Source organism: Flagellimonas marinaquae (assembly GCF_023716465.1).
In the GTDB taxonomy this organism is placed as follows: domain Bacteria; phylum Bacteroidota; class Bacteroidia; order Flavobacteriales; family Flavobacteriaceae; genus Flagellimonas; species Flagellimonas alginolytica.
In genome coordinates this window covers 907,501-1,368,873 of the sequence record NZ_CP092415.1, presented here as the reverse complement: position 1 = coordinate 1,368,873, position 461,373 = coordinate 907,501, and the positions used below count along the sequence as shown (strand labels likewise).

The window sequence follows — 461,373 nt, the reverse complement described above, 5'->3', positions numbered from 1 at the left end:
CACTATCTACCCGAAACGAAAGCCCCGAAACCGCTTCTCGACCTTTTGATGCCACAAGAGATGGTTTTGTACTGGGAGAAGGAGCAGGTGCGCTAATATTGGAAGAATATGAGCACGCCAAAGCAAGGGGGGCTAAAATATATGCCGAAGTTTTGGGCGGAGGACTTTCCAGTGATGCCCATCATATGACAGCTCCGCACCCAGAAGGTATTGGAGTGGTAAAGGTAATGGAAAACTGTTTGCAAAACGCTGGGCTTAAACCAGAAGATGTAGATGCCATAAATACACATGGTACCTCAACCCCACTTGGTGATGTTGCCGAATTAAAGGCCATTAGCAAAGTATTTGGTGATCACGCCAAAAACATCAACATTAATTCAACCAAATCCATGACTGGCCATTTGTTGGGAGCGGCAGGAGCCATTGAGGCCATTGCCTCCATTTTGGCCATGGAGCATAATTTGGTGCCACCGACCATAAACCACAGTGAAGTGGATGATCAGATAGATCCATCGCTCAACTTGACCTTGAACAAGGCACAAGAGCGCGAAGTAAAGGTCGCCATGAGCAACACCTTTGGATTTGGAGGACACAATGCTTGTATTTTATTTAAAAAAATAGGGTAGTTTTGTAACATGAAACTCACTTCCAAAATATTCAATTCCCATCCTGACTCGGATGGGGATTTTTTTTTGGGTATGAAAAGGATCCTTGGTTTCAAGCCCAAAAACTTGGAGCTCTATAAAACAGCGTTCCTTCATAGGTCCATGAACAAAAAGGACGAAAAAGGGAATCCTGTAAACTACGAGCGCCTCGAATTTTTGGGAGATTCAATGCTGGGAACCATCATTTCAAAACATTTGTACAACCAAGTACCGGAAGGGGACGAGGGATATCTCACCAAAATGCGTTCCAAGGTAGTGAGCCGTAAGCACCTGAACGAGCTTGGTAAAGACCTTGGATTGCTGGATTTTGTGGAAAGTAGGATTCCGAAAGCACATTTTGGGGAGAATATTCATGGTAATGTCTTTGAAGCACTTGTGGGTGCGATCTACTTGGATAAAGGCTACATGTATTGTGAAAAATTCATAAATGAAAGAGTAATAGAGCCCTATGTGGATATTGAACAGCTCGAGGGTAAAGTGATCAGCTATAAGAGTTTGGTGATAGAATGGTGCCAAAAAGAAAAAAAGACATTCAATTATCACGTATATGAGGACACAGGAAACGACGAGTTAAAACATTTTGCCGTAAAACTTACCATTGGTGATAGAATGTTGGCAAAAGCACGGGCAACCTCCAAGAAAAAAGCAGAGGAAAAAGCCTCAAAACGAGCATATTTCGCTCTGCAGAGCAAGATTGAAAACCAGTAACTTTAAATAATAGTTAACTCTAACGTTTTCGTTTACTTAATAGAAGTATTGTCCTGTAGAAAACTGGACATGCATTAAGATTAAGCCTTATATTTACGGTTCGTGTTATGGGAAATTTGACAACGCACAGGATATCTGCAGATTTATATGACGACAATTTTTCCCTTATTGCCATACACAGCAATTTGGAGGACTACGCCATTACATATGCAATAAATTCCGCTTGCGGACTCAAATTAAAACGCATGAAGAAAGACCTATGTCTCGATGGTCACATGTCGTTCTCGCTGTTCGATTGGGACGATGAACTGAACGATGTATACTGGACCCTGATCTCCAATAAATGTGAAGTAAGGGAGGAAACACCTTCTTTAGGTTTGTTCGAGAACAATGTAACCACGCGGACCGATCATTTGATCAAAGAAAAGAAGGAAGTGGATTATTTTTTGAAGGTAGATGCTGAGAACGAAGATCTATATTCCCAAAAAATCAAGTTCATAAATAAGATATCCAAGGTTATCACAGCATATCCATTGGACACGCAAAATTTGAAATCAAAAAGAAATTTAATCTTTTAACAATGCCAACTACTAAGAAAACGAAAATTGTAGCAACCCTCGGGCCAGCTACCAGTAAAAAGGAAACCCTAAGGGAAATGATATTGGCCGGAGTAGATGTTTTCAGGATAAACTTTTCCCACGCCGCATATGAAGATGTAGCAGAGAGGATCAAAATAATCAGGGAACTTAACGAAGAGTTGGAAATTAACACCGCCATACTTGCCGACTTACAAGGACCCAAACTAAGAGTGGGCGTAATGGGAGGAGAGGCCATAGTTTCTCCGGGCGATGAAGTAACTTTTGTAACCGGAGAACCTTTTGAGGGAACGGCAGAACGAGTTTACATGAATTACCAGAACTTCCCAAAAGACGTAAAGGCCGGTGAGCGAATTCTTCTGGACGATGGTAAACTTATATTCGAGGTAAAGTCCACCAATGGAGAAAACGAAGTGGTAGCCAAAGTAATACAGGGCGGGCCGCTAAAATCCAAAAAAGGAGTCAACCTCCCCAATACCAATATTTCTTTACCGGCATTGACCAAGAAAGATATCAAAGATGCCATTTTTGCTATCGGTCAAGAAGTAGATTGGATTGCACTCTCATTTGTTCGTCATGCCCAGGACATATACGATCTTCATAATTTGATCAAGGAACACACCGAGCATAAAATTCCTGTAATCTCAAAAATTGAAAAACCAGAAGCACTGGAAAACATCGAGGAAATCGTAAAAGCATCCGACGGTCTTATGGTGGCCCGTGGCGATTTGGGTGTGGAGGTGCCGGCACAAGAGGTTCCACTGATTCAGAAACAACTGGTATTGAGTGCCAAAAAGGGTAGAATCCCCGTGATCATAGCCACCCAGATGATGGAAACCATGATCACCAGTTTAACACCTACCCGCGCCGAAGTAAACGATGTGGCCAACTCCGTTATGGACGGTGCCGATGCCGTAATGCTTTCTGGAGAAACATCGGTAGGCAACTATCCTGTCCAAGTAATTGAGAAAATGTCGAGCATTGTCACGAGCGTAGAAGGGTCCAATTTGATCAAGGTACCTCAAAATCCACCACATATCCGTACCAAAAGGTACATCACCAAATCAGTTTGTTATCACGCCGCTTTAATGGCCAACGAGATATCTGCAAAAGCCATATCCACCTTGACCAACAGCGGATATACCGCATTCCAGATTTCGGCATGGCGACCAGCGGCACATATTCTCGTATTTACATCGAACAAAAGGATTTTGACCCAGCTTAATCTTCTCTGGGGCGTTAAAGCTTTTTATTATGATAAGTTCGTTTCCACGGATCAAACCATAGAAGACGTTAACCAAATTGCCTGTAAAAAAGGATTTTTGGAAGTTGGGGACATGTTGGTGAGTTTGGCTGCAATGCCGATCAAGGAAAAGGGAATGGTAAATACCCTACGGGTGACCGAAATCGAGACATGTAATTTCTAGAAAGAAGTTATATACCAAAAATAAAAAAGGTGTGCTCTGCAAAGCACACCTTTTTATTTTAGTGGCCTTAGGGGCCACTGTGATGTAAGTATGAACCACTAAATGGGACTAAATAGCGGGTATAGAAGTAATTGATCAATGAAACACGAATACAAAGATTCCAGGTTAGGTGCTATATTAGGGTTTACGGATGATATTAAAAAAGAGGAAAGATATTTTTCCGAAACTTCCAAGACCATAAAATTTTTGTGGAACAGAAATGGCAGTCCCTTGACCATTCAAATTGATGGACTGGACCTGGAACTGTTGCCAAACCAAATTATTACGGTAACCTATCTACAACACGTTTCTTATAGCAAGGCCCAATTGCCTATAACAGGGATTCTTTTTAACCGGGAGTTTTATTGTATTTCTGATCATGATAGCGAGGTTTCCTGTAATGGAATTTTGTTTTTTGGCACTCAGGATATACCGGTAATAACTATTGGCAAAGAACAATTGAACAAGTTCAACCTATTGCACGATATGTTCATCGAAGAATTTTCGACTCCGGACAATATTCAGGGAGATATGCTCCAAATGCTGCTTAAAAGGTTGATAATTATGAGTACGCGATTGGCGAAGGAACAGTTGATCGTAAAAACTTTGGGGAATGACCAAATCGATACCATCAGAAGATTCAATTTTTTGGTGGACATGCATTACAAAACAAAGCGAAAAGTGAGCGAGTATGCCGAACTGTTGCACAAATCTCCCAAAACCCTCTCCAACCTATTCTCGATTTACAACCAAAAGTCGCCCCAACAGATTATTTTGGATAGAATTGCGTTGGAAGCCAAAAGACTTATCAACTTTACCGATAAGCAAAATCAGGAAATAGCGTACGAACTTGGTTTTAACGACCCGGCCCACTTTAGTCGTTTCTTTAAAAAAATGACCCAGATGACCCCTTCCGAATACCGAGAAAACCTGCTTTTGGTAGCCTAAGGGAAAAATCGTCAAGCCATCGGGAAATTGCTCCTAACACCCACCCTCCTTTCCGAAGCATCTTTGCACTGTAATTAAAAAACAGACAAGAGATGAATATCACGGAAAAATCAATTTTTAATCTCATCGAGATTTTTAGAACAACACCAAAAACCGCGGTGCAAACTGTAAGAGCTTCAGAACACTGTGAGCAAAAGTACCATCACGATTTTTACTGTGATGTAGAAAAACCCTTTGTACAGACCTATTAATCCTTTTATAAAATTCATTTTAAAATTTACAATTATGAGCACAATCAATGTACCTAAAAGAGAAGAAGTAAGTACGGCCAATCAGGCCATTTTTGACAACTTGGAGAAAGCAGTAGGCTTTGTTCCGAACCTTTTCGCGACCTATGCCCACTCAGAAAATGCTTTGGGCAATTATTTAGCACTTTCCAATGCGAAGACCTCTTTGAAGGCCAAAGAGAAAGAAGTGGTGAATTTGGCAGTTAGTCAAGTAAACAATTGTATTTACTGTTTGTCCGCTCACACTGCCATTGGTAAAATGAACGGCTTTACCGACGAGCAAATCCTTGAATTAAGAGCGGGTAAGGCATCTTTTGATGAAAAATTGGACGCTTTGGCACGTTTGGCCAAAAATATTACCGAGAACAGAGGTGCTACAGATGCCCAAGTAGTGGATAATTTCTTTGCGGCCGGATGGACCAAAGAAAACTTGATCGACACTATTGTGTTGGTAGGCGACAAAACCATATCCAACTATATACACAGTACAACTAAAGTACCTGTAGATTTCCCTGAGGCCCAGCCTTTGGAGACGGTAGGCGCATAATAGCGATTACAACCTAACAAATCCTATTATTTTTAATAGGAGAATGTCACAACGAGCGTAGCCAATATGTTTTGTCCATTGACAGCATAACGTGTTCTTGACTGCGCTCGAACTGACATTTTTTGCGTTTAGATAAGCTCAGTATCCTTAAAAAGCGCTGGGGCAATGCTCCTTGCCATAAAAATGGGCCAATCATTTTTAAAAAGGTGGCTCTCCGTTACGGCACTTTCATATAGCATATAAATGCCTCCCGAGATTTTTTCGGTTTCCGCCTTGGACAAGTTGGAGATATTGTCGCCAACAATTTCACCCAAATACAATAGCAGCTCTTTTTTTTGTTGTTGGATTACGGCCAATATGGCCGTTTGGTCCGGTGAAAGTTCTCCAAGTGTATTAATGCCCCAACAACCCCGAAAATCCTCATCCAGATACATATCGCGTAGCAGGTCAAAAATGGCCAGCAGCTTTGGTCGGCCCGTATTCCTTTGCTCAACATAGTTTTTTAACCGAGCAATAAAAGCGTTGTGCCGTTGTTTTAAATACGCCTTGCAAATATCCTCTTTGGATTTAAAATGACTGTAAAGCGTCGCTTTTGCAATGCCACATTTTGATATGATCTCGTTGATGCCGGTAGAATTGTAACCTTGCGAATAAAAAAGGTTGCCCGCCGAAGTTATGATATGTTCGTGCAATTCGCTTCGCTGCATAGAAAAATGGTGTAATAGTGTTTAAAGTGGGGGCTGTTGGTACAAAGTAATAAAGAAATATTGGGTCGGGCAATTAAACCCCTATCAAGTACACCTTTATACCTATGGACACTAACGGTTAAAAGAACGTATCTTCAAGAAAATTATTTTTCGCCTATAGGTTAATCGCCTAGAATAGTGTTTGTTGGAAACAATTTCCTATCTTGTTGCAACTAGTATTATCAATCAAAACAATTAAAACACTATCAAGATGAAAAAATTACTTCTAGCCTGTTTTATCGGGCTTTTGTCCTTTGCCGTTGGATTTGGCCAAGGATTTCAATTTAAAGCCGATGACATTAACATCGATTACAAAAAGTACACATTGAGCAATGGTCTTACCCTTTTGGTCTATGAGGACCACAAAGCACCTATTGCGGCGGTCAACGTTTGGTATCATGTTGGGTCGAAGAATGAAAAACCAGGAAAAAGTGGTTTTGCCCATTTATTCGAGCACTTAATGTTCAACGGGAGCGAAAATTACAATACCGACTATTTTCAAGCCTTGGAGAGTATCGGGGGAACCGATCTTAACGGAACAACCAATAACGATCGCACCAACTATTTTCAGAATGTACCTGTATCCGCATTAGATCAAGTACTGTTTTTGGAGTCCGATAGAATGGGCCACTTATTGGGAGCTATTGATCAAGCAAAACTCGACGAGCAGCGAGGAGTGGTACAGAACGAGAAGCGGCAAGGTGAAAACCAGCCTTACGGTATGCAGTGGGATTATTTGACCAAGGCCATGTACCCTAAAGGTCATCCGTATTCTTGGACGGTTATTGGAGAAATGGAAGATTTGAACGCAGCTTCCTTGGAAGATGTGCAGGAATGGTTTAAATCTTACTATGGCGCGGCCAATGCCGTTGTTGCCGTGGCAGGGGATGTGGATGCCGAGGAAGTGCATCAGAAGGTAATCAAGTATTTTGGGGATATCCCTTCAGGACCCACGGTGGAACGACAAGAGATCAATATTCCCAATAAGATTTTTGATTCTCGTCAGGTATACGAGGATCGTGTTCCCGAAACAAGAGTGCTCTTTGCATGGAATACACCGCCATTTGGTGTTAAGGAGGACCTCCATTTTGATTTGATTTCCGCTATTCTTAGCAATGGGAAGAATTCACGATTGTACCAAAAGTTTATCTATAAGGACCAATCTGCAAGTGCAGCAGTGTCTTTCCAAGCCTCCAGCGAAATTGCGAGCCAGTTTATTACTTGGTTAAACGTAAAGCAGGGTGAAGACCCATCCAAATTGGAGAGGGAACTTGAGGCGGAAATCCAGAGATTTATCGAAGAAGGCCCTACCGCAGAAGAACTTAAAAGGGTAAAGGCCGATTACTTTGCCAATTTTATTAAAGGATTGGAACGTATAGGAGGTTTTGGGGGTGTATCGGATATTCTTGCTTCCAACCAAACCTATCATGGAGATGCATCCTATTATAAAACGACCTTAAAATATATTGAGAATGCCACTGCGGAAGATTTAAGAAAAACGGCCCAAAAATGGCTTTCCAAAGGAAAACATATTTTGGTCTGTAACCCATTTCCAGAGTACGATATTGTGCAATCGTCCGTGGACAGAAGTAAATTGCCGGAACTTGGTGCGCCGAAAAGTTCAAAATTTCCAGATCTCCAGCGCGCGCAACTTTCCAATGGACTCAATGTGGTACTTGCACAGCGCAAAGGCGTTCCGACCGTGGTAATCAATTTGGTCGCTGATGCCGGTTACAAAACGGATTATTTGGCCAGTCCAGGAACGGCAATGTTGGCCATGAACTTGATGGATGAAGGAACCAAGGACAAAACTTCTTTGGAAATAAACGAACAGCTTCAGTTGTTGGGGGCTTCCTTGAACACATTTTCCAGTCAGGATGAATCCAATGTTTATATGAGCACCCTTAAACCAAGCTTGGATGCAAGTTTGGACCTGTTTTTGGATGTGGTCCTCAACCCTGTATTTCCAGAGAAGGAATTTGAACGACTTCAAAAAGAACAAATAAACAATATAAAACAAGAAAAATCCCAACCCATAACCATGGCACTTCGTGTAATGAACAAGTACCTTTATGGAGAGGACCACCCATACAGCAGTCCCTATACGGGAACTGGATACGAGGATACCGTTTCAAAATTGACACGGGAAGACGTGGTCGATTTTTACAATACATGGTTTAAGCCCAATAATGCCACCTTGATCGTTACGGGAGATGTAGAGATGGGAGAGCTCAAATCCAAGTTGGAAAAGAAATTGGGCAAATGGAAGAGCGGTACTGTTCCCACAATTGCATTTAATGCGCCAAAAACCAATTCCAAGAATACATTGTATTTAATGAACCGTCCCGAATCCCAACAATCCGTGATCTTGGCCGGTCATCTTACCGAAAAATATGGCGATGTCTCCGAGATCGCTTTGGAGCAAATGGTAAGTATTCTTGGAGGAGATTTTACATCGCGGATCAATATGAATTTAAGGGAGGACAAGCATTGGTCCTACGGCGCCGGAGGATTTGTTATGGGTTCCAAAGAAGCACGGCCGTTTATTGTATATGCTCCGGTTCAAACCGATAAAACGGCAGAGTCCGTTACCGAAATCAGAAAAGAGATCTCTGAGTTTACATCGACCAGACCGGCAACCAGCGAAGAGCTGGAAAAAGTAAAGACCAACCAAGTTTTGAAACTCCCTGGACAGTGGGAAACCAATAGTTCCGTGAACAGCTCGGTAAGAAACTTGGTCAGGTATAATTTACCGGACGATTATTATCAAAAATATGATCAAAACGTGAGAAACCTTTCCGTGGACGATGTTAGAAAGGTGAGCAACCAGGTAGTGCAGCCCGAAAAAGTGAATTGGTTCATGGTTGGTGATAGAGCTGAGATCATTACAAAATTGGATGAACTCGGTTTTGATAACATCATAGAAATAGACGCCGATGGCAACCCCATAAAGCCTGCGGTAAAGCCAATGGAAACCGATATAAAAAACTAAATTGTAGAGGGCTGTCCAAGAAGTTTTTTTACGTCAACCGGAACTTGTTTCAGGTTCTCATAACCCTTTTAGAATTTCATGATGAGAATCCGAAACTAGTTCGGAATGACGGACAACTTAAAAGTATTTTTAGACAGCTTCTTTTTTTAAAAATCAAATTTGAGTTGAACAAGCACGGATTCTTTTTCCGTGCTTTGTTTTTCTTTTTCCGTGTTGAGGTTGGCGAGTGAAATACCCAGTAACCGAACGGAGTTTTCCAAAGGAGACTGGTACAAAAGTTCCTTGGCGGTATCTAGGATCAAATCCTTGCTGCCAATATAGTAGGGCAGTGTTTTGCTGCGTGTTTGCAGGGTAAAGTCGCTGTACTTGATTTTTAAAGTAACTGTTTTTCCGGCTATTTTGGATTTTTGTAGCCTTCTTTCCAGCTCAGCGGCAATATTCTCTAATTTTTCCAGCATAAAAATCTCACTGCTTAAATTTTCAAAAAAAGTACGTTCCGCTCCCATCGATTTAGGGATACGATGAGGCTTAACCGAGCTCAAATGAATGCCGCGAACTACATTAAAATAATGTTGGCCACTTTTTCCGAAGTGCTGCTCTAAAAACTCCAACGATTTTGATTTTAGGTCCGATCCAGTAAAAATGCCAAGGCGGTACATTTTTTCGGCGGTAACTTTGCCCACTCCATAGAATTTACGAATATCCAAGTTTTCCAAGAATTCGATTACTTCCTCCGGATTCACTGTTTTTTGTCCATTGGGTTTGTTGTAATCGCTTGCCACTTTGGCGATAAATTTGTTTATGGATATTCCGGCCGATGCTGTTAAACCAGTTTTGTCAAGAATTTTTTGGCGTATTTCTTTGGCAATCAAAGTGGCAGAGGGATTTCCCTTTTTGTTCTCTGTTACGTCCAGATAGGCCTCGTCCAGCGACAGGGGTTCCACTAAGTCGGTATATTCAAAAAAAATACTGCGGATCTGCATGGAAACTTCCTTGTAGCGATCAAAACGGGGCTTTACAAAAATGAGGTTGGGGCAATTTCTGCGGGCAATGGCACCGGCCATGGCACTACGCACCCCAAATTTACGGGCTTCGTAGCTTGCAGCGGAAACTACTCCTCGTTTGGACCCTCCGCCCACGGCAATAGGCTTCCCCTTGAGGTCAGGGTTATCATGCTGTTCAACGGAAGCATAAAATGCATCCATATCCACATGAATTATTTTTCTTAGGGGAAAATTAAAGTCCATTTTCAAATTTAGGGTATATTTAGTTTGATGGAACATTTGGAAATAGAACGAAAATTTTTAGTAAAGTCGGATGGGTATAAACAGAAAGCTATCTCCCAAAACCGGATTGTACAGGGCTTTTTGAATACGGATCCGGATAGAACTGTTAGGGTTCGAATAAAAGGAGAAAAAGGTTTTTTGACCGTTAAAGGAGCCAGCAACGCATCGGGAACCACCCGTTTTGAATGGGAAACCGAAATCTCTGTATCCGAAGCTACAAATCTAATAGACCTGTGCGAATCTGGGATTTTGGAAAAAATAAGGTTCGAAGTGCCTTTTGGTGATCAAATATTTGAAGTTGACGAGTTTTTGGGCGAGAACAAGGGCCTTGTATTGGCAGAAGTGGAACTTAAGCACGAAGAGGAACGTTTTGAAAGACCGGAATGGTTAGGAGAGGAAGTCACAGGTAGGATCAAGTATTATAATTCACAACTAAGCAAAAAACCGTATAAGGTGTGGTAGCAAAACCTAGGAAATCCACTGTAATTATAAATCTACTGATCATAATCAGTGGTGTTATGGCCATGGTTATGGAATATTTGGAATATCAATCGGTATATCGATTGTTAAAGCCGCTTACTACGATTTTGGTGATAGCATTACTGGTCTGTGTTCCAAAAGCAAACAGGTCCATATTTAGAAAAATTGTTGTTCTAGCTTTGTCCTTTTGCTTGTTGGGCGATATAGTCTTACTGTTTCCGGAATACTTTGTGTTCGGCCTTGCCTCTTTTTTGGTGGCACACCTGCTATTTATTTGGGGATTTGTACATATAAATGGATTTCAGCGCAATTTGAGTTCTTTAGTACTGTTTTTAGGTACTGGGGGGCTAATTTTTTATTGGCTGTGGCCGGGACTTGGCGATTTTTTGGTTCCGGTCGCGATTTATATTTTGGTAATCTGCACTATGGCATGGCAGGGAATAGGTCTTTATTTAAAACATAAGGGGAAGGAATTTGGTTGGATCGCAGTAGCGGTACTATGTTTTATGTTCTCCGATACCATGATCGCCATCTCCAAGTTCAAGACAGCCTTTGCTTATTCGGGAATCGTTGTGCTCAGTAGCTATTGGCTAAGTATTGGTCTGATTGCAAATGCTGCCAGAAGCCTCGTTTTAAGACCGTCAGAATAATTGGCTCGTTGCCAATTGAACTTAAGCAGCTTTTTCTGTTGTTGGATTTAGTTTATGGTTGATAGTTTTTTGCTCTGACCACTTTTTTTTGTTGATTACACTGATCAAAGGAAAAGTGAATCCAACGCCTAAAAATAAAGCGGCCATCAAAAATATATTAAACGGATTTACAAAGAAGGATCCACTGTTCAATGTTGCAAGAATCAACATGGTGGAAAGTGGGAACGAAAGAGCTAGAATGGTTACCCCAAAATCACTATTGAAAGTTTTGCTTTTTGTTTTTTTATCCATCTCCATTCCATCGACAGTTGCAATATGGGCATAGGGCCAAAAACTACAGGCACTAAGACCAAAGGCCAATGTTAACAAGATTTCGTTTTGCGCGTTAATCCCTATTATGGCCACAAAAAGTCCAGAAATCAACAATACCAATCCTGCCCGGGCGCACAATAAGGAAAATATTTGAAAAAACTGTTTTCTCTTGATCTTTACCGCCAAACCTATAAACAATAATACCAAAGGAGTCATGATCAAACTGAGTTTTTTGAGTGTTTCACTCATAAAAAACGGAAGCGAGTCCATAGTTAGACCAAAGACCAGCAAAACCAAAGCAGCACCGATAAATATATTGACCGGTTCGGAAACCATTGCTTTGATCAAGGGCATTAATCGGGTTCCGCCATTTTTTTCTTTGCTGGATTGTTGGCCATAATGCCAGTTCATAGCAACGAGATATAAAAAAAAGAGCACAAAAATCTTATTGCCCAGATCGGACATCGCCGCTTTTGCCAAATAGGATTCTCCCAAAAATTCCACGATAAAGGGAAAAGCGGACAAACCAGGTGCCAATGAGGGAATCAGTAACTTAGCTGTTCTATACTCCGAAGTTCCTTTGCCAATGCCCAATGGGGGTAAAATAACGGACATGGAAAAGAACAGCAAAACGTTAAGGCCAAGGGCCAATAAGGGCAATATTAAAAGCGGCAGTTCTACCTTGACTCCCAACAACGCAATAAATATGGTTGCCGGCAGTGCAAGGTTTAGAATCACTTTTTTTATTCCAGTAATTTCTTCTTTGGATTTAAATTTAGCTTTGAGCAAGATTCCAATAAAGATGAAAAAAAGGAATACTATGGTTTTTTGAATTCCAATATCCACTATACCAACACTTTATTGAGTGCACTGGTAAAAGTTTTCATTTCTTCCATGGTGCCCATACTTACTCGGCACCAGTTTTGATCCATAAATTGAAATGCTCGAACGCCCACCTTTAACTCGGTCATTTGTTCAAGGAACGGTTTGCCCTCCATTTGAATAGGAAAAATTATGAAACTAGTGGAAGAAGGCACATAAGAATCTATTCCCAATTGTTTTAGACTTGAGTACACATACTCCCTGCATTCGGCATTTAGGGTTCGTGATTTATCTATAAAATCAGCATCATCCATGGCAGCAATAGCCCCATATACGGAAGGCAGCGTAATTCCCATTCCGCCTCGGGTTATCTTTTTCAACCTGTCCAAGGTTTCTTCAAGAGCTACGATATAGCCTACCCGAAGTCCTGCCATACCATGTATTTTGGAAAATGTCCTTGCGATTATAACATTTTTTCCTTGGTTTATTAAGGACACCATACTTTTTTTGGCACCATCTTCCAAGAACCATAAATAGGCTTCATCTACAAAAACGGGTACTTTTTTCGATACGCGTGAACAAAAGTCAACCAACTCTTCATGATCGGTCATAGAACCGGTGGGGTTGTTCGGGTTACAGATATAGACCAGTTTTGTTTGGTCGTCGATAGCTTCTTCCATTGCTTTGAGGTCGTGGGACCAATCCTCTTTTAGTGGAACAGGTTTCCAAGTTGCTCCCACGGATTCGGCCACTCTGATCAAGGACATGTAAGAAGGATCGGCGGAAACAACATTGCCACCATCTTTAAAGAAAACCATGGCAGTCTTTTCCAAAAGGTCGGACGACCCTGGCCCCATCATAATGTTTTTGCTCTCAACTTTTTCAAAGTCGGCTATTTTGTCGACCAACTGAAATAGTTCTTTCCAAGCATATCTGTTACCGCCGGAAACGGAGTTTTTAAATGCCTCCATGGCCATTGGAGATGGCCCGTATGGATTTTCGTTTGCATTTAACTTTGCAGCCAATTCTGGCATTAAATCTTCAGGTTTTGGCAAATATTCTTTAAAGAACGGACTATATATTGCGTTTCCTTCGGCATCCAAGGTCAATGGAGCTTTAGGAGTTTCGGCCAATCCCATATATGGCAAAGCCATTGCCCCACCTGCTGTGAGAACGCTTTTTCTTATCCAATCGCGTCTGTTGATGTTAGTTGTAGTTCCCATTGGTTATTTAGTTTTTAGAAGAAATTAAAATTATATGATCAATTCACTAAAATCAACGATAAAAACGCAAAAAACAGGGGTTTAAAGATATGTTATCTCAATAAATAAGCTTAAAATTTAAAAAAAGAGCAATATTATTGCCGTTAAACAGGGCATTTTTGAAGATAATTCAACGTAAGAATACCTCGCAAGTTGTTTATGATAATGTGGTCCAGAAGTTCTTTGATGCTAAACTCGTTGAAGAGATTTTCTTTGGAATAAACAATGTCTTCCATGCGGGACAGAAATAATGTACAAACCAGTTCTAGATTGACATTAGGCCTTATTTGTTCCAATATTTGAGCCTTTTGCAAAAGAGGGTGTACCATGTTCCAAACAATCTCTTTTTTAAGCTCAATATACTTTTGATAGGCTTCGGGATAGTATTTGTTCAGGCCTCTTAGAAAAGAAGGGTTGAGGTTTTGATATACCATCAACCCTTTTTTGTATATGTAGATTATAGTGGTAAGGGGCTCTTCCTTATTCGGGTTTTCTGATATGTATTTTTGAATGTCTGTACGGATATCATTCAAAAAATACGCTAAGCTTTCAGAGACCAGCTTTTCCTTACTGCTAAAATGCTTGTAGAGTGTTTTTTTCGAAATTCCTAGCTCGGAGGCCAATTCATCCATAGAGAATCGTTTACTCCCAAATTTGGTAAAGTTCTCGATAGCGTGGGCCAATATTTCGATTTTATCACTCAAAATAAACTATTTCCAGCCTCCGCCCAGTGCCCTGTACAATTCCACAATAGCACTTAACTGTGCATATTGTGAATCAACATAGTTGAGTTCGGAGTTCAATGCATTTTGTCTTGCGGTCAACACTTCTAAATAATTGGCCAAACCATTGTTCAACAATTCTTCGGAATAAGTTTCGGCCGTTGCGTATGCTTCGAGTTCTTTGGCCCGTGCATCCAACTTTTGGCTTTCCGCATTATAGGTATATAGGGCATCACTGACCTCTCTTCCGGCCGTTAACAGGGCTTGTTTGTAAGCAAGCAAAGCTTGTTCTTGTTGTGCTTTGGCCACTTCCATTTGGGTACGTAGTTTTCTGCCATTAAAGATCGGCTGGGTCAACGAGCCTACAAGATTTGAAAATAGCGAACTGGCATCCAACCAATTATCAAACTCCAAACTCTGAAAACCACCGGTAGCGGATAGGCTTAACGAAGGATAAAGACTGCTCTTGGCTACATTGGTAAGTTCAAAAGCATTGATAAGACCGTATTCCGCCTGCATCACATCTGGTCGATTGGCAAGTAACAGGTATGGGACCCCGGTACTTAGATCTGTATCGATGGATTGATTGTCCAAATTGCCTCTTTCAATTTTTTGCGGTCCTTCGCCCAAAAGAATGCTAAAAGCATTTTCCAACAATTTAATGTTGTTCTCCAAGTCGATCACAATGATCTCGGTGGTGTGTACTTGAGCTTTGGTTTGCTTTACGGCGACTTCCGTAACCTGTCCTGCATCTTTTAGGGCCATGGTGGTCTCCAGGCTCTTTTTTCGGGCGTCCAAAGTCTGTTTGGCCACTTCCAATTGTTTGTCCAAGGCCATAAGTTGGAAATACGAGGTCGCAATTCCCGCAATTAAATTGGTCTTTACAGCTTGGTGGGCAGAAACACTTTGTAAGTAAGATGCCCCGGCAGCCCGTTTGTTACTTCTGATTTTACCCCAAACATCGGCCTCCCAAGAAAGGGTGCCCGAGAGTTCGTACTGCTCCAGAGGTCTGGTAAAAAAACTTCCAAACTGACTGTTCTCGGAGTTTTTTGTCCTAGTAAAGCTTGTTGTGCCGGACAGGGTTGGGTAATAACCGGCCTTGCCCTGTTTTACATAAGCTTCTGCGGCCACAACATTTTGTAGCGCAATTCGGATATCAATATTATTTTCCAATCCTTGCTCAATATAAGCCGCAAGCTGTTTGTCCTTGAACAGATCTCTCCAAGAAACATCTGCCATTGAGATGCTATCCTGTGGCAAATTGTCGGTCCTGTAAAGACTTTCGGTCTCAAGTTCTGGTCTACTGTAGTTTTTTGCCACAAAACAAGATTGCAATAGCAGAGGTACTGCAAGTAGCAAAAACAATTTATATGAAGGTTTAATTTTCATGGATTATAATCTTTGTTGGTTCAAAGGATGATTAGGCATTGTTCTGATTTTGAGATGCTTCGGGCTTGCCTGAAAAACGCTCCTGTATGGCTTGGAATATTACAAATAGGACAGGAATCACAAATACGCCCAGAATGGTTCCCACAAGCATGCCACCTACTGCACTTACACCGATTGAACGGTTTCCGATGGCACCAATTCCTGAAGATAGTGCCAATGGCAACAGACCAAAGATGAATGCAAAGGAGGTCATTAAGATTGGACGTAACCTTGCTCTGGCCCCTTCGGCGGCGGCATCATAAAGCGATAATCCCGACTTTCTTCTTTGCAGGGCAAATTCTACGATCAAAATGGCATTTTTGGCCAAGAGTCCAATGAGCATGATCAGTGCAATCTGGAAATAAATATTGTTTTCCAAACCGGCCAAATTCACAAATAAAATGGCTCCTGCAATACCAAATGGCAACGATAGCAATATGGAAAGCGGCAAAATATAACTTTCGTACTGAGCACTCAATAAGAAGTACACGAACACCAAGCTCAAAATAAAGATGATTATGGTCTGGCTGCCCGCACTGTTTTCCTCTTTGGTAAGGCCGGAATACTCGAAAGTATAGTTGTTGGGCAATACTTGTGCGGCAACTTCTTCAATTGCGGTAATCGCATCACCGGTACTGTAACCAGGGTTCATGGCACCATTGACTTTAACCGAGTTCAAAAGGTTGAACCTGCTTACAATCTCGGGGCCGTATATTTTCTTTAAGGAAACAAATTGAGATACGGGAACAGATTCACCGGTTGCATTGCTGACAAATATGTGGTTAAGGCTCTTTTCGTCCGCCCTGTCTTCCGGCCTGGCCTGGATCATTACTCGATACTGTTTACCGAACTTATTAAAGTCTGTGGTGTACAGTCCCCCATAATAGCCTTGCATTGCATTGAATATATCGGTAACGGCCAAACCTGCCAACTTGGTTTTTTCTACGTCCACCTGTAACTCATACTGAGGAAAATTTGGGTTGAACGAAGTGATGGCATACTGGACTTCCGGTCTTGCATTCAAGGCAGCTAAAAACTCGTTGGTAGTTTTACCTATGGATTGCCAATCTTCTGCATCGGTGTTCTGTAAGTTTAGTTCAAAACCGGCCGAGTTACCGAATCCCCTTACCGCTGGCGGGGTAAAGAAGAAAATACGAGCATCTTTTAATCCTGCTGTTTTTGCAAATAATTGCCCAATGGTAGCCTCAACGGTTTGTGAAGGTTCTGTTCTGTTTTCCCAATCTTGTAATCGAATTACGGAGAATCCGTAGGAACCACCGTTAACACTGTTTAGGATACTAAAACCGGTTATGTTCATACGGGCTTTAATAATTCCCATGGATTCGTATATGGAATCCAGTTTCTTAACCGTTTTTTGGGTTTCCTCCAAAGTTGTTCCGGGCGGCATGGTAACATCTGCAAAGATGATTCCTTTGTCCTCGTTGGGGATAAACCCGGAAGGCGTGGTCCTGAAGAGGAAAAATACGACTATACCTGTGCCTACTAAAAGAGCCAAGGTTACCCACTTTCTTTTGACCAACGTACCAATGGTGTTGGTATACTTATTGGTCATTGCCGTAAAACCAATATTGAAAGCTTTGAAGAAACGGGCAATTAAGTTTGATTTTTTACCTTTTTCATGGTCGTGCGGTTTTAAAAACAGGGCCGCTAGTGCAGGACTCAGTGTTAAGGCATTTATGGCAGAAATTAAAATGGCAACGGCCAAGGTAATACCGAACTGTTGATAAAACACACCGGAAGACCCACCTATAAAGGATACCGGGATAAATACGGCGGACATTACCAAGGTGATGGAGATAATGGCTCCGGAAATCTCGGACATAGCCGTTTTGGTGGCCACTTTTGCATTTTGTGCACCTTCTTCCATTTTGGCGTGTACCGCCTCCACCACTACAATGGCATCATCCACCACAATACCAATGGCTAGGATCATGGCAAATAGGGTAAGCATGTTTATGGAGTACCCGAACAACTGTAGAAAGAAAAAGGTACCTACAATGGCCACGGGAACGGCGATCGCAGGAATTAATGTCGATCTAAAGTCCTGAAGGAACAGGAAAACCACAATAAACACTAAAATAAATGCTTCTACCAAGGTTTGCACTACATGGTCTATGGAAGCATCAAGGAAGTCTTTTGAATTGAACGGGATAACATAATCCAAGCCTTTTGGGAAGTTAGCTTTTGATTCTTCCAAAATGGCCTCGATGTTTTCAATGATCTCGTTGGCGTTGGATCCCGAAGTTTGGAAAATACCCACTGCAGTTCCGGGGTTGCCCATACCTTCGTTCTTGGTTCCGTAGTTAAAAGCGCCAAGTTCTATTTCAGCTACATCCTTCAGGCGTAAAAACTGGCCATTTTCCTCGGCTCTTATAATTATGTTCTCATATTCTGCTTCTTCTGCTAACCGTCCTTTGTATTTTAGGACATACTCATATACACCGTCGGCATTTTCGCCGATCTTACCAGTTGCCGCCTCTAGGTTTTGCTCTTGCAATGCTGCTTGAATGTCGGATGGCATCAGGTTAAATGCGGACATCTTTTCTGGGTCCAACCAAATACGCATGGAGTAATCCTTGGAACCGAACACGGTAACATTTCCAACCCCTTCAATACGTTGAAGTTTGGGAACTATATTTATTCTTGCGTAGTTCTCTACAAAGGTTGCATCGTAATTTTCGTTCTCCGAGAATAAAGAGAAGAACATAAGGGCACTGGTCTGTGACTTTTGGGTAATTACCCCTGTTTGTACCACAGCCTGTGGCAGTACACTATTGGCTCGGGCCACTCGGTTCTGCACGTTTACCGCGGCAATATCGGGGTTTGTGCCCAACTTAAAGAATACATTGATTGTGGCGTTACCGTCGTTACTGGCATTGGAGGTCATGTAGAGCATGTCTTCTACACCGTTGATTTGTTCCTCCAAAGGAACCACCACACTTTTGAGGACGGTTTCCGCATTGGCACCGGTGTAGGTACTTGTTACCTGAACGGTCGGCGGAGCAATTTCTGGATATTCTTCTACCGCTAGGCTACTTAAACCTAAAAGACCGAGAATAACAATGATTATCGAAATCACCGTGGAGAGCACGGGCCGATCTATAAATCTTTGAAACATGGGTTATCTTTTACTTATGTGATGTGTTATTTAATTGGATTTATGGATTGTCCTTCCCTAAGTTTGGAAACACCTTCTACAACAATCGTGTTTCCGGGTTGTACACCTTGGGATACCAAATACTCCGAATCGGTCTGATTAATAATGTTGATTTTTTGTGATTTTACAGTGTTGTCATCTTGAAGAATATAGACCAATTTGTTCCCTTGTATATCCACTGTGGCCATTTTGGGGACAACCATAACATCTTTTTGAGGAGAAGGTACCTTGATGGTTCCCGTACTTCCGGAACTCAATAAAAAGTTGGGATTGTTAAAATCTGCTCTTAAGGTAACACTTCCTGTAGTTGGATTGATGATATTGTTCACCATGGCAATCTTCCCTTTATGTGGATATGTTTCACCATTGATCATTACCAATTCCACCTCTGGAGAATTCTCCGAAGAAACCGAAGCACCACCTTTGGTCATTTTGCTCTTCATCTCCAAAAGTTGCTTTTCTGTCATGGAGAAATAAGCGCGTACCGTACTTATATCCGATACTACCGTTAATGGTTGTCCCATTGAACTGCTTACCAAGGCGCCCACTTTGTATGGAATCTCCCCAATATAACCGTTAACGGGACTAACAATATTGGAGTACCCAATGTTGGCTGCAATACTGCTATAGGTACTTTTTGCTTGTTCCAATTGAGCCTTGGCCGTTTTTAGTTGAACTTCGCTTATAATGTTCTTTTCAACCAACGGAACTAGCTTGTCCACTTCTACTTGGGCGACATTTACTGCTGCTTTGGCGGCTTGGGCATCTTGAGAAAGCGTCTGGGTTTCCAGTTTAAAAAGTAACTGGCCTTTTTTAACTTGTTGACCTTCTTCAACATAGATTTTTTGGACAAAACCGGAGACCTTTGGCCAAATTTCAACGTTTTGTTCCCCTTCTATATTGGTAGAGTAGGAGTTGTACAAGGTAATGTCCTGTTTCTCTAGGGTATTTACTTTTAGTGATGGCGCTTGAGGAGCAGTGGCTTGTTGCTCATTTTTACCACCACAGGAAGCAAAAATAGCAAGACTAATGGCAGATAGGCCTAATGCAATTTTTTTCATGTTTATTATTGTTGGGGTTGTTTAATTGTGATTATGATTTTCTAATTCTTTAAGTACTTGAAGGGTGTTGCTCAGTAATTCTTCACTTTGCTTAATAAATGAGTGATAGATCTCTGCCCGTTCTTTATTGGTCTCGTACCTTTCGGGATTATAAGTTTGATTATAGTTTCTGATTTTCGTTATAATTCGGTTTTCTGTCTCAATACGTTTTAACTTTTCTTCCAATTTGTTTAGGTAGAAAGTGTTGGCCGCTGATGTCTTAAAATATCTTTTCCTGTCTCCCGGTTTGGTGAAGTAGGTGATCAATCCCAATTTTAGTAGGAGATTAATTGCGGTAGATATGGAGCTTTTACTTGCACATCGGTTAATTTGGCATTCTTCAAAACTGAGCCCATTACGGTTGGTGACCACAAGCATTGCATATAGTCTTGCAGCCAATGGCGGAATATCGTGTTGGTTTTCCAAATGGATTCCAAGTTCCTCGATCAGTTCTTTTTTTTGCTCTTCTCTGGACATTTTTTTAAAAATTGAAGCGCAAAATTAGTGTTGGTTCGGTAATTACCGAACTAATAAGAACTAAAAGTTTGTTAAAAGATGGAAATGGAGGAAAACGCTAGGTCAATCTTTTGATAAAACCCCTTCTGATTGTATTACGGGGATGGTACTGAGATTTTTTTCTGTAACCGTATGTTTTGGAAATAAAAATCGTTTTTCAAAGAGTTTGTTCTCGGCAAAAAAAGTTACAAAGAACTCATTGTTTAGTGCAAGGACATCTTCTTGCAATACTTCTACTTTTTTAAAGCTGCCCGGTTCCAGTGTTCCAATACCATGTCGTATGGTGGATGTTCTGGTATCTCCATCAAACCCTTTGGAAACCACAATGGCCATTTCGATGGTATCCGACCTGTTGTTTATTAAATAGGCGTTCCAATCTTTGGATAGAAATTCTTCGTTCCATTCATGTACTATGGCCACGTGTACGTCGGTGGCAATCGGAATTTCAAAATCCTTTTTCATAAAAATTATGATCTAAAGGGCGCTCTTAAACTGCTCCAAGAAACGTACATCGTTTTCACTGAGCAATCTAATGTCTGAAATCTGATGCAACAAAAGAGCAATCCGATCTATTCCCATTCCAAAGGCAAAGCCTGAATATACTTCTGGGTCTATTCCACAATTTTTGAGCACATTGGGATCCACCATGCCACAGCCCATAATCTCCAGCCATCCGGTACCTTTGGTCATACGGTAATCGGTTTCGGTTTCCAGCCCCCAATATACATCTACCTCGGCACTGGGCTCGGTAAATGGAAAATAAGATGGGCGTAGTCTTATTTTTGACTTCCCAAACATTTCAGAAGTAAAATATTGTAGCGTTTGCTTTAAATCTGCGAAAGACACATTTTTATCTACGTACAAACCTTCCACTTGGTGAAAAAAACAATGTGAGCGGGCAGAAATTGCCTCGTTTCGGTACACTCTCCCGGGCGAAATAGTTCTAATAGGAGGCTGATTGGCTTCCATGTACCTTACTTGTACCGATGAGGTGTGGGTACGCAGTAGGATGTCGGGGTCGGTCTGGATAAAAAATGTATCCTGCATATCCCGTGCCGGATGGTATTCCGGTAGGTTGAGCGCTGTAAAGTTGTGCCAATCATCCTCGATTTCAGGACCTTCGGATACATTGAAACCGATTCTTGAGAAAATATCTATGATCTGGTTCTTTACAATGGATATAGGGTGGCGTGCACCTAGCGATACAGGTTCGCCAGGGCGTGTTAGGTCCCCATATTTCCCAGCTACTTCAGCCTGGCTTTCCAATGCTTCCTTGAGTTCGTTCACTTTATTGGTAGCGGCACTCTTTAATTGATTGATTACCTTGCCAAAATCCTTTTTTTGATCATTTGGCACGTTTTTAAATTCCGAAAAGAAACTGTTCAACAGTCCTTTTTTTCCCAAGTATTTGATTCGGAATGCTTCAATTTCATCTGTAGAGGTCGAAGTGAACTTTTCTACTTCGGCAATATGTTCCTTTATGGTCTCAATCATGATTGATTACGCTATTGGCGGACAAATTTAGCAAATTGTCCTAGAATATATGGGTTATGCGATAATATCTACCGTTCCGAGAACCGGATTTCACTGTAAATAGTGTTCATCCCAAAAAATATTCTATGGTTAAAAAGTAAATATTCGGGCGGAAAATAGTTTTTGGCAATGTCTGTTCGTTTTTATTCCTCCGTGTTTAGATGGGTATCTACCCATGCCAAACACGACTTTAAATTGCTAAAAACGTTGTTTTCCGGAATCAGGTCAGGAATAATGTCTATTCGTTCGAGCATATACCTTGGCTGTTCCAAAATATTGACCAATAGTATTGTTGCGCCCTTTCGTTTTAGATCTTGCAACACATCTTCCATTGCATAGAGCCCTGTTTGGTCCATATACTGCATTCTGCCCATTCTAATTATTACAGTGGAAGCAGAATCTGGAATTTGGGAGGCAAGTTGTTGAAACTCGTTGGTCGAACCAAAGAACAAAGGTCCGTTTATGTGTTTTATAAATACTTTGTCCAGGATTTTTTTTGGCACATTTTTTTCATCTGACCATGCTTCTTCCCGAAGAGCCTTTACTTTGGAATGCTTAGCGGTTAGGTCTCCGATTTTTTTCATGAACATTAGCGAAGCTATAACAAGACCAATACCAACGGCATATACCAAGTTCCAAACCGAAGAAAGTACCAATACCACTAACATAATAATCACTTCCGAGCTTAATTTTAGTGGTCCAAGTTTAATGTCTTTGGGCAGATGTGGAATGGCTTTTAATCCCCGATAATCCATAACACCGATACCTACTGTGACCAATATACCGGCCAACACGGCTGCAGGTATTTGCGAAGCTACTGGTCCTAGGGCTAGCAGAATAACCAATAATAAAATGCCAGCGACCATACCGGAGAGCTTTGTTTTTCCACCAGAATTTATGTTCACAACGGTTCTGATGGTTGCACCAGCTCCAGGGATTCCACCAAAAATGGCAGCAATACTGTTTCCGATACCCTGGCCTACCAATTCTTGATTGGGTTTATGCTTGGTCTGGGTCATATTGTCGGCAACCACGGAGGTTAAAAGGGAATCAATGGCACCAAGCAGTGCCAGTGTAAGTGCCGTAAAAATGTAGGGGCTTACCGAATCAAATTGAAACGACGTAAAAATATCCAGATTTGGTACGGGCAAGCCACTGGGAATTTGTTCTATGGGCCTGTAGTTCCAACCAAAACCATATGCAACCCCGGAAACAGCTATCAAAGCCACCAAAGTACTCGGAATTGCGGTTGTAATTTTTTTGAACCCATAAATTATAAAAATGGTCGCTAACGCCAAAGCAAGCTCCAACCAATTGATGTTGTTGATTGCCCTGGGCAGTACTTTAAAAGTTCCAAGAACGCCCGAGGCATCTTTGGATGCCAAAGTACTGGCTTCTTTCAACATATCATCATGGGTGATCTTTTCGGCTCTTTTAATGGTTTCCGTGAAATTTTCCAATACCAAAATTCCTTCTCCGGCTTCTTCTTTTAGAATGTTTTCCAAGATTTTTTCTTCGGCTTCTGGCATAAATTGGTTTACATAGTCCGAGTCTTCTTTTGGATAATACCCAACAGCTGGTAATATCTGGGTAACTAGTATTATTACACCAATTGCGGTCATAAACCCGGAAACCACGGGATATGGAATGTATTTTATATACTTTCCGAGCCCAACAAGACCCAAACCAATTTGCATAAGGCCTGCCAAAAGAAATACAGTAAGAATGGCCGGGAGTGCTTTACCCACATCTCCATCGTTTACGGCAATAATACCTGCAATAACTACCATGCTAACCGCTGTCATGGGTGCGGTAGGGCCGGAGATTTGGGTGTTTGTACCACCAAAAAGTGCGGCAAAAAAGCTAATAAAAATAGCACCGTACAGACCAGCGCTCGGACCAAGACCGGAACTTACACCAAAGGCTAGTGCCAAGGGAAGCGCTACAATGCCCGCTGTAATTCCACCGAATAAATCTCCTCTAAAGTGTTTGAACATGGTATGGCTGTTGTTTTTGGTAATTGAATATAGAAATATTTATACTTAAAAAATGCCAGCAGGAAACCCTACTGGCATTGCTTACGTAAAGTTAATGTGAATTTATAAAAAAGTCACTTTACCATCGGATATGTCGTACATGGCACCGACTAGGGCTATTTCACCCGCTTCCTCCATTTCCTTGAGCACTTCGCTCTGTTTTCGGATGTTGTCCAAGGTCATTTCCACATTTTTAACCGCGACAGCATCAACAAATTCCAAGTTTTTGGAGTTTCTCATGCTTTCATCTTTTGGCTCGGATACAGCTTCTACTGCAGGCTCAATCTTGTTTATCAAAGCAGTTAGGTTACCTAGGCGAGCATGGTCACAAGCTCCCTTAACAGCACCACAGCTTGTGTGGCCTAGTACAACAATAGCTTTTGTGCCGGCCAACTTACAGGCAAACTCCATACTCCCCAAAATGTCTTCGTTCACAAAGTTCCCGGCAATTCTTATGCTGAAAATGTCGCCAAGACCTTGATCGAACACAAGCTCTGCAGAAACTCGGGAATCGATACAACTTAAAATGGTCGCAAAAGGAAATTGCCCATCCTTGGTATCGTTCACTTGTTCCAAAAGGTTTCTGTTTGCTTTTAAGTTTTGTTGAAACCGCTCATTCCCTTCCTTTAAAAAATCGATGGCTTTTTTAGGGGTCATCGTCAACTGCGTTTCTTTTGTGTGTGCTTTCATAAATATATTATTATGCCGATTTTTTCGGTCTTAGATTAAAGAATTCGATATAGCTCTCCGGATTTTCGACTTCACCTCTTTCAGAAATTATTTTGATGTCGATGTTTCTATTTTTGGCCTTGCTGGAAAAATCCTCTAAAATTTCCACGATATCATTATCAAGATAGCGTGTTTTTCTTACGTCCAATTCCAGGTACGAATTTTCTGGAAGGCTATCCAACTCTTTTAGAATGGCCCCTTTGTTGAAAAAGGTTACTTCTTCTGCCAAGGTCATTTTAATTTTGTGGGCACCATTGCTCTTATCCTCTATATGAAGGAAGTGTGAGTTTTGGTAACTCTTGATCAAAACTACCACGATTCCAACCAATAGACCAAGGCTGATTCCTACCAAAAGGTCTGTGAAAACAATACCAACAACGGTTACGATAAATGGAACAAATTGTTTCCAACCTGCTTGGTACATAGTTTTGAACAAGCTCGGTTTTGCAAGTTTGTAACCTACAATAAATAGGATGGCCGCCAAAACGGACAGAGGTATTTTATTGAGAAGGGTCGGGATGATGATGACCGATCCCAAAAGTAAAAAACCATGGATAATGGCAGAAGCTTTTGTTTTACCTCCAGATTGAATATTTGCTGAACTACGCACAATAACTTGTGTTACCGGCAGTCCTCCGACCAAACCGGACAGTGTATTGCCTACTCCTTGGGCCATAAGCTCTCGGTTGGTGGGTGTAGTTCTTTTTAAAGGGTCCAATTTATCTGTGGCCTCCACACAGAGCAAGGTTTCCAAACTGGCCACAAGTGCAATGGTAAACGCTGTGATCCAAACCTCGGTGCTGGTGATCACCGAAAAATTAGGAAAACTAAAGAAACCTAAAAAGGACTCGAAACTATCGGGTACGGGAACACTGACCAAATGTTCTTGAGAGATGCCCCAAGTCTCATTTCCCTGTGTTACCGTAAAATAAATGATTCCAAGGACTACGGCTACCAATGGTCCTTGTACAAGTTCAAAGATTTTTGATTTTTTGGTCAATACCTGGCTCCACAAAATCAATATTGCCAACGAGATAAACGCAATAATGGTAGCACCCGGGCTTATAAAATTCACGGTATTGATGATTTCACTAAAGGTATTTTCACCATCTACTTGAAAAAAGGCAAAATCTCCTTCGGGATCGGCATCGTAACCAAAAAAATGGGGAATCTGTTTTAGAATGATGATGATACCGATACCGGTAAGCATTCCCTTAATTACGGATGATGGAAAATAGTAGGCGATGACACCAGCTCTCAAGATTCCGAAAAGAAACTGTAGGACACCTCCCAAAACCACGGCAACCAGAAAGTTCTGATAACCCCCCAAAGTGCCAATGGCCGTAAGAACAATTGCAGCCAGTCCTGCTGCCGGGCCACTTACCCCTATTTGTGAACCGCTTAATCCTCCAACAACGATTCCTCCGATAATACCTGCGATGAGACCCGAAAAGAGAGGTGCTCCACTGGCCAGGGCGATACCCAAACATAGGGGTAGTGCCACAAAAAAGACCACTATACTTGCAGGCAAGTCATTTTTTAAATTCTTGAACATAATAATAAGTAAGATTTGTCCGCCACACCGGGATTACTGGGTAGGGGACGTTGAAAATTTGATTTGAACGTAAAATTGAGTGTTAAACCAATTTTCGGGGAGGAGGGTCTAGTGTTTCGAGTGTAAACTCTAAAACAGCGAATACATATCCCAAGGCGTTGTTGCTTTTCTCCTGATTTATAGAAGGATTCATAGCAAAAAAGCTTTTGTACAGGAAGTATTTGCTATCAAATGTTTTATTGTTCGATGTGTCGTGGGTGTTGTTTTCCTCTTCGGAAGAACCTAAAATAATGGCCGTACTGTACTCCTTGCCCAAAAGGGGCACAAAGGAAGAGGTCATCAGAATGAAGACCATCAAAAAAGAAGCAAGTGGTAAGGCCAGTATTCGCATAAATACTTATAAGTTTTGCAAATTTACGATAAGACGCAAAGATTTCTGTTAAAATATAACTAAAAATCTTTTAATGGCTTAATGGTGTTATCCATTAACCATCCAGTTTGACCATCTGCAATGCGTATTCTCCTCCAATCATCCAACTCTTCCAAGATGTTTACTTTGGTCCCTTCGTGTAGGGTGAAAATGGCCGCACTGTTGTTGTTTGGTTCGGAAGTTACTTGAACTTCTTTGCTAAAAACAATGGCTGGATCATCATTTTTGTACTGTTGATGGTTGAGGTAAGCCATTAAGATACAAACACTTCCCAATGCTAAAGAAAAAATACTCGAGATAAAGGCGGCTCTTTTTTGGTTGGCCGGTCGTAAAAAATAATAGGCCATGTACGCCAGAACGAATAAAAAAATTAGTCCAACGGCAATATATGCCCACTGATCGGAAGAGAACATACCGACTATGGCAGTATATATCCGTGAAAGCTCAGTTTTTGGCATTTCTTCTATGGCATCCAAACGCATATTCTGCGCAAACCTAAGATTGTTTTGAATCTCTTTGTTGTTCGGGTCCAAAAGCAGTGCCTTCTCATAAAAGTAAATACTTGGGCCTATGGCATTTAACTTATAGTTGCAATTCCCAAGATTGAAATATACCGAGGACGAATGTTCTCCGTTTTCAAGTATTTTTTTATAATTCTCAATGGCCGAAGAGTATTCGCCATTGTTGTACAGTTCTGTGGCTTCGTTAAAGAGTGCTTCATTTTGGGAAAATCCCAAAGAGCAACAACCAAGACAAATTAAAAGGACTATTTTTTTTGTGCTCATAACTGCTTGTCCAATTTAGATATTACATCGCTCGCCTTTTCGTAATCCTGTTGCATCTGAACATTGGAGAATGGGCTATATCGAGCCATTTCGCAACTTCTCAGCAATTCAATAAACCCAGAAATGTCATTTGTGTCGACATTCTTTTCCGAAAGAATATGGGTTATTTTATCCTTGCTGAATTCCGAGGTCTCTATATGTAACTTTGCTTTTAAATAGTTGTGCAGTCCTTTTTCCAGGGCTACATAAAATGCCTCTTTATTGCCAAGCTCCTTTTTTGCGGTGGAAAGATATTTTCTGGCCAATTTGTTGGCTTGCTTGATTTTGTTTCCGATCACATCGCTGGCAATGGCCTCACGCTTCTTAAAAAAGAAAATGGCCAATGGAATCAAGAGTAGGGGTGCCAATAAAAGGATAAAAAACGTATTTGAGCCAAAAAAGCGCTTTTGATCGATGGGCTTTAGGTTGGGATTAATGTTGATGAAATGGAACTGTTCCCCGGTCGGCACAACCAATTGTTTATTCGCCGAAGGTACCGAGACATTGTCGGAATTTCCTGTTGGTCCCTCTATTACCTCAATGTTTATTTCTTCCGAGTTGATGGTATTGTACCTTCCCGTCGAAGGATTAAAATAGCTGAAGGAGATACTGGGTATGGGATATTTTCCTCGGAAAGAGGGCACAATAGTGTAATTATTGGCTACTTTACCTTCCATTCCAGTACTGTAGGTACGGATGTTCTCGTCGTATTCTGGATCATAAACTTCCAGGGAGCTAGGCAATTCTGGTTCGGGAAGTTGAAATAATTTTAGGTTACCCTTTCCGGTCACTTCAACTTTTGCCTGCAACGATTCCGAAGCGTTCAGTTGTGTTTTGCTCGTAGTTACCGAAAAATCAAATTCACCCACCGCTCCACTAAAATTTTCCGGTTTACCGGCTTCGGGCAATGGTTTTACGTTGATCGTCCTATTGCCTGCGGAGACCGTTTTACTGGTCTGGGTGTAAATCCTGCCCCCGAAAAAATCCCTACGGTCTGTAGGCACATCAACAAACACTTCCAACGATAACGGTTCTATGTCCAACTTTCCGGCTTTTTGTGGATATAGTACCACTCGTTTTAAAACCACGTAGCGGTATGGCTTGCCTTGATATGTTCCATTTTGGGCCGTATGCTTGGTTACCGGGATATCCTGACTCCAAAAATTGTTGTAGGTCGGGTTGTCCAATGGGCGGTAATTGGTAACACTAATGTTTGGACTTACATATAGTTTGTAAAGTACGGTTACGGCTTCGTTGAGATAAGGATTTGCTTTGGATACCTCTGCGACCAAATGAAGGCTCTCATCGGCAACATCATCAACAGTTTTTTGAGAATTCGGCTTGTCCACTGCTGCGGTCACTTCCACGTTTTGTGGAGTCGTCTTGTAAGTTGTCCCCTCAATTTCTATGGTTGCCTGATTAATGGTGAAACTTCCTCTGGCCGTGGGTACTAGGATGTAGGTGTAGGTTTTGGAAAAACTGCGCTTGCCATTAATCCACGAGGAGCTTATGGATTGGGAAGGCCCCATAACTACCTTAAAACCATCAAACTGGGGCGGTTTAAAGTTATCGCCATCCCTGTTCATGGTAAAATCAACTCTTAGGCGTTCGTTTATGCCCAATTCCTCTTTGCTCAAGTTCAGGGTAAACGTAACCTGATCGGAATCTTCCTGAGCATGGGAATATATTCCTGTTAAAAGGAAGAGGCCCAAAATCAACCCTATGTTGCCCATCAAGGTTTTCATTACCAGTCTTTTTCGTTTTTAATTTTTTTGCCCCGAACTTTTCTTGCTTCCATTTTCTCCTGTACTTTTTTCTCTTCGTTTTGCATGGCCTCTAACAGGTTCTGAATCTGTTGCTTGGAAAGCTGATTGGGTTTTGGTTGTTGTTTTTGGTCTTGTGGCTGGTCCCCTTCGTTGGGCTTTTTCTCCTGTTCTTTTTTCTTATCACCATCGCCCTTTTGATTTTCTTCGGGCTTGTCCTCACCATTTTCACCTTGGTCTCCCTTGTCCTTGTTTTCGTCTTCTTTTTGTTCGCCCTCGTCTTTCTTTTCCTTGTCGCCCCCTTCGTTGTTCTGGTCTTTGTCCTTATCCTCGTTTTCTTGATCTTTTTTGTCTTGATCGTCTTTATTCTGATCGTTCTTTTGCTCGTCCTGCTGTTTTTCGAGCATTTTTTTGGCCAGGGCAAGATTATAACGGGTCTCGTCGTCGGTTGGGTTGCTGCGCAAGGCTTGCTTATAGGCCTCAACGGCTTTTTCGTATTCTTTGTTTTTCATGAACACATTGCCCATATTGTGAAAGGCCTTGTGTTTTTCACTCTTGTCCGCTGCGGCGTCACCGGCTTCTTTGTACCGGCCAAAGGCTTCGCCAAAACTTTCTCGGTTGTAATAGGCATTGCCCAAATTAAATCTAGCGGCCGCGTTTTTATCGCTTTTGGAAATGGCCTTTCTATATTCTGCCTCTGCGGACACAAAGTTGTTGGAAGTTAGCTCTTGGTTGGCCTCGTAGGTGATATTGGTAGAGGCCTGTAGTGCTTTTTCAGCTTCTCTCTGCGCTTTTTCGATATTGTTTTCCTGTGCCTGGACCGCTGTAAAACTTAGCAATAGTCCAAACATTAACGTCATCTTATTCATCATCGTGCTCGTTAAAAAGATTCAGTTTTTTCAACCATTGTGTTTTTCTGTCCAAAACAAAGATGTCCAAAAATAAAAATAAAAAGCCGGCTGCAAGAAACCATTGGAATTGGTCTTTGTATTCTGCAAATTGCTTGGCTTCGAACTCGGTTTTGTCCATCCTGTTCAATTGTTCTTTGATGTATTCCACCGCATTTTCGGTGTTGGAGCCATCAATATAATCACCATTGCCCCTATCGGCAATCTCGATCAGTACGTTTTCGTTTAGTTTGGTAATAACAACCTCCCCTTGGTTATCTTTTTTCAGGCTTTCAACTATGCCATTTCTTTTAATGGGTATAGGTGCTCCTTTTGGTTTGCCCACGCCTATAGTAAAAACACGGATTCCGTTTTGGTTGGCTTGTTCGACCGCATCCAAGGTGGTGTTTTCCGAGTGGTCCTCTCCATCCGACACGATGAACAGCACCCGATTGGTCTGCTGTGAATCATCGTAATAGGTGCTGGCCAGGTCAATTGCGGCGTTTATGGCGGTTCCTTGGGAGGATAACATATCCGTATTCATGCCCTGTAGGAACATTTTTGCAGCACCATAATCTGTAGTAATGGGCAATTGCGGATAGGCTTGTCCGGCGTAGGCGATAATCCCGATACGATCGCTTGCCAATTGATTGATTATTTCTGATACGATACGCTTTGCCTTCTCCAACCGATTTGGGGCAATATCCTCTGCCAACATACTTTTGGATACGTCGATGGCGAAGACGATGTCCACGCCTTCACGTTTTACGGTTTCCAGTTTTGTTCCAATTTTGGGGTTTACCAAGCCCAGAATCAAAAAAGTAAGGCCGGCCAACAAAAATACCAGCTTTACAGCGGATTTAAATGAGGACCGATTAGGGGCCAATCGTTTGAGCAGATTGGTGTTCGCAAATCGTTTTTGGGTCTTTTTTTTCCAGATTTGAAGAAAAAAGAAGGCTAGGACCATAACGGGAATTATGGCCAAGAGATAGAAATAAATTTTTTCGTCAAACTGAATCATTCGTTAAATAAAACTTTTAAAGATGGAGTTGCGCAGCCCCCATTCCAACAACAATAAAATACCGGCCAGAAATATTAGGGGCCTAAATTTTTCTTCGTATTTGTAATATTTAAATTCTTCTATTTCGGTTTTCTCCAATTTGTTAATCTCGTCATAAATTTCTTCCAGAGATTCGTTATCCGTGGCACGGAAATATTTGCCGCCCGTCACTTCTGCGATTTCTTCCAAAAGCTTTTCATCAATCTCCACTTGTCGCATTCCGTACCTAAAGGAGCCATCTCTGTTGTAGGCAATGGGAGAAAGTGCATTGCCGTTGGTTCCCAGACCAATGGTATATGTTTTTATTCCAAACTCCACGGCAAGATCGGCTGCTGTTCTGGGTTCAATAAAGCCAGAATTATTGACACCATCCGTTAAAAGAATGATAACTTTACTGATGGCCTTGCTTTCCTTTAATCGATTTACCGATGTGGCCAAGCCCATTCCAATGGCGGTACCGTCTTCCAGTTCACCATAGGTGATATCGTCCAGGGCGGCCAAAACAATGGTCTTGTCACTGGTAATAGGGGTTTTGGTGTAACTCTCTCCGGCATATCCTACTAGTCCGATACGATCGTTGGGGCGTTGTTCAATAAAATTAGCCGCCACTTCTTTTAGGGCGGATAGTCGGTTCGGTTTTAAATCGCGGGCCAACATACTGGAAGACACATCGATGGCCATAACAATATCAATCCCCTTTGTGGTTTTTGTCCGTGTCGAGATATCCTCTGTTTGAGGTCTTGCCAAAGCTGTGACGATCGCCGCCAAGGCTAATAGTCGGATTCCAAACAGTACTGGTTTTATTTTAGAGGCCCAACTTTTGACCGTAAATCCTTTGATGCTGGAGATACGGAGTGATGCCATTTCATTTTTTCGTTTGAAAAAATACCATAGCAAAGCCAATGGCAGCAATAAAAGCAGCCAGAAAAATTCAGGATTTGCAAACTCTATATTCTCAAACATTTATGCTTGTGTTTTTACGTCTAAACTGGTTAAAATTCGTTCCACGATCTCTTCGGCATATTCGTCGCCATCTTCCCAAGTGATCACTATTTGTTGAATAAACCCTTTTCCACCGAACGATAGAATGTTGTATTTTGCTTTTTTACTATCGCCATCCGGTTCGCCAAAAGATCCCGATCCATAGGTTTTTAATCCCTTTACACCGGATTGGGTAACAAATTCTTCCTGTTTGGTAATGATGTTTTTAAGACCCAATTGTTCGAACTTGTTTAGCGTGGAAACAATTATAGCTTCAAAATTAGGATCTTCGTTCTGTTCTTTAAAGGTGATGGAACTCGTACTAACGGAAAAAATACCGACATAACTGCCGTAGGAGAAGGTCTGCAATTCCTTGATTAGCTCTTCGGTTTCTTTGGGCAGCTCAATTTCCTTACGGACCAATACGTCTGGCGTTTCCATCAAAATTGGTGGAAAACCGTAGGAACTTGCCACCCATTCTCCTTCCAAAAGATCTTTGGTAGGATAGCCGAACACGGTGTCCCTTACTTTTTTTGCGCCAAAATATGCGACCGAAAAAACACTGCCCATAACTATTATCCCAATAAATATGGCAGCGGCCCAATACATACGTTTGCGCTGCTTTTTCTTGGCCAGTTCTTCTAGATACTCTTCGTTTAAAAGCAAATCCTCCTCTGTGGGCTCTGGCAGCGCTTCATGGGTTTTTATAACGATTTGTTCTACAATTTTTCTATCGTGTTCAGCAAGGGAAGTAGCAGGTTTTGATTTGGCAAACTTCACCAGATCCGCGGTCTGCAATATTTTTTGAAACTGATGGATGGTGTCGTCGTCCAAATTGAGTTCACCGGCATCTTTGAGCATTTCCAACTTGGTGATGAGTTCCGAGGTAGTGCTCTCCATCGCCGAAACGTGTACGTCCTCTTCTAAATAGGCCCTAACGATATCTGTGAGCTCGGAATAGTATTGTTTATACTCGTCTTGTATGAGATACTTGGAATTTTCCAGCTTTTTTAGTTCCATTAAGGCACGGTCGTAAGGCGGTAGCAAAGCTACTTTTTCCTCTTCCGTCAATGGTTTTTTGCGTAAAAAGAACCAATAGACCAGACCACCGACCACAATCAGCCCCAAAAGAATCCAGAGAGCGGTAAGCCACATATCGGCATTGCTCCGTTCTACCTCAATCAAAGGCTTGATGTCATACATCTTTTGTTTGGTTGTATCTACTGCAACATCGGCTACCTTAACTTGGAACGAATCTGTAAAAAATGGTTGCTCGTTAATGGCGATCCGTTGTGGAGGAATGGTATACGCGCCGCTGTCAAACTGGGTCAGGGCATAGATTTTTTGAAGGATTACTTTTTCTTCATTTTTTATGGTGTCGGCCATAATGGCCTCTACGGTTTCAAGCGGCGAAAAGGTTTGCCCTTCGGGAAAGAAAACCACATCGGTAGAGTCCGCCTCCACCGTAATTTTGTATTGTATCTGTTCCCCTATTTTAATGGATAGGGTGTCCACTTCGGCGTTTACCTTTGGATCGGATTGAGCCCGGCCCGTTATGGGCAAGAGGAATAGGAGCGACAGGGCGATCCATATGATTGGATGCCTATGTCTATCTCTGATTATATGTAAATTGTCCATTAGCATTATCCTCTTCGTTTAAAATAGCCCAATAGTTTTCTTACATAGCTTTCATCCGTTCTGCAGTTAATTGCTCCGGAACCGGATTTTTTAAAGGAATTGGTGAAATACGCGACCTTTTCCATATAATGTTTTCCATAGGCAGAACGCACTTGTTTGGATTGGGTGTTAACCAATTGAACTTCGCCTGTTTCGGCGTCTTGCATCTGTACCATACCAAGATTTGGAATGTTTTCTTCACGTTTGTCGAATACCCTGATCCCGGTAACATCGTGCTTATTGCCCACAATGCGAAGGGTATTGTCGTAGTCGTCCGCCATAAAATCGGAAAGCACAAAAACAATGGCTTTCTTCTTCATAACATTGGTCAAGAATTTTAGAGCTTCCGCAATGTTGGTCTTGTTGCTTTTTGGCTGAAATTCCAACAATTCCCGAATTATTCGAAGTACGTGACTTTTCCCTTTTTTTGGCGGGATAAAAAGTTCCACTTCGTCAGAAAAAAGAATGAGACCTACCTTATCGTTGTTCTGAAGTGCCGAAAATGCAAGGGTTGCCGAAATCTCGGTAATGATTTCTTTTTTAAATTGGTTGGATGTACCAAAAAGTTCCGATCCGCTTACGTCCACCATCAACATCATGGTAAGTTCGCGTTCTTCTTCGAATACTTTAACAAATGGCTCGTTGTAGCGTGCGGTCACGTTCCAGTCGATACTTCTTACATCGTCCCCAAACTGATACTGTCTTACTTCACTGAACGTCATCCCCCGACCTTTGAACGTAGAGTGGTATTCCCCACCAAAAATATGGTCGGAAAGACGCCGGGTCTTAATTTCAATTTTACGTACTTTTTTTAGTAGTTCTTTTGTATCCATTTGGTTCAAATAAATAGGTTTTCGGGTTGGTTAAAAGTATTGCTACTTATTCCGATAAACATTGAACCGCTAAGGCACTTCTACCTCGTTTACAATCTTGTTGATGATTTCTTCGGAAGTAATATTTTCCGCCTCGGCCTCGTAAGTGATCCCGATACGGTGGCGAAGCACATCGTGTACCACCGCCCTTACATCTTCGGGGACCACATAACCTCTTCGTTTGATGAACGCGTAGCACTTGGATGCATTCGCCAAGTTGATACTACCTCTTGGAGAAGCGCCAAAACTAATGAGCGGCTTTAAGCTTTCCAAGTTATATTTTTCAGGGTATCGTGTTGCGAAAATGAGGTCGAGGATATATTTTTCGATTTTTTCGTCCATATAAACCTCGCGAACGGTTGCTTGGGCCCTAAGAATTTGTTCCAAGGACACTACGGGCTTAATGGGTTCTGTTTCGCCTCTTAGGTTTTGGCGAATAATGAGTTGTTCTTCATTGAGTTTTGGATAATCGATCACCGTTTTTAGCATAAAACGGTCGACTTGGGCCTCGGGAAGAGGGTAGGTACCTTCTTGTTCTACGGGGTTTTGCGTGGCCATTACCAAAAAGGGCTTGTCCAAAATAAAGGTTTCGTCACCAATGGTAACCTGCTTTTCCTGCATGGCCTCCAAAAGTGCGGATTGTACCTTGGCAGGTGCCCTGTTGATTTCGTCCGCCAACACAAAATTGGCAAAAATTGGTCCTTTTTTTATGGAGAAATCGTTTTCTTTTATGTTGTAGATCAATGTACCGATAACGTCTGCCGGCAAAAGATCAGGGGTAAACTGTATTCTGCTAAAACTTCCCTTTACTGCTTTGGCCAAGGTGTTGATGGCCAATGTTTTTGCTAATCCGGGAACACCTTCGAGCAAAATATGGCCCTTGCCCAAAAGACCGATCAACAATCGTTCTACCATATGGTTTTGGCCCACGATCGCTTTGTTCATTTCAACCGTTAAAAGGTCAATAAAAGCGCTTTCTTGGGCGATTTTCTCATTCACAGCACTAATATCAATAGTAGTGTTTTCTTCCATTGTATACTTTTATTGTTTGGTGTTAAGGTCGGGGTTTTTACTAAGGTGTGCAAAATGAAAATTTATTTAAAACCCACCTGTTAATTAATGGTTAAAAAAAACGCTAAAGCCCTAGTTTTATGAAGGATTTAAGGGTTTAATTTTATACTTTGAGCACTTATGGAACAGACAACGAATTTTTCCCGCATTATATCGGGAGCAATGACCTGGGGGAGCTGGGGCAAAAAACTTTCAAAAATAGAAATGGTCGAATTAATGCACCACAGCATGGATTGTGGACTCACTACATTTGATCATGCCGATATTTATGGTGGATATTCTACAGAGTCGGAATTTGGAAAAGCTTTTGCAGAGAGCGGTATCAAAAGGGAGAATGTCCAATTGATCACCAAATGCGGAATCCAACTTACCGATGGGAGGAACAACAAGATCAATCATTACCAATACGATAAACAATATATTATTGAATCTGCAGAAGAATCCTTAAAAAAGTTGAATACCGACTATCTGGATTTTTTCTTGATACACCGACCTAGTCCATTAATGCAGCCCGAAGAAATTGCAGAAGCAGCCCAACATTTGTTGCAAAGCGGTAAAATAAATCGGTTCGGAGTTTCCAATTTTACCCCATCGCAAGTCGCCATGTTGGAAAAATGGATGCCGGTGGAGGGAAACCAGGTCGAATTTTCCCTGACCCATAATAACCCAATGTACGATGGTACTTTTGATGATAGTATCGGCAATAAAAGAATGGCCATGGCCTGGAGTCCATTGGGAAGCTTTTTTAGGGAAACCGATGAGCAGACAGAGCGGATAAAAGAAGTGATGAATCCATTGTTGGACAAATATAATGCGAATGAAAGCCAGTTGCTCTTGGCTTGGATTTTAAAACACCCAGCCAAGGTACACCCGGTGATCGGAACCACCAACAAAGAAAGAATTGAACAATCGGCAGCCGCCGTAAACATAGAATTGGAACTTCAGGATTGGTTTGCCCTTATGGTAGCTAGCCAAGGACACGATGTTCCTTAGAATTTAATTGGAATGTCAAAAACAGCATTAATAACAGGAGCAACCAGTGGTATAGGAAAAGCAACTGCCGAACTTTTTGCAAAGCAAGGCTACAATCTGATTCTTTGCGGTCGTAGGGAAGAGCGGTTACATCAACTTAAGAACGAATTGGGCAGGGATACAGCTATTATTACGCTCAATTTTGATGTGAGAAATCGTGAGGATGTATTCTCGGCCATCGACAATTTGCCCAAGGAATTTTCAGAAATCGATATTTTGATCAACAACGCCGGTAATGCCCACGGTCTTGACCCAATTGACAAGGGCAGCCCAGATGATTGGGATGCCATGTTGGATATCAATGTGAAAGGATTACTTTATATGTCCAAGGCCATCATTCCAAAAATGATAGAGCGTAAATCGGGCCATATTATAAATATTGGATCCACGGCAGGCAAGGAAGTCTACCCAAATGGGAATGTGTATTGTGCCAGCAAGCACGCCGTGGACGCTATAAATCAGGGAATGCGAATAGATTTGAATGCTTATGGAATTCGAGTTGGAGCCGTAAACCCAGGACTGGTAGAAACCGAGTTCAGCGACGTTAGGTTTAAGGGCGATGCTGAAAAAGCTTCAAAAGTATATCAAGGCTTTCAACCCTTAAAACCGGAGGATATTGCGGACATTATTTTGTTTGTGGTTACCCGGCCCTATCATGTAAACATTGCCGACCTTGTGGTAATGCCCACTGCACAGGCCAGCAGTACATTAGTGAAGAAAGAACTATGATCAATAAACGCCTACTCGTAAAAAACTTATTGGCCCATAACGACGAGAATAGTTTTTACGACAAAAAGCGTTTTATATCCATTGGAGAAAAGGAAGGCAAGGCCAAGTTTCTCAAACATGTTTGTGCCTTGGCCAATTCCAATCCCAACAACAACTCTTTTATTGTTATTGGAGTAGAAGATGAAGACAACAAAATTGTCGGGGTTGATTTTTTTGATGACAGCAAAATCCAAAACCTGGTCAATGCCTATTTGGAGAACCCACCTTTAATTTCTTATGAAAACATACCTTTCCCGCATTTGCCCGAAGGCAAGGTAGTAGGGCTGGTTACCATCAGGTCCAACGGAAAGGTCTGTGCGTTGCGCAAAAATATTTGGAAGTATTATGGTGGTGCCGTTTTCTTTAGGGAAGGCAGTATAAGTCTGCCCAAAGCCTTTGATATTGAACTTAAGGACATCAATTCTGAAAAGGTGGCCACCATTGAGCAGCATGCCAGGAACAACATTGAATATACCCTGGATGCCGTTCTCAATTTCTTCAACACACGCCATCCCGACTTAACAAGCGATTATAAAGTTTTTAAAGAACAATTTGTGGTCTGTTGGGCAGGCAATAAAAAAAAGGTCAAGGGCAAGGTATATTATTCACGGGTGGATATCGAACTGATCAATGAGCAGGTAAAACTCTTTTACTCCGCTTTGGACGAAATCACCATTGATTACGACGATGATTCCTTTAAAACATTGGAATATGTGCAATTGGGATTGGGGTCACAACAAAAATATTATCCTTTGGAGGAAATGACGATCACTTTTTCCGACAATGGCAAGTACTCGATACATAGCAAATTGATATTTGAACCTCCACAGTTCGACAAGAAAACACTTTTTCACGTATACAATACCAACAATGCCCTCCTAAAAAAGTTGGAAAGCCATATTCCCCTCACGAGTTCCGAACATACCGATATGACCCACCTGCCGGCAACTTATCTCATTTGTTATTTGAACGGGTTTGAAGAGGCCAAGGACAAAATGGATGGTGCCAGGCAATTGTTAAAGGCATACGATAGCCATGTGTACCAATCCTTAAAAGAGTCCCAAAGAATTTTGCGCAAAGTTAGGTATGCCTAGGCATTTAAAAGCCAAAACATTTGATAGGGGCCGATCTCCACAAGGCCACTGTTTAGTTTTATCTTTTCTTCGGATACCAGATCTAAGGGTTCTCCTTTACTGAAATATCCCAGCTTTTTTATCCAACCACTATCGATTACCTGCGGATTTTCATCAAAATTGCAAATAACCAACAACCTTTGTTTTTCGCATGTTCTTTCAAAAGATAATATGTGGTCGTTTCCGGTATGGTAGAGCTCAACATTGTTGTGGTCGGCAAAAACAGAGTTTTCTTTCCGAATTCTTATAAGCTTTTGCAAGGTGCCGAATATTCTGGATTGTGGAAGAGTGGTATCTTCCAGTTTGGCGATGGTTTTCCAATCCTGCAAGGGCCGGTTTACCCATCTATTGTCCCCTTTTTTGTTGTTATCTTCCTGAAAGGAATACTCGTTTAAAGTGCCTATTTCGTCCCCTGCATAGATCAATGGGATACCACCAAAGGCAAGGATGATCCCGTGCAACATATTTATTTTGGCCACGGACTGCTCTATCAATGTTTTGTTTTTTAAGGCAAGGGCTCTCTCCAGTCCCAACAACGAAGCGGCACTCCCGGTAATGCGTCCGTCACCGGTTTTGGGATTGTACATAAACAGCATTCCGGTGGCTGGCGACCAATCCAATCGTTGACAATAATAATCCAAAAGGAATTTTCGGTGCATTTGCGGGTTTAGGCCCAACTCTTCTATAAGATGGTTTTCATAACCTAACCCAATATCATCATGACAACGGATGTAATTGATCCAGGTACATTCTTTGGGTTTTTGGGGTACGTTTGTTAAACTCTTGTACAACAAATGCGTTTTCTTGGTGGCGATTGAGTTCCATAAAAGTGCCATTAAGGATGCATTGTAGGCCACTTCGCATTCGTTGCCTCGTTTTTCATCCTCCCCAAAGTACTTAATAATATCCGTTGGGGCCACAATGGCTTCTGCCAATAGAATGGTTCCAGGGGCAACGATCTGAAGACATAAACGGAAGAGGGCGATAAGGTTGTGTGCTTCGGGAAGGTTTTGCGAAATTGTACCAAGTTTCTTCCAAAGGAAGGCCAGGGCATCAAAACGGACAACATCCACTCCCATATCTGCCAATTTGACCAAGTTGGTGAGCATCTCTAGAAATACCTCGGGATTGGTATAGTTGAGGTCCCATTGGTAATTGTTGAAAACGGTCATTACCCATCTTTCCATTTCGGGGATATAGGTAAAATTCCCGGGCGCTGTTTCTGGAAATACCTCGGGCAAAGTCTTTTCAAACTCCTCTGGAATGGTATGGTCTTCGAACGCGTAATAATAGTTTTGGTATTTTTTATCGCCCTTTGCGGCTTTTTTTGCCCAAGAATACTCATTGGACGTATGGTTTACTACAAAATCTAGCATTAAAAAAATGCCATTTTTACGCAAAGCTTTGGTCAAACCCAACAAATCGTCCTTGGAGCCGTATCTTTTGTCCACTTCAAGGTAATCGTTCACCGCGTAGCCGCCGTCATTTTCGCCTTTTGGGCGTGTGGTGATGGGCATTAGGTGCAAAAAATTGACACCAAGTTTTTTAAAATAGGGTATTTTTTCCTGCAGACCTTTTATGTCCTTATTGAAGTGTTCAACATACAATTGCATTCCAACAATATTCTGCGACTGATACCAATTGCCCGATTTTAATCGTTCAAGGTCCTGTTTTTTTAATTCCGTTGGTCTTTCTGCAAACAGTTTGGGCAGCAGTGCCAAAAGGTTTTGGAAATGCTCCCGATTCTGTTCTTCTGGATATAAAGAGAAGAACAGTTTTTGGATCAAAGTGAGGTTGGTGGCCAACCTTAAATGGCATAGCTCAAGATCATTACTGACCTTATTTTTGGAGAGAAGTTGATGTAAACTGGTCTGGTTCATGGAATTTTACAACTGTTCCTTTGTTGGCAAGGCCACAATGGCCCCATAATTTGTTGTAGTGATGGCTCCGGCCTTATTGGCAGTGGCAACCATTTTTTCGAGGAGGGAGAAGTCTTCCATTACGGGGTCAAAATTGCCCAGATCTGAAATTTGATAGAGTAAACAGCCAATAAAGGCATCGCCGGCACCGGTAGTGTCCACCGGGGTTACCGGTATGCTCGGGATTATTTTTTTTGTGCCGTTCATACTTAAAAGTGTGCCGTCTTTTCCCAAAGTAACGGTAATGATCTTTGTACCTACTGTATGTAGAAAATCGCAGGCTTCTTCAGTGTTCTCTTTACCCGATATCAGTTGAGCCTCTTCTTGACTAAATTTGCACAAATGCGATTTTTCTACAAAGGGCATGCACTTTTTTATAAAAGTTTCCTCGTCATCTTTCCAAAGGTCGCTTCTAAAATTTGGGTCAAAGCTGATGAACATTTCTTTGGTAAGACCATCAAAAAGATATTTGGTATAGGTTTTTTCCAAAGGACCGCCCAATAGTGCGGTCGCAGCACCCAAGTGAAGGATGTTCCCATGCAGGTTTTTTCGAAGATTTGCATTGTACTTGAGCTCCTTGTCCGCACCTCTGTTAAATACAAAATCCCGTTCACCATCTTCCGAAAGGGAAACAAAGGCCAGCGTTGTAAAGGTGTCGGATAGTTGGGTCAAGGAAATATCAACACCTTCGTTTTTAAGGGTCTCCAATAAAAAAGAACCAAATGGGTCAGACCCAACACAACCGATAAAAATCCCGTTTCCTCCAAGTTTGGAAATCGCACAGGCCACATTGGCCGGTGCACCACCTGCTTTTTTTGTAAACTCAAAGGCCTGGGAAAGGTCACTGCCTTGCTTTTCGGCAACAAAATCTATAAGTAATTCACCTATGCAGTAAATTTTCTTCATACGCTTTTCGAAATATTCTAAGGTACATAGAAATTTATACCACGTCCAAAAATCGGGGTCCTTATTTTAATTGAAGGTTAAATACTCGATAAAGCTCCTATCATTTTTTATTGGACAGGGATTTGTGTGTAATATTGTCAAAAACTATTCTATGCGTACATTGGTTGTGGGTGATATCCACTCGGGAGTAAGAGCTTTGGAGCAATTAATGGAAAGGGCCAAGGTAACTTCTTCCGATCATATAATATTTTTGGGAGATTATGTTGATGCTTGGAGCACTGCTGTGGAAACTGTGGATTTTTTGATTCAGTTAAATACCGATCATCAGTGCACCTTTTTAAGAGGCAACCACGATGAACTTTGCCGGGCATGGCTCATGGATCAAAAGGAGAACCCACAATGGTTGGCGCATGGTGGAGCAGCTACCCGAAATTCGTATTTAAAAGCGGACAAGGATAAATGGCAATTGCATATTAAGTTTTACGAAGGGTTAAAAAACTATTACCTCTCGCAGGACAACCGGTTATATCTACATGCAGGTTACACTAACCTTAAAGGAATAGATTTTGAGTATTTTGAACAGTCGTTTTACTGGGATAGAACTCTTTGGGAACTTGCGACCGCTCTTGATCCGGATCTAACACCCAAGGACCCAAAGTTTCCAAAACGACTTACCCATTATAACGAAGTTTTTATTGGGCATACTCCATTGTCGAAAACAAAATTTGTGGAGCCGGAACGGCGTGCGAATGTTTGGAACGTGGACACCGGTGCTGCCTTTATGGGCGGATTGACCATGCTGGATGTGGAAACCAAAGAATTTTGGCAGAGTGATCCGGTGCATACATTTTATCCTGAGGAAAGAGGAAGAAATTAGATAGATTCCAATATTTTATTTTGACCTTTGTGAAAAACCCCAAGTATGTCGATAAAGAATGTAAGATTGGAAGTAATGCAGGCAATTGAACCCAAAGTAGAAGGGTTTATAGATGAATTCCTTATTCCTACCGAAAAAATATGGCAACCCACCGACTTTTTGCCCAATTCGCAGAGCGATAATTTTTTTGATGAAATCGAACAGATCAGGGAAGAAGCCAAAGAGTTGGAATACGATTTTTGGGTGACACTCGTGGCCGATACCATTACCGAAGAGGCTTTGCCTACCTATGAGTCTTGGTTAATGGATGTTGAAGGTATAGATCAGCACAATGGAAAGGATAATGGATGGAGCAAGTGGGTTCGTGCATGGACCGCAGAGGAGAACAGACATGGTGACGTCCTGAACAAATACTTGTATCTGTCCGGACGAGTTAATATGCGAGAAATAGAAATCACCACCCAGCATTTGATATCCGATGGTTTTGATATAGGAACGGATAGAGACCCCTATAAAAACTTTGTGTATACCACTTTTCAAGAACTCGCGACCAATATATCCCACAAAAGAGTGGGTAAATTGGCAAAGAAAAAGGGAAATGGCCTGCTGGCAAAAATGTGTACCATAATAGCTGGCGACGAGATGAGGCACCATTTGGCCTATAGAGAATTTGTAAAGACCATTATGGGGCAAGACCCCGACGGAATGGTTTTGGCCTTTGCCGATATGATGAAGAAGAAAATAGTTATGCCCGCCCATTTTTTAAGAGAGTCAGGGGGTAACATTGGTGAAGCATTCGAACAATTCTCCAATTGTGCACAAAGACTCGGAGTCTATACGGCACAAGATTATGTGGACATCTTAAAAAAGTTGAACGAGTATTGGGACCTTGGAAATCTTAGAGGACTTTCGGATAAAGCGGAAAAGGCAAGGGACTATCTTATGAAGCTTCCAGAGCGATTACAACGGATTTCCGAGAGAATGCAGTTTTCTCAGGAACAGTACATTTTTAAATGGGTCGAAGCCAACGGAAGAATGTAGAACGACCGGTTGGTCCAATGGAGTTTTTTTAATATTTACCTGCCCTATGCTTTTCTTGCCAATCGAATAGCTGCTGCCAGAGACCTTCGTGAGCCATTTTTGCTTGCATGGGCCAAGAGGCAGGGTCGTGGATACGGTACCTTTTTCCACCAGTATTTAAAACTTCTTGGCATTTGTCCACAGAACATTCGGACAGAGCTTTCCATGTTTTAACGCCAACGTTGTGGAACAGACCTTCAATTTTGGGGCCGATTCCTTCCACAAGTTTTAGATCATTTTCTTTAATGGTTTTCCCAAATATAGCCTTAGCCTCCGAGGGGTCGAATAGGTGCGTTTCCGCTTTTGGTGACCCTACGATTTTTTCAATATCCAAGGATTTTATTTTTGAGTTGTCCAGCCTTTTATGACAATTCTCCAAATCCGATTTTAACTTGGTGTTCTCAATTTCAAGAAGATTAAGCGCCTCTGTGTTTTGTGAAATGGAAGGCGTGTCGGACTTTCCAAAAAAATAACCGAGAACAGCAGAAATGATCCCCACACCGGCCAGTAAAATCCAATACCATAAAGCTGAAGTTTCCCAATCCATTTTAAAAAATAAACACCATGTAAACGAGACATTTAAAATATTAAAAAAATCTTAAAATTCTAAATAAATGTATCAGAAATTGAGGGAGTTAGCAAAAAATACGATTCGCTGAAAAGGAATTGAAACGGATAAAGGGCAAAAAGGAACCAATCATACAATTTTTATGGCCACTTGTAAGATACCTTTTAGAAACTAAGGGGAATATATTGAACTTTAGGCCAAATATTAGGTAAAGAACCCTATTTCTCCCGACAAAGTTCCGGCATTGGAGTAGGGTTTTAAATTTAAGTTTGAGTTAGTTAAGTTGGTTTAAAGACCGCCCCTCCGGTAAGACTACTGAAAGGGCGGCTTTATGTTTTTATAGATCGAACTTAATGCCTTGTGCCAAAGGCAGCTCCGTTGTATAGTTAATGGTGTTGGTCTGTCTGCGCATGTAAATTTTCCAAGCATCGGAACCACTTTCCCTGCCTCCACCAGTCTCTTTTTCTCCACCAAACGCTCCACCGATCTCAGCACCGGAAGTTCCAATATTTACGTTGGCAATTCCACAATCGGAACCTTCTACGGAAAGGAATCGTTCAGCTTCACGCAGGTTGTTGGTCATAATAGCGGAAGAAAGTCCTTGTCGAACCCCATTTTGGAGTTCCAAGGCATTTTCAAGGTCTCCGCTGTATTTAAGAAGATATAGTACAGGGCCAAATGTTTCGTGCTGGACAATTTCGTAATGATTCTCTGCCTCTGCAATGGCCGGTTTTACATAGCAACCGCTTTCATATCCTTCACCTTCCAGTACCCCACCTTCAACCAAAATAGTTCCACCTTCTGCCTCAACTTTTTCCAATGCGGACAAGTAGTTTTTAACGGCATCTTTATCAATAAGCGGTCCTACGTGGTTGTTTTCATCCAGAGGATTTCCAATTTTGATTTGCTTGTAGGCATCAACTATGGCATTTTTCACCTTATCGTAAACTTCTTCGTGAACAATCAATCTACGGGTAGAGGTACAACGTTGTCCACAAGTGCCCACGGCTCCGAATACGGCTCCGATAACGGTATTTTTAATATTGGCATCCGGGGTAACGATTATGGCATTGTTGCCCCCAAGCTCCAACAATGTTTTACCAAGGCGTTCGGCCACGGTTTTGGCCACTATTTTTCCCATTCTTGTAGATCCCGTGGCGGAGATCAATGGAATGCGCTCGTCTTTTGTCATCAGTTCGCCTATGGTATAATCTCCGGTAATTAAGCAGGAAATACCTTCGGGAACGCCATTTGCGGCAAATACACGGGCAGCAATATTTTGGCATGCAACGGATGTGATGGGGGTTTTTTCCGAACCTTTCCAGATACAGGCATCACCGCAGACCCAGGCCAAGGCTGTATTCCAGGACCAAACGGCCACGGGGAAATTAAAAGCGGAAATAATTCCTACAACTCCTAGTGGATGATATTGCTCGTACATGCGGTGACCTGGACGCTCACTGTGCATGGTAAGTCCGTGCAGTTGACGGGATAGTCCCACTGCAAAATCACAGATGTCGATCATTTCCTGCACCTCGCCCAATCCTTCTTGGTAGCTTTTTCCCATTTCGTAGGATACTAACTTGCCCAATGGCTCTTTTAACCGTCTAAGTTCATCGTTGAATTGACGAACCACTTCGCCACGTTGGGGTGCTGGCATGGTTCTCCATTTCTTGAAGCCTTCCCGAGCGGTACTGATCACTTTTTCATAATCTTCAGGGGTGGTAGCTTTGACCTTCCCGATAAGTGCACCATCTACTGGAGAATAAGATTCTATGATTTCACCATTTGAAAACCAATCTTTTCCGGTAGAGGTACCATTATTGATTTCGTTCAAGCCCAACTCTTTTAAGGCTTCTTCTATTCCAAAAGCAGCTGCTATTTTTGACATTTATAACTTTTTAGTAGTGAATTGTTATATTTTTACAATATTACGAATAATCTTATTATTCTTAAGGGTTTACAGGAATTGATGGATCAGAAGCAAGCCTAGACCTAAGATGGCCGGAAGGCCTTGCACGATCAATATTTTTTTAGATGCGGTGAGAGCTCCGTACAGTCCGGCCACGGCAACACACCCCAAAAAGAAGAGGGCCACATAAATTTGCCATTCGGCATTTTGTATGAACAGTGACCAGATCAGTCCTGCTGCCAAAAAACCATTGTAAAGGCCTTGATTGGCGGCCAATGTTTTGGTAGGTTCGAACAAATCTTCCGGAAAACTACGGAATACCTTTTTTGCTTTGGTGGTCCAAGCGAACATTTCCAGCCATAGAAAATATATGTGGAGCAAGGCCACGATCCCAATTATGATCTTTGCGAATAGGAGTATCATTCTTCTTTGGCTACAAAACGTTCGTCCACAGGCATAATGGTACCACAATTATCACAGGTGCGCAATTGTTCCGATCCATAAAAGTGCTTAAAATGACCTAGGAAATCTTTCTCGATATCATTCAATTTAAAGTAAACCTCGTGCAGTTTGTGGTTGCAATTGTCGCAAAACCACAATAATCCATCCTCTGCATCCAGATCGGTACGTTTGCGTTCCACCACGAGCCCGATCGAGCCTTCTTTTCGTACCGGGGAGTGGGGTACTTTAGCTGGATGAAGGTACATGTCCCCGGGGCCCAACTTCATGGTTTTCTTTTGTCCATCTTCCTGGATATTTACCTCAATATGACCTTCTAACTGATAAAAAAGCTCTTCGGTTTCGTTGTAATGATAGTCTTTGCGTGCATTGGGCCCGGCCACGATCATTACTATATAATCACCGGATTCTTTATAGAGGTTTCTGTTCCCTACCGGCGGTTTTAGGGTATCTCGGTTTTCCTCAATCCATTTATTTAGATTGAAAGGTGCCTGTATAGCCATTTTCAAAGATTTTACGAAAGGTAAAAAAATCCTTGCTGGCAACATAGCGATTAACAAAAAAGACCCGCTTAACGACGGGTCTTGATATACTTTTACTCGAAAAACCTATTCAACCTTTAAGAAAATCTGGGTGTAGTACGGTCTCCCCTCTTTATCTAGTTGTACACTAAGTGTAGTATGGGTAAAATCGCCTTCCATGGCAGCTTTATGAGAGGAGCTTTCTATCCAACCCTCTAAAGTTTTGGCCGCCGAGGTATAGTATCTTGCTACATTTTCCGAGACACTGATAGCATCGGTTTCTGCTGCTATTTTTGATGCTCTCGAATCAAAATTATCGTGACTAAGGGCATTGCGCGAAATCATGTAATCGTTATGTTCTTCGGCATATTTATAGGAGGGAGCACTTTTGGATAGTGAGCTTAACCCTTTCGATTTGCGATGTTCGTTGACCAAACCTAACAAATCTTCCTCCATTTTAGCCGGGTCAACTGTTTGTTTTTCATTTCCAAGAGTAGCTTCAGTATATCCCAATTCATCTTCTTGCGCGGGTGTAGTGCTACAAGTGGTCAGGGCAAGAGCAAGCGCTACGGCCAGCAAAGTGCCATATAATTTTTTCATTTTCGGGGTGTTTTCGGGAGTGTTCTAAGTTCCCTTGTGTTCTCATTGCTAAAATAGCGGAGCACCTTTCTTATTCCATGAAATTTCCATGTTTGGCCAGATTATTACGTTGAAATACAGGAAAAAGGAAACAAAGGGTTTTTTGGGAGTGATTTTTATCATTCTATACCAAAGCCGGTTATATTATCTCTTCGGTGGCTTCAATGTTATCGGAAGGTATAGTTTTTTCGTCATCAAAAACATAGGAGAAGATCAGATCGCCCAAATCTTTGATCGGTTCGTAAAAAACAGAATCTTCTTTGGTTTCCTCATTAATTAGGCCCAAAGGAGTCGTGAGCTTTTCAAAAAAAATAAGGAAAGCGCCTAGAATAACAGCAACCTTCAACGCGCCAAAAATACCGCCTGCGACTTTGTTCAAAAGCCCGAGCATGGCAAAATCGGCAATCTTGGTCAATATTTTACCGGCCAAGTTTACTGTAACGATGATGACAAAAAAGGTTATCAAAAAGGCCGCTATTTTTAGGTATTGCTCGCTCCAATCAAATTGTGCGGCCAAATAATCGCCGGTGATGTGGGAAAAATGTATTGCGCCGTAGATTCCGGCAATAAGGGCGATCAGGGATGCCAGCTCAACAAAAAGGCCATTTTTTAAGCCTTTATATAGGCCCCAGATCAACAGAATTCCGATGATGATGTCCAAAAAGCTCATACAAGGGTTTTAACAAATATAGAATATTGATTTGTACCTTTGAAACTCATATCAAAAACAGATGTCAAGAGACGAACAATTAAAGGAACGATGGGAATTTTTGGTGGCAAAATTGTCTGCACAGTTTTCTGATGGTGACCCTTTGGAGTTGGACGGGATTGTTTATTTGGTAGGGGTCCAAGAGCTTGGAGATTTTCATCGTAAGTTTAAAAAGGACGAGAAGGTCAATCTGATGCACATTGCTATCTGCCGCCTTTTGGAACCTTATGGCTATTACGATTTTGATTTTTTTGATGAAGATGGATGGCCCCATTACAAAGTAAAGGAACAACTACCACCGCTAAAAGCAGGGGAGCAGACCGTGTTAATGAAGGAAGCTGTGGTGAATTATTTTCTGGAAAAGGAGTACATTGTTTAAATGGAACTTAAAAAACCATATTACGCTGTAATTTTTACCAACCTGAGAACCGAAGGAGATAATGGATATGGCCAAATGGCTGAAGAAATGGAAGCATTGGCCCGAAAACAATCAGGGTTTTTGGGTTTTGAAAGTGCCCGGGATGGCATGGGCATTGCCGTTAGTTATTGGGAAAGTCTGGAGGCCGTTGCCAACTGGAAATCTCAACTAGATCATAAAAAAGCTCAAAAACGAGGAATAGAAACCTGGTATTCTTGGTACAAAGTACGCATATGTCGCGTGGAGCGTGAATACGAATTCAACAAATAAAATTTTATGGGAGGGAACATCGATTTTTCAAATGTGAATAGAAGAGAGGCCCTCCAAAATATTGATAGGGATTTGTATGACCTTGTGGTTATCGGCGGCGGTATTACCGGTGCCGGTATTGCTTTGGATGCTTCTTCCAGAGGAATGAAAGTCTTACTGCTTGAAAAAGGTGATTTTGCCTCTGGTACCAGTAGCAAATCCACTAAACTGATCCACGGCGGACTACGCTATTTAAAACAATTTGATTTTTGGTTGGTAAAAGAAGTAGGTTCCGAACGGGCCATCGTACATAAATTGGCCCCGCATTTGGTGATTCCCGAAAAAATGTTGCTCCCTTTGATCGAGGGTGGTTCCTACGGAAAATGGTTGACTTCCATTGGTTTAAAAGTCTACGATATTCTGGCGCAGGTTTCGGGGGACGATAAACGCCAGATGCTGGAGAAGAAGGAGGCCATGAAACTGGAGCCCCTTTTGCCCAAAAAGATTTTGAACGGTGCAGGATACTATGCAGAGTACCGCACCGATGATGCGAGACTTACTTTGGAAAACCTAAAAACAAGCCTTCAATTTGGTACGCGGATATTCAATTATACCAAGGTCACCGATTTTCTGTATGACGATGAAAAGGTAGCAGGGGTCAAGTTTACGGACGAAGTGTTTGGAGACGAGTACAAGATTTCATCAAAATATGTGATCAATGCGGCAGGTCCCTGGGTGGATGAGCTGCGTAGTGTGAACCAATCCAAAAAAGGCAAGCGTTTGCACTTGACCAAGGGTGTCCATTTGGTATTTCCGAAGGAAAAACTTCCCGTGAAGCAATCCGTTTATTTTGATATTCCCGATGGGCGGATGATGTTTGCCATTCCACGTGGCAAGGTTACCTATATTGGGACGACAGACACCAATTATAATTCGGACAAGGACCATGTGACCACAGAATTGGCCGATGCCATTTATTTGATTTCTGCCGTTAACCATATGTTCCCCGACATTCAACTGGAACTGGATGATATTATTTCTTCATGGGCTGGACTACGCCCCTTGATTCACGAAGAGGGCAAATCCGCTTCTGAATTATCCCGAAAAGATGAAATTTTCACCTCTGAATCTGGATTAGTGAGTATTGCCGGAGGTAAACTTACGGGCTATCGAAAAATGGCCGAGCGCACCGTGAACCGTATTTCCCAAAAAATGGAAGAAGATTATGGAGTGGAACTCAAAGCGTGTACCACGGATAAGATTCCACTTTGTGGAAACGACTTTAAAAAGTTCAAACATGTAAAAAAATACATTGCCGAACTTCAAGAGCGGCTTCAAGGGGATGGTTTTACAAAGTACGAAGCTTGGTATTTAGTAACCACCTATGGTAAGCAGGCAGAAACTATTTTGGAATTATATGCTAAGATTAAGGGAAACGACCCCCAAGAAAACATGATTCGGGCAGAAGTACAATTTGCCATTGCCTACGAAAAAGCATTGAATCCCTTGGATTTTTTCATTCGGAGAACGGGCAGGCTTTATTTTGATATTGATAGTGTTCGGAAATACAAGGAGCCGGTGTTCGAAGAATTCCAGAAAGCCTACAACTATTCAAAAGAGGCAATGGCGGCTTTTTCAACCGAATTGGATGCCCAGTTAAAGGAGCATTCCGATTTTTCTTTGGAGCGGGATTAATCCAACTTCTTCTTTAATTATATTTTTCTTTGCCAAAACCTATCAATTCGAGGAAAATTTATAGGATTTTGTTGATTTCCAGTTCTCCACACGATTTTTCTTTCGAAGAACACTGAAAATTATCAATTCATCAATTCAAAACAGCTATCTGTCAACTCAAAAGGGGCGCCCATTGATTTAGAGGATTTTGAAAGATAATATTTACATAGCTTGACACCAATCTTACATTTTTGCGCAAATCTTGAAGTAAGTAAAACTGATTTTTTAACCTACTTAATTTTTTTGAAAATGAAAAAAGCAATTTTTTTAATGATTATGTTTTTTATTGGTTCAGGGTTGTTTTTAGGTCGGGCAACCAACGTACCGCAGTTAAGTAAATGTGAAATTGCGGCAATTAATATTCACGAATCTTTACAAGAAGCTGGTTATTCGCATGCTGATGCATATCACATATCTGGGATAGCATTGGAATGGTGTGAATGGGGAGCTTCTTTCTAAAAAACTAATTCTAAAATCCATTATTATGAAAAATATAAAAATTAAAATCGGGGCACTGGTGTTCAGTGTAGCCTTATTATCTATGTCTCCGTTGCAGCTTAGTAAATGTGAAATTCTAGCAATTGATGTGCACAATGAACTTCAAGGAGCGGGGATGAGCCATGCAGATGCCTACCATATGTCTGGAATTATTCAAGAATGGTGCGAAGCTGATTTAATGTGAGAAAATATCTGACAGGACAACCTTTCAAAAGGTTGTCCTATGTTTAATTTTTTTAAAATTAAGTATGAAAACAATACCTAATATCAAGTTATTTGGATTACTTTTTTTAACAATGGTGCTTTCTACAAAAGCACAAACAGGTAAGATTACATATCAAGCCTCTTCGACCTTCAGATTAAATGAAAAATCAGAAACGGTAAACCAACAATATAATGCGATGAATAAAGCCATCAAAAATAACCCTATGGATTTTGAATTAACCTTCAATAGAGGAGAGGCTTTTTTTGAAATAAAGGATAGGATGGGCACCAATGATTTTCAAGCCAAGATTGCCAAAGTAATGTTGGGGGGTACGAAAAAGTTCTATTACAACTTGGAAACTGAGGAGTTTTTAAAACAAGAAGTGGCTTATGGAGAAACTTTTCTTATTCCGATTGACAAACCTAATTGGGAACTGTCCAAAAGCTCAAAAATGATTGGAAAATATAAATGCTACAAGGCGACCACCCGCTACTCAATTGAAAATGATGCTGGAAGTTTTGAAAAAAATGTAATCGCATGGTACTGCCCAGAAATTCCATATATGTTCGGCCCATCCGGTTTTTTTGGTCTACCAGGATTAATTTTGGAATTGACGGATGACAAGCGCACGTACAGTGCTACAGAAATTTTATTGAACCAATCTGATTATAACATAGTTAAACTTAATACAGGAGTCATAATCACGCAAGAAGAATTTGATAAATTACGAGAGAAATTTAAGCGATAGTAGAGAAAGATAATTTTTTAATTAATATTATTTAGAATTATACGGATTGCATAGTATCAAAGTTTCGGTTTTAATAAAAAAATGCCTTTTTAAGATAGGCATTCTTTTTTTTGGCATAACAAATGTGTTCGCACAAAATGTGGTTTTAAGTGGCGTTGTATTGGACAGCTCCACCAACGAACCAATGATCGACGCCAACATCTTGGCCTTCCCCAAAAATGATGGTGAGCGTATCCAGTTTGCCATTACCAACGATAAGGGTGAGTATGTGCTGCGCTTGGAAAAAGAGGTGGCCTACTCCATTGAGGTGAGCTACCTCGGCTACCAAAAACTCTCGTTTGATTATACCGCAATACAAGATGAAATAAAAGATTTGAAAATGGTGCCCAAAACCAACGACCTCGATGAGGTGGTCTTGGAATACAAAATTCCAATAGAAGTAAAAGAGGACACCATAACCTACCAAACAGATGCTTTTGTTACCGGAGAGGAACGTAAACTGCGTGAAGTACTTAAAAAGCTACCCGGCATTGAGGTGGACCGAGAAGGCAATGTGACCGCCCAAGGCAAAAAAGTAACCAAGGTACTGGTGGAGGACAAGACTTTTTTTACGGGCAATAGCAAGTTGGCCGTAAACAATATTCCTGCCGATGCCGTAGATCAAGTTCAAGTGCTAGACAATTATAATAAAATCGGATTTCTCAAAGGACTGCAGGATTCCGATGAACTGGCGCTCAACATCAAACTAAAAGAGGACAAAAAGAAATTCGCTTTTGGCGATATGGAAGCAGGTGGCGGAATCAAAGACCGTTACTTGGTGCATCCCAATCTATTTTATTATAGCCCCAACACCAACATCAATTTTATTGGGGACTTGAACAATATTGGGGTCAAAAGTTTCTCCTTTTCCGATTATTTGGAGTTCAATGGGGGATTTGGCAAGCTTATGGACGATATTGGCGGCTATTTTTCCCTGAGCCGAGACGATTTCTCCCAATTTTTGAACAACACCGATTTCAGGGCGAACACCAATCGCTTTGGGGCATTCAATCTTAGGCAAACGGTCTCGCCCAAAACGGACATCAACAGTTATGTAATTGCCAACAGCAGCGATACCGAAACGGAATCCAACACCCTGAACATTTACAACAACTCCGATGGATTCTTGGACGAAGACAGAACGGAACGCAACAATTACGACAATTTCTTTTTGATCGGGAAGGCAACGGTGGAACACGAACCCAACAGCGATGAGAATGTAACCCTGAATTCGTTTGCAAAATTCACCAAAAACAAGGGCGATGGCATCATTTTGACTCAGAGTGACGATCGAAGTACTTTTTTCAACACCCTGCAAAATATTTCCGCACTGGAACTTAAGCAGGATGTTGAATACAGCAAGCGTTTTTCAAGAGCTCAAACCCTGAGTTTGGAGGGTTCTATGGCATTTCAAAAAAGCACTCCGGAGAATACTTGGGAAACGGACCAAGTTTTTCTGCAAGATTTGATTCCTCTGGAAGAAAACGATTCCTATCAAGTTTTTCAGAAGAAAGAGACCCGGACCACATCCTTTGATTTAGTATTGAAGGATTATTGGGTGCTCAACAATTTCAACCACATCTATACCACCTTCGGCACCAATTTACGGTTCGATGATTTCACAAGTGGTGAAATACAACAACTCACCAATGGAAGTATCAATGATTTTTCAGAAAATGGCTTTGGAAACCATATTGATTATCGGTTCAATGACACATTTCTGGGGCTGGAATATAAATTTTTAGCAGGTATTTTTACGGTGAAATCAGGACTATTTTATCACAATTACAATTGGGACAATGAGCAAGACAGGCTTTCGGTAAACAATAGCACCCAAGTTCTGCTGCCGGCTTTTGATGCAGAGGCGGAGTTCAATAGTAGTGAAAAAATACGATTCCGATACCGGCAGCGGATGCAATTCCCGACCATTGACCAGTTGGGCACTAATTTTATGCTGAGATCCTTCAATTCGGTGGGGTTGGGGACGCCCGATTTACAAAATGGAAGAAACCATTCCTATTCCTTGACCTATTATAAGTTCAGTCTATTCCGAGGTTTAAATCTGAATGTTGGTTTGACCTATAATAAAAGAACACAAAGTGTAAAGAACACCACAGTATTGGACGGCATCAATCAATTTGTAACCTACACCCTGTTCAACCAGCCCGAAAACTCCTTAAATGCCAATTTTAGATTTGGAAAGCGAATCAACAAGATGAAAGTTAGCGTAGAAAGTAGGGGAAGCTATAACGAGTTTTTCCAGTTGGTGAACAACAATGTGTCCAAAAACCTGTCCCGTTCTATTTCTGCCACAGGTAAGGTGGAGACCCTTTTCGATAAATGGCCCAATATTGAGCTGGGTTACACGCACAACCCATCGGTTTATACCACACCCACTAATAAAAACACCTTTACCAATTCGAGCATCTTTGCAAATCTGGATTATGTGTTTCTCAATGATTTTCATTTGAAGGGTGATTATGAGCGAACGGAATACACTAATGAGGGACAAAACCTGACCAATGTTTTTGATGTAGCCAACGCATCGCTGTTTTATCAAAAGGAAGACAGTCCTTGGGGTTTCGAAGTCTCCGTTCAAAACCTTTTTGATGTGCGGTTCAAAAGGCAGAACTCTTTTTCGGATTTTTTGATCAGCGATCAATTCACTGCCATTATGCCAAGGATTGTGATGTTTAAGATTTCGTATAAGCTTTAAATCAATCCAACTTCTCCGTCAACTTCTCAAACACCTTTTTCGGGTTCTTGTTTTTATAAAGCACCTGGTACACCGCGTTTATGATCGGTGTTTTGGACTTTTTCTGTAGTTTATCCATAAGGTCATGGGCGCTTTTGGTGGCATAATAGCCTTCGGCCACCATGTTCATTTCCATCATGGCACTTTTAACCGTGTAGCCCTTGCCGATCATATTCCCGAACATGCGGTTTCTGCTAAAAACGGAGTAGCCTGTTACCAATAGGTCGCCCAAATAGGCAGAAGCATTGATGTTACGCTTCATTTTGTACACCTTGTCAATAAACCGTTTCATCTCCCGGATGGCATTGCTCATCAACACACTCTGGAAATTGTCCCCATATCCCAGACCATGGGCGATCCCCGCTGCAATGGCATAAATGTTCTTCAACATGGCAGCGTACTCGGTTCCAATAATATCATCGGAGATTTTAGTGCGGATATAATCACTTTTTAAGTGATTTGCCACCATTTTGGCCTTATCGGCATCCGCACAGGCAATGGTTAGGTAAGATAAGCGCTCCAGTGCCACTTCCTCAGCATGGCATGGGCCGGTGATCACACCTATATCCTCGAATGGGATATTGTATTTCTCATTAAAATGTTCCCCAACAATACGCCCACTTTCAGGAACAATGCCCTTAATGGCCGAGAAGATAATTTTTCCTGTCAAGGAACTCGTCAAACATTGCAACTCCCTTTCCAAAAAAGCCGACGGGATCACAAAAATGAGTACGTCCGAAGCATCGACCACTTTGTTTATATTGTGGCTCATGCGCAGTTGATCGGTGTCAAACTCCACCGAACTCAAATAATTGGGGTTATGACCTTCCTTTTCAATATGCCGGATAGCAGAATCGCTTCGCATATACCAGTTTACCTGATCCAAATTTTCGGTCAGCATTTTTACAATGGCTGTTCCCCAACTTCCACCTCCAAGTACGCCAAAGGTAAGCTTGTCTTTCATGTATCCTAATTATGGTGTAAATCTAAAAAATAAAATAGTGTGTCTGTTTTAGCTTGATTATCAAATGGTTAATAAAAATGGCACAGTGATTGGTCTAGCTAAAGTGAACCTTAAAACCTCGATTATGAAAAATAAAAAACTACTCTTTGGAATTATACTCATAGGCCTATTGGCCGGTTCTTGTTATACCGAGGTTATTGTGGAAGACGATTTTATAGAAGAATCGCCCATTAATACCGCCTTGGTCTTGGAATCCTATGATCTATGGTATGTGGATATCAATGAAACTCGTGGCAATGGTGAAGTTCCCTTTTTGCAACGCGCCTTTACGATTTCTTTTGACAGGGGAACCGTTTATGCGAACAACAATCTTTCAGGTCTGGGAAAAACAGGTAATGGAAAAGGTATCGATGTAGGCTTGTATGCGACCCTTGCCGGTCAAGTGGAAATAAACCACGATGTGGATGGATTGTGGTTGCTGGATGTGTATGCGCTGGATAATAATACATTGGAAATATATGATTCAAGATCAGATACCTCCTATGTTTTGGAAGGTTATCAAAAAAGTCAGTTTGATTATGATATGGTCTTCTACGATAATATCCAATATGTATTGCAGGAGTATCAAGTTTGGGAGAAGACCTACACTAGTGAATTAGGCGCACTAAATGAGTTCGATAATGAAAACTACTTGCAATTTTTTTCAGATGATGGCGGGTATTTTAGATCCTCCGTAGATGCACAGGGAATTCCATTGACCAATATACAATGGGATTATCAGGGAGATTACCAAGTGTTCGATGTTGCCAACGATGCCACTCTGAAAACTTTAACACTCGATTATGACTTCTTGGGCAATGATTATTTTGAGTTGTACGTTATCAATGATAACACTATAGAATTGTACCATGTATCCAGTGGAACCGTGTACGAGTTTACAGGTAGAGGATACATCCAATATTTAAAATCGAACGGCGGAACAGGTAAAAAACGTTCAAAGACCAACAATCCTGTAATGAATGTTTCCCGTCAACGAAATATGTAAGGAAGAACTTTATGGTTCGACTATACAAACAGTTTTTTTGGTTGGTTATTTAGTTAAGGATCGCCCCGAGCTTAATTGATCGGGGCGATTTTTTTATGGATAGGTTAAAGTGGATACGATACCGTTAACCATCGTTCACCAAAAGAGCTGTTTTATAGATCGCACTAACTGTTACATTATCAAATCCTTAAAAATTCCTGGGCAATTAGGGTCTTGCATTTAATAATGCTAATTTTGCCCGCTTCAAGAAATAAGCCATGAAAAAGTATCTTAATCTTTTTGACTTTTCCCAGAAAGTAAACTATCGCACAGAAATTTTATCGGGCTTAACCGTTGCACTTGCTCTGGTGCCCGAAGCCATTGCCTTTGCATTTATCGCAGGCCTGTCGCCATTGACAGGTTTGTATGCTGCTTTTGTAATGGGATTGGTCACGTCTATCTTGGGCGGTAGACCAGGAATGATCTCTGGTGCGACCGGGGCCGTGGCCGTGGTAATTGTAACGTTGGCACAGCAATATGGAGTAGAATATGTATTTGCCACCGTAATCCTAGCAGGTATTTTGCAGCTGTTGGCCGGAGTGCTTCGATTGGGAAAATTGATGCGCTTGGTACCCCATCCGGTTATATTTGGTTTTGTAAACGGTTTGGCGGTCATTATTTTTATGTCGCAGATGAGCCAGTTCAAAACCGTGGATGGCGAGTGGTTGAGCGGAAGTACCTTGTACATTTTCTTGGGTTTGGTGTTGCTTACTATGGTAGTTATTTGGGGACTGCCCAAACTAACCAAGGTAGTTCCGGCATCTTTAGCAGCCATTCTATTAGTCTTCGGGATTGTTTTTTTCTTGGGATTGGACACACGGACCATTGGAGATATAGCCTCCATTCAAGGAACATTTCCTCCATTTCATATTCCCGACCTTCCTTTTACTTGGGAAACCTTGCAGATTATATTCCCTTTTGCCGGAATTATGGCAGGTGTTGGTCTTATTGAAAGTTTGCTGACACTGAACATTGTGGATGAAATTACCGAAACACGTGGTCGGGGCAATAAGGAAGCCGTTGCCCAGGGAACGGCCAACATACTCTCTGGATTGTTTTCTGGAATGGGTGGCTGTGCCATGATCGGACAAAGTTTGATCAATACCTCCAACGGTGCACGCGCACGACTTTCTGGTATTGTGGCCGCTTTAATGCTCTTGGTGTTTATAATGTTCGGTTCCAGCCTTATTGAAAAAGTTCCTATGGCCGCACTTACAGGACTTATGATCATGGTAGCCTTGGGAACCTTCGAATGGGCGAGCCTAAAAACCTTCCGTAGAATGCCAAAATCCGATGTGTTGGTGATGGTGTTGGTTACTTTGGTCACCGTATTCCTTCACAATTTGGCCTTGGCCGTATTGGTAGGTGTGATTATTTCCGCACTTGTATTTGCATGGGACAACGCAAAACGTATCCGCGCCAGAAAAAGCATTGATGAGGAGGGCGTAAAGCATTACGAAATTTACGGCCCGTTATTTTTTGGCAGTACCACTTTATTTGCTGAAAAATTTGATGTTTTGAACGATCCGGAGGAAGTGGTCATCGACTTTGCGGAAAGTAGGTTAGTCGATATGTCCGCTATTGAAGCTGTGAACAAGATTACGGAACGCTATCGAAAAGTGGGCAAAAAAGTGCACCTGAAACACTTGAGCCGAGACTGTAGAAGATTATTGGCCAATGCCGACGATATTATCGAAGTGAACGTATTGGAAGACCCAACCTATAAAGTTGTGGTGGACTAAAGTATATACTTATTCCTTGGTTTTTCCCATGAACACATTCACATTTGGATTTTGTGGATTGCCGCTGGCACGTCGCATCAAAACAATTTGGCCTGTGTGGTGAATGCAATCCGAAATCATCCCGTTAATGATGTTCCAAATTGGAAATTCGAATTTATGTTCACCTTTTTTAAAGATCACTTTATAGTTTTCCATATCCTCCATGGTGGCATTTTTAACCTTACTGCTCGCAGATTGAAGGTTGCCCAAGGTCTTTTTTCTTAAATCCTTGAAAGAATATGGAGCCGGATTTATTGGCTTTTCATAGGGTTTTGCATCTGGTGCCAATAATATATTGTTGGACAATACATAAATATGTTCCATGGTTTCAAAAATGGATCGTCCCTTTTCTGATGGTCTGTAGGCAAGGTCATTCTCCGTCAACCCCTCGGTTGCCCAATAGAATCGATACCCTAAGCCATCTATTAATCTGGCCAATATATTTCCGGGCAAGTAGTTTTCTGGATATTTTGGGATTTCTCGGTAGGGTAGTTTCATTTCTTTTGCCTAATAATATTTTACTTGAAGCATTAAAATAAAGAGAAAGGATACAGATGTTTTATAAAAGGTGGAATTTGAAAACAAAAACAGCTTTAATAACATTCAGATTTGGTCAAAGGCATAGATGAGGCAAAATTGATACTTTCTTTATCCTTGAACGCCATGCCAGTTTCATCCAGTTCGCCAAACCCTTCAATAAGTTGATTACCGGTCAATAAAAAGGCAACTTCCCTAGAACTTTCAATGCCTTCAGACATAAAAACATAGCTCCCAAAGAGCAGACTATCTTTTAAAGCACCGGAAAATATCCCTGAACTGGCATCTTTCTCTTTAAGGGAGTAATCAAGTTGGCCCATCACGGAATCGTTGATTTGGGTAATCTTCATAACCACTTTGTTTCCGTTTGCATCATAAGTATAACATCCAATCTCCAAAGTGGGCGATGGAACCTTCACAGTAAGATTTTCTGTGGTTTCCTGAGTGGATTCCGTCTCTTTTTCCTTGGTTTTGCAGCTTGCTACAACGAGGATTAGTAACAAGGCTATCATTGATTTTTTCATGGTCAGTCTATTTTTTTGAAAATCAATAAATTTTCTTCCGAATCATTGGAGAGGTAGAGTCTGTTGTTTTCAATTTTGTAGTTGACACTGCTTTGCAATGCCGATAAGAATTCGGATTCCTTTTCCATATTCGGGCATGCCATTCGTGTAGAGGCGATTTGTGTAAAACGCAGCACATCTTTTTCATAAAATAAACTTCCGTTCATCCGGTTACATCCGGAGAATCCAGAAAATCGATTGTTATTGATGTTGACTTCCATATTGGGAACATCATTGCCATTAAAATCTTCTTTACTGACCGTGGTTCCTTGCATCTTTTCCAACACCCAAATATCATGAAGTCTATAATCGGTAATGTAAGAACCGCAGCCTTCGTATACCTTGGTTTCGTCTCCGCCCGTATTCTTATAGGATACGGTAACGGTATATGGAAACACTTCGCCGGACATGGCATTGCTGCACTCCTTGTGCGCAATAATAACATCCAATAAGGTAGCTTCGGTTTGTATGCGGTACATGGCAATGTTGGAATCCTGTGCTTTTATGGGTTCCGTTGGAGGGGTCTGGATGGTGTCCTCCATGGTTTTGAGCTCAATTTTATTGTTGTATATTTTTAATCCCCAAAACGGTTCGGTACCTGTAGCCTTAAAATAACTACCATCCATATCGATGGCAATGGGTTCCATTTCTCGTTCTTTTTCTTCTTTTTGCATAGTGTCCTTTACAATTGCTTCTGGTGCTACGATGGTTTGGGAAGGTTCTTGTTTTTTCTTGTCCAAACAGCTAAAAAATAAGAAAGCGATACAACTAAGGGTTAAAATGTTTTTCATGGCGATATTTTTTTGAAACGCAACACGGGGTCTTGATCCACTAGTAAACTGAGTTTGCCGTTCTCCAAGGAGTATCCGTCTATTTTAGCCATCATTTCCAAAAATTGACGCTCACTTCCTCCACAGAACATCATGGTTGATGGGCCTGGTTCCCCAAAAGATATGTTATGCTCTTCCACTTTAAAAGGTGCCGAGTAGCCGTTACAGCTATCGGTGCCGGTAACCTTTCCAGATTCTTTATTAAAAGTGATCAGTGGTTTTTTATCGGGAAATAATCCTTCAAACGCAATTTTTGACTCCGAGATAAATTCGAGTTCCCAGGTTGTACCGTATAATCCTTCTTCGTTTGATTTTGTACCTATGCAGGATTCGGCCAAAAACACGGAAAGGAAAAGCAATATAGTGGTGGTTTTCATACTACGGCAGATTATTTTTCAGCCCTTTGGCTCCAAACCTCGTAAATGGGCTTTCCTTTGCTGCTGCTACCAGAATGATGCCAATCGCCATCCTTTACCTCATAGTTGAATTGTAAACTAGCTCCGACCCTAGAGTCGTCTCTGGAAAAGAAACCTATATTTTCGGTGTATTTGCCATCAATGGTGGTGTAGGTACCCCCTCCCGTTCCCATAAATTGTTTGGTTTCGGTATTGTATGCTATCCATTGAAAACGGGTGCCAGATAATATTTTCATGGTTTTGCGAGGTCCGGAGGTGTCCCGTTTCACAATTTCACCGTCCCGTTTTCTTCCAGAGATTAACCAGGCACCATTAAGATCGCCAGGCGAGCCATCATCAATTCGAGTCCAATTGGAATTGCCCAATTCAAGTACCCCATTCCTTATTTTGAATGCTTCGATTTTGGATTCACCAATAACTTCGGGTGCATTGGAATCAAATTCGAACAAAAAAGTCAGTGAATCATCCGAAGTGCTATAACTACCGCCTTTGGTGCGTATAAATTTTCCGTTTTCTTTTTCAAAAATGGCTTCGGAAAAATGGTTTTCGGTTAAAATAAGTACGTGTTCAATTATACGGCCATCATCTGCGGAAACAGTTGTGGTCCAAGCCCCCTTTTGGTTTTGGGCTTGTAGTATTGAAATCGCCATAAACGCCAGCAAATATGTGATAAACTTTCTCATAGGTTCGATTTTCTCCTAAAATATAAAAATGCTGTTGCTTAAACAATTAAACAACAGCATTTTAAATTTTTGATTAAGGCTGTTACAACGTTCTTAAATACTCGGCAATATCCCTTGCCTCGTCCTCGGTCAAATTTTGGTTCAACATAATCGCATTGTTGTACTCTTTCAGCAATGCTTTTGCAATAGGGTCTTCTTTTAACATTCCGTCAGGGTTCAAGATCATGTTCATTACCCATTCAGGACTTCTTCTGTCGTAAACCCCTTTAAGTGCAGGGCCTATCATACGTTTATCTACCATGTGGCAGGCTACGCAAATGGCTTCAAATTTGGCCTTGCCCCGTGCAACCATCTCATTGTTGATATCATCTGGTAACTCCAAGTCGGTAATTGGCCCGACACCTTTGTTGTCCAAATCAACTGGCACTTCTTCTTTTTCCGTGGCTTTCTTTTCTTCGGTCTTGGTGCGGCTTACCTCAAAACCATCTTTTTTCTCTTCTTTTTTTCCTCCGCAGCTCGCTATCATGGCACCTAGTGCCAAGACCATAACAGTTTTTTTCATTCTGATTTTATTGAAGTTTGTTTGTGTAAATGTTGCCACTAAGATAGGCAATTAGGGAAGAAAAACCGGAGGGATTTTGTTTTGTGCATCACAAAATGACTTCACCAGCTTGTTTATAGGGATTCGAAAAACTCCAAAGCCCTTTTCTCGGTATAGGTTATGTTATTTTTGCCCCAAAACCCCACATGGCCACCATAGTTGGGCATCTCTAAATGTAGGTTCGGATTATTATCAGTTTCCAACACCGGATAACAATCGGGCCCTAGAAAGGAATCATTTTTGGCATTGATGATCAAACTGGGTACCTGTATGTTGGGTAAAAATTGAAGTGAACTACATTGCTCATAATAGTCCAAAGCATTTTTAAAATTATGTGCTTTGCTAGTATAAGCATCATCAAAATCCATTAAGGTTTTAATTTTTTTAATGTCGGCATTGCTAATTTTCTCTGGGAACATAGCTTGTTTCTGTCTCAATTTTTCCAATAGATTGCCTTTAAACCGGATGGCATACAGTATATTTTTTGTGCTGAGAAGTTGTTTACAAGAGTCGTGCAAATTACAGGGCACGGAAACAGCAACGGCGCCTTTTAATTCGGTTGGGATTTGATTTCCCTCTCCCAAATATTTGAGCAAAAGATTTCCGCCCAGACTGAAGCCTTTCAAAAAGATGCTCTTATAATCCCTTGTGCTCAGTATATGATCAAGAATGTTCATCAAATCTTCGGTAGCTCCCGAATGGTAAGATCTGTATTTTATGTTCGGCTCCCCGCTACAGCCCCTAAAGTTCACTGCACAACAATCGTAACCATTTTGGTTAAGTATTTTGGCGCTTCCGGTAATATAGGGGCGTTGTGCATCTCCCTCCAAGCCGTGGAGGAGCACTACAAGTTTTTTTGATTTGGATTGCGCATAGCTCCAGTCAAGATCCAAAAAATCACCATCGGAAAGGGCAATCCGTTCCCTGTTTTGGACCACACCGTTCACCGATCGGATTATACCCGAATATATGGTGGAAAAGTGCCCGTTTCTGAACAAAATAGGAGGTGCATAATTGGAGTCTTGTTGGGGCATTGGTACAATTTATTCTTTTGGATAGGTTTTTAAAAGATTGGCCTGCTCTTCTACTGAGGTCTTAAATTCACTCTTAAGGTCGGTTACTAGTTGGGATACGGGCAACACATTGTTTACTGTGGTGACCCCTTGGCCAGCTGACCAGATGGTTTTCCAAGCCTTTGCTTCTGTATCCAACTCTTTGCCGAAATCTATTTTACGGTCTTTTTTTAAGTCTTCTTCGGAAATTCCGGCCGCACGGAGACTTTCTGCCAAAAAGTTAGCGGGCACACCCGAAATGGCGGCCGTATATATAACATCGTCCGCACCAGCGTTCATGATCATTTTACGGTATTCTTCCGTGGCCTTGCTTTCTTCGGTATTTATAAAACGGGTGCCCATATAGGCAAGGTCTGCGCCCATTTGCAAAGCAGAGGCAATATCCCGTCCAGTGCTGATACACCCTGATAATAATATGGTTTTGGTATAGAATTTTTTGATTTCCGCTACTAAGCTCATTGGGTTTATGGTACCTCCATGCCCTCCTGCCCCGGCGGATACCAAAATAAGACCGTCCACGCCTGCCTCCGCAGCTTTTTCGGCATGGCGTTTCTTAATTATATCGTGGAACACCAATCCGCCATAACTATGGATGGCATCTACCACTTGGCTTACGGCACCTAAGGATGTAATTACGAGCGGGACTTTATGTTTTACGCATAGCTTTATGTCGGCTTCCAATCGTGGATTGGTTGGGTGCACAATTAAATTTACACCGAAAGGGGCAGCTTTTTTGCCGGTTTCCTCTTCAAATTGCTTTAATTCTGCTTTTATTTGGATGAGCCATTCTTCAAAACCCTCGCTGGTTCGCTGGTTGAGGGCCGGGAATGTGCCCACAATTCCATTTTTACAACATTCTACCACCAATTTTGGTCCCGAAATAAGGAACATGGGAGCGGCAACCACCGGAAGGGATAATTTTTTAATGAATTCAGCTTTTTCACTCATGGCTTCTGTGTTAAACTATGTTTAAAAATATGAACAATTCCTATTCTTTATAGGAATCAGTTATAAAACTATGGTATTTTTACAATTATTATGCATGCATAACAAAATAACCTGATATGTTTTTTAAAGAATTTGAAATTAGATGGAGCGATATTGACGCTAATCGACACTTGGCGAACTCCGCTTATATTAATTTTATGAGTCATACCCGAATGGCATATTTGGGACTGCTCGGCTTTAACCATAAGAGCATGGCCACAAACAATATCGGGCCTGTAGTATTTTATGAGCACATGTATTATTTTAAGGAGGCATTTCCAGGTAAACCTGTAAAGGTTTCGTTGGAGTTTACCGGGATGAGCGAGGACGGGATGTTCTTTGAATTTAGGCACAACTTCTACGACCATAATGGGAAAAATTTTGCCCGTTGCGAAATGATGGGTGCCTGGATCGATTTGAAAGAGCGTAAATTAATCGGTCTGCCCGATGAATTTCTTCAAGCTTTTGAGGCCATGGAAAAAACGGACGATTTTAAAACCTTGACCAAAGAGGATACCCGCAAGCATGTGCAAGTGCCCAAGGATATGGAAATGATCTAAGGAGAAATCTCAATTTTTAGGATAACCGAACCAGCTCGGGGTATTGGTGATCAATTTCCCCGAGATGATTTCATCCAACCAACGTTCGTACCAATCCAAAAAGGTAAGGTCCTCAGAAAATTTTGGCGGCGACAATTCTCCTCTGTCCAAGTTCACAACCCTGCCCTTATAGTTGCCGTTTAGCACCAGCGCATGTATAAAGGAGCAACCCTGTGAGCCAAGAGGTAATATGCCTCCGTATAATTGACCGTTCAATTCTTCAAAATCCGTATCGCTAATGTTGTCCTCGTACAATGGATCGGTCCATTCGTCCCATTGTTTTTGGGTTATGAACGGATGTAAAATACAATCCCTTTTTAGGTGTTTTTCAACATGGTTATAAATCAGGTCGTCCAAATGTTGCCCAAAAGGATAAATGCCAAAATATGGTCCGGCACCCGAATTTTGGTAAGAGGAACCCTCATTCCCAATGTGTAGCACAAAGTGTTTGTAGCATTCAGGCAGTTTTATCTGGAAATTGTGCTCGAACGCACTAATGTCTTGCCTATCTATCGGTGCATTAATTTGATATTTATGGCCTCCGGCTCCAAAAACCTTATATAGCTTATCTTTCTCTTTAGCACGAACGAGTTTGTTCTTGATTCGTTGAATTTGTGTAGAATGTGCTGGCATAGTGTTCCGTTTTACGGGAAAACTACATAATTCATTTATGGAATATAGCGCCAAATTGATGGATGGCACTTCTGTTTTGACGTAGGTGCCGTTTTGATCAATGTTATGAAGGTCTTTTAGGGTTTTTACTGGCCAAATACACACCCACTAACACAAAGGCCATGGCAATCAGTTTAACTACGGTAAGTTGATCTTTGCCCGAAAAAAGCGCAAAAATTATCCCGACCAAAGGTTGCATATATACAAAGGCGCCCACAGAGGAAGCTTTGAGCTGGGTAAGTGCAAATATATTGAAAAGATAGGTTAAAAATGTAGTGCCTATAACTACAAAAGCAATAGAACCGAAGGCCCAAGATGGTATAGAGGCCCATTCTATTTCCATGGCCTCTGGCAAGGTAATGGGCAGGTTTACAACAAAGGCAACAGTAAACAACCATTTGAGCATGGTAAATGGATGATACTTTTCTATCAAGGTTTTTACAACGACCAAATATGCCCCATACGAAGCTGCATTAATGATGAACAAGATATTGCCCAATGGAATATTTGGAGCATCTTGCCGTACTTCGGCGCCAAAAAGGATAAGAGCCACCGCTCCTACAAAGCCCAGAAAGATGCCAAGACCCTTGTTCAAGGTGATTTTCTCCTTTAAAAAAAGTGCAGAGATTACCACAACGATTATTGGGGATATGGTAACTAAAACCGCACTGTTAATGGGAGTGGAAAGCTGTAGTCCTTTAAAAAAAGTGAGCATGTTTATGGACATGCCCAGCAAAGCACATATAAATACACGTCCCCAATCTCTTTTTTCTATCTTTTCCTTCGGACCAAAAATGGATATAAGCCAAAAAAGTAAAGATGCCCCTCCCACCCTTAAAAAAATAAACCCAAAGGGTTTTACATGGACGGGCATTACACCCTTGGCTACGGTGTGGTTAATACCGTAAATAACCGTTGCTCCGATAGCAGCAAGTATGGCGAGGGTTCTTTTACTCATGGATGCAGGGCTTCTTTGGCGGCTTCTACCGTTTTTTTGGAGTTGCCGACAAAGATTTGATCTTCGACCACTACCACTGGCCTTTTTAAAAAAGTGTAGTGCTCCAAGATCAGGTCCTTGTAATCCGTTTCGGAAAGGTCTTTTTCGTGCAGCCCCCTTTGTCTAAACAACATTGCTCTTCTGCTAAACAAGGATTCGTAGCTTCCGCTCAAACTTGCCATGTGTTCCAATTGCTCGGAGGTAATCGATTCACTTTTAATTTCTTGAAGCTCCACGCCGTCCAATGGTTCCAATTCTTTTAGGATTCGCTTGCAGGTGGAACAACTGCCCAGATGGTATATTTTTTTCATGATTTACGTATTGGAGGAACAAAGGAAGTTAAAAATCAATCAAAATGCATGGGGAATAGATAATTTCAACACCTTTTGTGGGAGATGTTTAATTAATTATTGTAGTATGTTCCAGCTATTGGTGCGGTTTAAAATTTTAAGACTAGTTTTACAACAAATAGCCCAAAACCATGGACAAGATTTTTGATATTCTTTTAAAAAACAGAACTATTCTTCACACTTTTTTGCAAAACACACCAAAAGAGGATCTGTTCAAAATTCCTGAAGGATTTAACAATAATATTTGGTGGAACATTGCCCATGTTGTGGTAACCCCGCAATTATTGCTGTATAAATTGAGCGGTCTGGATTTTACCATTGAAGAGGAACTGGTCAACAAATACAAGAAAGGAACTTTTCCAGAGGGAGAGCCATCCCCAACTGAAATGGAAAAGATCATGACCTATCTATTCAGTACCGTGGAACAAATCCAACAGGATTACGAACGAGGTACGTTCAAAAATTTTCAGGAGTATATGACTACGCCAAAGGTTGGGTTGAACAGTGTGGAGGATGCACTGCAATTTAATGTTTTCCACGAAGGGCTCCATTTAGGCTCCATTCTTGCCCTTAAAAGGGCTTTGGCGAGCGGTTGATTTTTTCGCCCTCTTATGCTTTGGATTGTTTTTTAGTCGCCAGATTTTCATGGTTTTTCCACTGAATTGATTTGGAGGTAAACCCAAGTCCATGAAAATCAATTATATTTACCTGCCAGAATTTAAGAACCCAAATCTTAATCAAAATGAAGAACTACCATTTAGACTATGGGGTCCTGCTGGCACTCCTTTTGTTTTCTTTTCAACAAGTATTTTCGCAACGGGGAAACTTATCTTTGGGCTTGGTGCCAACGTATAAAACGGACGGCTACGGTATACAGCTCAACTCAAATTACTATCATAGCACCACGGATTTTATGCAAGTGTCTCTAGCGGCGACTTTTTCCAAAGAAAAACCAAATTCGGGGGTTGAGTTTCCATACGATGATTACTTGTTCGGTCTAGGATACTTTACCACTATTTTAAGTGCTCCCGACAAGGGGATTTTTTTCTATTTTGGAGGGGGCCCTTCAGCTGGCTACAAATATATTAACAAGGGCAATACAGAGTTTGCTTTTGACGCATTGGAGGCGGAAAGTAGTTTTATTTATGGGGGATATGCCTCTTTTGAAATGGATTTCTATATATCCGATGCCTTCTCCTTGATCATTCCCATTAACGGTTACTACCATTTTAATAGCTACCTGAATGATTCTACACTGTTATTGGGCGCTGGAATCAGGTACTATTTTAAATAGATGGGCTATTCTTTTACTTTTCGCTTTAAATACAGATTTATCTCGTTGTAAGGTAAGATCAGTTCGATTGGGCCGTCGGCATAGGAAGCTACTTCGTATTGGTTGTAGATCAGTTTAAGCCCCTCATTGGTGTACCCCAAATTGTTGGGCAGGTGGAAGGATTCTCCCTCGAACATAAAACCGGTTGAGTTGATATTGGAATCTTGGGGTATTTTTTCTTGGATTCGAAATTTGGTCTCGGCAAAATCCTCGAACCCGTCCAAATCTTCAAAAAGTTGCCAATTTTCCAGTTCCACACCTTTCTTTTTGTCAAAATTCAGGTACGATGTGGAAGCATAACCATGGGCTCCCCCGGTAAAGGAATATGAATTTAACATAAAAGTGATCACATTTTCATCCTCGTAAACCACAATGCCATCTATTTCGGCTTCCCACTGTACCTCGTCCGGAAATTTGGTCCTCAGTTCTTTATAGCTATCGGAAAAAGATTGTAGCGCCTTGCCCATTTCATCAATCGTATCATCTTCACTAAAGGACAAAATACTGATGACCTCTTCTTGTAACGATCTGTTTATGGCCTGCGAAACGGGCGAATTATCCAAAGCATTGGGAATATTGATGTCGATTTTAGGGCAACTTTCGCAATTTTCACCTTTCAAGTGTAGAGGTTCAAAAGTAAGTTTGCTCTCCGTTTGGCAACTTACCAATACAAAGAAGAATAAGAAAGCACCTAGCAGTTGTTTCATGATTTGAGGTTTTGGAGCATCAAAAATAATACTTCGGGAAGATAACGATACATTTGTAGGAAGATAGTTTGAGCATGAGCAAAAAAGAGTTAAAGTTTAACAGTAGGGCCATCCACGGTGGGCAAATACCGGAGAGGGGCTACGGTGCCGTAATGCCACCGATATATCAAACCTCCACGTATGCACAGTCTACCCCGGGCGAGCACAAGGGACATGAATATTCCCGAGTTTCGAATCCTACCCGGACAGCTTTGGAGAATGCGGTGGCCAGTTTGGAGAACGGTGGTTTTGGAATGGCTTTTGGAAGCGGTATGGCAGCAATCGATGCCGTAATGAAGCTTTTGGACCCGGGTGATGAGGTTATTTGTACCAATGATCTATATGGGGGGAGTTATCGGCTTTTTAAACAGGTCTATGCAAAGTATGGTATTAAGTTTTTGTTTTCTAGTATGTCGGATATGGGCGAACTGGAATCGCAAATAACACAAAACACCAAATTGGTCTGGTTGGAAACACCTACCAACCCTATGATGAATATTATCGATATTGCAGCAGTGGCCAAGGTCACCAAAAAACACCGTATTTTGTTGGGGGTGGACAATACATTCGCTACCCCGTTTTTACAGCGACCCTTGGATCTTGGTGCGAATCTAGTAATGCATTCCGCTACCAAATATTTGGCAGGACATAGCGATGTAGTGGTCGGAGCTTTGGTGGTAAAGGACAAAAAACTGGCCGAACAACTTTACTTCATCCAAAAATCCAGTGGAGCCATCTGTGGGCCTATGGATAGTTTTTTAACCCTGCGCGGTATAAAAACCCTTCATGTAAGAATGCAGCGGCACTGCGAAAACGGAGCGGTGGTCGCCAACTTTTTGAACAACCATCCCAAGATCGGAAAAGTGTATTGGCCCGGCTTTGAGACTCATCCGAACCATAAGATCGCTAATCAACAAATGGATGGCTATGGCGGAATGATCTCCTTTGTTCCCAAGGGCGGAAATTATGACGAGGCAATTAGAATCGTAGAAAAGCTGGAGATTTTTACACTTGCAGAATCGTTGGGGGGCGTAGAAAGTTTGGTGGGTCACCCAGCGAGTATGTCGCACGGTAGCGTTCCCAAAGTGGAGCGGGAAAAGAACGGGGTAGTGGACGCATTGATTCGGCTAAGTGTGGGCATAGAGGATGTAGATGATTTGATGGCAGACCTGGACCAGGCCCTAAATTAATTTTTTTGAAAAATTTATAATTATATTATAATCAGATTGTTGAAATAACATAATTTTGCGCTCAAAATCACAATTCAACAATAAAAGTGCTTTTCGCTAGCGGAGAGACATTTAATTTTAACCCATTTATGGAAAATAAAATAAAAGCATTTATGGATGAGGTAATCGCCAGGAATGGTCATGAGCCCGAATTCATACAAGCAGTGCAGGAAGTTGCAGAAACGGTAATTCCTTATATCGCCCAAAACGATATCTATCACGGAAAAAACATCTTATTGAGAATGGTAGAGCCGGAACGATTGATTTCGTTTCGTGTAGCTTGGATAGATGATAGTGGTGAAATCCATGTAAACCGTGGTTACCGGGTGCAAATGAACTCTGCGATCGGGCCGTACAAAGGAGGTTTACGTTTTCACCCGACCGTAAATGCAAGTGTTCTTAAATTTTTGGCCTTTGAGCAAGTGTTCAAAAATAGTTTGACCACTTTGCCCATGGGCGGAGGTAAAGGAGGTTCCGATTTTGATCCTAAAGGAAAATCGGATGACGAGATCATGCGTTTTTGCCATGCTTTTATGACTGAACTTTGTAGGCATATTGGGCCTAATACGGATATTCCTGCCGGAGATATTGGAGTAGGGGCTCGTGAGATCGGCTTCTTGTTCGGTATGTACAAAAAGATCCGTAACGAGTTTACGGGAGTGTTAACAGGTAAAGGTCTTTCTTGGGGAGGATCGTTGATCCGTCCGGAAGCAACCGGTTATGGTACGGTATACTTTGCGGATAGCATGTTAAAGACCCAAAATGAAACTTTTGAAGGGAAGAAAGTCGTGATTTCAGGATCGGGCAACGTGGCGCAATATGCAGCCGAAAAGGTGATGCACCTTGGAGGAACGGTTCTTACCCTTTCCGATTCAGGAGGCTACATTTACGACAAGGACGGTATTGACGAGGAAAAGTTGGCCTTTGTAATGGATTTAAAGAACAACAAGCGTGGTAGAATTTCCGAATATGTGGATAAATACCCTTCTGCCGAATATCACAAAGGAGAAACACCTTGGAAGGTAGCCTGTGATATTGCCCTGCCTTGTGCAACCCAGAACGAATTGGATGGTGATGATGCCAAAGCATTGATTAAAAATGGATGTATTGCCATTGCAGAGGGTGCAAATATGCCTTCCACCCCAGAAGCGATCCATGCATTCCACGAAGCAAAAATTCTATTTGCTCCAGGAAAAGCGTCCAATGCAGGAGGTGTTGCCACTTCCGGATTGGAAATGAGCCAAAACTCCTTGCGTATAAGCTGGACCAGGGAAGAAGTGGACAAACGATTAAAAGGAATTATGTCCGACATCCACGATGCTTGTGTGGAATACGGAAACGAAGATGGATATTGCAACTATGTTAAAGGGGCCAATATTGCCGGCTTTGTTAAGGTTGCAGATGCAATGTTGGCACAAGGGGTGATTTAAGGCGCCCAGCATCAACAGTAATTTTTGATTGGCAGTTACCGGAACTAGTGGTTACATTTACACCTCCGGTAACTGCTTTTTTATTGGCATATGCAAATTACGACCAGAGCCATTGTACTTTCTTCCCTTAAATACGGGGACACGAGCCTTATCGTTAAGGCCTTTACCCGATCCGATGGGGTAAAATCGTATTTGCTGAAAGGGGTTCTGACTTCCAAAAGGGCAAAAATCAAGCCCGCCTATTTTCTTCCATTAATGCAGTTGGAGGTTGTTGCCAATCACAAGAACAAAGGAAATTTGGAAAGTTTACGGGAGGTTAAGGTAGCTGTGCCTTATCAAACCATGCATACGAATATCGTTAAGAATAGTGTTGTGCTTTTTTTGGCGGAGATGTTGGGCAATAGCATTCAGGAACAAGAGCAGGATGAAAGTCTCTTCAATTATTTGGAATACGCTTTTCATTGGATGGATATGCATGCGTTATCACCTAATTTTCATATTATGTTCTTGCTCAATCTTACCAAATATTTGGGCTTTTACCCCGACACTTCCTACAATAATTTGCCGTTTTTTGATCTTTTGGAAGGTAGCTTCACTAAAACACCGTCGCTCAACCCTTTGATACAGAGCGAAAACCTGGATAATTTCAAGAAGTTTTTAGGCATGGATTTTGAGGCATTGTCCACAATACAACTAACTAAATCCAATCGACGAGAACTTTTAAAAACCGTTGTCCAATATTACAAATTGCATGTAGATGGATTTCGGGAGCCAAAGTCGCTCGCAGTACTTAATGCCGTATTTACGTAAAATGCAAAACCTAAAATCAACCTTAACCCTATTCCTTTCGTTTTTTGCGCTTATCACTTATGCCCAAGAGGTAACCGTTTTAGATGCCGATACTGGTGTGCCCATAGACAATATCGCCATATTTAACAAAGATCAATCCAAGAGCACTATAACCAATGTGAACGGAAAAAGTGACCTGGATGCTTTTGCCCGTAACGAAAAAATAACCTTTAAACATATTAGTTACGAGCCTTATACCACAACAAAGGCACAGATCTATCGTCGGGGCAATAGGGTGTACCTACACTTAAAAACAGAAGAATTGGAAGAAGTTGTTATGTCCGTGTCCAAATGGGAACAACAAAAAAAGCACATACCCCAGAAAATAGAAACTATTGATGCACGAAACATTGCTTTTGCCAATCCGCAGACCTCCGCCGATCTATTGCAGAACAGCGGCAAAGTATTTGTGCAAAAAAGCCAATTGGGAGGGGGTAGCCCAATGATCAGGGGTTTTGCGACCAACCGTATTTTATTGTCGGTAGACGGTGTACGTATGAACAACGCCATATTTCGAGGAGGAAACCTTCAGAATGTAATTTCCATAGACCCGTTCTCCATAAAAAAGACAGAGGTGACCTTTGGTCCTGGTTCCGTTATATATGGAAGCGATGCTATTGGCGGCGTAATGAACTTTTACACACAAAAACCACGTTTTTCCTTTGCGGACAGCTTGGTTTTTTCCGGTAAACTGGATTATCGATTTGCATCGGCAAATAATGAAAACACGGCGCATGTGGATATTAATATCGGAAAGCAAGATTGGGCATCCTATACCAGTTTTACCTTTAATCATTTTGATGATCTAAAGATGGGTGAACACGGCCCAGAATCCTATTTACGGAACAATTATGTGGTTCGTGAGAACGGAGAAGATGTATTAATTACCAACAATGATCCCAAAAAACAGGTAGGTTCCGGCTACGATCAGATCAACTTCCTTCAAAAATTTACTTACAGACCCAACAGTACTTGGAACTATGATCTGGGACTGTATTATTCGGAAACTTCCAATTTCCCCCGATATGATAGATTGATAAGACCTGGCCGTGATGGCACTGGGCTTCGTTCTGCGGAATGGTACTATGGTCCACAAAAATGGTTTATGGGAAATTTCCAAATAACCCAAAAAGGAAAAAATAAATTCTACGATGGAATAAAACTCACCACGGCCTATCAATTTTTTGAAGAAAGTAGGCACGACAGGGATTTTCAAGGTCTGGAACTCTATTCAACCGAAGAAAAGGTGGATGCAGTCTCAGTAAATTTAGATTTTGAAAACAAAAAAATAGGAGATCTTCACTTGTACTATGGGGCCGAATATGTTTTCAACAAAGTACATTCCAATGGCAGTATGCGTAATATTGAAACAGAGGCTACGGAAGAAACAGCATCCAGGTATCCCGATGGTTCAACTTGGCAGACCCTGGCTGGTTATGTAAACGGAGAGTACCAGCTAAAACCGAACTTTACTTTATTGTCCGGAGTGCGATATAGTCAGGTATGGGTAGATGCTTCTTTTAGCAACACCCACTATTCCTTTCCTTTTGATGAAGCCGATATTGTAACAGGGGCACTAACGGGAAGTTTGGGACTTAGTTGGTTTCCTAGGTCCGATTGGCAAGTAACTTTAAACGGGTCAACAGGATTTCGCGCGCCCAATATCGACGATATCGGGAAGATATTTGATTCTGAACCTGGTTCCGTAGTGGTTCCCAATCCAGATCTGGAACCGGAGTATGCCTATAATGGCGAATTGGGATTAAGGAAAAACTTCAACGACGTTCTAGTACTAAAAGGAGCAGCGTATTACACCTATCTGGTCGATGCATTGGTAAGAAGGAATTTTACGTTCAATGGCGAGACGGAAATAGAGTACAATGGTGAACCCAGCAATGTTCAGGCTATCCAGAATGCCGCTAAGGCCTATGTGTATGGATTTGAATTTGGGGTGGAAGCTTTTTTTAATGAAAACCTATCGTTGAATTCCAATTTAACATTGACCGAAGGAATCGAAGAAGATGACGATGGAACCGATAGTCCATCGCGACATGCCGCTCCAACTTTCGGGGATGTGCACTTAATATGGCAAAACCAAAAATTAAAAGCGGACATATTTCTAAACTATAATGGGGAGGTAAGTAGTGATGATTTGGCATTGTCGGAACAAAGCAAAACGTATATGTATGCCAGCGACGCCAATGGCAATCCGTATTCCCCCTCTTGGTACACCTTGAACTTTAGGTCGCAATATCAAATCACCAATGCACTAAAGGCCACCATGAGTTTGGAAAACATGACCAATCAACGTTACCGAATGTATTCTTCGGGAATTGCGGCCCCTGGAACCAATTTGGTGTTGGGGATAGGGTATGTGTTTTAAAAAATAAGGCCCGGGAATTCCCGAGCCATACAGCTTTTTGTCTTTTATCCGCAACGTTGCTAAATGCTGTCTATCGCTTTTTTGGCGGCTTCTTTCATTTCATCACCGGCCTTTTTTGCGGCATCCATGGTTTCTTCACCTGCTTTTTTGAGACTGTCCATTGCTTTTTCGCCCATTTCTTTGGCTTCTTCTCCAGCATCTTTCATGGCGTCGGCTGCATCATCGGCGGCCTTTTTTAGGTCATCGCCTGCGTCTTCCAATGTTTCTGCAGCTTCTTCGGTCGCCTCTTTGGCTTTGTCCTTTGTTTCTCTGCACGATGTTAATGTTGTTAAGGATAAAGTCAACACCATCGCAGTCAATACTACTTTTTTCATAATTAAAATGGTTAAGTGTTAATTAAGGTTTTAAGATAGAAAATTTAATGGAAAAAGAAGCCTGTTGGCATATCATATTTAGGGTAAGGGGATTATGTGCATTCTAATATTAAATTGCAAGGCGTAATTCCATCTAAATTCATAATTTTGCAAACTTGAATTCTACTAGAAGAAGAAGTATATGAAGTTTGCGGAATATAAAGGGCTGGATTTACCGAAAGTATCTGAAGAAATTCTAAGCTTTTGGAAAGACCAACAGATTTTTGAAAAGAGCGTTTCCACCAGGGAAGGCAAGGAGAGCTATGTGTTTTTTGAAGGACCGCCCTCTGCAAACGGAATGCCGGGAATCCACCATGTAATGGCGCGTACCATCAAGGACATATTCCCAAGGTACAAGACCATGAAAGGTTTTCAGGTGAAAAGAAAGGCCGGATGGGACACCCATGGTCTGCCCGTGGAAATTGGTGTGGAAAAAGAACTGGGTATTACCAAAGAGGATATAGGGAAAAAAATATCGGTCGAGGAGTACAACGCAGCCTGTAAAAAAGCAGTGATGCGATATACGGATGTTTGGAACGAAATGACCGAAAAAGTGGGCTATTGGGTAGATATGGACGACCCGTACATAACCTACAAGCCCAAATACATGGAATCTGTTTGGTGGCTGCTTAAACAGATTTACGATAAAGGCCTTATATATAAAGGCTATACCATACAACCCTATTCGCCAAAGGCGGGCACAGGTTTAAGCTCCCATGAGCTTAACCAGCCGGGAACCTATCAAGATGTGACCGATACCACGGTCACGGCCCAATTTAAAGCAAAACAAGATTCACTTCCCGCTTTTTTAAAAAAGGTCGAGGGAGATATTCACTTTTTGGCATGGACGACCACGCCTTGGACGCTCCCATCGAACACGGCTCTGACCGTAGGTCCAAAGATTGAGTATGCATTGGTTAAATCTTACAATCAATACACATTCGAGCCTATTAATGTTGTGGTGGCCAAAAACCTGGTGGACTACAATTTTTCAGGAAAGTTTTTTAAAGTAGAAACCGAGGAGGAATTAAAATCTTTCGGCGAAGGAGACAAAAAGATTCCATTTTTGATAGGAGGATCATTTGTAGGTAAAGATTTGGTAGGCATACAGTACGAGCAATTAATCGATTATGTGCAGCCTTACCAAGATCCCGAGAATGCCTTCCGAGTAATTGCTGGTGATTTTGTAACCACCGAAGATGGTACCGGAATTGTACATACGGCGCCCACCTTTGGTGCGGACGATGCCCTGGTGGCCAAGCAAGCCACTCCGGAGATACCTCCCATGCTGGTTTTGGATGAGAATGATAACCCGGTGCCTTTGGTAGACCTACAGGGGAAGTTTAGACCCGAACTCAAAGAATTTGGCGGCAAGTATGTAAAGAACGAATATTACGATGAGGGTGAAGCACCCGAAAAATCGGTCGATGTCGAGATTGCCATCAAACTTAAAATAGAGAACAAGGCATTTAAGGTCGAGAAATATGTACACAGTTACCCAAATTGCTGGCGAACGGATAAGCCTATCTTGTATTATCCATTAAACTCTTGGTTCATCAAAGTTACCGATGTAAAGGAACGTATGTTCGACCTGAACCAATCCATAAATTGGAAGCCAAAATCTACAGGAGAAGGCCGTTTTGGGAACTGGTTGGCCAATGCAAACGATTGGAACCTGTCCCGATCAAGGTATTGGGGAATACCTTTGCCTATTTGGCGGACCGAAGATGGGAAGGAAGAAATTATCATTGGTTCCGTGGAAGAGCTTAAATCGGAAATGGCCAAGGCTGTTGAAGCTGGAGTGATGGACAAAGACGTTTTCGAAGATTTTGTAGTGGGCGACATGACCGAGGAAAACTATGACAAGATCGATCTGCACAAAAACATTGTGGATGGTATTACTTTGGTATCACCATCTGGGCAACCCATGAAACGCGAATCGGATTTGATCGATGTTTGGTTCGATAGTGGCTCCATGCCCTATGCGCAATGGCATTATCCTTTCGAAAACAAAGAACTAATAGATGATGGTGTTGCATTTCCGGCCAACTTTATAGCCGAAGGTGTGGACCAAACGCGAGGATGGTTCTATACATTGCATGCCATTGCTACCATGGTTTTTGATAGCATAGCCTATAAAAATGTGGTTTCCAACGGACTTGTACTTGACAAGGAAGGCAAAAAAATGTCCAAAAGGTTAGGAAATGCCGTAGATCCGTTCGAGGTATTGCCAGAACACGGCCCAGATGCTACCCGTTGGTACATGATTTCCAATGCAAACCCTTGGGATAACCTAAAATTTGATATTGAAGGCGTAGTTGAGGTAAAACGAAAGTTCTTCGGAACACTCTACAACACCTATTCCTTTATGGCACTTTATGCCAATATAGACGAGTTTGATTATTCCGAGACCGATATTCCATTGACTGAAAGACCTGAAATCGACCAATGGATCTTATCCGAACTCCATACCTTGATCAAAAATGTGGACGAGGCTTACGAAGACTACGAAGCTACCCGTGCAGCTAGGATGATCTCGGATTATGTACAGGAAAATTTGAGTAACTGGTATGTGCGGTTGAGCAGGAGACGTTTCTGGAAAGGTGATTATCAAAAAGATAAGATTTCGGCCTATCAAACACTGTACACTTGTTTGTCCACCGTGGCTAAATTATCCGCACCGATTGCCCCGTTCTTTATGGATCAATTGTACCGGGATTTGGATGCCACTACGCAAAAAGAAGGTTTTGAAAGTGTGCATTTGGCGGATTTTCCGGTTTTTGATGCCAATATGGTAAACAAGGATTTGGAACGTAAAATGCAATTGGCACAGAAGATATCTTCTTTGGTGCTCTCAATCCGTCAAAAAGAAAAAATAAAAGTACGTCAGCCGCTTCAAAAAATAATGATACCGGTTTTGGATGATGAACAACGAAGCGATATCGAAGCAGTTTCGAATTTGGTAAAATCCGAAGTAAATGTAAAGGAGATCGAAATGCTGGATGATGCCTCAGGGGTATTGGTAAAACAAATTAAGCCGAACTTTAAGGTGTTGGGTCCAAAATTCGGCAAGGACATGAAGGCCATTGCAGCAGAAGTATCAAAATTGGGTCAAGAGGATATTCAAAAATTTGAACGCGAAGGAGAAATATTGCTGCTATTGGAAAATAAAACCGTTAATTTACAGTTAACCGATGTAGAGATCAGTTCCCAAGATATCGAAGGTTGGTTGGTAGCCAGCTCAGGTCCTTTGACCGTAGCCCTGGATGTAACGATAGACGATACCTTAAGAAAAGAGGGCATTGCAAGGGAACTTGTTAACCGAATCCAGAACTTGCGCAAGGAGTCCGGATTCGAGGTAACCGATAAAATTGATATTAAAATATTGAAGGACGGCCTGGTGGAAAATGCAGTTTCCAGTAACGAAGAATACATCAAAACGGAAACACTGACCGCCGAGCTCAACTTTGAAGAGAAACTTGAAGAAGGTGTAGCGATCACCTTTGATGAAGTGAACACAAAATTGTTTATTCAAAAACATTAAGAAAATGGCAGAAGATTCTAAAGTAAGATACTCCGACAAAGACCTTGCAGAATTCAGAACCTTGATCGAGGAAAAAATAGAAAAGGCCAAAAACCACTTGGAGCTGTTAAAAAGCTCTTACATGAACGATGGTAACAATGGCACGGACGATACCTCGCCAACGTTCAAGGCTTTCGAAGAAGGTTCGGAGACCATGAGCAAAGAGGCGAATACACAACTGGCCATACGTCAGGAAAAATTTATCCGCGACCTTAAAAACGCCTTACTTCGTATAGAGAACAAAACATACGGAATTTGCCGAGTTACCGGAAAGCTTATCAATAAAGAGCGATTAAAGCTTGTGCCCCATGCAACATTGAGTATTGAGGCGAAAAACATGCAAAAATAATTAAAACGCCTTAGGGCGTTTTTTCTTTATGAGGGCGTTGTTGTTTTTGTCGGTATTTTTTGCACTCGTGCACGTACATGGGCAAAAACTGGTTAGAAAAGCTTTTATTGGCCCTAGAACAGAAACCATCCAGATCGATTCGCGGTATTGTTATAGAATTGATCTGCAGACCACAACCTCCAACGAGGTAGAGGTCTCCGCCAGTATGGAGGGCGAATATGCCAAGGATTTATTGATCTCTATCAAAGAAAACGGAACCACGGTAATGATCGGTGCCGATTTTCAGCCACTTTTTGTAGATCCGAATGATAAGCTTAGTGCGCATAAAGTGGTTTCCATTGCTTTGCAAGTACGCGTGCCCGAGTATAAGAATGTTGCGGTTTATGGAACCAATACCAATGTGTATTCCAGCGGCAAATACGAAAACTTGGATATAACCTTGTCCGATGGTCGTTGTACGTTGCAGGATGTTTCGGAGTCCGTCACCGTAACTACACAAAAAGGCGATATATTGCTGGCAACACCAAAGGGCGAAATAGTTGCGGAGAGCACTTATGGGAAAGTAAATGGTGAGTCCATACCCTTTGGACATAATCTATTTGTTCTTAAGACCATAGAAGGGGACATCTTCCTTACAAAAACAAAATAATATCCATATTTTTGCAATCCTTTATTAAAAGTATGAGTTTAAAAAAGTCCCTTATCATCATTCTCTTGATTCTGCTCGTGGATCAAATAAGTAAAATCTTCATTAAAACAAGTTTTGTGCTTGGTGAATCACATGAGGTGTTCAGTTGGTTCAAAATTCTATTTATAGAAAATGAAGGAGCTGCATGGGGAACCAAATTGAGCGATCTTTTACCAATTTCGGAGCCTACCGGAAAATTGGTGTTGACCATTTTCAGGATTTTTGCGGTTTTGGGAATCGGATATTGGCTTTGGGACATAATTAAAAAACAATCGCCAAGAACATTGGTGTTGGCAGTTTCCTTGATTTTTGCCGGAGCTGTAGGTAATATAATAGACTCGGTTTTCTACGGGATAATATTTGATCACAGCAATGGGCAGGTGGCCACACTTTTTACAAATGAGCCCTACGGGAGCCTGTTTCATGGTAAAGTGGTGGATATGCTTTATTTTCCTTTAGTGGATACAACCTGGCCTAGTTGGGTTCCTTCTTGGGGAGGTCAACGTTTTCGTTTTTTTGAACCCGTTTTTAATATAGCGGATACTGCGATAAGTACAGGAGTAGGTATTTTAATAGTGTTCAACAAAAAAGCCTTTCCGAAAAACGATGAGGCCAACGAGGTAAAGGAAGATTTGGGCAATTAAAATTTGTAGATCTTTTCCGGGGTTACACAATAATCCAATTTCACATCATTCGTGTTGATATCCGAAATAGGCTCCGTTTCCGGTCCAAAAAAGGAAAGGCCGATTTTTACGGTTTCTTTTCTGCACTTGTTCAAAAAGCCATCGTAATATCCTTTGCCATACCCCACTCTGTTTCCTGTAGTGTCAAATGCCAATAAAGGAACAAACACCACATCAATTTTGTTTTCCGGAATCTCTATGCCATCAATTGGCTCTGGAACACCGTAAGGGCTTTTTTTTATCGTTATGCTATCTGTGAGCAGATAATTCTCCATGGAGTTTGGGCCTGCAACTTTGGGAACAACAATATTTTTGTCCTTGCCCTGTAGCAAGGTAATCAAGGGAAGAGTGTCCACTTCGACTTTATCCTCCATACTCAGAAAAGTATGGTAATAAAAAAAATCCCAAATCGGGATTTGTAGTAATTCGTTTGCTAAAATCAAACTAAAATCGGAGGCTTGTGCCGGGGATAATCCCATCCTCAGATTTTTATATTTTTTTCTTAGTTCACGTTTCAACATTTACTGTTGAAGATTAAGGGGTTATTTGGGGGTACTATAAAAAAATTACTCTCCCTTTGTTGCAACGGAGAAAAAGATTTTGAAGAACAGCATCAAAATCAAGTACATTCCCAAAACAATGATATAGTTTTCCATTGGATTGTTTTTATACCGTTAAATGTAAGTAAAACAATTGAAAAATATACCATGAACTGCACATTTTATCGGTGAAATACACAATATTTAGCAACTGTTTAACAAATTGGACTGGTTTGTTAACATGGAACTGGGGTTTTTCCATAGTTTATTTGCGGAAAAACCCCAATCTATTGATCCTTCGCAAATTGTTACCAAATTTAATTCCGATTTAGATTTGTATCATTTGTGCATTGAGATACCTTAGGGGTCGATCCAAATAAGGAATTGATCAAGTTTAACAATAAACCCCATTTATAAAATATAACTTTGTTGTAAATCCTTTGAGGTCCATTTTTTAAGCTTTTATGTCCAGATCAGCATCATTAAAAGTACAGTTGAGTGCACTCCCTGACAATCCCGGAGTGTATCAATTTTATGATACAGATGGTAAAATACTCTATGTGGGCAAGGCCAAGAACCTTAAGAAGAGGGTTTCTTCATATTTCAATAAAAAGCAGGAGTATGGAAAAACCAGGGTGCTTGTCAAGAAAATAGACTCCATAAAACATATTGTAGTCCCTACGGAGTCGGACGCACTTTTGTTGGAAAACAATTTGATCAAAAAATTAAGGCCCCGTTACAACGTGCTGCTCAAGGATGATAAATCCTACCCGTGGATCTGTATTAAGAACGAGCGTTTTCCCAGGGTTTTTTCTACAAGAAAGCTGATCAAGGACGGGTCCGAATATTTTGGGCCTTACACCAGCATGAAAACAGTTAGGACGTTGTTGGATTTGGTAAAGGGCCTTTACCCTTTAAGGACATGTAATTATGACCTTTCCGAAGAAAAGATAAGATCCGGAAAATATAAGGTGTGCTTGGATTACCACTTGGGAAATTGCTTGGGACCTTGTGAAGGGCTGCAGAGCGAAAAAGAATACCTAAACCAAATCGAGGATATTAGGCAGATTATCAAAGGAAACCTAAAAAGCTCCATACAGACATTTCGGCAACAAATGACCGACTATGCCGAGCAAATGGAATTTGAAAAGGCACAACGGGTCAAAGATAAAATCGAAGTACTCGAGAATTATCAGGCAAAATCTACAGTGGTGAACCCGAAAATAAACAATGTAGATGTGTTCACCATTATTTCTGATGAGACCCATGGTTATGTCAATTTTTTGCAATTATCACATGGTGCCATAATCCGGTCCCATACCATGGAGATTAGAAAGAAACTGGAAGAATCCGATGAGGAGTTGCTGCAATTGGCCATTACCGAGATTCGACAACGGTTCAGTTCAAGATCAAAAGAAATTTATCTTCCATTTGCCGTTGCTGTTGATGATGATTTAAAGGTAACTCTGCCCAAATTAGGGGATAAGCGTAGGATATTGGATCTATCGGAACGGAACGCCCGTTTTTATCGACAGGATAAATTGAAGCAAATTAAAATAACCGATCCAGATCGCCATACCAAACGGATCATGGCCCAAATGAAGACAGATCTTCGCCTATCGGAAGAACCTCGACATATTGAATGTTTTGACAATTCCAATATTCAAGGCAGTAACCCTGTGGCGGCATGTGTGGTTTTTAAAGATGGTAAGCCCTCTAAAAAAGATTATCGCCATTTTAACATAAAAACGGTAGAGGGCCCCGACGATTTTGCCAGTATGGAAGAGGTTGTCCATAGGAGATACAAACGATTGCTTAGCGAAGAAGAGCCCCTGCCACAGCTAATTGTGATAGATGGGGGGAAAGGGCAATTGTCCTCGGCATTAAAAAGTCTGGAAGTATTGGGCCTGAGAGGAAAAATTGCCATAGTGGGCATTGCAAAACGCTTGGAGGAGATCTATTTTCCAGACGACCCCGTCCCGCTCTATTTGGACAAAAGATCGGAATCCCTAAAAATTATCCAGCAGCTCAGGAACGAGGCACATCGTTTTGGAATTACCCACCATAGAAACAAAAGAAGCAAGGGCGCCATTAACTCCGAGTTGGTGAACATTGAGGGGATTGGGGAAAAAACGGCTCAACAATTATTAAAAAGCTTTAAATCGGTAAAACGCATCAAGGAAGCCTCGCTCGAAAATTTAACTGCTTCCGTGGGGGCATCAAAAGCAAAAAAAATCTTTAAAACCTTTCATAAATAGCCATGCATAAAAAAGGTCTCATCATTACAATAGTATTTGCCATGGTCGGTTTATGTGCCATGGCCCAAAGCGCCAAGGACAATACACCGCCCAAGGTGGGGCTTGTGCTAAGTGGTGGTGGTGCAAAGGGTTTGGCACATATCGGTACACTAAAAGTTTTAGAAGAAGCGGGAGTACAAATCGATTATATCGGAGGAACAAGCATGGGCGCCATTGTTGGTGCACTATATGCCTCGGGCTATTCCGCACATCAACTGGACTCCATTTTTAAGAGTACCGATTTTACAGATCTTATACAGGACAATGTACCTCGTGGCGCCAAAACTTTTTACGAAAAAGAAGATTCGGAACGGTATGCGCTTTCGTTGCCGTTTGAGAATTTTAAAGTATCGTTTCCACAGGCAATTTCGGGTGGACAGAACATCTACAATCTTCTGGTGCAGTTGCTTTTTCATGTAAAGGACGTTCAAGACTTTGGAAAATTGCCAATCCCATTTTTGTGTGTGGCCACCAATGTGGAAACTGGAGAGGAGATTTTGCTGGACAAAGGGTATTTGCCCGAGGCCATTGTGGCCAGCGGAACGTTTCCTTCTTTGTTTGAGCCGGCCGAGATAGAGGGGCAAATTTTAATTGACGGAGGCGTGGTAAACAACTATCCTATTGATCATGTAAAAGCAATGGGGGCCGACATCATCATCGGAGTAGATGTTCAACACGACTTGGCCACGCGAGAATCACTTTCTTCCGCTACGGAAATTTTATTGCAGATCAACAATTATCGTACGGTGAACGACATGAAATCAAAATCCAAGAAAACCGACATTTATATTAGGCCCGATATAGATGAGTTTTCCGTAATCGATTTTGAAAGGGGCAGGGAGATCATAGACAATGGCGAAATATCGGCACGAGCCAAAATGGACCAGTTTGTGCAGATTGCAGAGGCCCAAAAAAGTGAACCCAAACCAAAAAAGAACATTAAGTTGATGGATAGCCTTACCATTAATAGGATGATCATAGAGGGGAACGATAGGTATACCCGTGGTTATATAAAAGGAAAACTAAGGTTCAACTTATCGGAAAAGATTGCTTTTGAAGATTTAAAGCAAGGGATAAACAATCTTTCTGCTACGGGTAACTTTAAGGCCATTCGGTACGACCTTGTTTCAAATGGGTTGGGCACCGACTTGATTTTAAAACTTAAGGAAGAGCCAACTAAAATGTTCATCAAAATGTCTGCACATTACGATGACCTGTACAAAAGTGCCGCCCTGATCAACCTGACCAAGAAAAACTTTTTGATGAAAGACGATGTGGCATCCTTCGATTTTATTTTGGGGGACCATATCCGGTACAATATGCAGTATTACTTGGATAAAGGCTACTATTGGAGTTTTGGGGTAAATTCCAGACTCACCGATTTTGATGCAGATATCGACTTTTCCCTGATTCGGGGCAATTTTAATGTTCCGGACGACCCCAATATCCAACGGATCAATGTAGATGTGACAGATCTAACCAACCAGGTATATTTGCAAACAGTTCTACAGGAGGAATTTGCCTTTGTGATCGGGGCGGAACATAAATTTATAAATTATAGTACACGCACACTGAACCAAGTGGACCCTGAGGGGGAAGAAGGATCCCAATCTGCCAATAGAAGGAGCAATTTTGAGAATTCCAATTATTTTAGTGCTTATTCCCAGATTAAATTGGATACTTACGACGATAAATATTTCCCGACCAAGGGACTTTTGTTCGATGGGGATTTTCATTTTTATGCCTTTTCTTCCGATTACAACAAAAATTTTAAAGAATTTGCGGTCGCCAAGGCTAAATTGGGCGGGGTGTTTTCATTGTTCCATAATCTTAGCCTAAACTTGGAGACCGAGGGGGGTGTAAAACTGGGAACATCCTCTGTAGCTACTTTTGATTTTATCCTTGGAGGTTTCGGGAATAATTTTGTAAACAATTTTACACCATTTTTCGGATACGATTTTCTCAGCATACCGGGTAATAGTTATGTAAAGAGCTATGGCCGATTGGACTATAGGTTCGCGCCAAAACAACATATGTTGTTTTCCGCGAACATTGCCAATGTGGCCGATGACCTTTTTAGGACCGGAGATTGGTTCGAGGAGCCCAATTTTATCGGTTTTGGACTGGGTTATGGCTTTGAGTCTTTTCTTGGTCCGATCCAATTATATTATTCGTGGTCGCCCGAAGTGGATAACGGTAATTTTTTTGTGAGCGTGGGCTATTGGTTTTGATTGCAACCCTTGTATAAAATGTTGGGCAATCTTAAAAAATTGTCAAAAACAAGAACAAAAACAACCAATTCTTAGCGACTTTAGTTAAAGTCCGTTAAAAACACTTTTTCCTACAAAATGCTGCCGTATCTTTACACCCACATAAGGGGTGGTTCCCTTATAACTTTAAGTATTGGTTTTTCATAATTTAAAGTTTGGTTGGTTATTTAGGAAAAGCCCAGTCTCGAGACTGGGCTTTTTTTGTTATACTATTTTGGAATAAGTTTTGTTTAAGTATATGTAAAACAGCATAACCCCTAAAGCTATTTTACTAATTTTATATCAATTAATTGTTTATGAAAAAGATACTGATGCCCTTACTATTGCTCATAATGGCAATATCGGCAAATGGGCAAGAACCCAGGCCAGCTTTTAAACCAGGGGAATGGCTCAAGTTTAGGATACACTACGGGTTCCTGAATGCGAGTTATGCAACAATGCACCTAACTACCAATACGTTGAACGGGGTTCCTGTGTACCACGTGGTCGGCCGGGGAAAAACAACGGGTTTTGCCAGTATATTTTTTAAGGTGGACGACACCTACGAAAGCTATTTTGATATTGATCATGGGAAACCCTACAAGTTTATCCGTAAGATTGATGAAGGTGGCTATACCAAGGATATCGAGATCGATTTTGATTACAAGGAGGACAAGGCCGTACTCAAAGACAATAAGAACGGCACTAAAATGAATATTCCCATCCATGATCAAATACAGGATTTGATATCTGCCTCATATTTTTTAAGGAGCAATTACAATTTGGAAGAATTCGAGGTCGGGGATGCCATAAACCTGGATATGTTGTTTGATGATGATGGGGTGTTCAAGTTTCAATTAAAATATTTGGGAAAAGAAATACTCAGAACCAAGTTTGGAAAGGTGGAATGTCTTAAATTTAGGCCATTGGTTCAGTCCGGACGTGTTTTTAAAGAAAAAGAGAGTCTTACTCTTTGGGTATCAAACGATTGGAACAAAATTCCTATCAGGATCAAGGCGGATTTGGCCGTAGGCTCGCTCAAAGCGGATTTGGATGGCTACAACGGTTTAAAGAACCAGTTTAAAATAATAATGAAATAGTAGTAGGCATTAATGGACAAGAATGCAAAAATCGCTTCCCAGATAAACAAGCTAGAAGAAAAGTTCAAAAATTCGGGCCAAGACCTGAGTTCGTACTTGGACGGCCTGCTCTATCAAAAATACCTCACCTATTGGGATTACATTCATTTGGACACCCTGCTCAGTCTACAGGTGCCCAGAACGCATTTTCCCGACGAGGAAATCTTCATTATGTACCACCAGATCACGGAACTTTATTTTAAACTTATTCTTCATGAGCAAAAGCAAATTGTAGAGGACAGGTCACAGGATGTACTTTTTTTTACCGAAAAGGCACGGCGAATAAACAGTTATTTCAAAGCACTCATCTCTTCATTCAGTATAATGATCAAAGGGATGGAGCGGGAGCAGTTCCTAAGATATCGGATGGCCTTGTTGCCAGCAAGTGGATTTCAGTCCGCACAGTATAGGATGATAGAGTTTTACGCCACACCATTGGAAAATTTGGTACATTCCACGCAAAGGGACACATTCTCATCAGAAAATACCATTGAAGAATTGTTTGAGCAGGTATACTGGAAAAAAGGGGCCACCGATTTGGCCACTGGGGAGAAAACACTCACCCTAAAACAGTTTGAGGTGCGATATACCCCACGACTTTTACGAATTGCCAACGCGGTAAAGAACAGTACTATTTATCATAAATATCTGCAATTGCCCGAGGTATCGCGGAACAATGAAGAATTGATCTCTGCGTTAAAGGAGTTGGATATGAACGCCAACGTTAATTGGCCGTTAATGCACATGGGCTCGGCACATAGATATTTGGCCAAGGAAGGCAAGGATGTAGAGGCCACGGGAGGGACAAATTGGAAAGAGTATTTGCCCCCTAGTTTTCAGAAAATAATATTTTTCCCAACTTTGTACTCAGATTATGAACTGGATACGTGGGGTAAACAATGGGTAGATCATATTTTTAACCCAGCAAACGTAGAATACAAGGAATAGAAATGCATAGAATTATTGGGGCAATGTTGACACTTATGGTTGTATTGGTGTCATGCAAAGAAACAAGAGAACCATTGGAAGAGGTGGCAACGGTTGAAACTATTGTGAAACCACCGGTCTTGCATTATGGTTTTGATCTTAAAGAATTTAAAGTAGTCCACGACACCGTTCGCAGAGGGGACAGTTTTGGGGAGCTAATGCTCAAAAACAAAGTGGACTATCCAAAGATTGCCACTATATCAGAAAATTTTAGGGACACCTTCGACGTGCGCAAAATACAGGTTGGTAAACCCTACGTTATCTTAAAATCGAAAGATACTTCGGAAGTGGCCGAAGTTTTTATATATCAGAACGATAAGATCAATTATACTGTTGTAGACCTTCGGGATACGGCTGTGGCCTACAAGAACAAAAAGGAGGTGACCTTAAGGGAAAGAGAGGTAGGTGGAGTTATAACCAGTAGTTTATCGGAAGCTATGGACAACTTGGGTGTAGATTACGGTGTTACCATCGGTCTATCAGAAATTTATGCGTGGACCATTGACTTTTTTAGACTGGAAAAAGGCGATAAATTTAAAGTGATTTTTGATGAACGCTATATCAACGATACGGTTTACGCGGGCCGTGGCCCCATAAAAGCGGCGCTTTTTGAACACAAAGGCCGTGAAGTCTATGCCTTCCCATATGTAGCGGATACGGTAAACAATATTTTGGATTATTACGATCAGGAAGCCAATAACTTAAGAAGCACTTTTTTAAGGGCGCCGATAAAATTTGGATATAGGCTTTCCTCAAGATATAACTTAAAGCGTAGAATCGCTTACTATGGTTATAAAGTTAGGCCACATAAAGGAACAGATTATGCCGCACCGGTAGGTACGCCAATTGTGGCAACTGCCGACGGTACCGTAACGGAATCCACTCGAAGAGGGGGCAACGGAAAATATGTTAAAATAAAGCATAACGGGACCTATAGCACACAATACCTCCACATGAAAGCCCAAAAAGTAAAAAAGGGCGAGTTTGTCCGACAAGGCGATGTTATTGGTTGGGTGGGCATGACCGGTAATACGGGTGGCCCCCATGTTTGTTATCGTTTTTGGAAAAATGGCAGACAGGTGGATCCCTTAAAAGAGAAACTTCCCGCGGCAGAACCCATAGCGGATTCATTGCGTACGGATTATTTGGCACATATTTCACCATTAAAAGAACAATTGGATTGCATAGAATATGCCGATCCATCACCTTTCGAATCTGAAGAAACCCTAATATCATATAACCAGTAATGGCACTACCCACAATCAACCCTACTGCTACCAACGCCTGGAAAAAACTTCAACAGCATTATCAAGAAACCAAAGAAGTACATTTAAGGGAACTGTTTTCGGAAGAAGGACGTGGAAAAAAACTTTCCATTCAATGGAACGATTTTTTGGTGGACTATTCTAAAAATAGGATCTCCGATAAAACCTTGGAGTTGTTGTTGCAACTGGCCGATGAAGTCGGTTTAAAAGATAGTTTAAAAAGTTATTTCCAAGGAGAGCTTATCAACCAGACCGAAGGGCGCGCCGTATTGCATACCGCTTTGCGGGCAAAAAAAGGCGAGGAGATTTATGTTGATGGAGTAAACATTGTAGATGAGGTTTTTGAGGTAAAGGATAAAATAAAATCCTTTTCCGATGCGGTAATTTCCGGTGAACGAAAAGGGCATACAGGTAAACCCTTTACAGATGTTGTTAACATTGGTATTGGAGGTTCGGATTTGGGGCCTGTAATGGTAACCGAGGCACTCAAGTTTTATCAAAACGACCTTAAGATCCATTTTGTAAGTAATGTGGATGGTGATTTGGTGCACGAAGTGTTAAAGGAACTTGATCCAGAGACCACACTATTTGTGATTGTATCCAAATCGTTTACCACTCAAGAAACCTTGAGCAACGCCCTGACCATAAAAAGATGGTTTCTACAAAACGCTAAGGAAAAAGACGTGGCCGATCATTTTGTTGCCGTGTCGACCAATCTAGAAAAGATACAAGAGTTCGGTATTGCCGATGAGAACGTATTTCCCATGTGGGATTGGGTCGGGGGCAGGTTTTCCCTTTGGAGTGCCGTAGGTTTGTCTATTGCCCTTTCCGTGGGTTACGAGAATTTTGAGCAGCTTTTAACTGGGGCCAACGAAATGGATGTTCATTTTAAGGAAACACCGTTCAAGGATAATATCCCCGTTGTGCTGGCACTGATCAGTGTTTGGTACAACAATTTTTATGGTGCGGAGACCGAAGCCGTTATTCCCTACACCCAATATCTTCACCGTTTTTCGGCATACTTGCAGCAAGGGATTATGGAAAGCAACGGAAAAAGTATGGATAGGTCGGGCAATCGGGTAGGTCACGAAACCGGCACCATAATATGGGGAGAACCGGGAACCAACTCACAACATGCTTTTTTCCAACTGATACATCAAGGCACCAAACTGATTCCGACCGATTTTATCGGTTTCAAGAATTCGTTGCACGGTGATGTGGACCATCATAATAAATTAATGGCCAACTTTTTTGCGCAGACCGAAGCTCTAATGAACGGGAAAACATCGGATGAGGTTAAGCAAGAATTGGAGACGCAGGGTCTCTCGGGGGAAAAAGTCCATGAACTGCTTCCTTTTAAAATATTTGAGGGCAATAAACCCACAAATACCATTTTAATAGATAAGCTTACGCCAAAAAGTTTGGGTGCCTTAGTGGCCCTGTACGAACACAAGATATTTGTACAAGGGGTAATTTGGAACATATTCAGTTATGATCAATGGGGTGTTGAATTGGGCAAGCAATTGGCAAAAAATATTTTATCCGACATAGAAAATTCAACAATCGGCAAACACGACAGCTCTACACTGAACCTTTTGCATTATTTTAAGGGGTAGATCGTTATCTTCTCAAATAGTTGTGAAAACCGTAAATAATTGTTTGTCAGGGATTTTTGTTTGTTAATTTAGTGTTAATTATATTTGATCGATTTTAACTTTGGCTTAATGGGTGTGATCCATTTTTGGATCACATTTGCAGGGCTAATAAAACACTTAAACACTGAATTAAATGAAAAGATTCTACTTGGCTATTGCGGCTATTTTTGTTTCAGCAATGGCATTTGCACAAGGAACTCTTACTGGAACGGTTGTCGACGGGGATTTAGGCGGACCGTTACCAGGAGCAACTGTTATGGTTAAAGGAACCAGGACAGGAACATCTACCGATTTCGACGGTAACTTTACTTTGGAAGTAAACCAAAGCTCAGGAACGCTAGTGGTAACATACATTGGATTCCTTAAAAAGGAAGTTGCTTTCACTTCTACAGGAAATATAGGTACAATTATATTGATGCCGGATGCTGAGCAATTAGGTGAAGTTGTGGTTACAGGTGTGATGGATATTGCAAAGGACAGGGAAACCCCTGTAGCTGTATCCACAATTACATCAACAGAAATAGTTGAAAAATTAGGTTCTCAGGAATTTCCCGAAATATTAAGGTCTACTCCTTCCATCTATGTGACAAAACAAGGTGGTGGTTTTGGTGACGCTAGAATCAACGTTCGTGGCTTTGATCAAAGAAACACTGCGGTAATGATCAACGGTGTACCTGTTAATGATATGGAAAATGGCTGGGTATATTGGAGTAACTGGGCTGGACTTTCCGATGTAACTTCTGCAATGCAGGTACAAAGAGGTCTTGGTTCTTCCAAACTTGCCATTTCATCCGTTGGTGGTACAATTAACGTTATTACTAAAGCAGCTGACCTTAAGGAAGGTGGTGTAATTTCTGCAGGAGTTGGAAACAACGATTATTTGAAAACTACAATGGGTTACAACACTGGTCTAATGGAAAATGGACTTTCTGTTAGTGCAATGTTCGGCCGTACTGCTGGAGACGGGTACGTTCAAGGAACCCCTTTCGAAGCATATAACTATTTTGTGGCTATAGGATACAAACCAAATGATAAGCACGATTTCCAATTTATGGTTACAGGTGCTCCTCAGCAACATTTCCAGAGAGGTTACGCCGAATCTATAAGTAATTACATCAGATACGGGAACAATGGTGTAGATCCAAATATCCGTTATAATTCCGATTACGGATATAGAAACGGGAAAGAGGATACCTTCTCTGGTAACTTCTATCACAAACCAAAGGCGATGATCAACTGGGATTGGAAGATTTCAGACAAATCTACTTTGTCTTCAGTGGTTTATGCTTCCCTAGGTCGTGGTGGCTCTATAGGTTCTATTGGTAGAATTAACGGGAACAGATCTTTTTCAAGTACATTCAAAGATGCCAATGGACATGTTAGAATAGACGATATAGAAGCTTGGAATAGGGGTGTTAATATTGCTGCTTTTGGTGATTCTCGAACTGGATATACTGGCGGAGGTGGTGCATATCAGGGAATGTTTGTAAATGGTGGTGATTACCCCTCTCCACATGATGCAGTTAGTGATGGAGGTCATATTTTCGGAAATGAGAACGGTATTTCACAACGCTCTTCTATGAACTCTCACAACTGGTATGGTACCATAATTAACTTTCACAATGACGTGAATGAAAATTGGTCTTTTGATGCGGGCATTGACGCAAGAATGTATAAAGGGATTCACTATCGAAGATTAGTTGATTTGTTGGGAGCAGATGTTTATGTTAACAATGATGATATCAATAACCTTTATAATTTTACTACTGACACATATGCGCCTACAATTGGCAATATCTGGAATGTGTTCAAAAATGTGGATGATGAAACCAAAATTGATTATTACAATGATGGTAAGGTAAACTGGTTGGGTGCTTTTGGTCAAGTAGAGTACAAAACAGAAAAGATTTCTGCTTTCCTTCAAGGAGGAGTCTCTAATCAAGGATTCAAGAGAATCGATTACTTTAATTATTTGGATTCCGACCCAGAACAGGAAACAGATTGGATTAATATCGTTGGCGGAAATATCAAAGGTGGTGTTAACTACAATATTGACGAAAAGCATAACGTGTTTGCTAATGCAGGGTACTATCTTAAGCAACCAATTTTTGATGCTATTTTCTTAAACTATGTGAATGATATTAATGATAATTATCAAAACGAGAAGATACTTGGAGTTGAATTAGGATACGGATTTAGAAGTCAGTTTTTTAGTGCTAATGTAAACCTGTATAGAACTTCTTGGTCGGATAGGTTCCTTTCAGAAGGAGTGAACATCACCGATCCTGAAGGTAACCTTTTATTCCAAGGAACTGCAAATTATGATGGCATTGAGCAGGTACACATGGGTGTTGAAGTTGACTTTACGGCTCGACCAACCTCTTTCTTAACATTCAATGGTATGTTGTCTATAGGCGATTGGAAATATAATGGAAATCCAATTGCAAATGTATTTGATGAAGGTCAAAATCTAGTGGGCCAATCAAGCCTTATTTTGGATGGAGTAAAAGTAGATGATGCTGCACAGACTACAATGAGATTGGGGGCTACTGTAGAACCAGTGGAAAACCTTTTCTTCGATGCTAGTTGGTACCATGCAGCAAATCTTTACGCTCAATTCGATGTTCCTTCTTTCCAAGATGAGAACAGTGATGGACAACCAGATGGTGGAGATTTCCAATTGAAATTGCCAGCATACGATTTGATTGATATGGGTCTTTCTTACAGAATGGCTTTGGGTAAAGAAAAAAGCAAGTACTTGAATTTAAGATTGAACGTAAACAATGTATTCAACGAAGTGTACATTTCTGAATCAACTTCCAACAGAGAAGCTGAAGCTGGAGATGAAACTTGGAACGGTGTTAATGTTGCTAACAATGTATTTTGGGGCTTCGGAAGAACTTGGAACTTAGGTCTACGCTATAGGTTCTAATAGAATTTAAAATAGGTACAATTAAAAGCCCCTTGTTTTGCAAGGGGCTTTTTTTATCTCCAAAATTCCGTATTTTTAGGAGCTCAAACTATACCTATGGAAATCATCAAGAACCTACACTCTTATTTGGCCTACGTGGTTTTGGCCGTTTTGGTAATCGCAGTGGTCAATACCATTGCCGGCTGGTTGGGCAAAAAGGACTTTACTATGCAAAAGGACCTTCGTGTAAGCCTATTTGCACTAATACTGAGCCACATTCAGCTATTGGTCGGACTTTTACTGTACTTTACCTCAACAAACGGTCTTAAGGCCATACAGACCTTGGGTATGAGCGGGCTTAACGCTCCTGCGCGCTTATTAGCGGTAGAACATCCGTTCATTAATATTATAGCATTGGTACTTATTACCATCGGGTGGTCCCGCCACAAAAAATTTATGGAGAGCAATAAAAAATTCAAGACCATTTCCATTTTCTACGGACTGGGCTTGTTATTGATTTTAAGCCGTATTCCTTGGGGGCAGTGGTTCGCTTAAAAATGTTATGATGTCATTGCTAAAGTAGGAATCTACAAGGCATGTGAAATATTTTGTCACTTTGAGCACAGTCGAAAAGTGCTCAAAACACTCGGTTGTGGTTTATCCTGAGCGAAGCCGAAGGACACGATGTAACAGTTAACAGGAAATTTATCACCGTACCTCCTTCAACAAAAACAAATACGCAGGAAAGTGGTCGCTGTATCCAGCCGTATAGGTGCCGCCGGAGTATGTGCGCCATGGATAACCCTTGAACCTTCCTTTGTCGGTTCGGATGAATTCTGGCGCAAAGATTCCGGCTTTCCAGAATGTGAGCCTAGTTCGGTCTTTGGTCACCAAATTGGATGTAAAAAACATTTGGTCGAACAAGTTCCATTTATCTCGATATGCTAAAGAGCCAACGCCTTTCTTAAACATGGCCTCCATCGGATTGTAAAGGCTCAAACTATCCAATTGGTCTTTTTTGACTTTTGTTTTCAATATTTTTTTCAAACTGTCATCAATGGGGTCATCGTTTAGGTCTCCCATGGCAATAATTTTAGCATCCAAATCCAATTTTTGAATGGAATCTATGATGCGCTTATTGAGCAAGGCCGCCCGTACCCGAAATGGCTGACTTTTGGCGGCACCACCCCTTCGGGAGGGCCAATGGTTCACAATAAAATAGACTTCTTCTTGATCCATGGTACCGCCGACCACCAACTGATCACGGGTATATTCCCGTTCCCCCATGTCATCAAACAACAAAAGCCTATGACTTTTGAACGACGATGGAATAAAGGAAGCCTTTTTGTAAAGTAGGGCAACATCAATTCCACGTTCATCGGGCGAATCAAAATGAATGATGCCATAATCCTTTTCCCGCAAGTTGGGATGTTGCACCAAATCTTCAAGCACATCCAGATTTTCAACCTCGCAGAGACCAATAATATCTGGAGATGTTTTGGACGTCTCATAACCAATTTTGGAAATTACTTTGGATAGATTCTCAATCTTTTGATGGTAACGCTCCTGCGTCCAATGGTACCGTCCTTCCGGGGTGCGGTCGTCATCAAAAGTAAGGGAGTCGTTTACCGTATCGAACAGGTTTTCACAGTTGTAAAAAGCAATTGTTCTTAAGGTGTAAGCCTTGGACTTTTGTCCATACAGTGAGGTCGATATTAATACAAGTAGGCATATTAATAATCGCATTTTATTTTGATTTTGCAGCTAAAATATGTAGAATTGTTCGCTTTTCCGCAGTTTGTACAGCAATTACAACCCCTTTTTTCTTAATTAACCTACAATACGCTATGAGGCTAGCCATAGTAGTGGCTGTACTTTGTTGTTGTGAATTGCTGTATGCACAACAAAGTACTCGAATTACAGGACAATTAATGGAGAATGGTTCGGATGTGCCCATTTCCAATGCTATAATTACATTGGAAAACACTTCACAAGAATTTGAGACAAACAAGAACGGAGCCTTTGAAATTACCTTGTCCAAATCCGGAGACCAAATGCTCCGTATTTCCGCTTTGGATTTTATATCGAAGCGATTTTCGGTCTATTTGGAAGGAAACCCGATTGATTTAGGGCTGATTTATCTCGAACGGGATATTGCCCACGAGCAAACGGATAATTTGATTTCGCTTACCGATGGCGACCTGTCCGATGATGCTGAATCCGTTTCCACTTCCATGGGATTATTGCAATCTACACGCGATATTTTCTTGAACCGTGCCGCTTTTGATTTTGGTCAAGCATTTTTTAAGGTACGAGGTTACGATTCCAAAAATGGACAAGTGCTCATTAATGGTATTCCAATGAATAAATTTTTTGATGGCAGGCCACAATGGAACAATTGGGGCGGACTTAATGATGCGGTACGAAATCAAGAATTTACCAATGGTCTAACATTCGATCCCTATACATTTGGGGGCATTTTGGGAAATACCAATATCAACACCCGGCCCTCTGTTATGCGTCCAGGCCTACGCTTATCTTCATCAGCTTCCAATCGTACCTATCGCGGTAGACTTATGGCCACTTATAACTCAGGAGAAAAACCGAGGGGATTGGCTTATTCGGTATCCGTTTCGCGGCGGTGGGCCAAAGAGGGGTTTGTAGAAGGTACGTTGTACGATGCTTATTCAGTTTTTGGAGCAATAGAGTACCAGTTCAACCCACAAAATAGCATCACATTTACCTCAATTTTGGCACGTAACCGGCGCGGACGTTCTTCAGCCTTAACGGAGGAGGTTTTTGATTTGAGGGGCAACCAGTACAATCCGTATTGGGGAAAACAGGATGGAAAAATCAGGAATTCTAGGGAACGTGAGGTTTTTGAACCGTTATTTCTCTTGAACTATGCATTGGATAAGAATAAAATCGATTGGAATATTGGGCTTGCCTATCAAACGGGGATCAATTCCAGAAGCAGACTTGGCTATTACAATGCGCCGAATCCCGACCCGACCTACTATCGCTATTTGCCCAGCTACCACATCAACAGTTCCATTGGAGCGGACTTTATAAATGCCAACTTGGCAAGAGAAGCCTTTTTGGAAAACCCGCAATTGGATTGGGGACAACTCTACACGGCTAACAGTAACAATGGAGAAAAAGCAGCTTACCTGCTTTATGATGATATTGCTCACAACACAACTATTTCTGCAGCCACTAGCTTCAATTATACATTGAGAGATTTCATTAAACTGGGATTTGGTGGAAATTTTAGATCCACATCATCAGAAAATTATGCAGAGATTCAAGATCTGTTGGGTGCCAGTTATCATGAGGATATGGATACCTTTTCCAGTACATTGAACCATGTCGATGGAGAATTACAGAAAACCGAAGGTGAAAAATTCAATTACCATTACAATTTGGATGCCTCGCAGCTGGAAGGATTTGCACAGGTGAAACTTAATGCTAAAAAGTGGAATGGATTTGCTTCCGCATCGTACTCCAACTTTAATGTGCAGCGTAACGGATTCTTTAAAAACGAGCGCTATTTGGAAAATTCCTTTGGAACGGGCGATAAAATAGCATTTTCCAATTTGGCCTACAAAGGAGGATTTACCTATTTCTTAACGGGGAGGCATTGGTTTGCTGCAAATGCAGCTATGGTGGAACGGTCACCTATTGTTCAAAATATATTCATCAACCCAAGGGAAAACAATGAAATAGTTCCTGAGCTTCAGAAAGAGTTGGTAAGCAGTGTGGATTTGAGCTATTTTGTGCGCTTGCCACGCTTAACAGGACGAATCAGTGCGTTTTACACAAGATTCCAGCATACCACGGATATCAATTTCTTTTTTGTGGATTCAGGACTCGGTTCCGATTTTGTACAGGAGGTGATCACGGGATTGGATAGGCTACATAAAGGCATTGAGTTTGGCTTCGAGTACGAAGCATCATCTACGGTAAAATTGACCGCTGCTGGAAATCTGGGGCATTATGTGTACGCCAGCGACCCATCTGTCCAAATCAATTTTGATACTGCAGGTGCTGAGGAAGACCTGATAGCGCCAGAAGGAAATATTGACTTGGGCGTTGCCACCCTTAAAGACCTAAAACTGGCCCAGGGACCCCAGACGGCATTTGCGCTGGGAGTTTCCTACAGAGCTCCTAAGTATTGGTGGATAAGCGGAACCACCAATTTTCTCACCAATAATTACATCAATCTGTCTACAATTACCAGAACTGCAAGTTTTTTAATAGACCCGGAAACCGGTGAAACCTTTTCCGATGCTACGGAGGAAAATGTAGCCAAATTGCTAAAGCAAAATAAGCTTGATGATATCTATTTGCTCAATCTGGTCGGAGGTAAATCTTGGCTCGTTGATGGAAAGTACATCAGCTTTTTTGCCAGCATCAACAATGTTTTTGATACGGTCTTTCGAACCGGTGGTTACGAACAGAGCCGGAACGGAAATTTTGGTCAGTTGAAACAAGATAATCAAAGCAGCTCTCCCTCTTTTGCACCCAAATATTGGTACAGTTACGGGAGGACCTATTTCTTGAACTTGGCCATTAGCTTTTAAATCCTACTTATGAAAAATGTACTGTTTAAAACCATTATTGTTATTGGATCAATGACCCTTTTATGTTGTGTTGATGGCCGAGAGTTTGATGAAATTGGCAGTAATTGTGAGACCGATATGGCCGCCAACATCTCCTTTAAAGACTTGGATTCGATGGTACAAGAAGAGGTAGTCCAAATTCAAGAGGATTTGATTTTGGAAGGCTACGTGATTTCATCTGACCGGGCTGGGAACTTTTTCGGAGAGCTTTATCTGCAAGATGCATTGAGCAATCCGTCCAAAGGAATTCAATTGGAAATGGATTTGAGGGAATCGCATTTAAAATTCCCATTAGGGAGTAAAGTATATGTAAAATTAAAAGGTCTTTATTTGAGCAAAAAGGGCAACAATATCCGAATAGGCAGTGTTTTTTCTTCATTTGGAAACATTTCCATCGGGAGGATACCTTCTGGAAAAGTATTGGAGCATCTTTTTGTGTCGTGTGACGGTGGCGGAATTGTAGATCCTGTGGTCACAACCATTCCCGAAATGAACAGCCTGCCATCAAACATAGTAGTACAATTGCAAAGTGTTGAATTTGCTGATGAAATTATTGGGGAAACCTACGCCATTGCAGAAGAAGAGACGGAACGAACCATACAGGATTGTGATGAAAATGAGGTTATGCTCGTGAATAGTGGGTATGCCGACTTCCAAGCCGAATCTTTACCTGAAAATAACGGGACGCTTACAGCTATTTTGACAAAGGATGGAGATGTACCGCAATTGTTTGTTCGAACTTTGGAAGATGTAAATTTTACCGAAGAGCGTTGCCCAGAAATTATTACAGAGTTCACCTCTGATCAAATATTTATTTCCGAATTGGCAGACCCCGACAATAATTCAAAAGCTCGGTTTGTAGAACTGTACAATTCCGCTTTGGAACCATTGGATTTAAACCTGTGGACACTCCGACGATACACTAACGATAATACAGAAGTTAGCTCCACTATTGATTTGTCGGGATTTGTTATTGGTCCGGAAAGTACTTTGGTCATTTCGCCCAATGCGGAAGAATTTGAGCTGGTTTACGGCTTTGCACCAGACTTGGGCGTGTCCACCAATAGCCCGGCAGACTCCAACGGGGATGATAATCTGGAATTGGTTGATCCTTTTGGCGAGGTAATAGATGTGTTCGGAGTAATTGGAGAGGATGGAACAGGCACTGATCATGAGTTTGAAGATGGGCGCGCCGTTCGTGATTCCGATATTTTGAAGGGCAGTCCCATCTTCACCTTTGGTGAATGGACCATTTTTAACGATTCGGGAGATGCAGGAACCATTAAAACGCCCCAAAATGCCCCCGAGGATTTTTCCCCGGGGATTAGGGAGTAAATTGTTTAGAAAGCCGTATACTTAAATTTTTGTCCACCGACCGATGCATCTGCCATAAGACCGGCCTTCGGCAGTGCAAAAACGGCTACACCGTCTTTGTATTTGGCCTCAAAGGCAATTCCGGATTTTAGGGCCACAGCAGAAGTTTCTGCCGCAAATTGGAACTTCTCGGTTTTAAAACGTTGCAGGTCCACTTCGGTCTCAAAGAAAATAACTTCAATAATAGCCTGTCCACCAGCCTGTAGCCCGATATTCAATTTTTTAAGATTTGCCATGCCCACGGCATCACCGTCTTCATAGACTACACCATTGCCCGATGCCCCGCCAATAATAAATCCTCCTTTTCCAACATTAGGAAAAATAACGTAACCTGCGGATTCTTCAAAAAACTGGTCCAAAGCAGGACTGGTTTCCAATAGGGTTGTTTTGGCCCTTTCCGCATCGGCCATAATCTTTCTGTCCTTACTGTTCTGGGCTATGGCACTTGTTCCAATTAACATCAAGGCCACAACGATCACTGATTTTATTTTTTTCATATCTGTTGTTTTTTGTATTCAATTCAAAGGTAGAAAACGCGTAAGTCGTTTACAGGAAAGACTTTCACAATAATTGTTAAGAAAAGCATATGAGCTAAACTTTACATATAATGAATCAATAAGGATAGAGAACAGTTATGATTTAATAGTATTTTAATATCAAACGTCTATGATTAGAGATCTACTTTTTGTAATTTTAGTAATCCGAAAAACCTTTAAAAAACAATATCATCATGAGTAAAGAAATGGCTAATGGGGCAGATGCAAGTCAATGTCCTTTTTTAAGCGAAGTTGCCGGTGGAGGTACGCAGAATGAAGATTGGTGGCCTAATCGATTAAGGTTGGAACTTTTGAGCCAACACTCAGAAAAATCGAACCCACATGGAAAAGATTTTAATTACGCCGAAGAATTTAAGAAGCTGGACTATTCAGCTCTCAAAAAAGATCTAAAAGATCTTATGACCGATTCACAGGATTGGTGGCCTGCCGACTTTGGCAGTTATGCAGGTTTGTTTATTCGAATGGCATGGCATAGTGCCGGAACCTATAGAGTGCAAGATGGACGTGGAGGAGGAGGCCGAGGGCAACAAAGATTTGCTCCATTGAACTCCTGGCCCGACAACGTGAGTTTGGACAAGGCTCGACGCTTGTTATGGCCCATTAAACAAAAATACGGTCAGAAAATATCGTGGGCGGACCTTATGATATTAGCAGGGAACGTCGCCTTGGAATCCACAGGTTTCCGCACCTTTGGTTTTGCCGGAGGTCGAGAAGATGTATGGGAACCGGACCAAGATGTTTACTGGGGGAACGAAACTGAATGGTTGGCATTGAGTGATGCCCCGAACAGTCGCTACCAACATAATAAAGAGGAGCGAGAAATAGAAAATCCATTGGCCGCAGTACAAATGGGATTGATCTACGTAAATCCAGAAGGTCCGGATGGCAATCCCGATCCAGTAGCTGCTGCACACGACATCCGAGAGACGTTTGAGCGAATGGCAATGAACGACGAAGAGACCGTGGCATTGATTGCCGGTGGGCATACCATAGGTAAAACACACGGTAATGGTGATGGCGCAAAAGTGGATATGGATGCAGACCCAGAAGCAGCAGATTTAGCATCGCAAGGCTTTGGCTGGGAAAATAAGAACGGTTCAGGAAAAGGTCCAGACGCCTTTACTTCTGGGTTGGAAGTAATTTGGACATCTACCCCTGTACAGTGGAGCAACGATTTCTTCAAATTCTTGTTCGAGTATGATTGGGAACTGACCAAAAGCCCTGCCGGTGCTCACCAATGGGTAGCGGCAAATGCCGAGGCCATTATTCCTGATCCTTTTGGAGGCCCCAATAGAAAACCCACTATGTTGACAACGGACCTGTCCTTGCGTTTTGATCCTGCATATGAGAAGATTTCACGAAAATTCTACAACGACCCACAGGCCTTTGCCGAGGCTTATGCCCGAGCGTGGTTTAAACTGACACACCGAGATATGGGACCGGTTTCCCGATACCTTGGACCAGAAGTGCCCAAAGAAGAATTAATTTGGCAAGACCCAATTCCCGCTGTGGACTATGCTTTGGTCGATGATGCCGATGTGGCATTGTTGAAATCGAAGATATTGGATTCCGATCTCTCAGTATCCGATTTGGTCTATACGGCTTGGTCATCGGCAGCTACTTTTCGAGGAGGTGATAAACGTGGGGGAGCCAACGGCGCCCGCATCAATTTGGAACCTATGAAAAGCTGGGAAGTAAACAAAGGAACCGATAAAACCATACGGGTTTTGGAGGGAATCAAAGATGAATTCAACAAGAATGCAGGTGGCGGAAAAAAAATCTCACTTGCAGATATGATCGTCTTGGGGGGTAGTGCCGCTATAGAAAAAGCAGCCGAGGACGCTGGTGTTTCTACCAAAGTACCGTTTACTCCAGGTCGTAACGATGCAAAACAAGAGCAGACCGAAATAGAATCAGTGGACTTTTTGAACACGCCTTATGATGGATTTAGAAACTATGTGGTGGATGGGGTTAAAGTTCCCGCAGAACATTTATTGGTGGACAAAGCTCAATTGTTGACACTTACCGTACCGGAAATGACCGCCCTTGTTGGAGGTTTGCGCGTACTTGGAGCCAATTTTGATGGGTCGAGACACGGGGTTTTTACCGAGAATATTGGAGTGTTGAGCAACGATTTCTTTGTGAATCTTCTCGATATGTCTACGGAATGGAAAGCTACCAACGAAGAAAAATCATTATACGAGGGCGTTGACCGAAAAACCGGTGAGTTTAAATGGTCGGGTACCCGTGTAGATTTGGTATTTGGATCAAACTCCGTTTTACGAGCAATAGCAGAGGTTTATGCCGAGTCCGGGTCAAAAACAAAATTCATAAAAGATTTTGTGGCTGCATGGATAAAGGTGATGAACTTAGACCGATTTGATTTGAATTAAAACATAATAAACAGAAAAAGAAAATCAATTTCAATACTGCCATGACCCATACGGTTGTGGCAGTTTTTTTATAACTTTCAGCATGACTAAAAATAGGAAGGAAGAACTCTTCAACCATATAAGAAATGGAAATCTCCAAGGAGTGGAAGGCCTATTGCAGACCGATCCAGTACTCTTGGAAACACAAGATCAACGTGGATCAACACCATTGCTTTTGGCTGCGTATTATGGACATAGCGATATTGTTCGGTCCTTGCTGAACAAAGGGGCCAAAGTCGATGCTTTGGACGGTTCCGGAAACACCGCTCTAATGGGAGTTTGCTTTAAAGGATATACAGGTATTGCAGAAACTCTGATCAATGCAGGGGCCAGTGTAAATGTAAAGAATGCGATGGGAGCTACCTGTCTAATTTATGCGGTTACCTTTAACCGGAAAGATATGGCGGAACTATTGCTTAAAAATGGCGCAGATGCCACAGTAAAGGATGCTAGGGGTAAAACAGCCATGGATCATGTGGTGGAACAAGGAATCACCGAAATGCAGGAACTCCTAAAAAAATATTAGATGTATCCCACATTGAACCTCGCATTGATCCAAACCTATCTGCATTGGGAAAAACCCGAAGCCAATAGAAAAATGTTCGAGGATAAAATAGCAGGCATTTCGCATGATGTGGATTTGATCGTACTGCCAGAAATGTTTACTACCGGGTTTACCATGAACCCGGATGTCATAGCAAAGGAAGAAAGCGAAATTACTGTACAATGGATGCATACTATTGCTCAAAACACTAATGTGGCGGTTATGGGAAGCATTGTGTATCGGGAAGAAGATGCATTTTACAACCGTTTGTTCTTTGTTTCCTCAGATCAGGAAATGTACACTTATAATAAAAGGCACACATTTACCTTGGCGGGAGAAAATGAGGTTTATAAAGCGGGAAACCAAAAATTGATGTTTGAGTACAAAGGATTTAAAATATGTCCTATGATATGTTATGATCTTCGGTTTCCTGTTTGGGCAAGGAACACCGAAAACTACGATATACTCATTTATGTTGCAAACTGGCCAAAAAAGAGAATTAATGCCTGGGATACACTTTTAAAGGCAAGAGCCATAGAGAATATGTCCTACAGTATCGGGGTCAATCGGTGCGGAATGGATGAGTTGGGTTTTGAATATCCTGGACATTCCGCAATTTATAATGTGCTCGGCGAACCGTTGGCATTCTCGAGAAATGAAGAAGTTCTTTATGCCAAACTGCATAAGGAACACATTGAAAATACAAGAAATAAATTAAAATTTTTGGAAGACAGGGACACTTTTAATTTGATAAAATAAAAGTTTCTTCTTTTTCCCAATTAGCTCTGATCTCAATAGTTCCGGGATAATAACTTACCCTTTCCGGTTGGATTTTTTTAAGAAAATTCCCCGTATCCATTTTGCCATTGCCATTCTCATCCAAAATTACTCTGGCAACATAATTTCCAGGTTGCAAGTTGTTGAACTCAAAAATTTGTGATTCGCGCGCCAAAATCTCTCGCTGAATTTCTCCTTTTTCGTTGGTGAGCTGAACAATTACAGGATAGTTTACGTCTCCTCCCAGTACCATGCGCAGATTTCCATAATCGGCAAAACTACCGGTAGAAAGGTTATATGAGAGGGTGTCATTCTGTATCCCGAAGAAATCGGTGATGGCCCCGGGCAACAATGTAAACGTATAATTTTGATTGGGTTCTGTTTCAAAATCAAAATCAATTTTGTTTTTTATGGTGTCCAAAGCGGCACTGTACGGGGCAGGAATAGAATCGCTTACATTTAGGGAGACTTGTGTGGTGTCCAGAGTAACCAAGGGCGTATTGGCCAAAATGCTAAAAGTATCCTCGAAATTAATTTTCCCGTTTACCGAAGTAGAAAGTTTTAACGAATCTATGGCGAGGTCGCGCATTTTTACCGTAAAGGTGTCGATAACCTCGACCTTGTCGTTTTTTACCAGAAAAACAATGGAATCCAACTCGGTCGGTGTCAGCCAAAAATTTAAAGTATCCTTGTCTCGCTCTTTCAAAATAGTTGTGCTCACGGAATCGGGAAGAGCAGTAATAGTGCTGATATCCATATCTGTTTGATTGCCTTGATACCCGAATATTATTTTGTTCTTGGCCACCAAACTGGGTACCGAAGCTTTATAATTTAATTCTTCCTTAAATAGGTTTAGCAAATAGATTGAATCGGTCGGAATAGTAATGGTATCCTCGATAAACCCAATTTTGTCCTGGGCCTGATCGAACATATTGTTCTTGTTAACATCTTTTAAACCAAAAAGGGCATACTTTCCGGCCTTTAGGTTTCTTAATTCAAAGAGCGGCAAACTATCCCCGGTGTTGGTAATGTACAAAGGAGGTTCTTTGTAAATAGTGGAATCGGTATAGGTACTGTCCATTTCGTAGAGGACAACACTGATAAATTCATCGGCTTTTCTGTTTACGGCATCTTTTACCGCTCCGGATAAGGTCAAGGAATCAATATAGTCCCCTGTAGAGAATACGTAGCTCAAAAAACTATTGGGGTTTCCTTCGTTATTGTCTTGGATACTTTGCCCAAAATTGATGGTATACGTTGTATTTTCACGAAGTGTGTCCTTTATGGTAACCTCTATAAACTTGCTGGGGGTGCCTTGGGGCTTTATCTCCGCAGCATGTTTAAATGGAGGAGATACCACTAATTGATTCTGTACATCTTGAAGCTTGATCAATTCATCAAAATAAAGTCGAATTTTCTTTTCCTTGAAATTAGTGCTAAAATTCTCTGGTTCCGTACGGGTAAGTTTAGGTGGGGTTACATCTTTTGGACCGCCGCTCGGAGAACCACGTTTGGCACATTGCCAAAGTGCCAAGGTCATAAAAGCAAAGAAAAGGAGTCCGAACAGTTTTTTTAAGTGCACCATGCCTAAAATAATGTGCAACAAAGAAACAACTTATTTAAAAACTGGTGTGTCGCATTAATAAATTTTAACCCTCAGGAACAACAGCAATACTCAATACCGAAATTTCCATACCCGGTTGTTGGAGAAGAGTTTGGGCACAGGATTCTATTGTGGCCCCTGTAGTGATCACATCGTCGACCAGCAATATTTTTTTATAGGTGTACTTTTTGGACGAATCTAGGCGAAAGGCATCTTTGGAACTTTCCCAGCGCCACTGCCTACCTTTTTTGGTTTGTGTTTTTGTGTTTTTTACCTTGATCAGCCAATCATCGCAGTAAACAACACCAAGTCGTTCTGCAATTGTTCGGGCAAATAGCGCAACTTGGTTGTACCCGCGCTTTTTAAGTTTTTTGTTATGTAAGGGAACAGGGATCACAACCTCAATATCATCAAGTTCTTCCTGTAGCTGTAAAAGCGAGCCGCACCAATCCCCAAAAAAACCACCAATTTGTTCTTGGTTTTTATACTTGAGCCAATGCAGTAAATTTTTTATAGGTCCATTTTTTGAGAAAAATACGAACGAAGCAGCCTTTTTTATGGGAACTCTACCATAAAATATGCGGTCCACTTCATTTTCTTCCAGATAGTTATGATCGGTGAGTGGCACATCATGTCGACAAACTGCACACAAAATATGCTCTTCGGTAAATAATTGCGCATTACATCCAAAACATGCCCTTGGCAATAGGATGGTGTTAATCTCGTTTATTATCTTAGCCAACCTTTTTGGTGTCAAAACTTATATATGTTTTAGAGCAGATTGTCAACCCCATGAACTCCCAAGATAACAATTTCAATTATAAAATTATTTTTGCCGCTCTGGTAGCGGTAATCGTGGGGATTCTAATTGCCTTTTATTACAGTTACGCTCAATCCAAGAACCAAATGATCTATTTAGAAGAAGAAAAGTCACTTTTGGTAAAGGATTTGACGTTGATGCGGGCCGAGGTGGATCGTTTGTCCGGTTTAAATGAGGTTAACGAAATCGAGCTCCAAACCTCGCGCTTTAGGGTTCAGCAACTTTTGGATTCTGTGGGACGCTTAAATTTTAGCATTACCAAATTAAAGGAAACCCGAAAAGAGCTAAGAAAGTTGGAGCTACGTTTTGACAGTCTCAAGCTCAAGAATAATTTTCTTAGGTACAACAATAGCTTGTTGGCCAGTAAGTACGACGAGACCATAAAGCAATTGGAAGAACTCCGTGGCAGGGCAAGTAGCATGCAACAAACCGAATCCCTGCTCAGGGAAACCAATAAAGAGTTAACCCGGGAACTCCGAATAAAAAGCTATTTAAAGCTGCAAGATGCAGAAGGTAGCGGATTTAGGTTAAGGGCAGGAAGACCTATCAAAACCAATAAGGCTTCCGTAATCGAAAAATTACGTGGTTGCGTTACCATTCTGAGCGATGCTAGTTCCAGAGGCGATATTAAAGTACTCTACCTTCAATTTTTGGACCCCAACATGAGGGTTGTCGAGGACAACGCGAATACCATTTCGGTAAGTGGGAATACCTATAGTAAAAAGGTGGAAATCGTATATACCGGAAAAGAGATCAGTATCTGCGATGCCATTACCGTTCCGGAAGGTTCTTTGGAAGAGGGAATTTACACACTTAATGTATTTGAGGACGAAAGATTGTTGGCTTCCACCGAATTTCAGTTGAAATAGCTTATTTCTTTTTGGGTAAAATTCTATTTTTGCCCAATGGCAAATCAAGAAGACGTTTTTAAGAAGGTAATCTCACACGCAAAGGAATATGGGTACGTATTCCAATCCAGTGAAATTTATGATGGACTTAGTGCTGTTTACGACTACGGTCAGAATGGTGCGGAGCTAAAAAAGAATATTCGCGAATATTGGTGGAAAGCCATGGTGCAGCTCAATGAGAACATTGTGGGCATCGATGCCGCCATATTTATGCACCCTACCACTTGGAAAGCCTCGGGCCACGTGGATGCCTTCAACGATCCGTTGATTGATAATAAAGATTCCAAAAAAAGATATCGTGCCGATGTCCTTATCGAGGACTATGTCGCCAAAATAGAGGCCAAAATCGAGAAAGAAGTGACCAAGGCCGCCAAACGATTTGGCGATAGCTTTGACAAAGAACAATTCCTTGCCACCAACAATCGAGTTTTGGGCTATCAAGAAAAAGCCGATTCCATTTTAAAAAGAATGGGTCAGTCTTTGGAAAAGGAAGATTTAGCCGATGTAAAAGCACTGATCGAAGAGCTCGAAATTGCCTGTCCATTGTCCGGATCTAAAAATTGGACGGATGTAAAGCAGTTCAATTTGATGTTCGGAACCAAGTTGGGCGCTTCTGCCGATAGCGCGATGGATCTGTACCTTCGTCCAGAAACTGCACAAGGAATCTTTGTCAATTTTTTGAACGTACAGAAAACTGGAAGAATGAAAATCCCGTTCGGGATAGCCCAAACAGGAAAAGCTTTCCGTAACGAGATCGTAGCGCGTCAGTTTATTTTCCGGATGAGGGAATTCGAACAGATGGAAATGCAGTTCTTTATAAAACCGGGCACCCAAATGGAGTGGTACGAAGCTTGGAAGGAAAAACGCATGAAATGGCACCTCTCCCTAGGCATGGGAGAAGACAATTATCGTTTCCACGACCACGAAAAATTGGCACACTACGCAGATGCCGCGGCCGATATCGAGTTCAAGTTCCCATTCGGATTTAAAGAATTGGAGGGAATCCATTCCCGTACCGATTTTGATCTGGGGAAACATGAAGAATATTCAGGTAAAAAACTACAATATTTCGACCACGAAGAAAACCAGAGCTACACTCCATATGTATTGGAAACTTCCATAGGGTTGGATCGTATGTTCTTGGCGGTGTTCTCCAACTCCTTGCAAGAGGAGGAATTGGAAAACGGGTCCACACGTACGGTACTTAAAATTCCGGCCGTTCTGGCCCCGAACAAGGTCGCCGTACTCCCATTATTGAAAAGGGATGGACTTCCCGAAGTCGCCCAGAAATTGGTGGACGAATTGAAATGGGATTTCAATGTGGATTATGACGAAAAGGATGCCGTAGGCCGTCGCTACCGTCGCCAAGACGCGGCAGGAACACCGTTTTGTGTTACCGTTGATCATCAAACATTGGAAGATGATACGGTAACCATCCGTCACAGGGACACCATGGAGCAAAACCGTGTAAAACTTTCGGAGGTGAAAGAAATCATTTCCAAAGAGGTGGATATGCGTTATTGGTTGCAGAAGATTTAAGATCTAGAACAATCCGGTAATTTCACCATCATCGTTAATATCCATTCCTTCGGAAGCTGGATGAGCGGGTAAACCGGGCATTCGCATAATATTTCCGGTAATCGGGATCAAGAAACCTGCACCAACGGCAATTTCTATTTCCCGCACCGTGATGATAAAGTCTTTTGGTCTGCCCAATAGTTTGGGATTATCCGATAAAGATTTTTGGGTTTTTGCAATGCAAACGGGTAGCCGATCCAATCCAAGATCAGAAATTTTTCTGAGGTCGGCTTTGGCTTTGGCCGTGTAATCCACATACTCGGCACCATATATTTCGGTGGCAATGGTCGCGATTTTATCTTTTACACTGGATTTCCAATTATATAATGGTGCAAAATTAGAATCGTTGGACTCTACAATATCGATTACTGCTTTGGCCAACTCTTCTGCACCTTCACCGCCTTTGGCCCAAACATTGGCAACGGCTACGCGGATTCCTTTGGAATTGGCCAATTCTTTGATTACGGCAATCTCCTCATCTGTGTCGGATATAAACTTATTTATGGATATAACAGGGATTACCTTGAACTTGGCTATGTTCTCCAAGTGTTTTTCCAAATTCGGAAGTCCTTTTTTTAAAGCTTCCACATTGGGTTCTGTCAAGGTTTTTAAATCTGCTCCCCCATGATATTTTAGCGCGCGAATAGTTGTAGTGAGCACTACGGCTTTTGGTGTTAAGCCGGCACTCTGGCATTTAATATCGAAGAATTTTTCGGCACCAAGGTCAAAACCAAATCCAGCTTCGGTTACCGTGTAATCGGAATGCGACATGCCCATTAAAGTGGCGATCACAGAATTGGTGCCTTGAGCAATGTTCGCAAAAGGCCCACCGTGAATAATGGCGGGATTTCCCTCTATAGTCTGAACCAAGTTGGGTTTTATGGCATCTTTTAATAAAGCAGCCATGGCGCCTTCTGCCTTCAAATCTTTGGCGTAGATCGGCTTTTTGTCGAAGGTGTAGCCCACAAAAATATTGCCCAAGCGTTTTTTTAGGTCGCTAAGGCTTTCGGCCAAGCAGAGGATGGCCATAATTTCGGAAGCAGCGGTAATATCAAAACCTGTTTCGCGGGGTACACCAGAAGTTGTACCGCCCAAGCCTACAATAATGTGCCGGAGGGAACGATCGTTCATGTCCATAACCCTTTTCCAACCTATGGTCCTGGGGTCCAATCGTACAGAGTTGGTCTTACTTTGAATATTGTTGTCGATAACTGCCGATAATAGGTTGTGCGCTTTTTCAATGGCTGCAAAATCACCGGTAAAATGTAGGTTGATGTCCTCCATGGGCAATACTTGGGAATAACCGCCCCCAGTTGCGCCTCCTTTTATGCCAAAAACAGGACCTAAAGAAGGCTCCCGTAGAACCACGGTCGTTTTTTTGCCCAAGCGGTTCAAGCCTTCGGAAAGCCCAATGGACATAGTGGTTTTTCCCTCGCCCGCAGGAGTCGGGGAAATGGCCGAAACCAAAATAAGATTACTGTTTTGGGCTTTGGTCCTATTAATGGCCTTTAGAGGTAGTTTGGCCTTGTATTTCCCGAACATTTCAATTTCATCGGAATCGATCCCAAATTTTTCGGCAATGGTGGAAATGTGTTTTAAAGAAACACCTTTGGCAATTTGTAAGTCGGACATAATTAATGGGTTAAGCGCAAACGAATCGTGTGCGATTTGCCTGCAAATCACATACAATATACTATAATTGATGCAGTAAAACTATGATGGAGTTTGATAGCTCTGTGAACCTTATTCCACGCGTCGTCCTTGGGTGGTGAAAGATAGCCCTTGTTGTCCGGATGTGGATATCATCACTCCCTCAAAATAGGGTTCGTGGGCATTGGGTTTTATGGACCATTGAAAAAGGAAATTGGCACCGGTTCCGCCCGATTGGTCTTTCTCATCAATCACGATCTCTACGGTTTCCATGGGCTTTATATAGATGGGCTCATCAAAATACGTTCGGATAGGATTGCCCTTGGTATCAAAATATTCTGCTTTTTTGATGTAAATGGTGTCCTGTAGGTTTGTGTTCCGCATGCTTATAGTGCTCGTAAGGTTGTGAGTGCGATGCTCTGTTTCGCTATAGATTTGGGAATACACGGAGAGGTAGGAAGTTCCGTTCAATAAAGAATCTTTAGCGGATATAGAAGCAATACGGTTGTTCCAATTAACGGGGTCGATTGAGCTCACGTCTTTTTTTGCCTGCTCGTTGCAAGAAAAAAATAGAAGCAATAGTAAAAACGGAACAAGTTTCCTCATTATTTAATTGCAGATTGGAAAACTAAGATAAGGATTCTATACTATTTGTTGTTGCCTTCATCCTTTTTAGTCTAACTGAATTTTGTTGTTGGGATTAATTCCAATGATCTTTTTATGTATTCTTGATCGGTATCCAGAAATCTTCTTCGGAATCTGGATGTTCTCCTTTGTATTTACTCCCCATTACTGCAAAGTGGGGCCTATGATCGATAGTGAATCCAGAAGTTGGGAACCACTCGCCATAAATGTACTTGAATATTTCCATGACTTCACTGGTTTTTCCTCTGTAGTGAAACACAGCGTATTCTCCCGAAGGGATGGTCAGCACATCCATGCTTTCCGGGATTTCATCAAAATCCGATACGGCAACGGCCGCCCACTTTTCAAACTCCATAGTTGGGTCAAAATGCTGAAAGTATTCCGGACCTGGATAGATTTCAACGGAATATAGATCTTCACTTGCCAAGTTTTTTATTTCCTTTTTTCTTGGGGAGAAGCTTTGCCAAAGTTCCCTGGTCTTATCGCTGACCAAAGATGTTGTCGTTTTTTGGCCAATCAAAAATGTGGTCGGCAAGGTTTCGATTCTAGGTGTCATGCATCAAATATTAAAAAACATAGTTTAATTGTATCCCTCCAAATAAATTCCGACCATTTCCCGGGTAAAAGTATCTTGGTTGCGACCCGCCAAAACCAGTCGCATTGATCAGTATGGATTGAGCATAATTGGTGTCAAAAATATTGTTGACACCTGCGTTCAGTCCCAAACTGATGTTCTGTGAAAGTGAAGTGCGGAATCCCAACTTCATATGGAATACGTTAAAGGAATCGCTGTTAATCGTATTGGCATCCGTTAAAGGAATTTCGTCTACAAACTGATGGGTAAGATGGAGCAGCAATCCATTCGAATGGCGAAAATCGATACCTGAACTTAAGCGATTTTTAGGGACTCCCGTGAGCGGATTTCCAGAATAATCGTTGTCGTTGTCCACAAAATCCAAAAAACTATGATCGTTCAAAGTATAGCTGAGATTAGGAGAAAAGGTGAGGGACCGAGACAGTTTACCTTGATACTGCAGGTCCAGTTCCAACCCTTGATGGCGGGTCTCTCCCGCATTTCTGCCAATATATTGGTCTTCACCAACACGTTGGGCCACCAAAAGGTTTTTTACGTTCATTCGATATAGGACAATGTTGGCTGTAAGTCTCTTTTCAAACAGCGACCACTCACTTCCCAACTCATAACTTATACCTGTTTCTTGTGCAATAACCGGGTTGATGACGCCTTCGGGAGTCAATGTTTCTTCCAAACTGGGATTGGAAAAACCCCGACTAATGTTCGCATAGATCTTTCCATTTTTTAATTGGTAGTTGAGTCCAAGGTTTGGAAGTAAAATAGCATCAAAATCACGCTCTGCCGATGCGTTTTCTGCTCCTTGGTTGAACAAATCCCTATAGTCGTAATGGGTTTTGTTCAAGTTGAGACCGGCCTGTACCAAAAATGCAGAGGTAATGGGATAGGTAAGCGTTCCAAAAAGGTTGAATTGTCGACGGAATTCTATATTGTCATTAAGTTGAGTTCCCTGTAAACTGCCATTGCCATTGTTTTCCTCATATAAATTTTGATACGTGCCCCAGTGGTATTCATCTTTATAGAATTCACTCCCTAAAGTAAATTGAACCTTGCCAAGATCGCCTTCAAAAACGGTTCTAAAACCAAACCCATTGGTGAATTCGTCCAAAATATTGAATGGCCTTGGTTCGTAATGGTCCAAATAGGTATAAAATATACTGGTTGTATTTTGAAGATGTTGTGAAAATCGATACGTATGCGAGAGACCCGTTAAAACATATTTGTTAGCTTCATATCCTTTTGCGGCCAGCCAGTTTGATGCAGCACGGGTAGGGTCCTCATCAAAATCCGTTTGGTTAATGGAGCTTGGAATATGGGCCGTGTAATCAATATAGTTCATTAAAAAGGACAAACTACTGTTTCTTCCCGTTCGGAATTGTGTGTTCAGTAAAAATCCATCACGCTCAAATTCATTGTTCTGGCGAAACCCATCGGTTTCCAAATGATTATAGCTTAAACTTAGTTTAAGACCATCTTCTGCATGCGAAAATGTTAGGTTGTCCTTTACCATGTTATAAGAGCCGACCGAAAACGTATTGGTCAATTGCGTCTTATTTTCAATGGACGCTTTGGTGTCCAAAATAAAAGCTCCGCCAAGATTGGAGCCATGCGCAGTGCCTTTAGGTCCTTTTATGATCTCTATGGCACCCAGGTTTTCAAAGTCGAAAGCTTCAATGGTAGAAGAGCCGGTACCATTGGTTACAGGGATTCCATTAAAGTACATGCGTAGTTTATTGGTTCCGTATGGTGTCCTTGCTCCAATGCCTCGAACTGTTATGCGGTTGGTGTTGATGGCTCCCGATAAAATATAAACACCCGAAATCTGATTGATGGCAGAAGGGATGTCCGTGGGGTTGAAACGCTCAAAGGTTTGACCGGCAATTTTTGAAGAAGGAGTGATTCCCGTGGCTTTTTTTGGAACGGCGTTCTGGACTAGAATAATTTCATCCAATTGGGTTATGGAGTCTTTTGGGGAAATCTGGCCCAGTAAAAGTAAGGGCAGTGATACACATAATAGGGAAACAAAGACTCTCATTGGAAACAAATGTTGGTAGAGGTTATTTTTTTAGTTTGATGGTTTTGCCCGTTTTTGCACTTTTGCGTGCAGCATCCAATATTTCCACTACGGTCATATTGTTTTCGAGCGCGTTTAGATTATTTGGGTTTAACTCAACGGAACCGCGCACCACAGCAACCAAAAGTGAAAATGGGTCGTTGTAGGGATAGGGTCTTTCTTCTAAGATTGAGATTTCTTCTTGGTAGCCATCATAACCTTCTGCAGTTCTTACCCGAAGTGTATTTCTGTTATCTGCATAAATAGCACCTGTTAAGCCATAAAGTTCCATATCCTTTCTGCCTATGGGCCAATTCCAAGAAGGTTGTAATACCGCTTGGCAGCCGTCATAAGTAAGAATTATAACGGCATCATCATCTACTTTGGGATTGTTTTCCGCCTGTAATTGTTGGGTAACAGCGGTAACGGTATTAGGTTTTTTGCCTTGTAATAGCCACGTCGTAAGATTTGCCCCGTAACAGCCAAAATCGGTGAGGGCACCACCGCCATTGAGCACGGGATCTTGGAGCCACTCCAGAAATTCTTCGTTAACACCAATTTTCACGGGTCCGCGATGACCATCCCGGACAACGACTTTTTTAAGGTCTCCAATTTCGCCATTGTCCAAGAGGGTTTTCGCTTTATGGTTGGTCGGGTACCAAGTGGTTTCGTAATTGGTGAGCAGATGTATACGGTGTTCTTGTGCAAGCGCTTTCATTTTTTTGGCATGTCGCATATTTACCGCCAATGGTTTTTCTACCATAACATGGATTCCTTTTGGTGCACAGGTCTGAACTACTTCCAAATGATCGAATATGTTGCCAAATGCGGTTACTGCCTCTGGTTGGGTGGCGGCAATCATTTCTTCTAGGCTGTTGTACACCAAATCCATGGAAAACCCGTGTTGATCGGCATATTGTTGGGCAAGCTTACGATTTGGCTCTGCAATGCCCACAATTTTGATGTCGCCAATGGCATCACGGCCCAAAATCGAGTGAACATGGGTATGCGTAAGTCCTGCGATTCCAATTTTAAGCGGTTCGGACTGACTGAACAATTGTACGATTGCAAGGAAGAAACATAATAAAAAAAATGATGCTGATCTTACCATAAGAATAACAGAATTATTAGAGTTGTAAAAATAGGGACTAATGATCAAGTTCTTTCAATATGGTGTCGGTATCCTTTATCGTTGCGAACTCATCTTTAAGGTTGGCCAGTTCTGCGTGGAAAATAACATCAGCAGCGTATGTGTTGCAATCGTGTCCTATTTTATCGAAGGCAGCGGTCGCATCGGAAACCAAAATAACGGTAAAACCTAAATTCGACGCCATCCTTACCGAGGTGGAAATGCAATGTTCTATCGTTAGACCCGCTATCACTAAATTAGTGATGTGCTCTGTTTTTAATCGAGCCTCCAGTTCAGTGCCAATAAAAGCACTGTTCACCGTTTTCTCAAAAATCGGTTCATTGATCATAGGTTCCACGGCCGGATGAAAAGAGTTACTTACTTTACCTGGGTGCAAAGGGGAACCAAGGTCGGTGGAATTATGTTTTACATGAAAGATGGGCCATTGTTTTTTCCTGAAGAACGTTAATAACCTTCCGCAATTTTCCTCGGCATCCATATTGTTTCTTTCTGTGCCGTAAAACCCGATTTCTTGTAGTCCGCGTTGGACATCGATTAGAACAAGAGCTGTCATGAGGAAGCTTTTTGGCTTAAAAGTAAACGAAAAGATCAAAAAATGGGACATCAATTCATTCCATTGATAGATTCATAGGTAAATTCAATTTTAAGGAGCCGTTCACAATAGCTATTTTTGAACAAAATTGAGTATATGAAAATTGTATCCTACAATGTAAACGGTATTCGGGCAGCGCTTAAAAAAGGATTTGTGGAATGGTTGGAAACGGTGAGCCCTGACGTGGTTTGCCTGCAGGAGACCAAGGCCATGGAGGAGCAATTGGATACTACTGTTTTTAAAGAGGCAGGATATTCCCATAATTATTGGTTCAGCGCCCAAAAAAAAGGATATAGTGGCGTGGCCTTACTTTGTAAAGAGGAGCCGGACCATGTGGAATTTGGTACGGGTATCGACTACATGGATCATGAAGGAAGAAATATCCGAGCCGACTACGGAGACGTTTCCATAATGAGCATGTACTTGCCATCCGGCACCAATATGGATCGCCTGGATTTTAAATTGACGTATATGGACGATTTTCAGAAATATGCAGATGAGCTTCGGAAAGAACGTCCCAATTTAATTGTGTTGGGAGACTATAATATTTGTCATGAAGCTATAGATATTCATGATCCTGTCCGAAACAAAAACGTATCGGGATTCTTGCCTGTGGAACGCGAATGGATCGGCAATTTTATGAAAAGTGGCTTTATTGACAGTTTTAGGCATTTCAATAAGGAACCCGATAATTACACCTGGTGGAGTTACCGCGCCAATGCCAGGGCCAACAACAAAGGCTGGCGTTTGGATTATGGCATGGTGGCCGATCCTTTGGAAGATCGGTTAAAGCGTTCCGTGATCTTGTCCGAAGCCAAACATAGTGATCACTGCCCCATTTTATTGGAGGTTGAAAAATAATGCTATTCTAAAGGTAGAAAGTAAGATGGTTGGGTTTGAGAGCCCCAATCGTTAACCGTCCTAATTTGTAAAAAATGAAATATACCAGAATCCCGCATACCGATATCCGAATCAGCAAAATTTGCTTGGGCACCATGACCTGGGGGCGGCAAAACAATGAAGAGGAAGCGCAGGAGCAAATGGACTATGCCCTAGACCAAGGCGTTAACTTTTTTGATACAGCAGAATTATATCCCGTTCCGGCCAAAAAGGAATTATATGCCGTTACAGAAGAATTGATCGGGAATTGGTTCAAAAAAACAGGGAATCGGGATAGGGTGGTCTTGGCTTCAAAAATTGCAGGACCGGGGCAGGTCGCAAACCATATTCGAAGTACCGGGTTCAGTAAAGAAGCTTTGGTTAGTGCGGTAGAAGGAAGCCTAAGGCGATTACAGACCGATTATATTGACCTGTTCCAACTCCATTGGCCAGAAAGAAATACCAATTATTTTGGTCAAAGAGGTTACAATGCCCATGCTGTTGATGTTTGGGACGACAACATACACCAAGTTTTGGAGACCCTACGAGATTTGATTGCCGAAGGTAAGATTAGGCATGTAGGATTGTCCAACGAAACCCCTTGGGGCACCATGCGCTATTTGGAGGAGAGCAAAGTCCACCAAGGATTGCCCCGAATGCGTACCATTCAGAACCCGTATAGCCTTCTTAACCGACTTTTTGAAGTAGGTCTTTCCGAAATCTCGATGAGGGAACAAATTGGTTTAATGGCGTACTCTCCTCTTGGATTTGGGGTGCTGAGCGGTAAATACCTTACCGAAATCCCACCTAGAAAAGCACGGATAACCTTATTCCCAAACTATAGTCGCTATAGTGGAGAAACTGCTACACAGGCCACACAAAAATATGCTGACTTGGCCAAGGCGCACAATCTTAGCCTCGCTCAAATGGCCTTGGCATTTGTAAATACCCGACCATTTCTAACGAGCAATATCATTGGCGCTACCACTATGGAACAACTCAAGGAAAACATCGCCAGTATCGATGTGGACCTTTCCGATGAGGTATTGGATGGCATTGAGGAAATACACAACGCCATTCCAAACCCTGCTCCTTAAATCAACCAAAGAGATGAGCAACGACGTCCTCGATCTTGGATACTTTTTGAATCTGTATGCCGGATTGTTTTAAACCTATCTTATTGTTTTTGGAGACAAATATTTTGGAAAAGCCCAATTTTTCGGCTTCGAGAATGCGCTGATCTACTCGTTGCACTGGCCTAATTTCTCCCGCAAGTCCGACTTCTGCGGCAAAACAAACGCCTTTTTCTATGGCGATATCGGAATTGCTTGATAGGATGGCGGCCATAACAGCCAGGTCAATGGCAGGATCATCCACGGATATTCCACCGGTGATGTTTAAAAAAACATCTTTTGCCCCTAACTTAAAACCTGCGCGTTTTTCCAAAACGGCCAAGAGCATGTTCAAACGTTTGGCATTAAAACCTGTGGCGGAACGTTGTGGTGTTCCGTAGACCGCTGTGCTAACCAAGGCCTGAATTTCTATCAACAAGGGTCGCATACCTTCCACCGTGGCTGCGATGGCAGTGCCGCTGAGGTCTTCGTCATTTTTGGAAATAAGCACCTCCGATGGATTGTTCACTTCGCGTAGGCCGCTTCCTTGCATTTCGTAAATGCCCAGTTCGGCAGTGGAACCAAAGCGGTTTTTAAGGGAACGGAGAATGCGATATACATAATTGCGGTCTCCTTCAAACTGGAGAACGGTATCCACCATATGCTCCAAAATCTTGGGGCCTGCAATAGTTCCATCTTTGGTGATGTGTCCTACCAAAATAACAGGAGTATGACTTTCCTTGGCAAATTTGATCAGTTCCGCGGTGCATTCCCGGATTTGGGAAATGCTCCCCGCTGCGGATTCGATATAATCCGTGTGCAGGGTCTGAATAGAGTCGATGACCACTAAATCGGGCTCAATAGAGGCAATCTGCTGGAATATATTTTGTGTTTTGGTCTCGGTAAGGATGTAGCAATTCTCGCTTTTAGGTTGAATACGGTCTGCTCGCATTTTAATTTGTCTTTGACTCTCCTCCCCCGACACATAAAGTATTTTATAGGGCAGTTTTAGCGCGATTTGAAGCAACAAGGTACTTTTTCCAATACCGGGTTCCCCCCCTAATAAGGTTAAAGACCCTGGTACCAATCCACCGCCCAACACGCGGTTGAACTCTTGGTCTTTGGTGTCCAAGCGGAGTTCCTTTTCCTGTGTTATTTCGGAAACACGAAGCGGCTTATTGGAGGTGTTGGCGGGCCGATCTGTTTTCCACCCTTTTTTGTCCTCTTTTTGGACAACTTCTTCTACAATGGTGTTCCATTCCTTACAAGAGGAACATTGCCCGATCCATTTTGGGAATTGAGCTCCACAATTTTGACAAAAAAATGCTGTTTTGGTCTTGGCCATTCAAAATAAAATGAGGAGCCTAAAGATATGGAATTGCGAATTGGATTCTTGGATTTTCGAAGCAATAGATTCTTGGAGTTGTATGATCGAGTACTCCAAGTGGTCAATACCCAATAAATCCAATAACCCAATAATCGATCAATCTAGTACCCAAAGTCTGCTTTCAGAGCATCTATCTTGTCCAGAGCCAAATCTTTGGTCAAAAAGTCGATTTCTTCCATTTGGAACGCCTTTTCAAACGCTTTAAATGCCTTTTTGGGCTCACCGATGAACTCATAGTGTTCTGCTTCAAAATAAAACCCCATCATGGTTTCTGGGAATTCTTTTTTGCATAGATCGGCCAATGGCTTTAAGGAATCGTAGTCTTGTTTTTTTAAGCAAGCGGCATAAATGGCCATAATATCGTTGAGTTCCACTTGTTTTTCAAACCCAAATAGATCTTCAATGGTGTTGTATCGGTTTTCCAAGTAGTCAAATACGGGCTCTTCGGAAGTAACAATCTCAGTTTTGTATTCCTCGGGGGTTATTGGTCTATATATTTTGAATACGTTATCGAATGCTTTGCTGATCCCGTAAGCTGCGATGGATTCGTGATCAGCCTCCTCGTATTCATCAAAAAAATAGTGCAACGATTCTTTTTTTATGGAATTGATGCTGTGGTTCATTTGCAGTATGCGCTGTCTGTCGTCCGATGGCGCCTTTTCTACAATTAGATTATAAAAAATAGTTTGGTCCAATGCGGACAAACGCTCGGGGACACGATTCTCCATTTCGGTTGCCAGTACCGGTGAGATACTCACAAAAGAGTTAAAGAATGAATTGTCCTTGAACAAATAAAAGTTGCCAAAATTCGCAGTGATGTCGTACCCCACGAACATTTTAAAGGGGGCAATTTTATATGTAGTGGCCATGTAGGGGATTAATTCCGTTCCCAAAAACTCATAGAACATTTTACCTTTTTCGGTGGGTAAACCTGAGGCTTCATCATAATCGCAATCTTCCCATCTTAGATCGTTTTCTGCTTGGTGGATTCCAACCACGATGGCCTCGGGCATGCGGTCCAATCGACTTTGGAATTTAACGTTGGCAACAACCAAATCAAAAAGGTAGTCGGCATCGAGAACCACGATCAATGGATACAGTTTGTCATCGGAATAATCTTCGGGGAAATAATAGGAGACGTCCCTTCGTTCCTGGAGTTTGAAAGATTCAAAGATTTCTTTTTTTACCTGGGCATTGGAGTTCAGGCAAATAAGGCCTATCAGTAAAAATAGACTTTTTTTCATTGGTTAAGTTTTAGCGGTTGGGGCTTACCGATTTCTATTCAATAACGGTAATACAACAAAGGATATTGTACCAAAAACAACCACCATAATAGTTTGGGCGATCCACATGATCCATCCAAATGCATCCCCGGAAACGGAGCTGATGCCATAAATGCCCAATGCGGCACTAACGGCGATAGGGTACAGGCCTATTCCGCCATTGGTTGTGGACATGGCGAAGGCTCCCGCGACAAAAGCGACCAATAGTTCGCCCAAGGATAACGGGATGGTTTCTTCCACAGTATATTTAATGACCCAGAACATGCCAAAATAGGCGGTCCAGATAAAAAGAGTATGAAGGATAAACGGCCATTTGTTCTTCATTTTAAAAACACTGAGGACTCCATCCTGCAGGCCGGATAGAAACCCTTTTAGCTTAAGGGCCAAAGGGGATTTTGATTTGCGAATTATGTACGACCCCAGGAACAAACCTATCATGCCTGCTAATAAAATACCGATAGCGCCTACGAAATTGACTCCTTTTTCTTCTAAAAACCCAAGGATAAAATCGGTTTGGAGCACCAAGGTGGTCATAATGATGGTCAAGAGCATCAGTAAATCGACTACTCTTTCAGTAACGATTGTACCGAAACCTTTTTCAAATGGAACTTTTTCGTAGGTGGTAAGTGCTGTTGCCCTTAAAATTTCACCAGAACGGGGAATGCCCAAGTTGGCAAAATAGGATATAAGGACAATAAATATGGTATTTGAGGTTTTTGGCCTGTAACCCATGGGTTCCAAAAGATATTTCCAGCGAATGGCACGGGAAATATGGCTCAGTATGCCTATAATTACGGATATTACCACCCAGAATGGGCTTGCATTGGAAATGTAATGGATAATTTGATTGCGTTCTTCCGGTGTGGTGGAGTTGTAGGAGTACCAAACCAAGAAAAGCCCAAATCCAATGGGTACAAATATCTTCAGGAATTTTTTTAGGGATTTGCCCAAAATTTATTGGAGTAGATTGTTTTCCTCGTTCGGGAACACCAATGCTGGATTAAATGTTTTTGCTTCTTCGATATCCATCCAAGCGTAGGTAATTAGGATCAATACGTCGCCGACCGCCACTTTTCGGGCAGCGGCACCGTTCAATGTCAACTCACCGGAACCTCTTGGTCCGGGAATGGCATAAGTCTCCAATCGTTCGCCGTTGTTGTTGTTCACGATCTGCACTTTCTCGCCTCTAATAATATTGGCGGCATCCATAAGATCTTCATCAATGGTAATGCTTCCTATATAATTTAGGTCTGCCCCGGTAACTTTTACTCGGTGAATTTTAGATTTTACGACTTCTACTTGCATGGTGCAAAAATATCAATTCAATCTTAGATTATCAATTAGGCGAACGCCATCCGCATAAACGGCAATGAACGCCCTATATTTTTGGTTGTCCTGAATTTTTAAAGCGGGTGTCAATGTGTTTTCATCGGCTATTTCAAAATACTCCAAATCGAACAAGGGTTGTTTTTCAAATTCAGAAGTGACCCAATCCGTAATATCTTTAACACTTTTCGTGCCAATTTTAGCTTTGGCAGTCTGTAAGGTTTTGTAAATGAAACTGGCCTGTTCGCGGGTTTCTTTAGAGAGCCTTTCGTTTCGGGAACTCATGGCAAGTCCATGGGGTTCCCTCTCAATGGCACATCCTACTATGGTATATGGGAGGTCTTTTGTTTCGGCCATTTTTCGGATTATCTGTAATTGCTGAAAATCTTTTTCTCCAAAATAGGCTTTGTTAGGTTCGGCAGTTCGCAGCAAAAGCTCCACAATAGTGCCGACACCGTCAAAATGTCCTGTTCTAAATTCGCCTTCCATTACTTTGTCCAATCCATCGAACTCGTAAGATTCGGATTTAAGGTTTCCGGCATAAATCTCATCTACCGTAGGTGCAAAAACAACTATGTTTTCAGATACTTCTTTTAAAAGGCTTACATCTTTTTGGAAAGTTCTCGGATATTTTTCCAAATCATCCTTTTTGTCGAATTGGGTGGGATTTACGAAAATGCTGACAATCACAAAATCATTTTCGGCCAAGGCTTTTTTTACCAACGAAATATGACCGGAGTGCAATGCGCCCATAGTGGGGACAAGACCAATGGTGCGGTCTTTTCTGCGCTCCTCCAAACTAAAGGCATTGAGTTCTTTTTTACGGTCGAAAATCTTCATATACAGGTACAAAAGGGTGCAAAAATACTACAAATACAGCTAATCAGCATAATTTTTGTACTTTTGCAGCTATGTTTTTCAGATAAACAAAAGAAAGCGTTTATGAATGGTAAAAAGGTATTGTTTGTATCTTCTGAATTAGTTCCCTACCTCCCAGAGAATCCTGTTTCCTTAATGTCTTACGAAGCACCTAGAATGGTGAACAGTAATGGTGGGCAAATACGGATATTTATGCCAAGGTATGGAAATATTAACGAAAGAAGGCATCAATTACATGAGGTAATACGTTTATCGGGGATGAACCTGGTGATCAACGACATGGATATGCCCTTGATCATTAAGGTGGCCTCCATACCAAAAGAACGGATTCAGGTCTACTTTATTGATAACGATGAGTATTTTAAAAGAAAGGCAACATTTGCAGATGCCGATGGGAATTTGTTCCCGGATAACGACGAACGCGCCATCTTTTTTGCCAAAGGTGTTGTGGAAACCGTAAAAAAATTGAACTGGTCCCCAGATATTATCCACGTTCATGGCTGGATGGCCTCTATGGTGCCACTTTACCTCAGAAAATATTATGCTGATGAACCCTTGTTCGCCGATAGTAGAATTGTTACTTCCGTTTACGGCAAGGATTTTGAAGGTGAGCTGGATGCCGAAATGATCAACAAAATAGCTTTCGATGGTATTGATAAAGAGGAAGTTTCCGTTCTTTCCAAGCCCGAGTATAATAATTTGTTAAAGGTTGCCGTAGATCATTCCGATGCCGTTATTTTAGCCGCGGAGGATTTGTCCGAGGATTTAAAAAACCACATAGATAATCTTTCCGTACCAGTATTGCCTTATGTCCCGCTTCAAGAAGCAGAGGAGGCATACACAAATTTCTATAATACAGAGGTTCTAAAATAGTTTGAATGAGATTTTCCAAGATTACCAAAGTTGCGACACTTGTTGGAACTTTGTTTTTGCTGATCGCTTCGTGTGATGATGAAATGGACACCATTGGCGAAGGTGTTGTTGCAGGAGAACCCTTCAGTACGGGTAAAGTAGAGTACGATGTTTTTGCCTTTAATAAAGGTATAACTGCCGTGCAGACCAATAAATTGCCTTTGTACCAACTGGGCACATTCAACGACCCTGTATATGGACAAAGAAAAGCCAGCATAATTTCCCAACTTGCATTGTCCGCCGAAGCCCCAACCTTTGGAGACCTGAGGCAAGAGGTGGAGGATACGGCCGACTCGGACGATAATGCCACAACGGTAGAGGAAAACGAGACAGTAAAGGAAGTGTATTTGAACATCCCTTTTCAAACAGCCCCCTCGCCGGATTCTGATGGTGATGGTATTCCGGATGAACTGGAAAGTGGCGAGGATGCGGAAGACCCAAATTCTGATTACGATGGCGATGGTGTCACCGATAACCAGGAAAGGATCATTGGCTCCAATCCGTACGACCCAAACGAAGATGGCACCGCCGAAGGATTTGTTGCCAATATTTATCCCAATAGGTTTGATTTGGACAGTATATACGGCGATAGGACCCAAACTTTTGAATTGACAGTTTCCAAATCTAATTACTTCTTGCGCGATTTGGACCCGAATTCTAATTTTGAAGAAGCCCAAGAATATTACTCCAATCAGGATTTTTCGGCTTTTATCGGCGAAGAATTGTCAATCGAAGGTCAAAAAACAGTAACCATTGACGATATCGAAACCTTGGTTTTTGCCGAAGATGACCCCGATACGGCAGATGTAGATGAATCACAAACAGTTGTAGAGAGTAGAATTGCCCCGGGCATTCGAATTCCCCTAAACCCGGATTTTTTTCAACAGAACATTTTGGATAAAGAAGGTCAGCCTGAGTTGTTGAGGCAATCCAATTTTAGAAATTTTATAAGAGGTATCCACTTAGCGGGGTCCGATATGGAGCAACTTATGTTCTTGTTGGATTTGACCCAAGCCAACATCACTATTACCTACGAGTATAACGATTATGATGCCGAGGCTGAGGAAGTTGTGGTCGCGGAGAAAGATTTTACACTTCGTCTGTTGGTAGCCAATACCAATGGTCAGATTACTGGAAATGCGGTTAACGTGTTCGAAAACGACATGCTTCCTTCACAAATTGAGAGCGCATTGAATTCCGAAGAGAATGCTTCTCGAATTTATGTAAAAGGAGGGGCCACTCTTGCCGAGGTGCGTTTGTTCGATGAAGTGGAAAACGGAGGCGCTACGATCATCAATGAAATCAAGCAGAACAATTGGATCATTAACGAGGCAAATTTGGTGTTCTACGTGGATCGCGAGACATTGGGAACTTCCGTGGTCGAACCGCCAAGGCTTTATCTGTACAACGCAGAAACCAATCTACCCCTGTACAATATTGCCAACGAGGATGTAACGCCGAATTCTGGACCAAATTCGTTGCGATATTTTGCGAGCCACGACGGAGTGTTGCAGTCCAGCAACAATCAAGGTGTAAAATACACGGTTCGTATTACGGAGCACATCAATAATATAATCGTTAGGGATTCCGTAAACGCTAAATTGGGCTTGACCTTAACCCCGAACATTGCTTTAACCGCGGTTCAAGAAGCGCTCGGGAGCGACATGCAAGAGATAGATTATCCGGTTGGTGCCGCAATGAGCCCATTGGGAACCATACTCTATGGAAGTAATGTTGCCCCAGAAGAAGAAGACCGAAAGCTAAAGCTTGAAATCTACTACACTAAGGCCAACTAACCTTGTATTTATCGTAGTTTTTTAAACGTTTATCGTTTTAAAGAACCAGAACGGCATATTTTAACGTATACATTTTAAATTTGAGGACCAATCCCCCAGATGGTTATTAATTAAAAAAAAACTTATGTGTGGAATAGTCGGTTATATAGGTCATAGAGATGCCTATCCAATTATAATCAAAGGGTTACAGAGACTCGAATACAGAGGGTACGACAGTGCCGGTGTTTCTCTTTTCGATGGAGAAAACATCCATTTGGCCAAAACCAAGGGCAAAGTAGAGGATTTAAAAAACAAGGCGGAGACCACGATACCCATTAAAGGGAAGTTGGGCTTGGGCCATACAAGATGGGCTACACACGGCGTGCCGAACGATGTAAACTCGCATCCCCATTATTCAAATTCTGGCGACTTGGTGATTATACACAATGGAATCATAGAAAACTACGAGTCCATTAAACAGGCTTTGATAAAAAGGGGGTATTCTTTTGAATCCGATACGGATACCGAAGTGCTCATCAATCTAATAGAAGAAGTTAAGAAAAAAGAAGGGGTTAAGCTGGGCAAAGCAGTGCAGATAGCATTGAATCAGGTTGTTGGAGCTTATGCCATTGCTGTTTTCGACAAAAACAAACCAGATGAGATCGTAGTGGCCAAGTTGGGAAGTCCACTTGCCATCGGTATAGGAGAGAACGAGTATTTTATTGCTTCGGATGCTTCACCATTTATAGAATTTACGAACAATGCCGTTTATTTGGAAGACGAAGAAATGGCCATTGTGCGTATCGGAAAGGAAATCAAACTCCGAAAAATAAAGGATGATGCCATTGCCTATCCCAACATTATGGAGTTGCAGCTCAATCTTGAAGAGATTGAGAAAGGAGGATACGATCACTTTATGCTCAAAGAAATTTATGAGCAGCCCAAGGCTATTATGGATACCTACAGAGGTCGTTTGTTGGCCGATAAGGGCATCATAAAAATGGCGGGGATCGATCAAAACCTTGAAAAATTCTTGAATGCAAACAGAATTATAATAGTTGCGTGCGGTACATCATGGCATGCAGGTCTGGTGGCCGAGTATATTTTTGAGGACATGGCAAGAATTCCTGTGGAGGTCGAATACGCTTCGGAATTTAGGTACAGGAATCCCGTGATAACCGAAAACGACGTCCTTATTGCCATATCGCAGTCAGGTGAAACAGCCGATACGTTGGCAGCTATAAAATTGGCCAAAGAAAAAGGAGCTTTTGTGTTTGGAGTGTGCAACGTTGTAGGGTCTTCCATAGCAAGAGAAACACATGCCGGTGCATATACCCATGCCGGACCGGAAATCGGGGTGGCATCGACCAAGGCGTTTACGACCCAAATTACGGTGTTGAGTTTGATCGCATTAAAACTGGCACAGGAAAAAGGAACACTTTCCCAGTCTAAATTTCATGAATATTTAACTGAATTGGAAGCGGTGCCCGCCAAAGTGGAAAAGGCCTTGTTGTCCAACCCCTTGGTAGAGGAAATTTCCGAAACGTACAAAGATTCGGCCAACTGCTTGTATTTGGGCAGGGGGTACAATTTTCCGGTAGCCTTGGAAGGAGCGCTTAAGCTAAAAGAAATCAGTTACATTCATGCAGAAGGTTATCCAGCAGCAGAAATGAAGCACGGCCCAATCGCTTTGATCGATGAACAAATGCCCGTAGTGGTTATAGCTACCAAAAAGGGACATTACGAAAAAGTGGTCAGCAATATTCAGGAAATCAAATCCAGAAAAGGCAGGATCATTGCTATTGTAACAGAAGGAGATCAATCGGTAAAGGAGCTGGCAGATCATGTCATCGAAGTGCCGGAGACATCGGAAAGTCTCTCCCCTCTGCTCACAACAATCCCATTGCAATTGTTATCCTATCATATTGCGGTAATGAGGGGCTGTAACGTAGATCAGCCAAGAAATTTGGCCAAATCGGTAACGGTAGAATAAATTTTTAAAACATATTTTTAGGAGAAAGGAGCCGATATGGGCTCCTTTTTTTGTTGAAAACGTAGATATGGATACTTTTTTTTGCCAAAAAAGTATTATGCATGCATAATTTTTTTCAAATTTGTATAATTGGAATAAAAAAAAATGTATCTTCCCATTTGATACAAACAAGCACATAAACTAAATTAACTCTAATCCATAGCAAATGAAAAAACTTATGTTTGTTTCCCTAATGCTGCTTGGTTTGGCCACCTACGGTCAAACTACGGTTCAGGGAAAAGTAGTTGATGAAAACAATGAACCCATACCAGGCGCCAACGTGGTTTTGGTGGGCAAAGCAGAAGGAACCACTACGGACTTTGATGGAAACTTTACATTTAATACTTCGGAAACACCCCCGTTCAAACTTCAATTTTCGAGTATAGGATTTTCAGATTTTACCACCGATGTAACATCTAACAACCAAACACTTTCCATTACGCTTTCGGCAGCCAATACAATGTTGGACGAAATCGTTATTTCTGCCTCGAGGACCCCGGAGCGTATCTTCGAATCGCCGGTATCCGTAGAAAGATTTGGTCTAAAGGAAATTAAGAATACCACGGCAGAGTCGTTTTATGGGGGTCTCCAAAATTTAAAAGGGGTGGATATAAACACGAACAGTTTAACGTTCCAGTCCATTAACACCAGAGGTTTTGCCACTTTTGCCAATAACAGGTTTTTGCAATTGGTGGATGGCATGGACAATACAGCTCCCGGGCTGAACTTTGTTCTTGGTAACTTAGTAGGTATGTCCGAGTTGGATGTGCAAAGTGTAGAAATCCTTCCAGGGGCCTCTTCCGCACTTTATGGTGCAGGTGCCTTTAACGGTATTCTGTTTATGAGAAGTAAAAATCCTTTCGATTTTCAAGGAATCAGTGCTTATGCCAAGGCAGGGGTAACTACCCAAGATGCCGCCGGCAGTAATTTTTATAAGGATTTTGGAGTGCGTGCTGCCCACGCTTTTAGCGACAAGCTTGCGATAAAGGCGAACCTTTCGGTACTAACGGGCGAAGATTGGCATGCCAATAGTCGCGTAGATTTAAACAACCCAGGGGCCGATCGTTCCAATCCAGCTTACGACGGATTGAACGTTTATGGTGATGAGGTTTCTACCTTGTTGGATTTTGATGCCGCAGCTGGTTTCCCAACAGGAACGGTTGGAACTGCTTTGATATCAAGAACAGGGTATGATGAGGCGGATTTGGCCGACTACGGAGCAGAAAGTATAAAATCTGATTTTGCGTTGCACTACAGGCCGTTTGCGGATGATCTTGAAATAATTTTGAACAGTAGAATAGGTAGGGGGACAACCATCTATCAAGGGGCAAACCGTTACGCAGTATCAGGCTTTACCATGCAGCAGCATAAGTTGGAGATCAAAAACGACAACTTCTTTATCCGAGGATATATCGTATCCGAGAACTCCGGGGATGCGTACGACACGCGTTTTGCGGCAATCAATGTGAATAGGGCTTGGAAATCCGATACTCAATGGTTTACAGATTATGCAGGGGCTTATATTCCTACTTATCTAGGAGGAATTCAAGGAGCAGGACTTACTCCTGAACAGGCTTCGGCCCAAGCACATATTGCTGGTAGGCAAGCTGCCGATCAAGGGCGATTAATTCCAGGCACACCTGCGTTCCAAAGTGCTTTTAATACAGTTGTAAATGATGGTGACTTGACGACCGGTGCCAAGTTTATCGATAAGACCAAATTCCGTCACGTAAATGGTAACTATAACCTGGCTCATTTAATTGATGATTGGGCAGATGTTCAAATAGGAGGTTCGTTCAGGGAATATGAACTGAACTCCAACGGAACCATTTTTACCGATATCGATGGTCCGATCAAATACAACGAATACGGTGCTTACCTACAAGTTCAGAAAAAATTCTTGGACGATCGTCTAAAATTCACAGGGTCTGCACGTTACGATAAAAATGAGTTTTTTGATGGTTTCCTTTCACCAAGGGTTTCTTTTGCCTATACATTGGGAGAGGAGCGTAACCATAATCTTAGGGTTTCCGTGCAGCAAGGTTTTAGAAACCCGACAACACAGGATTTGTTTATTGGTTTAAATGCGGGTCGTGCCATTTTGGTAGGTTCTGCACCAGCTAACTTGGATAGGGATGTGCGTACCTTTAATATAAGTCAAAAAGCTCAAGATGATTTGGGTCAACCAGCTACCGTAGAAATTGTTGGTCGGGCAGCCTACGAAAACGCTTATTCAACTAGCTCATTGCAAGCAGGTGCTCCTGAGGCAGTTAATACGCCGCTTGTTAAGCCTGAAGAAATTATTGCTTACGAAGCAGGTTATCGGGGACAAGTGGGCAGGTTTACCATTGATTTGAGCGGATATTACAATAGTTATTCCGATTTCTTGGCCAACACAACTACAGCTGTACCTTTTTATGGTGAAGCAGGCGATGGTGGTCTTTCCCTCTTGGCTATACAGAATGGAGATTACCAAGTATATCAAACATTTACCAACTCAGAGGCCGATATAAATTCTTATGGCGCTACTCTTGGGGTAGATACCAAAATAGGAAACTTTGATCTTGGCGTAAACTATACATTCGCTGAATTGGATATAGATGAAGGGAAATATCCTGACTTAAGAACAAATTTTAACACTCCAAAGCATAAGGTGAAAGCTTCATTTGGAAATTCGGAGTTGTTCAAAAACTTTGGATTCAATGTAAATTACAGGTGGAGCGATAGCTATTTCTGGGAAGCTTCATTTGCCGATGGCGATATTCCTGCGTTTACCGTGCTGGATGCACAGCTCAATTATTCCGTACCATCTCTAAAATCTGTCTTTAAAGTAGGTGGTTCCAATATTTTGGGAGATGAATATTACACGGCGATTGGTACTGGTTTTGTAGGTTCTATATATTATCTGTCCTGGACCATAAACCCTTAAACCGTAGTAAAAAAGAAAAAGTAAAGGCGTTGGGTTTTCCAACGCCTTTTTTCTTTAAAAAAAACTGAAAATCAGTTTCTGAATAAGAATGTAAAAGCATATCTTTGCAGCCGAAAAAATAGCGGTTATTTTCCGCGTATTCAATTATAAATAAACATACTAATGTCTAAAGTAACAGGTAAGGTTGCCCAAATTATAGGCCCGGTCATTGATGTTGAGTTTGAATCAGGGGTAGAGATCCCAAGAATTTATGACTCCCTTGAAATTGCAAAAGCTGATGGCTCAAGATTGGTTTTGGAAGTACAATCACACATTGGTGAGAATACAGTAAGGACCATTTCTATGGACTCTACCGATGGATTGAGCAGAGGTGTAGAGGTAGTAGCTACCGGAAATCCAATCCAAATGCCAATCGGAGAAGATGTTTACGGACGTCTTTTTAATGTGATCGGTGACGCTATCGATGGTTTGGAAGAATTACCTAGAACTGGCGACAATGGACTTCCAATTCACAGGGAAGCACCGAAATTTGAAGACCTTTCCACTTCCACAGAAGTACTTTTTACAGGTATTAAGGTAATCGATCTTATCGAGCCTTACGCAAAAGGAGGTAAGATTGGATTGTTCGGTGGTGCCGGGGTAGGTAAAACCGTATTGATCCAGGAGTTGATCAACAACATTGCTAAAGGTCACGGTGGTTTGTCCGTGTTCGCAGGTGTTGGGGAGCGTACTCGTGAAGGAAACGATTTGCTTCGTGAAATGTTGGAGTCCGGCATTATAAAATACGGAGACGATTTCTTGCACTCCATGGAAGAAGGCGGATGGGATCTATCCAAAGTGGATAAAACCGCAATGAAAGATTCCAAAGCAACATTCGTGTTCGGTCAGATGAACGAACCACCCGGGGCTCGTGCACGTGTGGCATTGTCCGGTTTAACGATTGCTGAGTATTTCCGTGATGGGTCGGGAGAAGGACAAGGTAAGGACGTTCTTTTCTTCGTAGATAACATTTTCCGTTTCACCCAAGCAGGTTCAGAGGTGTCCGCACTTTTAGGTCGTATGCCATCTGCGGTAGGTTACCAGCCAACATTGGCAACAGAGATGGGTGCCATGCAGGAAAGGATTACATCAACAAAAAGAGGTTCCATTACATCTGTACAGGCGGTTTACGTTCCTGCGGATGACTTGACGGATCCTGCACCAGCTACAACATTTGCTCACTTGGATGCAACAACCGTACTATCCCGTAAAATTGCCGAGTTGGGTATTTATCCTGCTGTGGATCCCTTGGATTCCACTTCTAGGATCTTGACTCCTGAGATTTTGGGTAAAGAGCACTACGATTGTGCACAGCGTGTAAAAGAGTTGTTGCAACGTTATAAAGAGCTTCAGGATATTATTGCCATCTTGGGTATGGAAGAACTTTCTGAAGAAGATAAATTGGCCGTAGGTAGAGCTAGACGTGTGCAACGTTTCTTATCTCAGCCTTTCCACGTAGCTGAGCAGTTTACTGGTATTCCAGGGGTATTGGTTGATATTAAAGAGACCATCAAAGGATTTAATATGATTATGGACGGTGAATTGGATCACCTACCGGAATCTGCTTTCAACCTTAAAGGTACCATCGAGGAAGCTATCGAGGCTGGAGAGAAAATGTTGGCGGAAGCCTAAAAAAGATTTCAGATGCTAGTATTGAGTAGTTAGATTTCTTTTTACTCATATCTCAATGCTCACATCTAATATCTCAATACTAATAAATATGTATTTAGAAATAGTATCACCCGAAGCTACTTTATTCTCAGGAGACGTAACCTCGGTTACCGTACCAGGAGTAAATGGAGAATTTCAGATGTTAGAGAACCACGCACCTATTGTATCTCTTTTGCAAGCTGGAAACGTAAAAGTGAAAGGTAACATCACCATTGATGAGGATTTTGCCGATAAGTTTTCCAAAGGAAACAATGGGGAAACAGTTTTGGCAATATCGAGTGGTACCGTGGAGATGAAGGACAATAAAGTAATCGTCCTAGCTGATTAAAATAAATGAATTCATTCATAAAAAAGCCGTTCCATTGGAGCGGCTTTTTGTTTTGAGCTAATATTGTTAGGGGCAAGTTTTTTTAAATAATCAAGAATAATCATAAAAAAAGGCGCCCTTTTTGGGCGCCTTTTTAATGGAATCAAAGTATATCTTATTTAAAGTCAGTGGCTTCTACACCCTCGTTAACTTTGATTTCTTTTACAATAAACTCCATATTTTGAGGTCCCATACTTTGTATTAACTTGAACGGGAATTTAATGCCGGATACTTCCTGGTAATCATCGAATCCAATGGTGCTGGTTACTTGTTGTCCTTGTACTTCCTGTGTATTGGTTTCTTGTACCTTTAGTCCAGTTTCCACATCATAAAAAGCTGTTTTGTTATCGCTTATTTTTAGCTTGTATGCTTTGGAATCACCAACAGGCTCCACACCTTCCAAGGTAACATCGCCGGCGGCCAAATAGTTGAGCTCCGGGAATGCTGCGGCTTCTTCCTTTATCTTTGCGATTTCTTCGGGTGAAAGGTCTTTACGCTGGCCTTGAACTATCATATAACCGGAATCTCCGTCCAAAACCTGTTTTTGCATGGAATTGCCCTGCATTTTTACATCTTGCATAAACTGATCTTTGGTAGTCTTTTTCATTTCCAGCTCCAACTTCATACCTTGCATTTCAGCTTCAGCAATCATGGAATATGAGTTAACGCCTTCTAATTTGGATTTACCGCCAACAGCCTTTATATAGTTTGTCAAAACAGTATTGGCATCCATGCCCTCTGGAATACCAGCAGTGTAATCTGGCTTTGCTGTTTTATTGGCATATTTGTCGTAGTATAGCACGGGTACGGTTTTTCCATTAAAAGTCACCTTTTCCAAGTTTTCCAAAACATCGCTGCCCTTGCCAGTAACCACTATGCGAGCATTTGAAGTAGTAAAGTGCTTTTGCGCGGCCTTTTGTACATCTTCTTTGGTAATGGCATCCAATCGTTCCAAGTAAGTTTTATAAAAATCTTGTGGAAGGTCTTGTGTTTCAATATTCAAGGCATATTGTGCTACCGTTTCCGGTTTTTCCAAGGCCATTACAAAGCTACCTGCATATTTTGCCTTGGCGTTGGCCAACTCTTGATCCGAAACCGGCTCGGAAGTTATAGTTTGGATTTCTTTCAATATTTCCACAACCGAGCTATCGGTAACCATATTTCGAACCTGTGCAAAGGCATCAAATCTCATAGGGCTATATTTGTTTGCCCTGATGCCAGAATAGGCACCATAGGTGTATCCTTTGTCCTCTCTTAAGTTTTGAAACAATCTGGACTGCATTCCGCCTCCTAAAATTCTGTTGGCCAAAAGAGCGTCCAGGTAGTCTTCATCCTTCATTGTTAAGTGGGTAAGGTTCTCCACGGCTACCTCGGATTGTACGGCGTTGGGTACATCAACAAAGTTGATCTGGGTGTATTGTACATCTTTGGGGTCGGAATAGGTGAAAGATGGCGGCGCGGCTTTGGACCATGGGGTAAAGGCCTTTGTAACCAATTCCTTTACCGTATCGAACTCAACATCGCCGATCACTACCAAATAGGCATTGGCGGGCACAAAATAGGACCTGTAAAATTGCTCCACATCTACCAGGGAAACATTGTTTACGGTCTCTTCCGTCATAAATTCACCATACGGGTGGTTTTTACCGTAGGCCAAAGCGGCCTGAACTCTTTCTGCAATCGCTGAAACATCTTTCTCTTCCGATTTGATGCCAGTGATAATTTTCTCTTTTTCCTTATCAAACTCCTCTTGGGTAAAATTCGGGTTTAGCGCGGCATCGGCCATTAACTCTAGAATTCTTGGAAAATATTTGGATAGTGAACTTGCAAAGGCACTTTGGTCCCCAATAAAAATGTTGGCGCCCAAAAAGTCAACTTCTTCATAAAACTCATCTTTTGGAATATTTTTGGAGCCTTTGCCCAGTAAACTTCCGGTAAGGGCGGACACGCCAGCTTTATCCCCTTCCATAATAGGAGGGTTGTCTATAGATAATTGGATGCGGACCCTGGGCAATTTATGATTTTCGACAACAAGCACTTTTAGCCCATTTTTAAGTTCGAAACGCGCAGGCTCTTTTAGGTTGATTTTTGGAGCAGGGCCAGGTTTCGGCTGTGTGCTCCTGTCTATTTGCGTGTAAGCGGCTGTCATAAACAAGGACAGCACGGTTAAAACTAAATACTTTTTCATTTTAATTAGCGTCTTTTTGTTCTGGTAAATACTCCAATTCAACACGTTGGTTCACCTTTAAATATTTTTTGGCCACCTCCATAATTTCTTCTCGGGTAATGGAACGGTAAATATCTATTTCTGTATTGATGAGGTTGGTGTCGTCCTTCAACATGTAATTTTCGGCCAATGAATTGGCGATTCCCTCCACACTGCTGTTCGCGTTTACAAATTGATTTTCGAACTTGTTCTGAAGTTTTTGATAATCCTTTTCGGAAATCAATTCCATTTGAAGCTTAAGGATTTCTTCATCAATTTCTTTTTTGATATCCTGGATGGAGTTGTCCCCTACCGGAAGGCCACCAACAATGTAGGAGCTATAATCCTCTGCATCGATCGGAACGGAAAGAATCTGTAGGGCCATTTTTTTCTCGTCCACCAATTTTTTATAAAGTTTAGAGCTTTCACCGCTGCTCAAATAGGTAGAGATCATATTGATCACATAAGCCTCTCTCTGTCCCTGGCCAGGTGTTCGGTACGCCAATAAAATGGCCGGTATTTGGATATTGGGATCGTGGTATTTGGCAAAGATAGTTTTTGTGATTGGCTCTTCTTTTATATTTGGTCTTGGTATCTCCGCACCTCTTGGGATGGGCCCAAAATAATCCTCGATCATTTTTTTGGTCTTATCCATCTCAAAATCACCGGCAACTACCAAAACTCCATTATTGGGCACATAATATGTTTGATTGAATTTTTTAAAATCCTCCAAGGTGGCGCTCGCCAAATGATCTAACGAACCGATTACGCCCCATCGGTAAGGGTGATCCTTGTATAGATTTTTTAAAATTTGCTCAAAAAAAGCGCCGTACGGAGCATTGTCCGTTCTCAGTCTTCTCTCTTCTTGGACCACCTCTTTTTGGGTATCCACGCCCACCTGACCTATAATTGGGTGCATTAGACGCTCAGATTCCAACCAAAGGCCTACTTCCAAACTATTCGAAGGAAATACTTCATAATAATAGGTGCGATCTAAAAAAGTGTTGGCATTGGCCCTTCCGCCATTTGCTGAAACAATTTGATCCCATTCGCCCCGTTCAATGTTTTTGGTCCCTTCAAAAAGAAGATGTTCAAAAAAATGAGCAAATCCTGTTTTGTCGGGATCTTCATCCTTAGATCCCACATGGTACATTACCGATGTAGTGACCACCGGGGCGCCATTGTCCTGATGAAGGATCACATGCAGCCCATTGTCCAAATCATACTCCTCGAACACCACCTCCTGGGCAGAGATCAGTGCTACGGCAAAGAGCATAGTAAATGCTGTAAACAAATGTTTTTTCATTGTAATAGTTAGTATTAAAATATTTGATGTTGCTACGAGGTTGGTATCCATTTTAACTTGGATGTTACGATAAATATAAAATAATTTTATCGGGCATAAGGAGTTTATATAGGTCTTTGGGTTTAAAAATGTGGGATAATTCACAAACATTCAGTAAATTATACAATGAATCCAAAAAGAAATCACATGAAAAATTTAACTCTTCCTATTCGATTTGGGATAGTTACCAGCGCTGTACTGATAGCGTATTTTTTGATTTTGGCCTTAATGGGTAAACATACCAATGTGTTTTATAGTCTTTTTAATGGGATAATTACCGGATTTGGCATCTATGAGACCATCAAGTATACCAAGATTAAACAGGGAAAAGGCTTTAGTTACGGCAAAGGATTTACAGCAGGTATAACCACTGGATTTGTTGCTACTCTGTTATTTACCATATTCTTCGCGTTTTATGCAACGGAACTGGACAGTGTATTTTTGGATAATCTTTCGACCGCTTGGGCCAGTGATTATCAAAATTTTCAAGGAATTGTCTTTTTTACCGTTGCCATTATGGGGTTTGCCACGACCTTGGTTTTGACACTTTCTTTTATGCAACTTTTTAAAACCAGTAATAACTCTAAAAAAATTATGGGCTAAATCCATTAAGAATACTTGTGGATTAAGGATTTAGCAGTATATTTGCACCCGCTTATTTTAATAAAGCGAAGTAATTTTAATCTAATTAACGCATTATGTACGCAATTGTAGAGATGGCAGGGCAGCAATTTAAAGTTGCAAAAGACCAGAAAGTGTACGTTCACCGTTTGCAAGAAGAAGAAGGTAAAAAAGTTACTTTCGATAAAGTACTTCTTTTGGAAGATGGTGGTAACGTAACCATTGGCGCCCCGGTCATAGAAGGTGCGGCTGTAGAAGCCAAAGTGGTTAAACACCTTAAAGGAGATAAGGTAATCGTTTTCAAAAAGAAAAGACGTAAAGGTTACCGCAAGAAAAACGGTCACAGACAATATTTGACTGAAATCGTTGTTGAAGGTATTGTAGCTAAAGGTGCTAAAAAAGCAGCCCCAGCTAAGGCAAAACCTGCAGCTGAAGCTAAAAAGGCAGAAGCAAAAGCAGCAGCTCCCAAAAAAGAAGCTCCAAAAGCAACAGAGGATTTAAGTTCCAAAACTGTTGCTGAATTGAGAGAATTGGCAAAAGCACAAGATATCACCGGTTACTCTTCTATGAAGAAAGCCGAGCTTATCGAAGCATTAAGTAAATAAGACACGAACTAAAATTTATATATCATGGCTCACAAGAAAGGTGTAGGTAGTTCAAAAAACGGTAGAGAATCAGAATCGAAACGTCTTGGCGTTAAGATTTTTGGTGGTCAGGCAGCTGTAGCTGGTAACATTATTGTAAGACAACGTGGTACCAAGCACAACCCTGGTGACAATGTATACGCAGGAAAAGACCATACCTTGCATGCCAAGGTTGATGGTATTGTAAAGTTTGAGAAAAAGTCAGGTGGTAAATCTTTTGTTTCCATCGAGCCTTTCCAAGCTTAAGACAAAGACTTTTATAATTTTAAAAGGCTCCACTAAAGTGGAGCCTTTTTGTTTTGCGTTACTTTTAAAGGTTTTATAACCTAGCCGTAATATTCTTTTTAGTCCGATTGATTTACTTGTAGGTTTATTTCAAACGCAAGTGGTGGGCAATCAAAATAGGGTATTTTTAATTTTCTTTTGGATAGGTTGTTGCCTATTTCCATATACTGGCCCTGCCCAAGCCACTGCTGAAAACCAGATAGCCTATTTTCCGCTCAAAGAACAGTTGGAAAATGTCAAACAGTATCCAGAAAACTATAAAGAAATAGCCGATGCCTATTTAAAACTAGGCGAATACTACCATTCTTTAGGCCTCTTTTCCGAAGCCACCGAACAATACAATCTGGCATTAAATCAATTGGGTACCGCCTTAAACGACCCACTGTTCATTACGCTGAACAATAACATAGGTCGAGTGTATCTGGCACTCAATAAATTTGAATTGGCCGAACAGTATTTTACCGAATCCATGAAATCGGCCCGAGAACTTAAATATGATGCCGGGTTGGCTTCATCTTTGGGCTTGTTGGGAGCAAGTCACGAAAAACAATCGGAGTACCCAGAAGCTTTAGAGGACCAATTCCAAAGTCTTTCACTTTTTCAAAAATTGAAAGACTCAACAGGAATCGCACGCACCAATGAAAATATCGGGAGTATCTACGAGGACCTCGAGGAATACGACAAGGCATATCTGTACTTTAAAAAGGCCTATACTTTTTTCAAAGGCAGTTTTTCGATCGAAGAATCCAATGTTCTAAATAATTTAGGGGATGTTTTCAGGAAAACTAAGGATTACACCAAAGCTCTTGAGTTTACCGTCAAATCATTGAATTTAGCTGAAGAAATCAACGATTTACATCAGCTGGAAAGCGCCCACAAAGATTTGTCCAAAACCTATGCTTTGATGGGGGACTATGAAAAAGCCCATTCCCATTTATTGTCGGCGTCGGAATTCAACAACCAAATGATCACTTCCCAAAACAGTGACCAGTTGAACGTGCTTCAAACCATTTTCGAGACCAATAAAAAAGAAGCTGAAATTGAATTGCTGAAAGAACAAGGAAAAGTAAGCAGGGCGAATCAAAATGTTCTTTGGGTGGCATTGTTTGCCATTGCAGCTATTCTCACCATTTTATATTTCTATTTGGGAAGAAAAAAAGAAGCAAAAATCAAATTGCAGGAATATAAACAACGCATGCTTAAAGCAGAGTTGGAGAAAAAAGCGATAGAGGAGAAAAATTTACAACGTGAGGTGCAACTCAAAACCTCTTCCTTATCCAGATACAGTTTACACCTTTCCCAAAAGAACAAAATCTTGTTGGATCTTTCCTCAACCTTGACCAATATCGCATCCCGAAAAAACATGAACACTTCGGAAAAGATTAAAACCTTGGTCAAGGAAATAGATCACAATCTTCAGGAAGAGAACGAATGGGATGAGTTCATGTCCTTTTTCAAGGAAATCCATCCGGAATTCATTAAAAAATTGTCCTCCCTTTCCGAAAATAGCTTGTCTCCGGCCGAGCTCCGATTGGGCATGTTGTTACGCTTGAACTTATCATCAAAAGAGATTGCCTCCATTTTAAGGGTAACCCCAGACAGTGTTCGAGTGGCACGTTACCGTCTGAGAAAAAAATTGCCGATAGATCAAAAAGAGGAATTGGTAAACTTTATGGTTGACCTTTAGTCACTTTTTGCTTCAACTCTTTACAAAAAGTTAATCGCATGTAAACAAACTGTAATTGTTGCCTTGATGTTTATAGCCATTTTTCGATTTGTTTCCCTTTTGTTCTCTTTTAGTTTAAATCATAAAGAGTTGATATACATAGTTTTGGGTGACTAAGTAATGTAATTCAAATTTCAACTGATGAACCTAACAAAACTCTTTTATGTAACGCTGTTTTTAGTGCTCGGAACAGCACTTGGGCAAGCACAATCAGGAAACATCCAAGGCACCATTACCGATAAAAACGGTATTTATGTTCCTGGAGCTAATGTTTATATTGAATCCATTTCCAAAGGAGCAATATCCAATTTTGATGGAAAATTCACTCTTGTTGGCATTCCTGAGGGATCCTATACACTTTCCATTACCTATATGGGATACACCGATGTGGAGCAAGAAGTTGCGGTAACAGCAGGTCGAACAACTGCCGTTAGCATTGTATTGAACCCTTCCAATGTAGAGCTGGACGAAGTTCAGGTAAGTGCTTACGGATTGAGTGGTCAGTCCAAAGCTTTGAATACCCAAAGAACAAACATGAACATTACCAATGTGGTGTCAACCGACCAAATTGGTAAATTTCCAGATGCCAATATAGGTGATGCCATAAAACGTATTCCCGGTATCACCATGCAAGTAGACCAAGGGGAAGCAAGGAACATTATTGTTCGTGGTCTTTCTCCACAATTAAACTCAGTTACCTTAAATGGTAGTAGAATTCCTTCTGCGGAGTCTGACAATAGAAATATTCAGATGGACCTTATTCCTTCTGACATGATTCAGACCATCGAAGTGAACAAGGCCGTAACCCCAGATATGGACGGTGACGCTTTGGGTGGTTCTGTAAACTTGGTAACCAGAACTGCACCTCAAGGATTCAGACTTTCTGCGACTGCGGGATCTGGTGTAAACTTTATCACCGATAAACGAATTTGGAACGGATCCATTTTGGTGGGTGACCGTACCAACGATGGTAAATTTGGTTATATGTTCTCTGCAACCATCAACGACAATGATTTTGGTTCCGACAACATTGAGGCCGAATGGAACGACGAGTTCGAATACAATACTGGATTGGAAGACGAAGAGGGAGAGCCTATTTTGGAAGAAGTTGATGTGGACCCTTACACCAATGTAACCGAACAAAGAACATATTTGGTACAAAGGGTGAGAAGAAGCTTTTCTGCCAATTTTGATTATCAGATCAATGCAGCCAATAATATCTACCTAAAAACCATGTACAATTGGAGGGATGATCGTGAAAATAGATTTGCCTTCGCACAAGAAATTTTGGATGGAGAGGATATTGAAGCAGAGGATTTTACCATTACCAATGGAGTCCCGACTCGTTTTCCTATTGAAGCAGTTCGCGAATCCAAAGGGGGTATCGCTGGAGGACGCAACAAAAACAGACGATTGGAAGACCAGCGTATGCAAAACTACACGTTGGGTGGAGACCATTTGTTCGGCTCATTAAAACTGGATTGGATGGCAGCTTACGCGAAAGCCTCCGAAGAGCGTTTGAACGAACGATACGCTGCCTATGCTGCGGAGTACATTGTTAATAATGACAATAGTAACCCAAAGTACCCAATAATGACCGCATCCGACCCAAGTGATTTCAATAATATGGACAACTTTGAGTTTGATGAGATCACCAACGAAAACCAATATACTGAGGAAGAAGACATAAACTTCTTTGTGAATTTTGAATTACCGGCGGATCTGTTTGGTAATGGAGGTACGATCAAATTTGGTGGTAGAGGTCGTTTTAAAACAAAAATGCGTGACAACGACTTTTATGAATATGATTTGGAAGATTTGTATCCTACTTTGGGAGCTGTTCCGGTTAAAAACTACACCGATTCAGATTTCTTGGCAGGAGAAAAATACCAAGCAGGTACTTTTGCCAGTGAAGAATGGTTAGGTTCTTTGGATTTGAACACTACAAATGGTGAAGCTTTGCCAGATGAATACCTTCCAGGAAACTTTGAAGTAAAGGAAAATGTTTTGGCCGCTTACGCCATGTTCAACCAAAAGCTGACCGACAAGTTGAGTGTTTTGGCAGGTCTTCGTGTGGAAAACACAAAACTCGAATCGGATGGAAACCGAGTGGTGTATATTGAAGAAGATGAAGATGCAGGAATAGAAGAGGGAATCGAGGTAGAACCTGTTTCTGATGAGAACTCCTATACCAACTTTTTGCCTGGACTGCACTTTAAATACGATTTGAATAATAACACTATCCTACGCTTTGCTTGGACCAAAACGCTGGCACGTCCAAACTACGTGGATTTAATTCCTAGGTCGGAGATTGTTAACGAGGACGAAGAAGTTATCGTTGGAAACCCTGAGTTGGACCCGACCACTTCCATGAATTTCGACTTGAATGCAGAGCACTATTTTGAAAGTGTAGGTATTATTTCAGGTGGGTTGTTCTATAAAAGAATCAACGATTTCATCTACACTTTTATCACAGAAGCAGAAGATGATTCATTTGGTTCAGGAACAACAGGGTATGATGTTTTTCAACCTTTAAATGGGGATTCAGCATCTATTTTCGGTGCGGAGGTATCTTTCCAAAGACAATTGGATTTCTTGCCAGGCTTTGCCAGAAACTTTAGCATCTACTTGAATTATACGTATTTGTCTTCAAGCGCGGATGGTATCCGTAACGAAGATGGTGACGAGCGTACCGATTTGGATCTGCCAAACACAGCGCCAAACATGTTCAACGGGTCGTTGGGTTATGCCGATAAGAGATTCAGTGCAAGACTTTCAGCCAACTTCTCCGATTCTTATATCGATGAGATTGGTGGAAATGCTTTTGAGGACAGATATTACGATACGCAGTTCTTCTTGGATTTCAACGCCAGTTATGCCATCACCAATAACTTGAGGATCTATACCGATGTGAACAATATCACCAATCAACCATTGCGTTATTTCCAAAGTGTAAAGGAAAGAACACAACAAGCTGAGTTTTACAGTATAAGATTCACTTTTGGCTTGAAGTACGATTTGTTCAAAAAATAAAATCAGGTAGTATATTCTATATACTAGGTCAAATCGAGCTCAGTCGAGATGCTTAGAGCATTGAAACGTTCTCGACTGCGCTCGAACTGACATAAGACATAAATTTTTAACTCATGATTAAAAAATATATACCAATAATAATGGTGTTGACCGCAATTTCCTGTAAAGAACAAGGAAGCAAATTGCCTGCCATTGCACCAGATGTTATTACTGAAAAAACACCGAACGATACAGACGACCCAGCCATTTGGATAAATCCAGAGGATGCATCAAAAAGTATTGTTTTCGGTACGGATAAAGAAACAAATGGAGGCATCTATGCTTTCGATTTGAACGGAAAAATCATCAAAGAAAAGTCTATTACCGGAATTCAACGTCCCAATAATGTGGATTTGGAATATGGTTTTCAATTGAACGATTCGGTCGCTGTTGATGTGATTGCCTTCACCGAAAGGGAAAAGCAACAAATTCGTTTGTTTTCCGTGCCCGAAATGAAGCCGTTGGATGGTGGTGGTTTTCCTGTTTTTGAAGACGAGGCCAACATCGAAAACCGTTTGGCTATGGGCATCAGCCTGTACAAATCCCCAAAAGACTCATCGGTTTATGCCATTGTTGGAAGAAAAATTGGCCCTAGCGACTCCTATTTATATCAATATAAATTGGAATCGGACAGTACTGGGGTTTCTGCCAACTTGGTTCGCAAATTTGGAAGCTTTACTGGTGGCAAAGAAATTGAAGCCATTGCTGTGGACAACGAATTGGGCTACGTATATTATTCCGATGAAGGTGAATGTGTTAAGAAATATTATGCAGAACCTAGTATGGGTAATGAAGAGTTGGCCTGTTTTGGAGGCGAACACTTTTTAGAGGATATAGAAGGAATTGCCATTGCCAGATATCCAAATGGAGAGGGCTACATCATTGTTTCGGACCAACAACGTGGTCAGTTCAATATTTTCTCGAGAAAAGATAACAGTTTCATCAAAGCAGTGAATCTGTCCACCACGGAAACCGATGGATGTGATGTGGTGACAGTTCCGTTGAACAATACGTTCCCTAACGGACTTTTTGTAGCCATGAACGATGAAAAGGACTTCTATTTTTATGATTTGAACAAAGCCTTGGACTTAAAATAAATCCTAGAATTTGAGTTTCCTTTTTCGAGCGGTAATTTCCCAAGCATCAACTTTTTTACCGTTTTCGATTACCGAAACTTCATCATGAAGATTAATAGTGGGGCAAATATGATACGGGATGCCATAAAGGATATCACCGACCTTGAATTTGCTCCACTCTTCCACTTTGATCACCCCGTGCTCTTCACTTTGTGAAAGTAACTCGTAATTGTCCAGGTTAAGGAACTTTACCCGTTTGTTGATCGGGTTCTCCGCAGCCACCGATTTATGTCCTAGATCTACTGTAATTATGCCTTTCGTAGGTTTGGAAATAATTCGTGTGACCAAAATAGCGGCTGGTTTAAAATTTTGTTCGCTCAGCTTATCCCCATAGCCCCAATCCCAAAGAACACAGGTGCCCGGGCTCGTAATTCGCGTTTCTTCCAACAGGTGGGAGGTGAACGATGGAGTTCCACCACAAATAATTTTGGCCAAAGGGTAATCAGGTTTCAGAGCCTCAAGATAAGTTTCAACATCCTTTACACCTTTCTCTATTTTTTCTTTTCTAACAGTAAAATCCACATCCCTTAAATGTCCATCGTACGCATGTAGCCCTTTAAAGGAAAGAGATTTGCATATTTTTAGATAATCCATCAATTCATCCAACCCCGGGCCTATTTCTATCCCAGAGCGGTCCATGCCATTATTAATGTCAATATAAATACTGATACAGGCCTCTTTCTCCCGAGCTTTCGAATTCAATAGCTCTGCACTGTCTATATTGTCCACAATGGTGGAAAAGGCAGTGTTGGGAAAATGGTTGGACAAACTAAGGAAACGGTCCACCTTGGGCCCAACAAGCTGATGTGCGATCAAAACAGATGTAGCTCCGGCCTCTGCTGCTATTTCCGCTTCAGGTATTGTGGATGCCTTAAAGTTGGATATGCCGGCTGCCAACATTTGCTCCAGTACCTTGGGCATTTTGTTGGTTTTAATGTGCGGCATCAACCGATTCGTGTCACCATCGATCAAATCGACCATCTCGTTAATATTGTGCTTTAAATTTTCTAAGTAGAGCGCTATGGATGGAGAATCCACAGTTTCAATATTTTTAATAACGTACCAATCCCTGTCCATATATCCAGATTTATGGGATTAAAGGTAACAATCACAATGGGATGAACGATAATTTTATTTGTTTGATTCAGAGATTGTGTTGGATAAGCGAATGGATTTCTTTTTGTAGCTTTAAGAACATTAACTATAAATCTTAAATCATGAAAAAAGCAGTTATTTCATCACTATTGGCTTGTTCTATTTTGTTTACCAGTTGTTTAGGGTCGTTCAGTGCGTTCAATAACCTAAAAGATTGGAACCAAGGGCTGACCGACAGCAAGTTCTTGGACAACTTGATTTTTTGGGGATTGAACATTGTTCCGGTTTACGGATTGTTCTTTCTTGGCGATGCAATCATATTTAATGTGATAGAGTTTTGGTCCGGCTCTAATCCAATTGCCATGAAGGACGGCGAGTCGGAAACCCAGATGGTGGAACACGATGGCAATACTTTTGAGATGATCGCCACCAAAAACAGGATTCAGGTAACTGTGGTGGAAGGGCCAAAAAAAGGAAAGAAAATAGATTTGGTCTACAAGCCCGACGAAAAATCGTGGAATGCCATTAGACCAAATGGAGAAATTATAAAGCTATCTTCTTTTGAAGAAGGTTTCTATATTGTTCACATGCCCAACGGTGAGAAAGTAAAAATAGACCCTATGAGTACTAGAGAAGAAGGATTGGCGTTACTTAAAGAAAAGGATACCTATTATTATAACGAAACCCTTTTGGCCGAATAAAAAACATTGAACAATAAAAAACCCATGGTGTTTGCCATGGGTTTTTTTATATCATTTTGTTTCTTAGTATCTGTAGTATTCGGGTTTAAACGGCCCTTCTACTTTTACTCCAATATAATCGGCCTGCTCTTTATTGAGTTCGGTTAGCTCTGCCCCTAATCGGGATAAATGCAACTTGGCCACTTTTTCATCCAAATGTTTGGGTAGCATGTACACTTCGTTGGCATATTTGTCACTGTGTTTCCAAAGTTCAATCTGCGCCAAGGTCTGGTTGGTGAAAGAGTTGCTCATTACAAAACTTGGGTGGCCGGTGGCACAACCAAGGTTTACCAATCTACCTTCGGCCAATACGATCACATCTTTACCTTCAATGGTATATTTATCTACCTGTGGTTTTATTTCGTCTTTGGTATTGCCGTAGTTTGCGTTCAACCAGGCCATATCAATTTCATTATCAAAATGACCGATGTTACAAACAATGGCTTTGTCCTTCATGGCCCTGAAGTGTTCTTCTCGGATAATGTCCTTGTTTCCGGTAGTGGTAATTACAATATCCGCGTTGGGCACCACGTTTTCCAATCGCTTTACCTCAAAACCGTCCATACAGGCTTGCAGAGCACAAATAGGGTCGATTTCGGTAACGGTTACAATGGCCCCAGCTCCACGGAAAGATGCAGCTGTTCCTTTACCAACATCTCCATAACCGGCAACAACAACCCTTTTGCCCGCCAACATGGTGTCGGTGGCCCTACGAATGGCATCCACGGCACTTTCGCGACACCCGTATTTATTGTCGAACTTCGATTTGGTCACGGAGTCGTTCACGTTTATGGCCGGCATTGGAAGCGTGCCATTCTTCATTCTTTCGTACAAGCGGTGTACTCCTGTGGTGGTTTCTTCTGAAAGGCCTTTTACGCCACCTGCCAATTCAGGATACTGGTCCAAAACCATATTGGTAAGATCTCCACCATCGTCCAAGATCATGTTCAGGGGCTTTCTGTCCTCACCAAAAAACAGGGTTTGCTCTATGCACCAATCAAACTCCTCTTCGGTCATCCCTTTCCAAGCATAAACCGGAATACCTGCGGCAGCTATGGCGGCAGCGGCGTGGTCCTGTGTAGAGAATATATTGCAAGAACTCCAGGTTACATCGGCGCCAAGAGCCACCAAAGTTTCAATTAAAACGGCGGTCTGGATTGTCATATGAAGACAACCGGCAATCCTTGCCCCTTTTAAAGGTTGTTGGCTCCCATACTCTTCGCGCAAGGCCATTAGCCCGGGCATTTCTGCTTCTGCAAGCTCAATTTCTTTCCTTCCCCAATCTGCAAGAGAGATGTCCTTTACCTTATACGGTACATACGGAATTGTCTTTGTGCTCATACTTTTTATAAATTTACTTTTGTAGCTTCGCTTAAATAGTGCACAAAGATACGAATTCGCTTAACTTTTGTTCATGCCAGTTTACAAAACAATAACAGTTTCCCCTACCACAAAGGTCTACATCTGGAAAGTTACGGAGCCAGAGGCCCAACTTGCTCTGAATGTGGAGTTGACGGATCATTGCCAAAAACGAATGGAAGGCATGAAATCGGAGGCGCACCGAAGGGCTTTTTTAAGTATCAGGCACCTGCTGGCACTGGCTGGGTATGTGGATCACGACCTCCATTACGACGATTTTGGTAAGCCCCATTTAAAAGATGGCAACCATATCTCCATTACCCATTCACATAATTTCACCGGGATTATTGTCAGTGAAACCGATGAAGTGGGAATAGATATTGAGATGCAGAGGGACAAGATCTTAAGAATAGCCCACAAATTCACCCCTATCCAAGAATATAAAACCTTGGCCAATTCAGAGGCGTTGATGCGAAAATTGACCATAGTCTGGGGGGCAAAGGAGTCCTTGTACAAAATTTATGCACAGCAAGGACTCAGTTTTTTACGACATATTGATGTAATGGATTTTTCTTTTGACGATACACGGACCGTAGCTGAAATATTATACAAAGGAGAAAAAACACATTACGAAATTGATTTTCTGGAATTTGAAGGTTTTACATGTGTGTATGCCCTAAAATTGATGGGCGGGTGATAAATCCTTTTTGTAGATTTGTCCAGTAACCATAACCGCCAATGAAAATTTCCGTAGAGCTTACGCTGTCGCCACTTCAAGATGATTTTGAAGCCCCTGTTATTGAGTTTATCAAAAAAATGCGTAATTCTGGATTGACCATTTTGGAAAATCCATTGAGCACCCAAGTTTTTGGAGATTACGATAGGGTGATGGATGTTCTTCAAACCGAGATCAAGGAAAGTTTTGAAAGTTTGGACCATGTGGTTTTGACTATGAAAATGGTGAAATCTGACAGAAGTGAGTATGAACCCCATTTTTGATTTTTTCCTAGGCCCTTACGAGGATAGGGAGCTTTCCCTGATCATACTGGAGGCAACCGCCTTTTTTTTCGGGATTGCCAGTGTGGTCTATGCCAAAAAAGAGGATATTTTGGTATATCCCACAGGTTTGGTCGCTACCGTAATAACCACGTATATTTTTTTTGTGGACAGTTTGTTCGGGGATATGATGATGAATTTTTATTATTCCATGATGAGTATCTATGGCTGGTGGAACTGGGCCCGCAGAAAGGACAATAGGCAGCCCGTGGTGCATATAACCAGAACAAGTTCCAAAGAAAAATGGATCGGTTTCGGCTTTTTTGTGCTGACCATGTTGGTCACCTATGGCGTGTATAAAATCTTCGGTGCCGAAATCGGTCCGACCAATTATGTGGACATATTTACATCGGGTGTTTTTTTTACGGCAATGTGGTATATGGCCAATAAAAAATTGGAAAACTGGACCCTTTGGATATTGGGTGATTTAATAACCGTACCTTTGTATGCGTATAGGGGATGGGGTATGTTCTCTTTGCAATACCTCATTTTTACTGTGTTGGCAATACAGGGATATTTAGCATGGAAGAAAAGCTTGGGCAAGAGCCCTCAAACCTCATAAAAGTAGTCCTGTTCGGACCGGAATCCACAGGGAAGACCACACTGTCCAAACAACTGGCAGCGCATTACCAAACAGAATGGGTGCCCGAGTACGCCCGCGAATATCTACAAGACAAATGGGACCGAGAACAGAAAACTTGTGAACCTCATGATCTGCCCCCAATTGCATACGGGCAAATGGCATTGGAGAACAAATTGGCCAAAAAAGCCAATAAGGTCTTGATATGCGATACTGATCTTTTGGAAACCAAAGTGTATTCAGAGGCTTATTATGATAGTACTTGTGATCCATTGATAGAAAAATATGCACTCCAAAACAGTTACGATCTTTATTTTTTGACCTATATAGATACGCCCTGGGTGGCAGATGATCTGAGGGACAAGCCGGACGAAAGAGAGCGTATGTTCGGATATTTTAAGGAGGCTTTGGAACAGAATAATAGGAAATTCATTAAATTAAGGGGTGATAAAGCATCAAGGCTTAAAACAGCAATTGAACATATAGATAAACTACTCCAAAAACATGATCGAATTAAGTCCTAAAGACTTGGAACAACTGGATTCCAAAGGAATATCCAAAGAAAAAGTAGAAAATCAGATACAAACATTTAAAGATGGGATTCCCTTTGTGCAGTTATCGCAAGCAGCTGTAGTGGGCAATGGCATACTTCGATTTTCCGAGAAAGAACAGTTAGATCTTCTGCAGTATTTTGAAGACCATCGCTCAGAACTGGACCTTTTAAAGTTTGTGCCCGCTTCGGGCGCGGCATCCAGAATGTTCAAGGCCATGTTCAACTTTTTGGACAGTTACGATCCATCAAAAGAAAAACTCTCCGATTATATCGATAGAACAGGGGATACCGATGTCAAAAAGTTTACGGATAACCTATCCAGTTTTCCGTTTTATGACCGGATTATGACCAGGATCAAGGGAAAAGCATCCAATGGAGACGAAGAAGCTTTTCTTTTTGTAAAGGAAATGTTGATGGAAAGTGGACTTAATTATGGATTTTATCCCAAAGGATTGTTGCCATTCCATCAGTATGAAACTGGTGCGGCAACACCTTTTGAGGAACATTTAAAAGAGGCCGTACTTTACGCAAAAACCAAAGGCAGGGCAAATCTCCATTTTACCGTATCCGAACAGCACGATGCCATGTTTGCCGAAGAAGAAGCACAGGTGGGGCCAAAAATTTCAGAAAAAACGGACACCAGTTTTAATATCTCGTACTCAAATCAAAAACCATCTACCGATACCATTGCCGTGGATATGGACAACAAGCCCTTTAAAAATAATGATGGTTCTATCTTGTTTCGTCCAGGTGGGCACGGAGCACTTATTGAAAACTTGAATGATCAAGATGCCGACATAGTCTTTATTAAAAACATAGACAACGTTGTTATCGATAAGAATCTCGAAACCGTGGCCAATAGCAAAAAAATGTTGGCAGGAGTCCTTAAGAAAGTGCAGGACAAAGCCTTTGCGTATGCCAAACTGTTGGAGGGTGAAGTATCTTTTGAAAAAGCCGATGAGATCAAGGCATTTTTGGAGAAAGACCTAAATGTTCGTATGCCCGGAAATTACGATGATTTTAGTGTAGCGGAGCAAAAATCAATTTTAAAGGATAGGATCGATCGTCCCATCCGTGTATGCGGAATGGTGAAGAACGAAGGAGAACCTGGAGGAGGTCCATTTTGGATAAAAGATAATGAAGGAAATATATCGCTTCAAATTATTGAATCCGCACAGATAGATCAAAACAATAGACAACAAGCTGCCATTTTACAAAACTCCACACATTTTAACCCTGTGGATTTGGTTTGTGGTGTGCGTAATTACAAAGGAGAAAAATATAATCTTTTGGATTTTGTAGATCATAAACAAGGTTTTATAACAGAAAAAACCAAAGAAGGAAAAGAGCTCAAGGCACTCGAGCTTCCAGGTCTGTGGAATGGAGCAATGGCATTTTGGAACACCATTTTTGTGGAGGTGCCCTTGGTTACATTTAATCCGGTAAAAACCGTGAACGATCTTTTAAAGCCTACGCATCAGGTGTAAAACAATATGTTTCAATAAGTTCGAGCCCATTGCATTTTATGTAATGGGTTTTTTTGTTTTTGAAAGTGACCAATGAACAAAAGCTGTGTCTTATAAGTAAACACGAAATTATTTTCGGTGATAGAATTGAATTGAGATAATCCGAAAGGGTTATTTAAAGTTGGTTGATTGGTTTGTTAAGAAGCCGTGCATATTGTGCGGCTTTCTTTAAGATCAGGCCCAAATTACAGAACACTATACTTAATACTATGTTTAGCAAAATTGTGCTTATTATGGATTTGATCTCTTTGGGATTGGCTCTATACGTATTGATAATTTATCTGCAGAACAGAAAAAGAGACGAGGATATTAAAAATTAGGGTGATGCTATATAAACACTATCCATGTATTGTCCATTTGCCAGATTATAGATAGCTTTTCCAAGCGATTGTGATCACGCAAAGTGAAAGAGACTGCTTCGGCGGTCTTTTTTATTTGTGGGTAAACGGTTTTCTTGCAATTCGTTTTTAAAAATCATCACAACATCTTACATTTGCCGCATCTCAAAGGGGTGCTTTTACCAAAAGGCTGAGATTATACCCAATGAACCTGGGCGGGTAATGCCGCCAAGGGAATGCGCAGATCGCGCATCTTGGAATTTCTATGTTTCATCAGAAACAAAAATCAATTATTAACAAAGAATAATGACCCCTTTTATTCGTAGCAATTTTACGAATGAAAACCCTTTATTCAATTATGCAGTGCAAGGCCGCAGCACTAAAAAGCGGTTCAGTGCGACAGACAAAGAAAAGAAACCGTTATCGCATTAAATTTTTGTTGTCCACTTTAGCCCTATTCGGCTTGGCATTTTCTGTAAGTGCACAAGAAGAAATCGACACATTGGAAGGCAAAAAAGTGACTCTGGACGAAGTCTTGGTACAGGGTGTGAGGGCAACCAAGGAATTTCCCATTACATTTTCCGAATTGGACAAAGTGGAACTCGCACCGCGGAATCTGGGGCAGGATATCCCGATTCTAATGAATTTTATGCCCGCTGTGGTAACTACATCGGATGCAGGGGCCGGCGTGGGCTACACGAGCATTCGGGTACGTGGCAGCGATGCCACAAGGGTAAACGTTACCATTAATGGTATACCTTACAACGATGCCGAATCGCATGGTAGCTTTTGGGTGAACATGCCCGATTTCGCTTCTTCAACACAAAACTTGCAATTGCAGCGTGGAGTGGGAACATCTTCCAACGGCGCCGGTGCCTTTGGAGCAAGTTTAAACCTGCTTACCGACGCATTTTCCGAAGAAGGATACGCAAGGATCTCGTCTTCTGTGGGCAGCTTTAGTACTTTACGGAACAATGTTAAGTTCAGTACCGGACTGTTGAACGACCATTTTGAATTCTCCGGAAGGTTGTCCAGGATAACTTCGGATGGCTATGTGGACCGTGCATCATCAGAACTGGACGGTTATTTTTTACAAGGGGCATATAAAAATGAAAACACCCTGGTAAAAGCCTTGCTTTTTGGAGGGCATGAAATCACCTACCAAGCTTGGAACGGCATCACCGCAGAACAGTTAAGGGACGACCGTACCTATAATTCCGCAGGAGAATATACGGACGACAACGGCACCACCCAATACTACGACAAAGAAGTGGATAATTACAAACAAGATCATTTTCAGTTGCATTGGTACGAAACATGGAACGCTTCTTGGAACACCCATTTTGCCGTACATTATACTCGGGGAAGAGGCTATTTTGAACAATTTAGGGAAGACGATGATTTTGCTACCTATGGATTGGAGCCCATCAGTGTAAATGGAGATTTGGTGGAAACCACCGATTTGATTCGTCGACGATGGTTGGACAATGATTTTTATGGAGGTATTTTTTCCGCGACATATAAAAATAATGGTCTGCAACTTATTGTTGGAGGTGGATACAACGAGTACAAAGGAGACCATTTCGGAGAGATTATCTGGGCCGAATACGCCGGTAGCACCGAAATTAGGGATAGGTATTATGATGATTCCTCCACAAAAACCGATCTGAACTTCTATACCAAAGCCAATTACCAGTTAACGGACCAATGGTCTTTGTTCGGCGATCTACAATATCGTGGCGTATCTTACGAGGCCAATGGGGAGGATACAGGATTGGTGGACGATACCTTTAATTTTTTTAACCCAAAAGCGGGTGTAACTTTCGATTTGAATCGGAACCATAACTTTTATCTATCCTACGCCAGGGCCAATCGTGAGCCCAACCGAAATGATTACGAAAGTGGAAGTCCAAAACCGGAAAAATTGAACGATTTTGAGCTAGGATGGCGATACGTTTCCCCTAGTTTTCAAGTAAACACCAATGTATATTATATGCGTTACAAAGATCAGTTGGTGCTTACCGGTGAATTGAACGACGTTGGAGCACCATTACGTTCCAATGTGGGCGATAGTTATAGGTTGGGACTCGAAATCGATGCTTCCGTCAATTTGTCCAATGTCTTTACTTGGAGGCCCAACATCGCCTTGAGCGATAACCGTAACCTCGATTTTTATTTTGAAAGAGATGGTGAGCTTCAAAATTTAGGGAATACAAATATTGCCTATTCTCCCAAATTGATTGCAGGGAACATTATCACGTATTCGCCAGATCAAGATTTTCAATTGTCCATTCTGTCAAAATTTGTGGGCAAACAGTACATGGGCAATATCGATTCGGACAATTCTGTACTGGATAGCTATTCACAAACGGATTTGAATGTGCAGTACACCATACAAACCAATTCTTTTGTAAAAAGTATTGTGTTTTCTGGTTTGGTCAATAACATTTTTGATGCAGATATTGTTTCCAATGGGTATTTTTACACCTTTGATGACGATTACTCCAATCCAGGAACCGTTACTACCATTGAAGGGGCCGGTTATTACCCACAAGCAGGGATTAATTTTTTATTGGGAGCGACCATCAATTTTTAAAAGAAAAGTAAGTTCGGGATAACCCTAAAGGGTTATGTACCGGGATTTGATTTTTGATACATTTTTTATATCGGGATTCTGTAATTTTAACACAATGACAGAATCCCGTTTTAATTTTTCCGAAAAACACCCTCTTAGGTGGGGCGTAATAGGTTGTGGTAGCGTAGCCGAGAAAAAAAGTGTGCCTGCCTATCAGAAGACCAAGGGCTTCCTGGTGGAATCGGTAATGCGAAGAAATGCAGTGAAAGCCGAAGACTATGCCAGCCGGCACCAAATCGCACAATGGACAACCGATGCGGATAAAGTGATCAACAATCCGGATATCGATGCGGTTTATATTGCAACGCCTCCCGACACACATAAATTTTACGCTTTAAAAGTTGCCGAGGCAGGAAAGCCTTGCTGTTTGGAAAAACCCATGGCTCCTACATACCGGGAGTGTTTAGCTGTATATGAAGCTTTTAAAAGCAAGGATATTCCGCTTTTTATCGCCTATTATCGACGTTCGTTACCAAGGTTTTTACAAGTAAAACAGTGGTTGGAGGACGGTCTGATTGGAGAAGTAAGGCATATTCACTGGCAAAAAACAAAACCCCCGAACCCAATCGATTTATCGGAATCGTACAACTGGCGAACCGATGTTAATATTGCCCGAGGAGGATATTTTGATGATCTGGCAAGCCATGGTTTGGATCTGTTTACGTTTCTTTTGGGAAACATTAAAAAGGTCAGTGGGTTTGGAACCAATCAACTTGGTCTGTACCCCGCTTTCGATGCCGTTACTGCACATTGGGTGCACGAAGGCGGCACAACCGGTAGTGGCAGTTGGAATTTTGGTACGCATCACCGATCGGACAATGTTGAGATTTTGGGTTCACAAGGGCGAATAAAGTTTTCGGTTTTGGATGAAGCACCCATCGAAATAGAGAACCCATCAGGCCATCAACGGATACATATTGATCACCCAGAGCACATTCAACAACATCATGTGGGACATATAAAACAGCATCTTTTGGGTGCGGTGGTTCACCCATCAACGGGAAAAACGGGATTGCATACCAGTTGGGTAATGGAGCAAATTCTAAAACAAAAGTGATCAGTTGGAAATAATCACCGTATTTCCACTCTGCGTAGCATTGTAAAAAAGAAGGTCGTAATAACGGTTGCCGTCATCTGGTCTGTCCAGTTGTTGCCCTGTAAAAAGGCTATACGTATATCCCTCGCAACCGCAGACAACATTCTGTCCGTCAATCGTCATGGTAGAGCAATTGTTCGGTGTGTGGTTGGGGCAACTGGCCTCAAAGGCATAAAAGGTATTTAAACTCGATTTTATAACAAAGGCCCCACGGGTACCAACACCATTGTTGCCAACGTAAACAGGATTTCCAATATTGTTGAGGTCGTTGTAAAGCGGTAGGTTGAGGTTGAGTTCAAAGCGGAACCGAACCTCTTGCAAATATGGATTTCGATTGGATGAATCCGAGCTACACGACAGAATAACGGCTAAAAGAACAATGGCCCAGAACTGTTTCATAATCAAAGTTTGAATGTCTTTCCGAGACAAAGTTGATGAAAAATTGTATATATTTGCGTTAAATCCTCGCAAAAATACCGTGCAGGTCATGGGTATAGTTGAGGATTTTTTGTATTTATAAAGTAAGCGCGTATTGGGGAAATTTTTTGATTTTCTTCAATGCCCTATTGCATTAAAAATTAACGATATGAGCAAAGTTTCATACTACACGCCCGAAGGACTAAAAAAATTAAGGGACGAACTGAACCACCTGAAAGATGTGGAACGTCCCAAGGCTTCGCAGGCCATTGCCGAAGCAAGGGATAAAGGAGATCTTTCCGAGAACGCAGAATATGATGCGGCCAAAGAAGCACAAGGCCTATTGGAAATGAAAATATCCAAAATGGAAGAAACCCTGGCCAATGCTCGATTAATAGATGAATCACAATTGGATACCTCCAAAATATTGGTGCTTTCCACAGTTAAGCTCAAGAACCAGGCAAATGGTATGGAAATGAAATACACCCTGGTGGCAGAGAGCGAAGCCGACCTAAAAACAGGAAAAATATCCGTTACCTCCCCTATTGGAAAAGGCTTGTTGGGCAAAAAAGTGGGCGATGTTGCCGAGATCAAAGTGCCCAATGGAACCTTAAAATTTGAGATTTTGGAGATTACACGAGAGTAACCGCTACAAAATTAGTTATATTTAATCCCGTTTTTCAACGGGATTTTTTTATGTAAAACAACGGATAATGGCCAGCATATTCACAAAGATCATAAACGGGGACATACCTTCCTATAAGATAGCGGAAGATGAGGATAACTTTGCTTTTTTGGATATTAACCCAAATACCAAAGGGCATACCTTGTGTGTTCCAAAAAAAGAAGTGGACAAAATCTTAGATCTTGATGAGGAATCGTACATGAAGTTGATGGCCTTTTCCAGAAAGGTGGGGCAGGCCATAGAAAAAGCTGTGCCCTGTAAGCGTGTAGGAATGTCCGTAATCGGGCTCGAAGTTCCACATGTGCATGTGCATTTAATACCTTTGAACACGATGGCAAACGCAACTTTTCAACAAAAAGAAAGTTTGACCACAGAAGAATTCGAAGAAGTGGCCAAGGATATAAGATCTTACCTCAATTAAAACTTTCCAAGTAAAAATATACCCCAGCAGCTACCAGGCATAGTATTAAAATCAGAATAATAAAAAAGAGCATGGTAAACCTTACCGCAGGTCGGTCGGGATTTACCAGTTTGTTGTAGTAATCGTAAACACGTTCAATATCCGGGGTCCAATCCACGGGATAAATCGTCGAGTGGCACTTTTTACATTGGATATCGTGACTCACCACACCTGTGGTCCTGTGATAGAATGCATTAAAAGTATGTTTTTGATAAAAGGTAATCTTAAGTTCCTGATTAAAACACACGGGGCAGTTGTTGGTAATATCAGCTTCTTGAATTACAAGTTTTTTTTCCTTGGCCATAACCTAAATTTATAGTGCTCTTATGGAAATCTGCATGATAGTTCCTTCTTTACTGGACGAAAATACTTTAATTTTTCCTTTATGGTACTCCTCAACGATTCTTTTTACCAAAGAAAGGCCTAATCCCCAGCCCCTTTGCTTGGATGTTACCCCTGGGTCAAAAATATTTTGAAAATCACTTTTAGGGATTCCGTGGCCGGTGTCCGAGATCAATATGTTGATATTTTGCCCCTTTTTTTCAATCTGTATGGCAATGTTGCCTTTGCCCTTCATGGCATCGATACCGTTTTTTACCAAATTTTCAATACTCCAGTTGTAGAGTGGGGGATTCATCAATACCATGGCCTGATCCACATTGGAACTAAAAGAAAAATGGACCAATTTGGAACTACGCTGTTTAAGGTAATCATAAGCTTTTTTGGTCTCGTCGACAATATCGTGTTCCCGAAGCTCAGGTATGGAGCCAATTTTGGAAAAACGCTCGGTAATGGTCTCCAAACGGTCGATGTCCTTGGCAATTTCTTGGGTAACCTCAGGGTTGATATCTTCCGATTTGAGCAGTTCGTTCCATCCCAACAAAGAAGTTAAGGGGGTTCCTATCTGGTGCGCGGTTTCCTTGGCCATGCCCGCCCAAAGTTTATTTTGCTCGGAAGCCTTATTGGTACGAAAGAAAAAGAAGATTACGGCGCCAAACAAGAAAATGATCAAAAGTAGGGCCAAAGGGTAGTATTTTAGTTTGTTCAGCACCTCGGAATTGCCATAATATAAGGTTTCCAGCAGTTCGTCTTCCTGAATGATCTGTATGGGCTCATTCTCGTTTTTGAACTGAACGATTTTTTTATGGATATATACACTATCGGTTATTTTGTCCTCCGGGATATTGTGTGTTTTGTAAGAACCCTCCTCGTTGACCAAGATCATGGGGGTCGACGTGTTGTTGCCAAGGACTTTAAGGGTTAGGTTGCCCAGTTCTTGATCTACAGAGGATTGGATGAGCTCCAATTGTGCAGTGGCCCAAATTTCCATCTTTAAACGTTCCTCCTCCTTGAATTTACGGAAGAAACTATTGGTATTCCACAAAATAAGACTGACGATCACGAATGCCGAGATCAGCATTATAATATTGGAGGTTTTCCTTTTTGGACTAAAGTTCATAAAGGTCAATTTCTTTTTAAAGATAACAAATGGAAAACATGTTGATAGTTAGTTGAAATAACGGTGATCCATGGAATTCATTTTATGTATTTTTGAGTTTTCAACAAAAATTAACATTGCATGGAAGTTCAGGGAAGAATAAAAATGATAGACGAGACCAAGACATACGGCAATAATGGTTTCAGAAAAAGAGAGATGGTCGTGACCACCGAAGAGCAATATCCACAACATATAATGATAGAGTTTGTGCAGGATAAATGTGATTTGCTGAACAACTACAGTGTTGGGCAAATGGTCAAGGTAAGTATCAACCTAAGAGGAAGGGAATGGGTAAACCCACAAGGCGAAACCAAATATTTTAACTCTATCCAAGGATGGCGTATAGAAAACTTGCAACAAGAGCAAGGATCGGACAATATGCCACCCGTACCCCCAATGGAAGCTTTTGAGCCTGCGGACGATCTAAATGAGGAGGATCATGATGACCTGCCGTTTTAATCAAAAAATCAATTTTAAACAAGTTATAAATGAAATCCGGGCGTTGAGTTCGGATTTTCTTGTTTTGGGACCTATTTGTATTTTTAAGAAAAATTGATCTTGGAAAACACTCCATTACATTTTTTGGGCAAAAGATTGCAGTTTCCTCCCGTTGAAACTGCTGGAGAAGATGGATTGCTCGCTGTTGGGGGCGATTTATCCCCAGAAAGATTATTGTTGGCCTATAAGAATGGTATTTTCCCTTGGTTCAACGATGATTCCCTGATACTCTGGTGGACACCGGACCCGAGAATGGTCCTTTTTCCAGAAAAGGTGAAGATTTCCAAAAGTATGCGCAAACTGATCCGTGAAGGAAAATTTACCCTTACCCAGAATAAATGTTTTGAGCAAGTCATAGATTATTGCGCTCAAATACATCGAAAAGGGCAAGAGGGTACCTGGATTACACCTGAAATGAAAATGGCCTATATGAATCTCTATAAAAAAGGATTTATTAAATCCTACGAGGTCTGGGAAGATGGCGAACTAGTCGGTGGCTTGTACGGAGTGGACCTGGGACATGTATTTTGTGGAGAAAGTATGTTCAGTCTAACTTCCAATGCATCCAAGTTCGCATTTATAAAAATGGCCCAAGAAATGTATAAAAACGGGTATCGGATCATTGACTGCCAAGTGCATACGGATCACCTGGAAAGTTTGGGTGCCGAATTGCTGCCCAGAAAGGAATTTATGAAAATCCTACAAGGACAACTGCATGCTCGTCAATAGAAAAAGAATGTTTTGTGGTAAAGAGGAGCTGTAATCTTCCAGCCTATATTCAATACCCATTTGAAGCTTTAACCCCCCTTGGAGTTGCCACCCTACCTGGCCGGAAAGGCGCGTATCGTATTGTGGTGAAGTACCTTTGGCAACGCTCAGCAAATTTTCCAAACTGCCAACAAAATAAGGTTCGCCCAAGTCCAGTTTTTCCCCGATTAAAGGAAAGTCCATGGCATACCTATATCGAAACCGATGAGTGGTGAGCGATTGGGTAATTCGTTGTTCGGCACGTATCCGATGTCCGTAACGTATGGCATTGGGCCTTTGGGCAATGTTGTATTGTTGGGTTGTTCTCAGTTCATTTTCTTTGTCCTCGAAGTTGTTTCTGAACCTATATTGGACCCCTAGTGCAATACTTTGATTGTCGCGGATATTTAAATTGGAAAAATGGGCAAGGTCCAATTGCCTGGCTCTTAAAAGAAAATCCTCATTGCTAAAAATATAATTTCGGCTCGCCAAAGAAAAGTTGTGGGAGTACGATCCGGCAACCTTGTAGTTGACCGCGATCTGTGGCTGCAAATAGGCCGTTAAGTTTTTTTGGGCCCAAATGGTCGGGGATACCGAAAGTAATAAAACAAACAAAAGCAATCGCTTAGTACAGCACATGGTCATAGCTTGGAGGGAAAGATTTACGAATGGCGATTAGATTTCCGTCGGCATTGAACAAAGCTTCGTATTCTTGAAAACCATTCTTTTCTTTTGCCGAGAATATAAGCTCATAATTTACATCTGGCAAAATTAAATTTTGGAACGCATTGTATAGGGTTTTCTCCACGGACTGTCCTTTGCGGGCCGGATATTGTTGCTGTATTTTCTTTACCCTGTGATTACTGTGGTTTTTTGCCAAATAGTGTTGTATCGCATCCCAGGTGGCATTGGGGAGGTCCCGCTCTTTTACTTTAAATTCCACATCTTCCAGAAAACCTTGCTCGTTAAATTCCACGCTGTAATGCAGACGGCCTTTTTTAAATTTGACTTCGTAGCTTTTTTTTGTGCTGTCCGTTTCCTGATAAAAACGAACACGTTTGGCGTTTTGTAGGTATTCTTGGATCAATCCATAGGATTTGGAAGGGAATTGTTCTTGCTCTATTCTGGACTCTCTTTCGTACTTGTTTTGCGCAAACACGGTCTGTGCCATAGCAAGTATTGCCAGTATGATGACTTTATACTTCATGGTATCTAAAACAATTTACTTCGTGGTCGTTTACCATACCGGTGGCCTGCATATGGGCGTAAATAACCGTACTGCCAACAAACTTGAACCCTCGTTTTTTTAGATCCTTGCTAATAATGTCGGATAGTTCGGTAGTGGCAGGAGCATCCCTATAATTTTCCCATTCGTTTTTAATGGGATTGCCGTTCACAAAATCCCAAATATACTTGCTAAAACTACCAAACTCTTTTTGCGTGGCCATAAATGCCCGTGCATTGGATACCGTGGCATTTACTTTTAATTTATTTCTGATGATGCCCGGGTTTTGTAACAGGCTATCGATTTTGGTTTGATTGTATTGAGCAATCTTATTGTAGTCGAAATTATCAAAGGCCTCCCTAAAATTTTCGCGTTTGCGTAAAACAGTGATCCAGCTCAAACCAGCTTGAAACGTTTCAAGTATCAAAAACTCGAAGAGCGTGGAGTCATCCTTAACCGGAACTCCCCATTCCGTGTCGTGGTAAGCTTCGTAGAGCGGGTCGCCCAAGCACCATCCACACCTGTGTTTCTTCATCGCAGTTCACTTTTTATCAAAAGTAATGGAAAAAGTCTAGAGTTAATTGAAAGTTAAAGTATTATAGAATAATAGTATTACTTTTATATTTGCGAGAGAAAATTTTAAAAGTGTGAGTAATGGATTTACTTATGAAATCCTTAAAAATTGGAGTTAACGAGAAACTCTATATAAAAGACCCGGAGTCTTCCACTTTAGGAAAGAATATTGTGCAGCACAGTATACTGTTGATAGATGAAATCGGGTTTGATCATTTTACCTTCAAAAAACTGGGAGAAAAAATAAACTCCAACGAAAGTTCCATTTATCGGTATTTCGAGAACAAGCATAAACTTCTCCTCTATTTGGCCACGTGGTATTGGGGATGGATGGAGTATAGAATGGTTTTTGCCACCAATGGGATATCCGACTCGGTAAAAAAACTGGAAAAGGCGGTGGAGATCTTGACCAAGAGCATTGAGGAGGATACTTCCGTGACCCATGTGAACGAAGTGGTATTGAGCAGATTGATCATCAACGAATACTCCAAATCCTATTTGGTAAAAGAAATCAACCAAGAAAACAAGGACGGTTACTTTGTTGTTTACAAAAGACTGATCAACCGTCTCAGTGATATGATCAAAGCAGTGGACGATCACTATCCTTATCCGATCAGTTTGGCCAGCAACGTTTTGGAAGGATCGCTCCATCAATATTTTTTGCAGGAACATTTCCCTACCATAACCAATTGTAACCATAAGATAACACCAACAACTTTTTTTACAGATTTAATTTTTCGCACCTTAAACAAAAAAGTAAATGGCTAAACATATACTCACGGCTTGGCAACGGTTAACGGGACTTCTGACCTTGGACAAGAAAGACATTTTTCAGATATTTTACTATGCAATTTTTGCCGGATTGGTCAACCTTTCCCTGCCATTGGGGATACAGGCCATAATTAATCTTATACAGGGGGCCAGAGTAAGCACATCGTGGATCGTGCTGGTAGTTTTGGTCACCTTGGGGGTTGCATTTGTAGGTGTTTTGCAATTGATGCAGATACGAATCATTGAAAATTTACAACAGAAAATTTTTACCAGGGCATCTTTTGAGTTTGCTTACCGATTTCCAAAAATTAAGATGAGCGAATTGAGGTATTACTATCCACCAGAACTTGCCAATCGTTTTTTTGATACGCTGACCGTCCAAAAATCACTGTCCAAAATATTGATAGATTTTCCAGCAGCTCTGTTGCAGATCGTATTTGGTCTGTTGCTGCTATCCTTTTATCATCCGTTCTTTATCATATACGGACTCTTGTTGCTCTTATTGATTTACATCGTATTCAAATTTACGGCACAAAGAGGGTTGGATACCAGTTTGGAAGAATCAAAAATAAAGTACAAAGTGGCGCATTGGGTACAGGAGATCGCCCGATCCATTATTAGTTTTAAACTTTCTGGAAAAACATCCCATGCCTTGGACAAGAACGATGCTCTTGTAAGTGATTATTTAGAGGCCAGGGAAAACCACTTTAAAGTATTGGTCCTACAATTTATTCAAATGATCGGTTTTAAGGTCTTGGTTACGGCGGGATTGTTGTTGATCGGAGGATTATTGGTTCTGGACCAGCAAATGAACATAGGACAGTTCGTAGCTGCGGAAATCATTATTCTTTTGGTGATCAGTTCTGTTGAAAAACTGATTTTGGGATTGGAAACATTTTATGACCTTTTAACCTCTTTAGAAAAAATGGGGCAGGTCGTGGACAAGAAATTGGAGCCCAAAGACGGGGAAACCCCATTCAATGATCAAGATGGGTTAACGATTGAACTACAAGACGTAGTGTACAAGGTTCCCGGACTGGAAAAGAAGATTATAGATAACCTGTCCTTGACCGTTGGTCCCGATTCCAAATTGTTGATATTGGGAAAAAGTGGTTCCGGCCGGTCCACGCTCTTAAGAATGATGGCTGGGATCCTAGAACCCGATTCCGGTAAAATATATGTGAACAATGTATCGCTCCAAGGTGTAAAACTGAGCCAGTACCGTGCATATTTAGGGCATTCCCTTAAAGAAGAATATCCATTCGAGGGAACGCTGTTGGACAATATTACCTTTGGGAACAAAGATATACCGATGGAAGATGTGTACTGGGCCTTGGAGAAAGTGGGGCTTACTGAGTTCGTTAAAGAACAGCCACAGGGACTTAAAACCATCTTGTATCCCGAGGGTAAAAAAATACCGGACTTTATCTCCAGAAAAATTGTTTTGGCACGCAGTGTTGTTACCAGACCAAAGCTAATGATCTTAAAGGACCCTTTGGAGCAATACGATGAAGAAGCAACAGAACGGATGATGGACTTCCTTACGGATCCGGCCAATGGATGGGCACTTGTAGTGGTTAGCGAGAACCCAAAATGGGAGAGTCGCTGTAATCAGATCATTCGAATGGACAACGGTAGATTGACAAACATAAAATAAAGCTCATGCTCAATATTTCTTCCAATAACAAGTTGAACGAGAAAGTGGACCTTACAGGTTATAAGGCGGGCCAAAAAGTCTTTCATAAAAGACATTACAAACATTTTAATCGCTTTTTGGCGTATTTTTCCATAACAGTGTTCTTTATGATGTTTTTGCCCTGGACGCAGAATATCACGGGTAGAGGGTTCCTTACAACGCTGACACCGGATCAAAGACCGCAGACCATACAGTCCCCGATACCTGGCCGAATAGAAAAATGGTATGTAAGAGAAGGGGACTATGTGCAAAAAGGGGATACCATCCTATATATTTCCGAAGTAAAAAGTGAGTATTTCGACCCCAATTTGGTAGAGCGCACCGGTCAGCAGATCAAAGCAAAGGAAATGGCCGTAACGTCGTATCAGGAAAAGGTCAAAGCGCTGAACCAACAAATAAATGCACTCAAAAGTGAGTTGGGACTAAAATTGGAGCAAGCCCGAAATAAATTGGTGCAGTCCAAATTAAAGGTGAAAAGCGACAGTATTGATCTGGAAGCGGCAAACACCAACATTACCATTGCCCAACGGCAGTACGATCGTACTCAAAAATTACAAGAAGAAGGCCTAAAAGCTGTGACAGATGTTGAGGAGAAACGCCTTAAGTTGCAAGAGACCCAGGCCAAATTGATAAGTCAGGAAAACAAATTGTTGACCAGTAAAAACGATGTGATCAATGCGCAAGTGGAAATCAATAGGGTAAAGGCGGAGTATACGGATAAGATTTCCAAGGCACAGAGCGATCTGTACACGGCGCAATCCAATCAGTTCGATTCCGAGGCACAGGTAACAAAATTGGAGAATCAATATACCAACTACGAGATGAGGAACAATATGTTGTACATACGTGCTCCTCAAAATGGGTATATTACAAAGGCGATCCAATCCGGAATCGGGGAAACTTTTAAAGAAGGTGCCCAATTGGTAGGTATAATGCCCGCTGATTATGATGTGGCCGTAGAAACATTTGTGGAGCCCATAGATTTGCCTTTGATTCATTTGGATGAAAAAGTACGGATTCAGTTTGATGGATGGCCGGCTATCGTATTTAGCGGCTGGCCCAATGCATCCTACGGTACTTTTGGCGGTAAGGTCGTGGCCATCGAAAACTTCATCAGCCCCAATGGGAAATACCGGGTACTATTGGCGCCGGACGAAGAAGAAGCCCCATGGCCAAAAGATATTCGTGTAGGATCCGGAGCAAGTACCATCGCACTTTTGGAAGACGTTCCGGTTTGGTTTGAATTGTGGAGACAGCTCAACGGCTTCCCTCCAAATTATTATCAACCCCAAAATACTAGCGCAAATGCCACAAAGAAATAGAAGCCAACTTTTATTTTTTGCCCTACTGATCTTTGCTACCTGTACATTTTATGCACAACAAGATGTATCGGTACTCGGCTTTAAGGAATATTTGGGGTATGTAAAAAAATATCACCCAATTGCCAAGCAGGCACAACTGAATATTGCCATAGGGCAGGCCAACCTTATGAAAGCAAGGGGTGGCTTTGACCCTAAAGTTGAGGTAGATTACGATACCAAAGAGTTTAAAGGGACCGAGTATTGGGATCGATTGAATACGACTTTTAAGATACCCACATGGTTTGGTATTGAGCTAAAAGGGAATTATCAACAGCGTGAGGGCACCTATCTCAATCCCGACGAGACTTTGCCAGATGATGGTCTGTACAGTGCAGGGGTCTCCATGTCCGTATTGCAAGGATTTTGGATCAATGAGCGTATGGCAACCTTAAAAAGGGCAAAGTTTTTTAGGGAACAGACCAAAGCCGAACAAGATCTACAGGTAAACCAAGTCTTATACAATGCCTCATTGGCCTATTTTGATTGGTTAAGGGCCTTTAAGGATGCCGAAGTGTACCGGGATTTTTTACAAAATGCCGAAACTCGTTTTCAGGGGGTCAAGGAAAGTGCCATGGCCGGCGAAGTTGCCATGATCGATACAGTAGAGGCAAAAATTGCTGTTCGAAACCGGGATTTAGGTTATCAACAGGCCAAGGTGAAACTGATGAAAAAATCACTCGAACTCAGTAATTACCTATGGATCGAGGATGTACCCGTTGAGCTTCAACCTGGGGTAAGGCCTAATTTGGAGCCCGAAATGGATATCAATTCAACATTGGAGATCGAGGGTATGCCATTGGATAGCTTCAGTTTGGCATCACATCCGAAACTTTTGTCATTGAACTATAAAATAGAAGGGTTGACGGTTGACAAAAGATTGAAAGCCAATAAACTATTGCCAAAATTAAAGGCGGAATACAATTTTATAACCGAAACACCAGAATTCATAAACTCATTTGTTACCGAGAACTACAAAGCGGGCTTAAGTTTTCAAATGCCCATATTCCTGCGCAAGGAACGTGGAGACCTAAAATTGGCAAAATTTAAACTCAGGGATGCCGAATATGAGCGGGACAATGCCGAAGTGGAAATTCAGAACAAAGTAATTGCCATTTATAACGAGTTGGACTCTTTTACCCAACAAAATCAGCTCATCCGGGATATAGTAAATGACTATTCCACGATGTTGACCGCCGAAGAACGTAAATTCAGTTTTGGGGAAAGTTCCCTGTTTTTGATCAATTCCAGGGAAAGCAAGCTTATCGATGCTTACTTAAAGCAGAACGAAATGCAGAACAAATTTTTCCATACCAAAGCGATGTTGTTCAAGAGTTTGGCCATAAACCCCAAAGCATTGTAAGGAATAGCCTCTAATAACTACCAATGACAAAAGTCAGAAAATGGGTGGATGGCCCAATGTACTTTTGAAAAAATCAATTTTATGGAAGTATTGGAAAAGAATCGATTGGAAATAGTCCGGGAATATCTTCAGAAAGGGATGGATTACAGAACTTATAGCGAATTGGTGAGCGAACTCGCAAAATCCGGTAAAACTACTGGTCCTGTTCAATCCGATGCCCTAATTAATTATACCAAACTTGGCGACCGTAGAATGGTGCGGTGGGAGAAGACCTTTAAGATTTCGGAAGAGGACCAACAAAAGTTGAGCAACCTGGATAGGCAACTTGTTTTTTTGGCCCTGTCCGAGAGTTGGTGTGGTGATGCGGCGGCCAGCTTGCCCGTAATCGCCAAAATAGCAGAAGCTAGTCCCAATATTACCTTTAAGATCGTTTTACGGGATGAGAGCCTTGACCTAATGGATGCATTTCTTACCAAAGGAGCACGTTCTATCCCCAAGGTGATCGTACTGGACAAGAACAAAAATGAAATTGTCGGTGAATGGGGCCCAAGACCTAGCATTGCCACTAAAATGGTAGAGGACTGCAAAAGGCAACACGGGAAACTTACCGACGAGTTTAAACAGGAACTACAGGTGTGGTACAATAAGAACAAAGGGCAAAATATCCTAGAGGATATATTGGAACTACTTGCCTTGGAATAGGTAGGTTATGGTTCCGATCTGCGAATTTTTGGAATCGGGGCTAAAGCGTGCTTTTAATGCATAGGCAATGGCATTGTCCACTAAACAACCATTATTGGTTCCGGAACTTTTATCGTTAAAACTTGCCTCGGTAACATACCCGTTGTTATCCACCGTAATGTTCACCACCACTTTGCCGCCTTCAATACAGGTGTAAATAGGCGGAGGAAGATAATAGGCATTTCTTTCTACCAATGAATAGGAAATGGAAGTGCGTCGATCTTTTAAATAGTTGGTGTACTCTTCTTTTTGGGCATCGCGTTCCCCTAATTTTTCTTTCTTTTCGTCGCGTTGTTCCCGGAGTTTTTTTAATTGATCTTCGAAACCGGAATTATCGGCATATTCCCCGGATTCGCTGCTCAAAGCTCTTTCTTCCATGAGCTCTTCCAGTGTTTTTAGAGGCTCTGGGTTGCCAACACTGGGTTTTGCGGTTTCGTTGAGAGCCATGTGGCTTTTAATGGGGTCATTGGCAGCTCGCATTTCTTCCAGTCGCTCTTCCTCTTCCTCAATAAGCTTTTCAATATCCTCGTCGGCCAGGCTCATTTCAATAACATACTCATCCTCTTGTACGCCCCCTAGGTGAATATTGAAAAGCAATAAAATCACTATGGACATAGAGAAGAAAGTAATCAAAAGTGATAACTGGCTCTTGTTAAGGTTCATGGCTTTACTATAACCGCTTTTTTATTAAAATATTTTATTTGGACCTATTTAGGTCGGTGTATTTACCTCAAGTTTTTCCTTGAAAACATTGGGGCTTGTAGCATTATCTACGTTGAAATCCCCTATTTTGGTTCTTCTTAGTTTGCTAAGATGGGCCCCGGACCCCAAAGCCTTACCAAAATCGTGCGCAAGCGAACGTATATAGGTCCCTTTGCTACAGACTACCCTAAAGTCCACTTCGGGGAGATTAATTCGGGTGATCTCAAATTCAAGAATTTCTATTTTTCTTGATTTTATCTCCACTTGTTTGCCTTCCCTGGCGAGTTCATATAATCGCTTCCCATCTTTTTTTAAGGCTGAAAAAATAGGGGGTACTTGGTCAATCTCTCCTAAAAATTGTGTAGTAGCTTCTTGGATTGATTCATTGGTAAGATGTTCTGTGGGAAAGGTCTCGTTCACTTCGGTCTCCAGGTCGTATGAAGGCGTAGTAGCTCCCAAAGTAATAGTTCCGGTGTACTCTTTTATCTGTCCTTGAAGCTCTGGAATTTTTTTGGTGAATTTCCCCGTACAGATAATCAACAAACCAGTGGCCAAAGGGTCCAATGTTCCAGCGTGGCCAATTTTAATTTTTTTTAGATTGAATTTTTTCCGGATGGCCCATTTTAGGGCATTCACTGCTTGGAACGAAGTCCATTCCAAAGGCTTATCGATCAAGAGTATCCGACCGTTCAAAAAATTTTCTTGGGTATTCAAAAAATTGGGATTTTGGCATCAAATATACTGATCTATCCCCAAATGCTCCAAGCAAGGGCAATTAACCCAACTATTAAACAGTAAATGGCAAAATAACTAAGCTTGCTCTGGCGTACCAGCTTGATCATCCAGGTACAGGCTGCCAATCCGGCAAAAAAAGCGGCTGCAAACCCTGCCCCCATGGCTATGGCCTGATCACCATGAAAATTGATTTCGCCTCCCATAAGATCTTTGGCCACTTTTCCCAAGATCAACGGGACTACCATTAAAAAGGAAAAACGTGCCGATTTTGTCTTGTCAACTCCTAAAAGTACGGCAGCCGAAATAGTTGCCCCACTTCGGGAGATACCTGGTAGTATGGCAACGGCCTGTGCCATTCCAATAATAAAGGAACTACGAAAAGAAACACCTTTTTCCGTAGTTTTGGCCAAATCTGCCAAATACAGTAAAAATGCCGTAATTATGAGCATTATCCCTACGATTACAATGGCCCCATCAAAAAATACTTCGATAAAATCGTTTAAAAACAATCCTACCAAGGCGGCGGGAATCATCGAAATAACGATCTTTAAGGAAAATTGGGTCTCTTCGTTCCATTTAAATTGAAAGAGGCCTTTCAAAATATCGAAAACATCTTTCCGAAATACCACCAAGGTGCTCAGTGCCGTGGCAAAGTGCAAGATTACGGTAAATAAAAGGCTTTCCTCTGGAACGGCCTGTGCTCCCAATATGGCTTTTCCCAATTCCAAGTGTCCGCTGGACGAAACGGGTAAAAATTCGGTCAATCCCTGAATGATTCCAAGGATAATAGCATCGATTATCTCCAAATTACTCCTTGTTTTTCTTGTTAGGATTCAACAAAATGGCGTATACTTGAATGCCTAGACCGATAAGAATCAAGGTTGGTGCAAGGCGGATTCTTCTAAAGTTGTATATCTCGGGGTTGAATACTTCGGGGTCGTCGCTTCCGCCACCGCTCATCAAAATAAACCCAAGGGCAATAAAGGCAATACCTATAAATAGGAAGAAATAGTTTTTCTTCTGGAAAACAAATTCTTTTGTAGGCTTTAAACCGTTGTTGTTTTTCTTGCTCATGCTGCAAATTTAGTAATAAAGATCGTCCGTTCTCAGGTTTAAAAAGCGTTGGGTCGCAAAATGGGTGCTGGCCCACGAAATGATAACGCCCAAACCAAATACACTAACGAACAAAATAATGAGAACGATATAATCTTGCAAAAGATTCAATTCGGGGAAGTTTTTGTCGATATAGAACACCAATACACCCAACCCGATCAAAGCGACAACTGCCCCGACCATGCCCAGTTTAATGTTGGTCCAGATAAACGGCCTTCGGATAAAGGTTTTCGTGGCGCCTACCATTTGCATGGTTTTAATAATGAATCTTTTGGAATAAATGGAAAGTCGGATGGAACTATTGATCAATAAAACGGCAATTACGGTGAAAACAGCACTGGCCACCAATATCCATAAACTGATTTTCCGTGCGTTGTTGTTGAGCAAGGAGATCAAGGGTTTGTCATAGCTAACTTCGTCCACGTAGGCCTTGGCCGCCAAGTCTTCTGCAATCTCATCAATTTGTTGTGGAGAGACAAAATCGGCCTTTAAATGCACATCGATGGAATTTTTCAAGGGATTGTAGCCCAAAAACTCTTCAAAGTTTTCGCCAATATCCTCGCTGTATTGTTCCGCCGCATCTTCTTTGGAAATGTATTCGGCGGATTTTGTGTGCTCCGCAAGGGCCAAACTTTTTTGTAACTGGTCAATCTCGACCGGCTTGGCATTATCTTTCAAAAACACCGAAATAGTGATCTGCTCTTTAAAATGGTCTGCCAATTTTTTGGTGTTGAGCACCAAAAGGCCCAAAACACCCAAAAGAAACAGGACCAAGGCAATGCTCAAAGCCACGGAAAAGTAGGAGGAAATCAGTTTTCGTCTCTGATATCGTTCAATATATTGGCTCATAGAATAGAATCAGTACGTAAAAATAGAAAAGTAAATTGTATTTAGGGGATTAAACCTATTTTTGCACACGAAATTGAACAAGATTAACAATGAATTACGATTTCCGCGAGATTGAGGCCAAATGGCAGAAGTATTGGGCAGAAAATGAAACTTTTAAGGCATCCAACGATTCCGACAAACCTAAATTTTATGCATTGTCGATGTTCCCTTACCCCTCGGGGGCAGGCCTGCACGTAGGGCACCCGCTAGGATACATTGCCACGGACATCTATTCGCGTTACAAAAGACACAAAGGATTCAATGTGTTGCACCCAATGGGCTACGATTCCTTCGGGTTGCCAGCGGAGCAATATGCGATTCAAACGGGTCAGCATCCTGCGATTACGACGGAAAACAACATTAACCGGTACCGTGAGCAGTTGGACCAGCTTGGTTTCTCTTTTGATTGGAGCCGCGAAGTGCGAACCTCCAACCCACAATATTACAAGTGGACACAATGGATTTTTATCCAATTGTTCAACGCTTGGTACAATAAGAAATCGGACAAAGCAGAAAACATTTCCAGTCTGATCTCCATTTTTGAAAAAGAAGGGAATACCAATGTTGAAGCCGCTTGTGATGATGATGTTCCAAGTTTTGATGCAGTCACTTGGAATACGTATTCCGACAAGGAAAAGCAAGAAATCCTTTTAAAATACAGATTGACCTATTTGGCGGATACCGAAGTAAACTGGTGTCCTGCCCTTGGAACCGTTTTGGCCAATGATGAAATCGTAAATGGGGTTTCCGAGCGTGGAGGTCACCCCGTGGTTCGTAAAAAAATGACGCAATGGAGCATGCGCATCACAGCTTATGCCCAGCGTTTGTTGGACGGATTGGATAAAATTGATTGGCCGCAACCTTTAAAGGATTCCCAAACCAACTGGATTGGGCGATCTGTAGGTGCTTCGGTTACTTTTAATGTGTTGGACGCTGAGCGTAGTCGAAGCGACCGGGATGTCACTTTGAGCACAGTCGAGAAGCCTTACGAGATAGAGGTCTTCACCACCCGCCCCGATACCATTTTCGGTGTAAGTTTTATGACCTTGGCTCCTGAGCATGAATTGGTGGCCAAAATTACGACCCCGGAACAAAAAGCCGAGGTTGATGCTTATGTGGAAGCTACGGCAAAACGTTCCGAGCGCGACCGTATGGCGGATGTAAAAACCATTTCAGGGGTATTTACGGGAGCTTATGCAGAGCATCCGTTTACCAAAGAACCTATCCCGATTTGGATTGGCGACTACGTGTTGGCCAGTTATGGAACGGGAGCGGTTATGGCCGTACCCTGCGGCGACCAACGCGATTATGATTTTGCAAAACATTATAATATAGATATCCTCAATATTTTTGAAGGGGTGGATATTTCCGAAGAGGCATTTGCTGATAAGGAAACTACTATTATTGCCAATTCTGACTTTTTGAATGGATTATCTTATAAGGATGCCATGAAGAAAGCCATTGCCGAGTTGGAGAAGATCGGACATGGCGAAGGAAAAGTGAACTACCGTTTGCGCGATGCCGTATTTAGCCGTCAGCGCTACTGGGGCGAACCATTTCCTGTATATTATAAGGATGGTATGCCGCAAATGATTGATTTGGAGCATTTGCCCTTACAATTGCCCGAAGTGGAAAAATATCTTCCCACCGAAACGGGTGAGCCGCCATTGGGCAACGCCACCGAATGGGCGTGGGACGTAAAACAATGTACAGTGGTCAATAATCAATTAATTGATCATGAAACTGTATTCCCTCTAGAATTAAATACCATGCCGGGTTGGGCGGGAAGTTCCCAATACTTTAATAGGTATATGGATCCACGGAACGATGACGCTATTTTCTCTCCAGAAGCCATCAACTATTGGCAAGATGTGGACCTTTATATAGGAGGAAGCGAACACGCTACGGGCCACTTGTTGTATTCCCGCTTTTGGCAGAAGTTTATGTTCGATATGGGTTATGTGCCCAAAGACGAATTTGCCCAAAAGTTGATCAACCAAGGGATGATTACGGGTACGAGTGCTTTTATATATCGGGAATTGGATTCTAATAAGGTATATTCAAAAGGATTGATAGAAGGTAAGAACGTTGTCCCAATTCACGCCGATGTTTCTTTGGTAAATGCTTCCGATGAATTGGATGTGGAGGCCTTTAAAGAATGGCAACCTGAATATAAAGATGCGGAGTTCATTCTAGAAAATGAAAAGTACATTGTAGGCCGCGAGGTCGAAAAAATGTCCAAATCCAAATACAATGTCGTCAATCCAGATGCCATTTGTGAGGAGTACGGAGCCGATTCACTTCGTTTGTACGAAATGTTCTTGGGCCCCTTGGAGCAATCCAAGCCTTGGAATACGGCAGGTATTTCCGGAGTACACTCTTTCCTTAAAAAACTTTGGAAGTTATATACAAATGGGTCGCTGAGCGGAGCCGAAACGGAACCTACCGCCGATAATCTCAAAACGCTGCACAAGACCATCAAAAAAGTGGAAGAGGATATCGAAAACTTCTCGTTCAATACATCCGTATCTACCTTTATGATCTGTGTAAACGAGTTAACATCTCAAAAATGTACCAGCAAGGCGATTCTGGGTCCATTGGCAGTTTTGGTTTCACCTTATGCGCCGCACATTGCCGAAGAGCTCTGGGAGCGTTTGGGCAATACCGGGTCCATTGCCGAAGTGCCTTTCCCGAAGTTTGAGGAAAAATATTTGGTGGAGAGCAGTAAGGAATACCCGATATCCTTTAATGGAAAAATGCGCTTCAAATTGGAGTTGCCGTTGGATATGAGCAAGGAGGATATTGAAGCCGCGGTGCTGGCCCACGAAAAAACGAAGGAGCAGTTGCAGGGCAGAGAGCCTAAAAAGGTAATCGTGGTTCCAGGTAAGATTGTAAATATTGTTGGGTAATCCGATAAATTGTTGCTGTCATTCCGAACTCGATTCGGAATCTCATACGATAAAATCAATACGAATTTTATAAGAATACCCTCAAAAAAGCATGCCGACCGGCATGCTTTTTTATTTAAAACACAACACCCATTAAAAAAATAGGGTTGCAAAGTCAAAAACATATAAAAAAATTAATTAGACCCATATAAATAGAGGGTATAAATATTAAAAAATACATTATTTTACCTGATACCCCTACTTTTTATCGATTATTTCTGTTGTGATTCATTTTTTTTGTACAACTTTGGTCCCAGAAACCATTAAAAACAACAAAATGACTGTTGGGATACCGAAAGAAATCAAAAACAATGAGAGCCGGGTGGGCATGACGCCCGCTGGAGTATTTGAATTGGTAAAGAACAATCACACGGTTTACGTGCAATCAGGTGCAGGTGAAGGCAGTGGTTTTTTCAATCAGGATTATCAGCAGGCCGGGGCCACAATTTTGGATACCATTGGTCAAGTGTATGCCATGAGCGATATGATCGTTAAGGTAAAGGAGCCCATAGCAGAAGAATATAACCTAATTCAGGAAGGACAGATTGTGTTTACCTACTTCCATTTTGCTTCCAGTGAAGCCTTGACCAAGGCCATGATCAGGAGTAAGGCCATTTGTATAGCTTACGAAACGGTAGAAGATGAAGATGGAACCTTGCCCTTGTTAACCCCAATGTCCGAGGTTGCCGGCAGAATGGCAATACAGCAAGGAGCAAAGTATCTGGAAAAGCCTGTTAAGGGTAAAGGAGTGCTTTTGGGTGGAGTTCCCGGAGTTTCACCCGGTAGGGTTTTGGTTCTGGGAGCGGGTACTGTTGGTATTCAGGCTGCTAAAATGGCAGCAGGTCTGGGTGCGCAGGTCACTATTTTGGATGTGAACATGAAGCGCCTCCGGTACGTGAACGACATTATGCCAAGTCATGTTGTAACCGGTTTTTCTAACGAGTTCAACATCAGAAAACATATAAAAACGCACGACCTTATTATTGGGGGAGTGCTTTTAAAAGGGGCCAAGGCACCCAACTTGATCACCAGGGATATGCTAAAGGATATGCATCCGGGCACCGTAATTGTCGATGTTGCCGTAGATCAGGGAGGATGCGTGGAGACCACCAAGCCTACAACCCATGAGGACCCGGTGTTTATTATAGATGATGTAGTTCACTATTGTGTAGCCAATATGCCAGGGGCAGTGCCTTATACTTCTACAGTTGCCTTGACGAATGTTACACTGCCCTATGTGCTACAATTGGCCAATCTAGGATGGAGAAGTGCATGCAAATTAGATCCGTCCTTAAAAAAAGGATTGAATGTTGTTGAAGGAGAGATTATTTACAAAGAGATCGCCGAAACTTTTCATTTAGATCCGGTTTTGGTCTAACTGGACTAACATTTTGACAGTATTTTAACCCTGCCACGATTTGGCGGGGTTTTTGCATTTATGTGGTATATTTATATAAACGATTAAATTATGATGACATATTATATATTGATCGGGGGAATTGCCCTGATCAGCTGGCTGGTGAGCAACCGATTAAAGAGTAAGTTCAAGAAGTATTCCAAGGTGCATTTGCGCAATGGGATGAGTGGTGCGGAGATTGCCCAAAAAATGCTGGATGATCATGGAATAAGGGATGTAAAGGTTATTTCCACACCCGGAATGTTGACGGACCACTACAACCCTAAGAATAAAACCGTAAACCTTAGTGAAGGTGTGTACAACCAACGAAATGCTTCTGCTGCCGCGGTGGCGGCACACGAATGTGGACATGCGGTACAACATGCGCAGGCATATGAATGGTTGACCATGCGTTCCAAATTGGTTCCTGTGGTGAGCGTTACCTCTGGAATGTCCACTTGGGTGGTTTTTGGTGGAATTATGCTGATGGCCGCTACGGGTGTAGCGGGCGGTATTGGCTTTTATATAGCTGTTGCTGGTTTGATTATGATGGGATTTGCCACTTTGTTCAGCTTTATTACCCTGCCCGTTGAGTACGATGCCAGTAAAAGGGCTTTGGTGTGGTTAAAGCAAAAGAACATGGTTACCCAAGAGGAGTATTCCGGAGCAGAGGATGCACTAAAATGGGCAGCAAGAACCTATTTGGTCGCAGCTTTGGGCGCCTTGGCCTCCCTATTGTACTGGGCGGTGCAGGTTTTTGGAGGAAGAGATTAAGAAATTATAACTCAAATAAAAAAGGGGCCGATCGGCCCCTTTTTTTATTGTATGTGTTGAAGTCGTCATTCTGAATTCATTTCAGAATCTCGTCAAACTGATAAAAAAATCACTATGAGAACCTGAAACAAGTTCAGGTTGACGAAAATCTGCCTCTTTTTGGTTGTTGTGATTGGATTTTTTTAGTCAATCCAGTTCGCTACTTGATTGTCGATCATTTGGAGTCCAACACCTTCGGTGCCCGTTACCTCGATCATATCCAAGATGTCCCTTACGGTATTTTCTTCTTCCACCTGCTCCATTACAAACCAATCCAAGAAACGCTCGGTTGCAATATCGCCGGATTCACGGGCTTTTTTAACAATATTGTGGATCGATTTGGTCACTTTTACCTCATGCTCCAGAGTAGATTCAAATACATCAACAATTGAAGAGTAATCGTGGTTGATATTGGTTACTTCCGGTGAAATTGGGTTCCCTCCGGTATCAACCAAAAAATTGAAGATTTTCATCATATGTTCACGTTCTTCCTCTGCTTGTTTAAAGAAAAATTTGGCGCTGGTAAAAAAACCATTTTGCTCGCACCATGAAGCCATGGCCAAATAGGTCGCAGAGGCATGGGCTTCCATTTGTATTTGTCCGTTGAGCAAATCCATGGATTCCACTTTTATGCTCATACTTTGTCTTGCGATATCTTTCATAATACTAAGTTTCTAATGTGATTGTGATATAAAGTTACAGATTTAAATCTGTACAGCGTACTGGTCCCTTTAATTTAGAAACCAATTAAGACTGGATAAAAGTAAGCAGGTCTTTTACGTAAGGGCTTCGGCTTTGGCAGAAAGTCCTATGGCCACAAAACCATTATGGATAAGATTTTTAAGATCTAGTACCTCTAGGGTATTAAGGATGAACAAATGCTCTTTATTGCAAAGCATCAAAACTTCTAAACCGTGGGAATTCAAATCACTATCAAAATGGTCTTCTACGGAGATGGACAGTATTTTATGCCTAAGGGATAACAGCTCGCAAAGAGACATGCGAATTAGTTTTTGTCCAAAATCGATATAATATCTGCGTTCGGCCGTGGATTGATAAAGTGTATAATATTTGGATTTGAATACTACATTCATGGGGTCAAATGTAATATTTATTTAGATTCAATACAAATATCAAATCCGTATTTGTCTATCAATTTGCTGATCCAGGGAGATAAAGGTTTCTGTTCGTGATACTCCTTCGATCTGTTGGATTTTTTTATTGAGGACCTGCATGAGGTGTTCATTGTCCCGGCACAATACTTTAATGAGTATGGACCAGTTTCCTGTGGTGTAATGGCATTCCAGTACTTCCGGAATTTCTTCCAATTGTTTTACCGCTCGCGGGTTGGTCATGGCCTTGTCCAAATAAATGCCGATGTAGGCCATGGTAGAATAGCCCAATACTTTTGGGTTGATTACAAATTTGGATCCTGCCAATAGCCCTGAGCTTTCCAGTTTGCGGAGTCTTTGGTGTATTGCGGCTCCCGAAATGCCTATGTTTCTTGCTATTTCGAGAATGGGTCGTCTTGCATCCTCCATGAGATACCTTAGGATCTTTTTGTCAATACCGTCTATTTTTACGGAACTGTTATTGTTTTTCACTTCTTGAATTTTAAAGTATAGCTAAAGGTATCCAAAATCTAACAAATTTTAACTCGCTACCGAATCGGGATTGTAACCTAAATAGGGAACTTGATATTCTTTGAACTCGATGCCCTGGGTACGCAACTCGGATAAGATAGGTTCGTATACCTCTTTGCTTATAGGAATTTGTACACCTGGTGTCGTAATTTCTCCGTTCAGGATTTTTAAGGTGGCGATAGCTACGGGAAGACCTACAGTTTTGGACATTGCCGTATAACGTCGGTTTTCTCCGATGACCACCATATTGGCATCAATCTGTTTTTTTTCGCCATTTAATTCGTATCCAAACTTGTGGTACATTACGATCATATCCTTTTCGTCTTCTTTCAGGGTCCAGCTATCCTCAAGTATGTATTGGAGCATTTGTGCAGGCGATGCATTTTTGAGCGGAATTTTTTTAGAGTCGTCAAAAATGTTCAAGTCCAAAAGCTTGCCCCACATAATATCGTCTTGGTCGATCTTTAGGTAATGTCTCATTTTTAACTCTACCGAATCTGTAGGCGAATAGGGAAGAAATAAATTCACAAATTCGCGATAGGACATTCCTTCGGAATTTTCAATGGAGTAACTATCATCCGTCATGCCCAGGACCACAAACATTTGCCATGCTTTGGAAAAACCTACCCTTCGCATGGTTCCTCTAAAAAGTGTTAACGCGTCTTGCAGGCCGTACGCTTCGCGGTACTTTAAGGAATCGCGATTGGCATAGGCTTCAAAAGTGCCGTAGCCCTCGACGTCCATAAATTCTGTCCTTCTGAACAATTTTTGATAGGGTATGTATTTGTACGTGCCCTCTTGGATAAATTTTGCTGTGCCTCCTTGGCCGGCCAGTACCACGTTTCTGGGATTCCAGGTAAATTTATAGTGCCATAGATTGGTGTCGCTTTCCGGGGCTACCAATCCGCCGGTAAAGGATTCGAACAGCAACATTTTTCCACCTGCGTCCCGGATGCGATCTATTGCCTCCATGGCGCTCATATGGTCGATTCCAGGGTCAAGACCAATTTCGTTCATAAATACAAGGCCCTTTTCTTTTACTTTATCATCCAGAGCCTTTAGTTCGTTACTTATGTACGATGCTGTAATAAGATGCTTATTGAATTCGATACAATCGTGTGCAACGTTGATGTGCAGACTTGCTGGTAACATGGAAACTACAATGGAGGCTTCCGATACAGCTTTTTTCCTGTCGGACTCATTAAAAATATCCAACGTAAATACCGTGCAATTGGAATGTCTGGAAAATTCATCGGGGATATTTTCGGGACGAAGATCCCCGATTTTTAAATGAATATTTTCTTCGTTCGCCTTTTTTAAAAAATAATCTAGTAAGTATGAGGTTGATTTACCTGCGCCTAAAACCAATATAGTGCGGACCATGTGTTTTGTTTACTTTTGTTTAATCGTTACTAAGGTATTAAATTGTTATATTTTTAAAAAAATAGCCAATAAAAGTTATGAACAGAACAATTTTACTCACTGGAACTTTTTTGGGAATGTTGGCGATAGTGTTGGGGGCTTTTGGCGCCCATGGGCTTGAGAAACTTGTGGATTCCGATGCTGTTGATACTTTTGAAACAGGGGTTCGGTACCAGATGTATCATGCCTTGTTCCTTCTTTTCCTGGGTATGTATAATGGTGTTAAGATTAAAGCAAAGAAGCCGGTTTTTATCCTTTTGCTATTGGGTGTTGTATTGTTCTCTTTTTCAATTTACCTATTGGCATTGAACAGTTTAACTTCATTTGACTTTAAGATTATCGGCTTTTTAACACCAATCGGGGGAGTTTTCTTGATCATGGCTTGGATTTATTTGGGATATCACATTTTAACCCAAAAAGAACTCAATTAACCCATATTTGAAAGGTCGAAAAGCGAATATTTTCTAGTTTTGTACCAACAAATAAACTAAACTATGAAGGATTCTGCTTCAGCCACGAAATCGATTTCGTTAAAAACGTATGGGATAACCCACGATAATATCAATTATCAACTATCACCAGACGAGCTGCACGACATTACCATTGAGTTGGGTATGGGCAAAGAGGCCTCCTCTGGAGCTTTGGCCGTTAACACGGGGGAGTTTACGGGAAGATCACCCATGGACCGTTTTATTGTTAAGGACGATATTACATCCGATAAAATATGGTGGGGCAACATTAATATTCCCTTTGAGAGCGAAAAGTTTGATAAGCTTTATGATAAAGTTATCGCATATCTCAACAATAAAGAGCTGTATGTTAGGGACTCTTATGCTTGTGCCGATCCAGAATATAAGTTGAACATACGGTTGATCAATGAATATCCTTGGTCCAATATGTTTGCCTACAACATGTTTCTTCGCCCTACCGAAGAAGAATTGCAAGGTTTTGACCCGGAATGGACTGTTGTAAATGCACCAGGTTTCAAGGCCGATCCAATGGAAGATGGAACCCGCCAGCATAATTTTGCCATACTTAATTTCAGTAAAAAAATTGCCCTGATCGGGGGTACCGGGTACACAGGGGAAATTAAAAAAGGAATTTTCTCTGCTTTGAACTTTATTCTACCTGTATATAAAAACACCTTGCCCATGCATTGCTCCGCAAATATGGGGCAAGATGGGGATACCGCAATATTCTTTGGGTTATCGGGAACGGGAAAAACTACCTTGTCCACTGATCCCGACAGAAAGCTAATCGGTGATGATGAGCATGGATGGACCTCCAAGAATACGGTTTTTAATTTTGAAGGTGGTTGTTATGCAAAAGTTATAGACCTTGCCGAAGAGAAAGAGCCAGAGATCTACGGTGCCATAAAAAAGGGGGCGATTTTGGAGAATGTGATCATGGACGATAATGGGGTGGTCGATTTCGCCGATACCTCCATTACACAAAATACAAGAGTAAGTTACCCGATCCATCATATCGAAAATATTCAAGAGCCGTCCATTGGGGAAAATGTAAAGAACATCTTCTTTCTTACTGCCGATGCCTTTGGTGTGTTGCCTCCAATTTCTAAGCTAACACCATCCCAAGCGGCATACCATTTTATTTCCGGATACACGGCCAAGGTTGCAGGGACCGAAGCGGGTGTTGTGGAACCGCAGCCCTCTTTTTCGGCATGCTTTGGAGCTCCGTTTATGCCGCTTCACCCTACTAAATATGCTGAAATGTTGAGTAAGAAAATGAAGGAGTCCGGTGTTGATGTTTGGTTGGTGAACACAGGTTGGACCGGCGGACCATATGGAGTTGGTACCCGTATGAAGTTAAAATACACCAGAGCAATGATAAGTGCGGCATTAACAGGTAAACTTGGGCTGTACAATTACGAAAACTATCATATACACTCCGTATTCGGGGTGGCACAGCCAAGGGAATGTCCTGGAGTACCTAAAGAAGTGCTCAGTCCACGAACTACTTGGAACAATGATGAGGCTTACTACAAAACAGCCTTTAAATTGAGCAATGCCTTTAGGGAAAACTTTAAAAAGTTTGAATCTTATGCCAGTGAGGAAATCCGAAGGGGAGGCCCGCAACGGTATGCATTCTAAAAAAATAAAGCCCCGATTTCGGGGCTTTTTTATTGATCTAAATTTCGTCTTTATTTGTTTACACTGGTAATGTACTTCTGCAGTGCCATGGTCATCGATGGAGTCTCTGGCGTTGGCGCCTGAATATCGATTCTAAGTCCTGCATTGGTCGCGGCCTTTACCGTACTATTGCCGAAAACGGCAATTCTCGTGTTGTTCTGTTCAAAATCCGGAAAATTCTTCATCAAGGACTCAATGCCAGAAGGGCTAAAGAATACCAAGATGTCGTAATAAACGTTTCTTAGGTCGGAAAGATCACTGATCACGGTTTTGTAAAAAATTCCACGTGTCCAATTCACTCCCAATTCGTCCAATAATTCGGGGACAATAGGTTTTAGGGAATCAGATGAGGGTAATAGGAATTTTTCGTCCTTATACTTTTTGATCAGAGGAATCAATTCGTTGAAAGTCCTTTTTCCAACATAGATTTTTCTCTTACGGTATACAACATATTTTTGTAAGTAATAGGCAACTGCCTCCGACTGACAAAAATATTTCATTGAATCCGGAACCTTGAAGCGCATTTCATCAGCAATTCTAAAAAAATGGTCAACAGAGTTTCTACTGGTCAAGATAATTGCAGAGAAGTTGTTCAAGTCGATTTTTTGTTGCCTAACATTCTTGGCCTCTACGCCTTCTACATGAATGAATGGTCTGAAATCTACTTTAATTTTCTCTTTTTCAATTAATCTTGAGTAAGGTGAGTTTTCGACTTTGGGTTCTGGTTGGGAAACCAAAATTGTTTTTACTTTCATAAGTTATCAACCTTTTAAATAGCTTCCAATTAACACCAAGGGCGCAATTTCGAGTGCGCAAAGGTACAAAATAAAATAGACAAAATAAGGGAACAGTGCTTTTTGATAGTTCTTCAACAGCTTGGCCACACCAATGCCATTAATTAGGGCAACACATAGAATTGCAGTATATATTGCTGTTTTTGAGTTGGTTGTAATGTAAATCAATAATATGTTGGTGAGTAAAATTACAATACTGCTGTAGTTGAGGTAAGAAATTTTACTAAAAATCAGGCCGCTTATAACAACTGTATTGTTAAAAACAAATCCCGTGAACATTTGAACTAAAAATTTAACCAGTTCGAACAGGGCCAAAAAACCCAATAATATAAAATAAATGGTAAGAGGTTCGCCATCCGGCAACAAGGAAAAAGTTCTTAAGACCAAGTAAAGAAACAGTGAAAGGTTGATTAATTGGAAAAGGGTTAAAAGTAGATGGAACCAATGGGAAAATTGCCCTTTTTTATTATGGAGAAGAATGTATTTATCATTAAATGGAAGGATAATAAAATTCAAGAATTTTTTGTGGTACAAATACTTGCCCAAAGCCAAAACAACCAAACTGATGAACAGCGTAACCGTCATCCAATCTATAGAAATGATCGTTTTTTCAACCGGTTCCATCATTCAATTTTAATAGGTTGTCCGTTTAGTCCGGGAGGCAATCCATTTTCTGCAATTCCAATCCTAAAGTAAGATGGGTTTTCCATTTTGGACAGGGGTAGATCAAAAGAATAGAACAAAGTGTCCTTGGACCGCAAGGTTGAAGCTTTCGGCGTTAGCTTATTAACTTTTAAAGAGCGCATTTGTTTTACTTGTTTGTGTTTGTTGGAATAGGAAATGGTGAATTTTAATTGCTCCAACGGGATGTCAAAAGGATAAGGATTGTATACTTTTAACGAATAACCCGTATTGTTTTCCTTCTTGTCCACTATGCACTTTAGATTTCGGTACGATTGAAAGTTTTCAATATAGTTTCCAAAAAATATGGTGCTGTCCAAATGCATATAGGTCACATCCCCACTCTTTTTGTATTTGGATACGTACAATACTTTTTTGCCACGAACCCTTTCTTCGGAACCATCTATGGAATATTGGTTTTTTCGGTACATATAATTGTTCAAGGAAATGGCTGGAACCCCCGAGTAAAATTCATATTTGGGAGCTCTGCGATAGGAGTTTTCGAAAACAACCGGAACACCCCCGGACTTTTCTTTAAGCTCTTTGGTCCAAACCTTGTTGCCATGGGTTTCGTAGAGCATGGGAAATAACGGGTAGTGTACCATCCATGCCCTAGCGTACATTAAAAGCACCAAGCTGACAATACCTGTTCGGTACATCCATTTTCTACTTTTTTTATTGCTGATCAGGTAATCAAAAGCAATTATGGCCAACGGGATCGAGACAACAATGGTCCACTGCGCTTGTACCCTTCTGTTAAAACTGGAAATGAAAAAGAAAATCAATACACCGTATACCAAATAAACCAAAGCTTTGGAAAAAGTATCCTTGGGCCTGAACTTAAAAAGCGAACCATAGATCCAATAGAACAATAGACCGATTATTGCAATAATGTTCAAGAAATATCCCAATGTAAAACCATCAAAGGAATAGGCTTGGTTGGGCCGTTCGTACAAATGGAAGGTAATGGATACAAAGTTGTTCTGATAGAGCCAAACAAAGTGGGGAATGTAGCAAATCAAGGCCAGTATTACTGCAAGCCACGCTTTTTTGTTAAAAATTAGTTTGTAGTTGGAAAGGAAAACAAACAAGATGACCAATACCGCATGGTACTTACTGTACATCAGCGCAGCCATGGTCAGGCCCAGTAAAATGGTGGTCAAGATAGCCTCGTTTTCAAGAAAGCGTTTGTATAGCCATAGGAACAGGGCGGTAAAGAACAGTAGGGATGTATCGGGCAAGGTTAAAAAACCATATGCGTTCATCAAGGTAAAAGAAAACACCAACAAGAAAAAATGAACAACATAGTCCTTTTTCTTGGGGTTGTCCACCAAAAGCCAGAGCAAAATATAGGTGCCGGCCGAAAGTATGGTGCTCATAAACCTTACCCCTAGTTCACCATCAAAGAAAAGACTACTTAGTTTGATCAAAAAGGCAACCATGGAAGGATGGTCAAAATATCCCCAGGACAAGTTTTGCGCATAGTACCAGTAATAGGCCTCATCGTAAATCAATTCCGTTATCGAAGCTTGAACAAGATTGAGTACAAAAAGAACCGCTAATAGTATAAAAAAAAGTCTGGGAAACTTTTGAGACATCAAAATAGGTTTTTTAAAGGCGCAAAGTTACAAATATTGAACCAGTGACCGTATTACTTGCCAAAGGTTACTTGTGCAGGCAAGATAGAAAACCTTATTTTTGACAAACTAATACAGTGCGAATGTCAGACGGCTTGGTCATTATACCCACATTCAATGAAATTGAAAATATCGAGGCCATTATAAAAACGGTCTTTGATCTAAAGAAGAATTTTCATGTACTTGTGGTAGACGACAACTCTCCGGATGGTACTGCCGATTGCGTCCGGAAATTGCAAATTGACTTTCCGGAACGACTGTTTTTGGAAGTCAGAAAAGAGAAGTCTGGTTTGGGGACGGCGTACATCCATGGCTTTAAATGGGCCTTGAAAAAAGGATATGAGTACATCTTTGAGATGGATGCCGACTTTTCACATAGACCTGCCGACCTATCCAGATTGCACAGAGCTTGCTTAAACGGAGCCGATGTGGCCGTGGGTTCCCGGTATAAAAAAGGAGTAAATGTGGTCAACTGGCCCTTGGCCAGGATCTTACTTTCATATGGTGCATCTTTCTATGTAAAGTTCATTACCGGAATGAAAGTGCACGATCCCACTGCTGGTTTTGTATGCTACAAACGAAAAGTGCTCGAGACCATTAATTTGGATAATGTGCGCTTTATTGGCTATGCCTTTCAAATAGAGATGAAGTATAGGGCGTACCTCAAAAAATTTAAGATAGAGGAAGTATCGATAATTTTTACCGATAGGGTAGAAGGAAAATCTAAAATGAACTCGGCAATTATCCGGGAGGCCATTTTTGGTGTGATAGCCATGAAATTTAGAAGTGTATTCTTTAAAAAGAAATTTTAGTATGTCAAAAATTCTGTTGAAAAACGCCAACATTGTAAACGAGAACAGCATTTTTGAATCCGATGTGTTGCTGGAGGGTGATTTTATTCTCCGTGTCGATGCCGATATATCCGATCCCAATGCGAAGGTAATCGATTTGAATGGAGATCTTTTGTTGCCCGGTGTTATAGATGATCAAGTACATTTTAGGGAGCCAGGGTTAACGCACAAAGGTACCATTGCCACAGAAAGCAGGGCGGCCATAGCTGGGGGCATAACCACTTTTATGGAGCAGCCCAATACCAACCCGCAAACGACCACAATAGCAAAATTGGAAGATAAATTTGCCATTGCTGCAAAAGATTCCTTCGCTAATTACTCCTTTCTTTTTGGGGGCACAAACAATAATTTGGAGGAACTAAAACGGTTGGATAAAAATGCCTGCTCCGGGGTCAAACTGTTCTTGGGCTCATCAACAGGAAATATGTTGGTGGACAACGAGCAAGTATTGGAGCAGATTTTTAGAAATACCGAAATGGTGATATCCACCCATTGTGAGGACGAGGGGACCATTAGGAGCAATTTGGAATCATATAAAAAAATGTACGGGGATAACATTCCTATAGAGATGCACCCCATTATCCGGAGTGCGGAGGCATGCTACCTAAGTTCATCAAAAGCGATTGCCTTGGCCAAGAAAACGGGGGCGAGATTGCATGTCTTTCACCTTTCAACGGGCATCGAAACCGATTTGTTCACCAATGAGATTCCATTGGAAAAGAAAAAAATCACATCGGAAGCCTGCATCCACCATCTTTGGTTTTCGGATGAGGACTATGCAAAAAAGGGAACACTCATTAAATGGAATCCGGCAGTTAAGACCAAAAACGATAGGGCCAAACTTTGGGAAGCCCTCCTAGATGATCGTATTGATGTTGTGGCCACGGACCATGCACCGCACACCATGGAAGAAAAGGACAACCCCTATACAAAAGCACCTTCTGGTGGACCTCTGGTACAGCACGCACTATTGGCCATGCTACAAAAAGAACAGGAAGGTGTTATTACTTTGGAAAAAATGGTAGAGAAGATGTGCCATAATCCAGCCAAGCTTTTTGATATTGATCGGCGAGGATTTGTTCGAGAAGGGTATTTTGCAGATTTGGTTCAGGTGCACAGAGGTTCTAAAAACGAGGTTAAAAAAGATAATATTCTCTATAAATGTGGATGGTCCCCGTTCGAAGGTGTTACTTTTGGTTCCGAAATAAAGCGAACCTTTGTAAATGGTTTATTGGCGTTTGAAAATGGTAGCTTCCATCCAGAGAAAAATGCAAAGAGGCTCACTTTTAATCGATAAGGAATGATACGTACCATACTTTTTTTTATAGGTCTATTTTTTTTGATGGTCTCCTGTGCGGAAAAAGTAGTGGAAGAACCGGAAAACCTTATTCCAAAGGAACAAATGATGGATATTCTCCATGATCTGGCAATTTTTAATGCAGCACAAGCAACCACGAGCAGAAAATTCAAGGATTCCAGAATCGATATTATGGATTTTATCTACACCAAGTACGATATTGATAGTGCACAGTTTTCGCAGAGCGATCTGTATTATGCTTCGCTTCCTTTGGAGTATCAGGCCATTTATGAAGGTGTGGAAGCAAGGGTGAAGCAGAAAAAAGATACATTGGAGGCCATTGGAAAGCGTCGTAACGATAGTGTTCGCGCGGCAAGTTTAAAACGGACCGATTCCATTAAGGCCGTGCGCGAAGCCAATGAAAAGAAATCTAATTCTTCTTCATAAACTTATCGCAGCAAAAGGCGATGGCTTTGTCCAGGTCCACAAACGTAAAATCTAGCTGCGATCGTATCTTCCGATTACTATAAATTTGCTGTTGATACAATCCTTTGGCCATTATTCTGGATAGCCTTCTTCTTTTTCCGAACAAATGGCTTCTTGCCCAATCCAACCGCCAAAAGAGTTCCAACATAAATTTGGAAACTTTCCGGTCCGGCGGCTCAACGCCCAATTTTGGAGCTATTTTCTTAAATAGTTCTCCATAGGTCATATTTTGGCCCACCAAAATAAATCGTTCGGTTTTAATCTCCGATGCCATGAGCATCGTCATGGCTTTGATAACATCGTGCACGCTTACAAAACCGGTGCCACCGGGGATGTAATACTTTTTTCCTTTGGCTGCATAGGAAAAAAAGGTACCGCTGCCAGACTTCCAAAAACCAGGACCGATCACAACACCAGGGTTTACGATAACCACGGACAGGCCTTCTTGTGATGCGCGCCAAACCTCGAGCTCAGCCTCATATTTGGTAATTCCGTAAACAGATGCCTTGGTTTCGAGCCATTCGGTTTCCTCGGTGATTTCTTTTTGTTTAAGGCTAGGTCCTATGGCAGCAATGGAACTTACGTAGCACAGTTTTTTTACCTTGTGCTTTAAGGATAGGTTCACAATGTTCGCAGTTCCTTCAACATTGGTGCGCTCTAAAGCTTTAAAATCCTTGGGGTCAAAAGAGATCAGTGCGGCACAGTGGAATACTTGAGATATCCCATCAAAAAGCGAATCCAAACCACTTAAATTGGTAATATCGGCCCTAACCCAATCAATTTGTTCCACCAAATCTGACGGATTGTCGGTATAGTATCCAAAAACGTTGTGGACTTTATCAATGGATTCCTTTGTCCTATAATTGCTTCTGACCTTGTTCCCATTGCTGATCAAATGGAAAAGTAAGTGGGAACCGATCAGTCCAGTGCCTCCCGTAACCAAAATCATACCGTAAAAGTACCTATTTGTGCTGGAAATATTCAGTCAAATGCCAACTTCATTTTATATTTGCACCTATTCCAAAAAACTGATCATGACGAAGAACTTTGTTCAAGAACTACAATGGAGGGGAATGGTACACGATGTGATGCCTGGAGCCGAAGAACATCTTATGGAGGAAATGCGTTCTGCCTATGTAGGGATAGACCCTACCGCAGACTCCCTGCATATTGGACATTTGGTGGGAGTAATGATGTTGAAGCATTTTCAATTGGCCGGCCACAAGCCTTATGCTTTGGTGGGTGGTGCCACGGGCATGATCGGTGATCCTTCTGGAAAATCAGCCGAACGGAATTTGCTGGACGAAAAAACACTGCGCCATAATCAAGAAGCCATAAAATCGCAATTGAGCCGGTTTCTGGATTTCGAAAGCGGTGGGCCCAACGCTGCGGTCTTGGTCAACAATTACGATTGGATGAAGGATTTTTCGTTTTTGGAGTTCATCCGGGACGTTGGCAAGCATATTACCGTTAATTATATGATGGCCAAGGATTCCGTAAAAAAACGTCTTTCGTCCGATGCCAAGGAGGGTATGTCCTTTACCGAATTTACCTACCAACTGGTGCAGGGTTACGATTTTTTATACCTCTACCAAAACCACGATTGTAGCCTTCAAATGGGAGGTAGCGACCAATGGGGCAACATTACCACGGGGACCGAATTGATCCGTAGAATTGGTGGTGGAAAGGGATTTGCCCTTACTTGTCCTTTGATCACCAAGGCAGATGGGACCAAATTTGGAAAAACAGAAGGCGGCAATATTTGGCTGGATGCAGAAAGAACATCGCCCTATAAGTTTTACCAGTACTGGTTGAACACTTCGGATGAAGATGCTGAAAAGTATATCAAGATCTTTACATTTTTGAGTAGGGAGGAAATAGAGAATTTGGTTGCTGAACATAAGGAGGCTCCACATATGAGGGCGCTTCAAAAGAGATTGGCAGAAGAAGTTACGATCATGGTGCATTCCCAGGAAGATTTGGACAATGCGATTAAAGCGAGCAATATCCTTTTTGGAAAGTCAACTTCAGAAGACTTGAAACAACTCAATGAAAAAACGTTTTTGGATGTTTTTGACGGGGTGCCACAAGCCACTATTGGTAAAGAGGAACTAAATCCAGGTTTGGACATGATAGGGGCGTTGGCCGCCAAAACCGGGTTTTTAGGATCGAATGGTGAGGCAAGACGAGAATTAAAACAGAATTCCATATCCGTAAACAAGGAAAAGGTTAAAGAAGATTACCTGATTACCGAATCGGATTTGATCAACAATAAATTTGTACTGCTACAAAGGGGCAAAAAAAATTATTTTGTGTTGATTGCGGAATAACCAATTCATACGGGTCAAACAAATAGTTGGGACAGTCTTAAAAAGTTCAGGATAACAAAGGACATTTTCTTGAACATAAAGCAATATAAAAAAGCCATCTAAAAGATGGCTTTTTTGTTAGGTTAAAAATGTAATTCCATATCTGCCGCAAATCTCGGTTATTTTGGAAAAATCTGGCGGGCCAGGGGGTAAGTTGCCCAATTCTTCGAACATTAGTTCCAGCCCTGCAGGGAATACACTTAAAATGGTTTTACAGTCTTTATCCCCGACTACCTTCCAAGTGTGTGGAATATTTTTAGGCGCAAATGCCAAATCACCTGCCTTTAAAATAGTTGTTTGGTCCCCAACAGTTACTTCTAGCTCGCCTTCCAAAACTTTAAAGATTTCGTCTTCATTGGTGTGAACGTGTGGTGGGATCATTGTGCCGGGAGGATTTACTTCTTCTATTAAGGTGAAAAGACCGTTGGTGTCCTCGCTGGTAAGTTTAAATGTTTGTTGGTCACCGATTACATTTACTTGTTTGCCCTCTCCCTTTCGTACAATTTTTGGTTCCAGAGTTTTGTTGTTCTCTTCTTCCTTTGGATGTACATGGGCGAATCCAGGTAAAGTGGCCAATGCCGCTGCAGAGAGGGCACTTCTTTTTAAAAAAGCACTTCTATTCATAATCTCGATTGTTTGGTTATCTCAATAAATTACGTAAAATATTGATAGCGCGAAGGTTATAATGTTATGGAAAGATGGGTTTTGTGTATAATTGGATGTATGGACTATCTGATATTACAAGACCATCAAGTTACAACCGCGGATATCGGAATCATCAAAACGGCCCAAAACTTCAAACGTTCCGTTTGGATAAGCTTTTCCTAAATCCTGTGTGGCAATAAATGAACAAGAATAAATGTTCGCAAGATCGATAACGTTGATACCTCCCGTTTTACCGGCCGATTGGATAGATAATGGGTCCTCGGTATCCCGAGTAATGATCTTCATCCAAGGCGGGGTCTTAAAAATGCCATTGCCTTTCGAATATGCTTGGGACAAAAGCTCCGTCATTCCATATTCTGAATGTACTTTCTCCACGCCCAATCCTTTTTGCAGTAATTGGTGCAGTTCTTCTCGAATCAATTCTTTACGGCGACCTTTCATTCCACCGGTCTCCATTATAATGGTATTTTGTAAGTTCATCGAAAATCTTTCTGCTAAATCCAATAAGGCAAAGGAAACACCGATCAAAAGACATTTGGTTCCCTTCTGTTCCAATTTGAGCAGGTTTTGGTGCAGTTCGTCCAGATTGTGAAGATAAAAACCACTGCTTGGATGAGCGGATTTATTGATCAAATCATTGACCATATAAATTAATGAGGATCCTTCCCTTTCGAGGTAAGATGGCAATAAGGCCAGAATACAAAACTCTTTTGGTGAACCATAAAATTTGTAAAAAGCGGACAAGAAACTCTTTTCGTAAAGTTCGATTTCCGGAACAAAATGCTTGCTTGTGGAAGTTTTGGTTGTGCCACTGCTTGTAAATACTGTTTCTGCTTCCTGTTCTGTGGAGCGTACAGCGTGGGTCTTAAAAAAAGATATGGGCAAAAAAGGAATTTCCCGTGTTAGCGAAACAGTTTTCGGGGTCTTGCCCAAATGGTTGCAAAATTGGTGATAGACTTGGTTGTTCTGGTATTGAAACCTAAAAACATCCAATGCGACCCGGTCAAAATCGTAAGCGTTGGAGATGGAAAATATGCGATGGGTATCAAACTGTTTCATTGAGCCCCAAAATTACCTAAAAATAAAAAAGCCCTTGATGAAAAGGGCTTTAAAATGTTGGGCAATTTTTATTTGATCACCAATTTTCGGGTCATTGTTTTTTTGCGTTCCGTTACTTGGAGTACATAAACTCCGGGAACCAATCTGGAAATGTCCAAAGTATTGGTGTTTATCCTTTTTGTAAGCACAACTTCGCCAAAAACATCGTAAACTCTGATTTCTTTGGTTCCGTTGGATTCCGTCGTAATATACACTTCACTTCCATAGGCCGGGTTAGGGTACATTTTAAAACCCTTGAGCTCTTGTACGGGCTCATTGTTCACTGTTACCAGCTCCTGACCGAAAGAAAATAAAGGTAAAGCCATAAGTAAAACAAAGTAGATTTTCTTCATATTGCTGATTTGGGGTCTATGTGCAATATAAAAGTAGATAACCATGTTAAGTTGTACCACATTATGTTGTGAAAATACTAAAACTGGTGGTAAAGCGTTGAAAGCTGTTGTTTAGGATTGGAAAATGAGGTTAAAAAGGGTCGAACTACTTAACAATGAGCTTTCTAGTGGCTACCTTGTTTTTTTCGAAAACCCTTAAAATATAAACACCTTTATCCAAATTGGAAAGGTTGAGTTCCTTACCAAGAATAGTGGTTTCCAGGACCTGTGTCCCCAACACATCGAAAACGAGGATTTTTTTTGGTGCATTTAGAGCTGTTTCGATGTAGACCTTTCCTTGAGTAACCGGATTGGGGTAAAGTTTGAAGCCTTCAATATCGGCACTTGACCTGGCATTATCCTGAGAAAAACCAAGTGTACAGATAAATAAAAGAATAACGAAGTAAAAGTGCTTCATACGTTAATGGTTGCAAACGGTATGCCACAAATATATAAAAATTGCTTTGCCAAACCGGAACCAATTGATGAATAGAGGGTTACTTTTCGATGAAATGCAAAAAAGAAGCCCTCGATTTTTCGAGGGCTTACTTGTATCGATAATGTGGAATGGTCCTAAAAACTTAGGCTATAACCTATAGAGAAGGACATACCTGGGTCCCTAAAGGAGAAATTTTGTTTTGTAGCACCAAAAGATTCATACAAACTTACTCTTTCATCGCTAAGGATGTTATTAGCCTTAAGGCTTATTTTAGAGCGTTGCTCTTTACCAATGGTTTTTGAAAAATTAAAATTTAAGCTATGGAATGGTTGTGTAAAAACATCTGGATTTTGTCCGAAGCCAACTACTTCCAAAGTTTTGCCTTGTACGTTATAGAAAATACCAGTTTCTAATCCTGTCTCTCTATTGTCGTAATTAAGGCCAGCATTAATAAGGTATGGAGATTGACCTTGTAAATCTCGGCTATCTTCAATGGTTTCCCCATCTCTGGCAAAAATCTGACGTGATTCGTATTCTTGGTTTTCACCACGTGCCATATCGATTTTGGAATCTATAATGGATACATTAAGGTTAATACTTAAATTCTTTAATCCGTCGGAGAGGAATCCTAGGTTTTTCCTTCCTTCCAGTTCAACACCAAATACGGTTGCAGATGGTGCATTCCGAGGGGTGAATTGGTTGGGGGCGGTGATGTCATAGGCCACAATTTCTATTGGATCTGTAAACTTTTTATAAAAACTGCTTATCGCAAGCATTTGTGCTTCTTCTCCAAATACCTCAAACCTAAAGTCAAAGTTGTCTATGTACGTTGGCTGTAATTCCAAGTTTCCGAGAAAAAGTATACCTGTCAATAAATCAGGTATTTGTACAATAGACAATTCTTTAAAACTTGGGCGTGCAGTAGTTCTTGAGTATGACAGTCTAAAGTTGGTATTTTCCTTAAACTCATATATTAAGTTTGCAGAAGGGAAAAAGTCCAATACATCGATTGTTTTCTCATCCTCATAAATTTCGGTTCCGGTATTGTTCTGACCTGTAAAAAAAGTCGTGAACTGTTCGGCTCGTAATCCTAAAATTGCTCTGAACTTTTCAGCGAATTTAAACTCATTGGAGATATAAAAGGCCATGGTGTTTTGTTCTGACTCAAATGTATTTGCTGGTTGAAAATTCCCTCTGATGTATGAGCCAGAACGATTATCTGTTGTCCAAATGTTTTCGTCAGCCAAAATTGCATTTGGGTCACCATTTAGGCTAGCTGTACTAAAATTGAAGAATGCAATGTCGTAATTGTAGATACTGTAATCTCTTTTCTTGTAGCTGTAAAGCCCACCAAATTTCAATATCGACTTATTTCCAAAAAGCTCATAACTTTTTGAAAAGTCGATTTTTCCTGTAGCATTGATTTCTTCCAAGTCTCTCCATAACCTAACGGGGAAACCGGCATCTGAACTAATAGTGAAACCATCTGGGTTGATAATGAACGTTGTTAGTCTAACATCCTTGTCCTGAACATTGGATAAAGTAGGGGATAAACTCCATTCTGTAACGAAGGAAGCATCCTCGGAAGTATGCTTACCAGATAGTAATAGATTGGAAACAGAACGTTGAGAGTATTCCAAGTTGTCTTTAACCACATCGATGGCATTCGAAATTTCGGTGCGTTGCTCAAAAAGCGCTGCCCTGGATTCACCATTTTGTATATGAAGTAGGTTTAATCGGTATTTGGATTTCCCTGTTTTATAAGAAAGACCGGTCAATGCAGATGCCAATACATTATTGGAGCCTATATCTCCCCGCTGTCTCCTATCAAAACGGAGCTCATAGATTTCGCTCTCCGGAGCTTTTTGATAGATACCGTTTTCAAACCCTTCATAAAAAGTTGTAGTGTTCTTGTAATCAAGTGAGGCAATGAATCCTAATCTGTTTTCTCCAATGTTGAATTGATTGCCATAACTAAACCCTAGACTAAAGTCTGGTTTAGAAGTTTGTCGTTCTGCGGCCATAATAGGATTAAATGACCGTGTTAAACCTTCCAAAGAACCATTGTTCTGCGAATCTGATGGGCTGGGTACATCTGTGTTTGATGGAAAGGGTAAATCCCTTGTTCCATCATCAAAACCCAAGAAGTCACTGCCACCGCCTTCATAGCTTAAATAGTTGTCTTGAAAGTGCATGCTTGGGTTATAGCCCACGGATGCGGATATGGACATTTGTTTTTGCGTTGGAAAGTCTTTTGTTACTATGTTCACAACACCACCGGTAAAATCTGCCGGGAGTTCTGCAGAAGCAGATTTTAGTACGATTACGTTTTCCAGGATATTGGTCGGGAAAATATCCATTTGTACGGTGTTCTTGTCTGGATCAAGTCCAGGAATGTCCATTCCGTTCAAAATGGATTTAGTATAACGGTCCCCAAGGCCTCGTACGTAAACATATTTGCCTTCTTGTACCGATACGCCAGGTACTCTTTTAATAGCGGAAGCTATATTGCTGGCCCCTGTTGCTTTAATGGATTCCAGTGATAGTCCGTCCATAAGCGTAACCGAGTTTTTTTGCAAGTTCAACACAGAGGCTTCCGTGTTTTTCCTGACTGTTGTGGTAAGTACAACTTCATCCAATTGGGAGGCTGCGGGTTGTAAGGTTACGTTAACCGCGACTGTTTGGTTGGCCTCAACCACCACGCCTGTAATTTCTTGTGTTGTGTATCCGAGGAAAGAAAATGAGACGGTATATGTGCCAGGTTCAATATCCAAGCTGTACGCCCCTTCAAAATCTGAGGTTGTTCCAACGGTGGTGCCTTTAATGGCTACGTTGGCAAATGGTAGTACATCGTTAAACTCACCATCCATTATTTTACCACTAATGGTCCCGTTCTGGGCAAGACACCATTGTGCAAAAAACATGGTGGTCGCCAAAAGAATATTTTTTAGCATTTCAAAAATTTAAGTAGCATTATCTTATTTAACAAAATTGTCCAAAGGCCTTGGAAAAGAACCTTTGGACATTAATTTTTTAGTATGTTATCTAGGCTTAGAAAGCTTCTTCGCTAGATGCAAATGTCCAAGCAAATACTGAAGTATCCGCTCCAACAGTTGCATCGCCGGAAGTAGCAATGCTTGCAGCGTTGTTTGTAAATTTCACTGCATCTGCAGGAGCCAAGTCACCAGCTATTATATCTGCTAAAAGAACACCTTCTGGCAATACGATTTCCCAATTGGAGAAAGCGATTCTATCGTTTGTAAGTTCCGTAGCGGAATCTGCACCATTAACATTAACTGTAGCACTTGCTCCAAAGCCGTAGGCCAATACATTGTTAAGGTCAGCAATAAGGCCATCTCTAAGGTCGGCATACATACTAGAAGTGCCAGCGCCTATAAGCGTAATGTCTTCAAGTGTGTAACCACCTTCTGTGGCAACACTACCTTCAGGACCATCAAGTTCAAGACCAGTACCGGACTCTGACCCCATGATTACCAATCCGTTGGTCAATGTTCCAGTCCAAGCTTGGTCTGCATCGAATCCGTCATCACCTTGAGACCATACCAAAGCATTGGTTACATTCACAGATCCACCGAACCACTCGATACCATCATCTTGATTGGCAACGATCTCTATGTGGTCAACCATCGTTTCGGAACCTACACCACCAAGTGTCAATCCATTGATTTCGTTGTCAGCAGCTATGGCAACACCACCGTGACGGATGGATATGTACTTTAAAGAACCGGAATAGTCTTCTGGGTCGGTACCACCATATTGTCCATAATCTTCATCAGCAGGAAGTCCTTCAATTTGAGCTGTCTCTATATCGCCATTAACGGAAATAGGCGCTTTACCCAAAACAATAACACCGCCCCAAAGACCGGTATCTGCGGTAGTCAATGTGCCGGTTGTTTGTCCTTGCTCAATACCGTCAAGTACAGAGGTAAAGATAATTGGACTTTCAGCAGTACCTTCTGCCATCAATATACCACCTTGGTCAACTACAAGTGCAGAAGCTAGGGTTTCTTGTCCTTCGGCCCCCTTAATGATTGTACCTGGTTCAATGGTCAAGGTAACACCATCACTCACGATTACTTTTCCATCCAAAACATATATGTTCTCTGCTGTCCAAGTTTCATCGACAGTCAAGAAACCAGTTTTTGTGATTGTTGTGCCTAGAGGCTCTGCAGGAATAGCGCTTTCAGAAGCGGCCAATGTCCATGAGAAAGCATCGATATTGGCACCTACACTTCCACTACCTACAGCGGTGGCATTGTCCAAAAATTTACTTTCATCACCTTCTGCAAAATCACCGGCAAAGATATCGGCCATAACCACACCTTCTGGCAATACGATTTCCCAGTTAGAGAAAGTAATTCTATCGTTGGTAAGTTCAGTAGCTGAATCAGCTCCATTAATATTTACAGTTGCTGCAGCTCCAAAGTCATACGCAAAAATGTTGTTCAAGTTTGCAATAAGACCATCTCTAAGATCGGCATACATGCTGGAAGTACCAGCTCCGATGAGCGTAATATCTTCAAAAGTATAACCACCTTCAGTAGCGGCACTGCCTTCTGGCCCGTCTAATTCTAAAGCAGAACCGGACTCTGTGGACATAACAACCACACCATTGGTCATGGAGCCAGTCCAAGCTTGGTCTGCATCAAAACCGTCGTCACCTTGGGACCATACCAAAGCGTTGGTTACGCTCACAGTTCCACCGAACCACTCGATACCGTCATCTTGGTTGGCCACGATCTCAATATGGTCAATAGTTGTACCGGAACCAACACCACCAAGTGTCAATCCATTGATCTCGTTATCAGCAGCGATGGCAACACCACCGTGACGGATAGAGATGTACTTTAAAGATCCAGAGTCGTCCGCTGGGTCGGTACCACCGTACTGTCCGTAATCTTCATCGGCAGGAAGCCCTTCAATCTGAGCAGTCTCGATATCACCGTTAACGGAGATAGGCGCTTTACCCAAAACTATAACACCGCCCCATAGACCGGTATCAGCTGTAGTCAATGTTCCTGTGGTTTCTCCGGGCTCAATACCGTCAAGTACAGAGGTAAAGATAATCGGAGAGCTTGGAGTACCTTCGGCAATTAAAGTACCGCCTTGGTCAACTACAAGAGCGGAAGCAAGAGTTTCTTGTCCTTCCTCGCCTTTAATAATTGTACCAGCTTCAATAGTTAGAGTTACACCATCAGCAACGATTACTTTTCCATCCAAAATATAAACGTTTTCAGCTTCCCAAGTTTCGTCTGCCGTTATAAACCCAGTCTTGGTTATTTCTTCGCTCGTAACAGGCGGATCATCATCTGTTGGATCTGTACCACCGTTATCATCGCTGCTACAAGAGCTTACCGCAAAGGAAGCAATGGTCAACAAAGAAAAAATGAATTTTTTCATAATCTTTAAAGTTGTTTTTTCGTTTAAATTAAATTTGGTCGATTTCAACCATTAGTTCATCGCTGCAAAGAAACAGGGAGGGTGTAAAAGCCGTGTTAGAGGTATGTTAAGTGTTTATTTCAGTTGTGTTACAATAAGGTTACCAGATTAAATGAACGTTAAGCATTTATCCCGTAAGTGTATTATCTTTACATTTGAGCGTTTAACATAGAAATACCAACCCATGAACAACAAGGATATTAAGATTCTATTGGTTGACGATGAACCCGATATATTGGAAATTATTGGGTATAACCTTTCGGCCGAAGGATATGAGGTCTTTACCGCAAAAAACGGCGTCGAGGGCGTGGCCAAGGCCAAAAAGAAAAACCCGCATCTGATCATTATGGATGTGATGATGCCAGAGATGGATGGTATTGAAGCATGCGAAGTTATCCGAAGTACCCCCGGTCTGGACAATACCATAATTACATTCCTTACAGCTCGTGGCGAGGATTACTCCCAAATGGCCGGTTTTGATGCCGGAGCCGACGATTACATTACCAAGCCCATAAAGCCCAAAGTTTTGGTAAGCAAGGTAAAAGCTTTGTTAAGAAGGTTAAAGGACGAGAAAAAAGAAGTAGAGGATATAGTTAAGGTCGGTGATATCGTCATCAATAGGGAAGAATATAAAATTGTGAATGCCGGAGAGGAAATGGTACTGCCAAGAAAGGAATTTGAACTACTCTCCCTACTTACCTCCAAACCCAACAAAGTGTTTAAGCGCGAGGTTATTTTGGATAAAGTTTGGGGCAACGAGGTAGTTGTGGGCGGGCGCACCATAGATGTACATATTAGAAAACTACGCGAAAAAATCGGCGACGATCACTTTAAGACTGTAAAAGGTGTGGGGTATAAGTTTGTACTCTAATGGCTATAAAGCTTAAAAAGTCATATAAATTTGCTTTAAGGTCTTCCCTGGTCATAACTTTCTTGATTACGGTCCTTTTTGTTGCATTCCATAACGATTTCGGGGATATGCCCTGGCCAAATGTAGTGCTGTTTGCTTTTATAAGTTTTATCATTTGCTTTACCATTATCCAGATCAGGGTGGAACGTTTTATCTATCGTAGAATAAAAAAAATATACGATGATGTGTCGCTACTTGAGTCGTCTACCTTTTCTTCCAAACCGGTTACCACCGATATGAGGACCTTGGTCCAAGAAATCGAAAAATTTGCCGAAGGAAAGAAGATTGAGATCGACACCCTTAAAATTAGGGAAGAGTACCGAAAAGAATTTTTAGGCAATGTTTCCCACGAACTAAAAACACCACTTTTTACAGTGCAAGGCTATATTCTGACCTTGCTCGATGGGGCAATGAACGACAAGAAACTTCGTAAAAAGTATCTACAACGTGCCAACAAAGGGGTTGAACGGCTTATTTACATAGTAAAAGACCTCGATTTGATCACCAAGCTCGAAGCTGGAGAACTTAAACTGGAGCGAGAGGATTTTGATATTATGGAGCTTATTCAAAATACGTTCGATCTCTTGGAAATGAGGGCGGCCAAAAAAGAGGTGTCCTTAACCTTTGATATGAATTATCCCAATCCCATCTACGTGAATGGGGATAAGGAAAAAATACAACAGGTAATGAGCAATTTGTTGGTCAATGCCATTAAATATGGATTGCCCAAAGGAACGGCCGAGGTAAGTGTGGAAGATTTGATCAAGAACAAGGTTATCGTAAGGGTGACGGACAATGGTGCCGGAATCCCAAAACAGCATATACCTCGTTTATTCGAACGCTTTTATCGTGTAGATCAAAGTGGAAGCCGTTCGGAAGGAGGGTCCGGTCTCGGATTGGCCATAGTAAAGCATATTGTGGAGGCCCATGGTGAGAAAATCTATGTGGAGAGCGAAGTGGATGTCGGTTCCGAGTTTTCATTCACTTTGGAAAAAACTTCCGCAGCGACAAAAACACCGAACAAAGAAGAAAAATCCACCATCGGTTCAAACTGATTCAGCCCTTTATAATCGACCACTTTGGATAGGTCGTCCAAAATGAAGTCTTCTTGGGTGCTAAAGGGGACCAAGCCTTGTTTTTGCATACGTTTCGCCAAATATTCCTGCTCGTACTGGCCCGGTGTTGGAATAAAAAATGCTTTTTTCTCCAATTTTGCCAAATCCATGACCGTAGTGTACCCAGATCGGCAAAGAACCTTTTTGCTTTGGTTCAGCGCATTCTCCAGCTCATCCGATTTCATAAAGTTGAATAAGGTTATTTTTCCATGGGGCGAATGTATTTCTTCGGATGTCTGTTCCTCTTCGATCTTACCTTTCACAAATAGGATATTGCCCTTGAACCCATTTAGCTCCTTGAGTAACTTTTCTTCCAAAAGGGTGCGTTGTGGTTCGGGACCGGAGAGCAGGACCATTAAATCGTAGATAATGGGGAGTTCCTTTTTTTCAAATCGGCTTAATGGGCCCAAATATGCAATATTCAGCTTCGTCTTTTTTAAATGCCCCAACTTTCCGGTTAAATTAGGTTTTCCCTTTACATCGGGCACCCAGCATTCATCAAACTTTTTAATGATTTTTTGATGGGCCTTGGAGCTCATCCATGTTGTATTCCCCGAGAGTACATTGAGCTGGTGAGTAATAAAGACGCAAGGCACTTTTTTGTAATAAGCACCAAGACGATTGTCGGAAATAATGCCATCCAGCCCATACTCTTTTACCAAGCGTTTTACCGCTTTCTTTTCCTTGGCCATTGCTTTAAGCACTTTGGGGGAATCCCAGATCATTTTTATTTTAAAATGCTTTCCTTTTTCCGCATAAGATATTTTGTAAGATGGCAAATCAAAAACCGGTAAATGGGGAAACTCCTTTTTAAGGAGCGCCAAGGCAACGCCGTCCGAAGCAATAAAAGGTTGATGTCCGTGCTTTAATAGCTCATGAATAATAGGTATGCATCTCGTGGCATGTCCCAGACCCCAATTTAATGGAGCAACCAGAATGCGTTTGGAAGAATTCATAACAACAAAAAAACAAAATGCGAATTGCTTTTAGATTTCCTTAGTTTTGCCAAATCATTAATTTTTTGCGCAATTCGATACCAAAGTGGGAAGTAAAAATAAACTCAAGAGGTTCAAGGAGAACGAAACATTTGCCAATGTGGTGCAGCCCACACGAGAAGATGTTTTGGCCGGGTTCAAGCATAAGGGCCAATGGGCCTCCTTTTTCGGCAACAACAATCCCATAGTTTTGGAGCTGGGCTGTGGAAAAGGGGAATACACTATAGGTCTTGCCCAAATGAACCCTGACAGGAATTACATTGGCATCGATATTAAAGGAGCGCGATTTTGGCGTGGGGCCAAAACAGCCATTGAGCAAAATCTGGGTAACGTGGCCTTTTTGCGTACACAGATTGAGTTGGTGGACCATTTGTTCGACGAGGGCGAAGTGAGCGAAATCTGGATTACGTTCCCCGACCCACAGATCAAGTACAAGCGAACAAAGCATAGGATGACAAACCCTGTGTTTCTGGAACGCTATAAAAAAGTACTGAGGCCGGGAGGGGTAATTAATCTTAAAACCGACAGCGAGTACATGCACGGGTATACCCTTGGCCTATTACAGGGCTTGGGCCACGAAATACTCTATGCCAACCACGATGTGTATAAAAATGAAGGAGCACCATCCGAAGTTCTGGAAATTCAGACTTTCTACGAAAATCAGTATCTTGAAAACGGAAAACCAATCACATATATCCAATTTAGGATCAACTAATCAATGACCCACGTACTCATCCTCTTTTTTGCCACATTTTCGGCAGCCTTTATGGCTACCGTACCCCCGGGCTTGCTGAATATGAATGCAGCTAAGGTGAGTGTGGAAAAAGGAAAGCTCAATGGGGTTATTTTCAGTTTGGGTGTATCCAGCACCATTATGGTTCAGGCCTATATTGCAGTGTACATATCAAAATTTCTGTACCGCAATCCGCAGGTGATCGATATTCTTTTTAAAATTGCCGTTGCGGTCTTTGCCTTTTTTGCCATTTACTTTTTTGTGATGGCTAAACGGAACAAGACCAAATCCCAGCAGGGCATAAAGGAAGTAAATCTAAGTAAAAAGAATAGTTTTTTTAAGGGCGTTCTCTTGGCGGCCCTTAATTTGTTGACCATTCCCTATTATAGTGGTTTAAATGCCATGTGGAACGAGGCGGGTTGGATAAAGTTCAAGGCCGAGGACATTACCACCTTTGTAGTAGCGGCGGGCGCGGGTACATTTTCTGTACTATATCTGTATACTTTTTATTTTGATAAAATGGAAACAAAGACCAACCGTTTTTCCAAAAATTCCAATTATATTTTGAGTGCCCTAATGCTCTTATTGTTGATCATTACCCTAATTCGTATTATGTACCGCTAGTATGGAGGAAATAAGCTTCTTTGACAAAGTTTACGAAGTAGCCAAACAGATACCTTATGGCAGGGTGACATCCTATGGGGCCATAGCCAAATATTTGGGAGCTGCCCGTAGTGCCAGAATGGTAGGTTGGGCCATGAACAATTCCCATACCAAAGATGTTCCAGCACATCGGGTAGTCAACCGAGCGGGCATATTAACGGGCAAGCACCATTTTGATGGAAGTAATATGATGCAACAATTGCTGGAAAACGAGGGCATCTCGGTCAAGGACAACCAAATTGTCGATTTTCAGAAATACTTTTGGGATCCCGTAGTGGAATTATGATCAATATCCCGGGGGGTGCATTTCATCAAACGAAGTGTTGTCCTGAAAAGCTTTTGCCAATAATAGAATACTTTCCTCATCGTACAAGTTCCCCACGAAGGTCATACTGGTAGGATGATTTTTTTTATCCAATCCGGTTGGCACTGCAATTACAGGGTGCCCTGTTAAATTTGTGGCCAAAAGTTGATCGTTTCCAAATGAAGGGGAAATCAAAACGTCGTAATTCTTCATTAAATCCTGCATTTTTTGGATAAGCACCTGTCTTTGCCTGTTGGCCTGAATGTACTCCACAGCAGGGATAAACCTGCTTTGTCTCAGGGAATTGGCGCGTGATCGCCGGTCCTGTTCAACCATAGTGTCCACTCCTCCAGAACGTACAAGTTCATCAAAAAAAGCACCGGCTTCTGCCCTCAGAATAATATCGAATCCTCGATAAGGAATATCCTTGGGCATTTCCACAGCGGTGGGTTCAATACCAAGATCCTTTAGCGATTTTAAGGCGTTTCTTAAATTATCGCCAGAATCAGTAGTATCTTTTTCAATATCTTTTATTAAATAGGCCACCCTCAAACTTTTGATGTCTCTTTTCCAATCCACACCAAAGGGCAGGTCTATGGTGGTCAGGTCATTTTTGTCTTTTCCTTGAATCGCTTCAAAAACAATTGCGCAATCTTCGGCATTTCTTCCCAAAGGCCCAACTTTGTCCATTGACCAGCTTAGGCTCATAACACCATGCCGGCTCACCCTGCCGTATGTAGGGCGCAGGCCTGTGACCCCATTCCGTGTGCTCGGGGAGGTAATGGAGCCCAAAGTTTCCGTGCCCAAGGCAAAAGGAACAAGCCCAGCAGATGTAGCAGAACCTGACCCTGCCGAAGACCCACTGGCTCCTTGGGTAGTGTCCCAAGGATTTTTTGTTTTGCCATCGAACCAAACATCGCCACGGGCCAAAGCTCCGGATACAAGTTTGGCCACTAAAATGGCTCCGGCATCCTCAAGTTTTTGAATTACGGTGGCGGTCTCATCAATAATTTGATTCTTATAGGGTGCTGCGCCCCATGTGGTAGGGTAACCGGGAACGGACATTAAATCTTTGGTTCCATAAGGGATACCGTGCAGGATGCCCCTATACTTGCCATTTTTTATCTCTTCGTCAGCTTTTTTGGCCTGTTCAAGCGCCAAACTTTCGGTAATGGTAATGGTACACTGCAAAGCAGGTTGATATTTTTTTAATCGCTCCAAAAAAAATGTGGTGAGCTCGGTCGAGGTAATTTTCTGATTTTTGATCAATGAGGCCAATTGAGGAATAGTGTAAAAGGCCAGCAGATCATAAGGTTTAGGGATTTCTACATTGTCGGGAATAATCCATTGGCTGCCATTTTGTTGCTCTGGCATGGTAAAATCAAAAGGAGTGGGGTCAAAGCGCACGGCAGGAAATACATCGTTGCCCAAAGAATATTTGCGCAAGGAATCGAACCCGCTTCGATTTCTTTTAAGATAGGGGTAAAGTGTGTCGATCGCTCTATCGGGGAACTTCAGTCCGATCAATTTCTCGGATTTCTTTACGTCTCTTTTGGTGAAGGAATTTTTATGGGTTGAGCAAGAGATCCAAAACAGAGAAATAACCAAAAGGGCGAACAGGGTAACTTTGTTTTTTGGTAGCATGTTGGTCGAGTTAGTTGGATAATTGCTTCTAAGCTACAGATTTTAGGAAAAATGCACATAATAATCTATCTTTTTTATAAAGGGATCGCGTAGTTGCCAGTATGTAAAAAGTAAAAACCCATTTATTTTGAAATTCAACAGTACTACTTCTTAATCTAACCCCAACACCGTATCTTTGTAGTTTAGAACCAGTTCAAACAATTGGTCAATAAATTATTAGGTTTCATGAAGTTGAAAAAAGCAGACATTCTAAGAGCATTGGAAAAAATATCCGCCCCGGGCGAAGGCCAAAATTTGGTCGAGAGCGGTTCGGTGAAGAATGTTCAGGTATTCGGTGATGAGGTAGAAGTGGATGTAACCATAAAGAATCCTAGTCTTCAGGCTAAGAAGAAGACCGAAGTGGAGATTTTGAAAATCATCCATAGTGAAGTTTATGAGAAGGCGAAGATCAAGGTCAACCTAAAGGTTGATGCCCCTGCAAAACCGAAAGTGAATCAGATAAAAGGAAATCCCATTCCGGGAATTCAGAATATTATAGCCGTTGCATCTGGTAAGGGAGGTGTTGGAAAGTCAACTGTTACTGCTAATTTGGCCGTAACCTTGGCCAAAATGGGCTTTAAGGTGGGATTGTTGGATACCGATATCTACGGCCCGTCCATGCCCATTATGTTCGATGTGGCCACGGAGAAACCTTTGTCCATAAATGTGGAGGGCAAGGCTAAAATGAAGCCTATCGAAAATTATGGCGTAAAGCTACTTTCCATCGGATTTTTTACAGAACCCAACCAAGCTGTGATTTGGAGGGGGCCTATGGCAGCAAAAGCATTGAACCAAATGATTTTTGATGCGCATTGGGGAGAGTTGGACTTCTTGTTATTGGATTTGCCTCCAGGAACGGGAGATATCCATTTAAGCATTATGCAATCCCTACCGGTAACCGGGGCAGTGGTAGTGAGTACCCCTCAGGAAATTGCATTGGCCGATGCCAGAAAAGGTGTGGCCATGTTCCAGCAAGAAGCGATAAATGTGCCCGTGTTGGGAATCGTGGAGAATATGGCGTATTTTACACCTGCTGAACTACCGGACAACAAGTACCACATATTTGGTGAGAACGGTGCAAAAAACCTTTCGGAAGATCTAAATGTACCGTTCTTGGGAGAGATTCCGTTGGTGCAGAGCATCAGGGAGGCTGGAGATGTGGGAAGGCCGGCTGCTTTACAGACCGCGACCCCTACCGAAGAAGCCTTTGAGGAACTGACCAAGAACGTGGTTCAGGAGATGGTGAGAAGAAATACCGATCTTCCCCCTACCGAAGCAATTAAGATTACAACAATGGCCGGTTGTTCCGCCGTTAAAAAGAAATGAGCATGGCAACAATGACATCAGAAGAAACAAGAAGCAATGTAGTAAAAGCATTGGATGAAATACGTCCGTTTTTACAAAGTGATGGCGGCGATATTACTTTGGTCTCCATTGAGGACAATATTGTTACGGTGCGATTGGAAGGGAATTGCATTGGTTGCAGTGTAAATCAAATGACCCTAAAGAGCGGAGTGGAAATGACCATAAAAAAGTACGCTCCCCAGATTGAGAAAGTGGTCAACATCACCTAGCTGATAAAAATCATTATTCCTTTTTTGGGCAAGTAGTAAGTTGCATGCCAAAAATTCTAGTTTATGATCAAAACCGATATTCTGATAATTGGGGCGGGACCTACGGGTCTCTTTGCTGTTTTTGAAGCAGGCCTGTTACAACTCAAATGTCACTTAATAGATGCATTGCCACAACCGGGAGGGCAATGTGCCGAGATATACCCCAAAAAACCCATTTACGACATCCCAGGATATCCAGAAGTGCTCGCTGGGGAATTGGTGGACAATTTAATGGAACAGATCAAACCGTTCCAACCTGGATTCACCTTGGGAGAACGCGCCGAGACCATCGAAAAATTGGACGATGGCTCTTTTATCGTTACCACCAATAAAGGAACTAAACACCATGCGCCCATAGTTGCCATTGCAGGCGGACTGGGAAGCTTTGAACCAAGAAAACCGTTATTGGAGAACTTGACCAAGTATGAGGACAATGGAGTGTCCTACATGATCAAGGAACCTGAGGTCTATCGAGATAAAAAGGTATTGATTGCCGGGGGAGGAGACTCTGCGTTGGATTGGTCCATTTTTTTGGCAGACGTGGCCAAAGAGGTTACGTTGGTGCACCGAAGAAATGAATTTAGAGGAGCATTGGATTCCGTTGAGAAAGTTCAGCAGCTCAAGAACGAAGGAAAAATCAATCTGATTACACCCGCAGAAGTAATTGCCTTAAAGGGTGAAGATAAATTGGAGCGAGTAACGGTAAAAAATACCGGAACCGCCGAAGAAATAGAAGTTGACGTTGATACTTTTATTCCTTTATTCGGACTTTCGCCCAAGTTGGGGCCAATTGCCAATTGGGGATTGGAAATCGAAAAAAACGCGATAAAGGTCGACAATACCTACGATTATCAAACAAATATTCCTGGAATTTATGCCATTGGGGACGTTAATACCTATCCTGGCAAATTAAAACTTATCCTTTGTGGATTTCACGAGGCTACCTTGATGTGCCAAAGTGCCTATCAAAAAATATTCCCGGATAAAAAATATGTAATGAAATATACCACCGTAGGAGGTGTTACGGGATTTGACGGAAGCAAGAAAGAAGCACCAAAAGCCGTAGTAAAAGCTATTGACTAAGAATAAATTAAATTTAAATCGTTAAGAAAACCACCTGTAATGGTTTTTAAATAGGTATGAGCGATATCAAATTAAAAATAGTAGACCGGGACGGCAAACTGCACGAGGTGGATGCCCCAACAGATATGAACATGAACCTAATGGAAGTTGTGCGTTCGTACGAACTTGCTCCAGAGGGTACCATAGGAATATGCGGTGGAATGGCCATGTGTGCCTCTTGCCAGTGCTATGTGAAATCCGATCACCAGCTTCCTGAAAAAACAGATGATGAGGAGGCGATGTTGGCCGAGGCTTTTTTTGTAAAGGACAATAGCCGTTTAGGCTGCCAAATTCATATTACCGACGATTTGGATGGTCTGGAGGTGGAGTTGGCACCGGAAGAAGGCTAATGGAACTTTCTCTTAAAAGTCCAGGTTCCAGTAAAAAGCAAAAACTTTATCTTTAGTCCTTCTGGTAATTAAAAACATGGGAAGGACATTATTATACGGGTTACTTTTTCTACTGTCCATAAGTAGCCCTGCTCAAAAAAAAGTCCCTATTTTAACCGAAATAGTTACGGACAATGCCAAGATTTTTACAGAATCCGAGCTCGATGTGCTACGCACAAAACTCTATCAATTTGAATCGGAGACGACCAATCAATTAGTGATTTTTACGATTAATGAGCTTGGTAATGAGACTATTGAGCAATATGCACTCAATGTCTTTAACCAAAATAAGCTGGGGCAGGCGGGCAAGGACAATGGTATTCTGATTCTTTTTTCAAAACTGGATAGGGAAGTTAGGATAGAGGTGGGCTATGGATTAGAATCATATATTACCGATGCGGTGGCCTCGAGGATTATTAGAAATACCATGATCCCCAAATTTAAGGAAGAGGACTATTTTTCAGGTTTGGACCTGGCAACGGACCAGATTATCAAGTTTCTTTTAGATCCCGGGGCATTGGAAGAGTTTAAGGAGGAAATGGATTCCGAAGAGGCAGCACCCTGGTGGCTTTACGGGGTTATTGGATTGTTTTTGATGGTCTTTGTTGCCGCAGGAGGATTTGTTTTTTATAAAGGCTATAGTACATTTCTGGAAATCCTAAGAGGTATGTTCATTGGAAAATTAGCTATTTTCCGTGGAGTTTTTATGGCCTTATTTATGGGAATGCCTGTCATTTTTGGCTTGGTATTTATGGGGATGCCCCTCTTTTTTATGGGTTTACTTTTTGGCTTGGAAGATCAAATGAACGCCATGGTGGAGGATTTAACGTGGATATTTTGGGGACTTATCCTTTTTGTCCTGACAACAATTGCATTGGTAATCGTAAAGATCAAAAGAAAGGGCGATGAAGAAATAAAGGTGTCGTTTTTTAAATCGGATAAGGATTATATGAGCAAGACATTTTCGTCCACCGGAACCCATTCCTTTGGTTCTGGGTCCGGGAGTAGTTCGTCGGGCGGTTTTTCCGGAGGTGGCGGGAGTTCTGGTGGAGGTGGTGCCAGTGGGAGTTGGTAATTGTAGCTGATTTAATGTATTTTCACAAAACTAACTAAACTCTTCTTCCGATATGAGAATTACTATCCTTGTAGTGCTAATGTTATTTTTTTCTTGTGCAGAACCACCTAGAACCGAGGTTCAAGAATGGGAGTCCCAAGCCGAAAATATTACAATTATACGAGATGACTTTGGAGTGCCCCACGTTTATGGAAAAACAGATGCAGACGCCGTTTTTGGATTGTTATATGCACAATGCGAGGATGATTTTAACCGTGTAGAACAAAATTATATCTGGGCCACGGGTCGCTTGGCGGAAGTCGAAGGTGAAGATGCGTTGTACAGTGATCTTAGGGCCAGACTTTTTATGACCGAAGAAGAAGCAAAGGAAAACTATAATAACAGTCCAGAGTGGTTACAAGAACTTTGTGACGCCTTTGCGGATGGAATCAATTATTATTTACATACTCACCCAGAGGTAAAACCCAAGTTGCTTACTCGTTTTGAGCCATGGATGCCCATGTATTTTAGTGAAGGTTCCATTGGTGGAGATATTGAGCGGATATCTACCCGTAAAATCAAAAGTTTTTACGAAAGTGGCATGGAATTGCCGGAGATGGAAGCATTACAAATCAAAAAAGAAGAGGAAATGGCCGAGCCACAGGGGTCCAACGGCATTGCCATTGCAGGAGACCTGACCGAGTCCGGTAACGCCATGTTGTTGATCAATCCGCATACTTCATTTTATTTTAGGGGAGAGGTGCACGTAGTAAGCGAAGAAGGGTTGAATGCCTATGGTGCGGTTACCTGGGGTCAGTTTTTTGTGTATCAAGGATTCAATGAAAAAACAGGTTGGATGCACACCTCGACCTATACCGATGTAATGGATGAATTCAAGGAAACCATAGTTAAAAATAATGGTAAGCTATATTATCAATATGGGGAAGAATTGCGACCGGTTGATTCGAGTTCCGTAACACTAAAATATAAGGATGGGGAAACCTTAAAGGAGAGGACTTTTCCGATGTACCGAACCCACCATGGTCCTATTACCCATCAAGTGGGCAAACAATGGACGGCTTCGGCCATGATGTGGGAACCTGTAAAAGCGTTGGAGCAATCCTATATCAGAACCAAACAGAATGGATACGATGGTTTTAGGGAAATGATGGATATCCGAACCAATTCATCCAACAATACTGTGTATGCCGACGCCGAGGGCAATATTGCCTATTTTCATGGCAACTTTGTGCCCAAACGCGATACCATTTTTGATTATACCGAGCCAGTGGACGGTAGTGATCCAAAAACAGATTGGCAAGGATTGCATACAGTGGATGAAAATATCTTGGTGTTGAACCCAGGGAACGGTTGGATTCAAAACTGTAACTCTACACCATTCACTTCGGCTTTGGAATATAGTCCAAACCGTGAAGATTACCCAAAATATATGTCAAGGGACCAAGAGAACTTTAGGGGTGTTCACGCTATTGAACTGTTGACCGATCGCAGTGGTTATACCTTGGACAGTCTAATCGAACTTGCGCACGACCCCTACCTGCCGGCTTTTAAAGCTTTGATTCCCGGTTTGGTGAAGGCCTTTGATCAAAACCCGATTTCTGAACTAAGAGAACCCATTGAGCTTTTACGAAAGTGGGATTATAAAACGTCAAAAGAATCGATTGCCATGACCTTGGCCCATTTTTATGGAACAATTTTTTGGAGGGAAGCGATAACCGGAAAAATAGAGAATCGCCCTTCACAGTTCGAATTATTTAACAACAATGAAGAATGGGTGTCCGCAGAGCGAAGGCTGGTGCTGTTCGAACAAGTGTTGGAAAAGCTTAAAAATGATTTTGGTTCATGGAAAACACCCTGGGGAGAGGTAAACCGATATCAACGTTTGAATGGTGATATCCGTCAACCATTTGATGACGAAAAACCAAGTATTCCCATTGGATTTGCCAGTGGTAGTTGGGGAGCATTGGCGGCATATGGAGCTCGCTATGATAACAACACAAAGAAAATCTACGGTACCCGGGGCAATAGTTTTGTAGCGGTAGTGGAGTTTGGTGAAAAGGTCAAAGCGAAGACCATGTTGGCCGGTGGCCAAAGTGGCGACCCGGATTCGCCACATTTTAATGATCAAGCACAACGCTATGCCGATATGGAATTTAAAGACGCGGCATTTTACAAGGAAGATGTATTAAATCGAGCTAAGGCCAACTATTCCCCGGGAGAAAAGCATTGACAATATTAGTCGTTGCCGTTTTCTACAGTGCTATCTTCTTCCTTTACAATGATCAAGCTGGCCCGAGAACCTGTGGAAAGGTTCCATCGGTTGTTGTGGATTACCACACCTTTATCATCGGTAACTAACACTTGTGCCGTATTGGGTCCAGAAGAACCTTGGTTGAGGGCCTCAAATTCGATTCGGTTAAAACCTTTCACCAAATCCAGGTTGATTCCTTTAAAGGAACCATCGAGCAATAGGTTATATTCGGCCACTTGGCCGTTTACATAAATTTTAATGCGGTCCCCGTCCACATACTCGTGGTCCCGGGCAACAATGCCCACAAATTTTGCTGTAGTTTTAAAATCGCCCAAGTATTGGTCGCCAAAATGTTCGTTTGCACCTTTTTCCTTTTTTTCCATTACTTTGGGATCGATCTCCATATCGTGCCCTGCTTGCAATAACTGTCTGTCGGGGAGCATTTTTACACCCGGTTTCTCATTTTTGGAAGTAAGGTTTTCGTCCAGTACAGAGGGCATTCGCAGTAAAGTACCTTGGTTGCTTGCCTTAACATCGAGTTTGTTGTTATCGCCAATCTTTAATGGTCGGGTGGTGGGCAAATCGCCCTGGGCGAACATAGGGAATGCCAAAAGCACAGTGCCCAACAAAACAAAAACTCTCTTTTTCATGGCAAGACAGGTAATAATGCAAATATAAATTTAGCAAATACCTTGCCACGAACATGATAAAATGGAGTTAAATCGTTAATCTGCAGGGTTGATGTTAATTTCTTTCTTTTATCCAAATAGGGGACGTAGTAAAGGTATGCTCAAAATAATAAGATCTTGCTTTATGGGGATTTGATCAAAAATAACGTTTACCTCATCCATTGAGCCGGCTTAAATTGTATCTTAACACAACTAAGAAAAAACAACAAGTACCATTCTTTTTTTAATCGACCCAACATCAAAATGAAAAAGCGACAATTCTTGCGCCATATTGGACAAGCGGCCATGGCAGCTCCATTACTGCCGCTCACCGTGGAGAACAATTATAAGAATACATTGCCCTACCCGGATAAAAATACCGAGGCTTTTTGGGAGAGGATCAGACAGGATTATAAGCTAAAGCCGGATTACATTAACTTGGAAAGTGGATATTATAATATAATCCCTACTCCTATTTTGGAAAAATTTACCCAGCATGTACAAAACGTAAATATTGAAGGGTCGTATTATATGAGAACCGTGCAATGGGAAAATAAAAATAAGGCAGCGGCTCGGGTGGCCAAGTTGGTCAATTGTTCGGAAAAAGAATTGATTATTACCAGGAACACTACAGAATCCCTCGATATGATCATTGGGGGGTATCCTTGGAAAAAAGGTGACGAAGCTGTTTTTGCCGTACAGGATTATGGCGCCATGCAGATTCATTTTCATCAGATGGAAGATCGTTATGGAATAGTATGCAAGAAAATATCCTTGCCCAATCATCCCGAATCCGATGAGGAAATAGTGTCCCTTTACGAATCCCAGATTACGCCTAGGACCAAATTGCTAATGGTATGCCATATGGTGAATGTAACCGGACAGATATTGCCCATTAAAAAGATTTGCGAAATGGCACATTCGCACGGGGTCGAGGTAATGGTGGACGGTGCCCATTGTGTGGGGCACATTAAGGTGGATATTTTGGATTTGGACTGCGATTATTATGGGGCCAGTTTACATAAGTGGCTTGCTACCCCTCTAGGAGCAGGGATGTTGTGCGTAAAAGAAAAACACATACCCAAAATATGGCCTTTATTGGCGGAACATGAGAAGGACCACACCAAGATCAGAAGACTTAACCATACTGGGACACATCCAGTACATACCGACCTTACCATTAACGATTCGGCAGATTATCTGGAAATGATAGGCCTGGAACGAAAGGAAGAACGCATGCGCTATCTTCAACGGTACTGGAGCGATCAATTGCGCCATGTGGAGAACGTGGTGATCAATACCCCGATAGAACCGCACCGAAGTTGTGGAATTGCCAATGTGGGCCTAAAACATATAAAACCAAGCGATATGGCCAAAATACTATTGGATGAATTTAATATTTGGACAGTGGCCATAGATTTTGAAAACGTTCACGGTTGCAGGATAACACCCAATGTATTTACCACGACGGCAGAGCTGGATCAATTTGTGGTGGCGGTCAAAAAGTTGGCGGAGCGGACCTAATTTTCTATATAATCTTTAAGTTTTTCAGGACCTTCCAATAATACCCTCACAATTTGAAGCGTACCATCTGGTCTGGTATCGATGTGCCATTTAATCAGTGAAATGGTTCCGTTTTCGATTTCGATGCCGGTTATGCTCCTCGGGTGAACACAGCTCCCATCGTTAAAAAAGGGTATTTGCCCAGGTTCCGGAAATCGCGGCCGATGTGTGTGCCCCGCCAATGTAACAAGTAGGTTTTTACTGAGAATCCATCGTTTGATTCGTTTTTCGATTCGGATGAGCTCTTTGTAATTTTTAGCGGGACTTGTTGGGTCGGCAATGCCCACAACTTGGAGAGGTTTCCACAAGATTCTGACCAAAAAGCGGCCAATACGCCAACAGACATAGTTCCACCAATCCGCTTGGTGTCCGTGGATACAAAAGATCTCTTGTTCCGTATCCTTATGTTTTAAGATCAAAGCTTCGTGATAAGTAATGCCCTCAAAAAGTTCTTTGTCCGAACCATCAATGGGCTCAAAATAGTGAGAGAGATTTTTTTCTACGTATTCGGGGTCCCGGTACACCATATCGTGGTTGCCCCAGAGCATGTGCAAGCGTTGCTCCAAATGGAACCTTCGCAAGAGTTGATACACGTTCTTGTGCGCTTCAAAAATGGAATCAAAGCTCAGGTTTTCCCAGAGTTCGTCACCATCGCCCAATTCTACATAACAAAAACCTTCGCGATAGTAATGGTTAAGGGCATGGAAGTATATATTTCGGTTATTGGCAAAATCATCTGCAAAGCTATTGTCGCCGCGATGACAATCGCTGAAAAAGATGAACTTGTCTTCCTCGCCGAACCAAATGGTCTTGGCATTTTTATAGGCACGGTTCAACCGGGATGAAGAGGACATGAAAATGTTTTTTGCTAAATATCCTTAAAAATGGTGATTTGTCCATAAAGATATCGATAAAAGGACGGGCATCGTTACTTTTTGTAACTTTGCATCACAATCCTCGACTAATTGCGTATGAAGCAAGATTACAATGCTGAAAGTCCTTTGGTTCAACTAGTTAGTTTCAATAAATTGTTGGAACACTATGATGAACAGGTAAATAGCCCCAACGAGCATGTGGCCGAACGGGCAAAGTATGTATTGGACGTGCAGGCTCCGTACCCTATCTTAAGGGAAGGTTTTACGGACTTGTCCTTATTGGACAAGCACAAGGATGTAATCAGGGTGATCTTAGAAGATTCTTTTTCGCCCATCTTGACCAAAAATGAGATCAAGACGGCTTCGACCCCTTTTGAAAATATTGTGTTCAATTCTTCTGAACGATTTCGACAGATATTAAAAGATGCCGGGGAGAACTTTGAACCAGAAATAACCAATATACCCAATGAGTTCGGTTATATTATGAGAAGTACCGTAATTCTCAAATTCTATTATGGGTACAACTTGGATTTTAAGCGTCCTTTCTTTTACGATATCCCCGATACCAATGGGGTAATGCGCAGATACCGAATTTTGTACAACGCGGACTTTATGGAAATTACTCCCACCGAAAAGGCCAAGGAAATTACCCAGGAAGATGTAGATGAGCTGTTGGACAACTTTTATAATCTGGACCTGTGGAAAGAAAAAATTCCTCCTAATAGTTTTATCGCCAAAGGATTTGTTATTTCCAATATGTTCGATGTTACCGCGGAGCACTCGGTTTCGGAAATAAAATCTACCCTGATTGGAAAGACCCAAAAGGACAGGGAGTCCTTTATGGAGAGCTTCGAAGATACTTTTAGATCGTTTTTTAACCTGAACGATATTAAAGTAGGTTTTGCAGGGTATGATTCGAGTGCGAACCATTTTTTCAAGATCTACGGCAAAGGTATGGAGAGCTACATCCTTAACGGAAACGATATGGAGGAATGCGATTCATCTTTTTGTACCTATTCCCATGGAAAACTGTTTAAGGAGAATAAATATTTTGCAATTTCCAACGTAGAGAAATATTTTAAAAAGACAGAAGGAAAAGTCCAACCGTATAAAAACTTAATGGACCAAGGCATAAAAAGTGCCATTTTGGCCCCAATTGCCGTTAATGGGGAACTGGTAGGAGTGCTGGAATTGGTGTCCGGCAAAGTAAACGAGCTCAATAGCGTGAATGCCAATAAATTGGATGATGTTATGCCGTATATTGTTGCGGCAGTGATGCGCACCATTGAGGAGGAGGAAAACTTGATAGATGCCGTTATCCAACACGAGTGTACCTCTGTCCATCCGTCGGTCTATTGGAAGTTCCAAGAAGAGGCCAAACGCTTTATGGCCACCGAAATGGCCGGCGAAGAACCTGTGTTCAAGGAAATAGTTTTCAAGAACGTGTATCCGTTGTATGGCCAGATAGATATCAAGGATTCATCAAAAGAAAGAAATCTCGCGATTCAAAGGGATTTAATGATACAGCTTTCCGAAATAAACGATGTTTTGGAAATTGCTTTCAAAAAATACAAGCTTCCCATCTACGAAGAATTAATGTTCAGGGTAAACAACTATTTGAGCGAGGTTAAAGAAGCTTTGTTTACCCATACGGAACAAGCGGTTTTTGATTTTGTAAAAGAAGAAGTGTGCCCCGTGTTCGATCACCTACAAAAAGGAGAGGACACCGAGATAAAAGTACTTCTGGATAAATACAACGAGAAAATAGATAGAGCTACCGAAAGTTATTACGACCATCGTAAAAATTATGATGACAGTGTAATGGAGGCCAACATGAAGCTGGCAGCTTTACTGGACAAAAAACAGGAAGAAGCACAGGAGATGTTCCCACACTATTTTGAGCGATACAAAACCGATGGAGTGGAGCATAACATGTACATAGGAAGTTCTATTGCCAAGGATAGGGAATTTAGTGAGTTGTTCTTGAGCAACCTAAGGCTTTGGCAACTTCAGGTAATGTGCGAAATGGAAAACAGATATTATGCCCTAAAGCCCCATTTGCCGGTAAAATTGGATGTGGCCTCCCTATTATTGGTGTACAGTACATCTTTGGCCATACGTTTTAGAATGGACGAAAAGCGTTTTGATGTGGACGGTACATATAATGCAAGGTACGAGGTGATTAAAAAGCGTATCGATAAATCCTATATCAAAGGGACCAATGAGCGCCTTACCCAAAAAGGAAAGTTGTCCATAGTGTATTCGCAACGTAAGGACGAAAAGGAATACCTAAGGTACATCAGCTTTTTAAAGGCCAAGGGTTATTTTACCAATAACATAGAAATTGTTGAGCTCGAAGGTGTACAGGGTGTATCTGGATTAAAGGCGATTAGGGCCGAGATTTTATATCAAAAGGATAAAAAATCGGAAAGGACCTATACGTATGATGACCTAATGGCCGAATTGAGTCTTTGATCTAAAAAATCAATCTGTCCGGTCCAAAAAACCTAAATGCGATCCCAAATGCAAGTACCGATATAATTATGCCCAGCATAAATATGTTGTAGGTTACGCGCAAAATCTTGTATTTTCGATCTAGGACCACGCCCAAGTAGTAGAGGTCTTTGGTGAGAGAGGAGTATACATAGTCCTTATCCTTGATCAATTCTTTTAAAGCCCATTCGTATTCTTGTAGCTCCATTTTATGGAAATTGCCAAAGAACAACAGATTTACCCTTTTTTTCTCAACATCTTCCTTGGTGAACTTGCCCGATGTAATATTCGGCCTAGTAGCCAACACGGAAAGGACCATGGAAATTACACTGAACAAAATCAATATAAACGTTGGGTAGATCATATAGGAGTTGGAAGGATTGTCCAATTTGGTGAACAAATTGGCCAGTACCAAAGAAATTATGATGGCGTTTACAGATAGCAAAATGTTGGCCTTGGTATCTGCAATATCACTGAGTTTTAAGTGGTTGCGAAGGGTTACGCGATATAGTGTTTGTACACTGCGGTCAGGACTTTCACTTTTATATTTGGCCTTTAAGGCCTCTTTCTTGGCAATCTTCTTTTCGTCTTTCTTTTCTTTAAGAAGTTGTTTTAGGTTTTTTTGCTTTCCGTCCTCCCAATTTTCCTTGGCATAATCCGTATAAAAAACATGATTTCGGAACATTTTAATGTTCTTGTCCCTCCATTGCTTGGAGGTATACTTGCCAACACCCAATTCCTCAAGTTCGTCTTTTAAAAAATCGGTGGTCTCCCAATAGCTTCTCTTTGCCAAATGCGAAAAATCCGCGTCACAAATTATGCTCTCCATTAAATTATCGGGCTCTTTGGACATTTTGGTGGCCATGATCAAGGAGCATACTTCCTCTATAGTAGTGTTATCCACCCCGTTATCCGTAAGAAAATCGGTTGCGATCTTACATCCTTTTTCTTCGTGTTCTTCCATTCCGTTCACATGGCCTACATCGTGAAACCATGCCGCAACGAGCAATCTTTCATTTTCTACCTCTCCAAGGTCATAGTAGTTGATCAATTCTTTAGTACTTTTAACAACTCGTTCGGTATGTCGTAAGTTGTGGTACAAGAACTTGGAATCTAGCTTTTCTGTTAATAGATTGGTAACGAAGAGTTTAGTTTTTTCAACAATTTCCGACATATCTTCTGATTGGAGACATCCAAATTACAAAATTTTGGAATCAACCTTGTGAGATATGAAGAAACATTACTTTATAGGCTTATTAATTGTGTTTTTGTATGGCTGTGCAACGTACCAAACCAAATACGCCGAGCCTTTTACCAACAATACCGGGTGGGAAGATAAAGAAGTAGAGCACACTTTTTATCTGATAGGAGATGCAGGGAAGTCTCCCATGGGAGAGCTCAACCCCACCTTAAAAAAAATCAAAGATGTTTTGGACAATGCCGACAAAAATAGCACGGCAATTTTTTTAGGGGACAATATTTACCCGGCAGGTTTTGTGGATAAAGATAAAGATCGAGAAGGATATGAACATTCCAAACATTATTTGGATGCGCAATTGGCTACTTTGGATAATTTTAAGGGAAAAACCTTGTTTATTCCTGGAAACCACGATTGGTACAGCGATGGGCTGAAGGGTCTAAAAAGAGAGGAGGAATACGTGGAGGATGCACTGGACGATAATGAAGCCTTTCAACCGGAGAACGGCTGCCCCATTGAAGATATAGAAATCAACGATGAACTATTGGTAATTGCCATCGATACGGAATGGTACCTGGTCAATTGGGACAAGCACCCAACCATGAATGATGAGTGCGAGATTAAAAACAGGGGCCGGTTCTTTGAGGAGTTTGAAAGTTTGATTAAAAAAAACAGGGATAAAACCATTCTTGTGGCCATGCACCATCCTATGTTCACTTATGGGTCGCACGGTGGTCAATATTCCTTTAAACAAGGTTTGTACCCTAATGGTGGCAAGGTGCCCATGCCCATTTTAGGGTCGGCGATCAATCTTTTGAGAAAAACTTCCGGGGCCACGGCAGAAGATATTACCAACAGGCGCTACAACGAACTGAAAAAACGAATCGTAACCCTCTCTCAATATTCGGACAAGGTGATTTTTGCTTCCGGTCACGAACATACGCTTCAATACATTAAGGAGTTTGGAAAACCACAAATTGTAAGCGGTTCCGGAGCCAAAACAGGAGCCACACGCTTATTGAATGGCAGCAAATTTTCCACCGGAAGAAATGGATATGCCATCCTCAAAGTATTCACGGACGGCTCTTCCAAAGTCGAGTTCTATGGTGCCGATGCAGATAGTCACGAGCTTTTGTTCGAAACCCAAGTCCTACCTCCTGATAGATCTACTAAAAAAGTGGAACTTTCCGATGAGTTCCCAGCATACAAAATGGCTTCGGTGTATTCGGCCGAGGATATAGAAAAAAGTGGGTTTCATAAGTGGCTTTGGGGTGAGCGTTATCGAAAATATTATGCCACACAGGTAAAGGCCCCCACCGTTCGGCTCGATACGCTTTTTGGCGGATTGACTGTGGTCAGGAAAGGAGGGGGGAATCAATCCAATTCGTTGCGTCTTGCCGATAGGCAAGGAAAGGAATATGTAATGCGCGGCCTAAGAAAAAGCGCCGAAAGATATTTGCAGGCCATTGCTTTTCAGGATCAGTATATTATAGGTCAGTTTGAGGATACCTACACAGAAAAGTTGTTGTTGGACCTATATACCGGCGCACACCCATATGCCCCTTTTACCATAGGTAAACTTTCCGATGCCCTGGGAATGTTCCATACCAACCCGAAATTGTATTACGTGCCCAAACAATCTGTTTTGGGGGACTATAACCAAGAATTTGGCGATGAGCTTTATATGATCGAGGAGCATGTGTCCGACGATCACGATAACCTAAAAAGTTTTGGCTATACAAAAAAAATAGAAAGCACATACGACCTCATGGATAAATTACGAGAAGATGAGGAGTATAGTATCGATCACAAAGAATATGTAAAGGCGCGTTTGTTCGATATCCTTGTGGGAGACTGGGACAGGCACGTAGATCAATGGCGTTGGGCTGAGTTTGAGCAGGAAAACGGGAATAAATTATATAAACCCATTCCAAGAGATCGTGATCAAGTGTATTCTCGCTGGGGAGATGGTCTTATCATGAATTTTGGCTCTAGAGCTGTACCGGCACTTCGAATTTTTGAAGGATTTCACGGAAAAGTGCGAAGCGTTAAAGGCTTTACATCCTCACCAAGAACATTTGCTTTGGATATGGCATTATTGTCCGAAGCCGACTTGGATATGTGGATAGAGCAAGCCAAGTTTATCCAAGATAATATCAATGCAGATATTATTGATGATGCCTTTATGGCTTTTCCCGAAGAAGTTAGGGACGAAACACTGACGGAGATCAAGTCAATTTTATTGGCCAGAAAGCAAAACTTGGTCGAGACCGCTAAGGAATATTTTGCCGTGCTAAATAAATACAGTGTGGTGACGGGAACGGATAAAGACGATTATTTTAATATTGTATCCATGCCCAATGGGAATGTCGAGGTACGGGGCTATAGAATAAAAGGTGGAGAGATGACAGACTTGTTTTTCAGCAAGGTCTACAGCCCAGAATATACCAAGGAAATCTGGTTGTATGGTTTGGATGATGATGATGTATTCAATATTAAAACAGCCGACTCCAAAATAAAGGTTCGGATCGCAGGGGGACAGAACAACGACATCTATAAAATCTCCGAAGACTCCAAAAGGATATCGGTGTATGATTTTAAAACTAAGAAAAATACTCTAGATGAAGCCTATGCCGGTAGGATCAAATTAGTGAACGATTATGATACCAACACCTATGACTTTTTGAATATAAAAGGGAATAACAACCAAGTGCTCCCCATGATCGGTTTTAATCCGGACGATGGGGTAAAAATTGGACTTACCAACACCTATACCTTTAATGGATTCAGAAAAAATCCATTTACGCAACAACATACTTTTAATGCGTCCTATTTTTTTGCCACCAATGGATTTGATCTAGGGTATAGTGGGGAATTTGCCCATGTGTTCAATAAGGTCAACCTGGCATTGGATGCCCGTTTTACAAGCCCTAATTTTACCCTCAATTTTTTTGGTTTTGGCAACGAATCGGTGAACAATGATGATGATGAACCTTTGGGGCTGGACTACAACAGGGTGCGTATCCGAACATTACAGTTTTCACCTGCTTTGGTGTGGCGAGGATTTTATGGATCCAAGGTAAAGCTTGGGATTTCTTATGAAAATATCGAAATAGAGGAGACAGAGGATAGATTTATCAATGAATTCTATATTGCCAACGGAGAGGAAAGCCATTTAAGTTTCTTTGGTGCGGATGCCTCTTACCATTATTCCAATGCGGACAATAATGCTTTCCCGACCATCGGAATGGCATTTAGCCTAGAAGGTGGGTTCAAAACCAATCTGGACGATTCTTCAAGGTCCTTTGGTTACATAAAACCTTCCTTTTCCATGGACCATAAACTTACCGCAGATGGTCGAGTTGTGTTGGCCTCAAAAGTTAACGCACATTTTACCCTTGGGGACGGCTACGAGTTTTATCAAGCAGCAAGTTTAGGGGGCAACAATGGACTTCGTGGTTTCCGTTTCCAAAGATTTACGGGAAAAAAGGCCTATGTTCAAAGTACCGACCTGCGTTATAGTTTTAGGCGTACCAAAACCGGTGTGTTGCCGGTAACCCCGGGTATATATGGTGGTTTCGATTATGGACGGGTATGGTTCCCTGGCGATGAATCCAAAAAATGGCATAATTCCTATGGGGGTGGTTTTATTTTGAACGGTGCCGACGTCCTATCTGCCAACTTTGGACTCTTTAACAGTACGGATGGTGTGCGTTTTGCCTTTGGCCTGGGGTTGGGATTTTAGTCGATATCCAACCTGTATAGTTTACGACCACCATGGTTGTTTTGCTCATCGGCAATAAAAAGTGTGCGGTTATCTACAAAACAGATCGATTCTGTTTGTGTAGGAGTGTTGATGTCTATTATCTTTATGGATGCATTGGTAAAGTTGGGAGCATCAAAATCTGTCAACAGGAATATGTAACCATAGCTTAAAAGAGCTATAGTTTTGCCATCCGGGGAAATATCCGCCCCGGTTACCGAGCAATGATCTTGATCACTGCACAAGAACAGATCACCCAAAAACTCGGCCTTGTAGTCCCCTTCTTTATCCGGTACACGATATATCCATGTTTTTCCGGAGTACGGTCTTGTTCTGTTTTTGGTAAAAATATAGAGGTGGTCATCCAGGTGAAAAAAACCTTCAGTGTCAAAATATAGATTCTCTTTTTTAGGGGGAAACTCTTTCTGCTCAGGGTACTTAAACTCGATTTTTTCTGCGTTGGGCTCTTTTTTGCCCATTTCGTCTTTAGGAACCTTGTAAATCACCAAGTTTTTGCGGTCATTTCCATTATTTCCAAAATCCCCGATATAAAGGTTGCCATTGTTGTCCATGGCCAAATCTTCCCAATCCTCATTTTTGGCATGGTCTATTTCCAAAGACTTTTTTATATCACCCTCTTGATCTACCAAATAGACATGGTCTTTGTTGCCGCTATCCTCTATTACCCAGATTTCCCCATCATGGGTAATTTCCATACCCGATACTTCTTTTAGTTTGGATGGAAACTTGCCCATGGGATCCAATTGTGCCAAATAGGACTTTTGTGCACAGGCCTGTAATGCGATCAAAATAAAAGCAAAGAAAATTTTATTCATTGGTTTCCTTTATGGGCATAAATACCTCCGTAGTCCATTCCAGTTCGTTTCCTCCCATATTTGGGTTGTTGTAGAAAACTTCCAAAGGCTGTTTCTCGATTGGGATACTATTCTTTTCTGCATAGTCCCAAATGGCATACCATGCTCGGTCGGATGTTATATAATTTCCGTGATAAACTGCTTTAATGGCGTTTTTGCTAAAGATTCGTTTGTACTCAATATCCGGATGGTCGGGCAAACGTTCCGAACGTATGATAGGATTACAAAAGTTATAGGATAGACTATTGTTTTCCAAATCCCAATCCAGTACTTCTACAAAAGGAGGGCCATTTAGCTTTATTTCTTTTTCAATTAGAATGGCGTTCAAAAAATTGTAATTGGCCATCATACCCTTGGCTTTGTCCTCTGGGGTTGTTTTTAGTTGTACACAGGCACAGAAGGAAGAGAAGGTTTCCTCTTCACCTTCAATGGAAACCGTGAAATTTTTAATATGATCGATCAGGAAATCGTTAAAGTCCAAAAGGAGTTTTCGTGACCCTTTTTCAAAATCGGTGTCGGCAAAGGGAACAGCCAACCTATTGTTCAACGAATTGTGCAAATCTTTGATATTTACCTGAACGGCACTTAGCGAATCGTGAATCGGGTCGATCTCCCATTCGTACACATGAGTGGAGTCGTTCACAAAAATGGTCTGCTCAAAGTGGCGGGGGCTCGTGTACCGGATGGGTGACACCGAGTCGAAACCTTGGTTCCAAGCCTTAACAGTTTCGAATATGGTGCCGGGTATGGCCTTTGCCTTGAAATTAACTTGATAATCCTGTGGTTTTAAAAAAAGATACCACAGGATCACCCCCACCAAAAGGGCTAAAATAATTGAACTGATCTTCCTCATAACTAAGGAACAAAAATAGGGATTAACCTTTGGTCATATCCAATTTGTCCACTACAAATTTTCCAAGATCTCTACCCTGCTTAATGCCTACGACAATGGCCGCACGGTAATGGATACCACCATACATTCGGCTCAATGCAGCCTCATCAGCAGCTTGATTAAACGAGGTAAACGATCGAACAGGCAGTCCGTAGGCTACTTCGGTGTCGTCATCAAAAGCAAAATCGTCACCAAAAATATCGGTTAAGGCAACGGCCGCAGCACCGGAAACTACACTGTGTCCGCTGGTGTATTCGGGAAATGGGGGAGTTTGTAGAACGGGCTCCCAGCTATCGTCAATATACTCGTTAATTACGGTTTCCGGACGGATAAGATTACTTCTGTATTTCTCGTCCCAACAACTAATAAAGGCATCTGCGATCGCAATAGATGTTTTTGTATAGGCATAAACGGTTTTGGCAAAGTCGGCATTTGTTTTTCTGGAAGCAATTTTGGATATGCCGATCCAATGCGCTCCAGGTGTAATTTTTTTTGTTGCGAACATTAGGTGTCCCCGGGTTACCGAAACATAAGGGTTGCAATCCCAAAATTGTGCAATGGCAATTTCTTCGGATTTATCACCTTTTCCGATCATACTTTTGCGTACTTCATAAACTTCCATCACCTCTTTGTAAAAATCAGAGTCTTTTTCCATTGAAAATTCTGGAGGAGGTATGGGTTTAAATTGTTGAGCTGAATCTATGGCAAAGGGACGTATTTTCTCCCAATGTGGTTCAATACCGTTCATGTAGGCCGGGGGGGTGGGCTGCCATCTGGAGGGGTCCTCTGAATCCACTGAAAACTTGGGCATGGTACGGGTTTCCTTGTAATTGTCCTTATCCATCCATTCGCCGATAAAATTGGCTACTTGCAGGCCGTATTGCTTGGAAGCCATAAAAACAGGTTCATTTTTTTCTGTCCAAATAGTATAAAGGCTGTCTCGGAAACTTTCGATCCTTTCCTCGGAAAAGATAAGTCTCTTGTTCAAATCCATGTGGGCCACCAAGGCTGCCATTTCGTAATTGATGTTCTCCTCGTTTTCGGGTTTTGGAATGCTTTCCAGACCGGTAACCTGCCCCGCCAAGGAATTATATGAATCATTTTTTAGGGCCACGATTTCGTAAGCGGCAATATTCGGGTAGGCAAAAATTCTACTGGCAACGGGAGGAGAGAAAATATCATGAATCATGACCTCGATGACTTTGTCCACAGAAGCATGGAACTCCTCTGGAGAAATCTCAATAGGTTCCTGTTTTTTTTGGCATGATGCCAGAACCAATACCAATGCTGTGATTATGCTTATTCTTTTTTTCATGGCCTTATGTTTAATCATTGATTTTATAGACTTGTAGTTTATCGTTATTGAATACTGCCAACAGATATTTTTGGTTGTTTATACTAATAGTTTGAAGGTGTCGAATGGATTTTTTGGTGAAATCCAAGCCCAACTGATTGCCCATTATAATTTCGTTCTCACTTTTTAGTAGGGCACCCGGGAAAGAATCCGGTCTGCCGTGATATGGTTTTACACCAAAATAATTGCCACCGACCAAAACTTCGGATGTGCCGTCACCATCAAAATCATCTACCAGAAAAGACATTATTGGTGCCACTTGAAGTTGGTTGGCAAAGGGAACAAAAACAAAATTCCCGTCTTCATTTCTCAGATATCCCGATTTTAGCGTGCTAACTTCTAATATGGCGGCTTCCTCCAATGCTTCCTTGCCAAATATGTCTTCCATCGTTTGCCCGGCAAAAGAAGCATAGGTAGTATATTTCTTTTTAAGAAAGACCATTTGAGATGCCAGTCCATCCAAAGTCTCCAAAGGGTAATAGTTGCCATTTTTTTGCATTGCCGTAACCGTTTCGGTCTGGCCATTCTTGTCAAAATCGTTAAAAAACAATTTCATCGGATACTTGGACGAAGCTTTAAATTTAGAGTTGGTGCCCCAATTGCCAAGCAGATAATCCATATCTCCATCTGCATCGATGTCAAATGCTTCAATAGTTTGCCAAAGCCCGGAAAGATTGTCCTGTTTTATTTCTGTGAACGTGCCGTTTTGGTTTTTCAAGAATTTAGGGGACATCCATTCTCCAACAATTATAAGGTCGGTTATGTTGTCTCCGTCGAAGTCACTCCATATGGCATCGGTCATCATTCCTTTGGAATGGGTTTCAAAGGAAGTGTTCACCGTAAAAATGCCGTTTTCATTTTCGAGCAAGTAGGAACTGGCTGGCGCTCCGAATTTCGCTGTAATTGTATGTCCACCTATGAAAACATCCAGATCACCGTCCCCATCGAAATCAAAAGGACGGACAACGGATGAATTTTGATATTTTTCCGGCAAGGTGATCAATGTAAAAACCGTGTCCTTTTTCTGGTAATATGCATCCAACAACGGACTTGCTTTTCCGAAAAAATCCCCACCACCGGAACTTACGATTAAATCGTTCTCACCATCATTGTTAAAATCGGCAATCGCGGCCGAAATATTTTCTTGAATGGAATCTTTTTGGAGATCGGCAAACTTTTGATCTATAAAGGAGGTGTCTTTTTGAATATAAATTTTTGCGGATTTATACTTGGATCCACCTAGGAAAATATCTTGCTTGCCATCACCGTTAAGATCTCCAATCGCCATGGCCGGACCCCGATCGGAGATTTGGTAAGGAATCAGCTTTTCCCTATTAAAGTCCGTATAGTTGTCTTCCACGTGGTAATAATCCAATCCCAAAGTGTTGGCTACAGGTTCAAATAATTGTTTTACCGGCTTATGCAACGATCTATAGTCGAAAGGCCTAGTATTTTCTGGTTTGATGGTTATGGTTTGGTTGGCAGCTACATCCGGCAGAACTTGATAGGTTTTGTTCGGCCAAATAATTTTTATGGAGTCGATTTGCTCTTCATTTTTGTAACCAAAATGAATCATGGGCTCCGAAGATGCCTGAAACCCACGGGTCGGGAAAAGTTCTTTGAACTGAAGTCCGTTCTTGGAATAGGAATATACCTTGGTCCCGATTCCAAAAGTATTGTTTTTGGTGTAATCGAACCTTAGTTTTATATAATTGCCCTTGCCGTTGGTTTTATTGATGTAAAGGGAGGCGGGTTGGTTAATGTTGTTTGTTACCAAATCCAGGTCACCATCACCATCAAGGTCTGCCACGGCAGTTGCTCCGGAAATTAAGGTGTCTTTGTTGATCCATTTGTCTGACATGTCGTCGAATAACAGGTCTTTACCTCCTTTGAATACATAATTGTGAACATTTCCCGAAGGCATTAAAGCTAAGGCTTGCTGGTCCACTAACTTGGTATTGTCCATTTTGCCCTGGATCTGTTCACTGGAGACAAACTTGATAAAGTCGAGGTCGTTGGGCCTTTTGGGAATCCCGTTGGAAATAAATACATCCTGCTGGCCATCCAGGTCATAATCACCAAAAAGGGCGCTCCAGCTCCAGTCGGTCGCTGCAATGCCGCTCATTAAGGCCGTTTCCATAAAATTGCCGTCAGGTTGGTTAACGAACAACATATTTCTGGTAAATTGGTAATGATACCCGAAGCGTTCTATTCGCATTTTTTGGGTTTGTATATTATCATCCCCTTCGGAGGATTTTAGGGCCACTTCGTCTTCTGGCAACATATCCAAAGAAAGTAAATCCGGCCTACCATCGTTGTTGATATCGGCTACATCGCTCCCCATGGAAAACCTTGAGGTGTGACCAAAGTATTTTTTTAGGCTCTCGGTAAAGGTGCCATCTCCATTGTTGAGGTAATAGTAGTCATCCTCATGAAAATCGTTACCTACATAAATATCGGGATATCCATCTTGATTAAAGTCTGCAATGGCCAATCCAAGGCCATAACCGTTGATTCCTCCATAGATTCCTGCTTCTTCGCTTACGTCGGTAAAAGTTCCATTGTCGTTTCGTAAAAGTTTGTCGCCTGTTTCGTAACGGCGTTCGTACCTTAGATCAAAACGACCAAAAGAGTTTTGGGTGTGCACGGCATGGTTAAGGAGGTAGAGGTCCAGGTCGCCATCCAGGTCATAATCGAAAAAAGCTGCATTGGAACTGTAGGAATCGAAGTCCAGTCCGTATTTGGCCGCACTTTCGGTAAATGTATTGTCCCCATTATTAATGTACAGCTCGTTAAAACCGTTAAATCCATTGATGCCGACCACGGCACATACATAAATGTCCAGAAACCCGTCCCCGTTCACATCGGCCATGGTAGTCCCGGTATTCCAAGAACTGTTGCCTTGTACTCCCGCACTGACGGAAATATCTTCGAACTTAAGGTCGCCCTTGTTCAGGTATAGTTTGTTTTTCACCTGATTTCCAGTAAAGAAAATATCGGGCAGACCGTCGTTGTTTATATCTCCGACGGATACCCCTCCTCCATTATAAAAATAGAGGTAGTCCAAAATGCTCAGGTCGTTGGTAGGGGTCAGGGCATTGGTAAATGTTACCCCGGTTTTTTGTGCCTCCGGGTTGTTAAAAAGGCTGCCCTCTTTTTTGCAAGAACCCAGAACAACCAAAATAAACAATATGGATATAAGCCTATTCATTTACAGCAAAGATCTTAGGTTTGTTGTTGTTTATGGCGGCAATCACATAAATTTTACCGTTTTTATCCTTGAACTGTTTAAGATATTTAACTTCTTCCCTGATCTTAAAACCACTGGTCTCATAATCTTGCCAATCAAAGTTTAGATTTCCGTCCCCCAGCAATAGGTTGCCTTGACTGGCATCCAATCGAGAGAATTGGGGTTTAAATTCGTAGTTGTTCCCTGCCATAATCAAATCTAAATTGCCATCATTGTTGACATCGGTACACATAATATCACAAACACAGGATAGTTGTACCCGCGGAGGCAGCTTTTTTATGGTGAATTTGCCCCCCCCTTCGTTAATTGCGATCACAGAGGCTGAAGTTTCCACTCTTTTCACAATCGATTTATCCATGATCTCTTTAGGAAAAAGTTGATGAATGGTCCTTTGTGCATAGTCCGACGCCTTTAGGTTTTGTTTTTTTAGTGAAGGTAGTTGGTCGGTAAGTTCTCTTTTTTGATGAATTGGATAGTCCCCACCATTTTCTTGGATCGTCATAATCTGTTCAATGGTACCATTGTTATCGTAATCGTTGATGTATAATTTCATTGGCGAATACTCGGTTGGTTTGTAATGCAGGTTCAGACCCTGATTGCCCAAAATAAGATCTTGGTCTCCATCTCCATCTAGATCGGCCGTTTCCACGGTGTTCCACCATCCGTACAAACTGTCCAAAGAGGTGGTCATTTTAGTCAATCTTCGACCTGTGTTTTTATAGATTTTCGGGGTGTCCCATTCGGCGGTTACGATTAGGTCTTTTTTGCCATCTCCATCTAGATCTTCCCATTTGGAGTCGGTAACCATTCCGGCATTTTTTAAGTCGTACCCCAAACGTTCCGTAACATTGTTAAAAGTGCCATCTCCCATGTTTTCGAGAAGCAGGTGGTCTGGAGAGATGCCGTATACTCCAACAACACTTCGAGACCCAATAAAAATATCCACATCACCATCGTTGTCGTAATCGTAAGTAGAAATTGTAGAAATATTTTTAAATGTGGAGGGTAGTTCGTTCTTGGATTTTGAAAAATTTCCTTTTCCATCGTTTACATATAGCCGTGCCTTATAAGTGCGTTCCATACTGACTACGTTGCCTCCTGAGCCAACCACTAGGTCGAGGTCTCCATCTCCATCTGCATCAAAAAATGATGCGGCCACATCCTCGAACTCACGGTCTTCTTCAAAAGCGGTTGCCTTTTTGGCCGTAAGCTTGCCGTTTCCTTGATGAATGTACAAGGTGCCCGGCTGCCCTTTGGCGCCCCCGATATAAAAATCTTCGTTGCCATCGCCATTAACATCGGCAACGGCCAGTGATGGACCTTCTTGGGATACTTTGTGGGAGATCAATCCTTCGTAGTCAAAGTCGTTGTAATTATCTTCCTTGTGTGCCTTGACCGCATCGGAACTTAATTCCTTGAGAAAAGATTTTATAGCTTTATTCTTCGGAAGGCTATAGATTTCCTTTGCATTGGTGTAATCCACTGTCAATACTTGATTTGCTTCTGTATTTTCAAATTTTTGGGTCTGGTTGTCCGGCCAAATAACCCTAATGGAATCCAGAGCTTCGGTCTTTCCAAGACCAAAGGTCATATCGTACTGTACCGAGGACTGAAAGCCTCTGGAAGGAATCAATTCCTGGTTAATTATATTTCCATCAAAATAGATTTTGGCCAAAGTTCCAATGCCAAAGGGGTTATTTTTTGGCCCCTTAAACTTTAGTTGGATGTAGTTATGGGCCAATTGAGAATCGGTATTGTTTTTATAGACAAAGGCCGGAGTGTTTACATTATTTATGACCAGGTCCAAATCTCCATCGTTGTCCAAATCTGCATATGCGGCCCCATTGGAGCGGGAGGGAAGATCAAATCCCCAATCTTTGTTTGCGTTTTTAAAGGTAATGTCCCCATTGTTTTTGTACGCATAGTTGGGCTGCGGTTTTATGGGCATTCTACTGATGATGGAATCAATCGACTCTTTTTTGCCCGTAAGTGCCATTTTTTGAACGATTTCGTTGGCAAAAAAGTCCACAAAGTCCAAATCGGTAAGATCATGATTAATACCGTTGGTTATAAATATATCTTTGAGGCCATCATTGTCCATATCGAACATTAGACCGGCCCAGCTCCAATCCGTGGCATCTACTCCGCTGTAGTACGCCACTTCCGAGAACGTGCCGTTTCCGTTGTTCAATTGTAAGGTGTTTTGAATGTATTGTTGTCCAAAATCCTTACTTTTCTTTAAATCAAAAATATTGTACCCTTCAAACTCCATAACGGATTTTACCCGAGACTCTTCCTCTGGTAGCATATCCGTTATAAAAATATCGTTGAGACCGTCGTTATTAATGTCGGCTACATCGATACCCATTGCGGAAAGGCTTAAATGTGACGTCCAATCTTTGATCTCTTCCGAAAATGTCCCATTTTTTTGATTAATATAGAGGTAGTCTCTCTCATAAAAGTCGTTGGATACATAAATATCGGGGTACATGTCGCCGTTGAAATCGGTGACCATTACACCAAGGCCAAAACCGATCAAGCTACCGTAGATGCCTGCCTCTTCGCTTACATCTACGAATTTTCCGTTATCGTTCCTCAACAACATATCACCAACTCCTTTAAAAATGTCCGGAACACCTTCCCAATCCTGGGCCCTGACTTCGCGTTGCTCGGCGTACCCTAAACTACTCACTGGGATATTGCTATTGTTCAAAATATAGGCATCCAAATCACCATCCTTGTCATAATCAAAAAAGGAAGCGTGTGTGGTGAAGCCCGTTTTGGCAAGATTGTACTCTTCTGCTTTTTCGGTAAATGTTAGATCCCCGTTATTGATGTAGAGGTCGTTGTCGTGGTTATTGCCTTCCATATTCCCTGCGTTGCAGACATAAATATCCATTAACCCATCGTTGTTTATGTCCACCATTACCACTCCGGTGGACCAGGGTTTATTGCCTAAAACACCAGCTTTTTCCGAGATGTCCTCAAACTGCATGTTGCCCTTGTTCAGGTAAAGTCTGTTGGGTACCATGTTGCCGGTTAGGTAAATATCTTGTAGGCCATCGTTGTTTATGTCCCCAATGGCCACACCTCCACCATTATAAAAATTCCGATACTTGAAAATATTGAAGTTCTTCTGGTTTTCTACTTTGTTGATAAAGGAGATACCTGTTTCCTCGGGTTCCAAAAGAGTAAATAAGGTTTCTATCTTTTGTTCTTCTTGGGGACTGTCATTCTTTTTGTTGTTACAAGATACCAGACCCAATATAAATATAATCGCAGTTGTATATTTTAGTTTCATCTATCGCTATTTTTGACCAAAAAAATGGGAGCTTCATTGTTCATCGTAATGATGAATCCAGTGTTTCCGTTTCTATTAATTCTTTTAATTTTTCTGGCAGCACCGGAAATGCCCAGACTTTGCTTCCAGGTTATATTGCCCTGCTCATTGTTCGTCAATAAAAACCCGTGCGAAGCATCCAATCTACCAAGTTGGGTGCTTATCTCAAAATTATTGCCGACCATTAATATTTCATTAATCTTTTCTTTATTGTTTTTTGCCAAGTGGATATCGTTCACGGAGGAAGATTGGACCAGTCGTGGCAGGGGCTTCAACGTAAAGCTGTTGTTGCCATCATTTTCAAAATAGGAAGTACCCAGCATGTACACCTGTCTTTTTGTGGCTTGCTGTAACTTTTCTTCACCGAACAGCTCTTCCAAAGAGGCCTTTGCAAAATCTTTATAGAAAAGGAATTTTTTGTTTAAAAATGGCATTTGTTTGGAGAGTTCGTCCTTGGATGCAAAAGCTGTTTCTCGATCACCATGGTAATGTGTTACCACGGTTTCTATGGAGCCGTTGTTATCAAAATCGTTTATGTACAGTGTGATCGGTTTGCTGACCGATGCCGAAAATTTGGTGTTCAATCCCCAATTACCGGCAAGGATGTCCAAATCACCATCATTGTCCATATCGCCGAGTTCAATGCAGTTCCACCAACCGTTCGTATGGGCAAGGCCGTTATTTACTTGGGGCAAAAGTTGCTTGCCGTTGTTCAGGTATATGCTTATCGGAATCCAGTGGCCTGCCACAATAAGGTCTGGGAAGCCGTTTTTGTCGATGTCCTTCCAGACAAAATCTTTTATGTTGCCCAAAGATGACAAGTTGGGTGCAAACTCGGGGGTGATATTCCTAAAATTGCCTTTGCCGTCATTTTCCAAAAGAAATTGATTGCTTTTTGCACCAAATTTTGTCGGTACTGCATTTGAGGCGATGAAAAGGTCTAGATCCCCATCGTTATCAAAGTCCACAGCATCTATTTTAGATGCATTTATTTCAATTTCATTGAATGTGTTATCCTCTTTGGAGAATTGGCCCTTTATGTTCCGGTACAACCTTGGTTGAAGTGGCTTGCCATTGGTAAATTCGTTGCCTCCGCTAACAACGATCAGGTCTAGGTCTCCGTCAGCATCAATGTCGGCAAATACCTGGTCAGTGTCCTCGTTTATGGCATCCGATTCAAATAGTTCTGGTTGATATTCTTGGAATGCCCCGGTTTGATTCTGTAGGTATAATTTCGATGCTTGTTTTTTTCCCCCACATATAAAAAGATCTTCCAAACCATCGTTATTTATGTCGGCCACCGCCGTGGACGGACCTTCGTTGGAGTAGGCAAAGGGTGTGAGCGGGTTCCGGTCAAAATCCAGACTAGGGTACTCTTTGTGCTTAAAGTTTAGTTGAGTGGGAGAGGACGTGTAATCCGATGTGCCCTTGGTTTCTGTATTTTTATAATAGTTGCCTGATGCATTGGCATACGAAACCTTCAGCACTTGGTTGGCATCGACTTTGTGCAATGTTTGGAACTTGCCTTTGGGCCATACAATTTGAATGGAATCGATTATTGTATCGTTTCCGATACCAAAATTTAGGCTATTGTCCTTTGCGGACATAAACCCGCGAGTGGCAATATTTTCTTGAACGGATATCCTATTTTTGTTGTGCAAAATTACTTTTGCACCAATACCGAAGGTATTTTTGTTGCTCCCCTTAAATTTGATTTTAAGATAGTTCCCGTTTTTCAGGGTGTTTTCCATCACAAAGGCTTCTTGGTTAACGTTGTTTACGATAATTTCCAAGTCACCATCGTTATCCAAATCTGCATACACACATCCGTTACTGTAAGAGGGTGAGGCAGGACTCCAAAGTTCGGTTACATTTTTAAAATTGGCGCTTCCTCCATTTTTAAAAAAATAGTTTTGAACCTTCTTTTTGGGCAAACGGTCTATAAGTTTCATGTCCTTGTCGGACAGGCCTTTTTCTATATTCTGTTGGATCTCTTTATTGGATATGTAATTTATATAATCCATATCGTTGGTTACGCCCTGTATGCCGTTGGATATGAAAAGGTCTTTATGTCCGTCGTTATCATAATCCGCAAATAGGGCTCCCCAAGACCATTCTGTGGCATCTATGCCACTTAAATTGGCTATTTCCCCGAAATTTTCACCATCCAGATTTAAATGAAGTGTATTCTGCATAAACTGTGGTGCAAATCCATTTTTTAAATATTGTTGATAAACTGGGTAGGGGTGTTCCAGTCCGGATGTTTTATAGGTTTCCAAGTCCTCGGGCAACATGTCCAAGGAAAGGATATCGGCAAGTCCATCGTTGTTCACATCGGCAATGTCATTTCCCATGGAAAAGTGGGTGGTATGCCCCAATTTTGTATTGTCTGCAGAAATAATTTCTTTAAACGTGCCGTTTTTTTGATTGATGTAGAGATAATCGTTCTCAAAAAAATCGTTGCCGATATAAATATCCGGAAAACCATCATTGTTGATATCGCTTACTGCAAGTCCCAGGCCGTAACCTATGGTGCCTTGAAAAATCCCCGCTTCTTTTGATACGTTCACAAATTTGCCATCATCATTTCTAAACAGGACATCCCCGGACATGGAATCCACAATTTTACGTTTATTGCCTTTGCCGTAGGATCGATTGGGGTTTACGGAATGATTCATTAAGTACATGTCCAGATCACCATCTAGATCATAATCGAAAAATACAGCTTGGGTGGAATACCCTATAAAATCCAGGCCATATTCCTTGGATCTTTCTTTAAAGGTTGGAATGCCATTTTCGTTATTTCCTTGATTTATGAAGAGTAAGTTTTGACCTCGGATGATCCCGTGATCGCCCACCTTGCAAATGTAAAGGTCCAAAAGGCCATCGTTGTTGATGTCGGCATGGGTTACCCCTGTGGTCCATCCGGTCTCATTGCCGAGATTGGATTCTTGGGTGACATCTTTAAAAGCAAGGTTGCCTTTGTTTAAGTATAATTTGTCCTTGCCTTGATTAGAGGTGAAGTAAAGATCGACCAGACCGTCTCCGTTAAAATCGCCGGCAGCTACACCTGCGCCATTGTAAAAATAAAGGTAGTTCAATATGTTGAGGTCCGGTGTCTGTGTAAGGGTATTGGTGAACTTTATTCCTGTATGGCTCGATTTTTTTAGTAAAAAAAGAGTGTTGTCCTTATCTCTACCACAACTTAACACGGTAAGTACAACGCCTATAATGATATAGAATGGTCCTTTCATTTCTTTTCGGTAGCAAAGGGGTAAATTAACTAATTCATGGCCAAGAAACAGCACGCTATCGATTAATCTTTTTCTAAAGAAGGATTAATAATTGATTAATAGTAGCACTAAAAAAAAGAAAAGACCACCGAGCGGTGGTCTTTCCATTTATAAAACAGCTTAAACTTTGGATTGTTAGTACCCTGGATTCTGAACCAAATTTGGGTTTAGAATAAGTTGTGCTGACGGAATTGGGAACAACTGACGGTTAGTGTCTCCCACTGCTCCAGCTTCTTTAAATTCCCAGTCCTTAGTGTATTGTCCAAAACGAATTAAATCGTTTCTTCTCCATCCTTCGGTGTACAGTTCACGTGCTCTTTCGTCCAAAAGGTCTTGTTCTGTAACCGAACCAAGTGGAGCGGCACCTCTAACTGTTCTTAGTTCATTCACCATAGAAGTTGGGTCTCCACCGCTTCTTAACATGGCCTCAGCCTTCATCAAATAGGCATCGGAATATCTAAAGAAGATTATGTGGTTGGCAAATTCTCCATCTCTCGGGTTGTATTTGATCACACGGATACCGGTTACCTCGTTGTTGTCCACTAGACTTGGTTGTCCATTAACTGCACTAACAAACTCTCTTGTGAAAGAAAGTGGCTCACCACCTCTGTCCTCTAGAGCGGCACCATTTGGTCCGTACTGTTGGCCCACTAGGAAACCAAAACCTACATTGGACCCATCAACAATACCGTCGTCATTTTCGTCTTTACCGTAAGTCCCGTCGAAAGTAATTCCTCCTTCTACCGGAACAAAACCTCTACGCTCTTCTTGACCGTCGAGTAAAGTGCCATTATTATTACCTCTGTTGTTGTCGGCATCACCCTCGAATAAATCGTAAAATTCGGCGAGTGTACTAAAGCCGTTCCAACCACCACCACCTAACTCGGTTGAGTTGTAGTGCAATGTGTTGAAAATTCTAGTGCCTGCAGATGTTTGTGCGTACCAGATAGTTTCGGTATCTCCACCGGGAACGAAAATATCAAAGTAGTCAGAAGCCAATTCATATCCATCCGACTCGATAGCATCCACCAATGAAATAACTTCGGTCATGTCTGCCGAAGCAGCTGAACCGGAACCATTGTAAATGTGTCTGTTCAAAAGAACTTTGGCTTTAAGGAATCTAGCAGCTGATTTGGTTGCCCTGAAATTATCGTCGCCTGCAGAGGAAGCTGGAAGGTTAGAAATTGCAGTGTCCAGATCGCTCAAAATAAATGTGATGGCATCTTCCCCGGTAAATACGTCCGGATCGGCCAATGGATCAGCAGCTTCTGTGTCTCTATAAGGTACTTGTCCGAAATTGTCCAAAATTATGAACATGGACAATGCTCTTAGGAAAGAAGCGTGTCCGATGGATTCGGTAGATGAGGCAGATCTTGAATCCAATACTTCACTTGCCTGTAATTGAAGACCGTTCCATTCGTTCCATACGCCTAAAATATAGGAGTGTTCCGGAGTCCAAGAATGCTGGTGCATTTGTCTCCATATACCATTATCCCCCCAGTCGGAACCTCTAGTGGGTACCAAAAGGGCATCTGTGGTAACTTCGTTCAATGCATATAAGTTGGCTTGTGTGCCAAAATACCCGTATGCATCGTTGTACATTGCGGTAATTTGACTTGAAGCCGCTTCAGCGGTTTGTATGCCTGTAAACCCATCGTCTAGTAGCGAGTCCGTTGGCTCTACCTCCAAATCCGTACAGGAAGCTAGCAGAATACCTACGCACAAGCTGAGCGAGAAATATCTGTTTGTTTGTTTAATAAAATTTTTCATTGCTTTTTTTTTAAAATTTAGCGTTGATACCCAATGTTACAGTTCTTGGTCTTGGGAATGCAGTGTAATCTATACTGGCACTCGGGATACCTGTTCCAAGGTCACCTGTAGAGGATGATACCTCTGGGTCTAGACCGCTATAGTCTGTAATCAAGAACAAGTTTTGTCCTGTAAGTGAAAGTCTCAAACTTTTAATGGCTCCTTGTCCGCTAAGCGGAACATTGTAACCGACACTTGCGTTCTGCAATCTAACAAAATCGCCATCCTCTAAATATAATGTAGAAACTTCTTGGCTAATGTTAGTGTCCAATCCTCTTTGATCAACATTTCTTGTTGTTTCAAAAGTTGGTCTGTTCAAAAAGGCGTTAGCCGTGTTGTTGTATACGGAGAAACCGAACTGACCAGTAAAGTAAGCGGATGCATCCCAATTCTTAACCCTTAGATTTAAGGAAAGACCTGCGTTCACATCTGGAAGGCCATCTTCTCCTACAAAATCTTTCTCGTCTGGGTTAAAGTTTGGATTGCCATTGCTGTCTTCCGAGTACTCAGCCATATAATAAGAGAAAAGTGACCTACCTTCTCCTAATCTTTGGGCAAAAGCGTCTGTTAGTCCAGGCCCGTTCAATGCTCCAAAGTTGGCGGTAACACCATTTAACCCTTCAACCTCGTTTTTGTTGTAAGCTATGTTAAAGGAAGAGGAGAATGTAATATCCTCTGTTTGCACAAAATCATAGTTCAAGGCGACTTCAACCCCTTGGTTGATAATTGTGCCATCTTCCAAATTTTTGAAAACAAATGGGTCTGCAGCAGGAGCAGCGGCACCCTGTCTAAACAAGAGATCATTGGTTTCTTTTCGATAAAAATCAATGGATCCACTGAAACGATCTAGGTTGAATCCAAAATCAAGACCAATGTTCATATCCAAGGTGGACTCCCATTTTAAATCTGGGTTTTGAACGGCTACGGTTTGTGCACCTGGTCTTAAGATTTCACCACTATCACTAATACTCGGTTCGGAGAAACGAACTCTTCTTAGGAAGTTCGCATATCCCAATCCTTCCTGGTTACCGGTAACACCAGCTCCAATTCTTAATTTAAGTGTTGAGATATTGTCACCTATAAAATCTTCTTCATTAATTTTCCAAGCAAAAGCACCGGAAGGGAAGTATCCGTACCTGTTATCTTCACTAAACCTTGAGGAACCGTCTGCTCTTACTGTTGCTGTGAACAAAAATTTATCGTTCAAAGTGTAGTTTGCTCTTGCAAAGAAAGATTGAAGTTCATCAGTATTATCAAAGGTATCGACCCAAACCGAGGTGTATCCGCCGGAAGAAATTCCCAATGATGCAGTATCCTCGAAAGGATTAATGCTGTTTACAAAATTTCCATTTGGGGCGTATCCAGCTTGCTGGTATGGCCCGTTGATGCTTGATCTTATGTTGTTCACGTCTTCAATCAGCAACTCTCCCATTTCATTCAAGTCGGAAGTTGGAGCTTGCCATCCCTGTGAGTTAAAACCTTCTCTTTGGAAATCTTGGAAAGAGTAACCTACAATTACATCCAATGATGAATTATCAAAAGTCTTTTTATAATTCAGCGTCGCTTCTAAAAGTTTACTGGTCGCATTCAACGTGTTGTATGCAGTTTGTCCATTACCTGTAACCCGGTTAAAGTTGTTTGCGTCCCCGGAAATAGAAGAAATAGACTCCGCATCCGAATCATCATAACCAACGCTTACCTTACCGGTCAATTCCGGAGTAAAATCGTACTCAGCTGAAAAGTTGACCAGCGCTCTGTCTGTATGCGTAACCGACTGGAAGTTGGCAAGATAGTTTGCTGGATTCAATTGATTTCCTTCCAAAAAGAAATTTGGATTAGCTGGCCAAGTTGGGTTCGCAGAGTATGCTGCACCGATCAAGTTACCACTTGCTCCAGAAGTACCACTAACTGGTGGTGCATCATCGTTTACACGCGAAATGGATGCTTGTAATGTAAGTCTTAATTTGTCATCAAGAAAACGGTGACTTGCATTGATTCTACCCGTAATACGTTCTTGTGCTGATTTTTCTATTACACCAAATTGTTTTCCGTAAGAGAACGTACCCCTAATGTTACCACTTCCATAATTTCTGGAATATGAAAGGTTTTGGTTTTGGGAAGCAACAGATCTGGTAATATAATCTTGCCAATTGGTATTGTATCCAAAATCATTTGCATCAGCAATTGCTTGACTTCTTACTGAAGCGGTCTTTGATAAAAATTCATCCCTATCAAAAAGATCATAGCTGTTGGCTGGCGTGGAAATACTTAAATTGGAGCTAAATTCAAAAACACCGCCTTGTCCAGATTTACCACTTTTGGTGGTAATGATAACTACCCCGTTCGCTCCCCTGGATCCATAAATGGCCGTTGCAGAAGCATCTTTAAGTATGGACATACTTTCGATGTCGTTGGGGTTAATAAAGTTCAATGGGTTTCTTGTTGCATTACTACCGTTGATCACATCACCACCTGAAGGAGTAGTGGATTCACCTGATAATGGCACGCCATCCACAACAAAGAGTGGATTGTTGTTGGAACGAATGGAGTTGGAACCCCTAATTCTTAGGTTCATTCCGGCGCCGGGCTCACCACTGGCCTGTGTAATCTGTACACCGGCGGTTTTACCCTGGATCAACTGTTCCGGGGATGCAATAACACCACCGTTAAAATCCTCAGAGGTTACGGCGGCAACTGAACCGGTCGCATCTTTTACCGTTGTTTGTCCATAGCCAATGATTACAACCTCGTCCAACGCTTGTGCGTCTTCTTCCAAGGTTACATTAATGGTAGATTGTCCATTCACCGCAATTTCTGCGGTCTTGTAACCAATGTAGCTGAAAACCAAAGTGGCGGTATCCTCTACGTTGTTTAGGGTGAAGTTACCGTCAAAATCGGTCTGCGTACCATTGGTAGTACCTTTTACCAATACGCTCGCCCCTGGTAACGGCCCGTTCGCATCCGAAACGGTACCTGATACTGTCTGAGCCTTTGCCAAACCGAAGCATAAAAATGCCCCAAGCAGCAAAAAGCTTTTTAGTAGCGTAATCTTCATAGATAATTAATTTTAAGTTTAGTTAATTTAATTCAAGTGTTAAACATATATAAAAAAAAGGTTAATGTAAATTTAACTATATTGTAATTTATCACGAAAACGGTTTCGTGTTGATAACTTTAGGAAATGTTGAATTCACAGAAATGGATATAGTGGTTTGAGTATATCTTAATTTTGTGAGCTGTGGTTAAGAATGTAGTAAGATTTACACTAATATAGTAAATTATATGCTTTTGCCAATTTTGGCCGCTAAGCCTCAATAGGATTTTATAACATGTTCGATGTAAAAAAGGTGATTTTCTTACGTCGTACAGCATCTTAATTAAGTATTTTTAGGGTTACGGAAATTGCAATCTAAATACAAGTATAGTTGAAGTCAAAGATTACCTTAAAGGATATTGCAAGGGAGCTGGAGGTTTCCATATCTACAGTTTCCAAAGCACTCAAGAACAGCGAAGAGATCAGTAGGGACACCAAAGAGAAAGTACAGGCTTTTGCCAAACTTTATAACTACAAGCCCAACAATATAGCCATTAGCTTAAAGAATAAGCGCACCAAGAATATAGGCGTGGTGATTCCGGATATAGTGCATCATTTTTTTACTACCGTTATCCGAGGTATCGAGAAATATGCCAATGCCAGAGGCTATAATGTAATTGTTTGTCTTTCCGAAGAATCTTTTGATAAAGAAGTCATCAATATGGAAATGTTGGCCAATGGAAGTATAGATGGTTTTATTATGTCACTATCTTCCGAAACACAATCTAAGGGCGATTACAATCACTTAAAAGAGGTTACTGACCAAGGCATACCTGTTGTTCTTTTTGATAGGATCACCAACGAAATCGACTGTGACAAGGTAATTATCGATGACGAACTCGGAGCCTATCGTGCAACTCAAAAATTCATTGACCAAGGAAAAAACAAGATTGCCCTGATTACCACCGACGATTACCTAAGTGTAAGTAAGGCAAGAACAAAGGGATACCTAAAAGCGCTTCAGGAAAGCAATTTGGGCGTTGATGAATCGCTGATCTTAAAACTTCCATCCATGGAGATGGACGAGCAGGCCATCAAAACCTTTTTGAACGAGGTGGACCCTGATGCCGTTCTGTGCGTAAACGAAATTTTTGCGGTCTACAGCATGCGATTGGTCCAAGAAAAGGGATTAAAAATTCCCGAGGATATCGCTTTTATCGGCTTTACCGACGGCGTGCTGTCCAAATATGCCAATCCAAGTCTATCCGTGGTGGCCCAACACGGGGAAAAGATGGGCGAGGTCTCTGCAGAAATGCTTATCGATAAAGTAGAGAGCGAAGCGGAGGAAGAAAGCTATACGACCAAAATATTGGAGCCCACCTTGGTGATCAGGGATTCCATAGAACATTAATTCTACAAAGAAATATTTCTGTTTAGAACATGAGAACAATAAAAGGCCTAATCTTGATCTTGGCCATTGCGGCATTAAAATCGTGCAAAGAAAAACCAAAGCCAGCTCCGCAACCTATGAAAAAGAAAGAAGTAGTTTACCAAGTATTTACCCGTCTTTTTGGAAACACCAACACTACCAATACACCATGGGGTACCATAGAGGAAAACGGTGTGGGCAAGTTTGCCGATTTCTCCGAAAAAGCCTTGACCGAAATAAAAGCTCTCGGCGTTACCCATATTTGGTATACCGGAGTGCCCCATCATGCAGTGATCAATGATTATACAGAATACGGCATTTCCAATGATGACCCCGATGTGGTAAAAGGTAGGGCCGGTTCCCCATACGCAGTTAAGGATTATTACAATGTTGATCCGGATTTGGCCATCGACCCATCAAAAAGATTGGAGGAATTTAAGGCACTGGTGGATCGTACGCACAACGCAGGTATGAAGGTCATTATCGATATCGTACCCAATCACGTAGCAAGAAATTATGAAGGAAAGACCAATCCGGACGGAGTCGAGGATTTTGGAAGCTCCGATGATACATCAAAAGAATATGCGGTAAACAATAATTTTTATTACATCCCCGGAGAAGCGTTTAAAGTACCTGATTGGCAGGAAGGATACCTGCCACTTGGTGGTGAAGAAAACAATTTGACCGACTCCAAGTTTGAAGAAAACCCCGCTAAATGGACAGGTAACGGTTCCAGACTGGCACAACCTCACTACAACGATTGGTACGAAACGGTAAAAATAAACTATGGGGTACGCCCGGACGGTACAAAAGATTTTGATGAACTGCCAGAGTCGTTCCGAGAGAAAGATTATAAAGAACATTATGAGTTTTGGAAGGACAAAACACTCCCGGATTCTTGGGGCAAGTTCAAAGACATTGCCCAATATTGGTTGGATTTTGGAGTAGACGGGTTCAGGTTTGATATGGCCGAAATGGTACCCGTGGAGTTTTGGAGCTACCTTAACTCCAATATTAAGATGAAGAACCCTGATGCCTTTCTATTGGCAGAAGTCTATAATCCAGCCCTTTACCGAGATTATATCCACAAAGGAAAAATGGATTATTTGTATGATAAGGTCGAGCTCTACGATAGTATAAAACATATAATGAAGGGGTATGGTTGGACAGATCACATCCCCGTAGTGCAGAAAGGCATGGCGGATATTGAGCACCACATGCTACATTTTTTGGAAAACCACGATGAGCAGCGTATCGCAAGTCCCGATTTTGCAGGAAATGCACAATTGGGAAAGCCGGCCATGGTAGTGTCGGCAACGATCAGTACCTCTCCTACAATGATCTATTTTGGACAAGAAGTAGGTGAGCCCGGGGCGGAAGATGCTGGGTTTGGTGACCCGACCCGGACTTCGATTTTTGATTATGTCGGGGTGCCACATCACCAAAGGTGGGTCAACAATAAAAAGTTCGATGGAGGGCAACTTACCAAAGAAGAAAGGGAACTTAGGGATTTTTACAAACGCCTGTTAAATTTTACCATATCCAGTGAGGCGTTGATGGGCGAGTACCAGGAAATTCATTTTTACAACAAAGATCATACGGAGGATTATGACCACAGAGTACTATCGTTCGTTAGATGGACATCCAATGAAAAACTAATAGTACTTTCCAATTTTGATGCCCTAAAAAACTATTCTTTAAATCTAAAAGTACCGGAAGATGTAATCACAAAATGGGAGCTAACAGATGGTGATTACCCGTTGTCCGAGGTCTTATTTGGAGAAGTTTCCCCAAAACTTTCCGTAATAAATGGGCAAGGACAAATCCAATTGGATTTGGCTCCACTACAATCTTATATTTTTAAATTAAAGTAATAGGACCGATTAAGTTGGCCCTATTTTTTAATTTTAGGTTAAGTTGGGTTTCTACATGGGGTAAGAAGAGTATTTTTTAATTACAAATTGTATTTTTAGCCCTATAACCAAACCATCATGAAAAAAAACTTACTTATTGCACTTGGAGCCATTTGGCTTTTAACGAGTTGTGAAATGACAAAATCAAAACCATTGGTAATTGGACATCGAGGAGCCATGGGGCACGAGACCGAGAACACATTGGCATCAGTACAAAAAGCTTTGGATCTGGGAGTGGATATGATCGAGATTGATGTATTCAAGATCCAAAGTGGCGAGATTGTGGTTTTCCATGATAAAAAGGTGGACCGGCTTGCCAACGCCGGCGGAAACATTGAGGAATATAATATGTTTCAATTGCGACAACTTGTATTGGACGGTGGGCATAAGATTCCCATGCTCCAAGAGGTGCTGAAGCTCATAGATAACAAGGTAGCACTAAATATAGAGCTAAAAGGTGCAGGAACTACGGATAAAGTTAATCAAGCCATCAACTTTTATGTAAAAGAAAAAGGATGGAATATAGAAAACTTTATTATTTCCAGCTTTAAATGGGACGAGCTCCAAGCCATGAGAGCGATCAACAAGGATGTTAAAATTGCCGTATTGACCTCCGAAGATCCGTTGCAAGCGTTGGAAGTGGCCAAGGAGTTGGATGCCGTAGCCATTAACCCAAACTATAAAACCCTTACACAAAACAATACTGCTAAAATCCAATCGGAAGGATTAAAAGTATATACCTGGACGGTCAACGAACCCGAAGACATTCAAAGAATGACAGAATTTGGGGTCGATGGTATTATCACCAATTATCCAGAACGTGTGAATTAATGTTCGACCTTATTATAGTAGGTGGTGGAGCGGCAGGTTTCTATGCGGCAATTCAAGTGGCAGAACGTGCTCCCGATCTGAAAATAGCCATTTTTGAAAGGGGCAAGACTGTTCTTTCCAAAGTAAAGATCTCAGGCGGTGGACGTTGTAATGTTACCCACGGGGAGTTTGTGCCCAAATATTTGGCGACCAACTATCCTCGGGGCGAGAAAGAGCTTTTGGGACCATTCCATGCCTATGCCCCAATGGACGTAATGGCTTTTTTTGAAGAACGGGGCGTACCATTGAAAGTGGAAGAGGACGGACGCGTTTTTCCAAAGAGCGATTCCTCCCAAAGTATTATTGATTGTTTGGTAGGAGAGGCGGACCGATTGGGTGTAACAGTCTTAAGAAACAGTTCTGTAAAAGATATAAATAAAACAGAAGAGGGGTGGCAGGTGACCACGATGAACAAGCATTATCAATCCAAAAAACTATTGTTGGCCACTGGCAGTAATCCGAAAATCTGGAAGCTTCTGGAAAAATTAGGACATCAGGTCGTACCCCCCGTCCCTTCACTTTTTACCTTTAATGTTTCCGATAATAGAATTAAAGGTATTCAAGGTTTGAGTACATACGCCTCGGTCGAGGTTTTGGCCAAAAAGGTATTCCATACGGATAAAAAATCGCTCAATCTTAAAAGTAAGCTAGATCAAAATACTTTTCTCTATGCAGAAGGCCCCGTTCTCATAACTCATTGGGGATTAAGTGGACCGGCAATTTTAAAATTATCGGCTTGGGGAGCAAATATTCTTAACGATTACAATTATTCTTTTAGAATATTGGTGAATTGGTTGCCGGAATACACCACCGAATCCATGGAAGCCAGCCTAAGGGAAATAAAGGAGGTGGAGGCAAAAAAAACCGTGATGCGGACCAATGTCACCGAACTGCCCAAACGATTATGGAAACGATTGGTTGAAGCTGCACAAATCGGGCCGGAGAAACGTTGGGGAGATATTTCGAAGATGGAGCTTCGGGCATTGGCAGAACAATTGACGGCTTCATCATTTAAGGTAGAGGGGAAAAGTACGTTTAAAGAAGAATTTGTGACCGCTGGAGGTGTGGATTTAAAAGAAATCAATTTTAAAACTTTTGAAAGCAAGTTGCATCCCGATCTTTACTTTGCAGGTGAGATTATAAACGTAGATGCCATTACGGGAGGATTTAATTTCCAAAATGCATGGACCGGTGCCTATATTGCAGCACAGGCCATAACTTCCTAGGGGCTCACTGTAAAAGTATAGCGGCCCAGGCGGCTAAAACTGCTCCTGCAATGGGACCGACCACAGGAATCCAACTATAACCCCAGTTATTCCCGCTTTTATTCTGCAATGGCAATAGCGCATGTACAATCCGTGGGCCTAGATCTCTGGCAGGATTAATGGCGTAACCCGTTGTTCCCCCTAAAGAAAGGCCTATGCCCCAAACAATTAAGGATACAGGTAGGGCCCCTAAAGAACCAAGGCCAATAATGGTATTATCCGTGGTCAGCATGGCATCGGTAAAAAAAAGTACCGAGAAAACGAGCACAAAAGTGCCCAAGAACTCTGAAAAAAGATTAATTAACGTATTGGGTATGGCAGGGGCAGTACAAAACACGGCTCTTTTGGTATCACCATCGCTAGTGGCACTAAAGTGATCTTTGTTCACTAGCCAAACACAAAAGGCCGCCAACATGGCTCCAATAAATTGTGCTAAAATATACGCTGGAACTTCGTTCCACGGAAATTTTCCGGCCACGGCCAACCCAATACTGACAGCTGGATTGATGTGGGCACCGCTGTACGGCCCAGCCACTACTACTCCGGTGTAAACGGCAATCGCCCAACCTGTAGTGATCACAATCCAACCAGATCCATTTCCATAAGTTTTTTGAAGCGAAACGTTCGCAACTACACCGCACCCGAGGACCATTAACAAAAAAGTGCCTATAATTTCAGCTATAAAGGGAGTCATATCAATGTAATATTAGTGTTTATGGTTATGGAAGTTCCGTCCAAAATTCAAGTGCCTTTATTGCTTTGTACCATTCTTTTATGCCTTGTTCAATGGTTTCCCGCTCGTTGGTCGGTTCAAAGTGTACATCGGTTTGCCAGATTTCCTGGATCTCTTGGTGGTTTTCCCAATAACCAACGGCAAGACCTGCCAAATATGCCGCTCCCATTACTGTGGTTTCAACAATTTTTGGTCGAACGGTGATGGTATTCAGAACATCGGCCTGGAATTGCATCAGCATATCGTTGACGGTTGCACCGCCATCAACACGTAACTCTTTAATGGAAATTCCCGAATCTGCTTCCATGGCCTTAAGAATATCCATGGTCTGGTACGCAATGGACTTTAAGGCTGCCCGGGCAATATGGGCATCGGTGGTGCCCCGGGTAATACCGAATAGGGTTCCTTGGGCTTTCTGGTTCCAGTGGGGAGCGCCCAAACCTGCAAAGGCTGGAACAAATACAACTCCTTCGGTACTGTTGACCGAGCTGGCTAGTTTTTCTACCTCTTCGGAGGATTTAATGATATTTAGGCTGTCGCGTAACCATTGTACCACCGCACCGGCTATAAAAACACTGCCCTCTAGGGCATAAGTGGTTTCACCATTAATTTTCCAGGCTACCGTGGTAAGTAGATTGTTCTCGGATACAATGGGTTTGTCACCAATGTTCATCAACATAAAGCAACCTGTGCCGTAAGTGTTTTTTACCATGCCCTGCTTTGTACACATTTGACCGAACAATGCGGCTTGTTGGTCACCAGCAATGCCGGCTATCGGTATTTTGGTGGCAAAAATATTGGGACTGGTATTTCCATAAACCTCGCTGGATTGTTTTATGTTGGGCAGCATACTTTTGGGAATGCCCATCAGTTCCAGTAATTCATTGTCCCAGTCCATGGTATTTATATTAAAAAGCATGGTTCGGGAGGCATTGGTCACATCGGTAATGTGCAGGGCTCCGTCCGACATTTTCCAAATAAGCCAAGTGTCAATGGTACCCATGATCAAATTGCCATTGTCCGCTTTTTGTCGTGCGCCTTCTACATTGTCCAAGATCCATTTCACCTTGGTTCCGGAAAAATAGGAATCGATTACCAATCCGGTTTTTTTTCGGATGATATCGGATTTCCCCTCTTTTTTTAGTTCATCGCAATAATCGGCAGTCCTTTTATCTTGCCAAACAATGGCATTGTACACGGGCTCACCGGTGTTTTTGTCCCATACGACCACGGTTTCCCGTTGGTTGGTGATTCCTATGGCGGCCAATTGGGTGGATTTAAGTCCTTTTTTGCTCACGGCCTCGGCAGCTACTCCTGCTTGAGTGGACCAGATTTCACTGGGGTCGTGTTCCACCCATCCTGGTCTGGGAAATATTTGAGTGAATTCTTTTTGGGCCATGGACACAATTGTGCCTTTTTTATCGAACACCACGGCACGTGAGCTTGTGGTCCCTTGATCCAAAGCAAGGATGTATTGGTTCATTTTGTTAATTTAATGCGCTTGAATTTACTAAAATTAATTCGGGTGCAGAATCAATCACTATGGGGAATACATACATTGGCTTACTTCGGGGTATAAACGTAAGCGGCCAAAAAAAGATTAAAATGGCCGAATTGAGGCGAGTTTTAGAGGAAATCGGTCTTCAAAAGGTGAAAACATATATTCAAAGTGGGAATATTGTTTTTGAGGGTGGCAACATAGAACAAAACGATTTGCAGCGATATATTTTTGATGCTATTTATCAAAATTTTGGTTTTGAGGTGCCGGTATTACTGTTCAATAAGGAAGAAATAGAGCATGTTTTGAACAAAAGTCCATTTATGGATGCCGATGGAGAGAACAGACTCTATTATGTTTGGCTAAGAACTTCGCCTGAACATGATTTGGTAGAACAATTTAATCAACATCAATTTAAGCATGAAGATTATTTTGTTACCGATAAATGTGTGTATTTACTCTGTAAAAATGGATATGGCAGGGCAAAACTCAACAATAACTACATCGAGAACAAACTAAAAGTGGAGGCTACGACCCGAAACCGAAAAACGATGCTGAAACTATTGGAAATGATAGATTCCTAAGCGTTGAGTTCCCAGATTTTGTAGTTGAGGGCAGAGGCAAAAGCGACCCAGATTACGTAGGGTACCATTAAAATTGCGGCAGGTTTGCTTATCACCTTGAACCATTTTATGGTAAGAAGGATCATGGTCAACAGGGCCAAAATTACAATTAGACCGCCAAGAGGATTTTTAAGTCCAAAGAAAACTATGCTCCAAAGTGCGTTTAACAACAACTGAAAAACAAAGTGATACAAGGCCGTTTTTACCCAAATGTGATGATATCCTTTGGACCACACTATTCCAGCTGCAGTGCCCATCATAACATATAAAGCGGTCCAGACGGGGGCAAAAAGCTCGTTGGGCGGCGTAAAAGAGGGCTTGTTCAGTGTAAGGTACCAGTCGTTCACGGAACTTTGGGTGGCAATGCTGGACAAAAAACCTATGACAAGGCAGACCAAAACACTAATGGCGATGTAAATAATTCTTTTTTTCATGGCTGGCTCAACTTCGACTAAATTAAGAATTTATTTGTATCCTAATTACTGTAAATTTGGCGCTCCTTATATTTGTTGAAATATCCATTGCCAATGACGGAAAAACAATTTTTGCCCGGTACGTATTTGGAATTGCCCGAAAATGGCAAGGTGACCTGGAAAGCACCCAGCAATATTGCCTTGGTAAAATATTGGGGCAAAAAACCAGTACAGATTCCCGCCAATCCGTCCATAAGTTTTACTTTGGATACCTGTGCTACTACAACATCGGTATCGTATGGAAAGAAGAACAATGGGGGCATATCCTTTGATCTATTGTTCGAGGGCAAGGCAAAAGAAGATTTTAAACCCAAAATCCATACTTTTTTTGAGCGTATTCGGGAGTATGTTCCGTTTTTGGATAAGTACCACTTTACCATTGATACCACCAATTCCTTTCCCCATAGCAGCGGAATTGCATCTTCGGCAAGTGGAATGGCCGCTTTGTCCATGTGTTTAATGGATATGGAGAAAACACTGAACCCCGCTATGTCGGATGAGCTGTTCCATGCCAAGGCATCTTATTTGGCCCGATTGGGATCGGGCAGCGCATGCCGGAGCATAAAAGGCAGTATGGTGCAATGGGGCGCCCACAAGAACATTCCCAACAGTTCCAATTTGTACGGAATCGAGTATCCGTTCGAAATTCATCCGGTTTTTAATGGTTTTTGTGATACGATTTTATTGGTCCACAAAGGACAAAAACAGGTGAGCAGCACCGTCGGCCATCAATTAATGCACGGTCACCCGTATGCCACGAATCGTTTTGAACAGGCCTTTGCCAATTTGGATACGTTAAAACCAATTCTGGCAAGTGGGGATTTGGAAGGATTCATCAAGCTAGTGGAAAGTGAGGCTTTGACCCTGCATGCCATGATGATGACCAGTATGCCCTACTTTATTTTAATGAAACCGGACACTTTGGAAATCATCAACAAAGTTTGGGAGTTCAGACTTGATACCAAAATACCGCTATGTTTTACGCTTGATGCTGGGGCCAATGTTCATTTGCTCTACCCGTCATCAGAAAAGGAAAAGGTACAAAAGTTTATCAAAGATAACTTGGCGGACCATTGCGAGAACGGACAGTACATTAACGATGTGGTGGGGTCGGGGGCCATCAAAATAAACAGCTAAAAATGAACAGATAAGCTGTTTTTTTACGTTATTTGCCAAAGTTTTTTACCAATCGGGAATGCTATTTTTAACGATAGAATTTATTTGTTCATCAAATTTTATCAAAAATTAAACAAAATTGTTTGTATCTTAGTACTGTAATATGAAAGGTCCATTGTTTTATTCCAAGATATTGTTGTTTGGAGAGTACGGTATTATCAAAGACTCCAAAGGATTGTCCATACCTTATAATTTCTTTAAGGGAGCATTAAAGTGGGACAAGAACAATTCGGAAATGGCCCAAGAATCCAACAAAAGTCTAAAAGCTTACGCGGCGTACCTAAAAGCGCTGGAAATTAAGGAAGAAGGCTTGGTCTCTTTTGATATCGAAGCTTTGGAAAGGGATGTGGCCGAGGGTATGTATTTTGATAGTTCCATTCCGCAAGGTTATGGAATTGGGAGCAGTGGCGCTTTGGTGGCTGCCATTTACGACCGTTACGCTACGGACAAGATTACGGTTTTGGAAAACCTGACGCGCGAAAAGTTACTACAGTTGAAAACGATTTTCGGAAAAATGGAATCTTTTTTCCATGGTAAATCTTCCGGATTGGATCCATTGAACAGTTATTTAAGTCTGCCTATTTTAATCAATTCCAAGGATAATATCGAATCTACCAGTATACCCTCCCAAAATACCGAGGGCAAAGGAGCTGTTTTCTTGTTGGATAGTGGCATTACTGGCGAAACCGCCCCGATGGTGCAAATATTCATGGAAAATATGAAGCAGGAAGGATTCCGCAATATGATCAAGGATCAGTTTATTAAACATACCGATGCTTGTGTGGAGGATTTCCTGAATGGCAACATAAAATCCTTATTTGGTAATCTAAAGCAGCTATCCAACGTGGTTTTTGACAACTTTAAGCCGATGATTCCTTCCAAGTTCCATCAGCTTTGGCAAAAAGGAATCGAGACCAACGATTATTACCTAAAACTGTGCGGATCCGGAGGAGGAGGTTATATATTGGGCTTTACCCAAGACCTCGATAAGGCAAGAAAAGCTTTAAAGGGACATACTTTGGAAGTGGTTTACAACTTCTAAATACCAATACATGCTCAATAGAAAAAACAAACTCTTGCTTTTTAAGCTGTTGAGTCTGTTCTCTGTGGTTAGAGGGTACAATATTCTTGTTATTACCCTAGCACAGTATTTGGCTTCCATTTATATTTTGGCACCCGATATTCCTCTTGGTGAAGTGGTTTTGGACGCAAATCTATTTATGATCGTTACGGCCTCTGCACTTACCATAGCCAGTGGGTATATCATCAATAATTTCTACGATGCCGAGAAGGATTTAATCAACAAGCCCACGAAGAGTATGTTGGATCGTTTGGTAAGCCAACGTTTTAAGCTCACCACCTATTTCATACTTAATTTTTTGACCGTTTTTGCAGCAAGCTATATTTCGTTCAGAGCAGTGCTGTTTTTCTCTTCCTATATTTTTGGTATTTGGATCTACTCGCACAAGCTTAAACGCATTCCGTTTATAGGTAATTTGGTATCGTCCACATTGGCAATTGCGCCATTTTTTGTGGTTTTTGTGTATTATCGAAATTTCCAGGCGGTAATTTTTGTGCACGCTATTTTTTTGTTCCTGTTGATCTTGGCGCGTGAAATGATCAAGGATTTGGAAAATATGGCCGGCGATATGGCACAGAATTATAGGACCATACCTATTTTGTATGGTCCCAAAACGTCCAAAACGATGATTTCCCTTTTCATTGTACTCACTTTGATTCCTGCGCTCTTACTTATTAAAACCTTCGATGTTGGATATATGTACCTCTACTTTGCGGCATGTATTGTGCTCTTGGTGCTGTTCTTGGTATTATTGTGGAGGGCAGATGCCAAAAAACACTATGTATGGCTGCACAACATTATAAAGTTTATTATCGTGGCAGGAGTTTTTAGTATTCTTCTGATCGATGTGGAGGTGGTGCTGAACCGAATATTGTAATTCTTTGTGCTTTAGATTTTTTGGAGTGTAAAAAGAGTACATTTGCAAAAAAATACGACTGATGGCGAAATCAGACAATAGAGGAAGAAGACCTTCTAAAAACTACAAGGGCGGGGACCCTAAAAAACCATTTGGCAAGGGTAATGCACCAAGGCCAAAACAGGGGACTCCCAAGAAAAAATCCAACCCGGACGAAATACGGCTGAACCGCTATATTGCCAATGCCGGTATTTGTTCCCGAAGGGAAGCCGACACCTATATAGCTGCGGGCAATGTGACAGTGAACGGGAAACCGGTAACCGAAATGGGATTCAAGGTAAAACGTTCGGATGATGTACGTTTTGATGGTAAACGTCTCAATTTGGAAAAGAAAGAGTATGTTCTGTTGAACAAACCCAAGAACTTTATTACCACAACGAGTGATGAAAAGGGGCGCCGAACGGTTATGGAGCTGGTTTCCAGCGCGTCGAACAATCGTTTGTTGCCCGTAGGTCGATTGGATAGAAACACAACTGGATTGTTGCTATTTACCAACGATGGTGATCTTACCAAAAAACTCACCCACCCTAAGCACAATGTGCGTAAAATTTACCATGTGCATTTGGATAACAATCTATCCTTGGCAGATTTCCATAAAATTGGCGAAGGGTTGGAATTGGAAGACGGACCTATTACCGTGGATAGCATTAGTTATATACAAGGTGCGCCAAAGCGGGAAATAGGAGTGGAGATCCATAGCGGGCGTAACCGGATCGTTCGCCGAATTTTTGAACATTTGGGCTATACAGTAACCAAACTGGACCGTGTAATTTTCGCTGGATTGACCAAAAAGGATTTGCCCCGTGGCCATTGGCGGTACTTAACCGAGCAAGAGGTGATCAATTTGAAGAATATTAGGTAATATTTTTAAGGGATTATTGAGGAGGTAGGACTATATAAATAGAGGTTAGCTATTGTTTGTGCTACAGCCGTTGCAACTTTTTTATCCTGACCAATGGTCCAGGACACAATGCTTTATGACAATTTAGGCAACTTACTACCATTGTATTGTAGAGACTGTCCATTTGTTTTGCTTTTGCAGACTCCAAATTTTTGATGCTTTGTAAATACAGGTCGGCAAACACTTTATACTGCCCTGAAGCTGTTTTTTCAGGTTCGGTCGCATGGGCAGTTAGCATTTTCTCATGGTCTATGTTTAATTTTACAGGTCTTCCATTGGCTATTTGCTGTTTGATCGATTCCGCTTCATCGAACATTTCTCGCATTAGAATTGCCAGTTCGCTATCGCCATTCGGATTTACCGATTGTTGAATTTTGTTCTCGCTTGTGGTTTGTTCCTTGTTTTTTTCTGTACAAGAGGTTGCAGTAATTAAAATAACAAGTGAATAAGTAAGTATTTTAAGCTTGTTCTTCATTAATAATAGGCTACAATGATAATTATTGGCCGAATTTACTTTTTTGTGGCCACTCTCTCATAAAAGGACAAGTGAATTTTGTTAATGGCTCTAACATATGCGCAAACTGTAGGTTTTATTAAACTGATGTATCATTTGAGAAGCGTTTTGCAAGTTTAACAATCAACTTATCAGAATTTGCAACTACTTACGATTGTAGGGTTTTCTACAATGATAAATCTTCTCTGAGGTATCAAATCCGTATTTAAATTGCTCTTCCTTTGAGAATGTATTTACAAAGTCATCCTCCTTTACCTCAAAGCCTACGTTTGCCAACCTGTCCTTATAGTCCTTACCATACCATCTTACATGGTCTCGCCTACCAAACGCCTTCAACCGCCCTTTTTCCGTGGTTATGGAAAAATCTTCGTAGGTTGCTTCCCTGTTGTAATCAATAGGTACCTGGAATATGCCAAAACCACCAGGCCTCATAACTCTGAACAGCTCCGACATGGCAAGTTGATCATTGGGAATATGTTCTAGAACGTGGTTGCACAGAATAAAATCAAAAGAACTGTCATCAAAAGGGATTTTAGTGATATCGACTTCCATAATTTTGGTTTTTCCTTTGTAATTGTATACGTGTGGAAATAGGTCGCATGGGAAATATTCAATCTCCGGAACATCCGAAAATAGATTGTAGAATACTTTTTCTGGGGCAAAGTGGAGCAATCGCATAGGTTCGTTGATCAGTTCTTTATCTTGAATATATTTCCAGACCAACCTGTGCCTTTCCAATGAACCACAATTGTGGCATTGTGCATTATTTCTTTTTGTATTGCCAAAGATTCCAAATTCCCGATAGTTGGAATTACAGATAGTACAATGGACTACATCCCCTTTAAATAACTTTTCCTTTCTCCATTTTCGGTACTCCCTATGCTTTTCTTTTAAAGAGAATTTGGTCAATCCCATCATATATTTTATCCTTCCATTTGGTTATAAAAAGATAAAAGTGGGGAAAGTACTCTGATTTTTCTCTTGTGAATTGACCAATGCCCGTTATGAGTTGACGGATGATGAAAACGGGGAGGAATACTTAAAAAAAGGGAATCAAAACCCTAGACTATAAGGAAACAAATAGAAGATAGTGAACCTCCCATTAGCCTTAAAAATTCCAACATTTGGTCGTAAATTAATGGATACTCATATGGAATAGACAGGTTTGGCTTTTTAATATTATCGGTTAAACCAATATGTGAACTTAAGAGTCAACGACCATAGATTTCCTTCGAGCGGGGATAATTGTTCGTTGTTGTTAAATACCAAAAACAAATCGGAGGCTGGAGCATACCGCCATTGCAAACGGGAGTTGATGCCAAAGTTATTGCTCTGTTCGTTGTACTGGAAAAGCGTATTCCAAAATAATTTATTGGTGAAGGTTATGTCCGCCTCTGTGCCCACGAGCAAAAAATCTGTAGTGTACCAAGGGTCGGGCAAATCCAGGTTGTTGTAGCTCAAATTGGCTCGTAAACTCACATATGGCTGAAAACGATACCCTACGTCTGCATTGAAATTGGTTCGATATCCACTGGAAAAATAACGACCCAGCCTTGTGGTCAAATTATAAGTAAATAAACTTTTGGGTTTGGAATTGTACGTGATGTAAACTCCGTTCCAATGGTGTCGCGTGCCAGCGGCCAGTTGTTCTTTGCCTGTATTTGTTGGGTCAAAAGGGGCCAAAAGCCTAACATATTCGTTAAACACATCAAAACTAAAAGAACTACGATCCATAAAATCCACCCCATACCCAACAATGGAAACATAATCGGTGGACGTCATGTTAGGATCAAAATAATAAAAACCGGTGAATTTTGGACCATGGCTTACCACCGTTTCACTGGCCGGCAAGAATTGATACCCCAAAGAACCTTCTGTTTTTATGTAATTGTTTCGTGGAACAAAACCCACTTCGGAAGTAAAGTTTTCGGAAATATATTCCTGTTGCACTCGCCAGTTCCATTTTCGGCTACTATATTCCAAGTGAGCTCCCTGTGCAAAACCATCGTAGGAAGAATCGGGACCAAAGGATTTTAACATGAATATCTTTCCATTGTACTTATTATCGGCCGAGGCCAAATTATACTCCAATCCCAGATTACGGTTGAACTTGGTGTATCTAGTTTTTAGACTATCGGCCAAATTGGTATAGTCCAAAGATTCCTTGTTTACGAACATCAACCCAATATTCGAGCGCGAGAACACCTTTTGCTGTAATGAAAGCACGGCAAAGTTTTGACCGGGAAGCCCTGTTTCGTCCACATTGTCGGTTTGCATGTCCATAAGTCCCAACCTTAGGTTTCGGTTTAGATTACCGCTAACCCTTGCTCCGGCAATTATGGGTACGCCCAAACCAATTCTACGAGAAAAGAAAGGGCGTATTTCGCTATAACCGAAATTGGCAAACAGGTCTGCATTTTCAAGGAAAAATTGACGCCTTTCCGGGAAAAAGAGTTCAAAACGGGTCAAATTGGCCACTTGTCTATCTGCTTCGACCTGTGAAAAGTCGGGATTTATGGTCAAATCTAAATTTAAAGATGAGGTGATTCCCAATTTTACATCGCCACCCACTTTAAATTCATTTTCATAGGAAATGCCATCTATACTGGAATTGCCTACTGTTCCCAAAACATAGGGGATCAATGAATAATTTAGGCCTTGTTTAGGCGGGGGATTGTCCCATACCATGGTACCGCTGTATGCCAATGATGATGTCGGGAATTGGCGGGGAATGGGCACCCAACTGGATTTTTCATTGGTGCTCAGGTCCAATCTCGAAAAATTTACGCCCCATTCCTTTACACCTTTTTCATACCGGATGGATTTAAACGGGATGGCCATTTCCACAACCCATTTATCTTCGTAACTCTGGACTTCCGAAACCCATTTACTGTCCCAATTCAAGTCTATGCTCCCACCGTTGGACATGGTGCCATCCCATTGTGCGCCATAGGCATTGGTACCAAAACTGAACCCAGTGGTCTGGTTGTTAAAGGGGTCCATAAACCACAAAAAGTTATCGTTGCCGTTAAAGGAGAAATCTCTACGTAGCGATTCCACGACATAAGAGTTTCCGGGAGTTTTATAAAAGGAGGCCAAGAGATAAAGCTGCTTGTCGTCGTAGGCCATCCGTATTTCCGATGGTTGTGTGGCTTTGCGATCGTCCATGGGCAATACCATGAAAAAATCCTTTGCCGGTTCAGCTTTTTGCCATGTGGCTTCGTTGCCGATACCATCAATGGTAAAGGTTTCATCCGTTTTGAACAGATGTATTTTAAAATCTGCATTCTTCTTTTGGGCTTGGGAGAACACACAAAAAAGCATGGCCAATGCCATGGGCACGGGGATGAGGTTGGTTCGGTTGATCATTGTTCGTTTAGTGCCATAAAAGTAATCATTTGCTCTGATTACTGCCAATGAATCATTTTTGCCTTGGGAGAAATGTTAAAGCGCTATACTAAAGAAAGGAGGAAGTTTTTCAATCTTTTTTAGTGAAGGTCAATATCTGTAGCCCATCCGGAAACGATTGCTTTTCCGTAAGATCCCAATTGACACTTGACTTGGAGGTGCCAAAAATTTTAGTACCTCCTCCTAGAACAATAGGATTTAGTTTAATTTTTAGTTCATCAATTAATCCATTGTCCAATAACCAGCCAGCAAATTGTCCGCCACCACAAAGATAGATGTCGGATTTTGCATTTTGTCGAATTTCGTTTACACGTTCAACACTCGGTTTTTCTACGGTTACCATATCGGATATATTTTCAATAGTTAAGGTGTTGGAAAAGATATGGTGTTTCATATTCGGGTAAGCGGGCTGACCGGGTTCAAGACCATATTGGTAACCAAATTCGTAGGTTTTACGCCCCATAATGACGGTTTTGAAATTAGCTAGATCGGATTTGTATTTCTCAACTCCTTCTCCATGCATCATAAACTTGCTGATATCATCATTCTCACCCGCAATGTATCCATCTATGGATGAGGCAACATAATAGACTATTTTTCTCATAATAAAATTTTTTATAGCCCGCCATCGGAATCTCTTTAATAGTTAAATGGAAAGGCCTTCAGTTCACGAGAGAAAAGTAGTAAAATTAAATTATCAAATAATAGCTAATTGATAAATGGGCTGTTTGAATTGATGGATTTAGGATGAAGCGGAAGGAAGCCATTTAGGTGTTGCACTTATCGGCTTCGTGTAAGGTTGGTTGTGTGGTTTAGTATTTACCTTAACAGGTACGTACCGAACTTAATATCTGCCAGGGTTTGCAAATAGGCTTGTTTCAAGCAATTGATTCATATGTTGTAGAGCATGGTACTTTTTAATAATCAGTATATTCATTAGGATTTTCTAATTGAAATTTTGGGCTATTTTCCAGAAAAATGTCAAAATAGGCAGTGTGTGTTGCTCCTAAAAGGATAAAGACTCTGTCATTTTCGGTCATTTCTATATCATTAAAATTGCTGAACATTTTTAGATTCCGTTGGTAGAATTTAGTGATTTCATCAACTCCTTCCTGATTTCCTGTGGTATGTTGTGTCGCCAGAAAATTGTATAGGTCAAATGTTTCCATTTTATATTCTCTCGTGTTAATCGTCCTAAATTGTTCTCTAAATTTTAAAGCATTAACTCTCTTATAGTTATTCATGACTTGTGAAATGTAAAGACTGTCGGCGACTTTTTTATTAGCAATCTCCACTAAACTTGGGTAATTAAAACCTGTTTGGCTGTCTATCCCGTAAATTCGATTTGTACCACTCAACCGCGCCACTTCAAGTCCGATCGAATTTAATTCGTCCGAATAATTTAGTCTTTTAGTCTGGTCTTTAACATACTCTGAATAGGTCGAAGCTATATAGTCATTATTCTTAGGTTCTAGCTCAAGACAAATAATGGTCGGTTTAAATTCAACGATTTTTTTAACGAGTTTTTTTAGATCAGCTTTTTCATTTGGGTCATTCAAGTCAATTTGAGAAGAATTTGCGTCTGATGTTTGGCTTAAATGAGCAGTTCCAAAATTAAGGACTCTAATTTTTCCGTTTATTTCGGTTTCAGAGTTTTGTTTGTTTTTACTGTTTTCTTTCTCATTTTTGATTTTGGTATTGCAACCAACTAAGATTAAAGTTGCCAATCCAATTAGTAGTTTGTTCATTGGTTTAATTTAGTTCTTCTTGTTTAAGCACAGCAATAAAGATATGATTCGTTTTAGTGAATTATATCTACAAATATGAAGTTAGTGGTTTTCTGATTGGATTTCTAGTAGAAATTGATCTTTACCCTGTTCCAAATGACGGATTTACATATATGTCGAAATTAGAGCTTTTGTGTTAAAAAAGCTTCTCCATTTTTTCTTGTATCTCCTCTAAACACAAATTGCCCAAACTACCCTCATGGGTGTGTTCAATGTCTCGTTTAGGCTTAAAATTACCGTTTTCTATGGCTGTGCCCATAGTTTTATAGGCATCACGGAAAGGCATTCCACTTTTAACCAGTTCGTTCAAAGTATCCACACTAAAGAGATAATCGTATTTGGGGTCGTCCAAAATAGATGGGTTGACCTTGATTTCTTTAAGACTAAAGGTCATCATTTCCAAACAGGCATGTATGTCCTGTAATGCCGGGACAACTACTTCTTTTACCAATTGAAGGTCCCTATGATAACCACTGGGCAGATTGTTCGTGATCAGTATCAACTGGTTGGGCACAGCTTGAATTTTATTGCATTTAGCCCTGATCAATTCAAAAACATCTGGGTTTTTCTTGTGGGGCATAATGCTACTTCCCGTAGTGAGCTCGTTCGGAAATGAGATAAAATCGAAATTTTGGCTCATGTACAGGCAAATGTCCATCGCCATTTTGGAAAGGGTGGCAGCAACACTCGAAATTCCGAATGTAGTGGCTTTTTCCACTTTGCCACGGCCCATCTGTGCAGCTACCACATTGTATTTTAGAGTGTCGAAGCCCATTTCGGCCGTGGTGAAACTTCTATCGATGGGGAACGAGCTACCGTAACCAGCGGCACTTCCCAATGGATTTTGGTCCGCTGCCTTGTAGGCTGCTTGCACAAAGTATAAATCATCTATTAAACTCTCGGCATAGGCAGAAAACCAAAGCCCGAACGAGGAGGGCATCGCAATTTGTAAATGGGTATATCCGGGCAGCAATACATTTTTATGTTTGTCGGCGAGTTTTAGCAATAGATCAAAAAGTGACTTTACCTGATTTTTAATCTCGGCCAGTTCATCTTTAAGATATAATTGCATAGCCACTAAAACCTGATCGTTTCTGGAACGTGCAGAATGGATTTTTTTGCCGGTGTCGCCCAATTTTTCGGTAAGTACAAACTCTATTTTTGAGTGCATATCCTCAAAATCCTTCTCGATTGTGAACTTTCCTTTTTCAATATCCTTTGCGATGGAGTTCAATGCTGTTACAAGGTCTTTGGCCTCGTTTTGAGATATAAGACCTACCTTTCCCAGCATTTTAGCATGTGCTTTTGAAGCGATAACATCATACTTTGCCAATACCAGATCTAGTTCACGATCATCTCCTACGGTAAAATGGTCTATTTTTTTATCGGTACTGAATCCTTTGTCCCAGAGTTTCATACTATTCAATTATCAGTTGTCAATTATCAATAAACAATGGCTCATTTTAAATTACTGGTTTGTCATTGTTTATTGCAAAAATCCTATTAGTGTTTTGATGTAAATATCTATACCTTCTTTTATTTCGTCCACAAATATAAATTCGTCGGCAGAGTGCGATCTTGTACTGTCGCCCGGACCCAGCTTTACCGATTGGCACGTTAAAGCGGCCTGATCGGACAACGTAGGTGAACCATAGGTTTTTCTTCCAAGAGCCAGGCCACTTTTTACCAAATCATGTTCAGGGTCAATACGAGAAGAGTTTAATCGAAGCGATCTAGGAATCATTTTACAAGGAGCTTCCTTTTGTAGTATATTGGCAATTTCTTGATTGGTGTAACGATCGTTCACGCGTACATCTATCACCAAATCCACATGGCCGGGCACTACATTGTGCTGGTTTCCTGCACTTACTTGGGTCACTGTGAGCTTAACTTTTCCAAGGGCATCGGAAACCTTGTCGAACGAGTAGTTTTTTAGCCATTGCAATACTTCTATGGTATTGTAAATTGCATTATTGTCGTTGGGGTGCGCGGCATGCGAAGGAGTGCCTTCGACTACCGCATCGAATACCACTAGTCCTTTTTCGGCAATGGCCAAGTCCATCAAAGTGGGTTCGCCCACAATGGCAACATCGATTTTAGGGAGAATGGGAAGGAGTGCGCGAATACTCTTTTCACCGGCATCCTCTTCCTCTCCGGTTGCAGCCATAATAATATTATGGCTCAGATTCTCATCTTCATAAAAATGGACGAATGTGGCCAAAAGGGAGACTAGACACCCACCTGCATCGTTACTGCCCAGTCCGTACAATTTGCCATCTTCAATATGGGCATTAAAGGGGTCTTTGGTGTATGCACTGTTGGGTTTAACGGTATCGTGGTGGGAGTTGAGCAACAAAGTGGGCTTGCTTTCATCAAAATATTTATTGAAGGCATATATATTATTGTGCTGTCTTTGGGTTTTTACCCCAAAACCTTGCAGAAATTCTGCAATGGCATCAGCGGTTTTATCCTCTTCTCCGGAAAACGAAGGGGTCCCGATCAGTTTTTTGAGGAGTTCAATGGCTTTTTCGGTCAATAAAGTTTGTGTTGGTCTCATAGGGTCAAAGTGGTATAGTCGGTATTGTTGGCTTCGAGCATTTCGGTGTTTCCGATGCAAACCTTACCTACTTGATTTCGAAGTGCGTAAAAGCAATTATGCATTTTGGGAAGCATTCCATCGGCAATAATGCCATAGGCCAGAAGTTCATCGTAATCTTTGGAATTGATATGATGGATTACGGAGTTGTCGTCTTCTATATCTTGCAGTACCCCCTTTTTTTCAAAACAGTAATATAATGTGGTCTCGAATTGCTCGGACATGGCTATGGCCAATTCGGCAGCTATGGTGTCCGCATTGGTATTCAGCATTTGCCCTTTACCGTCGTGCGTAAGGGCACAAAAAATAGGTGTAAAACCAGCTTGAAGCAATTTAAAAATGCCATATGTGTTCACAAGGTCCACATCGCCCACAAAACCGAAATCCACATTTTTTTTAGGTCTTTTGTGAGCTCTAATGGCATCGGCATCGGCTCCGCTCATTCCAATGGCATCGGTACCCAAGGCCTGTAATTTTGCCACGATTTTTTTGCTGAACAATCCTCCGTACACCATTAGGGCAATTTCGAGAGCTTCCGCGTTCGTAATTCGTCTACCGTTCACCATTTTGGATTCTACTCCCAATTGATTGGCCAATTCGGTCGCTTTTTTGCCTCCGCCATGGACCAAAATTTTGTTTCCATCTAATTTGGAGAACAGATCTAGTACACGTTTGCACCCTTCGACATCTTCAATAAGATTACCTCCTATTTTTACAATGGATAATTTTTGTTTCATCTGTTTTGTGTTATTTATAATGTGTCAGATGTTGTTCACATTTTAAGGTTTGGTTGTAAAGGCAATTATACTCCTTTTCATATATTTTCCAGTAATTTTTTTAATACAATTTGAGCGGAAAACACCCTATTTTTAGCTTGCTGGACCACCAAAGATTGTTTCCCGTCCAGTACGGCATCTTCCACGATCATATTTCTCCTTACTGGCAGGCAGTGCATAAATTTGGCATGCCCCAATTTCTTTTCTGTAATGGTCCAATCGGTGTCCTTGCTCAGTACTTTTCCATAATCGGAGTAGCTGCTCCAGTTTTTCACATATACAAAATCGGCTCCTTCCAATGCCTTGTTTTGGTCGTATTCAATTTGGCAACCTTGGGTCAACCTTGGATTTAATTCATATCCCTTCGGATGGGTGATCACAAAATCGGCGTCCTGCATCCGCATCATTTCTACAAAAGAGTTCGCAACCGCATGCGGCAAGGCTTTGGGGTGAGGCGCCCAAGAAAGCACTACTTTGGGTCTTTTCTTGATTTCATTTTCCTTTAAGGTGATGGCGTCCGCCAAAGCTTGAAGTGGGTGCCCCACCGAACTTTCCATATTAACTACAGGAATTGTGGCATAATTGGCAAAACCGGTGATTACTTCTTCGGATTCGTCCTTTTCTTTGTCCACCAATCCTGCGAATGCCCTAATGGCCACAATATCGGCATATTCGGATACCACTTGGGCGGCCTCTTTAATATGCTCCGATGTTCCTTGATCCATAATGGTGCCGTCACCATATTCCAACGCCCAGCCTTCGTTGCCAAAGTTCATGATCATTACATCCAAACCTAATTGCATGGCCGCTTTTTGTGTACTTAAACGGGTTCTAAGGCTATTGTTGAAAAATAGCAGGCAAATGGTTTTTCGTTTGCCCAGACCCTCAAACTGATAGGGGTCTTTTTTTAGGGCGATAGCTTCATCAACCCAATCGGGTAGTGATTCTATATCGCTAACGGTTAAATAATGCTTCATTATACTACTTTTTTTAGCCCATCAAAGAACAGGTCTATATCTTTTTTTGTGATGTTCAATGCGGGTAAAAATCGTAACAGCTTCTTGTTTTTGGCACTTCCAGTGAACATGTGCTGTTCCACGATCATTCTTTTTCGCAGCGGAGCAACTTCAAAATCAAACTCCAGTCCGATCATAAGTCCTCTCCCTTTTATATTTTTGATTTCTGTTATTTCCGATGCCTTTTCCCGAAAATACGCCCCTAGTTCGGCTGCGTTTGTAATCAAGTTTTCTTTTTCCAACACTTCCAGAACGGCCAAACTTGCGGTACAGGCCAGGTGGTTTCCACCAAAGGTGGTGCCCAAAAGCCCGTAAGAAGGCTTAAATGAGTTGTGAATCAATATGCCGCCCACGGGAAAACCGTTCCCCATACCTTTGGCTATGGAAATAATGTCGGGTTGCACACTTCGACTCCGCTCAGTGTCCAAATGGTGTTGAAAGGCAAAGAACTTTCCACTTCGGCCGTAGCCCGATTGTACCTCGTCCGCAATCAGGACAATCTGGTGTTCCTTGCACTTTTTTGCAATGAATTGGAAGAATTCCGTAGTTGGTTCATCGAGTCCCCCCACACCTTGAATTGCTTCAATGATTACTGCGCAATATTCATTGGATTGAATTGTTTTTTCAAAAGCATCAAAATCGTTCAGTGCCAAGAAAGTCACCTCTTGTTGTTTGTTAATGGGAGCATTGATACTTGGATTGTCCGTAGCGGCCACTGCTGCAGAGGTTCTTCCGTGAAAACTGTTGGTAAAGGCGATTACTTTGGATTTTCCAGTGTGAAACGAGGCCATTTTTAGCGCGTTTTCGTTGGCTTCTGCCCCAGAGTTGCACATAAAAAGATCATAGTCCTCGCAACCGGATAAACGGCCCAACTTTTCTGCAAGCTCCTTTTGTAATGGATTTTGAACAGAATTACTGTAAAACGCAATGTTGTCCAATTGCTCTTTTATCCGTTTTACATAGTGTGGATGTGTGTGTCCAATGGAAATTACGGCATGACCTCCATAAAAATCCAGATATTTTTCCCCTTTATCGTCCCAGACTTCAATGCCTTTGGCCTTGGTTGGAGTAACATCGTATAACGGATATACGTCAAATAATTTCATTTTTATCCTTTTCTTATTTCACTGATTTTCTCAAAAGATGTAACAATTCCCCTGATCAAGGAAGAACTTAATCCTTGATGCTCCATTTCGTTCAGACCTTCGATGGTACATCCTTTGGGTGTGGTTACTTTATCTATCTCTTCTTCCGGATGACTGCCCGACTCTATTAAAAGGTTGGCCGCCCCATTACAGGTATGCATGGCCAATTCTTGGGCTTCTTTTGCATCAAATCCCAATTGTATGGCACCTTGGGTGGTGGCACGGATCAATCGCATCCAAAAGGCAACCCCACTTGCACATATAACAGTTGCCGCCTGCATTTGCCCTTCTGGAATTTCCAGGGTATGTCCCATTCGGTTAAAAATGGCCCTTGCCAGATCCACCCTTTTTTTGCCCAATTCGTTGCTGCAGATACACGTCATGGATTTGCCTACCGAAATTGCTGTATTCGGCATACTACGGATGATGAATTTATCCGAACCGATAATCTCTTCAATTTTGGAAATACTGAATCCTGTAATGGTACTGATTACCACATGTTTTTCGGATAGAAGATCTTTGGTTTCCTCTAAAATGGATGTGAATTGCCCGGGTTGTACCGCAAAAACCAAGATATCGGAATTTTTTACGGCTTCCTTGTTGTTGGCTGTGACCGTTACATTGCCGTATTTTTCGAACTCCTGAATGGAATCGGTGTTCCTTTTGGTCAGGTACATGGTCGTTGCGCCATTGCTGTGCAAAATCCCCTTTGCGATGGCCAGCCCTAAGTTACCTGCTCCTATAATAGCTATTTTCATAATTTTCTTTCTTTATCATTTCCGTGTAGGCGGAAATCTAGTTTTACATAATCCCTTCGACTACGCTCAGCCTTTTTGTTTTAAAATACTCCTGCTTTTAACAATAGGCCTTCGGATTCTGGAAATCCGAACATCAAGTTCATGTTCTGTACCGCTTGTCCGGATGCTCCTTTCAATAAATTATCGATAGCGGACGTAACCAATAAAAGCCCATCGTGCTGGTGCAAATGAATATGGCACTGATTGGTGTTTACTACTTGTTTCAGGTGTAGTTCCCCATCCGAAAGATGGGTGAAAACAGCGTCTTTATAAAAATCGTGGTAAAGGTTTTTTGCTTCTTCCAAACTGCCGTTATAGTTGGTGTATGCAGTGGCCAGGATTCCTCGTGTAAAATTGCCCCGATTGGGCAAGAACATTAATTTACCTACAGATTTCCCGTAAGAATTGAGGCTTTCCCCAATTTCTCCCAAATGTTGGTGGGTAAACGGTTTGTACCAGGATACGTTATTGTTCCTCCAGCTAAAATGTGATGTTGGGGATAGTCCAACTCCAGCTCCTGTGCTTCCTGTAACTGCGTTGATATGTACATCTGCACCGAGCAAACCTGCTTTTGCCAATGGTAACAATGCCAATTGGATAGCTGTTGCAAAACAACCTGGATTGGCGATGGCCTCCGCAGCTTTTATGGCAGACTTGTTCAATTCGGGAAGACCATAAACAAATCTTTGGCCATTAAAGTTAGAATCGGCCTGTAACCGGAAATCGTTGCTGAGGTCAATAATTTTTGAAGCAGAGGAAAATTTGTTTTCGTTCAAAAATGTGGTGGAATTTCCATGCCCCAAACAGAGGAAGACTACATCTATATTTGAATTTATTTCTCCAGAAAAATTCAATTCTGTTTGCCCCAACAAATCTTGATGGGCGGAGGTTATTGGTTTTCCTGCTCGGGTAGTGCTGTACACAAAATCGATTTCGGTCCGTGGATGATTGAGCAAGAGCCTTATTAGCTCACCTCCCGTATATCCTGAGCCACCTATAATTCCAGCTTTTATCATGATTCTTGGTTTACGTGGTTGGCAATTTTTCCAGAGTTAGATAGGATCTTAATGAATCCTTTGGCCTCGTCGGCGGTCCATCCTTTGTTCATTTCACCATAACTTCCAAAGGAAGCATTCATTAAATCGTGTTTGGATGTGATTCCGTTCAACTCGAATCGGTAGGGGTGCAAGGTCACAAAAACGTCACCGGAAACGTGTTTTTGGGTGTCCGTTAAAAATGCTTCGATGTTCCGCATCACCTCGTCAAGATAATTGCCCTCGTGCAGCAACATTCCGTAAAAATTGCCCATTTGCTCTTTTTGGTATTGCTGCCATTTGCTCAGGGTGTGTTTTTCCAGCAAATGGTGGGCTTTTATAATGATCAAGGGTGCTGCCGCTTCGAAACCGACCCGCCCTTTGATTCCGATTATGGTATCGCCAACGTGAATATCCCTGCCAATGGCATATTTTGATGCTATTGCGGATAGCTTCTCGATATTGGCCACGGGTGTGTCCGGCTCACCATCCAAAGCTACTAACTCACCATTTTTAAAAGTAAGTTTTAGTTCTTTTGGCAGTTCTTTCTCCAAGGGGCTTGGGTAGGCGCTTTCGGGCAGGGATAGATGTGAGGTCAAAGTTTCATCACCTCCTACTGATGTTCCCCATAGTCCTTTGTTCACCGAATACTTGGCCTTTTCCCAAGAATAATCTATCCCGTTCTGTTGCAGATATTCGATTTCTTCCTCTCTGGCGAGTTTTTTGTCCCTTATCGGGGTAATAATATTGATTTCCGGGGCCAAGATTTGAAAAATCATATCAAACCTTACTTGGTCGTTACCGGCCCCTGTGCTTCCGTGTGCGATATATTTAGCACCGATTTTTTTGGCGTGGTTCACAATCTCGATAGCCTGAACGATTCGTTCCGCACTTACGGAAAGGGGATAGGTGTTGTTTCGGAGAACATTTCCGAAGATTAGATGTTTGACCACTTTGTTATAAAAAGTGCTTATGGCATCGATGGAAGTGTAAGATGTGGCACCCAAAGCAAGTGCTTTTTCTTCAATGTCCTCGATTTCAGCTTTGCTGAATCCTCCAGTGTTTACGCTTACTGCATGTACTTCGAAGCCCTCTTCTTTGGAAAGGTATTTGGCACAGTAGGAGGTGTCCAACCCGCCGCTATAAGCTATAACTAATTTTTCCATTTTGATTCTTTATGTGTTGTTTTCCAGTCGAGTACGATCGAATGGAAATGCATTCGATCATGTTCGAACAGATTTCTATTTTTATTTATTTTTCTTTTTGAGAAAAAGTGATTCTTTAATGCTTTTCAATCTCTGAAATGCTTTTTTGTTCACTTTTTCCGGTTGTTGATTTTTTGCTTTTGGGTCGTGAAGCATCCCGGTGCAAAGGCACATTTTTCTATCGGTTCGGGTAAGGATATCAAAATTCTTGCAGGTTTGACAGCCTTTCCAGAATTCCGGGTCGTCCGTTAGTTCCGAAAATGTAACTGGCTTATAACCAAGTTCGTAGTTCATTTTCATTACGGCCAGTCCAGTGGTTATGCCAAAAATTTTGGCGTCGGGAAACTTTTTTCGGGAAAGGTCGAAAACGGCTTTTTTAATTTTTTTGGCCAGACCTTGGTTTCTGTAATCTGGATGGACTATTAAACCAGAGTTGGCCACAAAGTCCTTGTTCCCCCAGACTTCGATATAACAGAATCCAGCGAACTTATCTCCATCCAACGCAATAATTGCATTACCGTTTTGGAGACGTTTTATTATGTATTCTGGAGTTCGCATGGCAATACCTGTACCTCTGACCTTTGCGGAATCGGTTATGGTATCACTAATAATCTGCGCGTATTTATAATGTGATTCGTTAGCAACAATAATTTCCATTGCAAGCGATTAATCTGTAAAAAAGTGAAAAAAATGTATTTGGAGTTTTGCGGAAATGGACTCACCTATTTCCAATAGATATGTTGCACCCTTACGGGCGACGACGGCGGGGGGTAAATGGACTGATGGGAGCTGTGATGCTCAAAGTAGATAGTATGTACTGTTGTCCTTTCATTCTGGGGCTAATGTACAAATTAATTCGAATTGTACTAAAGTTGTGATTACTTTTTGAGGAAATATAACTTTTTTGGCCTGCTTCCTATTAATTCATAAATAAAATAGCCTATTACCACGATGTATTCAATGGCCAATAACCATAGGTTCTCTTTAAAATCGGGATGTGAATAGGCATAATAACTTAAAATTATGGTGCAGGACCATACCAGTGGGAACCTGTAATCCGTAAAAATTGCAAACCCCAAAAGGAATATCACGTACCAAGGATGAACAGTGCTGGATAGGAAATAATATAGGGCCAAGGCAATGACCATTGTGCTGAGGACCTGGTCTAAACTTTGGTTTTTTCGAAGAAAGGCAAGAAGCAGGACTATTATTAACACAGCTATTTTTAGATAAGAACCATAAGTGTCGATGAGTTCCCATGGTTTGGCCTCAAAATAGGTTACTGCTATCTTTTTAACCACATTGTAAACACTGGCGTTGAACTCGAAATTGGAAAACCAAAGTCCGACGGTCTCTGTATAATTATCAACAAATACAGATGAGTAGAAGGGAAGAAGGAGCATAATACAGCCAGCTATGACCAGAATGTAAAAAATAGCACTCTTTTTGAGCCCTAGGTATTTTACCAATATGGGCAGGAAGATCAAGGGGACCAATTTTACCATTATGGAAATGGCATAAACAGGACTGGCCCACAGCCATTTGTTTTTTGATAAGAGATAAATGGCCCAAATAAAAAAGAAGAGCATGACCCCTTCAAAATGGAGATTTCCTGTAAGCTCAATTATCACCAATGGATTTAAAAAGTACCAAAATGCCAAGTGGTTGGCCCTATTGAGGTTTTGAAGAAGTTTTCGTCCAAAAAATAGCATTCCTAAGTCCGCAAGGATTATAATCAACCGTAAAACGATCATGGATCCCACTACACTTCCGCCTCCCAATACAACTGATAGTGCAAAAAGGATTTGGTTGATCGGTGGATAATTACTGTAATGTCGAGCGTTGAGGTCCGTCATGCCGGCATAAAGTTTGTTCATACCGGTAAACACAATCTCGCCCTGTTCCATAATTTGGTCAGGGGTGTACAAATAGGGGTTGATACCGTTTTTTATGAGTTCACCGTCCCAAATAAAACGATAAAAATCTTGCGATAGATTAGGTTCGGCGAATAGAAAAACCAATCGAAATAAGATTCCTATGCCCAATAGAAACTTATAGTTCCACTTTTCGAATTGGAGTATTTTGGAGGTAAGATAGAAGAGTGCCCCAAAAAGCATTAAGAGCTTTGTAAAATCGGTTCTGACGAGATTATATGCAAAGCTCCAATAAAACAATGTGCAAGCGACGGCAAAAAGAATGGGATATCTATGCAGTCGCCAGTAAGATTGCATGGTTTTGGTTTATGCTTTGGACGTTATGGATTTAAAGAAAACAAATCCAAAACCTAAAAACAACATTAGGTGGAATGGGAACAATCCATAATCGTTCAAAGGAATGGCACTGTACATTCCAAATAGGAAATAGATCATTAAAGCGAATTCCAAGATCATGTTCGGCGATAGCTTGTTGGTCAAATATTTATTGCCTTTCCAGCTATCGGAAAGGTTATTGATATTGAACTTAGGGGTTCTTACAAATTCACTACGCTTGCCTAAATGCCCTTCCAAAACGGCCACGGTATTGTGCAAAGAAAAGCCCAGCGCTACCGAGAAGAAGGTGAAAAAGAGTTTTATATAATCCACAAAATTGTCGAAACTGCTCCCTTGTATACTTTTATAGGTAAACCAATAGCAAACAAACAGGATTATGGTGCTGAGGATAAAAAAGCTGGTAACCTCGAACACCCATCCCAAATGGCCGTATGTGTTTTTTATGTAGAGCATGGGAATGCTCAATAAAGCCACAATGAAAACGCAAAGGAACATTGAGCTGTTCAATAAGTGCATTACACCATGAAACTTGGTTTTAAACGGTATATTTTTGGAGGTAACAACGCTCCAAACCGTTTTTCTAAAGTTTTCTGCACCTCCTTTGTTCCAACGAAATTGTTGGGAACGGGCGGCACTGATCACCACAGGAAGTTCTGCAGGGGTTTCTACGTCTTCCAAATATTTGAATTTCCAGTTTTTTAATTGGGCACGGTAGCTCAAATCCAAGTCTTCGGTAAGGGTGTCGCCTTCCCAGTTACCTGCATCCAGAATACATTGTTTTCTCCAAATACCAGCGGTACCATTAAAATTGATAAAATGTCCTTTGGAGTTTCTGCCAACTTGTTCCAGGGTAAAATGGGCATCCAACGCAAAGGCCTGGATGCGGGTTAGGGTAGAATAATCCCTGTTGATGTGTCCCCAACGGGTCTGAACCACACCGATTTCTTGATCTTTAAAATAAGGTACGGTCTTTTTTAACCAGTCTGTTTCGGGTAGAAAATCCGCATCAAAAATGGCTATAAAATCGCCCTTGGCGATTTCCAGGCCTTCTTTAAGGGCGCCGGCTTTAAAACCTTTTCTGTTTTCCCTGCGGATATGTTGAATATCCAGTCCGGTTTCTTGGAGTTCTTGAACCCTGCGAGCGGTTTCTATCACGGAATCGTCGGTGGAGTCGTCCAGTACTTGGATTTCCAACTTGCTTTTGGGATATTCTATTTTGGCAATATTGTCCAGTAAACGCTCCATTACGTATTCCTCATTGTAGATGGGGAGTTGAATGGTAACGAATGGTATTTCTTTTGGATCTAACAGATTAAACTTGGGAGCTTCCTCGTTTCGTCTTTTGTAGCCAAGGTAGTTTATCAGAAGATTCAATTGGGCAAGGCTGTAGAAAAAAATCAAAATCAAGGCGATACTATAAATAGCAATTATGATGTAAGCAATAGTAAGTCCCATTATTTTAAACTGTATTTAAAGATCCAACCCAATATTTTTATGCCCGCAAATATAGTACCTTTTATGGTACCTGAAACTTTTGAGATGCCAATTCTTCGTTTGTAACGCACTGGTACTTCGATATATGACATTTTTTTTCTCAGAATTTTCAATTGCATTTCCACAGTCCACCCATAAGTTGTGTCCTGCATGTTCAATTCTTTGAGCTTTTCGTATTTAATTGCCCTAAATGGTCCTAAATCCGTAAATTTTGATTTAAAAAACAAACGCATTAAAAATGTGGCCAGATTGTTTCCAAACACCTGTTGAGGAGTCATGGAACCTGTTTCACGGAGCGACTTTTTTCTTGCTCCGACCACAAAATCAATATCATTTTCCAAAATAGGGGCCACTATCTTATCCAATTCTTCTGGATAATCCGAATAGTCTCCGTCGATAAATACGATAATGTCGGGTGTTTTGGATTGTTCGGAGATATATTTAAGCCCTTTTAAACAGGCAAAGCCATAGCCCTTGCGGTTTTCCATGACCACGGTTGCCCCCGATTTTTTTGCATTTGCCACGGTATCGTCTCCGGAACCATTGTCCACAACGATTATTTCCGAGACATGATCGGGGATTTCCGAAACCACCAGACCAATGGAATCTCCTTCGTTGATTGCAGGAATAATGACTTTTATGTCTGCCATTGGTTCAGCTTAATTGTAGTTTGTGTTTAGGTGGCAAAACTAAAATTTTCCTAGGAATGCTTATTTTATTTTTCAAAAAGAGAAAATAACTACCTCTTGTTCACTAGGGACATTAAATCTACATCGTTGCCCAATAAAACCTGATTGCTGTCAATTCTTCCTTCCAAAGGCCCATTCTCCAATTTTAGGACGCCTCTTGGGCAAACGGCGGAACAAATGCCACATCCCACACAGCTGGAGCGAACTATGTTCTCTCCTTTTTGCGCATAGGCTCTTACATCGATCCCCATTTCGCAGTAGGTGGAACAGTTACCACAAGAAATACATTGCCCTCCATTGGTTGTTATTCTAAATCGAGAAAAAAGTCGTTGCTGAAAGCCCAGTATGGCCGCCATGGGGCAACCAAACCTACACCAGACCCTGCTCCCAAAAATGGGATAGAAGCCTGTGCCGATAACTCCAGAAAAAACACTGCCTATTAAAAAGGAATAAGATTTACGAAGTGTGCCGGACTTGAATAGGAATACTTCTCCTTCACCACTAAAAAAGTGAAACCCGATCAAAGCTATTATAATTACAAAGTAACCAATGGCTCCGTAAAGGGCATCTTTTTGAAGCTGTTCTCGTTTAAAGATCATGACCCAGCCAAATACCAAGGTCAGCAAACCACCTACACTTAAAAGGAATGTGCTTTTGGTCAACCAATACTTACTGGTGTCGGTTCCCAAATAGGAATAGATTACCGCAGTGGTCATTAAAGTTACAAAAACCACTACGCTGTGCACTACCCAGCGTTCCACTTTCCAAGCAAATGTGGATTTATCACTCAATTGCCTAAACGAATCGCCGGCAGTTTCCGCAAGACCGCCACAACCACAGACCCAGGAGCAGTACCATCTTTTACCATATTTATAGGTAAGGATAGGGGTAATCACAAAAATGGAAAGGATACCAAATATCAATAAAGCAAAACCAATTTCACCTGAACTTAAAAAGGCTTTGATACGGTAACTTTCAAAGTTGTAATAGTTGAGCGGCCAAACGTTCTTTAGGTCATAATAAGGAAGGCTTCCGCCGTTCAAGATTTTGTGACCGTTCAAACGGGCCATTAATTCTGGGATGATGAAGGCAAAAGCGGTTTGAAAGAACATTACACTAATGGTACGCAGCTTTTCGTAACGGTTGTGACGGTATTTCCAGAGAAATTTTATGCCAAAAGCCAATATGGCCACCGTATATAATGTGCCGTAAACAAACCATTGACTGGCCGGATTTCCGCTCAAAAGCCTGCTCAAAGGGTCAAAAAGTGCAATTATGCCTTTATTTGCACCATCGCTGACAAGGCCAAGGTATTCGGGGTAAAAATATAATACGATATAAAATCCGGTAAGTGCAATTCCGGCCACCCAACCCCATAATCCGCGACTGGATATGGATTTGAACCAGACCCCATCGTTTTTTATACCAGGAAGTTTGTTGCTGTAGGCATCCCAAGAGAACCAAATAATACCGATCGCAATAGCTGATAGCGATATGGAAAGCCATAACCCCTTGTTCGGGAAGTTGATGTTGAACATGGCAAGTAAAAAAATGCCAAGGCCGGAAAGGCCCAACAATGTTGCCAGTTTTTGAATTGTACTTAGGCTTTTTGGGGGTTCCCCGGTCAGGGCCATGCTTTTGTCAAAAGTGCTCATAATATTCGGTTAGGCGATCTGGAAGATGCGTTTTAGGTTTTTCTTTTTCAGTCTGATGGATTTTTGAAAGTCGCTATTGTACTGGGATACAACTTCGTTTTCAAAACGTTTGTAGAACTCTGGATCAAAATTAGCGTCAACCAGATGCTCCATTACAAAATCGATATCCCTTTTTTCGTTCAGCCAACGGTCGAATATCTCGTGGCGCATGCGAATGCCAAAGGTGTTGATGCCCAAAAAGGCATTGGAATCTTTATTGAACGCAATCGTTAAGCAAATTTTTTCTTTGGGGTGCCGCCAATGAAAATGGGTTTCGGAATCTTTTTTTCTTCGTTCCGAAAAAACCCAACCATAGGTTTGGTACTCAATGTCCAAAAACTTGGCCGAATTGAACCAATGTCCCGGTTTGTACTCGGTGGGATTCCCGCAAATCGTTTGGGCAAGGGTCTCGCCCATCATCCGGCCGGTGTACCAAACAGCCTCAATAGGGCGACGGTTTCCAATGGCCTCATGCTGTTCGGCACAATCGCCAATGGCATAAACATCTTTAGTATTGGTTTCCAATAAACGGTTTACTTTTACGCCCCGTCCCAACTCAATATCTGAATCTTTCAGAAAATCAATATTAGGTGTGACCCCAGCGGTCAAACCAACAAGAGTGCAATCTATTATCTCGCCGGTCTCCTCGATCACCACGGACTTTACTTTTCCGTTTTCATCTGGAATTATTTCTTTTAAGGAAGTGCCCAAACGTAGGTCTATGTGGTGTTCCCGAATGTGTTCATTGATCATTTCCGATTCGCCACTTGGCAGTACCCCGTTCCAAAAGCTGGTTTCGCGTACCAAAAAGGTAACAGGGATGTTTCGGGTACGCAGCATTTCTGCCAATTCAATACCGATCAATCCACCACCTACGATCACGGCACGTTTACACACTTTGTTGTTCGGGGCGTTTTCTTCCAATAACTCCAAGTCTTGTTTGGAGTAGAGCCCTTGTACCCCATCCAAATCCTGACCTGGCCAGCCAAATTTATTGGGCTTGGAGCCGGTTGCTATAATTAGTTTATCGTATTTGAGGTCGGCAGCGCCTTTAATTTTTAGAAGTTTGTTCTGGGTGTCCACCTTATCCACAAAGCCTTCGATCAAATCAATTCCGTTCTTTTTCCAAAAATGGTTTTCATAAGGTTGGGTATGTTCAAACTTCATATGCCCCATGTACACGTACATTAGGGCAGTGCGTGAAAAAAAGTATTTGGATTCGGCGGAAACAATGGTAATTTTTTTATCGGACAACTTTCGAATATGTCGGGCAGCCGTAACACCGGCAATACCATTTCCAATAATAACAATGTGTTCCATAGGTTTAGTTTGATTGTTTAATACGTCGACTTTATAGGGCGAACTTAACAAGCGAAAGTAATTTAATAAGATTTTGGGAGTCTCACGATGTTTTAAAATTAGTAATTTAGTAGGTCTACAATCATTATGAAGAAGATCATTTTTATTTGTGTCACGGTGTTGGTGTCTTGCAGCAGCGCCAAATTCCATAAGGTCAACGGTGTTAGTTTTGTGTCTTCTGGTGAGGAAGCTTCGCAACAGCATATCGATCCGGTACTTAATGTCCAGGCCAATTATGCGGCCATTATGCCATTTGGTTTTACGAGTGATATAAATTCACCGGATTTGGTTTTTGATTCCGACAGGCAATGGTTCGGAGAGCGCAGGGAAGGGGTTGAGCAGTATATCCAAAAAATGCACCAAAATGGTGTCAGGATTATGGTAAAACCTCAAATTTGGATCAGCAGGGGAGCCTTTACGGGTAACTTGAAAATGTTGACAGAAGCGGATTGGAAACAATTCGAAGAGGCTTACGAAGCATTTATTCTGCTATATGCAACTTTAGCGGAGGAAACTCAAAGCGATATATTCTGTATAGGTACCGAGCTTAAGGTTTTTGTAAACGAACGCCCCGAATTTTGGAGCGAACTCATCACAAAGGTCAGACATGTGTATCATGGCGAAATTACTTATGCAGCCAATTGGGACGAGTATGCAAAAACACCATTTTGGTCCCGATTGGATTATATTGGGGTAAACGCCTACTTTCCCCTTTGCGAAGAGGAAAATCCATCCGTAGAAACACTTTCAAAAGGATGGCAACCATGGAAAGCAAAATTAAAAGAGGTTTCCAAAAACAAAAAAAGCCCCATTCTTTTTACGGAATTTGGGTATAGGAGCATGGATTTTACAGGGAAAAAACCATGGTTGGTGGATCGTAACCAAACCGATGTCAATCTTGAGGCACAGGCAAGGGCCACCCAGGTATTGTTCGATGAGTTTTGGTCCGAGAGCTGGTTTGCTGGAGGTTTTGTCTGGAAATGGTTTATGCAACATAATGAGGTAGGTGGACATGAGGATAATAGGTTTACCCCACAAAATAAACCTGCCGAATCCGTTATTCGAAAGCAATATTCCCAAGAAAGAAAAACAAGGCTTTGACGGTTTTGGTGTATCTACTGAAATTTTTTCCCGGTCAAAACATAATCAGAACAGTTTTTTTACCATCTTTGTAGGGCATCCCACCCAAAAACATACTAAAAATGAATTTTAGATTATCCCTTCTATTTTGGGTTTGGGCCTGTACATTTATTTTTTCCCAAGAAAACCAATATACCATTGCGATTGCAGAACAAGGAGACGGTATTTTTTCTTTGCTTCGTAAACAGGGGCTGGACCCGGTAAAGCATTATGGCGAGTTTTTAGCGTTAAATTCAGATAAAATAAAAGAAGGCAGTGCGCTAAAACTGGGTAAGGAATATAAAATACCCAATGCTAGCGATTCCTTTAAAAAAACAGGTATAATCGTAGCACCCAAAAACGAAGAAGAGGCGCCAATTTTTGATAAGGAACTTGCCCAAATGTCGTTAAAGAGCGAAAAATTAAAAGATGCTGTATATTACCTAATTGCGGAAAACAGGAGTGAAGGAGATAGTTTTTTAAGCGATATTTCTCAACAATTGGCGGCCGAACTTATGACGCATGGTGCCAAAGTATACATTATGGAAGAAGATTTGCCGAAGACCAAATCGGCGAACGAAAATCCAATGGGGAACTACGTAAATGTGATCAACAAACGCTATCTACAGCACAAGGGTAAATATCAGCGGGTACTGGTTATCCGGAGCGAGAATATTTCAGGTAGCAGTGCCATGGATGTCGCTGTTTACCACTATAACAAAAGTTCGCAGGGGCAACGCTTTGCACAGAGTATTCAAAAAGTGTTTAAACAAAAGAATATTTCCAATAAAACAGTAGATGAGGCCAGTCTTATTTTTGAAGACCAACACAGTCTGTATTTAGCAAAAAACATACTCCCGGCCATAAGTCTGCTTACCTTGGAAAAGACTTCTCCACAATCTGATAGCAAAATATCGCTCAAACCGAACAAAAAGGAATTTGCCAATTTGATCAGCCATGGCATTATGAACGATTATGCCGATGTGGAATTTGAGAATTGACGGGGACGATCATTACTCTAGGGAAATCAGTTAAGTAAAAACGGTATTTCTTTTATAAATAGAGCTAATGGGCAGGTTTGCTAGGCCTTTCACCAGAGTAAAATTGCTTAAAGGTCCTTAATGAGCTCTTTAAATAGTTTGATCATTTTGGGTTCGGTTTCACCAGCTATCTTCAAAATTTCTTGAACCTTTACGGGTTGTAGGTTGTCCGGGTCGCATTCGTCGGTCAATACCGAGACCGCCACAATAGGTAACCGTAGTTGATTGGCTATTATAACTTCTGGAACGGTACTCATGCCCACCGCATCGGCACCCATTATTTTCAACATGCGGTATTCTGCCTTGGTTTCCAATTGTGGACCAACGACCGAGGCATAGACGCCCTTTTTTAGGGAAATATGTTCTTTAGTGGCTATTTGCTCTATCTTTTGTCGCATTTGCAGGTCGTAGGGCTCGCTCATATCCACAAAACGATCTCCAAACTCACCCACATTCTTAAATGCCAATGGGGAGCCGCCTTGTAGGTTGATATGGTCTTCGATTAGCATAATGTCGCCTTTTTTAAATTCTAGGTTAATAGCCCCTGCGGCATTGGAAACGAACAGTTTTTTTATGCCCAGTTGGTGCATTACCCGTATCGGATAGGTAATATCCAAAAAATCGTAGCCTTCGTATAAATGAAAACGCCCTTGCATTACCACGGCGGATTTACCCTCAATGGTTCCGTAGATCAACTTACCGGTATGGAATTCTACAGTGGCCAACGGGAAATGGGGTATATGGTTGTAATGGGCCTCTATCGGGTTTTCGATGCTGTCAATGAGTTGACCAAGCCCTGTTCCGAGTACAATGCCTATTTCAGGATTTTCAAAGCCTCTTTTGTTTAAATAATCTACCGATTCGTCGATTTGATTTTGTGTCATGGCTCAATGTGTTTTAAAAATGGCTCAAAGGCCTCAATATCTTTAATGTCTTCGTAATGATCAACATCGTTTCTCTCGTCCAAAAAATAAACGGTTTTGGATCTTAAATCTTTTAGGGTATCGGACAAAACGGTATCGGTTCCCCATGCTTTGTTCTCGAACAATGCTGCTTGCAGGGATTTCATCCCCAAAAGATAATATCCACCATCTTCGGCAGGTCCCACTACGTAATCGTTGGATTGGAGTTGGAGAAACGCTTTTTCCAGATCGGATTGGTCCAAATGGAACATATCGCTACCAATAACAATAATATTCTCGAATCCTGCCCTAAAACCTTCGGCAAACGCATGTGACATGCGTTCGCCCAAATCTTCCCCGACCTGCAATTTTTTTTTATAGCCAAGGTTGCTCCAAATATCGTCTTCCCAAATATTTTCAGAATACAAGACCCATTTCTCTACTTGTAGATCTTGGGTAATGGAAACCGTATGGCGTAAAAGAAACTTATAAATATCCAGAGCAGCCGTATCTCCCACTTTTGCTGCCAAACGGGTTTTACATTTGCCAAGTTCCGGATTTCGTGTTAGGATAAGAAGTAGATTCTTGCTCAACGTATTTATATTTAGTTGTTGTTGCAAATCGATGCTTAAAGATAGGTAGATTTTTAGGTTCGTTCCTTTCAAGAAAGATGAATTTTTTCCCAGAAAGGATATGGTCGGGTATGGATTTTTGAAGGTGCCAACATTCTTGTGAAGAACAAGGCAAAAAGTGCAGCTTCATCATCTTTATAAAATATTTTGAGCAAAGTAGCACTGCCTGATGAACATCAGTTTTTTTATAAAGTTTCAAGCTCATCTTTGTAGTAAAAAGTAGGTATGGGCCTTACGGTAGATCAACTTCAAAAAATACTAGTACAAATTGACCAGGTCATAGAGCTGATTCAGGAAAAAGACCTTGAGTGCTACGAATTGGTGGAAATGGTGTCCCGAACGTACAAGGAGAGTGTAAAAAATCTAATGCACTATGCGGCTTTTCGAAGTTTTGATGCAAGAAAAATGCAAAAAGGGCTCAAGCAATTGGGACTGACACGTTTGGCCAATTCCGAAGGAAATATATTGGGAAGCCTGCTCAAACTAAAACTTATTGTTCATAGTTTGATGGGTATGCCACCAGATTTGGCAGAGGATAGAATCTTGGGCATTGGGGCCGGGGCAAAGCTGTTAAAAAAACATACCAACAAATTGTTCGGAAAATCCAAAAGATCGCGAAGAGTTCGCATAATGGTCACCCAACCGACCGAGGCGGCAGAGAATTATGGATTGGTTTTGGAAATGGTTAAAAACGGAATGGATTGTGCTCGAATAAATTGTGCCCACGATTCCCCGGAGGTATGGTCGGCCATTATAAGGAATGTTAGAAAGGCGGCGCTGGAGTGCAACACCATGGTAAAGGTCGCCATGGATTTGTCCGGCGCCAAAGTAAGAACAGGAAAAATTGATTTGGGTTACCATAAAAAGAAGAAAAAGAAGAGAAAAGAATTTTTGCGACTTAACAAAGGCGATGTGCTCGTGGTTACCGGCCGATCGGATGTTGCCGTAGAGGCAACGTTGGACCATGAGGGAAAGGTGGTAGTGCCAGCAGAGGTAAGTTGCGTGCCTCCTCAAATAATTCAAAGGATGGAAACCGGAGCGCCCATTCTGTTCGACGATGGTAAGATTGAAGGCAAGGTCGTATCGGTGGGGGCAGATTCTTTTCGGGTTGAGATAACTAGAGCAGGAGAGGGAGGCTCTAAATTAAAAGGAGAAAAAGGAATTAATTTTCCGACTTTGGATCTGGGTATATCCGGATTGACCGAAAAGGATAGGCAGGATCTCAAATTTGTGGTCGAAAACGCGGACATTGTCAATTATTCCTATGTTAACAATGCAGAAGACGTTAATGAGCTTTATGTTGAATTGGAAAGATTGGGCGCAGGTGTAAATTTGGGGGTTATTTTAAAAATAGAGACCAAATTGTCGTACCAAAACCTTATCAATATTTTAATTATGGCAATGCAGCGAAAACGGATAGGGATAATGATAGCTCGAGGAGATCTTGCTCTTGAGGTGGGGTGGAAGAGCATGGGGATGGTACAAGAAGGGATACTTTCCTTTTCAAGTGCCGCCCATGTCCCGGTAGTTTGGGCCACCCAAGTTTTGGAGGGATTGGCAAAAAAGGGGATGCCATCCAGGTCGGAGATTACGGATATTACATCTTCTGTACAGGCCGAATGTGTTATGTTGAACAAAGGCCCCCATATTGGCGAGGCCATTTCTTTTTTGAACGAAGTACTGATCAATGTGGAGAACTCTCACAATAAAAGGGAAATAATGCTCCCTAAAATGGAATGGAAATAAAAAGGCCCCTAAAAAGGAGCCTGATCAGACACATTACTAACTGAGGATATTTTGGTCGGTGTTTAGTATAGCTTAATTAAAGTAGAGATAAATACTACTTAATAGGGAGTAGACGGACAGTGCAATTACAGCATACCAGAACAAGTATCCTAACTTTGCTTCTATAGTGTTCATTTTTTGGGTGTTTTTGATTTAGTTGAGTTAAAACTACAGACCTAAATTATCTAAAACACCAATAATTCCAATGCATATTTTTATTGGTTGCGGCAAATGCAACATAAGTGGTCGTAAAAGCTATGTAGATGGGAAAACAACCTTTTTGGTAGAAGGAAATAGAAAATAAATTCCTATTTCTTACTGATAAGCAAGAGGTTAAATAATTGTGAGGAAGCTTGTTTGTAGTATTGCGAAAGGGCGTTGGTCCTAACCAACGCCCTTTCGCAATAGATTTGTATAAAATTATTTAAACCAGTGGGGTACCTTTTAGGCGCTTTTCGATTTTGCGCTTTTTGGCGGTAATGTTCTTCATAACTTCCATTAACTTGGAATCCTTGGTTTTCTTATATATCTCGTTAATGGATAGGATTAAACTTTTTGCTTCTCTCGAGGCCTCAACCCTATCACTTGTGGACATGTGGCTCATGGGTCTTTTTTCAAACTCCTCTGCCTTTTCAATTAATAGATCTTGGGTCATTTTTTATTTTTAAAATTATTCGCAATCGGCTAAATATAAGAGATAGTTTGATATTTTTTGCCTATGGAACCATTTGATTTTCATATTTATGAAAACATTAAGAAGTCAATTTACTAAAGTCCTATCAAAATCTAAAAGAGTGAAACTCATAGGAGTTGACTATCGGTATTTATGGAATGCCTTGTCTATTCTAAGTTGCGATTATAATTGATGTTCGGAGATCAATTTGTCAACATTAAATTAATGTAAATAAATTGTTATCTAAATATTATTTAGATTATTTTTGTAAAAAATTTATTTTGAAAATAATCTGGAAATCTTTGGAAAGCGGCAAGGGTTTGGATCATTTCCAGCGCGTAGAACTGGAATATGCAGTTCGGTTACAGGTGGTAAAGATACTCATTGGTGAGGCAGAACACTTAATGGAATACCTTTCTTTGGTCGTAATGCAAATTAATCCATCCAACGGTTATGTTTTGGTGAATGAGGAAACTCCAGAACCACTTTTTTCAAAAATTAAAAACAACCTTGTGCAGCCAAAACCAAAAAAAGGGGCCAAGGTATCCTCGTCCTTGCAGGTTAGCCTTAATTTTTAAGATCATTTACGTTAATTTAAATATGGATTGAGTAAAACTCTCCGAGCTCCACTGGGTACTTTTGAGTAAAACAAAAAACCCAAAATGGCGATTATAGGAAATATTATAAAAGGAGTTATCGAGGCGCGAGACGCCCTGAGCATAGAAGGTGATCCGGCAAAAGAGCAACAAAAGGTATTGGTGGACCTACTGGAAAAGGCCAAGGACACCCAATTTGGAAAAAAGTATAGTTTCGATTCCATTTTGAATTCCAAAAATATCCAAAGGACGTTTTCGGACTCCGTACCCTATTTTGATTATAACAAGATAAAATCCGAATGGTGGGACAAGACCATAAACGGGGAACCCAATGTGGCTTGGCCGGGCAGTCCGGATTTTTTCGCACTTTCTTCGGGGACCACCGGCAAAAAATCCAAACGGATACCCGTAACCAAAGACATGCTCGATTCCATTACTCGAGCAGGTAGAGAACAAGTGTTCGCTATGAGCAATTTTGATATGCCAGCGGATTTTTTTGAAAAAGAGATTATGATGCTGGGCAGTTCTACCAATTTAGAGGAACGAGACGGAAAAAAGGAAGGTGAAATAAGCGGGATAAGCGCCAGCAATATTCCATTTTGGTTTAAAAAATATTACAAGCCCGGAGAAAAGATTGCTAAAATAGATGATTGGGACGAGCGGGTTTTGTCCATAGCCAAACATGCCAAAAACTGGGATATTGGTGCATTGAGCGGTATTCCTTCTTGGATGGAGCTAATGCTCAAAAAAGTACTGGAATATCATAGGGTGGACCATATTCACGAAATATGGCCCAACCTACGGGCCTATACTTCCGGGGGGGTGGCTTTTGATCCTTACGAGAAAAGCTTTAATGCTCTTTTGGGCCGTCCCATTCAGGTAATCGATACGTACTTGGCTTCCGAAGGATTTTTTGCTTGCCAAGTGCGGCCGGAGACCACTGCAATGAAGTTGATTACGGACAATGGTATTTATTTTGAATTTGTCCCTTTCGAGCCCCAATATGTCAACCAAGATGGGTCTTTAACGGAAGATGCTCCATCGCTTACATTGGACAAGGTGGAAAAGGACGTGGATTATGTGTTAATTATATCTACAGTGGCCGGTGCTTGGCGGTACATCATTGGGGATACTATTGCGTTTACGGATGTAGAGCGGGCCGAAATTAAAATTACCGGTCGCACCAAATTCTTTTTGAATACCGTTGGCTCCCAACTTTCCGTGAACAAGTTAAACGATGCGGTAAAACACCTGGAAGATGCACTGAACATAAAAGTGCCGGAATTTACATTGTGCGCCAAACGTTTTGACGATGGGTTTTATCATTCGTGGTACTTAGGCTCCGATAAAAAGTTGGACAGGGATAACACCGCCCAGATTTTGGATAATTATCTACAAAACGCCAATAAAAATTATAAGGTCGCCCGTAACAAGGCCTTGCAAGGGGTCAAGGTGCGGTTTGTACCGCAGCAAATGTTTGCGGAATGGAGTGGTGCCAACAAGAAAAAAGGTGGACAGGTAAAAATGGAAAGAGTGATGGGAGAGGAACGCTTTCAGGAATGGGAGGATTTTATATCCCAACAATTATAAAAGGTCCCTGTTGTTCGTGGAGTCTTGTTTTTTTACCATTTCCATAATTTCGTCCGGCGACAGATAATATTGTTTGATTCGTTCTTTATACCCATTGTCTATATTGGCATGGTTCAGTATAAACCGTTTAGTTTTTAAGATATAATTGGACATGCCTCTCGATACTGCAAACGAGTCGGCAGCTCGCTCCGCTTTTTTCACAAATTCTTTAAGCATTACATATCTAATTCCAAATCCCATTAAGTTTAAATTTCCTCGCTGTTGGTAATCCATTACATGTCCGAGCTCGTGACCTATCCACCCAATGAGCACATCGCGCGGGACATCCACAGTTTTGAATTCTTCTCCCGATATTTTAAACTTTTCGCTGATAAGAATTACGTAACTCCGTTCCTTTCGGGGTTTTAACAGTCCGCTCCAAGTGGGCTGCGCGAGCATCACCGATTTTTTTATACTTGTCTTGAACTTGAAACGAATTGGAATACCATCCAATTCGGGAAAATAGCTCAGCGCCGTTTTTACCTCTTGACGAATATTCTTGGGAACGGTGCTTTTAGGTTTTTTAAAAAATGTGATCATAATAAAGGAGCAGATAAAAAATACAAAAAGGAGCAATAGTCTTTTTTTCAAAATGAAAGTGTTAAATAAAAGGGCAAAACTGTGTTGCCCTTTTATTTGGTTGAATGTTGCTTTTTTAGAATTGGTATCGCAGACCTAGGGCTATATCCAGATCAAGGTCATCGGAATAATCATCATTAAAACCAATTTCAGGTCTCATGTCCAGTGAGATCAATAGAGGAATATCAAAATCGTATTCAATTCCCAGGTCTCCTGCTATAAGGGCAAAGGCCCCGTCGTTTTCACCGGCATCAAAGGAACCTATACCTCCACCAGCACCAACATACCAATGAAAACCACCATCAATGGGCATTACCCATTGGTAGAGTCCCACCAATTTAAAAGCCTCGACATTGTCGGAATCCCTCCAACCCAGGTCGAACTCCAATCTGTTGTTCTCTTTCAAGTATCGCTGATAGGAAACCTCGCCTCCAAAACCGTCGTTGTCACCTACTCTAATACCCAGGGCATTTTTGGAAATACTCTGAGCGCTCATGGTTGTTGCTCCAATAAAAAATAGAAATACAAGTAAATTTTTCATGATTGTTTTATTTTGAGACAAAGGTAGTCTCAACCCTGTTTTTACTTGTCTTAAATCATTTAATGATTGATGCAAACCATTAATTTATTGTGCTAAATAAGCGGTTTGAAGAATTTGAAGAGCCCTTCGAGGAATTTGAGCCAAAGGCCACGGTTTTGGAACCTTTCCAACGTAACTTCATTCGCATTTTTGCAGATTCTGTCGAACTCCAATGTTAGTTCCTTATTTATTTCTGTATTGTAGATAAGAATATTGGTCTCGTAGTTGAGTTCAAAACTTCGAATATCAAAATTTCCCGACCCGATAGATGTGAGGTCATCATCTACGACCATAATTTTACTGTGTGAAAAATCTTCCCGTAAATAAATTTTTACGCCCACTTTCAGTAATTCCTCAAAGTGTGAAAACATGGCAAACTTTGCGGCTTTGGAATCGGATTTTTTAGGGACCAACAAGGTAATGTCCACTCCCTCGAGAGCGGTGATCTTTAAACTTTGTAAAAATGCTTCGCCGGGTACAAAGTAAGGATTGGCAATGCGAACTGTTGCTTTGGCCTGGTTCATCATACCTATATATTGTTGCATTATGGTCGGGTGCTTGGAATCGGGGCCTCCGGCAACGACCTGAGCTTCTATTTCGCCTTTGGATTTTTGTTCGAACAAATAGTCCGTTATATTGAACTCTTCCTGCTTACTGGCAAAAAAGTAATCTTTTAAAAAAACCATGTGCAAATCGTTGACAATGGGGCCTTCGAGTTTCAGGTGGGTGTCCTTCCATTTGCCTAGATCATTTTTGCGCTTAATGTATTTGTCCGAGACATTGACACCGCCAGTGAATGCTATTTTATTGTCTATGACCACTATTTTGCGATGGTTCCTAAAATTGAGAGAAAACAACAGGTTCTTTAACCGAATGGGCATTATGGGGTGTATTTTGACCCCTATATCCTGAAATTTCTTTTTGGGTCGCCCACGCAGTTGGTAGCTGCCCAGTGAATCGTAGAGTATCCGGATTTCTACGCCTTCTTTAATCTTTTGTTGGAAAAGGTCCAACATCTTATCGAATAAATCGCCTTTCTCTAAAATATAATACTGCACATGAATGAATTTTTTGGCTTCTTCCATGGCGTTGAAGAGTTCGTTGAAGGTTTCTGCCCCGTCTTGTAGAACGGCTATTTTATTTCCTGTTTTTGCAGTGGTATTGGAGCTTTTGGATATGAGTCGATTGAGCCTTTCTTTTCGGATGTCCTCGTTAAAATGGGACTTAAATTTGTCCTGCGCCGATATCTTGGGGTGGGTGTAGGTGTTTCTTTTTTCAAATTCTTTGGAATTGAAGAATTTGAATTTTCTGCGGTTCATACCAAAAAGGTAATAGAGAACGGCGCCGAATATGGGCAGAACTATGATGGCGAATGCCCAACTAATGGAGCGCGATGGCCTTCTTCCGTGGTAGATTATGGCCCCAATGGCCCAAACGGAAACAACTAAATATACAATAATGAAAGTTGTTTTCACAAATAAAGGATGGTGTTAGTTTCTTCTAAGTTAAGCAGGATTTACCAATAAATCGTGAGGTAAGGGGAGGATCGGTACAATAAAAAAACTCTGGCAAAACTATTGCCAGAGTTGTTCGGTCGGGAAGTAAAGGATTATTGAGGACTATCGTCCACAGCATCTTCTACTTCGTCTTCCACGTCGTCCGCGGCATCTTCAATACCGTCGCCAACATCTTCTGCTGCATCTTCTACTTCTTCAATGGCCTCTTCGGCCTTATCTTCTTTTGTTTCCCTGCAACTGGTAAAACTTAACGTTAGTGCCATTGCAATTAACATGGTGAATAAACTTATCGACTTTTTCATGGGTTCTTTTATGTTTAGGGTTAATACTTGTTTTTAAGTGTGTGTGATCTATATTTTTTTTCTTCCTGTTATTAGGGAGATGATAAATAATACAATAAATATGAAGAATAGGATTTTGGCTATACTGGCTGCTCCAGCAGCAATACCTCCAAATCCGAAAATACCGGCAATTATGGCCAATATGATAAAGGTAACTGTCCAACGTAACATAATGATTGTGTTTTTAGGTTAATGTCTGACTATCTCTTAATCAGTACAATACAAATATCGGTCGGTTTGGAGCGGGAGTTTGTCGCTTTTGGTTTTAATCTTGACTCAAAAGCTAATCGATAGTGCACTAGCCAGTTAAATACGTTGTTCGCTGGTAAATAGGCTCTTTTCTCGTTGAAAAAATCTGCTTGGGACGGCTTCGGCTATTAAATCCAACTGTTGTGGATGGTTAATAATGTTCGATAAACCCTCCTTTGGAGATTCTTCTTGTAGCCAAGTGGGTGCATTCTCTTTGGAAACAATAACGGGTGCCAGATTGCTGATGTTGTGGTACTTGGAAATAAAAGGGTGCGTTCGGTTGACCATTAGTGCAGTGCACAAAAAACCGTCCTCTAGTCTATTATAGGTTCCTGCAAGGTAGAAAGGCTTTTTGGATGCCTGTTGTATGTGGTAACCATAAGTATTGCCATTTTCCAATAAATAGGTGTAAAAGCCGGTAACAATGATCAAACAACGTCTTTGGGTAAAGGAATCCTTCATCCAGTCAACACTGTTGAGTTCCACGGATGTTACGTTCAATGAGTTGGTGTACTCTTGGAAAATGTGCCAGTCTTCTTTAAAATTTTGGGGCATAAGTCCCCAGATAGCAAATGTGATTACTTTTGGTTCTTCCATGGTCACCACACTAAGGTTGGTTTCATGAAAACCGTTGATCATTGGGTTTGGTCTGTATAGATTTGGATACCTGAAGGAGATTCCAAACTCCTTTTCTATGGCTTCTCTCCCTGCATCATTTGAAAGCTTGTAAATCATAATCTTTAATAATGGACTCCAAGTAATTGATAAATGGGTAAAAAGTTTGACTCAAACCGTTTTAATCGTGTTGCTTTCCATTTATTTTTCTCAAAATCATTCTAAAGGCAAAATGTATGGTTGTACAAACGCCAACAAAGACTATCTTTATGGGTTAGGATCAATAGTTGAACAAAAAGCAGGGAGACCTTTTAATGATAACAATTGAGGTAAGTGCTCAGGATACCGCAGAGTCGGTCGAGCAGATCAGGCAAGTGATCGGGGGAGAGATAACGGAACGATGGGGGCAGTATTCGTTGAATGTTGCCAATGAGAGGGCAACCGGAAGCATACGTTTCATAATATTTGAATGGGGAGTGAGCCTGTTGGAGTTCGATATTACTTTTTCTGATGAGGTATTGATGAAAGTGGACACTTCGGAGTTCAACCCTATTAATTTTTATTATTGTCTCGAAGGCTACTGCGGACATAAATTTGGATATCAGCCAGAAGACAAGATCAAGATCATGGAACAATTTCAATCGGTGATCTTAACCAATCGTGATGGTGGGGTAAGCGACAGATATTTCCCGAAAGATGTAAAGATTTCGCAAACGGTGATCCAAGTGCGCAGAAAGCCATTTTTGCGCAAAAGGCTGAATCAGGGCGAAGAGTTGAACAAACAATTGTACCGCGTTTTTTTAGATACCGACCACGAAAAGATATTCGCCTATTACGGCTCCTACAACCTTAAGATTGCCGAGGTCATATCACAAATAAAAAAAGTAAAGGCAAAAGGCATGGTCCGTATTATGATGATCGAGGGATTTGTGTATCAGATCCTGTCCATGCACATTTTACAGCACAATAAAGAAGTCCAGAATAAGGGGCCGCAGACCAATTTGCTCAAACGAGAATTAAAGGCAATCCGGAAATATGCCAAAAAAATAGAAAAAAATATTGCCAAGGATTTTTCCCTTGAAGAGATTTCCGCGGAAACCGGCCTTACCCAGGCCAAGTTGCAAGAAGGTTTTAAGTTGTTGTACAATAAAACGGTAACGGAATATATTCGACATGCGCGATTGGAGCTGGCCCGTGATTATATTGCGAATACCGAAATGAATATCTCGGAAGTAGTTTATTCCATTGGTTTTACGAGTCGGAGTTATTTCTCCAAGATCTTTAAGGAGAAATATGGACTGAGCCCGAGTGAATTTAAAAATAGTAAAAGAAGCGTTGAGGTAGTGGGACAGTAAGGACTGGTAAGAATAAAAAACAAAAAACCCACAACATTTGTTGTGGGTTTTTTTGTGGTACCTCCAGAACCCCATAAATTCTTTTTCTATTTTATTGTATTTGCTCGTATTTACTGAGGTTATAAGCGGTTTTTAGGCTATTTTCCGATTAACTGAAATAACGTGTAATTGAACGAAATAAAAATTATTCGTCCCCTCTCTCGTCCCCTAGGGGATTTTTCTTCTGTATATTTGGAGCATGCCAAATGCAAGATTTATTCTAAAAGAACCAAATGCCAAATCAGAGACTTTGGTGTACTTGGTTTATGACTATCAATACAAAAGATTCAAGTATTCCACAGGTGAAAAAATTGCCCCTCAATTTTGGAACAAGAAAAATTATCGAGCAAAAGAAACAAGGAAGTTTCCTCAATATCCAGAATTCAACGCAAGACTGGATGTATTGCAGAATGGTATAAATACCGCATTCAGGAAATTACTTAATGATGGGGTTCAGCCAACAAATCCAATTTTAAAAAAAGCCTTTCTTCAAATTGTTGATGGGAATGTTTTGCAATCTGATAAAACGACCTTATTTAAGTTCATGGAGGATTATATCCAAGAATGTGAACATTTGAAGTCTCACTCTACTATTAAAGCCTACAGGACTACTTTAAGGCACTTAAAAGAGTATGCAGATGCTTATAATAAATCTTTGGACTTTGATTCCATTACTCTAGAGTTTTATAATCAGTACACGAGTTATTTGATGCACAAATGTAACCTCTCATTAAATACTGTTGGTAAGCATATCAAAATCCTTAAGATATTTCTCAATGAAGCAACAGACAGGGGATTGAATCAAAATTTGGACTTTAAAAAGAGAAAGTTTAAAGCACGTAAAGAAGATTCTGAAAATATTTATCTGACCGTTGATGAGCTTAAAAAGATGGAGGGTATTGATTTTTCTGCTAGTCCTCGCTTAGATAAGGTAAGAGATTTGTTTTTGGTTGGGTGTTATACGGGGCTTAGATTTTCTGATTTCACCCAGATTAGACCAGAAAACATTGATTATAATAAATCCATCCTGCAAATTAGGACACAAAAAACAGGTCAGCGTGTTTCTGTTCCGCTACATCCTACGGTAAAACTCATTCTCAAAAAATATAATAATGAACTTCCAAAGGCTTACACAAATCAATTAATGAATAGGTATTTAAAAGAGGTTGCAAGTGTGTCTGGATTGAAGCAGATGATACAAACAACTATTACCAAGGGCGGTAAGGTTCAAAAGAACAATTGTCCCAAATATGAATTGGTAACTACCCATACAGCTCGAAGAAGCTTTGCGACAAATTTATATTTAGCAGATGTTCCAAGTATTTCCATCATGAAGATAACAGGACACAAAACTGAGCGTTCTTTTATGCAGTACATAAAAATCTCACAAGAGCAGAACGCTGATAAATTGTTGAATCACCCATTTTTTAATTAATGAGCTTAACCGTATTTGAAGAATTAAAGAGCAACTTTAAAGCAAGATTTGAAAACGCTCCAAACAAGAATAACCTAGTTGAAAATGAAATATCCGAAATAGAGCGTTTTCTCGAGCCTAAAATAGAACACACACCGATAAATGCCTTGGCTGGAGGCAGTGGTTCAGCTCCTAACCGCACATCTTTGCATGTTTTTAAAATTGTTGTTCCAAAAGGCTTAAATGAATTATTTGCTTTGGCGTTTCGATACAGTTATGTAGAGGGGAATTATAGTTATACATCTCTTCCAAATGAACCAGAAAGCCTAGTGCAGCAGAAATTAATGGTTGTGAGACAGGCTGAGGAATTTGCTAAATATTATTCTTGGTTGAAGAATTTAGGTGCTGTTGATAAACCCAAACAAAGTACTAGGCAAGAATCAGTATTATATCATAAAGAAAAACTACTAGCTCTCTATTATTTGGGAATTAGGTTTAACAAATATGAAAATACTAGGTATGCAAAAATTTTATCACTTATCATGGGAGAGAGTGAAGTAACAACACGTCAGCACCTATCATATTTTCATAAATCAGGAAATACGGATAAAAAAGTTAAGACTGAAAAAGGCTTAAAAAAATTAAAGTTTTTATTTGAAAGCTTGGAGTTTGGTGAAGAATTACAAATGGTAGAAGAAGATTTGAAAAAGCTTAAGGGGCATGAGTTTAAATAGTAAATTTCAGAAAACGAAATCTTTAGTTCTCCAATATTATTGGATTGCTTTTGTTCCTGTTTTGATATATTTCATATTGAACTCATTTTATAAAGATGAAGAAATCGATAAAAATAAATCATATGCATTTGCCCTAGTTCTGGATAGTAAGCCAATACTAAACAAGGCAAGTAAAAGAAGATATGATTATCAATTTTTTTACAAGGGCGAAAAGTACAACGGAAGCTCGGTAGCTTCTCTTTCCGATAATGTAGCTTTAGGAAACTTTTACAAAGTTGAATTCTCAGATAAAAATCCCGACTACAATAGAATCATTTTTGAGGAAGAGTATATAGCTCAAACTCAGAAAAACGATGATGGTATAACTGACACTATTTATATTCTTAAATCTCAATTGTTTAAGCAGAGGATAAGTAATAAAATCAAGAATATTAAAGCTCCTTTGGACTCTGTAGAGGATTAATTCTCTTAAAATTTTTCCTCCTAAAGTAGTTACTACTCTACCTACTACAGGGTGTTTCCCATTTTATCATTGCCCCATTATTAATTGATAAAATAAAATGAAAATGGGAAAAATTGAATTAAGAACATTCGAGAAAACTGATTTTGAAACTGCTTTTGAAGAAGCATTGGATAAAGCAATTAAAAGGGCGATTAAGGAATTTGCTCATCCGCCAAAAGCAAGTGACCCTGATATGTTCTCTAGAAAGGAAACAGCCAAATTTCTGAGAATCTCTCTCCCCACATTACACGATTGGACAAAAGAAGGCTTGATTAGAGCCTATAGAATTGGCAATAGGGTTTTGTATAAGAAGGTAGATATTGATCAAGCTTTAAACTTGATAAACCCTGCAAATAAGAGAGGAGGGTTGTCATGCTAAAAAAGAAGAATGATTATTCCGTCATAGTATTTTTTGAAGATAATACTAAGCCAAAGAAATGGACTTATGTCCATAAGCTCAACGGGTTCTCCTTGTTTTTGAGAAAGAAACATCCCAATTGGGAGTATATGAACGTGTATAACCGCAGGGCGGGCACCTTTATGTGTAGGTTCAACAGGGACAGTTTCATCCCGCCATTCATAAGCGAGTAGCGTTTTCTTTTTTTAACCTTTAGAAATCATTGCGCATTCTGTAAGCACCTTTAGTAAAAACCTTTATATGGTATTTATAAATGCGCAACGATTCCGATTTTTTTAGCGTAGCATGATAGTTAAGAATACCTATGGAACAAGTGTCGAGTTTTCTACGAGAATGTTCGGTGTAGTTCCAGACGAAGAGTTTACTGGTTCATCACTCCAACGAAAGAAGAAAAAACCAGAAGATGAAGAAGAACCCAAAAAGGAAAAGTCCAAGCCTGTCAAGAAGAAAGCGGGCAAACCAAAGTTGCGACATCTTTCTAAACGTTCTAAACGGAAAATCAGAAAGAAAATAACATGCTTTTCAAGGTGTTATAAGAGGTTCAGTTTTGTCACTCTTACTTTCATGAACAAAGTGGAAGATGAACAGGCGGTTGATTTGCTTAGAAAGTTTTTGGATAATGCCAAGAAGCGTTTTGATGATTTTCAATATATCTGGGTGGCAGAAAGACAAACCAAGAACGATGAATTTAAGGGCAATGTTCATTTTCATATCATTACCAACAAATATTGGAAAATAGAGAAGTGGTGGAAATATTGGACTGATTTACAAAAGAAGAATGGGGTGCATCCACGAAGCAAAGATTTCAACCCCTCTAGTGCTTTTGATGTTAAGCAAATCCATACCAAGAATATCAAAGCAACTGGTTCTTATGTGACAAAATATATTACCAAAAACTATGGAAGGTTCAAGTGTCAGCCTTGGAACTGCTCCAAAAGGGTTTCTCAGTTATATACAGACTTCTATACCACCCCTGATTATCTAAGAAACTTTGAAAAGCTTAATGCAGTTAGAGGGGAGTTTACTGTCAAAGATACTTTGGATAGAACATTTTTGAGGGTAAAGAGTATTGATTTGAATAGGAAAACGTTGCCGCTGTACAATAGGTTGGATGAGAAGAATAGGGCATTGATGTCATGATAGATTTAATCAGTGGTTTAATGTATTGTATAGGAAGTAGTTGATTAAATTGTTAAAAAAGGACTAAATTAAGCGTCAGTTTTATCTGATTTAATGTAAATCAGTATTTCAATATTTTAAGTATGAATAAGCAGTTGTGGCTAAAATCAGAATTTGAAAAGAAAAGTATTCCGGATTGGACTTGTCCTCATTGTGCTAAATCTATTCTTAAGATTCGTTCTTTTGAAAGTGATGAAACTGCTCTTTCTAAAGAATGGCAATCTCATGAAGATTGGGAACCTGAATTTATTCGATATTCATTCTCAGGAAGTTTAATATGTCCAACTTGCGAGGAATTTGTTTCCTTTCTTGGGAATGGGTGGTTGGAGCTTTACACTAGTTATGATTACCAAACCGAAAGATATATTGAGGAGGGAAAAGCTTGTTATACTCCAAAATACTTTTATCCTGCTTTAGTGTTGTTTAATATTCCAGATAAATGCCCAGCAAAAATAAGAGAAATTATTTCTGAATCATTTGCTCTTTATTGGAGTGACCTTGCTTCGTGTGCTAATAAAATTCGGGTTTCTTTAGAAATCCTAATGGATGAGTTCAGTGTTAAAAAAACCTATATAAACAGAAATAGAAATAGAAAAAGACTTTCACTACATCAAAGAATTGAAGAATTCAAGAAATTAAAAAAAGATGTAGCAGAATTTCTTCTTGCTATTAAATGGATAGGTAATACAGGCAGCCATATTGGTGAACTTGATAAAATGGACATTCTTGAAACTTATGAAATGTTGGAGCTTGCACTAAATAAGCTGTATGATAATAACGAAGTGAGATTAACAAAAATAGCAAAGGAAATAAACAAGAATAAAGGAAGAAGGAAAAGGAAATAAATGGGGAAAATTTTAAAGAAAAAATAATGACCAATTCCAAAAAAATATCCCCCCAAGCAATTCTTGCGCTCAAGGAGGCACTATCTGTCATAACTTGGAAAAAGGATGATTTAAAAGATTTTTTGAAGTACTCCATGGATAATAGGGCAATTTTGGGAACAATCAATTGGGATGTTACAAAAAGAGAGAGCGTAAAGGAGCTTGTTGAAAGAATGACAGGTAGACCTGATCTTTATCAGGAAGATTTAATGAACTTACTATTGTCAGTAACAGATTTAACCGACTTTCCTCAATTGGATTATTGGGATGAGGATGGAACAAAAAAGCAAAGAGCTGCACAGGCTGTTGATAATCTTAGAAAACATACAAAGGGGTATATTGAGATTACTAAGGAACAAGAGCGAGCAAGAAAAAGAAGAGAAGGGATTGAGTTGAAAATAGCCAAAAATAAATCTCTTGAATCTGAACTTTTAGAGTTAAGGAAACTTTTTAATAAGTTGGCAACAAATAATAATTTTCAGCAAAGAGGCTTTGAGTTTGAAAAGTTTCTTAACGATTTATTTTTATTGTATGAGTTAGACCCTAAATCTTCATTCAAAAATCATGGGGAGCAAATAGATGGAGTTATAACATTTGATGGTACTGATTATCTAATTGAAGCCAAATGGAAGCAACAAGTTACAAGAGCGGATTTGGCAGCTTTTACATTTAAGGTAGAAAATAAATTAAAGATAGCAATGGGACTTTTAATTTCGGTAGATGGACTAACCCCTCAAGCGATATCACCAGATTTTAAATCCATCATAATTATGGATGGTTTAGATTTGATAGCAGTTTTAGATGGACGTATTAGTTTAACTGATTTATTTTACAAAAAGAGGCGTAAGGCAAATGAAACTGGAAAGATTTATGTCCCTTTTAATGAATTGTAATGAATTTATTTAAGTTTAAAAGGAGGTTGCTATGACGGCAATAGATGCTATATCACAGCTAAACAAAGTTTTCAAAAGTAAAAATTGGCATGAAAAAGATACTGACGAATTTGTCTTTCACAATTTTTGTAAACTTCTAGAGAATCTTGAAAATGATGAGCGTGAATTGCTAATAGAGTTGATTGAGAGATATGAGTGGATTTCCTTTTCACAATACCCGAAAAGAATATTAGCTTCATTGGAGAGTATTGAGGAGGAAAAAATAAATCAAATAAAGACTATTTATTTGTTTCCAGTAATAAAAGTGGAAGATGAAGGAGGCTTTAAAAGTGGTTCATTTCTAATTTATCAAATTAAGGCGTTAAAAAATCAATTGAAAAAATATTCGAAAATCACGTTCAAGTATGTCTCTAAATTTGATTTTTTTTCCCAAGATAAGTTTAAACTTAAGCCAAATGAAGCAATTTTTTTGATTGATGATTATGTTGGGTCTGGAGAAACCTTAAATGACTGTTTGCAGGAGATTAGAGGTAATGCAGAAATCACAAATGATAAGCTCTGTATCTTTACTATTGCGGCTCAAAGAGAAACTATAGAGGCCTTTGATGCAGAGGGTATTGCCTTTTATTCGGACTTCCGTTCACTAAAAGGAATTAGTGATTTTAATGAAACTCCATTACGTGAAGAGAAAATAGATTTAATGCTTAAAATGGAAAAAATGATTCCTGGCGGCTCCCATTTTAGTTTAGGCTACAATGGATGTGAAGCATTGATTACATTGGCTAGGACACCTGATAATACATTCCCAATATTTTGGAAAAAATATAGAAAAGGGAAACAAAGTTTTGATGCGCCTTTTTCTAGAGAGGACACAATAGAATATTGATGAAAAGAGACGAGATTTTATTATTGAATGTTATACAGAATTCTGGTAGTGTGGGAAGACTACTAAGGGAGAATATGACATATAAAGACATTTCTGAGCTTATTACTAAACTTGTAGACAAGGGTCTGTTGGTCTATGTGGATAGAAAATTGGAGTTAACAGGTGAGGGAAAAGAGTTTTTAGAAAAGGGGAGAGATATTATTAGGGAGACAAATAAGAATTTGTGGATAAAGCCAGAAAACAGTAGTAGGGTTAAAAAATTTGATAAAAGTTTTATATTTTTACCCAATAACACAGAACTTGATTTCTAATAGAAAATGGGTGGTGGTGTCACCTTCCCAAATAGTGAATGTTCTTTCAAGCTAGCGAACTTTTTAAAGGCAAAATCGGAGATATTTGCCTTTAAAAAGTTCTTATTCCGAACGGGGGCTCTGGGTAGTCCCCTGTTCATAAGGATTAGGGATTAGCAATTCGAAATAGAATTATGACTAACCAAGAATCTTACTCAAAAGCTTTCACGAAAAAGGCAAAAGAAAGCGGTTTTTCATCTGACTACATTGAGAAATGTCTGAATTATGCAAAGCCCTTGTTGTCCAAAAATTTACCTGTTATTTATAATATTAGCCACTTAAGTGGATTGGTGGGTTATAATGTATCTTACCTTAAGCGTGCTGTAAAGTTTTCAAAGTATTTTTATCGAGATTTTGAGATAAAGAAAAGAAACAATAAAAAGCGTACACTTCATGAGCCATTGCCCAGTTTGAAGGAAATTCAGGAGTGGATACTCGAGGAAATTTTATATAAACATAAGGTAAGCAGATATGCTAAGGCTTATGTTCCCAAGCGAAGTATTAAAGAACATGCAATTTATCATACTGATGAGCCTTATGTATTAACGTTGGATATCAAGAATTTTTTTGGTCAAATAAGATTTGATCTAGTTGAGGGTCTTTTCGAAGAGATGGGTTATTCTAATCGCATGGCAAACCTACTGGCAAAGTTGTGTTTTAGGGAGAGGGAATTGCCACAGGGAGCGCCTACAAGTCCTTATTTATCAAATCTTATAATGAAAGAATTTGATGAAATTGTTTCTAGTTATTGCATTGCCAACAAAGTTAAGTATACTCGATATGCTGATGATTTGGCATTTTCTGGGGATATCAAAGTTGATGAAATCGAAAACCTTGTTAAAAAAGAGCTTTCAAAAATTGGATTAGAGCTAAATGAGGATAAAAAAAAGTTGATGAAACCAAATCAACCACAAATGATTTCAGGAATCGTGGTTAATAAGAAAGCTCAAGTTCCTAAAAAAGTAAGGAACATTTTAAGAAATGAAATGCACTTTATTGTTAAATATGGTTTGGAAGATCATATGGAGAGAACCAACCAAACAAAATCCAACTATTTAAAGCATTTAATAGGCAGAGTAAATTATGTTCTTCAGATAAATCCTCGAGACAAAGAGTTTTTGGGATATAGAGAACATCTTCAAACCTTGAAATAGTGGGTTAAAATACTTTGTCGTCCCCTCATTCGTCCCCTGAAAAAAGAAAAGCTCCGTAAGTCGTTGACCTACAGAGCTTCTGTGAAAATTAAAAGTGGTACCTCCAGGAATCGAACCAGGGACACACGGATTTTCAGTCCGTTGCTCTACCAACTGAGCTAAGGTACCATGCCCTAAAGCGGGTGCAAATATAATTTCAAAATTAGGATATACAAACAAAAACTGGAAAAAAAGGTGCCGATTTTTTTCAATTCCCGATCTTTGTAATATGAACTTGGTCATCGACATCGGTAATACACTCATCAAATTCGCTGTTTTTGAGAACGGAAGGATTATTTTTCATCAAACAACGGAATCCGGTTTGTTTTTATCAAAAATCAAGGAACTCTTCGAAAAATATCCGCAGATCAACCAAGCTATTCTATCGTCTGTGGGTAAATTGGACCGAAAAGAGCGGGATGTGGTTGCTCTTTTCTGCAAAGTGCACGTACTGACCAATGCATCCAGAGTCCCATTTAAAAACAGTTATGCCACGCCACAGACCTTAGGGGTGGATAGAGTTGCCCTAGCTGCTGCAGCGTATCACCATAACCCAAGGGGGAATACTTTGGTTATCGATGCGGGCACGTGCATAACGTACGATTTGGTGAACAATATCGGAGAATATGTCGGAGGAGCTATTTCCCCGGGCGTGCAAATGAGGTACAATGCCATGCACGATCAAACGGCCGGACTACCTTTGCTAAAGCCAGATGAGTTTTTGGATATAATCGGGAATTCTACCGAATCCTGCATGCACAGTGGTGTAATCAATGGTGTAGTCCAAGAGGTAGACGGTGTTATCGATCAATATCGATCTCGTTTTCAAGATTTAACAGTTATTTTAACAGGCGGAGACTCCCATTTTTTTGACAAAAGGCTAAAAAACACCATATTTGCGAACTCCAAATTTCTCTTGGAGGGGTTAAATTGCCTACTGGAATACAACACAAACTGAATGATTAAACAAATTTTGATCGCTTTTTTCTGCGTGGCGGCCCATGGTCTGTTCGCACAAAATGGAACAATATCGCCATACTCTTACTTTGGAGTGGGCGACCATCGGAACAACGGGACGGTAGATAACCAAATGATGGGCGGTGTAAGTATGTACGGAGATAGTATCCATATCAATTTGTCCAACCCGGCGGCATACTCCAAGCTAAAATTGACCACATACACGGCAGGGATTTCCCATAGGGAATACCGACTAAAAGACTTCAACGAAGAGCAGAATCTATCCGTGACCAATTTAGATTATCTGTCCATTGGTTTTCCCATAGCGGATAAATTGGGAGTCGGATTTGGGATAATGCCCTACTCCTCGGTGGGATATAGTCTTAACTCGGTGATGGACAATGTACAAGGTGCCGAAGTGACCAATATTTACGAAGGCGATGGAGGTATAAACCGATTGTACGCATCGGTCGGGTTTGAACCCATTAAAAATTTGAGTTTGGGGGTAACGGTCAACTATAACTTTGGAAACCTGGAATATCAGAGGATACAAAGTGTCGAAGATGTCCAGTTTGGGACATTGGACAATCGCGAATCCAAAATAAATGGATACGATTTTAAATATGCCTTGAATTACAACCCTACCATTAAGGATAAATACACGCTGTATACTTCGGTCTTGGTCAACACACAAGGGAATTTAGTGTCTAAAAACACGCAGACCCTGGGGTCTTTTTCGCTTTCCAATGGAAACAATGTTGAGGTGGTCGATGTCGATTTGGATGCTTCCAACCTTAGGAATACCGAATTAAAAATCCCTACTAGGACCACTTTGGGTCTTGGTTTTGGTGAAAATAAGAAATGGTTTTTAGGAGCAGAGTACAGTTTTCAGCAAATGAGCGATTTTGAAAATAGATTTTTAGGACTCGAAAATGTAACCTATTCCGATGCGAACACCTACGCCTTTGGAGGGTATTGGGTACCGGATTACCGGGCATTATCGGGCTACTTTAAACGCGTAACCTATCGTGCGGGCCTACGTTACGATGTAAGCGGTTTGGTAGTGAACGAAAAAGAAATAAATAATTTTGGCATAACTTTTGGACTTGGTCTACCGCTGGGGTCATCCTTCTCCAATCTTAACCTAGGATTTGAATTGGGAAGACGTGGAACAACCGATGCTAACCTTATAGAGGAAAGTTATTTCAAAGTTAATGTGGGCTTATCATTAAATGATAGATGGTTTCAGCAAAGAAAAATAAATTAAAAGCCCATTTTTTGAAAAATTAATAAATAACCACCCATAGAAAGTCCTATTGAAGGATTTTTTAATGAAAATTTGTACTTTAACAGCTTTAAAATTAGTAAGATGAAAAAGAGACACTACTTAACAATGATAATGGTCACGATGTTGGCGGGATTAAGTATGGCACAAGCACAGAACCCCGAGTGTATGACCAATCTGTCTATTTACGCAGAACACGTAAAGGTGAAAAACTACGATGCAGCTTACGAACCATGGAAAATGGTTTACGAAAGTTGCCCAGATATCAACAAAGCAAATTTCTCCTATGGAGAGCGTATCCTAAAGGCAAAAATAGATAGCTCCACAGGAGCAGAGAAAGATGCCTTTATTCAGGATTTGATGGCGTTGTACGATAACAGCCTAAAATATTTCCCAACCAAGTACAGCAAAGCAGGTGTAGCTATAGACAAAGCGCTATTGATGTACGAGAACAAAATGGCATCGGACGAGCAATTGTTCAACTTGTTGGACAAGGCCTTCCAAGAAGATCAGGCCAATTTCACCAATCCGAGAGCATTGTACCTATACTTCTCAAGTTTAGTGGACTTGCACGGGTCTGGTAAAAAAGACCTTCAGGATGTATTCAATACCTACGATGATGTTACAGGAAAAATTGAAGAAGAAAATAAAAAGTTGACCGATGTGGTAACCAAACTTCTTCCAAAAGACTCTTTGGGAACATTGACCTCTAAAGAAAAAAGAACCCTTAGGGTAGCCACGGTAAACTCCGAATCATTCGGTAAGGTAGCAAGCAGTGTAGACTCCAAATTAGGTGCTCTGGCAGATTGCGATAACCTAATTCCATTGTACGAGAAAAGCTTTGATGAGAAAAAGGACGACGTAAAATGGGTAAAGCGTGCCGTGGGTAGAATGTTCTCCAAAGAATGCACGGACGACCCTATGTTCAGAAAGTTGTTCGAGGCCCAGTTGGCTTTGGATCCATCAGCAGATGCATATATGTATGGCGGTGTATTAAAACAAAAAGCAGGAGACACAAAAGGTGCTTTGGCCGATTTCAACAAAGCTGTGGAATTGGAAACCGATGCGTACAAAAAATCTGAGATTCTTTACAAGATTGCAACAACCGTTAGAAGGTCTAGTAAATCACAAGCAAGAAGCTACGCACTTAAAGCTACCGAGGCCAACCCGGCAAATGGTAAAGCATATTTGTTGATTGCCAACCTTTACGCGACCAGTGCCAACGATTGTGGTAGCACACCGTTCGAGAAAAGAGCGATGTACTGGAAAGCAGCCGAAATGGCAAGAAAGGCAGGTAGGGTTGATCCCGCATTGAGCGGACGTGCCAACCAAACAGCCGCAAGTTACAGTGCAAAGGCTCCCACCAAAGAAATGATCTTTAGTTCAGGAAAAGCCGGTCAGACCATTACCTTTAGCTGTTGGGTAGGAGGTAGTGTTAAAGTACCTAGTTTATAAGGTGAAACAAACATCCAAACATATTTTAAACAGTTTTGCCACGGTTTTTACCGTGGCAATGCTTTTTATGTCCTGTGGGGACGACTACCGGAGAGTAGGTGAAGAAGCCGTAAAACCATTGTATCCGCAAGGAGTGGCCCATAATTTTACCTTGACCTATACCGAGACCAAAGAGGCCATGGGAACGCAGGATTCTGCACATTCCAAACGGATTGCCGTTTTGTCCAGTCCGTTGTCCGAGGATTTTGATAATCAAAGATTCAAGTTTAAAACCTTTCCCGAAGGACTTCAGGTGGAGTTTTACGACGACGAAAATCAAAAAAGTACAGTGGTTGCGGATTATGGAATCCAATATTCACAAACTAATTTGATAGATTTGCAAGGAAATGTGGTCATAGAGACCCACGACGGAAAAAAACTGGAAACCGACCAGTTATTTTTCGACCAAAAGAACAATTGGATATTTACAGAATCCACTTTTAAGTACACAAATCCCGAAGATGGAACCGTAATGGATGGTGAAGGGATGGATTTTAATAAGGATTTTACTTTTTTTAAGGCCCACAAAACATTTGGGCTAATGACGATTAAAGAAGAAGAATAAGATGATCAAAATTTTAAGATATACTGAATACCTTTATTTGGCCGTAGCGGTGATTTCTATTTATAAGATCGCAACACTTTGGAGCATTAATCCAAAGGAGACCTATATCTTTATCTTCTTCGCGGTAGTATCTGTGGCAATGTTCCTCTTTAGAAGAAGGTATCGGAAACGATTTGAACAGCGCAACTCGGATAATAAAAAGTAGCATTGGACCCCTCCATCATCATTATCGTACTTTCCCTGCTGTTTTCGGCATTTTTTTCTGGAATGGAAATAGCTTTCATTTCAGCCAATAGGATTCATATTGAAATAGAGAAAAAGCAAGAAGGCTTTTTGGCCAAGGTGCTTACCTTGCTAACGGACAAGCCTTCAAAGTTTATAGCCACCATGCTTATTGGAAACAATATCGCCTTGGTGATCTATGGTCTGTTTATGGGTGACCTGTTAATGGAATGGTTCCAAGGTTTGTTGCCTACCAATTATCAGTTCCTAAATGTTTTGTTGACGGATTTTAGCCTGCTATCGCAAACGGTGATCTCTACGTTGGTGATACTCCTCACCGCCGAGTTTATGCCCAAAGTATTTTTTCAGATCTATGCAAACGCATTATTAAAGGCCTTGGCCGTACCTGCTTATTTTTTCTACCTGCTTTTTTCCATTATATCTTGGTTTGTTATTAAAGTATCCGACTTTATACTTAGAGTTTTCTTTAAAACCGATGGAGATGATATGCAACTCTCTTTTACCAAACTGGAATTGGGGGATTACATAACCGAGCAAATGGAGACTGTGGAAGAAGAGGACGATGTGGATTCCGAGATTCAGATTTTTCAGAATGCACTGGAGTTTTCAACCGTAAAGGCAAGAGAGGTCATGGTTCCCAGGACCGAGATCGTAGCAGTGGAGCAGAGCGAGACCCCTAAGAATTTGGCCAAGCTCTTTTCGGAAACGGGGTATTCAAAAATCTTGATTTTTAAAGAAAGTATAGATGAGATAATTGGCTATGTCCATTCCTATGAGCTATTTAAAAAACCCAAGACCATAAAAAGTATTCTCCTACCGGTGGAATTTGTTCCAGAGACCATGTTGATACAGGATATTCTTAACGTACTTACTAAAAAACGTAAAAGCATGGCCGTAGTTTTGGACGAATACGGTGGCACATCGGGTATTCTTACTGTAGAGGATATTATAGAAGAGTTGTTTGGCGAAATCGAGGATGAACACGATTCCACCGACCTGCACGAAGAAAAAATAAGTGAGAACGAGTTTAAGTTTTCTGCCCGTATGGAGGTGGATTACATTAACGAAAACTATAAATTGGAGCTTCCCGAGGGAGAAGAGTACGAAACATTGGGCGGATTGATCGTAAACCATACAGGCGAGATTCCCGAAAAAGATACAGAAGTAACCGTAGATAATTTCACCTTCAAAATATTGGAAGTGTCCAATACCAAAATTGATTTGGTAAGTGTGGTGGTTCAGACTGAAGATTAATATATTCCACTCCCTTTTTTAGCTTTCCTATTTGAAAAGAAAGTGGTATTTTCGCCCACTGAATTTAAAGAAAACAAGCAGTAAAATGGCAATATTAGAGAATATTAGAAAACGGACAACAGTTCTAATTCTAATAATTGGTTTGGCGTTGTTCGCATTCGTAATATCCGGAGTATTCAGCAGCGATAATTTTTCTGGAACAAAAGTGGGTTCCACGGTCGCTGAAGTTAATGGGGAAAACATTCCTATTGATGAGTTTAGAGCTCAGGTAGAAACAGCTTCTCGACGATATGGGCCAACGGTATCATCTACCCAATTGGTGAACATGGTGTACGATCAAGAAGTAAGAAAGACCATTTTGAACCAGCAATTCGAAGATTTGGGAATCGATGTGGAAAGTGATCAAATCGTTGAGTTCGTAAGAACATCCGGCTACGCTCAAATTCCGGATTTCCAAGATGAGAACGGAATCTTTAACGAAGAAGTGTTCAGAAGCGCCATTGCCGATTGGAAAGCGAACGATCCTTTGCGATATGATGCTTGGTTGCAGGACGAGGCCTCTATCATTCAAGCTGCCAAAGAACGTATGTACTTTAATTTGGTTAAAGGAGGAGTTACTGCGACCTTGACCGAAGGAAAACTGGACTACGATATGTCCAACGATAAAGTGGACCTTCAGTACGTTCGTATTCCTTTTACTTCAATACCCGATAGCACTATCAATGTGTCCAAAAGTGATATACAAGCATATATCAACGACCATAAGACCAAGTTTCAGCAGGAAAAGGCACGCGACATCAGATTTGTGTATTTTGAAGAAAAGCCATCCGCAGAAGATGACAACAATGTAAAAGAAGGTATTACCGCTCTATTGGACGATTCTGTGGAATATTCAGAAGCAAAGGACGCTAACGATACCATTGCCGGATTCCGAAATACAACAGCGATGGCCGCATTTTTGGACCGCTACTCCGACACTAAATTCGATACCATTTACAAGGCCAAGAACGATTTGCCCACGGTTGTGGCCGATACACTTATGGCGATGAATGTTGGTGATATTTATGGTCCGTACAAGGATGGGGATTTTTACAAAATTTCCAAAGTAATGGACAGAAAGGCCAATGGAACCGTTAAGGCAAGCCATATTTTGATTACTTGGGAAGGTGCAGAGCGTGCCAATCCATCGATTACCAGAACAAAAGAAGAGGCCGAAACAGAAGCCAAACGACTATTGGCAGAAGCCAAAAAAGAAGGTGTCTTGTTCTCAACATTGGCAAGGGATAATTCGGATGGTCCATCGGCCCCACGTGGAGGTGACCTTGGGTATTTCCAAGAAGGTGTAATGGCAGACGAGTTCAACGATTTTTGTTTTGGAAACCCAACGGGAACCATAGGTTTGGTGGAAACACAGTTCGGATACCACGTGATCAAAGTGGACGATAAGCAAGATGTGATCCAGGTAGCAACTTTGGCGAGGGAGATAGAGCCCTCCGAAGAAACTATAAACACCTTGTTTACCGATGCCACCAAATTTGAAATGGCCGTTTTGGATGAAGAACCCGAAAATTTTGGTGATATCGCAAGAGAAAGTTCTTACACTGTTCGACCAGTGAATAAAATCAAGGAAATGGAAGAAAATCTTCCCGGACTCGGTTCACAACGTAGTATTGTACAATGGGTGTTTAACGAAGATACCAGTGTTGGTGACATCAGACGGTTTAATGTGAACAATGGATATGCTGTGGTGCAATTGACCAAAAAATACAAAAAAGGTCTTATGGCGCCCGAGGATGCTTCTGCTACCGCATTGCCTGCAATCAGAAAAGAGCGTAAGGCACAACAGATCATTTCGGCCAATCAAGGTAAGGCTATGGAAGCCATTGCATCCGACAATAATGTAAGTGTTAGCACGGCCTCTGCGGTGACTTTGTCTTCTCCTACCATTCCAGGAGCCGGTAGAGAGCCATTGGTTGTAGGAAGTGCCTTTGCCCTGGATGTAAACCAAACATCCAAATTGATCGAAGGCAACTCAGGGGTTTTTATGATCAAAGTGACCAATAAAACCGAAGCTGCAGATGTTGAAAATTACAGTACCTATGCACAAAATTTGCAAAGTAGTGCTGCTGCAAGGGTAAACGGTTCGGTTTACAATGCCTTAAAAGATAAGGCTGAGATAGAAGATAAGAGAGCTACGTTCTACTAAGAAATGGCCATACAGAATATAAAAAATGCCTCCCGAACGGGAGGCATTTTTGTTTGTTCAAGATAGTTATTTGCTTTCGGAACCGTTCCATTTCATTTTATAGCAGATATCCGTGATTCTTCCCTGAATATCAACAGTGACCTCAAACCCTTGCTTGGTCCGGAAATAGGCATCGCGTAAGAAGTACCATTTGCCATTTTTTTGAAAATATTCTCTATGGTCGGGCTTCCAATCTTCTATGGGATAAATATAATCCAAGAGGGATTGGAATTCGTGCGCGCTTTCTTGATCAAGAATAAAATCTTCCCGAATATAGTTGGTAAGTTCAGGCAAGCTCGTATTCGCTTGGACGTGTTCAAAACTTGCTACTTTTTGTCCAGTATCGATCACAATAAATTCATTGATGTTTTTCTTCTTTTCACCATACATGTTTTGGGTCTCCTGAACAATGTGGAAGACTTTGTATTTGAGTATGTTTTCTACTGGGGTGGAAGAAATTTCATTAAATGTGGTTGTGCAGTTTTCGCGCATAAAGCCATTGAGCCTATTCGAAACCGCTGGGTCAATTTGCGAAAAGGTCTGGGAAGCAGTTAGGAATATGGTTCCTAGGAGGAATCGATAACCTATTTTGGTAAAGATTTGGGCCATCTCTTATAAATAGTTTGATGAATAGGTATCAAACATATAAGAAATGCCCTGAAATTAATGGGTCTAATTGATGGATGCCCTGTTTGGGTTTATGGATAAAGGGTTTGCTTGGTTTTATTTGAGGATTATAATCTTACATATTGAATTGTCAATTAGATCAGTTTTAAATGGAATAGTAATAGTTAAATAACCTGATCACATCTTCCTCTTGATTTAATTTAAGATTATTTTTTTTGATATGGGCTTTTAATTGTGTTTTCTTATTGTTGAAGAACTGGAATAGGCTTTTTTTGTTTAATCTGAATGCAGAAGGTGATTTTCCTTCTTCATATAGGTAGTATTTTTCGGTAAGGACATAGCTGTCGTTTTCTGTTTTGCCCATCATAACATTGGTTTTTCCTTGTTTTACATGGCAATTGTACATTTTTAAGAGAGATACCTTATTGTTTTCAAACAGTACCTCGTAAAATAGTTCCATTGCTCCAGCTCTTTTAAATAATTGATTGTCAATTCGAATAGAATCAACCCTATTTTTTTCCAAAACCAAAATGGAATCTTTCCCGATTTTAAGAACCAAATCATTATTTAGTGCGTCTATGTTTAGGCCATTGGCACTGTAGACTTGATTGTTTGTGTAAATTTTACCTTGTTCATTGAATTTTTCAAATACAAATCGGGAACCCTGTATATTTTTTTGGGTACCTAAAAACTTATTTATGTTGCTGGAAATTAATGGGTTGTAATTGTGCATTTGTCCAGACCTTAGGTTTGGATCATTTCTTTGCGAATGTGAGTAGATCGAAAGGAATAGCAATATTATAATTGTTATGGGTCTCATGATTTAAAAAAGGATTGGATTTATAGTAAGTGAAACTTTATTAATGGAAAATTCCAGGGCCATGTTTAAGCCCTGGAATTTTAGGGTAATTGTTAAACTAAACTCAATTTTGTAATAACCTTAGTTTCCTTCTCCGGTAATGTCCCAAAAAACTCTTGAGGTTTTTAGGTCGCCTCCCATGGCAGCACTTGCGGCTTCATAGTTGGCACTGTTCACATCTCCGTCGTCGTTACCGTATAAATATCTACGAGGAACAGGTTCGCCCGAAACTTCTGGTCTTATAAATGTATCTGGGTAATCCAAAAGTCTCCAAGAAGACCATGCCTCAAAACCTCTACCATATAGTGCAATATATTTTTGAACACCAATTGATTTTTTCCAGTTGGCAGCATCATATGCTACACTGGCTTGGGTGATGTAATTGTCCGCATCTTCCTGTGACCCGCCCCAGTATAAAATTGAAGCTGTTATTGCATTATAGTAATGAGTTGCTGCATCACCGGCAATCAGACCTCTTTCGATTGCTTCTGCCAATAAAAATTGAACTTCATCATAGCTTAATATTATACCTTCAAAATCAGGTGTGTGCCAAAGATCGCCTATGTGTGTATAATCTGTATAAGCACTTCCTACACCGTAGGGTGCACCCTCATATCCACCTTCCAAATTATCATCCATGAAAACGGGTGTACGCGGGTCGTTCAAAGGTAAAATAGCGTCAACGAATGTATTGGCAACAACAAAGTCGTTTCGCCCGGATTGTACTAAACTGGTCCAGACAGGATTTGTATTTGGAGGCGATGTTTCAAATGGGAAGGATGCATTGTCTCCATTGGAACTAAAAACACCTGCCGACACGGCTTCGGATGCCAGTTGTTGGGCAGTTGAGTTATCATAGTCGGATATTCTCACTGCCATCCTCAATTTTAAGGAGTTAGCAAACTTTTTCCATTGGTCGGTAGAGCCATTATAAATTAAATCAGCTGCGCCGAAAGATTCAGAATCCGCATTTAATAATTGAATGGCGTTGTCCAATCTTGAGAATAAATCGCTGTATATTTCAACATCATCATCATATACTGGTGTCAAGTTTTCAATACCTTGTAAAGCTTCTGAATAGGGGATATCTCCATAAGTGTCCACAAGGACGTGCCAAGTATAAATTTGCAACACTTCCAATACACCGGTTTGCGTAGATTTAATGCTTGCGCTTAATGAGGTGTCCTCATCTACAAGTCTTTGGGCATCTTTCAGATCGTTTAATATGTCCCTGTACAAATACAGAAAGAAATTTCCGCCTATGTCCCTACCTCTTATATTGTAGTTTACTTCATCCGTATATTGGGTCTCGGTCCAATATTGTGCAAATAGTTTGAATATGTTATAGTTCACACTGGTACTTCCCATTCTCGTAAACAAGTCTTTTTCAGCACTTGTTAAGAGGTAAGTCGAGGGTATGGAACTGGGATTTTTTTCGTCAACATTCCAGTCATCAAAGTCTTGACAACCAAATGTCATCCCAATAGCAAGGAGTATATATATTGCTTTTTTCATCGTTATTTTTTTAAAATTGTAATTTTACACTAAATCCGTAATCTTTGGTGGTAGGGTAAGCACCAGATTGGTACCCCTGTAGATTACCTGAACTAAGCCCTGCTTCGGGATCGCTATAGGGTAGATTTTTGTGAATGATCCACAAATTTCTTCCTGTGGCCGATAGCGTTACGTTCTTTATAAATGTATTCGATATGAGCTTCTTTGGTAATGAATATGATAGTGCTACTTCACGCAACTTAACATAACTAGCATCGTAAACATGTAATGCGTGCGGAGCTTTGGAATATCCCAAAGTATGGGCATAATAATCCATACGTGCTCTTATCGTATTCGGTGTCCCATCTGCTTGTACACCATCCAAAAGAATACCACCACTATCTGCACCATCTGTTACCGGGTTCCTTACCGGATTACCTAGTTCGTTGAGTCCTGCAGTTTCAGGATATAGACCTGTAGCCATACCGTACCAAGTATCCAAAGAGAAAACTTTGCCTCCTTGTTGGACATCAATTAGAAAGCTGAATGATAGGTTTTTGTACTTAAAGTTGTTCTTAACTCCTCCTTTCCAGTCTGGTTGAAAAGTACCTAAATTTTCGTTTTGTCCTTCTGTAACGGCATAGTTGCCATTCTCGTCGATTACACGCTCTCCATCGAGATAAACGAAATCGGACCCATAAAGTGTACCATAAGGCTCGCCTACAACAGCATTGATGGAAAGACCGGACTGAACGCTAGCCAATTGCAATGCGGGCAGCCCTTGAGGTAGTGACAAGACCTTATTTTCATTTTTCCCCCAACTCATGTTTATATTCCAAGAAAAATCCTCTGATTTTATGGGTGTAGCCCATAATGCGAGCTCAATACCTTTATTTTCCATTTCTCCCGTATTGATCCACTGTCCTGAATATCCAATTGCCGGAGTAACTGCAATATTGTTTAGTAGATCATAAGATCTTTTGTCGTAAAGCGAAAGATCAAAACCAGCTCTTTTGTTTATAAACTCCATTTCCAGACCGATTTCTTTTTCTTCTGAGCTTTCGTTGGAAAGGTTGGAGTTATTGTTGGTAGAAGGCAAAGAACCTGATGCTTGACCGCCCACAGGAGTATTTAAATCATAAGTATTGTACAAAGTTAGGGGTTGTGCCGAGTTACCTGTTTTTGCATAACCTATCCTTAATTTTCCAAATGGTACAACATTGGAGTCAAACAATTCACTAAAAACAAAACTACCGGAGAGCCCATAATAATCGTAATTGTTGTTCTCGCTGGGAAGTGTGGATGAGACATCGTATCTGTAAGAGCCCTCAACAAAAACAAGATTGTCAAATCCGAATGAGGCGTTTGCATAGTAACCATCGACTCCCATTGAGTATTCATATTGACTTGGCGCGTTGATCGCGTTTACGGAATTGCTCAATGCAAAAAGTCGGTCCACATTGATACCCCCATTGGTCGACGCTAAATAAGTGCTGTATTTTTGGCGCATAATGTTAGTACCAATGGTTCCTCTAAAATTCACCTTATCGCTCAGGTCTTTGTCGAAATTGAACATAAGATCATAGTTCATTTCGTTGAAATTTTCGTTGTATATGCTATATTTAGAGACAGATGTGCTATGGTTGTTAATTCGCTCTTCTTGATTTCCTGCGTAGGTGTCCAAGGATACCCTTCCGAAAACATCTAGCCAGTCGTTTATTTTATAGCTAAGGGAGGCATTTCCAAACACTCTGTTTCTTAGGTCTGTTTCGTAGTTCTCGTAGCGCATCCAATACACATTGTCGTGATAAATAGGATGTAGATCCTGATTTATATAGGAGGTGTTCCATGTAATATTGTCCCGTGTTGCAAAATATGCGTCGCGTTGTTCTTGGACATCGACATTGGTTTGCCACCATTGTCTGGAAGTCTGCATAAAGTTTTGGGAATCGTACCCAGTTCCAAATCTGCCTCTACCTTTTGTTTTGATATAGGTTACTTTGGCTGCTGCGGTCAATCTATCTGTCAGGTTATGACTAGCATAAAAATCAAAATTGTCCCTTCTTACATTACTATTGGGCATTATCCCTTTTTGGTCCATTTTTGTATACCCTAATTTAAACTGGCCTTTTTCACTTCCTCCGTCCAACGATATACTGTTGAACAAGGTCGTTCCTGTTTCAAAAACCGATTCAGGACCATTCTTGGCAGCGACCCAAGGTGTGGCTTTGCCAAAAGTATCCTCAAGTTGTGGGTAAAATGAATTCCATTGGTATACCAATAGATTTTCGTTGAAAGGAACAACTCCGAATGAACCGTCCCAATCTGCCAAGGCATAAGGCTCATCTACCCCGTCATTATTTTGATCTTCAAAATAGAATCCTCCGGGATGGAATCCATCATAATAACCAGCTCCGTACTCATCCTGATATTCAGCAAAAGTATCGGGATTGAACTTATTGAACATGGCTGAAGAATTTATGGTGACCCCAATGCCTTTGCTGCGTTTTCCTTTTTTTGTGGTAATTACAATTACACCGTTGGAGGCTCTATATCCGTATAAGGCGGTAGCTGCACCTCCTTTTAATACATTTATGGATTCAATGTCTTCTGGATTAATGTCCGCTGCTGCGTTTCCATAATCGTAACCACCCGTCCCTCTGGATTGGCCACTTGCATTGTTGTTAATATTACTAATGGGCACGCCATCTACCACAAAAAGGGCTTGATTACTGTTGTTAATTGAGGAATATCCCCGAATTATAACATTTGATGAACCTCCCATGGTACCACTGCTCTTAATGTCTATACCAGCTACTTTACCAGAAAGGGAGTTAACAAAGTTGGTAGCTTTAACAGTACTTACTTCATCTCCTTGAACTTCTTGAGTAGCATACCCTAAGGATTTCTTTTCCCTGGCAATACCCAAGGCAGTAACTACCACTTCTTCCAAGGCCTGTGCGTCATCTTCCATTTCAACATTGATAATGGAGGACGCTCCAATGGTTTGCTCCACGGTTTTCTGACCTAGATAACTAAAGCGAAGTGTCTGCCCGGTATTTGCAGTAATGGAATAATTTCCATCAAAATCTGTTTGGGTTCCATTTGTGGTTCCAACGACCATAATGGAAACTCCTGGAAGCGGTAACCCATTTTGATCAGTTACCGTACCTGAAACATTTTTTTCTTGCGCCAACGTTTTTGTGCATAAGCATATCAAAAACACCAGCAACATGCCAAAGTTTTTAGCTTTCATAAATTTTTAGATTAAAAGTTAGTTAGTGCAATCGGGCAAAGTAGGAGATAAATCTTTTTTTTGCGGCTAATTCAAATAATTCTCCTTACAGATTAAAAAACAATGATTTCAAGAAGAATGGATTTAGGGCTCCTACTTTGGTAGATTGCGGAGTAAAAAAAGGGAAAGAACTATTTTTTTGTGTAAGCGCTTATTAACCTTTACGCATTTGCCGAAGAAAATTAACATTAACAAATAGGTGTTTTTTAGTCCTGATGTTCCTGTATATACTCCTTTGGAGTAAGCTTGGTAACCTTTTTAAAAGCTTTGTAAAAAGAAACCCGATTGTTAAAGCCACATTGATAGGCAATGTCCGAAACGCAGATTGATGGATTTTTTGAATGAGCACATAATAGACGTTTGGCTTCCTCTATTCTGTAAGTGTTTACAAATTCGTAAAAACTCTGTTTGAAGTTTTCATTGATTACTTGTGAGGCGTGATGCCTGGAAATGTTTAACAATTCGGCCAAATCCCCCAATCTTAATCCATGGTTTAAGTAGAGTTTTTGATCGATCATGACACTTTCCAGCTTCTCTTTTAATTCTTGAGAAAATGTTTCGGAAAGCCCTGTCTTTTCATATTTGATATTTTCATCGGTTATCGTAAAAACAGGGGAAGCTTGTTCGTAAAATCTATTAGGATACTTAAGGTACAGGTAAATAAGTAGGCTCTTGAGTAAAAAGGTAACAAAAAGGGCATACACTATAAGTACTTGTGACCCACTTTCCAACTGAATTAGACTATATAAAATAAGTATAGCATTGTAAACAAATAGAAAGAGTAATAGAAAAAATTTGTTCTTAGGTATATTCGCTCCCTTTTTTGAAGCAAAAAAAATCGTCACAATAAACCCAAAAACAATAAAAAATATTAATAAATACCTCCAAAAAAATGACATAATGTCTATGTGTTTTCGGAAAATTCTTATGAATTAGCTACATTCTTCGCTAGTAAATTTATGAAAAATAATATTTATGACTCATTTAATTGACGAATACATAATTTGAGTTTACGAATGGGGTAAATGAATTCAGGGAATAATTATAAAAAGTGGTTTAAAGGACCATTTTGGAATATGGGATCACAGTGTTGTACCCCTTCGATTTAAAATAGGAAATGGATTTTTCGTCACCAGTAGCCAAGATAAAATCACCGCCCCAGGCGCCTAGACTTTTTATTGTTCCGTAATAATCAGGGAAAAGACGCTCTTTTACAGGAGTCATCTTCAATATTGCTGAAAGTACGGTTTCGTGCCTATCCATAGACAACTCAAAATCCGACAAGGTTGTTGCTCCTATCATAGCTCGGGTGAGGTCGGTTATCTTTTTAACCAGCTCGGAAGTGTCGAACTGTTGCTCCCTATAATTGGCAATTGCCTTTTTGCTGCTTTGCTTTTGATTTAGATGTACAAAATATAGGGATTCTTTAAAATACGGGTCAAAGGCGATGCTTTCTACCTTGGGTTTATTGTTTTTTAATTGGTACACCAAGGGTGAATTGGTTTGTGCACAGGCAATATCGTAACCACTGCCGCCAAATGCGTTCCATAATAGTTGGTAGGCATCTACCCGCGCCCATTGTGCCAAATTGTTTATCAGGGTAGACGAGGTTCCAAGCCCCCAGTTCCTTGGAAAAGTAAGGTGTGTTTCAATTTTAAAACCCTCACTGTCTGTTAACAACAACGGATTTTGTGCATTGGCCTCCAACAATAGGGTTTTTAACGTATTGGCCATGGATTTGTCCGATGTGGCAACTACATTTAAATTGGTAAGGTCGAGTTGGGCCGAGAACCAAACATTCTTGTTCAAGTCCAAGCTGGTCCAATCCAAAAAACCACTGGTGTTCGGAGTTACCTGCAACGATTGCCCATAACTGGTGGGAATGGCCAGTCCCAATGCTCCATCCAAAATGGCATACTCGCCCGAGAGCAATAACTTTCCATTACTGTAAAACTCCTTTTCCATTACTCAGCTTTAATATTTTCAAAAGCCTCTTTGACCGCGGCATTGGTAACGGTCCGCTCTTTAAAATAAGCGACCAATTGTAGTTTTTCCGCTTCCGTTGCACCTAATTGGTTCAACATGTTCAATAAGTGCATTTTCATATGTCCCTTTTGAATACCTGTAGTGACCAAGCTGCGAACCGCGGCAAAATTCTGTGCCAATCCTGCTACCGCAACAATTTGCATCAATTTCTTGGCTGTTGGTTTTTGAAGTATTTCCAAGGCAAGCTTCACCAAAGGATGCAAAGAGGTCAAGCCGCCTACTGTGCCAAGGGCCAAGGGTACTTCTATCCAGAACTTAAAAATCCCATCTTCAATTTTGGCATGGGTGAGGCTAGAGTATTGCCCATCTTTTGCAGCATAGGCATGTACGCCTGCTTCCACTGCCCTAAAATCGTTTCCTGTAGCGAGCACCACGGCATCAATCCCGTTCATGATCCCTTTGTTATGAGTCACGGCCCGGTAGGGCTCCACTTTCGCGATATTTACCGCTTGAACAAATTTTTGCGCAAACTCTTCGGCGTCCATGTCCGAATTGTCCAGTTCTGGAACCGGACAACTTACCTCTGCCCTTACCAAACAATTGGGAACGTAATTGGATAAAATGCCCATTATTACTTCAATGTTTTTTTCGTGGTTCGAAAATTCATCAAAAGAAAGGGCCAATTCCTTGAGTGTTTTGGCAAATTGTTCCAAACAGGAGTTGATGAAGTTTGCACCCATGGCATCCAAAGTCTCAAATGTACAATGGAGCTGATAGTACCCTTGAATTTTATCGCTTAGGTCACGTAATTCAATATCGTTGATGCCTCCACCGCGCTTTTCCATATTTTGGGTAATGGAAGCAACACTTTTTAAAAGTTCAGGTTTTGCAGCAATAAAAAATTCTTTGAGTCTTCTTTTTTCGCCCTTAAATATAAAATGGACCTGACCTACTTTTTCGGTGCCAATAATCTCTGCTTTAAAACCGCCACGATCCATCCAAAATTTGGCAGCCTTGCTTGCAGCGGCTACGACCGAACTTTCTTCTATGGCCATGGGAATGGCCAGGAACTCTCCATTTATCTTAAAGTTTGGGGCTATGGCAAACGGCAAATAATAATTGGAAATGGTATTCTCTATAAATTCATCGTGCAGTTTTTGTACTCTTGGATCGGTGTTCCAGTACTGCTCCAAGAGTTGTTTGGCAGCTTTTGGGTCCTGAGTGCAATTGGTGGCTATCCAATCAATTTTTTGGGTTTTGGATAGTTTGGAAAATCCTTCAACGGGCGTTTTCATAAAGCAGGGTTAAAGAGTTCAAAGATACGCATATTGACCGTTTGGAGGAGCCGCATCTAAATTTTGGAACCGAAGCGCATCGGCAAAGGTTAAAATTGTTGCAAACGCAACAGCAAAGTTTATTTTTCCGATAAATATTAGTAAACTTGGGAGTTTTTAATCAATTTTTTTCACTTCATGAACAAAAAATATTTTCTATTCCTATTCCTTTTGGGAGCATTTACATTTTCTACTGCACAAAAGAAAAAAATAACCCTTGAAGAAATTTGGGGCGGGGAATTCAGGACAGAATACATGGATGTTTTACGATCCATGAACAACGGTACTCAATATACCATATTAAACACAACCCGCTCTCCGCGCGCCAGTAGTTTGGATAAGTACGACTACAAGACATTGGAAAAAGTGGAAACAATAGTGGCATCATCCGATGCTGTTCCCTATTTTTCATCATATTCTTTCAGTGACGATGAATCACAAGTGCTTTTGGCCACAGAAGTGGAACCCATTTTTAGGCGTTCCCGGCTCGGAATTTACTATGTGTACGATATTGCCACCAAAAATCTGGTAAAGATTTCCGAGACCAAAATTCAAGAACCTACACTTTCGCCGGACGGTAGTAAAGTGGCCTATGTCCTGGACAATAATTTATATGTGATGGATTTGGCCGATCGGACTACTAAACAGGTTACTTCTGATGGAAGTAAAGGAACCATCATAAATGGGGTGACGGATTGGGTGTACGAAGAAGAATTTGCATTTGTCCGTGCTTTTGAGTGGAACAGCAACGGAACTAAAATCGCATTTTTAAGATTTGATGAAACCGAGGTTCCCCATTTTTCCATGGATGTTTACGGTAAGGACCTGTACCCTTCTCAGCATGAATTTAAATATCCAAAGGCAGGAGAGAAAAACTCTATCGTGTCATTGCACATGTACGATGTGGTTTCTGGGAAAATATCGAACGTTAATTTGAACGATCCATATTATATCCCAAGAATCAAATGGATGAACCACCCAGATCATTTGAGCGTTCAAACATTGAACAGGCATCAAAACGACCTAAAAATGTATGCCGTAAATGCAAAGGATAATTCATTCTCTGTTTTATTGGAGGAAACCGATGCTGCCTATGTGGACATTGATGATGACCTTACTTTTTTGGACGATGACAGTTTTATCTGGACAAGCGAAACCGATGGCTATAACCATTTGTACCTGTACGGAAGAAACGGAAAGTTGAAAAATCAGATTACGCAAGGTCCTTGGGAAGTAACAAGGTACTATGGCTACGATGAGGATAACGATCGTATTTTTTATCAGTCCGTGGAAAACGGCTCCATCAATAGGGGCGTTTACAGTATTTCGACCAATGGGAAGCGCAAAAAAGAATTATCCGTGGAAGAGGGAACAAATTCAGCAGCCTTCAGTAGCGATTATACCTATTATATAAATACATATTCCAGTGCAACAACTCCTTATAGGTTTACCTTGCACAACGCATCCAATGGGAAACTGGTAAAAGCAATCAAGGATAATTCAGCTTTGCAGAACAAACTGGAAGGCTATGAGATTTCACCTAAGGAATTTTCCACCATCAATATAAATGGGAACGATCTTAATATGTACATGATCAAACCGGCAGATTTCGATCCCAATAAAAAATATCCATTGTTCATGTTCCAATACAGTGGCCCAGGTTCGCAGCAAGTGGCCAACCAATGGATGGGCAGCAACGATTATTGGCACCAGCACTTGGCATCTCTAGGATATATCGTAGCCTGTGTAGATGGTAGGGGAACAGGTTTAAAAGGGCGCGATTTTAAAAAGGTGACCCAAAAAGAATTGGGCAAATTCGAAGTTGAAGATCAAATTGCAGCGGCTCAAAAATTGAGCGAGCGGTCTTGTATTGATGCGGACAGAACCGGTATTTGGGGCTGGAGCTATGGAGGATTTATGTCCACCAATGCCTTGCTGAAAGGTAACGACACCTTTGAAATGGCCATTGCTGTGGCGCCAGTAACCTCTTGGCGTTTTTACGATACCATTTATACAGAACGATACATGCAGACTCCCCAGGAAAACCCAACGGGGTATGACGATAACTCTCCTTTTAACTACCCTGAATTGTTGAAAGGCAAGTATTTGTTGGTTCACGGATCTGGAGACGATAACGTACATGTGCAGAACACTATGCGTATGATAGAGGCATTGGTACAGGCCAATAAACAATTCGATTGGGCTATTTACCCAGATAAGAACCATGGTATTTATGGAGGATATACCAGATTGCACCTATATACCAAAATGACCAATTTTGTTAAAGAAAATCTTTAAATAAAACCAATACCAAACCAATATGTCAGAAGTAGTTAAGCCAGTGAACGAGAAACAAGTTTTTGGGCATCCACAGGGATTGTTCTATCTCTTTTTTGCAGAGTTGTGGGAGCGTTTCAGTTTTTATGGAATGCGCGCCTTGCTTACACTCTACATGGTAGATGTAATTTTCGCCGCCTTAATGGAACGGGATTACGCTACCGCAGCAGTATATTCCTCCTATGGATCATTAGTGTACGCATCCACGGTAATTGGTGGTCGTATTTCCGATAGTATTCTTGGAATGCGCCGATCCATATTTCTTGGAGGCATTTTAATGTCCCTAGGGCATTTTGTGCTTGCCATTGAGAACGATGTCGCCTTTTTTATGGCCCTTTCCTTGATTATTGCAGGGAATGGCTTTTTTAAACCGAATATATCAACATTTGTAGGTTCTTTATATAAGGATGGAGACCCTAAGAAAGATTCGGGCTTCACCATTTTTTACATGGGGATCAATATAGGTGGATGGGTGGCGCCATTGCTTTGTGGATATTTGGCGGCCAAATATGGGTGGCACTATGGATTTGGATTGGCAGGAATAGGGATGCTTACCGGATTGATCGTTTTTTGGAGCGGAATCAAAAAAGGTGTTTTTGGCGATAAAGGACTCCCTCCAGAGAATGGAAATATAGAGAAAAAGGTTATGGGCCTAAAACAAGGCATAATGGTTCCAGTTTTGGCTTTTGCCTCGGTTCCCGTAATTGCTTATTTGTTGTCCTCTTACAAAGCATTGGGAGTAGAAGGTTCTTTTTTTGGAGACCAGAATATCGTAAATGTGATATTTAAACTAATTGGGTTCTCCATATTGGTATACTTGGGCTACATTATGTACAAAGCCACATTGGAAGAGCGTAAAAAGCTATTTGTAGCAGTGCTAATAACCTTCTTTATGACCATCTTTTGGGGTTTTCATGAACTTTCCGGAAGTGTGATCACACTTTTTGCCGCTAGAAATGTGGATTTGGAGGGGATTATGACCGCTTCACAGACCAATTCCTTAAATTCCATGTGGATCATAATTTTGGCCATTCCGATTTCTTTAATGTGGCAATGGTTGTCCAAAAAGAAACTTAACCCAAGAACGCCCTATAAGTTTGGTATGGGACTTTTGTTCGCAGGGGTCAGTTTTTATGTATTGGCCATTAGTGGTGCCAGTGCAAACGACAACGGATTTGTCCCCTTTACCTATTTATTGCTAATGTATTTCTTGATTTCGGTAGGTGAATTGTTCATGTCGCCCGTTGGACTTTCAAAAATTACGGACCTTTCACCAAAAAGGATAGTGGCCTTTATGATGGGGGTTTGGTTCCTGTCGTCTGCATTTGCATTTCAGGTAGTAGGGTTTATCGGTAAACAAATGGCGATAGAGAGCACCGATTCCGATATTAGTGGTTTTAGTACATTAAGTGTTTATACCGATGGATTTATGCTCATAGCCCAATATGCAATTGGAGCGGGAATTCTGGTTATAGTGGCTTCACCATTGATCAAAAAGTTGATGGGCAACGTGCATTAATTTAATTGAGCTTAAACGTATAAAATCCCTTTTCCCCCGTGTGGTGAAAAGGGATTTCTTTTTGTGCACAAGTCGCTTTCCATTTTTTTATCAAGCTTGGGTAGTTGCTCCCGTCCATAAAAATTTTTTTGGGTTGTACAGAGTCCAGAACCCGTTCCAGGTTAATTTTTGATGATTGAGTCAACAAAAGATACTCTGGCCTTGCTTTAATGGGCAGTACGGTGAGACTGTCCACCACGAACAATCTTTTAGAGCCAATTCGATAACTGTTCTTGAGCTGAACGGCACTCATTTTTTGAATCCGCTCTGCTAAGGAATAGTCCGTCGCTATATTTCCAATATTGAAAGTGTCCGAAGCGATAATAACGAGTGAATCTCCTAATTGATGCAGTAAAACCGTGTTTCTGGAGCGATGTGCCAAGGTTATTGTTTCCTTCTGATGTAACTCGACCTGTTTATAAATGCCCCATACTTGAAAAATGATAAGCCCACTGAAAAAAACAGCCATGGTTTTCCATTTGGGTTTGGATAAAAACAACACAAGAGCAGTAATGATCAAGTATCCCCAAATGAGTTGAAAAGAATCGAAAGGAATGTTTTTAATAATAAAACTCTCTTGTTTTGCCACCCATCCGACGGTGGCATTCATCAAGCGGATGATCCAATCAAAACCTTTGGCGATAATATTGGGCAAGAAGTCTATCAAAGCTAAAAAGATGACTAGGATACCAAAGCCCAAAATCAAACCCAGAAAAGGAACAACAAGTAAGTTGGTAACAAAAAATAAGGCCGGAAACTGATGGAAATAAAACAAACTGATAGGCAAAACACCCAATTGGGCAGCAACACTTACCGATAATAATTGCCATATTTTGCGGACCAGGATATTTTCAGGGAACCAAAACTTTTGCAATTTTGGGTAGATCCAAACAATGGAGAAAACAGCGGCATAGCTCATTTGAAAGCCTACCTGAAATAAAAACAAGGGCTTGACCAAAAGAATGAACAACATGGATAGCGCAATAATGTTAAAGGAATTGGTAGGACGATTTAGATACATCGCATACGCTACAAAAGAAAACATGGAAACAGCCCTGACAATGGAAGGAGAGAGCCCTGCAACAAAAGCATAGGACCATAGCAACAAAACTATAAGTAAAAGTTTTACGGTCTTACCTTTAGGTAAACGCTCCAAAGGCGAAAGCAAAAATTCCAATAAAAAGAGAAATATACCAACATGGAGCCCGGATACGGCCAAGATATGAACTGCTCCTGCGTTTTTGTAATTATCGTAGGTGTTCTCGGAAATGTCGTCCCGTTTTCCCAAAAGCAATGCTTGGATAACCCCCGATTCCTCTAGTCCAAAGTCGTATTTTTTTAATTTGGATATAATTTTTTCCCTAAAGTTGGCTGCTCTGCCGACCCAGGTTTTTGGAGCGTTCTCTTTTTTTATAATGGAGCTATAGTTGCTTTTGATGAAATGTACGATCCCTTGCTTTTCTAGATAGCTTTTGTAATCGAATTGATGGGGATTCAATGGAGGTCGGATTGACCTTGGTTTGGCATGGATCAAAAACTCATCATCAACCTGCAACTGCTTAGTTAGTGAGTCTACAGATAAACCGAAAAGTATGGTGCCGGTTGTTTGTTCGTTGTCCGAAGCAATGATTTGGGCGATATAATTGTGGGAAAAGGTATTGGGTTTGAGCACTTCCCTTACTTTTAGGTGCCATACTTTTTCCTTCGTAACATCCTTTTTGGAGTAATGGTGGGGCATGCCCTTGCCCATTGAAATTCCAACGACCCAAATTCCTAAACAAAAAGAGGTTAAAAATGTAAGCGCCTCAAAAAACGGGAGTCCATTGCGTTTTTGCTTTGCTCTTGCCCAGAAAAGGCCAATGGGCAATACGGATAGCGCAATGAGCAATAAAAAGGAGTTTACATCAATATAAAAACCAAAAATAATACCCAGTACAACCCACAATGTGAGTTTTACGGATATAAAGTTAAGTTGTTGCACTTATAGGATGCGCATGGCCTTTACAAAGGCACTGTTCCAGTATCCCTCCCGTAACGAGGATACCAGCACGCCGCGTGAGGTTGTGGCGTGGATAAACTTAATGTCGTTGCCCTTTACATCTACCACAAGCCCAACATGGTTGATGCGCTTGCCCGTTTTACTTGTTTTAAAAAAGAGCAGATCTCCTTTTTCCACACGGGCAATTTGTATTTTTTCTCCTTCCAGGGCCATTTGATACGATGTTCTGGGAAACATAATGTCGTTTTCCTTTAAGGAGACATAGACCAAGCCAGAGCAGTCCATGCCCTTTTTGGTGGTGCCCCCGTATTTGTAACGAGTGCCCGAATATGTTAGCGCCGTGGAAATAATTCTGTTTGCCTTTGCATTTTTACGCCCCTCCTTTTTGGATTTTGGTTTAGGGGAAGTGTCGGTGTTGGACCCCTCTACCGTAACGGTTCGGGTCTTGCTGTAGGTTCTTCGTTTTTTGCCCGGGCCACAAGCCATTATGGCAAAAAACAATAGTAAGATTATGGTTTTACGTAACATCCAAGAGTAGATTTACTTTCTTGGAATATAAAACTACACATTTTTCACAATTAATTGTGCAGCCAATTTACTGGCACCTTTACCGCCCAACTTTTCTTTTAGCAGTTTATAATCGGATAATATACGGTCGCGATCAGGTCCATTCACAATTTTTGAAAGCTCTTTTTTTAAGTTTTTTGTGGTCAGTTCATTCTGAATCAGTTCTTTGACCACTTCCTTTTTCATAATTAGGTTTACCAAAGAAATGTAATCGAGGGTAATAATACGTTTGGCAATTTGATAGGAGATCCAGTTTCCTTTGTAGCATACCACTTGAGGTATCCCAAAAAGCGCAGTTTCCAATGTAGCCGTTCCGCTAGTGACCATGGCGGCATGTGAGTGCTTTAAAAGCGTGTAGGTCTTGTTGGAAACGAACTGTACTTCGTCACCTTCTAAAAAAGGAGCGTAGAAATCGTTGGAAAGACTTGGTGCCCCCGCAATCACGAATTGATATTGATTAAAATCCTTTTTTACCGAAAGCATAACGTTCAACATTTTTTGGACCTCTTGTTTTCTGCTTCCCGGTAGCAAGGCGATTATCGGTTTTTTGGGATCTAATCCGTTTTCTTCTCTAAACGTTTGATTGTCCTGTAACGGGGTGTTCTCAATGGCATCGATCAAAGGGTGGCCGACAAATTGTACGGGATATCCATGTTTTTTCTCGTAAAACTCTTTTTCAAAAGGAAGGATTACGTACATCTGGTCAATATCCCGCTTTATTTTTTTGATCCTACCTTCTCTAGAAGCCCAAATTTGAGGCGAAATATAGTAGTTGGTTTTATATCCTTCAGCTTTGGCCCATTTTGCTATTCGTAGGTTAAAGCCCGAGAAATCGATAAATATGATCACATCTGGATCAAAATTCTGAATATCCTCTTTACAATAGGCAATATTTTTAAAAATGGCAGGGATGTTTTTGATTACTTCCAAAAACCCCATAAAGGCCATGTCCTTGTAGTGCTTGGCCAATTCTCCACCCTCTTGTTGCATTAAATCACCTCCCCAACATCGAATCTGTGCCGAGGTATCTTCTTTTTTTAAGGCTTTTATTAAATTGGAACCATGTAGATCCCCGGATGCTTCACCAGCTATGATATAATATTTCATTGGTAAGGATCAAATTCAAAAACTAAAGGCAAAAATCAAAAATTAATATCGATTAGTTTGGGTTGTATATAAAAGAGTTCTGTGTTTACCTAGCCCATAACTTTGTACATTAATATGATCAGGGCGGTAACCAGAGTGGCCAACATTACTCCTTTGGCCCGTTGGTCCCTCTTAATGCGCAAAAAGGCAAAAAAAGCAACAAGGTTTAAAACAGCGCCCAGTGCCAACAAACTGCCAATATGGCCTTGACTTATGGCGGCATTGATGGTTTCCCCAACACTTAAATCAGAAAATAATAGGATATAGAGCAGGGTGCCAAATGTGTTTGCAATGAGCCCGACTATAAATCCGATGATGATCTCTTTTTTATTGTTCATTTAAATTCCAGTTGTTTATTTGTGGTATGGCGTGGTGCGCTGTAAGGTCGAATTGTGTTGGCACTACGGAAATATAACCCTGTGCCAAGGCCCATTCGTCGGTGTCCTCACCCTTGTCCAGGAGCTCAAATTCGCCCGTAAGCCAATAATAATCCTTGCCCGATGGACTTGTTCTTTTATCAAATTCCTCTTTCCAATTGCCTCGTGCTTGTCGGCAAATCCGAATGCCTTTAGGCGGATTTTCCGATTTTGGAATGTTCACGTTCAATACGGTTCCTTTTGGAATTCCATTGGTCAATGCCTCGGAGACAATATTTTTTACACAATCGAGCGCTGGTTCAAAATTAGCGTTCCAAGAATAGTCGCACAGGGAGAAACCAATGGCCGGAATACCTTCAATACCTGCCTCAATGGCAGCGCTCATTGTTCCTGAATAAATAACATTGATAGATGAATTGGATCCATGGTTGATTCCGCTCACACAAATATCGGGCTTACGGTCCAAAATTACCCGAAGCGCCAATTTTACACAGTCTGCTGGAGTCCCGCTGCAGCTGTACTCACTTGGAGCACCTTCTTTATGATCAACTACCACCTTTTTGGAAAACAGGGTGCTGTCAACGGTAATCGCATGCCCCATGCCGCTTTGAGGGCTGTCCGGGGCAACAACGACCACGTCACCAAGTTGTTTCATGGTGCGTATCAATGCCCTGAGCCCAGGCGCTGTAATTCCATCATCATTGGTTACAAGAATCAACGGTTTTTCCATATGGCATAATTAAAGGCATAAAAATACGTTTTTCATAAGGATATGAAGCTCTGGTCGTTTAACAAAAAATTAAATTCAGCAGAAAGGACTGGCACGGTTTTTTCTGTATCTTAGAGAATTCATACAAGTAGAACGAAGGAAGACATTGTGAAGATTTGGCAGTATGAGGTCAAATGGTTTCCCTCAAAAAAAACATATTTATGAAAAAGAACTTCATCTTAGCACTTTTGGTTATCCTTGTGGCAGTAGCCTCCTGTAGTTTTACCAATAAGTCTTTTGAAAATGATGATAAGGATAAATTTTTATTGGAATTGATTTCCTATGTATTGGAAAAAGGACATTATGAGCCCAAGGACATCAACGATAATTTTAGTTCCAACGTTTTTGATGATTTTATCGACATCGTAGATCCTACCAAGAGATATTTTCTTCAGAGCGACTTGCGCGAATTTGAAAAATATCGGTTTATGATCGATGATGAGATCAGAAATACCGACATTACCTTTTTTAATGCCGTTTATCAACGGTTAATGGTTCGAATGGAAGAAGCCAAGGAAATTTACAACGAGGTGCTTTCCGAACCATTCGATTACACCATTGACGAAACCATAGAAATCGACTACGATAAACAAGAGTTTGCCTCGAGCAAAAAAGAACTCAAAGAACGTTGGAGAAAACAATTAAAGTACAACACCTTAAATATATTCGACAACAAAATAGACAACTTGATCAACGATGCCAACGATGTTGCCAGTACCGATGCAAAACCGGTGTTATCTTTCAACGACATACCAGGTACGGTGGACAAAGTAGCGGTTGAAGAAGAAGCGAGAGAAGTTACTAAGAATACTTTGGACGAGTTTTTTGATTTTGTGGATGATCTTGAGCGCAAGGACTGGTTTGTACAATATTTGAATACGATCGTAGAGGAATTTGACCCCCATACATTCTATTTTGCTCCAGAAGAAAAGGAGAAGTTCGATATAGGTATGTCTGGAAAGTTTGAAGGTATAGGGGCCAGATTGCAGAAAAAACCCGAAGGAGCCAAAATTGTAGAGATTATTTCCGGTGGTCCGGTTTGGAGAGACCAGAGTTTAGAGGTGGGAGATCAGATCTTAAAGGTTGGTCAAAAAGGAGAAGAACCTATAGATATAGTTGGTATGCGACTGGACGATGCCATAAAATTGATCAAAGGCCCCAAAGGCACCATAGTTGAACTTACCGTAAGAAAAGTAGATGGAACTATTGAAACGGTGTCCATTACAAGAGATGTGGTAGAGTTGGAGGAGTCCTATGCAAAATCCGCCACAATTGATGCCGGCAACCAAAAGTACGGTCTAATCAATCTACCTAAATTTTATGTGGATTTCGATGACTATTCCGAACGAAATGCAGCTACCGATGTAGCCAAGGAATTGGAACGTTTAAAAGAAGCAGGTGCAGAAGGAATTATTTTGGATTTACGGGACAATGGGGGTGGATCCCTAAAAACCGTTGTAGAAATGGCAGGATTGTTCATTAAAGACGGTCCAATTGTGCAAGTACGTTCCTCTGGACAAAGAAAAGAAGTGCATGAGGATAAGGACGAGCGCATTCAATGGGATGGTCCTTTAGTAATTCTGGTTAACGAACTTTCCGCATCGGCATCCGAAATATTGGCAGCGGCCATGCAGGACTACAAAAGGGCCGTGGTGATCGGCAGCAAACAAACTTTTGGTAAAGGAACTGTTCAAAACGTTATTCCTTTGGACCCAATTGTTAGAGGTAACGAACATGGTGATTTAGGTGCCATAAAATTGACCACCCAAAAATTCTATAGGATCAATGGAGGGTCTACCCAATTGGAAGGTGTAAAAAGTGACATTGTTGTTCCGGACAGATATAGCTATATCGATCTGGGCGAGCGCGATCAGCAAAATCCATTGGGCTGGGATAAAATCACACCTGCCGATTACAAGATATGGGACGGTTACATCGACTTGGACCAAGCAGTAAAGAACAGTAAAGAACGTATGGCCAAAAATGAGCAGATCAAGTTGATAGAAGAAAACGCCAAGTGGTTAAAAGAGCAACAGGATGAAAATTTGATCTCACTCAAATACGACGCTTACGTAGGGAAGGAACAAGAGGCCAAGAAACGCTCAGAACGTTTTAAAAGCTTAAAGGACTATGATTCAAAACTGTCCTTTGGCTCTTTGCAATACGAGACAGAGTTGTTTACCCAAGACTCCGTATTACGTGAGAAAAGGGATAGATGGCACAAGGATTTGGCACGTGATATCTATGTTGAGGAAGCAGTCAATGTGCTGAAAGATCTTCATCAAAACAATATTAAAAAAGAAGAAACAAAATTGGCCAGCGTTAAAGGATAGGCCCGATCAGTTTCAAATTATTTAGAAGACCAACTCATTTGAGTTGGTTTTTTTTATGCATTTTTGATGTCAAAATTTAAATCATAACTAACCTTTATGAAGGATAGAACTATATATGCCATTTTGATATCGGCATGTGTCATAGGATTTTGGCTATTCGATAATTTTTATACCCCTGCAACATATTCCCCTCCCGATGAAACGCCAAAGATTACTTTGGAATCCGACTTATTGCCAAGTTCAACCATGGGCGAAGTGGTACAGCATGCGTATTATGCCCTTTCTTATAGTGAACCTCATGAACAAGCGGAATGGGTAGCCTATACCTTAAAAAAAGAACACCTCACCTATGATGAGAGAAAGCGGCCATATTTTATAGAGGACCCCAAAGTAACATCCAAATCTGCGGATTGGCGAAACTATAAAGGTTCTGGTTACGATAGGGGGCATTTGTGTCCGGCAGGGGACAGGCGTTTTTCTGAACAGGCCTACAACGAAACTTTTTACACGAGCAATATTAGTCCGCAGGACAAGTATTTTAATGCGGGCATATGGAACCGATTAGAGCAGAAAGTACGCTATTGGTGTAAAAAATATGGCGATTTGATGGTGATTACGGGCGGTGTTCTCCAAAATGATCTTCCCCAAATTGGGGATGAGGATGTGGATGTGCCACGTACATTTTATAAAATCGTGGTCAGGTCCAATAAAGGAAAAATGGAACCGATCGCTTTTTTGATCCCAGCCAAAGAAACCAAAAAACCACTTCAACAATTTATAATATCCATTGATGAGATTGAAGCAAAAACCGGAATCGATTTTTTTCATGGGCAATCAAAAGATTGGCAACAAAAAATGGAAGCTACAATAGGAGATGCAGGGCAATGGAAACTTTAAATCCCGTCCTTTAAACGGTTGGAATCAAGCTTTAGAAATATGAACAGTAGCATGGTAAAAAATATTAAACCAGAACCGCCATAGCTAAAAAAGGGCAATGGTACCCCAATGGTTGGCAAAAGCCCTATGACCATACCAATATTTATAAAGTAGTGAAACACCAAAATGGAAATTACCCCATAGCCATACATCCGGCTAAAATCACTTTTTTGTCGCTCCGCAATGTAGATCAAGCGTAAAAAAAATAGGGAGAACAACAAGATAACCGCTGTAGTGCCCAAAAAACCCCATTCTTCGCCAACCGAACTAAAAATGTAATCGGTATGTTGTTCGGGAACAAAGTCGCCCTTGGTTCGGGTGCCCTCCAAAAATCCTTTTCCGGTAAAACCACCAGATTCGATGGCTTTTTCCGACTGATAGGTATTGTAGCCAATGGTCTTTCGGATTTCGTCCAGTTTGTCCTCATCTTTTTCCAAGCTCAACCATAGGGCAAATCGATCCCTGTGGCGCTGTTCAAAAACATTTTCAAAAACAAAGTTTACCGAGAGGGAAAACAATATGGAAACCGCAATAACGCCCACCACGGGCAATATTGGAATTTTTACAGATGCCTTTTTAAAGGTGTAGATGAGCAAGGTAAGTATGATCAGGCCAATGGCGACCCAAACCGTACCGAACATTAATGTAGTGGCAAAAAGCACCACGGCAAAAATTAATATACCTAAATAGTAAATTGGGAAACCTTCCCTGAACAGGACAAAGAACAGTGAAAAATAGATTAGGGAACTACCGGGGTCTGGTTGCGGCAAGATTAAAATTGCGGGCAAAAGAATAATGATCAACGCATATATTTGATGCTTGCCCGTTCGTATATCGGTCTGTATATCGCTTAAAAATTTGGCAAGGGCCAACGATGTGCCCACTTTGGCCAACTCGGACGGTTGCAGATTAAAAAAACCAAGATCGTACCAGGATGTGGCTCCGGCAATGGTTTTGCCAAATAAGAACAGTCCCAATAGCAGTACAATGCATACGATGTAAAAAATTGAGGCAAACCGTTCAAAAAAATGTGACTCCACAAACAGCACGAATATGATGCCCAAGGCGGCAAGGCCAATAAAAAACAGTTGTTTGCCGTAAAGCGTGGAAAAATCAAAAATGGAGGTGTGCGATTCTCCGACCGATGTTGAATAAATATTGATCCACCCGATCAAGACCAAAAGAGCGTAAAGAATTACGGTAACCCAATCCAAACGTCCAAATAGACCCTTACCAGACATACTCGTTTATCTTGAAAGGTTCGCCACTATATGGCTTGGCATATTCGTGTTCCAACGTTTTTTCCAACATTCTCTTTTCCAGGTCTTTTCGTGTTATCTCGCCTTTAAGGTATTTTTCTATCAGCAGCGAAGCTATGTGACCTGCGTAGCGAGAGCCATAGTAACCATTTTCGATATATACGGCCAAGGCAATTTGAGGGTTCTCCACGGGGGCAAAGGCAACAAAAACAGAGTGGTCCGTCAACTGCATTCTTTCTCCATCAACTCGTATAAAATTTTCTACGGTACCGGTTTTACCTGCTATTTCGATATCTGGAATTTTTACCCATCTTGCCGTTCCGTAATTGTAAACGTTTTTCATGCCTTCGATTACCGGCTCAAAATGTTTTCTATCTATGGTAGTGTACCGAGGTTCTGTAAATTTTGGGTCAATGGCCCCGTTGTTTCCAATGTTTTTAATAATGTGAGGGGTGTAAAAATATCCGCGGTTGGCAATGGCGGCCGTCATGTTGGCCAACTGTAAGGGCGTTGCGGCAATTTCTCCTTGCCCAATAGAGTTGGATATAATGGTTGATGCCGCCCATCTGCCGTCACCGTACCATTTGTCGTAATATTCCTTATCGGGTATTCGGCCAGGAGCACCAGTAGGTAGATCGGTGCCAAGAAAATTCCCAAGTCCAAAACTTTTCATGTGTTTTTCCCAAACATCCATACCCTCGTCGGTAGTTTGGTATTTATCGAATATTTTACGGAAAACACCGGCAAAGTATGCATTACAGGATTGATAAATACCGGAGTTCATATCTCTTACCCCGCCACCACAATGGCATCCTCTTAAAGTATTGCCCACATAAAACCCATGATAACATCGAAATTTGGTATTGGCATCGACAACCCCTTCCTGCAATCCTACAAGGGCATTTAGGGTTTTAAATGGTGATCCTGGTGATGGTTGTGCCAATATGGAACGGTCCCAAGTTGGTTTGGATATGGTGTCGTAGTGCAGTTTACTATAGTTTTTGGAACGCTTTCTGCCCACTAAAAGCGAGGGGTCGTAAGTGGGGCCGGAGATCATGGCCAAAATCTCGCCGGATTTAGGTTCAATGGCAACAATTCCCCCTCTTTTGCCGTGCATTAATTTTTCGCCATATTCTTGTAGGACCTTATCCAATGTAATATGGATTTCTTTGCCCTGCTCTGGCAATGTGTCCAATTTACCTTCCTTATACGGGCCAATATCACGGTTAAAACGGTCCTTTTGAATATGTTTTACTCCTTTTCTACCTCGCAATATTTCTTCGTACTGCTGTTCGATACCTGTTCTACCCTTTAATTCACCGGCAACATAATAAGGATTGTTCTTTAGGTCCCATTCGTTAACTTCGCTAATGTAACCGAGTACGTTGGCCGCACTTTTGGTATTGTAATAGCGCAGTGATCTTTTTTGGATATAGAAACCTGTGTAGTGGCGCATTTTTTCTTGGAGCCTGGCATAATCCTCTTTGGATAATTGAGGTACCAAAACAGAGGGCAATCTGGGAGAATAGATTCTTGCTTTTTCCATTTTGGACATAAATTCGGCCTTCTCAATGCCCAAAAGGCCACAAAATTCCAAAGTATCCAACGGTTTAACCTCTCGAGGAATCACCATTACATCATAAGCCGGTTGGTTTCCTACCAATAGTTTGCCGTGCCGATCGTAGATATAGCCTCTTTCGGGATAATCGTACACTTTTTTGATTGCCGGGTCATCCAAGATTTGATCGGGTGAAAACCGGAATAATTGCAAATAGGAAAGCCTACCGATAAAGGTGAATCCTATTAGTACAACAACGGATGATAACAATAACTTTTTCATGAACTGCCTAATGTTTTTTGGCTCTGTATATATGCAACGGAAAAAAAGTCGGTTTTATTCGGATCTTGGACTAAAAAGTGAACTGAACAGTATACAAAGTACTAAAGTTACAACACCTGTCACAAAAACGTTCTTCAAAATTAACAGGATATGGGCAATACTTAAAATTTCAAAGAAAAAGTATATCAAATGATGGATCAGTACCACTAAAGCCATAAAGGTGATGCGTTGGATCTTGGTCGTATTTTTAAAACTGAAATTTTGAAAATCGTAGTTTATACCAAAACAAAAGCGCATAACCGGCGGCCTTAAATAAGCTACGGTGGTAGAGGCCAAAGCATTAAGGGCAAGGGTGTCAGAAAAAATATCGATTGTTAGGCCCAACAAAAACGCAGTGAGCATAAACACGGCCCTGTTCACTTTAATAGGGTACCAATAAAAGAAGATAACGTACACCATGGGGTTGATAAAACCCAAGAAATTCAGATTGTTAAAAATGAGAACCTGTGTTAGGACCAACAATACAAATCTGAATATATTTATGATTACCGTATTGTTCATTCTATGGTTCTTGCCTCAAGTTCTTGAATCTCTTCTTTGTCCTTATTTTCGATCAGATAAACATTTTTGATGTTCGCCATGTCGCTGAAGAGTTCAACATCAATATTGTAAAAGCTCTTGGAATCGTTAAGGTCATATTTTTTTATGGTACCCACAGGAACGTTCTCTGGAAAAATACTCGACATACCTCCGGTTACAATAGTGTCCCCCACAACAAGAGGGACCAATCGAGGAATATCTACCAACTGCACCACGGTATAATCTTTGGCATCCCAGATCAGTGACCCAAAGTATTCTGTTCCCTTTATTTTTGCGTTGATGTTCGATTTTGTGTTCAATACACTTTGAACTGTTGCAAATTTATTGGAAACATTTTCTACAATGCCCAATATCCCATCGGTTGTGATGACACCCATGTCCTGGTGCACCCCATCCCGAGCACCCTTGTCTATAGTTACATAGTTTCTTGGGGAAATATAACTGTTCTTTATCAATTTGGCGCTGAGCACTTCGTGTTGCATTTCGGTCGAATCCAAAGATGCTGTTATGGTGTCGCTGATCGAATTGAACAACAACTTGCGCAACCGTCTGTTTTCATCTACCAGTCTGGAATTTTCGTCCTTCAGATTAAAATAGGAGGAAACGTCCGAACCAGCTCCATAAATGCTGCCGGTGACCCACTTGGATGAATTGAAAAACTTGGATTGATGGTACGAATGTGATCTAATGGTCATCACCAAAGAAATAAACGCAAAAAACGCATATAAAAATGCGTTTCGATAGCGTAGTACAAAATTGATGATGCGTTGCATGCAATCGTATGTTACTCAGGTTGAATACCTTTAAAATAATGGAACTGTTTTAAAAACAGGCCTATTTTATTAAAATACTTTTGTATCGTTCAATATTTTTGAGAGCAATTCCTGTTCCTCTTACCACAGCCCTTAAGGGATCTTCGGCAATGTATACCGGTAAATCTGTTTTTTGGGACAATCTTCTATCCAGTCCTCGGAGCATGGAACCGCCACCTGCTAGATAAATTCCGGTATTGTAAATATCGGCTGCCAGTTCTGGTGGGGTCTGGGACAAGGTTTCCATAACCGCATCCTCTACCCTAAGGATACTTTTGTCCAGCGCCTTGGCGATTTCCCTATAAGAAACGTGCACTTGTTTTGGTTTACCGGTCAATAGGTCACGCCCTTGAATGGATTTATCCTCTGGCGGCGACTTTAGGTCCTCTGTAGCGGAACCAATTTCAATTTTTATGGCCTCTGCCGTACTTTCACCAACATATAGGTTGTGCTGGGTACGCATGTAATAAATGATGTCGTTGGTAAACACATCTCCGGCGATTTTTACCGACTTGTCACAAACTATCCCTCCAAGGGCAATAACGGCAATCTCCGTAGTACCCCCGCCTATATCCACTATCATATTTCCTTTGGGCTGCATTATGTCCAGTCCAATACCTATGGCCGCAGCCATGGGCTCGTGGATCAAGTATACCTCTTTTCCATTTACACGTTCTGCGGATTCACGTACTGCACGCATTTCCACTTCGGTAATCCCGGAAGGTATACAGATAACCATTCGAAGAGCCGGTGGAAACCATTTTTTCTTAAGGGCCGGAATGCTTTTGATCATCATGTTCATCATCTTCTCCGAAGCGTCGAAGTCGGCAATTACCCCGTCTTTCAATGGCCGAATGGTCTTGATGTTCTCATGGGTCTTTCCCTGCATCATATTGGCTTCGCGACCAACCGCGATTATTTTTCCTGATACGCGGTCCCTAGCTACAATGGAAGGACTATCGACCACCACTTTGTCCATATGGATGATCAGGGTGTTTGCAGTACCAAGGTCAATAGCTATTTCCTCGGTCATGAAATCAAAGAATCCCATAGAAATTGTCTGTTTTTCGGATTAACGGTAAAAAATTATCGGCTAAAGTACTAAAATTAATGTTTAAAATGCCTAGTACCAGTCATCACCATCGCCAATCCGTTTTCATTGCAGTAATCAATGCTCAATTGATCCTTTATGGAGCCGCCAGGTTGAATCACACTTTTAATGCCTGCTTTGTCCGCAATCTCTACACAGTCCGGGAAAGGAAAAAATGCATCGCTGGCCATTACGGCACCATCTAGATCAAAATCAAAGGACTTTGCTTTGTGTATCGCTTGGTTAAGAGCATCGACTCTTGAGGTTTGGCCCGTACCGCTGGCACATAATTGCCTGTTCTTGGCCAAAACTATGGTATTGCTCTTGGTGTGTTTGCATAATTTGGAAGCAAAGATCAAATCCTCTATTTCTTCGGAAGTGGGTTTTTTGTCGGTAACAGGATTCAGATCTTCTTTAGTATCGGTTTTGGAATCTTTATCCTGGACCAAAACGCCGTTCAAACAGGTTCTTACCAAAGTTTCAGGCAATTCAATTTCGTTTTGGATCAAAATAATCCTGTTTTTCTTGCCTTTCAAAATCTCCAAGGCCTCATTGGAATAGCTTGGGGCAATAACCACTTCGCAGAATAGCTTGTGGATTTCTTCTGCCGTTGCTGAGTCTATCTCCACATTGGAGATTAAAATTCCGCCAAAAGCTGAAACTGGGTCGCCGGCCAAGGCATCCACATAGGCCTGTTTAATGGTGTTTCTTGTGGCCAAACCACATGCATTGTTGTGCTTTAGAATGGCAAAAGTGGGGTCATCATTTTTAAATTCACCCATTAAATTTACCGCGGCATCCACGTCCAAAAGGTTATTGTAGGATAGTTCCTTGCCGTGCAACTTGGTGAACATGGCGTCAAAGTCGCCAAAGAAATATCCTTTTTGGTGGGGATTCTCGCCGTAGCGCAAAACCTGGCCTTTGGTCTCGCTAATCTTCAGTACGGTTTCTTCTTTTTCTTGGTTGAAGTAATTGAAGATAGCAGAATCGTAATGCGAAGAAACATTAAAAGCTTTGGTCGCAAAGCGTTTACGGTCTTCCAAAGTGGTATTTCCCTTGCCTTCGGTGATTACATGTAAAAAGTCTTCGTAATCTTCCATGGAAGATACACAAAGTACATCTTTAAAGTTTTTGGCGGCTGCCCTGATCAAGGAAATCCCGCCTATATCGATTTTTTCGATGATGTCCTGTTCCGATGCTCCACTGGCAACGGTTTTTTCAAAAGGATAAAGGTCTACGATTACAATGTCCAATTGGGGAATGTCAAATTCCTTCATTTGTGAAACATCACTGTCGTTGTCCTGTCTGTTCAAAATACCGCCGAATACCTTTGGGTGCAATGTTTTTACGCGACCTCCCAAAATTGAGGGGTAACTGGTAACATCTTCAACGGGTACCACATCGATACCGAGATCACGGATAAACTTTTCGGTTCCTCCGGTAGAATATAGGGTTACTCCCAATTCATCCAATTTTTTTACAATAGGTTCCAATCCGTCCTTATGGAATACGGAAATCAATGCAGAGGTGGCTTTTTTTGCGGTGCTCATGAGTGTCTTAAAAATCGATTTTTAAGCAAGCAAAAGTACTCGATTTAGCCTTAAAAAACAGTATGGTTTATCAACAAAATTGGGAAGTTTTACAGAATTTTGGCCACTTCGGCGTTGATGAATTCCAAAAAGTGTTCGTCCTCTGCAGTAAATGGATCCAATGTGTTGGAGTCAATATCGATCTGACCTACATTTTCCCCGTTTACAAACAAAGGAACAACTATTTCCGATTTTACGGTTATGCTACATGCAATGTAGTTGTCCTGGGCGGCTACATCGGGTACAACAAAGTTTTTGTTACTTTCTGCCACTTGTCCGCAAATACCTTTTCCAAATGGGATTGTAGTGTGGTCTGTGGGAGCACCGGCATAAGGTCCAAGTTTTAGTTCCCTCTTGTCGCCATTCTTAAAATAAAACCCTACCCAATCGTAATGGTCCACATTACTCCGTAAAAGTTCGCATATCTCCTCTAGTCGGTTATCTACGGTTTTGTCTCCGTTTTGGATAATTTCAAGCACTTTTGGCCCCAATGATGTTAGCATGATATTTTTTTTGCAAATGTATTCAATTGTATATTGGTCCGTTAATGGAATATAAACTTACTTCTATAAAAGGGATAAACTTTTGTTAATACAACCAAGTAAAAATTAGAATTTGTATTTTTGTTGATTGATGAAAAAGGTTTTTTCACAAATAATATCTTTGGTCATGGCCGTTTTGGTTCTTGCTTCTACAGTCTCGTGGACGGTGGACAAGCACCTTTGTATGGGCCGTGTTATGGACATTTCCTTTTTTGCCCATGCGGAGGACTGTGGTATGGAATCTGCCATTGCCACTTTAGACTCAGAAGATTACCAAAACCCATGTTGTGAGGATGAATCCTTTACCATAGAAGGTCAAGATCATCTTAAATTGACGTGGAGCGACCTTGACTTGGACCATCAGGTATTTTTGGTGGCATTTACGCAGTCTTACATCGATCTTTTTGTTCCGTTGGAGAAACTTCCTGTTCCCAACGAAAAATACCCACCACCCATTTTGATCAGGGATATTCATGTTCTTGATCAGGTCTTTTTAATTTGATTTTTTTGAATTACCACCGTTAACCCGTCTCAATTTTGATTCGGGCGCAACATGTGTTGCTTAATTAGTTCTAATTCAATTAAATCCAATTAATGAAAAAATATTTGATCATTTTATGTTGTCTTCCATTTATGGCTAAGGCCCAAGACACTGTTCAGGGTATGGTAATGGAAGCCAATCCCGAAAACAAACATCTGGGTCTCCCAGGTGCCAATGTATACTGGCTGGGCTCTCCCATTGGGACTATGACCCTGGAGGATGGTACTTTTTCCATTCCTTATTCCAAAGAGTACAATAAGCTTGTTATCAGTTTTGTGGGCTTTCAGTCGGACACTTTGACCGTTAACGGTCCAAAAAGCATACATCACTGGTTAAAGCCTTCGAATGCACTGGACGAAGTCGTGGTAGAGCAAAAGAAGGAGGCCGTGCAGAAAACCTTCTTTTCCGCACAAAATGTAGTTACTGTAAATAGCGCGGAACTCTTAAAGGCGGCTTGCTGTAATCTTTCGGAAAGTTTCGAAACAAATCCAGCTATCGATGTCAACTTCAACGATGCGCTAACAGGTACCAAGCAGATTCAAATGTTGGGGCTAACCAGCCCTTATTTGTTGATCACACAGGAGAATATTCCTATGGTGCGCGGTGCATCCCAATCCTTTGGCCTTACGTTTACACCAGGAACTTGGGTGGAAAGTATCCAAATAACCAAAGGGGCCGGAAGTGTGGTCAACGGGTATGAAAGTATTTCGGGACAAATCAATACAGAGCTCCAAAAACCACTCACCGATGTTCCCATTTTTGTGAATGGTTACGCTAATTTAAATGGTAGGTTGGAGCTGAACACACATTTGAACACCACCTTGTCGGATAAATGGAGTACAGGATTGTACATTCATGGTAATCGCAGGGATTCCGAGGTAGATAACAACGATGATGGCTTTTTGGACAATCCCTTATCCAATCAAATCAATATTATGAACCGCTGGCAGTATCAAGATTTGGAAAAGGGATGGGTTAGTTTTATCAATGTCCGATATTTGAGTGATGAAAAGCAGATAGGGCAAACGGGGTTTGATCCAGATACGGATAAATTTACCACAAATGCATGGGGAAGCGAGATTGATACAGAGCGTTTTGATGGTTCTGTGAAACTTGGCTATGTGTTTCCGGAAATGCCGTTCCAGAGTTTTGGTTTCCAAGCGTCCTATAGTCATCATGCACAAGACTCTTATTATGGTTTCAATACCTACGATATTGATCATGAAAGCATCTATTCCAACCTAATGTTCAACTCCATCATAGGAAATACAAAGCATAAATTTAAAACAGGGGTTTCTTTTGCTTATGATGGTTACGATGAATTGGTGAATGGAAATGTATTTGCGCGATCCGATCGTTCTGCCGGGGCATTTTTTGAATATAGTTACACCAATTTGGCCAAGTTGAGTCTTACTGCAGGAGCAAGATTTGATACGCACAATAGACTTGGAAATTTTTTCACGCCTAGGCTTCATGTGCGCTACACACCTTGGGAAAATGGAAGTTTTCGAGGTTCCTTTGGTATTGGTAGGCGTGCTGCCAATATTTTTGCCGAGAACCAGAGAATGTTCGCTTCTTCCAGAACCATACAGTTAAATGGAAATGGTGGTGATATTTATGGTTTTGATGCCGAAAAAGCGGTTAATTATGGTTTGAGCTTTATTCAAAAGTTTAAATTGTTCGATAGGCCTGGGGATTTCAGCGTTGATTTTTACAGAACCGATTTCGACAATCAAATTGTGGTGGATTGGGAGAATCCGAGGGAAGTAAAATTTACCAATCTAGATGGTGATAGCTACGCAAACAGCTTGCAAGTGGAGCTGAACCACAGGGTGCTGCCCAATGTGGAAGTGCGAACGGCGTATAAGTTCTACGATGTAAAAACGGAGTACCAAACAGGATTGCAGCAAAAACCATTACAGGCAAGGCATCGTTTCTTTACAAATGTGGGGTACAATACCCAGCCTAAGGAAAATGGTTCGCAATGGCGGTTCGATTATACCTTTAATTTATTGGGGGAACAACGTTTGCCAAGTACAGCGGCCAATCCAATGGAGTATAGATTGGGAGAGTTTGCCGATGGTTATAGTTTGATGAATGCCCAGATTACCAAAGTGTTCTCGGACAAGTTCGAAATTTATGTTGGAGGTGAGAATTTAACTAATTTTAGACAGTACAATGCCGTTTTGGGAGCAGATGACCCTTTTGGCAATTATTTTGATACCACTATAGTTTATGCCCCTATTTTTGGGCGAATGCTCTATACGGGCTTTAGATTTAAAATTTAATTCGTAACACATTATACCATGAAAAAAGGAATCACAGTATTCGTAATTATGCTCATCTCCGTTGTGGGATTTGCTCAGGACAAAAACAAGAAAATGACATTCGAGGTCGATGGAAAGTGCGAAATGTGCAAAATGCGCATCGAAAAGGCCGCTTTGGACGTATCCGGAGTAAAATATGCAACTTGGGATGTGGCCTCCCACCAATTGTCGTTGGTAATGGACGAAAGAAAAACCAATAGTATGAAAATAAAGTCCGCCATTGCTGCCGTGGGTCATGATACAAAAGAATTAAAAGCGACTCAAGAAGCTTATGATGCGGTACATCCTTGTTGTAAATACAGAGAAGATAATACGGACGACAGTTCAACCCACAAAAAACACCATCGCTAATGCAGCATACGTATTCCATAAAGGGAATGACCTGTAATGGCTGTGCATCTTCCGTACAAGAACAACTTTCTAAAGTGGAAGATGTGCAGGATGTGCAGGTGGACCTGGAGAAGGCGGAAGCAACCATTACCATGTCCCGGCATGTTTCAATGCAAAAACTTGAAGCTGCCCTTTCCGATAAGTATGCCATTGGTGACAAAGAGGAAAATCATACAACAATGGATGCACCAATGGAAAAGTCCAAATGGGAACAATTAAGACCCTTGTTTTTGATTTTTGCGTATTTGTTCGCGGCGGCCATTTTGTTGAATTACCAGAATTGGAGTTTCAATAACGCCATGCTTGATTTTATGGGCTTGTTTTATATTGTATTCAGTTTTTTTAAGTTTTTGGATCTTAAAGGTTTTCCGGAAAGTTTTAGAATGTACGATCCATTGGCCAAGGCTGTGCCTTTTTATGGAAAAATGTATCCGTTTTTGGAATTGGCACTGGGACTACTTTTTTTAATGAGAGTTCAAATACCACTTGCTTTGATTTTGACCATTGTAATTTTGGGAATCACTACCTATGGGGTAACCAAATCTTTGTTGGATAAAAAAAGTATCCGCTGTGCGTGTTTGGGAACCGCGTTGAACCTGCCCATGACCGAGGCAACTTTCATAGAAAACGCTATAATGTTGGTGATGGCAGTAAGTATGTTGCTTCAATTTTAGTTAATGTTTAGCCAAATAAGATCGGCGGATTCAAAACTGAGATACATTTACTTCGGTTTTTAATATATTGACTGATGAAACAAGCAAAGTCAAATGGAAAGTCAGCTCCAGCAAAAGCAATAAAGCCTGCTGCTAAGAAGACTGCCCAAGCTACTGGTAAAAAGAAGTAACTTGGTTTAGGCTCTCACGGAGAGCTATTTATCTGAACAAGAAAAAAACGCCCCGATTTGCATCGGGGCGTTACTATTATATTGGGATGTTTGATGATCTTACATCATGCCGGGCATACCGCCACCACCTCCCATTGGAGGCATTGCAGGGGCATCTTCCTTAATATCGGTCAATGCACACTCGGTGGTCAAGATCATTCCGGCCACAGATGCAGCGTTCTCCAAGGCAATACGGGTTACTTTTTTAGGATCGATGATTCCTGCTTTGAGCATATCCACGTATTGATCGGATTTGGCATCATAACCGTAATCTTTTTTGCCTTCCAATACTTTGGAGATAACCACAGATCCTTCACCACCTGCGTTCTCTACAATGGTACGTAGTGGGGCTTCGATAGCTTTTGCTACAATTTGTACACCAGTGGTTTCGTCCAAAGAATCGGTTGCCAGTTTTTCGAGCACTTTTTTGGCTCTTACCAGGGCAACACCACCACCGGCAACAATTCCTTCCTCGACGGCGGCACGTGTGGCATGTAGAGCATCGTCCACACGGTCTTTTTTCTCTTTCATTTCCACTTCGGAAGCGGCACCAACGTATAGTACGGCAACACCGCCGGCCAATTTGGCCAAACGTTCTTGCAGTTTTTCTTTGTCGTAATCAGACGTAGTGGTCTCGATTTGGGCTTTGATCTGTCCAACTCTAGCTTTTATGTCTTGTGCGTTTCCGTTTCCGTTTACAATGGTCGTATTGTCTTTGTCAATGGTTACGGTCTCGGCAGTGCCCAACATGTCCAACGAGGCATTTTCCAAAGAGAAACCTCTTTCTTCTGAGATAACCGTACCACCGGTCAAGATGGCAATATCTTCCAACATGGCCTTTCTTCTGTCTCCAAATCCGGGAGCCTTTACAGCGGCAATTTTAAGTCCACCTCTCAATTTGTTCACTACCAAAGTGGCTAGGGCTTGGCCCTCAACATCTTCGGCGATGATCAAGAGTGGTCTTCCGGATTGTGCTACGGGTTCAAGAATGGGAAGAATTTCCTGTAAGTTGGAGATTTTCTTGTCAAAAAGGAGGATGTAAGGATTCTCCAGATCAGCGATCATTTTATCGGTATCGGTAACAAAGTATGGCGATAGGTATCCTCTATCGAACTGCATACCTTCCACTACGTCCACGTAGGTGTCGGTACCTTTGGCCTCCTCTACGGTGATCACACCTTCTTTGCCTACTTTGCCGAATGCTTTGGCGATCAAATCACCAATGGTATCATCGTTATTGGCAGAGATCGAAGCTACTTGCTTGATCTTGTCGGAGTTGTTGCCTACTTCCTTGGTTTGTTTTTCTAGGTCGGCCACCAAGGCTTCAACAGCTTTGTCGATACCTCTTTTCAAATCCATTGGGTTGGCACCAGCGGCAACATTTTTTAGCCCTTCTTTTACGATAGCTTGGGCCAAAACCGTTGCAGTAGTGGTACCGTCACCTGCTTGATCGTTGGTTTTGGAAGCAACTTCCTTCACCATTTGTGCACCCATGTCTTCAAGGGCGTCTTCCAATTCGATTTCTTTTGCTACGGAAACACCATCTTTGGTTACTTGGGGCGCACCAAAAGATTTACTGATGATAACGTTTCTACCTTTTGGCCCCAAGGTTACTTTTACAGCCTCGGCCAATTTATCAACGCCACGTTTAAGTCCGTCACGTGCTTCAATATCAAACTTAATATCTTTTGCCATTTCTTTCTAGTTGATTTTTTAATTAAACAATTGCCAAAATATCGCTTTCGCGCATCATCAAATAGTCGGTGCCATCGAGCTTGAGTTCGGTACCGGCATATTTTCCATAAAGAACGGTATCGCCTACCTTAACGGTAACTTTTTCGTCCTTGGTCCCGGGGCCAACTGCCACAACGGTTCCCTTTTGTGGTTTTTCCTTTGCGTTGTCCGGGATAATGATACCGGAGGCAGTTTTTGTCTCGGCCTGTAGAGGCTCGATCAAAACCCTGTCTGCCAATGGTTTGATATTTACTTTAGCCATATTTAAAATTTTAGATGTTTGTTTTAAAAATTCTGGTATCTAAAAGACAGAAATTGTGCCAATGGAAAAAAACTGACATTCTGTAAAACAAAAATGCCAGCTTGTCATTTCAAGCTGGCATTTTTTATGCTTTGTCACTTATACTACCCGATAGTGTCCGTTGGACTCGGAGTAGTTGCTGGTACTTGTTCCGGTACTTCTTCTGGAATGGTCTCGGGAATTTCGGTATCGTCCCCTTGAAGTAGTTTGGAATCTGCTTGACTATAACTTCCTTTTAAGGAAACATTGGAAAGCAATATTAAAACGATCAACAAAGTGGCCAAGGTCCAAGTACTCTTGTCCAAGAAGTCGCCTGTCTTTTTTACACCACCAACAACTTGGTTGCCACTTCCGCCAAAAGAAGATGACAAACCTCCACCTTTAGGATTCTGGACCATAATGACCAAGACCAACAAAAGGCACACGATAATAATCAGTACCAAAAAAATTGTAAACGTGCTCATTTCTTATCTTTTTCTTTCTGCAGCTTCTTCACCGCCTGAATTTGGTCTGCAAAGAAACCACTTTTTTCTGGATATTTCAAACTCAATATTTTAAAAGCTTGAATGGCCTTTTTGTACTTTTTTTGCTCCAAATAAACCTTGGCCAAAGTCTCCGTCATCAATTCATTTTTATCAATTCTTGTAGACTCTTTTATGTTGACTTTTGGGTTGGTTTCCTTGGGGACAATTTTTGGATTGTTTTCTATAAACTTGTCCAACAGCTCAAATTTTTTCTTACGCTCCAGTTCCTCCATAACATCAGCTTGGACTTCTTCGGTTTCCTCCGTATTCGACGTTAATTGGAGCCACTCGGTAAAGGAGTGTTTCTCTTTTTTGGTAAAAGTTAGAGGTTTGCCCAATTGCAAATCGGTACCTGTGTCTTTTTCAGGTTCGGTGCCCTCTTTTTTCTCTTTTTGCGGCGCAACCGATTTAAAGAGTTCTGGGTTCAGGATCTGTTCGGCATCGTTTATATTCTGTGGAAGTGCTGGTTCATTGGATTCGGTCAGCATGCTAACCGTATCCGGGTTGGGCTCAATCTCCTCGGAGACGGCTTCCTGGTCTTCGAGTTTGGAACCGCGCCCGGCAATGGCATTGGCAATATTGTTCTGGATAAACTCTTTGGAGGTTATATAATCAAAAAGTACGTCCCTGTCCGCGGTATAGGCGGCGGTTACTTTTAATGCACTGTTATACTTGTAGCTGTCCAGATTTTTAAGCCCTTTTAAGTGCAAAGCCCGTGCTGCTTGGAAATAGGGGTATTCCTCAATAATATCCTCCAGTTCCCTGGTTTGTTTTGGGGACAGGATGGTATTCGAATTTTGAAGAATTTGTATAAAATCTGAAACGTTCATAAAGTGTTACCAATTTCCCAAAGATGCATTAAAAATATCTTGGGTTAGTCGTTCAAAAATTTCTTCGTGTGCTGCGGCCTGTACCGAGGTCAGCGAGGCTGCGGCATCAAAATCGTAAAAGAAGGAAAACCGTCTTTCAAAATCTGAATCTTCTTTGGTGGTATTGTAAAACCGGACATTAACGCTCATGGTCAATCGGTTTTGAGCTGTTAGTTGGTCAGCTGTCGCTGTCATGGGAACGACCTTGTATTCCACTATTTCGCCTTCGTACATTAGATCACCATTGCTTCCGGTAAGTGATAGACTGGTAAGATCGTTGATCATATCCTGTAGAGCCAAAGTAAAATCCCTGCCCAGTCCGGGTACGATCACCGAGCCAGGTGTTTGGTCAGCATAGTTTTGGAAAAAGTTGACCTGGAAACTTTGCGCGGTACCTATATCGGCTCCAGAAAAGTTATAGGCACCACAACTCTGCAAGAAAAATGCCAGTCCCAGCATGGCAAACTTAATTCCGTTTTTTTGCATCAATTTCATGAATTGCTCATTTGTAATTTAAAGATCGTACTGCTTTATTTTTCGGTAGAGCGTTCTTTCGGAAATACCCAGTTCGGATGCTGCCGCTTTTCGTTTTCCTTTATTGCGCTCCAGTGATTTTTTTATCAATTCGATTTCTTTTTCCTGTAAAGATAGGGTTTCTTCTTCTTCAATTTCCTCTGCAAAATGGTACCTGTCCTCCTGTGCTTGTTGCTGTAGTGGGGTAGGGGCGGTCGAATCTACCACCGGCTCCGGAAGATGCAATAATTCTGTGGATAGGCTTTCTTCGTGTTCAATATCTTCCTCATCTTGATTGCCGTAGATTTTTCGGATTAGCCCTTCGTTCTCCCGTTGAACTTTATTGGAGTCGTTGTCCTTTAATAGTTCCAAGGTCAATTTTTTAAGATCGTTTAGGTCGCCTTTCATATCAAAAAGCACTTTGTACAAAATCTCGCGTTCGTTGCTAAAATCACCTTCTTTTTTGGATTGTTCAACTACCGCAGGTAAGTTGGAACCGCTTGCATTGGGCAAATAACTGTTCAGTGTTACTGCAGAAATGTTGCGTTCTTCCTCCAGGACGGATATTTGTTCCGCAATGTTCCGTAATTGACGGATGTTGCCCGGCCATCGATATTTTAATAAGAGTTGAATGGCATCTTCCTCTAAACGAATCGTAGGCATTTTGTATTTCTGGCCAAAGTCCGAAGCAAATTTTCGGAACAATAAATGGATGTCCTCGCGTCTCTCACGAAGTGGGGGCAAATTAATTTCAACAGTGCTCAATCTGTAGTAAAGATCTTCACGGAATTTTTCTTTTTCTATGGCTTCGAACATGTTGATGTTGGTTGCCGCTACGATCCTAACGTTTGTTTTTTGAACTTGCGATGACCCAACTTTAAGAAATTCCCCATTTTCCAACACCCGAAGCAGTCTTACTTGGGTGGTCAAAGGTAGTTCTCCAACCTCGTCCAAAAATATGGTACCGCCATCGGCCACTTCAAAATAACCGCTGCGTGTTTGTGTAGCTCCTGTAAAAGCCCCTTTTTCGTGTCCGAAGAGTTCGCTGTCTATGGTGCCCTCTGGAATTGCACCGCAGTTTACCGCGATGTATTTGGCATGTTTGCGGTGCGAGAGCGAATGGATTATTTTAGGTATGGATTCTTTACCAACACCACTTTCGCCAGTTACTAGAACCGAAATGTCGGTCGGGGCAACTTGTATGGCCTTTTCGATGGCTCGATTGAGCTTAACGTCGTTGCCAATAAGCTCGAACCTTTGTTTTATGGATTGAACACTCTCCATGGTTAATTGTTCTTAGAATATTCAATAGCCTCGCCGATTAGGGTGGCAGAGGTGCATTCATTGATTTTTACGTTCACAAAATCACCGACCTTGTAATGTTCCTTTGGGAAAACTACAACGGTGTTTTGCGAGTTTCTGCCCATCCAATGGGTATCTGATTTCTTGGAGGTCCCTTCGATAAGGACTTCCTCGATTTTACCCAAATGTTGCTGGGTTCGATAGTGGCTATGTGTTTGTTGGAGTTCAATTATTTCGGTAAGACGTCTTTTTTTGATGTCTTCTGGAATATCGTCCTCCATTTTACGTTCGGCGAGTGTTCCCGGGCGCTCGGAGTAGGCGAACATAAATCCAAAATCGTATTTTACGTATTCCATTAAGCTAAGGGTATCCTTATGGTCTTCTTCCGTCTCGGTGGGGAATCCCGTGATCATATCTTGGCTAATGGCGCAGTCCGGAATAATTTTTTTGATATTATCTATCAATTCAAAATACTCCTCACGGGTATGTAAACGGTTCATCGCTTTTAAAATTCGATTGCTCCCGCTTTGAACCGGTAGGTGGATATACTTGCAGATGTTCTCGTATTTGGCCATGGTCTCGATTACATCCAGGGTCATATCCTGTGGGTTCGATGTGGAGAAGCGAATACGCATTTTTGGTTGTGCTTGGGCAACAAGCTCCAGCAGACCGGCAAAATTTACCGAAGTGGCCTTTTGCATGTCGGTCGCTTTATCAAAATCTTTTTTTAGTCCTCCACCATACCAGAGATAGCTATCTACGTTTTGACCTAATAGCGTAATTTCCTTGAAACCTTTCTCCCAAAGATCGTTCACTTCTTCCAAAATGGATTGCGGGTCACGGCTACGCTCTCTACCACGCGTAAAGGGTACTACGCAAAAAGTACACATGTTGTCGCAACCACGGGTTATGGAAACAAAGGCGGAAACCCCGTTGGAGTTTAATCGGACGGGGGCAACATCGCCATAAGTCTCATCTTTGGAAAGGATTACGTTTACGGCATTTCTGCCTTCGTCTATTTCTTGGATAAGGTTGGGCAGGTCTTTGTAGGCATCCGGCCCAACGACCATATCCACAATTTTTTCTTCTTCCAAAAATTTGCTTTTCAGTCGTTCCGCCATACATCCAAGAACACCTACCTTCATATTGGGTTTGGTTCGTTTTACCGCATTAAACTTTTCCAAGCGTTTACGAACGGTCTGCTCTGCTTTTTCGCGAATGGAGCAGGTGTTCACCAAAACCAAATCGGCATCGTCCAGGTTTTGAGTGGTATTGAATCCCTCTTTGGCCAAAATGGATGCAACGATTTCGCTATCGGAAAAATTCATCTGGCAGCCATAGCTCTCTATGTACAGCTTTCGTCCGTTATTGTTATTGTTTTCCAGTGACAAGGTGCTTCCTTGTTGGCTTTCGTCTATTATTTTTTCCACGCTCTTTTCCTCTGTCATAAATGTTTCAACAAGTTGCAAAGATAGTGCTTATTACATTTTAGTGACAATTTGGCAGTGTTTTTTAATAATATATTGAGATATTCTCTGTTAGTGTTACCTTCAAACCGATAAACCAACTTGTTTACCTATGAACTATATCCATCTTACGGAAAGAATTAAGCAGAGTGCAGCCGTGGACTTTGGGAGTGTTTTGAACAATTCCGTTGAGCTCTTCAAAAAGGTATGGTTGCAAGGATTTATTGTACTGATCATAACCTTTGTGAGCATACTCCCGTTTTATCTCTTGATATATTTGCCGATGATCGTTGTGGGCATAAGTGACCCGAGCTCATTGGAGCAGCAAGAAATGCCTCCTGCTTTTGCGGGGTTCATGGTATTGTTTATGCCAATATTTATTCTTGGTGTGATGATGGTGGGCATCTGCTTGAACGCTGCTTTTTTAAGAATTTGTAGAAAGTACGATTTAAACGAAACAAGCAAGGACGACTATTTTTATTATTTTAAGAAGGAATATCTGGTCAAGGCTTTATTGCTTTCTCTGGTTATGTTGGGTTTATCCCTTTTAGGTGTGCTTACCTGTGGGCTGGGTATTTTTTATTTAATAGTGCCCATATCCTTGTTTCCGGCTTTTTTTGCTTTTGACAAAGAGCTTTCTGTACTGGAAATAGTAAAATCCGGATTTGCTCTTGGAAACAAAAATTGGCTAATGATTTTTTTATTGGTACTTGTCTCTGGATTGATTGCCCAACTGGGTGTTGTGCTATGTTTTGTAGGTGTGTTTTTTACAGCTATGTTCGGTAAAATCCCTATTTATTTTGTTTACAAGGACACCGTAGGAATTTCTATGGATGTATAAATTATGTAAAAAACGCCCTTAATTAAGGGCGTTTTTTTAAAAAAGATTTATTCGCTTATGGGGTAGAGATCATTTTTATTTGATTTTGATCCACTTTTTGATTGATCAGCGTAGCTTGTTTTTGCACCAAAGCGTTAAGAGCATTGATCTCTTGGTCGAGTTCCTTGGACACTTCCACAAAAAACTCTTGGGCCTGTTGGGTCGGTTTTTGGTCTCCCCGTTGAGAGTCTACCATTAAAAAGGCCAACCTATTATTAATACGGATGCCATAATTCAATGGGTCTTGTCTACTTTGGTTTTTGGTCATGTGGATATTGTTTTCTATCACTGAAAGCTCGGTTTCAAAATCTTTGGCCATCTTTTGCAATTCTTCATCGTTCTTGGTTTTTTCCTTTAAGTAGGCCAAGTCCTTTTTAATACTTCGGATGTTGATAATGGCCTTGTTGGCACGGGAAACTTGATCCCGCACTTTCATTACAAAATCAAATTGATCTTGAAAATCAGCTTGGCTCAATGCTATCCTTGGGTCTTTTACAATGTTGAACGGTTGCTCCATGGATTTTCCATTCACAGTAAGTTTGGCCCTATAAGTGCCAGGTACCGCTTTGGGGCCTATGTTCGGGGAAGAATAAAAGACCATTCCCTTAAATTCTTGAAAACCGGGATATCTCATATTCCAGATAAAACGATTGCCTCCCTCGGAAACATCTAATTTTTGAGTCGATGTCGGGTCCAATTTGTCCGGCTTGGCATGGTTGGAGAAGCTTTGGACAACATTGCCGTTGGATTCCAAAATCTGCATGGTAACGGTATCGGTTTCTTTTAGTGTTTTAAGGTAAAAGTTGATGATGGCACCATCAGGATGATTTTCCCCTACCAATTTAGTGTCGGGCTTTCTCCAAGCACGATTCTGGTGCATTCTATATGCCATATCCGGTTTGTAGAGGTAAAAGTTACTGTTTGCCACTTCTTCGGATAACTGTTGAAGCGGTGTTAGGTCATCTATCATCCAAAAACTTCTTCCGTGGGTTGCGGCAATCAGGTCGTTGTCCCTTACATGAAGGTCCCTAATGGAGGTAACGGGCAAATTAAGTTGGAACGGTACCCAGTTTTTCCCATCGTTGAACGAAACATACATGCCCCACTCCGTGCCGGCGTACAATAAACCTTCGCGGACCTTATCGGAACGTATGGCCCGTGTATAATAATTCTCCTTGATGCCATTGGTGATCAATGTCCATGTTTTGCCGTAATCATCGGTTTTATATAAATAAGGAGTGTAATCGCCAAACTTGTAGGAAGTGGCGGCAACATATACGGTTCCGGGCTTGAAAGGGCTAGCATCTATGCAGTTGATCATATTCAATTTTGGGGACATGGATGCCGGTGGGGTAACGTTTTCCCAGGTTGTTCCATTGTCGCGGGTTACGTGGATCAATCCGTCGTCGCTACCGGTCCAAATAACATCTTTTTCCAGGATTGATTCCGTAATCACAAAAACATTGGAGTAAAATTCTGCGCCTGTATTATCCTGTGTAATAGGTCCTCCGGATGATTCGATGGTCTCGGGAATTCCTCTGGCCAATTCTGGAGAAATGGTTTTCCAGGATTGACCTCCATCCGTAGTGGCATGCAAATAGTTGGAGCCAGCATAAAGTACATTAGGGTCGTGTCGGCTAAAAGTCAATGGGTAGTTCCAGTTGAAACGGTATTTCATCACTTCGGCCCCGGAACCAGCAGGGTTGTCTGGCCATATATTGGTGGAAATCGTTTGTCCGGTAGTATGGTCCAGACGATTCATATATCCCTTGTAAGTTCCCCCGTATACCAACTGGTTGTTCTTGGGGTCCGGGGCCAAATGCGCACTTTCGCCGCCTGCGGTAGGTTCCCAATCTGCTTGGGTGATTGCCGAACCAGAGGAGCGATGGTAAATTCGTAATGCGGTATTGTCCTGTTGTGCCCCGTATATTCTGTATGGAAAAATACTGTCCGTAGCAATTCGATAAAACTGCATTGTGGGCTGGTTATAATAAGTAGTCCAATTATTTCCGCCATCATTGGAGATTTGGGCTCCCCCGTCATCGGCAATGATCATTCTTTGATTATTGTTCGGGTCTATCCAAAGATCGTGATGATCCCCATGGGGCGCATTTTTTAGGGTAAATGTATTTCCGCCGTCTGTGGAAACGCCGTAACTCACATTCATCACCCAAACCTTGTCAATGTTTTGGGTATCGGCATAAATCCTACTGTAGTACCAGGCACGTTGTCGGAGTCCTCTGTTTTCGTTTACTTTTTTCCATGTGGTTCCAGCATCATCAGAACGATAGACACCTCCATCTTCCGCTTCAATTATGGCAAAAACCCTGTCAGAATCAATTGGGGAAACCGCAATGCCCACTATTCCCCAAGGAAATCCTGGTAACCCTGAGTTTTCAGAAATATCTTTCCAAGTATCACCACCATCTGTACTTTTGAACATTCTGCTATCTGGGCCACCACTGTCCATACGGTAACCGTTTCGTTTCATTTCCCATGTGGCAGCATACAGAATTCTACTGTTGTTAGGATCCATGATCAGGTCGCCCGCACCAGCTTTATCGCTGATGTATAAAATCTTTTCCCAGTTTTTGCCTCCATCGGTGGAACGAAAAACACCTCGTGTCTCGTTTGGTTTCCAAAGATTTCCGATGGCCGCCACATACACAATGTCCGGGTTTTTTGGGTGGATGCGAATACGAGCAATGTGCTCAGAGTCTTTCAGTCCAATGAATTTCCAAGTCTCCCCGGCATCCATACTTTTCCAAAGCCCGTGTCCCGAGGAAACATTTCCTCTAAGGGTCTGTTCTCCTTCGCCTACATAAATAATATTAGGGTCGGATTCCGCTACCGCTACTGCGCCAATGGAGCCTCCAAAATAACCGTCGGAAATGCACTCCCACGAGTTTCCCGCATCGGTGGTTCTCCATACACCGCCACCGGCAGTGCCCATATAATAAAGATTGGGGTCGTCGATTACACCTGCGACCGTACCGGCACGTCCACCTCGGTGGGGTCCCAGCATCCTCCATTCCATGCCACTATAAAGGGACTCATTGAATTGGGGCGTGTTATTTTTGTTTTTTTTGCGTTGCGCTTGCGAGGGATAAAAAAAGAGTACTGTCAGTACCAAAAAAAGAATGCGGTTGGTCATCAGAATAGGATTATTGAGTTAGTCCTTCTAAAAATAACAATTATTTTACCTCCATTTGCCATCACATATACATTAATATCAATAGGGTTGTTTTCTCGATGATTTTATTTGAATTTATGATGAAATCGATACCGGTAAATGCCGATGTTTAAATTTTAATATACTTTTGTTGTCACAAAACCCAGTGCATGCCAAAGAATTTAGTTATTGTAGAGTCTCCCGCAAAGGCAAAGACCATTGAACGGTTTTTGGGAAAAGATTTCCAAGTAGAGTCAAGTTTTGGTCATATCGCAGATCTTCCATCCAAGGAACTCGGTGTTGATGTTGAAAACGATTTTAAGCCAAAATACACCGTAGATAAGGAGAAGAAGGCCTTGGTGAAAAAGCTTAAGGATTTGGCAAAAAAAGCGGAGACCATATGGCTGGCCAGTGATGAGGACCGCGAAGGAGAGGCTATATCTTGGCATTTGGCAGAGGAGCTTGGTTTGGACAAAGACAAGACCAAACGGATTGTGTTTAATTCGATTACCAAATCGGCCATTCAAAAGGCAATAGAAAATCCAAGGGACATCAACTACAATTTGGTGAATGCACAACAGGCCAGAAGAGTGTTGGATCGACTGGTGGGGTATGAGCTTTCCCCGGTACTTTGGAAAAAAATAAAACCAGGACTATCTGCAGGTAGGGTACAGTCCGTGGCTGTTCGGTTGATCGTAGAGCGTGAACGTGAGATAGAGGCATTCACACCAGAAGCATCGTTCAGGATAAAGGCTGAATTTAAGACAGATGGAGGGAGTACTTTTGCTGCCAAGTTAAATAAAACCTTTCCAACAAAGACCGAAGCTGAGAGTTTTTTAAAAGAAAACATAGGGGCTGACTTTTCGGTTTCCGATCTGGCCAAAAAGCCTGCTAAAAAATCACCTGCCGCACCATTTACCACATCCACATTGCAGCAGGAGGCATCACGGAAGTTATATTTTTCGGTAAGCCGAACCATGCAGGTAGCACAACGTTTGTACGAAGCAGGTCTTATTACCTACATGAGAACGGACAGCGTAAATCTGTCCAACGAAGCCATTGCCGCGGCAAAAGAGGCAATTCTGGACAATTATGGCGAAAAGTATAGTCAGACCAGAAATTTTACGGGCAAGACCAAAGGTGCACAGGAGGCCCACGAAGCCATTCGGCCAACCGATATGAAGCTACAGTCGCCGCAATTAGAGCGCGATCAGGCCAAACTATACGAGTTGATCTGGAAACGTACCTTGGCTTCTCAAATGAGCGATGCCCAATTGGAACGTACCAATGTAAAAATACAGGCAAGTACCCATAACGAAGAATTCTCCGCGAACGGCGAGGTGGTTAAGTTCGATGGTTTCCTAAAAGTTTACCTGGAGGGAACCGACGACGAAGATGGGGAAGAGCAAGAAGGAATGTTGCCTGCCATGGTTGTGGGCGAGGCATTACAAAATGTCTACATTTCCGCAACTGAAAGATTTTCGCGTCCGCCTTACCGCTATTCCGAAGCTTCTTTGGTGAAGAAATTGGAAGAATTGGGAATCGGCCGTCCATCTACCTATGCCCCAACCATATCAACCATTCAAAATAGGGGATATGTGGAGAAAGGTACCGTTGAAGGATCGGAACGCAAATATGTACAGCTGGTTCTGGAAAATGGGAAAGTGTCCGATAGCCAACTCAGTGAAATGGTAGGTTCCGAGAAAGGAAAAATAGTGCCGACCGATATAGGGATGATCGTAAACGACTTTTTGGTTACGCATTTCACCCAAATTTTGGATTATAATTTTACAGCACAGGTCGAAGAGGATTTCGATGAAATCGCATCAGGTGATGAGGATTGGCAGGAAATGATGAAAAATTTCTACAAGGATTTTCATCCCAATGTATTGGAGGTGGAAGAAAACGCCGAACGTGCCAGTGGCGAGCGGGTGTTGGGCACCGATCCAAAATCTGGGCGACAGGTATCCGTAAGATTGGGTCGCTTTGGTCCCATGGTGCAGATCGGTACCGTGGACGACGAGGAAAAACCAGAGTTTGCAAGTTTGCTGCCCGATCAGTCCATTGGAACCATTACTTTTGAAGAGGCGATGACGCTTTTTGAACTTCCACGTAAACTTGGCGTTTACGAAGGTGAAGAAGTTGAGGCCAATGTAGGGCGCTACGGTCCATATGTAAGGTTCGGGAAAAAGTTCATCTCTTTGGACAAAGGCGAAAGTGCTTTCGATGTAGATATGGATAGGGCCATTGAACTGATCCAGGCAAAACAGAGAGCCGATGCCCCAATTGCCACCTACGAAGGAAAAGATGTTACCAAAGGTAAAGGTAGGTTCGGTCCTTTTATAAAATGGGACGGTATGTTCATCAATGTGAACAAGAAATACGATTTCGACAATCTTTCCGATGGCGATATTGCCGAATTGATAGAGGCCAAAAAGAAAAAGGAGGCAGAAAAACTCGTTCAAGAATGGCCTGAGGAAAAAATCAGAATAGAAAAAGCGCGTTGGGGAAGACACAATATTATAAAAGGTAGGGTAAAAGTGGAGCTCACCAAAGATGTGGACGCTACCAAAATAACATTGGAAGAAGCACAGGCGCTATTGGAAAAGAAATCACCAAAGAAAAAAGCCAAGACAAAAGCAAAAGCTAAGAAATAATATGGCCTTCGATTTTCTGGTTCCGGTCAAGGACAAAGTATTGGCACATTCCGAATTGCTGCCAGAACAAGCATTGGGCAAAAACATACACGTACACACCGAACAGGATGGACTTCCGGTATTTGCACATGCCGATGTTGCCATATTTGGTGTATTGGAATCCAGAAACGCATTCGAAAAAAAACCCGAGAAACTCGACCTGGACGAGGTGCGGATCCAGCTTTACCGTTTAATGATGGGCAACTGGAATTCCACCATAATCGATATTGGCGATGTGGAAGAAGGTAATACGGTAGAAGATACATACTTTGTAGTAAAGGAAATTGTAGCGGGCCTATTGGAAGAGAACATTATTCCAATTGTACTGGGGCTTACCCAAGATATTACCTTTCCGACCTACCGTGCTTTCGACAAGATCAAGAATATGGTAAACTTGGTCTCCATTGATAGTAGATTCGACTTCGGGGAAGATGATGAGTTGATTTCATCCCATTCCTACATGAGCAAGATCATTACAGACAAACCAAATAATCTTTTTAATTTTTCAAATATTGGGTATCAAAGTTATTTCAATGCCCAAGAAGAGAAAGACCTGATGGAGCGTTTGTTTTTTGATGCCTATCGCTTGGGCGAGATCGCTTCAAACATAGAATTGGCCGAACCAGTGTTGCGCAGTAGCGATATTGTAAGCTTGGATCTAAGGGCGATACGGGCAAGCGAAATGGGAATGGCCCGTAATTTTTCCCCCAATGGCTTTACCGGTAGGGAGATTTGTGCCATTGCCCGTTATGCGGGTATAAGTGACAAAGTATCGCTTTTCGGTATCTACGAAGGCGAAAACTCTCATCAGGCATTTCAGATGATCGCCCAAATCATTTGGTATTTTATAGAAGGACTGAGCTATAGAATAAAGGAATATCCCAGTTCCAAGAACGAAGACTTCACAAAATTCACTGTACCTACAGATACGGAAGAACTTATCTTTTACAAAAGCCATATTACAGAAAGGTGGTGGGTAGAAGTACCAACAATTTTAGCGGAACATACTAAAACAAATTCGGTGGCGTTATTACCATGCACCGAAGAGGACTATTTGGATGCTTGCAACCAAAACATTCCCGAAAGGTGGTTCAAAGCTTACAGAAAAGGCTTGAACTAAATAAATTAATTTTTGACCATTAATTGTTTTTAACACAATAATTTATTCAAAAATCAGTTTTGAGAATAATGAACCTGTGTATAACAGTTATAAATCTTGAATCGAACAATTTAACCTAAAGTATGAGAAAGCTATTCTTGTCATCTATAGCACTTGTTTTTTTGCTTACCAGTTGTGGCTCTAAATCAAAGTCAAAAGGTGAACTAGTTGGGGTAAGGGGAAAAAAATGGCATCCAGAAAAACCCTATGGAATGGAACTGATTCCCAGAGGCGCCTTTGTAATGGGTAAAGCCGAAGAGGATCAGGCAAAAGTATTGAACGCTCCCACAAGAACGGTAACCGTACGTTCCTTTTACATGGACGATACGGAAATCACTAATAGTGAGTACCGTCAGTTCGTGGAGTGGGTCAAAGATTCCATTGTACGGACCAAATTGGCCATTTTGGCCGATGAGTTGGGCATTGGTCCAGAAGATGAAGGTATTGGAGAGTACGCTTTTAAAGATACCGATACCACGGAACTTTCGGCATACGATAAATATATGCTCGACAATTATGCGGGACTGGGAGCCACCGGTTACGAAGGCCGTGCATTGAACAAAGATGTAGACCTTGTTTGGGATACCTCCGAGTACCCCGACGAGTATTACTCCGAAGTAATGGATTCCATGTACCTTCCCGAAGAGGAAAGCTACAATGGTTTAAGGAGTATTGATGTTACCAAAATCAAGTACAAATACAGCTGGATGGACATCGAAGCTGCCGCCAGAGCTAGAACGGGCAGCAGAAAAGACTTCATAAAACAAGAAGAATTGGAAATTTATCCGGATACCACCGTTTGGATCCGAGATTTTGAATACAGCTACAACGAGCCAATGCACAACGATTACTTTTGGCACGATGCCTACAGCGACTATCCTGTGGTAGGGGTAAACTGGATGCAGGCCAAGGCTTTCTGTAACTGGAGAACCAAATTCAAGAACGACGATCAAAAAAGTCGTGGAAAGCAGTTTGTAAACCAATTTAGATTGCCAACAGAGGCCGAATGGGAATATGCTGCAAGAGGAGGTATCGAAGGGGGAACATATCCTTGGGGAGGGCCTTACGTAATAAGCGATACAGGTTGTTTTATGGCCAATTTTAAACCACAGCGAGGGGATTATGCGGCAGATGCTGCCCTGTATACCGTAGAAGCAAAATCTTTTGAGCCAAACGACTACAACCTTTACAATATGGCAGGTAATGTTTCAGAGTGGACCAATTCCAGCTTTGATCCAGGGGCCTACGAATATCTGTCCACAATGAACCCGAACATTGGTTCACAGGACAATCAAAGAAAGGTAATCCGTGGCGGGTCTTGGAAGGATGTTGCCTACTTCCTACAAGTAAGTACAAGGGATTACGAGTACCAGGATTCGGCAAGAAGCTACATTGGCTTTAGAACGGTTCAGGATTATATGGGAGAGGAAGACTCCACAAGAGGTCAAGGATTACCTGACTAATTAAAATTCAACTAGGGGAACATTATATAAATAACAAGTAAAAGTAGTAACCAAATACTTATTTATATAACTTAATTAAAACTAGAATTATGGCGCAGTCAAAATCAACAAAAAAACTGTTTAACATGGCCTACGGGCTAGGAGCATCGGTAGTAATTATTGGTGCATTGTTCAAGATCCTTCACTGGGAGTTCGGACCACTTACAGGTGGACTTCTTCTTGCCGTTGGACTTATTACCGAAGCATTGATCTTTGCTATCTCTGCATTTGAACCAGTAGACGACGAGTACGATTGGTCATTGGTGTACCCAGAATTGGCTGGAGGACAACAGAGTGCTTCCAAAAAACAAGAAGCCAAAGATGCCCAAGAAGCCGAAGGTCTTCTATCCAAGAAATTGGACAACCTACTTAAAGAAGCTAAAATCGATTCCGATCTTTTTGCCAATTTGGGTGAGAGTATCAAGAGTTTTGAAGGTGCCGCCAAGAATATCACTCCTACAACAGACGCTATTCAGCACACTAAAAAATACTCTGAGGAATTGTCTCATGCAGCAGCACAAATGGAGTCTTTGAACAGCTTGTACAAAGTACAGTTGGAAAGCGCTAGCAGACAAGCTTCCATCAATGAAGAAGTGGTACAGAACGCAGGTGCCTTGAAAGACCAAATGGAGTCTTTGGCCACTAACCTTTCATCTTTGAACGGAGTATACGGTGGTATGCTTACAGCCATGGGCGGAAAAAACTAATTAGAGGTTTTTGATCAACAAAAAACAAAACCAAATCAAATTAATTATTAAACCTAATTAGAAAAACATGGCAGGAGGAAAACAAACACCACGTCAGAAGATGATCAACCTTATGTACTTGATCTTCATCGCGATGTTGGCACTTAATATGAGCAAGGAAGTACTTGCAGCATTCGGACTTATGAACGAAAAGTTGGAAACTTCCAACACGAGCATGGATTCCAACAACGCTAGTTTCTTTGCTAGCTTGGAGACAAAAGCTTCCGAAAACGCTGAAGAGTACGGAGAATTGTACGAAGATGCCCAGAAGGTAAAAGAACTTTCAGATGACTACTACAGCTATTTGGAAGGATTGAAAAAAGAGATGACCGCAGATTTGGAAGACCCAAAAGACTATGTGGTTATGGACAAGTCGGATTACTTGGACCAAAAATTCTTTCAAGGGGACAATTTGGGCCCAGAAGGAAAGAAGTTCATGGACTACATCAACAACTATCGTGATGGCGTGATCAATGCATTGCCAGAAGGTAAGTTCGAATCCTTAAAAGCTGCCGTTAAAGCTCGTTTTGCAACAGGTGACGCAGAAGGTAAGGTTGAGAAAAGAGACGGAACCCGTCAAGATTGGATCAACTATCACTACGAAGGATTCCCATTGGTGGCTTCTTTGACCAAGATGACCCAATTGCAGGCGGACATCAAAACTACCGAGCAAGAGGTGTTAAAGACCCTATTGGAAGGTGAGTTGACAGAAGCTGTATCCTTGACCAACTTTGCAAGTTCATTGTCCGCTCCTAAAACGGCTTATTATGCAGGAGAAAAGTATGATGGTAAGATCATTGTCAGCAAAACTGATAAGACTTCCACGCCTGTAAAAGCTGAATTGACCTTGGACGGAAGACCAATGACAGAAGGAAAGGATTACGAATTGGAAGCTGGTGGAATCAAAATGTTGATCAGTGCCGGTACTCCTGGTGACCACACCATTAAAGGAACCATGACATTTATGCAGGACGGTGAAGAAGTGCCGGTAGAAGTAAACAATACGTTTGCAACTATCTCTATGCCTAATGCAGCAGTTATCTCAGCAGATAAAATGAACGTGGTATACCGTGGTGTTGCCAACCCAATGACGATTTCCATCCCAGGAATTCCAGATAACAAGGTAAATGCTTCAGCTCCTGGTTTGAGCAGAAGAAGCGGAAGCCAGTACGTTATGAACCCAGGTACAGGTAGGTCGGTAACCATTACCGCTTCAGGTACATTGCCAGATGGTAAAGGTATCTCTACCAAGTCCGAGTTCCGTATCAAGGACATTCCAAGACCAAGTGGAACCGTTCGTGGGGAGTCCGGAAGCATTAAAATGCCAAAGAACAATCTGGAAATCGCAACTGTTAGCGCTATGTTGGAAGATTTTGATTTTGATTTGAACCTAGCTGTTAGCCAGTTCAAGTTCAAAGTGCCAGGTCAGCCTACCGTAGTTGTAAATGGAAACAAATTGGATGCAAGAGCCAAATCTGCACTTAAAAGAGCAGGTAGGGGCGAATCAGTCCAGATATTCGATATACAAGCCTACATCACAAACAACAAGAGTTACAAGTTGAAAAAAGTATCTCCTGTAGTGGTTGAGCTTACTAACTAAGAAGTATAAAAAGTATACAAGTTATCATGAATTGGAAGAACGCATTATTAATTGGATTGTTGGGCATATTGCCGGTATCGATCATGGCGCAGGCAAATATTTTGAACGCCAAGATGCCAGAGGATATAGGTAAGAAAACCCAAGCTCAGATCGAGCAGGACAACGATGAGCCTTTGGAATATGGTTATGTGGACGATAGGGATATCCTTTGGTCCAAGACCGTATGGGAAATCATTGATCTTGACGAGAGAGTTAACTTTCCATTATATTACCCGACCGATACCATAGATATCGGAAAGGACAGAAGGTCACTGTACCACGTTTTGATGAAAAATATCAGAAATGGAAATCTTACCGAGATTTATACAGACTCCTACTTTACTGAAAAAAGAAAGTTGGAAGACCTTGGAGCCACTTTGAGCAAGGTAGATACCACAGACCTTGGATACGAGCAGGTAAATGCCGGTGAGGCAGTTTCCCCCGAGTTTATAAACAAAAGGGATTTGACCGCAGCCGATATCGAGGAGTATCGCATAAAAGGAATCTGGTATTTCGATAAACGCCAAGGTGAGCTTAAGTATCGCTTATTGGGAATAGCCCCAGTTGCCCCGGACGTAAACTTTATAGATGATGAGTCTGTAGATCCGGGACAGAACAAAGTAGAGTTGTTTTGGGTATGGTACCCTGCGGCCAGGCAAATTTTGCACGAAGCCAAAGTGTACAACCAACGAAATTCGGCAAGACCCCTTTCCTTTGATATGTTGTTGAACGCGCGTCGATTCAATGGTGTCATCTACCAAGAGGAAAATGTTCACGAAGATCGTAAAATCAGCGATTACATATTCGATAATGCACTGTTCCAGCTCTTGGAAGGCCAAAGAATAAAAGAAGGCATTCGGGACAGGGAACAAGATATGTGGGCTTACTAGCCGAATAATATTTCCAATTCAATAGAACAGGACGCCGCACTAAGTGCGGCGTTTTTTTTGTTTTATACTTGGGCATGAATTGTGGTATGATCACCTATATGCCTAATTTTGCAGTATGCTGGATTATATAATAGTAGGTTTGGGTTTGGCGGGCATTTCTTTTTGCGAAGTATTGGAAAAGGAAGGCAAAACCTTTACCGTGATCACCGATGAGTCCCAGAGGGCATCCCAAGTTGCGGGAGGATTGTACAACCCGATAATCCTTAAACGGTTTACCATGGCATGGAAGGCAAAGCATCAACTGGAAATGGCAAAGCCATTCTATCGGGACTTGGAAGAAAAATTGGGCGTAAAACTGGATTATGAGCTTCCCGTATTGCGGAAATTTGCTTCCATTGAAGAGCAGAACCTCTGGTTTGAGGCGGCGGACCGTCCCAATTTAGGGCATTTTCTATCCAATAAGATCATTGCCAATGTCAACCCTGCCATCGATGCACCTTATGGTTTTGGAGAAGTTAAATTTACAGGTAGGATCGATACGGGTTCTTTGGTTCGCAACTATAAATATCATCTTAAAAAATCGGATTCGCTATTGGAGGAATCTTTTGATTTTGATGAGTTGCTTGTATCGGAAGAAAGCATAAAATATAAGTCCACTGTAGCCAAAAACATTGTTTTTGCCTGCGGATATGGGCTCAAGCAAAACCCGTATTTTGGATATTTGCCCCTTAATGGCACAAAGGGGGAACTGTTGATCGTACATGCCCCTGAGTTCAAGGAGGAAAATGTAATCAAGTCTTCCGTGTTTACCATCCCAATGGATAGTGATCACTATTTGGTAGGGGCTACTTATAAGTGGAAAGATAAGACCAATGCACCCACCGAGGAGTCCAAAAAAGAGCTTTTGGAAAAACTGGAAACCTTCTTAAAATGCGATTTTAAAATTGTGGATCATGTTGCGGGTATTCGCCCCACTGTTGTAGACCGCAGGCCATTGGTCGGAAGGCACCCGGAACATCAAAATATGTATGTGTTGAACGGATTTGGTTCCAGGGGAGTGCTCATCGGGCCCTATGCCTCCAATCAATTATTTGATCATATTGAAAAACAATCAGAGCTTGATCCAGAAATGGATGTGCAAAGATTTACTAAAAAATACTACTTTACCACTTCGTGATTTTTAACAGCGGTCGGGTCGTATTTTACAAAAAAGTTGATCCAAATATTTCTGGATAGCCTTAGAATAAGTGGCATAAAAACGATCAAGGTGCCAACAATGGAGATAAAGGTTGTTACCAAGGATGTACCTAAAAATAGGAAAGAAACTACAAAAGCTGCCACTGCAAAGGCAACACCGACCGCATAGCTCACGTACATGGCCCCATAAAAAAAGGAAGGCTCGATCTTGTATTTTAAACCGCAATGCGAACATCTATCGTTCATGCTAAAAATTTTGGACAATGCATAAGGGTTGGAATTCTCATACATACTTTCTTCGTGGCATCTTGGGCAGTTTCCTGTTAAAATGCTGTACATTTTGGTTCCTTTTTTTAACATTTGCAAGGCTTTTGCGCAAAAGTACACATTCACCAAATAATTAAATGTAATCAAGGTCACATATAAATGCTAAATATTCATAACCTATCTGTAGCTTTTGGAGGAGAATATCTGTTCGAGGAAATATCCTTTCGTCTTAACGGGGGCGACAGGGTTGGACTTATCGGAAAGAATGGAGCGGGGAAATCCACAATGCTAAAACTATTGGCCAAGGAAATGCCTTTGGACGAGGGCACCATTGCTACCGAGAAGGACGTGAAGATAGGTTTTTTAAAGCAGGACATCGACTTTGAAGAAGGTAGGACGGTGTTGGAAGAGTCGCATCAAGCATTTGCGGAAATCAAGGCTTTGGAACTTAGGCTGGACGAGATCAATACAGCATTGGCAGAACGTACCGATTACGAAAGCGAAAGTTACCATCAACTTATGGTGGATCTTACCGATGTTACTCATCGATATGAAATTTTGGGAGGCTATAATTACCAGGGCGATACCGAAAAGGTGCTACTCGGCTTGGGATTTAAAAGGGAGGACTTTAATAAATTAACGGACACTTTTTCCGGTGGATGGCGCATGCGCATAGAATTGGCCAAACTTTTATTGCAGAGCAACGATGTGCTTCTGCTCGATGAGCCTACCAACCACTTGGATATCGAATCCATTATTTGGTTGGAACAGTTTCTACGCAATTTTGCCGGAGCCGTCGTAATTGTTTCGCACGATAAAATGTTCTTGGACAATGTCACTAACAGGACCATTGAGATCTCTCTTGGACGAATCTACGATTACAATAAACCATACACACAATTCTTGGTGCATCGGAAAGAAATAAAAGAACAGCAGCTGAGTGCCCAAAAAAACCAAGAAAAACAAATTCAGCAGACCGAACGCTTGATCGAGAAGTTCAGGGCAAAATCCAGTAAGGCCTCTATGGCGCAATCCCTGATCAAAAAGTTGGATAAAATGGATCGTATAGAGGTGGATGAAGAGGACAACAGCGTAATGAACCTTAGATTTCCGGTTTCCGTGAACCCTGGAAAAGTTGTAGCAGAATTGGACGGAATTGGCAAAAGTTATGGCCCCAAAAAAGTATTGGAGGGAATAGATTTATTGGTAGAGCGCGGAAGTAAAACGGCCTTCGTGGGTCAAAATGGTCAAGGCAAGACCACATTGGCCAAAATTATGGTTGGCGAACTGGATTATCAAGGTCATCTAAAAATGGGTCATAATGTGCAATTGGGCTATTTTGCACAGAATCAAGCCGAATATCTGGAGGGCAATAAAACCGTACTGGACACCATGATCGATGCGGCCAATGAGACCAACCGAAGCAAGGTCCGTGATATTTTGGGCTCTTTTTTGTTCAGGGGGGATGATGTGGAGAAGTATGTTAAAGTACTTTCAGGGGGAGAGCGGAACCGTTTGGCCCTGGCAAAGATGTTGCTCCAGCCCTTTAATGTGTTGGTAATGGACGAACCTACCAACCACCTGGACATTAAATCCAAAAATGTTTTAAAACAGGCACTTCAGAATTTTGAGGGTACTTTGATCTTGGTTTCCCATGACCGTGACTTTCTTCAAGGGTTAACAGATAGGGTTTACGAGTTTAAAGAAGGCAACATAAAGGAGTATCTCGGAGATATTGATTTTTATTTGGAGCAACGAAAAATGGATGATTTCCGAAGCGTTGAAAAAGGTGAAAAGAAAAAAATCGAGAAACTTCAGGAAAAACCTAAGGAAAACGATTATCAAACTCAGAAAAAACAAAAATCCCTTAAAAATAAATTGAGCGGTGTCGAAAAGAAAATCTCCCAATTGGAAAAGGAGATTGCCAATATAGACCACGAGCTTCTCATGGATTATGATGCTACCATAGCAAAGCCCAATTTTTTTGATTCGTATGAGGGTAAAAAGAAAGACCTGGAATCTTTAATGGAGGATTGGGAAAACATTTCTCACGAGCTGGAATCACTGGATTAGGGAAGTAATCCTACATTTTCACATCGTTTTTTTACTGATACACAACAATAAAGCGTGTATTCGTCGATTATATTTGTAGGGTAATTCTTCTTTTTCTTACTTTGTAAGTAAATTCCCTACAAGAAAATAAGTATTCAATGATTCGATCAGCCATTTTTTTCTTTTGTTTAATGTTTTGCTCGGCCATTTCGCTGGCCAGCGGACAAGTTTCCAAGTCCGAAAAAGCCGCTTTGGTGGATCTATATAATAGCACCAATGGAAAGGAGTGGAATGCTCCATGGGATTTAGATGCGCCTGTCGACACTTGGAAAGGTGTGGAGGTAAAGGACGGGAAGGTTGTGGGCCTGACCCTTTTTATGAACAATTTAAAAGGGGTGTTACCAGAAAGCATTGGTAAATTAAAGCACCTGCACACCTTAAATTTGGCGTTTAACCAAATTACCGGCATACTTCCATCGGATATTGTTAAACTTGAAAAACTTAAGGTTTTTCGTTTGGAAATGAATCGAATCAAGGGTGAAATTCCCTCAGAAGTAGGAAAATTCAAGGAAATGGAAGTCTTTTCCATGTTCAACAATTTCTTGAGCGGACCAATTCCGGAAGGCTTTGGTGAACTTGAAAATTTGAAAGAGCTTAATCTATCCAGTAACAATTTAAAAGGAGCCATCCCAAGATCAATTGGTCAGCTTTCCAAATTAGAGGCATTGGGGCTTTTCGAAAACATGTTGGAAGGTCAAATACCGGCGGAAATCGGAAATTTGGGCAAACTGAAGGAATTGGTGTTGTCCAACAATAGATTGGGAGGAGAAATCCCAGCAGAGTTTGGACAATTGGCAAGTCTTGAGATATTGCAGCTCCAGAACAATCAGTTCAAATCCTTTAATGTGCTCCGAGCAATGGACACAAAACAATTCCTGGTTTTTGACACGGATGATAAAACATTGAATCCCAAATTTAACGATCTACAATTTGAGCGTACTCGAATGGCAGATACCAAGTTTGAGGATGATGACGAAAATGAGTAGTTAAATTATTACTTTAGTTTGTTTGGTTTGGGGATACAGTTTTGTATCCCCTTTTTTTATTATCTCAGTTTTTTAAGAGATTTTATGAAATATTTAACCAATGTAAAAGATGTAGGCGATAGATTTGCAAGGCTTAAACCAACTAACACATGCGAAAGCTCATCATATCAGCAGTTGCTGGAGGCATAATTATTTTTGCTTCACTATATTTTGCAGGCCTAATTGCGGGTGGAAAAGATAATAAAAGACCACCCTCCCAAAAAGTGGTTAAAACCGTATTTGTAGATACCATAAAAAACACCACGGTACCTATCCAAGTGCCCGCCAATGGTAATCTTAAGGCAAAAAAGCGAGTGGAACTCTATTCAGAGGTCCAAGGAGTATTTAGGCCAGGGAGCAAATTGTTTCGAACAGGGCAACCTTACACTGCCGGACAGACCTTGATCAGAATAGATGCGAACGAGTACTACGCCACGGTGCAATCTGCCAAAAGTAACCTGTACAACTTGCTCACTTCAATTATGCCTGACCTTAGATTGGATTATCCTGAGATTTATCCAAAATGGCAGCAGTACTTAAATAGTTTCGATTTGGACAAAACCACGCCCGAATTGCCCAGCTTGGATTCGGAAAAGGAAAAGTTCTTTATAACCGGAAGGGAGATCATTACTACATATTATAACGTTAAGAATCTGGAACAACGTTTGTCCAAGTATACCATTACGGCACCCTTTAATGGCATTTTGACCGAAGCCTTGGTTACTGAGGGTACCTTGATAAGGTCCGGGCAAAAGTTAGGGGAGTTTATCGATACAGGATTGTATGAGCTAGAAGTATCCGTGAGCAAAACCTATGGGGATTTCCTTAAAGTGGGGAAAAAGGTAAATCTGACCAATTTGGAAAAAACCAAATCTTTTGTTGGCGAAGTGACCCGGGTTAATGGTAGGGTAGACCAAAATTCACAAACCATAACAGTGTATATCGAGGTGCGCGGGGATAATTTAAAAGAAGGTCAATATCTCGAGGCCAATTTAGAGGCCAAAGAAGAAACCGATGCCATAGAGATCGATCGGTCATTACTATTGGAAAACAATCAAATTTTTGTGGTAAAAGACTCCATCCTTGACCTTATGGATGTAAGTCCCATTTTTTTTACAGATAAGACCGTTGTGCTAAAGAACGTTCCCGATGGAGAAGTTATCGTTTCCAGACCAATGACAGGGGCTTATGCAGGCATGTTGGTAAAAGTATTCGACGAAAATAAATCCTAAACCTCCGCGGCCATGAGAAAACTGATCTCGTATTTTATAAAATACCACATGGCAGTAAATGTCTTTATTTTGGCATTTTTTGTTTTTGGGGCAGTGGGGATACTTTCGCTAAAATCTTCCTTTTTTCCACTAAACGAAGCTCGTAATATCACCATTTCCATTGCCTACCCTGGGGCATCTCCCCAAGAGGTCGAAGAAGGTATCGTACTAAAGATCGAGGATAACCTAAAAGGACTCGAGGGAGTTGAGCGCGTTACTTCCACATCAAGGGAAAACAGTGGTACCATCAATGTGGAAATCGAGAAGGAAAGGAATGTCGATTTTATGCTGTTGGAAGTAAAAAATGCTGTGGACAGGGTTCCTACCTTTCCCACCGGAATGGAACCATTGATAGTTGCCAAGCAAGAACCCGTAAGGCCCACTATCAGTTTTGCAGTGAGTGGGAAGGATATACCGCTGGCCACACTAAAGCAAATTGGTCGCCAAATAGAGAACGATCTTAGGGCAATCGATGGCATTTCCCAAATTTCAATAGCAGGTTATCCGGATGAAGAAATAGAAATCGCCGTAGATGAGAATAGTCTATTGGCCTACAACCTTTCCTTTGCCGAAGTGGCACAGGCAGTGGCCAATGCCAATATTTTGGTAACCGGGGGTAATATAAAGACCGTTACCGAAGAATATCTGATAAGGGCAAACAACAGATCCTACTATGGAGATGAGCTTTCCAATATAGTTGTAAGGGGAGATGCGGCCGGTCGTGCAATCCGCTTAAAAGATGTCGCTATTATTCGGGATAGATTTTCCGAGACACCCAATGCATCTTATTTTAATGGGGAACTGGCGGTTAACATTACGATTACAAGTACCAATACAGAAGATTTAATGGGCTCTGCCGAAAATGTAAGGCAGTATATCCAGGATTTCAACGAAAAATACACCAATGTTGAGCTTAATGTAATCGATGATAGATCCACCACATTGACACAGCGTACCCAATTGTTAACGGAAAATGCTATTGTTGGGATGCTTTTGGTCTTGGTCTTTTTGTCACTTTTCTTGAACACCAGATTGGCATTTTGGGTTGCATTCGGGCTTCCCATTGCATTTCTAGGAATGTTTGTCTTTGCACCCATGTTCAATGTTACCATCAACGTGCTCTCTTTGTTCGGGATGATCATTGTTATCGGTATCTTGGTGGATGATGGTATTGTAATCGCGGAAAATATATATCAACATTACGAAGATGGCAAATCGCCGGTAAAAGCCGCACTGGATGGAACCATGGAGGTGATTCCGCCAATTATCTCGGCAATAATTACCACAATCTTGGCCTTTTCCATTTTCCTTTTCTTGGATAGTCGGATTGGGGAATTCTTTAGTGAAGTTTCTGTGATCGTTATCCTAACATTGGTAGTTTCACTTGTGGAAGCATTGATTATTCTACCTGCCCACTTAGCACATTCCAAGGCTCTCCATCGTCATAAAAAAGAACCCAAGACCGCAATTTCAAGGGTTTTTGCCAGACTTAGGGTGATCAATAAAATAGGGGACAGACTTATGAACTACATGCGGGACAATTGGTATAGCCCCGTACTCCGTTTTATGATGGACTACAAGATTTTGACCTTTGCACTGTTCTTTATGGCCCTCGTTCTAACATTGGGGTCTATTAGTGGAGGAATAATTCGAACCGCATTCTTCCCTAGAATTGCCAGTGATCAAGTCTCCATACAGTTGACCATGCCCAATGGAACCAACGAAAAGGTTACCGATTCCATTATAAGCCTAATTCAGGACAAAGCGCATATTGTAAACCAGGAATTGACCGATACATATTTACAGGGCATGGATAAAATGCTGTTCGTGAATATGATCAAAAATTTAGGCCCCGGTTCCTCATCCGCTCGATTGGAAATTAACCTTTTGCCCGGAGAAGAACGGCCAGATGGGATACGGTCAGATATGGTTACCACAAGGCTTAGAGAGTTGGTCGGCCCAGTGATCGGTGTGGAAAGCCTTATTTATGGCTCGGGAGGCAATTTTGGTGGAAATCCAGTATCCGTTTCCCTATTAGGGAACAATATCGAAGAGTTAAAAGCAGCAAAGGAAGAGCTTAAACAAACTATGGAGAGCAACGCGAACCTAAAAGATGTTACCGACAACGACCCAGCTGGAATCAAAGAAATAAGACTGCAATTAAAAGAAAATGCCTATTTGTTGGGACTTGATCTTCGTACGGTGATGAACCAAGTAAGGGGCGGTTTCTTTGGAGCACAGGCACAACGATTTCAACGTGGTCAAGACGAGATAAGGGTTTGGGTGCGTTATGACAGGGAAAATAGATCATCGATTTCCGATTTGGACGAAATGAGGATCTTGGCACCAAGCGGAGATCGCATCCCATTAAAAGAAATTGCCACTTATACTATTGAGCGAGGGGATGTAGCCATCAACCATCTTGAAGGACGCAGAGAGATACAAGTATCCTCGGACCTTACCGATCCCGAGACTACCAGTGGAACAGATGCCATGCTATGGGTTAGAAATGAAGTGCTGCCAGAGATATTATCAAAGTATCCATCCATAACACCATCCTACGAAGGACAGAATAGGGAAGCCAATAAATTGATCGGATCTTTGGGCTTTGTTGGCCCCATCGTTATATTTTTGATATTTATCGTGATAGCTTTTACTTTCAGAAGTATAAGTCAACCCTTATTGTTGATTTTTATGGTACCCTTTAGCCTAACCGCAGTTGCTTGGGGACATTGGATCCATGGATTTCCGATAAATGTACTATCCATGCTCGGAATTATTGCATTGATTGGGATTATGGTCAACGATGGATTGGTGCTAATAGGTAAGTTCAATATAAACTTACGTAGTGGGATGACGTTCGACGATGCCCTCTATGAAGCAGGACGTTCCCGATTTAGGGCCATATTTTTAACATCGGTTACCACAATTGCCGGGTTGGCACCCTTGCTGCTCGAAAAAAGCCGTCAGGCCCAATTCCTAAAACCCATGGCCATTTCCATTGCATACGGTATTGCCTTTGCAACGGTACTAACGCTGTTGATGCTTCCTTTGTTGCTGTCCTTCGGAAACAATGTAAAAGTATTTGCCAAAAAACTTTGGACAGGAGAAAAGGTTACCAAGGAAGAAGTGGAAAGAGCCATTCGGGAGCAGCAAGAGGAGGAGGAAATGGAAGCGGATAGTCAACCTATTAACGGCACCGATAACCGGCAAGTTTCCCATAACGGAGAAGAAACCCAAAAAGTTACAGAAGAGACCACCTAATGAAAAGTATTTTTTATACCCTGTTCTTAACATTGTCTTTATCTGGTCCATTGGCCATGGCCCAAGATCAACTCCTTACAAAAGAAGAGGCCATTGATCTGGTCTTGGAGAACAACCTGGACATTCAGGTTGCCCGCAACACAAAGCAAATAGGCGATAACAATGCGGATATTCTAAACTCTGGCTATTTGCCCAGTGTTACCGGGAATGCCAGCGGAAGTATTGATAAACAAGATTCCGAAGGTGTTCTTGCCAATGGCGATACCAGAACCGCCGAAGGAGCAGAAACCAGAAGATATAGTGCCGCCGTAAATGTAAACTATACCCTATTCGATGGCTTGGGCCGTTATTATAATTATAAAAACTTTAAGGAGCGTTCCCAGCAATCGGAGCTTGAGGTGCGCCAAACCATAGAAACAACCATTTTACAGTTGTTCACGGTGTATTATGAAGCAGCTCGCCTTACGGAGAACACCAATACCTTGGAACAAGCTCTGGAAATTTCCAAGGATAGGCTTAAAAGAGCAGAGTATCAATTTGAGTTTGGACAGAATACGGGTCTGGATGTGCTCAATGCAGAAGTCGATATCAATACGGACAGTATTAACCTCTTAAATTCCAGACAGCAGCTAAGAAATACCATGAGGGATTTAAACTTGATACTAAATCGTGAGCTTTCCTCAAATTTTTCTGCGGACACCACGGTGAATTTTGTGCCCGAACTACAAATGGAAAGTATGTTCAACGAGGCCCAGCTAAACAACGTGAGACTACAGATCGCAGAAAAAGATTTAAATATGGGACTCAATAATATTAGAGTGGCCAGAAGCGGTTATCTGCCAACGATTGGCCTTACCGGAACTTATGGCTGGAACGAGTCCAATAATAACAGTCCATTGGCTTTTGTGCTCCAAAATACTTCTACAGGAGTAACGGGAACCATTAACCTTACTTGGAACCTGTTCGATGGTGGCAGCACCATTACAGGAATAAAAAACGCCAAGATTGCCTACAAGAACCAAGAAATTGCCAAAAAGCAGATTCAATTAGAGGTGGAAAGGGATATCCGTAATGCTTGGGATAGTTATACCAACGCCCTTTTTGTATTGCAGGTGCAAGAAAAGAACCTACAGACCAATCAGAACAATTTTAAGCGAACGGATGAGCGCTACAAATTGGGCCAAGTTACTTCCATTGAGTTTAGACAAGCGCAGCTAAATTTACTGAATGCGGAATTGGCCAAAAGCCAGGCAAAGTACAATGCCAAGTTGGCTGAGCTTCAAATGCTTCAAATTAGCGGACAATTGCTCAATGTAGATTTTTAATTTATGTACGAACACTTTTTCCAATGTCCGTACTGTTGGGAAACCATTTCTTTCTTGCTGGATAGTTCGGTAAGTGAACAAATATACATAGAGGATTGTGAAGTATGTTGCAATCCCATAGAGGCAACAGCCAAATTCCAAAATCGGGAAATGGTATTTTTTAATGCTCAAGAACTGGGGCAATAACCTGGTTTTAAGTTGATTTGGTATTTAATCCCTGATTGCTTCTTCTCTCTTTTTCTGAACCCTTTGTGTATAAATAATGGCAATACCGATAGCGGCACCCATAAAGGCCAACATACCGCCGACCAAACTGGAGTAGTTCACCTCCAGACCAAATACCATGGGCAAGCCACCAAAATAAGCCCCTGAAGCATTACCCATGTTAAAAGCACTTTGGTTCATGGACGAACCTAGGTTTTCTGCCCCCTTGGCAGCTTTTATAATGGCAATTTGGATTGGAGTGGCAATTGAAAAGGTGATTGCGCCCACAATAAAACTCAGGGTATAGATAGCGATGCTGCTTTCTGCCAAAATAGAATTCAAGATCAAGGCCAGTGTCATGCAGAGCATACTTATGACCACGGATTTTACGGGATTTAAGATTTCTACCATTCTTGCACCTAGGAAATTTCCAAAGAACATTCCCACACCGGCAATGATCATTACATAGCCCACATTTGCTTCGGGCAGTTTTGTAATGGTAATTACCAAGGGTGCTATATAACTGTACCAAGCAAAGAAACCTCCAGTGCCCACGGTGGTCAACAGTATTAAAGCCCAAAGCTTTTTGTTTTTGAGTACAGGTGTTTCATTTTGATTTTCCTGTGGGCCAACCTCTTCTAAATTTTGTTTTGGCATCCAAAAATATAGACTCGCCAAGGTGGCGATCCCGGAAATCCCGACCAGTAAAAAAGAATAGCTCCAATGCCATTCCTGACCAATATATGTGCCCAATGGTACCCCTAAAATATTGGCTACCGTGAGTCCGGAAAACATTATGGCCATGGCCTGCGCCGCTTTGCCAGGTTTGGTCAAGTATCCCGATACAACGGCACCTATACCAAAAAAAGCACCGTGAGGCATACCAGAAAGGAATCTAAAAAGCATCATGGTCCAATAGTTTCCGGAAAATGCGGATAAAGTGTTAAAAACCGTAAACCACAACATTAAAAAGAGCAATGTTTTTTTGGGGTTAAGACCAGAAGTAAGCCTAGCCATAAAAGGAGCTCCGATCACCACTCCCAAAGCATAAATGGCAATAAAATGGCCAGCTTTTGGGATAGATATTTCTAGAGATCCAGCAATATTTGGCAGAATGCCCATAATAACAAATTCCGTAAGCCCAATACCAAAACCACCAATGGCAAGAGATAAAAGTGCTTTCTTATTTGTTGGTTGTGAAGAGTTGTCCAAACTAATTTAATTAGTGGGCAAAGTTACGTGGTATTGTTTGAATTGAAAGCAAACATATTTACACAATTCTGTGTTGGATTGCCTTTATTGGGAATAAAAAAAACAGCCTTGAGGATTGGACTAATTCAAATACATTCAAAAAATGAAACAGATACTTTTGAAAAGATATTTTGGGTTCAAGGCTGTTCTGAAGATTACTTTTTACTTGCCCTAAACTACATTTACTTACAGTTTTTTGAGGTAATCCTCAACCACAAGTACCTATCCCGATTTAATAGAACTGTTTTTAAGTAAAACAAAAGTCCCGCTCCAATTTGGAGCGGGACTTTCTGGGTTGGATAGTATGTAAAGATCAATTGATGCATGGCAACGGATTGGGTCCAAAAGGCCCGAGTACATCACCACTTGGTGTTTCAATTGTGTAAACATGCTCTTCTTCAAAAGCACCACTTGTATAAGATATGACCAGCGAACTTGTTCCATCTGGCACTTCTACATTAAAGGTTGCGGCGTCGCCAGCGGTGAAGGTGTAATCCGTTGCTACGCCATCGATCTCGAATGTTACAAAAGCACCGTCCCAACCATCACCGAATAGGTCTTGCATTTCGATTACCCAAGTTCCCGGCACTGTTGTCCCGGAAATAGGTGAACACTTTACCAGAACAATAAAATTAAAGGCCTGTAACTGCTCTGGCTGACCGGTAATCGTAGCACTATAATTGTCCACGGTGGTCACGGTGCCATCGGTGCCGGTGGACTTGCCCAAAAAGCGGATAAAATCACCTCCCGAAATGTCGTCTATCGTAATTCCAAGAGCACTTGCAATATCTGGGTATGGAATGGAAATGTCACTAGGAAACTCTGTAATGGTCATAAGCTGGACCGTGTCGGTGGAAACCCCACCAGATTCCAACGTTACGCTTAGTTCCCAAGAGGCCACATTGTCGCTAGGGTCATCTACAGTGCCGGTTAACGAAGAGGAGGCAAGGTCGCCTTTGGCCACAATGGTTTCATCTAAAACTATCCGGACATAGGGCGAGGCCGAATCCTCTAGTTCAAAAACATTAAACGGGTTTTTATCGCTGTCTTCACAGGCGACAATCCCAATAGCTAAGAGTGCCAACCCGATTATATATTTAAAGTTACTTTTCATCTGTATTGTTTTTTTGTTATGAATCAATCAACGAAACCATCAGGGTTGGTATCCCAGAACACCGGTGTGCTCGGAGCGCTCTTTTGCGTAATATTGGTGTTACTGTCCGCTGCCGTCTGTGAATACCACATAGACCTTAGGAACGGTCCTGGGTCGGGAGTTGTGAAGGCCGGTGTAAGATTATCGGGCTGCCCTGTTCTTCTGTACGTGTTGTAGGCTTCAATGCCATTGCACCAAAGCGCAATAAAATATTGCTCTATAATTATGCGTAATTTGCCGGTATCATCGGCAGCATCATAACTGGTCAATATTTCCGCAACATGGTTGTCTATGGCCGTGGTCGTTGCTTCAAAACCTGTTCCGGTTGCCAAGGAGGCTCCAAAATTTACCACGGTTCCAATGGATTGTCTTATGCCCGATTCCAGATAATCCCTAGCATTTCCAGTTGTATTTAAGGTCAATGCGGCTTCTGCCAACATAAAATAGGTGTAAGAGGACATCAGTATGGGGGAAATACCAGCGCCCACCAGTCCTTCGTTAATGGCGGATGATCCCGATACATTTCTAAATGTATTGTCGTCAAAAGGGCCGCCCACAGGGTATGTGCCGTGCAATGTTCTAAAGGCATCATCTGGTGGAATACCGTCATCGTCCAAGTGGTTTCTGCCCCAATATCCGCTGAGCCCATTGGTGGACGGTACCAAACAATAGGGTTCCGATGGGTCCCACCATGAAGGCAAGGATATTTCGGTAACGCACTCCTTGGTGACTACATCAGCTCCGGAATAGTCTTCCTGTTGACGGTAAAAATAATACCGGATTCTAGGGTCTGGTTCACTATACTGGTTGGCCATTAGATTCATATAATAGTTGGATGTATAAAAATCCGAACTAGGTCCGGCGCCGTCGTAATTGGCATCGAAATATGGATGTCTACTATCAGGTGAAGCATTGTTTGTGCCCCATTGAAAATAGAAATCATCGGAAGCATCTAAAATCAATTGGTTGCTATTGATCAATTCGTTGATGCGCGAGGTAGAAACCGAGGCGCCAAAACCTCCTGCGTTTGCCAAACGTGTCTGCAGATACAACTTTAGGCGCATGGTGTTGGCCACCTTTCTCCACTGCCCTTCGTTTCCGTTATAGAAAAGATCGTTCAACGGCAACGAAGTTTCGTCCTTGCCGAGGTTTGCAATGGCATCAACCAAGAGCTGATCTGCTGCCTGATAAATGGATGCGCCGGAATCCACGGTTGGATTAAGGATGCCTTCGCCGCCCGAAACTGCTTCGGAATAGGGAACATCTCCAAAGAAATCCACCATCGACATCATTATATAGGCTTCCAAAATTTGCCCTATGGCAATGTGTGTAAATTGCCCGGCTTCTTCGGCCAAGGGATTCATGGTGCGTATGTCTATCAATGCCCGGGCATATACATTGTCCCAAACCCGGTCAAAATCCGATGGGTCGTAATTCTCGCGGTATGTGGGTCCAAAACCATGTTGCATACGGACCGGTTCCATGCCAAACTGACTTAGTCCGTTCTCTGCACGTCCCTCTTCGCCAGAATGGATTTGTGCGGTCATTAGTTGTATTTGATTCAAAAAGAAATCAACACTCGCCTGTGAGGGGTTCAATGCATTTGGGCTCTCCACAACATCTAAGGATGTGGTCTCGCAGCCCAACATGATCGTCAGTGCAGCGATTAAGAGACTTAGTATATTTGATATTTTTTTCATAATATATTTTTTGATTCTAGTTAGCTGCTTTTAAAATGATGCTCTTACGGTAAGACCATACCTTCTTGTTGAGGGCCCCGTAAAGAAATCGATCCCTTGACCATTGCCCACACCTGTACTGGAGGAGTTGGTATCGTAGCGCACATTGTCCGGAAAGTTTACTGCTTTGTACCATAAATTGGTTCCCGATAATGTTAGCGAAAGGCTACCGAAGGGTGTTTTGTCCAACATTTTCTTTGGAATGCTGTAGCCCAAGGAAGCTTCTTGAACACGGATAGTAGTTCCATCAAAAACATTCACTTCGTTAATGTCCCCGCCAAAGAATGTGTTGAACCCAAATTCGGTGGACGATATGGCCACGTTGTTTGGAGTACCGTCCGCAAATACGCCGGGCAACACATAATTGGTTTCCCTATCTATTGGGTCATCTGGATCTACTACTCCACGACCAATAAGCCCTGCTGTGGTCACCGAGTATACATCACCGCCATGGCGGTATTGAAGGTTTGCGGAGAGGGTGAAATTCTTATAGGTAATGGTAGGGATCAATGCTGTGGTCCAATCTGGGTTGGGGTCACCGATTTCTGTGATATTGTTGTCCACCAAATAGCGTCCGTTCGGCCCAACTACCTTATTGCCATTGTCATCTCTTTGTATGGTGCTGCCAAGCAATACACCAAATGGTCGGCCTTCTACTGCATAGTTTGCCGCCTCGCCAGCAACCGCAAAGGTCAATAGGATATTGTTGGTGCCTTCTGCCAAGTCGGTGACAGTAGTTTCGCTTGCTGTAAAATTACCAGCGATGTTAAATCCGATACCAGCTTCACTTTCCCTTAAGATATTGAAGTCATAGTCCGCTTCAATACCTTTGGTCTCTACTTCTCCGATGTTTACAAATGTGGAGCGGAAACCTGTTGAGCTATCCAAGGTACGGTTGGTAATAAGGTCCGTAGTTGATTTTTGATATAAACTCAGATTAAAATTGAGTCTGTTGAACAATCGGGTGTCCAGACCAATTTCCAGTTCTTGTACTCTTTCTGGAGATAAATCCCGGTTACCCAGAATATCGGAAACCGTATTTCCAGAAACTACATTTCCATTAAAGTCCACAAAGGTTCTTGCGCCCAACGAGAGAACATCCCGAGTGTTAAAAGGTGTTGGGAAACCTGCAGATGAACCATAACCTACCCTAAGTTTGGCATAGTTGAGCACATTTCCTTGCAGTGATGGAAATGCAGTGGTAGGTATAAAAGAAACACTGGCGCCGGGGTAGAACAATGAATTGTTTTCTCTTTCCAATGTGGAGGACCAATCATTTCTGCCCACCACGTTTAAGTACATCCAATCTTTGTAGGATAGGGTGGCGTCCAAATAAATACCGACCAGATTTTCTTCAAAATTTTGATTTAGATCGATTCCTGAAAAGGAGTTCACCGATGATGGTGTGGTGAAGTTGTAATGTTCCAATACTCCAAACACCAATTGCCCTTGACTTTCTATTCCATCTTGTGCAAAGGTGTCTCTTCTACTGTTCGCGCCCAATGTAGCGGTGAGGTTAAAGTCGTCGGATAGTCTTTTCTCTGCACTTAAAATAAGATCGTGGTTCCAAATGGAGTTTCTAACCGAACTGGTTCGTAAGATTCCCAAAGTTGGACCATCCACACCACCTCTGTTTTGTCCATAAGAGTTTAACTCTGTATAGGTGTCCAGACCTACACGATAGGTGAGGTTCATCCAATCGTTAAGGGCATAGCTCATGGAGATATTTCCTGTAAACCGGTCTGTTTCTTGGGAGGTCTTGGAGTTTGCTACGGTCCAATATGGATTTTGAATGTCGTTACCAGATCTATAGTACAAACTTCTTCCATCTACAGCTTGGAACGGTAGGTTGGTAAGATCTACACTCCGTGGTGTGTAAAGTACGTCGCCAAAGATAGCGGAACCATCAAAAGCAGCACCACTACCCGTACTTACTGCATTGGGTGGCGACTTGTATCCGGTTCTTGCAAAGTTGAACACCCCGGAAACGGTAAAGTTATTGGAAAGGGCGGCGTTGCCCCCTAAACTAAAATTGTTTCGTAATAACCGGTTCCCTGGGGTTACCCCGATATCTTCCGTTCTACCGTAATTTGCATTAAAGCTTACTTTTTCCGACCCTCCTCGAACATTTACAGAGGTACTGTACACGTAACCGGTTCTAAAAAAATCTTCGACACCGTTGTAGGGTTTGTACAAATATTGATCATCCAATAAGTCTTCATAGCCAGCAATTAATGTAGGGTCGGCTATATAGTTAAAGGGATGCTGCAAAACAGCAACGCCATTTGGCCCTGTGCCCAGGTATTGTCCCGCCGAGGCAATTCCGTCATCATCCGTTCTATCGAATCGTGGACCCCAGTTACTAAAAAAGTATCCAAAGCCTTGGTGGAAACCACCGCCATAATTATCCTGAAATTTAGGAAGTACCGCTTTGGACATAAATACGGATTGTGTTACGGAAACTTCGGTCTTGGTAGGGGCATCGCCTGTGGCCGCACCTTTGGTGGTGATCAGGATTACACCGTTTCTGCCACGGTTACCATATAAAACCGTTGCACTTAATCCTTTTAGGACACTTACACTTTCAATATTATTGGGGTCAAGATCCAGAAACCGGCTGGACTCAGTGTTTCCGTCCAAAAAGTTGGATTGGGTATTGGTACCTGAATCAAATGGGATTCCATCAACAATAAATAGGGGTTGGTTGGATTGGGTTGCCGATGAATACCCTCGGATGATAATGTTGGTTCCTGAACCGGACATACCGTTGTTGGAGGTAATATTTACCCCTGCTACCTTGCCGTTCAATACCCGGGCCACATCTGCTTCGGGCCTGGATTCTACCTTATCGGACTCTACCGTGGTCACTGAATAGCCCAACGAACGTTTTTCCCGAACAATACCTTGGGCGGTTACTACTACCTCTTCGAGTTGAGAGGCATCTTCTTGCATTTGTACATTGATCGTACTTGCATCGCCTACACTTCTTTCCAGTGTTCTTTGGCCCAAATACGAAAACACCAGTACATCTCCTGTACTGGCTTGTAGGGCGTAGTTGCCATCAAAATCGGATTGTGTTCCACGTACCGTACCCTTAACAACGATGTTTACACCGGGCAAGGGCACGCCATCTTGGTCGGTGACCGTTCCGGTGACCGTTTTTTCCTGGGCATGGGCAAATAGTATGGATAAACACATTGCCGCTAGTGCTCCAAACAGTTTCTTTACTTTCATACGATTAAACTTTTGTTAGTAATTTGAAATGAGTTAGGGCAACTGAGAAAGGTGGACGGCGCAAGGATATTGATAGCTAATTCAAATAATACTTCTGGGAAGTGAACAAAACTCAATGGATTTTGTTTTTTTAAGAAGTAAGGCCTCTCACCGCCCTACCTTTACAATTGCATAACAAATCAACCCAAATCGGTTTTGGAACAGGTACTTTTTAAACGGCGAGAACCTTATAAATTGAAATCCCTATGGGGAAGTACCGATTTTAACATTCTAAGAAATGTAACAGTAACTGTTTGATAATGAGCAATAAAAAAGTCTCTTGAGAGAACAAGAGACTTTTTCCGTTAGGTCCAAACCATTTTTGAAGAGTAATGTTGGTAGTTAGTTAGGCCATTTGAATTTTGGTCTGTACAAAATCTGCATTGGCCAATGCCCTGTAATTGTTGGGACAGTGTCCCGTAATTTTCTTGAAGGCATTGTAGAAGCTGTTCTTACTGTTAAAACCTACTTCGTACATAACTGCTTTTACACTTAAGTTTGGATCCGTTACCAAAAGTTGCTTAGCCTCGTTGATCCTATATTCATTTAAAAATGAATAAAAGTTTTTTGCAAGGTAGGTGTTGATCACTTGGGATACTTTATACCGGTTTTCTTGGATGTGCTCGGATAGTTCGTCGAGTCCCATGGTATTGTTCCTGTAGATCTTTTCTACCTCAAAGGCACTTTGGATTTTTTCCCTAATGGTAAGGGCTTCCTCATGAGTGAGTCCGGATTTCTTGTACTTTTCATGACTGTTCAATGGGCTCGGGCTCCGGTGTTCCTGCCCAATGTACTTAAAAACGAGTTGTTTTAGTAGTCGTTTCATAGGATTGATGATTTTTGATTGATGACTACTAGTTACCGATAAAATGCTAGTAAATCGGTGTTCCCGATAAGAGTTTACTGTTGTTTTATGAGAAGGAGGTACTCACTAGGGGTAAGCTGTGTATCTTTTTTAAAAGCTTTGTTGAAAGACACTTTATTGTTGTACCCAACTTCGTAAGCAACATCAATAATGTTGAGTTCCGTTTTCTCTTCCAATAATTCTTTTGCTTCTTGGATTCGGTGAGAATTTACAAACTCGCGAAAGCTCATATTAAAATGTTCGTTGATGAGTTGGGAGGTATTGTGCCTGGTGGTATCCAATTTTTCGGCCACCATATCCAGATTGATATCGTTATGGCGATATATTTTTTCTTTCTGAAATAGATCTTTTAAGTTGGTCTTTAATTCTTGGGAGAGGCTATCGGTTAAACCCGACTTCACATATTTGGGAAACAATCGGTTGGTGTAGGAGTATAGCCCACTAAAAACATCGGGTTGTACATTGGCCGCATATCCTACATATAAAACCATGGTGGACATTAAAATTATAGGTGCGTGGAAAAATGCTCCACTCTTTATTCCTGTAGAAATATAGACACCATAAATAATATAGGCCAATACATATCCTACATGGATCAGATAGATGTTTTTTTGCCAGATACGGGTCTTCTTGTTCAAATCCGTTTTGCTCTCTTTTAGCAAAGAATGGACAAAGTAGGCATACACACCTAAAGAGATCGCTTTAAGGGCTACCAACAAAACCAGTTTAGTGGAATCGCCAGGGTTTAGTCCGTCCTCCAGTCTTTGGAGCATTTGTATCACTTTTTCTGAACCTGAAAATGCATATACGGTGAATGTAAGGTATATGGTTAACACCACCGTAGGTAACAAATGCCAGTAATCTTTTTTGTTGAGGTCCGTTGATTTTGATACTCTTTTAAAATAGAGGAAAAGGAGTGGGCCATATAAGAAGGAAGACCATGTGGACATTAGGTATGTGTGCGGGAACTCAAAAACATAATTGGTTTGGTTTGCGCATATGTTTAGGATGAACAAGGAATGTATAAAAACAAAAAGTGCGATCAGGCCCCTGGCCTGAAGGTCAATTTTTTTGTTGATCAATAGAACAAAGGTCACATAAAACCCGATTAGGGAAACAAAAAAGTAGAATATGGACCACACCGTGAGCTTTGGGAGCACCGTTCCGGATAGTTTTACAAATTCGGTCTCATCTCGGATGCCGTCAAAATCTTCGTGTAAGAGGAACGCAGGGTGAAAATCTATCTCGAAATAATCGTAGATGTAAGAAATAGATTCTTGCGGGTGGTCCAATGCCGCCTCGCTCAGGGCAAGTTTTTTAAGAACATGGATTTTCTGTTCTTTATCAGGAAGTTCTAGATTCTTTTTGTATATCGGTACAGCATCCTCAAACCGGTGAATATTAAAATAATAGTCCGCCCAATCCAGCGAATCCTTAAAAGTTTCTGCTGTCGGTACGGGTATTCCGGCATAGCTGTCCAAGGCTTTGCCGTGGGCAAACATCACATTTGCACATAGAATAATGAGGACAATATATTTTGTTGATTGTCTCATTTTTGATTGATGATGAATTAGATATTAACAATTTATGAAAATAAGGCGTTAAAAACGTTAACAAACTATTAAAGTAGGTAAGCCCCGATAAAAGTTTACTATCCTAAAGGCAATGGAAGCATCAATAAAAAAGGGTATAAAAAAGCCGAGAAAATTTTCTCGGCTTTTTTCTAGTAGCGGGGACTGGACTCGAACCAGCGACCTTCGGGTTATGAGCTTCATAATTTATACATCAATAAATATTTAAATAATTGAAAATTAATTAATTATATTTTTTTAAATGTTAAATAATACCGAATAATTCCATTTAAAATCAATTTATTCTGTACCTATTCTGTACCCCTTTTTTTGTTTAAAGTTGTACATTTATTAAGGATTAAAGAGGATAGTTATGGCCAGTATTAAGATTGTTCGGCGGAAAAATAAGGAAAGAAAGGACGGTTCAGCACCACTTGCATTGCGAGTAAGCGATAATTACAGAACAAGTTATCGGTTTTTGGGCCAGTATATTCTTGAAAAAGATTGGGATAAAACTGCTTCTACGGTCAAAAGGTCACATCCCAATTATAAAAAGTTGAACAACTTTCTTATGAAAAAGTTGATAGAGGCCAATGATATTTATTTTGATTTGAAGAAAGAAAGCCTAACTCCAAAACAAGCCCTGCAAAAGTTGAAAGGAGTGGAAGGGGAAAAACCTTTTTTTGTGCTAGCTGCTGAACGTATAAAGGATAAATACGATAGGGGAACCATTTCTGTTGCCAAGGCTGAAATGTCAATTCTTTTCAATATCGATGAATTTTTAAACCTTAAACGTTCCTTGAAGAAAGATGAAATCATTGAGGGTATCAAAAGACGGAGAAAAAAACGCATAAGTGATGGACGCAAATCGGAAACCGACTTTTATGATTCGGTACTTTATTTCAAAAACAAACCGTTACTTAGATTTCAAGATATCAATGAACGTTTTCTTGAAAGGTTCAAGAATTTTTGTACTATTTATTTAGGGCATAAAGAACGAACCATAACCAATCAACTTATCTTCATCCGTACTTTGTTCAACGTGGCTATAAGAGACGACATAGTTCCATCTAAATATTACCCCTTTGCTGGTGACAAGGAAAAAATAAGGATTGGCTCAGGTCATAAAATCGGTCTTACGATCAAAGAAGTTGAAAGCATCGAACAATTGGAATTAGAACCAGGAACTTCTATTTGGCACACCCGAAATGTATGGTTAATGTCTTTTTATTTTGCCGGAATACGTATTTCAGATGTTGTGCAGATTAAATGGAGTGATTTCAAAGATAATCGCTTGTTCTATGTAATGAACAAGAACTCTAAACCGGTAAGTTTAAAAATCCCATATAAAGCGCAGGCCATTTTGAATTTATATACGAATGACAAAGAATTGAATAATGGCTATGTGTTTCCCTTTCTAAAGGATGTCAATCCCAAAGACACCAAAGCGGTTTTTGTAAAAACAAGAAATGCTACAAAGCTTTTCAATAAATACCTTCGAAGAATCGCTAGACTTTGCGAAATAGACAAACCCCTTTCAAATCATATTGCACGTCACACTTTTGGGAATATTGCCGGAGACAAGATTCATCCCTTAATGCTTCAAAAACTCTATCGCCACAGCGATTTAAAAACTACTTTGAACTATCAAGCGAATTTTATCCATAAGGAAGCTGATGAGGCATTGGATAGTGTAATAAATTTTTAATTTTCAAATTCAAGTCGAATCACTTTGTAGTTTTAAAAATCATTTGGTCTAAAAGAATTATTCATAACCGTACATCATATATTTTGTTACAAGTCCTTACCTTCAACTTTTGCGCTTGGTTCCTATCGGTTTTTTGCCCTGTTCGGAAAGACAAGTTCAGTTAACTGCTCTAAGGAAACAACAACCACTTAGTTAATTGATACTCTATACACCAAAGAAAGGTATTTGGGTTTTCACGCTCGCGTGAAAAAACGAATAGCAAGAGGGTGATGCGCAAATTGCGCCATCACGGTTGTTTTCGGGTCTTCAACAAGTTGAAAACCAGTCAATTGAACAAATTTTGAAATCCTGCACAAAATCAGGGGCTACAGTAGACTTTTCCGAAATCTACAGTAAATCCTTTGGCAGGCCCAGTAAACACTGGAAATTTTTGACGAAAAAATTGGCGCAAATTCACTAAAAAACAAAATCGCACCTATGGAAAAGCAATCTAAAGCTTAAAATAACGGAATGGAGATTGGAACGATATAAAATTGAGGCAACAGACCATTGGATCACTTCGAATGATGAGAAGAGTATACCGGATTAATAGATAAAATTGCCTCGCTCAGTAAGGTTAGTTTGGCAAGATTTGGGGCTTGCAGCACTCCACTGCGTTGCGTTCGCCATTATATCGATTTCTGATTTATGAGAGGTTTTTTTAACCACCGTTTTATTGAACTTTCAGTGCAAAACGAGTCCGCTGGTTTGTTAAAGTTCATTTCACCGTACTAAATAAATAGTTTACATTCTACCGTTTATTTAAACTTTCAGGTTATGGTTTTTGGATATGCGCGGGTGAGTGCCATGGAACAAAGGTTGGATCTTCAGTTGGATGCACTGCTCAAAGAAGGGATTCCACAAAAGAACATTTACACGGATAAAGTATCGAGTACCAGGGAAGAACGAAAGAGTTTAAGCAAGCTTTTGAGATATGTTAGAGAGGGTGATACAATCGTTGTATGAAAATTGGACAGACTGGCCAGAAGCCTGATTCATTTTACCAAGCTTATTACAAAGTTAAAGGGAAAGGGAGTTCGTTTCAGGAGTATCACAGAACCTTTCATAGATACTACGGAGAAGTCTTCACATTCGGAATTCATCATCAACATATTTGCAGCCTTGGCACAATTGGGAAGGGATATCATCATAGAACGGACCAAAGCTGGCTTGGAATCAGCAAGAAGAAGAGGGAAGATTTTGGGAGCTCCAAAGGGGTTAAGTAAGAAAAATCAACAAAAAGCTGTACTTTGTGAGGAGTATTTCAATGACGGCGTGTTGACCGTCACCGAAATATGTGAACGATTGAGCATTTCCAAGGCCACTTATTACAAGTATTTAAGGCATAGGGGGCTTTCGGGAAAGTTGGGATCATATAGAAGATAATCAAATACATCGATTTAATTCCATTTTTGATGTATATAGATGTATTTTGTGTTTATATAAACAAGTTGTGGCACATTTGAAAAAACATTGAAACAATACGAAGGCATATTAGAAAACATTGGTAAACACGTTACTCTTACCAAAGAGGAAACGGAAAAATTTATTGGCATAATCCGAACTACGAAAGTCAAAAAACGACAGTTTATTGACCAACCGAATTACGTTTGTCAATACCGAAACTACGTTGTGAAAGGAGCATTTCGTTCTTATATTATAGATGACGAAGGCAAAGAACACACCGTTCAAATTGCACTTGAGGATTGGTTTGTAAGTGATTTTTACAGCTACATAACACAGACACCCGCAACCCTTTTTGTAGAAGCTTTAGAAGATTCAACCATACTTCAAATGACCTATGACGATATAGAAGGACTTTGCAAAGAAATCCACGCCTTGAGCGAATATTTTAGAATTACAACGGAGAGAGCATTTGCTTTTTCAAGAAAGCGTGCATTATCCAATTTGAGCTTAACAGCAGAAGAACGCTACTTGGAATTACTCAATCGCTATCCAAATATGATTAAGCGTGTACCGCAAAAAGTGATCGCTTCATATTTAGGCTTTACACCCGAATTTCTTTCTAAGATAAGGAGAGACCTCGCTTCAAAATCTTAATCTACTTCAAGACTATTTCCTAATCCAGTTCATTTTTGAAGCTGGCACATTGCCACACCTTTGTAGTGTCGATTTTGACTTCACAAAAAACAAATTAAAATGAACACAGAAAAAAAATCCTATCAAGAAAACTTAAAAGACTTGCGAGATAATTTAGGAAATATGCTTCCAAAAGAGGCACTCGCAATATTTGACAACGATGCAGAAAGTCTTCAAGTAAACCACAATTCCATTCTGAAATTGCAAGAGGGCGAGAAAGCACCCGATTTTTCTCTTACAAATGCCAAAGACAAAACCGTAAGACTTTCAGAGTTGCTAAAAAAAGAAAAAGTCGTCCTTACCTTCTACAGAGGCTCGTGGTGTCCTTACTGCAATTTGCAATTATCACATTATCAAAAGTCGTTGGACGAGATTCACGATTTAGGAGCAGAATTAGTTGCAATATCGTCACAAACGCCAGATGAATCTCTAAACGTAAAAGAAAAAAATGAACTCAACTTTGAGGTTTTGAGCGACAATGGTAATATGGTGGCAAGACAATATACAACCGTATTCAAAAATGCCGATGCACCAGTAAATACCATGACTGAACTCGGGTTTGATTTTGACGCTCACTATTCGGACGATTCAAGAGAATTGCCAATACCTGCGGTATTCGTCATCGAAAAGGATTCAACCGTTTCTTTCGCAAAATCATTAGGTGGCGATTACAGAAACCGTGTTGAGGCTTCTGAAATAATTAACCATTTAAAAAATGTGTCAAAATGAAAAACTCAATTCAAAACATCTCAAATTGGCTGCTGGCAGTTTTAATGGTCGTTTTTGGACTTAACAAGTTTCTTGGTTTTATTCCTGTAGAACCACCAACTGACCCTACTGCTCAGCAATTTATAGGAACAATGTTTTCAACATACCTATTTGTAGTTGTTGCCATTGCCGAAATTATTGGTGGAATTTTATTAGCTATCCAAAAAACAAAAATTGTGGGTTGGTTAATACTACTTCCTGTAATTTTCAATATAGCTGCTTTTCACGTTGCACATGACTTTGTTGGCAACGGCATTTGGTTGCTACCGACCATACTATTTTTGATAGCAAGCTATTTCCAAAAAGAAAAATTATACTCACTTATAAATTAAGAGTTATGAAAAGCAAGATTTGGTTAATCACAGGTATATCGAGCGGTTTGGGTAAAGCACTTGCCAAATCCGTAATTGAAAAAGGCGACTTCGTCATCGGCACGTTTCGCAAGCAATCCCAAGTTGACGAATTCAACGAGAAATATTCCAATAGAGCGTTTTCAGTACTTTTAGACATTATCGATGAACAAAGTATCGAAAGAAATGTAGAAAAATTAATCTCGAAATTCGAAAGAATTGACGTTTTGGTCAATAATGCTGGTGTTGGATTTGTAGGTGCAATTGAAGAAACGTCAATGGGAGAAGCCCGAAAGGTTTTTGAAGCAAATTTTTTCGGAACGTTGAAATTGACACAGACAATTCTTTCGCATATGCGAAATGAGAAAAACGGACACATAATACAGATTTCGTCACATGGTGGAATTAAGGCGTTTGCAGGTTTCGGAATTTACAACGCGAGTAAATTTGCATTGGAAGGTTTTAGCGAAGCTTTGTCACAAGAAGTGGAGCCCCTTGGAATAAAGGTTTTGATAGTTGAACCAGGACCATTCAGAACAAATTTTGCTGGAAACAGACTTGGAGAAGCCGAAAAAGTAATTGATGATTATTCGAATACGGCAGGAGCGTTTAGAACCAAACTGAAAGGAGTTGATGGAAAACAAGAAGGACATCCTGTAAAAGCGTCAAAAGCAATTATTGACTTGGTTTATTCTGAAAACCCCACACTTAGGTTACCTCTTGGAAAGGTTCCACTTATGACAATCGGAATGAAATTGGACAGCGTTAAATCGGATTTAGAAAATAACCGAGAAATTGCTGAACAAGCTGTGTACGAATAAAAACGTGCCACAACAACGTGTATAAGCAATAGCGTTACTAAAGTTCAACTAAACGATAACAAGATAGTAGATGGAGAATGTGATATTCTCATGCTTGACATTATTTTTAAACTGAATGACTAGAAAGTTTATCAGAATTGTACTTTTTACTCTTGGAATATTATCCATCAGTTATGGGATATAAAACTTCTTTTGACTAAAAAGGATTGAAGAACTATCAAGTGAACCTGGTTTAGGTGGGTTAGCTGTTTGGGCAATTTCTTGGATATTTACAATTCTTGAATTGTAAATATCCAACTCAAAATATTTTCAAAAACGCAATATTGGTTATCTATCAAAACTAACCTGAATATTATCAAATAAATAAAACTATTCTTGAATTTAATGCCCTTGCTTACGTTGATTGTTTTAGTTTTTCTTTATAAAAACTTTTCGGTCAGTATACCAAGAAACAGCAATAAAAAGGAATGCCAGAATTGCCATCAAGTAAGCACCGTCTTTAGCTAAAATATGTGCTGCCATTGCCAAGAGGACGTCATAAAAGAAGCCAGCATATGCCAATTCTTTTAAAAATATAGGTCTACGAATAAGAATAATGGCAACACCCAATACCTTGGCAATAGCTAAAGGATAAATTAGCCAACTTGGAAAGCCCAAATGGTCAAAGAATAGGCTAACTTGCTTAAAGTTTAATAAATACATGCCCGCACTATATAAAAAGATAAGGCACATCAATCCAGTAGAAATCCAATAAACTATTTTTGTTGTATTCATAGATTTAATTTTTGATTTAGTACAAACTAACCTTAAAAGCTTGCGTAGTTAAATTTTAAATAAAACTAGTTAATAGTTCTTCCATTCTTTTTACCCTATTACTGTGTAGAATTTTTCAAATAATCAGTTAGCTAAAATTAGTTCCTAGATTCCTTAAGTAAACATTGATTCAATTTAATGTAGGGACAAGAAATTGGTAATCCTTTTTTGAGTACATCACTTTTATGGAATTAGTATACAAACATCCGTGTTTTGTATACAGTTTACTTATTCATGAGTACGAATTTTGGTTTATTAATTATTCAAATCAAATCGCATGAAAAAAATAATAGCATTAACTATTTCCTTTATGTTTTTACTGTTAAATAATAAAATCCATTCCCAAGATGGAACAGGTGGATTATCCATAGAGTCATCAATTCCTTATTGGTTGAGCGATGGTTACTCAATCGGCGCATCATACTTTAAACCAAATAGCCATTTCAGTTTTGGTTCTAGTGTAGAGGGACTTACCTATACCAATGAAAATTTAAAAGAAACTGTTTTCAAAAATGGAGAAAACTTGGAACAGGTTCGGCTACGTTACTTAATCCGCACAGAGGTACGATATTATTTGAATATGGACAAAGAAGGTTTCTATGGTGGTGTTCGAATTGGATATGAAGAATGGACAATTAAATTCAATGGTTTCGAAGCGTCCGTTGATGATTCATTTATGTCACCAATTGTAGGTTATTGTTGGTATCCATGGGGCAAGAAGGGTTTGATGATTCATCCATACCTAGGGGCAATATTTATACTCGGGGAAGGTGAAGCAATCTTGGCGGATGAAACTTTTAAACTGAATTCGGTACTGCCTAATCCAGGAATAATAATTGGTTGGAGAATCTAAATCTTTTTTAAATGAAAAAAATCACGAAAATAACTATTACAGGCATCTTTATTTCAGTAGCATTTGGTTTTATTTGGCACATAGGATACAGCCAAAATATTATTCAGGACCAAGAAATGCAATCTTCATTTATGGGAAGTATTCTTGCAACATCCGATGCGGATATGTTGGCCACTGCTTATGCGGATGGTATATTGAATAAAGTAAATGGAATTGAAGATTCTTTAAGTTTGGTGAAGGTGGTAAATGGAAAACCGATAATGGTAAGTCAAAAATCAGTATCTAACTCCGTTATTTCTTGGCCATCAATCATTGCTTGGAATTCAAATGTCAAGTTAGCTTATATTGCCGAAACGCGAGGTATTTTTGAAAAACCTGAACAGGTGGTAGATGATGTTTGGAAAGATTTGCCCCAAGGAAGAAAAGTATCAGTTGTAGATTATAACGATCCTAATCATCCTAATTTGGTTCAATCGATTGATGTGGGTGAGAATATTCAAGGAGTGTCCATCAACGCAAGCTCGGATTTATTGGTGTCGGGTACCACGGAACCTGGCAAAGAAATTATGATTGCAACTCTGGTACAAGGTAAAATAACGTCACGTTTTTATTTTTCAAACCCTGATATTTTAAGAAAAAAAGATAACAATTCAGGAATTAGGACTATTGAATTTCATCCAACCAAAAACATTATCGCGGTAAATCTTAACAATACCCATCTAGTTTTCTATCGGATAAATAAAAAAGACTCTTTAATTAATATTGAACAAATCGGTGAGTCCATGGAGGTTGCAAAAAGGTGGAGTGTCGGAAATTGGCATCCATCAGGAAACTTTTTTATATTGACAGACGTGGCCTGGGGCAATGGTACAATGGGTGCAATTTTTAACGGAAAAGGAAAATTGATTTCAATAAACTTCAACTCAAATGGTAATCACAAAATTGTATCAACCACTAAAGTAGGCCTAAGCCCTGAAGGGTTTGACATTAGCCGAGATGGGAAGTACGCTGTGGTTGCAAATATGCGTAGAACTTATGGACCTAAGAAAATGTGGTTTGTACCGGCCCGTAAAAATGCATCTTTGTCCTTGGTGAAAATCGACAAGGATTCAGGGGTTTTGACCACTTTGGGCAAAGAATACCTCTTTGAAGGTGCCTTGCCAGAAGATGCAATTTTTGATTTGGAGAGCAATTCTATTGCTGTTGCTGTTTATCAAAAACAAGATGAGGAGTTCCCTAAGCAAGGTTGGATTGACTTTTGGGAATTGAAAAATGACCAACTAGTGAAAACTGGTTGCCGAATTCATTTGACAAGAGGGGTGCATAATTTATTGCTGATCGAATAAAATAACATGGACAAAGTTGTCAATATAAAAAGCATTTTTGAACTACAACGTATGGGAGGTATGAAACCATTGAACCACCCTTTGATTATGGTTGTTCGTTTGGAAGAAATACCGAAATTACCAGATAAATATCCGACTTCCATGAGTTATGATTTCTATTCCATAGGGTTAAAACGGAATTTGAATGGTTATGTGAAATATGGAAGAGAAAAGTATGATTTTCAAGAGGGGGTTATGGGCTTTTCTGCTCCAGGGCAATTAATTTCCTATGATAGGGATGTTACCTTTGGATCCTCTGGTTGGATTCTTTTTTTCCATCGGGAAATTCTATTTGGACACCCCTTGTCAGAGTTGATTGATAATTACGGCTTTTTTGATTACGATGTCAACGAGGCACTTCATCTTTCCAAAAGTGAAGAAATGCTTCTGGAACAAATTTTTGAAAATATTTACTCGGAATATAATAAGCAGTTCGATACTTACAGTAAGTCGGTTGTATTAAGTAACATAGAACTATTGCTTACCTATGCTAACCGTTTTTATGGTAGACAATTTATAACAAGAAATGACGCAAGCTCTGGTTTAATTTATCGTTTTCAGAGTGAGGTTAAAAATAGGTTTGAAAGGAAATATTTAATAGATTCAGGACTTCCTACCGTAGCTTCTTTGGCTGAAGCTTTACATGTCTCACCCAACTATTTGAGTGATGCACTTAAAACCCTGACCGGTAAAAGTACACAAGAGCATATACACTTTCAGCTTATTCAAAAAGCCAAACAAAACCTTTTGGCCACTAACAAATCTATTTCCGAAATTGCCTTTGAACTTGGATTTGAATACCCCCAATATTTTAGCCGACTATTTAAGGAGAAAACAGGTATAACTCCCACTGATTACAGAAAATAAAAAAACTTAGAAGTAGTTATTTAATTGCTTTAAGTGAAAAGTGCAATCGATTGATTCATTGTTTTCTAGTCCATTTAAATTAAATACTGCTGACCTATGTTATCAGCAATATCATTTAAAACCTGCAATTATTGATAAAGCAATGTAATTAAAACAAATCTTGACGACCTTATTAAGGTAAGAATCAGTTTAACATGTGACTTGTTGGTTTTGACTGTGAATAAAGGGTATGACTCATTTAAAACTTAGTTTTCGCACATTATTCCAATCTTGGAATTTTTGGCCTGCACCTCAATAGGTACCATACCATTGTTTTTGACATCGGCCAAAGAAAAGACATTAAATTTTTGAGTATCAAATAGAAAAATAACATGACGATTAGAAGAGCTAGGAAGGAAGATTCAAAAGTGATTACGAATATTTTATTGCTTGCAATGGATACCATAATTTATAAATTCATTGGGGAGGACTCAATGGACAAGGCAAGTTGTTTTCTGGTAGGTTTGGTTCGAAAAGAGGCAAATCAATATTCATATGAGAATTGTTGGGTTGCAGTTTCCGGTGAGGAGATAGTAGGCGTCGTCAATGTTTATAAAGGCGCCGATTTTCTTAGGTTGAGAACACCTGTGTTATATGAAATAAATAAATGGTCCCAAAATGGTTTTACTCCTGAAATTGAGACGGAAAAAGGTGAACTGTACATTGATAGTTTAGGTGTAATCCCTAAATTTCAAGGAAAGGGCATAGGTTCAAATCTGCTAAAATATTTAATCACTGAATATGCAATTAAAGATAAGAAAACGTTAGGTTTACTGGTGGATTTAGATAATACTGGTGCCAGTAAATTGTATCAGCGATTAGGGTTTGTAAAAGTTGGAGAAAAGCTATTGTGCGGAAAAAAAATGGAGCATCTTCAACTTAAATGTTAGTCAAATCAAAATAGATGTTTTAAATATCAATGAGCTATCAAATTAATTATGGATTTTCCATAGATAAACAAGAATATGAGTTATTATCTAATCAGGTAATTGAATGGTGGTTGGACAACAATTAAAGTTCAAATAAACGATATCCATAAAAGGCTCAACCTATGAAAAGCTTACTATCTCAAATATCGGATACGGCATTAAAGTTAAAGGATATTGAGTTCACAATAAGTCAAGTGGATAATCAATGGCTGGGTAATGAGCCATCTAGTGAGTCGGGAATTTCGGAGGTGGAAAAAAGGCTTAATGTTGAATTTCCGAGTGATTACAAAGATTTCTTATTAATCTCGAATGGGTTTGCAGCGCCAAATGATGTTGAACCAACTTTTCTGCCGATAGAAAGAGTTGATTATTTAAAAAATATCGATAACGAACTAATTGAAATTTGGACTAGGGATGGTATATCAGAAACTGGAGAAGAATTAAAGAGGAGCATCCTGATTGGAGGAATTGATGAAGAACAATATTTTCTAATCATTCCGCCCGATTCTAAGAATCAAAAATGGAGGTATTGGAAGTTTGCAAGTTGGATTCCTGGCGAAGAGGAATATAAAAGTCTGTACAATTATTTTGAAGACGTCTCAGATTTTCTGAATCAACAAATGGTAACGAATTAGTAATTTGATGTATTCAACAATATCAAAGTTTAAATAAACGATTTAAACTAATCTGCTAATGTATCATCAGAGAATTGAAATCAAACTGAATAATATCGTTGGTCCTAGAAAAACTCAGATTTTCAATTGATGTATATTTTAGAGTTTATCATTTTGGAACTTTTAATGGTCTACTGGATTTATAGAACAGTCAAGTATCGAAAACCAACTAAAAATAGCCCATATAGTTATCGGATTTTTGTCGGAAATATCGGTGTAGCAATACTTATGATATTTACTTTAATTTGGTTCGTGTCTAATAAGAAATCCTTTTTTGTGGAACTATGGGATTCGATAACAAAATGAAAACCGAATTGAGCTCAGTGAATAATAACCAAAGTTCAAAAAAACGATGAAAGAGTATAAATTGATACTTCTTGTTTCTTTACTTTCTATTTTCAGGTTAGCCAGTGCAACATTACCTGATTTTGAGACTATTAGTCATAAGTCTTCCGACACATTAATTCTGAAAACGGGCGTTTACACACATGCTTCTTTCAAAAGTGAAAGTAGGGGAAATGTGGATTTCAATGTATATCTACCTCCAACTTGGTCCAAAGATAGTTCAACAGAATATCCATTAATTATATTACTTCATGGTCAAAATGGAAGTGAATATTCCTTTGTTGATGCCCTGCCTGCGGACAGTCTAAACCATTGGGTCAAAACTGGAGCCATACCAGAAATGGTTGTGATTGCTTTAAGAGGAGGAGAAAACACCCGTGATATGCAATGGTACAGCGATGAAAATGTAAATATGATCACAAGCGAAGCAGAAGATGAATTAAGGAAATATTGCAATGAAAAATTCAATAGCACAATGGACAGCTCTAAAATCTCGATAATTGGTCATTCTAGAGGGGTTGCAGGTGCACTTAATTTTGCTGTAAACTATCCCAATAAGTTTTCTTCGATTGTATCCCTTTCCTATGTGAGTGATTATACAATTGAAGGTTTAAAAGAATCGGTTACCAAAAATCGTGAAAGCATTATAAATAGTAGTATCGGGATTCAGATGTACATTGGCAATGAAGATCGATTTGTTCTTGAAGCAGATAGAAGAGGAAGTTGGATAATTAATTCATATTTAAAGGAAAATGGTATTATAAACAAGCTAATAACAATAGAAGACACTTCTCATGATTTATCAGAACTATTCGAGTATCCAAATGGTTTAAATTATTTTGCTTTCTGCTCCAAAATGTGGAAAAAAGTAAAGGAATAAAATATATGAGAAATAATAGCTCCTTAAGGCAGTCTGAATAATTAATAGTTCAAAAAAACGATTCACAAAAAGCTTTTATCTGCTGTGTAGCACGATTTTTGTAACTTTATATCAAAGTGATATTCCAATGAACATGTCAGAATCAAAATCCACAAAAAAAGAACTGGTAGGTTGGATAGAGTCCCTAAAGGATGATACGATTTTAGGGCTTTTGAACTCGGTAAAACTTTCAAGTGAGGGAAAGTCAGGTGACTGGTGGGATGAACTTACAGAAAGTGACAGGGTAAATATTCTTTCAGGAATACGGGACTTTGAGCAGGGTCTGGCGATGAGCTCAAAAGATTTTTGGAACGGCTTGGCCAATGGTTAAACAGTATGAGGTCAAATGGACCGAAAGGTCGTTATCCAACGCATTGGAGATTAAAGCATATCTAAAAAAAGGTTCAGCGGAAAGGAAATAGTAAGATTTGAGGAACTTTTGAGGCAATTTGAGAATACTGTATCCAATTTTCCAACGCTTTATCCGGAATCACAAAAACAGAAATCGTTAAGACGAGCTGTCGTCCATAAAAACACTACCGTCTATTATATTTTCAAAGAAGATAAGGTCACGATCATTGCTATGAAAGATAATAGACAGCTCAAACCGAGTCGCTAAAGTTCAAGTAAACTGTGATTTCCTTTAGATAGAACTGCATTTTTTCCAATTTTACCAAGGTTATTGTCTTTGATTTCTTGTTCCCTAATTCATAATCCACCAAAAAACACCAATTTTTTTGTGCCAAAATAAAAAAGTTTGGATTCTGTACCTATTCTGTACCCATGGTAAAAAAGAAAGGCCCCCGATTTCTCGGAGGCCTTGCCTGCTCTAGTAGCGGGGACTGGACTCGAACCAGCGACCTTCGGGTTATGAGCCCGACGAGCTACCTACTGCTCTACCCCGCGATGTGGACGGCAAATATACAACCGTTTTTCTGTCTTTTCCAAACTAAAATTAATATTCCTGTATTCAATAGGGGCAATCCGTTCAAAATCCATAAATTGGACATTTTTACTTTATGGACGCAATCAACGATTTTATCGCATCACTTTTGCCATACACCGAGTGGCCCATGTTAATATTGTTAATAGGTGGTGGACTATTTTTGGCCTTTTACTCAAGGTTTGTACCCTTTCGTCATTTTGGCCACGCCATTGCTGTAGTATCCGGCAAATACGACGACAAGAATGCCAAGGGAGATGTAAGTTCGTTCCAAGCGTTATCGGCAGCAGTTGCAGCAACTGTGGGGCTCGGAAATATTTCCGGGGTGGCCATTGCTATACACGATGGAGGTCCGGGTGTGGTTTTTTGGATATGGATGACGGCCCTTTTGGGAATGGGCATAAAATATTATTCCGGAAGTTTGGCCATAATGTACCGCGGAACCGATTCGGATGGGCATATGCAAGGAGGCCCCATGTTCTACATTACCAAAGGGATGGGCAAATGGGCAAGGCCCATGGCCATTTTTTTTAGTATTTGTGGATTGTTCGGCTTTTTGGGCGTATTTACCGCCAATCAGTTCACCGAAGCTTTTATGGGCGTCGTGGAGCCGCACGAAACCATTTGGGCAACTAGTGAATACAATTGGAAGTTGGGTATAGGATTCTTTTTGGCAATTGTTACATCCATCGTAATATTTGGGGGACTGAGCAAAATAGCCAAAGTAGCATCGGCCATTGTACCATTTATGGTAGGAGTATATCTTTTGGCGGTAATTTTTGTAATGGCCAGCAATGCAGGAGAAGTTTGGCCCGCCCTAAGAATGATTTTGGTAGAGGCCTGGAATTTCGATACCATGGTCACAGGTGGCTTTTGGGGATTGGTGATCGTTGGGGTGCGAAGAGCCATGTTCTCCAACGAAGCAGGTTTGGGTAGTGCGCCTATGTACCACGGACAATCCAGAAACAATGAGCCCACCAAAGAAGGATTGGTTGCCATGTTGGGTCCCTTTATCGATACAATTTTAGTATGTACCTTTACCGCGGTGGTAATTATCTTGAGCGGAGCCTACCTTGAGGATTGCAGTGGTATTGTAATGACCATGTCCGCTTTCGAAACAACACTATATGGTATAGGTGATGTATTGTTGATGGTCATTGTGTCCGCATTCGCATTGTCGACCCTATTTACCTATTCGTACTACGGAGTTAAAAGTCTTTCATTTTTGACGAACGCCAAGATTGGAAAATGGTACAATGTATTTTTTGTGGTAATGATCGTTTTTGCTTCGATTGCATCGTTGACCTTGGTAAAAAATCTGATCGATCTCTCGTATGCACTAATGGTAATACCCAACATGATTGCAGTACTTTATCTTGCACCAAGGGTAAATGCAGCATCCAAACAATATTTTGAAAAAAGAAAAAAAGGTGGCGCATAAGTCTGGATTTGTAAATATTATCGGTAACCCCAACGTGGGTAAATCAACATTGATGAATGCCTTTGTAGGTGAAAAATTATCAATAATTACCTCAAAGGCGCAGACCACACGGCACCGTATTTTGGGAATTGTGAACGGTGAGGATTTTCAGATGATTTTGTCCGACACGCCCGGTATCATCAAACCCGCCTATGAGCTGCAAACGTCTATGATGGACTTTGTAAAATCCGCTTTTGAGGACGCAGATGTATTGCTCTACATGGTTGAAATAGGGGAAAAGGCCCTTAAAGATGAGTCCTTCTTTAAAAAAATACAGAACAGTAAAATACCAGTGTTATTGCTCCTCAATAAAATTGATACATCTGACCAGCAAAAGTTGGAAGACCAAATGCAATACTGGCAAGAGCAGCTGCCCAATGCCGAAATACATCCTATCTCCGCTTTGGAAAATTTTAATGTGACCGAAGTTTTTAACCGTATTTTGGACTTATTGCCCGAAGCACCTCCATACTATCCAAAAGATCAGATTACGGACAAACCGGAACGTTTTTTTGTTAATGAGACCATCCGTGAAAAAATCCTACTGCACTATAAAAAGGAGATACCGTATTCTGTAGAAGTAGAAACTGAAGAGTTTTTGGAGGACGAAGACATTATCCGTATCCGTTCAGTGATTATGGTGGAGAGGGATACCCAAAAAGGTATTATTATAGGTCATAAGGGGAGTGCCATCAAAAAAGTAGGGGTGGAGGCCCGAAAAGACCTCGAAAAATTCTTTGCCAAACAAGTACACATAGAACTATATGTAAAGGTGAACAAAAACTGGCGAAGCAACTCCCAACAACTTAGGCGCTTTGGTTACAACGGTTAGTCCTCGTTGCTGATTTGCTCAAAAGGAGCAATAGCATCCCTTATAAACTGTTTTAGTTGTTCCATTTGTCCTCTTCCCTTGGATTTTCCCAAGCGGCCAAAAGCATAGAGCGCGAACCAAATCACGACCAAAAAGCACATGCCCACCAACCATAGGGTAATATCTTTTCCTAAAGAATAGTTGGAATAGGCAAAAATTCCCATAATTATAAAAAGGGTTCCGACCCCAAAATGTAGGAACATAAAAAATGTCCATAACGTAGGATTGGGCCCGAACACGCCCCGTATGTTGCTCACTCCTTTTTCAAAAGAAGAAAGCTCCAAATGTAGTTGGGGGGTCCAAAAGGTGGTCTCCGGTTTTTTAAACTTGATAAAAATATGCTCATCAAGCCTTTTAATGTCAAAAGGTGAATTATTTATCCCATCAAAAACCTGCTCCAGCTGCTCCAATTCGGTGCGTAGGGACAGGCGAAAACGGGGCCGTAAGACAATCTCGTTGGTAAGGTCGCTCATAATCATTTGAAAATGATCAAAAAAGGTATCATTTTTTCTTCATAATAAATGGTATTTTTGCCAAAAATTAAACCTGATGGGAGCTATCGTAGCCATTGTAGGAAGACCCAATGTTGGGAAGTCCACCTTTTTTAACCGACTAATTCAACGCCGTGAAGCTATTGTGGATGCTGTTTCCGGTGTTACACGCGACCGTCATTATGGGAAAAGTGATTGGAACGGCAAAGAATTTTCTTTGATCGACACCGGAGGTTATGTGGTGGGCAGCGACGATATTTTTGAAAAAGAGATCGATAAACAGGTAGAACTGGCCATTGATGAATCTGATGCCATTATTTTTATGGTAGATGTGGAATCGGGGGTAACAGGAATGGACGAGGATGTGGCCAAACTGCTTCGTCGGGTGGATAAGCCTACCTTTTTGGCCGTAAACAAAGTGGACAATACCCAACGTATCGCCGATGCCGTGGAATTTTATTCCTTGGGATTGGGTGAGTATTACACACTTTCAAGTATTAATGGGAGCGGTACAGGTGAATTGCTGGATGCCCTTGTGGAGGTTCTTCCAGATGATGTGGAAGAAGAAAGCGAACTGCCCCGATTTGCGGTCGTAGGTAGACCAAATGCCGGGAAATCATCCTTTATCAATGCACTGATAGGCGAGGATAGGTACATCGTTACCGATATTGCAGGGACCACCCGTGATAGTATCGATACCAAATATAATCGTTTTGGCTTTGAATTCAATTTGGTGGACACGGCAGGTATCCGTAGAAAATCCAAAGTAAAGGAAGACTTGGAGTTCTATTCCGTAATGCGATCCGTTCGTGCCATTGAACACTGCGATGTATGTATTTTAATGCTCGATGCCACCCGGGGTTTCGACGGACAGGTACAGAATATATTTTGGCTCGCGCAGCGCAATAATAAGGGAATCGTGATTTTGGTGAACAAATGGGATTTGGTGGAAAAAGAGACCAATTCGGTAAAGGAGTACACTAACAAAATAAAAGAAGTAATCTCTCCATTCGAAGATGTGCCGATTCTCTTTGTATCCGTATTGAACAAACAACGAATATTTAAGGCAATCGAGACTGCCGTAGAGGTGTTTAATAATCGTTCAAAAAAAATACCTACTCGTAAATTGAACGATATCATGTTGCCCATCATTGAAAAAACACCTCCGCCATCCACTAAAGGGAAGTATGTAAAAATCAAGTTTTGCACCCAATTGCCCACACCGTACCCGCAATTTGCATTTTTCTGCAACTTGCCGCAATATGTGAGAGATCCTTACAAGCGATTCTTGGAAAACAAGATCAGGCAAAATTTTGACTTTACCGGCGTTCCGATGACCATATTTATGCGTAAGAAATAACTATTCGCCAGAGGCGTAGCGTACTTCCACTTCTTGCTGTATCCGGTTTCCTTGATTGTCGACTGCGGTGAGCATGTATTCACCAGGTTCGATGGGTATAACCAATTCATGGAAATTCTCTGTTTTGCCAACAAACACCTCGTCCAAATACCAATAAATAATGGTGTTGGATTGTTGGTGGGCCAATTTTAGAATGATTTCCATTCTTTTTTCGCCCAAATCCTTTGGTAATAGCACAGCTTCATAAGGTTTGGGGTAGATAAATTCCATCAAATTGTTTTCCAATGCAGAACAACCTTCCATGTAAGGAGGCAAAGGCTTGTAGTTTGGATTCGAAGAAGCATAATAATATTCCAAAATGGGAGGTAGCACCAACCAATTTTTAGCTACCATGTCTTCTAACGGGTAGCACTCGGAGTTAACTCTAAAGTGTTCCGACTTATCTAAAAACACCTGCTGATGATAGGGGCAGGGACGACTTCTTGTTCCGTGGGTAGGCACCCATTCTTTTTTGATGTCATCGCAATACACCGAAGCACGAAAGCCACTTTGGGCACATACCTCTATCTCCACAAGATCATCTAAAGGTTTTTGAAACCAACTACTTTGTGGTAGTGCGGCCAATACATCAAATAGTATGGGTGCAGCTGCTGTGATTCCGGTTAGCCCAGGTCTTCCCTCCCCATCGGCATTGCCCGCCCAAACCCCGATGGCATATTTTGGGGTGACACCAACGGCCCATGCATCCTTAAAACCAAAACTTGTTCCAGTTTTCCAAGCAACGGGTTGAGAGGAATCGAAAAACTGCCAATTTTCGTCACCCTCGGGCCGATTGACCTCATACATTGATTGGAAAGTGCTGAAAATAGATCCTGCGCCAAAAACCAAGGGGTCAAATTGTTCTTTGCCAAAATCCATTGTTTCATGTTGTAAATAAGTAGCTTCGGTAAATTCCCGACTCCTGTACGTGCTGGAATGTGTCAAAAAATAATTCAGGCTGGAGGCCATGGAGGCATAGGTGGAGGTTACTTCCCAAAGGGAGCTTTCCGCACCCCCGAGAATCAAGGACAGCCCATAATGGGAAGAAGGCCTATCCAAGGATTCCATATTCATCTTATGGAGCTTATTGTAAAATTTTTGAAGCCCATATTCCCGTAACAACCGAACAGCCGGTACATTTAAAGAGCGTGATAACGCTTTGCTCGCAGGCACCGCACCTGCATGTTTTAAATCAAAATTCTGCGGATGGTACCCATTGATTACGGTCGGGACATCTTCCACAAGCGTATGGGGCAACAATTGGCCCTCATCCAAAAGCGAAGCGAATAAAAAGGGCTTCAACGTACTGCCGGTACTTCTTTTCTTGGTGATAATGTCCACATAGTTGGCGTGTGTTTTATCGGAAGGTGAATTTCCCACATATCCGATTACTTTGCGGGTCTCCACATCGAGCACCAAAATGGCCAGGTTATGGATCTCGTTGCTTTGCAATCGCCGATAATGTCTTTCGGCCAAAGTGTTCAGCTGCTGCTGTAGCGACCTGTCCAAGGAAGTGGAGATGCGTTGGCCGGGATGTTCATTTCGGATACGCTCGGTAAGATGAGGTGCTATATCCGGCAAAGGCACTGGTTTTTGTGGAAGTGGCTCGGCAATGGCCAGCTCGTAAGTGGTTTGGTCAATGATTTCTTTCTCCCATAGTTTTTTCAATAATCGATTTCGTTTGTCCAAAAAAGCCTGTTCGTTTCTTCCCGGGAAAATTAGGGCAGGTGCATTTGGCAAAACGGCCAAGGCGGCAGATTGCCCCCAGCTCAACTCATGGGCAGGAATTCCAAAATACCGCCAAGCCGCTGTCTCCAATCCTACTACATTGCCTCCATATGGAGTATGAGATGCGTAGAGTTCCAAAATTTCTTCCTTAGAGTGGCGTAATTCTAACCGTGTGGCCATAAATACCTCGATGAGCTTTTCCCAATAGGTCCTACTTTGGTTTTTTCTGCTCAATCGGATAACCTGTTGTGTAATTGTGCTGCCTCCCCGCCGTGTTTCTTTGGTGAGATTATGCCCAATGGCCTTTAAAATGGATATAGGATTAAAACCGGGATGCCGATAAAAGTACTCATCTTCAAATAGCAAAATACTTTGTTTAAAGCGTTCCGGGATAGAATCAATTTGTGGGAAGGACCATTGGCCATCCTCCGCAATGCGTGCTCCGATAAGGAAACCATCGGAACTGTCCACAACGGTTGAGGTCGGGTCTTTGAAGAGGGTTTTGGGCAGACAAAACAACCATAAAACCAAAATGATGCCCAGAACACTGAGCTTAATTTTATGGTCGACTAGGATTCTTTTTACTGGCGCTAAAAATTCACTCATGCAAGGTTACCGAACTATTTTGACCCATTGCCCTTTATTGCGGGCTTGGTAGTTGTTGTCGTACATGGCTTCGGCCTGGGCACCAGGTAAATAGTAATCACCCAAAAAGGATGCATTCAATTTAATGGTAAAGGTTTTGGATTTTTTGGCTTCCAAATCAAAATAGAGGTGCGTACGATCGTCTCTGGTATCTACATAGTCCGCTGAGGATGTGTTTGTGCTGCTTCCTCCGGCAAATGATGTGTCCACGATTTCCCAGCCACTGGGCACAATATGGGTCAATGCGATATTCTCCACAAAATCATTGGAATTATTAAAAACCGTCACTCTTGCTTCAAATTCTGTACCTTGTCGTAGTTCGTTTACATTAACGGAATTGCCAAGCGGGTCCACGTAGCTGACCGATAACCTTAGGTTTTGCTGTTGCGCCAATTCTTCACCCACGGGCAATTTTCCTGATTGGGTCAGTGTGGCATAAATAGTATTGCCTTGGTTGTTCTTTATTTCAATTTCTTCTTTGAACTTGGTTACGGAGAGTTCCCTTTGCGCTATGGCCCTATCTGTTTTTACCGCTATACTTTTTCCGTTATTGGTAAAAGTAAGGTCAAGGGACTTCCCACCGTTTTTAGCCACCATTTTGGACATGGCTAAGAGGGCAAATGCTGTTTCTTGAGTGCTGTACCATTGCTGTGATGATAAATTTTTGGCTAAGGAAACAGCTAATTCCCGTTGTTGGGAGTCGTTTAAAATTACCATGGTTTCCAATGCCATTGCTCGGTTTCTGAAAACTGAACCATAGGTTCTGTAATTGTAATTATTGGGTTTAAAGTTGATGTTTGCCTTTTGTGCTAGAGCTTGGGCTACCTCTTTTTTGCCAACCAGGGCATAGGCTGCTGCCAATCTCCATTTGGCCTCGTTGCTAAGATTCACGGTTTCACGCAAGCGATTCATTGCGGCCAGTTCTGGTTGTTGCGCCAATGCCAATGTGTACAAACGATAGGCTTGCGAAACATCATCGTTATAATAAGTCGCCTGATTACTCCATTGGCGAGCGGCGTTTTTTTGATAACGTAACCAATTGCTCAAGAAAGTCAATGGGAGCTGGTAGCCCTGTTTTTTGGATTCCAACATAAAATGGCCTGCATAGGAAGTTCCCCAATCATCGGCATTCCCGTACCCGGGCCAATAACTCAATCCTCCATTCGGGATTTGAAAATCGCCTAGGCGTGTTATAGCGGCTTTTATGTTTTTTTCGATAGCCTTCTTTTTGTCAAAAGTGATATCCAATACATCGCCCAAAAATAATTGTGGGAATGCTGCCGAAGTAGTCTGTTCTACACAGCCATGTGGGTATCGTAACAAATAATCCATACGCTTGGAGAAATCCATGGGAGGGAGAGTGGAGAATTCGATGAAGGCCTCATTTGTGCCCGATGTCCCAAAAGTCTCCATTGAAATGATCTGTGAGCCATTGGCGTCCAAAGTATATAGTTCACTTTTTGTGGTGAGGGGATTGGGGTTCTCCACGTCAATTTCGGTTTCGTTACTGGCACGTTCGCCAGCCCCCGAAGCGGTCACTTTTATCGTCTGGAACGATGTTGCCGGGTTGACCTTAAAGTCGAAATTCACGATTTGCTCCCCAACGGCATCAAAAGTGATGTTTTTTGAAGTACCGTTGATAGGTTCCAATGCTTTTCCTGGATCAATACTGACCTTTACGTTTTTAATTTTGGATTCCATGGCAAAAACCGTAACAGGAATGGTCACGGTTTCACCAGGTGATAATTTTCGAGGAATAGAGGTCAAAACCATTAAAGGTTTACGAACGGGCGCTGTTTTTTCGGCATTGCCATAAGCGCTGTTCGGGTTTCCTGCAACCACCATGGTACGAACAGAACCCACGTAGTTCGGCATATCGATGGTGTGCGACACTTTTTCCCCTGCCTTTAAGGAAAATGGACCCAAATAGGTGACGACAGGTTTAAAACGTTGTGCTTTACGATTTTTGGCTCCTGCTCCGATACCGCCCCCACCAATGGCGTATATATTATCTGCGCTAACAGAGTACGCTCCCATGACATCATCAAAAATATCAAAGGTTTTTACACCTAAGGCTTGTCGGGCATAGAACGAACTGTGAATATCGGGTGTAGCAAAACGGGTCAAATCCAATAGTCCTTCGTCCACTACGGCCAAGGTATAGGTCATAGGTTTTTGGTTGGCTTCGGAAATTGTGACCTTATAGGGTTTTTCAGGTGCCAGTACCTCGGGCATATCGATTTGTGGTTTCAACAAGGTGGCCGGATTTTCTACCATAACAGGAACAACCCCGTACAATCGTATGGGAAGATCGTTTTTGGCTTTGCTGTGTGGTTGTAAAAGTGATATGTTGATGTAGGCATTGGGTGCCATTTCGGCCGTAATTGGAATGGTAGCTCTAGTCTCTTTGGCTGAGGTTTCTATCCATTGTTGGGAGAGTACCTCGGTACCGTTTTCAATACTTAGTAAGGCTCGGCTTCCAGTGTCGGAGGGAAAAGTTACAGCTACTTCTTCCCCAAGGGTATATTTTTCCTTATCGGTGGAGAAAATCAAGATTTTTGAACTTTCGGTATCGGCTGTGGCAGGTCTGCGCCACCAATTTCGGTAAAAATAGGTGGTACGTCCTGTCGCATGGCCGGAGACCTCGTCAATAACACGAATCAAGTAGCGTCCACCCTCCTCGTCGGGAATATTGATGTTGAAGTTGGCTGTTCCGTTACTTCCCGTGGTTAGGCTCATTTCTTTAAATGGACGATGAACGGTAGCGTTTTCGTAGCGCGAAAGATTATCGTAACCGCGGTTCCACCACCAGCGCCATTCAATTTTAAATACTTGGACTTTTAATTTTCGGTTGCCCGATGGGTTACCTTGGGCATCAACAGTCACCACATCAAAGGTGTTGTTCTCATCCGTTAAAAATGAACCGTATTGTTTTGCTTCGGGTGAACGGAGGCCCACAAAGTTTGAAAATGGAGCCAGATTTTTTGAAAACACATCAATGGAAAAATCTCCTCCTCCTTCAAAAACCTTGGTGGTAAAGGTAGCTTTCAACATGCCCGGGGCATTTCCGTTTACATTAATTTCTTTATTGATGTTGAGTACACCGTTCGCATCCAATTTGGAAGAAATCCACTGTAACTCGGTTTCGTTAAAAGTGCGAGCGGGGTCTTGGAAAATAAAATCTTTATACTTGGGGAAAGCGGTTGCCGTTTGACTCAAAGTGGCGTTAATGTCTATTTTAAGATTGCGGGCCGGAGCGCCGTGCAACCATTTTACCGTGGCCTTACCTTGATTATTGGTGTTGACTTCGAGTACTTCATCATCAAAAGTAAAATCCACTTTTAAACGGTTGGGCTTTACTGTTGCCACTTTTAAGGTTTTATTGAATTGGGCACCTCCCACTATTACTTTGGCTGACCAATTTCCGGTAGGTGCCGTTGCATCTGTTGGGATGGGGAAGTAATAAAAGTTCTTTTCTTTTTTGGCGTACAGATTATCGGAAACGGGAGTATTTCCTTCTTTTAAAACGTTGCGCTGTACCAGTTTTCCCCGAGCATCGGTTACTTCCAGGGTCACTGGGTGTCCTTGGGGCAATGGGTTGGCGTTATCATCCAAAGCGAATGTTAAATGGATCACATCACCTGGTCGGTGAACCCCTCTTTCAGTATAAAGAAAGCCTTTTAATCCTTTTTGAAGTTGCTCGCCGGACACATCGAATTTACTAAGGGACAGTGCATTGCCGTCCGATAACTTGGCGTATGCAAAATTATTGTTGCTTTCGGCAACCGCAAAGGCGATACCTTTATCGCTATCGTAAACAGATAGGCCGGAAGCATCTGTTGTAACCTCCCCAACAAGTTGTTGTTGGTAATTATAGAGTTTTATTTTTGCATTGGCCACCGGCTGGGTAGTGAGCAAATTAGTTACTGCAAAATAATGAGAGCGATTATTGCCTTTTTTAACAATTAAGCCCAGATTACTTCCCAATAAATTGGTTGCAGCTATCCTATCGTAGTTGTAATAGGCCGAATGACACGGGTTATCGCGTTCTTCCCAATTATAGTTGTAGTTTCTATAATTGTATATTTCGTTGTTCCAATATTGCTCTTCCAGTGATTCATCGTCCGAACTTTGTTCCAAAGTATAGTCATTGACGGATTCTTGGGTTGACGCTGCTTCGCCACAATCGTAAGTGGTGTGTTCCTTATTGAAACTGAATTCTACGCGGTACAATGATCCCGGGTTCACGTTTATCAATTCGGATAAATCCAATCCGTGGGCTTGCCAATAACTGTTGTTTTCGTTGCCTTTCTTTGTTAAGGGAATCACTTTGTAGGCCACTCGGCGACCAACAGGTCTAAAATCCGGGCTGTAGTTTTCCGTTAGGTCGTAATTTTGAAGATACTGGAGCATATTGTCCTGATACACCTGTATTACTCGAACTTCTACTGCAGAAAGGTTTACGGTTTCAAAATAGATGGGAGTAGCGTTTGCTTTGGGTAGGATCGTACCTTTCGAAATTAAACGGACCGCTGGTTTTAATTGCTCAAAAGAGACCAGTTCCGAAAAATCGTTTTTAAGCGTAAAACCGTATTCACTCTTAATCCCTTGAAAAGCGTTTATGCGTACTTCGCCCAAAATCCTATTGGAAGGATAAACGCTCAGTACATTCCCGTTGATTTCATATCTAAGGCTTTCGGCATTTTCAATGGTTACCAATCCATTTAGGTTTTGATCTTGTTTTAAGGGCTCCGAGAAATTAAGTGTCAATACGGCATTGGGTGCAGATGTGGTTCTTGCATCAATGATCACAAACTTGTTTTTACCCGGTATGGTGTAAGTTTCCGAACCTTTATTGTCGATATTGTAGGCATCACCGGTCCAATTTATAGCGAGTTCACTGTCCTCTGTTTTTCGGGATATACTATCTATCTTAAAGCTAAAATACTGTGCATTTTCATCGGTATTGTCCCATTTTACAGGGATGTTTTTTTCTCCCTGTTTTACGGATAGTACCGAGTTTATCTTGGATGCGTCCAATATATCCGAAGCATCCAAAGTACCGGTAAGGTATTGCCAATCTTTGTTATAGGATTGCAGATCACCCAAATTGATCCTAAAATTGGGTGCGATGGTCTTAAAACTAAAGATATAAGTCTTGAATTCACTATCAATATCCTCAAAAAGCTTGTTGAGCTTCAAATTAAGGGTGTATTCTGTGTTTGGTTTTAAATATTCCGAAGGTTGGAATAGAAGTTCCCTACCATTTTCAATCACTAGCTTTCCATCCACTTTTGGTGAAATTTTCAAATATTCCGATGGTAACTCTTGGGTCAATTCAAACTGATCCAATTGTTGTGCCAATACAATGGTGATTGGTTTGGAAATGCTTTGGTTCCCATTGGTATGGTAGCTGATGTAATCCTTGAACTTAAAAAGATTGTCGGTTTTGGTGCTGTTCTGTTTTTTACAGGCAGTGGCTAGGACAAATAGTGCAGCCACTAGTGTTTTAAATGACCGGGACATGTGCTGAATAGTGTTTAGTGATGAAAAATATCTAACGGCAAGATAATTAAAATTGCCCATGGGTGAGATAGAAATTGATGTATGGGCAGTTTGGGTTTATGAATGGATAAACACAATGTCCATTGCAAATTTTGGAGAAAAAGTACGGGGTCTTTTTGCTTTTAGGTTTACTCATAAACCTACCACCCCCCAGAGGCACCGCCTCCGCCAAAGCCACCCCCTCCGAAGCCACCACTGAAACCGCCTCCGCCAAAGCCTCCTCCGCTGCCAAAGCCACCTGAGGAACCTGAGCTACGACCCATATTACTGAGAATGATCATGTCCCAAATATCGAGCCCGCTACCTCGTCGGCCGCCTCTGCCGTTGCCTCCCCCTTTGTTTTTACGACTCCATAAAATAATAAGGATCACTATAAAAATGATAAAGGGAAACAGGATTTCAAAAGGAAACGGTCTTCTATTGCCAAAAGTTCTGTCCTCGGAAAATTCTCCGGTGAGCACTTTAAAAATGGCATCGGAGCCTTTGTCCAGACCACCATAATAATCACCTTTTTTAAATTCAGGGATAATTACGGACTCTATGATGCGTTTCGACATTAGATCGGTTAAACTTCCCTCCACGCCATAACCTGTATTAATGGCAATCCTACGATCGTTTCTCGCAAGTAACACCAATACGCCATTATCCTTTTCGGCCTGTCCAATACCCCATTTTTGTCCCCATTGTGCTCCTAAATAATTAATGTTCTCACCTTCTGTGGAACTTATAATGGCAACAACAATCTGGGTAGAGGTACTATCGGAATATCGAATCAGTTTTTGTTCCAAAGCATTGCTTTGCGAATCGGACAATAAATTCACATAGTCGTAAAGACTGGTTTCTTTTTGTGGTTTTTCGGGTATGTTAAATTGCCCCCAAGCAAGGGAGATACATAAAAAAAAGAGGAAAAAACTAGCCTTTGGATATCGCATTGTTCAGTTCGTTCTCATCATTTTGTTTCCATGGAAAATGGGCTTCGAGTTCCTTGCCAGCCATAAGAACACCTTCGACGATACCTTGTTTAAAATTTCCGTTCTTAAACTGGGAGGCAATAATATCCTTGGTGGTCTCCCAAAAACCTTTTGGAACTGCCCGGTCGATACCTTCTCCTCCGTAAATAACAAATTTTTTGTCGTCCACTGCAACGTAAAGCAGAACTCCATTGCCTTCTTTGGTGTTGTCCATTTTTAGGAAATGGAATAGTTGCTGCGCCCTGCTAAAGTGGTCTATTTTGGTGGATGCTTCAATATGTACCCGTATTTCTCCCGAAGTGTTCTTTTCTGCCTCGACAATGGCATTTATAATTTCACTTTCTTCCTCTGCGGTCAAAAACTCTTCTACCTGCGACATGGTTTAATTGAATTCGAAGTTTACATCCGGAGCATTTTCTGAACCTGGATCTGCGGAATATCTCGGCATTTCCTCAAAGCCAAACCAACCGGCAAGTAGTTTGCCGGGGAATTTTGAGATATGGACATCATAAATGTTCACCTTCTCGTTAAATCTATCCCGGGCAACATTGATTCGGTTTTCGGTGCCTTCCAGTTGCGATTGAAGCTCCAAAAAGTTCTGATTGGCCTTTAATTCGGGGTAACGCTCCACGGTAACGAGCAATCTCGATAGTGCAGAGGAAAGCCCTGTTTGGGCTTGTTGGAATTCCGCTAACTGTTCCGGTGTAATATTGTTGGCATCTATGTTGGTGGATGTTGCTTTGGCTCGTGCTTCGATTACATCGGTCAAAGTGCCTCTTTCAAAATCGGCGGCACCCTGAACGGTCTTTACCAAATTCCCGATCAAATCGTTTCTACGTTGGTAGGAGCTCTCCACATTGGCCCAAGCTGTTTTTGCATCTGCTTCGTATTGTACGGCCGTGTTGTTGAAACCTACTGCCCATTGGTATAGTCCAAAGACAATGACTAAGACAATAATCAAGGGGATTAACCATTTTTTCATTTTGCTATGGAATTAGTGTTTAAAGTTGATCTTTTATCTTGAGTAGTTCGGCCCTTACTTTTTGTAATTTTTGAATTACCTCGAAGTTGGACAGTACTTTTTGCTTTTCTTCTTTCAGATGGATTTTGGCTCCTTCGAGGGTAAACCCGCGTTCTTTGACCAAATGATAGATCAATTGAAGGTTCTGAATATCCTGCGGCGTGAATTTTCGATTGCCCTTGGCATTCTTTTTGGGCTGAAGTACATCGAATTCTTTCTCCCAAAAACGAATCAGGGATGTGTTCACCCCAAAGGCCTTGGCTACTTCGCCAATGCCATAGTATCGTTTTTCTGGCAGGTCTATGTGCATTAATCCAGTGATTGGTTCTCTTGGTTCGCCAACCTGAGCATGTTCTCAAATTCTTCAGCAGATAAACTTCCGTAGTAGAAGTTGATCGGGTTAATGCGTTCCCCGTCCTTGAACACTTCGTAGTGGACGTGGGGTGCTTGGGAGCGTCCCGTACTGCCTACAAAGCCAATGAGGTCGCCTCTTTTTACTTTTTGGCCTACGGTAACATTGTACTTGCTCATGTGCCCGTACAAGGAAATGTAACCATACCCATGGTCTATTCTTACGTGTTTTCCATAACCGGAAGACCTATTATCCGCCCGAACCACTTTGCCATCTCCGGTCGCATAGATCGGTGTGCCCCGTGGTGCCGTAAAATCCATGCCCCAATGCATTTTTCTAGCTTTGGTAAATGGGTCGGAACGCCAACCGAACCCAGAGGCCATTCGGGTAAGGTCTTCGTTGCTCACAGGTTGAATTGCCGGAATAGAGGCCAAAAGTTTTTCTTTTTCTTCCGCTAACTTGGCAATTTCATCCAAAGATTTGGATTGGATAACCATTTCCTTTTGAATAATGTCCAATCGTTTTGTGGCATCGATGATGATCTCTGAATTATTGAAACCTTCAAGGTCCTTATATCGATTGATTCCACCAAAACCGGCCCTACGCTGTTCTTCGGGTATGGGATTGGCTTCAAAATATAATCGGTAAATATTGTTGTCCCTATCCTCGATATTGGCCAAGACCTGTTCCATTTGGTCCATCTTGCGACCAAGGATCTCAAATTGGAGCTCATAGTTGCGTACTTCGCGTTCCAAGGAAAGTTCCTTTGGGGTATTCACCCAACGCGTATTCAAAAGAATGATGAGACCAAGAAAACCGAACAAGGCAGAACCCAGCAGAAACAAGAAAACATTCCTGTAGCGCTTGGATTTTTTGGGCTCTATCTTTCGGTACGAAAGCGTGTCCGGATCGTAATAGTACTTTACTTTAGACATGAATGGATTTTATCCTATTTTTGCTCACTCATTTTAAACAGAACAAACAAATATAAAAATTGTTTTGCTTAAAGTGTTAAATTTAAGAAAACCCTAGGAATTCAATGACATCCCAAGAAGTTAGAAAACAGTTTTTAAACTTTTTTAAAGAAAAGAGCCACAAGATTGTTCCATCCGCGCCCATGGTAATGAAGGACGACCCTACTTTAATGTTCACCAATGCGGGAATGAACCAATTCAAGGAATACTTTTTGGGCAACTCCGTGCCAAAGCACAAACGTTTGACCGATACTCAAAAATGCTTGCGTGTGAGCGGAAAGCACAACGATTTGGAAGAGGTAGGGAAAGATACCTACCACCACACCATGTTCGAGATGTTGGGGAATTGGAGCGTAGGGGATTATTTTAAAAAAGAGGCCATTGCCTGGGCTTGGGAACTGCTCACAGAGGTATATAAAATTGATAAGGATCGCTTGTACGTTTCTATTTTTGAAGGTAGTGAGGATGATGGTTTGCCCTTGGATCAAGAGGCTTATGATCTGTGGAAAGCGATAGTGCCCGAAAACCGAATTATAAAGGGGAACAAAAAGGACAACTTTTGGGAAATGGGCGATCAGGGGCCATGTGGACCCTGTTCCGAAATCCACGTGGATATCCGATCCAAAAAGGACAGGGATAAAGTCGATGGCGCTTCATTGGTAAACCAAGATCACCCACAAGTTGTGGAAATCTGGAACTTGGTATTTATGCAGTTCAACCGTAAGGCCAATGGAAGCTTGGAACCACTTCCAGAAAACCATATTGATACAGGAATGGGCTTTGAGCGCCTTTGTATGGTGCTCCAAGGAAAACAATCCAACTACGATACCGATGTTTTTACCCCGCTTATACGAGAGGTGGAAATCATCACAGGAAAAAAATACGGTAAGAACGAGCAGACGGATATTGCCATCCGGGTAATCTGCGACCATGTTAGGGCAGTTGCTTTTTCCATTGCTGATGGGCAGTTGCCCAGCAACACCGGCGCCGGTTATGTAATCCGAAGGATTTTACGCCGCGCCATACGCTATGGATTCACTTTTTTGGACACCAATAAACCTTTTATCTACCGATTGGTAAAGGTGTTGAGCGAGCAAATGGGAAAGGCTTTCCCAGAGTTGAAGGAGCAATATCAATTGATAGAGAACGTGATAAAAGAAGAGGAGAGCTCTTTTTTGAGCACTTTGGAGCAAGGATTGGTATTGTTGGATTCCGTGATAAAATCATCAAAAAACAAAACTATTGCTGGCGATAAGGCCTTTGAGCTTTACGATACTTTTGGTTTCCCAATAGATTTGACCGCCCTTATTTTGGAAGAGAAAGGCTATCAATTGGATGTGGAAGGATTCGAAAAGGCCCTAAAGGCCCAAAAGGATCGATCAAGGGCAGCTTCCGAAGTTACCAAGGACGATTGGAATGTTCTATTGACAGATACCGAGCAGGAATTTATCGGGTATGATAGCTTGGAAGCTACCGTAAAATTGGTTAAGTATAGGAAGGTCACCAGTAAAAAAGAAGGAGATCAATATCAAATGGTGTTTAATCTTACCCCGTTTTATGCCGAAGGTGGTGGTCAGGTAGGGGATAAGGGTTACTTGGAAGCCTCTAATGGCGATGTTACTTACATTGTGGACACCAAACGGGAGAACAACGAAATTGTTCATTTTGCCAAGTCGCTGCCCAAGGAAGTCTCGGGAACCTTCAAAGCTGTGGTGGACCAGAAACAGCGTTGGAGAACAGCTTCTAACCATACCGCAACGCACTTGCTGCATCAAGCATTGCGCGAGGTATTGGGAAGCCATGTGGAACAGAAAGGGTCCGCTGTCCATTCCAAATATTTACGATTCGATTTCTCCCATTTTTCAAAATTGACGACGGAAGAGCTTAGGGAAGTGGAAAACTTTGTAAATGCTCGAATAGATGGGCACCTTCCTTTGGAAGAAAACAGAAATGTTCCCATGAAAGAAGCTATGGAACAAGGGGCCATGGCACTTTTTGGTGAAAAATATGGTGATACGGTCCGCACCGTCCGTTTTGGTCAATCCATTGAGCTTTGCGGTGGCACTCACGTAAACAATACAGCGGATATATGGCATTTTAAAATTGTGTCCGAAGGAGCTGTGGCGGCAGGAATACGTAGAATCGAAGCTATTACTTCCGATGCGGTAAAGGAATTTTATTTTAACAACAACCGCATGTTGTTCGAGATTAAGGATTTGCTGAAAAACACCCAGGATCCGGTAAAATCCGTGGCAAGTTTGCAAGAAGAGAATGCAGCCCTTAAAAAACAAGTGGAGCAATTATTGAAGGACAAGGCCAAAGGACTCAAAAACGAACTGATTTCCGAATTGGAAGATATCAATGGTATTAAATTCCTATCCAAAAAAGTGGATTTGGATGCAGGTGGTATCAAGGACCTTGCTTTTGAAATGGGTGGACAAGTAGATGATTTATTCCTGTTCCTTGCTTCGGAAAAAGACGGAAAAGCCATATTGTCTTGCTACATTTCCAAAGATTTGGTGAAAAATAAAGATTTGAATGCCGGAGCCATTGTCCGTGAATTGGGCAAATACATCCAAGGCGGCGGAGGTGGACAACCATTTTTTGCCACTGCGGGGGGTAAAAACCCGGCAGGAATTCCCGAAGCACTCAACAAGGTAAAGGAATACCTAAAGTAGTTTCCTGAGAATTCCTTTGTCGCATCGTGCATAGGTGTGATGTGTTGCCATGATGTTCTCGACTGCTCTCGAACTAACATTTATAATTCGATGGAACTACAAACCAAAATACCTTTAAGCCCTAGTGATAATCCAATAGATTATCAAAATAAATTGGTGCTTTTAGGTTCTTGTTTTGTTGAGAATATGGGGGCTAAGTTGGACTATTTCCAGTTTCAACAACTTCAGAATCCTTTTGGGATATTGTTCCATCCTTTGGCCATTGAGAATTTAATTGAAAGAGCCCTAAAAGAAAGAAGGGATTACAAGCTAGAAGAGATTTTTGAGCAGGATGGGATTTGGCGTTGTTTCGACGCGCATTCCGATTTGCGTTCCGATAATCCCGAAGCGTTGTTACAAATACTGAACCAAAGGTTGAAGGAAACCGAGACTTGGTTGGGGGTGTCATCCCATATCATCATTACTTTGGGAACGGCTTGGGTCTATGAATATTTGAATTCCAACAAAATAGTGGCCAATTGCCATAAAGTGCCCCAAAAACAGTTTGCAAAAAAATTGTTGAGTATCGAGGCAATTGAATCTTGTCTGGATTCGATTGTAGACAATATAACAAAGGTAAACCCCAAGGCACAAATTATTTTCACGGTTTCTCCTGTCCGCCATTTAAAAGATGGTTTTGTGGAAAACCAGCGAAGCAAGGCACATCTGATAGCCGCAGTCCATTCGTTATTGTCATCTCGAACGCAGTCTAGAGGCCCTGGGTATTTTCCGTCTTATGAAATTATGATGGACGAGCTTCGTGATTATCGATTTTATGGAACGGATATGGTGCATCCCAATCAGTTAGCAGTGGATTACATTTGGGAAAAGTTTAAATCGGTCTGGATTACTTCAAATTCATATGCCGTGATGGATAAGGTAGATTCTGTACAAAAAGGGTTGCTACATCGACCGTTCAACCCGGATTCTGATGCCCATCAAAAGTTTAAAACATCGCTCCGAACAAAAATTACGTATCTTCAAGAAAGGTATCCTTTCATGAAATTCAGTTAAATGAAGAAAATCCTAGTTGGGGCGGTGATTGCGTTGGCCTCCGTGTTAATTTATAAATCGTGTACGGAAGATCGTTCCCAAAAGACCATACTGGAAGAAAACTCCATGCTGATCCAGCAAGAACTGCGCAATGTGTCCAAATTGGTGGTCACCGAAGGTCATTTTGCCGAAGTGTACAATTACAAAGACTCCAAAGAACTGTTCGGCCCATTGATAACGGCAAATAAAAAAGCTTTGGTGGTGGTCAATGCCGATGTGTCCGTGGCATACGATATGTCCAAGATCGATTACGATGTTGATCGGGAAAATAAAGTATTGACCTTAAGGTACATTCCGGAGCCGGAAATTACCATTAATCCTGATTTTGAATATTACGATGTTACCGCAGATTACTTGAATCCATTTAATGCAGGGGATTATAATGCCATTAAACAAAATGTGAAACAGTCCTTGATGAAGAAAATAGAAGCCTCATCCTTACGATCGAACGCAGAGAACCGATTGTTGAGCGAACTTTCACGCATTTTGGTGCTGACCGATTCCATGGGATGGACGTTGGTATATAAAAATACCCCAGTGGAAAATACCGTACAATTGAAAAATATTTTGGATTGAGGTGTCACATTTCGACCATTTTTGCGTCTTTATAGATACATCAATCAATCAAAACCATGTTTAAAAGAGTACTGCTAACCGCCCTTTTAGCCATAATTTTTGTTTCCTGTCAGCAAAAACCAGAATCCGATATCAGCTACGAAATTTCTGCTGTGTTGGTAGATAGTATTCCGCAACTTAAAATAAAAATGACCTTAGAGGCCAGTTCGGACGGCACTACATTGCTTTCTTTTCCCAACGAAGCATGGGGCGAAGAAGACCTGTTTAAAACACTTGGCCGTATGGAACTTTTAAATGTAGAAGGCGTGGTTGAAAAAGATGTGGATAGTGGTCGGATTGTATTAATGCATCCTAAAGGGGTGAAAAAATTGGAGTTTGAATATTTTCTTAAACAGGATTTTGAAGGAGAAATTTCAACTCGGGAAATATACCGACCTATTATCAATTCAGATTATTTCCATGTGTTTTCCCATAATTTGTTCATGGTGCCGGAAAATGCAAAGCATAGCATGGATATTGTCTTGGATTGGACATCTTTTGGGAAAGATTATGTTGTTCACAACAGTTTTGGGAGTAATAAGAAAATGCAACTATTACAAAACCAGGATATGGATTTGTTCAATAGCGCCATTTTTGTTGGAGGTGATTTTAGAATTTATGAGGGGCAAATACAAGGGAACAGGGTCAGCTTGGCCACCCGAGGCGATTGGATTCCTTTTGCGGATGAAGACGTTTTTCTGGTTTTGGAAAAGACCTTGACCTGTCAGCGAAACTTTTGGAACGATCATTCCCAAGACTATTTTACAGTTACCCTGCAACCCTTTCCGCAGGAAAACGGCAGTAGTTTTCAAGGTACTGGTCTAACCAATTCCTTTGCAACATCGGTTTCCAACAACGATCAGACCGATATTGGTCAAATGGTGTATCTCTTCAACCACGAGTTAATGCACAATTGGATCGGGCATACCATAACCAACGATAACGAGGAAGAACAATATTGGTTCAGTGAGGGGTTTACCGAATATTATACCTATAAGAATATTGCGAAAAACAAGATCAATGGGCTGGACGGTGCTTTTTTTGTTCAAGAAATCAACCGTACTATTAGAGATCTATACGCATCATCGATAAGCGAGGTACCCAATGCTGAAATCAACTACGATAACTTTTGGTCCGATTATGAGTATTCCAAACTGCCCTATTGGCGAGGGGCGATTTTTGCCTTTTACCTTGATCAGAAAATTCAACAAATAGGTGATGGCAGCCAAAGTTTGGACCATGTAATGCATCAGATCTATGCCGATGCCGCCACTAAGGACCAAAAACTGACCCATGATTATTTCATTCAAGTGATGGATGGGTTTTGGGATGGTGATTTTGAATCGGTTTTCCAAAAGTATATTGAAGAAGGGCAAAAAGTGGATTTGGTAGCATTGTTTGATGCACTGGCATTGGAATACAGTACGGAAAGTGATATTTACGAGTTGGGATTTAAATTTACCGATGACCGAAAGGAAATTGCAAGCGTAACAGACGGAAGCAAGGCTTGGGAAGCAGGTGTCCGAGAAGGTGATGAGGTATTTTCCCGAAGCATTTGGCAAGGCAATATTGATCATAAAGTTGAGCTGGGCCTCCGAAGAAACGGTGAGGAGTTCAATATATCGTATTACCCGGTAACAAAAGCAGCGGTACCCCAATTGAAGCCCGCTTTAGAAAATATCGAAAAGCTTGGATTTTAGCTTACCAATGCTGTATCCAAAAGCTGTAGTCCATCATCGATCAAATGGCCTACTTTTGGATTATCCTGCTTAATGTGCTCCAAGTGTTCCATAATCTCTTTCTGAAAAGCCCGATTATTGTCCTGCTTGGCAAGTTCATACAATTCTACCGGCAGTAACCAGTCCTTTGGATGGTCCTTTTTTAAGGCTTTTAATACCTTGTTTCGGGAAATTGTGGTATTTATTCCTTCCCTAAACTCCCTCACTTGTTTATAAAATAACTCCAGTTGTAATCTTTTTTCGCTTTTCTTGGGTTTGATGGTACTTTCTGTGATTTGATGGCTCATTAAATTAAAGCTGTTCAGGTCGGCAGGGCCGTTGTAGGCCGAAACAATATTTTGGCCAACAGCCATGTGGTACAAACCCCAGTCGGGTTGGAACAACACATTGTCGCCATGCGTAACCGTGCAGTTTTCAAATGTTATCAATATGATTTTGCCCATTAGATTACGGGTTCCGGTAACAATGGTCCCCGTTACTTTAATTCCACCTTCAAATTCGAGGGTTATCTGTTCACCTTCATATATTTTGTAGGCCTTAAGGTCTCTTGGCCCCATATCTTCGATCGCGATATTGATACCTTTCAATTTACCGATCGGTGAACCAAAACCTTCGGCATGGTGGGCTATACTGTGCCCAACAAGTTCTTTTTCTCGATAGGCCAGTGCAGTTCCGCTGTTGGTCTGTATGTAGATCGGTTTCGCGTTATTTTCGATCACGTTGCTGAACTCTCCCGAGATTTGCAGACCAGTGCTCAGTTCAATAGTGCCGAGTGCTTTGGAGGCTATCAATTTTTTAATCCCTGCCAGACCTCCCGTCCGCACGGCCATGGTGTTGGCAAAGTCTTCCAGTACCTGGCTCAAAAAGGCAAAATCGGGGGTTACAAAAAGCTGGGGTTGAGGTTTGGTAATGTCGAATTCGGTATGTGCCGCTTCGATGGAGTAGGGAATTTTTTTCACCTTGTCCGTCATGCACCAAGCACTTTCGCCAATAGAGGAAAGTAGTCCCGCTCCATAAATTTTTGGGTTGTCCACAGTTCCGATGAGGCCATATTCCACTGTCCACCAGTGCAGGTTTCGGATAAGCGCCATTTCACTGGGCTCGCCCATATTTTTTTGTAGATGTTCAATGTGTTCTTCCGCTTCTTCTATCTCACTTTGAGGAGTTCCATGTGCCTCTTTTATTATTGAAAGATGGCGAACCGCATTATAGAGTTCGTAGTCTTTGGCACTGGAAATCGCCTTGCAGCCAATTTCCCCGAATCTACGCAAGTATTCCGCATATTCTGGATTGGCGATAATAGGGGCATGTCCGGCACCTTCGTGGATAATATCCGGGGCAGGGGTATATTCGATGTTTTCAAGTTGTCGAATGTCCGATGCGATTACGAGTACGTTATAAGCCTGGAACTCCATAAAGGCCGAAGGCGGGATAAATCCGTCCACAGCAACGGCTGCCCAACCAATTTCTTTCAAGATTCGGTTCATGCCATACATATTGGGAATGTGGTCAATGGAAATTCCGGTCTTTTTTAGGCCATCTACATAAGATTTATGGGCCACTTTGCTCAAATAATCTACATTCTTGCGCATAACATAACGCCAAACAGCCTGATCTATAGCCGTGTACTCTTCATAATTTTGGGGCTTTATGAATTGTTTTAGGTGTTTTGGGAGTTTGTCCAGAATTGGATTGGATTCGTAGTTCATAGGTCAATTTTTATGCGACCTAAATATACGAAATCGATATAGGATATTTTCTTAAGAATCGTTAAGCGCAATAAAAAACCGCCCTAAAGGGCGGTCTAAATTTTAGTTGGTGGCCACGGTCATTTGTGGGGGGTATTTCTCGAGAATTTGGGAAACAAATTCACGGATACGTTGTTCTTTCTTTTCAATATTGTTGGTATTGTTCAATGTGCCTATTCCACGACCTTGCCATACCAGTTCCTTTTTATTGGCATCGATCACATCAATATATAGAGAGCCCTCGGTGCTTGTGCTTACATTGTTGCCTCCCCAGCCCCAACCCGGGCCCCAGGCCCATGCAGGACCCCAGCCCCAACCCCAGCCCCAGCCAAAGTTGTTGTTGTACACATCTACACGTTCGCGTTCTTTGGTGAATATACTGATCAGCATATCGGGCTTATCCGATTTAACAAAACCTCTTGACCCCATTTCGGCCTCAATGGCGCGCAGGATTCTTTTTTTGTCCAAATCGGAAATTTGGGCTTTATCTATTCCGGTTTTATAAAAGGCGTAACTCTTGTAATTGTTGAAGTCAGCTTTCTGATCATAATCGGAAACGACCCGAACAGAGGAACAAGAAGCTAAAAACCCGATGCAGAAGACGGCAAGTGCCAAACGTGTTAAACTTTTCATAGTACTTTTTTTAATTGTTTGAGATATCCCTAAAAAGACCACAAATATTATGCCGAAAATTAAATTATTGAGCGTTGATTTTAGGGTCGTAGCCAAACGGGCAATGTCGGCAACCACTTTCGCAACAGTATCCACGTTTTAGGTGATATTGCTCGGTAAAAACCCGATATCCATGTTCCGATAAATAATAATCTCCTTCTTCCAGTGGAATGCGTTCTTTCATCCGTAGCCCAGCTTTTACTACCTAAAAATAAGGCTTTCGCACCAAAACTGCCAAGGATTTAGGATTTTGAAAACAATGTTGTTCACCGAAATTGTTGATGGAATTATCGTAACTGTCCAATTTTGAGCGCTTTTTGCAGTTATATTTGTTGGTAACCAATTGACAGTAACCATTTGATACTCGTTTTTAAACATTTCTTTTATAAAAATTATGTTGGCCTTTCGCTTTGGCCATTCATTATTCTAAAGGAAGATTCCTTAAAAGCGGATGAGGTGCTCATCAACCACGAGCGCATCCATTTAAAACAACAAAGGGAACTGCTCATATTACCTTTTTATATTCTTTATGTTTCAGAATGGTTGTTGCGTACGGTATTGTATTTGGACAGTTACCGTGCCTACCAGAATATAAGTTTTGAACGGGAAGCCTATACCAATGAAAAGGATATGCAGTATCTTTCCAAGCGGAAAACCTTTGGGTTTTTGCAGTACCTGACCCGTTAATTTTTTAGATTGAACATACCCGATCAGTATATTGATTTGCCCCTTTTGAAAGAAAAGGGTATTCGCCTTTGCCTGAAAAGAGAGGATACGATCCATCCCTTTATATCTGGGAACAAGTACCGTAAACTTAAATATAACCTGATCGAGGCCAAAAAACAGGGCAAAAGTACCTTGCTCACCTTTGGTGGGGCCTTTTCCAACCATATAGCTGCCACTGCCTTTGCAGGGTTTGAACAAGGCATACCAACAATAGGGGTGATACGTGGCGAAGAACTGGCGGACAAATGGCAGAGCAATCCGACTTTAAAACTTGCGCATGAACATGGTATGCAGTTCCATTTTGTGTCCCGAAGTGAATACAGGCTCAAAAATGAGCCGTCATTTCTTCAAAATCTGAAAGCGCGGCACGGTGATTTTTATCTGTTGCCCGAAGGTGGAACCAACACTTTGGCAGTAAAAGGCTGTGCCGAAATTTTAACGGAATCCGATGCTCAATTCGATTACATCTGTAGTGCGGTGGGTACAGGCGGTACCATGGCAGGGCTTATCAATGCATCCAGAGCGCATCAGACCGTGTTGGGATTCCCGGCCTTGAAGGGTGATTTTTTAACCCGCGAAATTCAAAAATATTCACATAACGGTCAATGGCGCCTTATTATGGATTATCATTTTGGAGGGTACGCCAAATTAAATGCCGAACTGATCGAGTTCATCAATCTTTTTAAACAAAAAACAGGCATCCCACTGGATCCCATATACACAGGTAAGATGCTTTTTGGTATTTTTGACCTTATAAAACAGGATTTTTTTACACCAGGAACCCAAATCTTGGCAATCCATACAGGGGGGCTGCAGGGCATAAAAGGCATGAACCTTGTATTGAAAAAGAAGAATTTACCGTTATTGGACGTATGATCAGGCGAATAGGTTATGTATTGATAGTGGCGCTTTTGCTTTCTAGCTGTGGTGCAAAAAAGAAACGTAGTACCCACCGTAAGGGGGCTCCGACCATTAGTAATTCCGACAGAACTCCCACGAGTTCCCCAAAGGAGAACACGGATGAAACCGGGCTATATCCCATGCCGGAAGATACCGGGCGTTTTGAGCGTTTTCCCATTTCGGATACCCAAGATTATATTGAGACTTTTGCCGAGATTGCCCAGTACGAAATGCGTGCGTATGGTATACCCGCCAGTATTACCTTGGCACAGGGCATTTTGGAAAGTGGCTCCGGTCGTGGGGAGCTGACCCTAAAAACCAATAATCATTTTGGGATAAAGTGCCATGCCGGCTGGCAGGGCGAGTTCGATTTTCACGACGATGATGCCAAGGGCGAGTGTTTTAGAAAATACAACCATCCCATGTACTCCTTCCGCGATCATAGTATTTTCCTGTCCACACGTTCACGCTATGCGTTTTTGTTCAATTATAAACGGGACGATTATAAAAAATGGGCTCATGGTTTGCGGCAGGCCGGATATGCCACCGACCGCAAGTATCCCCAAAAGTTGATTGCACTTATAGAACGGTACGATTTGCATAAGTACGATGAAGAGGTCGTTGAAAATGGCTTGTCCACGGTTAGGGATACCAAACAATATGAAGTGTTTACCCACGAAGTGAAGAAAGGGGATACACTTTACGGAATTTCCAAACGATACGATATTTCGGTCGAGGAACTGCGCCGTCTCAATAACCTGAACGGCAATATTATTTCCATAGGTCAAATACTCAATATCCGAAGGGCGCAGTAGTTTTTAATATCATTCTGGGCAGAACGAAGCATCTCTCTTATCCTGATGAATTCCGTTTCCAAGAACGAACGATCCTCATTACCTTTGCAGCACCTGCGTCAACCTGAACTCGTTTCAGGTTCTCATTGTTTTTTTGACCGACAGCAATGGGATGTTGAAATAAATTCAGCATGACGGGATGAATAAAAGTATACTATGATCTACCAACGAAGCAGTGCCTTGTTTGCAGAGGCCAAAAAATACATCCCCGGAGGGGTTAATTCACCAGTAAGAGCATTCAAAGCGGTAGGGGGCGACCCTATTTTTATCAAGGAGGCCAAAGGAGCGTATTTGTACGATGCCGATGGCAACCAACTTATCGATTACATTGCTTCGTGGGGGCCGCTTATTTTGGGTCATGCTTACGAACCGGTGATCAATGCTGTTATCGAAAAGGCCAAAAAGGGCACTTCCTTTGGAACGCCCACCGAAATCGAGACCGAACTTGCCAAACTGGCGGTGTCCATGGTACCCAATATCGATAAAATACGCTTTGTAAACAGTGGCACCGAAGCCTGTATGAGTGCGGTGCGCCTCGCGCGCGGGTACACGGGAAAGGACAAGATCATCAAGTTTGCGGGCTGCTATCACGGCCATTCGGATTCTTTTTTGATACAGGCCGGGAGCGGAGCCGTAACTTTTGGTAGTCCCAATAGTCCCGGGGTTACGCAGGGCACGGCCAAGGATACCCTATTGGCGGATTACAACGATTTGGAGGGCGTAAAAGCTTTGGTGGAAGCGAATAAGGGCGAAATTGCCGCGATTATTTTAGAACCTGTAGCGGGGAATATGGGCTGTATTATTCCTAAGGATGAATTTATAAAAGGCCTACGCGAACTCTGCACCCAAGAAGGTATTTTGTTGTTGTTTGATGAGGTCATGACGGGCTTTCGTCTTGGGAAAGGGGGCGCTCAGGAAGCCTTGGGCATTAATGCCGACATTGTAATGTTCGGAAAAGTGATTGGGGGCGGACTGCCCGTAGGGGCGTTTGCGGCCCGTGCCGAGATCATGGCGCATTTGGCGCCCGAAGGGCCGGTGTACCAAGCAGGTACCTTGAGCGGCAACCCTTTGGCGATGAGTGCCGGACTAGCCATGCTCACCGCGCTGAACAACCAACCTGAAATTTTTGACAGCCTTGCCGAAAAAACGGAATATTTGCACAAGGGCATTGCCGAGACCCTGACAGAAAAAGGTGTAACGCACCAAATTAACCGCTATGGCAGTATGATCTCCGTGCACTTTACGGACGAGCCTGTGGTGGATTTTGCCAGCTCGGCCAAGGGGAATAACGATACCTTTAAGAAATACTTCCACGGCATGTTGGAGAACGGGGTGTACTTACCGCCCTCTGCTTTTGAAAGCTACTTTTTAAACGATGCCCTTAGTTATGCTGATTTGGATAAAACGATTGAAGCGGTGGGGAGGGTTTTTTAACGGACTCGTATAACCGTCAGTTTACGGGTTAAAGTACGCAAATTTTTCGGTTTAGCACTGACGTTAGCAATTCCGAGTGGATTCGGACGTAGTCGAATCCGCCGTAATTGCGGTTATACATTGTTATACACCGTTATTTTTTATACAGTTTTTCAATCATTGAGTGATTTCCGTTCACAAAATGTTCCAAATAATTTAAAGATTTTTCTAAACTAAATCCCCAAACATCGTCAACTACCATTTTTTCTTTTTCTCCTAATAATCCAAATAAGACTTTTACTTTTTTTGGTCTATTATACCAAAGAGAAAATTCAAGATTTTGTTTTTTATCATAATTAGCGGTCAAACAGAAACTTTTTCCGTTTTCAATACAAGTAAAGTCAAGAGAAGGACTGTAATAAATGTTTTCAGGGTTTAATGAATCCGAAAATTTCAACTTTTCAATCCAAGGATAATTTTCAGCTATTTTTCGTACTTCATTGCCGGAGATTGGATTACTATGGTATTCAATATTTTCTTTTTCAGGATGACAAATAGAATATTTATAGGTCATTTTTTTCGTTCAGTTTAATGGTGTACAACGGTCTCGGCTATGAGTAGTTGCGTGGGTTAGCACTAAACTTTGCAAGTACACACTAAACTGAAAATCCGCGAGGATTTTCAGAAGTAGGTGAGAACAAGCAATTACTTATAGCCATTGTTGTGCTTTCGTACTTTTTAATTTAATAATATTGTGCTGATTCTTTTTCCTTCATAATCAACCATTCTTAAAATAATTTCTCTAATTAATTCATCCAAAAGGTAAAATGTCGTTAATCCGTCTTGACCGTCTCCAATATCGCCTCTATGTACTGTTTTATGTCTTACTACATCTATCAATTTATTGATTTTTGGTGTAACAGGAATATCAAAATCATTTATTATACGATACATTTTATCGGTTGTTGAATGTCTTTTTATTTGGTTTAAATTGCCAATTTTACTTTTTACAGTATCATATGCGTTTCCAAACTTGTCCTTGTTTTGTTCAATGATTTTATTTAGTTCATCTTTTATTGGCTTATAATCAGTTTTATTTGGTAAAAAATCTTCTTTCTCGCCAAGATATTCGACATACATAGTTGTCAGTCTTTCAAATGCAATTATTTGAATGAAAACTTTTTCTTCAATGCTATTGGTTTGTTCTGAATTACTTAAATAATAAATAATTGATTTTAAATCTACTTTATCACACCAGTTGATGAACTTGTCAAAATTAAACATTAGGAATTTGCTTAAAACTCGTTCTCCTCTATGAAATGGGTCATTGACAGGAATGTAACTATTGTATCTTCTGTTGTCTATTCTTTTGAACGAATATGTTACTGTTTTTTCTGCATCTATTTTACCAATACTAAAATATGAACCATAACATTCTTTTTTAATTCTTACTTCAGCTCCATTAATGAAGGAAAGTGCAGAAACATAATAATCCTTGAGTTCTAAATATTTCTTGTAAGTTAATCTGTTACTATTTTCATCTGTAAACTCGACAATAATATCATTTTCTTTTTCTGAAAGTTTATAGTAAGTCTGGCTATATGGATGTTGTTTGTGAACTAAATTTGTTGTCGTATGGTCTCTTTTAAAATTGTCGAAATCTTCTATTTTTTCTCCTCCTCTTGCTCTAATTTCTTCTGTGAAATCGGAAAATTCAATTTTGAGTCCTTCCAATACGAGGTACTTTATTAAAGGTTTAAAATCACTATCCTCAAAACCTTTCTTCTTTTTCTTTATGTGCTCCATTTTTCCATAACAAACCATCTTTATTCTTGATAAATGTGGTGTGTTTTGAGAAAATCTTAAATTGTCAATTTTAAGAACATTGTTTTCTTCTGTTAAGCAAGTAAGATTATAATCATATTGTAAATATTCTCGAGAAGTATCTTTCATTAAAGCTTTCAAATCATATTCCTCATTTACATAAAGGTCAAGTCTTATGAATCCATCGTCTGAATAAACAATACCAAAATAGAAAGGAATTGTAATCTTATTGGATAAGACTTGTCCCTTTTTAATTCTGTATAATTCTTGAATTTCCATTTTTTGGGTATGAAGCACAACTTGTTTATATAAGCATAAAAGACATCCATATACACCCAAATAGGAATGTTATCGATGCCTATGCCAAGCATAACTAGTTTCTGTAAAGTATAGGGAAGGGGCTGCGATATGCAAAATAGCAATTACCCATAAAATTCCATTGCACAAAAACCTTAAAAAAACTGGGGGAAAAGCGCAATGTTCAGTTGACAATAGGCAATTAGCAATGAACAATGGATAGTTTTATGGAGACAGGAGACAGTGGTTGGTATTTTAAGTCGGAATACTAGTCGTTGGCTTTCCTGTTCTTTTTATCGGCGGTTTTTTGCACGTCTCTATAATCAATATCGTTATCCACAATATTTTTAAAGGCCTCGATCCATCCATTTTTAAAGATATTGATCACGGTGGGCCACGTTTTTGTTTTTACATTATTGAGGTCGCCTTCAATGGGCACTTTGGTGGCCAAGGTGTTCTCCTTGTGATTTTTTAGAACAAACTTAAAGAAGCCAACAAAGCCTTCCCACAGAGTTTCCAAAAAACCATCTTCCTTACCGATCAACTTCGCATTTTTAATGATCGGTTTTAGGGAACCTTCTAAATAGCCATCGGCAATCGCCATTTCGCCATAAAAGTTAAACTGGCCCTTGCTAAAATCGATGCCTGCATAATGGTCGGTAAAATTGTTCAGGGCAGTGGCGTCGGCATTTTCCAAAGAGAGGGCCAAATCCATATCCGGGATTTGCTTAACCAGGTCCATTTTACCCTCCAAATGCAAGTTTCCTCCGCCAAAAGATACGGCATCGGCCACCAAGTTGGAAGGGAGTTGCTCCCCGGTGCGTACCACATTGCGCAGGTTGTTGGCGTATAGCTCTATTTGATCGAGGTGAAGATCAATATTGGGGTCGGCAGCGAGCTGCACAAAGGCCATTTTACCATCGTGGATTTCCAGTTGGTTAATGTCGATCGGAACCAAATCCGTCAACGCTTTGGTCCAATCGTCAATGTTGGCATTTGCTTCCGTTTCTTTTTGTTGGTCCTCGAACACATAAATGAGCGAGGGTCGGTACATGCTGATCTCGCTTACGATCTTGCCTTTTAACAACGAGGCCCACTCAATGGAGATGTTCGTTCGTTCAAAATTGAGGAAAGGAATCTCGGTTTCGGCATTTACTTTGTTCAAGTACAATTGATCTATGGTGTAGGACCCGGTGATCAGGGAAAGGTCAATATCCTCCACCTGGCCATAATACCCGGGGATATCGGCCAATACCTTGTTTACATAATTTTTTACAAGGTAGGGGAGCGCCAACCGAAGGCCCACCAAAAGCACAAGGATAATGACCGGAACCAGAAAGCGTTTTCTTTTGATGATATGTTTGCGATTAGTCGACATACTCAGTTTTTTTCTTTTTTTCCATTACCGGTCACTGTGTCCAAGAGGCCAGCTTTTAGGTTGAGCCACACATAATTGAAAAAGGATTTATCCTGTTCCCTTTTTACGGTAAAATCACCGTGCCTAAAACCGTCCTTATCGGTTTTGTGGCCATTTTTGGCAAAGAGATTTACCACCGCGGTGAGGAGTTTGTTAACGCCCAAACGATTTTTTTTGAGAATGGTAAACTCAAAATTGTCGTATTTCATTTTTATATCCCCATGCGATTCCAGTTCGTTGCCGTTTATGGTAAAATACATTTGCTGTACGTTGCCCTTCACCTCGGCTTGTAGGTTGGATTTTAAAAAAGGGTTAATGCTTTCGGTCTGGAAATTGGATAGTGATCCTTTTACCAAAAATACGTTGGCCTTGTTTTGGGGGTCAAAACTCCAATCGAGCGCAAAGGGAGCATTGTCCATTAATCTGGCCTTTATGGCTACCATAACCTCCCCATGGCCATGGCTGTGTAGATTGCCCACGGTGGCCTCAATATCGGAAAAGCTCACATTTTCTGGTTCCACATCGGCCTCTATCCGTTCTTGGTAGGTTATGAGACCGTTCGAAATTTGAACAGTATCCACTTGCAGGTCCAATTGCATATCCCTTAAGGTTGCGTTGTAGAGTTTTTTATGTGTGGTATCGTCTGGTAATAATTTGTCGCGGTACACTTGAAATTTTGGGGATTGCAACAGAAGTTCTGACAAATGGAAACAGGGTTTTCCACTTTTGCTGCCGAACCCCCAATTTTTTAAACCGATATGATCGATCTTTAGGTCGTAATGGTCGTGTTCCTTGGACAGTTTTTTGGATAGTTCGGAAGGGCTGTACCTGGTGCGCCATACAAATTTTTTCAGCCCTCCTTTTTCGGTGGATAGATGTAATTGTTCAAAGGCCGCATATTCCAATGGGTTGATTTGGAAGTAGCCGTCTTCGGTGCTCAATTGAAATTTATCGTAGGTGAAGGGAATCATCTCTTTTGCACTTTCCGAATCAAATTGGATGTCCGACATGGACAGATGTATGCCTTTAACCGTTGCTGTACTGTCCAATTTTGTGTTACCCATCACAAAGTTCCCGTTTTCTAAACTGAAATTTTTGATGGTATATGTATTTCGGGGTTTTTCTTTGGTGGTTGATGAAGAAGAATCCTTTTGGGTTGGATGATAGGAAAATGTAGGGGATTTTACTGTGAGATCGGTAATGGTAATGTCCGCATGTAAGAGCAGGGGAAAAAGTCTTAATCCAGAAATGGTGAAGGATTCTGCCTTAAAATCCAGGTTTTGTTCCCTATGCTTTGCATTTACCTGACCCAAGCTTATTTTTCCGAATAGTACATTGGTGCTCAATGTTTCATAAGTTACATGGATAGATGGTGGTAGTTCTTCTTCCAATATGGATTTTACCTTGCTTGTGAAGAACAGTTGTGCAGCTATCGCGATCAGCATCAAAATAGCCAAAGTAAGGACTACCAGTTTTAAAGCTCGCTTGTTTTTATGTGCGGACATATAAGTTTTGATCGGGTTGTTTTCGACTACAATTTAGAGGATTCATCATCCTTTAAAAATACCAATGCCTCCGAGGGAGTGTCTATTTGAACCGCTTTGTTGTGGTGCAATAGTATGGGCTGCGTGACGACCGCAGGGTTGTTGACCAGTATTTTTAGCCAATCTTCATCTGATTTTAGGTCTTGCGAACTGCCGTATTCCTTTTTAAAATTGGGATGTTGGGTGTTTATGAGGGTTTTGATGGACTTGCCCAACCGTTTTGCAATTTCTGTCCATTGTGTGCCGGTCACCTTGGTTTTGGACAAATCTATGTCCTGTACTTTTTTCGATGAGGATTGTAGGTAGGCCAAGGTCTGCATACCTTTTTGAGTTTCTGCGTTGTAGTACAGGGTTATTTCTCGATGGTTTGTTGCTATTACTCCCATGTCTGTTTTCATTTTAAATAAAATTTACGTTAAGCTAGCTTTTTGTGATGATGGGGCTTAACGCAATCCAATTTTTTTGTGTCGTAAAAGCGGATAAAAAAAGCGGGACAAATGCCCCGCTTTCAACACAAACTAACTCATACTAAACAATAATGGTCTACGATAACAAAAGGTAGTGCCTAGTATTGAGCATCTGAACAAATAAGTATTATAAGCGTTCGTAAACGAACTGGTAGTTTCCTCTTTCACCTTCTGCGCTGGTGTAGGCGGTAAAATCGAATTTGTAATAATTACCGTCGGCGTCCTTAACAATATAGTACACATCTTCGTTGATCACACCGCCAAAGGCATCTCTCCATCCGCTGCCCACAACTGCTCTGTTATCGTACACAAATGCAGATTCTTCCACATCGGTCCTGGTAAAGTTCGCATAGGTGGGCACATCGGCTTCAATGGTAACCTGATAAAGGCCAACACCTCCCATGGTATTGTGCAGTACATAATCGGAAAACGTTAATCCGGCAACAAGCGGGCCTTGGTTTCCATAATAGGCGAAAACACCACTTAGGTTAATGTCCCACTGTTCTTTTGTTGGTTCCACGCTAACAGTATCCCCATTGGTCAAACTAAAGGCAGTAAGGTTGTAAGCTGCATCTTTGTTCACCGTTACTTCGTTGTAGGACTCGGTTTCGGCCAAATCGGCGTATTGGAGGGTATAGCTGTTGCCATCGGTTAGGATTCTGATCTTCATGAAACCTCTTTGGTCCCCTGTATGTTTAATGCTTCCCGTTTCGGCCGGTTCCGTAGGGATTTCACTTCCTAGACTTATAATGTACACAAAATTCTCTTCTGCTGTGGTGGATACTTCGGCAATAGCGGTGTCATCCAGATTGCCTTCTGGTCTGTCCGTAAAGGAAATCCCAGCTTCCAGATCACCATATTGTTGGTAGCCGACCGGTAGTCCTTGTACCAGTTCGGCAACGGTATTTACGGTGACGGTGGTTGGTTGGAACATGGCATCCAGGGCATTGAGCTCCATGGATTCGGGCAGATTGCTTGCTTCCGTAACAGAAAGCAGGTCGGTAACCCCGGTCAACTCGGCGGCCGATACCAAAAGGGAGGAATTTAGAAACACCCGGTTTTCCGTTCCGTTGTAAAATGCTATTTCCCAGGTATCCCGTTTAACTGCAGTTTGTGTGGCAGAGCTAAAGTCGAAATATACTTGGTTAGGTATATTGGAACCTCCATTATCCGAATCCACTACGCCGCTGGTAGAAGCAATGGGGGTGTAGCTTATCAAAGTGGAGGTCGTTGTGCCTTGGGACCAATCCGTTTGATCAAATCCATCGATGGTAAATGTTACGGACTTTGTGGAACCTTCTATGGCATTGGTGAGTTTATTAAACGAAAAGGAGACGTTTTGTGCTCCACTTGCTACGGGGACGGACAGTGTTCCTGTTTCCCCATTGGGAGACGTGGTAAAATCTGTTCCATACTCGGCATTGGTGCCAGTATAGCTTAAGGTAATCGTGCCGGCCTCGGATGCTGGCCTGGAAAAATTGAGCTGCACATCCACAGCGGTGTCCTCTTCGTTGGTGCTTACGGTCTCGCTGCTAAAATTAACGGTAAAGTCAATAAGGTCCTGGCCTTCATCATCGCTGCAAGAACTAATGAGCAAAACTAGGGCGATTGCTTTTAGAATGATAATTTTTTTCATTGGTTTTAATTGAAATTTAGATTGTATAATAGTTTTAGGTAATATGATCTTCCATTGCCGAACAAACGACTGGGAGTTCCTCCGCTGCCATGTGTGCCGCTCGGGCTGTCGGTTGCGTTTACCCGAACAATGTCGAAGAGGTTTCTTGCACCCAAAGTGAGGCTTAGATTTTTAGTGATATTGGTCCTAGCCGACGCATCCATCCATGTAAAGTCGTCTGTTTGTCCCACAACATTTCCGTTAGTGCTACTCTGTACTATTTGGGTTCTTCCGGTATATTTTAGCTGTGCGGACAGGGTGGTGTTTATGGAGGGTATGGTGTAGCCTAGTGAGGATTGTAGGTTAAAGCTCCATAAATAATCGTTGTTATTGTCCTCGGATGCATCTATTTGTGTGGACTCTCCCATGTAGGTCATGCCCAGTGAAGCTTGCCAACGGTTCATGATCAGTGAGTTTTCTAAAGAGAACCCCAGGATTCTTGAACGATCTACATTATCAAAAGTGAACAGGTTTCGATCCTGTTCGTCCACATCTATAACGGAGGCTATTTTTCCATCAATATCAAAATAGTAAGATTTTAAGGCGGTTTTTAGCATCCCGGTTTCGGACAACCGGAACTTTTCCTCTATGTTCAAGAAAAGGGATATGCCATCTTCGGGATCTAAGTCGGGGTTTCCCTGTACGTTGTGGTTGGAATCTACAAAGTAGAAAAACAGTTCTTCAAAGTTCGGGGCCCGGAAAGCGGAACCGAAAACAGCTTTTATTTTAAATGTATTGCTTATGTCGTAGGTGGAACTCAGGGACCAGATCAGTTTGTTGCCGAATTGAGAGTTGTTCGTAAATCTTGCTCCGGGGAACAAGGAGAACTTATCGGTTAGGTTAAAATCGGCCACTCCAAAAAAATCATAGTTCTCCAAGGTATTCTCGACCACATCGCTTGAGTATTCACCGGTGGCAATGGCGTCGAATCCGGTTTGATGGTTAAACTCGTACCCCAATTGTAGGTTAAAAAAGCTTGATTTTGGAACTAAATTGCTCACAAAGCCCTTGGAATACCAAATTTCACTTGATTGACTCAGATCGTCGGCGATAATGGATTCGATGCCCTGTTGTAATATATTGTACACGAATTGCTTGTAGTATCTTTTCTGTTTTTGATGGGACAGGGATAGATTATAGATCGTTGGTCCTTTTAACGGTCCTGTGAGGTTAAGGTTATTGATGGTTCTTTGGGTATCAAAATTTTCGTCCAATGCGGTAGGGTTCACCATTCCTGTGTTACTGTCCACTCTCCCGTTTACAAAAGAATTGTACACGGGGACCGATTCGTCATAATACTGGATCTTATAGAAAAGGTTGTGCTTTCCGATACGGGTATTAAAGTTGCCATAGGCGGTAAGCTGTTCTTTTGGGTTCCATTCCATACCGCGTAGGCTATCGTTGACCACCGCGTTGTCTTGGATGTTTACGTAGTTTTGGCCTTGGAAGTCGTTAAAAAAACCGGCATAGTCGTTTCGCGAACCGCCAATGGAAACACTCGTTCTATCGCTGATCTGGTAGCTTACTTTGGCATTTTGTATATGTCTGCCTTTATCGAACAAAGCATATTCGCTGCCTACGCTCTCTTCTTGTGCGGACAGTTGAATCTGCCATTTATAAACACCATCCGGACCTCTTTTGGTTACAATATTGATAACCCCTGCCACGGCATTATCGCCGTATAGAACACCCATGGAGCCTTCCACAATTTCGATGCGCTCCACATCTTCCAGATTTATTTGGGTAATGTCTATATTGTTCCCCATTCCGTTATCACTGGCCATGGGGATACCATCTATCAGTACTTTTACATATTGACCGTCCAGGCCGAACATGCTTATAGTGGAGCGCCCTGTAGATGGGTCTGGGGTAACGGTTATGTTGAGGTTGTAGTTAAGAATGTCGGCCAAATTGTTTCCGGCTACTTTTGCAATATCCTTTTGGTCGATAACACCTACGGCAAACAATTTTTTACTGAGGGACATTACCTTGCTTTCTCCAGTTAGGACAACTTCGTCCAATTTTTGCATGGACATGGAATCTTGTTCCATGGTTGGGGTTTCTTGACTGATGCTGATGTTGGTGCAAAAAATTATAATCGTTAAAAAGAATAGACTATTCTTATTTAGACTCATTATTGATAAATTTGTCGCAAATATATAGTTTATTTGAAATGAATCTAAATAAAAATAAAATTAATTCCAGGAATATTGGGATTTAGGTCGGAAGCGGGAGCAACTATGTGGTCTTATTGGGTAAATAAGAAGGAAGTAGAGGGTATTTTTATAGGTGCCGTTTTCAAAATGCTATCACCAATATCCTAAAAAGTCTAGATGCTATCAACAAGATGGGCGTACAGTAAACCGGATAAAATGGCCAGGCCAAAGCTCAAAAGCGTACCAATAAGTACGTATTCGGTTAGCTTTCTATTTTTGCCCTTATTAAGGTCCCCAAACCTAAATACGGACTTTGCAGCTATCAGCAAGCCGATGGCGGCCCATTGCTGCATCAGTATAAAACCAAAAACAAAAAGACGTTCTAGCATGCCAATATAGGTACCGGCATTTTTTAACGAACCGCCCTCATTTGGATCATCGGTTTTTGCAACTTCATTTATATAAGGTGCCAGGAGCATTCTCATAATAATTCCGGACACGAAGGTCACAAATGCCAAAAAAGTAATCAATAGCAATGTCCTTTCATCAAAAAGATGTGTGAAATCGATTGGGAACGGATGTGCCCAATATAAGATAATGCCCAAAACCAGTAGATGTAAAAATTGATCTACAACAAAGAGCCATCTGTAGTTTTTGGAATTGGTAAGGGATAATTTTCCCAGATCTATGAGATAATGTGATGCAACAATGATCAATATGGTCCCTATATTTTTAAATTGGAAAAGGAGCAAAAGTACCAATGCATGTATGCCAATATGAAAGTAAAGGTATTTGGACCGCCCTTTTTTTTCTAGTTTGTCTTCCACCCAATGTCCTGGCTGTAGTACAAAGTCGCCCATAAAATGGGCAAGAAGTAGTTTAAGGGCAAAAAGCATCATAATTGTTCGAGTTGTGTCCTGTAAAATTGAATCATTTTTTTGACTTCTTCAAATCCTGCTTTTTTTAATTCTTCGCTTATGTTTCCTTGTGATTTGTTAAGTAGATCGGCAAGTTCTTTTTGGTTCAACTTTGGGTTCTCCATGGCGTATTTTACCGTTTTGGATATGGCGGGTGTCCAACTATCCATGGTTAGCAGGGCAAGTTCCAGCAAGAGGTTGATCTGCTCGTTTACACTAGAGTTCGGAGTTTGTATGCCCAATCGTTGTTTTTTGAGCTGCTCAAAACATTGGCCGGAGTTTATAAAGGCCGAACCGTTGGATTCTGTAATTTTGGTTGCTTCATGGTTTTTATCTCCCAGGCCTATGGCTATCCGAACATCCATGCGGCGTATTTGTTTTATACATGCCTTAATGTAAATCGCCGCTTCCAGGGCCAACTCGGGAACGGTCTGTAGTTGAAAACTGTCCCCTCGGTATATTTCCCACTCGGCCGGTTCTTTGCCAAATGTGTCCAAAGCTTGTTTTAGCAGTGGAAGCCATGTGCTGGCGTTATGTTCGGAAGAGTTTTTTATGTCTCCGGTAAGTACGGCTATCATGGTTAGTAGTTTTGTTGAATATCTGTAAATTAATAGATAAAATTAAATATCTGTAAAAAAGCAGATAAACAAATATATCTGTAAAAAAGCAGATAAACAAATATTTTTACGTAAGGGACATAACAAAAGAAGCCGCGACCATGGCAGGCGCGGCTCCTTAAAATCAACAAAAAACACTATCCTCTTCTCCCTCTCTCCTCCATTTTTTTCTTGCCGTGCATAGACTTTTTATGTTTCTGCATTTTTTTCCAAGCCTCATACTGTTTTTCATCCAGTATTTTTTTCATCTTTTCTTGAACGGCAATTTGATGGTCCAACCGTTCATTTTGCATTTTAAAATGTTCTTCGGACGTTGGTTTTTTCCATTCACCATTCTCTTTCATCGATTTCATTTGATCCTGTTTCGCTTTCCTCAACTCGGCATTTTCCAAATTAATTTCATATACTTTGTCAAATTGTGCTTTTGTAAGGTCCAAGGCCAAGGTCATCCTTTTCGTGTGTAGAGTGGCCATTTCTTCTGCGCTCAAGTCCATTTTTTGACCTTTGTGCATTCCTTGTCCACCATGTTTTTGAGCGGCTATGCCAACACTGATCAGCATAACCATTATTACTGTTAACCGTTTCATATTACTGTATATTTAAGATTTGCTCCTTGGACAAGGATCCTTGACAAAGGTTTAATCCTTCTACATAGATTATGATGCTTTTAACAGTGGGAACGTTGAAAGGGTAGTTTGATTACCGGAGCTCTTCTTCGAGGTTTTTATTGGTATCATCATCAAAATCCCCGGTGTCCTGGAAATTGGTCTCGGCATACGTTTCTGATGTGATGGTTTCCTGGAATTTATCGTTTTGCTCCACTAGGTAGTAAAGGGCTGAAGCTGCCACGAAACAGATAAAGTAAACTAAGCTCTTTGTCTTGTAGGTCATGATGTTGAGATTTGGGATTACTAAGGTAAGCAAAGACAATTGAAATCTCAGTGATATGTTGTGAAACAATCTTGTTTAGATGTGAACCTTAAAAAAAACAAGGTGTAACCGGTATGAAAACCGATTACACCCTGATAGATGATTCCAAGTTCTAAAGGAGGCCCTTATTTGGTAGGTTCCAAGATTAGGTCTATGCGCTCCAAGGCATCTTGTAAATGATAGCGGCTCATGCTATCCGAAATTCTTGCCAAGCCATTTCTAATATCTCTTTTTAAGTTGTTCAGTTCGGCTCGTGCCACGGAACGGATATCGGATTGACTAGTGTTGATCGGTGTAGATTTTCTATAACCTCCAAAGTCCGGCATTTTTCGTTGACTATCGGCGGTCATTAAATACTCCAATCTGTCGATATGGGCTTTTTGAAGATTTCTTCTGTAGGTATCGATGGATTTACCATTACGGGTCTCTGACCAAATTCCCCTGCGAAGGTCTCGCATCATTTCCAACAAGGTGTAGGCTTCGTTGCCGTTTATGGTTTCGTTTTCTATGATTCTTGCCAATTTGCCCAATTGCAACATGGTGTTCATATAGCGTTCTTGTACGGAACGGATACGCTCCACTGAACCTGAGTATTGGATTTTGTTAAAAATATTCTGATCTAACAACCATTCGGGAGTTTCAAACAATTGTTCTTGCATAAACTTCATGGCGTTTTTCTGGTGCTCTTTGCTAACATGGGTATAAACGGCACCATCTTGTTCAGCTGTTTTGTAATGTTCGTATACTCCTCCAATATTATTGGCAACATGTCCCATATATCTGCCGTATTGAGAAACTACGTGTCCGTACATAGTTTCCAGATCATCATAGTTTTCACCCGCCTCGGTGGTCCAATCTATTAAGTTGGGTACAATTCGTTTTAAGTTGGCAATGCCGTACAAGCTGGCTTTTATGGCATCATCACCTAAATCCTCGGTTTGTGAACTCGGGTCGTGGACATCGCCCACTTGTTGGTGTCCAAAACGGTACATTGGATCTCCTGCATGCTCTAAGATCCAACTGTTAAGAATTGGTTTTTCTTCTTCGGCAGTTTTGTCCAAAATAGGCTTGTAGCCCCATTTAATGGAATATTTATCATAAACTCCGATATTGGGCATTAGGGCGACTCCTTCATCTCCGGGCTGTGCTACATAATTAAAACGGGCATAGTCCATAATGGATGGTGCGGTGCTATGTTTTTTGGTAAAGCTTGCCGAACGCAAAGAATCCACGGGGTAGGCGGCACTACTACCCATATTATGTGGTAGTCCTAAAGTATGGCCCACTTCGTGGGAAGATACAAAACGTATCAACCTTCCCATTATTTCTTTATTGAACTCTGTTTTTTGGGCTTCGGGGTTAATGGCTGCGGTCTGTACAAAGAACCAGCCTCGTAACAAACTCATTACGTTATGGTACCAATTTATGTCCGATTCCAAAATTTCGCCGCTTCGTGGATCACTTACGTGAGGACCATTTGCGTTGGGAATAGGAGAGGCCAAATAGCGTACCACAGAATAGCGTACATCTTCTGGGGACCACTCTGGGTCTTCCTCCGGAGATGGAGGGTCTTTGGCAAGAATGGCGTTTTTAAAGCCCGCTTCCTCGAAGGCAACTTGCCAATCCTCGATACCTTGTTTAATGTAAGGTATCCATTCTTTGGGAGTAGCTCTATCTATATAATATACAATGGGTTTTTTAGGCTCTACTAATTCTCCTGCTTTGAATTTTTCAATATCCTCGTCTTTTACCTCGAGCCTCCAACGATCTAGGTAAGTAAGGGTTTTACTTTCTTGGGCATCCAGTCCGTAATCCACCTGTCCTCTGGCGAACCATCCAACGCGTTCGTCAAAATAACGGCGTTTCATCGGTTCTTTAGGCAGCAAGATCATGGAATTGTTTATTTCCAACGAAATTGAACCAAGGCTGGAATTGCTTGGAGGGTTGTTGGAAAGGTACGTTTTTACATGGCGAGCCTCGATGTTCAACGGGTAGCTTTTTATGGATTCGATATAACTTCTATCGTTGTCCATTCGGGTTACCTTGAATCTTTTTCTATATCCATCAGGGAATCCAAGAGCTTTTACATCTTTGGTGAACAAAGGGTCGATTTCGATTACCGTTGATGGGTTCAGGGAATCTTTTTTGTTGATGGCCTGAATGTCAAAAGAGAATAGGACAGGTTCAAAGTTCGAGTTTACTACTGCTTCGTGGACGGGTAAGGAATCTGCAGCAACATTTTCATAAGAAGCCACTCTGACCAATACTTTTTTGTCCTTCTTTTCCCAACGTAGCACTTGGGTGTTGATTTTTCCACCGCCAAATCCAATTCCGGTAGCGGTTTTGGAAATTCTGCTTACCATAAGCATTTCCCGGTTAAACAGGGAATCGGGAATTTCGTAATAATGTTTGTCATCTACCGTGTGCACGCTAAATAGCCCTGCATCGGTTTTCGCATCTTTGGTGATTACCTTGTCGTAAGGTTTAATGTCACCAGGTTTAGGTTTGTCTTGTTTTTTTTGTTCGGTGTTTTTCTTCTTCTTTTTAAAAAGTTGGGCCTCCGTAGTTTGGATGGTACCCAATACAATGACTGCTAGTAGTAGTCGAGGTAATAAATTTTTTATCATTATAAGTCAGTTTGGATAACTAAAACAACCAAAGAACTTAAAATTCGATCGAATTAACTGTTAAATAAATATTAACAGTCGTTTTTTTAACGCAATGCCCCAACCAATGGGAGTCCTGCGTTTTACTGGTGGTTTGGCTTGTATCACCCCGTATTGCTGGGCTCAACGGATATCTAAATTTCGTAAAAAAATGCTAAAGACTGTAACGTTTTGGAATTTGGATAGTCTTATAAGCATATCATCAATCATAAAATTCAATCAAAAAATGAACAAGTTATTATTAATTTATGGAAGTGTATTATTAAGTAGTACCGCCATAGCCAACGACCAACAAAATTTCAGGTCCGTCGAGCTTCAATCCGGGAGCCTGAGCAGTCTAGAGAACAGTTTAACCGTACTTAATATAGGTGCAGAGTTGAACGATTCAACTTCCGAGATGAACGATTATGCATCTTACGAGTTGAATTTGAACGAAATAGTGTATTTGGAAGAAGAGCCTGAAGTTGAATTAGGTTTTGATACCTCCGATTATCTTCCCGAGGGTTTCGATCCTTATGTAAGCTATTTTGATTTGAATTCCATTATATACCTCGAAAACAACGTTGAATCAGCATTAGGTTTTGATACCACAAAATATCTGCCAGAGAATTTTAATGCTTACACAGAGGTAGTGGATGTACACTCCATTAACTATATGGAAGAGGAGGATTTGGAACTTGGTTTTAATACCAAGGATTATTTGCCAGAGGACTTTTCTCCCTACGAAGCTTATGTGGATTTAAAATCGATCCCTTATGTAAAGGATGAAGTAGAACTGCAATTGGGAATTAACAGTGAATATTTGTTGCCCAAGGGTTTTGACCCGTACACTGATGTAATTGCGGTAACATCCATCAACTACATGGAGGAGGAAGAAATAGAGTTGGGTTTTGATACTTCCAAGTATCTCCCCGAAGGTTTTGATCCTTATGTAGGGTCAATGCAGTAAAATGTTCTTCATTTTACAACTTATTTGAGTTAGCTAAAAAAGCCCCTTGACAAAGGGGCTTTTGTTTTGAAGGTAATTTATGTTAAAGAATACTTATAAGTTGTTGGTTAACAAAAATATAACATTGAACTAAGGAAGTGGGAATTGTTAGTGAAATGGATTTTTACCTATCGATTTTTCAATAAAAAGTGTAAATCTGTACAATTGCTTTAGGAATTGATGGGGTTTGAACGAGGTACGCAATGTTTTACTGCTTTTTTGGTTCGTTAACAAAATTCTAATTACAATAATTTATCGTAAAAAGAGTTATAACTTTGTACCTAACAAATAGTTACGCACCACTTGTTTAGTGGAGAGTAGCGTTAGTTAAGTTAGTTTCTTACATTTTTTTGAGTTAGTTAGTTTGTAAAAATGCCCTTCCGCCCGGAGGGGCATTTTTAGTTTAGAACAATAGGGGAATTACAAACTGGAACACTAACACCAACAGAAGTACGGCAATAAGATTGAGAATTACCCCTACCCGGGCCATTTGGGGTATTTTAACGTAACCACTGGCAAAAACAATGGCATTGGGCGGTGTGGCCATTGGAAGCATAAACGCACAACTACTGGCAATGGTCACCGGAATCAATAAATGGAGCATTGGAATATCAAGACCTATGGCAATCCCTGCGACCACGGGTGCTAAGACTGCGACAAGGGCAACATTGCTCATAAGCTCCGTCATAAAAAGCATCAGGAAAATTAACAGGGCAGCAGTGAACAAAATACTGATTTCACTTTGTGCAATACTGCTAGCGACCAAATCCACAATACCGCTTGCGGACATTCCTTGGGCCAGGGCCAGTCCACCACCAAAAAGGATCAAAATACCCCAGGCCAGTTTGGAGGTGTCTTGCCAAGTAATGATAAAATCACCCTTTTTTATATTGTAGGGAATGGCAAACAATGCTATTGCTGCAAAAATACTGATCATGGTATCCGTGATTCCCAATTGAGGGAAGAGGTTATTGATCAAGGTTCTAAAAATCCATAGAAATACGGTTACACCGAAAATGGTGAGAACCATTTTTTCCTTGCCAGAGGTGGGGCCCAATTTATCCAATTCGGTACGGATAACATCTTTTGATGCATTAAATTTTAGGTCCCTATTGGGAAACATCCATTTAACCAATACCAAATAGCAAATTCCTACCATAATGATCGAAAATGGCAATCCAATGGTCATCCATTTTAAAAAAGATATTTCGGTATTGTACTCGTTTTCCAGTAAACCGATCAGCACAGAATTGGGAGGAGTACCGATTACCGTGGCAATGCCCCCAGCATTCGCCGAAAAGGCGATGCCAAGCATTACGCTCAGTGCGAAATTTTGATCGTTTTTGGTGAAACCGTCGGCATCGTCCACCAATAAATTGATTACCGAAAGCGCAATAGGCAACATAACTACCGTACTTGCAGTATTGCTGATCCACATACTTAAAGATGCTGTGGCGATCATAAAGCCTAAAATGACCTTGTTCGGCGTCGTTCCGGTTAGTCGGATAATGTTCAGGGCGATTCTTCGGTGTAAATTAACTTTCTCCAAAGCCAGGGCCATTACAAACCCCCCAAAGAATAGAAAAACGATAGGGCTGCCGTAGTTGGCACCCACCTCCGCAATGGGCAAGATTTTTAAAATGGGCAATAAGAGCAAGGGGAGCAATGCTGTAACCGAAATGGATACCGCTTCGGTGATCCACCAAATGAGCATCCATACAGCAACAGAAATAACTGGGTCACCTTTTTCCGAAACAATTTCGAAAGGTAAAATATTCAAAACCAGAAAGGCTACGGGACCTAAAACCAGGCCTATTTTTTTGCTTAGTTCCATATGGGATTCTAAGCTATGCTTTTTTTGTTAAATTTTAAAAAAATAAAGAAGCCCCATTTGGGGCTTCAAAGAATATAAAATTAAAGAGTAAGAATTCTTTATTTTAAAGCAAGGCTAATTCTCCCAAAAAGGAACCTACCGCCAATACCAAATTGCTGAGCTCTTCTGGACCAGTCAAAACGCCCATCACTTCTGTTATTTCCACCATCGCTCAAGGTCTCAGCCGCCCTATCGGGATAAATATCAAATAAGTTGTTGGCACCAACAGTAAAAGTAAGTGCAGGGGTTACTTTATATCCGATGGATAAATCCGTAACTATTTTGGTGCTAAACACTTGTTGTCTATCTATATTGGTAGTAGCCTCTGTAACTTCCCCAAAATATACATTCCTTAAAAACACAATGAATTTGTCAGAAGTTAAGCTGTTGGATAAGTTTATTTTAGTTCTAGGGACGGCCTCTTCCAAGTAAACTCTACTGTCTTCAGGAAAATAAGTGTCTACCAATCCTGCATTTTCCAAAACTTCTGAGGCATTTATATCTCCCACCTTTCTTGTTTGGGAAAAAGTACCTGCTAGGTCGGATTTTAAATTCCAATTACCACCAAACTGGGCCTTGTGCGTAATAACCACATCCAAACCTTTCGACTCGGTATCGATGGCATTGGCAAAGAAAGATGCCGCGGTAGCATTGGCCTGACTTAACAAGTTGTCTAGTTCAGTCCCATTGCCAGGTCCTTGAAATTGTCCAGTATAAACTACCCTGTCATTGATTTTAACAAAATAACCATCTACAGTTACGGTTAGATTTGCATCAGGGATTTTAGCTGTAAGACCTAAACTAACACTACCAGATGTTTCTTCCTTAAGTTGTGGAATACCCAAAAGCTGTGCAGCCCTACTATCATTGGCAAAAGTACCGACCTCTTGTGGATTTCCGTTCTGGTCAAAAATTGTTGATGTAGAATTAAAATTAATTTGATGCAAGGAAGGCGCTCGGAATCCAGTGTTTGCCGCAGCACGAATATTTATATTATCTGAAATTTTGTAACGGGTCGCCAATTTAAAATTGATGGTGGACCCAAAATCACTATAATCCTCAAATCTAGTGGCAAAACTTGCCAAGAATTCTTCGGAAAAATCAGCCTCTACATCAAAGTAACCCGCAATACTACTTCTTCCCCTGGAAAGTTCATTGTTTGGACTAAAGCCCGGAAAAACCTGTGAGCCACCTGGTCTAGCATTTCCAAAGAAATCTCGTGAGGGTTCTTGCGAAGCTAGGGTTATTACTTGGCCTTCTGCCGTATATTGCGAATAGGATGCCTCCTCACCTGCTTCTATGTTATAGTTTTCTACTCTATATTCCGCTCCGAAAGCCACGTTCAGACCAGACATTACATCATCGAAAAATTGATTGATATCGAGGTTGGTGGTGTTTTGGCTAAAGGAAAACCCCCCTGCATCAAAAACAGTGGGAGAGGAGCTTTGTAAAGAAGCGTTAAAGGTGTTCCCAATGGTGTATAAGAAAGAGTTTTTTCCGTAGGTATTACTGAAATCCACATTCCAATCACCAATCATACCTTTTATACCGGCAGATAATGATTTATCTCTGATGGTAGAATTGATTTCAGGTAAAAATCCATTAATGTAGGCCGGTGTATATGTTCTACTTTGATTTGGAAGTCTATAGAATCCTGCAGAATTCCCTGTTCTGGAGCTAATACCTGCAAAAGAGTATAGTTCAGTGCCCTTATCATCTAGGGGCAAGGAGAAGTTGGTAAAAAATCTACCGCCTCGCAAGGCAGATTGGCCTACGCGCATATTAAAATCGCTTCTTTCCTGCCCTCTTGCTGCCAATTCCGCTTCGGTATTATCTTCGGACAAAATAGGCTGAAGTTCTTCTTTGGTCGTTGCTCCGTTCAGATTGATATTGGCCTGATTTGCATATTGGATCACATCTGCAACATCATCGTCCAATAAATTGGCCAGATTATAACCATCTTGATTGGCAAAACGTTCCACCGTATTGTAAAGATTAAAGACACTGCCTTCCCATTCCTTCATCCGATTATAATCTTGACGAACATCAAAATCACCAGAAAATGTGATATATCCGCCATTATTTCCAAGTGGCAGACCATAACTAGCAGCAAAGTTTGTTGTTTCACCATCTATGCCGCCTGTTTGCCCATTTGCATTTTTGGAAAAATTGGCACCACTGGTTACGGTTGCCGTTAATTCATTTACGGTGGTATTCAAAACAATATTGATCACACCGGCAATGGCATCTGAACCGTATTGGGCAGCTGCCCCATCCCTTAGCACTTCAATACGCTTAATTGCTGCTGCGGGAATTGCGTTTAAATCGGTACCAACACTACCTCGACCAAATGTGCCATTTACATTAATTAGGGAAGAGGTGTGCCGGCGTTTACCATTGATCAATACCAAAACTTGATCGGGCCCAAGCCCTCTTAAAGATGCCGGGTCTATATGGTCTGTACCATCGGAAATGGTTTGGGTGTTGGATGTAAAGGAAGGCGCTACATAATTTAATATTTGATTTAAATTTACCTGCGGCGCCACATTGTTTAGTTCCTTTATGTCTATTACATCTACAGGGACAGTACTTTCTGTAGCTGTCCTATTCGGGTTTCTGGAACCGACCACTACAACATTCTCCAACTCCAATCCTGCTTGTAGGGTTACATTTAAGGTGTTGCTGGTAACTGTGACTTCTTGGGTGTTGAAACCCACATAGGAGAAGACCAAAATATCTCCGGTGTTTGCCTCAATGGTATACTTTCCATCAAAATCGGTGATTGTTCCTGTTTGAGAGCCTTTTACTTGGACCGATGCGCCCGGTAAGGGCACATTTTGGTCATCATAAACGGTTCCGGTTACCTCTTGGGCAAAGGTTGTTAATGTAGCCAAAAGGGTAAGGAAAAAGGTAAGTTGTAACTTTTTCATTTTAGTAGATTTTAGTTAGATATTGTTGTGGGGGCTGCTGAAATTCCTTTGCTTTTTGTAAGGAATTATTGGGTAAGATAATGGTTTTTTTTAAAATAAGACTTGGTAATCAGTGTTTTAATGGAAAAAAAGAAGAGCCCTTAAGGGCTCTTCTTTTATGATGGATTTAATTTAATTCTGAATAAGATAGTATGTTAAAAATTATGTGTTCATTATTTCTATCCCGTATACTTTACAAGTAGTGCATCTTCCGTTTTTTCTATTTTGATGAGCCCATGCTTGGTCAAGCCTTTAGTGCTCTTGTCCCATTTTTTACCGCTTAGCCCTGCTTTTTCCTTAAGGTCGGATAAGGTCATCTGACCTTGTGGCTTAAGAATGTCCAAAATGATTTTTTCCTCTTCGGTAAGCTCTACCTGCTTTTTCTCTGGTCGCATTTGCGGGAAGAAAAGCACTTCTTGGATAGAAGAATTATTGGTCATTAACATTACCAAACGGTCTATGCCGATACCGATACCCGATGTTGGGGGCATTCCGTATTCAAGTGCACGCAAGAAATCCTGGTCTATGAACATGGCTTCGTCATCTCCTTTTTCGGATAGTTTCAGCTGATCTTCAAAACGCTCACGTTGATCAATGGGGTCGTTGAGCTCGGAATAGGCATTGGCCAGCTCCTTTCCATTTACCATCAACTCAAAACGCTCCGTCAATCGAGGATTGGAACGGTGTTCTTTCGTCAAAGGGCTCATTTCTTTTGGATAATCGATAATAAACGTGGGCTGAATGTAGTGGTGTTCACATTTTTCACCAAAAATCTCATCTATCAATTTGCCTGCGCCCATGGTGTCATCCACTTCAATGCCCAATTTTTTGGCGGTTTCTCGAAGTTCATCTTCGTCCATTCCAGAAACGTCAATTCCCGTATGGATTTTAATGGCCTCCAAAATGGGAACCCTTGGGTAGGGTGCCTTAAATTCTATTTCGTGATCACCCACTGTTACTTTGGAACTTCCAGTTGCATCAATAGCTACTTTTTCCAATAGTTCTTCTGTGGTGTCCATCATCCAATTATAGTCCTTATAGGCTACGTAGAGTTCCATTACGGTAAACTCCGGGTTATGGGTGCGATCCATACCTTCGTTGCGGAAATCCTTGGCAAATTCGTAAACGCCGTCAAACCCGCCAACAATCAACCTTTTAAGATAAAGCTCGTTGGCAATGCGCAGGTACAGTGGAATGTTGAGCGCATTGTGGTGCGTTAGGAACGGACGCGCCGCAGCTCCGCCCGGTATGGGTTGCAATATGGGTGTCTCAACCTCCAAATATCCTTTTTGGTTATAAAACTCACGGATACTGGTGGTTATTTTTGTTCTTTTTATAAAAGTGTCCTTTACGTGTGGGTTTACCACCAAATCCACGTACCGTTGACGATAGCGCAGTTCTGGGTCGTTAAAGGCATCGTACACTTTACCTTCGTCATCTACCTTTGGTAGCGGCAACGGTCTTAAACTTTTGCTCAACAGTGAGAAGTTCTTCACCATCACGGTTTTTTCACCTACTTGAGTGGTGAAAAGCTCTCCTTCTATTCCAATAATGTCCCCTATGTCCAGCAATTTTTTGTAGACATCGTTGTACAGGGTTTTGTCATCTCCCGGGCAAATTTCGTCACGGTTAAAATACACTTGAATTCTACCTTCGCTGTCTTGAAGTTCGGCAAACGAAGCTTTACCTTGAATTCTACGCGACATCAATCTACCGGAAATCACTACTTTTTTTCCTTCTTCAAAATCACTCTTAATGCTTTTGGAAGTGGCATCAACAGGATATAAAGCTGCGGGGTAGGGGTCTATGCCCATTTCCCGGAGTTTGGTCAATTTTTCCCTTCGAACGATCTCTTGTTCCGATAGTTGCATAATCTCTAAAAAATTTAAAGCGCAAAATTACACTTTTGCGCTTTAAAACCTTGCCTTACCATAACTTAATATGCATAATTGGGCACATAGTTCTTACGGAAAACAATTTGGGAAATGTCTTCTTCCAAAGTTTCCAGTGGACTCTCAACGATTCTATTGACTTCTTTTCCGTTTTTAAAAAAGATGATGGTCGGCACCTTGATTATGTTCAACCCTTTCTCCTCTCCGGTCGGACTGGTCTTGTACAGCCCGTTTCGGTAATCCAACCCAACTATTTCCAATTGTTCCATGGGAAAATTAGCGGCCTTTAAAATTTTGATCAATTTTGGGCTTTCCCGTTTGCTGTCTCCACACCAGGTCCCCAAGAATAGTTTGATGTTGTACCTCTTTAATTCTTTTTGAAAAAGGGATACCAAAGTTTCGTCTACTTTATGGGCGTTGTACCGAGCCTGAAACCAGTTGCCATATGGTTTGGATTGCAAACCATCCAGGTTTATTTGTCCTACTAAAAATTGTTGACCGTTTTTTGTTGTTATTTCCTTGTTGAAGTCTTGTGCCGAAACACAAACAATGCAAAGCATAAGCCATGCGGTTAAAATTTGTTTCATGATTTTACGTGATTTATGGTTTGATGGCCAAATTCACTAAAATCAATGGTTGGACGAATTTTGTTCCGTTGGAAATCGGTACTAGTCCCTGGGTTGAAATTTATTTTTTTTGAACAGAATGGACATTTCGTCCCTGGAGGCAATATCCAGTTTTTTATACAGGTTATTAATGTGGGTCTTAATGGTGCTCACACTTACAAAAAGCTCGGAGGCAATTTCTTTATTGGTTTTGTTTTCCAATATTAGATGGGCTATTTTTTGTTCTTGAGGGGTTAATTTTTCGAGTAGAAGGGAGGCATTGCTCTTTCTTTTTTTGCTCAAGAAAAAAACTACATTTCCCAATACGGATACTGCCAAAAGCGCGATTATGGTCCTATTCCATTTGCCGGACTGTGGTTTGCCAAAACTGGCCAACTCCCTGTCCGTGGTTATCTCGGCACGGTATTGCCGGGTAAAGGTCGAGTTGGGATAATCAGCGGTCAATCTTTCCGCCAAATCTTCGTAATAGTTGTTGGCAACTAGGTCTTCCAGATAAAATTTGAAGGTCTCATTGCTTTTGTCGGACAGAAAATCGTAAATGTAGAGTTCGCCCAAAGGTTCGTTGGTTTTTTTTCCAAAGTTATGAAGGGCCTTGAACCATTTTTTTAAATTCAAATTAAGGTTGGCCTCGCTGGGATATTCGGCCAAATCGTACGCCATGTGCTCTTTGAGCTCCTCTATTTCCAGAATTAGGCCGGATTTTGGATTTGTAGAGTTTATGGTGCAGAGGGATTGATCTTCAAAAGAAGTTGGAAATTGCAGGGTGTCCTTATTGTTGGCGATAAAAAGAACACTTTTGCTGTTGTTGCACAATCCTAAAAAGTGCTTGCTGCCCAAACTGTCCGAACATCCATCCAAATGGATGCGATATATGCGGTTTTGTCCACTTAGATTATCACCGGAGAAGGAAAAATGCCCCATGGAATCCACTATACCTTGTTGAACTATTTGGTCCAAATACACTCGAGAAGATTTTCGGTAGTCCTCTACCACGGATAAATAAATGGCATTTCCGGCATTTTCCATGGCGACCTCTCCAGAAAACTGGTATTGCCCCAAAACAACAGATGAACTCACCAAGAAAGTGATAAGGAAGAAAAACCGCATATTTGGCAGATTTTTGGTTAAAAATAGTCGTTTTTCTGTAACAGAACAGGTATTTTAACTACCTATAAGTAATCATCAATCAAAAATCAAATCAATGAGTTTCTGGAGAGTTTTATTGGCCATTCTGTTTCCTCCCCTTTCCGTAATCGGGAAAGGATGTGGGTCTATTTTAATTGTTTTTTTACTTACCCTTTGCGGTTGGGTCCCAGGCGTTATCGCGGCTTTGATAATTTTGAACAACACCAATTGATCGTAGCTTATCCAAAAAAGCCGTGTCTTGTTGTGCATATGTGGGGTTAATGGTATTTTTAGCGCGCTTTTGGTAATAGTTAAATCAAAAGTGATAGAACGATAAACAACTAACCATTACATAAACATGAAGAAACTTAAGTACGTTATAATTTCCATTTTGGGCCTTTTGGCATCGTGCAATTTTACCGAGGAACTCCATTTGAACGAAGACGGGTCGGGCAAGTTGTCCATAAAGTTTGATGGTTCAGAAATGATGGATATGGCAGGGGACGAAATGGCCAAGGAAAACGAAGAAGCCATAGATTCCATTATTTCGTTCAAAGATTTTTTGGAAGAGCACAAGGATAGTATTGCACAATTGCCTCAAGAGGAACAGGCAAAACTGAAAAAATTGGAGCCATTTAATATGCATATGGTTATGAATCCGGATACCAAAGAGATGAAGTTTGATCTTTTTAGCGATTTTAAGGATGTGAACCAAGTGAACGATGCATTCAATGCTTTCCATAATGCAAGTTCCATCGGGAACAAAACCAATACCCAACAAGGTCCGATACAGCCTGCAGAGCAACCTACCGAGGTAAAGTATACATTCAAAAAGAACAAGTTTAGCCGTACGGCAAAGATTTTGGACCAAGAGCTGTTTCAGCAACAATTGGATAGCATGCAGGGCGGCGAAATGTTTCTTTCGGGGTCTACGTATACCCTAAAGTATCATTTTCCCAGAAAAATAAAATCTACATCAGCAAAAGAAGCAACCTTTAGTCAAGATGGTAAGACCTTGATTTTTGAGGTTAACTTTTTGGATATGATGAACGACCCCACCATTTTGGATTTGGAGGTGGAATTGGAGAAATAGTTTTCCATAATTGAGCTTCGTATCTTTGTAACATGAATAAGAAAGTTGCGTTACAGGATCTGGGGTTTAAAGATTACAAGGAGACTTGGGATTACCAAGAATCCCTTTTTAAGGATATTGTGGATGCCAAAATTCGCAACCGAAGAGAAGAAGCAGGTCTTGAAACTCCCAATCATTTTTTGTTTGTGGAACACCCTCACGTATATACACTTGGAAAAAGTGGCGATATCAATAATTTATTGGTGGACGAGAAGGCCTTGGAGGCCAAAGGAGCTACTTTTTATAAAATAAACCGTGGTGGCGATATCACGTATCACGGTCCGGGTCAAGTAGTGGGCTACCCCATTTTGGATCTGGACAATTTTTTTACCGATATACACAAGTACTTACGTTTATTGGAGGAAATGGTAATACTCACCCTGCGAGAATATGGCCTTAAGGCCGAGCGTTCCGAAGGAGAAACAGGGGTGTGGCTGGATGTAGGCACCCCTTTTGCCCGTAAAATATGTGCCATGGGCGTGCGTGCCAGCCGTTGGGTAACCATGCACGGTTTTGCCTTGAACGTAAATGCCGATCTAGGTTATTTTGACCTCATGATTCCGTGCGGCATTAAGGATAAGGCCGTGACTTCCCTTAATGTGGAACTGGGCCAAAAAGAAGTGGATATGGAAGAAGTGAAACAAAAACTTCTCAAATATTTTACCACACTTTTTGAGGCAGAGTTGATACAAGAAAAAGAAGGCGTATAGTGTCGGATTATTTGATTTATCAATCCAAACAGGGCATTGGTCAATTTATGGCATTCTGTGGATTGGAAAAGCACTAGTTTAACCGAACCTGAGGAGAAACCTTAGTGCTAAGAAAAATCAAATAAAACCAAGAATGAAAAAAAATTATCTAATTGGCTTGCTTGCCATTGTCACTGTATTGTCCTGTAAAAAAGAAAAAGGAGGAACAGTCGATCAAACTACTGTAAACCCCGTTGCCGAAACAGAAGTGGGCAAGGTAGAAATTGAGCCCAAAAGTTCCACGGTAGCTTTTACTTGGGATAAAATTCCGTTGACCCTTAAAGATATAGGAGGGTTTCCTTACATAACACCCCCCAGTGGAATGATCATTGACGAAAATACCAGCGCTACCGAATCCTATGATTTTCATAAACTTGAAATGTTTGATGGCAATTCATTTTTTGATATTGAAGGACGTGTGGAAAAAATGGGAATCCAGATGGATGACGATAAGGATTGGAATCAGTATTTTTTCGATAAAAGTGTTAAGGAATATTTGAAAGAAATTGGTGCCGAACTTGTTTTTGAAGGAAACATACCTGATAGCCTGATAAATGAAAAAGGTGAAACAGTGAACGATCGCCACGCTTATTTCAATAACTTTTATGTTGGTGATATAGTGAATTCTCCCATCCGAATGTATGTTCTAAAAACACCAACCAAAAAAATTGGTATTCAGGTCTATTCCGATACTGCTAGGGGGCAGATCGGTGTGGTGGAATCTAAAGATTTTGAGCAAACTATCGAAAAAATAACAGCAGATAAAATTATCGACGATATCAATTCCAAAGGTTTTGCCACCCTCCATATTAATTTTGATACAGGCAAATCCAGAATCAAATCAGAATCTTATGAAATTGTGAGCGAGATCACCAAAATGTTAAATGCCAATCCCGATTTAAAAATTAGTATTGAGGGTCACACGGATAATGTTGGGAGCGAACAGGCCAATATGAAATTATCTAAAAATAGGGCGAAATCAGTTCTTATCGCTTTGGTGGACGAAGGTGTTGATGAATCAAGATTGAAGAGTGAAGGTTATGGGCAGAGCATGCCCATTGGTGACAACGCCACAGAGGAGGGGAAAGCTCTAAATAGAAGAGTTGAGCTTCGAAAGATAGATTGAAAATTTCAAATGTTACAGAAAAAGCCTATTTGTTGTTGATAGAGTCCGTGAGCAGATTTTAAAGTTTAGTATGCCCGTTGATAGGCTTGTATCAAAATTTTTATAACTTACTGCTAGTATGCAAGTGTCTGTAATTGGGATAGTTGTTGAATTTTACTTTCCCCAAGATGCTATTTGCGGAATTAAAGTAAAAACCAATTTTCGATACAATGAAAAAAATAATTTTAGCAGTTGTACTTTCAGGAGCTCTAATTTCCTGTAAAAACAGCGATGGAAACAAAACAGAGCTAGATGATTCTGCCATTACAGAAAATTTAGAGGGGGGTTCAGGTAAAACCGAAACCAACTACGTCCTCATCGACTCCGACGAGGCCTTGGTAGCAGCATCCTTAATGGCAGCCCCGGAAGTAAGCCGAGATGGGTGTACCGTAATAGGGTACAACATGGCCGGCGAGTTTGTAACCTTTAAAGAAGGGGACAACGAGTTTATCGTGCTTGTGGATGACCCCAAAAAATCGGGATTTAATTCGGCCTGCTATCACAAAAGTTTGGAACCTTTTATGGCCCGTGGCCGAGAATTAAGGGCAGAGGGGAAATCAGGACCTGAGATCAATGAAATTCGAGAGGCGGAAGCAAAATCCGGTAAACTGGCCATGGGAACACCGGGTGCTACCTTGCATATTTACTTTGGAGAGAGCGATAGGTACGACCCTGCGACCAATAAGGTCGAAGGTGCACATCACCGTTATGTAGTGTATCTGCCGTATGCCACAGCGGCTTCGACCGGGCTTCCAGAAAATCCGATCGGATCTAATCATCCTTGGATAATGAATCCGGGAACACATAGGGCGCACATTATGATCTCACCTCTACACAAGAATTGACTAGAGTAACATTTGGAAAAAAAACCGAGGCAAACGCCTCGGTTTTCTTTTTTACGATGATTTGTAGAGAGTTCGGATAAGTTTTTATTCTATGTTTTGCTATCCGTCAATCGAGAATGGGCATTCGTCAATTTACGGTATGCTATTTGGTTTATACTCGTTACTTTCCCCACCGCCGAATTAATAACGGTCATTTAACTAATTAATCATCTTACATCTAAAAATGAAAAAAGCAAACCTACTTGTTGCCCTATTAATTTGTTTTACAGCATCAGCACAATTAGACAATACCTTTGGAATAAAGGCTGGAACTAATTATTCCCAATTTCGTCCTGATATAGAGTTCTATGGTGTAAAGGCTCTGGATTTTCAAGGAAAAATCGGCTATTATGTTGGTGGGTTTTTTAATATCAGCATTTCAGATAAGACAAGTATCAGACCTGAATTATTATTGGCCAACCAAGGGACAAGAACTTTAAGTGAAGTTTACGTAGAGTATGTAGATTATAATAAAGACCCCATGGCAGGGGAAGTTGTTACTAAGGTAAATGAATTGATAATTTTGTTGCCTGTTAACGTTAGGATTGAATTGGTTGAGCGTTTTTATCTGGAACTGGGTATACAGCCAGGGTAAGCATTGAAAAGAACGGAAGTTGTTAAAAAACTTCCATTTGATCCTTCATTGGAGGGTGAAAAGGAGACGTATTCTAACTTTGATAGGTTTGATTTTAGTTTAAATGGGGGACTAGGTTTTGACCTTACAGATCAATTGGAGTTGAACTTGAGGTATAGTTACGGATTGATAGAACGAGATGATGCTTATAAAACCTCAGTAATTAGTTTGGGGCTAGGACTTAAAATTTAAATAATTAATCAAACACAACCATAACTTATGAAATACTTGAAAATTTGCCTTTTTACCCTTTTAATAGTTGCCTGTAGCAAGGATGATGCTACGTCAAATTTAAGTTTGGATGTGCAATTGGTAGGTAAATGGACAATGACCAATTACTACGATAACACTTTTTTCGTTGAATATCAAAATGGTGTAATTGAAAAAATTGTCCCCGAAGAAACAAATTATGCCATTGAGTTTACCGATAATCCCAAAGAAATAAAGACCACTGGTTTTTTACGCTATTCAAGGGAGGAATATGAAATAGTGGACGGGGAAAAGGTAATTACTGGTCCGGTAGGGACCAATTTTATGGATGGGGATGATGAAGAAGGGTATCATACCGGTACTTGGAAAATTGAAAATGGAAAATTAATTACTACAGGTTTTAACCAAATAGGACCAGATGAGTTTGAAGAGCTTTCCATAATATCAACAATACAATTGAAAGGCAATGTTTTGACATTGACCTTGGACAACGCTCAGTTCGGTTCACATTTAACGGGTGAAATAATTATCGAATATAAGAGGCAATAATATTTCATTGAAAGTTTAGAAAAACCGAGGCATTTGCCTCGGTTTTCTTTTGTAAATAATTATCTCTACTTACTATAGTTTGTCAGGACCATGCTATTGGTCAGTTTTCCACTTTTGTTATACGATTCTTGTTTTACCATGCCCACGCCTTCTGAGAACCACGTGCGTGAGGGCAAGGTTTGGTTGGTCATCATCATTTTGGTCTTGGTCTCGCTGTAGATCACGTAGCAGTCAAACGTGCCGGCAGGTGTGGTCAAACTTTCAAGCTTTTCCACCTTTCGGTTAACGGTTTCCACATTGGTGTTCATATTAATGGCTCCGCCCATTTTCATTTTAATCGAAATATTGGCGTCTGGTAATTCTTGGCCTACCGAAAGACTGTTGGGCAGTTCTATATCGGTTCCGGAAATATCCATTTCAACATCTCCCATTTGACTTAGCATTTGTTCGTTCATCAGGGATTTAAAGTCAATTTTAACTATGTCGCCGTCGCAAACTATATCATAATCAGAGGTATAGACCTTGCCCTTTTTGTCCACTATTTCCATTTCCATTGTGGCGCTAATGTTGTTGCCACTGCCTTGTACATTGGTGACTGTATAATTAAACTTGCCGTCCTCTTTTCCTTTTTTGTTATAATTGGTGTATTGTAGTTTGGCACCATCGACCATGGGATAGTAAGTGCTGCAAGTGTTCTGTGCATGTACAATGGTTATGGTGAACGTGGCAATAAATAGTGTGGTAAATAAACGTTTCATTTTCTACGGAGATATTATTTTTTAATGAATTCAACTCTTCGGTTCTGTGCTTTGCCTTGTGCGGAACTGTTGTCGGCAACAGGTTCCGATTCTCCTTTTCCATCGGAGGTCAAGCGGTCCGGAGATATTCCATAAACGGATACTAAAGCATTTTTTACGGCCTCTGCCCGATTTTTGGAAAGTGCCATATTGCTTTCGTCGGTACCATCGGAATCGGTATGGCCAACTATGTTGAGGCTGATGGAGGAATCCTGGTTCAACACTTGGGAAATCTGCCTTATAATTCCCATGGATTGCGGAAGTATTTCTGCGGAGCCAGAATTGAACAGAATACCATTGGTGGAAATTTTTCCTTCGGACATTAGTTTTCTTCTCAAATCAACACCGCCTTCGGCAACCTTGAGATTGCTGATCAATACTTGCTCTTGATTGTTCTGGGTATCTATTCCGTTTACGTATAGCTTTAGATGGTTTATTTTTTCTGGGTCCACTATAAATTGAGGTAGATCAACGATCTTGTTCTGGTTGATCCATAAGCGGTATCGGTTTTTATTTACGGCAATGGAGACATGGGCCACATCTTGAAATATATCCCGCAAGTCCTGTTGCATGGTATTTTGGATAGGGGATGGGTCGTTGCTAAAATTATTGTCCACCTTAACGCCAATGGGAATATATTGGCAAAACGAGAGACTGGACAATGCATTGTTTTCGTTTGTGGTCAGGTTGGCGGTCTCCGACAAATAAATGCGCATTACAGCTTGGGAACTTGTGTTCTTGGTTAGGTTTACCGCTCTTATATCGAATTCGATGGTGAAATCTTCTGGCAGGTCGGTTCCTAAGTTGGGTACGGTAAGGCTTCTATTGGCTATGGCGTACCATTTACCGGGCATATTGCCCAGGGTCACCACTTCGCCGGAACCGTTGGTGTTCCATTTAGATGGAAAATCTCCAATGAAATCATCATTAAAATCATCAAAGAACAATGGTTTGTCTCCCGGGACAAAATCGAACTTACTATAAACTTGGATGGTCTGGGGTTCGGCCTTTACCGGCCCCGAGGTGTTGGAATTTTCATTGGTGCCACCAGGAATGTTTCCGGTTTCTGGATTGTTGCCTGGGGATTGTTTTCCGCCAGTGCCCGGTTCCAGAATACTGTCCAGGACTTGGTCTGTTTTTTTTGAAGTTTCTCTATCTACCCGATTTTCAACGGTACGTTCGGCTGCCTGTTCGGCTTTTTTGGCCAATTTTTTAAAAAATTGGGCTTCTGCACTGGCAGCCATCAACAGTGTAATTGACAAACAGTAGAGTAGTTTGCTGGAGGTTTTCATTTTTACTAGTGTTTTTTTAGTTTGTGATATAGCAATACCGTACAAACTACTAAAATGAAAACTACACTATGATCAAATATGTGTATTTCGTTTAAACTATTGTATAGGTAGCAGTTACGAGATCTTGTTAATTGATTTTGTACACGATCAACGAGTTGTCCTGGTCCTTGGCGACCAGCTCCAGTTTTTTGTCATTGTCCATATCCGAGAGGTCGATCAGGGAACTGCCATAAACCGGAAAGTTTGGTATGGGCTTGGCTTGACTATCAAATAAATAGATTTGTTGGTTTTGGATGTCCGTTACAGCAACATAGATTTTATCGTAGATATAGAATATTTTTGGCTTGGAATAAACTCCTAGTTCCAATTCAACTTTTTTTCCTTTAATGCTTAGGATATTGTCGTCCATAAATACCAAAGTATTGCTTGTGGCATAATAACCGTGGTCCGCGTTTAAGTTAAAATTGGTGGCCACTAGTTTTCCATTTGTGTCTATTTGGTGCAAAACCCCGGCTTTGTTCGTTACCGAGAACTTATTTTTATAAAGGAATACTTCGTTGTTGGAAAAATCTATTTTCTCGGCCACCTTTATACGGTCGCTGCCAACACGATGCAGTATTCTTAGGGTATTGTTATCCTGTTTAAATACCAAATAATCCTTGTTGCCCACCCTAAAATGTTTGGGAGCCCCAAGGATGTTGCTTGGAGCTTCCTTAAACGTGAAACCGTTTACAATTTTTCCTTGGTTGTTGTACATAAATACTTTTTTGCCCTGTGTGATCACAAAGCGGTAATTACGGCTGCCATCGTAATCAAAAACGGCAAGTGGGTTTAGATTACCTCCATCAAAATCAATGTTAAAAGGTGCTACTTCGTCCCCATTGCGATCTATGATCAAAAATTTATCGTTGGTGCAAAAGGCCAATTGTAGTTTTCCGTTTTTGTAGATATCAACCTGTTGGATGTCACCTTGTATCCTTCCGTCCAATTGTTTGGTCCAGAGAATTTTTCCGTCGGTGGAAATTAGATAGAGAACATTGTTCTGATCTTGCACTACAACTTCTTGTTTTTTGGTCCGGTGGTTTTTCACGAATTGTGGGTCAGTGGCCAAATCGGTGTTCAGTTCCAATGTAAATAGGGGCGATACGGTATTTTGTTCTTGTCTTTTGGCAATTTTGGACACAAGAATATTAAAATGCCCAAAGCCGTTGTCCATTACCATTTGTGAGGCAAAAACTTGATCCTTAAAATCGCTGTCTTTGATGTCGGAAACCATTTCAGTGGAAAGTTCTCGCTCTGCAAGTAAATTGATACCTGTTTCATCCGAAACAAACAGGATGCTGGATTCATTTGCCAAAGAAGCCTTTGCGGTGAGATAGCCTTGATCTTTATCCAATGAGGATGAACTTTTGTAGCTACTGACTATGGTTTGTAATGCTTCCTTGTTTTCGGAAAAAATAAAGCTATTATCAAGTAATGTGCAAAAATTGGATTCAAAATTTTGTACAAGCGGCGTAAAACTCTGCTCCACCCATCTTTTTTCTTGAAGCTCCAATATCTCGTTGCCTTGGTAGGTTTGTGAAGCTGTTTTCCTTTGATCAAGATAATCGTATAGACTTTCTGTGCCGAAAGATTTTAACAGTACAACCTTTTGGTTGTTCAAATAGATCACACCGACTTCCTCTATGGTGTTAAAAAGGGAGTCCACTTTTCTGACCCTATCCAAATAGTTGTTTTGATTTTTAGCGAATACCTGATAATCGTCAAAAGTATACGATACAATAGCCTGGGCATTAATTGGCGCATATGTCGGCGTTTTGTTGGAAAGGGGAGAGGTGCCCTTGAACAAATTGACGAAGCTTTTTATGGAATCTGGTGCCATGGCCACTCCGTTTAGATTGACTTCGTCCGAATTGGCGGTAAAATCCAACGATATCCATGAAGAAAACGGATTGGCGATTTCATGGATCTCTTTTACCGGTAGCAGGGCGGCATTGCTGGCCGGATTTATAAACAGAGTAGCTGATTTGTTTTTGGAACTGGCCTGGTACAATTTTTCCAAAACCGGGTCTACCAAAGTGTTGTGGCCAAGCCGAACGATGTTCTCCAAAAGCATCAGGGAGGAACTCATCAAAATCTCCTTGTTTTTATTGAGGCTAAAAACCTCCAGTCCATCCAGGCTGTATTTTGTAATGTTGGCACCCTCATAGCTCAAGGTTTCAACCGTTTTGTTCGCAACGCTATCTACATTGAACAGCCCGGATTCATTTTTTGCGGCCAGTACGTAATCAAAATTGTCCTTGCCTACTTCATAAAGAGCAAGTATACAGGTCTGTTCTGTATTGAGGTGATCCAGTCCTTTTACCCTTGCCATTATTTCTTGCAAGCCGGAAAATCGCTCTACCGATTGTAGCGATGCGTTGTTCTTTAGCTCACTTTTAAAATTGGTGAGATTGGATATTTTGATAACAAGGGAAGGGTCGGGCGGTAAATGTTCCAATAAAGAATCTTTGGTCTTTACTTCTTTTGTGCAGGATAGTAGGATTAAGGGGAGCAAACAAAAAAGTACCTTTGGTCTCATTCTTGAAGTTTGACACAAAGTTAGCGTTTTTAAATATCCAGTGTCAACTGATCGGGAAGTTGTCTAAAGCTTTTTCGATGGTATTTTGTTAGGCCATGTTTTAGAATGGCCTCCCTGTGTTCTTTTGTAGGGTAACCTTTGTTTTTTTTCCAATTGTACATGGGGAACTCTTCATGGATCTTGGCCATGTACTCATCTCGGTAGGTTTTTGCCAAAACAGAGGCGGCTGCAATGCTCATGTATTTTCCGTCACCTTTTACGATGCATTCGTGTTCAATATTTGGATAAGGTTTAAATCGGTTTCCATCCACTATAATAAAGGAAGGGCGTGGCTCTAGTTTGTCTATAGCCCTGTGCATTGCTAAAAAGGAAGCGTTTAAAATGTTTATTTCGTCGATTTCTTCCTGAAAAACATGGCAAACGGAATAAGAGACGGCTTCTTTTTCCAAAATAGGCCTTAACCTGGCTCGTTTGTTTTCAGAAAGCTGTTTCGAGTCGTTTAGGATGTTGTTGGAAAATTTGGGCGGTAGAATTATCGCTGCAGCGGTTACGGGGCCAGCGAGGCAGCCTCTTCCGGCTTCGTCGGTGCCGGTTTCAACAACGGAACGGTAACACAACTTTAACATAAATTATCAAAATTTAACAGTGTCGCTATCAAGAAATGCATTTTAATTAAAGAAAAGTTAAAAAAATTCTTACATATCACATATATAGGGATTTGTGTTGCTAATAATATGTTAAAATTATCAAAAATATTGATTATTGTTGGCTTTGTCGGTTCTGGGCAAAGGTGTTAATTTTTTTGAATATTAACTTTTTATATTGATTTTTGGGCGGACTAATTCAAAAAATGAAATAAATGAAAGCTAAGTTAGCATGGATGCTGACGCCTTTGTTGGCGTTGTGCATTTCTTTCTCTTACGCACAAGAGAAAACAGTTTCAGGAAATGTGACCGACCAAGATGGTTTGCCACTTCCTGGTGTGGCCGTAGTCGTTGTTGGAACGTCAAACGGAACACAAACGGATTTTGATGGTAATTACACAATTGCCGTAAGTACAGGTCAAGTATTGCGTTTTAGCTATATCGGCCAAAAAACAGTCGATAGAACGGTAGGTGCTTCTTCAAGCATAAACGTTCAGATGGAGCAAGATGCTCAGGCTCTGGAAGAGGTTGTAGTGGTAGGTTTTGGTGAGCAGACCAAGAAATCTTTGACTACATCGGTTGCCAAAGTAGATGCCGAGACGGTAAAAAACATTGTTACACCAACAATTTCTGGAGCTCTTCAGGGTGCTGCGAACGGATTGCAGGTTAACCAGAACTCTGGTGCTCCCGGAACTGCGTTCTCTGTTAGAGTTCGTGGTGCGAGTTCCATTAATGGTTCCAATGAGCCTTTATATGTGGTGGATGGAGTGCCGATTTTGTCAGGTTCAGTGGGTGCTAACGCATTCGGTGGTCAGGACAATGATGTTTTGGCGAACCTGAACTTTAACGACATTGAATCTATTCAGGTATTGAAAGATGCTTCTTCTGCCGCAATTTACGGTGCTCGAGGGGCAAATGGTGTTGTTTTGATTACCACTAAAAGAGGTAAGGCTGGTAAAGTTACTGTTGAGGTTAACTCACAAATTGGTTACCAGAAAGAAATTAACAGGTATGAAGTGTTTACGGCTGGTCAATATTATCAGTTTGCGGATACTGCTTTTGAGGATGCTTTCGGTGCTCCGGGACTGCTGTCTACAGGAGGTCTAGGTGCAAGTTTTCCAAATATTTTGGACCAGCAAGGTTTTGCTTCTTTAGATGAGTTGTATGCTTCGGATTGGGGGGATAACTATGTAGATGCAATCTACAGGGGTAGTCCAGCGGTAGTCAAAACTATGGATGTTACTGTGTCTGGAGGGTCCGAAAAGGCTCGTTTCTATGCAAACTTTTCTGACTTTAATCAAGAAGGTGTAATCAAAAATCAAGGTTTCGATCGTAGGTCTTTGACTTTTAATGCAAATTTCAAAGCTACAGATAAGCTTGATTTGGATGCTGCTGTAACAGTTTCACAGTCTGATAACTCTAGGATCAACGGAGATAACAATATCTATGGGGCGTTAACTACCTCGGTTCTTGAAACTCCCGGTAATACTTTGTTTAATGAGGATGGTACTTACAATACAAGTCCATTTACATTTTCGAACCCATTACAAAACGCTGTAGTGGATAAATCGGATACAAGAACTTTTAGAATGATCTCTAATTTAGGATTAAGATATAAGTTTACGCCTAAGATCAATGTTTATTCCAAGGCTTCTTTGGAAAGGTTGGATTTTAAAGAATTGGTTTTCACTCCGGCCACATCCAGACGAGGTATTGCTTCGGGCGGTGATTCAACAAAGGAAATCAACCTGATCAATAGATGGAATGTTACAACTACATTAAATTATAGTGATACCTTTGGTAATTGGGATTTAAGTGGGCTATTAGGTTATACTTTCGAAGGTACCAATACGGATGATATCGTAACCCAAACTCAGAGTATTCCTGCAGGTTTTGAATTGCCTGGTGCTGGAGCTGTTCCAATTGATGCGTTCAATGAGATTAGAGAAAACAAAATTTTCTCATATTTTGGTAGAGTGGGTCTTTCATACAAAGAAAAAGTGTTTCTTGAAGGAACTATGAGAGCGGATGCTTCCTCTGTTTTTGGTGCGGGCAATGCAATTGGATACTTTCCAGCTGCGTCTGCTGCATATTTGATGTCTGAGGAGGATTGGTTCAAGAACAATGTTCTAACCACTTTTAAAGTAAGAGCGTCGTGGGGTAAAACAGGTAACCAATCCGGTATTGGGAACTTTGGTTCAAGATTTTTGGCAGGGGTGACCAACTATGCTCCAAGACCTGGTACTGCAATTACTCAATTGGGTGCTCCTGATTTATCATGGGAAACCACTACGCAGTACGACCTTGGTGCTGATATCACATTGTTCAATAAAATTGATATTGCCTATGATTACTACAACAAGGAAACAACCGATGTACTGTTATCAAGGCCACTAAGAAACTCTTCTGGTTTTACTACTGTTAACGCCAATGTTGGTGACATTTCCAACAAAGGGCATGAAATCTCGATCAATGCTAGGATTTTCGAAGGTGATTTCTCTTGGACTTCCCAGTTCCAGGTGGCATATTTAGATAATGAAGTTACATCTTTGCAAACAGATGCTGCAGGGGAGTTCATTCCGATTGATCAAGGATTTGCAAATAGAATTGCTGTAGGTCAGCAGTTGGGTGCGTTCTTTGGATTGGAGGCCGATGGATTATGGCAAGAAGGCGAAACAATACCAGATGCTTTAGTGGCAAGGGGTGTTGAAGCTGGTGATGTAAAGTATGTAGATCAAGATGGAAATGGTGATATTAATGCCAATGACCGTGTATTTATAGGGAATCCATTGCCAAAGTGGACTGGTAACTTTAGAAATACATTTAGGTTCAAAGGCTTTGATCTTTCAGCGAACTTCCAATTCGAAGAAGACAAAGACATATTTAACAACTCCATGGCGTTTGGTGGAGCTACGGGTTCTTGGAGCTTTAATAAGTTTGCGAGCCAATTGGATTACTGGACTCCAGAAAATACCGATACAGATATTCCTAGACCAAGATTTGGTGGAGTTCAATCGTACAACAACCAAGATTCTTCTAGACTTATTGAGGATGCATCTTACGTAAGATTGAAAGAAATCGTATTGGGTTATACTTTTTCTCCAGAATTGTTGGGTAATGGAATGTCTTTAAGGGTATATGTTGGTGGAGACAACCTGGTTACTTGGACAGATTACTCAGGTCTTGATCCAGAGGTTAACACTTTTGGTAATACTAATGCTTCAAGAGGAACCGACTTCTTTACGCAAGGTTTGAATAGAACATATAAATTCGGGGTTAACTTTAAATTCTAAATAAAGTAATATGAAAATTTTAAAATATTTAATGATTTCATTGGCTGTAATATCTTACAGTTGTGCCGATGATTTTATAGATACAACTCCCACGCTCGAATTGCCAGGGGAGACTGCGATTACCGATGTGGCCTCAGCTGAGAGTGCATTGATCGGTATGTATAGTGCTATGCAGTTTATTGGAAATTTTGGTGGGGATGATGCATTCATTTCTGGTTTGTATGCGGATGAATTGTCTCATACAGGCTCTTTTCCAAGTTTTGCAGAAATGGGTGCTAATGACCCTGCCTTGAACAATGTGGAAATAACAGGATATTGGAACGACCATTATGCTGCCATATACAGGGCTAACTTTATAATTAATGCAATTGCTAATCCGGAATATGGAATCTCCCAAGATTCACAAAATAGGATTGGAGGCCAAGCAAGAGCGGCTAGAGCAATGATGTATTATAAATTGGTTAAGGTTTTTGGAGGAGTTCCAATAATACTTGATGCTTTTACGTCGTCAACTGATATCGATACAAACCCAACACCAAGATCAAGTGTGGATGCTGTATATGATTTGATTTATTCTGACATTACAACGGCGGTTAATGTATTGCCCGAAGGTTTGGGACTGTACTTCTTTAACAAAGATGCTGCTAGAGTTCTGAAAGCTAAAATTGAGATGGAATTGGGAGATTATACAACTGCTGAGGCCACATTGGCTCCTGTTATCGGTGGGTATAGCCTTGAAACTAATTATGCTTCTTTGTTCCCAGCTGGTGGGGTAGCAGCTAGTTCTTCCGAAACTATTTTTGCTATAGATTTTAACGAGACTGATGGTAGTAACCATGCATTCTTCTTTTTAGATGGAGGACGAGGTGAAGTTGGTCCTAGTGCAGAATTGAGTGGTGCTTTCGAAGCTGGCGATGTGCGATTGGGCCTAATCGATGGAAACAACGATATCGCAAAGTATACCGATGCTGGTGCAGGTAACGATGATGTGTATGTTTTTAGATATGCAGATGTGTTATTGATGCAGGCTGAATTATTGGCTCGAAGAGATGATCCTTCGGCATCTGACTATATTAATATGGTTAGAACAAGGGCTGGACTTGGTGATGTGACAATTAACTCTACTAATGTGGTGGATTTAATCGCACAAGAAAGATTTGTAGAGTTTTTTGGAGAATGTCAGGATAGGTTGTTTACGATAACTAGACTTGGAATTGCCGATGATGTTATATCCAATAAAGCAAACAATACCTATATAGCAGAAAGAAATAATTTATGGCCTATCCCTCAACAAGAGATAGAGCGTAATTCAGAGATTGGTACTGCGGACCAAAACCCTGGATACTAAATATTTCTTAGTAAGAGATTTAAAAACCCTGCCATTTGGCAGGGTTTTTTTGTGTTTGAACTTTTCACATTTCTTTAGAAACAAAACTTTTACCTTTGTCCAAGCAATAACGTGGAATGAGAATTTTATTTGTTACCCTATTTATCTTACTAGGACAATTCATAATGGCGCAGCAGGATTCCTTGCCGCCAACCAAAAAGGCGGATACTTTAGATCTAGATCCAAAAGAAGGTCCTCTTTTGCAATCCAAAGATTCTATAGCCAAGGATAAACCCAAGGGAAATTTAAAGAAACCAGCAAAGCCCACTGCCAAGGATTCTATTACTATCCATGATTACAAGATCATATCCTACAACAAGGATACTACAATTGTAGACACAACACTTACCATTAAAAAGGATTACATATATAATTACCTAAGAAAGGACGATTTCGAGTTAATGCCATTTGCCAACATGGGTCAGCCCTATAATCGGTTAGGTTTAAATTTGTCGGCAACCCCGTATTACCCAAGAATAGGGGCATCTGCAAAACATCCAGGGTATTTCGAGAAAGAAGACGTCAACTATTATAGTGTGCCCACTCCAATGACGGAGCTTATGTTCAAGACCACAATGGAGCAAGGGCAATATTTGGATGCATTGCTCACCTTTAATATTACCAAAAGATTTAACGCATCCATAGCATACAATGGCTTCCGGTCATTGGGCAAATATAGGTACGAAGAAGCACAAGATGGTAAATTTAGGTTTACGTTCAATTATCTTACGGAAAATGGAAGATATGGTATTCGCGGTCATATCGCTGCCCAGGAAATGGAAAGTGAAGAAAGTGGCGGATTATTGGATAGAAATCAGTTTGAAGGAGATTTGCCGGATTTTCAGGACAGGGCTAAAATTGACCTGCTCTACACCAATGCCAATAATCGAATTTTAGGAAAACGATATTACTTTGATCAACACTATAAGCTGGTAAACAAAAAAAAAGATTCATTGGATACGGAACCTACAAGTTTGTCCTTGGGGCATGAATTTAGTTACGAGACTAAAATTTACGATTTTGGGCAATCCGAACAGAACGATGCATTTGGTACCGACCCATTTTTGATCCCCATTGATGATCAGGCGCGGTTAAAAACCATGTATAATAAAGGGAGTGTCGAATTTTTCAACAAAACTTTGGGTAGGGTGTCCGGCAACATGGCACTGTTCAATTACAATTACTTTTTCAACAGTATTCTATTGACCGAAGAAGGTATCATACAGAATAAGTTGGATGGGAATGAGGTATCGATTGGAGGAACTTATGCAAATACAATAGGCCCGCTACATTTGCAGGGAAATCTAAATTACACAGTATCTGGGAACCTAACAGGAAATAATCTTGATGCCATCGCGGCATACAGGCTCAACAAAAACAACAAGATTACAGGGGCCATACATATTTCGTCCCGTATGCCGGACTTCAATTATTTACTTTATCAAAGCGATTATCGAAATTTTAACTGGCAAAACAATAGTACATTCGAAAAAGTACAGACACAGAGCATCGAATTCGGTCTGGACTCTAAATTAGTAGGAAACATTCGAGCAGAATACAGTGCAGTGGATAACTACAGTTATTTTGCATCCACAGCTACCGAAGAAGCCATTGGATTGGGTCAGGAAACCGCTTTTGTAAGGCCATTTCAAGAATCCAGCACAATAAATCACTTAAAAGTAAAGTATGAAAAAGAGGTAAAGTGGAGAAAATGGGCGTTAATGAACACGGTAATGTATCAAAATGTGACACAAGAGAATCAAGTGGTCAATGTGCCCGACCTGGTTACAAGGAATACCTTATACTATTCAAGTGACGTTTTCAAAAAAGCCATGTACATTCAAACAGGAGTGACCTTTAAATATTTTACATCCTATAACATGGACGCCTACCACCCTTTATTGGGTGAATTCTATATTCAGAACAACGAAGAGTTTGGAGCATACCCTTTAATGGATGTATTTATTAATGCCAGGGTAAGACAAACACGGATATATTTAAAGGCCGAACACTTGAATTCTATTTTTTCCGAACCGAATTATTACTCCGCTCCCAATTACCCATACCGGGATTTTGTGATAAGATTCGGATTGGTTTGGAATTTCTTTTCATAAAAATGATAAAGTGTAAAATTTCTGAATACTGAAAAACAAGCACTTATATATAAATTGATTTTTTTTCAAAAAAAACATCCAAAAACATTTTGTGGAAAGAAAATAACCTGCGTATATTTGCACCCGCTTAGCTGATAAGGCAGGGCGCTTCTGAAAAGCCGAAAGGCTAAAATTGGAAGAAAAAAACAAACAAGTTCATATACATATTGTAACGACAGCGTAAGAATTATAAAGAACCATTTTGATGCGGGGACTCGTGTTTTCGGGTGTCGGACAGACATTCAAGGAAATACAATGAAGAGTTTGATCCTGGCTCAGGATGAACGCTAGCGGCAGGCCTAACACATGCAAGTCGAGGGGCAGCGGGAAAAAGCTTGCTTTTTTGCCGGCGACCGGCGCACGGGTGCGGAACGCGTATGGAACCTGCCCCTGTCAGGGGAATAGCCCAGGGAAACTTGGATTAATGCCCCATGGTACCGTTACATCGCATGATGTTTCGGTTAAAGATTTATCGGACAGGGATGGCCATGCGTACCATTAGTTAGTTGGCGGGGTAACGGCCCACCAAGGCAGCGATGGTTAGGGGCCCTGAGAGGGGGATCCCCCACACTGGTACTGAGACACGGACCAGACTCCTACGGGAGGCAGCAGTGAGGAATATTGGACAATGGGCGGGAGCCTGATCCAGCCATGCCGCGTGCAGGATGACTGCCCTATGGGTTGTAAACTGCTTTTATACGGGAAGAAACGCACCTACGTGTAGGTGTCTGACGGTACCGTAAGAATAAGGACCGGCTAACTCCGTGCCAGCAGCCGCGGTAATACGGAGGGTCCGAGCGTTATCCGGAATCATTGGGTTTAAAGGGTCCGTAGGCGGGCCTGTAAGTCAGGGGTGAAAGTTTGTGGCTCAACCATAAAATTGCCTTTGATACTGCAGGTCTTGAGTCATGGTGGGGTTGCCGGAACATGTGGTGTAGCGGTGAAATGCATAGATATCACATAGAACACCGATCGCGAAGGCAGGTGACCAACCATGTACTGACGCTGATGGACGAAAGCGTGGGTAGCGAACGGGATTAGATACCCCGGTAGTCCACGCCGTAAACGATGGATACTAGCTGTGGGGACTTCGGTCTCCGTGGCCAAGCGAAAGTGATAAGTATCCCACCTGGGGAGTACGTTCGCAAGAATGAAACTCAAAGGAATTGACGGGGGCCCGCACAAGCGGTGGAGCATGTGGTTTAATTCGATGATACGCGAGGAACCTTACCAGGGCTTAAATGCAGGCTGCATGGGGTAGAGATACCCCTTTCTTCGGACCGCCTGCAAGGTGCTGCATGGTTGTCGTCAGCTCGTGCCGTGAGGTGTCAGGTTAAGTCCTATAACGAGCGCAACCCCTACCGTTAGTTGCCAGCATGTCAAGATGGGGACTCTAACGGGACTGCCGGTGCAAACCGTGAGGAAGGTGGGGACGACGTCAAATCATCACGGCCCTTACGTCCTGGGCTACACACGTGCTACAATGGCCGGTACAGAGGGAAGCCACCCCGCAAGGGGGCGCGGATCTACAAAACCGGTCACAGTTCGGATCGGGGTCTGCAACTCGACCCCGTGAAGCTGGAATCGCTAGTAATCGGATATCAGCCATGATCCGGTGAATACGTTCCCGGGCCTTGTACACACCGCCCGTCAAGCCATGGAAGCCGGGAGTGCCTGAAGTCCGTCACCGCGAGGAGCGGCCTAGGGCAAAATCGGTAACTAGGGCTAAGTCGTAACAAGGTAGCCGTACCGGAAGGTGCGGCTGGAACACCTCCTTTCTAGAGAAAGAGACGCCCGGAATATCGGGTCCTGCACGAGGTGGTTGTTATAGTATTGCGCTGTCGTTCATAATATGTTACAAATACTGGCAATAGGCCAAGACAGTCTCATAGCTCAGCTGGTTAGAGCGCTACACTGATAATGTAGAGGTCGGCAGTTCGAGTCTGCCTGAGACTACGATGATAAGTTCATTGAGTACTGAGATTAGGAAATTCTAGATGTTGGGTTACCGTTATATAGTACTGTTAACTGATAACTGTTAACTGACAACTGATAATGGGGGATTAGCTCAGCTGGCTAGAGCGCCTGCCTTGCACGCAGGAGGTCATCGGTTCGACTCCGATATTCTCCACATCCGAGTTAGGGGTTCGGAGTTAAAGAGTCAAGAGTGTTTGCTCTGAACTCAACACTGAGAACTCATAACTTGAAAAGTTCATTGACATATTGGGACGGAGCAGGATTGATTTATATCGATCTGTGCGAAGTCAAAGAAGAAACACGAAGTAGAA

Annotated in this window: 395 protein-coding genes, 4 tRNA genes, 1 rRNA gene, 1 pseudogene and 1 riboswitch (1 of these 402 only partly in view); of the genes and pseudogenes, 197 read left to right on the top strand and 204 right to left on the bottom strand. The window is 41.2% G+C overall.

Annotated elements, in window-relative coordinates; translation table 11 throughout:
- From fabF to MJO53_RS06165, 7 genes are all read left to right on the top strand, one after another.
- Nucleotides 1–626 carry the 3' portion of a beta-ketoacyl-ACP synthase II gene (fabF, locus tag MJO53_RS06195; RefSeq protein ID WP_224836093.1) on the top strand. The gene continues 625 nt to the left of window position 1, outside the view, so only the last 626 of its 1,251 coding nucleotides appear in the window; the start codon falls outside the window, past its left edge; the stop codon is at nt 624–626.
- 9 nt (nt 627–635) lie between these two features.
- The gene (gene rnc, locus MJO53_RS06190; RefSeq protein WP_252080870.1) at nt 636–1,373 is read left to right on the top strand and encodes a ribonuclease III; all 738 of its coding nucleotides are present in this window, start codon (nt 636–638) and stop codon (nt 1,371–1,373) included.
- Between the two features lie 107 nt (nt 1,374–1,480).
- Nucleotides 1,481–1,951: an IPExxxVDY family protein gene (locus tag MJO53_RS06185; protein ID WP_224836095.1), complete on the top strand. Its 471-nt coding sequence runs from the start codon at nt 1,481–1,483 to the stop codon at nt 1,949–1,951.
- Nucleotides 1,952–1,953: 2 nt separating this feature from the next.
- Complete coding sequence (gene pyk / locus MJO53_RS06180) at nt 1,954–3,396, top strand: pyruvate kinase (protein WP_224836096.1); 1,443 nt, start codon at nt 1,954–1,956, stop codon at nt 3,394–3,396.
- Nucleotides 3,397–3,534: 138 nt separating this feature from the next.
- Nucleotides 3,535–4,383, top strand: a complete 849-nt coding sequence (locus MJO53_RS06175; RefSeq protein ID WP_224836097.1) for a helix-turn-helix domain-containing protein — start codon at nt 3,535–3,537, stop codon at nt 4,381–4,383.
- 92 nt (nt 4,384–4,475) lie between these two features.
- Complete coding sequence (locus MJO53_RS06170) at nt 4,476–4,634, top strand: hypothetical protein (RefSeq protein WP_252080869.1); 159 nt, start codon at nt 4,476–4,478, stop codon at nt 4,632–4,634.
- 34 nt (nt 4,635–4,668) lie between these two features.
- A complete protein-coding gene (locus MJO53_RS06165; RefSeq protein ID WP_224836098.1) occupies nt 4,669–5,217 on the top strand; it encodes a carboxymuconolactone decarboxylase family protein in 549 nt (182 codons plus the stop codon).
- Between the two features lie 128 nt (nt 5,218–5,345).
- Here the strand turns inward: MJO53_RS06165 and MJO53_RS06160 are convergent, their stop codons facing one another.
- The gene (locus tag MJO53_RS06160; protein ID WP_252080868.1) at nt 5,346–5,924 is read right to left on the bottom strand and encodes a TetR/AcrR family transcriptional regulator; all 579 of its coding nucleotides are present in this window, start codon (nt 5,922–5,924) and stop codon (nt 5,346–5,348) included.
- Nucleotides 5,925–6,174: 250 nt separating this feature from the next.
- On the opposite strand from MJO53_RS06160, the gene MJO53_RS06155 reads away from it, so the two are divergent.
- Nucleotides 6,175–8,955, top strand: a complete 2,781-nt coding sequence (locus tag MJO53_RS06155) for a M16 family metallopeptidase (RefSeq protein ID WP_252080867.1) — start codon at nt 6,175–6,177, stop codon at nt 8,953–8,955.
- 146 nt (nt 8,956–9,101) lie between these two features.
- On the opposite strand, the gene dinB is transcribed toward MJO53_RS06155, so the two are convergent.
- Nucleotides 9,102–10,202, bottom strand: a complete 1,101-nt coding sequence (dinB, locus tag MJO53_RS06150) for a DNA polymerase IV (RefSeq protein ID WP_252080866.1) — start codon at nt 10,200–10,202, stop codon at nt 9,102–9,104.
- Between the two features lie 27 nt (nt 10,203–10,229).
- Between dinB and MJO53_RS06145 the strand changes: the two genes are divergently transcribed.
- Both MJO53_RS06145 and MJO53_RS06140 read left to right on the top strand, forming a co-directional pair.
- Nucleotides 10,230–10,703, top strand: a complete 474-nt coding sequence (locus MJO53_RS06145) for a CYTH domain-containing protein (protein WP_224836102.1) — start codon at nt 10,230–10,232, stop codon at nt 10,701–10,703.
- Nucleotides 10,697–11,371 carry a lysoplasmalogenase gene (locus tag MJO53_RS06140; protein ID WP_252080865.1) on the top strand — a complete coding sequence of 225 codons (675 nt, stop codon included), beginning with the start codon at nt 10,697–10,699 and terminating at the stop codon, nt 11,369–11,371. The genes MJO53_RS06145 and MJO53_RS06140 overlap by 7 nt, the downstream gene beginning before the upstream one ends.
- Before the next feature lie 21 nt (nt 11,372–11,392).
- On the opposite strand, the gene MJO53_RS06135 is transcribed toward MJO53_RS06140, so the two are convergent.
- From MJO53_RS06135 to MJO53_RS06035, 21 genes are all read right to left on the bottom strand, one after another.
- Nucleotides 11,393–12,529, bottom strand: a complete 1,137-nt coding sequence (locus MJO53_RS06135) for a permease (RefSeq protein WP_252080864.1) — start codon at nt 12,527–12,529, stop codon at nt 11,393–11,395.
- Nucleotides 12,529–13,728 (bottom strand): pyridoxal phosphate-dependent aminotransferase, encoded by a 1,200-nt coding sequence (locus tag MJO53_RS06130; RefSeq protein WP_252080863.1) that lies wholly within the window; start codon nt 13,726–13,728, stop codon nt 12,529–12,531. Before MJO53_RS06130 ends, MJO53_RS06135 begins: the two co-directional genes overlap by 1 nt.
- Nucleotides 13,729–13,871: 143 nt before the next feature.
- Nucleotides 13,872–14,471: a TetR/AcrR family transcriptional regulator gene (locus tag MJO53_RS06125; RefSeq protein ID WP_252080862.1), complete on the bottom strand. Its 600-nt coding sequence runs from the start codon at nt 14,469–14,471 to the stop codon at nt 13,872–13,874.
- A gap of 6 nt (nt 14,472–14,477) precedes the next feature.
- Nucleotides 14,478–15,878, bottom strand: a complete 1,401-nt coding sequence (locus MJO53_RS06120) for an efflux transporter outer membrane subunit (RefSeq protein WP_252080861.1) — start codon at nt 15,876–15,878, stop codon at nt 14,478–14,480.
- A gap of 31 nt (nt 15,879–15,909) precedes the next feature.
- A complete protein-coding gene (locus tag MJO53_RS06115; protein ID WP_252080860.1) occupies nt 15,910–19,056 on the bottom strand; it encodes an efflux RND transporter permease subunit in 3,147 nt (1,048 codons plus the stop codon).
- Nucleotides 19,057–19,082: 26 nt separating this feature from the next.
- The gene (locus tag MJO53_RS06110; RefSeq protein WP_252080858.1) at nt 19,083–20,156 is read right to left on the bottom strand and encodes an efflux RND transporter periplasmic adaptor subunit; all 1,074 of its coding nucleotides are present in this window, start codon (nt 20,154–20,156) and stop codon (nt 19,083–19,085) included.
- A 21-nt stretch (nt 20,157–20,177) separates the two neighbouring features.
- On the bottom strand, nt 20,178–20,672 hold the full coding sequence (locus tag MJO53_RS06105) for a GbsR/MarR family transcriptional regulator (protein WP_224836110.1): 495 nt from the start codon (nt 20,670–20,672) through the stop codon (nt 20,178–20,180).
- Between the two features lie 102 nt (nt 20,673–20,774).
- Nucleotides 20,775–21,173: a hypothetical protein gene (locus MJO53_RS06100; RefSeq protein WP_252080857.1), complete on the bottom strand. Its 399-nt coding sequence runs from the start codon at nt 21,171–21,173 to the stop codon at nt 20,775–20,777.
- Nucleotides 21,174–21,185: 12 nt separating this feature from the next.
- The gene (pheS, locus tag MJO53_RS06095) at nt 21,186–22,205 is read right to left on the bottom strand and encodes a phenylalanine--tRNA ligase subunit alpha (protein WP_224836112.1); all 1,020 of its coding nucleotides are present in this window, start codon (nt 22,203–22,205) and stop codon (nt 21,186–21,188) included.
- A 182-nt stretch (nt 22,206–22,387) separates the two neighbouring features.
- Entirely contained in the window at nt 22,388–24,241 is a 1,854-nt protein-coding gene (locus MJO53_RS06090) for a SulP family inorganic anion transporter (protein ID WP_252080856.1), read from the bottom strand.
- A gap of 102 nt (nt 24,242–24,343) precedes the next feature.
- Entirely contained in the window at nt 24,344–24,970 is a 627-nt protein-coding gene (locus MJO53_RS06085) for a carbonic anhydrase family protein (RefSeq protein WP_224836114.1), read from the bottom strand.
- A gap of 10 nt (nt 24,971–24,980) precedes the next feature.
- Nucleotides 24,981–26,564, bottom strand: coding sequence for a SulP family inorganic anion transporter (locus MJO53_RS06080; RefSeq protein ID WP_252080854.1), 1,584 nt, complete (start codon nt 26,562–26,564; stop codon nt 24,981–24,983).
- Between the two features lie 82 nt (nt 26,565–26,646).
- Nucleotides 26,647–26,955 carry a hypothetical protein gene (locus tag MJO53_RS06075; protein WP_252080853.1) on the bottom strand — a complete coding sequence of 103 codons (309 nt, stop codon included), beginning with the start codon at nt 26,953–26,955 and terminating at the stop codon, nt 26,647–26,649.
- Nucleotides 26,956–27,014: 59 nt separating this feature from the next.
- The gene (locus MJO53_RS06070) at nt 27,015–27,779 is read right to left on the bottom strand and encodes an SH3 domain-containing protein (protein ID WP_252080852.1); all 765 of its coding nucleotides are present in this window, start codon (nt 27,777–27,779) and stop codon (nt 27,015–27,017) included.
- The gene (locus MJO53_RS06065) at nt 27,776–29,563 is read right to left on the bottom strand and encodes a BatD family protein (RefSeq protein ID WP_252080851.1); all 1,788 of its coding nucleotides are present in this window, start codon (nt 29,561–29,563) and stop codon (nt 27,776–27,778) included. The genes MJO53_RS06070 and MJO53_RS06065 overlap by 4 nt, the downstream gene beginning before the upstream one ends.
- On the bottom strand, nt 29,563–30,432 hold the full coding sequence (locus tag MJO53_RS06060; protein WP_252080850.1) for a tetratricopeptide repeat protein: 870 nt from the start codon (nt 30,430–30,432) through the stop codon (nt 29,563–29,565). Before MJO53_RS06060 ends, MJO53_RS06065 begins: the two co-directional genes overlap by 1 nt.
- Nucleotides 30,433–30,442: 10 nt before the next feature.
- Nucleotides 30,443–31,489 carry a VWA domain-containing protein gene (locus tag MJO53_RS06055; RefSeq protein ID WP_252080849.1) on the bottom strand — a complete coding sequence of 349 codons (1,047 nt, stop codon included), beginning with the start codon at nt 31,487–31,489 and terminating at the stop codon, nt 30,443–30,445.
- 3 nt (nt 31,490–31,492) lie between these two features.
- On the bottom strand, nt 31,493–32,491 hold the full coding sequence (locus MJO53_RS06050; RefSeq protein ID WP_224836121.1) for a vWA domain-containing protein: 999 nt from the start codon (nt 32,489–32,491) through the stop codon (nt 31,493–31,495).
- On the bottom strand, nt 32,492–34,147 hold the full coding sequence (locus tag MJO53_RS06045; protein ID WP_313791033.1) for a hypothetical protein: 1,656 nt from the start codon (nt 34,145–34,147) through the stop codon (nt 32,492–32,494).
- A 5-nt stretch (nt 34,148–34,152) separates the two neighbouring features.
- Nucleotides 34,153–35,019 (bottom strand): DUF58 domain-containing protein, encoded by an 867-nt coding sequence (locus MJO53_RS06040; protein WP_224836123.1) that lies wholly within the window; start codon nt 35,017–35,019, stop codon nt 34,153–34,155.
- Nucleotides 35,020–35,088: 69 nt separating this feature from the next.
- Nucleotides 35,089–36,090: an AAA family ATPase gene (locus MJO53_RS06035; protein ID WP_224836124.1), complete on the bottom strand. Its 1,002-nt coding sequence runs from the start codon at nt 36,088–36,090 to the stop codon at nt 35,089–35,091.
- A gap of 159 nt (nt 36,091–36,249) precedes the next feature.
- Between MJO53_RS06035 and MJO53_RS06030 the strand changes: the two genes are divergently transcribed.
- Genes MJO53_RS06030 through MJO53_RS06020 form a run of 3 tightly spaced genes read left to right on the top strand, consistent with a single transcriptional unit; the run spans nt 36,250 to nt 39,023 of the window.
- On the top strand, nt 36,250–37,122 hold the full coding sequence (locus MJO53_RS06030) for an aldo/keto reductase (protein WP_252080847.1): 873 nt from the start codon (nt 36,250–36,252) through the stop codon (nt 37,120–37,122).
- Between the two features lie 12 nt (nt 37,123–37,134).
- Nucleotides 37,135–37,890 carry an SDR family NAD(P)-dependent oxidoreductase gene (locus MJO53_RS06025; protein WP_252080846.1) on the top strand — a complete coding sequence of 252 codons (756 nt, stop codon included), beginning with the start codon at nt 37,135–37,137 and terminating at the stop codon, nt 37,888–37,890.
- On the top strand, nt 37,887–39,023 hold the full coding sequence (locus tag MJO53_RS06020; protein ID WP_252080845.1) for an ATP-binding protein: 1,137 nt from the start codon (nt 37,887–37,889) through the stop codon (nt 39,021–39,023). Before MJO53_RS06025 ends, MJO53_RS06020 begins: the two co-directional genes overlap by 4 nt.
- Here MJO53_RS06020 and MJO53_RS06015 read toward each other — a convergent pair.
- Both MJO53_RS06015 and MJO53_RS06010 read right to left on the bottom strand, forming a co-directional pair.
- Complete coding sequence (locus tag MJO53_RS06015) at nt 39,020–40,942, bottom strand: alpha-amylase family glycosyl hydrolase (protein WP_252080844.1); 1,923 nt, start codon at nt 40,940–40,942, stop codon at nt 39,020–39,022. The two genes, MJO53_RS06020 and MJO53_RS06015, sit on opposite strands and share 4 nt — an antisense overlap.
- A gap of 6 nt (nt 40,943–40,948) precedes the next feature.
- Entirely contained in the window at nt 40,949–41,887 is a 939-nt protein-coding gene (locus MJO53_RS06010) for a carbohydrate kinase family protein (RefSeq protein ID WP_252080843.1), read from the bottom strand.
- Between the two features lie 151 nt (nt 41,888–42,038).
- Between MJO53_RS06010 and MJO53_RS06005 the strand changes: the two genes are divergently transcribed.
- Nucleotides 42,039–42,764 carry a metallophosphoesterase gene (locus tag MJO53_RS06005; RefSeq protein ID WP_252080841.1) on the top strand — a complete coding sequence of 242 codons (726 nt, stop codon included), beginning with the start codon at nt 42,039–42,041 and terminating at the stop codon, nt 42,762–42,764.
- A gap of 45 nt (nt 42,765–42,809) precedes the next feature.
- On the top strand, nt 42,810–43,805 hold the full coding sequence (locus MJO53_RS06000; protein ID WP_224836131.1) for an acyl-ACP desaturase: 996 nt from the start codon (nt 42,810–42,812) through the stop codon (nt 43,803–43,805).
- Between the two features lie 28 nt (nt 43,806–43,833).
- Here the strand turns inward: MJO53_RS06000 and MJO53_RS05995 are convergent, their stop codons facing one another.
- The 6 genes from MJO53_RS05995 to MJO53_RS05970 form a co-directional block, all read right to left on the bottom strand.
- Nucleotides 43,834–44,391 carry a hypothetical protein gene (locus tag MJO53_RS05995; RefSeq protein WP_252080840.1) on the bottom strand — a complete coding sequence of 186 codons (558 nt, stop codon included), beginning with the start codon at nt 44,389–44,391 and terminating at the stop codon, nt 43,834–43,836.
- Between the two features lie 358 nt (nt 44,392–44,749).
- Complete coding sequence (locus tag MJO53_RS05990; RefSeq protein ID WP_224836133.1) at nt 44,750–46,303, bottom strand: aldehyde dehydrogenase family protein; 1,554 nt, start codon at nt 46,301–46,303, stop codon at nt 44,750–44,752.
- 69 nt (nt 46,304–46,372) lie between these two features.
- On the bottom strand, nt 46,373–46,747 hold the full coding sequence (locus MJO53_RS05985) for a DUF1304 domain-containing protein (protein ID WP_224836134.1): 375 nt from the start codon (nt 46,745–46,747) through the stop codon (nt 46,373–46,375).
- Nucleotides 46,744–47,286, bottom strand: coding sequence for a 3-hydroxyanthranilate 3,4-dioxygenase (locus MJO53_RS05980; RefSeq protein WP_224836135.1), 543 nt, complete (start codon nt 47,284–47,286; stop codon nt 46,744–46,746). Before MJO53_RS05980 ends, MJO53_RS05985 begins: the two co-directional genes overlap by 4 nt.
- 105 nt (nt 47,287–47,391) lie before the next feature.
- A complete protein-coding gene (locus MJO53_RS05975) occupies nt 47,392–47,904 on the bottom strand; it encodes a CAP domain-containing protein (protein ID WP_252080839.1) in 513 nt (170 codons plus the stop codon).
- 178 nt (nt 47,905–48,082) lie between these two features.
- Nucleotides 48,083–48,613: a CvpA family protein gene (locus MJO53_RS05970; RefSeq protein WP_224836137.1), complete on the bottom strand. Its 531-nt coding sequence runs from the start codon at nt 48,611–48,613 to the stop codon at nt 48,083–48,085.
- Nucleotides 48,614–48,674: 61 nt separating this feature from the next.
- Here MJO53_RS05970 and MJO53_RS05965 point away from each other — a divergent pair, with 61 nt between their 5' ends.
- From MJO53_RS05965 to MJO53_RS05935, 7 genes are all read left to right on the top strand, one after another.
- Nucleotides 48,675–49,031 carry a hypothetical protein gene (locus MJO53_RS05965; RefSeq protein ID WP_224836138.1) on the top strand — a complete coding sequence of 119 codons (357 nt, stop codon included), beginning with the start codon at nt 48,675–48,677 and terminating at the stop codon, nt 49,029–49,031.
- Nucleotides 49,032–49,340: an antibiotic biosynthesis monooxygenase family protein gene (locus MJO53_RS05960; RefSeq protein WP_224836139.1), complete on the top strand. Its 309-nt coding sequence runs from the start codon at nt 49,032–49,034 to the stop codon at nt 49,338–49,340.
- A 6-nt stretch (nt 49,341–49,346) separates the two neighbouring features.
- Nucleotides 49,347–51,014: a glycerol-3-phosphate dehydrogenase/oxidase gene (locus MJO53_RS05955; protein ID WP_252080838.1), complete on the top strand. Its 1,668-nt coding sequence runs from the start codon at nt 49,347–49,349 to the stop codon at nt 51,012–51,014.
- 288 nt (nt 51,015–51,302) lie between these two features.
- Entirely contained in the window at nt 51,303–51,512 is a 210-nt protein-coding gene (locus MJO53_RS05950) for a hypothetical protein (protein ID WP_252080837.1), read from the top strand.
- A 25-nt stretch (nt 51,513–51,537) separates the two neighbouring features.
- Nucleotides 51,538–51,735, top strand: a complete 198-nt coding sequence (locus MJO53_RS05945) for a hypothetical protein (protein WP_252080836.1) — start codon at nt 51,538–51,540, stop codon at nt 51,733–51,735.
- Between the two features lie 64 nt (nt 51,736–51,799).
- Entirely contained in the window at nt 51,800–52,504 is a 705-nt protein-coding gene (locus MJO53_RS05940; RefSeq protein WP_286037774.1) for a GLPGLI family protein, read from the top strand.
- Between the two features lie 124 nt (nt 52,505–52,628).
- Nucleotides 52,629–55,259, top strand: a complete 2,631-nt coding sequence (locus tag MJO53_RS05935; RefSeq protein WP_252080835.1) for a carboxypeptidase-like regulatory domain-containing protein — start codon at nt 52,629–52,631, stop codon at nt 55,257–55,259.
- A gap of 1 nt (nt 55,260) precedes the next feature.
- Here the strand turns inward: MJO53_RS05935 and MJO53_RS05930 are convergent, their stop codons facing one another.
- A complete protein-coding gene (locus tag MJO53_RS05930) occupies nt 55,261–56,262 on the bottom strand; it encodes an NAD(P)H-dependent glycerol-3-phosphate dehydrogenase (protein WP_252080834.1) in 1,002 nt (333 codons plus the stop codon).
- Nucleotides 56,263–56,386: 124 nt separating this feature from the next.
- Here MJO53_RS05930 and MJO53_RS05925 point away from each other — a divergent pair, with 124 nt between their 5' ends.
- Entirely contained in the window at nt 56,387–57,307 is a 921-nt protein-coding gene (locus MJO53_RS05925; RefSeq protein WP_252080832.1) for a nicotinic acid mononucleotide adenyltransferase, read from the top strand.
- A 257-nt stretch (nt 57,308–57,564) separates the two neighbouring features.
- Nucleotides 57,565–59,088 (top strand): SulP family inorganic anion transporter, encoded by a 1,524-nt coding sequence (locus tag MJO53_RS05920; protein ID WP_224836152.1) that lies wholly within the window; start codon nt 57,565–57,567, stop codon nt 59,086–59,088.
- Between the two features lie 9 nt (nt 59,089–59,097).
- Here MJO53_RS05920 and MJO53_RS05915 read toward each other — a convergent pair whose 3' ends face one another.
- The 8 genes from MJO53_RS05915 to MJO53_RS05880 all read right to left on the bottom strand — a co-directional run bounded on the left by MJO53_RS05915 (nt 59,098) and on the right by MJO53_RS05880 (nt 64,778).
- Complete coding sequence (locus MJO53_RS05915; protein ID WP_252080831.1) at nt 59,098–59,625, bottom strand: DinB family protein; 528 nt, start codon at nt 59,623–59,625, stop codon at nt 59,098–59,100.
- Between the two features lie 95 nt (nt 59,626–59,720).
- Nucleotides 59,721–60,188 carry a hypothetical protein gene (locus MJO53_RS05910; protein ID WP_252080830.1) on the bottom strand — a complete coding sequence of 156 codons (468 nt, stop codon included), beginning with the start codon at nt 60,186–60,188 and terminating at the stop codon, nt 59,721–59,723.
- A gap of 2 nt (nt 60,189–60,190) precedes the next feature.
- The gene (locus tag MJO53_RS05905; RefSeq protein ID WP_252080829.1) at nt 60,191–61,018 is read right to left on the bottom strand and encodes an META domain-containing protein; all 828 of its coding nucleotides are present in this window, start codon (nt 61,016–61,018) and stop codon (nt 60,191–60,193) included.
- The gene (locus MJO53_RS05900; RefSeq protein WP_224836155.1) at nt 61,015–61,434 is read right to left on the bottom strand and encodes an META domain-containing protein; all 420 of its coding nucleotides are present in this window, start codon (nt 61,432–61,434) and stop codon (nt 61,015–61,017) included. The genes MJO53_RS05905 and MJO53_RS05900 overlap by 4 nt, the downstream gene beginning before the upstream one ends.
- Before the next feature lie 11 nt (nt 61,435–61,445).
- Entirely contained in the window at nt 61,446–62,156 is a 711-nt protein-coding gene (locus MJO53_RS05895; protein ID WP_252080828.1) for a membrane or secreted protein, read from the bottom strand.
- A gap of 82 nt (nt 62,157–62,238) precedes the next feature.
- Complete coding sequence (locus tag MJO53_RS05890) at nt 62,239–62,718, bottom strand: c-type cytochrome (protein ID WP_252080827.1); 480 nt, start codon at nt 62,716–62,718, stop codon at nt 62,239–62,241.
- A 113-nt stretch (nt 62,719–62,831) separates the two neighbouring features.
- The gene (locus MJO53_RS05885; protein WP_252080826.1) at nt 62,832–63,791 is read right to left on the bottom strand and encodes a YheT family hydrolase; all 960 of its coding nucleotides are present in this window, start codon (nt 63,789–63,791) and stop codon (nt 62,832–62,834) included.
- Between the two features lie 9 nt (nt 63,792–63,800).
- Nucleotides 63,801–64,778, bottom strand: a complete 978-nt coding sequence (locus MJO53_RS05880; RefSeq protein WP_252080825.1) for an NAD(P)H-dependent flavin oxidoreductase — start codon at nt 64,776–64,778, stop codon at nt 63,801–63,803.
- A 116-nt stretch (nt 64,779–64,894) separates the two neighbouring features.
- Here MJO53_RS05880 and MJO53_RS05875 point away from each other — a divergent pair, with 116 nt between their 5' ends.
- The gene (locus MJO53_RS05875) at nt 64,895–65,377 is read left to right on the top strand and encodes an acyl-CoA thioesterase (protein WP_252080824.1); all 483 of its coding nucleotides are present in this window, start codon (nt 64,895–64,897) and stop codon (nt 65,375–65,377) included.
- Between the two features lie 9 nt (nt 65,378–65,386).
- Here MJO53_RS05875 and MJO53_RS05870 read toward each other — a convergent pair whose 3' ends face one another.
- The 3 genes from MJO53_RS05870 to MJO53_RS05860 form a co-directional block, all read right to left on the bottom strand.
- Complete coding sequence (locus MJO53_RS05870; protein WP_252080823.1) at nt 65,387–66,049, bottom strand: SMI1/KNR4 family protein; 663 nt, start codon at nt 66,047–66,049, stop codon at nt 65,387–65,389.
- A gap of 103 nt (nt 66,050–66,152) precedes the next feature.
- On the bottom strand, nt 66,153–67,046 hold the full coding sequence (locus MJO53_RS05865; protein ID WP_252080822.1) for a DMT family transporter: 894 nt from the start codon (nt 67,044–67,046) through the stop codon (nt 66,153–66,155).
- Complete coding sequence (locus MJO53_RS05860; RefSeq protein ID WP_224836163.1) at nt 67,043–67,396, bottom strand: arsenate reductase family protein; 354 nt, start codon at nt 67,394–67,396, stop codon at nt 67,043–67,045. The genes MJO53_RS05865 and MJO53_RS05860 overlap by 4 nt, the downstream gene beginning before the upstream one ends.
- Before the next feature lie 170 nt (nt 67,397–67,566).
- On the opposite strand from MJO53_RS05860, the gene MJO53_RS05855 reads away from it, so the two are divergent.
- The gene (locus tag MJO53_RS05855) at nt 67,567–68,031 is read left to right on the top strand and encodes a DinB family protein (RefSeq protein WP_252080821.1); all 465 of its coding nucleotides are present in this window, start codon (nt 67,567–67,569) and stop codon (nt 68,029–68,031) included.
- Nucleotides 68,032–68,177: 146 nt separating this feature from the next.
- Complete coding sequence (locus tag MJO53_RS05850; RefSeq protein WP_252080820.1) at nt 68,178–68,729, top strand: conjugal transfer protein TraO; 552 nt, start codon at nt 68,178–68,180, stop codon at nt 68,727–68,729.
- A gap of 5 nt (nt 68,730–68,734) precedes the next feature.
- On the opposite strand, the gene MJO53_RS05845 is transcribed toward MJO53_RS05850, so the two are convergent.
- The gene (locus tag MJO53_RS05845) at nt 68,735–69,475 is read right to left on the bottom strand and encodes a DUF3298 and DUF4163 domain-containing protein (RefSeq protein ID WP_224836166.1); all 741 of its coding nucleotides are present in this window, start codon (nt 69,473–69,475) and stop codon (nt 68,735–68,737) included.
- Between the two features lie 74 nt (nt 69,476–69,549).
- On the opposite strand from MJO53_RS05845, the gene MJO53_RS05840 reads away from it, so the two are divergent.
- The 4 genes from MJO53_RS05840 to MJO53_RS05825 all read left to right on the top strand — a co-directional run bounded on the left by MJO53_RS05840 (nt 69,550) and on the right by MJO53_RS05825 (nt 75,405).
- Nucleotides 69,550–70,704 (top strand): trans-sulfuration enzyme family protein, encoded by a 1,155-nt coding sequence (locus MJO53_RS05840; RefSeq protein WP_224836167.1) that lies wholly within the window; start codon nt 69,550–69,552, stop codon nt 70,702–70,704.
- 128 nt (nt 70,705–70,832) lie between these two features.
- Nucleotides 70,833–72,173, top strand: a complete 1,341-nt coding sequence (gene gdhA / locus MJO53_RS05835) for an NADP-specific glutamate dehydrogenase (RefSeq protein ID WP_224836168.1) — start codon at nt 70,833–70,835, stop codon at nt 72,171–72,173.
- A 90-nt stretch (nt 72,174–72,263) separates the two neighbouring features.
- Nucleotides 72,264–72,983 carry a DNA repair protein RecO gene (recO, locus tag MJO53_RS05830; protein WP_224836169.1) on the top strand — a complete coding sequence of 240 codons (720 nt, stop codon included), beginning with the start codon at nt 72,264–72,266 and terminating at the stop codon, nt 72,981–72,983.
- Nucleotide 72,984: 1 nt separating this feature from the next.
- Nucleotides 72,985–75,405 carry a TonB-dependent receptor gene (locus MJO53_RS05825; RefSeq protein WP_252081223.1) on the top strand — a complete coding sequence of 807 codons (2,421 nt, stop codon included), beginning with the start codon at nt 72,985–72,987 and terminating at the stop codon, nt 75,403–75,405.
- A 59-nt stretch (nt 75,406–75,464) separates the two neighbouring features.
- Here MJO53_RS05825 and MJO53_RS05820 read toward each other — a convergent pair whose 3' ends face one another.
- Entirely contained in the window at nt 75,465–75,779 is a 315-nt protein-coding gene (locus MJO53_RS05820) for a hypothetical protein (RefSeq protein WP_224836170.1), read from the bottom strand.
- A gap of 181 nt (nt 75,780–75,960) precedes the next feature.
- Here MJO53_RS05820 and ileS point away from each other — a divergent pair, with 181 nt between their 5' ends.
- The 4 genes from ileS to MJO53_RS05800 are packed head-to-tail and all read left to right on the top strand — an operon-like array spanning nt 75,961 to nt 81,082.
- The gene (ileS, locus tag MJO53_RS05815; RefSeq protein WP_252080819.1) at nt 75,961–79,362 is read left to right on the top strand and encodes an isoleucine--tRNA ligase; all 3,402 of its coding nucleotides are present in this window, start codon (nt 75,961–75,963) and stop codon (nt 79,360–79,362) included.
- Between the two features lie 4 nt (nt 79,363–79,366).
- On the top strand, nt 79,367–79,750 hold the full coding sequence (locus MJO53_RS05810) for a TraR/DksA family transcriptional regulator (RefSeq protein WP_252080818.1): 384 nt from the start codon (nt 79,367–79,369) through the stop codon (nt 79,748–79,750).
- A 46-nt stretch (nt 79,751–79,796) separates the two neighbouring features.
- Nucleotides 79,797–80,399, top strand: a complete 603-nt coding sequence (locus MJO53_RS05805; protein WP_224836172.1) for a hypothetical protein — start codon at nt 79,797–79,799, stop codon at nt 80,397–80,399.
- Between the two features lie 32 nt (nt 80,400–80,431).
- Nucleotides 80,432–81,082 (top strand): lipoprotein signal peptidase, encoded by a 651-nt coding sequence (locus tag MJO53_RS05800; protein WP_252080817.1) that lies wholly within the window; start codon nt 80,432–80,434, stop codon nt 81,080–81,082.
- On the opposite strand, the gene MJO53_RS05795 is transcribed toward MJO53_RS05800, so the two are convergent.
- Nucleotides 81,079–81,642, bottom strand: a complete 564-nt coding sequence (locus tag MJO53_RS05795) for a 5-formyltetrahydrofolate cyclo-ligase (RefSeq protein WP_224836174.1) — start codon at nt 81,640–81,642, stop codon at nt 81,079–81,081. The genes MJO53_RS05800 and MJO53_RS05795 overlap by 4 nt on opposite strands.
- Before the next feature lie 482 nt (nt 81,643–82,124).
- Here MJO53_RS05795 and uvrC point away from each other — a divergent pair, with 482 nt between their 5' ends.
- From uvrC to MJO53_RS05755, 8 genes are all read left to right on the top strand, one after another.
- Nucleotides 82,125–83,918 carry an excinuclease ABC subunit UvrC gene (gene uvrC, locus MJO53_RS05790; protein WP_252080816.1) on the top strand — a complete coding sequence of 598 codons (1,794 nt, stop codon included), beginning with the start codon at nt 82,125–82,127 and terminating at the stop codon, nt 83,916–83,918.
- A 2-nt stretch (nt 83,919–83,920) separates the two neighbouring features.
- Nucleotides 83,921–86,188, top strand: a complete 2,268-nt coding sequence (locus MJO53_RS05785; protein ID WP_252080815.1) for a patatin-like phospholipase family protein — start codon at nt 83,921–83,923, stop codon at nt 86,186–86,188.
- Nucleotides 86,189–86,523: 335 nt separating this feature from the next.
- Nucleotides 86,524–87,306, top strand: a complete 783-nt coding sequence (locus tag MJO53_RS05780) for a DUF3108 domain-containing protein (protein ID WP_252080814.1) — start codon at nt 86,524–86,526, stop codon at nt 87,304–87,306.
- A gap of 12 nt (nt 87,307–87,318) precedes the next feature.
- Complete coding sequence (locus tag MJO53_RS05775; protein ID WP_252080813.1) at nt 87,319–88,293, top strand: tryptophan 2,3-dioxygenase family protein; 975 nt, start codon at nt 87,319–87,321, stop codon at nt 88,291–88,293.
- 2 nt (nt 88,294–88,295) lie between these two features.
- Nucleotides 88,296–89,579 carry a peptidoglycan DD-metalloendopeptidase family protein gene (locus MJO53_RS05770; protein ID WP_252080812.1) on the top strand — a complete coding sequence of 428 codons (1,284 nt, stop codon included), beginning with the start codon at nt 88,296–88,298 and terminating at the stop codon, nt 89,577–89,579.
- A complete protein-coding gene (pgi, locus tag MJO53_RS05765; RefSeq protein WP_252080811.1) occupies nt 89,579–91,213 on the top strand; it encodes a glucose-6-phosphate isomerase in 1,635 nt (544 codons plus the stop codon). Before MJO53_RS05770 ends, pgi begins: the two co-directional genes overlap by 1 nt.
- A gap of 172 nt (nt 91,214–91,385) precedes the next feature.
- Nucleotides 91,386–94,184 (top strand): TonB-dependent receptor, encoded by a 2,799-nt coding sequence (locus tag MJO53_RS05760; RefSeq protein WP_252080810.1) that lies wholly within the window; start codon nt 91,386–91,388, stop codon nt 94,182–94,184.
- A 96-nt stretch (nt 94,185–94,280) separates the two neighbouring features.
- Entirely contained in the window at nt 94,281–94,718 is a 438-nt protein-coding gene (locus MJO53_RS05755; protein ID WP_252080809.1) for a hypothetical protein, read from the top strand.
- Nucleotides 94,719–94,871: 153 nt separating this feature from the next.
- Here the strand turns inward: MJO53_RS05755 and MJO53_RS05750 are convergent, their stop codons facing one another.
- Nucleotides 94,872–95,909 (bottom strand): endonuclease/exonuclease/phosphatase family protein, encoded by a 1,038-nt coding sequence (locus MJO53_RS05750; protein ID WP_252080808.1) that lies wholly within the window; start codon nt 95,907–95,909, stop codon nt 94,872–94,874.
- A 101-nt stretch (nt 95,910–96,010) separates the two neighbouring features.
- Here MJO53_RS05750 and MJO53_RS05745 point away from each other — a divergent pair, with 101 nt between their 5' ends.
- Nucleotides 96,011–98,746, top strand: a complete 2,736-nt coding sequence (locus MJO53_RS05745; RefSeq protein WP_252080807.1) for a TonB-dependent receptor — start codon at nt 96,011–96,013, stop codon at nt 98,744–98,746.
- Nucleotides 98,747–98,755: 9 nt separating this feature from the next.
- Complete coding sequence (locus tag MJO53_RS05740; protein WP_252080806.1) at nt 98,756–100,120, top strand: DUF5689 domain-containing protein; 1,365 nt, start codon at nt 98,756–98,758, stop codon at nt 100,118–100,120.
- Nucleotides 100,121–100,125: 5 nt separating this feature from the next.
- Here MJO53_RS05740 and MJO53_RS05735 read toward each other — a convergent pair whose 3' ends face one another.
- On the bottom strand, nt 100,126–100,656 hold the full coding sequence (locus MJO53_RS05735; RefSeq protein WP_252080805.1) for a lipid-binding SYLF domain-containing protein: 531 nt from the start codon (nt 100,654–100,656) through the stop codon (nt 100,126–100,128).
- Nucleotides 100,657–100,889: 233 nt separating this feature from the next.
- Here MJO53_RS05735 and katG point away from each other — a divergent pair, with 233 nt between their 5' ends.
- The 3 genes from katG (at nt 100,890) to MJO53_RS05720 (ending at nt 104,451) form a co-directional block, all read left to right on the top strand.
- Complete coding sequence (gene katG / locus MJO53_RS05730; RefSeq protein ID WP_420485539.1) at nt 100,890–103,109, top strand: catalase/peroxidase HPI; 2,220 nt, start codon at nt 100,890–100,892, stop codon at nt 103,107–103,109.
- 82 nt (nt 103,110–103,191) lie between these two features.
- Entirely contained in the window at nt 103,192–103,674 is a 483-nt protein-coding gene (locus MJO53_RS05725) for an ankyrin repeat domain-containing protein (protein WP_252080803.1), read from the top strand.
- Nucleotides 103,675–104,451, top strand: a complete 777-nt coding sequence (locus tag MJO53_RS05720) for a nitrilase family protein (RefSeq protein ID WP_252080802.1) — start codon at nt 103,675–103,677, stop codon at nt 104,449–104,451.
- Here the strand turns inward: MJO53_RS05720 and MJO53_RS05715 are convergent.
- Together MJO53_RS05715 and MJO53_RS05710 are read right to left on the bottom strand one after the other, a co-directional pair.
- Nucleotides 104,435–106,072 (bottom strand): Ig-like domain-containing protein, encoded by a 1,638-nt coding sequence (locus MJO53_RS05715; RefSeq protein WP_313791032.1) that lies wholly within the window; start codon nt 106,070–106,072, stop codon nt 104,435–104,437. The two genes, MJO53_RS05720 and MJO53_RS05715, sit on opposite strands and share 17 nt — an antisense overlap.
- A 46-nt stretch (nt 106,073–106,118) precedes the next feature.
- The gene (locus MJO53_RS05710; RefSeq protein ID WP_224836189.1) at nt 106,119–106,814 is read right to left on the bottom strand and encodes a ComF family protein; all 696 of its coding nucleotides are present in this window, start codon (nt 106,812–106,814) and stop codon (nt 106,119–106,121) included.
- 8 nt (nt 106,815–106,822) lie between these two features.
- Here MJO53_RS05710 and MJO53_RS05705 point away from each other — a divergent pair, with 8 nt between their 5' ends.
- The gene (locus tag MJO53_RS05705) at nt 106,823–107,761 is read left to right on the top strand and encodes a hypothetical protein (RefSeq protein ID WP_313777769.1); all 939 of its coding nucleotides are present in this window, start codon (nt 106,823–106,825) and stop codon (nt 107,759–107,761) included.
- A gap of 36 nt (nt 107,762–107,797) precedes the next feature.
- On the top strand, nt 107,798–109,339 hold the full coding sequence (locus MJO53_RS05700; protein WP_224836190.1) for a glycine--tRNA ligase: 1,542 nt from the start codon (nt 107,798–107,800) through the stop codon (nt 109,337–109,339).
- 3 nt (nt 109,340–109,342) lie between these two features.
- Here MJO53_RS05700 and MJO53_RS05695 read toward each other — a convergent pair whose 3' ends face one another.
- The 6 genes from MJO53_RS05695 to MJO53_RS05670 all read right to left on the bottom strand — a co-directional run bounded on the left by MJO53_RS05695 (nt 109,343) and on the right by MJO53_RS05670 (nt 116,021).
- Entirely contained in the window at nt 109,343–111,010 is a 1,668-nt protein-coding gene (locus MJO53_RS05695) for a formate--tetrahydrofolate ligase (protein ID WP_252080801.1), read from the bottom strand.
- A 111-nt stretch (nt 111,011–111,121) separates the two neighbouring features.
- Nucleotides 111,122–111,634 (bottom strand): DUF3124 domain-containing protein, encoded by a 513-nt coding sequence (locus MJO53_RS05690; RefSeq protein ID WP_224836192.1) that lies wholly within the window; start codon nt 111,632–111,634, stop codon nt 111,122–111,124.
- Nucleotides 111,635–111,746: 112 nt separating this feature from the next.
- Nucleotides 111,747–112,229 carry a GyrI-like domain-containing protein gene (locus tag MJO53_RS05685; RefSeq protein ID WP_252080800.1) on the bottom strand — a complete coding sequence of 161 codons (483 nt, stop codon included), beginning with the start codon at nt 112,227–112,229 and terminating at the stop codon, nt 111,747–111,749.
- A 10-nt stretch (nt 112,230–112,239) separates the two neighbouring features.
- The gene (locus MJO53_RS05680) at nt 112,240–114,300 is read right to left on the bottom strand and encodes a TonB-dependent receptor family protein (RefSeq protein WP_252080799.1); all 2,061 of its coding nucleotides are present in this window, start codon (nt 114,298–114,300) and stop codon (nt 112,240–112,242) included.
- Nucleotides 114,301–114,322: 22 nt separating this feature from the next.
- Complete coding sequence (locus tag MJO53_RS05675; protein WP_252080798.1) at nt 114,323–115,429, bottom strand: Gfo/Idh/MocA family protein; 1,107 nt, start codon at nt 115,427–115,429, stop codon at nt 114,323–114,325.
- A 37-nt stretch (nt 115,430–115,466) separates the two neighbouring features.
- Nucleotides 115,467–116,021 carry a cysteine hydrolase family protein gene (locus tag MJO53_RS05670; RefSeq protein WP_252080797.1) on the bottom strand — a complete coding sequence of 185 codons (555 nt, stop codon included), beginning with the start codon at nt 116,019–116,021 and terminating at the stop codon, nt 115,467–115,469.
- 135 nt (nt 116,022–116,156) lie between these two features.
- Between MJO53_RS05670 and MJO53_RS05665 the strand changes: the two genes are divergently transcribed.
- On the top strand, nt 116,157–116,921 hold the full coding sequence (locus MJO53_RS05665) for an exodeoxyribonuclease III (protein ID WP_252080796.1): 765 nt from the start codon (nt 116,157–116,159) through the stop codon (nt 116,919–116,921).
- A gap of 74 nt (nt 116,922–116,995) precedes the next feature.
- The gene (locus MJO53_RS05660) at nt 116,996–118,036 is read left to right on the top strand and encodes an aldo/keto reductase (protein ID WP_252080795.1); all 1,041 of its coding nucleotides are present in this window, start codon (nt 116,996–116,998) and stop codon (nt 118,034–118,036) included.
- Between the two features lies 1 nt (nt 118,037).
- On the opposite strand, the gene radA is transcribed toward MJO53_RS05660, so the two are convergent.
- The 5 genes from radA to panC form a co-directional block, all read right to left on the bottom strand.
- A complete protein-coding gene (gene radA, locus MJO53_RS05655; protein WP_252080794.1) occupies nt 118,038–119,396 on the bottom strand; it encodes a DNA repair protein RadA in 1,359 nt (452 codons plus the stop codon).
- A 143-nt stretch (nt 119,397–119,539) separates the two neighbouring features.
- Nucleotides 119,540–120,682, bottom strand: coding sequence for an alpha/beta hydrolase (locus MJO53_RS05650; RefSeq protein ID WP_252080793.1), 1,143 nt, complete (start codon nt 120,680–120,682; stop codon nt 119,540–119,542).
- Nucleotides 120,683–120,706: 24 nt separating this feature from the next.
- A complete protein-coding gene (locus MJO53_RS05645) occupies nt 120,707–121,672 on the bottom strand; it encodes a lysylphosphatidylglycerol synthase transmembrane domain-containing protein (RefSeq protein ID WP_252080792.1) in 966 nt (321 codons plus the stop codon).
- 3 nt (nt 121,673–121,675) lie between these two features.
- Complete coding sequence (panD, locus tag MJO53_RS05640) at nt 121,676–122,026, bottom strand: aspartate 1-decarboxylase (RefSeq protein ID WP_224836202.1); 351 nt, start codon at nt 122,024–122,026, stop codon at nt 121,676–121,678.
- A 12-nt stretch (nt 122,027–122,038) separates the two neighbouring features.
- Nucleotides 122,039–122,887 (bottom strand): pantoate--beta-alanine ligase, encoded by an 849-nt coding sequence (gene panC, locus MJO53_RS05635; RefSeq protein ID WP_252080791.1) that lies wholly within the window; start codon nt 122,885–122,887, stop codon nt 122,039–122,041.
- 102 nt (nt 122,888–122,989) lie between these two features.
- On the opposite strand from panC, the gene MJO53_RS05630 reads away from it, so the two are divergent.
- The 6 genes from MJO53_RS05630 to MJO53_RS05605 all read left to right on the top strand — a co-directional run bounded on the left by MJO53_RS05630 (nt 122,990) and on the right by MJO53_RS05605 (nt 132,612).
- A complete protein-coding gene (locus MJO53_RS05630) occupies nt 122,990–123,799 on the top strand; it encodes a glycogen/starch synthase (RefSeq protein WP_224836204.1) in 810 nt (269 codons plus the stop codon).
- A gap of 5 nt (nt 123,800–123,804) precedes the next feature.
- Complete coding sequence (locus MJO53_RS05625) at nt 123,805–125,634, top strand: DUF4270 domain-containing protein (RefSeq protein WP_252080790.1); 1,830 nt, start codon at nt 123,805–123,807, stop codon at nt 125,632–125,634.
- Between the two features lie 124 nt (nt 125,635–125,758).
- Nucleotides 125,759–127,606 (top strand): glutamine--fructose-6-phosphate transaminase (isomerizing), encoded by a 1,848-nt coding sequence (gene glmS, locus MJO53_RS05620; protein ID WP_252080789.1) that lies wholly within the window; start codon nt 125,759–125,761, stop codon nt 127,604–127,606.
- Nucleotides 127,607–127,811: 205 nt separating this feature from the next.
- Complete coding sequence (locus tag MJO53_RS05615) at nt 127,812–130,574, top strand: TonB-dependent receptor (protein WP_252080788.1); 2,763 nt, start codon at nt 127,812–127,814, stop codon at nt 130,572–130,574.
- A gap of 162 nt (nt 130,575–130,736) precedes the next feature.
- Nucleotides 130,737–132,245 carry a F0F1 ATP synthase subunit beta gene (gene atpD / locus MJO53_RS05610; protein WP_252080787.1) on the top strand — a complete coding sequence of 503 codons (1,509 nt, stop codon included), beginning with the start codon at nt 130,737–130,739 and terminating at the stop codon, nt 132,243–132,245.
- Between the two features lie 88 nt (nt 132,246–132,333).
- Nucleotides 132,334–132,612, top strand: coding sequence for a F0F1 ATP synthase subunit epsilon (locus MJO53_RS05605; RefSeq protein ID WP_224836209.1), 279 nt, complete (start codon nt 132,334–132,336; stop codon nt 132,610–132,612).
- 154 nt (nt 132,613–132,766) lie between these two features.
- Here the strand turns inward: MJO53_RS05605 and MJO53_RS05600 are convergent, their stop codons facing one another.
- On the bottom strand, nt 132,767–134,839 hold the full coding sequence (locus tag MJO53_RS05600; protein WP_252080786.1) for a M16 family metallopeptidase: 2,073 nt from the start codon (nt 134,837–134,839) through the stop codon (nt 132,767–132,769).
- 1 nt (nt 134,840) lies between these two features.
- The gene (locus tag MJO53_RS05595) at nt 134,841–136,163 is read right to left on the bottom strand and encodes a M16 family metallopeptidase (protein ID WP_252080785.1); all 1,323 of its coding nucleotides are present in this window, start codon (nt 136,161–136,163) and stop codon (nt 134,841–134,843) included.
- 186 nt (nt 136,164–136,349) lie between these two features.
- Between MJO53_RS05595 and MJO53_RS05590 the strand changes: the two genes are divergently transcribed.
- The 6 genes from MJO53_RS05590 (at nt 136,350) to MJO53_RS05565 (ending at nt 143,647) form a co-directional block, all read left to right on the top strand.
- Nucleotides 136,350–136,805: a DUF4199 domain-containing protein gene (locus MJO53_RS05590; RefSeq protein WP_224836212.1), complete on the top strand. Its 456-nt coding sequence runs from the start codon at nt 136,350–136,352 to the stop codon at nt 136,803–136,805.
- A 95-nt stretch (nt 136,806–136,900) separates the two neighbouring features.
- A complete protein-coding gene (gene rplU, locus MJO53_RS05585) occupies nt 136,901–137,428 on the top strand; it encodes a 50S ribosomal protein L21 (RefSeq protein WP_252080784.1) in 528 nt (175 codons plus the stop codon).
- A 24-nt stretch (nt 137,429–137,452) separates the two neighbouring features.
- Nucleotides 137,453–137,713, top strand: coding sequence for a 50S ribosomal protein L27 (rpmA, locus tag MJO53_RS05580; RefSeq protein WP_224836214.1), 261 nt, complete (start codon nt 137,453–137,455; stop codon nt 137,711–137,713).
- Nucleotides 137,714–137,855: 142 nt separating this feature from the next.
- Nucleotides 137,856–139,439: a tetratricopeptide repeat protein gene (locus MJO53_RS05575; protein WP_252080783.1), complete on the top strand. Its 1,584-nt coding sequence runs from the start codon at nt 137,856–137,858 to the stop codon at nt 139,437–139,439.
- Nucleotides 139,440–139,619: 180 nt separating this feature from the next.
- The gene (locus MJO53_RS05570) at nt 139,620–142,511 is read left to right on the top strand and encodes a TonB-dependent receptor (RefSeq protein WP_252080782.1); all 2,892 of its coding nucleotides are present in this window, start codon (nt 139,620–139,622) and stop codon (nt 142,509–142,511) included.
- Nucleotides 142,512–142,624: 113 nt separating this feature from the next.
- Entirely contained in the window at nt 142,625–143,647 is a 1,023-nt protein-coding gene (locus MJO53_RS05565; protein WP_252080781.1) for a phytase, read from the top strand.
- Between the two features lie 3 nt (nt 143,648–143,650).
- Here the strand turns inward: MJO53_RS05565 and MJO53_RS05560 are convergent, their stop codons facing one another.
- Nucleotides 143,651–144,763, bottom strand: a complete 1,113-nt coding sequence (locus MJO53_RS05560; RefSeq protein ID WP_252080780.1) for a D-TA family PLP-dependent enzyme — start codon at nt 144,761–144,763, stop codon at nt 143,651–143,653.
- A gap of 140 nt (nt 144,764–144,903) precedes the next feature.
- Here MJO53_RS05560 and MJO53_RS05555 point away from each other — a divergent pair, with 140 nt between their 5' ends.
- Nucleotides 144,904–145,482 (top strand): DUF3332 domain-containing protein, encoded by a 579-nt coding sequence (locus MJO53_RS05555; RefSeq protein WP_252080779.1) that lies wholly within the window; start codon nt 144,904–144,906, stop codon nt 145,480–145,482.
- A 63-nt stretch (nt 145,483–145,545) separates the two neighbouring features.
- Here the strand turns inward: MJO53_RS05555 and ahcY are convergent, their stop codons facing one another.
- Nucleotides 145,546–146,862 carry an adenosylhomocysteinase gene (ahcY, locus tag MJO53_RS05550; protein WP_224836220.1) on the bottom strand — a complete coding sequence of 439 codons (1,317 nt, stop codon included), beginning with the start codon at nt 146,860–146,862 and terminating at the stop codon, nt 145,546–145,548.
- Nucleotides 146,863–146,935: 73 nt separating this feature from the next.
- Here ahcY and MJO53_RS05545 point away from each other — a divergent pair, with 73 nt between their 5' ends.
- The 7 genes from MJO53_RS05545 to MJO53_RS05515 all read left to right on the top strand — a co-directional run bounded on the left by MJO53_RS05545 (nt 146,936) and on the right by MJO53_RS05515 (nt 154,625).
- Nucleotides 146,936–147,577 carry a 4'-phosphopantetheinyl transferase family protein gene (locus MJO53_RS05545; RefSeq protein WP_252080778.1) on the top strand — a complete coding sequence of 214 codons (642 nt, stop codon included), beginning with the start codon at nt 146,936–146,938 and terminating at the stop codon, nt 147,575–147,577.
- A 41-nt stretch (nt 147,578–147,618) separates the two neighbouring features.
- Entirely contained in the window at nt 147,619–147,879 is a 261-nt protein-coding gene (locus MJO53_RS05540) for a YkoF family thiamine/hydroxymethylpyrimidine-binding protein (protein WP_224836222.1), read from the top strand.
- A complete protein-coding gene (gene pnuC, locus MJO53_RS05535; protein ID WP_252080777.1) occupies nt 147,863–148,498 on the top strand; it encodes a nicotinamide riboside transporter PnuC in 636 nt (211 codons plus the stop codon). The genes MJO53_RS05540 and pnuC overlap by 17 nt, the downstream gene beginning before the upstream one ends.
- Complete coding sequence (locus tag MJO53_RS05530; RefSeq protein ID WP_224836224.1) at nt 148,459–149,040, top strand: AAA family ATPase; 582 nt, start codon at nt 148,459–148,461, stop codon at nt 149,038–149,040. Before pnuC ends, MJO53_RS05530 begins: the two co-directional genes overlap by 40 nt.
- A complete protein-coding gene (locus tag MJO53_RS05525) occupies nt 149,021–150,556 on the top strand; it encodes a DUF4301 family protein (protein WP_252080776.1) in 1,536 nt (511 codons plus the stop codon). The genes MJO53_RS05530 and MJO53_RS05525 overlap by 20 nt, the downstream gene beginning before the upstream one ends.
- A 536-nt stretch (nt 150,557–151,092) precedes the next feature.
- A riboswitch (TPP riboswitch) is annotated at nt 151,093–151,186 on the top strand.
- 84 nt (nt 151,187–151,270) lie between these two features.
- The gene (locus MJO53_RS05520) at nt 151,271–153,529 is read left to right on the top strand and encodes a TonB-dependent receptor (RefSeq protein WP_252080775.1); all 2,259 of its coding nucleotides are present in this window, start codon (nt 151,271–151,273) and stop codon (nt 153,527–153,529) included.
- A 94-nt stretch (nt 153,530–153,623) separates the two neighbouring features.
- A complete protein-coding gene (locus tag MJO53_RS05515) occupies nt 153,624–154,625 on the top strand; it encodes a Gfo/Idh/MocA family protein (protein WP_252080774.1) in 1,002 nt (333 codons plus the stop codon).
- Here the strand turns inward: MJO53_RS05515 and MJO53_RS05510 are convergent, their stop codons facing one another.
- Complete coding sequence (locus MJO53_RS05510) at nt 154,626–155,063, bottom strand: hypothetical protein (protein ID WP_224836228.1); 438 nt, start codon at nt 155,061–155,063, stop codon at nt 154,626–154,628.
- 187 nt (nt 155,064–155,250) lie between these two features.
- Between MJO53_RS05510 and greA the strand changes: the two genes are divergently transcribed.
- Nucleotides 155,251–155,727: a transcription elongation factor GreA gene (greA, locus tag MJO53_RS05505; protein ID WP_207028130.1), complete on the top strand. Its 477-nt coding sequence runs from the start codon at nt 155,251–155,253 to the stop codon at nt 155,725–155,727.
- A gap of 67 nt (nt 155,728–155,794) precedes the next feature.
- Nucleotides 155,795–156,187, top strand: coding sequence for an HIT family protein (locus tag MJO53_RS05500; protein ID WP_252080773.1), 393 nt, complete (start codon nt 155,795–155,797; stop codon nt 156,185–156,187).
- Here the strand turns inward: MJO53_RS05500 and MJO53_RS05495 are convergent.
- A complete protein-coding gene (locus MJO53_RS05495) occupies nt 156,180–156,530 on the bottom strand; it encodes a hypothetical protein (protein WP_252080772.1) in 351 nt (116 codons plus the stop codon). The two genes, MJO53_RS05500 and MJO53_RS05495, sit on opposite strands and share 8 nt — an antisense overlap.
- Before the next feature lie 9 nt (nt 156,531–156,539).
- The gene (locus MJO53_RS05490) at nt 156,540–157,685 is read right to left on the bottom strand and encodes a sensor histidine kinase (protein ID WP_252080771.1); all 1,146 of its coding nucleotides are present in this window, start codon (nt 157,683–157,685) and stop codon (nt 156,540–156,542) included.
- Between the two features lie 120 nt (nt 157,686–157,805).
- Between MJO53_RS05490 and MJO53_RS05485 the strand changes: the two genes are divergently transcribed.
- Together MJO53_RS05485 and aat are read left to right on the top strand one after the other, a co-directional pair.
- Nucleotides 157,806–158,183 carry a DUF3127 domain-containing protein gene (locus tag MJO53_RS05485; RefSeq protein ID WP_224836233.1) on the top strand — a complete coding sequence of 126 codons (378 nt, stop codon included), beginning with the start codon at nt 157,806–157,808 and terminating at the stop codon, nt 158,181–158,183.
- A gap of 123 nt (nt 158,184–158,306) precedes the next feature.
- The gene (gene aat, locus MJO53_RS05480; protein WP_252080770.1) at nt 158,307–158,951 is read left to right on the top strand and encodes a leucyl/phenylalanyl-tRNA--protein transferase; all 645 of its coding nucleotides are present in this window, start codon (nt 158,307–158,309) and stop codon (nt 158,949–158,951) included.
- On the opposite strand, the gene MJO53_RS05475 is transcribed toward aat, so the two are convergent.
- Genes MJO53_RS05475 through MJO53_RS05465 form a run of 3 tightly spaced genes read right to left on the bottom strand, consistent with a single transcriptional unit; the run spans nt 158,922 to nt 160,729 of the window.
- Nucleotides 158,922–159,608: a DUF2490 domain-containing protein gene (locus MJO53_RS05475; RefSeq protein ID WP_252080769.1), complete on the bottom strand. Its 687-nt coding sequence runs from the start codon at nt 159,606–159,608 to the stop codon at nt 158,922–158,924. The genes aat and MJO53_RS05475 overlap by 30 nt on opposite strands.
- Nucleotides 159,595–160,176 (bottom strand): hypothetical protein, encoded by a 582-nt coding sequence (locus tag MJO53_RS05470; protein ID WP_252080768.1) that lies wholly within the window; start codon nt 160,174–160,176, stop codon nt 159,595–159,597. Before MJO53_RS05470 ends, MJO53_RS05475 begins: the two co-directional genes overlap by 14 nt.
- Nucleotides 160,166–160,729, bottom strand: coding sequence for a DNA-3-methyladenine glycosylase I (locus MJO53_RS05465; protein ID WP_224836237.1), 564 nt, complete (start codon nt 160,727–160,729; stop codon nt 160,166–160,168). The genes MJO53_RS05470 and MJO53_RS05465 overlap by 11 nt, the downstream gene beginning before the upstream one ends.
- 119 nt (nt 160,730–160,848) lie before the next feature.
- On the opposite strand from MJO53_RS05465, the gene MJO53_RS05460 reads away from it, so the two are divergent.
- The 5 genes from MJO53_RS05460 (at nt 160,849) to MJO53_RS05440 (ending at nt 166,657) form a co-directional block, all read left to right on the top strand.
- A complete protein-coding gene (locus MJO53_RS05460) occupies nt 160,849–161,535 on the top strand; it encodes a TetR/AcrR family transcriptional regulator (protein ID WP_252080767.1) in 687 nt (228 codons plus the stop codon).
- A complete protein-coding gene (locus tag MJO53_RS05455) occupies nt 161,528–163,195 on the top strand; it encodes a peptidase domain-containing ABC transporter (RefSeq protein ID WP_252080766.1) in 1,668 nt (555 codons plus the stop codon). Before MJO53_RS05460 ends, MJO53_RS05455 begins: the two co-directional genes overlap by 8 nt.
- A gap of 5 nt (nt 163,196–163,200) precedes the next feature.
- A complete protein-coding gene (locus MJO53_RS05450) occupies nt 163,201–164,556 on the top strand; it encodes an HlyD family secretion protein (RefSeq protein WP_224836240.1) in 1,356 nt (451 codons plus the stop codon).
- On the top strand, nt 164,540–165,955 hold the full coding sequence (locus MJO53_RS05445; RefSeq protein WP_224836241.1) for a TolC family protein: 1,416 nt from the start codon (nt 164,540–164,542) through the stop codon (nt 165,953–165,955). The genes MJO53_RS05450 and MJO53_RS05445 overlap by 17 nt, the downstream gene beginning before the upstream one ends.
- Nucleotides 165,956–166,036: 81 nt before the next feature.
- Nucleotides 166,037–166,657, top strand: coding sequence for a thioredoxin family protein (locus MJO53_RS05440; protein WP_252080765.1), 621 nt, complete (start codon nt 166,037–166,039; stop codon nt 166,655–166,657).
- Here MJO53_RS05440 and MJO53_RS05435 read toward each other — a convergent pair.
- From MJO53_RS05435 to MJO53_RS05415, 5 genes are read right to left on the bottom strand one after another with little or no spacing between them, the layout of a single operon-like run.
- Nucleotides 166,640–167,359, bottom strand: coding sequence for an energy transducer TonB family protein (locus tag MJO53_RS05435; RefSeq protein WP_252080764.1), 720 nt, complete (start codon nt 167,357–167,359; stop codon nt 166,640–166,642). The genes MJO53_RS05440 and MJO53_RS05435 overlap by 18 nt on opposite strands.
- A 48-nt stretch (nt 167,360–167,407) precedes the next feature.
- Nucleotides 167,408–168,112: a tRNA pseudouridine(55) synthase TruB gene (gene truB / locus MJO53_RS05430; protein WP_252080763.1), complete on the bottom strand. Its 705-nt coding sequence runs from the start codon at nt 168,110–168,112 to the stop codon at nt 167,408–167,410.
- Nucleotides 168,113–168,144: 32 nt separating this feature from the next.
- Entirely contained in the window at nt 168,145–168,939 is a 795-nt protein-coding gene (locus MJO53_RS05425) for an undecaprenyl-diphosphate phosphatase (RefSeq protein WP_224836245.1), read from the bottom strand.
- 1 nt (nt 168,940) lies between these two features.
- Nucleotides 168,941–169,207 (bottom strand): DUF3098 domain-containing protein, encoded by a 267-nt coding sequence (locus tag MJO53_RS05420; RefSeq protein ID WP_252080762.1) that lies wholly within the window; start codon nt 169,205–169,207, stop codon nt 168,941–168,943.
- Between the two features lie 9 nt (nt 169,208–169,216).
- Nucleotides 169,217–170,095 carry a cell division protein FtsX gene (locus MJO53_RS05415; protein ID WP_252080761.1) on the bottom strand — a complete coding sequence of 293 codons (879 nt, stop codon included), beginning with the start codon at nt 170,093–170,095 and terminating at the stop codon, nt 169,217–169,219.
- 89 nt (nt 170,096–170,184) lie between these two features.
- Here MJO53_RS05415 and leuS point away from each other — a divergent pair, with 89 nt between their 5' ends.
- The 3 genes from leuS (at nt 170,185) to MJO53_RS05400 (ending at nt 175,252) form a co-directional block, all read left to right on the top strand.
- Nucleotides 170,185–173,043: a leucine--tRNA ligase gene (gene leuS / locus MJO53_RS05410; protein ID WP_252080760.1), complete on the top strand. Its 2,859-nt coding sequence runs from the start codon at nt 170,185–170,187 to the stop codon at nt 173,041–173,043.
- Between the two features lie 316 nt (nt 173,044–173,359).
- Entirely contained in the window at nt 173,360–174,460 is a 1,101-nt protein-coding gene (gene ald, locus MJO53_RS05405) for an alanine dehydrogenase (protein ID WP_252080759.1), read from the top strand.
- A 90-nt stretch (nt 174,461–174,550) separates the two neighbouring features.
- Nucleotides 174,551–175,252 carry a zinc metallopeptidase gene (locus MJO53_RS05400; RefSeq protein WP_224836250.1) on the top strand — a complete coding sequence of 234 codons (702 nt, stop codon included), beginning with the start codon at nt 174,551–174,553 and terminating at the stop codon, nt 175,250–175,252.
- A gap of 182 nt (nt 175,253–175,434) precedes the next feature.
- Here the strand turns inward: MJO53_RS05400 and MJO53_RS05395 are convergent, their stop codons facing one another.
- From MJO53_RS05395 to MJO53_RS05380, 4 genes are all read right to left on the bottom strand, one after another.
- The gene (locus tag MJO53_RS05395; RefSeq protein WP_252080758.1) at nt 175,435–175,953 is read right to left on the bottom strand and encodes a ferritin; all 519 of its coding nucleotides are present in this window, start codon (nt 175,951–175,953) and stop codon (nt 175,435–175,437) included.
- 114 nt (nt 175,954–176,067) lie between these two features.
- Nucleotides 176,068–176,385 carry a hypothetical protein gene (locus tag MJO53_RS05390; RefSeq protein ID WP_252080757.1) on the bottom strand — a complete coding sequence of 106 codons (318 nt, stop codon included), beginning with the start codon at nt 176,383–176,385 and terminating at the stop codon, nt 176,068–176,070.
- 39 nt (nt 176,386–176,424) lie between these two features.
- Nucleotides 176,425–176,895: an Lrp/AsnC ligand binding domain-containing protein gene (locus MJO53_RS05385; protein ID WP_224836253.1), complete on the bottom strand. Its 471-nt coding sequence runs from the start codon at nt 176,893–176,895 to the stop codon at nt 176,425–176,427.
- 48 nt (nt 176,896–176,943) lie between these two features.
- A complete protein-coding gene (locus MJO53_RS05380; protein WP_252080756.1) occupies nt 176,944–178,317 on the bottom strand; it encodes a saccharopine dehydrogenase family protein in 1,374 nt (457 codons plus the stop codon).
- Nucleotides 178,318–178,394: 77 nt separating this feature from the next.
- Between MJO53_RS05380 and MJO53_RS05375 the strand changes: the two genes are divergently transcribed.
- Both MJO53_RS05375 and pckA read left to right on the top strand, forming a co-directional pair.
- Nucleotides 178,395–178,787: a DUF423 domain-containing protein gene (locus MJO53_RS05375; protein ID WP_224836255.1), complete on the top strand. Its 393-nt coding sequence runs from the start codon at nt 178,395–178,397 to the stop codon at nt 178,785–178,787.
- Nucleotides 178,788–178,850: 63 nt separating this feature from the next.
- The gene (gene pckA, locus MJO53_RS05370) at nt 178,851–180,467 is read left to right on the top strand and encodes a phosphoenolpyruvate carboxykinase (ATP) (protein WP_252080755.1); all 1,617 of its coding nucleotides are present in this window, start codon (nt 178,851–178,853) and stop codon (nt 180,465–180,467) included.
- Between the two features lie 50 nt (nt 180,468–180,517).
- On the opposite strand, the gene MJO53_RS05365 is transcribed toward pckA, so the two are convergent.
- Genes MJO53_RS05365 through MJO53_RS05355 form a run of 3 tightly spaced genes read right to left on the bottom strand, consistent with a single transcriptional unit; the run spans nt 180,518 to nt 183,579 of the window.
- On the bottom strand, nt 180,518–181,261 hold the full coding sequence (locus tag MJO53_RS05365) for a uroporphyrinogen-III synthase (RefSeq protein ID WP_224836257.1): 744 nt from the start codon (nt 181,259–181,261) through the stop codon (nt 180,518–180,520).
- 6 nt (nt 181,262–181,267) lie between these two features.
- A complete protein-coding gene (locus tag MJO53_RS05360) occupies nt 181,268–181,927 on the bottom strand; it encodes a DUF4271 domain-containing protein (protein ID WP_252080754.1) in 660 nt (219 codons plus the stop codon).
- Complete coding sequence (locus MJO53_RS05355; protein ID WP_252080753.1) at nt 181,924–183,579, bottom strand: ArnT family glycosyltransferase; 1,656 nt, start codon at nt 183,577–183,579, stop codon at nt 181,924–181,926. The genes MJO53_RS05360 and MJO53_RS05355 overlap by 4 nt, the downstream gene beginning before the upstream one ends.
- Nucleotides 183,580–183,701: 122 nt before the next feature.
- Between MJO53_RS05355 and MJO53_RS05350 the strand changes: the two genes are divergently transcribed.
- From MJO53_RS05350 to MJO53_RS05340, 3 genes are read left to right on the top strand one after another with little or no spacing between them, the layout of a single operon-like run.
- The gene (locus MJO53_RS05350; RefSeq protein WP_224836260.1) at nt 183,702–184,430 is read left to right on the top strand and encodes a polyprenol monophosphomannose synthase; all 729 of its coding nucleotides are present in this window, start codon (nt 183,702–183,704) and stop codon (nt 184,428–184,430) included.
- A 1-nt stretch (nt 184,431) separates the two neighbouring features.
- Nucleotides 184,432–185,766, top strand: coding sequence for a dihydroorotase (locus tag MJO53_RS05345; RefSeq protein WP_252080752.1), 1,335 nt, complete (start codon nt 184,432–184,434; stop codon nt 185,764–185,766).
- 3 nt (nt 185,767–185,769) lie between these two features.
- Nucleotides 185,770–186,213: a DUF4296 domain-containing protein gene (locus MJO53_RS05340; protein ID WP_224836262.1), complete on the top strand. Its 444-nt coding sequence runs from the start codon at nt 185,770–185,772 to the stop codon at nt 186,211–186,213.
- Here the strand turns inward: MJO53_RS05340 and MJO53_RS05335 are convergent.
- On the bottom strand, nt 186,197–187,201 hold the full coding sequence (locus tag MJO53_RS05335) for an NAD-dependent epimerase/dehydratase family protein (RefSeq protein ID WP_252080751.1): 1,005 nt from the start codon (nt 187,199–187,201) through the stop codon (nt 186,197–186,199). The two genes, MJO53_RS05340 and MJO53_RS05335, sit on opposite strands and share 17 nt — an antisense overlap.
- Nucleotides 187,202–187,286: 85 nt before the next feature.
- Between MJO53_RS05335 and tyrS the strand changes: the two genes are divergently transcribed.
- Nucleotides 187,287–188,582 carry a tyrosine--tRNA ligase gene (gene tyrS / locus MJO53_RS05330; RefSeq protein WP_224836264.1) on the top strand — a complete coding sequence of 432 codons (1,296 nt, stop codon included), beginning with the start codon at nt 187,287–187,289 and terminating at the stop codon, nt 188,580–188,582.
- Between the two features lie 117 nt (nt 188,583–188,699).
- On the opposite strand, the gene MJO53_RS05325 is transcribed toward tyrS, so the two are convergent.
- From MJO53_RS05325 to MJO53_RS05300, 6 genes are all read right to left on the bottom strand, one after another.
- The gene (locus MJO53_RS05325; protein WP_224836265.1) at nt 188,700–189,245 is read right to left on the bottom strand and encodes a cupin domain-containing protein; all 546 of its coding nucleotides are present in this window, start codon (nt 189,243–189,245) and stop codon (nt 188,700–188,702) included.
- A gap of 114 nt (nt 189,246–189,359) precedes the next feature.
- Nucleotides 189,360–190,346 carry an acyl transferase gene (locus MJO53_RS05320; protein ID WP_252080750.1) on the bottom strand — a complete coding sequence of 329 codons (987 nt, stop codon included), beginning with the start codon at nt 190,344–190,346 and terminating at the stop codon, nt 189,360–189,362.
- 68 nt (nt 190,347–190,414) lie between these two features.
- A complete protein-coding gene (locus tag MJO53_RS05315; protein WP_224836267.1) occupies nt 190,415–190,738 on the bottom strand; it encodes a T9SS type A sorting domain-containing protein in 324 nt (107 codons plus the stop codon).
- 145 nt (nt 190,739–190,883) lie between these two features.
- Nucleotides 190,884–191,195 (bottom strand): T9SS type A sorting domain-containing protein, encoded by a 312-nt coding sequence (locus tag MJO53_RS05310; RefSeq protein ID WP_224836268.1) that lies wholly within the window; start codon nt 191,193–191,195, stop codon nt 190,884–190,886.
- A 155-nt stretch (nt 191,196–191,350) separates the two neighbouring features.
- Complete coding sequence (locus MJO53_RS05305) at nt 191,351–194,170, bottom strand: TonB-dependent receptor (RefSeq protein ID WP_252080749.1); 2,820 nt, start codon at nt 194,168–194,170, stop codon at nt 191,351–191,353.
- Between the two features lie 97 nt (nt 194,171–194,267).
- Nucleotides 194,268–196,637, bottom strand: coding sequence for a hypothetical protein (locus MJO53_RS05300; protein WP_252080748.1), 2,370 nt, complete (start codon nt 196,635–196,637; stop codon nt 194,268–194,270).
- Between the two features lie 223 nt (nt 196,638–196,860).
- Here MJO53_RS05300 and MJO53_RS05295 point away from each other — a divergent pair, with 223 nt between their 5' ends.
- Both MJO53_RS05295 and MJO53_RS05290 read left to right on the top strand, forming a co-directional pair.
- Complete coding sequence (locus MJO53_RS05295) at nt 196,861–197,547, top strand: response regulator transcription factor (protein ID WP_252080747.1); 687 nt, start codon at nt 196,861–196,863, stop codon at nt 197,545–197,547.
- On the top strand, nt 197,547–198,641 hold the full coding sequence (locus tag MJO53_RS05290) for a sensor histidine kinase (RefSeq protein ID WP_252080746.1): 1,095 nt from the start codon (nt 197,547–197,549) through the stop codon (nt 198,639–198,641). The genes MJO53_RS05295 and MJO53_RS05290 overlap by 1 nt, the downstream gene beginning before the upstream one ends.
- On the opposite strand, the gene MJO53_RS05285 is transcribed toward MJO53_RS05290, so the two are convergent.
- Entirely contained in the window at nt 198,527–199,657 is a 1,131-nt protein-coding gene (locus tag MJO53_RS05285) for a glycosyltransferase (RefSeq protein ID WP_252080745.1), read from the bottom strand. The genes MJO53_RS05290 and MJO53_RS05285 overlap by 115 nt on opposite strands.
- An 85-nt stretch (nt 199,658–199,742) precedes the next feature.
- Between MJO53_RS05285 and trmB the strand changes: the two genes are divergently transcribed.
- The 3 genes from trmB to MJO53_RS05270 are packed head-to-tail and all read left to right on the top strand — an operon-like array spanning nt 199,743 to nt 201,378.
- Complete coding sequence (gene trmB / locus MJO53_RS05280) at nt 199,743–200,411, top strand: tRNA (guanosine(46)-N7)-methyltransferase TrmB (protein ID WP_252080744.1); 669 nt, start codon at nt 199,743–199,745, stop codon at nt 200,409–200,411.
- 3 nt (nt 200,412–200,414) lie between these two features.
- The gene (locus tag MJO53_RS05275; RefSeq protein ID WP_224836275.1) at nt 200,415–201,053 is read left to right on the top strand and encodes a LysE family transporter; all 639 of its coding nucleotides are present in this window, start codon (nt 200,415–200,417) and stop codon (nt 201,051–201,053) included.
- 1 nt (nt 201,054) lies between these two features.
- A complete protein-coding gene (locus MJO53_RS05270) occupies nt 201,055–201,378 on the top strand; it encodes an MGMT family protein (protein WP_252080743.1) in 324 nt (107 codons plus the stop codon).
- Here the strand turns inward: MJO53_RS05270 and MJO53_RS05265 are convergent, their stop codons facing one another.
- Nucleotides 201,379–203,040: an amidase gene (locus MJO53_RS05265; protein WP_252080742.1), complete on the bottom strand. Its 1,662-nt coding sequence runs from the start codon at nt 203,038–203,040 to the stop codon at nt 201,379–201,381. It abuts the gene before it with no gap.
- Between the two features lie 225 nt (nt 203,041–203,265).
- Between MJO53_RS05265 and MJO53_RS05260 the strand changes: the two genes are divergently transcribed.
- The 6 genes from MJO53_RS05260 to MJO53_RS05235 all read left to right on the top strand — a co-directional run bounded on the left by MJO53_RS05260 (nt 203,266) and on the right by MJO53_RS05235 (nt 209,508).
- The gene (locus MJO53_RS05260) at nt 203,266–204,405 is read left to right on the top strand and encodes an Mrp/NBP35 family ATP-binding protein (protein ID WP_252080741.1); all 1,140 of its coding nucleotides are present in this window, start codon (nt 203,266–203,268) and stop codon (nt 204,403–204,405) included.
- 11 nt (nt 204,406–204,416) lie between these two features.
- Nucleotides 204,417–204,653, top strand: coding sequence for a NifU family protein (locus MJO53_RS05255; protein WP_224836447.1), 237 nt, complete (start codon nt 204,417–204,419; stop codon nt 204,651–204,653).
- Between the two features lie 63 nt (nt 204,654–204,716).
- Nucleotides 204,717–205,775, top strand: a complete 1,059-nt coding sequence (locus MJO53_RS05250) for an NAD(P)/FAD-dependent oxidoreductase (RefSeq protein WP_224836279.1) — start codon at nt 204,717–204,719, stop codon at nt 205,773–205,775.
- 56 nt (nt 205,776–205,831) lie between these two features.
- Nucleotides 205,832–206,164 (top strand): 2Fe-2S iron-sulfur cluster-binding protein, encoded by a 333-nt coding sequence (locus MJO53_RS05245; protein ID WP_252080740.1) that lies wholly within the window; start codon nt 205,832–205,834, stop codon nt 206,162–206,164.
- 76 nt (nt 206,165–206,240) lie between these two features.
- Complete coding sequence (locus MJO53_RS05240) at nt 206,241–207,278, top strand: TPM domain-containing protein (RefSeq protein WP_252080739.1); 1,038 nt, start codon at nt 206,241–206,243, stop codon at nt 207,276–207,278.
- 52 nt (nt 207,279–207,330) lie between these two features.
- Nucleotides 207,331–209,508 (top strand): acylase, encoded by a 2,178-nt coding sequence (locus MJO53_RS05235; RefSeq protein ID WP_252080738.1) that lies wholly within the window; start codon nt 207,331–207,333, stop codon nt 209,506–209,508.
- Between the two features lie 5 nt (nt 209,509–209,513).
- Here MJO53_RS05235 and MJO53_RS05230 read toward each other — a convergent pair whose 3' ends face one another.
- Nucleotides 209,514–210,179 (bottom strand): hypothetical protein, encoded by a 666-nt coding sequence (locus MJO53_RS05230; protein ID WP_252080737.1) that lies wholly within the window; start codon nt 210,177–210,179, stop codon nt 209,514–209,516.
- Between the two features lie 282 nt (nt 210,180–210,461).
- Here MJO53_RS05230 and MJO53_RS05225 point away from each other — a divergent pair, with 282 nt between their 5' ends.
- The gene (locus tag MJO53_RS05225) at nt 210,462–211,721 is read left to right on the top strand and encodes an aminotransferase class V-fold PLP-dependent enzyme (RefSeq protein ID WP_252080736.1); all 1,260 of its coding nucleotides are present in this window, start codon (nt 210,462–210,464) and stop codon (nt 211,719–211,721) included.
- Here the strand turns inward: MJO53_RS05225 and MJO53_RS05220 are convergent.
- Nucleotides 211,718–212,614: a metallophosphoesterase gene (locus MJO53_RS05220; RefSeq protein ID WP_224836285.1), complete on the bottom strand. Its 897-nt coding sequence runs from the start codon at nt 212,612–212,614 to the stop codon at nt 211,718–211,720. The two genes, MJO53_RS05225 and MJO53_RS05220, sit on opposite strands and share 4 nt — an antisense overlap.
- 117 nt (nt 212,615–212,731) lie before the next feature.
- Between MJO53_RS05220 and MJO53_RS05215 the strand changes: the two genes are divergently transcribed.
- A complete protein-coding gene (locus MJO53_RS05215) occupies nt 212,732–215,110 on the top strand; it encodes a GAF domain-containing protein (RefSeq protein ID WP_224836286.1) in 2,379 nt (792 codons plus the stop codon).
- A 1-nt stretch (nt 215,111) separates the two neighbouring features.
- On the opposite strand, the gene MJO53_RS05210 is transcribed toward MJO53_RS05215, so the two are convergent.
- A complete protein-coding gene (locus MJO53_RS05210) occupies nt 215,112–216,302 on the bottom strand; it encodes a Pycsar system effector family protein (protein ID WP_252080735.1) in 1,191 nt (396 codons plus the stop codon).
- Between the two features lie 55 nt (nt 216,303–216,357).
- On the opposite strand from MJO53_RS05210, the gene MJO53_RS05205 reads away from it, so the two are divergent.
- Nucleotides 216,358–220,071 (top strand): metallophosphoesterase, encoded by a 3,714-nt coding sequence (locus MJO53_RS05205; protein WP_252080734.1) that lies wholly within the window; start codon nt 216,358–216,360, stop codon nt 220,069–220,071.
- On the opposite strand, the gene MJO53_RS05200 is transcribed toward MJO53_RS05205, so the two are convergent.
- The 8 genes from MJO53_RS05200 to MJO53_RS05165 form a co-directional block, all read right to left on the bottom strand.
- Complete coding sequence (locus tag MJO53_RS05200) at nt 220,068–220,925, bottom strand: hypothetical protein (RefSeq protein ID WP_252080733.1); 858 nt, start codon at nt 220,923–220,925, stop codon at nt 220,068–220,070. The two genes, MJO53_RS05205 and MJO53_RS05200, sit on opposite strands and share 4 nt — an antisense overlap.
- Nucleotides 220,918–221,817 carry a GyrI-like domain-containing protein gene (locus tag MJO53_RS05195; RefSeq protein WP_252080732.1) on the bottom strand — a complete coding sequence of 300 codons (900 nt, stop codon included), beginning with the start codon at nt 221,815–221,817 and terminating at the stop codon, nt 220,918–220,920. The genes MJO53_RS05200 and MJO53_RS05195 overlap by 8 nt, the downstream gene beginning before the upstream one ends.
- 22 nt (nt 221,818–221,839) lie before the next feature.
- Complete coding sequence (locus MJO53_RS05190; protein WP_252080731.1) at nt 221,840–223,171, bottom strand: vanadium-dependent haloperoxidase; 1,332 nt, start codon at nt 223,169–223,171, stop codon at nt 221,840–221,842.
- Between the two features lie 10 nt (nt 223,172–223,181).
- Nucleotides 223,182–226,421 (bottom strand): VCBS repeat-containing protein, encoded by a 3,240-nt coding sequence (locus MJO53_RS05185; RefSeq protein WP_252080730.1) that lies wholly within the window; start codon nt 226,419–226,421, stop codon nt 223,182–223,184.
- A complete protein-coding gene (locus MJO53_RS05180; RefSeq protein ID WP_252080729.1) occupies nt 226,414–229,761 on the bottom strand; it encodes a VCBS repeat-containing protein in 3,348 nt (1,115 codons plus the stop codon). Before MJO53_RS05180 ends, MJO53_RS05185 begins: the two co-directional genes overlap by 8 nt.
- Nucleotides 229,758–233,054: a VCBS repeat-containing protein gene (locus MJO53_RS05175; RefSeq protein ID WP_252080728.1), complete on the bottom strand. Its 3,297-nt coding sequence runs from the start codon at nt 233,052–233,054 to the stop codon at nt 229,758–229,760. Before MJO53_RS05175 ends, MJO53_RS05180 begins: the two co-directional genes overlap by 4 nt.
- A 174-nt stretch (nt 233,055–233,228) precedes the next feature.
- Nucleotides 233,229–234,863 (bottom strand): RagB/SusD family nutrient uptake outer membrane protein, encoded by a 1,635-nt coding sequence (locus tag MJO53_RS05170; protein ID WP_224836295.1) that lies wholly within the window; start codon nt 234,861–234,863, stop codon nt 233,229–233,231.
- 10 nt (nt 234,864–234,873) lie between these two features.
- A complete protein-coding gene (locus MJO53_RS05165) occupies nt 234,874–237,957 on the bottom strand; it encodes a SusC/RagA family TonB-linked outer membrane protein (protein ID WP_252080727.1) in 3,084 nt (1,027 codons plus the stop codon).
- A gap of 370 nt (nt 237,958–238,327) precedes the next feature.
- Between MJO53_RS05165 and MJO53_RS05160 the strand changes: the two genes are divergently transcribed.
- The 4 genes from MJO53_RS05160 to MJO53_RS05145 all read left to right on the top strand — a co-directional run bounded on the left by MJO53_RS05160 (nt 238,328) and on the right by MJO53_RS05145 (nt 243,374).
- Complete coding sequence (locus tag MJO53_RS05160) at nt 238,328–239,347, top strand: LacI family DNA-binding transcriptional regulator (protein WP_252080726.1); 1,020 nt, start codon at nt 238,328–238,330, stop codon at nt 239,345–239,347.
- A 29-nt stretch (nt 239,348–239,376) separates the two neighbouring features.
- Nucleotides 239,377–241,239, top strand: a complete 1,863-nt coding sequence (locus tag MJO53_RS05155; protein ID WP_252080725.1) for an alpha-amylase family glycosyl hydrolase — start codon at nt 239,377–239,379, stop codon at nt 241,237–241,239.
- A 117-nt stretch (nt 241,240–241,356) separates the two neighbouring features.
- On the top strand, nt 241,357–242,109 hold the full coding sequence (locus MJO53_RS05150) for a glycerophosphodiester phosphodiesterase (RefSeq protein ID WP_252080724.1): 753 nt from the start codon (nt 241,357–241,359) through the stop codon (nt 242,107–242,109).
- Nucleotides 242,109–243,374: an NAD(P)/FAD-dependent oxidoreductase gene (locus MJO53_RS05145; RefSeq protein WP_252080723.1), complete on the top strand. Its 1,266-nt coding sequence runs from the start codon at nt 242,109–242,111 to the stop codon at nt 243,372–243,374. The genes MJO53_RS05150 and MJO53_RS05145 overlap by 1 nt, the downstream gene beginning before the upstream one ends.
- A gap of 4 nt (nt 243,375–243,378) precedes the next feature.
- Here MJO53_RS05145 and MJO53_RS05140 read toward each other — a convergent pair whose 3' ends face one another.
- Nucleotides 243,379–244,107, bottom strand: coding sequence for an MIP/aquaporin family protein (locus MJO53_RS05140; protein WP_252080722.1), 729 nt, complete (start codon nt 244,105–244,107; stop codon nt 243,379–243,381).
- Between the two features lie 25 nt (nt 244,108–244,132).
- Nucleotides 244,133–245,629, bottom strand: a complete 1,497-nt coding sequence (glpK, locus tag MJO53_RS05135; RefSeq protein WP_252080721.1) for a glycerol kinase GlpK — start codon at nt 245,627–245,629, stop codon at nt 244,133–244,135.
- Between the two features lie 59 nt (nt 245,630–245,688).
- Between glpK and MJO53_RS05130 the strand changes: the two genes are divergently transcribed.
- Nucleotides 245,689–246,228, top strand: coding sequence for a DUF1697 domain-containing protein (locus MJO53_RS05130; RefSeq protein WP_286037773.1), 540 nt, complete (start codon nt 245,689–245,691; stop codon nt 246,226–246,228).
- Here MJO53_RS05130 and MJO53_RS05125 read toward each other — a convergent pair.
- Nucleotides 246,225–246,701 carry a TspO/MBR family protein gene (locus MJO53_RS05125; RefSeq protein WP_224836304.1) on the bottom strand — a complete coding sequence of 159 codons (477 nt, stop codon included), beginning with the start codon at nt 246,699–246,701 and terminating at the stop codon, nt 246,225–246,227. The genes MJO53_RS05130 and MJO53_RS05125 overlap by 4 nt on opposite strands.
- Before the next feature lie 93 nt (nt 246,702–246,794).
- On the opposite strand from MJO53_RS05125, the gene MJO53_RS05120 reads away from it, so the two are divergent.
- From MJO53_RS05120 to MJO53_RS05105, 4 genes are all read left to right on the top strand, one after another.
- Nucleotides 246,795–247,877 carry a diphosphomevalonate/mevalonate 3,5-bisphosphate decarboxylase family protein gene (locus MJO53_RS05120; RefSeq protein ID WP_224836305.1) on the top strand — a complete coding sequence of 361 codons (1,083 nt, stop codon included), beginning with the start codon at nt 246,795–246,797 and terminating at the stop codon, nt 247,875–247,877.
- 142 nt (nt 247,878–248,019) lie between these two features.
- Complete coding sequence (locus tag MJO53_RS05115; protein WP_252080719.1) at nt 248,020–248,958, top strand: mevalonate kinase; 939 nt, start codon at nt 248,020–248,022, stop codon at nt 248,956–248,958.
- Between the two features lie 10 nt (nt 248,959–248,968).
- Nucleotides 248,969–249,874 (top strand): geranylgeranylglycerol-phosphate geranylgeranyltransferase, encoded by a 906-nt coding sequence (locus MJO53_RS05110; protein ID WP_252080718.1) that lies wholly within the window; start codon nt 248,969–248,971, stop codon nt 249,872–249,874.
- Between the two features lie 61 nt (nt 249,875–249,935).
- Nucleotides 249,936–250,775, top strand: coding sequence for a pseudouridine synthase (locus MJO53_RS05105; RefSeq protein WP_252080717.1), 840 nt, complete (start codon nt 249,936–249,938; stop codon nt 250,773–250,775).
- Between the two features lie 61 nt (nt 250,776–250,836).
- On the opposite strand, the gene MJO53_RS05100 is transcribed toward MJO53_RS05105, so the two are convergent.
- From MJO53_RS05100 to MJO53_RS05010, 19 genes are all read right to left on the bottom strand, one after another.
- On the bottom strand, nt 250,837–251,289 hold the full coding sequence (locus tag MJO53_RS05100; protein WP_252080716.1) for a hypothetical protein: 453 nt from the start codon (nt 251,287–251,289) through the stop codon (nt 250,837–250,839).
- Between the two features lie 183 nt (nt 251,290–251,472).
- A complete protein-coding gene (locus tag MJO53_RS05095; RefSeq protein WP_252080715.1) occupies nt 251,473–252,246 on the bottom strand; it encodes a class I SAM-dependent methyltransferase in 774 nt (257 codons plus the stop codon).
- A 261-nt stretch (nt 252,247–252,507) separates the two neighbouring features.
- Complete coding sequence (locus tag MJO53_RS05090) at nt 252,508–254,745, bottom strand: DUF5916 domain-containing protein (protein ID WP_252080714.1); 2,238 nt, start codon at nt 254,743–254,745, stop codon at nt 252,508–252,510.
- Between the two features lie 61 nt (nt 254,746–254,806).
- Nucleotides 254,807–255,340, bottom strand: a complete 534-nt coding sequence (locus MJO53_RS05085) for a dihydrofolate reductase family protein (RefSeq protein ID WP_252080713.1) — start codon at nt 255,338–255,340, stop codon at nt 254,807–254,809.
- A 313-nt stretch (nt 255,341–255,653) separates the two neighbouring features.
- A complete protein-coding gene (locus MJO53_RS05080; RefSeq protein ID WP_252080712.1) occupies nt 255,654–256,484 on the bottom strand; it encodes a DUF5694 domain-containing protein in 831 nt (276 codons plus the stop codon).
- 175 nt (nt 256,485–256,659) lie between these two features.
- Nucleotides 256,660–257,940 (bottom strand): argininosuccinate lyase, encoded by a 1,281-nt coding sequence (argH, locus tag MJO53_RS05075; protein WP_252080711.1) that lies wholly within the window; start codon nt 257,938–257,940, stop codon nt 256,660–256,662.
- Nucleotides 257,941–258,009: 69 nt separating this feature from the next.
- Entirely contained in the window at nt 258,010–259,080 is a 1,071-nt protein-coding gene (locus MJO53_RS05070) for a M20 family metallo-hydrolase (RefSeq protein ID WP_252080710.1), read from the bottom strand.
- Nucleotides 259,077–259,856, bottom strand: coding sequence for an acetylglutamate kinase (gene argB, locus MJO53_RS05065; protein ID WP_224836318.1), 780 nt, complete (start codon nt 259,854–259,856; stop codon nt 259,077–259,079). The genes MJO53_RS05070 and argB overlap by 4 nt, the downstream gene beginning before the upstream one ends.
- Nucleotides 259,857–259,933: 77 nt before the next feature.
- Nucleotides 259,934–260,872, bottom strand: a complete 939-nt coding sequence (locus MJO53_RS05060; RefSeq protein ID WP_224836319.1) for an acetylornithine carbamoyltransferase — start codon at nt 260,870–260,872, stop codon at nt 259,934–259,936.
- Nucleotides 260,872–262,017: an aspartate aminotransferase family protein gene (locus MJO53_RS05055; RefSeq protein ID WP_252080709.1), complete on the bottom strand. Its 1,146-nt coding sequence runs from the start codon at nt 262,015–262,017 to the stop codon at nt 260,872–260,874. Before MJO53_RS05055 ends, MJO53_RS05060 begins: the two co-directional genes overlap by 1 nt.
- Before the next feature lie 2 nt (nt 262,018–262,019).
- Nucleotides 262,020–262,814, bottom strand: coding sequence for a pyrroline-5-carboxylate reductase (gene proC, locus MJO53_RS05050; protein ID WP_224836321.1), 795 nt, complete (start codon nt 262,812–262,814; stop codon nt 262,020–262,022).
- 80 nt (nt 262,815–262,894) lie between these two features.
- The gene (gene argC, locus MJO53_RS05045) at nt 262,895–263,869 is read right to left on the bottom strand and encodes an N-acetyl-gamma-glutamyl-phosphate reductase (protein WP_252080708.1); all 975 of its coding nucleotides are present in this window, start codon (nt 263,867–263,869) and stop codon (nt 262,895–262,897) included.
- Complete coding sequence (locus tag MJO53_RS05040) at nt 263,866–265,053, bottom strand: argininosuccinate synthase (RefSeq protein ID WP_224836323.1); 1,188 nt, start codon at nt 265,051–265,053, stop codon at nt 263,866–263,868. The genes argC and MJO53_RS05040 overlap by 4 nt, the downstream gene beginning before the upstream one ends.
- 81 nt (nt 265,054–265,134) lie before the next feature.
- Complete coding sequence (locus MJO53_RS05035; protein ID WP_224836324.1) at nt 265,135–265,749, bottom strand: GNAT family N-acetyltransferase; 615 nt, start codon at nt 265,747–265,749, stop codon at nt 265,135–265,137.
- Between the two features lie 221 nt (nt 265,750–265,970).
- The gene (locus MJO53_RS05030) at nt 265,971–267,323 is read right to left on the bottom strand and encodes a mannosyltransferase (RefSeq protein WP_252080707.1); all 1,353 of its coding nucleotides are present in this window, start codon (nt 267,321–267,323) and stop codon (nt 265,971–265,973) included.
- A 9-nt stretch (nt 267,324–267,332) separates the two neighbouring features.
- Nucleotides 267,333–268,817, bottom strand: coding sequence for a cellulose synthase family protein (locus tag MJO53_RS05025; protein ID WP_252080706.1), 1,485 nt, complete (start codon nt 268,815–268,817; stop codon nt 267,333–267,335).
- Nucleotides 268,817–269,506, bottom strand: coding sequence for a glycosyltransferase family 2 protein (locus tag MJO53_RS05020; RefSeq protein WP_224836327.1), 690 nt, complete (start codon nt 269,504–269,506; stop codon nt 268,817–268,819). The genes MJO53_RS05025 and MJO53_RS05020 overlap by 1 nt, the downstream gene beginning before the upstream one ends.
- Nucleotides 269,507–269,595: 89 nt before the next feature.
- Nucleotides 269,596–271,200 carry a 4Fe-4S binding protein gene (locus tag MJO53_RS05015; RefSeq protein ID WP_252080705.1) on the bottom strand — a complete coding sequence of 535 codons (1,605 nt, stop codon included), beginning with the start codon at nt 271,198–271,200 and terminating at the stop codon, nt 269,596–269,598.
- Nucleotides 271,201–271,209: 9 nt separating this feature from the next.
- The gene (locus tag MJO53_RS05010; RefSeq protein ID WP_252080704.1) at nt 271,210–272,559 is read right to left on the bottom strand and encodes an NAD(P)/FAD-dependent oxidoreductase; all 1,350 of its coding nucleotides are present in this window, start codon (nt 272,557–272,559) and stop codon (nt 271,210–271,212) included.
- Between the two features lie 126 nt (nt 272,560–272,685).
- Here MJO53_RS05010 and MJO53_RS05005 point away from each other — a divergent pair, with 126 nt between their 5' ends.
- The gene (locus tag MJO53_RS05005) at nt 272,686–273,699 is read left to right on the top strand and encodes a glycoside hydrolase family 113 (RefSeq protein ID WP_252080703.1); all 1,014 of its coding nucleotides are present in this window, start codon (nt 272,686–272,688) and stop codon (nt 273,697–273,699) included.
- A gap of 101 nt (nt 273,700–273,800) precedes the next feature.
- The gene (locus MJO53_RS05000) at nt 273,801–274,718 is read left to right on the top strand and encodes a hypothetical protein (protein ID WP_252080702.1); all 918 of its coding nucleotides are present in this window, start codon (nt 273,801–273,803) and stop codon (nt 274,716–274,718) included.
- 107 nt (nt 274,719–274,825) lie between these two features.
- On the opposite strand, the gene MJO53_RS04995 is transcribed toward MJO53_RS05000, so the two are convergent.
- Both MJO53_RS04995 and MJO53_RS04990 read right to left on the bottom strand, forming a co-directional pair.
- Nucleotides 274,826–275,641 carry a purine-nucleoside phosphorylase gene (locus MJO53_RS04995; protein ID WP_252080701.1) on the bottom strand — a complete coding sequence of 272 codons (816 nt, stop codon included), beginning with the start codon at nt 275,639–275,641 and terminating at the stop codon, nt 274,826–274,828.
- Entirely contained in the window at nt 275,638–276,252 is a 615-nt protein-coding gene (locus tag MJO53_RS04990) for a TIGR04282 family arsenosugar biosynthesis glycosyltransferase (RefSeq protein WP_252081220.1), read from the bottom strand. The genes MJO53_RS04995 and MJO53_RS04990 overlap by 4 nt, the downstream gene beginning before the upstream one ends.
- A gap of 264 nt (nt 276,253–276,516) precedes the next feature.
- On the opposite strand from MJO53_RS04990, the gene MJO53_RS04985 reads away from it, so the two are divergent.
- Nucleotides 276,517–278,037: a pyruvate kinase gene (locus MJO53_RS04985; protein ID WP_252080700.1), complete on the top strand. Its 1,521-nt coding sequence runs from the start codon at nt 276,517–276,519 to the stop codon at nt 278,035–278,037.
- A 463-nt stretch (nt 278,038–278,500) separates the two neighbouring features.
- Here the strand turns inward: MJO53_RS04985 and MJO53_RS04980 are convergent, their stop codons facing one another.
- Nucleotides 278,501–278,731: a hypothetical protein gene (locus tag MJO53_RS04980; protein ID WP_224836334.1), complete on the bottom strand. Its 231-nt coding sequence runs from the start codon at nt 278,729–278,731 to the stop codon at nt 278,501–278,503.
- Between the two features lie 299 nt (nt 278,732–279,030).
- Between MJO53_RS04980 and MJO53_RS04975 the strand changes: the two genes are divergently transcribed.
- Together MJO53_RS04975 and MJO53_RS04970 are read left to right on the top strand one after the other, a co-directional pair.
- Entirely contained in the window at nt 279,031–279,327 is a 297-nt protein-coding gene (locus tag MJO53_RS04975) for a hypothetical protein (protein ID WP_224836335.1), read from the top strand.
- Nucleotides 279,328–279,411: 84 nt separating this feature from the next.
- Nucleotides 279,412–280,935 (top strand): GH3 family domain-containing protein, encoded by a 1,524-nt coding sequence (locus tag MJO53_RS04970; protein WP_252080699.1) that lies wholly within the window; start codon nt 279,412–279,414, stop codon nt 280,933–280,935.
- On the opposite strand, the gene MJO53_RS04965 is transcribed toward MJO53_RS04970, so the two are convergent.
- From MJO53_RS04965 to MJO53_RS04940, 6 genes are all read right to left on the bottom strand, one after another.
- A complete protein-coding gene (locus MJO53_RS04965) occupies nt 280,930–281,565 on the bottom strand; it encodes a hypothetical protein (protein ID WP_252080698.1) in 636 nt (211 codons plus the stop codon). The genes MJO53_RS04970 and MJO53_RS04965 overlap by 6 nt on opposite strands.
- A 64-nt stretch (nt 281,566–281,629) precedes the next feature.
- The gene (locus tag MJO53_RS04960) at nt 281,630–282,094 is read right to left on the bottom strand and encodes a hypothetical protein (protein WP_224836338.1); all 465 of its coding nucleotides are present in this window, start codon (nt 282,092–282,094) and stop codon (nt 281,630–281,632) included.
- A gap of 92 nt (nt 282,095–282,186) precedes the next feature.
- Complete coding sequence (cls, locus tag MJO53_RS04955; RefSeq protein ID WP_252080697.1) at nt 282,187–283,608, bottom strand: cardiolipin synthase; 1,422 nt, start codon at nt 283,606–283,608, stop codon at nt 282,187–282,189.
- A gap of 134 nt (nt 283,609–283,742) precedes the next feature.
- Nucleotides 283,743–283,952 (bottom strand): hypothetical protein, encoded by a 210-nt coding sequence (locus MJO53_RS04950; protein ID WP_224836340.1) that lies wholly within the window; start codon nt 283,950–283,952, stop codon nt 283,743–283,745.
- A gap of 48 nt (nt 283,953–284,000) precedes the next feature.
- A complete protein-coding gene (locus tag MJO53_RS04945) occupies nt 284,001–284,162 on the bottom strand; it encodes a DUF1328 family protein (RefSeq protein WP_224836341.1) in 162 nt (53 codons plus the stop codon).
- Between the two features lie 135 nt (nt 284,163–284,297).
- A complete protein-coding gene (locus MJO53_RS04940) occupies nt 284,298–284,975 on the bottom strand; it encodes an SOS response-associated peptidase family protein (RefSeq protein ID WP_252080696.1) in 678 nt (225 codons plus the stop codon).
- Nucleotides 284,976–285,169: 194 nt separating this feature from the next.
- Here MJO53_RS04940 and MJO53_RS04935 point away from each other — a divergent pair, with 194 nt between their 5' ends.
- The 11 genes from MJO53_RS04935 to MJO53_RS04885 all read left to right on the top strand — a co-directional run bounded on the left by MJO53_RS04935 (nt 285,170) and on the right by MJO53_RS04885 (nt 294,663).
- Nucleotides 285,170–286,210 carry a helix-turn-helix domain-containing protein gene (locus MJO53_RS04935; protein WP_252080695.1) on the top strand — a complete coding sequence of 347 codons (1,041 nt, stop codon included), beginning with the start codon at nt 285,170–285,172 and terminating at the stop codon, nt 286,208–286,210.
- Nucleotides 286,211–286,448: 238 nt separating this feature from the next.
- The gene (locus tag MJO53_RS04930; protein WP_252080694.1) at nt 286,449–287,684 is read left to right on the top strand and encodes a tyrosine-type recombinase/integrase; all 1,236 of its coding nucleotides are present in this window, start codon (nt 286,449–286,451) and stop codon (nt 287,682–287,684) included.
- Entirely contained in the window at nt 287,684–288,397 is a 714-nt protein-coding gene (locus MJO53_RS04925) for a hypothetical protein (RefSeq protein ID WP_252080693.1), read from the top strand. The genes MJO53_RS04930 and MJO53_RS04925 overlap by 1 nt, the downstream gene beginning before the upstream one ends.
- Nucleotides 288,384–288,860 (top strand): hypothetical protein, encoded by a 477-nt coding sequence (locus tag MJO53_RS04920; protein WP_252080692.1) that lies wholly within the window; start codon nt 288,384–288,386, stop codon nt 288,858–288,860. The genes MJO53_RS04925 and MJO53_RS04920 overlap by 14 nt, the downstream gene beginning before the upstream one ends.
- Nucleotides 288,861–288,963: 103 nt before the next feature.
- Complete coding sequence (locus MJO53_RS04915; RefSeq protein ID WP_198519649.1) at nt 288,964–289,278, top strand: helix-turn-helix domain-containing protein; 315 nt, start codon at nt 288,964–288,966, stop codon at nt 289,276–289,278.
- 324 nt (nt 289,279–289,602) lie between these two features.
- Nucleotides 289,603–290,457, top strand: coding sequence for a rolling circle replication-associated protein (locus MJO53_RS04910; protein WP_252080691.1), 855 nt, complete (start codon nt 289,603–289,605; stop codon nt 290,455–290,457).
- A gap of 122 nt (nt 290,458–290,579) precedes the next feature.
- Nucleotides 290,580–291,341 carry a DUF4145 domain-containing protein gene (locus MJO53_RS04905; RefSeq protein WP_252080690.1) on the top strand — a complete coding sequence of 254 codons (762 nt, stop codon included), beginning with the start codon at nt 290,580–290,582 and terminating at the stop codon, nt 291,339–291,341.
- Nucleotides 291,342–291,367: 26 nt separating this feature from the next.
- Nucleotides 291,368–292,273: a restriction endonuclease gene (locus MJO53_RS04900; protein ID WP_252080689.1), complete on the top strand. Its 906-nt coding sequence runs from the start codon at nt 291,368–291,370 to the stop codon at nt 292,271–292,273.
- A gap of 31 nt (nt 292,274–292,304) precedes the next feature.
- On the top strand, nt 292,305–293,159 hold the full coding sequence (locus MJO53_RS04895) for a hypothetical protein (RefSeq protein ID WP_252080688.1): 855 nt from the start codon (nt 292,305–292,307) through the stop codon (nt 293,157–293,159).
- Nucleotides 293,159–293,470 (top strand): winged helix-turn-helix domain-containing protein, encoded by a 312-nt coding sequence (locus tag MJO53_RS04890; protein ID WP_252080687.1) that lies wholly within the window; start codon nt 293,159–293,161, stop codon nt 293,468–293,470. Before MJO53_RS04895 ends, MJO53_RS04890 begins: the two co-directional genes overlap by 1 nt.
- 173 nt (nt 293,471–293,643) lie before the next feature.
- Nucleotides 293,644–294,663 (top strand): retron St85 family RNA-directed DNA polymerase, encoded by a 1,020-nt coding sequence (locus tag MJO53_RS04885; protein WP_252080686.1) that lies wholly within the window; start codon nt 293,644–293,646, stop codon nt 294,661–294,663.
- A 95-nt stretch (nt 294,664–294,758) separates the two neighbouring features.
- Here the strand turns inward: MJO53_RS04885 and MJO53_RS04880 are convergent.
- Nucleotides 294,759–294,831 (bottom strand) — tRNA-Phe (locus MJO53_RS04880).
- Between the two features lie 100 nt (nt 294,832–294,931).
- Between MJO53_RS04880 and MJO53_RS04875 the strand changes: the two genes are divergently transcribed.
- The 7 genes from MJO53_RS04875 (at nt 294,932) to MJO53_RS04845 (ending at nt 302,706) form a co-directional block, all read left to right on the top strand.
- Nucleotides 294,932–295,660: a type III pantothenate kinase gene (locus MJO53_RS04875; RefSeq protein ID WP_252080685.1), complete on the top strand. Its 729-nt coding sequence runs from the start codon at nt 294,932–294,934 to the stop codon at nt 295,658–295,660.
- Entirely contained in the window at nt 295,661–296,926 is a 1,266-nt protein-coding gene (locus MJO53_RS04870) for a hypothetical protein (protein WP_252080684.1), read from the top strand.
- A 102-nt stretch (nt 296,927–297,028) separates the two neighbouring features.
- The gene (locus MJO53_RS04865) at nt 297,029–298,399 is read left to right on the top strand and encodes a tetratricopeptide repeat protein (protein WP_252080683.1); all 1,371 of its coding nucleotides are present in this window, start codon (nt 297,029–297,031) and stop codon (nt 298,397–298,399) included.
- A gap of 1 nt (nt 298,400) precedes the next feature.
- Nucleotides 298,401–299,003 (top strand): LPS export ABC transporter periplasmic protein LptC, encoded by a 603-nt coding sequence (lptC, locus tag MJO53_RS04860; protein WP_252080682.1) that lies wholly within the window; start codon nt 298,401–298,403, stop codon nt 299,001–299,003.
- Nucleotide 299,004: 1 nt separating this feature from the next.
- Nucleotides 299,005–299,208, top strand: a complete 204-nt coding sequence (locus MJO53_RS04855; RefSeq protein WP_224836348.1) for a hypothetical protein — start codon at nt 299,005–299,007, stop codon at nt 299,206–299,208.
- 2 nt (nt 299,209–299,210) lie between these two features.
- On the top strand, nt 299,211–300,500 hold the full coding sequence (locus MJO53_RS04850; RefSeq protein WP_252080681.1) for a hemolysin family protein: 1,290 nt from the start codon (nt 299,211–299,213) through the stop codon (nt 300,498–300,500).
- 85 nt (nt 300,501–300,585) lie between these two features.
- Complete coding sequence (locus tag MJO53_RS04845) at nt 300,586–302,706, top strand: peptidylprolyl isomerase (RefSeq protein ID WP_252080680.1); 2,121 nt, start codon at nt 300,586–300,588, stop codon at nt 302,704–302,706.
- A 66-nt stretch (nt 302,707–302,772) separates the two neighbouring features.
- Here the strand turns inward: MJO53_RS04845 and MJO53_RS04840 are convergent, their stop codons facing one another.
- The 7 genes from MJO53_RS04840 to MJO53_RS04810 form a co-directional block, all read right to left on the bottom strand.
- Complete coding sequence (locus tag MJO53_RS04840; protein WP_252080679.1) at nt 302,773–303,354, bottom strand: hypothetical protein; 582 nt, start codon at nt 303,352–303,354, stop codon at nt 302,773–302,775.
- Between the two features lie 163 nt (nt 303,355–303,517).
- The gene (locus MJO53_RS04835) at nt 303,518–304,105 is read right to left on the bottom strand and encodes a hypothetical protein (RefSeq protein ID WP_252080678.1); all 588 of its coding nucleotides are present in this window, start codon (nt 304,103–304,105) and stop codon (nt 303,518–303,520) included.
- Between the two features lie 207 nt (nt 304,106–304,312).
- A complete protein-coding gene (locus MJO53_RS04830; RefSeq protein WP_252080677.1) occupies nt 304,313–305,746 on the bottom strand; it encodes a SusD/RagB family nutrient-binding outer membrane lipoprotein in 1,434 nt (477 codons plus the stop codon).
- A gap of 10 nt (nt 305,747–305,756) precedes the next feature.
- Entirely contained in the window at nt 305,757–308,981 is a 3,225-nt protein-coding gene (locus MJO53_RS04825; protein WP_252080676.1) for a SusC/RagA family TonB-linked outer membrane protein, read from the bottom strand.
- 245 nt (nt 308,982–309,226) lie between these two features.
- A complete protein-coding gene (locus MJO53_RS04820) occupies nt 309,227–309,751 on the bottom strand; it encodes a helix-turn-helix domain-containing protein (protein ID WP_252080675.1) in 525 nt (174 codons plus the stop codon).
- Nucleotides 309,752–310,076: 325 nt separating this feature from the next.
- The gene (locus MJO53_RS04815) at nt 310,077–310,985 is read right to left on the bottom strand and encodes a GYDIA family GHMP kinase (RefSeq protein ID WP_252080674.1); all 909 of its coding nucleotides are present in this window, start codon (nt 310,983–310,985) and stop codon (nt 310,077–310,079) included.
- Complete coding sequence (locus tag MJO53_RS04810; protein ID WP_252080673.1) at nt 310,985–312,301, bottom strand: hydroxymethylglutaryl-CoA reductase, degradative; 1,317 nt, start codon at nt 312,299–312,301, stop codon at nt 310,985–310,987. The genes MJO53_RS04815 and MJO53_RS04810 overlap by 1 nt, the downstream gene beginning before the upstream one ends.
- A 177-nt stretch (nt 312,302–312,478) precedes the next feature.
- On the opposite strand from MJO53_RS04810, the gene MJO53_RS04805 reads away from it, so the two are divergent.
- Both MJO53_RS04805 and MJO53_RS04800 read left to right on the top strand, forming a co-directional pair.
- The gene (locus MJO53_RS04805) at nt 312,479–314,638 is read left to right on the top strand and encodes a S9 family peptidase (RefSeq protein WP_252080672.1); all 2,160 of its coding nucleotides are present in this window, start codon (nt 312,479–312,481) and stop codon (nt 314,636–314,638) included.
- Between the two features lie 22 nt (nt 314,639–314,660).
- Nucleotides 314,661–316,196, top strand: coding sequence for a peptide MFS transporter (locus tag MJO53_RS04800; RefSeq protein ID WP_252080671.1), 1,536 nt, complete (start codon nt 314,661–314,663; stop codon nt 316,194–316,196).
- Between the two features lies 1 nt (nt 316,197).
- Here MJO53_RS04800 and MJO53_RS04795 read toward each other — a convergent pair whose 3' ends face one another.
- The 5 genes from MJO53_RS04795 to surE form a co-directional block, all read right to left on the bottom strand.
- On the bottom strand, nt 316,198–318,216 hold the full coding sequence (locus MJO53_RS04795) for a ComEC/Rec2 family competence protein (protein WP_252080670.1): 2,019 nt from the start codon (nt 318,214–318,216) through the stop codon (nt 316,198–316,200).
- The gene (locus MJO53_RS04790) at nt 318,217–318,762 is read right to left on the bottom strand and encodes a C40 family peptidase (RefSeq protein WP_252080669.1); all 546 of its coding nucleotides are present in this window, start codon (nt 318,760–318,762) and stop codon (nt 318,217–318,219) included.
- Nucleotides 318,763–318,795: 33 nt separating this feature from the next.
- Entirely contained in the window at nt 318,796–319,908 is a 1,113-nt protein-coding gene (lpxB, locus tag MJO53_RS04785; protein ID WP_252080668.1) for a lipid-A-disaccharide synthase, read from the bottom strand.
- 89 nt (nt 319,909–319,997) lie between these two features.
- Complete coding sequence (locus MJO53_RS04780) at nt 319,998–320,285, bottom strand: hypothetical protein (protein WP_224836359.1); 288 nt, start codon at nt 320,283–320,285, stop codon at nt 319,998–320,000.
- Nucleotides 320,275–321,054, bottom strand: a complete 780-nt coding sequence (surE, locus tag MJO53_RS04775; RefSeq protein ID WP_252080667.1) for a 5'/3'-nucleotidase SurE — start codon at nt 321,052–321,054, stop codon at nt 320,275–320,277. The genes MJO53_RS04780 and surE overlap by 11 nt, the downstream gene beginning before the upstream one ends.
- A 200-nt stretch (nt 321,055–321,254) precedes the next feature.
- Here surE and MJO53_RS04770 point away from each other — a divergent pair, with 200 nt between their 5' ends.
- Together MJO53_RS04770 and MJO53_RS04765 are read left to right on the top strand one after the other, a co-directional pair.
- Nucleotides 321,255–323,426 carry a carboxy terminal-processing peptidase gene (locus MJO53_RS04770; RefSeq protein ID WP_224836361.1) on the top strand — a complete coding sequence of 724 codons (2,172 nt, stop codon included), beginning with the start codon at nt 321,255–321,257 and terminating at the stop codon, nt 323,424–323,426.
- Nucleotides 323,427–323,522: 96 nt separating this feature from the next.
- The gene (locus MJO53_RS04765) at nt 323,523–324,323 is read left to right on the top strand and encodes a DNA/RNA non-specific endonuclease (protein ID WP_252080666.1); all 801 of its coding nucleotides are present in this window, start codon (nt 323,523–323,525) and stop codon (nt 324,321–324,323) included.
- Here the strand turns inward: MJO53_RS04765 and rodA are convergent.
- The 7 genes from rodA to MJO53_RS04730 all read right to left on the bottom strand — a co-directional run bounded on the left by rodA (nt 324,320) and on the right by MJO53_RS04730 (nt 332,055).
- A complete protein-coding gene (gene rodA, locus MJO53_RS04760) occupies nt 324,320–325,603 on the bottom strand; it encodes a rod shape-determining protein RodA (protein WP_224836363.1) in 1,284 nt (427 codons plus the stop codon). The two genes, MJO53_RS04765 and rodA, sit on opposite strands and share 4 nt — an antisense overlap.
- The gene (locus tag MJO53_RS04755) at nt 325,593–327,461 is read right to left on the bottom strand and encodes a peptidoglycan D,D-transpeptidase FtsI family protein (protein WP_252080665.1); all 1,869 of its coding nucleotides are present in this window, start codon (nt 327,459–327,461) and stop codon (nt 325,593–325,595) included. The genes rodA and MJO53_RS04755 overlap by 11 nt, the downstream gene beginning before the upstream one ends.
- 54 nt (nt 327,462–327,515) lie before the next feature.
- Nucleotides 327,516–328,022 (bottom strand): rod shape-determining protein MreD, encoded by a 507-nt coding sequence (locus MJO53_RS04750; RefSeq protein ID WP_252080664.1) that lies wholly within the window; start codon nt 328,020–328,022, stop codon nt 327,516–327,518.
- Nucleotides 328,019–328,834, bottom strand: coding sequence for a rod shape-determining protein MreC (mreC, locus tag MJO53_RS04745; RefSeq protein WP_252080663.1), 816 nt, complete (start codon nt 328,832–328,834; stop codon nt 328,019–328,021). Before mreC ends, MJO53_RS04750 begins: the two co-directional genes overlap by 4 nt.
- Nucleotides 328,835–328,895: 61 nt before the next feature.
- Nucleotides 328,896–329,924 (bottom strand): rod shape-determining protein, encoded by a 1,029-nt coding sequence (locus MJO53_RS04740; protein WP_224836367.1) that lies wholly within the window; start codon nt 329,922–329,924, stop codon nt 328,896–328,898.
- Nucleotides 329,925–329,980: 56 nt separating this feature from the next.
- Nucleotides 329,981–331,513, bottom strand: coding sequence for a bifunctional phosphoribosylaminoimidazolecarboxamide formyltransferase/IMP cyclohydrolase (gene purH, locus MJO53_RS04735; RefSeq protein ID WP_252080662.1), 1,533 nt, complete (start codon nt 331,511–331,513; stop codon nt 329,981–329,983).
- Between the two features lie 89 nt (nt 331,514–331,602).
- The gene (locus tag MJO53_RS04730; RefSeq protein WP_252080661.1) at nt 331,603–332,055 is read right to left on the bottom strand and encodes a GAF domain-containing protein; all 453 of its coding nucleotides are present in this window, start codon (nt 332,053–332,055) and stop codon (nt 331,603–331,605) included.
- A gap of 130 nt (nt 332,056–332,185) precedes the next feature.
- On the opposite strand from MJO53_RS04730, the gene MJO53_RS04725 reads away from it, so the two are divergent.
- The 4 genes from MJO53_RS04725 (at nt 332,186) to MJO53_RS04710 (ending at nt 336,026) form a co-directional block, all read left to right on the top strand.
- Nucleotides 332,186–332,596: an HYC_CC_PP family protein gene (locus MJO53_RS04725; protein ID WP_252080660.1), complete on the top strand. Its 411-nt coding sequence runs from the start codon at nt 332,186–332,188 to the stop codon at nt 332,594–332,596.
- Nucleotides 332,597–332,688: 92 nt separating this feature from the next.
- Nucleotides 332,689–334,923, top strand: a complete 2,235-nt coding sequence (locus MJO53_RS04720) for a TonB-dependent receptor (RefSeq protein WP_252080659.1) — start codon at nt 332,689–332,691, stop codon at nt 334,921–334,923.
- 18 nt (nt 334,924–334,941) lie between these two features.
- Nucleotides 334,942–335,313, top strand: a complete 372-nt coding sequence (locus MJO53_RS04715) for a heavy-metal-associated domain-containing protein (RefSeq protein ID WP_224836372.1) — start codon at nt 334,942–334,944, stop codon at nt 335,311–335,313.
- On the top strand, nt 335,313–336,026 hold the full coding sequence (locus MJO53_RS04710; RefSeq protein ID WP_224836373.1) for a heavy-metal-associated domain-containing protein: 714 nt from the start codon (nt 335,313–335,315) through the stop codon (nt 336,024–336,026). The genes MJO53_RS04715 and MJO53_RS04710 overlap by 1 nt, the downstream gene beginning before the upstream one ends.
- A 269-nt stretch (nt 336,027–336,295) precedes the next feature.
- Here the strand turns inward: MJO53_RS04710 and groL are convergent, their stop codons facing one another.
- From groL to miaB, 7 genes are all read right to left on the bottom strand, one after another.
- The gene (gene groL / locus MJO53_RS04705) at nt 336,296–337,930 is read right to left on the bottom strand and encodes a chaperonin GroEL (protein WP_252080658.1); all 1,635 of its coding nucleotides are present in this window, start codon (nt 337,928–337,930) and stop codon (nt 336,296–336,298) included.
- Between the two features lie 22 nt (nt 337,931–337,952).
- On the bottom strand, nt 337,953–338,231 hold the full coding sequence (locus MJO53_RS04700; RefSeq protein ID WP_119640084.1) for a co-chaperone GroES: 279 nt from the start codon (nt 338,229–338,231) through the stop codon (nt 337,953–337,955).
- A gap of 143 nt (nt 338,232–338,374) precedes the next feature.
- Nucleotides 338,375–338,734 carry a preprotein translocase subunit SecG gene (gene secG / locus MJO53_RS04695; RefSeq protein WP_224836376.1) on the bottom strand — a complete coding sequence of 120 codons (360 nt, stop codon included), beginning with the start codon at nt 338,732–338,734 and terminating at the stop codon, nt 338,375–338,377.
- On the bottom strand, nt 338,731–339,624 hold the full coding sequence (locus MJO53_RS04690; RefSeq protein ID WP_224836377.1) for a hypothetical protein: 894 nt from the start codon (nt 339,622–339,624) through the stop codon (nt 338,731–338,733). Before MJO53_RS04690 ends, secG begins: the two co-directional genes overlap by 4 nt.
- Nucleotides 339,625–339,630: 6 nt before the next feature.
- A complete protein-coding gene (locus MJO53_RS04685; RefSeq protein WP_224836378.1) occupies nt 339,631–340,158 on the bottom strand; it encodes an LptE family protein in 528 nt (175 codons plus the stop codon).
- 18 nt (nt 340,159–340,176) lie between these two features.
- On the bottom strand, nt 340,177–341,460 hold the full coding sequence (locus MJO53_RS04680; RefSeq protein WP_252080657.1) for a sigma-54 interaction domain-containing protein: 1,284 nt from the start codon (nt 341,458–341,460) through the stop codon (nt 340,177–340,179).
- Between the two features lie 2 nt (nt 341,461–341,462).
- Nucleotides 341,463–342,908, bottom strand: coding sequence for a tRNA (N6-isopentenyl adenosine(37)-C2)-methylthiotransferase MiaB (miaB, locus tag MJO53_RS04675; protein ID WP_375334515.1), 1,446 nt, complete (start codon nt 342,906–342,908; stop codon nt 341,463–341,465).
- Between the two features lie 148 nt (nt 342,909–343,056).
- On the opposite strand from miaB, the gene MJO53_RS04670 reads away from it, so the two are divergent.
- Nucleotides 343,057–343,785, top strand: a complete 729-nt coding sequence (locus MJO53_RS04670) for a hypothetical protein (protein ID WP_252080655.1) — start codon at nt 343,057–343,059, stop codon at nt 343,783–343,785.
- Between the two features lie 55 nt (nt 343,786–343,840).
- On the opposite strand, the gene MJO53_RS04665 is transcribed toward MJO53_RS04670, so the two are convergent.
- Entirely contained in the window at nt 343,841–346,978 is a 3,138-nt protein-coding gene (locus tag MJO53_RS04665; RefSeq protein ID WP_252080654.1) for a WD40/YVTN/BNR-like repeat-containing protein, read from the bottom strand.
- Between the two features lie 188 nt (nt 346,979–347,166).
- Between MJO53_RS04665 and topA the strand changes: the two genes are divergently transcribed.
- The 7 genes from topA to MJO53_RS04630 all read left to right on the top strand — a co-directional run bounded on the left by topA (nt 347,167) and on the right by MJO53_RS04630 (nt 356,805).
- A complete protein-coding gene (gene topA / locus MJO53_RS04660; protein WP_252080653.1) occupies nt 347,167–349,653 on the top strand; it encodes a type I DNA topoisomerase in 2,487 nt (828 codons plus the stop codon).
- A gap of 1 nt (nt 349,654) precedes the next feature.
- On the top strand, nt 349,655–350,812 hold the full coding sequence (locus MJO53_RS04655; RefSeq protein ID WP_224836383.1) for a formimidoylglutamase: 1,158 nt from the start codon (nt 349,655–349,657) through the stop codon (nt 350,810–350,812).
- 122 nt (nt 350,813–350,934) lie between these two features.
- Nucleotides 350,935–352,314 (top strand): gliding motility lipoprotein GldK, encoded by a 1,380-nt coding sequence (gene gldK, locus MJO53_RS04650; RefSeq protein ID WP_224836384.1) that lies wholly within the window; start codon nt 350,935–350,937, stop codon nt 352,312–352,314.
- Between the two features lie 89 nt (nt 352,315–352,403).
- Nucleotides 352,404–353,060, top strand: a complete 657-nt coding sequence (gldL, locus tag MJO53_RS04645; RefSeq protein WP_224836385.1) for a gliding motility protein GldL — start codon at nt 352,404–352,406, stop codon at nt 353,058–353,060.
- A gap of 67 nt (nt 353,061–353,127) precedes the next feature.
- Nucleotides 353,128–354,699 carry a gliding motility protein GldM gene (gene gldM / locus MJO53_RS04640; protein ID WP_224836386.1) on the top strand — a complete coding sequence of 524 codons (1,572 nt, stop codon included), beginning with the start codon at nt 353,128–353,130 and terminating at the stop codon, nt 354,697–354,699.
- A gap of 26 nt (nt 354,700–354,725) precedes the next feature.
- Entirely contained in the window at nt 354,726–355,628 is a 903-nt protein-coding gene (gldN, locus tag MJO53_RS04635) for a gliding motility protein GldN (RefSeq protein ID WP_224836387.1), read from the top strand.
- Between the two features lie 115 nt (nt 355,629–355,743).
- Nucleotides 355,744–356,805, top strand: coding sequence for an NAD(P)/FAD-dependent oxidoreductase (locus MJO53_RS04630; RefSeq protein WP_252080652.1), 1,062 nt, complete (start codon nt 355,744–355,746; stop codon nt 356,803–356,805).
- Here MJO53_RS04630 and MJO53_RS04625 read toward each other — a convergent pair.
- Nucleotides 356,787–357,185: a DUF983 domain-containing protein gene (locus MJO53_RS04625; protein ID WP_252080651.1), complete on the bottom strand. Its 399-nt coding sequence runs from the start codon at nt 357,183–357,185 to the stop codon at nt 356,787–356,789. The two genes, MJO53_RS04630 and MJO53_RS04625, sit on opposite strands and share 19 nt — an antisense overlap.
- 66 nt (nt 357,186–357,251) lie before the next feature.
- Here MJO53_RS04625 and MJO53_RS04620 point away from each other — a divergent pair, with 66 nt between their 5' ends.
- The 6 genes from MJO53_RS04620 (at nt 357,252) to MJO53_RS04595 (ending at nt 366,275) form a co-directional block, all read left to right on the top strand.
- A complete protein-coding gene (locus MJO53_RS04620) occupies nt 357,252–359,165 on the top strand; it encodes an ABC-F family ATP-binding cassette domain-containing protein (RefSeq protein ID WP_224836390.1) in 1,914 nt (637 codons plus the stop codon).
- Nucleotides 359,166–359,302: 137 nt separating this feature from the next.
- Nucleotides 359,303–360,190 carry a leucine-rich repeat domain-containing protein gene (locus tag MJO53_RS04615; protein ID WP_224836391.1) on the top strand — a complete coding sequence of 296 codons (888 nt, stop codon included), beginning with the start codon at nt 359,303–359,305 and terminating at the stop codon, nt 360,188–360,190.
- A gap of 149 nt (nt 360,191–360,339) precedes the next feature.
- Nucleotides 360,340–361,461 carry an efflux RND transporter periplasmic adaptor subunit gene (locus MJO53_RS04610; RefSeq protein ID WP_224836392.1) on the top strand — a complete coding sequence of 374 codons (1,122 nt, stop codon included), beginning with the start codon at nt 360,340–360,342 and terminating at the stop codon, nt 361,459–361,461.
- A 12-nt stretch (nt 361,462–361,473) separates the two neighbouring features.
- The gene (locus MJO53_RS04605; protein WP_252080650.1) at nt 361,474–364,764 is read left to right on the top strand and encodes an efflux RND transporter permease subunit; all 3,291 of its coding nucleotides are present in this window, start codon (nt 361,474–361,476) and stop codon (nt 364,762–364,764) included.
- Nucleotides 364,764–366,089 carry a TolC family protein gene (locus MJO53_RS04600; RefSeq protein ID WP_252080649.1) on the top strand — a complete coding sequence of 442 codons (1,326 nt, stop codon included), beginning with the start codon at nt 364,764–364,766 and terminating at the stop codon, nt 366,087–366,089. The genes MJO53_RS04605 and MJO53_RS04600 overlap by 1 nt, the downstream gene beginning before the upstream one ends.
- A gap of 3 nt (nt 366,090–366,092) precedes the next feature.
- The gene (locus MJO53_RS04595) at nt 366,093–366,275 is read left to right on the top strand and encodes a CPXCG motif-containing cysteine-rich protein (protein ID WP_252080648.1); all 183 of its coding nucleotides are present in this window, start codon (nt 366,093–366,095) and stop codon (nt 366,273–366,275) included.
- A 24-nt stretch (nt 366,276–366,299) separates the two neighbouring features.
- Here MJO53_RS04595 and MJO53_RS04590 read toward each other — a convergent pair whose 3' ends face one another.
- The 6 genes from MJO53_RS04590 to MJO53_RS04565 form a co-directional block, all read right to left on the bottom strand.
- Nucleotides 366,300–367,505 carry an MFS transporter gene (locus MJO53_RS04590; RefSeq protein ID WP_252080647.1) on the bottom strand — a complete coding sequence of 402 codons (1,206 nt, stop codon included), beginning with the start codon at nt 367,503–367,505 and terminating at the stop codon, nt 366,300–366,302.
- Between the two features lie 352 nt (nt 367,506–367,857).
- Nucleotides 367,858–368,658, bottom strand: coding sequence for a hypothetical protein (locus MJO53_RS04585; protein ID WP_252080646.1), 801 nt, complete (start codon nt 368,656–368,658; stop codon nt 367,858–367,860).
- A gap of 23 nt (nt 368,659–368,681) precedes the next feature.
- Nucleotides 368,682–370,397: a SusD/RagB family nutrient-binding outer membrane lipoprotein gene (locus tag MJO53_RS04580; protein WP_252080645.1), complete on the bottom strand. Its 1,716-nt coding sequence runs from the start codon at nt 370,395–370,397 to the stop codon at nt 368,682–368,684.
- A 30-nt stretch (nt 370,398–370,427) separates the two neighbouring features.
- Nucleotides 370,428–373,670 carry a SusC/RagA family TonB-linked outer membrane protein gene (locus MJO53_RS04575; protein WP_252080644.1) on the bottom strand — a complete coding sequence of 1,081 codons (3,243 nt, stop codon included), beginning with the start codon at nt 373,668–373,670 and terminating at the stop codon, nt 370,428–370,430.
- A 385-nt stretch (nt 373,671–374,055) separates the two neighbouring features.
- Nucleotides 374,056–374,535, bottom strand: coding sequence for a helix-turn-helix domain-containing protein (locus tag MJO53_RS04570; RefSeq protein ID WP_252080643.1), 480 nt, complete (start codon nt 374,533–374,535; stop codon nt 374,056–374,058).
- 74 nt (nt 374,536–374,609) lie between these two features.
- A complete protein-coding gene (locus tag MJO53_RS04565; protein WP_252080642.1) occupies nt 374,610–376,127 on the bottom strand; it encodes a helix-turn-helix domain-containing protein in 1,518 nt (505 codons plus the stop codon).
- A gap of 391 nt (nt 376,128–376,518) precedes the next feature.
- On the opposite strand from MJO53_RS04565, the gene MJO53_RS04560 reads away from it, so the two are divergent.
- From MJO53_RS04560 to MJO53_RS04535, 6 genes and pseudogenes are all read left to right on the top strand, one after another.
- The gene (locus MJO53_RS04560) at nt 376,519–377,853 is read left to right on the top strand and encodes a tyrosine-type recombinase/integrase (protein WP_252080641.1); all 1,335 of its coding nucleotides are present in this window, start codon (nt 376,519–376,521) and stop codon (nt 377,851–377,853) included.
- 816 nt (nt 377,854–378,669) lie between these two features.
- Nucleotides 378,670–379,278 (top strand): annotated as a pseudogene (locus MJO53_RS04555) (recombinase family protein).
- Nucleotides 379,279–379,365: 87 nt separating this feature from the next.
- Complete coding sequence (locus MJO53_RS04550) at nt 379,366–379,953, top strand: Crp/Fnr family transcriptional regulator (RefSeq protein WP_252080640.1); 588 nt, start codon at nt 379,366–379,368, stop codon at nt 379,951–379,953.
- A gap of 99 nt (nt 379,954–380,052) precedes the next feature.
- Nucleotides 380,053–380,721, top strand: a complete 669-nt coding sequence (locus MJO53_RS04545; RefSeq protein WP_252080639.1) for a peroxiredoxin-like family protein — start codon at nt 380,053–380,055, stop codon at nt 380,719–380,721.
- Nucleotides 380,718–381,092 (top strand): hypothetical protein, encoded by a 375-nt coding sequence (locus MJO53_RS04540; RefSeq protein WP_252080638.1) that lies wholly within the window; start codon nt 380,718–380,720, stop codon nt 381,090–381,092. The genes MJO53_RS04545 and MJO53_RS04540 overlap by 4 nt, the downstream gene beginning before the upstream one ends.
- Before the next feature lie 5 nt (nt 381,093–381,097).
- Nucleotides 381,098–381,931 carry an oxidoreductase gene (locus tag MJO53_RS04535; protein ID WP_252080637.1) on the top strand — a complete coding sequence of 278 codons (834 nt, stop codon included), beginning with the start codon at nt 381,098–381,100 and terminating at the stop codon, nt 381,929–381,931.
- A 408-nt stretch (nt 381,932–382,339) separates the two neighbouring features.
- Here the strand turns inward: MJO53_RS04535 and MJO53_RS04530 are convergent, their stop codons facing one another.
- A complete protein-coding gene (locus tag MJO53_RS04530) occupies nt 382,340–382,705 on the bottom strand; it encodes a DoxX family protein (protein WP_252080636.1) in 366 nt (121 codons plus the stop codon).
- Nucleotides 382,706–383,021: 316 nt separating this feature from the next.
- Between MJO53_RS04530 and MJO53_RS04525 the strand changes: the two genes are divergently transcribed.
- From MJO53_RS04525 to MJO53_RS04495, 7 genes are all read left to right on the top strand, one after another.
- Nucleotides 383,022–383,597 (top strand): hypothetical protein, encoded by a 576-nt coding sequence (locus tag MJO53_RS04525; RefSeq protein WP_252080635.1) that lies wholly within the window; start codon nt 383,022–383,024, stop codon nt 383,595–383,597.
- Between the two features lie 11 nt (nt 383,598–383,608).
- Entirely contained in the window at nt 383,609–384,943 is a 1,335-nt protein-coding gene (locus tag MJO53_RS04520) for a hypothetical protein (protein WP_252080634.1), read from the top strand.
- Nucleotides 384,944–384,949: 6 nt separating this feature from the next.
- A complete protein-coding gene (locus MJO53_RS04515; RefSeq protein WP_252080633.1) occupies nt 384,950–385,849 on the top strand; it encodes a helix-turn-helix domain-containing protein in 900 nt (299 codons plus the stop codon).
- A 371-nt stretch (nt 385,850–386,220) separates the two neighbouring features.
- Complete coding sequence (locus MJO53_RS04510; protein ID WP_252080632.1) at nt 386,221–386,778, top strand: GNAT family N-acetyltransferase; 558 nt, start codon at nt 386,221–386,223, stop codon at nt 386,776–386,778.
- Between the two features lie 161 nt (nt 386,779–386,939).
- A complete protein-coding gene (locus tag MJO53_RS04505) occupies nt 386,940–387,452 on the top strand; it encodes an SMI1/KNR4 family protein (protein ID WP_252080631.1) in 513 nt (170 codons plus the stop codon).
- 391 nt (nt 387,453–387,843) lie between these two features.
- Nucleotides 387,844–388,716, top strand: a complete 873-nt coding sequence (locus MJO53_RS04500; RefSeq protein WP_252080630.1) for an alpha/beta hydrolase — start codon at nt 387,844–387,846, stop codon at nt 388,714–388,716.
- A gap of 133 nt (nt 388,717–388,849) precedes the next feature.
- The gene (locus tag MJO53_RS04495; RefSeq protein ID WP_252080629.1) at nt 388,850–389,086 is read left to right on the top strand and encodes a hypothetical protein; all 237 of its coding nucleotides are present in this window, start codon (nt 388,850–388,852) and stop codon (nt 389,084–389,086) included.
- 502 nt (nt 389,087–389,588) lie between these two features.
- Here the strand turns inward: MJO53_RS04495 and MJO53_RS04490 are convergent.
- Nucleotides 389,589–389,661 (bottom strand) — tRNA-Met (locus MJO53_RS04490).
- Between the two features lie 113 nt (nt 389,662–389,774).
- On the opposite strand from MJO53_RS04490, the gene MJO53_RS04485 reads away from it, so the two are divergent.
- Both MJO53_RS04485 and era read left to right on the top strand, forming a co-directional pair.
- Complete coding sequence (locus MJO53_RS04485) at nt 389,775–391,139, top strand: alanine/glycine:cation symporter family protein (RefSeq protein ID WP_224836402.1); 1,365 nt, start codon at nt 389,775–389,777, stop codon at nt 391,137–391,139.
- Nucleotides 391,129–392,010 (top strand): GTPase Era, encoded by an 882-nt coding sequence (era, locus tag MJO53_RS04480; protein ID WP_224836450.1) that lies wholly within the window; start codon nt 391,129–391,131, stop codon nt 392,008–392,010. Before MJO53_RS04485 ends, era begins: the two co-directional genes overlap by 11 nt.
- On the opposite strand, the gene MJO53_RS04475 is transcribed toward era, so the two are convergent.
- Complete coding sequence (locus MJO53_RS04475; RefSeq protein ID WP_252080628.1) at nt 392,007–392,522, bottom strand: GTP-binding protein; 516 nt, start codon at nt 392,520–392,522, stop codon at nt 392,007–392,009. The genes era and MJO53_RS04475 overlap by 4 nt on opposite strands.
- A gap of 76 nt (nt 392,523–392,598) precedes the next feature.
- On the opposite strand from MJO53_RS04475, the gene der reads away from it, so the two are divergent.
- Nucleotides 392,599–393,900: a ribosome biogenesis GTPase Der gene (gene der, locus MJO53_RS04470; protein WP_252080627.1), complete on the top strand. Its 1,302-nt coding sequence runs from the start codon at nt 392,599–392,601 to the stop codon at nt 393,898–393,900.
- Here the strand turns inward: der and pbpC are convergent, their stop codons facing one another.
- The 7 genes from pbpC to MJO53_RS04435 all read right to left on the bottom strand — a co-directional run bounded on the left by pbpC (nt 393,901) and on the right by MJO53_RS04435 (nt 405,156).
- Entirely contained in the window at nt 393,901–396,273 is a 2,373-nt protein-coding gene (gene pbpC / locus MJO53_RS04465) for a penicillin-binding protein 1C (protein ID WP_252080626.1), read from the bottom strand.
- A gap of 6 nt (nt 396,274–396,279) precedes the next feature.
- Nucleotides 396,280–401,838: an alpha-2-macroglobulin family protein gene (locus MJO53_RS04460; protein ID WP_252080625.1), complete on the bottom strand. Its 5,559-nt coding sequence runs from the start codon at nt 401,836–401,838 to the stop codon at nt 396,280–396,282.
- A 179-nt stretch (nt 401,839–402,017) separates the two neighbouring features.
- Complete coding sequence (locus MJO53_RS04455; protein WP_252080624.1) at nt 402,018–402,809, bottom strand: TPM domain-containing protein; 792 nt, start codon at nt 402,807–402,809, stop codon at nt 402,018–402,020.
- Nucleotides 402,790–403,227 carry a TPM domain-containing protein gene (locus MJO53_RS04450; RefSeq protein WP_224836408.1) on the bottom strand — a complete coding sequence of 146 codons (438 nt, stop codon included), beginning with the start codon at nt 403,225–403,227 and terminating at the stop codon, nt 402,790–402,792. Before MJO53_RS04450 ends, MJO53_RS04455 begins: the two co-directional genes overlap by 20 nt.
- Nucleotides 403,228–403,230: 3 nt before the next feature.
- Nucleotides 403,231–403,830: a LemA family protein gene (locus tag MJO53_RS04445; RefSeq protein WP_252080623.1), complete on the bottom strand. Its 600-nt coding sequence runs from the start codon at nt 403,828–403,830 to the stop codon at nt 403,231–403,233.
- A 19-nt stretch (nt 403,831–403,849) separates the two neighbouring features.
- Nucleotides 403,850–404,179 carry a MerR family transcriptional regulator gene (locus MJO53_RS04440; RefSeq protein WP_224836410.1) on the bottom strand — a complete coding sequence of 110 codons (330 nt, stop codon included), beginning with the start codon at nt 404,177–404,179 and terminating at the stop codon, nt 403,850–403,852.
- Complete coding sequence (locus MJO53_RS04435) at nt 404,179–405,156, bottom strand: M23 family metallopeptidase (protein ID WP_224836411.1); 978 nt, start codon at nt 405,154–405,156, stop codon at nt 404,179–404,181. Before MJO53_RS04435 ends, MJO53_RS04440 begins: the two co-directional genes overlap by 1 nt.
- A 104-nt stretch (nt 405,157–405,260) precedes the next feature.
- On the opposite strand from MJO53_RS04435, the gene alaS reads away from it, so the two are divergent.
- The 4 genes from alaS to MJO53_RS04415 all read left to right on the top strand — a co-directional run bounded on the left by alaS (nt 405,261) and on the right by MJO53_RS04415 (nt 411,280).
- The gene (gene alaS, locus MJO53_RS04430) at nt 405,261–407,873 is read left to right on the top strand and encodes an alanine--tRNA ligase (protein WP_252080622.1); all 2,613 of its coding nucleotides are present in this window, start codon (nt 405,261–405,263) and stop codon (nt 407,871–407,873) included.
- Between the two features lie 90 nt (nt 407,874–407,963).
- Complete coding sequence (locus tag MJO53_RS04425; protein ID WP_252080621.1) at nt 407,964–408,926, top strand: GSCFA domain-containing protein; 963 nt, start codon at nt 407,964–407,966, stop codon at nt 408,924–408,926.
- The gene (locus MJO53_RS04420) at nt 408,927–409,541 is read left to right on the top strand and encodes a DUF4230 domain-containing protein (protein ID WP_252080620.1); all 615 of its coding nucleotides are present in this window, start codon (nt 408,927–408,929) and stop codon (nt 409,539–409,541) included.
- A 56-nt stretch (nt 409,542–409,597) separates the two neighbouring features.
- Nucleotides 409,598–411,280 (top strand): M1 family aminopeptidase, encoded by a 1,683-nt coding sequence (locus tag MJO53_RS04415; protein WP_252080619.1) that lies wholly within the window; start codon nt 409,598–409,600, stop codon nt 411,278–411,280.
- Here the strand turns inward: MJO53_RS04415 and MJO53_RS04410 are convergent.
- The 3 genes from MJO53_RS04410 to MJO53_RS04400 form a co-directional block, all read right to left on the bottom strand.
- On the bottom strand, nt 411,277–413,028 hold the full coding sequence (locus MJO53_RS04410; protein ID WP_252080618.1) for an aromatic amino acid hydroxylase: 1,752 nt from the start codon (nt 413,026–413,028) through the stop codon (nt 411,277–411,279). The genes MJO53_RS04415 and MJO53_RS04410 overlap by 4 nt on opposite strands.
- 102 nt (nt 413,029–413,130) lie before the next feature.
- Nucleotides 413,131–413,700: a DUF4136 domain-containing protein gene (locus MJO53_RS04405; protein WP_252080617.1), complete on the bottom strand. Its 570-nt coding sequence runs from the start codon at nt 413,698–413,700 to the stop codon at nt 413,131–413,133.
- Nucleotides 413,701–413,764: 64 nt separating this feature from the next.
- Nucleotides 413,765–413,923, bottom strand: a complete 159-nt coding sequence (locus MJO53_RS04400) for a DUF5522 domain-containing protein (RefSeq protein WP_224836419.1) — start codon at nt 413,921–413,923, stop codon at nt 413,765–413,767.
- Nucleotides 413,924–414,096: 173 nt separating this feature from the next.
- On the opposite strand from MJO53_RS04400, the gene MJO53_RS04395 reads away from it, so the two are divergent.
- The 3 genes from MJO53_RS04395 to MJO53_RS04385 are packed head-to-tail and all read left to right on the top strand — an operon-like array spanning nt 414,097 to nt 416,180.
- On the top strand, nt 414,097–414,426 hold the full coding sequence (locus tag MJO53_RS04395; RefSeq protein ID WP_224836420.1) for a hypothetical protein: 330 nt from the start codon (nt 414,097–414,099) through the stop codon (nt 414,424–414,426).
- 9 nt (nt 414,427–414,435) lie between these two features.
- Nucleotides 414,436–415,341: a 1-aminocyclopropane-1-carboxylate deaminase/D-cysteine desulfhydrase gene (locus MJO53_RS04390; protein ID WP_252080616.1), complete on the top strand. Its 906-nt coding sequence runs from the start codon at nt 414,436–414,438 to the stop codon at nt 415,339–415,341.
- Entirely contained in the window at nt 415,338–416,180 is an 843-nt protein-coding gene (locus tag MJO53_RS04385) for a glucosaminidase domain-containing protein (protein WP_252080615.1), read from the top strand. The genes MJO53_RS04390 and MJO53_RS04385 overlap by 4 nt, the downstream gene beginning before the upstream one ends.
- 37 nt (nt 416,181–416,217) lie before the next feature.
- Here the strand turns inward: MJO53_RS04385 and MJO53_RS16930 are convergent, their stop codons facing one another.
- A complete protein-coding gene (locus MJO53_RS16930) occupies nt 416,218–416,352 on the bottom strand; it encodes a hypothetical protein (protein WP_286037772.1) in 135 nt (44 codons plus the stop codon).
- A 23-nt stretch (nt 416,353–416,375) separates the two neighbouring features.
- On the opposite strand from MJO53_RS16930, the gene hemL reads away from it, so the two are divergent.
- Complete coding sequence (hemL, locus tag MJO53_RS04380; protein ID WP_252080614.1) at nt 416,376–417,653, top strand: glutamate-1-semialdehyde 2,1-aminomutase; 1,278 nt, start codon at nt 416,376–416,378, stop codon at nt 417,651–417,653.
- 133 nt (nt 417,654–417,786) lie between these two features.
- Here hemL and MJO53_RS04375 read toward each other — a convergent pair whose 3' ends face one another.
- From MJO53_RS04375 to MJO53_RS04320, 12 genes are all read right to left on the bottom strand, one after another.
- Entirely contained in the window at nt 417,787–418,206 is a 420-nt protein-coding gene (locus MJO53_RS04375; protein WP_252080613.1) for a hypothetical protein, read from the bottom strand.
- Nucleotides 418,207–418,370: 164 nt separating this feature from the next.
- Nucleotides 418,371–419,735, bottom strand: coding sequence for a hypothetical protein (locus tag MJO53_RS04370; protein ID WP_252080612.1), 1,365 nt, complete (start codon nt 419,733–419,735; stop codon nt 418,371–418,373).
- Nucleotides 419,736–420,021: 286 nt separating this feature from the next.
- Complete coding sequence (locus tag MJO53_RS04365) at nt 420,022–421,131, bottom strand: DUF748 domain-containing protein (protein WP_252080611.1); 1,110 nt, start codon at nt 421,129–421,131, stop codon at nt 420,022–420,024.
- 2 nt (nt 421,132–421,133) lie between these two features.
- Nucleotides 421,134–422,675, bottom strand: a complete 1,542-nt coding sequence (locus MJO53_RS04360; protein WP_252080610.1) for a DUF748 domain-containing protein — start codon at nt 422,673–422,675, stop codon at nt 421,134–421,136.
- A gap of 26 nt (nt 422,676–422,701) precedes the next feature.
- Nucleotides 422,702–423,112: an arsenate reductase family protein gene (locus tag MJO53_RS04355; protein ID WP_252080609.1), complete on the bottom strand. Its 411-nt coding sequence runs from the start codon at nt 423,110–423,112 to the stop codon at nt 422,702–422,704.
- A 196-nt stretch (nt 423,113–423,308) separates the two neighbouring features.
- Nucleotides 423,309–424,817 carry an HmuY family protein gene (locus MJO53_RS04350; protein WP_252080608.1) on the bottom strand — a complete coding sequence of 503 codons (1,509 nt, stop codon included), beginning with the start codon at nt 424,815–424,817 and terminating at the stop codon, nt 423,309–423,311.
- 5 nt (nt 424,818–424,822) lie between these two features.
- Nucleotides 424,823–426,991, bottom strand: coding sequence for a TonB-dependent receptor plug domain-containing protein (locus MJO53_RS04345; protein ID WP_252080607.1), 2,169 nt, complete (start codon nt 426,989–426,991; stop codon nt 424,823–424,825).
- 194 nt (nt 426,992–427,185) lie between these two features.
- The gene (locus tag MJO53_RS04340) at nt 427,186–427,911 is read right to left on the bottom strand and encodes a DUF3307 domain-containing protein (RefSeq protein ID WP_224837830.1); all 726 of its coding nucleotides are present in this window, start codon (nt 427,909–427,911) and stop codon (nt 427,186–427,188) included.
- Entirely contained in the window at nt 427,908–428,507 is a 600-nt protein-coding gene (locus MJO53_RS04335; RefSeq protein ID WP_224837829.1) for a transcriptional regulator, read from the bottom strand. The genes MJO53_RS04340 and MJO53_RS04335 overlap by 4 nt, the downstream gene beginning before the upstream one ends.
- Before the next feature lie 176 nt (nt 428,508–428,683).
- On the bottom strand, nt 428,684–429,133 hold the full coding sequence (locus MJO53_RS04330) for a hypothetical protein (RefSeq protein WP_224837828.1): 450 nt from the start codon (nt 429,131–429,133) through the stop codon (nt 428,684–428,686).
- Nucleotides 429,134–429,245: 112 nt separating this feature from the next.
- Nucleotides 429,246–429,437 (bottom strand): hypothetical protein, encoded by a 192-nt coding sequence (locus MJO53_RS04325; protein WP_252080606.1) that lies wholly within the window; start codon nt 429,435–429,437, stop codon nt 429,246–429,248.
- A 164-nt stretch (nt 429,438–429,601) separates the two neighbouring features.
- Entirely contained in the window at nt 429,602–432,103 is a 2,502-nt protein-coding gene (locus MJO53_RS04320) for a zinc-dependent metalloprotease (protein WP_252080605.1), read from the bottom strand.
- A gap of 265 nt (nt 432,104–432,368) precedes the next feature.
- On the opposite strand from MJO53_RS04320, the gene MJO53_RS04315 reads away from it, so the two are divergent.
- Entirely contained in the window at nt 432,369–433,091 is a 723-nt protein-coding gene (locus MJO53_RS04315; protein WP_224837825.1) for a hypothetical protein, read from the top strand.
- 442 nt (nt 433,092–433,533) lie between these two features.
- Here MJO53_RS04315 and MJO53_RS04310 read toward each other — a convergent pair whose 3' ends face one another.
- From MJO53_RS04310 to MJO53_RS04290, 5 genes are all read right to left on the bottom strand, one after another.
- Complete coding sequence (locus tag MJO53_RS04310; RefSeq protein WP_252080604.1) at nt 433,534–434,964, bottom strand: SLC13 family permease; 1,431 nt, start codon at nt 434,962–434,964, stop codon at nt 433,534–433,536.
- Nucleotides 434,965–435,062: 98 nt separating this feature from the next.
- A complete protein-coding gene (locus MJO53_RS04305; protein WP_252080603.1) occupies nt 435,063–437,933 on the bottom strand; it encodes a TonB-dependent receptor in 2,871 nt (956 codons plus the stop codon).
- Nucleotides 437,934–438,151: 218 nt separating this feature from the next.
- Nucleotides 438,152–439,843: a lysine--tRNA ligase gene (gene lysS, locus MJO53_RS04300; protein WP_252080602.1), complete on the bottom strand. Its 1,692-nt coding sequence runs from the start codon at nt 439,841–439,843 to the stop codon at nt 438,152–438,154.
- 65 nt (nt 439,844–439,908) lie between these two features.
- The gene (locus MJO53_RS04295; protein ID WP_252080601.1) at nt 439,909–440,451 is read right to left on the bottom strand and encodes a thioredoxin family protein; all 543 of its coding nucleotides are present in this window, start codon (nt 440,449–440,451) and stop codon (nt 439,909–439,911) included.
- An 81-nt stretch (nt 440,452–440,532) separates the two neighbouring features.
- Entirely contained in the window at nt 440,533–441,597 is a 1,065-nt protein-coding gene (locus MJO53_RS04290) for a response regulator transcription factor (protein ID WP_252080600.1), read from the bottom strand.
- A 94-nt stretch (nt 441,598–441,691) separates the two neighbouring features.
- Here MJO53_RS04290 and MJO53_RS04285 point away from each other — a divergent pair, with 94 nt between their 5' ends.
- The 8 genes from MJO53_RS04285 to MJO53_RS04250 all read left to right on the top strand — a co-directional run bounded on the left by MJO53_RS04285 (nt 441,692) and on the right by MJO53_RS04250 (nt 446,938).
- Nucleotides 441,692–441,847: a YqaE/Pmp3 family membrane protein gene (locus MJO53_RS04285; protein WP_224837819.1), complete on the top strand. Its 156-nt coding sequence runs from the start codon at nt 441,692–441,694 to the stop codon at nt 441,845–441,847.
- 126 nt (nt 441,848–441,973) lie between these two features.
- Nucleotides 441,974–442,708, top strand: coding sequence for a hypothetical protein (locus MJO53_RS04280; RefSeq protein WP_224837818.1), 735 nt, complete (start codon nt 441,974–441,976; stop codon nt 442,706–442,708).
- A gap of 32 nt (nt 442,709–442,740) precedes the next feature.
- Nucleotides 442,741–443,457, top strand: a complete 717-nt coding sequence (lipB, locus tag MJO53_RS04275; protein WP_252080599.1) for a lipoyl(octanoyl) transferase LipB — start codon at nt 442,741–442,743, stop codon at nt 443,455–443,457.
- A gap of 133 nt (nt 443,458–443,590) precedes the next feature.
- Nucleotides 443,591–444,622: an OmpA family protein gene (locus tag MJO53_RS04270; protein WP_224837816.1), complete on the top strand. Its 1,032-nt coding sequence runs from the start codon at nt 443,591–443,593 to the stop codon at nt 444,620–444,622.
- 209 nt (nt 444,623–444,831) lie between these two features.
- Entirely contained in the window at nt 444,832–445,506 is a 675-nt protein-coding gene (locus MJO53_RS04265) for a hypothetical protein (protein WP_252080598.1), read from the top strand.
- Between the two features lie 223 nt (nt 445,507–445,729).
- The gene (locus MJO53_RS04260) at nt 445,730–446,140 is read left to right on the top strand and encodes an outer membrane beta-barrel protein (RefSeq protein WP_252080597.1); all 411 of its coding nucleotides are present in this window, start codon (nt 445,730–445,732) and stop codon (nt 446,138–446,140) included.
- A 3-nt stretch (nt 446,141–446,143) separates the two neighbouring features.
- Complete coding sequence (locus MJO53_RS04255; RefSeq protein WP_252080596.1) at nt 446,144–446,371, top strand: outer membrane beta-barrel protein; 228 nt, start codon at nt 446,144–446,146, stop codon at nt 446,369–446,371.
- 27 nt (nt 446,372–446,398) lie between these two features.
- A complete protein-coding gene (locus MJO53_RS04250) occupies nt 446,399–446,938 on the top strand; it encodes a hypothetical protein (RefSeq protein WP_252080595.1) in 540 nt (179 codons plus the stop codon).
- A gap of 65 nt (nt 446,939–447,003) precedes the next feature.
- Here MJO53_RS04250 and MJO53_RS04245 read toward each other — a convergent pair whose 3' ends face one another.
- The 4 genes from MJO53_RS04245 to MJO53_RS04230 all read right to left on the bottom strand — a co-directional run bounded on the left by MJO53_RS04245 (nt 447,004) and on the right by MJO53_RS04230 (nt 452,234).
- Nucleotides 447,004–447,696, bottom strand: coding sequence for a hypothetical protein (locus tag MJO53_RS04245; RefSeq protein WP_252080594.1), 693 nt, complete (start codon nt 447,694–447,696; stop codon nt 447,004–447,006).
- Nucleotides 447,697–447,710: 14 nt separating this feature from the next.
- Nucleotides 447,711–449,027, bottom strand: coding sequence for an OmpA family protein (locus MJO53_RS04240; RefSeq protein WP_252080593.1), 1,317 nt, complete (start codon nt 449,025–449,027; stop codon nt 447,711–447,713).
- Between the two features lie 127 nt (nt 449,028–449,154).
- Nucleotides 449,155–451,608: a ribonuclease HII gene (locus MJO53_RS04235; RefSeq protein WP_252080592.1), complete on the bottom strand. Its 2,454-nt coding sequence runs from the start codon at nt 451,606–451,608 to the stop codon at nt 449,155–449,157.
- Between the two features lie 29 nt (nt 451,609–451,637).
- A complete protein-coding gene (locus MJO53_RS04230) occupies nt 451,638–452,234 on the bottom strand; it encodes a ribonuclease HII (protein WP_252080591.1) in 597 nt (198 codons plus the stop codon).
- 233 nt (nt 452,235–452,467) lie between these two features.
- Here MJO53_RS04230 and MJO53_RS04225 point away from each other — a divergent pair, with 233 nt between their 5' ends.
- The 6 genes from MJO53_RS04225 to MJO53_RS04200 all read left to right on the top strand — a co-directional run bounded on the left by MJO53_RS04225 (nt 452,468) and on the right by MJO53_RS04200 (nt 461,216).
- A complete protein-coding gene (locus MJO53_RS04225) occupies nt 452,468–455,545 on the top strand; it encodes a SusC/RagA family TonB-linked outer membrane protein (RefSeq protein WP_252080590.1) in 3,078 nt (1,025 codons plus the stop codon).
- Between the two features lie 40 nt (nt 455,546–455,585).
- Nucleotides 455,586–456,893: a RagB/SusD family nutrient uptake outer membrane protein gene (locus MJO53_RS04220; protein ID WP_224837808.1), complete on the top strand. Its 1,308-nt coding sequence runs from the start codon at nt 455,586–455,588 to the stop codon at nt 456,891–456,893.
- A gap of 116 nt (nt 456,894–457,009) precedes the next feature.
- Entirely contained in the window at nt 457,010–459,046 is a 2,037-nt protein-coding gene (locus MJO53_RS04215; protein WP_252080589.1) for a putative porin, read from the top strand.
- A 291-nt stretch (nt 459,047–459,337) separates the two neighbouring features.
- Nucleotides 459,338–460,863 (top strand): 16S ribosomal RNA (locus tag MJO53_RS04210).
- Between the two features lie 104 nt (nt 460,864–460,967).
- Nucleotides 460,968–461,041 (top strand) — tRNA-Ile (locus MJO53_RS04205).
- A gap of 101 nt (nt 461,042–461,142) precedes the next feature.
- Nucleotides 461,143–461,216: transfer RNA gene (locus MJO53_RS04200), tRNA-Ala, on the top strand.
- The last annotated feature ends 157 nt before the right edge of the window (nt 461,217–461,373 follow it).

Coding starts and splice junctions, on each gene's coding strand:
- rnc (WP_252080870.1), top strand. CDS start 636: ATGAAACTCACTTCCAAAATATTCAATTCCCATCCTGACTCGGATGGG.
- MJO53_RS06185 (WP_224836095.1), top strand. CDS start 1,481: ATGGGAAATTTGACAACGCACAGGATATCTGCAGATTTATATGACGAC.
- pyk (WP_224836096.1), top strand. CDS start 1,954: ATGCCAACTACTAAGAAAACGAAAATTGTAGCAACCCTCGGGCCAGCT.
- MJO53_RS06175 (WP_224836097.1), top strand. CDS start 3,535: ATGAAACACGAATACAAAGATTCCAGGTTAGGTGCTATATTAGGGTTT.
- MJO53_RS06170 (WP_252080869.1), top strand. CDS start 4,476: ATGAATATCACGGAAAAATCAATTTTTAATCTCATCGAGATTTTTAGA.
- MJO53_RS06165 (WP_224836098.1), top strand. CDS start 4,669: ATGAGCACAATCAATGTACCTAAAAGAGAAGAAGTAAGTACGGCCAAT.
- MJO53_RS06160 (WP_252080868.1), bottom strand. CDS start 5,924: ATGCAGCGAAGCGAATTGCACGAACATATCATAACTTCGGCGGGCAAC.
- MJO53_RS06155 (WP_252080867.1), top strand. CDS start 6,175: ATGAAAAAATTACTTCTAGCCTGTTTTATCGGGCTTTTGTCCTTTGCC.
- dinB (WP_252080866.1), bottom strand. CDS start 10,202: ATGGACTTTAATTTTCCCCTAAGAAAAATAATTCATGTGGATATGGAT.
- MJO53_RS06145 (WP_224836102.1), top strand. CDS start 10,230: ATGGAACATTTGGAAATAGAACGAAAATTTTTAGTAAAGTCGGATGGG.
- MJO53_RS06130 (WP_252080863.1), bottom strand. CDS start 13,728: ATGGGAACTACAACTAACATCAACAGACGCGATTGGATAAGAAAAAGC.
- MJO53_RS06120 (WP_252080861.1), bottom strand. CDS start 15,878: ATGAAAATTAAACCTTCATATAAATTGTTTTTGCTACTTGCAGTACCT.
- MJO53_RS06115 (WP_252080860.1), bottom strand. CDS start 19,056: ATGTTTCAAAGATTTATAGATCGGCCCGTGCTCTCCACGGTGATTTCG.
- MJO53_RS06110 (WP_252080858.1), bottom strand. CDS start 20,156: ATGAAAAAAATTGCATTAGGCCTATCTGCCATTAGTCTTGCTATTTTT.
- MJO53_RS06105 (WP_224836110.1), bottom strand. CDS start 20,672: ATGTCCAGAGAAGAGCAAAAAAAAGAACTGATCGAGGAACTTGGAATC.
- MJO53_RS06100 (WP_252080857.1), bottom strand. CDS start 21,173: ATGAAAAAGGATTTTGAAATTCCGATTGCCACCGACGTACACGTGGCC.
- pheS (WP_224836112.1), bottom strand. CDS start 22,205: ATGATTGAGACCATAAAGGAACATATTGCCGAAGTAGAAAAGTTCACT.
- MJO53_RS06090 (WP_252080856.1), bottom strand. CDS start 24,241: ATGTTCAAACACTTTAGAGGAGATTTATTCGGTGGAATTACAGCGGGC.
- MJO53_RS06085 (WP_224836114.1), bottom strand. CDS start 24,970: ATGAAAGCACACACAAAAGAAACGCAGTTGACGATGACCCCTAAAAAA.
- MJO53_RS06080 (WP_252080854.1), bottom strand. CDS start 26,564: ATGTTCAAGAATTTAAAAAATGACTTGCCTGCAAGTATAGTGGTCTTT.
- MJO53_RS06075 (WP_252080853.1), bottom strand. CDS start 26,955: ATGCGAATACTGGCCTTACCACTTGCTTCTTTTTTGATGGTCTTCATT.
- MJO53_RS06070 (WP_252080852.1), bottom strand. CDS start 27,779: ATGAGCACAAAAAAAATAGTCCTTTTAATTTGTCTTGGTTGTTGCTCT.
- MJO53_RS06065 (WP_252080851.1), bottom strand. CDS start 29,563: ATGAAAACCTTGATGGGCAACATAGGGTTGATTTTGGGCCTCTTCCTT.
- MJO53_RS06060 (WP_252080850.1), bottom strand. CDS start 30,432: ATGTTTGGACTATTGCTAAGTTTTACAGCGGTCCAGGCACAGGAAAAC.
- MJO53_RS06055 (WP_252080849.1), bottom strand. CDS start 31,489: ATGATTCAGTTTGACGAAAAAATTTATTTCTATCTCTTGGCCATAATT.
- MJO53_RS06050 (WP_224836121.1), bottom strand. CDS start 32,491: ATGTTTGAGAATATAGAGTTTGCAAATCCTGAATTTTTCTGGCTGCTT.
- MJO53_RS06045 (WP_313791033.1), bottom strand. CDS start 34,147: ATGGACAATTTACATATAATCAGAGATAGACATAGGCATCCAATCATA.
- MJO53_RS06040 (WP_224836123.1), bottom strand. CDS start 35,019: ATGGATACAAAAGAACTACTAAAAAAAGTACGTAAAATTGAAATTAAG.
- MJO53_RS06035 (WP_224836124.1), bottom strand. CDS start 36,090: ATGGAAGAAAACACTACTATTGATATTAGTGCTGTGAATGAGAAAATC.
- MJO53_RS06030 (WP_252080847.1), top strand. CDS start 36,250: ATGGAACAGACAACGAATTTTTCCCGCATTATATCGGGAGCAATGACC.
- MJO53_RS06025 (WP_252080846.1), top strand. CDS start 37,135: ATGTCAAAAACAGCATTAATAACAGGAGCAACCAGTGGTATAGGAAAA.
- MJO53_RS06020 (WP_252080845.1), top strand. CDS start 37,887: ATGATCAATAAACGCCTACTCGTAAAAAACTTATTGGCCCATAACGAC.
- MJO53_RS06015 (WP_252080844.1), bottom strand. CDS start 40,942: ATGAACCAGACCAGTTTACATCAACTTCTCTCCAAAAATAAGGTCAGT.
- MJO53_RS06010 (WP_252080843.1), bottom strand. CDS start 41,887: ATGAAGAAAATTTACTGCATAGGTGAATTACTTATAGATTTTGTTGCC.
- MJO53_RS06005 (WP_252080841.1), top strand. CDS start 42,039: ATGCGTACATTGGTTGTGGGTGATATCCACTCGGGAGTAAGAGCTTTG.
- MJO53_RS06000 (WP_224836131.1), top strand. CDS start 42,810: ATGTCGATAAAGAATGTAAGATTGGAAGTAATGCAGGCAATTGAACCC.
- MJO53_RS05995 (WP_252080840.1), bottom strand. CDS start 44,391: ATGGATTGGGAAACTTCAGCTTTATGGTATTGGATTTTACTGGCCGGT.
- MJO53_RS05990 (WP_224836133.1), bottom strand. CDS start 46,303: ATGTCAAAAATAGCAGCTGCTTTTGGAATAGAAGAAGCCTTAAAAGAG.
- MJO53_RS05985 (WP_224836134.1), bottom strand. CDS start 46,747: ATGATACTCCTATTCGCAAAGATCATAATTGGGATCGTGGCCTTGCTC.
- MJO53_RS05980 (WP_224836135.1), bottom strand. CDS start 47,286: ATGGCTATACAGGCACCTTTCAATCTAAATAAATGGATTGAGGAAAAC.
- MJO53_RS05975 (WP_252080839.1), bottom strand. CDS start 47,904: ATGAAAAAATTATATGGCACTTTGCTGGCCGTAGCGCTTGCTCTTGCC.
- MJO53_RS05970 (WP_224836137.1), bottom strand. CDS start 48,613: ATGAGCTTTTTGGACATCATCATCGGAATTCTGTTGATCTGGGGCCTA.
- MJO53_RS05965 (WP_224836138.1), top strand. CDS start 48,675: ATGTCAAGAGACGAACAATTAAAGGAACGATGGGAATTTTTGGTGGCA.
- MJO53_RS05960 (WP_224836139.1), top strand. CDS start 49,032: ATGGAACTTAAAAAACCATATTACGCTGTAATTTTTACCAACCTGAGA.
- MJO53_RS05955 (WP_252080838.1), top strand. CDS start 49,347: ATGGGAGGGAACATCGATTTTTCAAATGTGAATAGAAGAGAGGCCCTC.
- MJO53_RS05950 (WP_252080837.1), top strand. CDS start 51,303: ATGAAAAAAGCAATTTTTTTAATGATTATGTTTTTTATTGGTTCAGGG.
- MJO53_RS05945 (WP_252080836.1), top strand. CDS start 51,538: ATGAAAAATATAAAAATTAAAATCGGGGCACTGGTGTTCAGTGTAGCC.
- MJO53_RS05940 (WP_286037774.1), top strand. CDS start 51,800: ATGAAAACAATACCTAATATCAAGTTATTTGGATTACTTTTTTTAACA.
- MJO53_RS05930 (WP_252080834.1), bottom strand. CDS start 56,262: ATGAAAGACAAGCTTACCTTTGGCGTACTTGGAGGTGGAAGTTGGGGA.
- MJO53_RS05925 (WP_252080832.1), top strand. CDS start 56,387: ATGAAAAATAAAAAACTACTCTTTGGAATTATACTCATAGGCCTATTG.
- MJO53_RS05920 (WP_224836152.1), top strand. CDS start 57,565: ATGAAAAAGTATCTTAATCTTTTTGACTTTTCCCAGAAAGTAAACTAT.
- MJO53_RS05915 (WP_252080831.1), bottom strand. CDS start 59,625: ATGAAACTACCCTACCGAGAAATCCCAAAATATCCAGAAAACTACTTG.
- MJO53_RS05910 (WP_252080830.1), bottom strand. CDS start 60,188: ATGAAAAAATCAATGATAGCCTTGTTACTAATCCTCGTTGTAGCAAGC.
- MJO53_RS05905 (WP_252080829.1), bottom strand. CDS start 61,018: ATGAAAAACATTTTAACCCTTAGTTGTATCGCTTTCTTATTTTTTAGC.
- MJO53_RS05900 (WP_224836155.1), bottom strand. CDS start 61,434: ATGAAAACCACCACTATATTGCTTTTCCTTTCCGTGTTTTTGGCCGAA.
- MJO53_RS05895 (WP_252080828.1), bottom strand. CDS start 62,156: ATGAGAAAGTTTATCACATATTTGCTGGCGTTTATGGCGATTTCAATA.
- MJO53_RS05890 (WP_252080827.1), bottom strand. CDS start 62,718: ATGAAAAAAACTGTTATGGTCTTGGCACTAGGTGCCATGATAGCGAGC.
- MJO53_RS05885 (WP_252080826.1), bottom strand. CDS start 63,791: ATGCCCCAACAAGACTCCAATTATGCACCTCCTATTTTGTTCAGAAAC.
- MJO53_RS05880 (WP_252080825.1), bottom strand. CDS start 64,778: ATGAGTGAAAAAGCTGAATTCATTAAAAAATTATCCCTTCCGGTGGTT.
- MJO53_RS05875 (WP_252080824.1), top strand. CDS start 64,895: ATGTTTTTTAAAGAATTTGAAATTAGATGGAGCGATATTGACGCTAAT.
- MJO53_RS05870 (WP_252080823.1), bottom strand. CDS start 66,049: ATGCCAGCACATTCTACACAAATTCAACGAATCAAGAACAAACTCGTT.
- MJO53_RS05865 (WP_252080822.1), bottom strand. CDS start 67,046: ATGAGTAAAAGAACCCTCGCCATACTTGCTGCTATCGGAGCAACGGTT.
- MJO53_RS05860 (WP_224836163.1), bottom strand. CDS start 67,396: ATGAAAAAAATATACCATCTGGGCAGTTGTTCCACCTGCAAGCGAATC.
- MJO53_RS05855 (WP_252080821.1), top strand. CDS start 67,567: ATGGACAAGATTTTTGATATTCTTTTAAAAAACAGAACTATTCTTCAC.
- MJO53_RS05850 (WP_252080820.1), top strand. CDS start 68,178: ATGAAGAACTACCATTTAGACTATGGGGTCCTGCTGGCACTCCTTTTG.
- MJO53_RS05845 (WP_224836166.1), bottom strand. CDS start 69,475: ATGAAACAACTGCTAGGTGCTTTCTTATTCTTCTTTGTATTGGTAAGT.
- MJO53_RS05840 (WP_224836167.1), top strand. CDS start 69,550: ATGAGCAAAAAAGAGTTAAAGTTTAACAGTAGGGCCATCCACGGTGGG.
- gdhA (WP_224836168.1), top strand. CDS start 70,833: ATGGAAAATAAAATAAAAGCATTTATGGATGAGGTAATCGCCAGGAAT.
- recO (WP_224836169.1), top strand. CDS start 72,264: ATGCAAATTACGACCAGAGCCATTGTACTTTCTTCCCTTAAATACGGG.
- MJO53_RS05825 (WP_252081223.1), top strand. CDS start 72,985: ATGCAAAACCTAAAATCAACCTTAACCCTATTCCTTTCGTTTTTTGCG.
- MJO53_RS05820 (WP_224836170.1), bottom strand. CDS start 75,779: ATGAAAAAAGTAGTATTGACTGCGATGGTGTTGACTTTATCCTTAACA.
- ileS (WP_252080819.1), top strand. CDS start 75,961: ATGAAGTTTGCGGAATATAAAGGGCTGGATTTACCGAAAGTATCTGAA.
- MJO53_RS05810 (WP_252080818.1), top strand. CDS start 79,367: ATGGCAGAAGATTCTAAAGTAAGATACTCCGACAAAGACCTTGCAGAA.
- MJO53_RS05800 (WP_252080817.1), top strand. CDS start 80,432: ATGAGTTTAAAAAAGTCCCTTATCATCATTCTCTTGATTCTGCTCGTG.
- MJO53_RS05795 (WP_224836174.1), bottom strand. CDS start 81,642: ATGTTGAAACGTGAACTAAGAAAAAAATATAAAAATCTGAGGATGGGA.
- uvrC (WP_252080816.1), top strand. CDS start 82,125: ATGTCCAGATCAGCATCATTAAAAGTACAGTTGAGTGCACTCCCTGAC.
- MJO53_RS05785 (WP_252080815.1), top strand. CDS start 83,921: ATGCATAAAAAAGGTCTCATCATTACAATAGTATTTGCCATGGTCGGT.
- MJO53_RS05780 (WP_252080814.1), top strand. CDS start 86,524: ATGAAAAAGATACTGATGCCCTTACTATTGCTCATAATGGCAATATCG.
- MJO53_RS05775 (WP_252080813.1), top strand. CDS start 87,319: ATGGACAAGAATGCAAAAATCGCTTCCCAGATAAACAAGCTAGAAGAA.
- MJO53_RS05770 (WP_252080812.1), top strand. CDS start 88,296: ATGCATAGAATTATTGGGGCAATGTTGACACTTATGGTTGTATTGGTG.
- pgi (WP_252080811.1), top strand. CDS start 89,579: ATGGCACTACCCACAATCAACCCTACTGCTACCAACGCCTGGAAAAAA.
- MJO53_RS05760 (WP_252080810.1), top strand. CDS start 91,386: ATGAAAAGATTCTACTTGGCTATTGCGGCTATTTTTGTTTCAGCAATG.
- MJO53_RS05755 (WP_252080809.1), top strand. CDS start 94,281: ATGGAAATCATCAAGAACCTACACTCTTATTTGGCCTACGTGGTTTTG.
- MJO53_RS05750 (WP_252080808.1), bottom strand. CDS start 95,909: ATGCGATTATTAATATGCCTACTTGTATTAATATCGACCTCACTGTAT.
- MJO53_RS05745 (WP_252080807.1), top strand. CDS start 96,011: ATGAGGCTAGCCATAGTAGTGGCTGTACTTTGTTGTTGTGAATTGCTG.
- MJO53_RS05740 (WP_252080806.1), top strand. CDS start 98,756: ATGAAAAATGTACTGTTTAAAACCATTATTGTTATTGGATCAATGACC.
- MJO53_RS05735 (WP_252080805.1), bottom strand. CDS start 100,656: ATGAAAAAAATAAAATCAGTGATCGTTGTGGCCTTGATGTTAATTGGA.
- katG (WP_420485539.1), top strand. CDS start 100,890: ATGAGTAAAGAAATGGCTAATGGGGCAGATGCAAGTCAATGTCCTTTT.
- MJO53_RS05725 (WP_252080803.1), top strand. CDS start 103,192: ATGACTAAAAATAGGAAGGAAGAACTCTTCAACCATATAAGAAATGGA.
- MJO53_RS05720 (WP_252080802.1), top strand. CDS start 103,675: ATGTATCCCACATTGAACCTCGCATTGATCCAAACCTATCTGCATTGG.
- MJO53_RS05700 (WP_224836190.1), top strand. CDS start 107,798: ATGGCAAATCAAGAAGACGTTTTTAAGAAGGTAATCTCACACGCAAAG.
- MJO53_RS05695 (WP_252080801.1), bottom strand. CDS start 111,010: ATGTCCGACTTACAAATTGCCAAAGGTGTTTCTTTAAAACACATTTCC.
- MJO53_RS05690 (WP_224836192.1), bottom strand. CDS start 111,634: ATGAGGAAACTTGTTCCGTTTTTACTATTGCTTCTATTTTTTTCTTGC.
- MJO53_RS05685 (WP_252080800.1), bottom strand. CDS start 112,229: ATGACACCTAGAATCGAAACCTTGCCGACCACATTTTTGATTGGCCAA.
- MJO53_RS05680 (WP_252080799.1), bottom strand. CDS start 114,300: ATGAGAGTCTTTGTTTCCCTATTATGTGTATCACTGCCCTTACTTTTA.
- MJO53_RS05675 (WP_252080798.1), bottom strand. CDS start 115,429: ATGGTAAGATCAGCATCATTTTTTTTATTATGTTTCTTCCTTGCAATC.
- MJO53_RS05670 (WP_252080797.1), bottom strand. CDS start 116,021: ATGACAGCTCTTGTTCTAATCGATGTCCAACGCGGACTACAAGAAATC.
- MJO53_RS05665 (WP_252080796.1), top strand. CDS start 116,157: ATGAAAATTGTATCCTACAATGTAAACGGTATTCGGGCAGCGCTTAAA.
- MJO53_RS05660 (WP_252080795.1), top strand. CDS start 116,996: ATGAAATATACCAGAATCCCGCATACCGATATCCGAATCAGCAAAATT.
- radA (WP_252080794.1), bottom strand. CDS start 119,396: ATGGCCAAGACCAAAACAGCATTTTTTTGTCAAAATTGTGGAGCTCAA.
- MJO53_RS05650 (WP_252080793.1), bottom strand. CDS start 120,682: ATGAAAAAAAGTCTATTTTTACTGATAGGCCTTATTTGCCTGAACTCC.
- panD (WP_224836202.1), bottom strand. CDS start 122,026: ATGCAAGTAGAAGTCGTAAAATCTAAAATTCACCGAGTAAAAGTTACC.
- panC (WP_252080791.1), bottom strand. CDS start 122,887: ATGAAGATTTTCGACCGTAAAAAAGAACTCAATGCCTTTAGTTTGGAG.
- MJO53_RS05630 (WP_224836204.1), top strand. CDS start 122,990: ATGAATGGTAAAAAGGTATTGTTTGTATCTTCTGAATTAGTTCCCTAC.
- MJO53_RS05625 (WP_252080790.1), top strand. CDS start 123,805: ATGAGATTTTCCAAGATTACCAAAGTTGCGACACTTGTTGGAACTTTG.
- glmS (WP_252080789.1), top strand. CDS start 125,759: ATGTGTGGAATAGTCGGTTATATAGGTCATAGAGATGCCTATCCAATT.
- MJO53_RS05615 (WP_252080788.1), top strand. CDS start 127,812: ATGAAAAAACTTATGTTTGTTTCCCTAATGCTGCTTGGTTTGGCCACC.
- atpD (WP_252080787.1), top strand. CDS start 130,737: ATGTCTAAAGTAACAGGTAAGGTTGCCCAAATTATAGGCCCGGTCATT.
- MJO53_RS05605 (WP_224836209.1), top strand. CDS start 132,334: ATGTATTTAGAAATAGTATCACCCGAAGCTACTTTATTCTCAGGAGAC.
- MJO53_RS05600 (WP_252080786.1), bottom strand. CDS start 134,839: ATGAAAAAGTATTTAGTTTTAACCGTGCTGTCCTTGTTTATGACAGCC.
- MJO53_RS05595 (WP_252080785.1), bottom strand. CDS start 136,163: ATGAAAAAACATTTGTTTACAGCATTTACTATGCTCTTTGCCGTAGCA.
- MJO53_RS05590 (WP_224836212.1), top strand. CDS start 136,350: ATGAAAAATTTAACTCTTCCTATTCGATTTGGGATAGTTACCAGCGCT.
- rplU (WP_252080784.1), top strand. CDS start 136,901: ATGTACGCAATTGTAGAGATGGCAGGGCAGCAATTTAAAGTTGCAAAA.
- rpmA (WP_224836214.1), top strand. CDS start 137,453: ATGGCTCACAAGAAAGGTGTAGGTAGTTCAAAAAACGGTAGAGAATCA.
- MJO53_RS05570 (WP_252080782.1), top strand. CDS start 139,620: ATGAACCTAACAAAACTCTTTTATGTAACGCTGTTTTTAGTGCTCGGA.
- MJO53_RS05565 (WP_252080781.1), top strand. CDS start 142,625: ATGATTAAAAAATATATACCAATAATAATGGTGTTGACCGCAATTTCC.
- MJO53_RS05560 (WP_252080780.1), bottom strand. CDS start 144,763: ATGGACAGGGATTGGTACGTTATTAAAAATATTGAAACTGTGGATTCT.
- MJO53_RS05555 (WP_252080779.1), top strand. CDS start 144,904: ATGAAAAAAGCAGTTATTTCATCACTATTGGCTTGTTCTATTTTGTTT.
- ahcY (WP_224836220.1), bottom strand. CDS start 146,862: ATGAGCACAAAGACAATTCCGTATGTACCGTATAAGGTAAAGGACATC.
- MJO53_RS05545 (WP_252080778.1), top strand. CDS start 146,936: ATGCCAGTTTACAAAACAATAACAGTTTCCCCTACCACAAAGGTCTAC.
- MJO53_RS05540 (WP_224836222.1), top strand. CDS start 147,619: ATGAAAATTTCCGTAGAGCTTACGCTGTCGCCACTTCAAGATGATTTT.
- pnuC (WP_252080777.1), top strand. CDS start 147,863: ATGAACCCCATTTTTGATTTTTTCCTAGGCCCTTACGAGGATAGGGAG.
- MJO53_RS05530 (WP_224836224.1), top strand. CDS start 148,459: ATGGAAGAAAAGCTTGGGCAAGAGCCCTCAAACCTCATAAAAGTAGTC.
- MJO53_RS05525 (WP_252080776.1), top strand. CDS start 149,021: ATGATCGAATTAAGTCCTAAAGACTTGGAACAACTGGATTCCAAAGGA.
- MJO53_RS05520 (WP_252080775.1), top strand. CDS start 151,271: ATGAAAACCCTTTATTCAATTATGCAGTGCAAGGCCGCAGCACTAAAA.
- MJO53_RS05515 (WP_252080774.1), top strand. CDS start 153,624: ATGACAGAATCCCGTTTTAATTTTTCCGAAAAACACCCTCTTAGGTGG.
- MJO53_RS05510 (WP_224836228.1), bottom strand. CDS start 155,063: ATGAAACAGTTCTGGGCCATTGTTCTTTTAGCCGTTATTCTGTCGTGT.
- greA (WP_207028130.1), top strand. CDS start 155,251: ATGAGCAAAGTTTCATACTACACGCCCGAAGGACTAAAAAAATTAAGG.
- MJO53_RS05500 (WP_252080773.1), top strand. CDS start 155,795: ATGGCCAGCATATTCACAAAGATCATAAACGGGGACATACCTTCCTAT.
- MJO53_RS05495 (WP_252080772.1), bottom strand. CDS start 156,530: ATGGCCAAGGAAAAAAAACTTGTAATTCAAGAAGCTGATATTACCAAC.
- MJO53_RS05490 (WP_252080771.1), bottom strand. CDS start 157,685: ATGAACTTTAGTCCAAAAAGGAAAACCTCCAATATTATAATGCTGATC.
- MJO53_RS05485 (WP_224836233.1), top strand. CDS start 157,806: ATGGAAGTTCAGGGAAGAATAAAAATGATAGACGAGACCAAGACATAC.
- MJO53_RS05475 (WP_252080769.1), bottom strand. CDS start 159,608: ATGTGCTGTACTAAGCGATTGCTTTTGTTTGTTTTATTACTTTCGGTA.
- MJO53_RS05470 (WP_252080768.1), bottom strand. CDS start 160,176: ATGAAGTATAAAGTCATCATACTGGCAATACTTGCTATGGCACAGACC.
- MJO53_RS05465 (WP_224836237.1), bottom strand. CDS start 160,729: ATGAAGAAACACAGGTGTGGATGGTGCTTGGGCGACCCGCTCTACGAA.
- MJO53_RS05460 (WP_252080767.1), top strand. CDS start 160,849: ATGGATTTACTTATGAAATCCTTAAAAATTGGAGTTAACGAGAAACTC.
- MJO53_RS05455 (WP_252080766.1), top strand. CDS start 161,528: ATGGCTAAACATATACTCACGGCTTGGCAACGGTTAACGGGACTTCTG.
- MJO53_RS05450 (WP_224836240.1), top strand. CDS start 163,201: ATGCTCAATATTTCTTCCAATAACAAGTTGAACGAGAAAGTGGACCTT.
- MJO53_RS05445 (WP_224836241.1), top strand. CDS start 164,540: ATGCCACAAAGAAATAGAAGCCAACTTTTATTTTTTGCCCTACTGATC.
- MJO53_RS05440 (WP_252080765.1), top strand. CDS start 166,037: ATGGAAGTATTGGAAAAGAATCGATTGGAAATAGTCCGGGAATATCTT.
- MJO53_RS05435 (WP_252080764.1), bottom strand. CDS start 167,359: ATGAACCTTAACAAGAGCCAGTTATCACTTTTGATTACTTTCTTCTCT.
- MJO53_RS05420 (WP_252080762.1), bottom strand. CDS start 169,207: ATGAGCAAGAAAAACAACAACGGTTTAAAGCCTACAAAAGAATTTGTT.
- MJO53_RS05415 (WP_252080761.1), bottom strand. CDS start 170,095: ATGAGCCAATATATTGAACGATATCAGAGACGAAAACTGATTTCCTCC.
- leuS (WP_252080760.1), top strand. CDS start 170,185: ATGAATTACGATTTCCGCGAGATTGAGGCCAAATGGCAGAAGTATTGG.
- ald (WP_252080759.1), top strand. CDS start 173,360: ATGACTGTTGGGATACCGAAAGAAATCAAAAACAATGAGAGCCGGGTG.
- MJO53_RS05400 (WP_224836250.1), top strand. CDS start 174,551: ATGATGACATATTATATATTGATCGGGGGAATTGCCCTGATCAGCTGG.
- MJO53_RS05395 (WP_252080758.1), bottom strand. CDS start 175,953: ATGAAAGATATCGCAAGACAAAGTATGAGCATAAAAGTGGAATCCATG.
- MJO53_RS05390 (WP_252080757.1), bottom strand. CDS start 176,385: ATGAATGTAGTATTCAAATCCAAATATTATACACTTTATCAATCCACG.
- MJO53_RS05380 (WP_252080756.1), bottom strand. CDS start 178,317: ATGGTCCGCACTATATTGGTTTTAGGCGCAGGTAAATCAACCTCATAC.
- MJO53_RS05375 (WP_224836255.1), top strand. CDS start 178,395: ATGAACAGAACAATTTTACTCACTGGAACTTTTTTGGGAATGTTGGCG.
- pckA (WP_252080755.1), top strand. CDS start 178,851: ATGAAGGATTCTGCTTCAGCCACGAAATCGATTTCGTTAAAAACGTAT.
- MJO53_RS05365 (WP_224836257.1), bottom strand. CDS start 181,261: ATGAAAGTAAAAACAATTTTGGTTTCCCAACCAGAACCCAAAGTCGAA.
- MJO53_RS05360 (WP_252080754.1), bottom strand. CDS start 181,927: ATGATGGAACCGGTTGAAAAAACGATCATTTCTATAGATTGGATGACG.
- MJO53_RS05355 (WP_252080753.1), bottom strand. CDS start 183,579: ATGTCTCAAAAGTTTCCCAGACTTTTTTTTATACTATTAGCGGTTCTT.
- MJO53_RS05350 (WP_224836260.1), top strand. CDS start 183,702: ATGTCAGACGGCTTGGTCATTATACCCACATTCAATGAAATTGAAAAT.
- MJO53_RS05345 (WP_252080752.1), top strand. CDS start 184,432: ATGTCAAAAATTCTGTTGAAAAACGCCAACATTGTAAACGAGAACAGC.
- MJO53_RS05340 (WP_224836262.1), top strand. CDS start 185,770: ATGATACGTACCATACTTTTTTTTATAGGTCTATTTTTTTTGATGGTC.
- MJO53_RS05335 (WP_252080751.1), bottom strand. CDS start 187,201: ATGATTTTGGTTACGGGAGGCACTGGACTGATCGGTTCCCACTTACTT.
- tyrS (WP_224836264.1), top strand. CDS start 187,287: ATGACGAAGAACTTTGTTCAAGAACTACAATGGAGGGGAATGGTACAC.
- MJO53_RS05325 (WP_224836265.1), bottom strand. CDS start 189,245: ATGAATAGAAGTGCTTTTTTAAAAAGAAGTGCCCTCTCTGCAGCGGCA.
- MJO53_RS05320 (WP_252080750.1), bottom strand. CDS start 190,346: ATGAAACAGTTTGATACCCATCGCATATTTTCCATCTCCAACGCTTAC.
- MJO53_RS05315 (WP_224836267.1), bottom strand. CDS start 190,738: ATGAAGAAAATCTACTTTGTTTTACTTATGGCTTTACCTTTATTTTCT.
- MJO53_RS05310 (WP_224836268.1), bottom strand. CDS start 191,195: ATGAAGCACTTTTACTTCGTTATTCTTTTATTTATCTGTACACTTGGT.
- MJO53_RS05305 (WP_252080749.1), bottom strand. CDS start 194,170: ATGCTAAAAAATATTCTTTTGGCGACCACCATGTTTTTTGCACAATGG.
- MJO53_RS05300 (WP_252080748.1), bottom strand. CDS start 196,637: ATGAAAAAATTCATTTTTTCTTTGTTGACCATTGCTTCCTTTGCGGTA.
- MJO53_RS05295 (WP_252080747.1), top strand. CDS start 196,861: ATGAACAACAAGGATATTAAGATTCTATTGGTTGACGATGAACCCGAT.
- MJO53_RS05290 (WP_252080746.1), top strand. CDS start 197,547: ATGGCTATAAAGCTTAAAAAGTCATATAAATTTGCTTTAAGGTCTTCC.
- MJO53_RS05285 (WP_252080745.1), bottom strand. CDS start 199,657: ATGAATTCTTCCAAACGCATTCTGGTTGCTCCATTAAATTGGGGTCTG.
- MJO53_RS05275 (WP_224836275.1), top strand. CDS start 200,415: ATGACCCACGTACTCATCCTCTTTTTTGCCACATTTTCGGCAGCCTTT.
- MJO53_RS05270 (WP_252080743.1), top strand. CDS start 201,055: ATGGAGGAAATAAGCTTCTTTGACAAAGTTTACGAAGTAGCCAAACAG.
- MJO53_RS05265 (WP_252080742.1), bottom strand. CDS start 203,040: ATGCTACCAAAAAACAAAGTTACCCTGTTCGCCCTTTTGGTTATTTCT.
- MJO53_RS05260 (WP_252080741.1), top strand. CDS start 203,266: ATGAAGTTGAAAAAAGCAGACATTCTAAGAGCATTGGAAAAAATATCC.
- MJO53_RS05255 (WP_224836447.1), top strand. CDS start 204,417: ATGACATCAGAAGAAACAAGAAGCAATGTAGTAAAAGCATTGGATGAA.
- MJO53_RS05250 (WP_224836279.1), top strand. CDS start 204,717: ATGATCAAAACCGATATTCTGATAATTGGGGCGGGACCTACGGGTCTC.
- MJO53_RS05245 (WP_252080740.1), top strand. CDS start 205,832: ATGAGCGATATCAAATTAAAAATAGTAGACCGGGACGGCAAACTGCAC.
- MJO53_RS05240 (WP_252080739.1), top strand. CDS start 206,241: ATGGGAAGGACATTATTATACGGGTTACTTTTTCTACTGTCCATAAGT.
- MJO53_RS05235 (WP_252080738.1), top strand. CDS start 207,331: ATGAGAATTACTATCCTTGTAGTGCTAATGTTATTTTTTTCTTGTGCA.
- MJO53_RS05230 (WP_252080737.1), bottom strand. CDS start 210,179: ATGAAAAAGAGAGTTTTTGTTTTGTTGGGCACTGTGCTTTTGGCATTC.
- MJO53_RS05225 (WP_252080736.1), top strand. CDS start 210,462: ATGAAAAAGCGACAATTCTTGCGCCATATTGGACAAGCGGCCATGGCA.
- MJO53_RS05220 (WP_224836285.1), bottom strand. CDS start 212,614: ATGTCCTCTTCATCCCGGTTGAACCGTGCCTATAAAAATGCCAAGACC.
- MJO53_RS05215 (WP_224836286.1), top strand. CDS start 212,732: ATGAAGCAAGATTACAATGCTGAAAGTCCTTTGGTTCAACTAGTTAGT.
- MJO53_RS05210 (WP_252080735.1), bottom strand. CDS start 216,302: ATGTCGGAAATTGTTGAAAAAACTAAACTCTTCGTTACCAATCTATTA.
- MJO53_RS05205 (WP_252080734.1), top strand. CDS start 216,358: ATGAAGAAACATTACTTTATAGGCTTATTAATTGTGTTTTTGTATGGC.
- MJO53_RS05200 (WP_252080733.1), bottom strand. CDS start 220,925: ATGAATAAAATTTTCTTTGCTTTTATTTTGATCGCATTACAGGCCTGT.
- MJO53_RS05195 (WP_252080732.1), bottom strand. CDS start 221,817: ATGAGGAAGATCAGTTCAATTATTTTAGCCCTTTTGGTGGGGGTGATC.
- MJO53_RS05190 (WP_252080731.1), bottom strand. CDS start 223,171: ATGAAAAAAAGAATAAGCATAATCACAGCATTGGTATTGGTTCTGGCA.
- MJO53_RS05185 (WP_252080730.1), bottom strand. CDS start 226,421: ATGAATAGGCTTATATCCATATTGTTTATTTTGGTTGTTCTGGGTTCT.
- MJO53_RS05180 (WP_252080729.1), bottom strand. CDS start 229,761: ATGAAACTAAAATATACAACTGCGATTATATTTATATTGGGTCTGGTA.
- MJO53_RS05175 (WP_252080728.1), bottom strand. CDS start 233,054: ATGAAAGGACCATTCTATATCATTATAGGCGTTGTACTTACCGTGTTA.
- MJO53_RS05170 (WP_224836295.1), bottom strand. CDS start 234,863: ATGAAAAATTTTATTAAACAAACAAACAGATATTTCTCGCTCAGCTTG.
- MJO53_RS05165 (WP_252080727.1), bottom strand. CDS start 237,957: ATGAAGATTACGCTACTAAAAAGCTTTTTGCTGCTTGGGGCATTTTTA.
- MJO53_RS05155 (WP_252080725.1), top strand. CDS start 239,377: ATGAGAACAATAAAAGGCCTAATCTTGATCTTGGCCATTGCGGCATTA.
- MJO53_RS05150 (WP_252080724.1), top strand. CDS start 241,357: ATGAAAAAAAACTTACTTATTGCACTTGGAGCCATTTGGCTTTTAACG.
- MJO53_RS05145 (WP_252080723.1), top strand. CDS start 242,109: ATGTTCGACCTTATTATAGTAGGTGGTGGAGCGGCAGGTTTCTATGCG.
- MJO53_RS05140 (WP_252080722.1), bottom strand. CDS start 244,107: ATGACTCCCTTTATAGCTGAAATTATAGGCACTTTTTTGTTAATGGTC.
- glpK (WP_252080721.1), bottom strand. CDS start 245,629: ATGAACCAATACATCCTTGCTTTGGATCAAGGGACCACAAGCTCACGT.
- MJO53_RS05130 (WP_286037773.1), top strand. CDS start 245,689: ATGGGGAATACATACATTGGCTTACTTCGGGGTATAAACGTAAGCGGC.
- MJO53_RS05125 (WP_224836304.1), bottom strand. CDS start 246,701: ATGAAAAAAAGAATTATTTACATCGCCATTAGTGTTTTGGTCTGCCTT.
- MJO53_RS05120 (WP_224836305.1), top strand. CDS start 246,795: ATGACGGAAAAACAATTTTTGCCCGGTACGTATTTGGAATTGCCCGAA.
- MJO53_RS05115 (WP_252080719.1), top strand. CDS start 248,020: ATGAAAGGTCCATTGTTTTATTCCAAGATATTGTTGTTTGGAGAGTAC.
- MJO53_RS05110 (WP_252080718.1), top strand. CDS start 248,969: ATGCTCAATAGAAAAAACAAACTCTTGCTTTTTAAGCTGTTGAGTCTG.
- MJO53_RS05105 (WP_252080717.1), top strand. CDS start 249,936: ATGGCGAAATCAGACAATAGAGGAAGAAGACCTTCTAAAAACTACAAG.
- MJO53_RS05100 (WP_252080716.1), bottom strand. CDS start 251,289: ATGAAGAACAAGCTTAAAATACTTACTTATTCACTTGTTATTTTAATT.
- MJO53_RS05095 (WP_252080715.1), bottom strand. CDS start 252,246: ATGATGGGATTGACCAAATTCTCTTTAAAAGAAAAGCATAGGGAGTAC.
- MJO53_RS05085 (WP_252080713.1), bottom strand. CDS start 255,340: ATGAGAAAAATAGTCTATTATGTTGCCTCATCCATAGATGGATACATT.
- MJO53_RS05080 (WP_252080712.1), bottom strand. CDS start 256,484: ATGAACAAACTACTAATTGGATTGGCAACTTTAATCTTAGTTGGTTGC.
- argH (WP_252080711.1), bottom strand. CDS start 257,940: ATGAAACTCTGGGACAAAGGATTCAGTACCGATAAAAAAATAGACCAT.
- MJO53_RS05070 (WP_252080710.1), bottom strand. CDS start 259,080: ATGAGACCAACACAAACTTTATTGACCGAAAAAGCCATTGAACTCCTC.
- argB (WP_224836318.1), bottom strand. CDS start 259,856: ATGAAACAAAAATTATCCATTGTAAAAATAGGAGGTAATCTTATTGAA.
- MJO53_RS05060 (WP_224836319.1), bottom strand. CDS start 260,872: ATGAAGCATTATTTAACCGTTAGCGATATAGAATCACTACCCGATTGG.
- MJO53_RS05055 (WP_252080709.1), bottom strand. CDS start 262,017: ATGAAATTATTTGACGTATATCCGTTATACGATGTTACTCCAACCAAG.
- proC (WP_224836321.1), bottom strand. CDS start 262,814: ATGAAAATAGCTATTATAGGAGCAGGTAACTTAGGGCTGGCCATCGCA.
- argC (WP_252080708.1), bottom strand. CDS start 263,869: ATGATAAAAGCTGGAATTATAGGTGGCTCAGGATATACGGGAGGTGAG.
- MJO53_RS05040 (WP_224836323.1), bottom strand. CDS start 265,053: ATGGAAAAATTAGTTATAGCTTATAGCGGCGGGTTGGACACCTCCTAC.
- MJO53_RS05035 (WP_224836324.1), bottom strand. CDS start 265,749: ATGGAAATTATTGTTGCTAACGAATCACATTATAAATACGCGCAGATT.
- MJO53_RS05030 (WP_252080707.1), bottom strand. CDS start 267,323: ATGCAATCTTACTGGCGACTGCATAGATATCCCATTCTTTTTGCCGTC.
- MJO53_RS05025 (WP_252080706.1), bottom strand. CDS start 268,817: ATGGGACTTACTATTGCTTACATCATAATTGCTATTTATAGTATCGCC.
- MJO53_RS05020 (WP_224836327.1), bottom strand. CDS start 269,506: ATGGCAGACATAAAAGTCATTATTCCTGCAATCAACGAAGGAGATTCC.
- MJO53_RS05015 (WP_252080705.1), bottom strand. CDS start 271,200: ATGAGCACTTTTGACAAAAGCATGGCCCTGACCGGGGAACCCCCAAAA.
- MJO53_RS05010 (WP_252080704.1), bottom strand. CDS start 272,559: ATGGAACACATTGTTATTATTGGAAATGGTATTGCCGGTGTTACGGCT.
- MJO53_RS05005 (WP_252080703.1), top strand. CDS start 272,686: ATGAAGAAGATCATTTTTATTTGTGTCACGGTGTTGGTGTCTTGCAGC.
- MJO53_RS05000 (WP_252080702.1), top strand. CDS start 273,801: ATGAATTTTAGATTATCCCTTCTATTTTGGGTTTGGGCCTGTACATTT.
- MJO53_RS04995 (WP_252080701.1), bottom strand. CDS start 275,641: ATGACACAAAATCAAATCGACGAATCGGTAGATTATTTAAACAAAAGA.
- MJO53_RS04985 (WP_252080700.1), top strand. CDS start 276,517: ATGGGCCTTACGGTAGATCAACTTCAAAAAATACTAGTACAAATTGAC.
- MJO53_RS04980 (WP_224836334.1), bottom strand. CDS start 278,731: ATGACCCAAGATCTATTAATTGAAAAGGCAGAGGAGTTTGAAAAAAGA.
- MJO53_RS04970 (WP_252080699.1), top strand. CDS start 279,412: ATGGCGATTATAGGAAATATTATAAAAGGAGTTATCGAGGCGCGAGAC.
- MJO53_RS04960 (WP_224836338.1), bottom strand. CDS start 282,094: ATGAAAAATTTACTTGTATTTCTATTTTTTATTGGAGCAACAACCATG.
- MJO53_RS04950 (WP_224836340.1), bottom strand. CDS start 283,952: ATGAAAAAGTCGATAAGTTTATTCACCATGTTAATTGCAATGGCACTA.
- MJO53_RS04945 (WP_224836341.1), bottom strand. CDS start 284,162: ATGTTACGTTGGACAGTTACCTTTATCATATTGGCCATAATTGCCGGT.
- MJO53_RS04940 (WP_252080696.1), bottom strand. CDS start 284,975: ATGATTTACAAGCTTTCAAATGATGCAGGGAGAGAAGCCATAGAAAAG.
- MJO53_RS04935 (WP_252080695.1), top strand. CDS start 285,170: ATGATAACAATTGAGGTAAGTGCTCAGGATACCGCAGAGTCGGTCGAG.
- MJO53_RS04930 (WP_252080694.1), top strand. CDS start 286,449: ATGCCAAATGCAAGATTTATTCTAAAAGAACCAAATGCCAAATCAGAG.
- MJO53_RS04925 (WP_252080693.1), top strand. CDS start 287,684: ATGAGCTTAACCGTATTTGAAGAATTAAAGAGCAACTTTAAAGCAAGA.
- MJO53_RS04920 (WP_252080692.1), top strand. CDS start 288,384: ATGAGTTTAAATAGTAAATTTCAGAAAACGAAATCTTTAGTTCTCCAA.
- MJO53_RS04915 (WP_198519649.1), top strand. CDS start 288,964: ATGGGAAAAATTGAATTAAGAACATTCGAGAAAACTGATTTTGAAACT.
- MJO53_RS04910 (WP_252080691.1), top strand. CDS start 289,603: ATGATAGTTAAGAATACCTATGGAACAAGTGTCGAGTTTTCTACGAGA.
- MJO53_RS04905 (WP_252080690.1), top strand. CDS start 290,580: ATGAATAAGCAGTTGTGGCTAAAATCAGAATTTGAAAAGAAAAGTATT.
- MJO53_RS04900 (WP_252080689.1), top strand. CDS start 291,368: ATGACCAATTCCAAAAAAATATCCCCCCAAGCAATTCTTGCGCTCAAG.
- MJO53_RS04895 (WP_252080688.1), top strand. CDS start 292,305: ATGACGGCAATAGATGCTATATCACAGCTAAACAAAGTTTTCAAAAGT.
- MJO53_RS04890 (WP_252080687.1), top strand. CDS start 293,159: ATGAAAAGAGACGAGATTTTATTATTGAATGTTATACAGAATTCTGGT.
- MJO53_RS04885 (WP_252080686.1), top strand. CDS start 293,644: ATGACTAACCAAGAATCTTACTCAAAAGCTTTCACGAAAAAGGCAAAA.
- MJO53_RS04875 (WP_252080685.1), top strand. CDS start 294,932: ATGAACTTGGTCATCGACATCGGTAATACACTCATCAAATTCGCTGTT.
- MJO53_RS04870 (WP_252080684.1), top strand. CDS start 295,661: ATGATTAAACAAATTTTGATCGCTTTTTTCTGCGTGGCGGCCCATGGT.
- MJO53_RS04865 (WP_252080683.1), top strand. CDS start 297,029: ATGAAAAAGAGACACTACTTAACAATGATAATGGTCACGATGTTGGCG.
- MJO53_RS04855 (WP_224836348.1), top strand. CDS start 299,005: ATGATCAAAATTTTAAGATATACTGAATACCTTTATTTGGCCGTAGCG.
- MJO53_RS04845 (WP_252080680.1), top strand. CDS start 300,586: ATGGCAATATTAGAGAATATTAGAAAACGGACAACAGTTCTAATTCTA.
- MJO53_RS04840 (WP_252080679.1), bottom strand. CDS start 303,354: ATGGCCCAAATCTTTACCAAAATAGGTTATCGATTCCTCCTAGGAACC.
- MJO53_RS04835 (WP_252080678.1), bottom strand. CDS start 304,105: ATGCACAATTACAACCCATTAATTTCCAGCAACATAAATAAGTTTTTA.
- MJO53_RS04830 (WP_252080677.1), bottom strand. CDS start 305,746: ATGAAAAAAGCAATATATATACTCCTTGCTATTGGGATGACATTTGGT.
- MJO53_RS04825 (WP_252080676.1), bottom strand. CDS start 308,981: ATGAAAGCTAAAAACTTTGGCATGTTGCTGGTGTTTTTGATATGCTTA.
- MJO53_RS04815 (WP_252080674.1), bottom strand. CDS start 310,985: ATGGAAAAGGAGTTTTACAGTAATGGAAAGTTATTGCTCTCGGGCGAG.
- MJO53_RS04810 (WP_252080673.1), bottom strand. CDS start 312,301: ATGAAAACGCCCGTTGAAGGATTTTCCAAACTATCCAAAACCCAAAAA.
- MJO53_RS04805 (WP_252080672.1), top strand. CDS start 312,479: ATGAACAAAAAATATTTTCTATTCCTATTCCTTTTGGGAGCATTTACA.
- MJO53_RS04800 (WP_252080671.1), top strand. CDS start 314,661: ATGTCAGAAGTAGTTAAGCCAGTGAACGAGAAACAAGTTTTTGGGCAT.
- MJO53_RS04790 (WP_252080669.1), bottom strand. CDS start 318,762: ATGTTACGTAAAACCATAATCTTACTATTGTTTTTTGCCATAATGGCT.
- lpxB (WP_252080668.1), bottom strand. CDS start 319,908: ATGAAATATTATATCATAGCTGGTGAAGCATCCGGGGATCTACATGGT.
- MJO53_RS04780 (WP_224836359.1), bottom strand. CDS start 320,285: ATGAACAATAAAAAAGAGATCATCATCGGATTTATAGTCGGGCTCATT.
- surE (WP_252080667.1), bottom strand. CDS start 321,054: ATGGAAAAACCGTTGATTCTTGTAACCAATGATGATGGAATTACAGCG.
- MJO53_RS04770 (WP_224836361.1), top strand. CDS start 321,255: ATGAAAAAGAACTTCATCTTAGCACTTTTGGTTATCCTTGTGGCAGTA.
- MJO53_RS04765 (WP_252080666.1), top strand. CDS start 323,523: ATGAAGGATAGAACTATATATGCCATTTTGATATCGGCATGTGTCATA.
- rodA (WP_224836363.1), bottom strand. CDS start 325,603: ATGTCTGGTAAGGGTCTATTTGGACGTTTGGATTGGGTTACCGTAATT.
- MJO53_RS04755 (WP_252080665.1), bottom strand. CDS start 327,461: ATGAAAAAGTTATTGTTATCATCCGTTGTTGTACTAATAGGATTCACC.
- MJO53_RS04750 (WP_252080664.1), bottom strand. CDS start 328,022: ATGAACAATACGGTAATCATAAATATATTCAGATTTGTATTGTTGGTC.
- mreC (WP_252080663.1), bottom strand. CDS start 328,834: ATGCAACGCATCATCAATTTTGTACTACGCTATCGAAACGCATTTTTA.
- MJO53_RS04740 (WP_224836367.1), bottom strand. CDS start 329,924: ATGGGATTCTTTGATTTCATGACCGAGGAAATAGCTATTGACCTTGGT.
- purH (WP_252080662.1), bottom strand. CDS start 331,513: ATGAGCACCGCAAAAAAAGCCACCTCTGCATTGATTTCCGTATTCCAT.
- MJO53_RS04730 (WP_252080661.1), bottom strand. CDS start 332,055: ATGCTAACATCATTGGGGCCAAAAGTGCTTGAAATTATCCAAAACGGA.
- MJO53_RS04725 (WP_252080660.1), top strand. CDS start 332,186: ATGAAAAAGGTTTTTTCACAAATAATATCTTTGGTCATGGCCGTTTTG.
- MJO53_RS04720 (WP_252080659.1), top strand. CDS start 332,689: ATGAAAAAATATTTGATCATTTTATGTTGTCTTCCATTTATGGCTAAG.
- MJO53_RS04715 (WP_224836372.1), top strand. CDS start 334,942: ATGAAAAAAGGAATCACAGTATTCGTAATTATGCTCATCTCCGTTGTG.
- MJO53_RS04710 (WP_224836373.1), top strand. CDS start 335,313: ATGCAGCATACGTATTCCATAAAGGGAATGACCTGTAATGGCTGTGCA.
- groL (WP_252080658.1), bottom strand. CDS start 337,930: ATGGCAAAAGATATTAAGTTTGATATTGAAGCACGTGACGGACTTAAA.
- MJO53_RS04700 (WP_119640084.1), bottom strand. CDS start 338,231: ATGGCTAAAGTAAATATCAAACCATTGGCAGACAGGGTTTTGATCGAG.
- secG (WP_224836376.1), bottom strand. CDS start 338,734: ATGAGCACGTTTACAATTTTTTTGGTACTGATTATTATCGTGTGCCTT.
- MJO53_RS04690 (WP_224836377.1), bottom strand. CDS start 339,624: ATGAACGTTTCAGATTTTATACAAATTCTTCAAAATTCGAATACCATC.
- MJO53_RS04685 (WP_224836378.1), bottom strand. CDS start 340,158: ATGAAATTGATGCAAAAAAACGGAATTAAGTTTGCCATGCTGGGACTG.
- MJO53_RS04680 (WP_252080657.1), bottom strand. CDS start 341,460: ATGGAGAGTGTTCAATCCATAAAACAAAGGTTCGAGCTTATTGGCAAC.
- MJO53_RS04670 (WP_252080655.1), top strand. CDS start 343,057: ATGAACTATATCCATCTTACGGAAAGAATTAAGCAGAGTGCAGCCGTG.
- MJO53_RS04665 (WP_252080654.1), bottom strand. CDS start 346,978: ATGACCAACCGCATTCTTTTTTTGGTACTGACAGTACTCTTTTTTTAT.
- topA (WP_252080653.1), top strand. CDS start 347,167: ATGCCAAAGAATTTAGTTATTGTAGAGTCTCCCGCAAAGGCAAAGACC.
- MJO53_RS04655 (WP_224836383.1), top strand. CDS start 349,655: ATGGCCTTCGATTTTCTGGTTCCGGTCAAGGACAAAGTATTGGCACAT.
- gldK (WP_224836384.1), top strand. CDS start 350,935: ATGAGAAAGCTATTCTTGTCATCTATAGCACTTGTTTTTTTGCTTACC.
- gldL (WP_224836385.1), top strand. CDS start 352,404: ATGGCGCAGTCAAAATCAACAAAAAAACTGTTTAACATGGCCTACGGG.
- gldM (WP_224836386.1), top strand. CDS start 353,128: ATGGCAGGAGGAAAACAAACACCACGTCAGAAGATGATCAACCTTATG.
- gldN (WP_224836387.1), top strand. CDS start 354,726: ATGAATTGGAAGAACGCATTATTAATTGGATTGTTGGGCATATTGCCG.
- MJO53_RS04630 (WP_252080652.1), top strand. CDS start 355,744: ATGCTGGATTATATAATAGTAGGTTTGGGTTTGGCGGGCATTTCTTTT.
- MJO53_RS04625 (WP_252080651.1), bottom strand. CDS start 357,185: ATGTTAAAAAAAGGAACCAAAATGTACAGCATTTTAACAGGAAACTGC.
- MJO53_RS04620 (WP_224836390.1), top strand. CDS start 357,252: ATGCTAAATATTCATAACCTATCTGTAGCTTTTGGAGGAGAATATCTG.
- MJO53_RS04615 (WP_224836391.1), top strand. CDS start 359,303: ATGATTCGATCAGCCATTTTTTTCTTTTGTTTAATGTTTTGCTCGGCC.
- MJO53_RS04610 (WP_224836392.1), top strand. CDS start 360,340: ATGCGAAAGCTCATCATATCAGCAGTTGCTGGAGGCATAATTATTTTT.
- MJO53_RS04605 (WP_252080650.1), top strand. CDS start 361,474: ATGAGAAAACTGATCTCGTATTTTATAAAATACCACATGGCAGTAAAT.
- MJO53_RS04600 (WP_252080649.1), top strand. CDS start 364,764: ATGAAAAGTATTTTTTATACCCTGTTCTTAACATTGTCTTTATCTGGT.
- MJO53_RS04595 (WP_252080648.1), top strand. CDS start 366,093: ATGTACGAACACTTTTTCCAATGTCCGTACTGTTGGGAAACCATTTCT.
- MJO53_RS04585 (WP_252080646.1), bottom strand. CDS start 368,658: ATGAAAAGTAACTTTAAATATATAATCGGGTTGGCACTCTTAGCTATT.
- MJO53_RS04580 (WP_252080645.1), bottom strand. CDS start 370,397: ATGAAAAAAATATCAAATATACTAAGTCTCTTAATCGCTGCACTGACG.
- MJO53_RS04575 (WP_252080644.1), bottom strand. CDS start 373,670: ATGAAAGTAAAGAAACTGTTTGGAGCACTAGCGGCAATGTGTTTATCC.
- MJO53_RS04570 (WP_252080643.1), bottom strand. CDS start 374,535: ATGAAACGACTACTAAAACAACTCGTTTTTAAGTACATTGGGCAGGAA.
- MJO53_RS04565 (WP_252080642.1), bottom strand. CDS start 376,127: ATGAGACAATCAACAAAATATATTGTCCTCATTATTCTATGTGCAAAT.
- MJO53_RS04560 (WP_252080641.1), top strand. CDS start 376,519: ATGGCCAGTATTAAGATTGTTCGGCGGAAAAATAAGGAAAGAAAGGAC.
- MJO53_RS04545 (WP_252080639.1), top strand. CDS start 380,053: ATGAACACAGAAAAAAAATCCTATCAAGAAAACTTAAAAGACTTGCGA.
- MJO53_RS04540 (WP_252080638.1), top strand. CDS start 380,718: ATGAAAAACTCAATTCAAAACATCTCAAATTGGCTGCTGGCAGTTTTA.
- MJO53_RS04535 (WP_252080637.1), top strand. CDS start 381,098: ATGAAAAGCAAGATTTGGTTAATCACAGGTATATCGAGCGGTTTGGGT.
- MJO53_RS04530 (WP_252080636.1), bottom strand. CDS start 382,705: ATGAATACAACAAAAATAGTTTATTGGATTTCTACTGGATTGATGTGC.
- MJO53_RS04525 (WP_252080635.1), top strand. CDS start 383,022: ATGAAAAAAATAATAGCATTAACTATTTCCTTTATGTTTTTACTGTTA.
- MJO53_RS04520 (WP_252080634.1), top strand. CDS start 383,609: ATGAAAAAAATCACGAAAATAACTATTACAGGCATCTTTATTTCAGTA.
- MJO53_RS04515 (WP_252080633.1), top strand. CDS start 384,950: ATGGACAAAGTTGTCAATATAAAAAGCATTTTTGAACTACAACGTATG.
- MJO53_RS04510 (WP_252080632.1), top strand. CDS start 386,221: ATGACGATTAGAAGAGCTAGGAAGGAAGATTCAAAAGTGATTACGAAT.
- MJO53_RS04505 (WP_252080631.1), top strand. CDS start 386,940: ATGAAAAGCTTACTATCTCAAATATCGGATACGGCATTAAAGTTAAAG.
- MJO53_RS04500 (WP_252080630.1), top strand. CDS start 387,844: ATGAAAGAGTATAAATTGATACTTCTTGTTTCTTTACTTTCTATTTTC.
- MJO53_RS04495 (WP_252080629.1), top strand. CDS start 388,850: ATGTCAGAATCAAAATCCACAAAAAAAGAACTGGTAGGTTGGATAGAG.
- MJO53_RS04485 (WP_224836402.1), top strand. CDS start 389,775: ATGGACGCAATCAACGATTTTATCGCATCACTTTTGCCATACACCGAG.
- MJO53_RS04475 (WP_252080628.1), bottom strand. CDS start 392,522: ATGAGCGACCTTACCAACGAGATTGTCTTACGGCCCCGTTTTCGCCTG.
- der (WP_252080627.1), top strand. CDS start 392,599: ATGGGAGCTATCGTAGCCATTGTAGGAAGACCCAATGTTGGGAAGTCC.
- pbpC (WP_252080626.1), bottom strand. CDS start 396,273: ATGAGTGAATTTTTAGCGCCAGTAAAAAGAATCCTAGTCGACCATAAA.
- MJO53_RS04460 (WP_252080625.1), bottom strand. CDS start 401,838: ATGTCCCGGTCATTTAAAACACTAGTGGCTGCACTATTTGTCCTAGCC.
- MJO53_RS04455 (WP_252080624.1), bottom strand. CDS start 402,809: ATGCGATATCCAAAGGCTAGTTTTTTCCTCTTTTTTTTATGTATCTCC.
- MJO53_RS04450 (WP_224836408.1), bottom strand. CDS start 403,227: ATGTCGCAGGTAGAAGAGTTTTTGACCGCAGAGGAAGAAAGTGAAATT.
- MJO53_RS04445 (WP_252080623.1), bottom strand. CDS start 403,830: ATGAAAAAATGGTTAATCCCCTTGATTATTGTCTTAGTCATTGTCTTT.
- MJO53_RS04440 (WP_224836410.1), bottom strand. CDS start 404,179: ATGCACATAGACCTGCCAGAAAAACGATACTATGGCATTGGCGAAGTA.
- MJO53_RS04435 (WP_224836411.1), bottom strand. CDS start 405,156: ATGTCTAAAGTAAAGTACTATTACGATCCGGACACGCTTTCGTACCGA.
- alaS (WP_252080622.1), top strand. CDS start 405,261: ATGACATCCCAAGAAGTTAGAAAACAGTTTTTAAACTTTTTTAAAGAA.
- MJO53_RS04425 (WP_252080621.1), top strand. CDS start 407,964: ATGGAACTACAAACCAAAATACCTTTAAGCCCTAGTGATAATCCAATA.
- MJO53_RS04420 (WP_252080620.1), top strand. CDS start 408,927: ATGAAGAAAATCCTAGTTGGGGCGGTGATTGCGTTGGCCTCCGTGTTA.
- MJO53_RS04415 (WP_252080619.1), top strand. CDS start 409,598: ATGTTTAAAAGAGTACTGCTAACCGCCCTTTTAGCCATAATTTTTGTT.
- MJO53_RS04410 (WP_252080618.1), bottom strand. CDS start 413,028: ATGAACTACGAATCCAATCCAATTCTGGACAAACTCCCAAAACACCTA.
- MJO53_RS04405 (WP_252080617.1), bottom strand. CDS start 413,700: ATGAAAAGTTTAACACGTTTGGCACTTGCCGTCTTCTGCATCGGGTTT.
- MJO53_RS04400 (WP_224836419.1), bottom strand. CDS start 413,923: ATGAAAGAACGCATTCCACTGGAAGAAGGAGATTATTATTTATCGGAA.
- MJO53_RS04385 (WP_252080615.1), top strand. CDS start 415,338: ATGATCAGGCGAATAGGTTATGTATTGATAGTGGCGCTTTTGCTTTCT.
- MJO53_RS16930 (WP_286037772.1), bottom strand. CDS start 416,352: ATGCTGAATTTATTTCAACATCCCATTGCTGTCGGTCAAAAAAACAAT.
- hemL (WP_252080614.1), top strand. CDS start 416,376: ATGATCTACCAACGAAGCAGTGCCTTGTTTGCAGAGGCCAAAAAATAC.
- MJO53_RS04375 (WP_252080613.1), bottom strand. CDS start 418,206: ATGACCTATAAATATTCTATTTGTCATCCTGAAAAAGAAAATATTGAA.
- MJO53_RS04370 (WP_252080612.1), bottom strand. CDS start 419,735: ATGGAAATTCAAGAATTATACAGAATTAAAAAGGGACAAGTCTTATCC.
- MJO53_RS04365 (WP_252080611.1), bottom strand. CDS start 421,131: ATGTCGACTAATCGCAAACATATCATCAAAAGAAAACGCTTTCTGGTT.
- MJO53_RS04360 (WP_252080610.1), bottom strand. CDS start 422,675: ATGTCCGCACATAAAAACAAGCGAGCTTTAAAACTGGTAGTCCTTACT.
- MJO53_RS04355 (WP_252080609.1), bottom strand. CDS start 423,112: ATGAAAACAGACATGGGAGTAATAGCAACAAACCATCGAGAAATAACC.
- MJO53_RS04350 (WP_252080608.1), bottom strand. CDS start 424,817: ATGAAAAAAATTATCATTCTAAAAGCAATCGCCCTAGTTTTGCTCATT.
- MJO53_RS04345 (WP_252080607.1), bottom strand. CDS start 426,991: ATGAGTCTAAATAAGAATAGTCTATTCTTTTTAACGATTATAATTTTT.
- MJO53_RS04340 (WP_224837830.1), bottom strand. CDS start 427,911: ATGATGCTTTTTGCCCTTAAACTACTTCTTGCCCATTTTATGGGCGAC.
- MJO53_RS04335 (WP_224837829.1), bottom strand. CDS start 428,507: ATGATAGCCGTACTTACCGGAGACATAAAAAACTCTTCCGAACATAAC.
- MJO53_RS04330 (WP_224837828.1), bottom strand. CDS start 429,133: ATGAAACGGTTAACAGTAATAATGGTTATGCTGATCAGTGTTGGCATA.
- MJO53_RS04325 (WP_252080606.1), bottom strand. CDS start 429,437: ATGACCTACAAGACAAAGAGCTTAGTTTACTTTATCTGTTTCGTGGCA.
- MJO53_RS04320 (WP_252080605.1), bottom strand. CDS start 432,103: ATGATAAAAAATTTATTACCTCGACTACTACTAGCAGTCATTGTATTG.
- MJO53_RS04315 (WP_224837825.1), top strand. CDS start 432,369: ATGAACAAGTTATTATTAATTTATGGAAGTGTATTATTAAGTAGTACC.
- MJO53_RS04310 (WP_252080604.1), bottom strand. CDS start 434,964: ATGGAACTAAGCAAAAAAATAGGCCTGGTTTTAGGTCCCGTAGCCTTT.
- MJO53_RS04305 (WP_252080603.1), bottom strand. CDS start 437,933: ATGAAAAAGTTACAACTTACCTTTTTCCTTACCCTTTTGGCTACATTA.
- lysS (WP_252080602.1), bottom strand. CDS start 439,843: ATGCAACTATCGGAACAAGAGATCGTTCGAAGGGAAAAATTGACCAAA.
- MJO53_RS04295 (WP_252080601.1), bottom strand. CDS start 440,451: ATGAAACAAATTTTAACCGCATGGCTTATGCTTTGCATTGTTTGTGTT.
- MJO53_RS04290 (WP_252080600.1), bottom strand. CDS start 441,597: ATGCGGTTTTTCTTCCTTATCACTTTCTTGGTGAGTTCATCTGTTGTT.
- MJO53_RS04285 (WP_224837819.1), top strand. CDS start 441,692: ATGAGTTTCTGGAGAGTTTTATTGGCCATTCTGTTTCCTCCCCTTTCC.
- MJO53_RS04280 (WP_224837818.1), top strand. CDS start 441,974: ATGAAGAAACTTAAGTACGTTATAATTTCCATTTTGGGCCTTTTGGCA.
- lipB (WP_252080599.1), top strand. CDS start 442,741: ATGAATAAGAAAGTTGCGTTACAGGATCTGGGGTTTAAAGATTACAAG.
- MJO53_RS04270 (WP_224837816.1), top strand. CDS start 443,591: ATGAAAAAAAATTATCTAATTGGCTTGCTTGCCATTGTCACTGTATTG.
- MJO53_RS04265 (WP_252080598.1), top strand. CDS start 444,832: ATGAAAAAAATAATTTTAGCAGTTGTACTTTCAGGAGCTCTAATTTCC.
- MJO53_RS04260 (WP_252080597.1), top strand. CDS start 445,730: ATGAAAAAAGCAAACCTACTTGTTGCCCTATTAATTTGTTTTACAGCA.
- MJO53_RS04250 (WP_252080595.1), top strand. CDS start 446,399: ATGAAATACTTGAAAATTTGCCTTTTTACCCTTTTAATAGTTGCCTGT.
- MJO53_RS04245 (WP_252080594.1), bottom strand. CDS start 447,696: ATGAAACGTTTATTTACCACACTATTTATTGCCACGTTCACCATAACC.
- MJO53_RS04240 (WP_252080593.1), bottom strand. CDS start 449,027: ATGAAAACCTCCAGCAAACTACTCTACTGTTTGTCAATTACACTGTTG.
- MJO53_RS04235 (WP_252080592.1), bottom strand. CDS start 451,608: ATGAGACCAAAGGTACTTTTTTGTTTGCTCCCCTTAATCCTACTATCC.
- MJO53_RS04230 (WP_252080591.1), bottom strand. CDS start 452,234: ATGTTAAAGTTGTGTTACCGTTCCGTTGTTGAAACCGGCACCGACGAA.
- MJO53_RS04225 (WP_252080590.1), top strand. CDS start 452,468: ATGAAAGCTAAGTTAGCATGGATGCTGACGCCTTTGTTGGCGTTGTGC.
- MJO53_RS04215 (WP_252080589.1), top strand. CDS start 457,010: ATGAGAATTTTATTTGTTACCCTATTTATCTTACTAGGACAATTCATA.